General features: G+C 74.0%; 384 protein-coding genes, 8 tRNA genes, 2 pseudogenes and 2 riboswitches (2 of these 396 cut by a window edge). Of the genes and pseudogenes, 160 read left to right on the forward strand and 234 right to left on the reverse strand.

Going from position 1 to position 457,662, the window contains the following annotated elements:
* Positions 1–1,518: the 3' end of a multifunctional oxoglutarate decarboxylase/oxoglutarate dehydrogenase thiamine pyrophosphate-binding subunit/dihydrolipoyllysine-residue succinyltransferase subunit gene (locus tag QQS41_RS02890; RefSeq protein ID WP_448851184.1), read on the forward strand. It extends 2,205 nt beyond the left edge of the window; the window shows 1,518 of its 3,723 coding nt (coding positions 2,206–3,723); the start codon falls outside the window, past its left edge; the stop codon is at positions 1,516–1,518.
* A 939-nt stretch (positions 1,519–2,457) separates the two neighbouring features.
* Here the strand turns inward: QQS41_RS02890 and QQS41_RS02895 are convergent.
* Together QQS41_RS02895 and QQS41_RS02900 are read right to left on the reverse strand one after the other, a co-directional pair.
* On the reverse strand, positions 2,458–2,850 hold the full coding sequence (locus QQS41_RS02895) for an ArsR/SmtB family transcription factor (RefSeq protein WP_448851185.1): 393 nt from the start codon (positions 2,848–2,850) through the stop codon (positions 2,458–2,460).
* 336 nt (positions 2,851–3,186) lie between these two features.
* The gene (locus QQS41_RS02900; protein WP_448851186.1) at positions 3,187–4,053 is read right to left on the reverse strand and encodes a hypothetical protein; all 867 of its coding nucleotides are present in this window, start codon (positions 4,051–4,053) and stop codon (positions 3,187–3,189) included.
* Positions 4,054–4,349: 296 nt separating this feature from the next.
* On the opposite strand from QQS41_RS02900, the gene corA reads away from it, so the two are divergent.
* The gene (gene corA, locus QQS41_RS02905) at positions 4,350–5,375 is read left to right on the forward strand and encodes a magnesium/cobalt transporter CorA (protein WP_448851187.1); all 1,026 of its coding nucleotides are present in this window, start codon (positions 4,350–4,352) and stop codon (positions 5,373–5,375) included.
* A gap of 116 nt (positions 5,376–5,491) precedes the next feature.
* Here the strand turns inward: corA and QQS41_RS02910 are convergent, their stop codons facing one another.
* Positions 5,492–5,971: a general stress protein gene (locus QQS41_RS02910; protein ID WP_448851188.1), complete on the reverse strand. Its 480-nt coding sequence runs from the start codon at positions 5,969–5,971 to the stop codon at positions 5,492–5,494.
* Positions 5,972–6,127: 156 nt separating this feature from the next.
* Between QQS41_RS02910 and QQS41_RS02915 the strand changes: the two genes are divergently transcribed.
* The 4 genes from QQS41_RS02915 (at position 6,128) to QQS41_RS02930 (ending at position 10,721) form a co-directional block, all read left to right on the forward strand.
* Positions 6,128–7,414 (forward strand): magnesium transporter MgtE N-terminal domain-containing protein, encoded by a 1,287-nt coding sequence (locus QQS41_RS02915; RefSeq protein ID WP_448851189.1) that lies wholly within the window; start codon positions 6,128–6,130, stop codon positions 7,412–7,414.
* On the forward strand, positions 7,407–7,967 hold the full coding sequence (locus QQS41_RS02920; RefSeq protein ID WP_448851190.1) for a DUF1003 domain-containing protein: 561 nt from the start codon (positions 7,407–7,409) through the stop codon (positions 7,965–7,967). The genes QQS41_RS02915 and QQS41_RS02920 overlap by 8 nt, the downstream gene beginning before the upstream one ends.
* 205 nt (positions 7,968–8,172) lie before the next feature.
* Entirely contained in the window at positions 8,173–9,306 is a 1,134-nt protein-coding gene (locus QQS41_RS02925) for an Mrp/NBP35 family ATP-binding protein (protein ID WP_448851952.1), read from the forward strand.
* A 272-nt stretch (positions 9,307–9,578) separates the two neighbouring features.
* Complete coding sequence (locus QQS41_RS02930) at positions 9,579–10,721, forward strand: NAD(P)H-dependent flavin oxidoreductase (protein WP_448851191.1); 1,143 nt, start codon at positions 9,579–9,581, stop codon at positions 10,719–10,721.
* 160 nt (positions 10,722–10,881) lie between these two features.
* Here the strand turns inward: QQS41_RS02930 and tatB are convergent, their stop codons facing one another.
* The 4 genes from tatB to sigE all read right to left on the reverse strand — a co-directional run bounded on the left by tatB (position 10,882) and on the right by sigE (position 14,138).
* Entirely contained in the window at positions 10,882–11,460 is a 579-nt protein-coding gene (tatB, locus tag QQS41_RS02935; protein ID WP_448851192.1) for a Sec-independent protein translocase protein TatB, read from the reverse strand.
* Positions 11,461–11,532: 72 nt separating this feature from the next.
* Complete coding sequence (locus QQS41_RS02940; protein WP_448851193.1) at positions 11,533–12,969, reverse strand: S1C family serine protease; 1,437 nt, start codon at positions 12,967–12,969, stop codon at positions 11,533–11,535.
* Entirely contained in the window at positions 12,966–13,460 is a 495-nt protein-coding gene (locus QQS41_RS02945; RefSeq protein ID WP_448851194.1) for a zf-HC2 domain-containing protein, read from the reverse strand. The genes QQS41_RS02940 and QQS41_RS02945 overlap by 4 nt, the downstream gene beginning before the upstream one ends.
* Before the next feature lie 42 nt (positions 13,461–13,502).
* Positions 13,503–14,138, reverse strand: a complete 636-nt coding sequence (gene sigE / locus QQS41_RS02950) for an RNA polymerase sigma factor SigE (RefSeq protein WP_448851195.1) — start codon at positions 14,136–14,138, stop codon at positions 13,503–13,505.
* Positions 14,139–14,358: 220 nt separating this feature from the next.
* Here sigE and QQS41_RS02955 point away from each other — a divergent pair, with 220 nt between their 5' ends.
* A complete protein-coding gene (locus QQS41_RS02955) occupies positions 14,359–15,012 on the forward strand; it encodes an O-methyltransferase (protein WP_448851196.1) in 654 nt (217 codons plus the stop codon).
* 66 nt (positions 15,013–15,078) lie between these two features.
* On the opposite strand, the gene QQS41_RS02960 is transcribed toward QQS41_RS02955, so the two are convergent.
* Positions 15,079–15,678 (reverse strand): type 1 glutamine amidotransferase domain-containing protein, encoded by a 600-nt coding sequence (locus QQS41_RS02960; protein ID WP_448851197.1) that lies wholly within the window; start codon positions 15,676–15,678, stop codon positions 15,079–15,081.
* Between the two features lie 328 nt (positions 15,679–16,006).
* Entirely contained in the window at positions 16,007–17,224 is a 1,218-nt protein-coding gene (gene glgC, locus QQS41_RS02965; protein ID WP_448851198.1) for a glucose-1-phosphate adenylyltransferase, read from the reverse strand.
* Between the two features lie 142 nt (positions 17,225–17,366).
* Between glgC and glgA the strand changes: the two genes are divergently transcribed.
* The gene (gene glgA / locus QQS41_RS02970; RefSeq protein WP_448851199.1) at positions 17,367–18,560 is read left to right on the forward strand and encodes a glycogen synthase; all 1,194 of its coding nucleotides are present in this window, start codon (positions 17,367–17,369) and stop codon (positions 18,558–18,560) included.
* 160 nt (positions 18,561–18,720) lie between these two features.
* Here the strand turns inward: glgA and QQS41_RS02975 are convergent, their stop codons facing one another.
* On the reverse strand, positions 18,721–19,854 hold the full coding sequence (locus QQS41_RS02975) for a DNA glycosylase AlkZ-like family protein (protein WP_448851200.1): 1,134 nt from the start codon (positions 19,852–19,854) through the stop codon (positions 18,721–18,723).
* Between the two features lie 148 nt (positions 19,855–20,002).
* Here QQS41_RS02975 and budA point away from each other — a divergent pair, with 148 nt between their 5' ends.
* On the forward strand, positions 20,003–20,734 hold the full coding sequence (gene budA / locus QQS41_RS02980; protein ID WP_448851201.1) for an acetolactate decarboxylase: 732 nt from the start codon (positions 20,003–20,005) through the stop codon (positions 20,732–20,734).
* A gap of 70 nt (positions 20,735–20,804) precedes the next feature.
* On the forward strand, positions 20,805–22,268 hold the full coding sequence (locus QQS41_RS02985; RefSeq protein WP_448851202.1) for a glycoside hydrolase family 32 protein: 1,464 nt from the start codon (positions 20,805–20,807) through the stop codon (positions 22,266–22,268).
* A gap of 178 nt (positions 22,269–22,446) precedes the next feature.
* Here the strand turns inward: QQS41_RS02985 and QQS41_RS02990 are convergent, their stop codons facing one another.
* The 8 genes from QQS41_RS02990 to QQS41_RS03025 all read right to left on the reverse strand — a co-directional run bounded on the left by QQS41_RS02990 (position 22,447) and on the right by QQS41_RS03025 (position 29,029).
* Positions 22,447–23,325, reverse strand: a complete 879-nt coding sequence (locus QQS41_RS02990; protein WP_448851203.1) for a methyltransferase domain-containing protein — start codon at positions 23,323–23,325, stop codon at positions 22,447–22,449.
* 275 nt (positions 23,326–23,600) lie between these two features.
* Positions 23,601–23,768 (reverse strand): DUF3117 domain-containing protein, encoded by a 168-nt coding sequence (locus QQS41_RS02995; RefSeq protein WP_448851204.1) that lies wholly within the window; start codon positions 23,766–23,768, stop codon positions 23,601–23,603.
* Positions 23,769–23,780: 12 nt separating this feature from the next.
* Complete coding sequence (locus QQS41_RS03000; RefSeq protein WP_448851205.1) at positions 23,781–23,960, reverse strand: hypothetical protein; 180 nt, start codon at positions 23,958–23,960, stop codon at positions 23,781–23,783.
* Entirely contained in the window at positions 23,957–24,898 is a 942-nt protein-coding gene (locus QQS41_RS03005) for a glucosyl-3-phosphoglycerate synthase (RefSeq protein WP_448851206.1), read from the reverse strand. The genes QQS41_RS03000 and QQS41_RS03005 overlap by 4 nt, the downstream gene beginning before the upstream one ends.
* On the reverse strand, positions 24,895–25,707 hold the full coding sequence (folP, locus tag QQS41_RS03010; RefSeq protein WP_448851953.1) for a dihydropteroate synthase: 813 nt from the start codon (positions 25,705–25,707) through the stop codon (positions 24,895–24,897). Before folP ends, QQS41_RS03005 begins: the two co-directional genes overlap by 4 nt.
* 158 nt (positions 25,708–25,865) lie before the next feature.
* On the reverse strand, positions 25,866–26,717 hold the full coding sequence (locus tag QQS41_RS03015) for an LOG family protein (protein ID WP_448851207.1): 852 nt from the start codon (positions 26,715–26,717) through the stop codon (positions 25,866–25,868).
* Positions 26,718–26,825: 108 nt separating this feature from the next.
* On the reverse strand, positions 26,826–27,953 hold the full coding sequence (gene dapE, locus QQS41_RS03020) for a succinyl-diaminopimelate desuccinylase (RefSeq protein ID WP_448851208.1): 1,128 nt from the start codon (positions 27,951–27,953) through the stop codon (positions 26,826–26,828).
* Positions 27,954–28,102: 149 nt separating this feature from the next.
* Positions 28,103–29,029 (reverse strand): hypothetical protein, encoded by a 927-nt coding sequence (locus tag QQS41_RS03025; RefSeq protein WP_448851209.1) that lies wholly within the window; start codon positions 29,027–29,029, stop codon positions 28,103–28,105.
* Between the two features lie 202 nt (positions 29,030–29,231).
* Here QQS41_RS03025 and QQS41_RS03030 point away from each other — a divergent pair, with 202 nt between their 5' ends.
* From QQS41_RS03030 to dapD, 3 genes are all read left to right on the forward strand, one after another.
* Positions 29,232–30,158: a DapH/DapD/GlmU-related protein gene (locus QQS41_RS03030; protein WP_448851210.1), complete on the forward strand. Its 927-nt coding sequence runs from the start codon at positions 29,232–29,234 to the stop codon at positions 30,156–30,158.
* A gap of 340 nt (positions 30,159–30,498) precedes the next feature.
* Positions 30,499–31,851, forward strand: a complete 1,353-nt coding sequence (locus tag QQS41_RS03035; protein WP_448851954.1) for an amino acid permease — start codon at positions 30,499–30,501, stop codon at positions 31,849–31,851.
* A 299-nt stretch (positions 31,852–32,150) separates the two neighbouring features.
* Positions 32,151–33,113: a 2,3,4,5-tetrahydropyridine-2,6-dicarboxylate N-succinyltransferase gene (dapD, locus tag QQS41_RS03040; protein WP_448851211.1), complete on the forward strand. Its 963-nt coding sequence runs from the start codon at positions 32,151–32,153 to the stop codon at positions 33,111–33,113.
* 586 nt (positions 33,114–33,699) lie between these two features.
* Here the strand turns inward: dapD and QQS41_RS03045 are convergent.
* On the reverse strand, positions 33,700–34,674 hold the full coding sequence (locus QQS41_RS03045) for a pseudouridine synthase (protein WP_448851212.1): 975 nt from the start codon (positions 34,672–34,674) through the stop codon (positions 33,700–33,702).
* A gap of 43 nt (positions 34,675–34,717) precedes the next feature.
* On the opposite strand from QQS41_RS03045, the gene QQS41_RS03050 reads away from it, so the two are divergent.
* The 3 genes from QQS41_RS03050 to QQS41_RS03060 all read left to right on the forward strand — a co-directional run bounded on the left by QQS41_RS03050 (position 34,718) and on the right by QQS41_RS03060 (position 36,029).
* On the forward strand, positions 34,718–34,999 hold the full coding sequence (locus QQS41_RS03050; RefSeq protein ID WP_448851213.1) for a hypothetical protein: 282 nt from the start codon (positions 34,718–34,720) through the stop codon (positions 34,997–34,999).
* A 170-nt stretch (positions 35,000–35,169) separates the two neighbouring features.
* A complete protein-coding gene (locus tag QQS41_RS03055; protein ID WP_448851955.1) occupies positions 35,170–35,415 on the forward strand; it encodes a helix-turn-helix transcriptional regulator in 246 nt (81 codons plus the stop codon).
* 110 nt (positions 35,416–35,525) lie between these two features.
* The gene (locus QQS41_RS03060) at positions 35,526–36,029 is read left to right on the forward strand and encodes a hypothetical protein (RefSeq protein ID WP_448851214.1); all 504 of its coding nucleotides are present in this window, start codon (positions 35,526–35,528) and stop codon (positions 36,027–36,029) included.
* 115 nt (positions 36,030–36,144) lie between these two features.
* On the opposite strand, the gene dapC is transcribed toward QQS41_RS03060, so the two are convergent.
* From dapC to typA, 6 genes are all read right to left on the reverse strand, one after another.
* Positions 36,145–37,257, reverse strand: coding sequence for a succinyldiaminopimelate transaminase (dapC, locus tag QQS41_RS03065; protein ID WP_448851215.1), 1,113 nt, complete (start codon positions 37,255–37,257; stop codon positions 36,145–36,147).
* A gap of 244 nt (positions 37,258–37,501) precedes the next feature.
* Complete coding sequence (gene fdxA, locus QQS41_RS03070) at positions 37,502–37,825, reverse strand: ferredoxin (RefSeq protein WP_448851216.1); 324 nt, start codon at positions 37,823–37,825, stop codon at positions 37,502–37,504.
* A 174-nt stretch (positions 37,826–37,999) separates the two neighbouring features.
* The gene (locus QQS41_RS03075; protein ID WP_448851217.1) at positions 38,000–38,446 is read right to left on the reverse strand and encodes a hypothetical protein; all 447 of its coding nucleotides are present in this window, start codon (positions 38,444–38,446) and stop codon (positions 38,000–38,002) included.
* Complete coding sequence (gene mshB / locus QQS41_RS03080) at positions 38,446–39,456, reverse strand: N-acetyl-1-D-myo-inositol-2-amino-2-deoxy-alpha-D-glucopyranoside deacetylase (RefSeq protein ID WP_448851218.1); 1,011 nt, start codon at positions 39,454–39,456, stop codon at positions 38,446–38,448. Before mshB ends, QQS41_RS03075 begins: the two co-directional genes overlap by 1 nt.
* Positions 39,457–41,505, reverse strand: coding sequence for an ABC transporter substrate-binding protein (locus QQS41_RS03085; RefSeq protein WP_448851219.1), 2,049 nt, complete (start codon positions 41,503–41,505; stop codon positions 39,457–39,459).
* A gap of 23 nt (positions 41,506–41,528) precedes the next feature.
* Positions 41,529–43,445, reverse strand: coding sequence for a translational GTPase TypA (gene typA / locus QQS41_RS03090; RefSeq protein WP_448851220.1), 1,917 nt, complete (start codon positions 43,443–43,445; stop codon positions 41,529–41,531).
* A gap of 617 nt (positions 43,446–44,062) precedes the next feature.
* Here typA and QQS41_RS03095 point away from each other — a divergent pair.
* The 3 genes from QQS41_RS03095 to QQS41_RS03105 all read left to right on the forward strand — a co-directional run bounded on the left by QQS41_RS03095 (position 44,063) and on the right by QQS41_RS03105 (position 46,101).
* Positions 44,063–44,770, forward strand: a complete 708-nt coding sequence (locus QQS41_RS03095; protein ID WP_448851221.1) for an Rv1157c family protein — start codon at positions 44,063–44,065, stop codon at positions 44,768–44,770.
* 177 nt (positions 44,771–44,947) lie between these two features.
* Positions 44,948–45,538 carry a DUF402 domain-containing protein gene (locus QQS41_RS03100; protein ID WP_448851222.1) on the forward strand — a complete coding sequence of 197 codons (591 nt, stop codon included), beginning with the start codon at positions 44,948–44,950 and terminating at the stop codon, positions 45,536–45,538.
* Entirely contained in the window at positions 45,535–46,101 is a 567-nt protein-coding gene (locus QQS41_RS03105) for a suppressor of fused domain protein (protein ID WP_448851223.1), read from the forward strand. Before QQS41_RS03100 ends, QQS41_RS03105 begins: the two co-directional genes overlap by 4 nt.
* A 118-nt stretch (positions 46,102–46,219) precedes the next feature.
* Here the strand turns inward: QQS41_RS03105 and QQS41_RS03110 are convergent, their stop codons facing one another.
* On the reverse strand, positions 46,220–46,510 hold the full coding sequence (locus QQS41_RS03110) for a metal-sensitive transcriptional regulator (protein WP_448851956.1): 291 nt from the start codon (positions 46,508–46,510) through the stop codon (positions 46,220–46,222).
* Positions 46,511–46,834: 324 nt separating this feature from the next.
* On the opposite strand from QQS41_RS03110, the gene QQS41_RS03115 reads away from it, so the two are divergent.
* Together QQS41_RS03115 and QQS41_RS03120 are read left to right on the forward strand one after the other, a co-directional pair.
* Positions 46,835–47,383, forward strand: coding sequence for a hypothetical protein (locus QQS41_RS03115; protein WP_448851224.1), 549 nt, complete (start codon positions 46,835–46,837; stop codon positions 47,381–47,383).
* 152 nt (positions 47,384–47,535) lie between these two features.
* Positions 47,536–48,369, forward strand: a complete 834-nt coding sequence (locus QQS41_RS03120) for an NAD-dependent protein deacylase (RefSeq protein WP_448851225.1) — start codon at positions 47,536–47,538, stop codon at positions 48,367–48,369.
* Between the two features lie 60 nt (positions 48,370–48,429).
* On the opposite strand, the gene QQS41_RS03125 is transcribed toward QQS41_RS03120, so the two are convergent.
* The gene (locus QQS41_RS03125) at positions 48,430–49,506 is read right to left on the reverse strand and encodes a YeiH family protein (protein WP_448851226.1); all 1,077 of its coding nucleotides are present in this window, start codon (positions 49,504–49,506) and stop codon (positions 48,430–48,432) included.
* A 72-nt stretch (positions 49,507–49,578) separates the two neighbouring features.
* Here QQS41_RS03125 and QQS41_RS03130 point away from each other — a divergent pair, with 72 nt between their 5' ends.
* A complete protein-coding gene (locus QQS41_RS03130) occupies positions 49,579–50,589 on the forward strand; it encodes a LysR family transcriptional regulator (protein WP_448851227.1) in 1,011 nt (336 codons plus the stop codon).
* A gap of 487 nt (positions 50,590–51,076) precedes the next feature.
* On the opposite strand, the gene QQS41_RS03135 is transcribed toward QQS41_RS03130, so the two are convergent.
* Together QQS41_RS03135 and QQS41_RS03140 are read right to left on the reverse strand one after the other, a co-directional pair.
* Positions 51,077–52,264 carry an acyl-CoA dehydrogenase family protein gene (locus tag QQS41_RS03135; protein WP_448851228.1) on the reverse strand — a complete coding sequence of 396 codons (1,188 nt, stop codon included), beginning with the start codon at positions 52,262–52,264 and terminating at the stop codon, positions 51,077–51,079.
* A 237-nt stretch (positions 52,265–52,501) separates the two neighbouring features.
* A complete protein-coding gene (locus tag QQS41_RS03140; RefSeq protein ID WP_448851229.1) occupies positions 52,502–53,431 on the reverse strand; it encodes a YdcF family protein in 930 nt (309 codons plus the stop codon).
* Between the two features lie 137 nt (positions 53,432–53,568).
* On the opposite strand from QQS41_RS03140, the gene QQS41_RS03145 reads away from it, so the two are divergent.
* Positions 53,569–54,456, forward strand: coding sequence for a formate/nitrite transporter family protein (locus tag QQS41_RS03145; protein ID WP_448851230.1), 888 nt, complete (start codon positions 53,569–53,571; stop codon positions 54,454–54,456).
* 97 nt (positions 54,457–54,553) lie between these two features.
* On the opposite strand, the gene QQS41_RS03150 is transcribed toward QQS41_RS03145, so the two are convergent.
* Genes QQS41_RS03150 through QQS41_RS03165 form a run of 4 tightly spaced genes read right to left on the reverse strand, consistent with a single transcriptional unit; the run spans position 54,554 to position 58,059 of the window.
* Positions 54,554–55,036 carry a hypothetical protein gene (locus QQS41_RS03150; protein WP_448851231.1) on the reverse strand — a complete coding sequence of 161 codons (483 nt, stop codon included), beginning with the start codon at positions 55,034–55,036 and terminating at the stop codon, positions 54,554–54,556.
* Between the two features lie 7 nt (positions 55,037–55,043).
* Positions 55,044–55,853, reverse strand: coding sequence for an energy-coupling factor transporter transmembrane component T family protein (locus QQS41_RS03155; RefSeq protein ID WP_448851232.1), 810 nt, complete (start codon positions 55,851–55,853; stop codon positions 55,044–55,046).
* Complete coding sequence (locus QQS41_RS03160) at positions 55,850–57,457, reverse strand: ABC transporter ATP-binding protein (RefSeq protein ID WP_448851233.1); 1,608 nt, start codon at positions 57,455–57,457, stop codon at positions 55,850–55,852. The genes QQS41_RS03155 and QQS41_RS03160 overlap by 4 nt, the downstream gene beginning before the upstream one ends.
* Positions 57,454–58,059, reverse strand: coding sequence for an ECF transporter S component (locus QQS41_RS03165; protein WP_448851234.1), 606 nt, complete (start codon positions 58,057–58,059; stop codon positions 57,454–57,456). Before QQS41_RS03165 ends, QQS41_RS03160 begins: the two co-directional genes overlap by 4 nt.
* Before the next feature lie 80 nt (positions 58,060–58,139).
* Positions 58,140–58,233, reverse strand: a riboswitch (TPP riboswitch).
* A 54-nt stretch (positions 58,234–58,287) separates the two neighbouring features.
* Here QQS41_RS03165 and QQS41_RS03170 point away from each other — a divergent pair.
* Together QQS41_RS03170 and QQS41_RS03175 are read left to right on the forward strand one after the other, a co-directional pair.
* Entirely contained in the window at positions 58,288–60,423 is a 2,136-nt protein-coding gene (locus QQS41_RS03170) for a hypothetical protein (protein WP_448851235.1), read from the forward strand.
* A 69-nt stretch (positions 60,424–60,492) separates the two neighbouring features.
* Positions 60,493–60,777 carry a hypothetical protein gene (locus QQS41_RS03175; RefSeq protein ID WP_448851236.1) on the forward strand — a complete coding sequence of 95 codons (285 nt, stop codon included), beginning with the start codon at positions 60,493–60,495 and terminating at the stop codon, positions 60,775–60,777.
* A 185-nt stretch (positions 60,778–60,962) separates the two neighbouring features.
* Here QQS41_RS03175 and QQS41_RS03180 read toward each other — a convergent pair whose 3' ends face one another.
* From QQS41_RS03180 to QQS41_RS03190, 3 genes are all read right to left on the reverse strand, one after another.
* Positions 60,963–62,258, reverse strand: coding sequence for an alpha-amylase family protein (locus QQS41_RS03180; protein ID WP_448851237.1), 1,296 nt, complete (start codon positions 62,256–62,258; stop codon positions 60,963–60,965).
* Between the two features lie 11 nt (positions 62,259–62,269).
* Entirely contained in the window at positions 62,270–63,877 is a 1,608-nt protein-coding gene (locus QQS41_RS03185; RefSeq protein ID WP_448851238.1) for a M20 metallopeptidase family protein, read from the reverse strand.
* A 180-nt stretch (positions 63,878–64,057) separates the two neighbouring features.
* Positions 64,058–65,380: a M18 family aminopeptidase gene (locus tag QQS41_RS03190; RefSeq protein WP_448851239.1), complete on the reverse strand. Its 1,323-nt coding sequence runs from the start codon at positions 65,378–65,380 to the stop codon at positions 64,058–64,060.
* Between the two features lie 53 nt (positions 65,381–65,433).
* Here QQS41_RS03190 and QQS41_RS03195 point away from each other — a divergent pair, with 53 nt between their 5' ends.
* The 3 genes from QQS41_RS03195 (at position 65,434) to QQS41_RS03205 (ending at position 69,330) form a co-directional block, all read left to right on the forward strand.
* Positions 65,434–66,354, forward strand: a complete 921-nt coding sequence (locus QQS41_RS03195) for a patatin-like phospholipase family protein (RefSeq protein ID WP_448851240.1) — start codon at positions 65,434–65,436, stop codon at positions 66,352–66,354.
* A 521-nt stretch (positions 66,355–66,875) separates the two neighbouring features.
* A complete protein-coding gene (locus QQS41_RS03200) occupies positions 66,876–68,207 on the forward strand; it encodes an MFS transporter (protein ID WP_448851241.1) in 1,332 nt (443 codons plus the stop codon).
* Positions 68,208–68,583: 376 nt separating this feature from the next.
* Positions 68,584–69,330, forward strand: a complete 747-nt coding sequence (locus QQS41_RS03205; RefSeq protein ID WP_448851242.1) for a hypothetical protein — start codon at positions 68,584–68,586, stop codon at positions 69,328–69,330.
* Positions 69,331–69,538: 208 nt separating this feature from the next.
* Here the strand turns inward: QQS41_RS03205 and QQS41_RS03210 are convergent, their stop codons facing one another.
* Positions 69,539–70,603: an HtaA protein gene (locus tag QQS41_RS03210; RefSeq protein ID WP_448851243.1), complete on the reverse strand. Its 1,065-nt coding sequence runs from the start codon at positions 70,601–70,603 to the stop codon at positions 69,539–69,541.
* A gap of 189 nt (positions 70,604–70,792) precedes the next feature.
* Between QQS41_RS03210 and QQS41_RS03215 the strand changes: the two genes are divergently transcribed.
* From QQS41_RS03215 to QQS41_RS03225, 3 genes are all read left to right on the forward strand, one after another.
* The gene (locus tag QQS41_RS03215) at positions 70,793–70,996 is read left to right on the forward strand and encodes a hypothetical protein (RefSeq protein WP_448851244.1); all 204 of its coding nucleotides are present in this window, start codon (positions 70,793–70,795) and stop codon (positions 70,994–70,996) included.
* A 185-nt stretch (positions 70,997–71,181) separates the two neighbouring features.
* A complete protein-coding gene (locus tag QQS41_RS03220) occupies positions 71,182–71,721 on the forward strand; it encodes a DUF1877 family protein (RefSeq protein WP_448851245.1) in 540 nt (179 codons plus the stop codon).
* 159 nt (positions 71,722–71,880) lie between these two features.
* Positions 71,881–72,384: an SRPBCC family protein gene (locus tag QQS41_RS03225; protein WP_448851246.1), complete on the forward strand. Its 504-nt coding sequence runs from the start codon at positions 71,881–71,883 to the stop codon at positions 72,382–72,384.
* Positions 72,385–72,842: 458 nt separating this feature from the next.
* On the opposite strand, the gene QQS41_RS03230 is transcribed toward QQS41_RS03225, so the two are convergent.
* The gene (locus QQS41_RS03230) at positions 72,843–73,817 is read right to left on the reverse strand and encodes a bile acid:sodium symporter family protein (RefSeq protein WP_448851247.1); all 975 of its coding nucleotides are present in this window, start codon (positions 73,815–73,817) and stop codon (positions 72,843–72,845) included.
* A 223-nt stretch (positions 73,818–74,040) separates the two neighbouring features.
* Positions 74,041–74,913, reverse strand: coding sequence for an SDR family oxidoreductase (locus QQS41_RS03235; protein WP_448851248.1), 873 nt, complete (start codon positions 74,911–74,913; stop codon positions 74,041–74,043).
* A gap of 311 nt (positions 74,914–75,224) precedes the next feature.
* Between QQS41_RS03235 and QQS41_RS03240 the strand changes: the two genes are divergently transcribed.
* Positions 75,225–75,902, forward strand: a complete 678-nt coding sequence (locus QQS41_RS03240; RefSeq protein WP_448851249.1) for a GntR family transcriptional regulator — start codon at positions 75,225–75,227, stop codon at positions 75,900–75,902.
* Positions 75,903–76,030: 128 nt separating this feature from the next.
* Here the strand turns inward: QQS41_RS03240 and QQS41_RS03245 are convergent, their stop codons facing one another.
* Positions 76,031–76,744, reverse strand: coding sequence for a hypothetical protein (locus tag QQS41_RS03245; protein WP_448852006.1), 714 nt, complete (start codon positions 76,742–76,744; stop codon positions 76,031–76,033).
* Positions 76,745–76,762: 18 nt separating this feature from the next.
* On the opposite strand from QQS41_RS03245, the gene QQS41_RS03250 reads away from it, so the two are divergent.
* Together QQS41_RS03250 and QQS41_RS03255 are read left to right on the forward strand one after the other, a co-directional pair.
* On the forward strand, positions 76,763–78,121 hold the full coding sequence (locus QQS41_RS03250; RefSeq protein ID WP_448851957.1) for an SDR family NAD(P)-dependent oxidoreductase: 1,359 nt from the start codon (positions 76,763–76,765) through the stop codon (positions 78,119–78,121).
* Positions 78,122–78,665: 544 nt separating this feature from the next.
* On the forward strand, positions 78,666–79,499 hold the full coding sequence (locus tag QQS41_RS03255; RefSeq protein WP_448851250.1) for a CAP domain-containing protein: 834 nt from the start codon (positions 78,666–78,668) through the stop codon (positions 79,497–79,499).
* Between the two features lie 104 nt (positions 79,500–79,603).
* On the opposite strand, the gene QQS41_RS03260 is transcribed toward QQS41_RS03255, so the two are convergent.
* Positions 79,604–80,869 carry an MFS transporter gene (locus QQS41_RS03260; RefSeq protein WP_448851251.1) on the reverse strand — a complete coding sequence of 422 codons (1,266 nt, stop codon included), beginning with the start codon at positions 80,867–80,869 and terminating at the stop codon, positions 79,604–79,606.
* A 146-nt stretch (positions 80,870–81,015) separates the two neighbouring features.
* Here QQS41_RS03260 and QQS41_RS03265 point away from each other — a divergent pair, with 146 nt between their 5' ends.
* Positions 81,016–81,948 (forward strand): LysR family transcriptional regulator, encoded by a 933-nt coding sequence (locus tag QQS41_RS03265; RefSeq protein ID WP_448851252.1) that lies wholly within the window; start codon positions 81,016–81,018, stop codon positions 81,946–81,948.
* 597 nt (positions 81,949–82,545) lie between these two features.
* Here QQS41_RS03265 and QQS41_RS03270 read toward each other — a convergent pair.
* Positions 82,546–83,771, reverse strand: a protein-coding gene (locus QQS41_RS03270) for an IS3 family transposase (RefSeq protein ID WP_448851253.1) whose coding sequence is annotated in 2 segments (ribosomal slippage) — positions 82,546–83,492 and positions 83,492–83,771 — 1,227 coding nt in all. Because the reading frame shifts where the segments join, the coding sequence is not laid out codon by codon here.
* 192 nt (positions 83,772–83,963) lie between these two features.
* Positions 83,964–84,563 carry a mismatch-specific DNA-glycosylase gene (locus QQS41_RS03275; RefSeq protein WP_448851254.1) on the reverse strand — a complete coding sequence of 200 codons (600 nt, stop codon included), beginning with the start codon at positions 84,561–84,563 and terminating at the stop codon, positions 83,964–83,966.
* Between the two features lie 48 nt (positions 84,564–84,611).
* Here QQS41_RS03275 and QQS41_RS03280 point away from each other — a divergent pair, with 48 nt between their 5' ends.
* From QQS41_RS03280 to QQS41_RS03290, 3 genes are all read left to right on the forward strand, one after another.
* On the forward strand, positions 84,612–85,922 hold the full coding sequence (locus tag QQS41_RS03280) for an MFS transporter (protein WP_448851255.1): 1,311 nt from the start codon (positions 84,612–84,614) through the stop codon (positions 85,920–85,922).
* A 5-nt stretch (positions 85,923–85,927) separates the two neighbouring features.
* Positions 85,928–86,434 carry an HD domain-containing protein gene (locus QQS41_RS03285; protein ID WP_448851256.1) on the forward strand — a complete coding sequence of 169 codons (507 nt, stop codon included), beginning with the start codon at positions 85,928–85,930 and terminating at the stop codon, positions 86,432–86,434.
* 166 nt (positions 86,435–86,600) lie between these two features.
* On the forward strand, positions 86,601–87,860 hold the full coding sequence (locus QQS41_RS03290) for an MFS transporter (RefSeq protein WP_448851257.1): 1,260 nt from the start codon (positions 86,601–86,603) through the stop codon (positions 87,858–87,860).
* 56 nt (positions 87,861–87,916) lie between these two features.
* Here the strand turns inward: QQS41_RS03290 and QQS41_RS03295 are convergent, their stop codons facing one another.
* The 3 genes from QQS41_RS03295 to QQS41_RS03305 are packed head-to-tail and all read right to left on the reverse strand — an operon-like array spanning position 87,917 to position 88,853.
* Positions 87,917–88,348, reverse strand: coding sequence for a pyrimidine dimer DNA glycosylase/endonuclease V (locus tag QQS41_RS03295; protein ID WP_448851258.1), 432 nt, complete (start codon positions 88,346–88,348; stop codon positions 87,917–87,919).
* Positions 88,349–88,396: 48 nt separating this feature from the next.
* Positions 88,397–88,582 carry a hypothetical protein gene (locus QQS41_RS03300; RefSeq protein WP_448851259.1) on the reverse strand — a complete coding sequence of 62 codons (186 nt, stop codon included), beginning with the start codon at positions 88,580–88,582 and terminating at the stop codon, positions 88,397–88,399.
* A gap of 16 nt (positions 88,583–88,598) precedes the next feature.
* Complete coding sequence (locus QQS41_RS03305) at positions 88,599–88,853, reverse strand: hypothetical protein (RefSeq protein ID WP_448851260.1); 255 nt, start codon at positions 88,851–88,853, stop codon at positions 88,599–88,601.
* A 549-nt stretch (positions 88,854–89,402) separates the two neighbouring features.
* Here QQS41_RS03305 and QQS41_RS03310 point away from each other — a divergent pair.
* Positions 89,403–90,461, forward strand: coding sequence for a phytoene desaturase family protein (locus QQS41_RS03310; RefSeq protein ID WP_448851261.1), 1,059 nt, complete (start codon positions 89,403–89,405; stop codon positions 90,459–90,461).
* 115 nt (positions 90,462–90,576) lie between these two features.
* On the opposite strand, the gene QQS41_RS03315 is transcribed toward QQS41_RS03310, so the two are convergent.
* Together QQS41_RS03315 and QQS41_RS03320 are read right to left on the reverse strand one after the other, a co-directional pair.
* Entirely contained in the window at positions 90,577–91,746 is a 1,170-nt protein-coding gene (locus QQS41_RS03315) for a trypsin-like serine protease (protein ID WP_448851262.1), read from the reverse strand.
* A 352-nt stretch (positions 91,747–92,098) separates the two neighbouring features.
* Positions 92,099–93,559, reverse strand: coding sequence for an APC family permease (locus QQS41_RS03320; RefSeq protein WP_448851263.1), 1,461 nt, complete (start codon positions 93,557–93,559; stop codon positions 92,099–92,101).
* Positions 93,560–93,834: 275 nt separating this feature from the next.
* Between QQS41_RS03320 and QQS41_RS03325 the strand changes: the two genes are divergently transcribed.
* Positions 93,835–95,088 (forward strand): CapA family protein, encoded by a 1,254-nt coding sequence (locus tag QQS41_RS03325; RefSeq protein WP_448851264.1) that lies wholly within the window; start codon positions 93,835–93,837, stop codon positions 95,086–95,088.
* Between the two features lie 340 nt (positions 95,089–95,428).
* Positions 95,429–97,009 (forward strand): alkaline phosphatase D family protein, encoded by a 1,581-nt coding sequence (locus tag QQS41_RS03330; protein WP_448851265.1) that lies wholly within the window; start codon positions 95,429–95,431, stop codon positions 97,007–97,009.
* A gap of 123 nt (positions 97,010–97,132) precedes the next feature.
* Here the strand turns inward: QQS41_RS03330 and QQS41_RS03335 are convergent, their stop codons facing one another.
* From QQS41_RS03335 to QQS41_RS03345, 3 genes are all read right to left on the reverse strand, one after another.
* A complete protein-coding gene (locus QQS41_RS03335; RefSeq protein WP_448851266.1) occupies positions 97,133–97,837 on the reverse strand; it encodes a tetratricopeptide repeat protein in 705 nt (234 codons plus the stop codon).
* A gap of 156 nt (positions 97,838–97,993) precedes the next feature.
* Positions 97,994–99,043: a hypothetical protein gene (locus QQS41_RS03340; RefSeq protein ID WP_448851267.1), complete on the reverse strand. Its 1,050-nt coding sequence runs from the start codon at positions 99,041–99,043 to the stop codon at positions 97,994–97,996.
* Positions 99,044–99,138: 95 nt separating this feature from the next.
* Entirely contained in the window at positions 99,139–99,900 is a 762-nt protein-coding gene (locus QQS41_RS03345; protein ID WP_448851268.1) for a DUF305 domain-containing protein, read from the reverse strand.
* Between the two features lie 296 nt (positions 99,901–100,196).
* Between QQS41_RS03345 and QQS41_RS03350 the strand changes: the two genes are divergently transcribed.
* Entirely contained in the window at positions 100,197–101,657 is a 1,461-nt protein-coding gene (locus QQS41_RS03350; RefSeq protein ID WP_448851958.1) for a protein adenylyltransferase SelO, read from the forward strand.
* A 51-nt stretch (positions 101,658–101,708) separates the two neighbouring features.
* Here the strand turns inward: QQS41_RS03350 and QQS41_RS03355 are convergent, their stop codons facing one another.
* Positions 101,709–102,020, reverse strand: a complete 312-nt coding sequence (locus QQS41_RS03355; protein ID WP_448851269.1) for a monooxygenase — start codon at positions 102,018–102,020, stop codon at positions 101,709–101,711.
* Positions 102,021–102,244: 224 nt separating this feature from the next.
* Here QQS41_RS03355 and QQS41_RS03360 point away from each other — a divergent pair.
* The 4 genes and pseudogenes from QQS41_RS03360 to QQS41_RS03375 form a co-directional block, all read left to right on the forward strand.
* A pseudogene (locus QQS41_RS03360) lies at positions 102,245–102,793 on the forward strand (alpha/beta fold hydrolase); the annotation flags it as partial.
* A 53-nt stretch (positions 102,794–102,846) separates the two neighbouring features.
* On the forward strand, positions 102,847–103,215 hold the full coding sequence (locus tag QQS41_RS03365) for a hypothetical protein (RefSeq protein ID WP_448852007.1): 369 nt from the start codon (positions 102,847–102,849) through the stop codon (positions 103,213–103,215).
* Positions 103,216–103,218: 3 nt separating this feature from the next.
* Positions 103,219–104,133, forward strand: a complete 915-nt coding sequence (locus QQS41_RS03370) for an esterase/lipase family protein (protein ID WP_448851270.1) — start codon at positions 103,219–103,221, stop codon at positions 104,131–104,133.
* A 111-nt stretch (positions 104,134–104,244) separates the two neighbouring features.
* Entirely contained in the window at positions 104,245–104,988 is a 744-nt protein-coding gene (locus QQS41_RS03375; RefSeq protein ID WP_448851271.1) for a metallophosphoesterase family protein, read from the forward strand.
* Between the two features lie 14 nt (positions 104,989–105,002).
* Here the strand turns inward: QQS41_RS03375 and QQS41_RS03380 are convergent, their stop codons facing one another.
* Positions 105,003–106,274, reverse strand: coding sequence for an O-acetylhomoserine aminocarboxypropyltransferase/cysteine synthase family protein (locus tag QQS41_RS03380; protein WP_448851272.1), 1,272 nt, complete (start codon positions 106,272–106,274; stop codon positions 105,003–105,005).
* Positions 106,275–106,683: 409 nt separating this feature from the next.
* On the opposite strand from QQS41_RS03380, the gene QQS41_RS03385 reads away from it, so the two are divergent.
* A complete protein-coding gene (locus tag QQS41_RS03385; RefSeq protein WP_448851273.1) occupies positions 106,684–107,598 on the forward strand; it encodes a chromosome partitioning protein ParB in 915 nt (304 codons plus the stop codon).
* A gap of 69 nt (positions 107,599–107,667) precedes the next feature.
* Here the strand turns inward: QQS41_RS03385 and QQS41_RS03390 are convergent, their stop codons facing one another.
* The 5 genes from QQS41_RS03390 to QQS41_RS03410 all read right to left on the reverse strand — a co-directional run bounded on the left by QQS41_RS03390 (position 107,668) and on the right by QQS41_RS03410 (position 114,071).
* A complete protein-coding gene (locus tag QQS41_RS03390; RefSeq protein WP_448851274.1) occupies positions 107,668–108,822 on the reverse strand; it encodes an ABC transporter ATP-binding protein in 1,155 nt (384 codons plus the stop codon).
* 7 nt (positions 108,823–108,829) lie between these two features.
* Complete coding sequence (locus QQS41_RS03395) at positions 108,830–109,663, reverse strand: carbohydrate ABC transporter permease (RefSeq protein ID WP_448851275.1); 834 nt, start codon at positions 109,661–109,663, stop codon at positions 108,830–108,832.
* 6 nt (positions 109,664–109,669) lie between these two features.
* Positions 109,670–110,674: a carbohydrate ABC transporter permease gene (locus QQS41_RS03400; protein WP_448851276.1), complete on the reverse strand. Its 1,005-nt coding sequence runs from the start codon at positions 110,672–110,674 to the stop codon at positions 109,670–109,672.
* Positions 110,674–112,143: an extracellular solute-binding protein gene (locus QQS41_RS03405; protein WP_448851277.1), complete on the reverse strand. Its 1,470-nt coding sequence runs from the start codon at positions 112,141–112,143 to the stop codon at positions 110,674–110,676. The genes QQS41_RS03400 and QQS41_RS03405 overlap by 1 nt, the downstream gene beginning before the upstream one ends.
* Before the next feature lie 1,154 nt (positions 112,144–113,297).
* Positions 113,298–114,071, reverse strand: a complete 774-nt coding sequence (locus QQS41_RS03410; RefSeq protein WP_448851278.1) for a hypothetical protein — start codon at positions 114,069–114,071, stop codon at positions 113,298–113,300.
* Positions 114,072–114,993: 922 nt separating this feature from the next.
* On the opposite strand from QQS41_RS03410, the gene QQS41_RS03415 reads away from it, so the two are divergent.
* Positions 114,994–115,671, forward strand: coding sequence for a YoaK family protein (locus QQS41_RS03415; RefSeq protein ID WP_448851279.1), 678 nt, complete (start codon positions 114,994–114,996; stop codon positions 115,669–115,671).
* Positions 115,672–115,692: 21 nt separating this feature from the next.
* On the opposite strand, the gene QQS41_RS03420 is transcribed toward QQS41_RS03415, so the two are convergent.
* Positions 115,693–116,070, reverse strand: a complete 378-nt coding sequence (locus QQS41_RS03420) for a PH domain-containing protein (RefSeq protein WP_448851280.1) — start codon at positions 116,068–116,070, stop codon at positions 115,693–115,695.
* 205 nt (positions 116,071–116,275) lie between these two features.
* Between QQS41_RS03420 and QQS41_RS03425 the strand changes: the two genes are divergently transcribed.
* A complete protein-coding gene (locus QQS41_RS03425; protein ID WP_448851281.1) occupies positions 116,276–117,361 on the forward strand; it encodes a GIY-YIG nuclease family protein in 1,086 nt (361 codons plus the stop codon).
* On the opposite strand, the gene QQS41_RS03430 is transcribed toward QQS41_RS03425, so the two are convergent.
* Positions 117,352–119,595 carry a hypothetical protein gene (locus tag QQS41_RS03430; protein WP_448851282.1) on the reverse strand — a complete coding sequence of 748 codons (2,244 nt, stop codon included), beginning with the start codon at positions 119,593–119,595 and terminating at the stop codon, positions 117,352–117,354. The genes QQS41_RS03425 and QQS41_RS03430 overlap by 10 nt on opposite strands.
* Before the next feature lie 364 nt (positions 119,596–119,959).
* Positions 119,960–121,801 carry a translation elongation factor 4 gene (lepA, locus tag QQS41_RS03435; protein WP_448851283.1) on the reverse strand — a complete coding sequence of 614 codons (1,842 nt, stop codon included), beginning with the start codon at positions 121,799–121,801 and terminating at the stop codon, positions 119,960–119,962.
* A gap of 78 nt (positions 121,802–121,879) precedes the next feature.
* On the opposite strand from lepA, the gene QQS41_RS03440 reads away from it, so the two are divergent.
* Positions 121,880–122,437 (forward strand): type II toxin-antitoxin system PemK/MazF family toxin, encoded by a 558-nt coding sequence (locus tag QQS41_RS03440; RefSeq protein WP_448851284.1) that lies wholly within the window; start codon positions 121,880–121,882, stop codon positions 122,435–122,437.
* Positions 122,438–122,707: 270 nt separating this feature from the next.
* A complete protein-coding gene (gene rpsT / locus QQS41_RS03445; RefSeq protein ID WP_448851285.1) occupies positions 122,708–122,974 on the forward strand; it encodes a 30S ribosomal protein S20 in 267 nt (88 codons plus the stop codon).
* 106 nt (positions 122,975–123,080) lie between these two features.
* Here rpsT and QQS41_RS03450 read toward each other — a convergent pair whose 3' ends face one another.
* Positions 123,081–123,941 (reverse strand): lipocalin family protein, encoded by an 861-nt coding sequence (locus QQS41_RS03450; RefSeq protein WP_448851286.1) that lies wholly within the window; start codon positions 123,939–123,941, stop codon positions 123,081–123,083.
* On the opposite strand from QQS41_RS03450, the gene QQS41_RS03455 reads away from it, so the two are divergent.
* On the forward strand, positions 123,913–125,568 hold the full coding sequence (locus QQS41_RS03455; RefSeq protein ID WP_448851288.1) for a flavin monoamine oxidase family protein: 1,656 nt from the start codon (positions 123,913–123,915) through the stop codon (positions 125,566–125,568). The two genes, QQS41_RS03450 and QQS41_RS03455, sit on opposite strands and share 29 nt — an antisense overlap.
* A gap of 110 nt (positions 125,569–125,678) precedes the next feature.
* Here the strand turns inward: QQS41_RS03455 and holA are convergent, their stop codons facing one another.
* From holA to QQS41_RS03505, 10 genes are all read right to left on the reverse strand, one after another.
* Positions 125,679–126,683 carry a DNA polymerase III subunit delta gene (holA, locus tag QQS41_RS03460; protein WP_448851289.1) on the reverse strand — a complete coding sequence of 335 codons (1,005 nt, stop codon included), beginning with the start codon at positions 126,681–126,683 and terminating at the stop codon, positions 125,679–125,681.
* Positions 126,671–128,485 (reverse strand): ComEC/Rec2 family competence protein, encoded by a 1,815-nt coding sequence (locus QQS41_RS03465; RefSeq protein ID WP_448851290.1) that lies wholly within the window; start codon positions 128,483–128,485, stop codon positions 126,671–126,673. The genes holA and QQS41_RS03465 overlap by 13 nt, the downstream gene beginning before the upstream one ends.
* Positions 128,486–128,661: 176 nt before the next feature.
* The gene (locus tag QQS41_RS03470) at positions 128,662–129,546 is read right to left on the reverse strand and encodes a ComEA family DNA-binding protein (RefSeq protein ID WP_448851291.1); all 885 of its coding nucleotides are present in this window, start codon (positions 129,544–129,546) and stop codon (positions 128,662–128,664) included.
* A 182-nt stretch (positions 129,547–129,728) separates the two neighbouring features.
* Positions 129,729–130,889 (reverse strand): DegV family protein, encoded by a 1,161-nt coding sequence (locus QQS41_RS03475; RefSeq protein ID WP_448851292.1) that lies wholly within the window; start codon positions 130,887–130,889, stop codon positions 129,729–129,731.
* On the reverse strand, positions 130,886–131,677 hold the full coding sequence (locus QQS41_RS03480; protein ID WP_448851293.1) for a histidine phosphatase family protein: 792 nt from the start codon (positions 131,675–131,677) through the stop codon (positions 130,886–130,888). The genes QQS41_RS03475 and QQS41_RS03480 overlap by 4 nt, the downstream gene beginning before the upstream one ends.
* A 65-nt stretch (positions 131,678–131,742) precedes the next feature.
* Positions 131,743–132,225, reverse strand: coding sequence for a ribosome silencing factor (gene rsfS / locus QQS41_RS03485; protein WP_448851294.1), 483 nt, complete (start codon positions 132,223–132,225; stop codon positions 131,743–131,745).
* Positions 132,226–132,235: 10 nt separating this feature from the next.
* Complete coding sequence (gene nadD / locus QQS41_RS03490; RefSeq protein ID WP_448851295.1) at positions 132,236–132,907, reverse strand: nicotinate-nucleotide adenylyltransferase; 672 nt, start codon at positions 132,905–132,907, stop codon at positions 132,236–132,238.
* Between the two features lie 179 nt (positions 132,908–133,086).
* The gene (locus QQS41_RS03495) at positions 133,087–134,745 is read right to left on the reverse strand and encodes a lipase family protein (RefSeq protein WP_448851296.1); all 1,659 of its coding nucleotides are present in this window, start codon (positions 134,743–134,745) and stop codon (positions 133,087–133,089) included.
* Positions 134,746–134,798: 53 nt separating this feature from the next.
* Positions 134,799–136,187: a lipase family protein gene (locus tag QQS41_RS03500; RefSeq protein WP_448851297.1), complete on the reverse strand. Its 1,389-nt coding sequence runs from the start codon at positions 136,185–136,187 to the stop codon at positions 134,799–134,801.
* 74 nt (positions 136,188–136,261) lie between these two features.
* Entirely contained in the window at positions 136,262–137,818 is a 1,557-nt protein-coding gene (locus QQS41_RS03505) for a lipase family protein (RefSeq protein ID WP_448851298.1), read from the reverse strand.
* Between the two features lie 557 nt (positions 137,819–138,375).
* On the opposite strand from QQS41_RS03505, the gene QQS41_RS03510 reads away from it, so the two are divergent.
* Positions 138,376–140,547, forward strand: coding sequence for a DUF222 domain-containing protein (locus QQS41_RS03510; protein WP_448851299.1), 2,172 nt, complete (start codon positions 138,376–138,378; stop codon positions 140,545–140,547).
* A 245-nt stretch (positions 140,548–140,792) separates the two neighbouring features.
* Here QQS41_RS03510 and QQS41_RS03515 read toward each other — a convergent pair whose 3' ends face one another.
* From QQS41_RS03515 to obgE, 3 genes are all read right to left on the reverse strand, one after another.
* A complete protein-coding gene (locus QQS41_RS03515) occupies positions 140,793–142,109 on the reverse strand; it encodes a glutamate-5-semialdehyde dehydrogenase (RefSeq protein WP_448851300.1) in 1,317 nt (438 codons plus the stop codon).
* A 216-nt stretch (positions 142,110–142,325) separates the two neighbouring features.
* Complete coding sequence (gene proB, locus QQS41_RS03520; protein WP_448851959.1) at positions 142,326–143,453, reverse strand: glutamate 5-kinase; 1,128 nt, start codon at positions 143,451–143,453, stop codon at positions 142,326–142,328.
* Between the two features lie 998 nt (positions 143,454–144,451).
* Positions 144,452–145,999 (reverse strand): GTPase ObgE, encoded by a 1,548-nt coding sequence (obgE, locus tag QQS41_RS03525; RefSeq protein WP_448851301.1) that lies wholly within the window; start codon positions 145,997–145,999, stop codon positions 144,452–144,454.
* Between the two features lie 291 nt (positions 146,000–146,290).
* Between obgE and QQS41_RS03530 the strand changes: the two genes are divergently transcribed.
* Complete coding sequence (locus tag QQS41_RS03530; RefSeq protein ID WP_448851302.1) at positions 146,291–148,537, forward strand: RecQ family ATP-dependent DNA helicase; 2,247 nt, start codon at positions 146,291–146,293, stop codon at positions 148,535–148,537.
* 214 nt (positions 148,538–148,751) lie between these two features.
* On the opposite strand, the gene rpmA is transcribed toward QQS41_RS03530, so the two are convergent.
* The 8 genes from rpmA to QQS41_RS03570 form a co-directional block, all read right to left on the reverse strand.
* On the reverse strand, positions 148,752–149,012 hold the full coding sequence (rpmA, locus tag QQS41_RS03535; RefSeq protein ID WP_448851303.1) for a 50S ribosomal protein L27: 261 nt from the start codon (positions 149,010–149,012) through the stop codon (positions 148,752–148,754).
* Between the two features lie 36 nt (positions 149,013–149,048).
* Positions 149,049–149,354 (reverse strand): 50S ribosomal protein L21, encoded by a 306-nt coding sequence (rplU, locus tag QQS41_RS03540; RefSeq protein ID WP_448851304.1) that lies wholly within the window; start codon positions 149,352–149,354, stop codon positions 149,049–149,051.
* 400 nt (positions 149,355–149,754) lie between these two features.
* On the reverse strand, positions 149,755–154,665 hold the full coding sequence (locus QQS41_RS03545; protein ID WP_448851305.1) for a translation initiation factor IF-2 N-terminal domain-containing protein: 4,911 nt from the start codon (positions 154,663–154,665) through the stop codon (positions 149,755–149,757).
* A gap of 335 nt (positions 154,666–155,000) precedes the next feature.
* Entirely contained in the window at positions 155,001–155,411 is a 411-nt protein-coding gene (gene ndk / locus QQS41_RS03550; protein WP_448851306.1) for a nucleoside-diphosphate kinase, read from the reverse strand.
* A 251-nt stretch (positions 155,412–155,662) separates the two neighbouring features.
* Positions 155,663–156,163 carry a DUF4233 domain-containing protein gene (locus QQS41_RS03555; RefSeq protein WP_448851307.1) on the reverse strand — a complete coding sequence of 167 codons (501 nt, stop codon included), beginning with the start codon at positions 156,161–156,163 and terminating at the stop codon, positions 155,663–155,665.
* A complete protein-coding gene (gene folC / locus QQS41_RS03560) occupies positions 156,160–157,716 on the reverse strand; it encodes a bifunctional tetrahydrofolate synthase/dihydrofolate synthase (protein WP_448851960.1) in 1,557 nt (518 codons plus the stop codon). The genes QQS41_RS03555 and folC overlap by 4 nt, the downstream gene beginning before the upstream one ends.
* A 375-nt stretch (positions 157,717–158,091) precedes the next feature.
* A complete protein-coding gene (locus QQS41_RS03565) occupies positions 158,092–160,863 on the reverse strand; it encodes a valine--tRNA ligase (protein WP_448851961.1) in 2,772 nt (923 codons plus the stop codon).
* A gap of 301 nt (positions 160,864–161,164) precedes the next feature.
* A complete protein-coding gene (locus QQS41_RS03570) occupies positions 161,165–162,133 on the reverse strand; it encodes a malate dehydrogenase (RefSeq protein WP_448851962.1) in 969 nt (322 codons plus the stop codon).
* A 420-nt stretch (positions 162,134–162,553) separates the two neighbouring features.
* Here QQS41_RS03570 and QQS41_RS03575 point away from each other — a divergent pair, with 420 nt between their 5' ends.
* The gene (locus tag QQS41_RS03575; RefSeq protein ID WP_448851308.1) at positions 162,554–163,369 is read left to right on the forward strand and encodes a TetR/AcrR family transcriptional regulator; all 816 of its coding nucleotides are present in this window, start codon (positions 162,554–162,556) and stop codon (positions 163,367–163,369) included.
* A 214-nt stretch (positions 163,370–163,583) separates the two neighbouring features.
* Here the strand turns inward: QQS41_RS03575 and clpX are convergent, their stop codons facing one another.
* The 3 genes from clpX to QQS41_RS03590 form a co-directional block, all read right to left on the reverse strand.
* Positions 163,584–164,843: an ATP-dependent Clp protease ATP-binding subunit ClpX gene (gene clpX, locus QQS41_RS03580; RefSeq protein ID WP_448851309.1), complete on the reverse strand. Its 1,260-nt coding sequence runs from the start codon at positions 164,841–164,843 to the stop codon at positions 163,584–163,586.
* Between the two features lie 279 nt (positions 164,844–165,122).
* Positions 165,123–165,776 carry a 3-oxoacid CoA-transferase subunit B gene (locus QQS41_RS03585; RefSeq protein ID WP_448851310.1) on the reverse strand — a complete coding sequence of 218 codons (654 nt, stop codon included), beginning with the start codon at positions 165,774–165,776 and terminating at the stop codon, positions 165,123–165,125.
* Entirely contained in the window at positions 165,773–166,519 is a 747-nt protein-coding gene (locus QQS41_RS03590) for a CoA transferase subunit A (protein WP_448851311.1), read from the reverse strand. Before QQS41_RS03590 ends, QQS41_RS03585 begins: the two co-directional genes overlap by 4 nt.
* 47 nt (positions 166,520–166,566) lie before the next feature.
* On the opposite strand from QQS41_RS03590, the gene QQS41_RS03595 reads away from it, so the two are divergent.
* The 4 genes from QQS41_RS03595 (at position 166,567) to QQS41_RS03610 (ending at position 171,037) form a co-directional block, all read left to right on the forward strand.
* On the forward strand, positions 166,567–167,364 hold the full coding sequence (locus QQS41_RS03595; protein ID WP_448851312.1) for an IclR family transcriptional regulator: 798 nt from the start codon (positions 166,567–166,569) through the stop codon (positions 167,362–167,364).
* Positions 167,365–167,491: 127 nt separating this feature from the next.
* Entirely contained in the window at positions 167,492–168,778 is a 1,287-nt protein-coding gene (locus QQS41_RS03600; protein ID WP_448851313.1) for an acetyl-CoA C-acetyltransferase, read from the forward strand.
* A 152-nt stretch (positions 168,779–168,930) separates the two neighbouring features.
* Positions 168,931–169,695 (forward strand): 3-oxoadipate enol-lactonase, encoded by a 765-nt coding sequence (pcaD, locus tag QQS41_RS03605; protein WP_448851314.1) that lies wholly within the window; start codon positions 168,931–168,933, stop codon positions 169,693–169,695.
* A 4-nt stretch (positions 169,696–169,699) separates the two neighbouring features.
* The gene (locus QQS41_RS03610) at positions 169,700–171,037 is read left to right on the forward strand and encodes a benzoate/H(+) symporter BenE family transporter (protein ID WP_448851315.1); all 1,338 of its coding nucleotides are present in this window, start codon (positions 169,700–169,702) and stop codon (positions 171,035–171,037) included.
* Between the two features lie 128 nt (positions 171,038–171,165).
* On the opposite strand, the gene catC is transcribed toward QQS41_RS03610, so the two are convergent.
* The 3 genes from catC to catA all read right to left on the reverse strand — a co-directional run bounded on the left by catC (position 171,166) and on the right by catA (position 173,551).
* Positions 171,166–171,447, reverse strand: coding sequence for a muconolactone Delta-isomerase (catC, locus tag QQS41_RS03615; RefSeq protein WP_448851316.1), 282 nt, complete (start codon positions 171,445–171,447; stop codon positions 171,166–171,168).
* A 43-nt stretch (positions 171,448–171,490) separates the two neighbouring features.
* Positions 171,491–172,612 (reverse strand): muconate/chloromuconate family cycloisomerase, encoded by a 1,122-nt coding sequence (locus QQS41_RS03620; RefSeq protein WP_448851317.1) that lies wholly within the window; start codon positions 172,610–172,612, stop codon positions 171,491–171,493.
* A gap of 69 nt (positions 172,613–172,681) precedes the next feature.
* Entirely contained in the window at positions 172,682–173,551 is an 870-nt protein-coding gene (catA, locus tag QQS41_RS03625) for a catechol 1,2-dioxygenase (RefSeq protein ID WP_448851318.1), read from the reverse strand.
* 523 nt (positions 173,552–174,074) lie between these two features.
* Between catA and benA the strand changes: the two genes are divergently transcribed.
* The 7 genes from benA (at position 174,075) to QQS41_RS03660 (ending at position 185,123) form a co-directional block, all read left to right on the forward strand.
* Positions 174,075–175,553 (forward strand): benzoate 1,2-dioxygenase large subunit, encoded by a 1,479-nt coding sequence (benA, locus tag QQS41_RS03630; protein WP_448851319.1) that lies wholly within the window; start codon positions 174,075–174,077, stop codon positions 175,551–175,553.
* 287 nt (positions 175,554–175,840) lie between these two features.
* Positions 175,841–176,338 (forward strand): benzoate 1,2-dioxygenase small subunit, encoded by a 498-nt coding sequence (gene benB / locus QQS41_RS03635; protein WP_448851320.1) that lies wholly within the window; start codon positions 175,841–175,843, stop codon positions 176,336–176,338.
* Positions 176,339–176,509: 171 nt separating this feature from the next.
* Entirely contained in the window at positions 176,510–178,114 is a 1,605-nt protein-coding gene (gene benC / locus QQS41_RS03640) for a benzoate 1,2-dioxygenase electron transfer component BenC (protein ID WP_448851321.1), read from the forward strand.
* On the forward strand, positions 178,114–178,944 hold the full coding sequence (locus QQS41_RS03645; RefSeq protein WP_448851322.1) for a 1,6-dihydroxycyclohexa-2,4-diene-1-carboxylate dehydrogenase: 831 nt from the start codon (positions 178,114–178,116) through the stop codon (positions 178,942–178,944). Before benC ends, QQS41_RS03645 begins: the two co-directional genes overlap by 1 nt.
* A gap of 116 nt (positions 178,945–179,060) precedes the next feature.
* On the forward strand, positions 179,061–182,003 hold the full coding sequence (locus QQS41_RS03650) for a helix-turn-helix transcriptional regulator (protein ID WP_448851323.1): 2,943 nt from the start codon (positions 179,061–179,063) through the stop codon (positions 182,001–182,003).
* Between the two features lie 333 nt (positions 182,004–182,336).
* Entirely contained in the window at positions 182,337–183,272 is a 936-nt protein-coding gene (locus tag QQS41_RS03655) for a hypothetical protein (protein WP_448851324.1), read from the forward strand.
* Between the two features lie 327 nt (positions 183,273–183,599).
* Positions 183,600–185,123, forward strand: coding sequence for a sodium:solute symporter family transporter (locus tag QQS41_RS03660; protein WP_448851325.1), 1,524 nt, complete (start codon positions 183,600–183,602; stop codon positions 185,121–185,123).
* A gap of 638 nt (positions 185,124–185,761) precedes the next feature.
* Here QQS41_RS03660 and QQS41_RS03665 read toward each other — a convergent pair.
* The 4 genes from QQS41_RS03665 to QQS41_RS03680 all read right to left on the reverse strand — a co-directional run bounded on the left by QQS41_RS03665 (position 185,762) and on the right by QQS41_RS03680 (position 188,823).
* Complete coding sequence (locus QQS41_RS03665; RefSeq protein ID WP_448851963.1) at positions 185,762–186,394, reverse strand: ATP-dependent Clp protease proteolytic subunit; 633 nt, start codon at positions 186,392–186,394, stop codon at positions 185,762–185,764.
* Between the two features lie 40 nt (positions 186,395–186,434).
* Entirely contained in the window at positions 186,435–187,007 is a 573-nt protein-coding gene (locus QQS41_RS03670) for an ATP-dependent Clp protease proteolytic subunit (protein ID WP_448851326.1), read from the reverse strand.
* Between the two features lie 306 nt (positions 187,008–187,313).
* Positions 187,314–188,675 (reverse strand): trigger factor, encoded by a 1,362-nt coding sequence (gene tig, locus QQS41_RS03675; protein ID WP_448851327.1) that lies wholly within the window; start codon positions 188,673–188,675, stop codon positions 187,314–187,316.
* 71 nt (positions 188,676–188,746) lie between these two features.
* Positions 188,747–188,823: transfer RNA gene (locus tag QQS41_RS03680), tRNA-Pro, on the reverse strand.
* A gap of 231 nt (positions 188,824–189,054) precedes the next feature.
* On the opposite strand from QQS41_RS03680, the gene QQS41_RS03685 reads away from it, so the two are divergent.
* Positions 189,055–189,126, forward strand: a tRNA-Gly gene (locus QQS41_RS03685).
* A gap of 78 nt (positions 189,127–189,204) precedes the next feature.
* Here QQS41_RS03685 and QQS41_RS03690 read toward each other — a convergent pair.
* Both QQS41_RS03690 and QQS41_RS03695 read right to left on the reverse strand, forming a co-directional pair.
* Positions 189,205–190,479 (reverse strand): MFS transporter, encoded by a 1,275-nt coding sequence (locus tag QQS41_RS03690; protein WP_448851328.1) that lies wholly within the window; start codon positions 190,477–190,479, stop codon positions 189,205–189,207.
* Between the two features lie 227 nt (positions 190,480–190,706).
* Entirely contained in the window at positions 190,707–192,092 is a 1,386-nt protein-coding gene (locus tag QQS41_RS03695) for a glycoside hydrolase family 1 protein (protein WP_448851329.1), read from the reverse strand.
* Positions 192,093–192,401: 309 nt separating this feature from the next.
* On the opposite strand from QQS41_RS03695, the gene QQS41_RS03700 reads away from it, so the two are divergent.
* The gene (locus QQS41_RS03700) at positions 192,402–193,157 is read left to right on the forward strand and encodes a DUF1542 domain-containing protein (RefSeq protein ID WP_448851964.1); all 756 of its coding nucleotides are present in this window, start codon (positions 192,402–192,404) and stop codon (positions 193,155–193,157) included.
* A gap of 276 nt (positions 193,158–193,433) precedes the next feature.
* On the forward strand, positions 193,434–194,801 hold the full coding sequence (locus QQS41_RS03705) for a sodium/glutamate symporter (protein ID WP_448851330.1): 1,368 nt from the start codon (positions 193,434–193,436) through the stop codon (positions 194,799–194,801).
* 87 nt (positions 194,802–194,888) lie between these two features.
* Here the strand turns inward: QQS41_RS03705 and QQS41_RS03710 are convergent, their stop codons facing one another.
* Entirely contained in the window at positions 194,889–195,359 is a 471-nt protein-coding gene (locus QQS41_RS03710; protein ID WP_448851331.1) for a ribose-5-phosphate isomerase, read from the reverse strand.
* A gap of 262 nt (positions 195,360–195,621) precedes the next feature.
* Here QQS41_RS03710 and QQS41_RS03715 point away from each other — a divergent pair, with 262 nt between their 5' ends.
* The 4 genes from QQS41_RS03715 to QQS41_RS03730 all read left to right on the forward strand — a co-directional run bounded on the left by QQS41_RS03715 (position 195,622) and on the right by QQS41_RS03730 (position 199,556).
* The gene (locus QQS41_RS03715) at positions 195,622–196,275 is read left to right on the forward strand and encodes an Ltp family lipoprotein (RefSeq protein WP_448851332.1); all 654 of its coding nucleotides are present in this window, start codon (positions 195,622–195,624) and stop codon (positions 196,273–196,275) included.
* A gap of 253 nt (positions 196,276–196,528) precedes the next feature.
* A complete protein-coding gene (locus QQS41_RS03720; protein WP_448851333.1) occupies positions 196,529–197,884 on the forward strand; it encodes a TIGR04053 family radical SAM/SPASM domain-containing protein in 1,356 nt (451 codons plus the stop codon).
* 464 nt (positions 197,885–198,348) lie between these two features.
* Positions 198,349–198,921 carry an MmpS family transport accessory protein gene (locus QQS41_RS03725; RefSeq protein ID WP_448851334.1) on the forward strand — a complete coding sequence of 191 codons (573 nt, stop codon included), beginning with the start codon at positions 198,349–198,351 and terminating at the stop codon, positions 198,919–198,921.
* A gap of 293 nt (positions 198,922–199,214) precedes the next feature.
* Positions 199,215–199,556, forward strand: a complete 342-nt coding sequence (locus QQS41_RS03730) for a hypothetical protein (protein ID WP_448851335.1) — start codon at positions 199,215–199,217, stop codon at positions 199,554–199,556.
* Positions 199,557–199,685: 129 nt separating this feature from the next.
* On the opposite strand, the gene QQS41_RS03735 is transcribed toward QQS41_RS03730, so the two are convergent.
* From QQS41_RS03735 to QQS41_RS03745, 3 genes are all read right to left on the reverse strand, one after another.
* Positions 199,686–199,985: a GNAT family N-acetyltransferase gene (locus tag QQS41_RS03735; RefSeq protein WP_448851336.1), complete on the reverse strand. Its 300-nt coding sequence runs from the start codon at positions 199,983–199,985 to the stop codon at positions 199,686–199,688.
* A gap of 153 nt (positions 199,986–200,138) precedes the next feature.
* A complete protein-coding gene (locus tag QQS41_RS03740; protein ID WP_448851965.1) occupies positions 200,139–200,777 on the reverse strand; it encodes a mycothiol-dependent nitroreductase Rv2466c family protein in 639 nt (212 codons plus the stop codon).
* A gap of 171 nt (positions 200,778–200,948) precedes the next feature.
* A complete protein-coding gene (locus QQS41_RS03745) occupies positions 200,949–201,428 on the reverse strand; it encodes an SMI1/KNR4 family protein (protein WP_448851337.1) in 480 nt (159 codons plus the stop codon).
* A gap of 260 nt (positions 201,429–201,688) precedes the next feature.
* On the opposite strand from QQS41_RS03745, the gene pepN reads away from it, so the two are divergent.
* Both pepN and QQS41_RS03755 read left to right on the forward strand, forming a co-directional pair.
* Positions 201,689–204,331, forward strand: coding sequence for an aminopeptidase N (pepN, locus tag QQS41_RS03750; RefSeq protein WP_448851338.1), 2,643 nt, complete (start codon positions 201,689–201,691; stop codon positions 204,329–204,331).
* A 120-nt stretch (positions 204,332–204,451) separates the two neighbouring features.
* On the forward strand, positions 204,452–204,847 hold the full coding sequence (locus tag QQS41_RS03755; protein WP_448851339.1) for a globin: 396 nt from the start codon (positions 204,452–204,454) through the stop codon (positions 204,845–204,847).
* A gap of 55 nt (positions 204,848–204,902) precedes the next feature.
* On the opposite strand, the gene QQS41_RS03760 is transcribed toward QQS41_RS03755, so the two are convergent.
* The 5 genes from QQS41_RS03760 to QQS41_RS03780 form a co-directional block, all read right to left on the reverse strand.
* Positions 204,903–205,670, reverse strand: coding sequence for a hypothetical protein (locus tag QQS41_RS03760; protein ID WP_448851340.1), 768 nt, complete (start codon positions 205,668–205,670; stop codon positions 204,903–204,905).
* Positions 205,663–206,085 (reverse strand): acyl-CoA thioesterase, encoded by a 423-nt coding sequence (locus QQS41_RS03765; RefSeq protein ID WP_448851341.1) that lies wholly within the window; start codon positions 206,083–206,085, stop codon positions 205,663–205,665. The genes QQS41_RS03760 and QQS41_RS03765 overlap by 8 nt, the downstream gene beginning before the upstream one ends.
* A gap of 218 nt (positions 206,086–206,303) precedes the next feature.
* On the reverse strand, positions 206,304–207,974 hold the full coding sequence (ettA, locus tag QQS41_RS03770) for an energy-dependent translational throttle protein EttA (protein ID WP_448851342.1): 1,671 nt from the start codon (positions 207,972–207,974) through the stop codon (positions 206,304–206,306).
* 165 nt (positions 207,975–208,139) lie between these two features.
* The gene (locus tag QQS41_RS03775; RefSeq protein ID WP_448851343.1) at positions 208,140–208,784 is read right to left on the reverse strand and encodes a single-stranded DNA-binding protein; all 645 of its coding nucleotides are present in this window, start codon (positions 208,782–208,784) and stop codon (positions 208,140–208,142) included.
* Positions 208,785–208,962: 178 nt separating this feature from the next.
* A complete protein-coding gene (locus QQS41_RS03780; protein ID WP_448851344.1) occupies positions 208,963–211,137 on the reverse strand; it encodes a cytochrome c oxidase assembly protein in 2,175 nt (724 codons plus the stop codon).
* 72 nt (positions 211,138–211,209) lie between these two features.
* On the opposite strand from QQS41_RS03780, the gene QQS41_RS03785 reads away from it, so the two are divergent.
* Positions 211,210–211,283, forward strand: a tRNA-Arg gene (locus QQS41_RS03785).
* An 83-nt stretch (positions 211,284–211,366) separates the two neighbouring features.
* On the opposite strand, the gene QQS41_RS03790 is transcribed toward QQS41_RS03785, so the two are convergent.
* Complete coding sequence (locus QQS41_RS03790; protein WP_448851345.1) at positions 211,367–211,687, reverse strand: DMT family transporter; 321 nt, start codon at positions 211,685–211,687, stop codon at positions 211,367–211,369.
* A gap of 17 nt (positions 211,688–211,704) precedes the next feature.
* Positions 211,705–211,775, reverse strand: a riboswitch (guanidine-III (ykkC-III) riboswitch).
* A gap of 152 nt (positions 211,776–211,927) precedes the next feature.
* Positions 211,928–213,721: an alpha/beta-hydrolase family protein gene (locus QQS41_RS03795; protein WP_448851346.1), complete on the reverse strand. Its 1,794-nt coding sequence runs from the start codon at positions 213,719–213,721 to the stop codon at positions 211,928–211,930.
* Positions 213,722–213,866: 145 nt separating this feature from the next.
* On the opposite strand from QQS41_RS03795, the gene QQS41_RS03800 reads away from it, so the two are divergent.
* From QQS41_RS03800 to QQS41_RS03825, 6 genes are all read left to right on the forward strand, one after another.
* Positions 213,867–215,042, forward strand: a complete 1,176-nt coding sequence (locus QQS41_RS03800; RefSeq protein WP_448851347.1) for a poly(ethylene terephthalate) hydrolase family protein — start codon at positions 213,867–213,869, stop codon at positions 215,040–215,042.
* 87 nt (positions 215,043–215,129) lie between these two features.
* Positions 215,130–215,933: a mycolate reductase gene (cmrA, locus tag QQS41_RS03805; RefSeq protein WP_448851348.1), complete on the forward strand. Its 804-nt coding sequence runs from the start codon at positions 215,130–215,132 to the stop codon at positions 215,931–215,933.
* Positions 215,934–216,028: 95 nt separating this feature from the next.
* Positions 216,029–216,604 carry an oligoribonuclease gene (gene orn / locus QQS41_RS03810; protein WP_448851966.1) on the forward strand — a complete coding sequence of 192 codons (576 nt, stop codon included), beginning with the start codon at positions 216,029–216,031 and terminating at the stop codon, positions 216,602–216,604.
* A gap of 107 nt (positions 216,605–216,711) precedes the next feature.
* Positions 216,712–216,789: transfer RNA gene (locus QQS41_RS03815), tRNA-His, on the forward strand.
* 119 nt (positions 216,790–216,908) lie between these two features.
* Positions 216,909–217,955: a tyrosine-protein phosphatase gene (locus QQS41_RS03820; RefSeq protein ID WP_448851349.1), complete on the forward strand. Its 1,047-nt coding sequence runs from the start codon at positions 216,909–216,911 to the stop codon at positions 217,953–217,955.
* A 164-nt stretch (positions 217,956–218,119) separates the two neighbouring features.
* A complete protein-coding gene (locus QQS41_RS03825) occupies positions 218,120–218,575 on the forward strand; it encodes a DUF4442 domain-containing protein (protein WP_448851350.1) in 456 nt (151 codons plus the stop codon).
* A 30-nt stretch (positions 218,576–218,605) separates the two neighbouring features.
* Here the strand turns inward: QQS41_RS03825 and QQS41_RS03830 are convergent, their stop codons facing one another.
* The 3 genes from QQS41_RS03830 to QQS41_RS03840 form a co-directional block, all read right to left on the reverse strand.
* Positions 218,606–218,827 (reverse strand): hypothetical protein, encoded by a 222-nt coding sequence (locus tag QQS41_RS03830; protein WP_448851351.1) that lies wholly within the window; start codon positions 218,825–218,827, stop codon positions 218,606–218,608.
* Between the two features lie 82 nt (positions 218,828–218,909).
* On the reverse strand, positions 218,910–219,512 hold the full coding sequence (locus QQS41_RS03835; RefSeq protein ID WP_448851352.1) for an EthD domain-containing protein: 603 nt from the start codon (positions 219,510–219,512) through the stop codon (positions 218,910–218,912).
* 129 nt (positions 219,513–219,641) lie between these two features.
* Positions 219,642–220,226 carry an EthD family reductase gene (locus QQS41_RS03840; RefSeq protein ID WP_448851353.1) on the reverse strand — a complete coding sequence of 195 codons (585 nt, stop codon included), beginning with the start codon at positions 220,224–220,226 and terminating at the stop codon, positions 219,642–219,644.
* Between the two features lie 166 nt (positions 220,227–220,392).
* Between QQS41_RS03840 and QQS41_RS03845 the strand changes: the two genes are divergently transcribed.
* Positions 220,393–220,770, forward strand: coding sequence for a MerR family transcriptional regulator (locus tag QQS41_RS03845; protein ID WP_448851354.1), 378 nt, complete (start codon positions 220,393–220,395; stop codon positions 220,768–220,770).
* A gap of 35 nt (positions 220,771–220,805) precedes the next feature.
* Here the strand turns inward: QQS41_RS03845 and QQS41_RS03850 are convergent, their stop codons facing one another.
* Positions 220,806–221,531 (reverse strand): ABC transporter ATP-binding protein, encoded by a 726-nt coding sequence (locus QQS41_RS03850; RefSeq protein ID WP_448851355.1) that lies wholly within the window; start codon positions 221,529–221,531, stop codon positions 220,806–220,808.
* Positions 221,532–221,616: 85 nt separating this feature from the next.
* The gene (locus QQS41_RS03855; protein WP_448851356.1) at positions 221,617–222,600 is read right to left on the reverse strand and encodes an FtsX-like permease family protein; all 984 of its coding nucleotides are present in this window, start codon (positions 222,598–222,600) and stop codon (positions 221,617–221,619) included.
* Positions 222,601–222,710: 110 nt separating this feature from the next.
* On the opposite strand from QQS41_RS03855, the gene QQS41_RS03860 reads away from it, so the two are divergent.
* On the forward strand, positions 222,711–224,018 hold the full coding sequence (locus tag QQS41_RS03860) for a sensor histidine kinase (protein ID WP_448851357.1): 1,308 nt from the start codon (positions 222,711–222,713) through the stop codon (positions 224,016–224,018).
* A 134-nt stretch (positions 224,019–224,152) separates the two neighbouring features.
* Positions 224,153–224,800, forward strand: a complete 648-nt coding sequence (locus QQS41_RS03865) for a response regulator (RefSeq protein WP_448851358.1) — start codon at positions 224,153–224,155, stop codon at positions 224,798–224,800.
* A gap of 60 nt (positions 224,801–224,860) precedes the next feature.
* On the opposite strand, the gene QQS41_RS03870 is transcribed toward QQS41_RS03865, so the two are convergent.
* Entirely contained in the window at positions 224,861–226,054 is a 1,194-nt protein-coding gene (locus tag QQS41_RS03870; protein ID WP_448851359.1) for a L,D-transpeptidase, read from the reverse strand.
* A gap of 737 nt (positions 226,055–226,791) precedes the next feature.
* On the opposite strand from QQS41_RS03870, the gene QQS41_RS03875 reads away from it, so the two are divergent.
* Together QQS41_RS03875 and QQS41_RS03880 are read left to right on the forward strand one after the other, a co-directional pair.
* Positions 226,792–226,864, forward strand: a tRNA-Lys gene (locus QQS41_RS03875).
* A 119-nt stretch (positions 226,865–226,983) separates the two neighbouring features.
* Positions 226,984–228,051, forward strand: a complete 1,068-nt coding sequence (locus QQS41_RS03880) for a cation:dicarboxylate symporter family transporter (protein ID WP_448851360.1) — start codon at positions 226,984–226,986, stop codon at positions 228,049–228,051.
* Here QQS41_RS03880 and QQS41_RS03885 read toward each other — a convergent pair whose 3' ends face one another.
* The gene (locus QQS41_RS03885) at positions 228,052–228,339 is read right to left on the reverse strand and encodes a DUF3618 domain-containing protein (protein WP_448851361.1); all 288 of its coding nucleotides are present in this window, start codon (positions 228,337–228,339) and stop codon (positions 228,052–228,054) included. It lies immediately after the preceding gene.
* 109 nt (positions 228,340–228,448) lie between these two features.
* Between QQS41_RS03885 and bcp the strand changes: the two genes are divergently transcribed.
* Together bcp and QQS41_RS03895 are read left to right on the forward strand one after the other, a co-directional pair.
* Entirely contained in the window at positions 228,449–228,967 is a 519-nt protein-coding gene (bcp, locus tag QQS41_RS03890) for a thioredoxin-dependent thiol peroxidase (protein ID WP_448851362.1), read from the forward strand.
* On the forward strand, positions 228,960–229,658 hold the full coding sequence (locus QQS41_RS03895; protein ID WP_448851363.1) for a TetR family transcriptional regulator: 699 nt from the start codon (positions 228,960–228,962) through the stop codon (positions 229,656–229,658). Before bcp ends, QQS41_RS03895 begins: the two co-directional genes overlap by 8 nt.
* A 541-nt stretch (positions 229,659–230,199) precedes the next feature.
* Here the strand turns inward: QQS41_RS03895 and acpS are convergent.
* The 4 genes from acpS to QQS41_RS03915 all read right to left on the reverse strand — a co-directional run bounded on the left by acpS (position 230,200) and on the right by QQS41_RS03915 (position 240,907).
* On the reverse strand, positions 230,200–230,625 hold the full coding sequence (gene acpS / locus QQS41_RS03900) for a holo-ACP synthase AcpS (protein ID WP_448851364.1): 426 nt from the start codon (positions 230,623–230,625) through the stop codon (positions 230,200–230,202).
* Positions 230,626–230,634: 9 nt separating this feature from the next.
* Positions 230,635–239,631: a fatty acid synthase subunit beta domain-containing protein gene (locus QQS41_RS03905; protein ID WP_448851967.1), complete on the reverse strand. Its 8,997-nt coding sequence runs from the start codon at positions 239,629–239,631 to the stop codon at positions 230,635–230,637.
* Positions 239,632–240,512: 881 nt separating this feature from the next.
* A complete protein-coding gene (locus QQS41_RS03910; protein WP_448851365.1) occupies positions 240,513–240,824 on the reverse strand; it encodes a hypothetical protein in 312 nt (103 codons plus the stop codon).
* A gap of 1 nt (position 240,825) precedes the next feature.
* Positions 240,826–240,907 (reverse strand) — tRNA-Leu (locus tag QQS41_RS03915).
* 133 nt (positions 240,908–241,040) lie between these two features.
* Between QQS41_RS03915 and QQS41_RS03920 the strand changes: the two genes are divergently transcribed.
* Together QQS41_RS03920 and QQS41_RS03925 are read left to right on the forward strand one after the other, a co-directional pair.
* Positions 241,041–241,424 (forward strand): hypothetical protein, encoded by a 384-nt coding sequence (locus QQS41_RS03920; RefSeq protein ID WP_448851366.1) that lies wholly within the window; start codon positions 241,041–241,043, stop codon positions 241,422–241,424.
* Entirely contained in the window at positions 241,421–241,804 is a 384-nt protein-coding gene (locus QQS41_RS03925) for a DUF3817 domain-containing protein (protein WP_448851367.1), read from the forward strand. Before QQS41_RS03920 ends, QQS41_RS03925 begins: the two co-directional genes overlap by 4 nt.
* A gap of 81 nt (positions 241,805–241,885) precedes the next feature.
* On the opposite strand, the gene QQS41_RS03930 is transcribed toward QQS41_RS03925, so the two are convergent.
* The 7 genes from QQS41_RS03930 to clpS form a co-directional block, all read right to left on the reverse strand.
* Positions 241,886–242,584: a non-canonical purine NTP pyrophosphatase gene (locus tag QQS41_RS03930; RefSeq protein WP_448851368.1), complete on the reverse strand. Its 699-nt coding sequence runs from the start codon at positions 242,582–242,584 to the stop codon at positions 241,886–241,888.
* Positions 242,585–242,755: 171 nt separating this feature from the next.
* Positions 242,756–243,535, reverse strand: a complete 780-nt coding sequence (gene rph, locus QQS41_RS03935) for a ribonuclease PH (RefSeq protein WP_448851369.1) — start codon at positions 243,533–243,535, stop codon at positions 242,756–242,758.
* A gap of 37 nt (positions 243,536–243,572) precedes the next feature.
* A complete protein-coding gene (locus QQS41_RS03940; RefSeq protein WP_448851370.1) occupies positions 243,573–244,331 on the reverse strand; it encodes an MBL fold metallo-hydrolase in 759 nt (252 codons plus the stop codon).
* 60 nt (positions 244,332–244,391) lie between these two features.
* Complete coding sequence (gene murI, locus QQS41_RS03945) at positions 244,392–245,231, reverse strand: glutamate racemase (protein ID WP_448851371.1); 840 nt, start codon at positions 245,229–245,231, stop codon at positions 244,392–244,394.
* Positions 245,228–246,313, reverse strand: coding sequence for a P1 family peptidase (locus QQS41_RS03950; protein WP_448851372.1), 1,086 nt, complete (start codon positions 246,311–246,313; stop codon positions 245,228–245,230). The genes murI and QQS41_RS03950 overlap by 4 nt, the downstream gene beginning before the upstream one ends.
* Positions 246,310–246,858 carry a DUF2017 domain-containing protein gene (locus QQS41_RS03955; protein ID WP_448851373.1) on the reverse strand — a complete coding sequence of 183 codons (549 nt, stop codon included), beginning with the start codon at positions 246,856–246,858 and terminating at the stop codon, positions 246,310–246,312. The genes QQS41_RS03950 and QQS41_RS03955 overlap by 4 nt, the downstream gene beginning before the upstream one ends.
* A gap of 94 nt (positions 246,859–246,952) precedes the next feature.
* Complete coding sequence (gene clpS, locus QQS41_RS03960) at positions 246,953–247,255, reverse strand: ATP-dependent Clp protease adapter ClpS (RefSeq protein WP_303146073.1); 303 nt, start codon at positions 247,253–247,255, stop codon at positions 246,953–246,955.
* A gap of 59 nt (positions 247,256–247,314) precedes the next feature.
* On the opposite strand from clpS, the gene QQS41_RS03965 reads away from it, so the two are divergent.
* The 3 genes from QQS41_RS03965 to QQS41_RS03975 all read left to right on the forward strand — a co-directional run bounded on the left by QQS41_RS03965 (position 247,315) and on the right by QQS41_RS03975 (position 252,492).
* On the forward strand, positions 247,315–248,616 hold the full coding sequence (locus tag QQS41_RS03965; RefSeq protein ID WP_448851374.1) for a nicotinate phosphoribosyltransferase: 1,302 nt from the start codon (positions 247,315–247,317) through the stop codon (positions 248,614–248,616).
* A gap of 3 nt (positions 248,617–248,619) precedes the next feature.
* Positions 248,620–250,719, forward strand: coding sequence for an ATP-dependent DNA helicase (locus QQS41_RS03970; protein ID WP_448851375.1), 2,100 nt, complete (start codon positions 248,620–248,622; stop codon positions 250,717–250,719).
* Positions 250,720–250,923: 204 nt separating this feature from the next.
* Positions 250,924–252,492, forward strand: coding sequence for an AMP-binding protein (locus QQS41_RS03975; protein ID WP_448851376.1), 1,569 nt, complete (start codon positions 250,924–250,926; stop codon positions 252,490–252,492).
* A 63-nt stretch (positions 252,493–252,555) separates the two neighbouring features.
* Here QQS41_RS03975 and QQS41_RS03980 read toward each other — a convergent pair whose 3' ends face one another.
* The 9 genes from QQS41_RS03980 to QQS41_RS04020 form a co-directional block, all read right to left on the reverse strand.
* A complete protein-coding gene (locus tag QQS41_RS03980) occupies positions 252,556–253,317 on the reverse strand; it encodes a peptidyl-tRNA hydrolase (protein ID WP_448851968.1) in 762 nt (253 codons plus the stop codon).
* A complete protein-coding gene (gene serB / locus QQS41_RS03985) occupies positions 253,317–254,597 on the reverse strand; it encodes a phosphoserine phosphatase SerB (protein ID WP_448851377.1) in 1,281 nt (426 codons plus the stop codon). Before serB ends, QQS41_RS03980 begins: the two co-directional genes overlap by 1 nt.
* A gap of 251 nt (positions 254,598–254,848) precedes the next feature.
* The gene (gene ctaD / locus QQS41_RS03990) at positions 254,849–256,549 is read right to left on the reverse strand and encodes an aa3-type cytochrome oxidase subunit I (RefSeq protein WP_448851378.1); all 1,701 of its coding nucleotides are present in this window, start codon (positions 256,547–256,549) and stop codon (positions 254,849–254,851) included.
* Between the two features lie 329 nt (positions 256,550–256,878).
* Positions 256,879–257,829: a class 1b ribonucleoside-diphosphate reductase subunit beta gene (gene nrdF / locus QQS41_RS03995; protein ID WP_448851969.1), complete on the reverse strand. Its 951-nt coding sequence runs from the start codon at positions 257,827–257,829 to the stop codon at positions 256,879–256,881.
* An 84-nt stretch (positions 257,830–257,913) separates the two neighbouring features.
* On the reverse strand, positions 257,914–260,055 hold the full coding sequence (gene nrdE, locus QQS41_RS04000) for a class 1b ribonucleoside-diphosphate reductase subunit alpha (RefSeq protein ID WP_448851970.1): 2,142 nt from the start codon (positions 260,053–260,055) through the stop codon (positions 257,914–257,916).
* 252 nt (positions 260,056–260,307) lie between these two features.
* Positions 260,308–260,769 carry a class Ib ribonucleoside-diphosphate reductase assembly flavoprotein NrdI gene (gene nrdI, locus QQS41_RS04005; RefSeq protein WP_448851971.1) on the reverse strand — a complete coding sequence of 154 codons (462 nt, stop codon included), beginning with the start codon at positions 260,767–260,769 and terminating at the stop codon, positions 260,308–260,310.
* Positions 260,770–260,849: 80 nt separating this feature from the next.
* Complete coding sequence (gene nrdH, locus QQS41_RS04010; RefSeq protein ID WP_448851379.1) at positions 260,850–261,074, reverse strand: glutaredoxin-like protein NrdH; 225 nt, start codon at positions 261,072–261,074, stop codon at positions 260,850–260,852.
* 360 nt (positions 261,075–261,434) lie between these two features.
* Positions 261,435–261,557 (reverse strand): type B 50S ribosomal protein L36, encoded by a 123-nt coding sequence (gene ykgO, locus QQS41_RS04015; protein WP_003852698.1) that lies wholly within the window; start codon positions 261,555–261,557, stop codon positions 261,435–261,437.
* 186 nt (positions 261,558–261,743) lie between these two features.
* Positions 261,744–263,120: a sugar porter family MFS transporter gene (locus tag QQS41_RS04020; RefSeq protein WP_448851380.1), complete on the reverse strand. Its 1,377-nt coding sequence runs from the start codon at positions 263,118–263,120 to the stop codon at positions 261,744–261,746.
* Between the two features lie 28 nt (positions 263,121–263,148).
* Between QQS41_RS04020 and nadE the strand changes: the two genes are divergently transcribed.
* Positions 263,149–263,988: an ammonia-dependent NAD(+) synthetase gene (nadE, locus tag QQS41_RS04025; RefSeq protein WP_448851381.1), complete on the forward strand. Its 840-nt coding sequence runs from the start codon at positions 263,149–263,151 to the stop codon at positions 263,986–263,988.
* Between the two features lie 90 nt (positions 263,989–264,078).
* Here nadE and QQS41_RS04030 read toward each other — a convergent pair whose 3' ends face one another.
* The 7 genes from QQS41_RS04030 to QQS41_RS04060 all read right to left on the reverse strand — a co-directional run bounded on the left by QQS41_RS04030 (position 264,079) and on the right by QQS41_RS04060 (position 267,849).
* Positions 264,079–264,633: a TetR/AcrR family transcriptional regulator gene (locus tag QQS41_RS04030; protein WP_448851382.1), complete on the reverse strand. Its 555-nt coding sequence runs from the start codon at positions 264,631–264,633 to the stop codon at positions 264,079–264,081.
* An 85-nt stretch (positions 264,634–264,718) separates the two neighbouring features.
* Positions 264,719–265,153 (reverse strand): pyridoxamine 5'-phosphate oxidase family protein, encoded by a 435-nt coding sequence (locus QQS41_RS04035; RefSeq protein WP_448851383.1) that lies wholly within the window; start codon positions 265,151–265,153, stop codon positions 264,719–264,721.
* 209 nt (positions 265,154–265,362) lie between these two features.
* A tRNA-Ala gene (locus tag QQS41_RS04040) sits at positions 265,363–265,438 on the reverse strand.
* Positions 265,439–265,477: 39 nt separating this feature from the next.
* Positions 265,478–265,553, reverse strand: a tRNA-Ala gene (locus tag QQS41_RS04045).
* 109 nt (positions 265,554–265,662) lie between these two features.
* The gene (locus tag QQS41_RS04050; RefSeq protein ID WP_448851384.1) at positions 265,663–266,382 is read right to left on the reverse strand and encodes a DsbA family protein; all 720 of its coding nucleotides are present in this window, start codon (positions 266,380–266,382) and stop codon (positions 265,663–265,665) included.
* A 177-nt stretch (positions 266,383–266,559) separates the two neighbouring features.
* On the reverse strand, positions 266,560–267,069 hold the full coding sequence (locus tag QQS41_RS04055; protein WP_448851385.1) for a MauE/DoxX family redox-associated membrane protein: 510 nt from the start codon (positions 267,067–267,069) through the stop codon (positions 266,560–266,562).
* Between the two features lie 396 nt (positions 267,070–267,465).
* Positions 267,466–267,849, reverse strand: a complete 384-nt coding sequence (locus QQS41_RS04060) for a hypothetical protein (RefSeq protein ID WP_448851386.1) — start codon at positions 267,847–267,849, stop codon at positions 267,466–267,468.
* Positions 267,850–268,133: 284 nt separating this feature from the next.
* Here QQS41_RS04060 and QQS41_RS04065 point away from each other — a divergent pair, with 284 nt between their 5' ends.
* Together QQS41_RS04065 and QQS41_RS04070 are read left to right on the forward strand one after the other, a co-directional pair.
* The gene (locus QQS41_RS04065) at positions 268,134–268,283 is read left to right on the forward strand and encodes a hypothetical protein (protein ID WP_448851387.1); all 150 of its coding nucleotides are present in this window, start codon (positions 268,134–268,136) and stop codon (positions 268,281–268,283) included.
* A gap of 403 nt (positions 268,284–268,686) precedes the next feature.
* Positions 268,687–269,814, forward strand: a complete 1,128-nt coding sequence (locus QQS41_RS04070; RefSeq protein WP_448851388.1) for a tyrosine-type recombinase/integrase — start codon at positions 268,687–268,689, stop codon at positions 269,812–269,814.
* Here QQS41_RS04070 and pgm read toward each other — a convergent pair.
* The gene (pgm, locus tag QQS41_RS04075; RefSeq protein ID WP_448851389.1) at positions 269,811–271,466 is read right to left on the reverse strand and encodes a phosphoglucomutase (alpha-D-glucose-1,6-bisphosphate-dependent); all 1,656 of its coding nucleotides are present in this window, start codon (positions 271,464–271,466) and stop codon (positions 269,811–269,813) included. The genes QQS41_RS04070 and pgm overlap by 4 nt on opposite strands.
* 99 nt (positions 271,467–271,565) lie before the next feature.
* On the opposite strand from pgm, the gene QQS41_RS04080 reads away from it, so the two are divergent.
* The 3 genes from QQS41_RS04080 to QQS41_RS04090 are packed head-to-tail and all read left to right on the forward strand — an operon-like array spanning position 271,566 to position 273,672.
* A complete protein-coding gene (locus QQS41_RS04080) occupies positions 271,566–271,880 on the forward strand; it encodes a FluC/FEX family fluoride channel (protein ID WP_448851390.1) in 315 nt (104 codons plus the stop codon).
* Positions 271,877–272,215 carry a CrcB family protein gene (locus QQS41_RS04085; RefSeq protein WP_448851391.1) on the forward strand — a complete coding sequence of 113 codons (339 nt, stop codon included), beginning with the start codon at positions 271,877–271,879 and terminating at the stop codon, positions 272,213–272,215. Before QQS41_RS04080 ends, QQS41_RS04085 begins: the two co-directional genes overlap by 4 nt.
* Before the next feature lie 59 nt (positions 272,216–272,274).
* The gene (locus QQS41_RS04090; RefSeq protein WP_448851392.1) at positions 272,275–273,672 is read left to right on the forward strand and encodes an alanine/glycine:cation symporter family protein; all 1,398 of its coding nucleotides are present in this window, start codon (positions 272,275–272,277) and stop codon (positions 273,670–273,672) included.
* A gap of 164 nt (positions 273,673–273,836) precedes the next feature.
* Here QQS41_RS04090 and QQS41_RS04095 read toward each other — a convergent pair whose 3' ends face one another.
* Together QQS41_RS04095 and QQS41_RS04100 are read right to left on the reverse strand one after the other, a co-directional pair.
* Complete coding sequence (locus QQS41_RS04095) at positions 273,837–275,135, reverse strand: alpha-hydroxy acid oxidase (protein WP_448851393.1); 1,299 nt, start codon at positions 275,133–275,135, stop codon at positions 273,837–273,839.
* Positions 275,136–275,263: 128 nt separating this feature from the next.
* Complete coding sequence (locus QQS41_RS04100) at positions 275,264–276,286, reverse strand: YlbL family protein (protein ID WP_448851394.1); 1,023 nt, start codon at positions 276,284–276,286, stop codon at positions 275,264–275,266.
* An 84-nt stretch (positions 276,287–276,370) separates the two neighbouring features.
* On the opposite strand from QQS41_RS04100, the gene QQS41_RS04105 reads away from it, so the two are divergent.
* Positions 276,371–277,903, forward strand: a complete 1,533-nt coding sequence (locus QQS41_RS04105) for a zinc-dependent metalloprotease (protein ID WP_448851395.1) — start codon at positions 276,371–276,373, stop codon at positions 277,901–277,903.
* 477 nt (positions 277,904–278,380) lie between these two features.
* On the opposite strand, the gene QQS41_RS04110 is transcribed toward QQS41_RS04105, so the two are convergent.
* Entirely contained in the window at positions 278,381–278,899 is a 519-nt protein-coding gene (locus QQS41_RS04110; RefSeq protein ID WP_448851396.1) for a YgjP-like metallopeptidase domain-containing protein, read from the reverse strand.
* A 152-nt stretch (positions 278,900–279,051) separates the two neighbouring features.
* Here QQS41_RS04110 and QQS41_RS04115 point away from each other — a divergent pair, with 152 nt between their 5' ends.
* Together QQS41_RS04115 and QQS41_RS04120 are read left to right on the forward strand one after the other, a co-directional pair.
* On the forward strand, positions 279,052–280,131 hold the full coding sequence (locus QQS41_RS04115; protein ID WP_448851397.1) for a hypothetical protein: 1,080 nt from the start codon (positions 279,052–279,054) through the stop codon (positions 280,129–280,131).
* Positions 280,132–280,163: 32 nt separating this feature from the next.
* Positions 280,164–281,459 (forward strand): ABC1 kinase family protein, encoded by a 1,296-nt coding sequence (locus tag QQS41_RS04120; RefSeq protein WP_448851398.1) that lies wholly within the window; start codon positions 280,164–280,166, stop codon positions 281,457–281,459.
* A gap of 85 nt (positions 281,460–281,544) precedes the next feature.
* On the opposite strand, the gene QQS41_RS04125 is transcribed toward QQS41_RS04120, so the two are convergent.
* The 7 genes from QQS41_RS04125 to QQS41_RS04155 all read right to left on the reverse strand — a co-directional run bounded on the left by QQS41_RS04125 (position 281,545) and on the right by QQS41_RS04155 (position 293,169).
* Positions 281,545–283,602, reverse strand: a complete 2,058-nt coding sequence (locus QQS41_RS04125) for an ATP-dependent DNA helicase UvrD2 (protein ID WP_448851399.1) — start codon at positions 283,600–283,602, stop codon at positions 281,545–281,547.
* Positions 283,595–284,674 carry a potassium channel family protein gene (locus tag QQS41_RS04130; protein WP_448851400.1) on the reverse strand — a complete coding sequence of 360 codons (1,080 nt, stop codon included), beginning with the start codon at positions 284,672–284,674 and terminating at the stop codon, positions 283,595–283,597. The genes QQS41_RS04125 and QQS41_RS04130 overlap by 8 nt, the downstream gene beginning before the upstream one ends.
* The gene (locus tag QQS41_RS04135) at positions 284,674–287,919 is read right to left on the reverse strand and encodes an ATP-dependent helicase (RefSeq protein ID WP_448851401.1); all 3,246 of its coding nucleotides are present in this window, start codon (positions 287,917–287,919) and stop codon (positions 284,674–284,676) included. Before QQS41_RS04135 ends, QQS41_RS04130 begins: the two co-directional genes overlap by 1 nt.
* Positions 287,916–291,065, reverse strand: coding sequence for a PD-(D/E)XK nuclease family protein (locus tag QQS41_RS04140; RefSeq protein WP_448851402.1), 3,150 nt, complete (start codon positions 291,063–291,065; stop codon positions 287,916–287,918). The genes QQS41_RS04135 and QQS41_RS04140 overlap by 4 nt, the downstream gene beginning before the upstream one ends.
* Positions 291,062–291,901 carry a TIGR02569 family protein gene (locus QQS41_RS04145; protein WP_448851403.1) on the reverse strand — a complete coding sequence of 280 codons (840 nt, stop codon included), beginning with the start codon at positions 291,899–291,901 and terminating at the stop codon, positions 291,062–291,064. The genes QQS41_RS04140 and QQS41_RS04145 overlap by 4 nt, the downstream gene beginning before the upstream one ends.
* A gap of 166 nt (positions 291,902–292,067) precedes the next feature.
* On the reverse strand, positions 292,068–292,934 hold the full coding sequence (locus tag QQS41_RS04150) for a DUF3152 domain-containing protein (protein ID WP_448851404.1): 867 nt from the start codon (positions 292,932–292,934) through the stop codon (positions 292,068–292,070).
* Between the two features lie 10 nt (positions 292,935–292,944).
* Positions 292,945–293,169: a DUF3107 domain-containing protein gene (locus tag QQS41_RS04155; protein ID WP_448851405.1), complete on the reverse strand. Its 225-nt coding sequence runs from the start codon at positions 293,167–293,169 to the stop codon at positions 292,945–292,947.
* A gap of 97 nt (positions 293,170–293,266) precedes the next feature.
* Here QQS41_RS04155 and QQS41_RS04160 point away from each other — a divergent pair, with 97 nt between their 5' ends.
* Positions 293,267–294,631 carry a DEAD/DEAH box helicase gene (locus QQS41_RS04160; RefSeq protein ID WP_448851406.1) on the forward strand — a complete coding sequence of 455 codons (1,365 nt, stop codon included), beginning with the start codon at positions 293,267–293,269 and terminating at the stop codon, positions 294,629–294,631.
* Complete coding sequence (locus tag QQS41_RS04165; RefSeq protein ID WP_448851407.1) at positions 294,628–295,989, forward strand: Rv3212 family protein; 1,362 nt, start codon at positions 294,628–294,630, stop codon at positions 295,987–295,989. The genes QQS41_RS04160 and QQS41_RS04165 overlap by 4 nt, the downstream gene beginning before the upstream one ends.
* 656 nt (positions 295,990–296,645) lie before the next feature.
* Here the strand turns inward: QQS41_RS04165 and QQS41_RS04170 are convergent.
* A complete protein-coding gene (locus QQS41_RS04170) occupies positions 296,646–297,065 on the reverse strand; it encodes a hypothetical protein (RefSeq protein ID WP_448851408.1) in 420 nt (139 codons plus the stop codon).
* Between the two features lie 33 nt (positions 297,066–297,098).
* Here QQS41_RS04170 and QQS41_RS04175 point away from each other — a divergent pair, with 33 nt between their 5' ends.
* The 3 genes from QQS41_RS04175 (at position 297,099) to QQS41_RS04185 (ending at position 298,794) form a co-directional block, all read left to right on the forward strand.
* A complete protein-coding gene (locus QQS41_RS04175) occupies positions 297,099–298,157 on the forward strand; it encodes a diacylglycerol/lipid kinase family protein (protein WP_448851409.1) in 1,059 nt (352 codons plus the stop codon).
* A 249-nt stretch (positions 298,158–298,406) separates the two neighbouring features.
* Positions 298,407–298,670, forward strand: coding sequence for a WhiB family transcriptional regulator (locus QQS41_RS04180; RefSeq protein ID WP_303144458.1), 264 nt, complete (start codon positions 298,407–298,409; stop codon positions 298,668–298,670).
* 49 nt (positions 298,671–298,719) lie between these two features.
* Positions 298,720–298,794 (forward strand): 50S ribosomal protein bL37, encoded by a 75-nt coding sequence (locus tag QQS41_RS04185; RefSeq protein WP_370513275.1) that lies wholly within the window; start codon positions 298,720–298,722, stop codon positions 298,792–298,794.
* 77 nt (positions 298,795–298,871) lie between these two features.
* On the opposite strand, the gene rsrA is transcribed toward QQS41_RS04185, so the two are convergent.
* Together rsrA and QQS41_RS04195 are read right to left on the reverse strand one after the other, a co-directional pair.
* Positions 298,872–299,123, reverse strand: a complete 252-nt coding sequence (gene rsrA, locus QQS41_RS04190; RefSeq protein ID WP_448851410.1) for a mycothiol system anti-sigma-R factor — start codon at positions 299,121–299,123, stop codon at positions 298,872–298,874.
* Positions 299,120–299,764: a sigma-70 family RNA polymerase sigma factor gene (locus QQS41_RS04195; RefSeq protein WP_448851411.1), complete on the reverse strand. Its 645-nt coding sequence runs from the start codon at positions 299,762–299,764 to the stop codon at positions 299,120–299,122. Before QQS41_RS04195 ends, rsrA begins: the two co-directional genes overlap by 4 nt.
* On the opposite strand from QQS41_RS04195, the gene QQS41_RS04200 reads away from it, so the two are divergent.
* A complete protein-coding gene (locus tag QQS41_RS04200) occupies positions 299,763–300,284 on the forward strand; it encodes an aminoacyl-tRNA deacylase (RefSeq protein ID WP_448851412.1) in 522 nt (173 codons plus the stop codon). The two genes, QQS41_RS04195 and QQS41_RS04200, sit on opposite strands and share 2 nt — an antisense overlap.
* Positions 300,285–300,370: 86 nt before the next feature.
* On the opposite strand, the gene QQS41_RS04205 is transcribed toward QQS41_RS04200, so the two are convergent.
* Positions 300,371–301,069, reverse strand: coding sequence for an SOS response-associated peptidase (locus QQS41_RS04205; protein ID WP_448851413.1), 699 nt, complete (start codon positions 301,067–301,069; stop codon positions 300,371–300,373).
* Between the two features lie 17 nt (positions 301,070–301,086).
* On the opposite strand from QQS41_RS04205, the gene aroA reads away from it, so the two are divergent.
* The 3 genes from aroA (at position 301,087) to QQS41_RS04220 (ending at position 304,674) form a co-directional block, all read left to right on the forward strand.
* Positions 301,087–302,427 carry a 3-phosphoshikimate 1-carboxyvinyltransferase gene (gene aroA / locus QQS41_RS04210; RefSeq protein WP_448851414.1) on the forward strand — a complete coding sequence of 447 codons (1,341 nt, stop codon included), beginning with the start codon at positions 301,087–301,089 and terminating at the stop codon, positions 302,425–302,427.
* Between the two features lie 170 nt (positions 302,428–302,597).
* Positions 302,598–303,431, forward strand: a complete 834-nt coding sequence (gene rsgA / locus QQS41_RS04215) for a ribosome small subunit-dependent GTPase A (RefSeq protein WP_448851415.1) — start codon at positions 302,598–302,600, stop codon at positions 303,429–303,431.
* Entirely contained in the window at positions 303,418–304,674 is a 1,257-nt protein-coding gene (locus tag QQS41_RS04220) for a chloride channel protein (RefSeq protein ID WP_448851416.1), read from the forward strand. The genes rsgA and QQS41_RS04220 overlap by 14 nt, the downstream gene beginning before the upstream one ends.
* A 167-nt stretch (positions 304,675–304,841) precedes the next feature.
* Here the strand turns inward: QQS41_RS04220 and QQS41_RS04225 are convergent, their stop codons facing one another.
* The 4 genes from QQS41_RS04225 to QQS41_RS04240 all read right to left on the reverse strand — a co-directional run bounded on the left by QQS41_RS04225 (position 304,842) and on the right by QQS41_RS04240 (position 308,521).
* The gene (locus tag QQS41_RS04225; RefSeq protein WP_448851417.1) at positions 304,842–306,170 is read right to left on the reverse strand and encodes a fatty acid desaturase family protein; all 1,329 of its coding nucleotides are present in this window, start codon (positions 306,168–306,170) and stop codon (positions 304,842–304,844) included.
* Between the two features lie 155 nt (positions 306,171–306,325).
* A complete protein-coding gene (locus tag QQS41_RS04230; RefSeq protein ID WP_448851418.1) occupies positions 306,326–307,378 on the reverse strand; it encodes a ferredoxin reductase in 1,053 nt (350 codons plus the stop codon).
* Between the two features lie 232 nt (positions 307,379–307,610).
* Complete coding sequence (locus QQS41_RS04235) at positions 307,611–308,102, reverse strand: DUF6912 family protein (protein WP_448851419.1); 492 nt, start codon at positions 308,100–308,102, stop codon at positions 307,611–307,613.
* 8 nt (positions 308,103–308,110) lie between these two features.
* On the reverse strand, positions 308,111–308,521 hold the full coding sequence (locus QQS41_RS04240) for an HAD family hydrolase (protein ID WP_448851420.1): 411 nt from the start codon (positions 308,519–308,521) through the stop codon (positions 308,111–308,113).
* A gap of 126 nt (positions 308,522–308,647) precedes the next feature.
* On the opposite strand from QQS41_RS04240, the gene QQS41_RS04245 reads away from it, so the two are divergent.
* A complete protein-coding gene (locus tag QQS41_RS04245) occupies positions 308,648–309,109 on the forward strand; it encodes a hypothetical protein (RefSeq protein ID WP_448851421.1) in 462 nt (153 codons plus the stop codon).
* Positions 309,110–309,208: 99 nt separating this feature from the next.
* Here QQS41_RS04245 and secA read toward each other — a convergent pair whose 3' ends face one another.
* The 6 genes from secA to mtrA form a co-directional block, all read right to left on the reverse strand.
* Positions 309,209–312,019, reverse strand: coding sequence for a preprotein translocase subunit SecA (secA, locus tag QQS41_RS04250; RefSeq protein ID WP_448851972.1), 2,811 nt, complete (start codon positions 312,017–312,019; stop codon positions 309,209–309,211).
* Between the two features lie 109 nt (positions 312,020–312,128).
* Positions 312,129–312,791, reverse strand: a complete 663-nt coding sequence (gene hpf / locus QQS41_RS04255) for a ribosome hibernation-promoting factor, HPF/YfiA family (RefSeq protein ID WP_448851422.1) — start codon at positions 312,789–312,791, stop codon at positions 312,129–312,131.
* Positions 312,792–312,950: 159 nt separating this feature from the next.
* Positions 312,951–313,610 carry a ComF family protein gene (locus QQS41_RS04260; RefSeq protein ID WP_448851423.1) on the reverse strand — a complete coding sequence of 220 codons (660 nt, stop codon included), beginning with the start codon at positions 313,608–313,610 and terminating at the stop codon, positions 312,951–312,953.
* Positions 313,611–313,638: 28 nt separating this feature from the next.
* The gene (locus QQS41_RS04265) at positions 313,639–315,450 is read right to left on the reverse strand and encodes an LpqB family beta-propeller domain-containing protein (protein ID WP_448851424.1); all 1,812 of its coding nucleotides are present in this window, start codon (positions 315,448–315,450) and stop codon (positions 313,639–313,641) included.
* Positions 315,447–317,015, reverse strand: a complete 1,569-nt coding sequence (gene mtrB / locus QQS41_RS04270) for an MtrAB system histidine kinase MtrB (protein ID WP_448851425.1) — start codon at positions 317,013–317,015, stop codon at positions 315,447–315,449. Before mtrB ends, QQS41_RS04265 begins: the two co-directional genes overlap by 4 nt.
* Before the next feature lie 5 nt (positions 317,016–317,020).
* Positions 317,021–317,695: an MtrAB system response regulator MtrA gene (gene mtrA / locus QQS41_RS04275; RefSeq protein WP_448851426.1), complete on the reverse strand. Its 675-nt coding sequence runs from the start codon at positions 317,693–317,695 to the stop codon at positions 317,021–317,023.
* A gap of 136 nt (positions 317,696–317,831) precedes the next feature.
* Between mtrA and QQS41_RS04280 the strand changes: the two genes are divergently transcribed.
* On the forward strand, positions 317,832–318,521 hold the full coding sequence (locus tag QQS41_RS04280) for a 6-carboxyhexanoate--CoA ligase (protein ID WP_448851427.1): 690 nt from the start codon (positions 317,832–317,834) through the stop codon (positions 318,519–318,521).
* A 134-nt stretch (positions 318,522–318,655) separates the two neighbouring features.
* Here QQS41_RS04280 and QQS41_RS04285 read toward each other — a convergent pair whose 3' ends face one another.
* The 3 genes from QQS41_RS04285 to QQS41_RS04295 form a co-directional block, all read right to left on the reverse strand.
* Positions 318,656–319,294, reverse strand: coding sequence for a dTMP kinase (locus QQS41_RS04285; protein WP_448851428.1), 639 nt, complete (start codon positions 319,292–319,294; stop codon positions 318,656–318,658).
* A 9-nt stretch (positions 319,295–319,303) separates the two neighbouring features.
* Complete coding sequence (gene ahcY / locus QQS41_RS04290) at positions 319,304–320,743, reverse strand: adenosylhomocysteinase (RefSeq protein ID WP_448851429.1); 1,440 nt, start codon at positions 320,741–320,743, stop codon at positions 319,304–319,306.
* Positions 320,744–320,840: 97 nt separating this feature from the next.
* A complete protein-coding gene (locus QQS41_RS04295) occupies positions 320,841–321,209 on the reverse strand; it encodes a hypothetical protein (protein WP_448851430.1) in 369 nt (122 codons plus the stop codon).
* 136 nt (positions 321,210–321,345) lie between these two features.
* On the opposite strand from QQS41_RS04295, the gene QQS41_RS04300 reads away from it, so the two are divergent.
* A complete protein-coding gene (locus QQS41_RS04300) occupies positions 321,346–322,137 on the forward strand; it encodes a hypothetical protein (protein WP_448851431.1) in 792 nt (263 codons plus the stop codon).
* 93 nt (positions 322,138–322,230) lie between these two features.
* Here the strand turns inward: QQS41_RS04300 and manA are convergent, their stop codons facing one another.
* From manA to QQS41_RS04320, 4 genes are read right to left on the reverse strand one after another with little or no spacing between them, the layout of a single operon-like run.
* The gene (gene manA / locus QQS41_RS04305; RefSeq protein WP_448851432.1) at positions 322,231–323,430 is read right to left on the reverse strand and encodes a mannose-6-phosphate isomerase, class I; all 1,200 of its coding nucleotides are present in this window, start codon (positions 323,428–323,430) and stop codon (positions 322,231–322,233) included.
* 7 nt (positions 323,431–323,437) lie between these two features.
* Positions 323,438–324,424, reverse strand: a complete 987-nt coding sequence (locus QQS41_RS04310) for a hypothetical protein (RefSeq protein ID WP_448851433.1) — start codon at positions 324,422–324,424, stop codon at positions 323,438–323,440.
* Between the two features lie 42 nt (positions 324,425–324,466).
* Entirely contained in the window at positions 324,467–325,846 is a 1,380-nt protein-coding gene (locus QQS41_RS04315; protein WP_448851434.1) for a phosphomannomutase/phosphoglucomutase, read from the reverse strand.
* A 53-nt stretch (positions 325,847–325,899) separates the two neighbouring features.
* Positions 325,900–326,319: a DUF3499 domain-containing protein gene (locus tag QQS41_RS04320; protein ID WP_448851435.1), complete on the reverse strand. Its 420-nt coding sequence runs from the start codon at positions 326,317–326,319 to the stop codon at positions 325,900–325,902.
* Positions 326,320–326,450: 131 nt separating this feature from the next.
* Here QQS41_RS04320 and QQS41_RS04325 point away from each other — a divergent pair, with 131 nt between their 5' ends.
* Positions 326,451–326,909: a metallopeptidase family protein gene (locus tag QQS41_RS04325; RefSeq protein ID WP_448851436.1), complete on the forward strand. Its 459-nt coding sequence runs from the start codon at positions 326,451–326,453 to the stop codon at positions 326,907–326,909.
* 158 nt (positions 326,910–327,067) lie between these two features.
* On the opposite strand, the gene QQS41_RS04330 is transcribed toward QQS41_RS04325, so the two are convergent.
* The 4 genes from QQS41_RS04330 to rfbD form a co-directional block, all read right to left on the reverse strand.
* Positions 327,068–327,379, reverse strand: a complete 312-nt coding sequence (locus tag QQS41_RS04330) for a WhiB family transcriptional regulator (protein WP_448851973.1) — start codon at positions 327,377–327,379, stop codon at positions 327,068–327,070.
* A 290-nt stretch (positions 327,380–327,669) separates the two neighbouring features.
* Entirely contained in the window at positions 327,670–328,758 is a 1,089-nt protein-coding gene (locus tag QQS41_RS04335) for a sugar phosphate nucleotidyltransferase (protein WP_448851437.1), read from the reverse strand.
* 19 nt (positions 328,759–328,777) lie between these two features.
* Positions 328,778–329,692 (reverse strand): glycosyltransferase family 2 protein, encoded by a 915-nt coding sequence (locus tag QQS41_RS04340; protein ID WP_448851438.1) that lies wholly within the window; start codon positions 329,690–329,692, stop codon positions 328,778–328,780.
* A gap of 10 nt (positions 329,693–329,702) precedes the next feature.
* Positions 329,703–330,548 (reverse strand): dTDP-4-dehydrorhamnose reductase, encoded by an 846-nt coding sequence (gene rfbD, locus QQS41_RS04345; protein ID WP_448851439.1) that lies wholly within the window; start codon positions 330,546–330,548, stop codon positions 329,703–329,705.
* A gap of 67 nt (positions 330,549–330,615) precedes the next feature.
* Here rfbD and QQS41_RS04350 point away from each other — a divergent pair, with 67 nt between their 5' ends.
* On the forward strand, positions 330,616–332,205 hold the full coding sequence (locus QQS41_RS04350) for an LCP family protein (RefSeq protein ID WP_448851440.1): 1,590 nt from the start codon (positions 330,616–330,618) through the stop codon (positions 332,203–332,205).
* Positions 332,206–332,339: 134 nt separating this feature from the next.
* Here the strand turns inward: QQS41_RS04350 and QQS41_RS04355 are convergent, their stop codons facing one another.
* From QQS41_RS04355 to QQS41_RS04435, 17 genes and pseudogenes are all read right to left on the reverse strand, one after another.
* Positions 332,340–333,170, reverse strand: a complete 831-nt coding sequence (locus QQS41_RS04355) for an HpcH/HpaI aldolase/citrate lyase family protein (RefSeq protein ID WP_448851441.1) — start codon at positions 333,168–333,170, stop codon at positions 332,340–332,342.
* A 557-nt stretch (positions 333,171–333,727) separates the two neighbouring features.
* Positions 333,728–334,933, reverse strand: coding sequence for an acetyl-CoA C-acetyltransferase (locus tag QQS41_RS04360; RefSeq protein WP_448851442.1), 1,206 nt, complete (start codon positions 334,931–334,933; stop codon positions 333,728–333,730).
* A 286-nt stretch (positions 334,934–335,219) separates the two neighbouring features.
* A complete protein-coding gene (locus tag QQS41_RS04365) occupies positions 335,220–335,873 on the reverse strand; it encodes a CoA transferase subunit B (RefSeq protein ID WP_448851443.1) in 654 nt (217 codons plus the stop codon).
* 11 nt (positions 335,874–335,884) lie between these two features.
* A complete protein-coding gene (locus tag QQS41_RS04370; protein WP_448851444.1) occupies positions 335,885–336,613 on the reverse strand; it encodes a CoA transferase subunit A in 729 nt (242 codons plus the stop codon).
* A 4-nt stretch (positions 336,614–336,617) separates the two neighbouring features.
* Positions 336,618–338,333 (reverse strand): AMP-binding protein, encoded by a 1,716-nt coding sequence (locus tag QQS41_RS04375; protein WP_448851445.1) that lies wholly within the window; start codon positions 338,331–338,333, stop codon positions 336,618–336,620.
* A gap of 9 nt (positions 338,334–338,342) precedes the next feature.
* A complete protein-coding gene (locus QQS41_RS04380) occupies positions 338,343–339,287 on the reverse strand; it encodes an HpcH/HpaI aldolase/citrate lyase family protein (RefSeq protein ID WP_448851446.1) in 945 nt (314 codons plus the stop codon).
* Complete coding sequence (locus QQS41_RS04385; RefSeq protein ID WP_448851447.1) at positions 339,284–339,772, reverse strand: MaoC family dehydratase; 489 nt, start codon at positions 339,770–339,772, stop codon at positions 339,284–339,286. The genes QQS41_RS04380 and QQS41_RS04385 overlap by 4 nt, the downstream gene beginning before the upstream one ends.
* A 14-nt stretch (positions 339,773–339,786) precedes the next feature.
* Positions 339,787–340,947, reverse strand: a complete 1,161-nt coding sequence (locus QQS41_RS04390) for an acyl-CoA dehydrogenase family protein (protein WP_448851448.1) — start codon at positions 340,945–340,947, stop codon at positions 339,787–339,789.
* A 172-nt stretch (positions 340,948–341,119) separates the two neighbouring features.
* Positions 341,120–343,186, reverse strand: coding sequence for an ATP-binding protein (locus tag QQS41_RS04395; RefSeq protein ID WP_448851449.1), 2,067 nt, complete (start codon positions 343,184–343,186; stop codon positions 341,120–341,122).
* Positions 343,187–343,220: 34 nt separating this feature from the next.
* On the reverse strand, positions 343,221–344,876 hold the full coding sequence (locus QQS41_RS04400; protein WP_448851450.1) for a carboxyl transferase domain-containing protein: 1,656 nt from the start codon (positions 344,874–344,876) through the stop codon (positions 343,221–343,223).
* Positions 344,877–345,490: 614 nt separating this feature from the next.
* Entirely contained in the window at positions 345,491–346,081 is a 591-nt protein-coding gene (locus QQS41_RS04405) for a TetR/AcrR family transcriptional regulator (RefSeq protein WP_448851451.1), read from the reverse strand.
* A 179-nt stretch (positions 346,082–346,260) separates the two neighbouring features.
* Positions 346,261–346,611 (reverse strand): hypothetical protein, encoded by a 351-nt coding sequence (locus QQS41_RS04410; protein WP_448851452.1) that lies wholly within the window; start codon positions 346,609–346,611, stop codon positions 346,261–346,263.
* A gap of 34 nt (positions 346,612–346,645) precedes the next feature.
* The gene (locus QQS41_RS04415; protein WP_448851974.1) at positions 346,646–347,221 is read right to left on the reverse strand and encodes an NAD(P)-binding domain-containing protein; all 576 of its coding nucleotides are present in this window, start codon (positions 347,219–347,221) and stop codon (positions 346,646–346,648) included.
* Positions 347,215–347,583, reverse strand: a pseudogene (locus QQS41_RS04420) (NAD(P)-binding protein); the annotation flags it as partial. The gene QQS41_RS04415 and the pseudogene QQS41_RS04420, both read right to left, overlap by 7 nt.
* A 242-nt stretch (positions 347,584–347,825) precedes the next feature.
* Complete coding sequence (gene purH, locus QQS41_RS04425; protein WP_448851453.1) at positions 347,826–349,403, reverse strand: bifunctional phosphoribosylaminoimidazolecarboxamide formyltransferase/IMP cyclohydrolase; 1,578 nt, start codon at positions 349,401–349,403, stop codon at positions 347,826–347,828.
* On the reverse strand, positions 349,400–350,053 hold the full coding sequence (gene purN / locus QQS41_RS04430) for a phosphoribosylglycinamide formyltransferase (protein WP_448851454.1): 654 nt from the start codon (positions 350,051–350,053) through the stop codon (positions 349,400–349,402). Before purN ends, purH begins: the two co-directional genes overlap by 4 nt.
* A gap of 11 nt (positions 350,054–350,064) precedes the next feature.
* Positions 350,065–351,978, reverse strand: coding sequence for a cell division protein PerM (locus QQS41_RS04435; RefSeq protein WP_448851455.1), 1,914 nt, complete (start codon positions 351,976–351,978; stop codon positions 350,065–350,067).
* 414 nt (positions 351,979–352,392) lie between these two features.
* Here QQS41_RS04435 and QQS41_RS04440 point away from each other — a divergent pair, with 414 nt between their 5' ends.
* Positions 352,393–353,100, forward strand: coding sequence for a M23 family metallopeptidase (locus QQS41_RS04440; protein WP_448851456.1), 708 nt, complete (start codon positions 352,393–352,395; stop codon positions 353,098–353,100).
* Positions 353,101–353,203: 103 nt separating this feature from the next.
* A complete protein-coding gene (locus tag QQS41_RS04445; protein ID WP_448851457.1) occupies positions 353,204–353,758 on the forward strand; it encodes a hotdog fold domain-containing protein in 555 nt (184 codons plus the stop codon).
* Positions 353,759–353,867: 109 nt separating this feature from the next.
* Here QQS41_RS04445 and pcrA read toward each other — a convergent pair whose 3' ends face one another.
* On the reverse strand, positions 353,868–356,516 hold the full coding sequence (gene pcrA, locus QQS41_RS04450; RefSeq protein ID WP_448851458.1) for a DNA helicase PcrA: 2,649 nt from the start codon (positions 356,514–356,516) through the stop codon (positions 353,868–353,870).
* 114 nt (positions 356,517–356,630) lie between these two features.
* Between pcrA and QQS41_RS04455 the strand changes: the two genes are divergently transcribed.
* The gene (locus QQS41_RS04455; RefSeq protein ID WP_448851975.1) at positions 356,631–356,927 is read left to right on the forward strand and encodes a chorismate mutase; all 297 of its coding nucleotides are present in this window, start codon (positions 356,631–356,633) and stop codon (positions 356,925–356,927) included.
* A gap of 185 nt (positions 356,928–357,112) precedes the next feature.
* Here QQS41_RS04455 and QQS41_RS04460 read toward each other — a convergent pair whose 3' ends face one another.
* On the reverse strand, positions 357,113–358,588 hold the full coding sequence (locus tag QQS41_RS04460) for an NAD-dependent succinate-semialdehyde dehydrogenase (protein WP_448851459.1): 1,476 nt from the start codon (positions 358,586–358,588) through the stop codon (positions 357,113–357,115).
* Between the two features lie 250 nt (positions 358,589–358,838).
* On the opposite strand from QQS41_RS04460, the gene pgi reads away from it, so the two are divergent.
* Positions 358,839–360,476: a glucose-6-phosphate isomerase gene (gene pgi, locus QQS41_RS04465; protein WP_448851460.1), complete on the forward strand. Its 1,638-nt coding sequence runs from the start codon at positions 358,839–358,841 to the stop codon at positions 360,474–360,476.
* 250 nt (positions 360,477–360,726) lie between these two features.
* Here pgi and QQS41_RS04470 read toward each other — a convergent pair whose 3' ends face one another.
* The 3 genes from QQS41_RS04470 to QQS41_RS04480 all read right to left on the reverse strand — a co-directional run bounded on the left by QQS41_RS04470 (position 360,727) and on the right by QQS41_RS04480 (position 362,995).
* Complete coding sequence (locus QQS41_RS04470; protein WP_448851461.1) at positions 360,727–361,269, reverse strand: lipoprotein LpqH; 543 nt, start codon at positions 361,267–361,269, stop codon at positions 360,727–360,729.
* Positions 361,270–361,454: 185 nt separating this feature from the next.
* Positions 361,455–362,066, reverse strand: coding sequence for a lipoprotein LpqH (locus tag QQS41_RS04475; RefSeq protein ID WP_448851462.1), 612 nt, complete (start codon positions 362,064–362,066; stop codon positions 361,455–361,457).
* 512 nt (positions 362,067–362,578) lie between these two features.
* On the reverse strand, positions 362,579–362,995 hold the full coding sequence (locus QQS41_RS04480) for a YccF domain-containing protein (protein WP_448851463.1): 417 nt from the start codon (positions 362,993–362,995) through the stop codon (positions 362,579–362,581).
* A gap of 165 nt (positions 362,996–363,160) precedes the next feature.
* On the opposite strand from QQS41_RS04480, the gene QQS41_RS04485 reads away from it, so the two are divergent.
* A complete protein-coding gene (locus QQS41_RS04485; protein WP_448851464.1) occupies positions 363,161–364,390 on the forward strand; it encodes an MFS transporter in 1,230 nt (409 codons plus the stop codon).
* 72 nt (positions 364,391–364,462) lie between these two features.
* On the opposite strand, the gene QQS41_RS04490 is transcribed toward QQS41_RS04485, so the two are convergent.
* Positions 364,463–368,722 carry a DEAD/DEAH box helicase gene (locus tag QQS41_RS04490; protein WP_448851465.1) on the reverse strand — a complete coding sequence of 1,420 codons (4,260 nt, stop codon included), beginning with the start codon at positions 368,720–368,722 and terminating at the stop codon, positions 364,463–364,465.
* A 37-nt stretch (positions 368,723–368,759) separates the two neighbouring features.
* Here QQS41_RS04490 and QQS41_RS04495 point away from each other — a divergent pair, with 37 nt between their 5' ends.
* From QQS41_RS04495 to QQS41_RS04510, 4 genes are all read left to right on the forward strand, one after another.
* Positions 368,760–369,518: a 3'(2'),5'-bisphosphate nucleotidase CysQ gene (locus QQS41_RS04495; RefSeq protein WP_448851466.1), complete on the forward strand. Its 759-nt coding sequence runs from the start codon at positions 368,760–368,762 to the stop codon at positions 369,516–369,518.
* A 158-nt stretch (positions 369,519–369,676) separates the two neighbouring features.
* Entirely contained in the window at positions 369,677–370,489 is an 813-nt protein-coding gene (locus QQS41_RS04500) for a thymidylate synthase (RefSeq protein WP_448851467.1), read from the forward strand.
* Complete coding sequence (locus QQS41_RS04505; RefSeq protein WP_448851468.1) at positions 370,489–371,013, forward strand: dihydrofolate reductase; 525 nt, start codon at positions 370,489–370,491, stop codon at positions 371,011–371,013. Before QQS41_RS04500 ends, QQS41_RS04505 begins: the two co-directional genes overlap by 1 nt.
* Before the next feature lie 197 nt (positions 371,014–371,210).
* Positions 371,211–371,492 carry a mycoredoxin gene (locus QQS41_RS04510; RefSeq protein WP_448851469.1) on the forward strand — a complete coding sequence of 94 codons (282 nt, stop codon included), beginning with the start codon at positions 371,211–371,213 and terminating at the stop codon, positions 371,490–371,492.
* A 128-nt stretch (positions 371,493–371,620) separates the two neighbouring features.
* Here the strand turns inward: QQS41_RS04510 and QQS41_RS04515 are convergent, their stop codons facing one another.
* Positions 371,621–373,030: an NAD(P)H-quinone dehydrogenase gene (locus QQS41_RS04515; RefSeq protein ID WP_448851470.1), complete on the reverse strand. Its 1,410-nt coding sequence runs from the start codon at positions 373,028–373,030 to the stop codon at positions 371,621–371,623.
* Between the two features lie 92 nt (positions 373,031–373,122).
* The gene (locus QQS41_RS04520; protein WP_448851976.1) at positions 373,123–374,364 is read right to left on the reverse strand and encodes an amidohydrolase; all 1,242 of its coding nucleotides are present in this window, start codon (positions 374,362–374,364) and stop codon (positions 373,123–373,125) included.
* Between the two features lie 117 nt (positions 374,365–374,481).
* Between QQS41_RS04520 and QQS41_RS04525 the strand changes: the two genes are divergently transcribed.
* The gene (locus QQS41_RS04525) at positions 374,482–375,435 is read left to right on the forward strand and encodes a hypothetical protein (RefSeq protein ID WP_448851471.1); all 954 of its coding nucleotides are present in this window, start codon (positions 374,482–374,484) and stop codon (positions 375,433–375,435) included.
* Positions 375,436–375,567: 132 nt separating this feature from the next.
* Here the strand turns inward: QQS41_RS04525 and upp are convergent, their stop codons facing one another.
* Entirely contained in the window at positions 375,568–376,209 is a 642-nt protein-coding gene (gene upp / locus QQS41_RS04530; protein ID WP_448851472.1) for a uracil phosphoribosyltransferase, read from the reverse strand.
* Positions 376,210–376,333: 124 nt separating this feature from the next.
* Here upp and QQS41_RS04535 point away from each other — a divergent pair, with 124 nt between their 5' ends.
* The 3 genes from QQS41_RS04535 (at position 376,334) to QQS41_RS04545 (ending at position 379,102) form a co-directional block, all read left to right on the forward strand.
* Positions 376,334–376,720, forward strand: a complete 387-nt coding sequence (locus QQS41_RS04535) for a hypothetical protein (protein WP_448851473.1) — start codon at positions 376,334–376,336, stop codon at positions 376,718–376,720.
* Positions 376,717–377,772, forward strand: coding sequence for a C40 family peptidase (locus tag QQS41_RS04540; RefSeq protein WP_448851474.1), 1,056 nt, complete (start codon positions 376,717–376,719; stop codon positions 377,770–377,772). Before QQS41_RS04535 ends, QQS41_RS04540 begins: the two co-directional genes overlap by 4 nt.
* Positions 377,773–377,854: 82 nt before the next feature.
* A complete protein-coding gene (locus QQS41_RS04545; protein ID WP_448851475.1) occupies positions 377,855–379,102 on the forward strand; it encodes a hypothetical protein in 1,248 nt (415 codons plus the stop codon).
* Positions 379,103–379,271: 169 nt separating this feature from the next.
* On the opposite strand, the gene QQS41_RS04550 is transcribed toward QQS41_RS04545, so the two are convergent.
* Positions 379,272–380,453: an adenosine deaminase gene (locus QQS41_RS04550; RefSeq protein ID WP_448851476.1), complete on the reverse strand. Its 1,182-nt coding sequence runs from the start codon at positions 380,451–380,453 to the stop codon at positions 379,272–379,274.
* Positions 380,454–380,540: 87 nt separating this feature from the next.
* Between QQS41_RS04550 and QQS41_RS04555 the strand changes: the two genes are divergently transcribed.
* Entirely contained in the window at positions 380,541–381,929 is a 1,389-nt protein-coding gene (locus QQS41_RS04555) for a serine hydrolase (RefSeq protein WP_448851477.1), read from the forward strand.
* A gap of 146 nt (positions 381,930–382,075) precedes the next feature.
* Here QQS41_RS04555 and yhjD read toward each other — a convergent pair whose 3' ends face one another.
* The 3 genes from yhjD to QQS41_RS04570 form a co-directional block, all read right to left on the reverse strand.
* The gene (gene yhjD / locus QQS41_RS04560) at positions 382,076–383,089 is read right to left on the reverse strand and encodes an inner membrane protein YhjD (RefSeq protein WP_448851478.1); all 1,014 of its coding nucleotides are present in this window, start codon (positions 383,087–383,089) and stop codon (positions 382,076–382,078) included.
* A 162-nt stretch (positions 383,090–383,251) separates the two neighbouring features.
* Complete coding sequence (trpS, locus tag QQS41_RS04565) at positions 383,252–384,310, reverse strand: tryptophan--tRNA ligase (protein ID WP_448851479.1); 1,059 nt, start codon at positions 384,308–384,310, stop codon at positions 383,252–383,254.
* Positions 384,311–384,438: 128 nt separating this feature from the next.
* Positions 384,439–384,921, reverse strand: coding sequence for a hypothetical protein (locus tag QQS41_RS04570; protein ID WP_448851480.1), 483 nt, complete (start codon positions 384,919–384,921; stop codon positions 384,439–384,441).
* A 241-nt stretch (positions 384,922–385,162) separates the two neighbouring features.
* Here QQS41_RS04570 and QQS41_RS04575 point away from each other — a divergent pair, with 241 nt between their 5' ends.
* The gene (locus tag QQS41_RS04575) at positions 385,163–387,880 is read left to right on the forward strand and encodes a DUF6541 family protein (RefSeq protein WP_448851481.1); all 2,718 of its coding nucleotides are present in this window, start codon (positions 385,163–385,165) and stop codon (positions 387,878–387,880) included.
* Positions 387,881–387,967: 87 nt separating this feature from the next.
* Here the strand turns inward: QQS41_RS04575 and QQS41_RS04580 are convergent, their stop codons facing one another.
* Positions 387,968–388,924 (reverse strand): exodeoxyribonuclease III, encoded by a 957-nt coding sequence (locus QQS41_RS04580; RefSeq protein ID WP_448851482.1) that lies wholly within the window; start codon positions 388,922–388,924, stop codon positions 387,968–387,970.
* Between the two features lie 195 nt (positions 388,925–389,119).
* Between QQS41_RS04580 and QQS41_RS04585 the strand changes: the two genes are divergently transcribed.
* On the forward strand, positions 389,120–390,037 hold the full coding sequence (locus tag QQS41_RS04585) for a siderophore-interacting protein (protein ID WP_448851483.1): 918 nt from the start codon (positions 389,120–389,122) through the stop codon (positions 390,035–390,037).
* Positions 390,038–390,141: 104 nt separating this feature from the next.
* Here the strand turns inward: QQS41_RS04585 and QQS41_RS04590 are convergent, their stop codons facing one another.
* Complete coding sequence (locus tag QQS41_RS04590; protein WP_448851484.1) at positions 390,142–391,374, reverse strand: MFS transporter; 1,233 nt, start codon at positions 391,372–391,374, stop codon at positions 390,142–390,144.
* Between the two features lie 308 nt (positions 391,375–391,682).
* Between QQS41_RS04590 and QQS41_RS04595 the strand changes: the two genes are divergently transcribed.
* Positions 391,683–393,269 carry a hypothetical protein gene (locus tag QQS41_RS04595; RefSeq protein WP_448851485.1) on the forward strand — a complete coding sequence of 529 codons (1,587 nt, stop codon included), beginning with the start codon at positions 391,683–391,685 and terminating at the stop codon, positions 393,267–393,269.
* Between the two features lie 116 nt (positions 393,270–393,385).
* On the opposite strand, the gene QQS41_RS04600 is transcribed toward QQS41_RS04595, so the two are convergent.
* Positions 393,386–393,946 carry a TM2 domain-containing protein gene (locus tag QQS41_RS04600; protein WP_448851486.1) on the reverse strand — a complete coding sequence of 187 codons (561 nt, stop codon included), beginning with the start codon at positions 393,944–393,946 and terminating at the stop codon, positions 393,386–393,388.
* A gap of 434 nt (positions 393,947–394,380) precedes the next feature.
* Here QQS41_RS04600 and QQS41_RS04605 point away from each other — a divergent pair, with 434 nt between their 5' ends.
* From QQS41_RS04605 to metX, 4 genes are all read left to right on the forward strand, one after another.
* Entirely contained in the window at positions 394,381–396,609 is a 2,229-nt protein-coding gene (locus QQS41_RS04605; RefSeq protein ID WP_448851487.1) for an NADP-dependent isocitrate dehydrogenase, read from the forward strand.
* 281 nt (positions 396,610–396,890) lie between these two features.
* Entirely contained in the window at positions 396,891–398,213 is a 1,323-nt protein-coding gene (locus QQS41_RS04610; RefSeq protein WP_448851977.1) for an O-acetylhomoserine/O-acetylserine sulfhydrylase, read from the forward strand.
* Positions 398,214–398,257: 44 nt separating this feature from the next.
* Positions 398,258–398,530: a hypothetical protein gene (locus QQS41_RS04615; protein ID WP_448851488.1), complete on the forward strand. Its 273-nt coding sequence runs from the start codon at positions 398,258–398,260 to the stop codon at positions 398,528–398,530.
* Positions 398,531–398,655: 125 nt separating this feature from the next.
* On the forward strand, positions 398,656–399,780 hold the full coding sequence (gene metX / locus QQS41_RS04620) for a homoserine O-acetyltransferase MetX (protein WP_448851489.1): 1,125 nt from the start codon (positions 398,656–398,658) through the stop codon (positions 399,778–399,780).
* A gap of 151 nt (positions 399,781–399,931) precedes the next feature.
* On the opposite strand, the gene QQS41_RS04625 is transcribed toward metX, so the two are convergent.
* The 4 genes from QQS41_RS04625 to QQS41_RS04640 all read right to left on the reverse strand — a co-directional run bounded on the left by QQS41_RS04625 (position 399,932) and on the right by QQS41_RS04640 (position 404,977).
* The gene (locus QQS41_RS04625) at positions 399,932–401,320 is read right to left on the reverse strand and encodes an NAD-dependent succinate-semialdehyde dehydrogenase (protein ID WP_448851490.1); all 1,389 of its coding nucleotides are present in this window, start codon (positions 401,318–401,320) and stop codon (positions 399,932–399,934) included.
* 139 nt (positions 401,321–401,459) lie between these two features.
* Complete coding sequence (locus tag QQS41_RS04630) at positions 401,460–402,536, reverse strand: APC family permease (RefSeq protein WP_448851491.1); 1,077 nt, start codon at positions 402,534–402,536, stop codon at positions 401,460–401,462.
* Positions 402,529–403,431: a universal stress protein gene (locus tag QQS41_RS04635; RefSeq protein ID WP_448851492.1), complete on the reverse strand. Its 903-nt coding sequence runs from the start codon at positions 403,429–403,431 to the stop codon at positions 402,529–402,531. The genes QQS41_RS04630 and QQS41_RS04635 overlap by 8 nt, the downstream gene beginning before the upstream one ends.
* A gap of 16 nt (positions 403,432–403,447) precedes the next feature.
* Complete coding sequence (locus tag QQS41_RS04640; RefSeq protein WP_448851493.1) at positions 403,448–404,977, reverse strand: flavin monoamine oxidase family protein; 1,530 nt, start codon at positions 404,975–404,977, stop codon at positions 403,448–403,450.
* Positions 404,978–405,114: 137 nt separating this feature from the next.
* On the opposite strand from QQS41_RS04640, the gene QQS41_RS04645 reads away from it, so the two are divergent.
* Entirely contained in the window at positions 405,115–405,903 is a 789-nt protein-coding gene (locus QQS41_RS04645; RefSeq protein ID WP_448851494.1) for a TetR/AcrR family transcriptional regulator, read from the forward strand.
* 57 nt (positions 405,904–405,960) lie between these two features.
* Positions 405,961–407,784 carry a DUF2920 family protein gene (locus QQS41_RS04650; protein ID WP_448851978.1) on the forward strand — a complete coding sequence of 608 codons (1,824 nt, stop codon included), beginning with the start codon at positions 405,961–405,963 and terminating at the stop codon, positions 407,782–407,784.
* A 266-nt stretch (positions 407,785–408,050) separates the two neighbouring features.
* Here the strand turns inward: QQS41_RS04650 and QQS41_RS04655 are convergent, their stop codons facing one another.
* Together QQS41_RS04655 and QQS41_RS04660 are read right to left on the reverse strand one after the other, a co-directional pair.
* Positions 408,051–408,617 carry a DUF3017 domain-containing protein gene (locus QQS41_RS04655; RefSeq protein WP_448851979.1) on the reverse strand — a complete coding sequence of 189 codons (567 nt, stop codon included), beginning with the start codon at positions 408,615–408,617 and terminating at the stop codon, positions 408,051–408,053.
* Positions 408,503–409,360 (reverse strand): bifunctional methylenetetrahydrofolate dehydrogenase/methenyltetrahydrofolate cyclohydrolase, encoded by an 858-nt coding sequence (locus QQS41_RS04660; RefSeq protein WP_448851495.1) that lies wholly within the window; start codon positions 409,358–409,360, stop codon positions 408,503–408,505. The genes QQS41_RS04655 and QQS41_RS04660 overlap by 115 nt, the downstream gene beginning before the upstream one ends.
* A gap of 48 nt (positions 409,361–409,408) precedes the next feature.
* On the opposite strand from QQS41_RS04660, the gene QQS41_RS04665 reads away from it, so the two are divergent.
* From QQS41_RS04665 to QQS41_RS04695, 7 genes are all read left to right on the forward strand, one after another.
* Positions 409,409–410,539: a FecCD family ABC transporter permease gene (locus QQS41_RS04665; RefSeq protein WP_448851496.1), complete on the forward strand. Its 1,131-nt coding sequence runs from the start codon at positions 409,409–409,411 to the stop codon at positions 410,537–410,539.
* A complete protein-coding gene (locus QQS41_RS04670) occupies positions 410,536–411,483 on the forward strand; it encodes a heme ABC transporter ATP-binding protein (RefSeq protein ID WP_448851497.1) in 948 nt (315 codons plus the stop codon). Before QQS41_RS04665 ends, QQS41_RS04670 begins: the two co-directional genes overlap by 4 nt.
* The gene (locus tag QQS41_RS04675; protein ID WP_448851498.1) at positions 411,480–412,415 is read left to right on the forward strand and encodes an ABC transporter substrate-binding protein; all 936 of its coding nucleotides are present in this window, start codon (positions 411,480–411,482) and stop codon (positions 412,413–412,415) included. Before QQS41_RS04670 ends, QQS41_RS04675 begins: the two co-directional genes overlap by 4 nt.
* Positions 412,402–415,914: a cobaltochelatase subunit CobN gene (locus tag QQS41_RS04680; RefSeq protein WP_448851499.1), complete on the forward strand. Its 3,513-nt coding sequence runs from the start codon at positions 412,402–412,404 to the stop codon at positions 415,912–415,914. Before QQS41_RS04675 ends, QQS41_RS04680 begins: the two co-directional genes overlap by 14 nt.
* 2 nt (positions 415,915–415,916) lie before the next feature.
* The gene (locus QQS41_RS04685) at positions 415,917–416,915 is read left to right on the forward strand and encodes an ATP-binding protein (protein ID WP_448851500.1); all 999 of its coding nucleotides are present in this window, start codon (positions 415,917–415,919) and stop codon (positions 416,913–416,915) included.
* The gene (locus QQS41_RS04690) at positions 416,906–418,447 is read left to right on the forward strand and encodes a VWA domain-containing protein (RefSeq protein WP_448851501.1); all 1,542 of its coding nucleotides are present in this window, start codon (positions 416,906–416,908) and stop codon (positions 418,445–418,447) included. The genes QQS41_RS04685 and QQS41_RS04690 overlap by 10 nt, the downstream gene beginning before the upstream one ends.
* A gap of 120 nt (positions 418,448–418,567) precedes the next feature.
* The gene (locus QQS41_RS04695) at positions 418,568–419,587 is read left to right on the forward strand and encodes an ABC transporter substrate-binding protein (protein WP_448851502.1); all 1,020 of its coding nucleotides are present in this window, start codon (positions 418,568–418,570) and stop codon (positions 419,585–419,587) included.
* Positions 419,588–419,668: 81 nt separating this feature from the next.
* Here QQS41_RS04695 and QQS41_RS04700 read toward each other — a convergent pair whose 3' ends face one another.
* The gene (locus QQS41_RS04700; RefSeq protein ID WP_448851503.1) at positions 419,669–420,226 is read right to left on the reverse strand and encodes a tRNA (cytidine(34)-2'-O)-methyltransferase; all 558 of its coding nucleotides are present in this window, start codon (positions 420,224–420,226) and stop codon (positions 419,669–419,671) included.
* A 305-nt stretch (positions 420,227–420,531) separates the two neighbouring features.
* Between QQS41_RS04700 and QQS41_RS04705 the strand changes: the two genes are divergently transcribed.
* Both QQS41_RS04705 and QQS41_RS04710 read left to right on the forward strand, forming a co-directional pair.
* The gene (locus QQS41_RS04705) at positions 420,532–420,804 is read left to right on the forward strand and encodes a hypothetical protein (protein WP_448851504.1); all 273 of its coding nucleotides are present in this window, start codon (positions 420,532–420,534) and stop codon (positions 420,802–420,804) included.
* A gap of 89 nt (positions 420,805–420,893) precedes the next feature.
* The gene (locus QQS41_RS04710; protein WP_448851505.1) at positions 420,894–422,264 is read left to right on the forward strand and encodes an Nramp family divalent metal transporter; all 1,371 of its coding nucleotides are present in this window, start codon (positions 420,894–420,896) and stop codon (positions 422,262–422,264) included.
* 43 nt (positions 422,265–422,307) lie between these two features.
* Here QQS41_RS04710 and QQS41_RS04715 read toward each other — a convergent pair whose 3' ends face one another.
* Together QQS41_RS04715 and QQS41_RS04720 are read right to left on the reverse strand one after the other, a co-directional pair.
* Positions 422,308–422,931 (reverse strand): CPBP family intramembrane glutamic endopeptidase, encoded by a 624-nt coding sequence (locus tag QQS41_RS04715; protein ID WP_448851980.1) that lies wholly within the window; start codon positions 422,929–422,931, stop codon positions 422,308–422,310.
* A gap of 182 nt (positions 422,932–423,113) precedes the next feature.
* The gene (locus QQS41_RS04720; protein WP_448851506.1) at positions 423,114–426,479 is read right to left on the reverse strand and encodes an error-prone DNA polymerase; all 3,366 of its coding nucleotides are present in this window, start codon (positions 426,477–426,479) and stop codon (positions 423,114–423,116) included.
* A 169-nt stretch (positions 426,480–426,648) separates the two neighbouring features.
* On the opposite strand from QQS41_RS04720, the gene QQS41_RS04725 reads away from it, so the two are divergent.
* The 3 genes from QQS41_RS04725 to QQS41_RS04735 all read left to right on the forward strand — a co-directional run bounded on the left by QQS41_RS04725 (position 426,649) and on the right by QQS41_RS04735 (position 429,261).
* Positions 426,649–427,518: a MetQ/NlpA family ABC transporter substrate-binding protein gene (locus tag QQS41_RS04725; RefSeq protein ID WP_448851507.1), complete on the forward strand. Its 870-nt coding sequence runs from the start codon at positions 426,649–426,651 to the stop codon at positions 427,516–427,518.
* Complete coding sequence (locus tag QQS41_RS04730) at positions 427,505–428,557, forward strand: methionine ABC transporter ATP-binding protein (protein ID WP_448851508.1); 1,053 nt, start codon at positions 427,505–427,507, stop codon at positions 428,555–428,557. The genes QQS41_RS04725 and QQS41_RS04730 overlap by 14 nt, the downstream gene beginning before the upstream one ends.
* A 71-nt stretch (positions 428,558–428,628) precedes the next feature.
* Positions 428,629–429,261: a methionine ABC transporter permease gene (locus QQS41_RS04735; RefSeq protein ID WP_448851981.1), complete on the forward strand. Its 633-nt coding sequence runs from the start codon at positions 428,629–428,631 to the stop codon at positions 429,259–429,261.
* A gap of 96 nt (positions 429,262–429,357) precedes the next feature.
* Here the strand turns inward: QQS41_RS04735 and QQS41_RS04740 are convergent, their stop codons facing one another.
* Both QQS41_RS04740 and QQS41_RS04745 read right to left on the reverse strand, forming a co-directional pair.
* Positions 429,358–431,100 carry a DUF222 domain-containing protein gene (locus tag QQS41_RS04740; RefSeq protein WP_448851982.1) on the reverse strand — a complete coding sequence of 581 codons (1,743 nt, stop codon included), beginning with the start codon at positions 431,098–431,100 and terminating at the stop codon, positions 429,358–429,360.
* A gap of 187 nt (positions 431,101–431,287) precedes the next feature.
* Positions 431,288–432,289 carry a sucrase ferredoxin gene (locus tag QQS41_RS04745; RefSeq protein ID WP_448851509.1) on the reverse strand — a complete coding sequence of 334 codons (1,002 nt, stop codon included), beginning with the start codon at positions 432,287–432,289 and terminating at the stop codon, positions 431,288–431,290.
* Between the two features lie 138 nt (positions 432,290–432,427).
* On the opposite strand from QQS41_RS04745, the gene QQS41_RS04750 reads away from it, so the two are divergent.
* Positions 432,428–433,210: an AMIN-like domain-containing (lipo)protein gene (locus tag QQS41_RS04750; RefSeq protein WP_448851510.1), complete on the forward strand. Its 783-nt coding sequence runs from the start codon at positions 432,428–432,430 to the stop codon at positions 433,208–433,210.
* A 24-nt stretch (positions 433,211–433,234) separates the two neighbouring features.
* On the opposite strand, the gene QQS41_RS04755 is transcribed toward QQS41_RS04750, so the two are convergent.
* The 3 genes from QQS41_RS04755 to QQS41_RS04765 all read right to left on the reverse strand — a co-directional run bounded on the left by QQS41_RS04755 (position 433,235) and on the right by QQS41_RS04765 (position 436,305).
* Positions 433,235–434,851, reverse strand: coding sequence for a DNA polymerase Y family protein (locus tag QQS41_RS04755; protein ID WP_448851511.1), 1,617 nt, complete (start codon positions 434,849–434,851; stop codon positions 433,235–433,237).
* Positions 434,848–435,708, reverse strand: coding sequence for a hypothetical protein (locus tag QQS41_RS04760; protein ID WP_448851512.1), 861 nt, complete (start codon positions 435,706–435,708; stop codon positions 434,848–434,850). Before QQS41_RS04760 ends, QQS41_RS04755 begins: the two co-directional genes overlap by 4 nt.
* 273 nt (positions 435,709–435,981) lie before the next feature.
* On the reverse strand, positions 435,982–436,305 hold the full coding sequence (locus tag QQS41_RS04765; RefSeq protein ID WP_448851513.1) for an antibiotic biosynthesis monooxygenase family protein: 324 nt from the start codon (positions 436,303–436,305) through the stop codon (positions 435,982–435,984).
* 241 nt (positions 436,306–436,546) lie between these two features.
* Here QQS41_RS04765 and QQS41_RS04770 point away from each other — a divergent pair, with 241 nt between their 5' ends.
* The gene (locus tag QQS41_RS04770) at positions 436,547–437,461 is read left to right on the forward strand and encodes a MetQ/NlpA family ABC transporter substrate-binding protein (RefSeq protein WP_448851514.1); all 915 of its coding nucleotides are present in this window, start codon (positions 436,547–436,549) and stop codon (positions 437,459–437,461) included.
* 122 nt (positions 437,462–437,583) lie between these two features.
* On the opposite strand, the gene guaA is transcribed toward QQS41_RS04770, so the two are convergent.
* A complete protein-coding gene (gene guaA / locus QQS41_RS04775) occupies positions 437,584–439,155 on the reverse strand; it encodes a glutamine-hydrolyzing GMP synthase (RefSeq protein WP_448851515.1) in 1,572 nt (523 codons plus the stop codon).
* Between the two features lie 106 nt (positions 439,156–439,261).
* The gene (locus tag QQS41_RS04780) at positions 439,262–441,136 is read right to left on the reverse strand and encodes an FAD-dependent oxidoreductase (RefSeq protein ID WP_448851516.1); all 1,875 of its coding nucleotides are present in this window, start codon (positions 441,134–441,136) and stop codon (positions 439,262–439,264) included.
* Positions 441,137–441,347: 211 nt separating this feature from the next.
* Between QQS41_RS04780 and QQS41_RS04785 the strand changes: the two genes are divergently transcribed.
* Entirely contained in the window at positions 441,348–442,346 is a 999-nt protein-coding gene (locus QQS41_RS04785; protein WP_448851517.1) for an EamA family transporter, read from the forward strand.
* Between the two features lie 136 nt (positions 442,347–442,482).
* Here the strand turns inward: QQS41_RS04785 and QQS41_RS04790 are convergent, their stop codons facing one another.
* Positions 442,483–443,631, reverse strand: a complete 1,149-nt coding sequence (locus QQS41_RS04790) for a GuaB3 family IMP dehydrogenase-related protein (RefSeq protein ID WP_448851518.1) — start codon at positions 443,629–443,631, stop codon at positions 442,483–442,485.
* A gap of 149 nt (positions 443,632–443,780) precedes the next feature.
* Positions 443,781–445,310 (reverse strand): IMP dehydrogenase, encoded by a 1,530-nt coding sequence (guaB, locus tag QQS41_RS04795; RefSeq protein ID WP_448851519.1) that lies wholly within the window; start codon positions 445,308–445,310, stop codon positions 443,781–443,783.
* 162 nt (positions 445,311–445,472) lie between these two features.
* Between guaB and QQS41_RS04800 the strand changes: the two genes are divergently transcribed.
* Positions 445,473–445,871: a DUF5319 family protein gene (locus QQS41_RS04800; protein WP_448851520.1), complete on the forward strand. Its 399-nt coding sequence runs from the start codon at positions 445,473–445,475 to the stop codon at positions 445,869–445,871.
* A gap of 73 nt (positions 445,872–445,944) precedes the next feature.
* On the opposite strand, the gene QQS41_RS04805 is transcribed toward QQS41_RS04800, so the two are convergent.
* Both QQS41_RS04805 and shbA read right to left on the reverse strand, forming a co-directional pair.
* Entirely contained in the window at positions 445,945–447,063 is a 1,119-nt protein-coding gene (locus tag QQS41_RS04805) for a hypothetical protein (protein WP_448851521.1), read from the reverse strand.
* A complete protein-coding gene (gene shbA, locus QQS41_RS04810) occupies positions 447,060–447,635 on the reverse strand; it encodes an RNA polymerase sigma factor ShbA (protein WP_448851983.1) in 576 nt (191 codons plus the stop codon). Before shbA ends, QQS41_RS04805 begins: the two co-directional genes overlap by 4 nt.
* Before the next feature lie 500 nt (positions 447,636–448,135).
* Here shbA and QQS41_RS04815 point away from each other — a divergent pair, with 500 nt between their 5' ends.
* Positions 448,136–448,444: a WhiB family transcriptional regulator gene (locus QQS41_RS04815; RefSeq protein WP_448851522.1), complete on the forward strand. Its 309-nt coding sequence runs from the start codon at positions 448,136–448,138 to the stop codon at positions 448,442–448,444.
* A gap of 232 nt (positions 448,445–448,676) precedes the next feature.
* Here QQS41_RS04815 and groL read toward each other — a convergent pair whose 3' ends face one another.
* The 3 genes from groL to tsaD form a co-directional block, all read right to left on the reverse strand.
* On the reverse strand, positions 448,677–450,287 hold the full coding sequence (gene groL / locus QQS41_RS04820) for a chaperonin GroEL (protein WP_448851523.1): 1,611 nt from the start codon (positions 450,285–450,287) through the stop codon (positions 448,677–448,679).
* A gap of 13 nt (positions 450,288–450,300) precedes the next feature.
* Positions 450,301–450,600: a co-chaperone GroES gene (gene groES / locus QQS41_RS04825; protein WP_448851984.1), complete on the reverse strand. Its 300-nt coding sequence runs from the start codon at positions 450,598–450,600 to the stop codon at positions 450,301–450,303.
* A gap of 279 nt (positions 450,601–450,879) precedes the next feature.
* Entirely contained in the window at positions 450,880–452,040 is a 1,161-nt protein-coding gene (gene tsaD, locus QQS41_RS04830) for a tRNA (adenosine(37)-N6)-threonylcarbamoyltransferase complex transferase subunit TsaD (RefSeq protein WP_448851524.1), read from the reverse strand.
* A gap of 152 nt (positions 452,041–452,192) precedes the next feature.
* On the opposite strand from tsaD, the gene QQS41_RS04835 reads away from it, so the two are divergent.
* The 3 genes from QQS41_RS04835 (at position 452,193) to QQS41_RS04845 (ending at position 456,763) form a co-directional block, all read left to right on the forward strand.
* Complete coding sequence (locus QQS41_RS04835) at positions 452,193–454,109, forward strand: ABC transporter ATP-binding protein (RefSeq protein WP_448851525.1); 1,917 nt, start codon at positions 452,193–452,195, stop codon at positions 454,107–454,109.
* On the forward strand, positions 454,106–455,842 hold the full coding sequence (locus tag QQS41_RS04840; protein WP_448851526.1) for an ABC transporter ATP-binding protein: 1,737 nt from the start codon (positions 454,106–454,108) through the stop codon (positions 455,840–455,842). The genes QQS41_RS04835 and QQS41_RS04840 overlap by 4 nt, the downstream gene beginning before the upstream one ends.
* Positions 455,843–456,043: 201 nt before the next feature.
* Positions 456,044–456,763 carry a TetR/AcrR family transcriptional regulator gene (locus tag QQS41_RS04845; RefSeq protein ID WP_448851527.1) on the forward strand — a complete coding sequence of 240 codons (720 nt, stop codon included), beginning with the start codon at positions 456,044–456,046 and terminating at the stop codon, positions 456,761–456,763.
* 92 nt (positions 456,764–456,855) lie between these two features.
* On the opposite strand, the gene rimI is transcribed toward QQS41_RS04845, so the two are convergent.
* A complete protein-coding gene (gene rimI, locus QQS41_RS04850) occupies positions 456,856–457,332 on the reverse strand; it encodes a ribosomal protein S18-alanine N-acetyltransferase (RefSeq protein ID WP_448851528.1) in 477 nt (158 codons plus the stop codon).
* On the reverse strand, positions 457,329–457,662 hold the 3' portion of the coding sequence (tsaB, locus tag QQS41_RS04855; protein WP_448851529.1) for a tRNA (adenosine(37)-N6)-threonylcarbamoyltransferase complex dimerization subunit type 1 TsaB. Its footprint extends 404 nt past the window's final position; 334 of the gene's 738 nt are visible here — the last part of the coding sequence; its start codon lies off the right edge, out of view — the gene reads right to left on this strand; the stop codon is at positions 457,329–457,331. Before tsaB ends, rimI begins: the two co-directional genes overlap by 4 nt.

A 457,662-nucleotide genomic window follows, 5' to 3' on the forward strand; every position in this document is an offset into this window, starting at 1 on the left:
GTCGCCCAGCTGGCCGTCGAGTACCGCAACCGCTTCGGCAAGGACGTCTTCATCGACCTCGTCTGCTACCGCCGCCGCGGCCACAACGAGGCCGACGACCCGTCGATGACCCAGCCGCTGATGTACGACGTCATCGACAACAAGGAGGGCGTCCGCGCCCAGTACACCGAGGACCTCATCGGCCGCGGCGACCTCTCCGAGGAGGAGGCCGAGGCCGCCCGCCGCGACTTCCACGACCAGATGGAGGCCGTCTTCAACGAGGTCCGCCGCAGCGAGGGCGCCAAGCCGGGCGAGCAGACCGGCATCGCCGGCTCCCAGCCGCTGCCGCACGGCCTGAAGACCAACATCGCGAAGGCCGACCTCGTCGAGATGGGCGAGTACTACGTGAACCCGCCGGAGGGCTTCACCATCCACCAGCGCGTGCGCCCCGTCGCGAAGAAGCGCGCCCAGATGGTCAAGGAGGGCGGCGTCGACTGGGCCATGGCCGAGCTCCTCGCCTTCGGCTCCCTCGCCGCCGAGGGCCGCACCGTCCGCCTCGCGGGCGAGGACTCCCGCCGCGGCACCTTCACGCAGCGCCACGCCGTCATGGTCGACCCGGAGACGGCGGCCGAGTACAACCCGATGCACCAGTACGCCGAGGACAAGGGCAACGGCGGCCGGTTCAACACCTACAACTCGGCGCTGACCGAGTTCGCCGGCATGGGCTTCGAGTACGGCTACACCCTGGGCAACCCGGACGCCGTCGTCGCGTGGGAGGCGCAGTTCGGCGACTTCGCCAACGGCGCGCAGACCATCATCGACCAGTACGTCTCCTCCGGCGAGGCGAAGTGGGGCCAGACCTCCAAGCTGATCCTGCTGCTGCCGCACGGCTACGAGGGCCAGGGCCCGGACCACTCCTCCGCCCGCATCGAGCGCTTCCTGCAGCTGTGCGCCGAGGGTTCCTTCACCGTCGCCCAGCCGTCCGACCCGGCGAACTACTTCCACCTGCTGCGCCGCCACATCCTGTCGGACCTGCACCGCCCGCTGGTGGTGTTCACCCCGAAGTCGATGCTGCGCAACAAGGCCGCCGTGTCCCCGGTCGAGGACTTCACCGAGAAGTCGAAGTTCCAGTCCGTGCTCGACGACCCGACGTTCGCCGACGGCAAGGGCAAGGACAAGGTCAAGAAGCTGCTCTTCTGCTCCGGCAAGCTCTACTGGGAGCTCGCCGCGAAGAAGGAGAAGGAGGGCCACGACGACGTCGCGATCATCCGCATCGAGATGCTCCACCCGGTGCCGTTCAACCGCCTGCGGGACGTCTTCAAGACGTACCCGAACGCGGAGGACGTCCGCTGGGTCCAGGACGAGCCGGCCAACCAGGGCCCGTGGCCGTTCCTGGCGCTGAACCTGCCGGAGTACCTGCCGGAGATGCCGAAGATCAAGCGCGTCTCCCGCCGCGCCCAGTCCTCCACCGCCACCGGCGTGGCGAAGGTCCACCAGATGGAGCAGAAGGCGCTCCTCGAGGAGGCCTTCGCGGACTAGCGTCCGCGTGCCGGGCCGGTGCATCGCGCCGGCCCGGGCGCCGGGCTTCCGGCCCGGCCGAGCATCCGGCCCGGCCGGGCTCCGGACCTTCGACGGCCCCGTCCCCGCATCGCGCGGGGGCGGGGCCGTCCCGCGTTTTCCTGGGATTCGGGAGCTCTGCGCGTCCTCCGCCGGCCCCGCGCGCTTCAGTCCCCGCCGCTCAGGACCGACCTGGACGTACTTCGCCTTCCCACGCGGTCCCCCGCGGCCCCTCGCGGCCAACCTGGACGTACTTGGCCTCCCCACGCGGCGAACCTGGACGTACCTAGCCCGACCTGGACGTACTTCTACCTAGGTCCAGGTTCGGCTAACTGGGTCCAGGTTGGCGAGCCGCTGGGGCCAACTACGTCCAGGTTGCAGGGCCGCCGGCCCCAAGTACGTCCGCCTTCCGCGGGTGCTCGCCGCAGAGGACCTCCAGGTCGCCCGTCGGCGTCGCGACCGGGTCGTTTCGCCCCCGTCCCGCACGGCGCGCTCACGGCCAGACCCACTTCCGGCCGTTGAGACCCAGTTAGAACAGGGTCGGAATGGCCGGAAGTGGGTCTGGCGGCAATGGAGGCGTCGCCAACGGGGTCCACACGACCCGCTCCCGCACACAAGCGCCCGCGGAAGACCCCTCCCCGCGCACAAGCGCCCCCACAAAAGATGCCGCCCTCCCCTGGTGCGGGGAGGGCGGCGGGGTCCGGTGCCACGGGGTGGTGCGGCACCGGAAGTTCGTGTGGTCTGCGGGCCGCGGGATGACGGCGGGCGGCGAACGCCGGTGGTTATTCCGCGGGACACGCTCACGCATGGTCCCGGGGTTTGCAGGTCGGGCGGCGAACCGGGGGTGATGACCGCCGGGCGGCCCAAGCTCGGCGGGCCGAATCCGACCCGGCCGACCCGGCCGGCCGTCCCGATCCGCCCCTACCGCCGGTGCGGCGGGAACGTGTCGTCGACGGTGTGCGACGCCTGGTACAGCGCCTGGACGACGAGCTCGGACGCGTGGTCGTCGAGCAGCCGGTAGAAGACGCGGGTGCCCTCCTGGCGGGCGGCGACCATGCGGGCCATGCGCAGCTTCGCCAGGTGCTGGGAAACGCTGGTCGGGGTCTTGCCGACGCGCTTCGCCAGCTCGCCGACGGGAAGTTCGCCCTCGCGGAGGATGAGCACGATCCGCACGCGGGTCGGATCGGCCAGCATGGAGAAGACCTCGACGGCGGCGTCGATGTACGGCGACGCCTCACCCACCTCGGTGCGGCGGTGCTCGGCGTGCACTCCGTCCTCGTGGTGGTCGGTGTAATGCTCGGGGGCGAACGTCATGCCCGGAACACTATCACGGTGAACGTAGGTTCCCTTAAGGGGATTCACGATGGATCCCCTACCCGGACCGACACGGGCATTCCTGGACCGATTCGGAAATCATGCACGCATTTGCCCCTCCCGCGCGCGTCCGCTGCCAGGAATGTTGTGGAACTGCGCAAACGCCCCGATCGGTGGTCAGGTGTTGCGTGACGACGCTCCCCGCACCGCCCGCACGCCGCCCTCCGCACGCTCGGCGGCACGGCGCCGGAGGCGTTCGGATGCCCGCCCGGGCATCGCCCCGAATGGGGTTGACGCCGCCCGCGAGGCGCGCGAGCCGCGGACGGCACGCACCGGCTAGCCCGTCGTGAAGCGCGACGTCTCCAGCCACTTGCGGGCGAGGTCGGCGGCGGGCTCGGCGCCCGGCTCCGCGACGGCCTTCGTCAGCTCCCTGACCTCCTTCGTGGAGATGGAGCCCGCGATGCGGTTGAGCACCTCGACGCGGTCGCGGCGGTCCAGCGCCGGCTTCCGGTAGAAGGGCACGAGGTGGCGCGGCAGGGCCGCCGCGATCTCCAGGTCCGAGGAGTCGGGGCCGAGCGGGGCGACGCCCACCGGGGCACCCGCCCCCTCCCCCTCCGGGGCGCCGGCCGGGGCGTCGGGCGCGGGGGCCGGGGAGGGCACGTCGTCACGCATCCCCCCGAACGCCGCGCCTTCGGCGGACGCGTTGCGCGCGTCGTCGAGCCACGCGCACGCCTGCGCATTCGACGGGTCGGTGGCCATGAGGTCGCCCGGCAGGGCGGCGGACATCGCGCCGTAGACGCGGTCGCGCCACTCCGGCGACAGGGCCTTCCCCGGGTCCTCGTCGGCCTGGTACTCGATGGCCAGCTGCAGCGCCGTCTCCCGGTCCATGAGGACCAGCAGCTCGCCGGTGCAGCCGAACGACATCGTCGCGGAACCGGAGCGCACGGCGTCGACGCGCATCTCCAGGGGCACGTCCAGGCGGGTGGAGGCGTCGCGGCCGACGCGGGCGAAGCCGCCGGCGTAGACCTCCGCCAGCGCCGTCTGCTCCGGCAGCTTGCCATCGGCGGCGACGACCACGGGCTCGGTCTGGGAGGACGGCTCGACGGGCATCGGCTCGCGCACCGCGTCGATGCCGGCGCCCCCGCCGCACGCCGCGAGCGTCAGCGCCGACGCGGTGACGGCGGCCGTCGCAACGCGGCGCACCGACCCCGCCGAAGCGAAGCCCGCGTCACCCGCCGCCGCGTCCCCCGACCCGGCCCCGCGGCCCGCGCCATGTCGTACGATGTGCCCGACCAACGGACGACGCCCGCCGCGCCGCCGAAGCCGCCCATGGTCCGCACGCGCCACCGCGTCCCGTCCCTTCCCCCGCCGCCCCGCCCGCGGCCGGCGGGTCCAGGGACGGCCGGTGTGTCCGTCCTGCGGCCGGCGGCTGCGCGCCGGCCCGTCTCCCGCCCCAGGCTACCGGCCCCGGGCGACCCGCCCGACCAGGAGGCCCGCGCATGTTCCCGACGCCCCGCCACGTCTCCGAGGCGACCCGCGACTGCTCCGTGTACGTCGACGGCCACCGCGTCCCCGGCGAATTCGACCACCACACGGCCCTGCGGTACGTCCGCGACCGCGGCGAGGGATTCGTGTGGCTGTCGCTGGCCCGGCCGAACCCGACGCAGATGGACGAGGTCGCGGAGGTCTACGGCCTCCACGAGCTGACGGTGGAGGACGCGACGACGCTGCGGCAGCGCCCCAAGGTGGAGGTCCACGACGACCACCTGGTGTTCGTGCTGCGCTCCATCGAGTACTCGGAGGAGGGCCTCGGCGGCGACGAGAACGAGAAGATCCGCTCGGGCCAGCTGCTGATGGTCATCGGGCGGGACTACATCATCACGATCCGGCAGAGCGTCGGGAAGTCCGACATCGTGCGGCTGCAGGAGCGGGTCGACGCGGACCCGGATCTCATCCGCCCGGGGCCGTCGGGCGTGCTGTGGGCGCTGACCGACATGATCGTCGACAACTACCTGCGCGTCGCGAAGTCGCTGGAGGAGATGGTCGAGGACATGGAGGACGACGTCTTCCAGCCGAAGGACGTCACGGACATCGAGGACATCTACATCCTCAAGCGCGAGATCCTGGAGATGCGCCACGCCATCGCGCCCCTGACGGCCGCGCTGCGGCGGTTGCTGGAGCTGCGCGCCCCGCTGATGCCGAAGCAGGTCCGCCGCTACCTGGGCGACGTCCTGGACCACCAGCTCGTCGCCGCCGACCTGGTCACCGGCTTCGACTCCCGCCTGTCGTCCCTCATCGACGCCGCGGCGGTGAAGATCTCGCTGCAGCAGAACACGGACATGCGCACCATCTCCGCCTACGCCGCCATCCTGGCGGTGCCGACGGCGCTGGCGGGCATCTACGGCATGAACTTCGACTTCATGCCGGAGCTGCACTGGAAGTGGGGCTACTTCACGGTGCTGGCGCTGATGATGATCATCGTCGCCGTGCTGGTCTGGCTGCTGCGCCGCAACAAGTGGCTGTAGCGGCGTTCGCATCCCCGTTCGCGTGACGACGGCCCGGGCCCGGGGTCGATGCCCCCGGCCCGGGCCGTCGCCGTCCCGCCCGCGCGCGGCGCGCGCCGCGGACGCGCGGGTACGCGCTACCGGATGTTCTGGCGGGCGAGGAAGTCGCGCGCCTGCTCCGCGGAGCGCGGGTTGCACAGCACGTCGTACCGCCCGGCGACGATCTGGGTCGTCGACGCGAAGTCGCGGCGCCCGTTCTGCATGGCGTAGGGGATCGCGGCGGCGATGATGCCGAAGAGCGCGCCGGCGACGACGCCCGTGATGAGCGGCGGCAGCCACGCCTCCGTGAACAGGCCGACGAGCAGGCCGAAGAACAGGCCCAGCCACATGCCGTACAGCACGCCGCCGCCGAGGACCTTGCCCCAGGTGAGGCGACCGACGACGCGCTCGACCTGCATGAGGTCGACGCCGACGATGGTGACGTCCTCCACCGGGAAGCCGTCCAGGTCGCTGAGCGCGTCGACGGCGCGCTGCGCCTTCTCGTAGTTGTCGAAGCTGCCGACGGGCCAGCCCTCCGGCGGGGCAGGCATCCGGGACGTGTCGTTGCGGGCGGCCATGGCCGTACCCCTTCCACTCGATGAGTCGTCTACTACCCCCTCCAACGTGCGCGGACGCCGTTTTGTTCCCGCGACAGCACCATCGCCGCGGCGGGTCCCGTCGCAAAGCTCCTCCCCCGCCCGCGTGCGCGGATCCCCGGCCGTAGAATCGCGTTCATGACGATTTCCCGCGTGTACGTCGGCCGCCTCGCCGGAATGCCGGTGCGCGACCCCGACGGCGACACCATCGGGCGCGTCCGCGACGTCGTCATCCGCCTCCGCCCCTCCGGCGCGCCGACCCGCGCGCTGGGCCTGGTGGTGCAGATGACCGACAAGCGCCGCGTGTTCCTCCCCATCCTCCGCGTCGCCGCGTTCGAGCCGCACGAGGTGCTGCTGACCACCTCCACCGTCTCGATGCGCCAGTTCCGCACCCGCCCCGGCGAGATGACGGTCATCGGCGACCTCGTCGGCATGAAGGTGCAGGTCGACGACCCCGACCTGGAGCACCTGCACGGCGTGCCGCAGGAGATCACCGACCTGGAGCTCGAGCGCACCCGCACCCGCGACTGGGTCGCCTCCCGCGTCGCCGCGCTCGGCCCGAAGAAGGGCCTGCGCGGCCGCCGCACCATGACCGAGGTGGAGTGGAAGCACGTCCACGGCCTCGGCGCCGACACCGCGCCCGTCTCCGCCGACGCGGAGCTCATCGCGGAGTTCCACGAGATGCGCCCCGCCGACGTCGCCAACGCCATGGCCGACCTGCCGGCGGAGCGCCGCCGCCGCATCGCCGCCGCCATGGACGACGTGCTGCTTGCCGACATCATCCAGGAGCTGCCGGACGACGACCAGACGGAGCTGCTGGAGGACCTGACCATCGAGCGCGCCGCCGACATCCTCGAGGAGATGGACCCCGACGACGCCGCGGACCTGCTGCACGAGCTGGACACCGACCGCGCCGACGTCCTCCTGGAGCTGATGGCGCCCGAGGAGTCGCAGACCCTGCGCCGCCTGATGGACCACGCCCCCGACTCGGTCGGCGGCCTCATGACGTCGGAGCCGCTCATCCTCCAGCCCACCACCACCGTGGCGGAGGCCCTGGCGCACTGCCGCGACCCGCAGCTGCCGCCGTCGCTGTCCTCCATGGTCTTCGTCGTCCGCCCGCCGACGGCCACCCCGACCGGCAAGTACCTCGGCTGCGTCCACCTGCAGAAGCTGCTGCGCGAACCCCCGTCGACGCAGATCGGCGGCATCCTCGACCCGGACCTGCCGCCGCTGCACGCGGAGGACGACCACGAGACGGCCGCCCGCTACTTCGCCACCTACAACCTCGTCTGCGGCCCGGTGCTCGACGACCAGCGCCACCTGCTCGGCGCCATCGCCGTCGACGACCTGCTGGACCACATGCTGCCGGAGGACTGGCGCGAGGACGGCATCCGACCCGGCGAGGAGGACACCCGCCATGGCTGACCACATCGACGAGCGCCGCGACCACGCCGGCCGCCTGGACCTGGGCACCCCCGTCACCGGCGCGAAGCGCCGCAAGCTCATCGACTTCGACGGCGACCGCTTCGTCGAGATCGCCGAGCGCGTCGCCCGCTTCCTGGGCACCGGCAAGTACCTGGCGTTCCAGACCATCATCGTCGTCGTCTGGATCGCGCTGAACGTCGGCGGCTGGGCGTGGTCCTGGGACCCGTACCCGTTCATCCTGCTGAACCTGGCGTTCTCCACCCAGGCCGCCTACGCCGCGCCGCTCATCCTGCTGGCCCAGAACCGGCAGGAGGACCGCGACCGCGCCCTGGCCGCGGAGGACCGCCGCCGCGCCGCGGAGACGAAGGCCGACACCGAGTTCCTCGCCCGCGAGATCGCCGGCGTCCGCGCCGCCGTCGGCGACGCCGTCACCCGCGACTACCTCCGCCGCGAGCTCGACGACCTCACCGACGTGCTGCACCGCATCGAGGAGAAGCTGTACGAGGCCGACGACCGCGACCGGGATCGCGACCGGGACCGCGAGCGCGACTGACGCCGCCGCCCGCGCGCGCCCGCGCGCCCGCGTGACGACGGGCCCCGCCCGCGGCATCCCCGCCGTGCGCGGCGCACATGGGCCGCGCCGCCGCGCGGGTCCCGTCGTCAAGCACCCCCGCGACATCGGCGATGAACGCCATTACCCGCAGGCAAGGGCATGGTTAGTACTGGTCGGCGGGGGTAGGGCGCTAGGATTGGCCGTGATGTCAACGATTACTGAAGCCCAGGTCCGGACCGCCCTCGCACAGGTCGAGGATCCCGAGGTCAGGCGCCCCATCACCGAGATCGGCATGGTCAAGTCCATCGACATCTCGGACAACGACGACGTGGCGGTGGACATCTACCTCACCATCGCCGGCTGCCCGATGAAGAACACCCTCATCGAGCGCACCGAGGAAGCGCTGAAGGGGATCGACGGCGTCGGCGCCGTCACCGTCGGCACCGACGTGATGAACGACGAGCAGCGCAAGGCGTTCCGCGACGCCGTCCGCGGCTCCTCCGCCGACCCGGTGATCCCGTTCGCCCAGGCCAACAGCACCACCCGCGTGTTCGCGGTGGCGTCGGGCAAGGGCGGCGTCGGCAAGTCCTCCGTCACCGTCAACCTCGCCGCCGCGCTGGCGGCGAAGGGCCTGGCAGTCGGCGTGCTCGACGCCGACGTCTACGGCCACTCCGTGCCGCACATGATGGGCTCGACGGACAAGCCGCACCAGGTCGACGACATGATCATGCCGCCGCAGGCGCACGGCGTGTCGCTCATCTCCATCGGCCACTTCGTCGACGACAACGCGCCGGTGGTGTGGCGCGGCCCGATGCTGCACCGCGCCATCCAGCAGTTCCTCGCGGACGTGTTCTGGGGCGACCTGGACGTGCTGCTGTTCGACCTGCCGCCGGGAACGGGCGACGTCGCCATCTCGGTGTCGCAGCTGGTGCCGAACGCGGAGCTCCTCATCGTCACCACCCCGCAGATGGCGGCCGCGGAGGTCGCCGAGCGCGCCGGCACCATCTCCGCGCAGACGCGCCAGCGCATCGCGGGCGTCATCGAGAACATGTCGTGGATGGAGATGCCCGACGGCTCGAAGATGGAGCTCTTCGGCTCCGGCGGCGGCGAGGTCGTCTCGCGCCGCCTGACCCGCCTGACGGGCTCCGAGGTGCCGCTGCTGGGCCAGGTGCCGCTGGACGTGCGCCTGCGCGAGGGCGGCGACGCCGGCACGCCCATCGTCCTGTCGGAGCCGGAGTCCGGCGCCGGCGCGGCGCTGCGCGCCATCGCCGACAAGCTGTACGTGCGCCGCGAGTCCCTCGCGGGCAAGTCCCTGGGGCTCGGCGTCACGCGCAGGTAATCCTCCCCGTCGTCCGCTTCATTGCCTGACGACGTCCACCGCCCCGGCCGGGCGCCCTCCGCGCACCGGCCGGGGCGGTTTTCCGTGCGTGGCGGCGCGCGCGGGGCCATCCGGGGCCGGGGGACGGAAGCACCCCGGCGCCTGCCTGGCCAAGCGCCGGAAGCACCCCGACGCCTGCGCGGCCAAGTCTCGGACCTGGTCGTTTCCCCTCCCTGCGCAATCGCGAGGGGGTGTCGCTGATGCGGCGGGCCGGGCACGCTACCGTCGGAGTCATGACCGACACCCACGGACTGCCCACCGACTTCGACGACGACGCCGAGGCCTTCGCGTCCGTCGACACCGCCGCGGCCCGCACGCCCCTGCCGGGCCGCCTCGAGCGCCCGCTGCCGCTGGTCGGCGCCCCCATGGCCGGTGGCCCCACCACCCCCGGGCTCGTCGCCGCGGTCACGCGCGCCGGCGGGCTGGGCATGCTCGCCGCGGGCTACCTCTCCCCCGCCGCGCTCGGCGACGCCATCGCCGCCACCCGCGACCTGCTGGGCGACTTCCCCTTCGGCGTCAACGTCTTCGTCCCCGGCGAGGACTCCCCGGGCGGCTGGGCGGAGTACCGCGACCGCCTCGCGGACGCCTTCCCCGGCGTCGATCTGCCGACGCTGCCGGAGTGGTCCGACGACGGCTACCAGGACAAGATCGCGCTGCTCACCGGCCTGGACCGGCCCGTCGACCTGGTGACCTTCACCTTCGGACTGCCCGCCGTCTGCGACGTGGAGCGCCTGCACCAGGCCGGCTCCCTGGTCGGCGTGACGGTGACGAACGCCGGCGACGCCCGCGCGGCGGCCGACACCGGCGCGGACGTCGTCGTCGCCCAGGGCGCCGGCGCCGGCGGCCACCAGTCGACCTTCGCCGTCGGCGCGGACGCCCCGGAGGCGGAGACCGCCGAGGTCGTCGCCGCCGTCGCCGGGGCCGTCGACGTGCCCGTCATCGCCGCCGGCGGCGTCTGCTGCCGGCGGGACGCCGCCGCGCTCATCGAGGCGGGGGCGTCGGCGGTGGCCGTCGGCACGCTGCTGCTGACGGCGGAGGAGGCCGGCACCCGCCCCGCCCACCGCGAGGCGCTGCTGGCCGGCGACCGCCCGACGGTGATGACGCGCTGCTTCTCCGGCCGCCCCGCCCGCGCCCTGGCCAACGCGTTCACCGACGCGCATGACGACGCCGCCCCGGCGGCCTACCCGCACGTCCACTACCTGACGTCGCCCATCCGCACGGCCGCGGGCGCCGAGGGCGACGCGGAAAACATCAACCTCTGGGCCGGCACCGGCTACCGCGGCTGCTCGGAGGCCCCGGCCGCCGAGATCCTGGCCTCCCTCGACCCGGCGCCGGTGCTGAGCGGCGAGGCCGACGAGCACGACCACCACCACTAGCTCCCGCGGCTCCGCCGCATCCGACGGGGCGCGCACATGACGAGGGCCCCGGCCGGAATCCCATCCGGCCGGGGCCCGTCGTCATGTCATTCGCGGGGCCCGCGTCAGGCGCGGCTACGGCTGCGGTCCCGCGTTCCGCGTTCCGCAGCTGCGGCCGCGGCTACAGCACGTCGTCGCTGACCCAGCTGGATCCGCCGGGGTCGCCGTGGCGCTCTCCCTGCTGCACCGGGCGGGCGGTGCCCTGCGCGGCGTCGGAGCCGGCGCCCTCGCGGCGGGCGCGGGCGGCGTCCTGGCCGCGGGAGACCATGTCCGCCGACTGGCGGGCCCGATCCTGGGCGGCCGCCGCGGAGTTCGCCGAACCCGGGGCCGCGGAACCGGACTTCCCGGCGCCCGCCGCCTTCGCGGCCGCGGCGCCCGCGGCGCCACCGCCGCCGGCGAGCGGCTTGCCCGTCAGCAGGTCGAGGTAGGTGTCGTCGTTGTCGAACAGCGTGCGGGCGATGGCCGTCTTCGGGTTCAGCCGGCGCAGGTCGCCGAGCTCGCCGAGGGGCTTGCGGAACTCCTCCAGCTCGTCCTTGAACTCGCCGTCGAGGCTCTCCCGGGCATTCGCGATCGCCTGGCGGGCGGCCTCCACCCAGACCCGCAGGTCCTGGATGAGCTTCGGAAGCCGCTCCGGCCCGATGAGGATCAGGCCCACGATGAGGAGGAGGATGATTTCCCCCCAGCCGACGTTGGAGAACACGCCGAACACCTTAGTCCGCCGCCCGCGCCGCCGCAGTCCCCGGGTCGGGACTCCCCGGGCCGCGCCCCGCGCCTACCCCAGCTCCGGGGTGACCGGCAAGGTGAGGCGCTGGCCCTCGCGCAGCAGGTGGACGTCGACCGGGGCGTCGGCGCCGGCGGTCCACACCGCGACCATCAGCTCGTCGGAGGAGCGCACCGGGCGGTCGCCGAGGCCGATGATGACGTCGCCCTCCATCAGCCCCGCCGCATCCGCCGGGCCGCCGGGCACGATGGTCGCCACCCGCGCGCCGATGACGTCGCCGGAGGCCACCGTCGCCGACGTCGCCCCGATGGCGGGGTGCCGGGCGCGGCCCTCGGTGATGAGCTGCTCCGCCACCTGCACCGCCGTGTTCACCGGCACCGCGAAGCCGATGCCCTGCGACCCGCCCGACGTCGAGTAGATGGACGTGTTGATGCCGATGACCGCCCCGCGCGCGTCCACCAGCGGCCCGCCCGAGTTGCCCGGGTTGATGGACGCGTCGGTCTGGATGGCGTCGGCGGCGCCGTCGGTGTCCGTGCCCTCCCCCGACAGCCGCACCGGGCGGTTGACGGCGGAGACGATCCCCGACGTCACCGTGCGGTCCAGGCCCAGCGGCGAGCCCATCGCCAGCACCGGGTCGCCGACGCGCACCGCCGACGAATCCCCCAGCGCCGCGACCGTGAGGCCGCGGACGTCGTCGACCTTCAGCACCGCCAGGTCCGTCATCGTGTCGCGGCCGACGATGCGCGCCGGCACCATCCGCGGCTCCCCCGCGTCGCCGAAGCGCACCCGCACCGGCAGGTTCGGGTCCGCGGCCGCCGCCGAGACGACGTGGTTGTTGGTCAGGATGTGGCCCCGCTCGTCGATGACGAACCCCGAGCCCGTGCCGCCGGCCCCGCCGAACGGGTCGCCGACCTGCACCGACACCACCGCCGGCTGCACGCGATCGGCGATGGCGCCGATGGCCGTCGGGTCCCCCGCGGGCCCGGGGTGCTGCTCCAGCTCGACCTTGCGGCCGTTGGAGAGGTCCCAGCCGCCGAGGCGCCCGCCGACGTAGCCTCCGACGCCCGCCAGCGCCAGCACGGCGGCGGCGCCGAGCGCCAGCATGCGCCACGGCACGACGCGGCCGAGCACCGCCTCCCGGACGTCGACGCGGGGCGCCTCCGGCCGCGGCGGCTCCGGACGCTCCTCCCGCGCCACCGCGGGGTCGCCCGTGCGGGCCCGGGTCGCCGGGTCCGCCCACGGGTCGTAGTCGCGTGACGACGGGTCCCGCGGGTCCCCCGAATCCTCCCGCGCGGGGATCCACTCCGCCGGGTGAGGCTGCAGCCCGGAGCGCGGGTCGCCGGGGCCCGGCCCGAACGCCGCCGCCGTCGCGTCGGACGGGCCGGCGGGCACGCCCGCGATGACGTCGTCGTCCGGCACGGGCCCGCGGTGGCGCGGATCGACGCCGCCGTCGACGCCGGGCGGGCGGCGGAACGCGGCGTCGCTCACGAGCGCCGCCAGGCGCGGCGGGCCTGGCGCCACAGGCCCTCGACCGCCGCGGTCAGGTCCTCCGGCGGGCGGGAGGACAGGTGTCTGGCGTCGGGGCCGTTGACCGGCACCGAGTCCTCGTCGAACGACGCGAGGTAGGCCCGCAGGTGGGCCGGGACGCGCAGCTCGCCGGAGTCGCGGCGCAGGCGGCGGGCCGCCTCGCGCAGGCGGGCGACCTCGCGGCGGCACTCCGGGCACTGCATCAGGTGCGCCTGCGCGCGGCGGACGGCCGACTGGCTCAGCTCGCCGTCGACGAACGCCGCCACGGCCTCGTGGCACAGGTGGTCGGTCGAGGAGAAGCGCTCCGACCACGGGTCGCCGCCGGGGGCGGGGCGGTCGGCGGCGAAGCCGCCATCTCGGGAGGCGTCGCCGTAGCCGTCGGCCGGGCCGTGCGCGCCGCGGATGTGCGGGGCGGCGCCGGGGCGGGGGCCGTCGTCATGCAATCCCACCATGGGCGCCACCTCCTCCGTCGCGTGCGAACCGGGTCCGATGGCCTAGACGATACCGATCTTCTCCGCCTCCGCGGCGGCCCGGACGCGCTCCGCGCGCTCCAGGGAGGCGCGCAGCTGGGTGCGGGCGCGGTGGATGCGGGAGCGCACGGTGCCCATCTTCACGCCGAGGGTCTCCGCGATCTCCTCGTACGTCAGGCCCACCACGTCACGCAGGACGACGGCGGCGCGGTACTCGGGCTTCAGCTCCGCCAGGGCGGCGTCCAGGTCCGGGTCAAGGTTCGCGTCCGCGAACGCCTGCTCCGGCGTCGGCGCCGTGCCCGGCACCCGGTCGTAGTCCTCCGGCAGCGACTCCATGCGGATGGTCTGGCGGTGGCGGACCATGTCCAGGAACAGGTTCGTGGTGATGCGGTGCAGCCAGCCCTGGAACGTGCCCGGGCGGTACGACTTCAGGGAGCGGAAGACGCGCATGAACGTCTCCTGCGTCAGATCCTCCGCGTCGTGGCGGTTGCCGGTCAGGCGGAAGGCCAGGCGGTAGACGCCGTCGGCGTGCTGCTCGACGAGCTCCGCCCAGGAGGGCATCTCGCCCGTTCCCGCGTCGAAGGCCTCGGTGCCCGTGAGGGGGGCTACGTCGGCCTCAGCGCCGTCATCGGCGGCCGCGGTCGTCCTGTCGTCGTCCATGCGGACCATCCTCCATCAACCGGATAGGTTGGCGATCATCGTAGCCTGAAGTCTCACTGAGAAAAACATCCCGCATGGCGGGGGTCCGGACGGCAACCCCTGTGGCGCGATAGCCCCGGAGGGGCGCGTGTGACACACGGGGCGAAACCCCGCGCGATCTCCCCCGATGCGTCCCGGCGGGTCTCCCTCCGCGCGGGGAAGGGCGTCCTACATTGGGGGCGTGACCGACTCCGCTGCATCCTCCCACGACGCCCTCCGCGCGCACGCCGAGGCCACCGCGGCCGTCGGCGACGCCCTGGCCGCCGCCCGCGTCGACGCCGACGAATACGGCATCCCCGCGCCCGACGCCGCCGACGGCGAGCTGCTGGCCATGCTCGCCTCCCTGGCCACCGCCCCCGCCCGCGGGCAGGAGGAGGGCCGCGGCCCCGCCGTCATCGCCATCACCCCGGCCGCCGGCATCGTCGGCCTGCACCTGTTCGCCGGCATGCCGGACGACGGGCACCTGACGTGCATCGACCCCGACACGGAGCACCAGAAGCTCGCCCGCCAGGCCTTCCGCTCCGCCGGCATCGGCACCGGCCGCTACCGCTTCATGCCGGCGCGGCCGCTGCAGGTCATGGGCCGCCTGGCGCCGGGCAACTACGACCTCATCTACGCCGACGTGCCCGCCGACCAGGTCGCCGCCGTGCGCGAGGCGGCGTGGCCGCTGCTCGGCCCCGGCGGAGCGCTCATCATCGCAGGCCTGGACTACCGCGGCGACGACGGCGTGCCCGCCGCCCTCGCCGAGGCCGACGAGGCCTTCCGCGGCCTCGACGACGCGCTGGTCGCCCGCGTGCCGCTGGGCCCGGGCGCCGTGGTGCTGCGCAAGCTCTAGGGGCGTGACGACGGGGCCCGGCCGCGCATGGTGCGCGGGCCGGGCCCCGTCGTCGTGCGCGGGCTCCTACTTGCCGGAGTTCGCCGCGGCCTCGACGACCGCGGAGCAGAACGCCTCCAGGTCGCCCGGGTTGCGGGAGGTGATGAGGTTGCCGTCGACGACGAGCTCCTCGTCCACCCAGTCCGCCCCGGCGTTGATCAGGTCGTTCTTCAGGGCGATGTAGCTGGTCATGCGGCGGCCGCAGGCGATGCCCGCATCGATGAGCACCCACGGGGCGTGGCAGATGGCCGCCACCGGCTTGCCCGTGCCGTGGAAGGCGCGGACGAACTCCACCACGTCGGCGTCGATGCGCGCGGCATCGGAGTTGAGGGTGCCACCCGGCAGCACCAGCGCGTCGAAGTCCTCCGGCTTCGCGTTGGCGGCGACGACGTCGACCTCGAAGACGTCCGACTTCTCCCAGTCGGACTCCATGGCCTGGAAGCGGCCCTCCTCGGCGCCCGGGCCGTAGGAGATGATCGCGACCTCGCCGCCGGCGGCGCGGACCGCCTCGGCCGGGCCGGTCAGCTCGACCTGCTCCACGCCGCGGCCGGCGAGGATGCCGACCCTCCGGCCGCGCAGCGTCCCGTCGCCGGCTCCGGCGGTGGCCTGGATCGTCTCGTCGCTCATGGGGATGTGCTCACACCTTCCGGTTCGATGCTTCCTGTGCCGGACGTCCCCCGGCCGGGGGTTCCCGCGGCCGCTCGTGAACGTCGGTAACCGTTCATGCTAGGACCCCCTCCCCTCCCCCGCAACACGAGCGCGGGTCCGCGCGGGCGCCGGCGCGAAGCCCCCGCGGCGGACCCCGGAGACGGCGGCGCCCCGCCCGGGTCACCCGCGACCGCGCCCCGCCCGGGACCGCGCCCCTCCCGGGCGACCCGGTGCCGGATACGCCGCGGGCCCCGCCGCCGCGCGGGATGCGCGCGGGGCGGGGCCCGTCGTCAGGCGAACGGGGAGGCTAGATGACCTCGCCCTTGCCCACGGCGACGACGCCGCCGGGGCTGACCTTGAAGCGCTCGGCGTCCTTCTCCGTGTCCACGCCGATGACCGCGCCGTCCGGCACGACCACGTTCTTGTCCAGGATGGCGTGGCGCACCACCGCGCCGCGGCCGATGCGGGCGCCCGGGAAGATGACGGAGCCCTCGACCGTCGCGCCGTCCTCCACGATGACGTTCGTCGACAGCACCGAGTTGCGCACCGTGCCGCCGGAGACGATCGTGCCCGCGCCGACCATGGACGCCTGCGCGATGCCGCCCTGGACGAACTTCGCCGGCGGCAGGTTCTCCTCGGAGAACGTGTGGATCGGCCAGCGCTTGTTGTACAGGTTGAACACCGGGTGGACGCTGATGAGGTCCATGTTCGCCTCGTAGAAGGCGTCGATGGTGCCCACGTCGCGCCAGTAGGCGCGGTCGCGGTCGGTCTGGCCCGGCACGTCGTTGTCGTTGAAGTCGTAGACGTAGGCCTGCTCGCGCTCGACGAGCATCGGGATGATGTCGCCGCCCATGTCGTGGTCCGAGTCCTCGTTCTTGGAGTCCTCGATGATGGCGTCGATGAGCGTCTTCGTGGAGAAGATGTAGTTGCCCATGGAGGCGAACGTGACCTCCGGGTCGTCCGGGGTGCCCGGCGGGTCGGCCGGCTTCTCCAGGAAGCGGGTGATCTTGTTGTCCTCGTCCGCGTCGATGCAGCCGAAGGCCGTGGCCTCCTCGCGCGGCACGCGGATGCCGGCGACGGTGACGCCCGCGCCGGAGGCGATGTGCGCGTCCAGCATCTGGTCGGGGTCCATGCGGTAGACGTGGTCGGCGCCGAAGACGATGACGTACTCCGGGGCCTCGTCGTACACCAGGTTCAGGGACTGCAGGATGGCGTCGGCGGAGCCGGTGAACCAGCGCTTTCCCAGGCGCTGCTGGGCGGGCACCGGGGTGACGTACTGGCCGGTGATGCCGGACAGCTGCCACGCCTGGGAGATGTGGCGGTCCAGGGAGTGGGACTTGTACTGGGTCAGCACGCACACCTTGGTGAAGCCGGCGTTGACCAGGTTGGACAGGACGAAGTCGATCAGGCGGTAGGAGCCGCCGAAGGGCACTGCGGGCTTCGCACGGTCCGCGGTGAGCGGGAACAGGCGCTTGCCCTCGCCGCCGGCGAGGACGATGGACAGGACATGCCGTTTGCTCATCATGTCCTCCAACCTACTGTCGTTTCGCCCGCTTCGCCGGGGGAGATCCGCGCCTCCCCCCGCGGGGGAAAACCGTGGGGACGGGGGCTTTCCCCGCCGTTCCCCCGCCCCGGCGCCACCCCCGGAATGCGGATAGGCTTGGGCCATGCACGTTGCGATGATGACCCGAGAGTATCCGCCGGAAATCTACGGGGGCGCCGGAGTGCACGTCACCGAGCTGACCCGCTTCATGCGGGGGCTCGACGGCGTCGACGTCGACGTCCACTGCATGGGCGCCCCGCGCGACGAGGCGGGCACCCACGTCCACGGCGTCGACCCGGAGCTGGCCGACGCGAACCCCGCCATCAAGACGCTGTCGACGGGCCTGCGCATGGCCGCGGCGTCGTCGGACGATCTGGACGTCGTCCATTCCCACACCTGGTACTCGGGCCTCGGCGGCCACCTGACGGGCCTGCTGCACGGCATCCCGCACGTCGCCACGGCCCATTCGCTGGAGCCGCACCGCCCGTGGAAGCGGGAACAGCTCGGCGGCGGCTACGACGTGTCCTCCTGGTCGGAGAAGAACACCATGGAGTACGCCGACGCGGTCATCGCGGTGTCGCAGGGCATGAAGGGCGCCATCCTGGACGCCTACCCGCGCATCCCGGAGGAGCGGGTGCACGTGGTGCTCAACGGCATCGACACGGAGCTGTGGCGTCCCCGCCCGACCTGGGAGGAGTCGGTGGAGGCCAACGGCTGGTCGGTGCTGAAGGACTACGGCGTCGACCCGTCCCGCCCGATCGCGGCGTTCGTCGGCCGCATCACCCGCCAGAAGGGCGTGCCGCACCTGGTGAAGGCCGCTGCGCACTTCGACCCGGAGGTGCAGCTGGTGCTGTGCGCCGGCGCCCCGGACACCCCGGAGATCGCCGCGGAGACGGAGCAGCTGGTCAAGGACCTGCAGGCGGAGCGCGACGGCATCATCTGGGTGCAGGAGATGCTGCCGAAGGAAAAGCTGCAGGAGATCCTCACCGCCGCGGACGTGTTCGTGTGCCCGTCCATCTACGAGCCGCTGGGCATCGTGAACCTGGAGGCGATGGCGTGCGGCACCGCGGTCGTCGCGTCCGACGTCGGCGGCATCCCGGAGGTCGTCGTCGACGGCGAGACCGGCACGCTGGTCCACTACGACGAGAACGACCCGGAGGGCTTCGAGCGCTCCATCGGCGAGGCCGTCAACAAGGTCGTCGCCGACCGCGCGAAGGCGAAGGAGATCGGCGAGCGCGGCAAGCAGCGCGCCATCGACGTCTTCAGCTGGGAGACCATCGCCGAGCAGACCGTGGAGGTCTACCGCTCGCTGCAGTAGCGCAGGTCACCGCGTGCGCGCGCATCGCGTGTTCGCGTGACGACGGCCCCCGCCGCGGCCCCCCCTGACCGGGGCCCGGCGGGGGCTTCGCGCGTCCCGGGGCGGCCGCGCCGCGAGCCACGGAGTCGCGGGCCGCCGGGCCGCCCGGGGCGGGATCGCGTCAGTCGACGAGGAACGGGAACTCCGCGAAGCGGCGGCGCAGCCGTGGCCAGGCGGCCTTCGGCACCACCGCGGACGCCTCCACGTCGAGGCGCCGCCGGCCCGGCGCGCCCGTCCGGGTCCACGACCCGCGCACCACCGCGTCCACCACCACGGTCTTGCGGAAGATGCCGCGGTTGCCGGGCACGACGTGGTCGTGCGTGGCGGCGTCCATGGCGAACAGGCGGTCGCGGTAGCCGAGGACGTACTCGTCGAACGCCGGCAGCAGCAGGCCGCCGCGGGCGGCGCGGTCGAGCTCCGCGGCGCGGTCCTCCAGGTCGGCCGCCTGCCACAGACCGTCGGCACCGGATGCCCGGAGTGCGCCGGACGCGCCCGCCGCGCGGCCCCGCTCCCCCGGCTCCGGGGCCCGCACGACGTCGTCCGGCAGCAGCGCGGCGGCCTCGCGGATCTCCGCCCGCGGCAGCTTCGACCACCAGGCGAAGTCGTCCAGGGTCGCCGGCCCCCGGGTGCGCAGGTACCGCGCGAGGAGGTCGGAGACGGCGGCGGGGCGGTTGCCGTCGTAACGCCCCTCAAGCCCCGGACCGAGGGCGCCGGCGCCGGGCACGAGGTTCTGGTCCACGCCGTTCCAGGGGCCGTAGACCAGGTCGCCGTCGACGAGCATGTCGTGGAGCAGCCAGTACGCGGTGCTTCCCCGGCCCTCGATGCCGTGGTCGCGCAGGACCTCGCGGTACCCGGACCGGCTGACGCCGCCCGGCGCGGCGGCCCGGTCCAGGACGTCGCCGCGGATGCGGGCGGCGCGCTCCGGATGGAAGTCCGGATGCCGCTCCTCCCGGCGGCGCCGTGCGGCGCGGGAGCCGGAGGCGCAGAGCTCCGTCACCCAGCGCAGATCCTCCGCGGCGGCGAGGAAGACCGTCCCCCGCATCGGGTAGCCGCGGACGAGCTCCCCGGAGTCCATCGCGGCGAGGACGTCGGCGACCCGGCCCGTCGAGCGCAGCGCGGCGGAGGCGACGACGCTGCCCAGGTCCTGCCCCTGCATCACGCCGAAGGCGCGCACCGCGTCCGCCGGCGTCGCCCACGGGGCGTCGAGGAGCCCCTGGGCGGCGAGGCGACGACGGCCGAGGCTGCGATCGGGCATGCCCCGACGGTAGCGGGGCGGGGCTCGGGCCCCGTCGGCGGGGCAGCGGCCGCGGCGGGCACCGTCGCTAAGCCCCCCCCCTCGCAACTTCCCGCAACCGGCGCAACGGCGCAGGTCACGCGCGGCGCGCGCCGGTAGCGTGGCTGCCATGGCCGACCTTCCCGGCACCCGACACGTCTTCTTCCAGAACTCCCTGATGACCGCGCTGCTCGACGGCATCTACGACGGCGAGATGACCGTCGGCGAACTGCTGGGCCACGGCAACTTCGGCCTCGGCACGTTCGACGGGCTGGACGGCGTGATGATCATCGTCGACGGCGTGTGCTGGCAGCTGCGCGGCGACGGCTCCGCCACCCGCGCGGACATGTCGCAGCGCAGCCCGTACACGGTGGTGACGAACTTCGTGCCGCACATCGTCCGCGACACCCCGCGGTCCATGACCCGCGCGGAGATCGGCCCCTTCATCGACTCCCTCATCCCCTCGCAGAACTACATGTACGCCCTGCGCATCACGGGCGAGTTCGAGGAGGTGCGGACGAGGACCGTCGTCAAGCAGGCCAGGCCCTACCCGAAGATGGTCGAGGCCACCGGCGCGGACGCCTCCGTCGACTTCCGCGACGTCCGCGGCGTCATCGCCGGCTTCCGCACCCCGGTGTACGAGAAGGGCATCGGCGTGCCCGGCTGCCACGTCCACTTCCTCGACGACGACCGCACCGGCGGCGGCCACGTCCTGGACTTCACGCTGCGCTCCGGCGTCATCGAGATCTGCCCCGGCACCGACCTGCAGCTGCACCTGCCGCTGACGCAGGAGTTCTCCGACGCGGATCTCGCGCCCGAGGACCTCGACGACCAGATCCACGCCACGGAGGTGAAGGAGTAGCGGCGGGCGCGGTCGCCGGACGGGCGAGCGGGGGCAGGGCCGCCCGGCGCCGCTCCGCTATACCGGAGGCATGACCGACGCCCGCGAGCCCCTGCGCCCGACGTTCCACCTCACCCCGCCGACCGGGCGGATGAACGACCCGAACGGGCTGCTGCTCGACGGCGGCGTCTGGCACGCCCGCTTCCAGCACGACCCCGACTGGCCGTCGCCGGACGGGCGCATCGGCTGGGGCCACGCCACTTCCCCCGACCTGGTGCACTGGACGCACCACGGCCCGGCGCTGCGGCCGGACGACGGCTACGACCGCGATGGCTGCTTCTCCGGCTGCGCGGTGCCGGCCGACGCCATCACCGCCGCGGACGCCCCGGCGGCGACGGCCGAGCTGTTCTTCACCGGCAACGTCGGCGACGACGATTCGGGCCGCGGCACCGCCCAGTGCCTCGCGTTCGCGGGACCGGCCGGTGAGCCGGGCGCGGCGGAGCCGTCGGCGGCGAAGGACCCGCGCAACCCGCTCGTCGACGGCCCCGCCCCCGGCTTCACCGCCCACTACCGCGACCCGCAGGTCATCCCGGACCCGTGGGCGGAGCCGGGCGATGCGGACGCGGCGGACGCGGATGGCGCGGCCCCAGACGACCCCGCCGACGCCTCCGGCGGCTGCGGCTGGGCGATGATCCTCGGCGCCCAGACCGGGGAGCTCGGCGGCGCCGTCGTCGTGCACCGCTCCCCCGACCGCCGCACGTGGGGCCCGGCCCGGCGCCTCGTCGTCGACGGCCCCGCGCCCGCGGGCTACATGTGGGAGTGCCCGAACCTCCTGCTCATGGACGACGCGGTCACCGGCGCCCGCCGCGCCGTGCTGCTGCTGTGCCCGCAGGGCATCCGCGCCGAGGACGGCGACGAGCTGCGCAACCGGCACCAGTGCGGCTACCTCGTCGGCACGCTGCGCCGCGACGGCGACGATCCCGTCTTCGCCGTCGAAGAGCCGTTCCGGGAGCTCGACCGCGGCTTCGAGTTCTACGCCCCGCAGGTCTTCGCCGGCACCGGCCGGCACATCCTGCTGGGCTGGATGGGCCTGCCCGACGAGGACGACCACCCCACCTCCGCCACCGAGGGATGGCTCCACTGCCTCACCGCCGCACGCGAACTCGAGCTCGCCGACGGACGGCTCCTCCAGCGGCCCATCCTCCCCGGGGACGATGAGCTTCCCGTGCGTGACGACGGCTCCCGCGCCGGCGTCCTGCGGGCCGGCTTCGACGGGGACGGCGCGCTGCTGCTGGCCGACGGGGCGGGCACCGGGCTGGAGGTGCGCCTGTCCGGCGACCGCGCCGAGGTGCGCCGCACCCAGGCCGGGCGCCCCAACCCGTTCGGCGACGTCCGGGCGGTGGACCTGCGCCCGCGGCCGGGCGGGGCGCCGCACCACCTGGAGCTGGTCGTCGACCGGTCGGCGGTGGAGATCGTCGCCGACGACGGCGCCGAGATGTTCGCCCTGCGGCTCTTCGCCGCCGGCGGGGCGCCCTGGACGCTGACGCGCCGGTAGCGGCGCGGGCCCGGCCTCCCACGCCGGTCCCGCAGGCCGCCCTCCCGGGGCCGTCCCCCACGCACCGCACCGCGGGCGCCGACCCGCGGGCCGGGGACGGCGACGGGCCCCGCCCCGGCGATGGAGCCGGGGCGGGGCCCGTCGTCACGCGCGCGATGCGCGGAAGGAGCCGCGCGACCTACGCGTCGGCGGCGCGGCCGAGGCGCGTGACGTGCGCGCGGCCGGTGATGGTCATCTGCGTCGGCAGCGCGGCGATGCGCTCCGCCAGCACCTCCGGGTGGATGTGGCGCGCGGAGGGGCTCATGCCGATCTGCGCGGCGATGGCGTCCTGGTCCAGCGTCATCGGGAACTCCACCAGCTCCGGCTCGCCGACCGGCACGAGGTGGCCCTCGGCCTGGTGGATCATGCGCTCCACCTTGCCCTTCTCCACGTCGATGATGCCCAGCGGGGCGCGCAGCTCGCCGAGGTGGCCCTGCGCGGCGGTGAGCACGACGACCTGGCCGCCGGGCTTGAGGACGCGGGCGAACTCCTCCGCGTTGCGCGGCGCGAACACCACGGTCAGCGCGTCGACGGAGTTGTCGCGCAGCGGCATCCGCGACCACGCGTCGGCGACGACGGCGCCGACGCGCGGGTGGCACTTCGCCAGGTGCTTCGCCGCGGGCACCGACACGTCGATGCCGACGCCGCGGGAGTTCGCCACCCCGTCGAGGGTGTGGGCGAGGTAGTAGCCCGTGCCGGCGCCGACCTCGCAGATGACCGGCGCGTCGTCGTCCGCCACGCCCGCGTCGTCCAGCACGTCCTGCACGTTGCCGGTCACGGCCTCCACGAACGGGCCGTAGTGGCCGCCGGACAGGAACGCCTCGCGGGCGGCGATCATCTTCGCGTCGTCGCCGGTGTAGCGCAGGCCCGCGCCGCCGGCGAGGGGGACGTAGCCCTGGCGGGCGACATCGTAGCTGTGCCCGGTCTCCGACTTGAGCGTCGCCCAGTCGGGGTCGCCCTGGGACAGGGGGGAGCCGTCGATCGGGTCGGCGAGGACGTCGATGATGTCGGCGAGCACGCGGATTGCCCTCCTCTGGGGATGGTCGGGTGGCGCGGCGGGTCCGCGCGGATCACCCCATCGTACGCGGGGCACCCCCGGATCATTCCCCGGGGTCCGCGCCCGGGGGCACCCGCGGCGGGGTTTCGCGTGACGACGCCCACCGCCCCGGCCCCGCCCCCGGATCCCCGCGGCGCGGCGGGAAGTGGCGCGGGCGGCGGCGCGCCCGGGACGCGCATCGGCCCGGCCGGAGCACGCGGGGTGCGCCGGCCGGGCCGATGCGGGGACGGGTCCTGCTACTCGCCGACGGCGGACAGGGCCTCGCCGAGCTCCTTCGCCTCGTCCGGGGTGAGCTCGACCACCAGGCGGCCGCCGCCGTCGGCGGGAACCCGCATCACGATCTTCTTGCCCTCCTTGACCGCCTCCAGGGGGCCGTCACCGGTACGGGGCTTCATCGCTGCCATGTGTCCTGCTCCTCAATTCGATTCCGGCCCGGCGCAGGCGCCATCGTCCGCGCCATCGGGCCCTCGATGACCATGATAGTCCTTTCCGCTTGATCGGTGCCCGGGCACCAGCGCCGTCAGCGCGAACCACAGGGCGACGGCGAGGGCGGGAACGAGCAGGACGTAGCCCGTGACCACGAGGAACACCATCATCGCGCCGCCTCCCCGGGCTCCTGCGGCACGGCGGGCCCGGCGTCCGCGGCACCGCCGAACAGGGGCGGGCGCACGACGCCGGCGCGCCGCGCCAGCTCGTCGGATGCGGTGATGCCGCAGGCGTCGAGGGCGCCCGCGAGGACCTGGTGGGCCATGGGGCCCAGGTCCGCGAGATCCCGGTTGCGGTGGCGGCGGGCGCCGAGGTCGGCCTCGGCGATGCAGCCGCGGCCCCAGCGGTCGTTCATCTGGATGAGCAGGGAGATCTCCACGCCGTAGTCGACCGGGAAGCGCAGCCGTCCCAGGCTGTCGCAGCGGGCGGCGTACTCCCCGCCCAGCGGCTGGCGGACGTCGGCGAGCTCCGGGCGCAGGGCCGTCAGCAGGGGCCGGGCGGTGAGCTCCGTGACGCGGCCGCCGCCGACGTCGCCGTCGAGGTCCCGGCGGTAGTGGCCCTTGACCAGGCGCACCGGCTCCGCGTCATCCCACGTGCCCAGCAGCGGCGCGACGAGGCGCGGCACCCAGTCGTCGCCGGTGTTGGACACGTCGGCGTCGAGGAAGCACACGATGTCGGCGCCCGCGGCGACGGCGGCGGCGAGGCCGCGGTGCAGGGCCTCGCCCTTGCCGGGGAGCGGGTCGACGCCGTCGACGGCCGGGTGGCCGGCGTCGCGCCAGTTCACGACGCGGGCGCCCGCCTCCTCCGCCCGCCGCGCGGTGGCGTCGGCGGAGTCGGAGTCGACGACCAGCACGTGGTCGACGAGCCCGGTGGCGACGTGCGGCATCGCGGCGGCGACGACGGAGGCGACCGTCGCCTCCTCCTCCAGCGCCGGGATGACGACGGCGACGGAGGGCGCATCGCCTGCACGGCGGGAGTCGGCGCGGCCGGCGGCGTCCTCCCCCGCGCCGCCGGCGGCGCGCGCCGCGGCGTCCGACGGGGCCGTCACTGCAGCCCCCGCACGGTCGCCGCCGGGGCGACGTCGCCGCGGATGGCGCCGATCATGCGCAGCACGTCGACGGTCTCCGGCACCTCGTGGACCCGGAACATGGCGACGCCCCGGGAGGCGCACCACGCCGTCGCCGCCAGCGTCCCCGTCACCCGGCCCTCCAGGTCGCGGCCGACGGTCTCCCCCACGAAGTCCTTGTTGGACAGGGCCATGAGCACCGGGTAGCCGGCGGCGACGAGCTCGTCGACGCGGCGCAGCAGCTCCAGGCCGTGGAACGTGTTCTTACCGAAGTCGTGCGTCGGGTCCAGCAGGATCCGGTCCGCCGGCACGCCGCAGTCCAGGGCGCGCTCCGCCAGGCGTGTCGTCTCCGCCAGGACGTCGGCTACGACGTCGTCGTAGTGCACGCGGAACGGACGGGTGCGGGGCACGGCGCCGCCGGTGTGGGAGCACACGTAGCCGACGCGATGGCGGCCCGCGACCTCCACGAGCTCCGGGTCGGCGCCCGCCCACGTGTCGTTCACCAGGTCCGCGCCGGCGGCGATGGCCGCCTCCGCGACCTCCGCCCGCCACGTGTCCACGCTGACGTGCACGTCCGGGTGGCGCTCCCGGATCGCCGCGATGGTCGGCACCACGCGGTCGATCTCCTCGGCCGGGCCGACCTCGTCGCCCGGGCCGGCCTTCACCCCTCCGACGTCGATGACCGTCGCGCCGGCGGCGATGACCTCGTCGGCCCTGCGCAGGGCCGGGTCAAGCTCGGCGGTCGCGCCGCGGTCGTAGAACGAGTCCGGGGTGCGGTTGACGATGGCCATGACGGCCGGCAGCGCCCCGTCGCGGTAGAAGCACGGGGCGGTCGCCGTTCCGGGGACCTCCGCGCCGGGGGTGGTCGCCGCGCCGCCGGACGCGGGGGCCCCGCCGCCCGCGCCGGGGGCGTCCGGTCCGGGGCCGGGGGCGGATCCCGTCGTCACGCTCACCTCCGGTCCAGCAGGCCGCGGTCGCCGTCGCGATGCGCCTCCGCGAGCGCCGCCCGCGTCGCCTCCTCCTCGGCGGCCCGGCGGTAGTCCTCGTGGTTGTGGAGGATGTGCGTCATCGCCTCGTCCACCGAATCCGTCACGAACAGCAGATCCGGATCCGACGGGGAGATCATCCCCTCGTCGACCAGGCGGGTGCAGATCCAGTCGACCAGCCCGCCCCAGAACTCCGTGCCGATGAGCACGATCGGGAACTTCGTGATCTTGCCCGTCTGCACCATGACCAGCGCCTCGAACAGCTCGTCGAGCGTGCCGAAGCCGCCGGGCAGGCACACGAACGCCTGCGAATACTTGAGGAACATCGTCTTCCGCACGAAGAAGTAGCGGAAGTTCATGCCCAGGTCGATCCACTCGTTGAGGTGCTGCTCGTGCGGCAGCTCGATGCCCAGCCCGACCGACGGGCCCTCGCCCTCCCACGCGCCGCGGTTCGGGGCCTCCATCAGGCCCGGGCCGCCGCCCGTGATCGTCGCGTAGCCCGCCTTCGCGATGGCCCGGCCGAGCTCCACGCCCGTCTCGTAGTACGGGTGGTCCTCCTTGACCCGCGCGGAGCCGAAGACCGTCACCGCCATCGGCAGCTCGGCGAGCGCGCCGAAGCCGTCGACGAACTCGCTCTGGATGCGCAGCACCCGCCACGTGTCCGTGTGCAGCCAGTCCGTGTGCGGCTGGCGGCCCAGCAGGCGGGAGTCCGTCGTCGACCGGTCGGCCGAATCGCCCCTCTCATCGCCGCGGACGATCATCGGGCCGCGCAGCGCGTGGCGGCGTTCGGGGGACGGGGTGCGGTTCGGTGCCATGTCGGGTTCCTCGGTGGTCGTGGCGGATGCCGGTCGGGAATGGCGGGTGGGGCGCGGTGGGCCGGGCGGCGGGGCCGGTAGGGCCCGCGCCGGCGGGCACGGGGCCGGTCAGGAGGTCAGGTAGCGCTTCAGCGTCTCGGACACGTCGCGGATGGAGTGCTCCGGGCAGTGCTCCTCCGGCTTGTGGCACAGCGACGGATCGCCCGGGCCGAAGTTCACCGCCGGGATGCCCATCGCCGACAGGCGGGCGACGTCGGTCCAGCCGTACTTCGGGCGGACGCGGCCGCCGGTGGCCTCCACCAGCTCCGCGACCGCCGGATCGGCCAGGCCCGGGTTGCCGGCGTCGGAGACGTCGTCGTACTCGAACCACAGGCCGGCCTCCGCCAGCGCCTCCTCGCCGACGTCGAGGCCGAGGACGTGCTCCATGTGCGCCTTCGCCTCCTCCGTCGTCCGCGACGGCGCGAAGCGGAAGTTCACGAACGCCCACACCTCGTCCGGCACCGTGTTCGCGGCCTCGCCGCCCTCGATGCGCGTCATCTGCAGGCCCTCGCGGTACTCCAGCCCGTCGACATCGACCTTCTGCGCCTCGTACGCGGCGACGCGGGCGATGACCGGGGACAGCCGGTGGATGGCGTTGTCGCCCAGCCACGCGCGGGCCGAGTGGGCCCGGACGCCGCGGGCGCCGACGCGGATGCGCAGCGTGCCCTGGCAGCCCGCCTCGATCATCCCGCCCGACGGCTCCCCCAGCAGGCCCGCGTCCGCGTCCAGCAGATCGCGGTGCTCCGCGACGAGGTGGGCCAGGCCGCTGTAGCGCGCCGCCACCTCCTCGCACTCGTACATCACCAGCGTCATGTCCCGGGTCAGCGCCGGGTCGTTCGCCAGCGTCGCGAAGGCGTTCAGGTACACCGCGTCGCCCTGCTTCATGTCGACGGAGCCGAGGCCGTGGATGGCGGGCGTGCCGTCGGCGCCCGGCGCGCGGCGCGAGCCCTCGTTGCCCGACGGCGGCACCGTGTCCAGGTGGCCCGCCAGGATGACGCGGCGGCCGAGGCCCCGGTTCGTCCGGGCCACGACGTTGTTGCGGATGCGGTGCACCTCCACGTCCGGGATGGTGCGCAGCGCGGCCTCGACGGCGTCGGCGATGCGCTCCTCCTCATGGCTCACGCTGGGGATGTCCACCAGCGCCGCCGTGAGATCGACGGGGTCGGACGCGAGATCGAGTCGGATGGTGTCGGTCACCCAGCCGACGATAGCCGCGCGCCCGACACGGCGCAGGAACCCCGGGGGCGGGGTGGGGCGCCGCCGCGGGGACGGCGCGGGGACGGCGCGGCAGGCCACGCGGCCATCCCGGAAGCGGCGGTCGGGCGGGCGCGGCGGGGACCCGGCGGTCAGCCCGCCAGCGCCCGGCGCAGCCGCACGTGGACGTCGGCGGCGACGCCGTGCAGCGCGTCGCCGTCGGCGGGCGCGCCGTCGAGCAGGAACGCCGCCAGCTCCCCCGGATCATGCGGCGTCACGGGCCGCACGCGGCCGGCGCCCGGCGCGGAGACGCCGGCGGCGGGGTCGACGGGGGAAGTCCCGTCGTCAAGCACGAACACGGCGAGCGACGCGCCCGCCGGAAGCTCCGGCACCGGCGGCACCTCCGCGGGCCCCGGCGGCAGCAGCAGTGCCGCGCGCGTGCCGTGCACCGCGACGGCGGCGCCGGGGACGTCCACGAGCCACGGCAGGCGGGCGCCGGGGAGAACTTCCGCGCCCGGCAGCGGGCGGCACACCGCCGCGAGCATGCCCGCGGCCGGGCCGGAGCCCTCCGGGGCGAAGGCGGGGGCGCCGGCCTCCCGGCGCGCGGCCGGGTCGTAGAGCGCCGCGGCGCCGCCGAGCTCGTCGCGCTCCCAGTCCGGCAGCGCCGCCAGCCGCTCCCGGCGGGCCCGCTCCCGGCGATCCATGCGGAAGCGCACCGCGCCGCCGGCCACGACGCCCGCGCCGAGCGCCAGCAGCACCCCGCCGGCGAGCGCCGGGCCAGCGCCCTGCCCCAGCAGCGCGATGCCGCCGCACGCCAGCACCACGCCGAGCAGCGCCGACCATGCGCCCAGCACGACGGCCGAGATCATCCCGGCACCTGCGAGCCACAGCGCGACCAGGCCGCCGGCCGCCCAGCGCACCGGCGCCCACGGCGCCAGCAGCACCACCGCCGCCGCGAACGGCAGCGTCCACGTCAGCGCCAGCGTCGCCGCCACCGCAGCGGCCACCGGCCCCGACAGATCGGAGCGGCGCAGCAGGCGGGAGACGGAGCCGCCGGCGCGGCGGCCGTCGTCACGCACGCCCCGGGCCGCCGGCGACGCGGGACGGCGGACGCGACCCGCGCCACGTGCCGCGTCCGCCGCGCCCGGCGCACCTGCCGAGCGATTCCCGCGCCGGTCCTCCCCCGGGCGTCGCGCATCTCGGCTGCGGGGCTCCTCCACGGTTTCCTCCTATGGGTATCCTCAGTGAGAACTGAAGCGTTCCAGCGAATAGACTGAAGGCATGCTCACTCTAGGCGCGGCGGCCACCGGAATCGCCAACATCGCGATGGACGGCACGGTCCTGGACACCTGGTACCCCGACCCGCGCCTGGCCGAGGACGTCCCCGCCTCCGGCAGCCGGCGCCTCGGCGCCCAGGACATCGCCCCGCAGCTGCTGCGCCAGGTCCTCCTCGACGAGGACCGGCGCGTCGAGCAGGTCGCCGTCCACACCACCATCCGCGACCTCTCCGAGCCGACCCACGGCGCCCACGACGCGTACCTGCGGCTGCACCTGCTGTCCCACCGCGTCGTCAAGCCCGGCGACATCAACATGCGCGGTGTCTTCGACACGCTGGCGACGGTCGCGTGGACCAACAAGGGCCCCTGCCTGCCCGACAACTTCGAGGCGCTGCGCACGAACCTGCGCATCCGCGGCCTCATCCACGTCTACGCCATCGACAAGATGCCCCGCATGGTCGACTACGTCGTCCCCGACGGCGTCCGCATCGCCGAGGCCGAGCGCGTCCGCCTCGGCGCCTACCTCGCCCCCGGCACCTCCGTGCTGCGCGAGGGCTTCGTCTCCCTCAACTCCGGCTCCCTCGGGCCGTGCAAGATCGAGGGCCGCCTGTCCTCCAACGTCGTGCTCGGCGGCGGCACCCGCGTCGGCCTGTCCGGCACCGTCATCGCCCGCCACGACGAGAAGGGCTGGCGCATCCCCCTCCACGTCGGCAAGCGCTGCACCATCGGCGTCGCCGCCGGCGTCATCGGCGTCGACCTCGGCGACGAATGCGTCATCGACAAGGGCGTCCTCGTCGCCCCCGACACGCCCGTCGACATCGTCGACGAGGGCCGCCGCGTCAACGCCGGCGAGCTCGCCGGGCGCGACCGCATGCACTTCTTCCACGACCCCGACCACGGCGCCGTGTGCATGGAGACGGTGCACGACTGACGCCGGGGGCGCGGGCCCGCCGCAGGCAGGGGTGCTTTGCGACGGGTCCCGCGCCGCGGCCGCGCCGGACGCCGCCGCGGGGGCTGCGCCGGGTCGCGGCGGGGCTGCCGCGGGCCTCTCGCAGGCTTCTCGCGGGCTTCGCGCGGGCCGGGGGCGCGAACAGGGGGTATGCGGGGTCGTGGATACTATCCACGAGTGCTTCGCAGGCGTTAATGTTCCCGGCATGACCAACCAGGATCCCACCGCCGTCTCCGGCGGCGCGGGCGGCGGCGCGACCGCCGTGGGCCCGCAGACCGACAGCAAGGACCTCGGCGCAGGCCTGAAGGTTCGCCACCTCACCATGATGGGCCTCGGCTCCGCCATCGGCGCCGGGCTGTTCCTCGGCACCGGCGTCGGCATCCAGGCCGCCGGCCCCGGCGTCCTCGTCTCCTACGTCATCGCCGGCGTCATCGTCGTGCTGGTGATGCAGATGCTCGGCGAGATGGCCGCCGCCCGCCCCTCCTCCGGCGCCTTCTCCACCTACGCCGAGATGGCGTTCGGCCCCTGGGCCGGCTTCGTCCTCGGCTGGCTGTACTGGTTCATGCTCATCATGGTCCTCGGCGCGGAGATCACCGGCGCCGGCGCCATCATGGGCGCCTGGTGGGGCATCCCCGGCTGGATCCCCGGCCTCATCTGCGTCGTCTTCTTCGCCGTCGTCAACCTGGCCAAGGTGAAGGGCTTCGGCGAGTTCGAGTTCTGGTTCGCCTTCATCAAGGTCGCCGTCATCATCTCCTTCCTGGTCATCGGCGTCCTGCTCATCTTCGGCCTCCTGCCGGGCACCACCTTCGTCGGCGCCCAGCACATCGCCGAGTCCGGCTTCCTGCCCAACGGGCCCTCCGGCATCGCCGCCGGCCTCCTCGCCGTCGCGTTCGCCTTCGGCGGCATCGAGATCGTCACCATCGCCGCCGCCGAGTCCGAGGACCCGAAGCGCTCCATCGCCGCCGCGGTCCGCTCCGTCATCGTCCGCATCCTGGTCTTCTACCTGGGCTGCGTCCTGGTCATCATCTTCCTGCTGCCCTACGAGCAGATCAGCGGCGCCGACACCGCCGCCCAGTCCCCCTTCACCCAGGTCCTGCAGCAGGCGGGCATCCCGGGCATCGTCGGACTCATGGAGGTCGTCATCGTCCTCGCCCTCCTGTCCGCGTTCAACGCGCAGATCTACGCCACCTCCCGCCTCGTCTACTCCATGTCGAAGCGCGGCGAGGCCCCGCGCCTGTTCACCAGCGTCAACTCCCAGCAGGTGCCCTACCGCGCCGTCGTCATGTCGATGGTCTTCGCCTTCCTGTCCGTCTTCGTCCAGGTCGTCTTCGAGGGCGACGCCGTCCTCGTCTTCCTGCTCAACGCCGTCGGCGGCTGCCTCCTGGTCATCTGGCTGGTCATCGCCCTGTCCCAGATCAAGCTCCGGCCCATGATGGAGCGCGGCGGCGAGCTGTCCGTCCGCGTCTGGGGCTACCCGTGGCTCAGCTGGCTCACCGTCGTCCTCATCGTCGGCCTCGGCCTGCTGATGCTCACCGACGACTCCGCCCGCCAGCAGGTCATCGCCGTCCTCGGCGTCTGCCTCTTCCTCGCCGCCGTCGCCGCCCTCACCGCGCCGCTGCGCCGCCGCGCCCGCGCCGAGGCCGACTACGAGCTCGCCGAGGGCATGCACCACTAGGCGCCCCACCGCGCGCTTCACGACGGGCCCCTCCCCGCGTGTGACGACGCGCAGCGCCCCGCGGGGCCGCACCGGAATCCGTTCCGGGGCGGCCCCGCCGCCGATCCGGGAGCGCGGCCGCTCTCCCGGCCCGCGCGGCAACCCCGCCCGGGCCGAGGCCCGACGGCCGGGGCGGGAGCCGTCGTCACGCACATCCGCGACCGCATCCCCGCACCGCGGGAGGGCCGGCCGCCGGGGCGGGTGCCGTCGTCACGCACCACCCCGCACCCCGCGCGGACCCGTCCCGTACTCTCGTGGCCATGACTTTCTCCGCCCGCGCAACCGGACTCGCGACCCTGACCGCCGACGACGTCGTCCTCGACGTCTGGTACCCCGCCCCCGAGCTCCTCGACGAGGCCCCCGCCGACGCCGGCGTCACCCGCCTCGACGCCTCCGAGCTGCCCGAGCACCTCGCCCCGCTCGCCGTCGAGGACGAGGCCCGCGGCACCCGCCGCGTCGGCGTCTCCATCGCCGTCGCCGACCTCGACGCCGCCCCCGCCGACGCCTACGACGCCTACCTGCGCCTCCACCTGCTCTCCCACCGCCTGGTGAAGCCCCACGGCGTCAACCTCGACGGCGTCTTCGGCCTGCTCTCCAACGTCGTGTGGACCAACCACGGCCCCTGCGCCGTCGACGGCTTCGACATCGTCCGCGCCAAGCTGCAGGCCCGCGGCCCGGTGACCGTCTATTCCATCGACAAGTTCCCCCGCATGGTCGACTACGTCACCCCCACCGGCGTCCGCATCGGCGACGCCGACCGCGTCCGCCTCGGCGCCCACCTCGCCGAGGGCACCACCGTCATGCACGAGGGCTTCGTCAACTTCAACGCCGGCACCCTCGGCCACTCCATGGTCGAGGGCCGCATCTCCGCCGGCGTCGTCGTCGGCCACGGCTCCGACGTCGGCGGCGGCGCGTCCATCATGGGCACCCTCTCCGGCGGCGGCAAGCAGGTCATCTCCATCGGCGAGCGCTGCCTCCTCGGCGCCAACGCCGGCGTCGGCATCTCCCTCGGCGACGACTGCGTCGTCGAGGCCGGCCTCTACGTCACCGCCGGCTCCAAGGTCGTCTTCGCGGCCGACGGCGGCGAGACCGTGGTCAAGGCCGCCGACCTCTCCGGCCAGTCCAACCTGCTCTACCGCCGCAACTCCGTCTCCGGTGCCATCGAGGCCGTCGCCTGGCAGGCCGAGAAGGTCGAGCTCAACGAGGCGCTGCACAAGAACTAGGGATTGCGCCCGGCGGCGCCCCGGCTTCGGCGCCGTCTGATCCGGCGCGTGGCCTTCCGCGCCGCCTGAATCCGCGCCGGTTCCTCCCGGTGCCGCCTGATTCGGCGCTCACGGCCCCGCCCGTCCACCGCGACGGGGCGGGGCCGTCGTCGTGTGCGGGGCAGCCGGGGCACGGGGGCTGCGGCGCGGTGCTGTTCGACGGGTTCCGGGCCCGGAAACGGCGCCGAAGAGTCCCGGATCCGCCCTCGCGTACGGGCCGATGCCCCTGGCTGACCGATGACCGCGCCCGAAGGGCATCCGCCGGTACGGAATCGGCGCCGAAACGTACCTACCGATGCCTTTGGGCCCATGCTTCGGCGGAGCGAAGGGCATCGGTCGGTACGCCCTGCACGAGGGTTCGGGTTGGACCGCCGGAGAGCCCCCTCAGCAGCACGGGGACGGCCCCAACCTCCTTCCGGGCCCGATGCCCGGAGAGTCCCGGAAAGGCCGCGAGAGGCCCGCCTGCGCGATCACCCCGGATCAGCGAGGAACAGGAGCTGCGGCGTCGGCCGGCCGCGTCAGCCCTCGCCCTCCCCCGCGCCGCAAGCTACGCCGGCAGGACGCGCGGGTCCTCGACGCGCCGGCGCGACGCCCAGCGGCGGGGCCGCCCGTCGACGGGATCGTCGTACCGCAGCTCGGCGGCGACGAGTCGGAGGGCGCGGGAGGCGTCGTCAAGCGAAAGCCCGAGGTCACGGGGGTACGTGTCGTCGCCGAGGATGGGCGCGCCGAGGTGGTGCATCGTCGCGCGCAGCTGGTGCGTCCGCCCGGTGCGGGGGCGCAGCGACCACTTCGCGACGCTCATCACCGACCCGCACGCCCCGCACGAGCACGCCGCCGGGTGGTCGTGGCCGTGGCCGCCGACGACGTCGCCGACGTCCGCCGGCACGAGCCCGACGTAGGTGACCTCGGTGACCGCCTCGCGCCACGTCACGCCGTCGGGCAGCGGGCCGGCGGCGGCGCCGGGTTCGCGGACGCGGACGCCGCGCTCGCCGGGCACGTTCGCCAGCTCGACGGCGACCTCGCGCGTCTCGCCGGGCGCCCAGTCGTCGGGCATGGCGGTCAGCGCCTCGTAGCGCTTGTCGACGGCGCCCGCCTCGAACAACCGCTGGTACGCCCCGCGCGTCGCCGGGTCCCGGGAGACGAGGAGCAGCCCGGAGGTCAGGCGGTCGAGCCGGTGGAGGCTCACGAGCTCGGGCTCGCCGCGGGATTCGCGCAGGCGCTGCTGGACGGTGGCGTAGCGCAGCCGCCCGTTCGGGGTGGAGGCGAGGAACGGCGGCTTGTCGGCGACGAGGATGCGCTCCTCCTCCGCCACGACCGCGGGGTCGAAGGGGATGCGCGGCTCGGCGGCGCGGGGGTCGGCGGACCCGACGGCGCGTCCGTCGGCGGCCCCGGCGCCGTCGTCCGCCCCACCTGCGTCGTCGCCGCCGCGGCGCCGCGGCATCGCCGGGTCGGGCAGCTGGGCGGCGGAGCGGTCGCGCTCGGCGCCCCACCACGCGTCGCGGTTGCCCGGGGCACGTCCCATCGAAGCCTCCTCATCACGCCGTCGCGGGTATATGGTCACCACTATGACCGATGACCCGCGCACCGATCCGCACCGCCCCGCCCGCACGGCCGGCGAGCGCGACGCGGAGGCCAACCCCGCCACCGCCAACACCTCGGCGTACAGCCTCCGGGCCGCCGCCGGCCTGCTCATCATCGTGGTGTTCGGCGGCCTGCCGACGCTCGTCGAGGGCCAGCCGATGTGGGCCGCGATCGCGGGTCTCGTCGGCGTCATCGTCGGCTTCGTGATGCTGGCGCTCGCCGTGACCGGCATCGTCAAGACGATGCGCGCGCGCCGGGGCAGGTAGCGCCCGCGCAGCCGCGTTCGCTTGACGACGGGGCGCGCCCGCGGTTCATCCCGCGGCGCGCCCCTTTTTCGCGTCCGAGTCGGGGAAGGGGATTCGTCGTCACGCACACCACACTTGCCACGGTGACAAGTTTCCTTTACATTGTGGGCATGGGAACGAACGACGACGGAATGAGGCCGAACCTGGTCCGCAAGCTCCGCCGCTGGCACGAGCTGAGCCAGGCGGACCTCGCCGGCCGCGTCGGGGTGTCCCGCCAGACCATCGCGAACATCGAGCGGGGCAACTACTCCCCCTCGGTGCACCTGGCGCTCGACATCTGCACCGTGTTCGGCGCGACGGTCGAGGAGGTCTTCGGCGACGGCGCGGCCGAGCACGCCGGGCCGCCGGCGGGGAGCACCCCGCGGACCGCGGGCTAACCCGCCCGGCGGGCGGCACGACCCACGCCCCGCGCACGGCACCGACGACCACGGACACCCGGCACACGACCGGACAACGACAGACGACAAACCCGGAAAGGACCCGAACAATGAGCACCACCAGCGGCGACGGATTCATCGCGAGCTCCGAGAGCATGTTCGACGACGAATTCCAGCGCGCCCAGTTCCACCGATCCATGACGGTCGGCATGTACGCCGCGGGCATGGCCGCCCCCTTCGTCGCCGCGATGCTGGTCCTCTACCTGCCGCGGGAGGTGAGCCTGCTGTCGATCCTCGCCCTTGTCCCGACGTACGTCGGCGAAATCGCCGCGAGCTCCTGGTTGCGCCGCAGCGTCCCCCGGCCGAAGAAGCCCTCGGTCAACCGCACGCACATGGTGGTGATCGGCATCGGCGTCGTGCTGTGGATCGCCGCCTTCGTGTGGCGGGCATCCGACTCGGCGGCGGACCTCGCCCCGACGGCCTTCGTCGCGCTCATCGGAGCCGCCATCGGCGTCGCCCTCATCATGGCCATCGTCCCGTGGCTCGCCCGGACGATGCACCGCCGCGACAGCGAGGCCATCGACCGCCGCCTCGACGAGGACGACCGCGACTGACGGCACCCCTCCCCTCCACGCGGAAACGGCGACGGGCCCCGCGCACCATCCCGGTGCGCGGGGCCCGTCGTCACGCCGGAGGCATCACCGCACGGCGGGTGCCGTCGTCACGCGATCACGCGCGGAGACGACCCGCGGCGACCTCGATCGCCTCGTCGGACGCGGTCAGCGCGATGCGCACGTGGTTCGCGCCCTTCGGGCCGTAGAACTCGCCCGGGGCGGGGAGGATGCCGCGCTCCGCGAGCCAGTTCACGGTGTCGCGGCACGGCTCGCCGCGGGTGGCCCACAGGTACAGGCCGCCCTCGGAGTCGTCGACGGTGAAGCCCGCGGCCTCGACCGCGGCCTTCAGCACGTCGCGGCGGCGGCCGTAGCGCCGGCGCTGCGCCGCCTCCTGCTCATCGTCGTCCAGCGCCGCGGTCATCGCGTACTGCAGCGGGCCCGGCATCATGAGGCCGACATGGCGGCGGGCCTCCGTCAGCTCGCCGATGAGCTGCGCGTCGCCCGCGAACCAGCCGGTGCGGTAGGACGCCATGTTCGAGGTCTTCGACAGGGAGTGGATGGCGATGAGGCCCGTGACATCGCCGCCGTTGACCCGCGGGTCCAGCACCGACACGGCCTCGCCCTCCCACGACAGGCCCAGGTAGCACTCGTCGGAGGCGATGATGACGCCCCGCTCGCGCGCCCACTCCACCACCTTGCGCAGGTGATCGACGCCCAGCACCCTGCCCGACGGGTTCGACGGGGAGTTGAGGTACATCAGCGTCGGCGAGGCGGGGCCGAGCTGCGTCAGCGAATCGGCGCGGACGACGTCGGCGCCCGCGAGCAGCGCGCCGACCTCGTACGTCGGGTACGCCAGCTCCGGGATGACGACGGTGTGGCCCGCGCCCGCGCCCAGCAGGAACGGCAGCCAGGCGATGGCCTCCTTCGTGCCGACGACCGGCAGCACCTGCGAGTCGTCCAGCTCCACCGCGTTGTACCGGCGGGTCAGGGCCTCCCGCAGCGCGCGGCGCAGCTCCGGGCGGCCGATGGTCTGCGGGTAGCCCGGCTCGTCGGCGTGCGCCGCCAGCGCCTCGCGGATGGGCTCCGCCACCGGGTCGACCGGGGTGCCCACCGACAGGTCCACGATCCCGTCCGGGTGCGCCTGCGCCGTCTTCTTCGCGTCGGCCAGCGAATCCCAGGGGAAATCGGGCAGGAGGCGGGCGGCGGGGATGCGCTCGGGTCGGGCCATGGGGGCTCTCCTCGGTGACGTGCCGCGGGCGTGCGCGGCGGGGACGGGTCCCGTCCAGGATAGGCGGGGCCGCGGCGGCGCGGGGCGGGTGGTCCGGGATCGACGGAGCCCGCGGCCGCCGTCGGGTCGGTGCGGGCTGCGGAGGCCGGGAGGGCGCGGCGGTGCGGGCGCGACGGCTGCGCGGGGGTGCGGCGTCACGGTGCGCTGCGGTGCCGGTGCGCGGCTGCACCGTCCCGGGCGCCGGCTACTCCTCGGCCTGCGGCGGGAGCTTCTCGACGAACGGGTGGTCGAAGTCCTGCGGGCCGAGCTTCGCTGCGCCGCCCGGGGAGCCGAGCTCCTCGAAGAAGTCGACGTTCGCGTCGTAGTACTCCTCCCACTCATCCGGCAGGTCATCCTCGTAGAAGATGGCCTCCACGGGGCACACCGGCTCGCAGGCGCCGCAGTCGACGCACTCGTCGGGGTGGATGTACAGGCTGCGCTTGCCCTCGTAGATGCAGTCGACGGGGCACTCCTCGACGCACGCGCGATCCTTCACGTCGACGCAGGGCTGCGCGATGACATAGGTCATGGGTGGGCTGGACCTTTCAGGATGTCGTGGTTTCTTCGTGTCTTTCTATTTTGGCACGTGGGCCGGGGTCTTCGCCAGGAAGGTTCGCCTTCGCTGACGTGGGACCCGCAGGTCGCGCGCACCTCCGGGCGGGCCCGCGGCGGCGGTCCGCCGGCGCACCCCGGGGTGCGCCGATCAGGCCTCCGCGGCCTTCCGGAACAGCGGCCAGGAGCCTCCGGCGAGTCCCGCCGCGAGCAGCAGGACCATCCGCAGGCCGGGCGCCATGGCCTGGTCCCCGCCGAACGGGAGCCCCTGCCACAGCAGCACGCCCAGGTATCCGACCGCCCATGCCATCACCGGCACGGCAGCCAGAATAGACCGCTCGGTCCATAGTAGCGCAGTGTTCGTGATAATCAGATTCAGCAGGTAGGCGACCACGATCGTCCACGGCACGGGCACCGCGACCGAACCGATCTGTACCCACGCGCCGAGGTAGATGATCTCCAGCAGCAGGCCCATGAGCGCGCCGACCGTCAGCCAGGTCAGCGCCATCGGCACCTCGCCGCGCACGAACACCTGCCGGTTCTGGCTGCGCTCCGGGTCGCCCCAGTGCCTCTCCGCGCCGTCGCCCACGACCGGCATCAGGCGCCCTCCCCCGCGTCCGCCGCGGACCCCGCGGATCCGTGGCCCGCGTCACTTCCGGGCTCCGGCGTGGGATTCGCCGCCCCGGCCCCGTCGACGACGCCGGCGAGGTGCTCCGGGCCCGCCGTGCCCCACCGGTAGTGCTCCACCGGCGTCACCGGCTGGCACAGCAGGTTCGACAGCGCCCACACCGCCACCGCGCGGCCGGAGCCGTCGTGCGCGCCGCGCGCGGGCTCCGGGTTCACCATGGAGACCCGGCCGTCGGCGATCCACGCCTGCGTCGCGTGCGCCGCCATCGCGGCGACCTTGGCGGCGACGTCCGCGTCGTCAAGCTCCACCGCGATCTGCCCGACACCGGAGGCGATGTCGTCGACGCCGGCGCGCGTCCACCCCTCCGGCACCGCGGTGATGGCGTCCAGCCCGGCGGCCAGCGCCTCCCGGTCGGTCACCGCCCACAGGGTGCGGTACAGCGCGTCATCGTCGGCGGCGCGCAGCCGCGCGCACGCCTCCACCGTGATCTCGTGGGCGCGGACGTGGTCCGGGTGGCCGTAGCCGCCGTCCGCGTCGTACGTGACGACGAGGTGCGGCCGCAGCGCGCCCAGCTCCGCCACGAGGTCCTCCACGGCGGCATCGCCCGCCTGCACGAGGCAGCGCGGATCGTCGTTCGTCGCCGACCCGGCCATCCCGGAGTCGCGGTAGCGTCCCGGGGCGCCCAGGTGGCGCGGCCGGTGCCCGGGGCCGTTGACCCCGAGCTCCCGCAGCGCCTCCCGCAGCTCGTGGACGCGGAAGCCGCCCAGCTGATCGGAGGCGTCGGCGACCAGGCCCTGGTAGGGCGCGCCGATGACCTCCCCCAGCTCGCCCAGGGTGCACGTGACGACGTCGACCGCCGCCCCGCGCCTGGCCAGCTGCGCCAGCCAGCCGCCGGTCCAGATCGCCTCGTCGTCCGGGTGCGCGTGCACGGCGGCGACGCGCAGGCCCGCCAGATCGCGGTCGGGCCGCGTCGGGGTCATCTACTCCTCCTCGTCCTCGGGCCGGACCGCCGGCCCCTGGTCCATCCGCGACGCACCGCGGGTGCGCCGCTCCTCGGCGTCGACGCGCACCCAGTCCGGCGCGGTCATGAACACGCCCTCCTGCGGCGCCGACGGCCACTCCGACGGGTGCCCGCCCTCGTCGCGGCGCATGCCCGGCCCGATGACCGTCAGCGTCGCGTCGTGGACGATGGGCAGCTCCACGGCCTCGGCGCCGACGATGGAGACCGCGGCGTCGGGGCCGCCGGACGTGCCCCGCTCCTCCAGCAGCGCCTCGAACTCCGGCGAGCACAGGCCCGACAGGTTCGCGCCGCGGGCGATGGACGGCCCGTTGCCGCCGTCGACCTCGGACGGCGCCGGGGTCGTCGACGCGGCGGCGCCGGACTCGGGGGCGGAGCCGTCGGCCGCGCCGCCCTCTCCGGAGCCGGCGCCGTTGCCGCCCGCGCCATCCTCGCCGTCGGCCAGCGCCAGGTCGTCGTCGGCCGCGTCCGCGGACTTCCGCGCCGCGTCCGCGTCGGTGCCCGAGCCCCCGGCCCCGCCGGCGGCCGACCCGCCCGAGCCGTCCGTCGCCGCCGACGCGCCGTCGTCCGGCAGGTAGTCCTCGTCCGGCGTGCGGGAGCGGCGGGTCTGCGCGGGACAGCCGAAGCGGTCGGCGACGCCGAGCATGTCCTGCGCCTCGTCGACCCAGGAGACGACGAGGTCGACCTCGCCGTGCGGCAGCAGGGCGCCGGAGACCTCCTCCGGCGGCGCGGCGCTCACGGTTGCCGGAACACCGGAGGCCGTCAGCTGGTCGGCGACGACGCGGGCGGCGGCGACGGCGTCGGAGTCTCCGACGACGCCGATGGTCAGCGGGGCCGACGGGGCCTGCCCCGACGGGCCGTCGAGCGTGCCCGGCAGCGGATCCGGGATGACCAGGTCGGACGAGCGGCCCGTGGCGACGGCGGCCGCCGCGTGCGGGTCCACCAGGCGCAGGACGGCGCGGCGGGCGGCCGGCGTCGCGAAGTGCGGGGAGGTGACGTTCGCCTGCAGCGTCAGCAGACGCGGGCGCGGCTCCGGCAGGATCGCCGTGCCCGGCACCGTCGCGTAGGTCAGGGCGGTGGTCTCCTCCGGGCGGACGAACGCGGCCTGCAGCTGGTCGGTGCGCATCTGCTCCGCCCCGTCGACCGGGCCCCGGTCGTGGCGGATGATGATGCGCTCCGTCAGCGGGGGCTCCTCGCCCCAGAAGCGGCTGTTGCGGACCAGGCGGATCTCCCGGCGGGCGACGTCGACGGACTCGGCGACGTAGGTGCCGCCGGAGGCGACGATCGCGGTGTCCAGCACGTCGGCGAAGGGCGTGCCCGTCGGGCGCAGCAGGTGGCTGGGCAGCAGGTGGGAGAACAGGGTGCGCCACTGCGGCAGCGGGCCGGCGATGTCGACGTCGACGGTGCGGCCGCCGTCGCTGACGTGGATGGCGCGGATCGCCTCGTAGGCGGCGGCCTCCCGCACGCCGGGCGTGGAGATCATGCCCTCGTGCAGGTACCGGAAGTCCGCGCCGGAGACGGGCGTGCCGTCGGACCACTGCGCCTCGGGGGCGATGACGTAGCGGATGCGGAAGGACCCGGACTCCACGGCCTGCTGGCCGCGGGCGCCGACCAGCTGGTCGCCGTCGTCGTCGACGGGCCCGGCGGACAGCAGCAGGTCGGTGTTGCGGGTGAGCCCCGTCGCCTGCGTTCCGGTGCCCGCGGCGACGGCGGGCACGAAGGCGCTGGGCAGCGTCAGCGACGCCACCAGGTCGGTCACCGGGGTGGCGTCGGCGGACAGGTGGGGGTTGAAGCCCTCGCCGAAGTCGTCGACGCCGACGTGGAGCTCCAGCGTCGGGTCCTCGGGGTCGACGGGCCCGTCGGGGACCTCCGCCCCGGGCCCGGCCTCGCCCTCGACGAGCGGCGCGTCGTCGGGGTTGGCCATGCAGGACGACGCGAGGGCCGCCGCGGCCAGGACGGCCGCGGCGGCCCTCGCGCGGCGCCCCGCTCGTCGGCGCGCGCGGTTCACCATGCCCCCGAGCTTAGGCGCACGGCCTAGGAGTTGCGGTTGCGGGCCTTCTCGCGGGAGCGGGCGCGGGCGCGCTCGGTGGCGTTGAGCAGGACCTTGCGCACGCGGATGGCGTCGGGGGTGACCTCGACGCACTCGTCGGCGCCGCAGAACTCCATCGCCTCGTCCAGGGAGAGCTTGTGCGCGGCGGCGAGCGTGACGGTGGCGTCGGCGGTGGCCGAGCGCATGTTCGTCAGCTTCTTCTCCTTGGTGATGTTGATGTCCATGTCCTCGTCGCGCGGGTTCTGGCCGACCACCATGCCCTCGTAGGCCTCGTCGCCCGGCTCGACGAAGAAGCTGCCGCGGTCGGCGAGCTGCATCAGCGCGTAGGCGGTGATCTGGCCGGAGCGGTCGGCGACGAGGGAGCCGGTGATGCGGTCCTTGATCTCGCCGGCCCAGGCGTCGTAGCCCGCCGAGTAGTGGTTGGCGATGCCGGTGCCCTTGGTCTCCGTCAGGAAGGTGGTGCGGAAGCCGATGAGGCCGCGGGACGGGACGGTGAACTCCATGCGGACCCAGCCGGAGCCCTGGTTGCCCATGTGCTCCATGCGGCCCTTGCGGGCGGCCATCAGCTGGGTGACGGCGCCGAGGTGCTCCTCCGGCACGTCGATGACGAGGTGCTCGTAGGGCTCCTGCAGCTGGCCGTCGACGGTGCGGGTGACCACCTGGGGCTTGCCGACGGTGAGCTCGAAGCCCTCGCGGCGCATCGTCTCGACGAGGACGGACAGGGCCATCTCGCCGCGGCCCTGGACCTCCCAGGCGTCGGGGCGCTCGGTGGGCAGGACGCGGAGGGAGACGTTGCCGATGAGCTCCTGGTCGAGGCGGGCCTTGACCATGCGGGCGGTGAGCTTGTCGCCGCCGCCGCGGCCGGCCATCGGGGAGGTGTTGACGCCGATGGTCATGGAGATGGCGGGCTCGTCGACGGTGATGCGCGGCAGCGGGTCGACGTGCTCGACGTCGCAGAGGGTGTCGCCGATCATGACCTCGTCGATGCCGGAGATGGCGGCGATGTCGCCGGCGATGGCCTCCTCGGCCTGGACGCGGGTGACGCCGACGGTGGACAGCAGCTCGGCGATCTTGGCGGTCTTGACGTGCTGGTTGCCGTCGGAGTCGTAGTGGATCCACGCGACCTGCTGGCCCTTGCGGATGCGGCCGGAGTGGATGCGGATGAGGCCGATGCGGCCGAGGAAGGAGGAGGAGTCCAGGTTGGTGACCTGGGCGCGCAGCGGCCCCTCGACGTCGGCGGACGGCTCCGGGAGGACCTCGCGGATGACGTCGAACAGCGGCTGGAGGTTCTCGGAGTCCGGCAGCCCGCCGTTGCCCGGGTTCTCGGTGGAGGCGCGGCCGGCGCGGCCGGAGGCGTAGAGGACGGGCAGCTCGAGGTTGCGCTCGGCGGCTTCGGCGGCGTCGGGGTCCTCAACGGTGGAGGCGAGCTCCAGCAGGAGGTCCTGGGCCTCCTCGACGACCTCGTCGATGCGGGCGTCGGGGCGGTCGGTCTTGTTGACGCAGATGATGACCGGCATGGAGGCGGCGAGCGCCTTGCCCAGCACGAAGCGGGTCTGCGGCAGCGGGCCCTCGGAGGCGTCGATGAGCAGGACGACGCCGTCGACCATGGACAGGGCGCGCTCGACCTCGCCGCCGAAGTCGGCGTGGCCGGGGGTGTCGATGACGTTGATGATGAGGTCCTGGCCCTCGGCGCCCTCGCCCTTGCGGCGGATGGCCGTGTTCTTGGCCAGGATGGTGATGCCCTTCTCCTTCTCCAGGTCACCGGAGTCCATGACGCGGTCGGCGATCTCGCCGTGGTCGCCGAAGGCGCCGGACTGCTCCAGCATGGCGTTGACGAGGGTGGTCTTGCCGTGGTCGACGTGGGCGACGATCGCGACGTTGCGGAATTCGGTGGCTGTCACTGGCGGGGTTCTCCTTCGGGGAGGTCGGCGGGCCGCGGCACCGGGTTGGGCCCGCGGGCCCCGGCGTGCGGGGCCCGGGCGCGGCCGGGAGAAATATCGGGGTGCACGTTACTCCGGGCGCGGGGCCCGCGCGATTTCCGGCGGGCGAGCGCCGCCCGGGTCCGCGCGTGGAGGGGTCCCCGCGTGACGACGCTCCCCTCCCCCCGCCGTGGCCGCCGGCGCGGCGTCGGGGCGGTCCGGCCCGCGCGGCGGCGCGCGCGGGGCGCCCGGCTCATATCCGACTCTCAGGGTCGCCGGGCGAGGGCCCCGTACGCGGGGCGGCGGGGCCGCCCGGCTCGCGCACCGGCCGTCGCCGGAGGGCGGCGGGGGACCCCGGGGTGGACCCCGGGCCGGACGCCAGGGTGGGGCCGCCCTTCCGGTTTGCCGAGGCAGCCCGTATCATGTTCCCCTGCAATATCTTCAGCAACATCGGCCACACCGTTTCGCGTTCGTCGCGAAAAACGGTCCGTTTCCGTGCGGAAACGGAGCGTGGCATTATAAGGTCCTGAAAACAGCCGGACGGATGCCGTCCGCCGCCACGTTCGCCCGCAGTTCGAATCCACGAGGAGACGCTCATCATGACCTCCACCCTTCGCCAGACCGCCCGCCGCACCGCGGCCGTCGCCGGCGCCGCGGCCCTGCTGACCGGCCTGGCCGTCCCGGCCGCCGGCGCGAACCCGCTCGCGGAGGGCTCCTCCTCCGCCGTGCCGGCCGACTTCGCCGAGCGCGTCCAGTCCGTCCTGGAGCAGCCGGGCATCCCCGAGGACATCCGCGCCGCGCTCGAGAAGGGCCTCGGCTCCCTGACCGGCGGCTCCTCCGAGGGCGGCGCCGCCGAGGGCGAGTCCGACGAGGAGGGCCTGATCCCGGAGAACGGCCCGAAGATCAACCAGTTCCTCCCGATGGTCTCCCCGAAGTGCATCGGCGGCAAGACCCCGTCCCTGGGCCTGGCCACCTCCGTGCCGGGTCCGGCCGACCTGCCGCTGCCGGGCATCCCGCAGGGCCAGGCCGGCTTCGTCTTCACCGCCATGGGCACCAAGGGCCTCGCCGAGACCCAGGACATGAAGATGAACGTCCACTGGGTCAACCCGCTGTCCGGCTCCTGGGGCACCACCACCCTGGACCGCACCGACCTGAACCCGGATGGCCCGGGCACCGTCTGGGGCGTCGGCGAGACCGGCTCCGGCATGGTCCTGGCCGTCATCGAGGGCGGCATCACCGCCGCCGAGGAGTCCGGCCCGTCCAACTGCCAGTTCACCCCGTCCGCCGCCATCATCCCGGTCAAGTAACCGCCGGGGGCGACGGCCCCGCGACGGCATCCGGCCACGGCGCCCCGCACGCACCACGACGGTGCGGCGGGGCGCCGCCGCGATCCCGGGTCCGGCCGCGCGTCCGCCGGCCGTCGCGGCCGGGCCGCTCCCCGCGTTCCCGGCCGCGGACGCCGCCCGCCCGGTAGCCTCGATCCCATGATCGACGCCATCGCACCCGAAAGGCCGGCCGCCGACGTCGTCAAGCCCCCGAAGACGGAGGAGTTCCGCCTCCGCGAGGGCGTCAACGTCGACCCGAAGGGCATCATCCGCCCCGTCGACTCGTACCGGGAGGACGCCGCGGGCCTGCGGATGGCCCGCGGCTCCGACCACCGCGACTTCGGCTACCTGGAGTCGCTGCTGCTGCCGGCCATGGGCCTGCGCGTCAACGTGTTCCACCGCCGCCCCGGCAGCTCCTACGACTTCGAGCGCTACATCGACGTCGCCGACGTCGAGCGCGCCGACGGCCCCGGCGGGCCGGTGTGGCGCACGCGCGACCTGTACCTCGACGTCGTCGTCGCCGGCGGCGCCGTGCGCGTGGAGGACGCGGACGAGCTCACCGCCGCCGTCGCCGCGGGGCTCGTCTCCCCCGCGGACGCGGCGTCGGCCATCGACCGGGCGTGGACGGCGGTGCGCGGCATCGCGGCCCACGGCGGCGACGTCGACGCGTGGCTGGCCGCCGAGGGGGTCGACGCCGCCTGGCTCGACCCGGCGTCGGTGACCCTCGTGGACGAGGGGGCGTGGGCGTGAACGCGGTGACGGAGGCCGTCGGCAGGCACCTGCGCGGCTACTTCGAGGAGTCCGACCCGGCGGCGGCGAAGCTGACCTTCCTCGGCGCCGACGCGCTGACCATCCTGCGCTTCGGCCCGGACGCCGACCGCGTCGTCGCCTACGCGACGCTCGGCTGCTCCGCCGCCCCGATGCAGGACCCGTCCGACTTCGCCCCGGACCCCGAGGAGGGCCCGCGCGCGGAGCTGGTGCTGCCCGTGCGCGGCGGGCTGGACGCGGTGCTGCGGCCGCTGGCGATGCTCGCCGCCGCCCCGTCCATCGAGGGACTCATCCTGCAGCCGGGCGCGCTGCTGGACTTCAACGCGCCGCTGTGGGACGGCGCCCGGTTCACGGCCTTCATGCTGCTGGACTCCCCCGTCCCCGACGTCGAGGCCGCGGGCCGCCAGGTGTCCATCCTGCAGCCGGCCCCCATCACCCCCAACGAGATCGCGCTGGCCCGCGCGAAGGGCGCCGCGGAGCTGCAGCGCGTGTGGCAGCAGCAGGGCGTCGACGTCTCCGACCCGCACCGCACGTCGGCGGTGTAGCGGCCGCCGCATCACGTGACGCGTGACGACGGGGACCTCCCGCGGCGCCCCCCCCCTGCGCCGCGGCGACGACGGCGTTCCCGCGCCTCGGCGGGCGCGGACCGGTGCCGCGGTGCGGCTACGCCAGGCGGAGGAAGAGCTCCTCGATCTCCTTGGCGGTGACGCCGTCCTCCCCGGAGCCGGCGAGGTTGTCGCGCAGCACGGTGGCGACGACCTTGTAGCCGGCGCGGTCGATGGCCTTCGACACGGCGGAGAACTGGATGAGGACGTCGCGGCAGCCGCGGCCGTCCTCGATCATCTGGATGAGCCCGGCCAGCTGGCCGTGGGCGCGCTTCAGGCGGTTGACGACGGCGCGGCGGTCCGCCGCGGCCTCCTCCGCCGGCTTCGCGGCGCACACCTGATCGAGCAGGTCCGCCGCGGTGGCCTCCGCCAGCGGCGCGGACCCCGCCGTCTCCGACTCGGCGTCCATCGCCGTGGCGACCACGGGCTCGGTCTTGGCCGTCGTCATGCCGTCTCCTCCTCGCTCGGCCGGCGCTGCCGTCGCATGCCCCTTACGGTACCCCAACCTTAATGAATCCTGAAAGGGATCTGAAGGGGTCTACCCCTGCTTCGTGAGGGAAACCTCGCCGGGGCCCGCCCGGCGCCGCACCGGATCCCGCTCGGCCCCTCGATGGACGGACCCCGGGCCCGGCACCGGACGAGTCGTGTCGGCCCCGGTGCTACGTTGGCGCGCATGACCCGCAACGACGCCCGCACCCGCCGCGACGGCTCCGACCCCGGACCGATGCCGACGCCCGTCCAGCAGGGCCGCTCCCTGTGGCGGCTCGCCGTGCTGGTCTACCTGCCCGTCCTGGTCGTTTCGATCCTGCGGCCGATCCTGGGCTGGGAGGGCATGGTCGCCGACTCCCTCGACGCCGCCCGGAAGGCCGCCGACGTCGCCGGCCCCGACGTCCCCGCCTTCACCCCGGCCCAGGTGGAGAGCACGCTGCTGTACTCGACGCTGTTCTCCGTCGGCCTGCAGCTCGCCGTCACCGCCCTGACGTGGTGGCTGGCCTCCCGCCTGGAGCGCCGCTCCTCCCCCGCCCGCATGGCGCTCGCCGTGCTGTCGGTGGCGTTCGCCGTCAACGCCGTCCTGGACCTCGTCGGCATCGGCGGGGCCGACGCGCTCGGCGCCGCCGCCATCCTGCTGTCGGCGGCCGCGGCGATCCTCGCGGTCGTCGCCGCCGTCCTCACCTTCCGCGACGCCACCCCGCGCGGCCCCTGGTTCGAGTCCGCGGACTGACCGCCGGGCCGCCGCCCGCGACGCACGCCGCCCCGCCGGCCGCCGGACCGGCGGGCGGGACGGCGCCCCGGGTGCCGGGGACGGGGGCCGGGGCGGGGAGCGTCGTCACGCGCACCCGCAACCATGCGTCCGCGTGCATCTACCCTGGGGACATGGACGCGACCGACCTCCCGACCCCCGTCCCCGAGGCCATCGCGGACCTCGCGCGCGGCGCCCGCCGCGTCGAGATCTTCACCGGCGCCGGCATGAGCGCCGAATCCGGCCTGGCCACCTTCCGCGACGCGCAGACCGGCCTGTGGTCCCACGTCGACCCGCAGGCGATGGCGAACTTCGACGCCTGGCGCCGCGACCCCTCCGCCATCTGGCCCTGGTACCTGTGGCGCGCCCGGCTCGCCCGCACCGCCGCCCCGAACGCGGGCCACGTCGCCGTCGGCCGGTGGCGGCGGGTGCTGGCGGACCACGACGCGGCGCGCACCGGCGGCGCGTCGTCGTGGCTGCACGTGACGACGCAGAACATCGACGACCTCCACGAACGCGGCTGCGCCGACGCCGGCGCCGACCAGCATGCCGCGCACCTGCACGGCTCCCTGCTGGAGTTCCGCTGCGACCTGTGCGCCGCCCCGGCGGAGGAGCCGGAGCTGCCGGAGGAGCCCGTCGCAAAGCTCATGCCGCCGTTCTGCGGCGAATGCGGCCTCGGGTTCGTGCGGCCCGGCGTCGTGTGGTTCGGCGAATCGCTGCCCGCCGACGCGTTCGAGGAGGCGGAGTCGCGGGCGCTCGCCGCCGACCTCATGGTGGCCGTGGGCACCTCCGGCGTCGTCTTCCCCGCCGCCGGCATCCCGCTGGCCGCCGCGGCGCGCGGCGTGCCCGTCGTCGAGCTGTCGCCGGAGGACACGGACCTCACGCCGCACATCGCGCACTCGTGGCGCACGACCGCGGCGACTGGCCTGCCGGCGCTGGCGGACCTGGCGATCGCGGAGCTCGGGTAGCCCGGGCAACGCCGGCCGTCGCCTGACGACGGGGCCCGCCCGGCCGGGGCGGCGCGAGCCCTAGAGCAGCGCCGCGCCCGCCGCGGCGACCGCGACGACGCACACCGTCACGACGCCCGCGTGGAGGAACGGCCCCGCGCCCGCCGCCTTGAGGGTGTCGCGGCGGACGCCGGTGCCGAGGGCCACCATCGCGACGAGGAACAGCCACGTGCGGACCTGGTCGGCTCCCGCGACGACGCCGTCGGGCACCACGCCCGTGGCGCGGAGCGCGACCGCCGCGATGAAGCCCGCGACGAACAGCGGCATCACCGGCGGCAGGTGCGTCGCGTCGTCGCCGGGGCCGCCGGGTCCGCGGGCGTCGTCACGCGAACGGCGGCGCTCCACAGCTCCGAGCAGCGCCATCACCGGGGCGAGCATGAGCACGCGGGTGAGCTTCACCAGCACCGCGACGGCCAGCGCCCCGCCGCCGACGATGCCGCCGACGGCGACGACCTGCGCGACCTCGTGGACGCCGGCGCCGATGAGGATGCCCGCCCCACGGTCGTCGAGCCCCAGCCACGACGCCAGCGCCGGGGCCACCGCGATCATCGCCGTGCCGTAGACGACGACGGCCGCCACCGCCGTCGCCGACTCATGCGGCCGGGCGCGGCGCAGCGTCCCGTCGACCGCGGCGACCGCGGCGGCGCCGCAGATGGAGCAGCCGCCGCCGTTGAGCAGCGCCTGCTCCCGCGTCAGCCCCATGCGCGGGCCGGTCAGCGCCGCGACGGCCAGGCCCGTGGCGACGGCCAGGACGGCCACCCCGATGGCGCCCCACCCCAGCGACAGCACCTGCGACAGCGGCACCGACAGCCCGAGCAGCACGACGCCGGCGCGCAGCACCGTCTTCGAGCACCGCCCGATGCCCGGGCCGAGCCACGACGGCAGCGGCAGCAGGTTCGCCGCCGCGACGCCCAGCAGGATGGCGACGAGCAGCGGCGACAGCGCCGGGACGACCGCGCCCGCGGCCTTCGCGAGGCCCCACGCGGCGACGGCGCCGACGACGCACGCGGCCAGCCCCGGCAGCTCCGCCCGGAGGTTCGCGGGGCGCAGCGTGTCGGGCCAGGCGCGGGAGGCGAGGCGCGCGGGATCGATGTGCATGACGACGATTCCAGCCCACGCGGAGGGCGCCGCACAATCCCTGGAACGGCATCCCGGGCATATCATTTGCGCATGACCTCCTTGAGCGCCTCCTCCCGGATGCCGGACCTCGACGCCCTCGACCTGCTGGTCGCCGTCGCCGACCACGGCGGCATCGGCGCCGCGGCACGCGCCGTCGGCCTGGCCCAGCCGAACGCCTCCCGGGCGCTCGGCCGGCTGGAGCGCTCCCTCGGCGTCGTGCTGCTGGACCGCGGCCCCGGCGGCGCACGGCCCACCGCGGCGGGCCTGGCGGTCATCGGCCACGCCCGCCGCGTCCTCGCCGCCGCCGACGACCTGGTCGCCTCCGCCGGGGAGTGGCGCGACGACGCCGGGGTCATCCGCGTCAGCGCCTCCATGACCGTCGCCGAGCACCACCTCCCCGCATGGACCGCCCACCTGCACCGCGAGCACCCCGGCGCCGTCCCGCACGTGCGGGTGGCGAACTCCGCCGACGTCGTCGCCGACGTCGCCGCCGGACGCGCCCACCTGGGCTTCGTGGAGTCGCCGGGCGGCACGGCGGGGCTGCGCTCCCGGGACGTCGCGAGGGATCACCTGTGCCTGGTCGTGCACCCGTCGCATCCGTGGGCCCGCCGCGGGGCCGGCGACCCGGTCGGCGCGGCGGAGCTGGCGTCGACGCCGCTGGTGGTCCGCGAGGCCGGGTCCGGCACCCGCGAGGCGCTGGACGCCGCGCTGGCCGCGGCCGTCGGCGCGGGTGCGGGCGTGCAGCGCGCCGAGCCGGCAATGGAGCAGGGATCGGCGGCGGCCGTCGTCATGTCCGTCATCGCAGGGGTCGCCCCGGCGGTCGCGCCGGTCGAGGCGGTGCGCGCCCACGTCGCCGCCGGGCGGCTGGTCGAGGTTCCCGTCGCCGGCATCGACCTGCACCGGACGCTGCGGGCGGTGTGGTCGGGGGCGCGCACTCCCCCGGGAGCGGCGGGGACGCTGCTGCGCATCGCGTCGCGGGGCGGGGCTGCGGACGGCGGCGCCCCGACGCAGGCGCCGGCGGACGCGGACACCGGCGGTCGCGGTGACGCCGACGACACCTAACGGCCCCCGCTCCCGCAACCTGGACGTAGTTGGCCCCTCGACCGCCACAACCTGGACGTAGTTGGTCTGACCTGGACGTACTTCTAATGCAGTCCAGGTTCGGCCAAGTACGTCCAGGTCGGTGAGCGGAAGAGGCGAAGTACGTCCAGGGCGGCGGGCAGCGGAACTGACGTACGCCCGGACGCCACGGCGGCCGTCGGCTCACACTCCGGCAGCGGCCAACGCGGTCGTTTCGACCCGCCTGCGGCGGACCTCCTTTCCCGTCAGACCCACTTTCGGCCGATTCGACCTAGTTCTAACTGGGTCTAAACGGCCAGAAGTGGGTCTGGCCTGCGGACAGGCCTGGGCGGCTTGGCCCGACATGGGTCCGGACGCCGGGGCTGCGCGGCCCGCCCGGCCGAACGCACGCACGCGAAAGCCCCGGCCATCCCGCGAGAGGGCGTGGCCGGGGCTTCGGCGGACGTGCGGCGGTGCCGCGCCGGAGGGCCTAGCGCTTCTGCGCGGCCTCCTGCAGGACCTGGCGGCCCATGACCAGGCGGCAGACCTGGTTGGTGCCCTCGTAGATCTGGCAGATCTTGGCGTCGCGCATCATGCGCTCGACCGGGAAGTCGCGGGTGAAGCCGTAGCCGCCGAGCAGCTGGACGGCGTCGGTGGTGACCTCCATGGCGATGTCGGAGGCGAAGGTCTTCGCCGCGGCGGCCATGAGGCCCAGGCGGGCGCCGCCCTCGGCGGTGCCGCGCTCGGCGTTGGCGGCGGCGGTGTAGACCATCAGGCGGGCGGCCTCGATCTTCATGCGCATGTCGGCGAGCATGAACTGGGTGTTCTGGAAGGCGGCGACCGGCTTGCCGAACTGCTCGCGCTCCTGGACGTACTTCGCGGCGTAGTCGTAGGCGCCCTGGGCGATGCCGAGGGCCTGCGCGCCGATGGTCGGGCGGGTGTGGTCGAGGGTCTCGAGGGCGGTCTTGAAGCCGGTGCCCTCCTCGCCGATCATGCGGTCGGCGGGGACGCGGCAGTTCTCGAAGTACAGCTCGGCGGTCGGGGAGCCCTTGATGCCCATCTTGTGCTCGAGGCCGCCGACGCGGAAGCCCTCGTCGTCCTTGTGGACCATGAAGGCGGAGATGCCGTTGGCGCCCTTCTCCGGGTCGGTGACGGCCATGACGGTGTACCAGGAGGACTTGCCGCCGTTGGTGATGAAGCACTTGGAGCCGTTGATGACCCACTCGTCGCCCTCGCGGACGGCACGGGTCTTCATGGCGCCGGCGTCGGAGCCGGCGCCGCGCTCGGTGAGCGCGTAGGAGGCCATCTCGCCGTTGACGATGTCGCCGAGGACCTTCTGCTTCAGCTCGTCGGAGCCCTTGAGGATGAGGCCCATGGTGCCCAGCTTGTTCACGGCCGGGATGAGGGAGGACGAACCGCAGACGCGGGCGACCTCCTCGATGACGATGCAGGCGGCGACGGAGTCGGCGCCCTGGCCGCCGAACTGCTCCGGCACGTGGATGGCGTTGAAGCCGGACTCGTTGAGGGCCTTGAGGGCCTCCTCCGGGAAGCGCTCCTTCTCGTCGACGTCCGCGGCGTGCGGCGCGATCTGCTTCTCGGCGAGGTCGCGGATGACGGCGCGGAGCTCCTGGTGCTCCTCGGGCAGCTGGAAGAGGTCGAAATCGGGGTTCAGCGCCATGGTTCGGCGTCCTTTCCGGTTGGTTCTGTGGAGGGAACGGGGCCCAACGGTCGATCAGCCAGAGTATAGCGGCATCACCGACGCCTTGTGTCGCCCGTCACTTATGCGGATGGCATCATCTCCCCCGCCCTCCCCCGGGCGCGTGACGACGGGACCCCGGCGCCCCGCCGCAGGCTCCCCGTCCTCCTCCTGCCCCGGCCGCCGGCGTCAGCGCCCACGCGCCCGACGCCGCCGTCCTCAGCGCCCGCGGCCCCGCAGTCGCCGCCCCGCCGCGCGCACGCCCATCGCGGGCGCGGCGACGGCGAGCGCCAGGAACTCGCGCAGGATGGACGTCGCCCAGTAGCGCGCCGGCGTCGCCGCGCCCTCCGCCGACCAGCGCCAGCCCGTCCCGCCGGGCGTGCGCCGCGCGAGACCCAGCGCCCGCGGGACGTGGAAGTCGCTCGTGACGACGCGGACCGCCGGGCGCCCTCCGCCTGCCGCGCGTCCGGGGTCGCCGCCGCCGTCGCCGCCGAGATGCGTGACGACGATGCCCGCCGCGTTCGCGAGGTTCTCCCTCGTGTTGACGGACCGGTCCTCGGGGACGGCCGCGACGCCGAGCTCGGCGAGGCGGGCGCACATGGCGGCGGCCTCCGACGGCGGGCCGTCCTCCCCCACCCCGCCGCAGCACACGACCAGGGGTGCGGCGGCCGGGTCGCCGGGCACGCCCCGGCGGGCGACGGCGGCGGCGCGGCGCAGCCGCAGCTCCAGCAGCGCCGACGGCCTGCCGCCGACGAGGGCGCAGCCGAGGACCAGCACCACGTCCGCGGGACCGCGGCCCCGCCGGGACCACGTGCGGCGCACGCCCTCGAACGCCAGCAGCTGGACGCCCGGCACCGCGGCGGCGGCGAGGCCGCAGGAGGCGAGCGTCGTCACGCACCGCGGCGACCGCGGATGAACCCGCACCGCGGCGCCGGCGGCGATGAGCGCGGCGAGCGCTCCCCCGGCGGCCGGCAGCCCCCAGACGGGCGGGCGGCGCGACGGCAGCATCGGCGGGCGGAACGTCGGCGTCGCGGCGATGACGGGGCCGGTGGCGGCGAGCAGCGACGCGAACGCCAGGCCCGGCGCGGCCAGCGCCGCCGTCCGCGCCCACGCTCCCGGGCGCTCCCCGCGCCGCACTCGTCCGTTCACGGGCACCAACCTAGCGGGCGGCGGGGTGCGGGCGTTTCCCGCCGGGGTGAACGCCGTGCAATCATGGGCGGACGGCGCACGCCGGAACCCCGGCGCAGGCCCGCGGCCGGGAGCCCCGCCCGAGGAAAGGCGACCCCATGAGCGACGACCGCGACCACGCCGGCACCCGCGACGAGAACCGCGGGGACGGCCGCGTCCCCGACGGCGACCACGACATCAGCCCCGCGGACCAGTCCGGCGACGCCGACCCCGACCACGTCGACGACCACCTCACCGAATCCAGCCGACGGCAGGTCGAGGAGGGCGTCACCCGACTCGCCCGCCCGTTCGGCGCGCTGCTGCTGACCGGCGTGCTCGGCGCGATGGAGATCGGCCTCGGCCTGCTGGCCATGTGGACGGTCAAGGACGCCACGGGCAGCGACGTGCTCGGCGCGATGGCGTTCTCCATCGGCCTGGTCATCATCCTCATGGCCCACTCGGAGCTGTTCACCGAGGGGTTCCTCGTCCCCGTGGCGGCGGTGGCGCGCAAGCGGGCGACCATCGGCAGGCTGCTGCGCTTCTGGGCGGGCACGCTGCTGGGCAACCTCGTCGGCGCGGCGATCATCATGTGGATCCTCGTGCAGGCGTACCCGGCGATGCACCCCTACCTGGCGGAGCAGGGCGCGAAGTACGCGCACATGGCGCCGACGCTGCAGCACGTCCTGCTGGCGGCGCTCGGCGGCATGGCCCTGACCGTCGTGACGCGGATGCACCAGTTCACGGAGGAGGCGACGCCGAAGATCATCGCCTCCGCCATCGGCGGCTTCGTGCTCGCCGGCACGGGCGTCGTCCACTGCATCCTGGACACGCTGTACATCTACGGCGCCATCTTCTCCGGCGCCGACGGCGTCACGGTCGGCGACTGGGCCGGCTTCATCTGGTGGTCGGCGCTGGCGAACATGGCCGGCGGGCTGCTGCTGGTCTCCGCGATCCGGTTCCTGCGCTCCCGCGGCGTCGTCGACGAGCGGGAGGACGCCGCCGGGTAGTAGGCGGCCTCCCCGCGGCGCGGCCCCGGCCGGAACCGCCCCGGGCACCGGCCGCGCGCGGCGGGCGTCCCCGCGGGCGGGTCCCGTCGTCACGCACCTACCGGCGCGAGCCTGCGATGACCCAGTCCGCGAGATCGCGCGGGCTGTGGCGGGCGATGTGCTCCGCCTCCTGCGCCGCCCACATGTCCCAGTGGCCGGCGAAGTGCTCGTCGCGCGCCATCGCGCGGGCGCGGCGCTCGTCGGCGCCGAGCTCCACCCACACACCCGCGACGTCGCCGAGGCGCCCGGCGGCGGCGAGGTTGTCGGCGGTCAGCGCGCCGCAGCCCTCGATGACGAGGCTGCGGTCCAGCGGCACCGGCACCTCCTCCGCCGGCGCCATCGCGTACCAGTCCCAGCGCCGGTACGACGCCGTCGCCGGGTCCAGCAATCGCGTTGCGACGGCATCCGCCGCGGCCGCCAGCCCGCCCCACCCGGGGTAGACGTCCTCCAGGTGCACCACGGGCCAGCCGAGCGCCGCCGACCAGCGGCGGGCCAGCGTGGTCTTCCCGGCGCCGGAGCGGCCGTCGACGAGCACGATCACCGCGGCGTCACATCCCCAGGAAGCGGAAGTGGCCCAGCCACGCCGAGACGCCGAGGGCGAGGGCGGCGAAGCACGCGCACACCGCCATCAGCGCCCAGTCCCCGGCGTGCAGGCGGGACTCGCGGCCCCACGTGCGGGGGCCGGGGGCGCCGAAGCCGCGGGCCTCCATCGCCGTCGACAGCTTCGCACCGCGGCGTAGCGCGAACACCAGCAGGGCGAAGACCTGGGACGCGACGCGGCGCAGCCGGCCCGAGTCGCCGAGGCCGCGGGCGCGGCGGGCGCGGGTGAGGGCCCGCCAGTCGTCGATGAACAGGGTCACCAGGCGCACGCCCGCCATCGCCGCCAGGACGAACCGGGCGGGCAGGCGCAGCACCTGCGCCAGGCCGTCGCCCAGGTCCGTCGGGTCGACCCCGGCGGTGAGCACGATGACGGGCAGGCCGATGGCCAGCACGCGCAGGAAGATCGCCAGGCCCAGCTGCAGCGAGTTGTCGGTGACGTGGGCCAGCAGGAAGCTGGCGTACAGCTCGCCCTCGGGCGCGCCGTACAGGGCCATCGAGATGCCGGAGATGGGCGCGGCGACCAGCAGCGGCCACGCCCGGCGCAGCACCATGAGCGGGGAGATGCCGCTCAGCGGGATCATCAGCACCGCGCAGGCCAGCGCCACGGCGGCGGAGACCCAGTCGATGGTGAGCACCAGCGGCGTCGTCCAGATGAGCAGGCCGAGCACGCGGCTGACCGGGTTCAGCCGGTCCAGCAGGCCCGCGGACTCGCCGCGGCGGGCGGCGGGCAGCGTGGCGTCGGCGGCGGCGGTGGTCATACGCGGTCCTCCTCGCGGGTCGGGCCGGCCGGAGTGCCCGGGCGGGTCGGGTGGCTCGGGGTACCCGGGCGGGTCGTGCCGCCCGGGCGGGCGATGCGGGCCGGGGCGGCGAGCTCCACGACGTGGTCGCCGAGCGACGCCCGCAGCAGCCGGTCGTGGGTGACCGAGGCGACGGCCGCGCCGTCGTCGGCGAGCTCCCGCAGCAGGTGCGCCAGCTCCGTGAAGGTGCGGCGGTCCTGGCCGAAGGTCGGCTCGTCGAGGAGCACGACGCGGGGGCGCGTCGACAGGACCGTGGCGACGGACAGGCGGCGCTTCTCCCCTCCCGACAGCGTGAACGGGTTGGCCGGGGCGAGGTGGTCCAGGCGCAGGTGCTCCATGAGGCGGGAGGCGCGCGCGGCGGCCTCGTCCTCCCCCAGGCCCATGAGGCGGGGGCCGAGCTCCAGCTCCTCCTTCACCGTGGAGGAGACGAACTGGTGCTCCGGCACCTGGAAGACGCTGCCGACGCGGGCGGCCAGCTGCCGGGACGACCAGCCGTGCGGGGCGGACGCAGGGACGCGGGGGCCGCGGCGCAGCAGGCGGCGGCGCACCCGGCCGGCGGCGGGCCCGGCCTCCAGCACGGACGGGGAGGCCTCGACGACGCCGGCGACGGGCGCCAGCAGGCCGCCGAGGGTCAGCGCCAGCGTGGACTTGCCGGCGCCGTTGGGGCCGACGATGCACGTCGACGCCCCGGCCGGCAGGGCCACGTCGAGGCCGACCTGCACCGGCAGGTCCGCCTCGTGGCCGACGGCGAGGCCGCGGCCGCGCAGCGCGACGTCCGCGCCGGGGGCGGCGGCGTCGACGGGCCGGGCCGGGGGCAGCTCCGGGGCGTGGCCCGGCACCCACACGCCGGCGTCGGCCAGGGCCGCGCCGTGGTCGGCGAGGACGCGCTCCGGCTCCCCGTCGGCGATGACGCCGCCGGAGCCGACGACGACGATGCGGTCGACGTGGCCGACCCAGGCGTCGACGCGGTGCTCGACGACCAGCAGGGTCGCCCCGGCGGCGTCGGCGGCGCGGACGGCGGCGTCGCGCAGCTCCGCGACGCCGGCCGGGTCGATGTTGGCGGTCGGCTCGTCGAGGGCGATGATGCGCGCGCCCATGGCCAGCACACCGGCCAGCGCGAGACGCTGCTTCTGCCCGCCGGACAGGCGCTCGGTCGGCCGGTCCAGGTCGGCGTCGAGGCCGACGAGGTCCAGGCAGCGGCGCACGCGCCGCCAGATCTCGTCGCGCTCCACGCCGAGGTTCTCGGCGCCGAAGGCCACGTCGTCGCCGACGCGGGCGCTGATGACCTGCGAGTCCGGGTCCTGCAGCACCAGGCCGACCTCGCCGCGGGCGGCATCGGCGGGCGCCCCGAAGACGTGGAGCTCGCCCTCGGCGTCGCCGTCGTCGCCGTGGCCGAGGACGCCGGCGATGGCGGCCAGCAGCGTCGACTTGCCCGCGCCGGAGGCGCCGAGCAGCAGGACCTTCTGGCCGTGGGGGATCTCCAGGTCGATGCCGGACAGGACGGGCTTGGCCCGGCCGGCGTGGCGCCAGCCGAAGCCGCGGGCCCGGACCGCCGCGTCCGTCACGCCAGCTGCCGGCGCTCGCGGCCGGCGGCGAAGCGGTCGAGGGCGCCGGTGGCGGCCAGGGCGCGGGTCAGCAGGTGGCCGACGAGGCCCGCCAGCACGATGCCCGAGATGATGACGCAGATGGAGTAGATGATGTTGAACTCCAGCGTCTTCGCGATGTTGCCGGACATGAACAGCTCGAGGACGATGGCGCCGGCGCCGGCGGCCGCGCCGGCCAGCATCGCCGTCGGCAGGCCGAAGCGGCGGTAGGCGAACAGCAGGAAGACGAGCTCGGCGCCCAGGCCCTGGGCGATGCCGGAGTAGACGGTCTCCGGGCCCCACTGGCTGGCCAGCGCCATGGAGACGGTCGCGGCGACGACCTCCACGAACAGGGCGGCGCCCGGCTTGCGGATGATGAGCCCGCCGAGCACGCCGCCCAGCAGCCAGATGCCGACGGCGAGGCCGCCGAAGCCCGGGGTGAACGCGTCGAGCGTCGTGAACAGCGCGTAGCCGACGACGTTCCAGATGACGAAGATGAGGCCGACGGCGACGCCGAGGACGGCGGCGGTGACGATGTCGACGACGCGCCAGCGCATCGACGGCGCCTGCGTGGTGGTGCTCATTGCTGCGTGCTCTCCTTCTGGTGCGGGGGCACGCACGGGGCGTCTCCGGTGGGCGCCGCCGGCGGTGGTGCCGCGGCGCCCGCTCCCTTCGCCGGCATGACCCGGATCAGGTTCAACGGTCGAGGGCGATCCGCGCCCTCCTCTCAGCCCCTCGGTCCCGGGGGCTCCCGTGCGTTGTCGCCCGCGATGCTACCCCACGGCGCCCGCCCGCCCCGTACCCTGAGCCGCATGATCAAGGGTTCGACTCCGGAGGGTGCAGGGGACGCGGCGACGGCGGCCGGGGAGCGCGCCCCGGCCGCGCCCGCGGGCGACGCGGAGCGGTCGGAGGGCCGGGCATCGGGCCGGGCAACCGCCGCCGACGCCTCCGGCGCCGCCACCGGCACCCCCGAACCCGTGCCCGGCGCCCCCGCGATGGGCGCCGGCACGTGGCGCGCGCTGGTCGCCGCGGTCGTCGCCGTGCAGTTCGCCCTGCACGCGCTGGTGCTGTCGGGCCGGACGTTCTACTGGGACGACTTCATCATCGTGGGCCGCGCGGTGGACGTGCCGTGGTGGTCGCCGGACTTCTGGGCCCGCCCGCACGACGGGCACGTGGCGCCCCTGGCCTTCCTGCTGCAGGCGGCGGTGAACGAGGCGGCGCCGTGGCGGTGGTGGATCCCGGCGGCGCTGATGCTGCTGGCCCAGGTCGCGGCGACGCTGCTGCTGGCCCGGGCGGCCCGGGCGCTGGCGGGCCGCAGCTGGCCGGCGCTGGCGGCGGTGGCGTTCGCGGCGTTCACGCCGCTGACGCTGCCGGGGTCGACGTGGTGGTCGGCGGCGGTCAACGCCCTGCCGATGCACATGGCCCTGGCCGCGTGGACCGCGCTCGCCGCCCGCGCCGTCCTTGACGACGATCCCCGCGCCCGCTCGCCCCGCACCGTCGCGCTGGCGTCGCTGGGCCTGGTGGTGTCGCTCGGATTCTTCGAGAAGTCGCTGGCCGTGATGCCGCTGGCGGCGGCGCTGGTCGCGGCGGCCGCCCACGTGCGGGGCCTGCCCGCGGTGGCGGCGATGCGGCGGGCCCGCCCGCTGTGGCTGGCCGGCGGCGCCATCACCGGCATCTGGGCGGTGGTGTGGCTGGGCATCGCCTCCCGCGGCATCGCGGACACCACCGGCGGCGGGCCGCTGTCGGAGCTGTGGTGGCGCGGCCTGAAGGCCGTCTTCGCCGGCCTGGTCGGCGGGCCGTGGCGGTGGGACCGCTGGGCGCCGTCGCAGGCGTGGGCCGAGCCTCCCGTGCCGCTGGCCGTCGCCGGCGCGGTGGCGCTGCTGGGCGTCGGCGCGGCGGCGATGGTCCGCACCCGCCGCGCGTGGGCCCCGGCGCTCGTCGGCGCCGCGTACCTCGCCGTCGTGCTGGCGGCGATGACGACGGCGCGGTCCGGCGAGAACACCTCCGGCATGCTCGCCCAGACGCTGCACTACTACGGCGACGCCGCCCTGGTCCTGGCGCTCGCGGTGGCCGCCATGTTCCCCGCGGGCCCGGGCCGGCCGCTGGAAGGGGACGACGCCGTGTCGCGTGACGACGGCACCCGCCGCGGCGCCGCGGACGACGACGCCGCGGCGGGTCCCGTCGCAAAGCACATGGACGGTGACGCGGATGCGGACGGCGACGCGGACGCCCGCCCGGCGCAGCGCGCGGCCGCCGTGCTCACCCTCGGCGTCGTCGCGGCGCTGCTGGCGTCCTCGGCGTGGTCGACGTGGACCTACCGCCAGGCATGGTCCGGCGATCTCACCGCACGGTGGCTGCCGACCGTGATGGAGGAGCTGCCGAAGGCCGCGGCCGCCGACCCGGCGCCGATGCTCGACCAGCCCGTGCCGTTCGAGGTGCTGCTGCCCGTCACCAACCCGCGCAACCTCTACTCCTCCGTCTTCGACGACGTGGAGGACCGGCCGGGGTTCGCCGACGTCACCCCGCGGCCCCGCATGTTCGACGACCACGGCCGCGTCGTCGACGGCCGCGTCGCCGCGCTCACCCGCCTGGACCAGGGGCCCGTCCCGTCCTGCGGTCACGAGGTGCGCGCCGACGGCTCCGGCCGCGCCGTCGTCGATCTGCCGCTGTCGGACCTGATCTTCCTGGGCAACCACGTCATGGAGCTCAACACGCTGGCCTCCGCGCCGATGACGGTGCGGCTGACGTTCCCCAACGAGCTGTCGACGCCCGACCAGATCCAGGCCGGCGGCGCCGTCGTCGACGTGCCCGCCGAACCCCGCCAGGTGTGGGCGGCCATCGACGGCGGCGGGCGCCTGCTGCGCGTCGAGATCCTCGATGCCCCGCCCGGTGCGGTGCTGTGCCTCGGGGCGGGGGCGATCGGGCCGCTGGTTCCCGCCGAAGGCTGAGAATCCATTAGGATGATCCGGAGAAATCCCGACCAACGCCCGTGATGCCCCTCGCAAAGGAGTTCGTCCATGCGTCACCGTCTCGCCGGCCTCGCCGCCGCCACCGCCATCGCCTCCGCCGCCCTGGTGGCCTGCTCCCCGCCGAACGAGCAGCCCTCCGACATCAAGGTGACGGACCAGGAGAACCCGATCCGCACCTACGAGGCCCCGGCCGAGTCCACCGACCCGTCGGGCTCCGCCACCCCGTCCGGTGAGGTCTCCCCCTCCGGCGAGGCGACCCCGTCCGGAGCCGCGACCCCGTCGGGCGCCGAGACCGCCCCGGCCGAGGGCGGCCACGCGGGCCACTCCCACTAGGAGCCGCAGGAGCCGCAGGGCATCCAACGACGACGCCCCCGGCGCGCCAATCCCCTTTTCGGGGAGGGCGCGCCGGGGGCGTCGCGCATGCGCGGGGGCCGGCCCCGCGGACGGCGGGCGGGCCGGCGCGGCGGGCGGGTCGGCGCAGCCGGCGCACCCGCCGGGGCGGGCCCGCCGCGCGGGACCTACGCCTCCGGGAACCGCCAGATCTCCTCGCCGTGGTCGCGGATGACCGCGAAGGGGGCGTCGGCGTCGGTCATGTCCAGCTCGACGTTGAGCTGGCGGTCCTGACCCTCGTCGTCGCGCCCCTCGACGTTGTAGACCAGGCGCAGGTTCCCGATGTCGGCCACCTCGGGATTCGCGTCGCGCAGCCACGGATTGCGGCGGCGGACGCCGATGAGTCCCTGGTGGGCGCGCCCGATCCACTGGCCGACCTCGGAGAGGTCCTCCGGCGCGGCCGGGAAGACCGGGCGGATCTGGTCGTCGCCGCCGAAGTCCTCCTTCTTCACGCCGGTGTAGCCCTGCTCGTCGCCGTAGTAGACCAGCGGCACGCCGCCGACGGTCATGAGCACCGCCAGCGCCAGGATGGACTTCTCCGCGCCGACCTGGGAGGCGATGCGGGTGACGTCGTGGTTGCCGACGAAGGTGACCGGACGGAAGGCGTCGAGGAAGCCGTTGTGGCGGCCGAGGGTCCACTCCAGCTCGTAGAAGTTGCCCTCCTTCAGCGACGACCACGTCGCCTTCCACAGCTCGTACTCCGTGACGGAGTCCATGCCGGAGGTGGCGACGATGTCGGCGTAGTCGCCGTGGATGACCTCGCCGTAGATGAAGGCTTCCGGGAACTCCTCCCGCACCGCCGGCAGCACGTCGGCCCAGAACTTCGGGTCCACCGCGTAGGCGGCGTCGAGGCGCCAGCCGTCGGCGCCGCGGCGCAGCCAGTGCAGCATGACGTCGCGGACCAGGTCCTTCACCGCGTCGGAGCCGTGGTCGAGCTCCACCAGCGCGTCATGGCCCTCGAAGACGGGCAGCGTCGGCTCGTCGCCGGAGCGGTCGACGGCGAAGAGGCGCGCGGCGTCGGAGGACTCGTCGGCCAGCGCCTCCGCGACGGCGGGGTGCTCGCGGCCGACGTGGTTGAACACGCCGTCGAGCAGTACGCGGATGCCGCGATCGTGCGCGGCGGCGATGAGCCGATCGAAGGCGTCGTCGTCGCCCAGGCGGTCGTCGATGCGGAAAAAGTCGGTCGTGTCGTAGCCGTGCGTCGACGACTGGAACACCGGCCCGAGCTGCAGGACGTTCAGCCCCAGCTCCTGCACGTAGTCCAGCCAGGCGGTGAGGTGGTCCAGGCGGGCCGGGAAGTCGCCGTCGACGCGGGCGCCGTCCCCGCCGCGGTCGTGGACGGGGGCCCCGGTGAAGCCCAGCGGGTAGACGTGCCATCCGATGGTGTGGTCGGTCCACGCGGGTCCGGTGCGGCGGTCGGTCATGTCGGGGCTCCTTACTGGGCGGAGGTGTCGGTGGTGTCGGTCGTGTCCGCGGCCGCGGACGAGCCGGTCGTGCCGGCCGGTCCGGCCGCGCCCGCCTCGCCGGCGCGGGAGGCGTCGTCACGCATCGCGCGGGCGGCGCGCTTCGGCCGCACCTGCGTGCGGCGCTCGCCGGCGCGGGACTGCGGCGTGCCCGGACCCGGGTTGGGGCGCTGGGCGATGGCGCCGGCGCGGGGCTGGCGGCGGTCCGGGGAATCCGGCATCGGCCGCGGGTCCTCGTGGCCGGGCGCGAGCGCGTCGAGCGCGATCTGCACCTCGACGCGGACGCCGTTGATCATGGCGCGCTCGACGACGTCGTAGCGGCTGTTGTGCAGGAAGTACGGGTTGCCGACCTCGGGCCCGCCGCCGCCGAGGAACATGTAGCAGCCCGGGGCCTCGCGGGAGAAGTAGGCGAAGTCGTCGGACGGGGCCCACGGCTCGGCGGCGAAGACCTGGTCCTCGCCGATGGCGGTGCGGGCGGCGTGCCAGGCGCGGTCGGCGGCCAGGTCGGCGTTGACGACCATGGGGTACGGGATCTGCCAGTCGAACTGCGCGGTCGCGCCGTGGGCGGCGCAGGCGCCGTTGACCAGGGACTCGATGTGGCGGCAGATGGTCTCCCAGTCCTGCTCGTCGACGGAGCGGATGGACACCTCCATCGTCGCCTCGTCGGGGATGACGTTCGCCGCCGCGCCGGAGTGCAGGGAGCCGACGTTGACGATGTTCATGTGGTTCGGGTCGAGGTTGCGGCTGACGATGGTGTTGAGCATCAGCGTCGCCTGCGACGCCACGAGCACCGGGTCGACCGACAGCTGCGGGTTCGAGGAGTGGCCGCCGCGGCCGCGGATGGTGATGGACACGATGCCGGACATGGTGGAGACGCGGCCGCGGGTGATGCCGACGTGGCCGACGGGGTGCGGGGCGACGTGGAACGCGTACACCTCGTCGAGGTCGTCGGCGGCGCCGAGGGCGACGAGCTCGCGGGCGCCGCCCGGCAGCTGCTCCTCGGCGTGCTGGAAGATGAGGTGGACGGTGCCGTGGAGGCGGTCGCGCATGCCCTGCAGGACCTTCGCCGTGCCCAGCAGCATGGCGGTGTGCACGTCGTGGCCGCAGGCGTGCATCACGCCCTCGTTCTGCGACGCGAACGGCAGGCCCGTCTCCTCCTTCACCGGCAGGGCGTCGATGTCGGCGCGGTAGCCGATGTCGCGGCCGGTCTCCGGGTCGCCGGCGGTGCCGACGATGAGGCCGATGACGCCCGTGTCCGTCAGGCGGTGCGTGGGGATGCCCCACTCCTGCAGCAGTCCCTCGATGAAGTCCGTCGTCGCGTGCTCGCGGAAGGACAGCTCGGGGTTGCGGTGGATGTGGCGGCGCCATTCGACGATCTCGTCGAACGGCACGTCGATGGCCCGGGCCGCGTCGGCGTCGCGCCCGGCGTCCCGCCCGGCGGCCCGGGCGCGGACGGGCTCCTGCCCCGGGGCGGCGGGGGCGGTGGCGGTGCCGGCGGCATCTCCGGCCCCGTCGGCGCCGGAGGCCCCGGAGGGCGTCATGCCGTCGCGGTCGATGTCATGGGCTGGGTCATCGGTCATGGTGCCAGCATGCCGCGCCGCGGGGGCTCTTCGCCAGGAACGGGCGGATCGGCGGTGCGGGATCGGCCGCACCGCGGGGCGCGGTGTGCGCCGGGTCACGCGGGGCGGGGCGGGTGCGGGCCGCACGGGGTGCGGCATCCGCGTGACGACGCCTCCCGCCCGGGCCGCGTCGCCGCGCGCCTACCTCCAGAACTCCGCGAGGACCTCCGCCAGCAGCCACGGGTCGCGGGCGCCGGTCATCTCGCGCGGCGAGTGCATGGACAGCATGGGCGCGCCGACGTCGATGGTGCGGATGCCCAGGCGGGTGGCGGTGATGGGGCCGATGGTGGAGCCGCAGGGCTTGTGGTTGGCGGACACGAAGGTCTGGACGGGCACCCCGGCGCGTTCGGCGAGGCCGGCGACGAAGGCCTGGCCCCACGCGTCGGTGGCGTAGCGCTGGTTGGCGTTGACCTTGATGACGGGGCCGACGTTGAGCGTCGGGCGGTGGCCCGGATCGTGCTCGCCGGAGTAGTTGGGGTGCACGGCGTGGGCGCCGTCGGCGGAGACGCAGACGGAGCGGCGCAGCATGCGGTGGCGGGCCTCGCCGTCGGCGCCGGCGGAGGCGGCGATGCGGTCGAGCATGTCGGCCAGCAGGGGGCCGGCGGCGCCGGTGGGCGAGGCGGATCCGACCTCCTCGTGGTCGAAGGCGATGAGGACGGGGATGTCGCCGCCGAGGGCCGCGTCGCCCTCGGCGGCCCAGCGGGCCATGGCGTCCTCGAAGGCGACGAGGGAGGCGTGGACGGACAGGAGGTTGTCCAGGCGGCCGCAGGCGAGGAACTCGCCGGCCATGCCGAACACGCGCGGCGGCTGGGTGTCGAAGCTGATGAGGTCCCACGCGGCGACGTCGGCCTCGTCGACGCCGGCGGCCGCGGCGAGGACCTCGCGGACGTCGCCGCCGAGGCCCAGCACCGGGTGGGTGTGCTCCTGGCGGTGCAGCTTGAGGCCCTCGGAGTTGATCTCGCGGTGCAGGTGGATGGCCAGCTGCGGCACGCGCGCGATCGGCCCGGTGCGCGTGAGGTGCGTGCGGCCGTCGTGCGTCGCGACGATGCCCGCGAACTCGATCTCCCGGTCCAGCCACGCGTTGACGAGCGCGCCGCCGTAGACCTCCACCTCCGCGCGGACGTAGCCGGCGGACTCGGACTGGGGGTTGGGCTTGAGGCGGAAGCCCGGCGAGTCGGTGTGGGAGCCGGTGATGCGGAAGGCGCGGTCGCCGGCGTCGGCGGGGGCGTCGGCGGGCAGGTGCCAGGCGACGGCGGCGCCCTCGCGGACCAGGACGTAGGAGCCGGGCTCCGTCGGGAAGGGGTCGCGCTCGTCGACGCGGGTCGCGCCGGCGTCGGTGAGGCGGCGGGCGACCTCCTCCGCGGCGTGGAAGGACGACGGGGACGCCTGGACGAACTCGATGAGGTCCTGGACGTGCAGGTGGGCGGGGTCGGCGGGCTGGGCGGTGGCTGCGTCGTCGGTCATGCCCCCATTGTGGCAAAGGCCGCGGCGGCCGGGGCCGGGTACCGTCGTCCCCCATGACGGGAACGACGGATTCGACTCGGGCGGAGGAGCCCGCGCGCAACGCGGTACCGGACGTGGCGCTGGTGCTGGAGGGCGGCGGCATGCGCGCGGCCTACACGTCGGCGGTGGTGGAGGCGCTCATCCGGGAGCGCATCGACCTGGGCTGGGTCGGCGGCATCAGCGCCGGCGCGACGATGCTGACCAACTACCTCAGCCGCGATCTGCGCCGCACGCGAGGCTGCTTCGTCGAGATGTCGGCCGACAAGCGCTACGGCGGCTGGGGGACGTTCGTCCGCGGCCGCGGCTACTTCGACTCGCAGTACATCTACGAGACGGCGCCGTTGCCCGGCGAGCTCGCCCCCTACGACTACGACGCGTACCGGGCGAACCCGACGCCGGCGAAGGTCGGCGCCGTGCGCGCCGACGACGGCGAAATGGTGTGGTGGGACCGCTCCGACATGGCGGAGCTGCGCGATCTCATGGTGCGGGTGCGGGCGTCGTCGACGATGCCGGGGTTCATGGTGCCGCCGGTCATCGACGGCGTCGCCTACGTCGACGGGGCGATGGGCCCCGACGGCGGCATCCCGGTCGACGAGGCGGAGCGCGACGGCTTCGACCGCTTCCTCGTCGTCATGACGCAGCAGCGGGACTACCGGAAGCCGGAGGTGTCGCGGCCGGGCGCGCTGCGCCGGGTGTTCCGCCGCACCCCGGCCGTCGCCCAGGCGATGATCGACCGGCCCGCGAACTACAACCGGACCCGCGAGAAGCTCCTCGAGCTGGAGCGGCAGGGCCGCGCGTACCTGTTCTTCCCGGAGCACATGACGCTCACCAACCGCACCCGCGACATGGGCGCGCTGCAGGCGGCGTACGCGGCGGGCCGCGGCCAGATCGCCCGCGAGCTGCCCGCCATCCGCGAGTTCCTCGGCCTGGCGTAGCCGCCCCTCCCCCGCCCGTCCCGCGCCGCCGGCATCCCGCCGCCGGCGCGGTTCCGCATGCCCGCGTCCGGGTGCCCCATGCGCCCCCGGCGACCGGTCGCCCGCCCGGGTTCCGGCGGCCCCGCACGCACGGTTGTTCAACAATCTGAACGGTTCAGCGAAATCTTCGCGTGGCGACGGGATCCCGGCCGGGCCAGGTGACCGTCGTCACGCACCACCCCCTCCCCACCTGCGGAAATGCGCCACCGAAACCACACGCGCACCATCCGTGACTGCGCCCGTTCGGACGGTGAACGAAATTTCCCCGGGGATCGTTCCGCCCCGAAATGTTGCCGGGCCCCGATAACGGACCCGTAACATCCGCTGCGCCCGCCGGGACGCCCCACCGCGACCCGGCGCACGCCGGAGCCGACGACGCGCCCCGGCACCCGCCGCACCGCACCCGCGGAGCCGGCGGCCCGCCCCCAGGGAGGACCCGGCCATGCCGGTTCCCCTGCCCGACACACGGACACGGAGAATCCATGACCCAGACCACCACGGCCCCCGCCGCGGCCGACCCGCGCCTGCATTCGACGCGGGAGCAGAAGAAGGTCCTCACCGGCACGCTCGTCGGCACGACCATCGAGATGTACGACTTCCTCATCTACGCCCAGGCCGCCGCCCTGGTGCTCGCGCCGCTCTTCATCGAGCCGGCGTCCAAGGCGAACCCGTCGGTCGCCCTCATCCTCGCGTGGGCGTCCATCGGCGTCGCCTTCCTGTTCCGCCCGCTCGGCGCCGTCATCGGCGGCCACATCGGCGACCGCTACGGCCGCAAGATGGTGCTCGTCTTCTCCCTGCTGGGCATGGGCTCCGCCACGGCGCTCATCGGCTTCCTGCCGACCTACGCCTCCATCGGCGTCGCCGCGCCGCTGCTGCTGATGCTCCTGCGCATCATCCAGGGCCTCGCCGCCGGCGCGGAGTGGGGCGGCGCCGCCCTCATGTCCGTCGAGAACGCCCCCGACGGCAAGCGCGGCTTCTACGGCTCCTTCCCGCAGCTCGGCGTCCCGCTGGGCATGCTGCTGGCGACGTCCGCCATGCTGGTGACCACCCTGTGGGTCGGCAACGACGCCTACCTGGAGTGGGGCTGGCGCGTGCCGTTCATCTTCTCCGTCGTGCTCATCGCCATCGGCTACGTCATCCGCCGCACCGTCGACGAGTCCCCGGTCTTCCAGCAGATGAAGGCCGAGTCCAAGCACCGCACCGCCCCGCTGCCGGAGCTGTTCCGCAACCACTGGGGCCTGGTCCTCAAGGCCATCTTCATCTTCGCCGGCAACAACGCCGCCGGCTTCATGGTCATCGCGTTCTTCAGCTCCTACGCCCTCAAGACCCTGGGCATGGACCCGGTCGTCACCATGATCGCCACCATCATCGCCGGCGTCACCTGGACCCTGTTCACCCTGTGGTCCGGCGTGCTGGCCGACCGCTACGGCCGCGTCCGCGTCTTCCTCATCGGCTACGCCATCCAGATCCCGTGGCTGCTCGCCATCTGGCCGTTCATCGAGTCCGGCAACGCGGGCGTCTACACCATGGCCATCGTCGCCCTGACCCTGCCGCTGGCCCTGACCTACGGCCCGACCTCCGCGCTGTTCGCCGAGATGTTCCCGGCGGCCATCCGCTTCTCCGGCGCCTCCATCGGCTACGGCATCGGCTCCATCGTCGGCGGCGCGTTCGCCCCGATGATCGCCCAGATCCTCATCGACTCCACCGGCAAGTCCTGGACCATCGGCGTCTACCTCGCCGCCCTGAGCCTGCTGTCCATCGTCGCCCTGGTCCTGCTGCCGAAGGGCATCGAGGACCGCGACCTCCACGCCTGACACAGGCGGCGCCCCCGACCCGGGGGGTGTGCCCGGGGGCCCCTGAGCCCCCTCCCCCGACGCCCGCGCATCCGGTTCCGCCCGGTTGCGCGGGCGTCGTGCGCCGCACCCCCGTTCGAGCGTCCCCGGCCGCGGGCGGCGGACCGCGGCCACCCCCGTTCCCACCCCGCGGCGAAAAAGGCCGTGCGGCGCGTAATCACGCCCGCGACAACGGATCCGGCGGTCATTTCCCGCTCGAATCCCCTGCATATCGCCACGAAACGGATCGGCGTTAGCCTACATACGCCCCCGTAGGTTCGCGGACGCGTCCCCGATCGCCGTCCACGGAGCCCGTACCCCGGTTCACCTGCGACGAAAGGGCGGCTAGGCTGAAATCATGAAGCACCTTCCGACCGGAACAATCACCGACGTGGTCGCGGCGTACCGCGGCTGCGACGCCGATACCGCCGTCCCGGAGGGTGCCGACCCCGCATCCCTCCGACATCTGTCGTGGGACGTCTGCCGCGCGCATTTCGCGGACTCCAAGCTGAAGAGGAAGGAGTCCAAGCGCGAGCTCGACCGCCTCCACCTGGTCGCCTACCTCGCCGCCCAGGGCATGCTGCAGGGCGCGTCGGGGCTGCTGTACACCAACGTCTTCCACTACGACGCGGCGCTGGAGGCGCTGCGCGCCCACGCGGAGGACGTCGCGGACCTCAACCCGAAGAAGTACCGCAAGGCCAAGCACCGCGAGAAGCTGCTGGCCGCCCAGCGCGACGTGTCGCTGGCGCTGCTGCCGAACTCCGGCGGCATCGCGACGGCCGCGTCCAAGTCCCTCCTGGCCGTGTTCGGCTGCCTGCCGGGCTTCGACGGCGCGTTCTCCACGGCGATGCGCGACATGTCGGAGGACGTCTTCCCCGCGTCGACGTTCAACGCGCCGACCGACGAGGGCCTGGAGTTCATCGCCGAGTTCTACCTCGCCCACGCCGAGGAGATCGACGGCCTGGCGGAGCGCATCCGCGTCGTCGACGTCGCCGCCGGCGAGTACACCGACATGCCGGTCGGCCGCGCCCGCGTCATCGACATGTTCACGACGCAGTGGGCCGCGCAGCTCGCCGAGGAGCGCAAGGCCGCCCGCCGGCGCTAGCCCTCCCGTTCGCGTGACGACGGGGCCCGCGCGGCTCCGTCCGCGCCGCATGCCGCGACCCCTCCCCGATGCGTGCCGCGCGGCGGTGACGCTGCCGAACGCCGCGGCCGCTGCCCCACGACGAAACGCCCCGCACCGCGGCGCCCCGGACGGGGCGGCCGTGGGGCGGGGCGTCGTCACGCGAACAACGCGGGGGACGCGCGCGGCGTCAGCGGTTGCGGACCACCGGACCCACCGGGGCGCTGCCGGAGGCGCCCGGCTCGGCGGACTTCAGCACCGCGATCGGCATGCGGACCGTGGAGTCCGGGCCGGAGTCGTACCTGCGGGAGACCTCCGCCGTGACGACGGTGCCGCGCGGCGTCGACTCGATCCACGGGTCGCGGACCGTGACGTGCACCAGGCTGAAGCGCGCGGTGATGTCCGCCTTGCCGCGGTACTTCACGACGCCGTGGCCCGTCGCCGGGTCGATGCCATCCTCAACCAGGGAGTACGTGACGGTCGAGCCGTCCTTCAGCGCGCCCTCGTCAGCCTCGATGCCGCCGCCGGCGATGTCGGCGACCTTCTCGATGAGCCCGGCCTCGATGGCCAGGTCCGGCGACGACGCCGGCGGGGTGTTCGGGCCCGGGGCCGGATCGAACGCGATGGGGACGTAGATCTCCTCCTTCGCGTTGACGGAGCCGCCGGCGGCGTAGACGTACACGCCGTAGTTGCCGCCCGGGGTGTTCTCCGGCGGGTCGACGACGATGCGGGCGTCGAACGTGCCCTGCTCCGTCATCGGCTGCGCCGTGCGGGCCAGCGTCGCGCGCATGTTGGTGAACGTGCCGGGGACCTTCTCCAGGGTGCCGGGCGGCATGACCCACGCCATGCGGTCATGCGGGTGGGTGCGCGTCTCCGACGGGGCGTCCTCCGACGGCTTCCAGTGATCCGGGAAGGCGGAGTACATGACCCACACGCCGTTCGGCACGCCCGGGGGCACCGGCAGCGGGAAGCCGCCGCGGTTGGCGCCCGGGTCGAAGCCCGTGCCGTGGACGACGAGAACGTCGCCGCGGTGGACCGGGCCGGTGACCGGCGAGCCGTCCTCGTGGGTGACGGTGATCTGCGGGTTCTCGACGACGTCGGACTTCGGGTACAGCGGGGACTCGTCCGGGATGATCGGCGCCGCGACGGCCGGGGCGGCGGCGCCGCCGACCAGCATGGCGGCGGCCGCGGCCACGGAGGCGGACGCGGTCAGGATGCGCCGGCCGGAACGGCGCACGGGAAACTGCGAATTCATAATTCGACTATAAATTAGGCGCCCCTGACCTGAGTAGCTGTGGATTCCCGGGGCGTCTCCGATTGTGGCGCACTTCACTGGGCCGCCGTCGCGGTGGTGCGGCTCCCAGGCGCGGGCGGGCGTGATTCCCGGGACAGAACGCCCGTTTCCGTTGGAATTCCGGGCATGCGCGGACCTAGGCTCACGGCCATGCATCGACTTCCGAACACCGTCCAGCGCATCGCCCGAGGCGTCCGCGGCGCCGAGTCGGACCTCCGCATCGGCCGGGACATCGCCGACGGCCGCGGCCCCGCCGGCATCTACGGCGCCGCCCGCGGCCACGACGCCCGCGTCGCCCCCTTCCCCGCCGACGCCACCCCGCGCGAGATCCTGCACGCGGTCCGCGCGGCGTAGCGGGAGTAGGCGCCCGGGCGGCCGGGCTCGCCTGGCGGGCTCGCCCGGCGCGGCCGACGCGCACGCGCCGCCCGCCCCCGCCCGGCCGCACGCCCGCGCATCCGGGGGCTCCGCCTCCGGCGCCGCGCCCGCCGCTTTCCCTACACTGGTCCGCATCCCGCAACCGGATGAAAGGGGCACCCCGAATGGCGACCGCCACCCACGCCGAGTACCTGCGCATCAGCGCCGAGCAGGTCGAGCACCTGCGGGGCGTCGTCAGCGACGCCGGGGAGAAGGCGGCGGGCGTGCCCGCCGAGTCGGCCGCGGGCGACCACGTGATGGCCCTGCTGGCGGAGGCGGACGAGGACGGCGCCGCCGACGTCGGCGCCCTGTGGGGAGTGCTGCACTACGTGCTCACCGGCAAGCCGTTCGACGGCGCCTCCCCCGGCGACCCGCTCAGCGAGGCGGTCATGGGCTCCGAGCACGTCACCCGCAAGCCGATGGTGGCGCTGGTCGCCCCGGATCGCGTCGGCACGCTGGCGAAGGCGCTCGACGCCATCGACCTGGACGCCCGCCTCGACGCGGTCGACCCGAAGGTCGTCGCCGGCGGCGACCCGATGATCCTGAAGCTCGGCGACGACGACGGCGGCCTGCACGACGCCGTCCGCGCCGCGTGCGCCGACCTGCGCGGCTTCTACGACGATGCGGCGGCCGCCGAGTGCGGCGCCCTCGTCGTCATCGACTGACGACGCTCCCCGCCGCGGCCCGCCCCCGCCGCCCGGGCCGGGGCTCCGCCGCCGGACGGCGCCGGATTCCGTCGTCACGCGCATGCCCCGGCGCGGCCGATTCCGCTTTCCCGCCGAATGCACCCCGGGCGGCGGCGCACGCCCCTAGCATCGGCGGGCATGAGCGACGTTCCCCAGGACCTCTCCGCCGAGCTGCGGATCCCCGCCCCCGCCGACCGCGTCTGGGACGTGGTCTCCGACCTGCGCGGCATGAACCGGCGCAGCCCGCAGGTGCTGAAGACGTTCATCGTCGGCAAGCCCGGCGCCCCCGTGCGCAAGGGCTCGCTGATGGTGAACCTCAACCGCCAGGGCGCCTTCGTCTGGCCGACCACCGCGAAGGTCGTCGAGTGGCAGCCCGGCCGCGCGCTGGCGTTTCGCGTCACCGAGAACAAGTCGACGTGGCGCTACGAGCTGGAGCCGCAGGACGGCGCCGGCGAGGACGGCGCGGCAGGTTCGCCGTCGACCCTCGTGCGCGTCACCCGCACCCTGCGCGACGGCAATACCGCCGTCTCGCGTGCGCTGGTGAAGTACGTGCTCGGCCGCTCCCGCGACTTCGACGAGCGGATGGCCGAGGGCGTCGAGGCGACGCTGCAGGAGATCGCGCGCGCCGTCGCCGCGAAGTAGCGCCAAATAGAAGGTGCCGGGTCGTTTCGACCCCGTTGCATCGGCACGCCTTCCGGCCAGACCCACTTTCGGCCGTTCCGACCCCGTTCTAACTGGGTCGGAACGGCCGAAAGTGGGTCTGGCTGTCTCGTGGGGCGCCGGGAGGCGTCGTCGAGCGGGTCGAAACGACGTACATGCGCCGGCCCGCGGAGGTTCGGTGCGGCGAGAGGCGGCCTCCGGCGTCGGGCGGCGTTCCGCGGCCTTCCGCTGCGGTGCGCGGAGCCCCGCCGGCGTCCAGATGGAGCGGTTCCGGCGATCGGGACGGGTTCCGGCAGTCGGGACCCCGTTGCGACGAACCCTCCCGATGCAGATGGACCGGTTTCGGCGAACGAGACCCTGATATATCGGGGTCCCATCCGCCGAAACCGGTCCGTCTGGCGGGGGTCGCGGGGGTCGCGGGGATGAGGAGGGGCGGCGCCCTAGTCCTTCACGATGCGGCGGATGACGAACGCGAAGATGGAGCCGGCGACGTTGTGCCACACCGCGGCGATGGCGCCCGGGATGGCGGCCTCCGGGGTGAAGAACTTGCCGCCCATGCCGGAGGCGAGGCCCGCGGACTGCGTCGCCACCTCGATGGCGGTGGTGCGGCAGGCGTCGCCCGGCAGCTTGAAGACCTTCGCGGCGAGGTAGCCGAGGATGTAGCCGAACAGGTTGTGCAGCACGACCGCGGCGAAGACCAGCAGGCCGACGGACTTCAGCATCTCCGTGTTCTTCGCGACGGCGGGGAACACGACGCCGCCGATGGCGACGATGGCCAGCCACGGCAGGATCGGCAGGACCATGTCGACGAAGCGGTCGAACAGGACGCGGATGACCAGGCCGCCGATGACCGGGATGAGGACCGTCTGCGCGAGGGTCCACGCCATGCCGGCGCCGTCAACCGGGGTGTCGGCGTCGGCGAGCAGCAGCATGATGACCGGGGTGAGCAGCGGCGACAGGATCGTCGACACGGAGGTCATGGCGACGGACAGGGCGACGTCGCCCTTGGCCAGGTAGGCGACGACGTTGGAGGCGGTGCCGCCCGGCACGGAGCCGAGCATCAGCAGGCCGACGGCCAGCGCCGGGTTGAGGCCCAGCATCTTCGCGACGGCGACGGCCGCCAGCGGCATGATGACGTACTGCGCGACGACGCCGATGGCGATGGGCCACGGGCGGCGGGCGACCTCCTTGACGTCGGGCAGCGTCAGGGTGAGGCCCATGCAGAACATGATGATCGCCAGCATCGGCGTGATGTAGTTGCCGATGGGCAGGAAGGGCTCCGGCACGAGGAACGCGATGATCGCGCCGATGAGGATGAAGGCGGGGAACGCGATGACGGCGATGGCCGCTGACTTCTCCTCCTTGACCTCCGCGTCGTGATGCGCCGCGGGGTCCGAATGCAGGGTCGTGCTCATGGGAGCCTCCCGTTCACGTCGTCTCGTCGAGGCCGGCGGGACTGCCGACGGATGCCCACCTTATGGGATCGCCTGTCCAAAATATGAGAAACCCCCGCCGAAGCGGGGGTACCCGGGGTTCCGCGCGGGACGCGTCGGGACCAGGGCGGGACCGGCGGACGGTCGCGGAGGGCCCCGTCGTCACGCGAACGACGCGCCGCGGGCCCCCTGACGCGCGGCGCCGCTACACGCGGTCGCCGGCGCGGCCGCGGAAGTGGTCCATGGTGTGGTTGATGCCCAGCACCTTGGTGATGAGGTCGAACACCGGCGACGGCAGCAGCCGGCCGACGAACACCATGCGGGCGGCGGTCGGGACGATGAGCTGGTGGGAGCCGCGCTCGATGGCGTCGATGGTCTCGCGGGCGACGTAGCCCGGGTCGAGGATCGGGAAGAGGAACGGGACCTTGGCCTGGACGCCCTCGAACATGCCGGTGTCGATGTAGAAGGGGCACAGCGACATGACGTTGATGCGGTGGCCGGCGGTCTTCATCTCGACGCGGAGGGACTCGGAGAAGCCGACCGCCGCGAACTTGGAGGCGGAGTAGTCGGTCTGCTTCGCGACGCCGACGATGCCGGCAGCGGAGGCGACGTTGACGACGGTGCCGCGGTTGCGCTCCACCATGCCGCGGAGGAACGGGCGGGTGACCAGGTAGAGGGAGCGGACGTTGACGTTGAAGGTGCGGTCGACGGACTCCTGGGAGGTGTCCAGGAACTCGCGGCCGGAGACGACGCCCGCGTTATTGATCAGGATGTCGACGTCGCCGGCGCGCTCGGCGGCGGCCTCGACGGCGTCCTGGTCGGTGACGTCGACGGTGTCGGCGACGAAGACGCCGCCGGCCGACTCGATGATCCGCCGCGTCTCCTCGTTGCGGGCGGGGTCCATGTCCCAGCCGATGACGCGGGCGGCGCCGCGGGCGGCGCACTCCTGCGCCATGAGGCGGCCGATGCCGGAGCCGGAGCCGGTGACCAGGACGACGCGCCCCTTGACGGGCATGCGGTACTTGTTCGGGATGAACTTCTGCAGGCCCCTGATGCGGGCCATCACGGTTTCGAGCATGGGCCGAGGGTATGTCCCCGGAAACATTCCCGACAGGGGTTAGCGCGAATCCGCGGCGGTCACCCCCTTCGCGCCCGCGCACGTGCGCAGGCGCTTGACATGCGGTTTCCGGGTCAAATGCGTTGCGACGGTTGCCGCCCCGGCCCGCCGCCGCCCTCCGCTCGGGCCCGCCGCCGCACCTGCGCCGGTTTCCCTCCGGTGGGGCTCCGGCGCCGGCTGCGCACCGGCCGCGGGCGCCCACGGCGCGGACGCGCACGGCCGCGGCGCCCGTTCCCGCCCCGCGGGGTCCGCCGCCGACGTAGATTGCGGTCATGGAGAGGATGCCGGTGGCGGCGCGCGTGGCGCTGCGGTTGCGCGACGAGATCGTCGACGGACATCATGCGCCGGCGTCGCGGCTGCCGGAGCAGGCGCTGGCGGAGCGGCTGGGGGTGAGCCGCAACAGCCTGAGGGAGGCGTTCCGCATCCTGGAGCGCGACGGCTACGTGGTGCACGTCCCGAATCGCGGGGTGTTCGTGCCGGAGGTCGACGCGGAGGAGGTCGAGCAGCTCTACGCGTTCCGTCGGGTGGCGGAGCTGGGCGCCATCGTGGAGATGACGCCGGATCAGATGCGGGGGTTCGCGGAGGAGCTGCAGCCGATGGCGCGGCGCATCGAGAAGGCGATCCGGGAGGACGACTCGGTGATGCTGGGCCGGTCGAACGCGGATCTGCACATGAGCATCATCCGGTACGCGGGGTCGCCGGTGCTGGATGCGGCCGCGGCGGCGGTGTTCGTGCGGATGCAGCTGGCGATGCTGGCGACGGGCCGGACGCTGGAGCTGCGGATGCTGTTCTCGCGCCGCAATCTGGGCATCATCCGGGCGCTGGCGGCGGGCAACGGCCTGCGGACGCGCGCGGAGGTGCGGGCGTACCTGGATGCGAGCCTGGACGACGTCCTCGACGCGTTCGGCGTGCCGCCGGAGAAGCGCCGCCCGCATCCGTCGCTGCCGTAGCGGCGGGCCGGCGCCCCGAGCCTCCGATCCGCCGCGGCCGCGCGGGGTTCGCGCAGGTGGCGCGGGGCGCGTCGGTCATGCCCCGCGCGTGGTGCGCGGGTGCGCGTGACGACGCCTCCCGCCCCGGCTCACAACCCCCGGGCGAGGTCGGCGAGGTCCTCCTGGCCGCGGTCGAGGAACCGGGCGACGGCGCGGCGCCGCGGGGCATCGGCGTCGAGGCCGAGGGCGACGTTGACGACGGCGAGGACTCCGGCGGGGTCGTCGTCGCGCGCGGCGCCGTCGTAGCCGACGGCGTTGAGCAGCGCGGCGGGGCCGTCGAGGTGGGCCAGGCGCGCGGCGGCGACCGGGGCGGGCGCGGATCCGTCGAGGGGCGCCCAGTAGCGGCCGCCGGGTTCGTCGGTCAGCCGGGCCCAGGTGCCGGCGTAGACGTAGACGTCCGGGGTGTCCTCCGGCGTCGGCGCGGCGGCGGGCGTCGCGGGGCGGGCGTCGGGTTCGAAGCCCGCGGCGTCGAGGGCCTGCAGGGCGTCGTCGACGTCGGCGGGGGCGCCGGCGCCGGGCTCGGGCCAGAAGTCGACGTCGCGCAGCCAGCCGACGACGACCTTCAGGGCGGCGAGCTGCTCCTCCAGCTGCGCGGTGCGGCCGGTCTCCGCGGCGGCGTCCGGTGTGGTCGGCTCCGCGGCGGCATCCGGCGTGGTCGGCTCCGCGGCGGCGCCCGGAGTGACCGGCTCCGGGGCGGCCGACGGCGCGGGGGCGGCCGGCCCCGCGGCGCCGTCCGCGGCGCGGGCCGGGGCCTCCGCGGGGGCGGCAGCCGGGGTGCCGGGGCGGGAGGCGTCGTCACGCACGGGCTGTCCGGCGGGCGCATCGAGAAGGTCTCGGTGGAGTCGTGGCGGAAGACGCTGGACCTCAACGTCATGGGCATCATCCGGGGCGTGAACGCGTTCCTGCCGACGATGCCGGACGGCGGCTCCATCTCCATCACCGCGTCGATGATGGGCCTGGTCTACCCGGGCTACATGGCGACGTACAACGCGTCGAAGGCCGCCGCCGTCGCCATCGCGGAGACGCTGCGCTGGGAGCTGCGCCACCGGAGCATCAGCGTCACCGCCATCTGCCCGCAGTTCTTCCGCACGGGCCTGCGGGAGTCGCTGTCGCGCGACGACGCGCTGGCGAACCACCTGGCGAACATCCTCATGGGCCAGACGTGGCTGCAGGTCGACCCGGTCGCGGACCGGTCGCTGAAGGCCATCGACGCCGGCCGCATCATCTGCACGCCGGACGCGGTGGCGGCGATCTCCTGGTACGCGAAGCGGTTCCTGCCGCCGGCGTACCGGTGGACGCAGCTGGGCGTGTTCGGGCTGCTGCGGAAGCTCGCGCTGCGGAAGTTCCCGGAGGAGAAGGCCGCGGTCCACGGCCCGCCGGCGCGGGCGCGCGGCGACTTCTCGCAGCCGGTCGCGCTGGTCACCGGCGCGGCGTCGGGGCTCGGCCTCGCGCTCACGGAGCGCTTCGTCCGCGAGGGGTTCCGGGTGGTTGCGCTGGATCTGCGTGACGACGTGCCCCGCGAGCTCCACGAGCTCGGCTCCGCCGTGGAGTACCGGAAGCTCGACGTGAGCTCCGTGGAGGAGTGGGACGCGCTGGCCGCCGACCTCGGCCCGCTGGACGTCGTGGCGATGAACGCCGGCGTCGCGGGCCCGGGCCGCATCGGCCACATCCCGGACGAGGCGTGGGAGCGGGTGTTCGCCGTCAACGTCATGGGCGTCGCCCTGGGCCTGCGCGCCACCGTGCCGCTCCTGCGGGACAAGGGCCGCATCCTCGTGACGTCGTCGGCGGCGGCGATGGCCCCGCCGGCGACGATGGGCGCCTACTCCGCGTCGAAGGCGGCGGCCGCGGCGATCGCGGAGTCGTGCCACTGGGAGCTGCGCTACCGCGGCATCTCCGCGACGGCGGTGTGCCCGCAGTACTTCTCCTCCAACTTCGCGCAGTCGCTGCCGGGTGACGACCCGGGCTGCGACGACATCGAGCGCGAGCTGCTGGGCCGCACGAAGCTGACGCCGGAGAAAGTCGCCGACGCGGCGGTCCGCGGCGCGCTGAAGCGGAAGATGGTCGTCGCGCCGGACCTGGCGACGAAGGCGATTCTCGCGGGCACCCGCCTGGCGCGCCCGGCCTACATCCGGGTGCAGGAGGCGCCGGCCGCGAAGGCCCGCAAGCGCCTCGGCACCTGACATTTAGAACACGCGTTCGAACGCCGCGCCGGCAATGTCGGCCCGCGCGACATGATGCACCACGTCGACGCGATGGAGCGGACTCCTCCGGCCAACCCCGGGAGGGCCCGCACCGGACGTCGGCGGGCGGTGGCCGCCGGGGACGGTCCCCCTTTATAGGTCCCCGGCGGCGCCACCCACCATCGGCACGGCCCACTCCCCCATCCTCGTTCCTTTCCTTTCCGGGGTTCCCTTTCCGGGGCCCGGCCGATGGCCCACGGTGGCGGGCGACTCCCGAGCGGAGGCGCCCGCCGCCGTCTCGATCGTGGAAACGGGGGCGGCATTTCCGCCGCCGTCGCGATCGCGACACGGGACGGCGTGCCCGCTGCCGCGATCGCGTCATGGAAGCGGCGGCGGGGACCGTCGCAAAGCTCGAACATCCGTGCGCAAAATCGCGTCCTGACGTCGGCCACTCGCGTAACTTTCGAAACATCTGTAACATCTGTTTCACGTGCGTTCCCGCGCGCACCCCTTGCACGCGCGGACAGACGAAAGGAACCGAGACATGGACAACCTCATCGCCGCCGCCATCGCCGGCCTGCTGCCCATCTCCTCCCTGCTGCCCGGCTCCGGGGACATGGACTGGGGCTCCTCGAGCCTCCCCTCCCCCGCAGGCGACCGCCCGGGTCCCTCGGAGGAGGCGCCCGTCGAGTCCGAGGTGCAGAAGGAGATGCGCGAGGCGCTCAACCGCTTCCGCGAGGACAACGGCGTCGCCCCGGTGAAGGCGCTCACCGAGCTCAACGTCGTCGCGCAGGACTGGGCCGACCAGATGGCCAAGGACGACCGCATGCGCCACAACCCGCTGTACACGGCCTCCTACCCGCGCGGCTGGATGTTCGCGGGCGAGAACGTCGCGCAGAACTGGGAGGGCGTCGAGGCCGACGAGCTCATCGCCCAGTGGGCCGAGTCCGACGGCCACCGCCGCAACATGCTGGACACCCGCTTCACGCACGCCGGCTTCGGCCTGGCCACGACCGAGGACGGCAAGGTCTACGCCGTCCAGGACTTCGCGCAGTACGCCGTCGACCCGGTCGACGGCCCGCCGGCCGAGCCCCGCAACCCGGGCGAGGACGACGAGAAGGACGCGGACAAGGACAAGGACGCCAAGGACAACGACGAGGCGACCACCGACTCCACGGACGCGAAGGACGACAAGTCCACGGACTCCACGGACGCCGGCGAGTCCACCGGCCGCGACGAGGACGCCACCACCATCGGCGGCGACTCGGACAAGGACGCCACGGACGCGAAGGACTCCGACAAGGCCACGTCCACGGACTCCGAGGACAAGGATTCCACGGACTCCGCGACGTCCGAGGGCAACGAGGGCTCGCCCTAGCCCCTCCCCACCGGTTCCTCCCTCCCGCCCGCGGGAGGCATGACGACGGGGCCGGCGCCGGGCATCCCACGCAGGATGCCGGGCGCCGGCCCCGTCGTCATGCGTCAGTTCAGCTTGCCGCGGCGCAGGCCCAGCCAAGCGCAGGCGCCGGCGACGAGCGACAGGCCGACCAGCCACGGCACCAGGCCGCCCCAGCCGAGTCCGCCGAAGACATGGCCGGAGACCCAGCCGACGATGGAGGAGCCGGCGTAGTAGCTGAACAGGTACATGGAGGACGCCTCGGCGCGGTCGTGGTCGGCGACCAGGCCGACGGACGACGAGGCGACGGAGTGGGCGACGAAGAACGCGCCGGTGAACAGGGCGATGCCGGCGAGCAGCGCGGGCAGCCACGGCAGGGCGACGAGGCCGAGGGCGAGGCAGGCGACGACGGTGGCGCCGACGATGGCGGGGCGGCGGCCGACGACCTGCGCCCAGCCGCCGGCGCGGGCCGAGGTCCACGTGCCGGCGAGGTAGAGCAGGAACACGAAGCCGGCGAGCGCCGGGGCGAGCCCGAACGTCTCCGACAGGCGGAAGCCGACGTAGTTGTACAGCGACACGAAGGCGCCCATGAACAGGAACGCCAGGACGTAGAGGCCCAGCAGGCGGGGGTCGCGCAGGTGCACGGCGATGGCGCGGGCCTCCCCGGCCAGCGAGAGGGACTTCGGCGTGAAGCGGCGCTGGCGGGGCAGCAGCCGCCACGTGGCGATGGCGAAGCACAGCGCGACGACGGAGCTGACCAGCAGCGCGACCCGCCATCCGGCGAACTCCAGGACGATGGAGGGGATGATGCGGCCGAGCAGTCCGCCGACGGTGGTGCCGGCGACGTAGAGGCCCATGATGCGCGGGACGTGGTCGCGGTGGATCTCCTCGGACACGTAGGTCATGGCGACGGCGGGGACCGCGGCGATGATGGCGCCCTGCACCAGGCGCATGGCGATGAGCGCGCCGGCGTTGGGGGCCAGCGACAGCGCCAGCCCCAGGATGGTGGCGGCGATGGCGCCGATGGCGATGACGGGGCGGCGGCCGAAGCGCTCCGACAGCACGGAGATGGGCACGATGGCGCAGGCCAGGGCGCCGGTGGCGGCGGAGACGGTCAGCGCCGCCGTCGCGGGCGAGATGCCCATGTCGGAGCTGAGCACGGGCAGCAGCGCCTGGGTGCAGTACAGCGCCTGGAAGCTGGCCAGCCCCGCGAACAGCGCCGCGACGATGGCGCGCCGGTAGCCGGGGTCGCCGGGGACGAGGCCGGCGGCGGGCGGCTCATGGGTCGCGGCGGGGCCGCCTGCGGGGCGGTCGCCGGCGTGCGCTGTGCGGGTCGTGCTGTCGTAGGCCATGCGGGTCATAGTGCACCGTCCGCGGCAATGTGGAAAATGCATTTTTTGCGTGACGACGATTCCCTGGACGCATACCCACTGCCCAACGCACACATTCAGGGCCGCCGGGCGGCAGTCGGAGGCGGCGTCCGCGGTAGCCTGGGCGCATGAGCGACTCGTCGGCCGTCCCCTTCCACGGGGACCTGGACTGGTTCACGGATCTGGCGCGCACGTGCCACATGGGCGACACCGCCGCGCGGCTGGGCATCCCGCAGCCGACGCTGTCGCGGCGTCTGTCGGCCCTGGAGCGCCGCCTCGGCGCCCGGCTGTTCGACCGGTCGGGGCGGGGCCTGGCTCTCAACGACCGGGGCCGCATCTTCGCCGACGCCGCGGGCCGGGCGATGCGGGAGCTCGCCGCCGCGGAAGCCGAGATCGCCCGCCTGACCGATCCGCGGCGCGGCCCGGTGCGCCTGGACTTCATGCATTCGCTGGGCACGTGGATGGTGCCGGACATCCTGCGCGGGGCGAACCGCGCCCGCCCGGACTCCCCCATCGAGCTGCACCAGGGCGCGGGCCGCCTGCTGGTGGAGCGCGTCCTCGCCGGGGAGACGGACCTCGCGCTCGTGGGCCCGCGGCCTGCGGAGGCCGACGGCCCCCTGGAGTGGACGCCCCTGACCCGCCAGCGCCTGGCCATCGCCCTGCCGGCCGGGCACCGGCTGGCGGGGTCGCGGGCGCCGCTGCGGATGGCGGCGGTGGCGGACGAGCCGTTCATCGCGATGCTGCCCGGCTACGGCACCCGCGAGCTCCTCGACGCCCTGTGCGCAGGCGCCGGCTTCGCCCCGCGCCTGGTGTTCGAGTCGATGGAGCTCACCACGGTGGCGGGACTCGTCTCCGCGGGGCTGGGGGTGGCGCTGCTGCCGCTGGAGCGCGGCCCGGCGGCATCGGAGCTGACGGTGCCGGGCGTGGTGCGGCGCCCGGTCGCCCCGAAGGCGTGGCGCGAGCTGGGCATGGTGCGGCTGCGGGAGCGGGAGATGACGCCGCCGGTGGCGGCGCTGCACGCCGACATCGCGACGGCCGGCGCGCAGCGGCGGTGGGGGTAGGCGCGGGGTCGACGCCTGCGTCCGGGGCACCGCTCCCCCGCGCCCACGTCTCCTCCGCGTGACGACGGCACCCGCCCACAGCCCGCCCCCCCCCCCCCCCGACGGAAAAACCCCCGCTTGCGCGGGGACGACGCCAAGATGCTCGACCCGGACGTCGCCTTCGACGGAACATCCCCGCTCACGCGGGGACGACAGGCCGGTACCCCCACAGCGTGATTCATTCCGCCGGCCAATCGTCCGCCCTGGAAATCCCAGAGCTCGACGACCTCGGCCCCAGTCGAATCCGCAGTTTCCGCCGAAACGCCCAGCAGGTTCTTCACGTCAGTCACGCAGCGGGAAAGAACACTCATTTCGCGGATCGCGTCCCGAACTCCCCTGCGAACACGAGCGGTAAGTACATCACGCGGTATGTCATCGCCGGCCTCCGGGGCCAGGGCCGCCACCGATTCGAAGGCAATCGGAATGGTCACGTCCGCCTTGTACAGATCCGCCATGTCGTACACGAACGCACGGTCATGACCGACATGGACGAAGCCCAAGCCCGGGGAGCAGCCCAACGCCACGATCTGAAGCGTCCTGGGTTTAGTTCCGCTTCTTTTACGGCCCTGTGTTGATGGGCTGGGTGAGATAGTACTCGGTTTCGACTTCCTGTGGGGTGGCGTAGTCCAAAGCTTCATGAAGCCGCTTGGTGTTCCACCAATGCACCCACCGCAAGGTGGCCAATTCGACTTCTCCGACCGACGTCCACGGACCTTGGGCATGAATCAGTTCCGCCTTGTAGAGACCATTGACTGTTTCGGCTAGAGCATTGTCATAAGAATCGCCGACTGTTCCCACACTCGGACGGATTCCGGATTCCGCTAGCGCGGTGAAATACTTCAGTGACACGTACTGGCTGCCCCGATCACTATGGTGAATTAACTGGTTTCCATGAATTCGCCCTGCAGTCGTTAACGCATGCTCCAAAGCTTCCATGGGCAGCGCATCGGTACGCATCGTCGAGCGTGGAGCAACACCAACAATTTTTCGGCTGAAGACATCCACGACAAACGCGGTATAGGCAAATCCTGACAGGGTACGAACATAGGTAATGTCGGCAACCCACAACCTGCCTGGCGCTTGGGCACGAAAGTCTCGCTGTACAAGATCCGGGCGACGATCCGGTGCCTTCGGGCTAATCGTTGTCACAGGGGTTCGCCCACGTCGGCGGCCGGAAACACCTGCTAGCTTCATCAGTCGTGCAGTCTTGTCGCGGCCGATATGAAAGCCTTCACGGTTCATCGCGTGCCACATCTTGCGGATGCCGTAGACCGAGAAATTCTCCGCACGTACACGCTGAATCTCTGGGATGAGAAGGCTATCGCTTAAGGCCCTTGCACTGGGAACACGAGTGGTCGCCTTGCGGTAGCCGCGTGAAGTAATGAATCCACGATCTGCTTGTTTAAGGACTCGGCAGATGGCCTCGACCCCAAACTGATCTTTATACGTGTCGATGTAGGAGATCATTTGGTCGTGGGTCGGTCGAGTTCCGCTGCGAAAAAAGCCGAAGCTGTCTTAAGAATCCCGTTTGCTCGTTTCAGTTCGCGGTTTTCGCGGCGCAGACGCTTGAGCTCTTCTTCCATTGTCTCGCCGCCTGAAGCGTCAGAATTATCGAGTACTGAAGCGCTGTCACGGTACCAAGCCCGCAACGTGTGGTGAGATACTCCAAGGACCTCACCGACCTCCGTGTAGGCGCGTTGCAGTGAGCAAGATTCCAGGCGGACCATTTCGATGATCTGATGGACCGCCTTCTCCTTGAACTCGACGGAATACTTTCTAGGCATAGTTCAATCCTTCCTTAGCTGAGGTAGGAACTAAACCCAGGACGCTTCAAAGCGGCCCCGAGGCTGTTCACCTCGGGGCCGCCGATGAGCCCCGCTGACGCGGGGACGACCGTCTTCCCGCCTCCGATAAAGGGAACAGCCCCGCGGGTGCGGGGAGGGCGCGGATGCGCACCGGGGTCGACGCCCGCCATGCTAACCGCCCGGCCGCTCCCCCAGCCTCCGCCACACCTCGCCGTATGCGCGGGCGAGGGAGTCCACGGTCTCGTGGGCGTTGAGGCCGCTCGGGTTGGGCACGACCCACAGCTCCGCGCCTGGGTCGCCGGAGGCCGGGTCGGCGCCGATCCGCTCCTCCTGCAGGCCGGGCTTCGCCCTCCGCCGGCCGAACGCCGTGCGGTACGCCCCGATCCCGGCGACCATGACGATGTCGGGCCCGCCGCGGCGCACCCGCTCGGCCCGCACCTTGTCCTCCAGGATCCGGCCGCCTGCGCGGATCTCGTCATTCGACAGTTCGGAGGCCCGCGCCGTCGCGCAGGCGACGACGTTGGTGAAGCCGAGGGCGGCGTCGTCAAGCACCCGCAGATCGTCGGCGGAGAGCCCGTCGCGGGCGTCGATCTCGCGGGCCGTCACCCCCGCCTTCGCCAAGGCGGGCCAGAAGCGGTTGCCGGGGTAGGCGAACGGCGCCCCGGTCTTCGCGGTCCACAGGCCCGGGTTGATGCCGACGACGAGGAGGCGGCAGCCGCCCACGTTGATGTCGTCGATGGTCGCGCCGTACCAGGCCGAGAGATCCTCCATGCCCCCACGGTACGGCCCCGCCCGCCGCCGCCCCGCTATCCTTCCCCCATGAACGTGACCGGCATCACCCCGGAGCGGGGCGCGGCGGCGTGGCCCCGCGTCGCCGCCGCCATGTTCGCGGCGGGCTTCGGCGCGAACCTCTTCGCACCGATGCTGGAGGTCTACCGCTCCGACGCGGGCATCTCCCAGCCGGAGGTCACCGCGATGCTCGGCGTCTACGCGCTCGGCCTGGTGCCGGCGCTCATCGTCGGCGGGCCGGTGTCGGACCGGCGGGGCCGCCGCGCGGTGCTGCGCCCGGCGATGATGGTCTCCGCGCTGGGGTCGGTGGTGCTGGCGTGCGCGGCCGGGGGCGTGGAGCCGCTGCTGTTCCTCGGCCGCTTCATCGCGGGCATCGGCGTCGGCATGACCATGGCCGCGGGCGCGGCGTGGGTGAAGGAGCTCTCCGCCGACTCCCCCACCGCCGGGCCGCGGCGCGCGACGTTCGCCATCTCCGCGGGCTTCGGCGGCGGTCCGCTGGTCAGCGGCCTGGTCGCCCAGTTCCTGCCGGCGCCGGAGGTCACCCCGTACCTGGTGCACCTGCTGGTGGTCGCCGTCGCGGCACCCCTGATGCGGAACGCGCCCGAGACGCGGCATGCGCGTGACGACGCGTCCCGCCCGGCCGCCGACCCCGCGGCGGGCACCGTCTCCGCCGCTGCCGCAGGCGCCGGCGCACCCGCCGCCACGACGCCGGCCGCGCGCCCGCCGCTGGTGCCCCGCGTCGCCCTGACCCGCCGCTTCGGCTGGGCCGTCGCCGCCTGGGCGCCGTGGGTGTTCGGCACCGTGACGTGCGGCTTCGCCGCTCTGCCGACGCTCGTCGCCGGGCAGCTGCGCTGGCCCGTCGCCTACTTCGGGCTCATCGCGGCGGTGGCGATGCTCTCCGGCGCGTTCATCCAGCCGTGGGCGCAGCGCCTGCTGGAGCGCGGCTGGCTGCCGCTCGCCGTCGTCGGCCTCGGCGCGGCGTCGCTGGGCATGCTCGCCGCCGCCGGCGTCGCCCACCTCGGCGGGCCGTGGCCGGCCATCCCCGTCGCCTGCCTGCTCGGCTGCAGCTACGGCGTGATGATGGTCGCCGGCCTCCACGAGGTCGGCCTCATCGCCGACCCCCGCGAGCTCGGCGCGCTCATCGGCGTGTTCTACGCCCTGACGTACATGGGCTTCTTCGTGCCGTTCGTCCTGTCGCTCGTCGCCCCCGCGGTCGCCTCCGCCGCCGGGTGGAGCGTTGCCGGCGGGTACGTCGCGTGCTTCCTCGCCGGGGCCGTCATCGCCGCCGCCTCCGCCGTCCCCGTCGCCCGCGTCGCCCGGCGCGGCGCCGATCACCCATGACGCCGGTGCGTGACGACGCCTCCCGCCCCCGCCCCGTCCCCCGCCCCTGGGCGGACGACCCGCAGCTCGCGCGGGCGTGGCGGCTCGCCGCCGAGGCCCACGACGGGCAGTCCCGCCCCGGCGCCGGAGGCGAACCCGAGCCGTACCTGCGCCACGCCGAACGCGTCGCCGCCGCGGTCGCCCGCGGCGGGCACCCGCCCCACGTCGTCGCCGCCGCGCTGCTCCACGACGTCGCCGAGGACGCACCCGAAGCCTGGTCCCGCGCCGCGGGCGGCTTCGACGCCCGGGTGCAGCGCATCGTCGACGCCGTGACCCGCCGGCCCGGCGAGGACTACGCCGCCCACGTCGCGCGGGCGGGCGCCGACGGCGAGGGGCGCGTCGTCAAGCTCGCGGACCTGCGCGACAACCGCGGTTCCCTCGGCAACCTCCCGCGGGACACGCGGGAGCGGCGGGCGCGGGTGGAGCGCCTGCGGGCGCGCTACGACGCCGCCCTGCGCGACCTGGGGCGATAGGCCGCGCCGCGCCCCGATTGCGCGAAATGCAGGTCGGGGGTGCATAATGGGACGCAACACTCCCGTGCCGCTGATGCCGTGGCCCGGGGGTCTTTTTTGTTGTCCGGGGCGAACGCGCCCCCGGACGGCCATGTCCCGACCCACGACACCAGACAAGGAGCTGCCCATGGCGGAGAACCGGACCCACGCACCCGGGGAGGCCGCGGCGGTCAAGCGGCCGCTGTTCACCGTCCCCTTCAACGCCGGCATCGTGGCCAACTGCGGCATCGCGATGGCGATGTACCTCTACATGTCCACCATCGCCGGCTACGCCATCGCGGAGCTCGGCACCTCGGAGTCCGGGGCGGGCCTGCTGTCCGGCATGTTCGTCATCGGCGCCATCGCCGGCCGCTTCGGCGCCGGCCCCCTCACCACCATGATCGGCCAGCGCCGCACGCTGGTCGTCTCCGCGGTGTTCATGCTGCTGATGACGCTGCTGTACCCCGTCCTCCACCACATCGGCCCGCTGACCGTCGTCCGCGCCCTCCACGGCGCCGGCTTCGGCGCCGCGTCGACCGCGCTGGCCGGCATCGTCCTGTCCGGCATCCCCAAGCACCGCCGCGGCGAGGGCACCGGCTGGTTCACCACCGGCATGACCATCGCCACCGCCGTCGGCCCCCTGCTGGGCATCCAGCTGTCCGTCCACGTCGGCCACCAGCCGGTGTTCTGGGCCGGCATCATCATCGCCGTCGTCACGCTCATCGCGTCCTTCATCGCCCTGCCCGCCGGGCCGCCGAACCCGCCGATGGACAAGGCTTCCCGCGCGAAGCGCCGCGCCCACGTCCGCATGTCCGACGGCCTCACCCCGAAGGCCATCCCCGTCGCCCTGACGGTCATGCTCTGCGCCTTCGGCTTCTCCGCCGTCCTGACCTACCTCACCCCCTTCGCCGCCGACCGCGGCCTGCAGGGCGCCGCCGGCTTCTACTTCCTGGTCTACGCCGCGGTGATCCTGGTCTCCCGCCCGGTGGCGGGCGTGCTGCAGGACAAGATGGGCGACGACATCGTGATGATCCCCATCACCATCTCCGTCACCGTCGGCCTTCTGCTCACCGCCTTCGCCCCGAACGGTTTCGTGCTCCTGCTCGGCGCCATCTTCCTTGGCCTCGGCTACGGCACCCAGATCAGCGCCGGCCAGGCCCTGGCCATCCGCCGCACCGGCGGCCCCAACGCCGGCAAGGCCGTCGGCAGCTTCTTCATCATGGTCGACGGCGGCACCGGCCTCGGCCCCATCCTGCTGGGCCCCGTCGCCGCGGCCTCCGGCTACGAGGCGATGTTCGTCGTCTGCGCCGTCCTGTCCGTCCTGGCGCTCGGCTGGTACATGGTCACCGCCTCCGGCTGGGCGCACGCCCGCCGCGCCGCGAAGGCCGGCAAGAAGACGGAGGCGTAGGGCCTCCGCGGGGGCTGCGCGCGGTCGGTGTGCTGCGCGCGACTGCCCCGTGACGGCTACGTCCGCTCCCAGTCCGCCACCGGCCCCTCGGCCACGGTGAACAGCGGATGCGCCTCCGCCCCACCCGCGGCCCACGGCCCGCTCCCCAGAGTCCCCGGGGAGCGGGCCGCAAGCTTTTCCCGCAGGTGGCGGAACTCGTGGTCGAGCTGGCCCGTCGTCACGCCGATGCGCGGGGCACCGCCCGGCTTCAGGATCCTCGAGCCGTCGAAGTCGTAGCCCCGCGCGTCGGCCTCGGCCAGCAGCCCCTCCAGGTACGCGCCGATGGCCGCCAGCGGGTCCGGCTGCGCCCGGAAGCGCTCCAGCTGCGGGTGGTTCCGGTACCCGGAGGTGCGGCCGTCCAGGACCTTCTGCGCCAGCAGCGTCTCCCGCCAGCAGGCCACCAGACCCTTGGCGTCGAGGTACGAGGGGTGCACGCTCCAGATCCGCATGGGCCCGAGACTACGTCGGCCCGCGTCGCCGCCCGTGCGGGGCGTGGGTCAGCCCTCCCGTTGGCGGCGGGCGCGTTGCGCGGCGCGGTGTTGGTCGCGGGGTTGCTCGTAGCCCATGTGCCATGAGTCCCGCATTCCGGGGTTGGTGTGCGGGTTGTCCTCGATGGATTGCTGGTTGTTGTAGGCGGTTGCGCCTTCAAGATAGGCGGTGAACCGCTGATCGGTGATGCTCATGTGTATCTCCGTTGCGTTAGGTGGAAGTGCCGTCGATGACTGAGAACAGTTCGGCTTCCTGCGCCCGGGTGATGCCCCCTACCATTGCTTCAACCTGAATGTCGCCCCACACGTCGATCCGGGCGTCACGGTCTTCCTCCAACGAAAGACGCGCGTTGTGCCCCGGATCGCGCGTTCCCGGCCTGTCCAGGTCGCGCTTCAACTGCTCAAGCGACTTCCTGCCGGCCAGGAACTCCTGGAAGTCCTGCCGGGCCTTGGTCACGCCGTCCATTACCGCTGTCGTCCTCTCGTCCGGCCCCTCCCGGTGAATCCGGGAGGGGTGATTTCGGTTGCCGTCGGAGTCGCGGAGGTCGTCGTCACGCACATCGGTGACATCGCACGCGTCGTCCCCGTCCCCCGGACGACGGTTGCTTCCGGCGCCGCCCCGGACCCCCGTCCCGGGCGCATCGCGCCATGCCGTTCACGCATCATCGCGGGCCGCCCGACACGGTTTCCGGGCGCGCGTCCGCGAACACGCCGACGCCCTCATCGTACCCCTCTTTCCGCAGGTCGGTCGCCACATTTCCAGCACCGCGGGGCTGCCCACCACCCCCTCCGGGCGGCGCCCCGCCACCGCACGTGACGGCGACCATGGGCGCGCCGCGCCGTTCGCGGCTACGGTCGGTGACACGCCCGCAACCCATGACGGACCATGCACGCACCGCGTGCGGGCCGCGCATCCGCGCACCACGCGCCGGCGCACCATGCGCCGGCGCACGCGCACCCCGCGCATCCGCGCCACGCGCCCCGCACCGCGGCCGCCGGCGAACGGGAGAACCCCTTGACCGCAACGACCTACGACCACATCCTCATCGGCGCCGGGCACAACGCCCTGGTCGCCGCCGCGAACCTCGCCGAGAACAGCCGCCGCGTCCTCGTCCTCGAGCGCTCCGACGGCCCGGGCGGCGCCCTGCGGTCCTCGGACTGCCTGGGAGAGGGCTACGTCGCGGACCTGTACGCGACGAACCTCAACCTGTTCCTCGGCAACCCCGGCTTCCAGCGGTGGAAGGACAAGCTCGCGGCACACGGCGTGGAGTTCGCCACGACCGACCGCCCCTACGCCAACGCCTTCCCCGACGGCACGGCGCTGAAGGTCTACGGCGACGTGGAGCGCACCCGCGAGGGCCTGCGCGCCCACTCGGAGGAGGACCTCGCCGGCTTCGACGAGCTGTACGCGAAGTACAAGGAGTTCATCGCCGCGCTGATGCCGCTGTACGGCGCCCCGATGCCGGTGCCGTCGAACATCCCGCAGATCCTGGCGGCGCTGCGCTCGGCGGGGATGCGGACGTGCCTGGAGCTCGGCCAGATCGTGCTGTCGTCGACCCGCGAGCTCGCCGACCGCTACTTCACCACCCGGGAGGCGAAGGCGCTCATCGCCCCGTGGGGCATGCACATGGACTTCGGCCCGGAGGTCTCCGGCGGCGCGATGTTCCCGTTCCTCGAGGTCTACGCGGACATGGAGAACGGCATGACCCTCGGCCGCGGCGCCGGCCAGACCCTCATCGACGGCCTGGTGTCGCTGGTGGAGGAGTTCGGCGGCGAGGTGCGCTGCAACGCCGAGGTGACGCGCATCCTCACGGAGGACGGCCGCGCCGCCGGCGTGGAGCTCGGGCTGGCACCTGTCGGAGATGCTGCTGGACGACGGGGTGCTGCCGCGCATCGGCGGGGCCATCGCCGGCACGCGCGACCGCGTCCGCGGGGCGCTGGCCCGCCTCACGGGCAAGTAGGCGCCCGCGCCGCGGCGGGCCCCGGGTGCGCCCGGGGATCGCCGCGGCGGGCGTCGTCACGCATCACGCGCACCGCGGTTGCGCGTGACGACGGCGGCCGCCGCCGCGCATGATGCGCGGCGGCGGCCGTCGTTCACGTGATGCGGGTGGCCCGGGTGCCGGCCCCTCCCCCGCCCGCAGATGCGGCGGGGAGGGCGCGGGCCGCCGGGTCACCGGCTCACCGGGGTTTTAGGGCCCGGGGATGGCGGAGATGCCGAGGGCGTCCATCGCGTCGCCGACGACGGAGGAGCCGTCGCCGCCGTTGAGGCCCAGGGCGTCCTGGGTGGCGGCGTAGCTCTTGTCCGCGACGTCGACGGCGGCGTCGGCGACCTGCTCCGGCAGGTACTCGTAGGCCTTATCGCGGGCGTTCGCGCCGGCCTGCTCCAGCGCCGGCTCCACGACGGCCTTGCCCAGCTGGTAGCGGGTGTCGTCGCCCATGGTGCGGGTGTCGGAGTGCTCCGCCGTGTTCTCGGTGGGCGTGAAGTAGTCGTTGACCTGGCCGTCCGGGATGCCGTAGGCCTCCTCCAGCGCCGCGTCGGCCGGCTGGATGCGGTTGAACGGGCCGACGGCCATGGAGTTCACGCCGATGAACTCGCCGGTCTCCGGGTTGAAGGCGGAGCCGCCGGAGTCGCCCTTGCCCAGGCGGATGACGACCGTCCACACGCCGTTCTTCGCGCGGAAGATCTGGTAGCCGCACTGGCGGCCGGTGCGGGCGCCGTCGGTGCAGATCGGCTCGCCGAAGTTGTCGACGGAGACCTCGCCGCGCTCCAGGGCCTTGTAGTCACGGATGCCGGTGATCTGGACGGGCTCGCCGTGGGACCGGCCGAACTCGTCGCGGGAGTCCGACAGGGACGTAGGGGTGACGCCCGGGGCGAGCTCCAGGATGGCGTAGTCGTTGGCGTTGTAGTTCGCGTCGGCGTAGCCGTGCTCGCTCTCGCCGGACAGGTCGAAGGAGGCGACGTCGACGACGCCCAGCGGCACGTCGCCGTCGGCGGTCGGGACGTAGGCGGTGTCCTCCATCTTCGGCATGCCGAACTCGGCGCCGTCGTCGGTCTGCACGATGCAGTGGCCGGCGGTGAGGATGACCTCCTTGGACTCGCCGGTCTCCGGGTCCGTCAGGGTGCCGGGGACGCCGAGGGAGCACATGCCCGACTCGAGGTAGCGGTTGTTCTCGTCCTTCTCCGCGCCCTCGACCGGGACGCGGATGGGCGAGCCCGGGCCGACGACCGGGCCGGACTGCGCCGGGGCCGGCGCCGGCGCGGCGGCCGGGGCGGACGGGGAGGCGACCGCCGGGGCGGCGAAGACCGTCGTCGCGGTGACGGCCGCGAGGAGTCCGAGCGAAGTGCGCGTGAACGTCATGCGTGATTCCTGTTCGTGCGTCTGCGCGCGGCGGCGCGGCCGGGAGGTGCCCCGGCGGGCGCGGCGCGCGGTGGTTGCTGGGTCGGCGGGGCCGGAAAACCCCGTTGCCCACCATCGTCCCACCCGTTTCCGGGGCCCGTCCAGCGGAATATGACGCCCCGCCGAAATTGGTGACTCATGTGACTGATGAGGCGTTTTCAGGCCGCGTTCAGTTCGCTTTCGGAACCATTTCGGCGGGTCCGCGGGCGGCGCCGCGGTCGTTTTCCGGCGCCCGCGACGCGACGAGCGCGGCGGCGCGACGGACGCAGCCGGCGCATCCGTCATCACCCGCGCCCCACCACGCGCCCGCGCGTCACCGCACGCCGCGCCGCCAGCACGCGCCGGCGGCGAAGCACGCGACGATGAGGACGACGCAGACGACGGCGGGCACGGCGCCGCCGGCCATCATCGGCAGGTTGGCGACGGAGATGACCAGGACCAGCAGCAGGCCCAGGCCGCCGAGGGCGGTGACCGCCAGGCGGCCGGCGCCGACGACGGGGGCGTCCGGCGCGGTGCCGGGGCGGGTGCCGTCGTCACGCGCATCATCCGCATCGCGGGAGGCGCGCGCGGCCCGGGCCCGGGCGCGGCCGAAGAACGCGAGGACGGCGAAGCAGGTCAGCGTCATCATGAGGATGACGCCGACGGCGCCGGCGCCCGAGTACCACGTGTAGATCTCCGTGACCGGCTCCAGGCCCAGCACCGCGGAGACGGCGACAACCAGGGCCGTCAGCGCCGACGTCCACGCCGACGCCCGCGACGGGGCGCGGTGCCGGCCGTGGACCCCTCCCAGCCGCGGCGACAGCACCCGCTGCTCCCCCAGCGTGAACAGGTAGCGGGTGACGATGTTGTGGAACGACAGCATGCACGCGAACATCGACGTCACCACCAGCACCCGGAACACGTCGCCCAGCACGGACACGACGACGGTCGCGGCGAGGTCGATGATGACGTTCTCCGGGTCCGCGGCGGCGGCCGCCACGATGCGGCCCGGGCCGACCGCGGAGGCGACCAGCCACGCCGACATGGTGTAGAAGACGCCGATGAGGATGACCGCGACGTACGTCGCCCGCGGCACGGTGCGCTCCGGGTCGCGGGCCTCGTTGCGGAACACGGCGGTGGCCTCGAAGCCGAAGAAGCCGAGGAACGCGAACAGCAGGCCCAGGCCCGGGGCACCGGACAGCGCCTCCGCCGGACTGAACGGCACCGGCGACAGCTCGCGGCCGGAGGCCAGCACGCCCGCGTCGAGCGCGATGACGGCGGCGATCTCCAGCACCAGCACGGTGCCCAGCACCTTCGCCGACAGCTCGATGTCGCGGTAGCCCAGCCACGCGACGACGGCGATCATCGCGGCGGAGATCGCCCACCACGGCAGCTCCGGTCCGCCGTAGGCGGCGACGAGGTTGCCGGACTGCACGCCCAGGTAGCACGTCATGGACACGGTGAGCAGCAGGTAGGAGAACAGGGCGACGCCGGCGACGCCCAGGCCCGCGCGGCGGCCGACGCCACGGTCGACGTAGGAGTAGAACGCGCCGGCGTCGGGCACGTGCGGCGTCATCCGCGTGAACCCGACGGAGAACAGCAGCAGGATGATCGACGCGGCGAGGATCATCAGCGGGGCGCCGGCGGAGTCCGACTCCATGAAGATGATGGGGAAGTTCGCGGCGACGACGGTGATGGGGGCGGCCGCGGCGAGGACCATGAAGACGATGTCCGTGACGCCGAGTCCGCGGTGCAGCGTGGGGCGCGCCTCGTGCGCCCGGGCGGTGGATTCCATGGGCGGCATCCTATGGGGCGGCGCGGGGGCGCATTACCACCGGCCGGAGCGCCGCGGCAGGCGGCGCTCCCCCGGTTCGGGGGTGGCGGGGCACTGCGCCGCAGGTGCGGAACGTGCGCCGCGCAGGCTGTTGCGGATGGTGCGAATGTTACTGGCGGTACGCGGGTTCGGCGGGCGCGTCACGACGAAAACCCGCCGCAACCCGCACGAACGCGCTTCACCTGAACACGGACTGGCACGGGACTTAACGCCGCTCATCCCCTATTGTTTTCCGCATGATCGAATCCCGCTCCCACCGCCAGCGCACCTGGGCGCTGCGGGCGATCGTCGCCGCGCTGCTCATCGGCGGCATCGCCATGGCCACCTTCATCCTCGCCGGCGGCAACGGCCCGGCCCGCTACCTCAACCCGGCGTCGACGGACAGCCCGCTGTTCGGCAGCGTCGGCTCCTCCGGATCCTCCGGCTCCGACGAGGCGGAGGGCGCCATCCGCGAGGCCACCGGCACCGACAAGGTCACCGTCTCCGTCAATGGCGACATGCTGTGGCACGAGCCGACCTGGACGACCGGCACGAAGGCCGACGGCACCTACGACTTCACGCCGATCTTCGAGCACATGAAGCCGATCATCTCCGGCTCCGACATGGCCATCTGCCACAACGAGGTGCCGTTCGCGCCGGAGGAGGGCCCGTTCCTGGGCTACCCGCAGTTCCAGGCGCCGCCGCAGATCGCCCCGGGCCTGAAGAAGACCGGCTGGGACTTCTGCACCACCGCCTCCAACCACTCCGTCGACCACGGCTTCGAGGGCCTGACCCGCACCCTCGACGTCCTGGACCAGGCCGGCATCGGCCACACCGGCATGTACCGCACCGAGGCGGAGTCCGAGAAGCCCGCCATCTACACCACCGCCTCCGGCGTGAAGATCGGCATCGTGTCCGGCACCTACGGCACCAACGGCCTGCCCGTCCCGGAGCCGTGGATGGTCGACATGCTCGACACCGACCGCATGATCGAGGACGCCCGCAAGGCCAAGGAGGCCGGCGCCGACATCGTCATGGCCGCCATGCACGCCGGCGACGAATACGCCCAGCAGCCGAACGCCCAGCAGATCCAGGCCGCCGACGAGCTGACGAAGTCCGAGTACATCGACGTCGTCTACGGCCACCACGCCCACGTCGTCCAGCCGATCGAGAAGGTCAACGGCAAGTGGGTCGTCTACGGCCTCGGCAACCTGGTCGCCCAGCAGATGGCCGACCAGTACCTGACCTACGAGGGCATCACCGTCGAGTTCACCTTCGGCCGCGACGGCGACGGCTGGAAGGTCGACGAGCTGAAGTACATCCCGACCATGATCTCCCCGTCCGGCCACCAGCCGGTCCAGGTCGCCCCGACCAACTGGATGAAGGACAACCCGGACGCCTTCGGCACCGCCACCCCGGACGCCGCCACCATGGAGGCCTCCCTGGAGCGCACCCGCGAGGTCGTCAACTCCCGCGGCGCCGCCGACCACCCGGAGGTCGTCGAGGGCTAGTCCCCCGGACGCCTCACGAGCGGCATTCGACTTCGCGGCCGGCCCCGCCTCCCCCACCAGGGAGGCGGGGCCGGCCCCTTTTTTTCGTGCGCCGGAGGTTGCGTGACGACGGGACCCGCGTGCGGCGCCCCGCCCCTGCGGCCCCCGAAACGACCGTTCACCGACTCTTCACCCGGGTGTTCCCATGGCTGCACCTCGCGCACATACCTTCGGCCGGGTGCGCCCGGCGCGGCGCCGACCCCGCCGGCCCGGGGCGTCGTCACGCACAGCAACCGCGACCCCGCGCCCGCCGGTGCCCGACCCGCCAGCACCCACCCGGACACCGAAGGAACGCCTCCCCATGTCGCTCACCCGCCGCGGATTCCTCGCGGCCGGCTCCGCCGCCGCCGGCGCGGGCCTGCTGCTGCCCGCCGCCGCCCGCACGGCCCACGCCTCCCTGCCCGGCACGCCCGCCCCCGGCGCACCGGGGCTCATCGCCGACCGCCCGTCCATCACCCACGGCGTCGCCGCCGGCGACGTCCGCCCCGACGGCGCGCTCATCTGGACCCGCGCCGACCGTCCCGGGACGATGGTCGTGGAGACCGCCGCGACCCCCGACTTCGCCAACCCCCGCACCTTCCGCGCCGCGAACGCGCTGACGCCGGACACCGACGGCACCGGGCGGATGCGCCTGGTCGGCCTGGAGCCCGGGCAGACCGTCCACTACCGCGTCACCGTGGAGGACGCCGACACCGGCGCCGCCTCCGAGGCCGTCACCGGCAGCTTCCGCACCGCCCCGAACGCGCCCGGGAACATCCGCCTGCACTGGTCCGGTGACGTGGCGGGCCAGGGCTACGGCATCAACCCGGACCTCGGCGGCATGTTCTGCTTCGACGCGATGGCGCAGCGCACCCCCGACCTGTTCATCCACTCCGGCGACACCTGCTACGCCGACGGCCCCGTCGAGGCCAACCCCGCGCTCGACGACGGCACCGCCTGGCGCAACGTCACCCACCCGGCGAAGGACAAGGTCGCCGAGACGCTGGAGGAGTTCCGCGGCCAGTACGCCTACAACCTCATGGACGACAACTATCTGCGGTTCAATGCGCAGGTCGCGCAGCTGGTGCAGTGGGACGACCACGAGACGACGAACAACTGGTGGAACGGCGAGATCCTCGACGACGACCGGTACACGGAGAAGGACGTCTCCCTCCTCGCCGACCGCGCCTTCCGCGCGTTCCACGAGTGGCAGCCGCTCGACCGCACGATGGCCGTCGACGGGCGCATCTACCGCAAGGTCCCCTATGGCCCGCTGCTGGACCTGTTCGTGCTGGACATGCGCTCCTACAAGGACGCGAACCCCGACAACAACTCCAGCCGCCCCCACGACGGCGTCGTGCTGGGCGAGAAGCAGCTGCAGTGGCTCATCGACGGAGTGAAGGCGTCGACGGCGACGTGGAAGATCATCGCCGCCGACCTGCCCATCGGCATCGTCGTGCCCGACGGGGAGGACGGCGACCAGGAGGGCGTCGCCTCCGGCGCGGCCGGCGCCCCCGACGGGCGCGAGAACGAAATCGCCCGCGTGCTCACCGGCATCCGCGACGTCGCCAACGTCGTGTGGCTCACCGCCGACGTCCACTACACCGCCGCGCACCACTACTCCCCCGACCGGGCGACCTACCAGGAGTTCTCCCCGTTCTGGGAGTTCGTCTCCGGGCCCCTGAACGCCGGCGCGTTCGGCCCGAACGACATGGACCCCACGTTCGGCCCCGAGGTCGTCTACGTCCACGCCCCGTCGGAGGACCAGCAGAACGCCGGCCCGAACCACGACTTCCAGCACTTCGGGGAGGTCGACATCGACGGCACCACCCGGGAGCTCACCGTCCGGCTGCTCACCACCCGCGGCACGGAGCTCTGGACGACGACGCTGCAGCCGGAGTAACGGCGGGCGCGTGGGGGCGCGGCGCGGGAGGAGCGCAGCGCGTGACGACGTGATGCGGGGCGGCGAGGTACCCCGCAGTACGGCGCACGGCGGGGCGGCGCGGAACGGGGCCCGGAGCCCCGATCACCGCCGCCGCCCGAAGGGGCGCCAGGGCCGTTCGCCGGCGTCGTCGTCCGCGGCCTTCCCGAACCCCTCGTCCGCCATCCTCCGCAGCCACTGCACCGCATCGCCGGGAACGTCGGCCGCGCCGTCGCCCTCCCCGAGCATGTCCTCCAGCTCCTCCCGCGCCTTCTCCTTCCCCTGCTCCGCCGCAGCCCGGTACCAGCGGGCGGCCTCCTCGGCATCCCTGCCGCACCCCAGTCCGTCCCAGTACGCCCTGCCGAGCATGTGCTGCGATTCCGGCCGGCCCTGCTCCGCCGCGAGCCGGAACCACCGCACCGCCTCCGCATGATCCTGAGGCACCTCTTCGCCCCGCCAGGACATGAAGCCCAGGTTGTTCCGGGCGACGGCATTGCCCTGCTCGGCCGCCGCCCGGTACCACCGGACGGCCTCCTCGACATCCCTGTCGCACCCCACACCGCCCCGGTACGCCGTGCCGAGCATGGTCTGGGATTCCGCGTACCCCTCCTCCCCGGCGAGCAGGAACCACCGCACCGCTTCGGCGTGATTCCTCGTCACCCCGTCGCCGTTCCAGTAGGCCATTCCCCGGCGGCGCATCGCCTCCGGGTCCCCGTGGTCCGCTTCCGTGCGCCGCAGCTCCTCCGGGTGCTGCTCCGGGGCATCCGCCGGCTGCGCTTCGACGTCGCGGTGCCGTTCGTCCGAGCCCATGTCCCGACCTCCTCGCCTGCCGCGGGATCCGCGTGCCGCGGCCCCGTGCCCGGATCATGGCCGATTTTCGCGCCGGCCGTCACCCGGATCCGCCACGGAACGTCGCGTCAGGTGCGTCGCGGCCGGTACCTCGCAGCCGGCTCAGCCGCACCGCGGTTACCGCGGCACCTCCCCGTTCACCGCCTGCTCGAAAGTCTGCACCGGCAGATCCGGCAGCGGTCCGTCGCCCGGGACGATGACGGACGTGCCGCCGGACTGGATTTCGAAGCCGCCGTCCTCCAGGACCTTGACCGCGAGCCCCACGACGGAGGTCGTCTGACCCGGACGCAGCGACTTGTAGTCGAACAGGGGCTGGGAGCCCACGAGATCCGGGGCGAAATAGGCGTGGCCGCTCGGGTCCACGATGAGCTTCGGAGCCTTCTCCCCGGACGTCGGATCGACCGGAGTGTCCGGCCGGTCGGTGAAGGTGCAGCCGAACTGCGGAGGGCTGACGTCGTCCAGCGCCCAACAGACGGGGCCGGACTCGCCGATGGTGAACGCGAACTTCTCCTGCCCGTTGACGCGGAACACCTCGGACTCGACGTACCAGGAGTCCGCATCGGCGGAGCCCCCGTCGTCCGGGGTGGTGGACACGACCTCCGAGGAGGCCTCGATGTTCTTCTCCGCGCCGATGACGGACAGCGTGCCATTCGAGGTGCCGCAGTCCAGCCGATCGTCGACGGGCTTGGAGCAGGAGGCCCCGCCGAAGTCGACGGACTGGCCGGTGCGCAGCTCCTTCTTCGTCGGCGGAATGCCCTCGAACACCGTGGCGCGGACGCCGTCCGGGCCGATGTTGACGGCGCCCATGGTGTCGAAGGGGACGTCGTCACGCGGCAGATCCGGCTTCGGGATGCCGGTGCAGGTGATCGCCGCACCATCCGTCGCGACGATGCATTCTCCGTGGTCACCGGTGTCGAAGGTGAAGTGGTAGTAGCCGTCGGCGAGGAAGTCCTCCTTCGGCACCTCCTCCAGCTGCGCGGAGCCGTCCTCCGGCACCACCGTGGTCGTCGTGGTGACGGTCGTCCTCGGCTTCGCCCGCTGCGCCTCCTCGCCGTCATCGCCGGAGCAGCCGGCGACGAGACCGGCGGTGGCGAGCAGCGCGGCGGCCGCGGCGACCCCGCGGGTCAGATGGGCGGGTACGGCGGGGACGTGCGTCGTTCGGCGCATATGGCGGGGGCTCCTCGTCGTCGGGTCGGTGCGGTGACGCGGCGGCGCAGCGCGGACCGTGCGGTCCACGCTGCGCCGTGGCGGCGGAACGTCGGCTAGAGGGAGTCGAGGATGCCGCGCATGATCGCGATCTCGGGCTCCTGGGCGTCGACGATCTGCTGCGCCAGCTCCTTGGCCTGCTCGTTCGAGCCGCCATCGAGCTCCGCGCGGGCCATGTCGATGGCGCTCTGGTGGTGGGCGATCATGCCCTCGAGATACAGGCGGGAGGCCTCCTCGCCGCCGGCGGCGTCGATGGCGGCCAGCTCCTCCGGCGTCAGCATGCCGGGCATGACGTGCTCGGCCTGCGGGGCGGGCGCCTCCGGCGCCGCCTCCTCGCCGTGGACCGCCGGGTCCATCTGCGCGGCGTCCGCGGGGGCGCCGTCGGCATGGTGGGAGTGCCCGCCGTCGCCGGAATGGTCCGCCTGCTCGGCGGGGGCAGGCTCCGCGGCCATGCCGCCGGGGGCCGGCGGCACCGCCGGCTCACCCCAGGTCTCCAGCATGGCGTTGAGGCGGGTGATCTCCGGGCCCTGCTCGTCCTGGATGCGCTGCGCCAGCTCCGCGACGCGCGGCGGCGGATCCGGCTTCGACAGCAGGATGCGGGACATCTCCAGAGCCTGCTCGTGATGCGGGATCATCATGCGGGCGAAGGTGACGTCGGCGTCGTTGTGCTCGTCGGCGATGCGCGCCTGCGCCTCCTGCTCCACCTGCTTGGCCGGGGCGTCCGCCCCGCCGGCGGCGCCGTCCGCGCCATCGCCGCCGCAGCCGACGAGGGCCAGGGTCGGGGTCAGCAGCAGCGCCGCCAGGGCCGTGCGCTTCACGGTGTCGGTCGTTTCCTCGATCCATGCGCCGGGCGGACAACCCGGTACATCTCCAGCATGCTCCGGACATGGACGACACGACAACGTTTTACGTAGCGCAATGACGGTACGACTCGCCCGATCGGGGTGGAAACGGCACCCGCGGCGCCCTCCCCCGCCGTACGCGGCGGCGAATCGCCGGTCCCCGCGGGGCACCCCCGGTTCCCCGTGGTCGCCGGTCCCGGACACCACCTCCCCTCGCGCACACCTCCCCTGCCCCTACACTCGCGCCCATGACGCACCAGGACGACGACCGCATGCCGCGCCTGCGGCACGACTACGCCGACGCCTTCCCGGAGCTGATCATCGACTGGGAGGCGGAGGAGTCGCCGGACCCCGCCCTCGTGATCCTCGACGAGGATCTGGCGGCGGAGCTCGGCCTCGACCCGGAGTGGCTCCGATCCCCCGCCGGCGTCCGATTCCTCGCGGGCATGGAGCTGCCGGACGACGCCCGGCCCGTTGCGCAGGCGTACTCCGGCCACCAGTTCGGCATGTTCAACCCGATGCTGGGCGACGGCCGCGCGCTGCTGCTCGGCGAGCTGGAGGTGCCGGACGGCCGCGTCGTCGACGTGCACCTCAAGGGTTCCGGCCCGACGCCGTTCTCCCGTGGCGGCGACGGGCGGGCGACCGTCGACACGATGCTGCGGGAGCACGTCATGGGCGTCGCGATGCACGCGCTCGGCGTGCCGACGACCCGCGCGCTGGCGGTGCTGACGACGGGGCGGCCCGTCGTCCGGTCCCGCGCGCTGCCGGGGGCGATCCTGGTGCGCGTGGCCGCGGGCCACGAGCGCGTCGGCACGGCGCAGTTCCTGCGCGCGCACCGGCCGGAGGAGATGCTGCGCGAGTGGGCGTGGCGGACGCTGCGCCGACACCACCCGGGGGCGGAGGCCGCGGCGGAGCGCGACGGCGTCGGCGCCGCCCTGCTGGAGGCCGTCATGGACGCCCAGATTTCGCTGGTGGCGCGATGGATGGGGCTGGGCTTCATCCACGGCGTGATGAACACCGACAACATCGCGATGTCCGGCGAGACCATCGACTACGGCCCGTGCGCGATGCTCGACGCCCACGCCCCGGACACGTGGTTCAGCTCCGTCGACGAACGCGGCCGCTACCGCTACGGGCATCAGCCCCGCATCCTGCAGTGGGATCTGCTGCGCTTCGCGGAGGCGCTGCTGCCGCTGATGGGCGACGAGCCGCAGGCCGCGGTCGACGCCGCGACGGAGCTCATGGGCTCCTTCCCGGACCGGTGGGCGGCGGCGCGCCGCGCGGAGTGGCTGCGCAAGCTCGGGCTCGCGGGTGCGGGGCTTGACGACGAAACCTCCGACGCCCTGATCGACGACTGGACGCGGATGCTCGCCGACGCGAAGCCCGACCACACGGGGACCCACCGCGCGCTCGCCGACGCGGCGGCGGGCGACGACGAGCCGGTGCTCCGGCACCTCGGCGACGGGCATGCGGAGCGGGCCGCGGCGTGGCTGGAGCGGTGGCGCCGGCACTCCCCCGACGCCGACGCGCTGCGGAGCGTCAACCCCGTCTACGTGCCCCGCAACCACCTGGTGGAGGGGGCGCTCGACGCCGCGGCCGACGGGGACCTCGGGCCGTACCGGGAGCTGGTCGACGTGCTGCGCGACCCGTTCACCGAGCGGCCCGGGCTGGAGCGCTACGCGCAGCCGGCGCCGCCGGATTTCTACCCGTACCGGACGTTCTGCGGGACCTAGGCGGCCGCACCGCATCCCGCTGGCTGGAGCGCCTGGGCGCCTGACCGGCGGTCAGGCGCCCGCGCCGCGCCAGTTCGTGATGGCCGACAGCTCCGGGTTCACCTGGAACACCCGGCCCCGGATGTCGGTCACGCCCCACTCGCCGAGGCGCTTCGAGTGCATCTCCAGGTAGGCGCGGGCGGTCTCCTCCGACTCGAAGAGGTAGATGCCGCCGGCGATGCCCTCCTCCTCGTTCTCCGTCCAGATCTTCTGGACGAAGCCGGGCTCCTCCGTGATGGAGTGCGCCAGCTCGCGGTAGGCGTCGGCCATCTCGTGGCCCCATGGGCCGTCGGACGGGAAGTCGACCTGCAGCAGAACGGTCATGCCGTGCACCTTTCGTCGTCCGGGCCGGGCCCGGGTCGTCGTCGCGGCGGCGCGGGCCCGATGCCCGCACCCCAGTCCGAGCGTACGCATGCGCGCATACACGCCGCCCGCTCGGCGGCACGCCCCAGCACCGTCCGCGTCGCCGTCGCGCGGCCCCGGAAACGGCCGCGGAGGGTCCCGTCGTCACGCGCACGCGGGCACCGCGCGACCGATACGGCGGACGCATGAGCCGACGCATCCCCCTCCTGCCGCAGGCGCCGAACACGCACGGCGGCATCGTGTTCGAGGCCGGCCGCAGCCCCGTCCCGGAGACGCCGCACACGTCGGTCTCCGCCGACGGGACGCCCATCGCCTGGTACGAGTACGGGCGGCCGCGCGGCGAGGCGCCGACCATCGTGCTGGTCCACGGCTACCCCAACACCCGCGCCGTGTTCCACAGCCTCCTGCCGCACCTGACGGAGGAGTTCCGGGTGGTGGCCATCGACACGCGCGGCTCCGGCGACTCCGGGCACCCGGAGGACGTGGACGCCTACGTCATCGACCGGCTGAACGAGGACTTCCTGGCCGTCATGCGCGACGCCGCCCCGGACGAGAAGGTGACGTACGTCGGCCACGACTTCGGCGGCATCATCGGCTGGGACCTGCTGCGGCACGAGGGGACGCGGGCGCGCATCGGGCGCTTCGTCGCCTTCGGCGCCCCGTCGTTCGAGCAGTGGGCGCAGTGGACGCGCGAGCAGCTGCGGCCGGCGGCGTGGCCGGCGGGCCCGGCGCGGTTCGTCAACCAGATGATCCGCATCCCCGAGTTCGGGGCTACCTCATCCCCGGGGTGCCGCGGATCTCCTGGTGGGGCGGGCTCTTCGACATCGCCGTGTCGTTCCTCAACCACCGCGCCGGCTCCCCGCGCGAATCCGGCTACGCGCGTGCCGACGGCCTGGCGCAGGCGAAGCTCTACACCGCCAACTTCGGCGACCGCATCCGCAGGCCCCGGTACGACCGCATCGAGGACGCCCCGCCGATCCTCAGCCTCGACGCCGCCGACGGCTTCTTCACGCCCGGCTTCGTCGCCTGCATCGACGCCCAGCAGCCGGAGGTCGTCCACCGCACGCACGACGAGGGCCACTGGGGCCTCATGGTCGTGTCGGAGCAGGTCGCGGGGCTGCTGCGCGCGGTCATCCGCGAGCACCCCGAGGGGTAGCGCGTGACGACGTCCACCGGCCCCCGGCGTCGCAGGCTGCGCCCCGGCGGCGCCGCCCGCCCGCGGCTGCGGGCCCTCGCCGCCGCGGTGGCGGTGGCGGCGGCCGCGGCGGCGGGCGTCGTCACGCAACCGCCCGAGGCGGAAGCGCGGCGCGGCGCGGAAGACGCGGCGGGGCCGGAGGCGAGGGACTTCGTCTCCGCCTACATCCGGTCGGTGCGCAACCCCGGCATGATGCCGCCGCACGTCAACGACTGGGACTGCGAGCCGTCGCCGGAGCACCCGCGACCCGTCGTGCGCATCCACGGGACGTGGGACAACGCGTACGCGACGTGGTCGATGCTCACCCCGATGCTGAAGGCCGAGGGCTACTGCACGTACGCGCTGAACTACGGCGACGACGAATCCGGCCTGGTCGGGCGCATCCCCGGGGTGTACGGGACGCAGAACCTGGAGGACTCGTCGCGGGAGGTCGCGGACTTCGTCGACGAGGTGCTGGAGCGCACCGGCGCCGCGGAGGTCGACCTCGTGGCGCACTCCCAGGGCGGCATCCACGCCCGCGCGTACGTACAGCGCCACGGCGGCGTGGAGCAGGCCGTCGGCGCGCCCGTCTTCGCCGCGATGAACGCCGGCGGCGAGACCCGCCCGGGCGTGGGCTACACGATGATCGCCACCGTATGGGACTGGAACGTCGCGCCCTACACCGGGCAGTTCCTCGAGGGCGGGCCCGGCGCGGACGTCGCCAACGTCACCGTCCAGGACGGCTGCTGGCGCGACGCCTCCGAGCACCTGTCCATGACGTTCAGCCCGCGGGTGCTGGACATGGTGCTGCTCGCGCTTGACGACGACGGCCCCGCGCCCGCCGACTCCGACGTCTGCGTCCCCGTCGCGCCGTTCACCGGCGCCCTGCCGGGGGCGTAGGGCGGGCGGCGGCCCGGCCGCGGCGGCGCCCCCCGCCGCGGGCCTCCGCGTTGCCGGCCGCGCCGGACCCCGTGCCCGGCGCGGCGGGCCCGGACGGCACAATGGGGCGCGATGTCCACCGCGCCCCGTCCCGTCCTCATCCTCGCGATCGCCGACGAGGTCCGCGAGGCGCTGACCGTGCCCGGCGCCGTCGACGTGGGCGCCGACCGGCCCGACGTGGTGCTGTCGGCCGGCGACCTGCCGTTCCGCTACGTGGAGGCCGTCGCCGCCGCCCACGACGCGCCGTGCGCGATGGTGCCGGGCAACCACGACCCGTCGCTGGAGGGCTACCGGCCGGGCCGGCTGGGCTGGCACCGGGCGGGGCTGCCGGCAACGTGGCCCGGCCCGACCGGCGCGTGGGCCGCGGACCGCGATGCCGTCGAGGTCGCGGGCATCCGCGTCGCGGGCCTCGGCGGCTGCGCCCGCTACCGCTCCGGCCCGAACCAGTGGACGCCGTCCGCCGCGCGCCGCCGCGCCGCCCGCACCCGCCGCAGGGCCCGACGCCGCGGCGAGGTCGCGGGGCGCTTCGCCGACGTCCTGCTCACGCACTCCCCCGGCGTCGCCGGCGGGGATCCGGACCCGGCGCACCGGGGCCTCGACGCCGTCGACGGCCTGGTCCGCGACCTCGCCCCGGCGCTGCACCTGCACGGGCACGTGCACCCGCACGGCCGCCCGCGCCGGGTCGCCGACGAGATGCGTGACGACGGCCGCCCCGCCACCCTCGTCCTCAACACCGTGGGGTGGACGCTGGTGCGGCTGCATCCGGCGCACGGCGGGGCGGCGTCGTGGGCGGAGCTGGTGAGCGCCGGCCGCTGACGCCCGCTCCTCCCCTACTCCGCGGCCTTCGCCAGCGCCTGCTCGATGTCCGCGATGAGGTCGTCGGCGTTCTCCAGGCCGACGGAGATGCGCACCAGGCCCGGGGTGATGCCGACGGACGGGAGCAGCTCGTCGGGCACCTGACGGTGGGTGGTGGACGCCGGGTGCAGCACGCAGGAGCGCGCGTCGGCGACGTGGACCTGGCGGGAGATGAGCTCGAGGGAGTCCATGAACCGCACGCCGGCCTCGCGGCCGCCCTTGAGGTCGATGGTCAGCACGCCCGAGGCGCCCTTCAGGTACTTCCGCGCCAGCTCGTGGTACGGCGACGAGGCCAGGCCCGGGTAGCGAACGCCCAGCAGGACGTCGTCACGCGTCTCGAGGTACTCGGCGACCTTCCGCGCGTTCTCGCAGTGGCGCCGCATGCGGACGTCGAGGCTCTCCAGCGACAGGTTGAGCATGAACGCGGAGTGCGCGGCCGGGTACGCGCCGAAGTCGCGCTGCAGCTGCATGCGGGCCTTGATGATGAACGGCGCCGCCGCGTAGTCCTTCGCGTACACGACGCCGTGGTAGGACTCGTCCGGCTCAGTGAAGCCCGGGAACCGGCCGTTGGCGTAGTCGAACGTGCCGGCGTCGACGATCATGCCGCCGACCTGCACGGCGTGGCCGTCGAGGTACTTCGAGGTGGAGTGGATAACGACGTCCGCGCCGTACTCGATGGGCTTGCACAGCACCGGGGTGGCGAAGGTGTTGTCGACGATGAGCGGCACGCCCTGTCCGTGCGCGATCCGGGCGAACTTCTCCACGTCGAGGACGCTCATCGCCGGGTTGGCGATGATCTCGCCGAACAGCGCCTTGGTGTTCGGCTTGAACGCGGCGGCGATCTCCTCCTCGGACGCGTTCTGGTCGACGTAGATGACCTCGATGCCGAAGCGCTTCAGCGTGGTGGAGAAGAGGTTGGAGGTGCCGCCGTAGATCTCCGACGACGCGACGAAGCTGTCGCCGGCCGAGCACAGGTTCATGATGGCCAGCGCGGTCGCCGCCTGCCCGGAGGAGGTCGCCATCGCCGCGGCGCCGCCCTCGAGGTCGGCGATCTTCTCCTCCACGGCCATGACGGTCGGGTTGGCGAAGCGCGAGTAGATCAGCGCGTGGGTCGGCTCGTCGAACACCGCGGTGATGTCGTCGGAGGAGTCGAACGTGTACGTCGTCGACTGGATGATGGGGACCTGCCGCGGGTCCTTGTTCCCGGGCACGTAGCCGGAGTGGATGAGCTTCGTCTCGTCGTGCATGCGCTGTCGCCTTTCGCTGGTCGCCGGAGTGCCGCGGGCCGTCGTCGACCGCGTGCATCATTCAGACATCCTATGGCTGTTTTGCACCCGGGGGACCGCCCTTCCACCCCCGCGGGGCCGCCCTCGCGCGACGGGCAGCCTCCCTCCGCGCGACGCCCCCCTTCCACGACGGGCCGCCGCCCCTCGGCGCCGCCGCCAGAATGACGGGCCACCCCGCACGGCAGGCGGCCGGACCGTAATCGTCGTCACGTTCGGCGCGATGAACTGGAGGAACGGGCTCGCACGGGTCTACGATGATGAACCCCAACAGAAGATCGGGCTCATTCGGGCACGAACGGGCACACATGCCCGGCCCGACCGCCCCGACCATCCGACCCCGCCCGCCGACCACGACACCGAAGGAGCGCACATGGCCGACACCGGATTCCCCGACGCCGACGCGCAGGCCGACTTCGCCCGCGCCCGCCGCCGCGCGTGGCTGGGCCGGGCGGTGTCGCGGCTGCGCCTCCAGCCCGACGACGTGACTCAGGTCCTGCCGTACGACGAGGTCGTCCACGCCCTCGGCGAGACCGGCCGCCGCGAGCTGGGCCTCCAGCAGGTCGCGACGGACTCCATCGTCGGCACCGTCGACCGCACCGGGCAGTTCGACCGGGCCTTCCGCCCGACGACGAACTCCTCCCGCGCCCGCTGGGAGCGCATCAACGCCGCCCAGCGCCGCGGCGAGTCCATGCCGCCGGTGCGGCTGCGGCGCATCGGCGGGATGCACTTCGTCGTCGACGGCCACCACCGCGTCTCCATCGCGCGGGCCCGCGGCGACCGGGTCATCGACGCCTACGTCACGGAGGTCCTCACCCGCGTCGACGCCGACGGCATCCGCGACAACCGCGACCTGGTGCTGAAGGACCACCGCCGCATCCTGCTGTCCCGCGTGCCGCTCAACGACGCCCGCGCCGCCATGATCCGCCTGCCCGACCCGTGGCAGTACGCGGAGCTGGCGGAGTGCGTCGAGGCATGGGGCTTCCGCGCGATGCAGGCGCAGGGCTCCTTCCTGTCGCGCGAGGAGGTCGCCGACCGCTGGTTCACCGAGGAGTTCGTCCCCGTCGTCGCCGCCGCCCGCCGCGCGGGCCTCGCCCCGCGGCACACCGACGCGGAGCTCTACCTGTGGGTCGCCGCCGAGCGATACCGCCTCATCCGCCGCCACGAGTGGCCCGACGACGTCTTCGAGAAGGTCCGCGCCACCGGCCGCGGCCCCGAGGGCCGGGGCCACGTCGCCGGCGGCGCCGTGAACGGGGCACCGGTCGCGCCGTCGCGCACCGGCTCGTAGCAGCGGTTGCGTGACGACGGGGCCCGGCGGAGGACGACTCCCCCGCCGGGCCCCGTTGGCGCCGGACCGCTACAGGCCCAGGTTCTCGCCCGTGCCGGCGTCGAACACCGACACCTTCGACGGGTCGAACCACAGGGTCGCGCGGTCGCCGCGGCGGATCTCCGACTCGGCGGAGAGGCGGGCGACCATCGCGCCGGCGCCGCGGTCGGCGATGCCGGCGTCGGCCGCGGCCTCGCCCATCGCCGCCGGGTCGTCGGAGGACGCGGTGAAGTGGGCGTACTTGTCGGAGCCCATCGACTCCAGCACCTCCACGTCGACGTCGACGGTGACGCCGTCGGCGCCGCCCTCGACCAGCTTCGCGTCCTCGAACGCCTCCGGGCGCAGGCCCACGACGACCTCGCGGTCGCCGGCGGAGCGCAGCTTGTCGGCCAGGTCGCCGCGCAGCGGGATGTCGCCCAGCGCGGTGCGGACCGACCCGCCGGAGAGGCGGCCCGGGGTGAAGTTCATCGACGGGGAGCCGATGAAGCCGGCGACGAACAGGTTCACCGGGTTGCGGTAGAGCTCCTGCGGCTCGCCGACCTGCTGGATGACGCCGCCCTTCATCACCACGACGCGGTCGCCGAGGGTCATCGCCTCGGTCTGGTCGTGCGTGACGTAGACGGTGGTGACGCCCAGCTTGTTCTGCAGGCGGGAGATCTCCGCGCGCATCTGGACGCGCAGCTTCGCGTCGAGGTTCGACAGCGGCTCGTCCATGAGGAACACCTTCGGGCGGCGCACGATGGCGCGGCCCATGGCGACGCGCTGGCGCTGGCCGCCCGACAGGTTCGACGGCTTGCGGTCCAGGTACGGGCCGAGGTCGAGGATGCGCGCGGCCTCCTCCACCTTCTCGTCGATCTCCTTCTTGCCCATCTTCGCGAGCTTCAGCGGGAACTCGATGTTCTCGCGGACGCTCATGTGCGGGTACAGGGCGTAGGACTGGAACACCATCGCGATGTCGCGGTCCTTCGGGGCGACGTCGTTCATCCGCTCGCCGCCGATGAGCAGGTCGCCGTCGGTGATGTCCTCCAGGCCCGCGATCATGTTGAGCGTCGTCGACTTACCGCAGCCGGAGGGGCCGACGAGGATGATGAACTCGCCGTCGGCGATGTCCAGGTTGGCGTTGTCGACGCCGACGGCGCCGTCCGGGAACACCTTGTTGACGTTCTTGAGCTGAATATCGGCCATGGCCTGATTACCCCTTCACTGCGCCGGAGGTCAGGCCGGCGACGATACGGCGTTGGAAGATGACGACGAAGATGATGATCGGGATCGTGATGACGATCGCCGCCGCGGCGATGGAGCCCGTCGGCTCCTCGAACTGCGAGGAGCCGGTGAAGTTGGCCATCGCCGCCGGCGCGGTGCGCGCGGCCTCGGTCGAGGTCAGCGACTGCGCCAGCAGGAAGTCGTTCCACGCGAAGATGAACACGAGGATGGCGGACGTGACGATGCCGGGGATGGCCAGCGGCGCCACGACCTTGCGGAAAGCCTGGAACGGGGTGGCCCCGTCCATCTGGGCGGCCTTCTCCAGCTCCCAGGGGATCTCCTTGAAGAAGGAGGACAGGATGAAGATGGCCATCGGCAGCGCGAACGTGATGTACGGCAGGATGAGGCCGAGCCACGTGTCGAACAGGCCGATCTTGCGCTCGATGTCGAACAGCGGGCTCACCAGGGAGACCTGCGGGAACATCGCGATGAGCAGCGAGACGCCGAGGATGAACTTCTTGCCGGGGAACTCCAGGCGGGCGATGGCGTAGGCCGCCATCGTGCCGACGACGACGGCGATGGCCGTCGTGATGAGGCCGATGCCGATCGAGTTGATGAGCGCACGGACGAAGTCGGGCGTCTCGAAGATGCCCTTGTAGTTGTCCAGCGTCCACTCGCGCGGGATGAAGTGGCCGTCATGCAGCGTCTCCGTCGTCTTGAACGACAGCGACGCTATCCAGGCCACCGGGATGAGGGCGTACAGGACGACCAGGAGGATGCCGATCGTCCACCAGAACTTCTCCTTGCCGGATGCGTTGGACATGGCCGGTCACTCCTCCCCGTTGCCCGGGGTGGACGCGCCGAGCCCCTTGATGAACACGAAGGCGATGATCGCCACGCAGATGAAGATCAGCACCGAAATCGCCGAGCCGATGCCCAGGTTGAACGCCTTGAACAGGTTGTTGTAGCCCAGGATCGACACCGAGCCGGTGCCGTTGTTGCCCTTCGTGAGAATGAAGATGTTGTCGAACACGCGGAACGCGTCGAGCGTGCGGAACAGCAGCGCGACGATGATGGACGACTTCATCAGCGGCAGCGTGATCTTGAACAGGCGCTGCCAGAAGCCGGCGCCGTCGAGGGCCGCCGCCTTCAGCACGTCGTCCGGCACCAGGGCCAGGCCGGCGAGCAGCAGCAGCGCCATGAACGGCGTCGTCTTCCACACCTCCGCGAGGATGATGATGAAGATCGACGGCCACTGCTCCGTCAGCGGCGCGGAGCCGTCCGGCAGCAGGTTCACCAGGTAGCCGGTGCCCGGCGTCCACGCGTAGTTCCACGAGTACGCCGCCGCGACGGTCACGATGCCGTACGGGATGAGCACCACGGTGCGGACGATGCCGCGCCCGAACAGCGCCCGGTGCATCACCATCGCGATGGCCATGCCGAGGATGAGCTCGATGACCACGGACACCGCCGTGATGACGACGGTCACCCACAGCGCCTCCCACCAGTAGGGGGAGGACAGCACGGCGCCGTAGTTGGCGAAGCCGACGAACTCCCGCTCCTCCGGGAAACGCAGGTCGTAGCGCTGCAGCGACAGCCACACCGCGTACGCGATGGGGTAGGCCGTCACCAGCAGCATGAGGATGACGGACGGCGCGACGAGCCAGAGGCCGAGGTTGCGCTCCGCCTTCTTGCCGTCGGACAGCGCCTTCTTCGCCTTCCTCCGCTGCTCCTCGCGGGTTGCCGGGGCGCCGGCCGTGGCCGCGCCCCCGTTCGGATCGACGGAGACGGCCGCGGCGCGGTCCCCGTCGTCAAGCGTGTGCTTCGCGTTCATCACGGCACCAGTCCTGTCGATTCGACGGCGCGGTTGATGGTGTCCTCGAGCTCGGGCACGAGGGCATCGGGGTCGATCTCCGCCGGCGGGCTGAGCTTGTCGGCCAGCAGGATGGAGATCGACTGGTACGCCGGGGTCTGGGGGCGGACGGCGACGCTGACCCGGCGGGGATTCGGCAGCAGCGCCTGCTCCTCCGGGCCCAGCTCCGCCGGGTCGAGCTTGTTCAGGGACTCGAAGATCTCGCGGTAGAAGGGGTACTGCTCCTGGAACTCCGGCGTCGCCTCCGTGTACAGCTTCGTCAGCGTCGGGGGAACGCCGCCCTCCAGGGCGTTGTTCAGCTGGTTCTCCTCGTTCCGCAGGCACTGGATAGCCTCGAAGGCCTCCTCCTGGTGCTTCGACGTCGACGGCACCGCGATGTTCAGGCCGCCGATGGTCGACTTCGACGGCTCACCCGGCTTCATGCCCGGGTACACCGTCCACGCCATGTCGTCGAAGATCTCCTTGGCGACGCCGCCGGCCTCGGCCTTCTCCTTCAGGCCCGCGTACACGAACGGGTAGTTGACCTGCATGAAGGAGTCGCCGCGGTCGAACGCCAGGCGCGCCTGGTTCTCGTCCAGCTGCGACGTCGACGGGTCGTGGCCGTCGGCGGTGGCGACGCCGTTCATGACGGTCAGCGCCTGGTGCGCCGCGTCGCCCTCGCCGATGGTGACGGTCTTGCCGTCCTCGCCCACGATCTGGCCGCCGGCGGACTCCAGCAGGGAGTTGAACCACACGACGGCGCCCTCGAACTGCGCGGCCTGCACGCCCATGTAGGACGGCTTGCCCTCGGCGGCGAGCTGCTCGGCGAGCTCGATGAGCTCCGGCCACGTCTGCGGCGGCGCCGGCTGCCCGTCAGGGCCCTTCGGCATGAGGGACTTGCGGTACCACATGAGCTGCGTGTTCGTGTTCAGCGGCGCCCCGTACAGGGTGCCCTGCCACGTCGCGGTCTCCAGCGGGCCCGACAGCGTGCCCTCGCGCACCTGGGCGGCGACGTCCTCCGGGAACGGCACGGCCCAGCCGGCCTCCGCGAACTCCGCGGTCCAGGTGACGTCGAGGCCCATGATGTCGAACGAGTCGTCGCCGCCGACGATGCGGCGCGCCAGCTGGAGGCGCTGCTCGTCGGTCTGCTTGGCGGAGATGTCGTACTGAATCGTGTACCGGCCGCCCGAGGCCTCGCTGCACTTCTGCGCCGCCGCCGCGTACTGGTCCGCGCCGTCGGCGGGGCCCATGAAGCGGAGGGTCAGGGGACCACCGTCGTCGGAGCCGCACGCCGCGAGGGCGGGCGCCCCGATGGCGAGGGCGGACAGCAGGGCCGCGCACTTCCGCGCGAACGGCCGCCGGCGCCAGAAGCCCCCGCCGCCGGCGGGGGTTCCGGAACCGGAGGCCCGGGCGGGCGTTCCCCTGCGGTCACGCCCCGATGGTGACGCCATGTTCACCAGCTCCTTCGTCCAGTCTTGAGAGATTGACCGTGTTTTCACATCAAGACTATGGGAGCGGGTGGGGCCTGCACACCCCTGGGTAACGAATGCTTACCGTTTCGGGGGTGGCCTGCGGGGGCATCCCTTCGGGGCTACTAGACCGGAGCTTGGCAAGCGGGGGTGGCCTTCGTGGACCGCGTGGCCAGCGGGATGCCGGAGTTTGGGGATTGCAGGGCTACGCATCTCCGACGGCGAAACCCCGTGTGGCCCAACAGGGGAAATATCGACAGAATTTCAGCCCGATAAACAAACAAACTCATCCGCCACATTTCCTGGATGCATACCACACAGCCGCCATGCCACCCCCATCCAAAACAACACGGCCCACCTTGCGCATTTTTAGTTCCCCATATTGAAAAAGATTAAAACACGCGCCTTATTGCATAATCCAAACCAGGACTGGAGTACTCCACCCAGCCACCTACCTGGCCGTTTCGCCCAATCGCCCCACCCGGATAAAGGGCACCTGCCCTCACCTCGCCAGGGCCGAGGACGTAACGATAGACACAAAAGCGCAAAATTGCATAGCTAACCACAATGCAGAGGAGGCCAACTATCAAAACGCCAGGCATTGACGCGGCGAAATGCACAAACCCCAAAGCCGGCACAATCAACAATACGAGAATAAATGCCCAAGATCCAACTTCATTCCCCAAGCGGTACTCATGCCAAATCGTTAGCTTTACGAGCAAGTAAGGCACCAAATCGCAAGCCACCACCAACATGAGCAAACTAAAATAGACTCGCATGTCAAATATATACTCCTGCGGATCGCGCGAAGTAAGTATGACAACAAGAGTCGCAATCACGGGAACCAAGGACAATATCAAACCAATTATCTGGAACCGCTCAAATGCCTTCCACTTGCAGCATTCGCGATGAACGACCTCATTGGCAATGACCTCATAAACCCCGTCCAGCGAGGCGCCAAATACGACGCGCCCACTTTCCAGGTTTAACTTTGCATCCCTAGTTTCAAAATTTGGGACGATCGCGAGCCTGTCGACGCGCCCTGTTCCAGACGGACAACCATCGCTAGCCCGCCCAGAAACATCAACTTTGCCAACTATTTCAAAATGTTCATGACTTGCCGAATTTAGAGCACCTTAATCAACAGCTAGAATCGCCTGACCTACGTCAACATTGCCCCGAACACTACTTTTTCGCGAACGGGTTATATACTTTCCACATTGCCCCAGCTCCCCCTTCATTTTGGGTAGGTCCGGTAGCATCCGTGCGAGATACAGGTGCGCCCAGTCCCTAAACCCCAGTCGCTGTGACGCGAATCGCCGTCGGGCGACCTCAAGCATTCCTTCGGAATCGGCATCCGCCCTCTTTAATATAGAATCAATGTAGCGATACTGAACAAAAGCAACGACCATAAGGGCCAGTGCCATTACACCCATCATGGAAACCCTAGGGTGAACGAACGTCTTCAAAATTTCAACATACGCATCAACGCCGGAAGTTCCACCTGTCAGCTCTTCGCCGTAAACACCCGAACATGTCTGCCAATAAGCCAGCTCCAAATAGGTACTTTCAGGAATACACCCTTCATACTGCTCGATATTACTACGAACTTTCGGAAGATCGTTCATATAGGACAAAACCCTACATTCTGCACGCACATGACCGCGCTCATAATCTCGTTCCCCAGCTTCAGAAATACCGAATACTACCCATATCGCAGCTCCTGCCATAGAAAGGATTATCATAGAGAGTGCAGAAATGGACATGTACCCCTTTAGGCGCAGCACTTCACAGTAGGACCGATCCAGTTGGTCGCAATCCCGATTTCCCTCCCGAATTGATTCAATCGCCGCCCGAGTGGATTTCGCCTGCTCAGTGGCCATAATTGAAATCGCCAGAGCCGTCGCCATCAAGCATGCCATTATCGAATACGCTACAGCTATATCGATATTAAAGCGCGCAAACGGCGCTAGTCCCCAAGTGGGCAAAATGGCTTAAATAGCGTTCCGCCAGTCGGATAGCAATACAAAAGGATAAACGGGAACATCAATATCGGCGAGAGGAAATAGGCGCATTTCTCAGAATTCGAGCGTTTCCGTGTGGAACTTTCAAGCCACATCATTCTGCATATCAGACGCCGACGGCACCCGAAAACCCACATACGCCCCACCCTTAGCCCCTTTGCCACGCGGAGGCAAATTTTAGGTTTCACGACATCCTCCCAGCGCGACCCGGCTCGCAGCGGCACGCATCTAACATGTCACACTCTCTAAGTAGAATGACTATTTTCACATCCACACCCTTAAACCCTTTAGGAAAACCCGATTTCTATGGTTTCAGACCTTAAATCGCTCCGCAGTCTAAGCGGCCCCCAAGAGCGTAGTCTTATGCAGGACACGCCAGAAGCGTATCGCACAAATCGTTTTCGCCAGCATCGATGCACGCGTCCATTCTAACCTCTCGATATGCCCACCCCTCTTAATAGTCTAACCCGAATCTAAACACCCCAGCCAAGCATTGCGATATGATCATCTTTCAGAGCACGATATCACTTTCGGCTACGAATTGACCAACGTGAATATGCCTCCTTCCGCTCACTGCCAAGCCCCAACCTGCGGAATGGGTTCGCTCAGTAATTTAACTAAACCTAATGGATTTCCGCTGTATAAACCGGGTTTTCGCTGTTCATCACATACTGCGGAACGCCGGGCGGGGCCGGACGCGCACCGCTACCATGACGCCCGTTCCATCCGCCCGCACGACCGCGCGCCCGGCGCCGCCGGCGGCACGCCCCGCCCCGGCTCCGGACGCCGAAGGACCGGCAACGCCGCCATGCACGAATACCGCCTCGGCGAGAAGCTCCTCGCCTGGTACCTCTCCTCCATCACCGGCTTCATCGACGCCGTCGGCTTCATCTACCTCGGCGGCTTCTTCCTGTCGTTCATGTCCGGCAACACCACCCGCATGACCGCCTCGATGGCCGAGGGCGTGTGGGACGTGGCGCTGAAGGCCGCGGGGCTGATGGGCCTGTTCCTGTGCGGCGTCATGCTCGGCGCGCTCATCCAGCGCCTCGGCCAGCGGCACCTGCCACACGGGCGGCCCCGGGAGGTGGTGCTGGCCTTCGTGTCGACGGCGACGCTGGTGTCCGCCGCCTTCGTCGCGATGGACAACGGGCCGAAGGCGATGCTGGCGCTGTCCTTCGCCGTCGGCGCGATGAACAGCACCTTCGAGCGCAACGGCGAGGTGTCCATCTCCCTGACCTACGCGACGGGGACGCTGGTGAAGATGGCGCAGCGTTTCGTCGGCTCATTCTTCGGCGAGGGCCACCAGGCGTGGATCAACAACGCCCTGCTGTGGCTGTCCCTGGCGACGGGGTCGGTGCTCGGCGGCCTCATCTACATGCAGATCGGCCTGCGCACGGTGTGGGTGGTGGCCTTCCTGGTGACGGCGGGGTTCGTCGTCACGCTCGCGGTGCGGCAGCGCCGCCGGCGCCTGGGGCTGCCGCTGTAGCCCGATTCCCGGAGCGCCGGCTCAGAGCTGACCGAACACCGCGTGCGCGATGAGGTGGTCCAGCCGGCGGACGTCGATGTCGCGGCCGAGCTTGATTTTGATCTGGCCGACGCGGGTCCACAGCTCCAGCTCCGCGTTGAAGTCCAGGCGCCCGGCGTTCTCCGACGACCACATGTGGATGGACGAGTACGGCAGGGAATACATCTCCACCTTCTTGCCGGTCATGCCCTGCGCGTCGCGGATGATGAGGCGCCGGTCGGTGAAGACGGCGGAGTCACGGAACGTCTTGTACGCGGCGATGGGCCGCTCCCCCTGCACCAGCATCGGGACGATGTCATTCGGGATCGGGGCCTCTGCGACGAGGGTCCAGCTGGTGATGGCGGCGAATTCGGTGCTCATGACCGTGTCCTTAATCGGGGTATCAGCAGTTCCAGACGGAACGCCTGAAGTTTCTTCGGAACGGCAGCCGGACCAAGTCGCCCGCATCCCTGCCGTCGCCTCGTTCATCGCCGAGGTTGCTCATGCCGTTCCCCGGCAGTGCGGCCAGGGGTGCCCTTCCGCACCCCCGCAACGAAGTGTCGACTTTGCGCCGCACCATGGACGTATGCCAGAGAGGACGATCCACTGCCCGCCGGACGCCATGTCCGTCGGGGGCAGGATCTTCCGTCGCTGGCCACTCGAACCGGGGCAGGCCATAACACCGCTTTTTCCCCGCGGTGCACGCGGAATCTATGTCCTCGAATTCGGCAACGGCGAGCGATACGTAGGCCAGAGCGTGGACATTGCCAGCCGGTTCACTACCCACCTCCACGGTTCACGGCATCACGCGCCATGGAACGACATCGTGGGCTTCTGGTTCACCTCGATACCGGACGGAGACCTGCACGCCCCGGAGAGGGCGTCCATCCTGGCGTTGAAGGGGATGGGATTCCGGCTTCGGAACAAGGTCCACAACTTCGGCAACCTCGAGCCGAGCCCCTTCGACCGCGTCATGAGGGTCGAGGACCAGGAACACTGGGCAACCGGAGCAGCGCACTACTCCGTGTCCGGCTTCGCCCGGCGAGCAGACGAGCTGGATGACGAGTGTGCCGGTGCGACGACGAAGCTCCGGAGGTCGGTTTCCTCGGAATTGCACGACGCAGTGCTCGACGACCTCGCATTCATTGCCGCCCATGTGCTGCCGAACGCCGTAGAGACCGAACGAGAATGGTGGACCGTCAGCGACTGCCCCTCCACCTCCGGGAAGCGCACGTTCACGCTCAACATCGGACGACTGGAGTTCATGTACGGCAGCCGACGCCCCGTCCCGTTCCTGGAGGGAATAGAGCCGACGCGCCCACCACGTCCGGTTACGACGGTGAATCTCGCTCCCGAAGGCCTCGGAGACGAGAGCATCTCATCGACCCCGGAAACCGGAGATTCACACTGGTATTCCTTCGCTGCCACCGATGAGATCCCGATCGACCTGGAGTTCGGACGCGCGCATTACCCGCTGACAGACACCGATTCATGGGCCGTTCGAACCGGTGAAATACGCACACTCGCGAAGGCCGTCCCCGCGTTCCTTCCCGATGCACGTGAATTCGCCATCCGGCTCATGCGCGACAGCCGGGCAAATTTGTTCCGTCGGTTTCACAGTCCAGCATTGACCCGCGACGTTCTGCGACGAGCACTAGATCTCTACGGCTGACGCCCGCGCCCCTCGGGGGTCCCGTCGGCACGCGAACCGCCCCACAACGACTCGGGGCCGTCCCACAGCGGCTCGGCGCCGTCCCACGGCTCCTCCGCCGGCGACCACGCCTCCGAGTCCGGCAGGTACCCGTCCTCGAGCCACGGGCCGGAGCCGTCCCCGGCGTCCTCCAGCTCGTCCTCGAAGCCCTCCTCCACGTCGTCGTCGACGTCGTCGAACTCATCCGCGGCCGCCTCCGGCTCCCAGACCCCGACGTCCGGGGCATCGGCGATGACGGCCTGCGGCAGGAACTGCTCCAGCGCCTCCTGGAGGCGGTGGAACCCGTCCTCGTCCTCCGCCGCGCAGTGCTGGTAGGTGAACCGCACCGCCCGGTAGATGAGCTGCGCCGTCTCCGTCGTCAGCGGCATCCGGGGCATCCCCCGCGCCGGCGCCCAGGCGTTCACGACCGGGTCGACGAAGTACTCCCCGCCGACCTCCAGGTCCACGTTCATCACGGCCGCCGCCCGCTTCATCTCCGCGTAGGCGACGGGGAGGGAGACGTGGAACGCGTCGGCGATCTCGGGCAGCGTCACGGGAAAGCCGCCGGGGCACATCATCGCCATCGACATCATCGCGTCGCCGCGGGCCGGGTGCGGCTGCGGCGGCAGATCCGGCCGCTCCTCCGTCCACGGCCGCGTGTCGGCGCCGCCCGGGCGCACGAACCGCGTCGCCAGGTTCACCTCGGAAACGCGCAGCGAGCACACGGTGACGTAGCCGTGCACGACCGCGCCGTCGTCGACGAGCTCCTCCGCGCTCATCGGGAAGTGCACCACGACCTCCCGATCACCCAGCCGCAGGTCCGCAACGATGTGCTGCGCGCCGTCCGGGTCGCCGAGCGACGACGTCCAGAGCCCCGTCTCGCGCAGCACGCCCGAGACCTTCAGGCGCTCGCCGTAGCCGGCCAGGTTCACCTGCCGGCCGTCCTCGTCGACGTGGAGCAGCACCGGATCCTCGTCGCCGGCGTCCGGCTCCTCCCGCTGCGGCTCCGGCGCCGCCCACTGCGCGGCGTCCTCCGCGCCCGTCTCCTCCAGGACGTCGAAGAAGCTCAGCTGGTTCCGCATCAGCGGGTCCTCCGGATCCTCCGGCTCCGGGGCGGTGGTCTCCTCCCGCGGCGTCCATCCGGAGGTGCCGTCGGGGTCGATGTCGATGCCCCACTCCTCCTCCATGGACTCCACGTCGGGCATCACCAGCAGCTCGGTCGCCGCAACGTGCACCACGCCGATGTCGTCGACCGGCACGCCGAGCTCGTCGACCTCCGAGACGAAGCCGATCCACTCCGTCCCCGGCAGGTCGCGGGAGACGCCCACCCCGTCGACGCCGATGCGCGCCACGTGTGCGGCGTGGCCGACGGCCTCGCGCGCGTCGTTCACCTCGAGCCCGTCCGACCGGACGAGGGCCTCGCGGGAGTCCCACGTTCCCTGCGGCCCGTCGAAGATGAGCCCCCACGTGCCGTCGTCCGGGTCCGCCCCGAGGCCCAGGCACGTCGCCACGTCGGCGACGACCGCGTCGCACGGGCCCGCGACGGGCAGGACGTCCTCGGCGGGGCTGCGGCGCTCCACGCGGGTGAAGCGGCCGGTCAACACGCCGAGGGCGCGGATGACGGAGCCCACCGGGTACGGGTCCGCCGCCGGCGACGCCGTGCCCTCCGCGGCACCCGGGTCCGGGGCGCACGCCGCCACGACCGCGCCGTCGGAGAACTCCAGCTCCAGCACATGGAACGGCAGGCCCGTGGAGATGTTGACGTGCCGCTCCGCCGCCCGCACCCGCGCCGCGACCGGCAACGGCCGCACCACGTCGGCGCCCAGCCAGCTCGTGCGGTGATCCACCGGGTCGACCGTGATGTTGGTCAGCAGCAGCGTCAGCGACAGCCCGCCGAACTGCCGCGGGTCCGCCAGCATGAACTCCGGCAGCGGCGGCCCGTCGTAGAGCTGCGAGTACTCCGTCGGCCGGAACATCATCCGCCGCTGCTCGTTCGGCGCCACGTCATGGCCGCGGCCCGGGTCCGCGAGCTCCGCGACGGGGCTCAGCGCGCCGGCCCAGCCCTCCCGGCCGTCCGGCAGATAGCCCAGGCCCGCGTAGGTCACCGGGGACGGGTCGAAGCCGAAGGTCACGTGCCCACGGCAGTGCGTGACGACGGCACCCGACAGGTCACGGTGCCGCCGCACCAGCGACGGCCCGTCCTGGCGATGGAGCACCTCGTCGACCGGCGCGGAGGCGAGCTCCTCCCCAGCTCCGCGGCGATGCCCCGCGGCGTCGGATCCGCGAAGGAGAACCCCACCGCCGCCTGGAAGCGCCGCCAGTCGATGCCGTCGCGGAAGCCCGCGTCCTGTGCTCCGTTCATGGGCCCATTCCATCACGCGGGCCGACACCGCCCGCGCGCACGCCGCCACACCGCGTCGAACGGGCGGGCGACGGCCGCGCGCAGGCGCGCAAAGGCCGCGCGGGTCCCGTCGTCACGCACCGCGCCCACCACGCGCGCACCCTCCCCGCGCACGGCGACGGCGCCCGCGCACCACGCGCGGGCGCCGTCGTCACGCACCTCCCGGTGCCGTGCCCGGGCTACTCCCCGTCGGTCGACAGGGCGGCGACGAACGCCTCCTGCGGCACCGACACGGAGCCGATGGACTTCATGCGCTTCTTGCCGGCCTTCTGCTTCTCCAGCAGCTTGCGCTTGCGGGAGATGTCGCCGCCGTAGCACTTCGCCAGGACGTCCTTGCGCAGCGCGCGGATGTTCTCGCGGGAGATGATCTTCGAGCCGATGGCCGCCTGGACCGGCACCTCGAACTGCTGGCGGGGGATGATCTCCTTCAGCTTCTTCGTCATCTTGTTGCCGTAGAACTGCGCGTTGTCGCGGTGGACGATGGCGCTGAACGCGTCGACCGCGTCGCCCTGCAGCAGGATGTCGACCTTCACCAGGTCCGCCAGCTGCTCGCCCGCCTCCTCGTAGTTGAGGGACGCGTAGCCCTTCGTGCGGGACTTCAGCATGTCGAAGAAGTCGAAGATGATCTCGCCCAGCGGCATCGTGTACCGCAGCTCCACGCGGTCCTCGGACAGGTAGTCCATGCCGCCCATCTCGCCGCGCTTGGTCTGGCACAGCTCCATCGTCGGGCCGACGAACTCGCTGGGCACGATGATCGTCGTCTTGACGATCGGCTCCCACACCTCGCGCGGCTTGCAGCCCGGCCAGTCGGACGGGTTGCGCACCATCATCTCCTCGCCGTCCTCCGCGACGACGCGGTAGACGACGTTCGGGGCGGTGGAGATGAGGTCCAGGCCGAACTCGCGCTCCAGGCGGGCGCGGGTGATCTCCATGTGGAGCAGGCCAAGGAAGCCGCCGCGGAAGCCGAAGCCCAGCGCCACCGACGTCTCCGGCTCGAAGGTCAGGGACGCGTCGTTGAGCTGCAGCTTCTCCAGCGCGTCGCGCAGATCCGGGTAGTCCTCCTGGGAGATGGGGAACAGGCCGGAGTAGACCATCGGCTTCGGGTCCTCGTAGCCGGCCAGCGGCTCCTCCGCCCCGTTCTTCGCCAGGGTGACGGTGTCGCCGACCTTCGACTGGCGGACGTCCTTCACGCCGGTGATGAGGTAGCCGACCTCGCCGACGCCCAGGCCCTTCGTCTTCATCGGCTGGGGGCTGACGACGCCGATCTCCAGCAGCTCATGCTTCGCGCCCGTCGACATCATCCGGATCATGTCGCGCGCGTTGAGTCGGCCGTCCATGACGCGGACGTAGGTGACGACGCCGCGGTACGTGTCGTACACGGAGTCGAAGATGAGGGCGCGCGGCGGGCCGTCGGCGTCGCCCTCCGGCGGCGGCACCAGCTCGCACACGCGGTCCAGCAGCTCGGCGACGCCCTCGCCGGTCTTGCCGGAGACGCGCAGCACCTCCTCCGGCTCGCAGCCGATGATGTGCCCGATCTCCTCCGCGTACTTGTCCGGGTCGGCGGCCGGGAGGTCGATCTTGTTGAGGACCGGGATGATCTCCAGGTCGTTCTCCATGGCCAGGTACAGGTTCGCCAGCGTCTGCGCCTCGATGCCCTGCGCCGCGTCGACCAGCAGGATCGCGCCTTCACATGCCTCGAGGGCGCGGGAGACCTCGTAGGTGAAGTCGACGTGGCCGGGGGTGTCGATGAGGTGGAGGACGGTCTCCTCCCCCGCGTGCGCGCCGGTGCGGGGCTTCCACGGCAGGCGCACGTTCTGCGCCTTGATGGTGATGCCGCGCTCACGCTCGATGTCCATGTTGTCGAGGTACTGGTCGCGCATGTCGCGGTCCTCGATCACGCCCGACAGCTGCAGGATACGGTCCGCCAGCGTCGACTTGCCGTGGTCGATGTGGGCGATGATGCAGAAGTTCCGGATCCGCTGGGGATCCGTGAACGTCGTCGCGGCGAAGTTCCCGGTCACGTCCGAAATCACTTTCCTCTTGCCGTCGGGTGGGCTCGGTCCCCACAACAGTACCCGCCGCCGCTATGCTCCTTGACCATGAGCAACCGGTTGGGCGACCGCCTCCGCGACGGCTGGGGCGCCGCCGTCCGCGTGTTCCGCGGCCCCGACCCGCTCGACGGGGCGCTCGCCCAGCTCACCGAGCAGCTGGGCCTGGCGGTGGAGGACGACGACGCCGCGGCGACGGAGCGCCGCGAGGCCGTCACCGTCGCCAAGCCCGCCGCCAAGGTCGCCCGCTCCATCGTCTACGCGCCCGACATGGACGGCCACGCCGACTCCGGCGAGATCGTCTTCGCCCCGGTGCAGCTCGACGGCGAGTCGTCGGCGTCCCACGAGCGCGCCGTCGTCGTCATCGGCCGGCACCGCCGCGAGCTGCTCGGCGCGCTCATCTCCGCCGACGCCCGCCACGCCGACGACGACCGCTGGCTCTACATCGGCACCGGCTCCTTCGAGGGCGAGGCCCGCCCCTCCTGGGTCCGCCTGGACAGGGTCCTCGTCGTGCCCGAGTCCGGCATCCGCCGCTCCGGCACCGTCCTGCCCCGCCGCCGCTTCGAGCGCATCGCCCACCGCCTCCGCGCCGACTACGGCTGGACGTGACGCGGCACCCGTCGCAACGCGCCTCCGCGAGTGGGTGCGCGCGGTCCCCGCGCGCCGGCCCGTGACCACGCTCCCCCGTCAGCGCTTTACGACGCCCACCTGCCCGGCTTTTGGCCCGTCGCCCCAGGACTGGTAGGGTTTCCCGAGTTGTCTCCCGACGACCGCGACGCCACGCGGGCAGGACCTTGGGTCCGCGAGGCGGAGCCCCGCCCGGCCATGCCGGGGATCGGCGGGCGACCTTCACCGAGATTCATCGAAAGAGGCACCACGATGGCGAACATCAAGTCCCAGCAGAAGCGCATCAAGACCAACGAGAAGGCCCGCGTCCGCAACCAGGCCATCCGCTCCGCGGTCCGCACCGAGATCCGCAAGACCCGCGAGGCCATCGAGGCCGGCGACAAGACCGCCGCCGAGACGCAGCTGCGCGTCGCGTCCCGCAAGCTGGACAAGGCCGTGACCAAGGGCGTCTTCCACCGCAACACCGCGGCCAACAAGAAGTCCGGCCTGGCCAAGGCCGTCAACAAGATGGAGTCCTAGGACACCGTCCCCGCCGGGCCCCGCGCCCGTCGGACACGACGCCGCCCCGCGGCCGAGGTTCATCCCTCGGCGGCGGGGCGGCGTCGTCGTGTGCGGGGCGGGCGGACTAGACCCAGGTGCAGAGCACGGCCGGCGGGTCGGCGGGGGCGCCGCCGTCGGTCGGCGAGATGAACATCAGGCACGGCTGGATGCCGAGCTCCACCGCGGCGTCGTGGGCGATCTTCCACTGCCCCTCGTCGAGCGCCGGGGTGGTGGCGAAGAGCGTGGCGGCGGTGCCGTCCTCGTCGCCGGCGATGAACCACGAGCCGTCGGGGGCGGCGGCGCGGATGACGAAGTTGTCGCTCTTCGCCTCGTCCGCGAAGACCTGCGCGTCCCCGAAGATGGGCGTGTCGGGGAAGGACAGGCGCAGGCGCTGCGGGTCGCTGACGGCCGCCCAGCCCTTCGTGACGACGTCCTGCTCCTCCCAGCCGCGGCACGTGTTGACGATCTCGAGGCCGCGGTCGGAGGCCGTGATGTCCCACCACGTGCTCTCGCTGCAGTGCCACGTGTAGGGCTGCGGGATGTCGGAGAGCATGTACCAGCGGCCCGGCAGGTCCGCGGCGGTGACCGACGGGTCGAGCGCCGCGGCGACGTCCGCGGGGTCGGCGAGCGGGCCGGAGGAGCCGAGCTCCGAGGAGCCCGGGACGTCGTTCGGCCCGGGGAGGGCGAGGCCCGGCGGGACGACGTCGCCGAGGCCGTCGGGGAGGACGAGGGCGGGGGCCGCTCCGCCGGGGAGGGCGTCGACGGCGGAGCCCGGGAGGGCTTCGGCGGCGTCGGCGACGGCGGCGGAACCGGGGGCGGACGGGGCCTGCTCGGGGTCCGCGAAGGCCGCCGGGGCGGCGGCGAGAACGCCTCCCGCGGCGGACGCGGCGGCGGAGACCTCGGACGAAGGGACACCGATGACGGACCAGCACTCCCCCTCCAGCAACCGATTCCCCACCCTCGGGGCGGCATCGGGCGCGGCGCCCGGCGCGGCGGCCGACGCGGCGGCCGACGCGGCGGCCGACGCGGCCGGCGGCGGGTCCGGCGGGACCTTCGGAGGGTCCTTCGGAGGGTTCGGCCGGCGCCGGTTCTCCCGCCGCGCGGCGCTCGCGGGCCTCGGCATGGTCGCCGGCGGAGCCGTGGCCGCGGGCGCGTTCGGCGCGCTGGCGGGACCGTCGGCACGCGCACTGGGGTCGACGGAGGCCTACGTCATCGTCGTCGGCGCGGGCCTGTCGGGCCTCGCCGCGGCGATGGAGGTCCGCGACTCCGGCCGCAGCGTCATCCTGCTGGAGGCGCGCGACCGCGTCGGCGGCCGCTGCCACAACGTCACCACCCCGGGCGGGGTGACCATCGACGGCGGCGCGGAGTTCCTCGGCCCCACGCAGGACGCCATGCTGGACCTCGCGCACCGCTACGGCGTCGAGCTGGCGGAGACGTACAACGAGGGCGAGTCCATCCTCCACCTCAAGGGCCAGTCGACGCGCTTCCCCGCGAACACGATGGTCGGCCCGGTGCCGATGGACGTCGGAGTCCCCGAGACGCTCGTCGGCCAGCAGCTGCTCAACGGCGTCTCGCTGGCGGACTTCCCGGTCGGCGAGCCGTGGAAGCACCCGCTGGCGTCCTACTGGGACTCGATGACGTTCGGCGAGTGGGTCGACCGCCACAGCATCTCCTACGGCGCGAACGTGATGATGGACCTCATCGAGTCCGTCGCCCTGTCGGTGCGGCCGGAGGAGGTCAGCGCCCTCTACGTCATCAACTACATCGCCGCCGCGGGCTCCCCCCCCCCCACCCAGCCCGGCACCGTCGAGCGCCTGGTGTACACCGGCGACGGCGCGCAGCAGTGGTTCGCCCACGGCGGCATGGCGCAGATTCCGCTGGCGATGGGCCGGGACCTCGCCGACGTGCTGGTCACCGGCGCGCCCGTCAGCCGCATCGCGGAGGACGGCGGCCGCTACGCCGTCGAGTCCGCCGCCGGCACGTTCCACGGGTCGAAGGTGATCGTCGCGATGAGCCCCGCCATCCGCGACCGCATCACCTTCGAGCCGGGGCTGCCGGAGGACCGCGTGAAGCTGCAGCAGGGTTACGCGATGGGGTCCATCGGCAAGTTCATGGCGGTCTACGACCGGCCGTGGTGGCGCGAGCGCGGCCTGTCCGGCCAGACCATCGGCGACGGCGGCCCCATCGACGTGACCTTCGAGTCCTACCTGCCCGACGGCCGCGACGTGCTGATGGGCTTCATCTCCTCCCACGAGATGCGCCGCCTCGACGGGGCGGACGACGCGACGATGAAGGCCGAGTGCCTCGGCGCCCTGGAGCGGTACTTCGGCCCGGAGGTCCACACCGCCGTCGACACCGGCTACTTCCGCTGGAACCACGAACAGTGGTCGTGGGGCGGCCCGGTGGCGGTGACGATGCCGGGGACGCTCAGCACGGTCGGCCCGGCGCTGCGCGCCCCGGTCGGCGGCATCCACTGGGCGGGCACGGAGACGGCCCACTACTGGACGGGTTACCTGGACGGCGCGGTCACCGCGGGCCGGCGGGCGGCGAAGGAGGCCGTCGCGGCGCTGTAGGCGGCGTCGCCGCGCCGGACGGTGCGGGTGAACGGGGCCCGCCGCCACGCCTACGGGCGGTGGCGGCGGGTCCCGTCGTCACGCGCGGCGGTGCCGGAGACGCTGCGGCATCAGCGGCGGTGCGACTCCCGGGCGAGGCGAGCGATCTCGAGAACCGCGGTCTCCAGCGCGTAGCCGACGTTGCGGGTGCCGCCCTTGACGTCGAACTCCAGATCGGCGGCGACCTGCACCGCTCGCGCCATCGCCGGCGTCGACCAGGCCCGGGCGAGGCCGTGGGTCTTCTTCAGCTTCCACGGCGGCATGCCGTACGTCGCCGCGTCGCGGTTCGGGTTGACGCTGCGCACGCCGTGCAGGCGGGCGACCTCGCCGGTCATGCGCGTCACCGCCGAGGCCAGCAGCACCGGGGCGACGCCGAGCTGCACGGCGCGGCGCATCTTCGCCAGCGCCTCGGCGGCCTGGCCGGTCAGGGCGAGCTCGGCGACCTCGAAGCCGGAGACCTCCGCCGATGCGCCGTAGTAGGTGCGCACGGCGGTCGGGGTGATCTTGCCGCCGGTGTCGGCGGCGAGCTGCGCGATGGCCGTCGCCAGCTCCCGCAGGTCGGAGCCGACGGCGTCGAGGATCGTGTTGACGGTCTGCCCGGAGGCCTTCACGCCGTTGCGGTCGAGCTCGGCGCGGACGAAGTTCGGCAGATCGCGGGCCTTGACCTCCTCCGCCTCGAAGAGGGCGGCGCCGGCCTTCCGCAGCTCCGGCACCATCTTCTTCTGCCGGCCGCCGCCGGAGTGCTGGAGGATGAGCGTGATGCCCGGCACCGGGTCCTTCGCCGCGTCGACGATGAGCTTGGCGGGCTCGGCGCCGGCCTCGTCGCACTCGGTGAGGACGACGATGCGGTCCTCGCCGAACAGCGAGGGGCTCAGCAAATCGGTGAGCTCGACGAGGGTGACGTTGCCCGCGCGCAGCTGGTCGAGCGGCACCTGGCGGCCCTCCGGGTCGGAGTCCGTCGCGGCGGCCTTGCGCACGGCGGCGACGATGGCCAGCCGGGCGCGGTCGATGAGCAGCCCCTCCTTGCCCACGATGAGGTTCACGGGGGCGGGCGTCGTCTGGGTCACGCGTCCCATCGTGCCATCCCCTGCGTCCACACGGCCCCTCCGGGGTACAGCGCCGCCGGGCCGTCGCGGGCGGGGCAGACGACGGGCGTGCCGTCGGGCATCTGCACCCGTCGCCGGGCGCGGTCGCCGCAGTCGGCGACGGCCGCCCATCCCGCCTCGGCGCGCTCACCTGACGCCGCGAACGCGGACATCTCCTCCAGCTCGCCGAGGTCGCGCGTGACGACGGTGCCCGGGGGCGCCGTGGCCGCGTCCCCTCCCCCGGCCGCGGCTCTCCGGCAGGCCCGGGCGCCATCGCCGCCGCCGGGCGGCGGTTGACCGGGCGCCACGACGGCGATGCGCCCGTCGACGGCGCACGCCAGCGCGATCCACCCGGGAGGGGCCGCTGGCTGGTGGGCGCCGGCGGCGAGCGCCGTGCCCGTCGACAGGCACAGCAGCGCCGCCACCGCGGCGGCGGCCGCGGGCAGGCGCCAGGCGACGACGGCCACGGCGATGACGGCGGCGGCTCCCGCCGAGCCCATCGGCGACGACGCACCGGGCACCGCCGCGGCCAGCACGCCGACCTGGTGGACCCACCACGCGAACGGCGCGGCGACGTGGACGAGGACGACGGCCACGGGGTCCAGGTGCAGCAGCACGGCCACCGCGGCGAGCGTGCCCGCCACCGTCACGGGCGCTACGGCCGGGGCGGCGACGACGTTCGCCGCGACGGAGACGTGCGAGACCTCCCCGACCGTCAGGGCGAGCACCGGCACCGTCGCGACGTGGGCGACCAGCGCCACCGCCACCGCGCGCACCACCGGCGCCGGCGCCGACCGCAGCCCCGGCACGAGCAGCAGCCGCCTGGTCGCGGGCACCGTCGCCAGCACGAGACCCGCCGTCGCCGCGACGGACAGCATGAAGCCCGCCGACACCGCCAGGTCCGGGTGGGCGACGAGCAGGATGACGCACCCTCCGGCCAGCGCCGGCAGCGCCTGGTGGGCCCGGCCCGTGACGACGGCGATGAGCCCCACCGCGCCCGTCAGCATCGCCCGCAGCACCGACGGCTCCGTGCCGACGACCGCGACGAAGCCGGCCAACGCGACCGCCCCGGCGGCCGTCCGGATGCGCGGCGGCGCCCATGCCAGCGCGGCCATCGCCGCACCGACGACCAGCGCGACGTTCGCGCCGGACACCGCCGACAGGTGGGCGAGCCCGGCGTCGGTCATCATGTCGCGGTACTCCGGCGAGAAGCCGCGTTCATCGCCCAGCGCCATTGCGGGCACCAGCCGGTCGGGGCCGGGCGGCAGGCCCGCGGCGGCATCGGCCAGGCCTCCGCGAACGCGGGCGACGTGCCCGTCCGGCGGCGCCGCGGCGATGGGGTCGCCGCGCAGCGACAGCGTCAGCCCCGACAGCGACGGCCGGTCGGCGTCGTCGACGCCGGCGACGGCCCGCAGCCGCGTCCCCGTGTCGTGGTCCAGCAGCGATTCCCCGCCGAAGACGGTCACCCGCCCGGGCAGCCCCTCGACGGCCGCGGTGGCGATGGCCCCGTGCTCGGTGTCCGACGGCGCCTCCGTCAGCCGCAGCGTCACCGTGTCCGCCGCCCCGGTGCGCGCGGCCAGCGGGTGGCGGTCGGCCGCCGCGATGCGCACGGTCGCCGCCAGCGTGACGACGGCCCCCGCCAGCGCCGGCATCGCGATCTGCGGCCACCCCGCCCGCAGCATGAGGGCCGCGGCGACGACGCCCACGATGCCGACCGCGACCCCGGTGGCGACGTCGCGGGCGGCGAGCGCCCACGCGGCGGCCACCCATGCGACCAGCGCGGCCGGAACCATCCGCAGATCCAGGCCCGGCTTCAGGCCCAGGGTCTCGCCGTCGGCGGGGATGGCATGGGCGGAGTCGACCTCGCGTGCCCGGCGGAACCGGGGTGGGCGTGGCCCATGCAGCGGACTGGACCGACGTAGCGGGCGGCGGCGGTGCGGGCGGGGACGGCGGGGCGCGGCCGGGGCGATCACACCGTCACCAGGTCCTTGAGCGATTCGAACTTGGCGGGCCCGATGCCGGAGACCTCCATCAGCTCCTCCACCGCGCCGAACGGCCCGTTGGCGTCGCGGTGGGCGATGATCTTCTGCGCCGTCGAGGGGCCGACGCCGGGCAGCTGGTCCAGCGCCGCCTCGTCGGCGGTGTTGAGGTTCACGAGGCCGCCAGCGGCTCCCCCGGCACCGCCCGCTCCCCCGGCTCCGGCCGCGCCCGCGGCACCTCCCGCACCGGCCGGGGCTCCGGCGGCGTCGGGGCTGCCGGGCGGGGCCGGCACGTCGGTGACGAGGATCTGCTCCCCGTCGGCGAGCCTGCGGGCGTGGTTGACGCTGGCGGGATCGGCCTCGGGGAGCATGCCGCCGGCGGCGGCAAGGGCGTCGGCGACGCGCGCCCCGCCCGGCAGAGTCACGACGCCCGGGTGCCGCACCAGCCCCACCACCGAGACGACGATCTCCGACGGCTGCTCCCCCGCCGCGCCGCCGCCCGCCGGGCCCGCGCCCGCGGCGCCATCCGGGCCTCCTGCACCGCCCGCGGCGCCCGAACCGCCGCCTGCCGCGGCTCCCACGCCGCCGGCGCCTCCCACAGCGGCACCGCCCCGGCCACCGGCGATGTCACCTGGGCCCATGCCGTCGGCGGCCGCGGCGACCACGGGCTGACCGGGTTCGGGCATCTGCAGCGTCGGCGTGCGCAGCCACCACACCGCCAGCGCGAGGACGACGAGGAAACCCACGGAGCCCATCGCGATGACGGCCCTGCGGCCGGGTCTCCAGCGGCGGCGGGTGAAGTCGACGGGCATCGACTCGTCGGCGGGCACCGGGGCCAGCAGGTCGCCGATGCGGGAGCGCAGCGTGTCGTTCACGGCCCCGGACGGTAGCCCCGGCCCCGACGCGCACCGCCCGCCGGACGGCGAGCCCGGCACCGGGTGTGGACGCTCCGTGGCCCGTGAATAACTATGGCGCGGGGCGGGTCTCCTGCTGCTCGCGGAGCAAAAAGGACCCCGCCGCGGCAGCACAGCCGGGGCGGGGACGGGGCGGTTGGGCGTCAGTCGTCGCGGGAGGCGTCGTCACGCGAACCGGCGTGACCCGCGTCCGTCCCGGGCTCCGCACGCTCACCGGAATCCGCGTCCGCCGCGGGCGGCTCCTGGTCGGCGGAGGCGCCGGACTCGCGCTTCGCGTCGGCGCCGAAGCGGGCGCCCTCCGGGTCGGACTTGTCGCGCAGGGCGAGCTCCGCGATGGCGCGCTGCAGCGCCTCTGCGCGCTCCTTCGCGGCGCGGCGGTTGGCGCTCCACGTCGGCAGCTTCGAGGTCACCGTCGTCACCAGCGGGGAGCCGTCGGGGCCCGCGGTGGTGCGGGCGGCGTCGGCGGGATGCGCGTCGGACGCGCCGTCCGCGTCGGTGGAGTCCGGATCGTCCGCGCCATCGGCGACGACGAGGGAGACCGCGCAGGCCTCCGGCCCCGCGTGCGCGATGAGCGCCGGCGGCAGATCCACCGACGTCGCCTCGGAGCCGGCGGGCAGCTTCAGCTCCAGGACGTCACACAGCCCGGCCGCGAGATCCGCGTCGCCGCTGTGCTGCACCACCGCGCGGGCGGGGCGGCCGCCCGCGGCGGCGATGCAGCGGTCGACGATGGTCTCCAGGGCCTTCGCCTCCGTGCGGCACTTCGCCTCCACGTGGAGGGCGCCGTCGGACAGCCCGATGACCGGCTTGATGGACAGCGCCGTCGACAGCACCGCCTGACCGGCGGAGATGCGGCCGCCGCGGCGCATCGCGTCGAGCTTCGGCACGTAGATCCACAGCCGCGAGCGGCGCAGCACGTCCTCCGCCGCCGCGAGGCAGGACTCCAGGTCGCCGCCGGCCGCGGACTCCTCCGCCGCCGCGATGGCGGCCAGCCCCAGGGCGGCGCCGACGGTCGCGGTGTCCGGCGCCTCGCAGCGCCCCACGGCGGCGGCGGCCGTGCGGGCGTTCTGCCACGTCGACGACAGCGCCTTCGACAGGTGCAGCGCCAGCACGCCCGCGTCCTTGGCGCGCTCCTGGGCCCGCGCGTACGTCACCGCCAGCGGCAGCGGCTGCAGGGCCGACGTCTTCGGCTTGTCGTCGTCCAGGTCCAGCGGCAGCGGCAGCATCGTGATGCCGTGGGCCGCCGCCTTCTCCTCCGTCAGGCAGGAGGTGTCGTCGACGACGACCTCGACCCGCCCGGCGGTCACGCCCCGGTCCCCTCGGGGCCTGCGGGGGCGGCGGCGCCGTCGGCGGGCGCGTCGCCCGCGGCACCCGGCGCGGCCGTCGCGTCACCCGACGGGCCCGGCTGCGCGCCGTCGGCCGGCGCCGGATCCGCCGAGGTCAGCCGTGCGTTGAACGCGCCGAGGTACCAGCCCAGCTCCCCATCCGGGCGCTCGCGGGCCTCCAGCTCCACCCACGCGGTGTTCCGGAGGCCGTTGAACATGGTCAGCATCGACTGCGGCACGTCCAGCAGCGCGCCCGTCAGCGCCGCGATGGCGCCGCCGTGGGCGACCAGCAGCGTCGTCGAGCCCGGCCAGTCCGCGTCGGACTCCAGCAGCTCGTCGACGACGGAGCGCATCCGCGCGGCGACCTCGATGCGCGTCTCCGCGCCCTCCGGCGCCCACGTCGGGTCGTTGCGCCAGCGCCAGCGCATGCCGGGCTCCGCCTCGTCGATCTCCCCGTGGGTCATCCCCTGCCACACGCCGAGGTTCGTCTCCCGCAGCCGCTCGTCGACGGCGACCTCCAGGCCCAGCGCCCGGCCCACGGCCAGGGCCGTCTGGTGCGCCCGCGACAGGTCGGAGGCGACGATGCGGCGGATGCCCCGCTCCACCTCGCCGAAATGACCCGCCACCGCGTGCGCCTGGGCGACGCCCGCGTCCGACAGGGTCGTGTCCATCTGCCCCTGCATACGCCGGGTGGCGTTGTACGTGGTCTCCCCGTGGCGCAGGAGCAGGAGCCTGCGGGCGGGGGCGGTGTCCGGGGCGTGGGCGGGCATGGTCGGGGCCTTTGCTGGGGACGGGGTCGGTCGGGGCCGGTCTCTGCGCTGCTGCGGCTCGGCCGCTACAGCTCGTTCGAGTCCGGGCCCTCGCCGGCCAGCGGGATCTGGTCGATGTCGGTGGCCGTGCGGGCGGCGTCCGGGCCGTCCGCCTCGGAGGAGCCGGCCTGCGTCAGCGGCGACCGCTGCTCGACGCCCTCGACCTCCACGACCGGGCAGTCCTTCCACAGCCGGTCCAGGCCGTAGTACTCCCGCTCCTCGTGGCGGAACACGTGGACGACGACGGTGCCGTAGTCCAGCAGGGCCCAGCGGCCCTCGCGCACGCCCTCCCGGCGCACCGGCTTCGCGCCGGCGTCGCGCAGGTCGTCCTCGACCTCGTCGACGATCGCGGAGACCAGTCGCTCGTTGTCCGCGCTGATCAGCACGAAGACGTCGGTGATGACCAGCGGCCCGGAGACGTCGAGGACCTGGATGTCCTCGCCCTTCATGCGGTCGGCGGCGATGGAGGCGATGGAGGCCAGCTTCCTGGCCTGATCCGTGGCGGTCACGATTTCTTGTTCAGCTCCTCTGATACAGGTTCCGCTTGGCAATGTACTGCACCACCCCGTCCGGCACGAGGTACCAGACCGGGCGCCCCGCGGCGGCGCGCTCCCGGCAGTCGGTCGACGAGATCGCCATGGCCGGGATCTCCACCAGATGCACCCGCGAGCGGGCCGCCTCCGGCAGATCGATCTTCTCCAGGTGGAAGCCCGGGCGGTTCACGCCGACGAACGTCGCCTGGTCGAACATCTGCTCCCAGTCGCGCCACGTGACGATCTTCCGCAGCGCGTCGGCGCCCGTGATGAAGAACAGCTCCGCGTCCGGGAACTGCGCCTTCAGGTCGTGCAGCGTGTCGATGGTGTACGTCGGCCCCGGCCGGTCGATGTCCACCCGCGACACGGTGAACCGCGGGTTGGAGGCGGTTGCGATGACCGTCATCAGGTAGCGGTCCTCCGCCTCGGTCACCTTCCGGTCCTTCTTCTGCCACGGCTCGCCCGTCGGGACGAACACCACCGTGTCCAGGTCGAACCGGTCGGCGACCTCGCTGGCCGCCACCAGGTGGCCATGGTGGACGGGGTCGAACGTGCCGCCCATGACGCCGACGCGGCGCAGCGCCGGGCCATCGCCCGTCGGGGACGGCTGGACGGCGGCGCCGGAGACGGCGGAGGCGGTGTCTGACATGCGGGTCATCGTACCGCCCGGGTGCCGCGCCGCCCCATTCGGCGCGGGACGGCCGGGGGCGCGGCGCGGCCGGGCGCGGCCCGGTGGAGGATGCGCGCGACGCGGGGGACGTCGTCACGCGCATGCCCCGGGAACGCGGACACCCCGGGCCCGCGCGCGATGCGCGGGCCCGGGGCATCGTCGGGCGATCAGAAGGAGCCGCAGTCGGTGCGCGGCTCCTCGCCGCGGAACACCGCGTCGAGGTAGTCGAGCGCCGGCGGTGCGTCCGTGAAGATGGGCAGCAGATGATTCGCCGTCGACTTCGGCAGGATCGCCGGCGTCGCGTTCTCCAGGAACGCCACCGGCACGCCCGCCGAGCAGTAGCCGCGGCCCAGCTCGCGCGCCTGCTCCGTCGGGATGGTGTCGTCGTTCACCGCCGACTCCAGCAGGATCGGCACCTGCGGCGTCCGCTGCCCCAGGTTCTGCTTTCCGACGTAGTCCCGGATCTCGGGGACGTCATCCACCAGCTGCCGGAACGACCGGCCGTCGGAGGTCAGATCCGTCGTCGACAGGCCGCCCCACGACACCATCGAATCGACGATGCACTGCCCGCGCGTCGACGCCAGGAACTCGCGGCCCCGGTCGTTCAGCAGCTCGTCGGCCAGCGGCGCCAGCTCCGGCTTGTACTCCAGGCCCGCGTTGAGGACGTAGCCCAGCACGCCGACGATCATGTTGCCGTCGACCGCCGCCGACACGTCCGCCAGATTCGCCGGCGGGCCGCCCACGTAGGCGGCCTTGACGTTCAGCTCCGGCGCGTACTCCGGCGCCAGCTCCGCCGCGGCCGCCGACGCGCCGCCGCCCTGCGAGTAGCCCATGAACGCCACCGGCGCATCCGCCGGCGCGCCCGCGTGGGCCAACGCCGCGCGCGCCGCGTCGAGGACCGCATTGCCCTGGTCGTCGTAGCCGATGTACGCGTGCGTGCCCGGCGTGCCCATGCCGATGTAGTCCGTGACGACGACGCGCATGCCCCGCGACGCCGCGAGGTACGCCGCGACGAGCTCGTAGTTCGCGCCGATGGACGGCAGCCGGTCCGCGTTGGCGAACAGGCCCGCGCCCGACGACGGCGCGCACTGATCCGCCTGGCCCATCGTGCCCGGCGCCAGCACCACCGTCGGGCGCTCGCCGCCGCCCTCCCACGCCGCGGACGGCTCGATGACGAAGCCCGACACCGGGCGGACCGTGCCCGTCGCGTCCGTCGACGCGTAGAGGATCTTCGTCGCGGTGCCCGGCCAGGCACCGACGCCGGCGGCGTCCAGCAGGTGCTTCGCCGGCTGCGTCGTGATGATCTCGCCGGGCGCCTGCCCGCTCACCGGGGCCTGGTAGAAGGGGTCGTCCAGCCCGTCGACCGGCTCCGGGTACAGCCCCGGCGCCTCCGACCCCGCCGGACGGCGCGGCAGATGCGGCGTCAGCGGACCCGAGCCCGGCAGCTGCGACGAGCCCTCCGAGGAGCCCGGGGCGCCCGGGGCGCCCGGGGCGCCCGGGGCGCCCGGGATGTGGTGGGAGCCGTAGGAGGGGGCGTCGGCGTCGGCGGCTTCTGCGGCGGCGGGGTCGGCGAGATCGGCGGGGTCGACGGGGGTCGCGCCGGCCTGGGGCCCCGCGAGCACCGCGGCCGCGGCGAGGAGGGCGGCCGCGGCGGTGCGGGCCGCCGTCAGACGTGGGCGGGGCGCGGCGAGGGCGGCGGCGGTGCCGGTGGTCTCGGCCGCGGTCTCGGTCGCGCCGACCGGGACTCCGGCGCGGACGGCGACGCGACGCGCGCGGAGGCCGTCGTCAAGCACATCACTGCTGGTGGCGCGGGGATTCGGGGACATGGGCATGGCCTTTCGGAAAGCGTGGGGCGAGGGTTCGTCTGGGGCGGGCGGGGCTAGAACGACCCGCAGTTCGACTCCGGCGAGGCGCCGTTGAGGGCGTCGAAGAGGAAGTCGAAGGAATCGGACTGGTTGACCAGCATCGGCAGGACGTGGTCGATGACGGACTTCGGCACCGTCGGGCGGTAGTCGTGGATCGCGTGGACCACGTGGCCGCCCTGCGTGCAGTAGTCGCGAGCCAGCTGCGTGGCCTGGCCGGGCGGGATGACGTCGTCGGCGTCGCTGTTGTCGATGTAGATGGGGTGATCCGGCACGCGGCCGGGGCGGCCCAGCTTCTGCTCGTCGACGTACGCCGCGACGCGCGGCACCTCCGACAGCAGCTCCGAGAACGACGACCCGTCGGCCGTCAGCCCGTCGGTCGTGCGCAGGCCCCACGTCGCCGCCGTGTCGAAGATGCACTGCGTGCGGACGCTTCGGAGGAAATCGCGCCCGTCGTCGGTGAGGAACGGGTCGATCTCCTGCTCCAGCGCCGGGTCGTGGCGGATGCCGGCGTTCAGCGCGTAGCCGATCGCGCCGGTGATGAGGGTGCCGTCGATCTGCTTGAGCACCTCCCGCAGATCCGCCGGCGGCGCGCCCGCGTAGGTCGCGCGGATGTCGAGGGCCGGGGCGTACTCGGACGCCCGCTCGGCCGCCGACGCCGCGGCGCCGCCGCCCTGCGAGTAGCCCGTGATGGCCACCGGCGCGGACGGATCGCCCGCCAGCGCGTTGGCGGCGCGGGCGGCGTCGAGCACCGCATGCGCCTCGTCCGTGCTGTTCACGTACGTGTGCGGGCCCGGGGTGCCCATGCCCATGTAGTCGGTGACGATGACGCGCGCACCGCGGGCCGTCGCCTGGTACGCCGTGGTCAGCTCGTAGTTCAGGCCGAGCGTCGGCGTCGCCGCGTCGGCGTTGACGAGCAGGCCGTAGCCCGCCGACGGGGCGCACTGGCGGCCCTGCCCCAGCGTGCCCGGGGCGACGACGACGGTCGGCCGGGGGCCGTCGCCCTCCCACTCCTTCACGGGCTCGAACAGCAGGCCCGTCACCGCCGTCGGCGCGCCCTGCGCGTCCACCGAGGCGTACATGATCTTCTGCGCCGTGCCCGGCCAGTCCACGCCGATGTGCTGCAGCAGATGCTGCGCCGGCGCCGTGCGGATGACGGTGCCCGCGGCGGGGACGTCCGCCGGCGGCTCGTAGAACGGGTCCGTCGCCGGGTCGGCGTAGGCGGGGTTGCGCGGCAGAGCGCCGCCCACCGCCGACGAGCCCTCCGCGGAGCCCGGGATGACGGAGCTGTTGCCGACGGCGGGGTCGGCGGGCGCGGCCGGGTCGGCGGACGCCGGCGCCGCGAGGAGCCCGGCGGGCAGCGCCGCCGCGGCGACGGCGGCGACGGCGGCCCGGGACGTCGTCACGCGACAACGCTCGATCCACCGCGACCGCGCCCCGGACGCGCGCCGCGACCCCGCGCGGCCCCGGACCGCGCGCATCAGAACGACCCGCAGTTCGACTCGGGGACCTCGCCGTGGAAGGCGTTCATGACGAACTCGAGCGAGGTGGACTGGTTGATGAGCATCGGCAGCGCGTGGTCGAGCGCCGATCGCGGAATCGTCGGGTCGTAGTGGTGGATCTCCATGTCGACGTGCCCGTCGAGCGAGCAGTAGTCGCGGCCCAGCTGCTCCGCCTGACCCGGCGGGATGACGTCGTCTGCGGCGCTGTTGTCGATGCGGATCGGATGATCCGGGACGCGGCCCTGGCCCAGCTTCTGGCGGTCGACGTAGGAGGCGACCTCCGGGATGCGCTCCAGCAGCTCGGAGAAGGTGATGCCGTCCTTCGTGAACTCGGACGTGTTCTTCAGGCCCCACGTCGCCGCCGTGTCGACGATGCACTGTGTGCGCACCGAGTCGAGGAAGTCCTTGCCCTCCTCGTTGAGGTGCACGTCCACCAGGGACTCCAGCTGCGGGTTGTAGCGCAGGCCCGAATTCAGCGCGTACCCGATGGCGCCCGTGATGAGGCTGCCGTCGATCTGCTTCAGCACCTCGCGCAGATCGGCCGGTGGCGCACCCGCGTACGTCGCGACGATGTTGAGGTCCGGCGCGTACTCCGGCGCCCGCTCCGCCGCCGACGCCGCCGCGCCGCCGCCCTGCGAGTAACCCATGATGGCCACCGGCGAATCCGCCGGCAGGCCGATCTGCGACAGGCCCGCGCGGCCCGCGTCGAGCACCGCCTGCGCCTCGTCGGCGCTGTTCACGTACGTGTGCGGGCCCGGGGTGCCCATGCCGATGTAGTCCGTCATGATGACGCGCGCGCCCTTCGACAGCGCGCCGTACGCGGAGACGAGCTCATAGTTCGTCGCGACCGTCGGGACGCCCAGATCCATGTTCAGGAACATGCCGTAGCCCGCCGACGGCGCGCACTGGCGGCCCTGCCCCAGCGTGCCCGGCGCGAGGATCACCGTCGGCTGCGGGCCCTCGCCCTCCCACTCCTTCGTCGGGGTGAAGACGACGCCCGTGACCGCCGTCGGCTCGCCGCGCTCGTTCGTCGAGGCGTACATGATCTTCTCCGCCGTGCCCGGCCAGTCGATGCCCGTCTTCTGCAGCAGCTGCTCCCCCGGCGCCGTGCGGATGACGGTGCCCGGGGCCGGGATGGTCGCCGGCGGCTCGTAGAACGGGGCGGTCGCGGGGTCGTTCCAGGTGGGGTTGGCCGGCAGGGCGTCGAGGACGCCGTCGACGGCGGACGAGCCCGCGGAGCTGCCCGAGGCGCCCGGGAGCTCCGAGGAGTTGCCGACGTGGTCGTCGGAGGGGGCGCTGCCGGAGTCGGCGGCGGGGGTGTCGGCGCTGCCGTTGGCGGTGCCGCCCGGTGCGGCGTCGGAGCCGGCACTGCCCGCGTCGGCGACCTGCGCGGGGACGTCGGGGAGCTCGGGGATGGCGGGGTCGGCGGCGGCCGGGCCCGCGTTGAGCGCGGTCACGGCGAGCAGGGCGGCGGCGGAGACGGCCGCGGCCACCCTCTTCTTCGGCGTCTTCGGCGGGATCGGCATGCGGGTCATGCGGGGAAGAGTAGGTGAAATAGTTTTGTCTCCAGCCGGAACGGAGCTATTCCGCGGAGCCGCCGGTAGCGTCACCCCCTTTCGGGGGCAAAGGAATCCGCAGGTCGGGCCGGGTTTTTCGCGGCGGTTTCTGGTGCTGGTGAGATGCGTTGCTGCGCAGCGCTTTTCGACGTTTCCCGCCACGGCTCCCGTCCCTTCGCGAGGGCCGGGTCGGCGGTTCGGGGATGCTCGGGAGGTCGTTCCGGCGCCGATCCGGGGTCGTGCGGGGAAGGGAATGTCGGGTCGCCTCGTATGGTGCGGGCAACGCGTGAGGGGAGGGAACGATGCGCGACACGAGGGCGGGGAAACCGCAGTTCACGGCTACCGCGACGGCGATGGCGGGTGCTGCCGCGGGCGCGGCTGTAGCAGCGGGTGGTGCAGCGGACGCTGACGGCGCGGCGACGGCGCGAGCTGCCGCGGGCGCGGCTGCGGCTCGGGCTTCGGCTACGGACGAGCCCGATATCACCGACGCGGCATTCTTCTCCGGCTCCGCGACCGTCGCCGGTGCCCGCGCCGCGATGGCGAGCCTCCGCGCCTCCCTGTCCGTCCTCGGCGACATCGCGAAAGGCGCCGACAAGCTGCCGTGGGACGACGCCCTCGCCATCGCCGCCGAGTTCGAGCGGACCATGAGCAGGCGCTCCGGCTTCGACCTCGCCTTCACCGAGTTCGCGATGGGCGACGCCGCCCAGCGGCGCTCCGGCACAACCGACACGTGCGGGTTCCTCAGCCGAGTCCTCGGCATCTCCCGCGCCCAGGCCCGCGAGCGGATGGAGGCCGTCCGCGTGCTCGGCGACGTCGAGCCGGAGGACGACGACGGCGGCGACCTCCCGCCCGACGAGGCGGGGCTGTTCGGCGGCGGCTCCGGCAGCTTCGGGGACGGGCCCGAGACGGACGACGGCCCCGACGCCGACGCAGCTGCCGCGGCCGCCGCCGCGGAGGCCGCCGCCCGCGCGGCGGAGGAGGAACGCCTCCGGCGCGAGCGGGAGCGTTCGCGTGAGGAGGCGCGTCGCAAAGCATCCGACGGCGACATCACCCCCGCGAAACTCGACGCTCTGCGGCGCGAGCTCAAGCGGCTGCGGTCCGGCGGATCGATGACCGCCGAGGACATCAAGGCGCGCATCCTCAAGCGCGCCGGAGAGTGGAACGCCGACCGCGTGCGGCGCGAGACGCGTGCGCTGGTCGACAAGTCCAACGCGCACGCCGCGCCGGACCCGTTCTCCGATCTGCGCGAACGCGACTTCTGGGTGTCGAAGCAGGCCGACCGCGACGGCTCGTTCCGCTTCGGCGGGCGCATGCCCGCGCACTCTGCCGCGCTGCTGCGGAAGTACCTGACGACGCACGCCGTCAAGGGCGCCGGCATCGAGCTCCCCGACGGCGTCGACGACCGGCGCTCGCAGGGGCAGCGCAACATGGACGCCTTCTCCCGGATGATCGACGGGGCGATGCATGCCGAGCCCGGCGCGCACGCCGCGGGCCACGCGACCGTCGTCGTGACGTTCCGCGGGCGCGACGGCGGGATGACCCGACCGGACGATGGCCCGTTCGGCGACCGTTCGTTCGGCGACGACCACGCGTCCGCGCACCACTCCCCCGGCCCGCACGACGGCCGAGTCGACGGCTGCGGTGCCGACGGCTGCGGGTGCGGCCACGACCATCCTCATCCGCACGCCCATGGCGCCGGCGGCGGACCGGGAGCCGCCGGCTTTCCGGACGGCAGGCAGGCGAACACCGCGACGATGACCGGCACGACGAACGTCGGCATCGATCTCACCCTCGCACAGGTCCTGCGCCTGGGGCTCGACACGCACTGGTACGCGGCGCTCGTCGACGGCGACCCCGCGCCGCAGGGCATGAACCTGCGGCTCGGCCGGTCCGCCCGGACGGCGACGACCGCGCAGCGCATCGCGCTCCAGGTTTTCGACGGCTGCTGCCAGCACCCCGGCTGCGACCGCCCGCTCGACGAGTGCGACGTCCACCACATCGTCGCCTGGCTCGCCGGCGGCCGCACCGACATCGAGAACCTCGTCCCCCTCTGCCGCACCCACCACGTGAACAACGACGACACCTGGTCGGACGTGCGCAAGGGCCACATGACGCCGCGGACCGCCGCCAACGGGCACCGTTCCGGCTGGTCGGGCCCCGTCCACCCGGACGGCACCCCGCTGCGGCACCCGTCGCACGCCGAATCACCGGGAGGCGGCGGGAGGAACCGACCGGGGCCACGGAGGGCGACGCTGTTCAACGACTCCCCGCCCTCCCGGGCGGCGGAGGGATACCCCGCGGAGGCACGTCCACCCGAATCCCACTCGCCGGAGGAAAACCCGGCACCGGGGCCTCCGGCGGCAGGACCTCCGGCGGCAGGACCTCCGGCGGCGGGACCTCCGGCGGCGGAGCATCCAGCGGCGGGATCCCCTCGGCGTCACATCCCCCACCACGCACCCCATCCGTCACAGCCCGGCTCCCCGGTGCCCTCCCGCGGGACCCGCGATCCTGGATGGACCCGTGAGCTGGACCGGTACCGCGACCCAGATGGGACCCGTGAACGAGGCGGTGCCCGAGAACCGGACGTAGACCGGGGAACCGATCCGCCCACCCAGGCGAAACCCGTCTCCATGACGATCCCGCGCGAAGTGCCGCGCTCACCCGGTACCCCGTCGTGGATCCAGTCCCCCGGCCCGCCGCCGTTCTGACGGCCACCCGCGAGCCTCGGCTACCCGAATGCCGTCGCGTGCCCGGATGCCGTCGCGTGCCTGGATGCCGACGGCCATGCACACGACGAGGCCCCGGCCGGCCGGTGTTCGTTCACCGGCCGACCGGGGCCTCCACCAGGGATGCGGTCCGCGGGGCGACGCCTCGGAGCCTCGGGGTTTCTGCGACTCAGCGACTCAGCGCCTCAGTGCCTCGGCGTCACGTCGCGCCGCGCCGCGGGAGCCCGCTACGGGCGCGTCTGGCCGTCGCCGCGCAGCACCCACTTGGAGGACGTCAGCTCGGGCAGGCCCATGGGGCCGCGGGCGTGGAGCTTCTGGGTGGAGATGCCGATCTCCGCGCCGAAGCCGAACTGCTCGCCGTCGGTGAACGCGGTGGAGGCGTTGACGTTGACGGTGGAGGCGTCGACCTCGGCGACGAAGCGCTCGCACACGCCCCAGTCGCGGGCGGCGACGGCCTCGGTGTGGCCGGAGCCGTGGGCGGCGATGTGGGCGACGGCCTCGCCGACGCCGTCGACGACCTTCGCGGCGATGTCCATGGACAGGTACTCGTCGTCCCAGTCCTCGTCGGTCGCGGCGACGACGCCGTCGAGCACGGCGCGGTCGACGCCCGCGCCGGCGTCGAGGTTCTCGCGGTCGCCGTGGACGGTGACGCCGGCGTCGGCGAGGGCGGCGAGGACGCGGCCGACGCCCTCGTCGCCGAGGGCGGCGTCGATGAGCACCGTCTCGGTGGCGTTGCACACGGAGACGCGGCGGGTCTTGCCGTTGAGCAGGAGGGCGATCGCCTCGTCGAGATCGGCGGAGCCGTCGATGTAGATGTGGCAGTTGCCGGTGCCGGTCTCGATGGCGGGGACGGTGGCGCCCTCGACGACGGCGTTGATGAGGCCGGCGCCGCCGCGCGGGATGACCACGTCGACGAGGCCGCGCGCGGTGATGAGGTCCTGCACGGAGTCGTGCGTCTCGCACGGCAGCAGCTGGACGAGGTCCTCGGGGGCGTCGTGGTCGGCGAGGACGCGGCGCAGCACGCCGACGAGCGCCTCGTTGGACCGGACGGCGGACTTCGAGCCGCGCAGCAGGGCCACGTTGCCGGACTTGAGGGCGAGGCCGAAGGCGTCGACGGTGACGTTCGGGCGGGCCTCGTACACCATGCCCATCACGCCGAGCGGCACGCGGACCTGCGACAGGCGGGCGCCGTTGGGGAGGGTGGAGCCGCGGAGGACCTCGCCGACGGGGTCGGTGAGGCCGGCGACCTGGCGGAGGCCGCCGGCGATGCCCTCGATGCGGCCGGCGTCGAGGCGCAGGCGGTCGACGAGGGACTCGGCGATGCCGCGCTCGCGGCCGGCCTCGATGTCCTTCTCGTTGGCGGCGACGATCTCGTCGGTCGCGGCGACGAGGGCGTCGGCGGCGGCGAGGAGGATCTCGTTCTTGCGGGCCGAGGTCCACGTGGCGACCTCGGAGGTCACGACCTTCGCGCGCCGGGCCTTCTCGAGGACCTCGGCGCGCTCGGCGGCGCGGACGTCGGTCGTTGCGGGGTTCGTCTCAGACATGTTCACCAGCATAGGGAAGCCGCGGGGCGTGGTTTCCGGTTCGCGTGCCCCCGCCGCGGGGCTTCCGTCTGCGCGGCCGGGGTCGCGGTGATGCGGTTGTGGTCGATGCTCCCTCGCGGGGGCCGGCGGGTGGCCCGGGGAGGCGTGCGTCGTCACGCGCATCCGGTGGATGCGCGGTCGCGTGACGACGCCCGCCGCCCCGGCCCCGCGCCCGCGTCAGGCGCGGGTGGCGTACCCGGTGAGGTAGTCGGCGTGGACGACGGGGCGCTGGAGGCCGTCGGGCAGCTCCGAGGTCGGGTGGCCGACGATGCGCCCGAGCTCCTCGTAGTCGTACGACACCTCGCCGCGGCCGACGATCTCGCCGCCGGGGCCGACGATGTCGACGATGTCGCCGGCGTGGAACTCGCCGTCGAACGACGTGATGCCGACGGGCAGGAGGGACTTGCGGCGCTCGGTGACGGCGCGGACGGCGCCGGCGTCGATGCGCAGCACGCCCGCGGAGTCGGCGGCGTAGAGGACCCACGCCTTCCACGCGGACAGGCGGTCCTCCTTCGGGGCGAAGGCGGTGCCGACGTCGGCGTCGCCGAGGGCGCGGTCGATGTCGTCGGCGGAGGCCAGCAGCACCGGCACGCCCGCGCGGGACGCGAGGCGCGCGGCGGAGACCTTCGAGGCCATGCCGCCGGTGCCGAGCTTGCCGCCGTCGCCGGCGACGACGCCCTTGAGGTCGTTGCCCGACCACACCTCCGGGACGAAGCGGGCGCCCGGCTCGGAGGGGTTGCGGTCGTAGAGGCCCTCGACGTCCGACAGCAGGACGAGGGCGTCGCAGTACGCGAGGTGGCTGACCAGCGCCGCGAGGCGGTCGTTGTCGCCGAAGCGCATCTCGGAGGTGGCGACGGTGTCGTTCTCGTTGACGATCGGCACGGCGCCGAGCTGGCGCAGCCGGTCGATGGTGCGCTGGGCGTTGCGGGCGCGGGTGCGCTCGCCGGCGTCCGCCGAGGTCAGCAGGACCTGGGCGGTGGTGCGGCCGTAGCGGCCGAAGGATCGGGCCCACTCGGCGGCCAGGCGGACCTGGCCGACCGCGGCGGCGGCCTGCTTCGTCGCCAGATCCGTCGGGCGGGTGGCGAGCCCCAGCGGGCCCATGCCCGACGCGACGGCGCCCGAGGACACCAGGATGATGTCCGAGCCGGCGCCCATGCGCTTCTGCAGGGCCTCCGCGATCGCGTCGATGCGGCGCGGGTCCGTGCGGCCGTCGGGGCCGGTCAGGGAGGAGGAGCCGACCTTGACGACGACGCGCTTCGCCGTGCGGATCGTCTCGCGGGTCGCCGAGTCGTACGGCGGGGCCATGCGGCCCGGCACGGGCCCGGCGGGCGCGGACGGCGCGGCCTGGGCGGCCTGGGCGGCCTGGGCGGCCTGCGCTGCCTGCGCGGCGGCGGGCGCGCCGGACGTGGCGGCCGCGGCGGGGTCGTCGACGTCGGCGGCGGGCGTCTCGTCGGCCGCGGGGGCGACGGCGGCGCCCGGGGTGGCGGCCTCGACGGCGGCCGCGGCGAAGGCGACCTCCGGGTCGGCGGCGCCCTCGCCGGACTCGGCCGCGGCGATGGCGGCGGAGGCGGCGTGCGCGGCGGCGGCCGTGCGGGCCGTGTCGCGGTTGCCGGAGGCGGCGGGGCGCGCCCCGGCGGCGGGCCCGAGATCGGCGGCGGCGCGGTCGGCGCGGTCGGCCGTCGCGGCAGGCGCCGCGGTTCCGGCGGCGGCCCGGTCGGCCGTCGCGGTCCCGGCGGCGGGGGCGCCGGCCGGTGCGGCGGCGTCCGCCTCGCGGGTCGCGTCGCCCGCGTTCGTGGTGTCCTCGGTCATCGTGGTCTCGATGAGCATCCGTTCCCTGGTGGTCTCGTCGTGCAGTCGATCCCCCGGCTCGTCGCGTCGCCCTGCGGCAGCGTCGTCGCGCTGCGCGGCGCGGGCGGTGCGGTCCGTGGTGGCCGGTTCATCGTCCCGGCCCGTGCCGTCGGCGGTGCGCCCTCCGTCGCGTCCGGCGACGGCGGCGGCCATGGCGTCGACGAACCGGGTCAGCCCGGCGTCGTCGCGCTCGTCCGCGTCGGCCACGGTCCCCCGTGAGCCCATATGCCTGCATAACGAAGTCTCGGCGGCATCGCCAACCGAACGCGCATATTCGTGACCATGCTCACATTCCGCGGCGCGATCGGCGGACGCGCGATCGGGGACGGCGCCGCCGGAGCGGGACTCGTCGTCATGCGAACGCGCATCGGCGGCCCCGTGATCGGGGCCCGCGCCGCCGGAGCGGTCGCCGTCGTCACGCGAGAACCCGGACGCGCCCCGCACCCCTCCGGCGCTCACTGCCAGCGCTCCCGGGTGGCCTCCTCGCCCTCGAGCTCGTACTCGTCGATGAGGCCGCGGCGGGCCTGCGACGCGCGCTTGCGCTCCTCGGAGGTGCTGCGGCCGGTGCGCTCGAGGCGGCGGTCGGTGCCGCGGCCGGTGGTGATCTTCTCGTCGACGCCGGCGGCGGTCATCGGCTGCCATTCGAAGGAGATGGCGCCGATGGAGACGGTGGAGCCCTCGACGGCGCCGGCCTTCGCCAGGGCCTCCTCGACGCCGAGGCGGGCGAGGCGGTCGCCGAGGTAGCCGACGGCCTCGTCGTTCTCGAAGTCGGTCTGGTGGATCCAGCGCTCGGGCTTGCGGCCGACGACGATGAAGGCGTCGTCCATGTCGGGGTCGCGCTCGATGACGAAGTCGACGCCCTCGCCGCCGCGGCGCCCGCCCCGGCCGCGGCCGCGGGGGCCCGAGCCGGTGCCGTCGACGCCGGCGGGGCGGAGCACGGCGGGGCCGGACGACTCCTTCGCCGGGTGGGCCTTGCGGTAGTCCTGCACCAGCTGGTGGAGGCCGTAGCGCAGCGGGTCGAGGCCCTCGCGGGCGACGGTGGAGATCTCGTAGACGGGCCAGCCGAACTCCTCGAGCTCGGGGCGCATCATCTGGGCCATCTCGCGGCCGTCGGGGACGTCGATCTTGTTGAGGATGATGACGCGCGGCCGCTCCATCAGGTCGCCGAGGCCGACGTCGGAGTCGAGCGCGGACTGGTAGTTCGCCAGCTCCGCCTCCAGCGCGCGGATGTCGGAGACGGGGTCGCGCTCGGTCTCGAAGGCGGCGCAGTCGACGACGTGGGCGAGGACGGCGCACCGCTCGATGTGTCGTAGGAAGTCGAGGCCCAGGCCGCGGCCCTCGGAGGCGCCGGGGATGAGGCCGGGGACGTCGGCGATGGTGAAGGCGTCGTGGCCGACCTGGACGACGCCGAGGTTCGGCTGCAGCGTCGTGAAGGGGTAGTCGCCGATCTTCGGCTTCGCGGCGCTCATCGCCGACACGAGCGACGACTTGCCGGCCGACGGGAAGCCGACGAGGCCGACGTCGGCCATGGACTTCAGCTCGAGGACGAGGTCGCGCTCCTCCCCCGGCTCGCCGAGCAGCGCGAAGCCGGGCGCGCGGCGGTTGTGGTTCGCCAGCGCGGCGTTGCCGAGGCCGCCGAAGCCTCCCTGCGCCGCCGTGAAGCGGGTGCCGGCGCCGGTCATGTCGGCGAGGACGGTGCCGTCGGCGTCGAGGACGACGGTGCCCTCCGGCACGCCGAGGAGCAGGTCGTCGCCGCGGGCGCCGTTGCGGTGGTCGCCGGAGCCCGGCTGGCCCTTGCCCGCCTTGACGTGCGGGTGGAAATGGAAGTCGAGCAGCGTGTGGACCTGCGGGTCGACCTGCAGGATGATGTCGCCGCCGTGGCCGCCGTTGCCGCCGTCGGGGCCGCCGAGCGGCTTGAACTTCTCCCGGAGGATGGAGTTGCACCCGTGGCCGCCGTCGCCGGCCTGCAGGTGCAGGACGACTCGGTCGATGAAGCGGGACATGCGGCTCCTCCTGGGTGTCGGCTGACGGCTGGGCGCGGCGCGGACGGCCGCGCGTCGTCCGCCCATTGTTCCACGTCGCCGCCGGTGCGGGAAACGCGCGGGGCGGGCGGGCGCGGGTGCGCGGGGCGGGTACGTGCGGGGCCGGACGCGGGGTGGGGCGCCGAGTGCGCGCGGCGGGCGCGCGCCGCCGCGCGGGTGGTGCGGCCGGAGGTGCTGTGCGACGGGACCCGCGCGGGGCGGTGGGCGTCGTCACGCACCCCCGGATGTCGGGTCGTGTGCTGTCATGGGGCCATGAGCGGAGAGCGGACGGACGGCGCGGCATTCGGGGCGGGGCACGGGGAGTCCGGCGCGGACGGCGCGGACGGCATCCCCGGCGACGCGACGCGGGAGGAGGCCGACGGGCTGCTGCGGGGCCTCGCCGGCGACGGCGCGCGGCTGCGGGACGACCAGTGGCGGGCGATCGACGGGCTGGTGAACCGGTGCGAGCGGATGCTGGTGGTGCAGCGGACGGGCTGGGGCAAGTCGGCGGTGTACTTCATCGCGGCGAAGCTGCTGCGGCGTCGGGGGCTGGGGGCGGCGGTCATCATCTCGCCGCTGCTGGCGCTGATGCGCAACCAGGTGGAGTCGGCGCGGCGGGCGGGCATCGTGGCGGAGACGGTGAACTCGTCGAACATGACGGAGTGGGACGAGATCACGGCGCGGGTGGACCGCGGCGAGGTCGACGTGCTGCTGGTGAGCCCGGAGCGGCTGAACAACCCGCAGTTCCGCGATGGGATGCTGCCGCGGCTGGCGGAGGAGGCGGCGATGGTGGTGGTCGACGAGGCGCACTGCATCTCCGACTGGGGCCACGACTTCCGGCCGGACTACCGGCGCATCCGCGACCTGCTGGCGGGGCTGCCGGAGGACACGCCGGTGCTGGCGACGACGGCGACGGCGAACGACCGCGTCGTCGAGGACGTCCGGGCCCAGCTGGGGCGCGACGCGGGGGTGCTGCGCGGCGGGCTGGACCGGGAGTCGCTGCGGCTGCACGTGGTGCGGCTGCGGGATTCGACGGACCGGCCGGCGTGGCTGGCGACGCACCTGGGGCGGCTGGAGGGCTCGGGCATCATCTACTGCCTGACGGTGTCGGCGGCGGAGGACCTCGCCGACGCGCTGCGGGCGGCGGGGTACGAGGTCGCGGCGTACATGGGCCGCACCGACGCCGACGAGCGGGAGCGGCTCGAGCGGGCGCTGCTGGGCAACGAGGTGAAGGCGCTGGTGGCGACGTCGGCGCTGGGGATGGGCTTCGACAAGCCGGACCTGGGGTTCGTGGTGCACGTCGGCGCGCCGTCGTCGCCGATCGCCTACTACCAGCAGATCGGGCGCGCGGGCCGCGGCACGGCGCGGGCGGACGTCATCCTGCTGCCGGGGGCGGAGGACCGCGACATCTGGGAGTGGTTCGCGTCGGTGTCGTTCCCACCGGAGCCGGTGGTGCGGGACCTCATCGCGGCGGTGGAGGCGGCCGGCGCCGACGGGTCCGCGGTGTCGACGGCGCGGCTGGAGGCGGTCGTCGACCTGCCGCGGTCGCGGATCGAGCAGGCGCTGAAGGTCCTCGACGTCGACGGGGCGGTCCGGCGCGTCCGCGGCGGATGGACCGGGACGGGCGCGGGGGCGGCGTGGGAGTACGACGCCGCGCGCTACGAGGGACTCGCCGCCGCCCGCCGCGTCGAGCAGGACGCCATGGAGGCCTACGAGCGGCTCACGGGCGACGGGCCCGACGCGTGCCGGATGCTGTTCCTGCGCCGCCAGCTCAACGACCCGACGGCGCTGGAGCCGTGCGGGCGGTGCGACAACTGCACGGGCCGGGGCTTCTCCGTCGAGATCGACCCCGGCATGGCCCGCGCCGTCGAGGAGCGCATGACGGTGCCCGGCGTGCCCGTGCCCGCCCGGCGGCAGTGGCCGACGGGGATGGACCGCCTCGGCGTCGACCTGAAGGGCAAGCGGGGCGGCATCGCGGGGCTGCGCGACGGGCGGGCGCTCGGCCGGCTCAACGACATCGCCCGCGGCCCGGCGCTGACGGAGCTGCTGCGGGGCGCGGCGTGGCGGCCCGCCCCGGGGCGCGACTGGCGCGAGGACCGGTGGCTGAAGCTCATCGTCGAGGTGCTCGCCGCCTGGGAGTGGGAGGAGCGGCCCGTCGGCGTCGTGTCGCTCGGCACCGCCGCGGAGCCCGCGCCGGGGCGCGACGAGATGACGCGCGCGTTCGGCGCCGCCGTCGCCGGCATCGGCCGTATGGCGGACCTCGGGCACCTGCCCGTCCGCCCCGGCGCGCAGCCGGTGGAGGCGCAGAACTCGCCGTACCGCGTCGCCCGCCTGCTGGAGCTGTGGGACTGGGCCGCGCTGGACGGGGTCGCCGCGGCCGCGGAGGGGCTTGACGACGGCCCCCTCCTCCTCGTAACCGACGAGATCGGCGGCGGCTGGTCGGCCACCGTCGCCGGCGCCCGGCTGCACGAGGCGACGGGGCGGCCGGTGCTGCCGCTGGCGCTGGCGGCGCGGGCGTAGGGGCGGCTCAGGCGCGGCACGACCGGTGCCGCCACCCGCACCGGCGGCGCGGCGGCGACCACGCGGGGCGGTCGCCGTCGTCACGCAACGCACCCGCACACCGCGACCCGGCGCACCCCGCGCGCCCCTCCCCCGCGCACGCGAAAACCCGGGGCCCATCGGACCCCGGGTACGCGACAACCCGGGGGCGCGGGCCCCGGGTGCGCGGAGGCGCTTAGGCCTCGGCGTTCTCCACGATGGAGACGGTGCGCTTGTTGCGCTTGGTGCCGAACTGGACGGCGCCGGACTTCAGAGCGAACAGCGTGTCGTCGCCGCCCCGGCCGACGTTCTCGCCCGGGTGGAACGAGGTACCGCGCTGGCGGACCAGGATCTCGCCGGCCTTCACCTGCTGGCCGCCGAAACGCTTGACGCCGAGGCGCTTGGACTCGGAGTCACGGCCGTTGCTGGAGCTGGAAGCACCCTTCTTGTGTGCCATGTGATTTCCCTCCTCGGAGTGGGTTCAGTGGCCGGGTTACTTGCCCAGGCCGGTGATCTTCAGGACGGTCAGGGACTGGCGGTGGCCGTAGCGGCGCTTGTAGCCGGTCTTGTTCTTGTAGTGCATGCCGCGGATCTTCTTGCCCTTGGCCTGCTCCACGATCTCGGCGGTGACGGTGGCGTCGGCAAGCGCGTCACCGGAGGTGATCTCGCCGCCGTCGACGAGCAGAACGGGGGTGAGAGCCACGGAATCCCCGGACTCACCCTCGATCTTCTCGACCTTGACGAGGTCACCTTCGGCAACCTTGTACTGCTTGCCGCCGGTCTTGACGATCGCGTACATAGGAGGGTTACCCCTTTATCTACTCACAGGGCCGCCGGAACCGGCGGCCCGCCTGGACAGTTGCATTGCGTTCACGGGGTCTGGCCTGGGGTTTCGGTTTCCCGCTCCCCGCCGGTCCTCCGGCGCCCCGGGCACGCGAGCTCGCGCTCGATGCCCACCCGTGAACAGCGACTGGTCAAGACTAGCCAATGAGTAGGGCGAATGACAAACCACGCCCGGTCCCTCCGCCGCCGCAACCGCCCACGTGGGGCGCGTGTGGCGGCAGGTGCCGGAAGGGTCGGGCGTGGCGCGGGGTCGCCGCGTGTTCGCGTGACGACGGCGACCGCCCCGCCCCTCCCCCGCCGCCCGGCGGCGGTGCCGGGGAGGCGGGAGCGGGACGGGGCGGCGTGCGGCCGGGCCGCTAGTTCGCGCGGCGGCGGGTGGCCCGGCGGCCGGCGCGGCGGCGGCCGCGGCGCCGGCCGGAGCCCTGATCCTCCTGGGCCTCCCGGGACTCCTTCGCCTCGGCGGGCTCGGAGGCCTGCTTCGGCTGCTCCGGCTCCTGCGCCTTCGCGGCCGTGGCCGGCTTCGCGTCGCCCTCGGCCTTGCCCTTGCCCACGCCCTTCGCCGGGGCCTTCTCCCCGGCGCCGGACGCGGACCCGCCGGCGGTGCGACGGACGGCGCGGCGGCGGCCGCGGCGGCGCGGGGCCTCCGCGTCACCGGCCGGGGCCTCGGACTCCGGGGCCTGCGCGGCGGCGTTGCCCTCGGCCGCGGCGTCGGAGCCGGCCTCGGCGGCGTCCGTCGCGGCGGCGGAGGCGTCGTCGTCGGACTCGGCCTTCGGCTCGGGCTTCGGCTCGACCCACACGCGGACGGTGTCGGGGTCGACGCCGAAGTCCTCCGGCTTCGGGGCGATGTCGCTGACGGACCGACCGCGGGTCGGGCGCTTGCGGCGCGGCGACGCCTCGAAGGCCGCGAGGGCTTCCTCGTAGGCGCGGCGGCCCTGCTTCGGCTGCCCCTCCGACAGGGCGTCCGCCTTCGGAGCATCCTTCGACCCGGCCTTCTTCCCGGCCTGCGAGTCGGCCTGCGAGTCGGCCTTCGGCCCGGACTTCTCGTCGGACTTCGGCCCGGACTTCTCGTCGGCCGTCGACTCGGCCCGGGAGTCGTCCCGCGCCTCGTCCTCGCGCGTGCCGGCCTGCTCCGGGGAACCGGAGCCGGCGCGGCGGCGGGCGCCACGCGAGCGGCGGCGACGGCGGCCCGAGCCGGAGCGGCCCTGGCCCTCGTCGTCCTTCGGCGACTCCGCGCGGGCGTCGCCGGACTCGGCGGCCCCGGCGGACTCCGACGGCGTCGTGTCGGACTCGGCGGCCCCGGCGGACTCAGTCGGCTTCGCGGCGGCCGGAGCACCCTGGCGGGAATCGTCGCGCGACTCCTGCTGCGTCTCGTCGCGCTGCTCCTCGCGGCGGGCGCGCTTCACGACGCGGCGACGGCGGCGGCGCCGCGCGGACGCCGACACGTACCGGTCGTCGGACGGCTCGTCCGGGTCCTTGTCGCGGGCCTCCGCGGTCGCGGCGGCGGCGACGGCGGCGATGCGGTCGATCGAATCGTCGGCCGAGCCGGACCCGTCGCCGGAATCGCGCGAGGAATCCTTCGCGTCCTGCTGCGGCTCGTCCCGGCCGTCGCGCTCATCGCGCTCGTCGCGGGAGTCGTCGCGGCCGGAGCCGGAACGGGAGCCCGCGCGGCGGCGGCCACGGCGGCGGCCGCGGCGGCTGCGGGAACCGCCGCGCTCGTCGTCACGCGAGTCGTCGTGCGAATCCTCGGCGGAGTCGTCGCGGGCGTCGCCGGCGGCGTCATCGCGCGAATCGTCAGGCGAGTCATCCCCGGAATCATCGCGGGAGCCGCGACGGTCCTGCTTCGCCTCGTCCTTCGACGCGGGAGCCTGGCCGGACTGCTGCTCCGAGCCGCCGGACCGCTCCTCCGAGCCCTGCGGCTCCTCCGAACCCTGCTGCTCCTGCGAATCCTGCTGCTCCTGCCCCTCCTCGGGGCGGCGCTGCGCGCGGCCGCGGAGGCCACCGCGCCGGCGGCGGCGACGGCCGCCGGAGCGGTCGCCGTCGTCACGCGAACCACCTTCGGACCCGTCGTGGGCGCGGGCGGAGCGCTTGTTGCGGGGGCGCTGCTTCGGCTCCTGCTCGACGGGGTCGACGTGCAGGATGATGCCGCGGCCGCCGCAGGTCGGGCACTCGGTGGAGAACGTCTCCAGCAGGCCGGTGCCGAGGCGCTTGCGGGTCATCTGCACGAGGCCGAGGGACGTGACCTCGGAGACCTCGTGGCGGGTGCGGTCGCGGCCCAGGGCCTCCTTGAGGCGGCGGAGCACCAGGTCCTGGTTCTCCGGGAGGATCATGTCGATGAAGTCGATGACGACCATGCCGCCGATGTCGCGCAGGCGCAGCTGGCGGACGATCTCCTCGGCGGCCTCGAGGTTGTTGCGGGTGACGGTCTCCTCGAGGTTGCCGCCGACGCCGGTGAACTTGCCGGTGTTGACGTCGATGACGGTCATCGCCTCGGTGCGGTCGATGACGAGGGTGCCGCCCGACGGCAGCCACACCTTGCGGTCCATGGCCTTCGCCAGCTGCTCGTCGATGCGGTGGTGCTCGAAGACGTCCTTCCCGCCGTGCTGCTCCGGGTGGTAGCGCTGCAGGCGGTCGGAGAGGTCGGGGGCGACCTCCTCGACGTAGCCCTTGACGGTGCGCCACGGAGCGTCGCCCTCGACGACGAGGGTGGTGAAGTCCTCGTTGAACAGGTCGCGGACGACCTTGACCAGCATGTCCGGCTCCTCGTAGAGGGTCACCGGCTTCGCGCCGCGGGAGGCGGTCTCCTTCTCCGCGCGGTCGGCGATGGACTGCCACAGCTTCTCGAGGCGGTCGACGTCCGCGGCGATGGCGTCGCGGTCGACGCCCTCCGCGGCGGTGCGGATGATGGTGCCCGAGCCTGCCGGGGTGACCTCCTTGAGGATCTCCTTGAGTCGCTTGCGCTCCGGCTCCGGCAGCTTGCGGCTGATGCCGGCGGAGCGGCCCTCCGGCACGTACACGAGGAAGCGGCCGGCCAGCGAGATCTGCATGGTCAGGCGGGCGCCCTTGTGGCCCACCGGGTCCTTCGTCACCTGGACCAGCAGCTGGTCGCCGGACTTCAGGGCCTGCTCGATGCGGCGGGACTTGCCGCCGGAGCCGAGGCGGCGCCAGTTGAGGTCGCCGGCGTAGATGACGGCGTTGCGGTCGGTGCCGATGTCGATGAAGGCGGCCTCCATCGACGGCAGCACGTTCTGCACGCGACCGAGGTAGATGTTGCCGATCTGCGAGGCCTGCGTCTCCGAGGTGACGAAGTGCTCGACGAGCAGCTCGTCCTCCAGCACGCCGACCTGGGTGACCTGGCCGTGGCCCTCGACGCGGTCGCGCTCGCGGACGACCATGGTGCGCTCGACGGACTCGCGGCGGGCGAGGAACTCGGCCTCGCTGATGACGTGGCGCTTGCGGGACTGCTCGCGGCGCTCGATGCGGCGGCGGCGCTGCGCCTCGAGGCGGGTGGAGCCCTTGATGCCGGCGGGCTCGTCGATGACGGGCACGTCGTCGCGGGAATCGCCGGAGCCGCCGGAGCCGCCCTTGTTCTCCTTCCCGTTGCCGGACCTGCCCTTGGACTTGCCCTTGCCGTCCTTGTCCTTGTCCTTGTCGCGGCCCTTGTCGTTCCGCTCGTCGCGGTCGTCGCGGCCCTCGCGGTCGCCGCCCTTGGCGTCGTCCGCGTCGCCGGCGTTGTCGCCCGCGTCGCCCGAATCCCGCTCGTCGACGCGGCGCTCGTCGGCGGAGCGGTTGCGCCCGCGGCCGCCGCGGCGACGGCGGCGGGAGCGCCCGCCGCGATCGCCCGCGTCGCGCTCGTCGCGCGCGTCACCGTCGGAGTCGTCCCCCGTCTCCTGCTTTGCGACGTCGCCCTCCCGCTCGTCGTCCGCGGTCCGCTCGTGGTCGGCGGACTCGCCGGCGGCGCGGCGGACGCCGCGGCCACGTCGGCGGCCGCGACGGCGGCGGCGGGGCTCGCGGTCGATCTGGCGCGGGGCGGCGTCGCCGGAGCCGTCGGCCTGGTCGGAGTCGGCCTCGGCATCGTCGGCGTTCGCGGCAGCGTCCTCGTCACGGGCGGAATCGGCGGTGGTGCGGGCGTCGTCGGCGCCGACCGGCTGGGGCGCCATGAAGACGGGCTCCCGGAACACCGGGGCCTCGTCGGGGCGCGGGGTCAGCGGCGGCTCGACGTCGGACAGCGCCTCGTCGGAGTCCTGCGCGGCCTGCTTCGCCTCGGCGAGCTGGGCTGCGGCGTCGTCGCCGTCGGCGACGTCAGCGGACGACGTCGTCACGGTACGGCGGACGCGACGGCGGCGGACGCGGGTCGCCGGTTTCGACGCGGCGGGGGCGTCGTCCGTGCCGCCCTTGCCGTCCTTCCCGGTCTCGTCGTTCTTGTCGTTCGCCTCGGCCTTCGCGTCGGCCTTCGCGGCGTCGGCGGGCTTCTCCTGCGGCTCCTCGACGGCGGGCGACGGGGCGGGCTCGGAGACGGTCTTCGCGACGCGCTTGCGGGAGCGCTTGCGCGCCGGCTTCTTCGGGGCCTCCGCCTCGGCGGGCTTGTCGGCGGTCTCGTCGGTAGCATCCGCGGCCTTCGGCGCATCGGCTGGCGCGGCGGTCTCGTCGGCGGCGTCCGCGGTCTTCGGCTCGTCCGCCTTCGCCGGCTCGGTCTTCTTCGCCGCGGCCTTCTTCGCGGTGCGCTTGCGGGAGCGCTTCTTCGCGGCGGGCTTGTCCTCCGCGGGCTTGTCCCCCGCGTCCTTCGTCTCCGCCGTCTCCTCGGCGGCCTCCGGCGTCGCGTTGGCGGGCTTGTCCTCCGCGGGCTTGTCCCCCGCGTCCGCGGTGGTGTCCTCCGCGGCAGCCTTCGCGGCATCCGCGTCGGCGGCCTTCTTCTTCGGCTGCGACTTCTTCGCGGTCTTCTTGGCCGCCTTCTTCTTCGCGGCCTTGGCGGGCTTCTCCGCCTCGTCCGACTTCCCGGCCTTCTCCGCCTCGTCCGGCTTCCCGGCCTTCGCGACCTTCTCCGCCTCCCCCGCGCCGGCGACGGCGTCGAGGGCCTTCGCCCGGTCATCCGCGGTGACGGTCGACGAGGCGCGCTTGCCCGTCACCCCCACCTGCTCCAGGAGGCCGATGACCTCCTTCGACGCCACGCCCAGCTCCTTCGCGAAGGCGTGGACCCGCATCTTCTCCGGTGCCGCGCCCCGGTCGAAGGCGCGGGCGCCGGCAATCAGTTCCTGGCTGAAATCCGCCACGATATTTGGTTCTCCTCTGAGGGGCCGCCCGGCCGCTCACCTGCCCGCGCGGCGCGCACTCGAGGGGCGCGGGGCGTCGGGGCGGGGCCTCGTCCGCGGCCGGGGCGTCCCCGGCGGCGTTCAGGCGGCGTATTCGCATTGACAAGTCTTCGGTGCACGTCCCGCGATCCGCGTCCGGCGCGGAGCGAACGTCACCGCCGCCATTGTTCCACACGCCCGCCCTCCCCACCGCATGTCGGCGGGGAGGGCGCGGCGGGGACCGTCGTCACGCGAAAAACACGGCGCCCCGGGCACCCGCACGCGGCGGGCGCCCGGGGCGCCGGTGGAGGGGGTTCCTACAGATTGGGGAACCAGATGCCGATCTCGCGCTCGGCGGACTCCGGGGAGTCGGAGCCGTGGACGACGTTTTCCGCGACCTCGAGGGCGAAGTCGCCGCGGATGGAGCCCGGGGCGGCCTTGCCGACCGGGTCGGTGCCGCCGGCGAGCTGGCGCCACGCGGCGATGGCGTTCGGGCCCTCGACGACGCCCGCGACCAGCGGGGCGGAGGTGATGAAGTCGACGAGCTCGCCGTAGAACGGGCGCTCCTTGTGCTCGGCGTAGTGCTCCTCGGCGGTGGCCTTGTCGGCGACGCGCAGGTCCATGGCGACGAACTTCAGGCCCTTGCGCTCGATGCGGGCGATGACTTCGCCGACGAGGCCGCGGGCGACGCCGTCCGGCTTGATGAGGATGAGAGTGCGTTCGGTCATGCCGCCGATGGTACCGGTGCGCCGCCCGCCCGCGCGACGGGGCCCGCGGGGGTGCGCGGGGCGGCGTCCGCGAGCTCGCCGGGGCGGGCGTCCGCGGTGGTCGCCGCGGGTGCGCGGGCGGGTGCGGTTGCGGGTGTGCTTCCGGTCGCCGCGGTCGCCGCGGTGGTGCGTGACGACGGCGCCCGCCGCCGCGCGTGACGCGCGGCGGCGGGCGGGGGCCGGGTCCGCGCGGGGCGCGCGGGCGGCGGGGGCTAGGTGTGCTGCGTCGTCAGGAGGCCGCGCTCCATGCGGGCGATGAGGTTCGACCGCAGGTGCAGCATGTACGCCCACACGAGGGCGAAGAACACGCCGACGACGCCGAGCGACCAGTGGAACACCACCGCGAGGACGCCGAGGGCGACGAGCACCATGTTCGCCTTCAGCGCCCAGGGGCGGCCCTGGAGGAACGCCATGACGACCATGGCGAGGCCGAGGGCGGTGACGTAGCCGACGGAGATGGCGTTGGCGTGGGCACCGTCGTCGATGTTGACCAGGACCGTCAGGCCGAGGAACACGACGATGGCGTGCATGATGAGCGTGCCGGCCATGACGCCGCGCAGGCCCTTCATCGGGTCCTTCTCGGGGGCGTGCCCGGGGCCGAGGGGGCCGTACTCGGGCTCGCCGGCGGCCCGGCGGGCGCCGTTGGCGCCGTTCGCGGCGGCGTTCGCGGCCGCGGCGTCGTCCCGGCCGGCCGGGTCGTGCGGGTGGCTCATTGCGGGTCCTTTCCGAACAGGGTCCTGGCCTCGCCGGCGGTGACCACCGAACCGGTGACCACGACGCCGGAACCGGAGACGATGCCGTCGCCGGAGTCGGTCTCCTCCGCCAGCGCGACGGCCAGCTCGACGGCGGACGGCAGCGTCTCGATGCGGTGGACGCGCTCGTCGCCGAAGACGTCGAGCGCCATCTCGTGGAGGTCGTCCACGTGCAGCGCCCGCGGCGAGGTGTTCTGCGTGACGACGATCTCCTCGGCGAACGGCTCCAGCTCCCGCAGGATGCCGAGGGCGTCCTTGTCGCCGAGGCACGCGACGACGGCGATGACGCGGCGGAAGTCGAACTCGGCGCCGATGGCGTCGCGCAGCGCGCGGGCGCCGTGCGGGTTGTGGGCGGCGTCGACGAAGACGGTCGGGGTGGCGCGGACGCGCTCGAGGCGGCCGGGCGAGGTGACCGTCGCGAAGCCGCGGCGCACCGCGTCGATGGCGAGCGGCCGGCCCGGGCCCGCGCCGAAGAACGCCTCGACGGCGGCGAGGGCGGTGGCGGCGTTGCGCGCCTGGTGGGGGCCGTGGAGCGGCAGGTGGATGTCGTCGTACTCGCCGGCGAGGCCCTTGATGGTGACGTTCTGGCCGCCGACGGCGAGCGAGTGGGCGATGACGCCGAACTCGGAGCCGGCGCGGGCGACGGAGGCGTCGGTCTCGCGGCAGCGGGCCAGCAGCACCTCCATCGCCTCGGGCTCCTGCTCGCCGAGGATGGCGACGTTGTCCGGCGGGGTCAGCAGGTCGGAGGCGTTCCAGCGGGACTTGATGATGCCGGCCTTCTCCCCCGCGATCTCCGCGAGCGTGTCGCCGAGGTAGTCCGTGTGGTCGAGGCCGACGGGCGTAACGACGGCGACGTCGGCCTCCGCCACGTTCGTCGCGTCCCACGTGCCGCCCATGCCGGTCTCGACGACGGCGACCTCGACGGGCGCGTCGGCGAACGCGGCGTAGGCCATGCCGACGAGGACCTCGAACTTGCTCATCCGCGGGCCGCCCTCGGCCTCGGACTTCGCGTCGACGAACTCGACGTACGGCTGGATCTCGCGCCAGATGCGGACGTAGTCGCGCGGGTGGATCGGTTCGCCGTCAATGGCGATGCGCTCCGTCGCCAGCTGCAGGTGCGGGCTGGTGGTGCGGCCGGTGCGGCGGCCGAGGGCGCGGAGCAGCGACTCGATCATCCGCACGGTCGACGTCTTGCCGTTGGTGCCGGCGACGTGGATGACCGGGAAGGAGCGCTCCGGGTTGCCCAGGACGTCCATGAGCATGCGGATGCGGTCCAGGCTCGGGTCGATCTTCGTCTCCGGCCAGCGGGTGTCCAGCTCCGCCTCGACGACGGCGAGGGCCTCGAGGTCCTCCGGGTCGACCGTGCGGGGCTCGGGGGCCTCGACGTCGTCGCCGAGCGGCAGCGACAGGCCGGCGTCGTCGAGGCTGACGCGGCCGAACAGGCCGGCGCCGGCGTCATCGTCGTCGCCGGGCGCCTCGGGGGCGCCGCCGCGCAGGTCGGCGTCGGCGGGCATGCCGCGCGCCTCCAGCAGCAGGGCGTTGTCGAGGTCGGAGAGGCCGAGGTCGCCGGCGGAGGCGCCCGCGGAGCCGTCCCCGGAGCCGCCGAAGGCGTCCGCGGAATCGTCCGCGGAGCCGCCGAAGCGGTCCGCAGAGCCGCCGGCGCCGCTGGCGGCCGAGCCGTCGAGGCCGTCGCCGGTGCCGTCGCCCTCGCCGGGGAGGTCCCCGTCGTCACGCGCATCCTCGGCGGCGTCGTCGAGGAACTCCGCGCGATCGCCGCCGAGGCCGGCCTCGGACACGGCCATGTCGAAGGCCTCGGCGTCGCGATCCGCGAACGGGTCGTCGCCGAAGGAGATGTTCAGGCCGCCGTCGTCGTTCCCCCGCGCCACGGCCTACGCCTCCGGGAGCCCGTCGAGGCGGGCGGAGATGCGCTCGATCTCCTCCTTGGCGACGGCGTTGCGGGCGCGGATCTTCTCCACGACGTGATCGGGGGCCTTCGCCAGGAACGCCTCGTTGCCGAGCTTCTTCGACGTGCCGTCGAGCTCCTTCTGCGCGACCTTGAGGTCCTTCTCCAGGCGCTTGCGCTCCGCGGCGACGTCGACGGTGCCGGAGGTGTCCAGCTCCACGGCGACGGTGGCGGAGGACAGGCGCACCTCGACGGACGCGGTGGCGCCGAAGCCGTCGGCCGGATCCTCCAGGCGGGCGAGCGAGCGGACGGCCTGCTGCTGGTCCGCGAGGTCGGCGGCGGCGAAGTCGACGCGCGCCGGGACCTTCTGGGACGGCTTGACGCCCTGGTCGGAGCGGAAGCGGCGGACCTCGGTGACGAGCTTCCGCAGGTCGGCCATGCGGCGGGCGGCGACGTCGTCGCGCGCGGGGGCCCCGGCCTCCGCGGCATCGGAACCCGCGGCACCCGCGCCCGCGCCGTTGACGCCCGGCGCCGGCCACGCGGCGACGACGAGCGACGGCTCGGCGTCCTCGCCCTCGGTGAGCGCCTTCCACAGCACCTCGGTGACGAACGGCATGGTCGGGTGCAGCAGGCGCAGCAGCACGTCGAGGACGCGGCCGAGCACCAGGCGGGTGGAGGCGGCGCGGGCCACCTGCTCGGCGGTCGGCTCCTCGCCCTCGGCGAGGCGCGGGAAGTCGACCTTGGCCATCTCGAGGTACCAGTCGCAGAACTCGTCCCACGCGAAGTGGTACAGCGCCTCGTTGGCCTTGGAGAACTCGTAGCGGTCGAGGGCCTCGTCGACCTCGCCGCGGACCTGCTCGAGGCGGTCGAGGATCCAGCGGTCGGCGTCGGTCAGCGTCTCGCGGGCGGGCAGCTCGCCGACGTGGGCGCCGTTCATGAGCGCGAAGCGGGTCGCGTTGAACAGCTTGGTGGCGAAGTTGCGGGAGCTCTGCGCGGAGTCCTCGCCGACCGGCAGGTCGGATCCCGGGTTGGCGCCGCGGGCGAGGGTGAAGCGCAGGGCGTCGGCGCCGTAGTCGCGCACCCAGTCCAGCGGGTCGATGCCGTTGCCGAGGGACTTGGACATCTTGCGGCCCTGCTCGTCGCGGACGAGGCCGTGGAGGAACACGTCGCGGAACGGGATCTGCGGGCGGCCGTCCTTCCCCTCGCCGAGCGGCGAGTCGGGCAGGGTGGCGGCGAAGGTCGAGAACATGACCATGCGCGCGACCCAGAAGAAGAGGATGTCGTAGCCGGTGACCAGCACGGAGGTCGGGTAGAACTTCGCGAGCTCGTCGGTGGCCTCCGGCCAGCCCATGGTGGAGAAGGGCCACAGGGCGGAGGAGAACCAGGTGTCCAGGACGTCGGGGTCCTGGTGCCAGCCCTCGCCCGCCGGCGGCTCCTCGTCGGGGCCGACGCAGACGATCTCGCCGTCGGGGCCGTACCAGATCGGGATGCGGTGGCCCCACCACAGCTGGCGGGAGATGCACCAGTCGTGCATGTCGTCGACCCAGTCGAACCAGCGCGGCTCCTGGGACTTCGGGTGGATGCGGATGTCGCCGGAGCGGACGGCGTCGCCGGACATCTTCGCCAGCTCCTCGACGCGAACCCACCACTGCTCGGACAGGCGCGGCTCGATGGCCTCGCCGGAGCGCTCGGAGTGGCCGACGGAGTGGACGTAGGGGCGGATCTCCTTGACGATGCGCCCCTGCTCGCGCAGCTTCTCGCACACCGCCTTGCGCGCCTCGAAGCGGTCCATGCCGTCGAACTCGGTGCCGGTGCCGGCGATGTTGCCGGTGGCGTCGATGACGGTGGGCATGTCCAGGTCGTGGCGCTGCCCCATCGCGAAGTCGTTGGGGTCGTGGGCCGGGGTGATCTTGACGGCGCCGGTGCCGAACTCGGGGTCGACGTAGTCGTCGGCGATGACCTCGAGGGTCAGGTCGTCGCGGAAGGGGTGCGGCAGGCGCGTGCCGACGAGATCCTTGTACCGCTCGTCCTCCGGGTGGACGGCGACGGCGACGTCGCCGAGCATCGTCTCGAGGCGGGTGGTGGCGACGACGATGTGCGGCTCGGCGTCGTCCATGGAGCCGTAGCGGAAGCTGACGAGCTCGCCCTCGACGTCCTCGTACTTCACCTCGATGTCGGAGATGGCGGTCTGCAGCACGGGCGACCAGTTGACGAGGCGGTTGGCGCGGTAGATGAGGCCGCGGTCGTAGAGGTTCTTGAAGATGGTCCGGACGGCGCGCGACAGGCCGTCGTCCAGCGTGAAGCGCTCGCGGTCCCAGTCGAGGCCGTCGCCGATCTTGCGCATCTGGCCGCCGATGTGGCCGCCGTACTCGTGCTTCCACTCCCAGACGCGGTCGACGAACTCCTCGCGGCCGTAGTCGAAGCGGTCCTTGCCCTCGGTCTCCTTGAGCTTGGCCTCGACCTTGGTCTGGGTGGCGATGCCGGCGTGGTCCATGCCGGGCAGCCACAGCACCTCGAAGCCCTGCATCCGCTTGCGGCGGGTGAGGGCGTCCATGAGCGTGTGGTCGAGGGCGTGGCCCATGTGCAGCTGGCCGGTGACGTTCGGCGGCGGCAGGACGACGGAGTACGCCGGCTTGTCGCTGCCGGGGTCGGCGGCGAAGTACCCGGCGTCGACCCACCCCTGGTAGAGGTCGGCCTCGACGTCGGCGGGGTTCCACGCCTTCGGCAGGCTGTCGGCTCGGTTGCGGTCCACGTTCATCTCCTCTGACACGCGGTACACCTTAGCGCCCCGGGGGCGGGCTCCGGCGCGCGGTCGGCGCGCGCGGTGCGGGCGGCGCCGGGTGCCGCGGGGTGGGTGCGTGACGACGGCGACCGCCCCGGCGGCCGCGCCCGGGCCGGGCGCGGCGGGCGTCGTCACGCGGAGGGGGGAACGCGCGGGGCGCGGAGCCCCGCACGCGGCGGCGATCCGCGCGCGGCGGCGGGCGCCGTCGTCACGCGGGGAAACGGCGGAGCCCCCGGCCGCGGGGTGCGGCGGGGGCTCCGGGAGGGCGCGGGATGCGCTACTTCAGCAGGTCGGCGACGGCGTCGCGCTCGGCCTGCAGCTCCTTCACGTTCGCGTCGATGCGGGCGCGCTGGTAGTCGGAGATGTCCAGGCCCTGGGCGATCTCCCACTTGCCGTCGACGGAGCGGCACGGCAGGCCGAAGACCAGGCCCTCCGGGACGCCGTAGGAGCCGTCGGACGGGAGGGCGACGGTGGTCCAGGCGTCGCCGCGGACGCCGTTGACCCAGTCGTGCATGTGGTCGATGGCGGAGGAGGCGGCGGAGGCGGCGGAGGACTTGCCGCGGACCTCGATGATCTCGGCGCCGCGCTTGGCGACGCGCGGGATGAACTCGTCGTCCAGCCAGGACTGCTCCACCAGGTCGGTGACCTTCTCGCCGCCGACGGTGGCGTAGGTGACGTCCGGGAACTGGGTGGCGGAGTGGTTGCCCCACACGACGACGCCGTCGAAGTCGGTGACCGGGCGGGACAGCTTCTCGCCCAGCTGGGACAGGGCGCGGTTGTGGTCGAGGCGCATCATCGCGGTGAAGCGGTCCGCCGGCACGTCGGGGGCGGAGTTCGCGGCGATGAGGGCGTTGGTGTTCGCCGGGTTGCCGACGACCAGGACGCGGACGTCGTCGGCCGCGTGGTCGTTGATGGCCTTGCCCTGCGGGCCGAAGATCCTGCCGTTGGCCGACAGGAGCGCCGAGCGCTCCTCGCCCTTGCCGCGCGGCTTCGCGCCGACGAGGAAGGCGGCGTTGGCGCCGTCGAACGCCTTGTTGGCGTCGTCGGTGACCTCGATGCCCGCCAGCAGCGGGAACGCGGAGTCGTTGAGCTCCATGGCGACGCCGTCGGTGTTCTTCACGGCCTCGGGGATCTCCAGCAGCTGCAGCTGGACCGGGACGTCCGGGCCGAACACGTCGCCGGCGGCGATGCGGAACAGCAGGGAGTAGGAGATCTGGCCGGCGGCGCCGGTGACGGCGACCTTCATCGGGGTGGCGGTCACGTGGTTCCTTCCATCGGGGTTTTTGTCGTTCGGCCCCACCATAGACGCGTCCGCGACGGGGCGCATCGGGCGATCCGGCGCCTCAACCGGCAACTTCCCGCAACACGGGAGACCCGGTCGGGCGGGTGGGACGGAATCGATACGGATGAATACGCACCGTCCGGCCGGTTCACACCCGGTCGATGGCCCCGTTCCCTCGCCTCCGCGGCATCCGGGCGCGGGGGCCGGGGGTGGCGGCACCCCTGGTGCGGCATCGATTCACCTATACGATGGACGGCAACCGGCGCGTACCCGGAACGCCCGCCGCACCACGGCGGTTCCCCGCCGCACCACGGCGGATCCCCGCGGATTCCGCCGCGCCGGGGACCGTCCGCACATCACAACGGAGATGAGGAGCGTATCCGCATGAAGCCCACCGTCGGCGACGACCTTCCGTCGACCCGGGTCATGGACGCGGCCCTTGAGCAGTTCACCCGCCGCGGCTTCGCGGAGACGCGGCTCGACGACGTCGCCGTCGCCGCGGGGGTGACCAAGCGCCAGCTGACCTACCACTACGGCGACAAGCGGAACCTGTACCGCGAGACCGTCGCCCACGCCCTGGGGCTCATCCACTCCCCCGCCGCGGTGCCGCGGCCGGAGTCGGAGGTGCCGGTCGAGGCGATGCGCCAGGTGCTGGAGTCCATCTTCGCGATGTTCGCCGACAACGCCCTGCCGGTGCAGCTGCTGACGATGGAGAACACGAACCCGGTGCTGGAGCCGGGCACGCTGCCGACCGTCGAGCAGGCGCCCGCGATCCTGGAGGTCGACCGCATCCTGCTGATGGGCCGCAACCTCGGCGCGTTCCGCCCGGACGCCTCCGCGCTGGACGTGTACTTCCTGGCGATGGCGCTGTCGAACCTGCCGACGCTGTCGCACGGCACGTTCTCCGCCCTCTACGGGCTCGACCTCCGCGACCCGGCGATGCGCCCGCGGCTGCGGAACCTCATGGGCGACACGATCATCGGCTTCCTCACCTCCGCGGCGGGTCCGCGGGAGGAGGGCGGCAGCTACCTGGCGTCCGACACGTACACGACGGGCCGGAACGAGGAGGAGCGCCGCGGCGAGCTCGGCGCCAACCTGGTCGACGAGGTGTACGGCGAGGAGGACGTCGACGAGTCCCCGCGCGGCCGCGCCGAGGACCCCGACTCCCCCGACTTCGGCGGCATCGTCTACGACGAGTAGCCGCGAGTCGGCCGCGCCGGCCGGGTACTCCTCTGCGGCGGACGGCGCCCGCGGGATACGGCCGCGGGGAAGAGCCGCGATCGACGAGGGCCCCGTCCCACCCGGGACGGGGCCCTCGTCGTGCGGCGACCGGGCAGCCGCGGCGGGGAGCGTCGTCACGCACGACCCGTGACGACGGCGACCGCGCGCACCCCGCCGGGCGCGGCGGCGCGGCCTACGCGGACTTCTCCTGCGGGGCCTTCGGCAGCAGCTCGGGGGCCTCGCCGTCGGTGACGCAGGCGGCGTGGACGCGGACGCGGCCGACGTCGTCGCGGTCCGGGACCTCGAACATCACCGGCATGAGGATCTCCTCCATGATGCCGCGGAGGCCGCGGGCGCCGGTGTTGCGGTCGATGGCCTTCTCGGCGATGGCGCGCAGCGCGTCGTCGTCGATCTCCAGGTCGACGCCGTCCATCTCGAAGAGGCGCTGGTACTGGCGGACCAGGGAGTTCTTCGGCTCGGTGAGGACGCGGACCAGGGCGTCGGCGTCGAGGTTGGTGACGGACGCGAGGACCGGCAGGCGGCCGATGAACTCGGGGATGATGCCGAACTTGATGAGGTCCTCCGGCAGGACGCGGGAGAACGGGTCCTCCTCGTCGCGCACGGTGGAGCCGTGGACCTGGGCGCCGAAGCCGAGGCCCTTGCGGCCGACGCGCTCCTGGATGACGTCCTCCAGGCCGGCGAACGCGCCGGCGACGATGAAGAGGACGTTGGAGGTGTCGAACTGGATGAACTCCTGGTTCGGGTGCTTGCGGCCGCCCTGCGGCGGGACGGAGGCGACGGTGCCCTCGAGGATCTTCAGCAGCGCCTGCTGCACGCCCTCGCCGGAGACGTCGCGGGTGATGGAGCGGTTCTCGGAGCGGCGGGAGATCTTGTCGACCTCGTCGACGTAGATGATGCCGCGCTGCGCCTTCTGCACGTCGCCGTCGGCGGCCTGCAGCAGCTTCAGCAGGATGTTCTCCACGTCCTCGCCGACGTAGCCGGCCTCGGTGAGGCTGGTGGCGTCGGCGATGGCGAACGGCACGTCGAGCTTCCGCGCCAGCGTCTGCGCCAGGTACGTCTTGCCGCAGCCGGTCGGGCCGAGCAGCAGGATGTTGGACTTCGACAGCTCCACGTCGCCGCCGGCGGCGTCGCCCGCCTGGATGCGCTTGTAGTGGTTGTAGACCGCCACCGCCAGCGTCCGCTTCGCGGTGTCCTGGCCGATGACGTACTGGTCCAGGAAGTCGCGGATCTCGGCGGGGCGGGGCAAGGCGTCGCCGGCGGGCGCGGCGGCCGGGGCGACGGCGAGCTCCTCCTCGAGGATCTCGTTGCACAGCTCGATGCACTCGTTGCAGATGTACACGCCGGGGCCGGCGATGAGCTTCTTGACCTGCTTCTGGGTCTTGCCGCAGAAGGAGCACTTGAGCAGATCGGAGCTTTCCTGCATGCGTGCCATGTGGCTTGACCGTTGCCTTCCGTTCGACGTGGCCGGTCCCGGGCGCCGGGGCGCGCCGGGGCGGGGCCCGCGCGGGTCGCGCGCGGGCCGTGCGGCCGTGGGACTCCGATCACCCTACCCGCCGGGCCGCCGGTCCCCGTGGATTGAAACGGGTGCGGGGCTTGACGACGGGACCCGCGCGGCGACGTCGCGGGCCCGCCGCGGCCCGGGCCATGCGGTGGTGGTGCCGTGCGACGGGACCCGCGCTGCGCGGGTGCCGTCGTCACGCGCATGCGCGCGTCAGCCCCCGACGACCGCGTCGGCGACCGCGAACGGCGCGCCGGTGATCTCCCGGAGCTCGTCGACGGTGACGCCGTCGGCGCACTCCAGCAACGTCAGGCCCTCGTGGGGGTCGACGGAGAAGACGGCGTGCGAGGTGACGATGAGGTCGACGCACTTCGCGCCCGTCAGCGGCAGCGAGCACTCCGGCAGGATCTTCGGGGAGCCCGAGCGGGTGACGTGGTCCGTCATGACGATGATGCGGTCGGCGCCGTGGACCAGGTCCATCGCGCCGCCCATGCCGCGCACCAGCTTGCCGGGGACCATCCAGTTGGCGAGGTCGCCGTACTGGGAGACCTCCATCGCGCCGAGGACGGCGACATCGACGGAGCGCGAGCGGATCATCGCGAAGGAGTCGGAGGAGGAGAAGAAGGAGGCGCCGTCGCCGACGGTGATGAGCTCCTTGCCGGCGTTGATGAGCTCCGGGTCGATCTCCTCCTCCGTCGGGTAGGGGCCGACGCCGAGGACGCCGTTCTCCGAGTGCAGCACGACCTCGAGGCCGTCGGGCAGGTGGCCCGGCACGAGGGTCGGCATGCCGATGCCGAGGTTCACGTACTGGCCGTCGCGCAGCTCGCGGGCGACGCGGGCGGCCATCTGATCGCGGTTCCAGCTCATGACTCGCGCACCGTCCTGTTCTCGATTCCGGCCTCCTGGGGGCCGACGTGCACGACCCGGTCGACGTGGATGCCCGGCAGGTGGACCTGGTCCGGGTCGATGCGGTCGACGAGGTGCTCCGCCTGGACGATCGTCGTGCGGGCGCACATCGCGGCGTCGGGGTTGAAGTTGCGGGCCGTCGCGCGGAAGACGAGGTTGCCGTAGCGGTCCGCCGTGTGGGCGTGGACGAGCGCGAAGTCGGCGCGGATGGCCTCCTCCAGCACGTAGAGGCGGCCGCCGAACTCGCGGGTCTCCTTCGGCAGCGAGCGCTCGGCGACGGTGCCGTCGGCGTTGTAGCGCACCGGCAGGCCGCCCTCGGCGACCTGCGTGCCGACGCCGGCGGTCGTGTAGAACGCCGGGATGCCGGCGCCGCCGGCGCGCATCCTCTCCGCGAGCGTGCCCTGCGGCGTGAACTCCACCGACAGCTCCCCGGCCAGGTACTGGCGGGCGTACTCCTTGTTCGATCCGATGTAGGAGCCGATGGTGCGCGTGATGCGCCGGTCCTCCAGCAGGGTGCCGAGGCCGTGGCCGTCGGTGCCGCAGTTGTTGCTGATGATGGTCAGGTCGTTCGGGCCCAGCTTCCGCAGGGCTGCGATGAGGACGGCGGGGATGCCGACGAGGCCGAAGCCGCCGACGGCGATGGAGGCACCGTCCGCGATGTCGGCGACGGCGTCCTCCGCCGTGGAGATTGTTTTGTCGAGCATGCCAACACTGTACATCGACGTTCGCGGGGTGTACAGTCGTGCGCATCATGAACGCATCCGAGTCCCCCGCGTCCGGCGCGCCCGCCGGCAACCACGTCCAGTCCCTGGCGCGCGGCCTCGCCGTCATCCGCACCTTCGGCGCCAACCGCCCGCGGCAGACGCTCGCGCAGGTCGCCGAGGCCACCGGCTTCGCCCGCGCCACCGCCCGCCGCTTCCTGCACACCCTCGTCGACCTGGGCTACGCCGCCACCGACGGCCACGAGTTCTGGCTGACTCCCCAGATCCTCGAGCTCGGCCACAGCTACCTCTCCGGCCTGGAGCTGCCCGCCATCGCGCAGCCCCGCCTGGAGGAGCTGTCGCGCACGGTCGGCGAGTCGAGCTCCCTGTCCGTCCTCGACGGCGTCGACGTCGTCTACGTCTCCCGCGTGCCGGTGCGCCGCATCATGACGGTCGCCATCACCATCGGCACCCGCTTCCCCGCCCACGCGACCTCCATGGGCCGCGTCCTGCTGGCAGGCGCGGAGCCCGCGGAGCTCGACGCCCACTTCGCCGCCTCCGACATGCCGGCGCTCACCCCGCGCACGCTCGTCGACGAGGCCGCCGTCCGCGCCGAGCTCGACCGCGTCCGGGAGCAGGGCTGGTGCCTCGTCGACCAGGAGCTCGAACCCGGCCTGCGGTCCATGGCCGCGCCGGTGCGCGACCCCTCCGGCCGCGTCGTCGCCGCCGTGAACGTGTCGACGCAGACCGCGGCGCACGACGTCGACGACCTGCACCGCGACATCCTGCCGCCGCTTCTCGACGCCGCCCGGCTCATCACCGCCGACATCGCCGCGGTGCAGGGCTGAGCGGCTTCCCAGCCCGCCGGGACGCGACCGGACGCCGCGGCGAACGGCCACGGCCCGGCATCCCGGCCGCCGGGACGCGAACCGGCACCCCGACCCCGACTCCCCCGCCCCACCCGAGAGGAGCCCCATGACCACCGAGAACACCACCGACGCCCCGAAGGCCGGCGCGACCGCGCGACCGGCGTCGCCCGACGACATCGTCCTGTGCGCGCCGCTGCGCACCCCCGTCGGCCGCTACGGCGGCGCCTTCGTCGACGTGCCGGTCCAGGACCTGGCGGCGGCCGTCGTCACGCGCATCATGGAGGACACCGGCCTGGACCCGGCCGACGTCGACGACGTCATCCTCGGCCAGGCCTCCCCCAACGGCGCCGCGCCCGCGCTGGGCCGCGTCGTCGCGCTCGACGCCGGCCTCGGCGAGGGCGTGCCCGGCATGCAGCTCGACCGCCGCTGCGGCTCCGGGCTGCAGGCCGTCGCCACCGCCGCCGCGCACGTCGCCTGCGGCGCCGCGGACCTCATCATCGCCGGCGGCGCCGAGTCCATGAGCCGCACCGAGTACACCGTCGACGCCGTCGTGCGCTGGGGCGCCAAGGGCGGCGACATGGTCTTCCGCGACCGCCTCGCCGAGGCCCGCGCCACCGCCGGCGGACGGAACCACCCGATCCCCGGCGGCATGATCGAGACCGCCGAGAACCTGCGGCGCGGGCACTCCATCACGCGCGAGGCGCAGGACGCGCTGGCCGCCGAGTCGCACCGCCGCGCCGTCGCCGCCCAGGAGGCCGGCGCCTTCGACGCGGAGATCGTGCCCGTCACCGTCCCTGCGAAGCGCCGTGGCCAGGAGCCGACGGTCGTCGACCGCGACGAGCACCCCCGCCCCGGCACCACGGAGGAGAAGCTCTCCGGGCTGCGCCCCGTCATGGGCCGCTCCGACGACGCCGCCACCGTCACCGCCGGCAACGCCTCCGGGCAGAACGACGGCGCCGCCGCCATGGTCGTCACCACCCGCCGCCGCGCCGCCGAGCTGGGCCTGCGCCCGGCCGCCCGCCTCGCCGGCTGGGCCGTCGCCGGCGTTGCCCCGGAGACGATGGGCATCGGCCCCGTCCCCGCCACCGCGAAGGTCCTGGGCCGCCTCGGCCTGAAGCTCGACGACATGGACGTCATCGAGCTCAACGAGGCGTTCGCGGCGCAGGCGCTCGCCGTCCTCGACGACTGGGGCGTCGACGCCGCCGACCCGCGCCTCAACCCGCACGGCTCCGGCATCTCCCTCGGCCACCCCGTCGGCGCGACCGGCGCCCGCATGCTGGTCACCCTCGCCCACGAGCTGCGCCGCCTCGGCGGCGGCCGGGGCCTGGCGACGATGTGCATCGGCGGCGGCCAGGGACTCGCCGCCGTCCTCGAGGCCGAGCCCGCCGACTAGGCCCGGCCCCGTCCCGGGCGACCGGACGGGCCCCGGCCGGCCGGAACCGCCGGAACGAACGGACCGGACCCCGCCGCGGCGCCGCCGACGCGGCCGCGGCGGGGGCCGTCGCAAAGCAACGACAACAGAAACCACCGGAAACAGGAGCAACCATGACCGTCCTGCACCACCGCATCCACGGCGAGGGCGGGGAGACGCTCGTCCTCCTCGGCTCGCTCGGCTCGACCACCGACATGTGGCTGCCGCAGCTCGACGCGCTGTCGCACGACTTCCGCGTCATCGCGCTGGACCACCGCGGCCACGGCACCTCGCCCGTCGTCGAGGGGCCCGCCACCATGGCGGACCTCGCCGCCGACGTGCTGGAGACCCTCGACGGCCTCGGCGTGGGCCGATTCCACGTCGCCGGCCTCAGCCTCGGCGGCTGCATCGCCCAGCTGCTCGCCGCCGAGTCGGACCGCGTCCAATCGGCCGCGCTGCTGTGCACCGCCGCCGACTTCGGCCCCGCGCAGGGCTGGCACGACCGCGCCGCCGTCGCCCGCCGCGAGGGCACCGGGGCGCTCGCCGACGCCATCGTCGAGCGCTGGTTCTCCCCGTCCTTCCTCGAGGAGCGCCCCGCGACGACCGCGCACTACCGCGCCATGATCGCCGCCACCCCGGGCGAGGGCTACGCCGCCTGCTGCGAGGCCCTCGCCGACTGGGACTTCACCGCCCGCCTGCCGGAGATCACCGTCCCCGTGCTCACCATCGCCGGCGCCGACGACCCCGCCTCCCCGCCGGAGACGCTGCGCGTCATCGCCGACGGCGTCGCCGACGGCCGCGCCGCGGTGCTCACCCCGGCCGGGCACCTGCCGACCATCGAGCGCGCCGGCGAGGTCACCGGCCTCCTGCGCGGACACGTGCTCGGCGCCGCGGGGTGAGCCCATGACGGGCACCGCCTCACCCGACTCGCCTGATGCGCCCGCTTCGCCCGGCGCGGCCGGCCCGCCCGCCGGCTCCGCGCCCCGCACCCGCCGCAGCCACCGCACCCGCCGCAGCCCCGGCGGGTTCCTCCCCACCCTCGAGCGGCCGCGCCACCGCCGCCCGACGCTGCGCGAGGTGGCGGCCGACCTCGACGCTCAGGCCGCCGGCAACGCCGCGGTCGCGCTGCTGTTCTCCGCCTCCGGCCCCATCGCCGTGGTCCTCGCCGCGGCGGCGCAGGGGAACCTGCCGGCGCAGGAGACGTCGTCGTGGATCTTCGGCATCTTCCTGGGCAACGGGCTGCTGACCATCCTGCTGAGCTGGTGGTACCGCACCCCGCTGGCGTTCTTCTGGACCATCCCGGGCACCGTCCTCGCCGGAGACGCGCTGGCGCACCTGAGCCTCGCGGAGGTCGTCGGCGCCTACCTCGCCACCGGCGCACTGGTGCTGGCGCTCGGCTGCTCCGGCCTGGTGGCGCGGGCGATGGGGGCGCTGCCGCCGGGGGTCGTCATGGCGATGGTCGCCGGTCTGTTCCTCCGCTTCGGGCTGGACATGGTCGGCGCCGTCGTCGACGACCCCCTGGTCGCCGTGCCGATGGTCGCCGTCTTCGCCGCCCTCACCGCCGTGCCCGCCGCGGGCCGGTGGGCGCCGCCGGTCGCGGCCGCCGCCGTCGCCGGCACCCTGGTCGTCCTCGCCGCCGGGCGGATGGCGCCCGGTGCGCTGGACGACGGCATCATCGCCGCGCCCGTCCTCACCGCCCCCGCGTTCTCCTGGGACGCGATGGTGGAGCTGGTCGTGCCGCTGGCCATCACCGTCATCGTCGTGCAGAACGGGCAGGGCACCGCGGTGCTCCGCGCCGCCGGCCACCACCCGCCCGTCAACGTCGCCGCCGCCGCGTCCGGCCTGTGGACGCTGCCGCTGGCCGCCCTCGGCTCCTCCCCCACCTGCCTGACCGGGCCGACGAACGCGCTATTCGTCTCCGGCGGGCGGCGGGAGGGCCACTACGCCGCGGCGATGCTGTGCGGCGCCGGCGCCGTCGGCGTCGACCTCGTCGCCCCGGCGTTCACCGGCGCGGTGCTCGCCATGCCGGCGGCGTTCATCGCGGCCCTCGCCGGCGTCGCCATGCTCGCCCCGCTGCGGGGCGCGTTCCTCGCCGCGTTCGGCGGCGACCGCCCCACCGGAGCGCTGGTCTGCCTGCTGGTCACCGTCAGCGGCATCGCGCCGCTGGGCATCACCGCGCCGTTCTGGGGGCTGGTCGCGGGCGTCGCCGCGGCCGCGGTCCTGGACCGGGATCGCACGTGATCGCGTGACGACGGGGCCCGCCCCGGGGAGATCGCCCCCGGGGCGGGCCCCGTCGTCACGCGTGAAGCGGTGCGCGGGCGCGGACCCGGCCGCGCCCCGCGCACCCCGCGCCGGTGGCCTTCGCCGCGTCAGTGGATGTCGGAGGGGTGCTTCGCCAGCGCCGTGACGGTGCAGTCCATGTACTGGAACAGCGGGAGGTTCCACAGGATGTCGTGGAGCTCGTCGGCGTCGGCGCAGTCGAAGATGGAGTAGTTGGAGTACTCGCCGGCGATGCGCCAGATGCTCACCCACGTGCCGGCGCGCTGCAGCTCCTGGGAGTACGCCTTCTCGCGGGCGATGGTGTCGGCCTTGACGTCCGGGTCGAGGTCGGCGGGGATGCGGACGTCCATGCGGACGTGGAAGAGGGCCATGGGGGTTCTCCTTCGTGATCGTGCGGGTCGGGGCGGGGTCGGGTCAGCGGCGGGTGAACGACTCGACCGCGTCCCAGTCGGGGTCGACGCCGAGGCCCGGACCTTCGGGCAGGTGGGCGAGGCCGTCTGCGTAGCGGATGTCCTCCGTGACGTAGGACTCGCGCAGCAGCATCGGGCCGAACAGCTCGGAGCCGAAGGACACCGCGGTCGACGCGCACGCGAAGTGCAGCGACGCGGCGGTGCCGATGGGCCCCTCGAGGCTCGTGGCGCCGTGGCAGGCGAGGCCCGCGGTCTCGGCGATGGCGGCGGTCTTCAGGGACTCGCGCAGGCCGCCGAGCTTCGTGGTCTTCAGGGCGATGACGTCGGCGGCCTCCTCGCGGACGACGGCGAGGGCGTCGGCCGGGGAGCACACGGACTCGTCGGCCATGACGGGCACGCCGGTGCGGCGCGTGATCTCGCGCAGCGTGGCGAGGTCGTGGGCCGGGGTGGGCTGCTCGAACAGCTCGACGCCCGCGTCGGCCAGCGCCGGCAGGTGGCGCAGCGCGGTGATGCGGTCCCAGCGGGCGTTGACGTCGATGCGCAGGGAGACGCGGTCGCCGACCTCGCGGGCCAGCTCCGCGACGCGGCGGACGTCCTCGGCGGGGTCGCCCGCGCCCATCTTCAGCTTGAAGCTGCGGTGGCCGTGGGACTCGATGCGCTCCCCGATCTCCGCGACGGCCTGGTCCAGCGGCAGGACGCCGAGGGCCCAGGTGCATTCGACGGAGTCGCGGACGGCGCCGCCGAGCAGGTCGCGCACCGGGACGCCGAGGGCGCGGGCCCACGCGTCGTGCATGGCGACGTCGCACGCCGCCTTCGCGAAGCGGGCGTTGGCGACGACGCGCTCGAAGTCGCGCAGGATGCCGGCGAGCTCGTCGAGGCGGCGGCCCGTCATGACGGGGGCGAGGTAGCCGTCGACGATGGCCTTCATCGTCTCGACTGACTCCCCTCCCCACCACGGGCCGCCGGGGACGACGCCCTCGCCGTGGCCGGCGACGCCGTCCTCCGTGACGACGGTGACCAGCAGGATGGGCTGGGCGGTCGCCGTCGTCGTCGCGAAGCCGTGGGGGCGGATGAGCGGCACGTCGAGGATGCAGGTGTCGACGCGCGCGATGGTCAGGTCGGTCATGGTCTCCTCCAGGTGGGGCGGTGCCGCGCCGGGGGTCGGTCCCGCCGCAGTCGGTGCGGCGGACGCGGGCTAGATGTCGGAGCGCTTGTCCAGCTTGAAGCCGTACTCGACGACGTTGCGGCCGGTGCCGTCGTCCTGCGGGTCGAGGATGAGCTCGGGCTTGACGGCGGAGGCGACGTCGTCGCCCAGCCAGCGGCCGTCCTTGAAGTACAGCTGGGTGGTGATGAGGCGGTAGCCCGGGGCCGTGACCTTCAGGTGCAGGTGGGCCGGGCGCCACGGGTGGCCGCCGTAGGACTCGATGAACCAGCCGGTCGGGCCGTCGGCCGGGATCTGGTACGGGGACGGCTGCAGGGTCGTGATCTCGTAGCGGCCCTCCTCGTCGGCGATGATCGTGCCGCGGAGGTTCCACTCCGGGATGCCCGGGGCGAACTGGGAGTAGTAGCCGTCCTCGTCGGCGTGCCACAGCTCCAGGGTGGCGTTCGGGATGCCGTTGCCGTCGACGTCGGTGACCTGGCCCTTGAACAGCAGGGGCTTGGCGGCCTTGTCCTTCTCGCGCATCGGCATGGTGCACACGGACTCCAGGGCCGGGGCCTTCTCGACATAGTACGGGCCCTCGATGGAGCCCTTCGTGCCGGTGTAGCCGCGGCGGGAGTAGTTGATCTTCTCGATCTCGTGCTCGACGAAGACGTCGAGCCACAGCGGCCACTCGCCGTACTCGCCGACCTCGATCATCCAGTGCTTGAGGACGCGGTACTCGTCGTAGGTGACCTGGTGGCGCTCGGCGACCTCGCCGATGGCGGAGAGCAGGTCCTGGTAGATGGCCTTGGCGCGCTCCTTCGAGGTGTCGGAGCTGACCTCCACCTTCTTGAACTTGTCGGTGGCGGCGTTGCCGGAGCCGTGGGCGGTGGGGTTGACGTCATGCTGCTCGACGGTCGTCATCGTCGTCTCCTCATGTGGGTTTCGGGTGATGGCTGCGTCCGCGGCGCGCGGCCCGCGCCCCCCTCCCCCGAGGGGCGGGGGCGGGGCCGGCGGCACCGGCGGTGCTGCGACTCATCCGACGGGGCGGGACTGGCGGCCCCGTTGACCGGATGACCATCACTGTGGCCCAACGCACATGGGCAGTCAATCAGCCAAAAGCACATGGAAGCAGAACATGAATTTCTGCACGCATGCATTTATCGACATTTCCGCAGTTCACGGCACCGCAAGTCATTATCCGTGCAAAACATGAACACCGACCCCCGGGCCAACCCCGGGAATCACCCTGGTGTGACGCGGTTCATTTCCCGGCACAATCAACCCCGTGCCGGAGATGCGCCCGCGCCCCCACGGCCCCGCCCCGCCGCCCGCGGCGGCGACGGCCCGGACGCCGGTGGCGCACCGGACGGCGGAGCCCGCGGCCCCGGGCCCGCCACCCCCGGCCACGTACCCAGCCCCACCCACTCCATGCAGGAGCACACCCATGAGCACCCCCGTCGACGAGATCCGCACGACCCTGGACCGCGCCCTCGAGGACCGCCCCGAGGACGGCGTCGTCCGCGTCAACCGCCGCATCTTCACCGACCCCGAGATCTTCGAGCTCGAGATGAAGCACATCTTCGAGGGCAACTGGATCTACCTCGCCCACGAGTCGCAGGTCCCGGAGGTCGGCGACTACTTCACCACCTACATCGGCCGCCAGCCGGTGGTCATCACCCGCGACAAGCGCGGCGAGCTCAACTGCCTCATCAACGCGTGCTCGCACCGCGGCGCGATGCTGTGCCGCCGCAAGACCGACAACCGCACGACGCTGACCTGCCCGTTCCACGGCTGGACATTCTCCAACGACGGCAGCCTGCTGAAGGTCAAGGACGAGAAGGACGGCGCCTACCCGGAGAACTTCAACGTCGACGGCTCTCACGACCTGCGCCGCGTGCCCCGGTTCGAGTCGTACCGCGGCTTCCTCTTCGGCTCCCTCAACCCGGACGTCGTCCCGCTGGAGGGCCACCTGGGCGACGCGACGACGGTCATCGACATGCTGGTCGACCAGTCCCCGGAGGGCCTGGAGGTCCTCCGCGGCTCGTCGACCTACACCTTCGACGGCAACTGGAAGCTGCAGGCGGAGAACGGCGCCGACGGCTACCACGTCTCCTCCACCCACTGGAACTACGCCGCGACGACGAGCCGCCGCGGCACCGGCGAGTCCACGAACGAGACCCGCGCGATGGACGCCGGCACGTGGGGCAAGCAGGGCGGCGGCTACCACTCCTTCCCGCACGGCCACATGCTGCTGTGGATGTGGTGGGGCAACCCGCAGGACCGCCCGCTGTTCTCCCGGAAGGAGGAGCTGAAGGAGACCTTCGGCGAGAAGAAGGGCGAGTTCATGGTCGGCGCGTCCCGCAACCTGTGCCTGTACCCGAACGTCTACCTGATGGACCAGTTCTCCTCGCAGATCCGGCACCTGCGCCCCATCGACGTCGACAAGACGGAGGTGACCATCTACTGCATCGCCCCGAAGGGCGAGTCGGCGGAGGACCGCGCGAACCGCATCCGCCAGTACGAGGACTTCTTCAACGCCACCGGCATGGCCACCCCGGACGACCTGGAGGAGTTCCGCTCCTGCCAGAAGACCTACCAGGCCAGCGCGTTCCCCTGGAACGACATGACCCGCGGCCTCGGCCACCAGGTGGAGGGCCCCGACGAGGTCGCCCGCGACCTGGGCATGGACGGCGTCCTGTCCTCCGGCGCCCGCACGGAGGACGAGGGCCTCTACCCCATCCAGCACGGCTACTGGATGAGCCGCATGGAGGACGCCCTGGAGAAGGAGCGCGCCGTCGACAAGGCCGCCGCCGACGACGCCGCCTCCGCCGCGGCGACCAGCAACATCGCCCGCGTCCGCGCGGAGGCGAAGGCCGCGGCGAAGGCCGACGCCCCGACCCGTCGCCGTCGCCGCCGCCGCTGACGCCCCGCGTCCGCCGCATCGCCTGACGACGGCCGCCGCGCCGCCGCGGCAGCCGAACCCCAGCGCCCCACCCGGGTCCACGCCCGGCGCGCGCGGCGACGCCGACCGCGCGGCGCCCGCGCCGCCGCCCGGCACGTCGTCACGCGACGCGGCCGCGACCACCCGCGGACCCGGCGCGGGCGCGCGCACCGCGCGCACCGGGCGTCGCAACGCACCGCACCCGCCGGCCCCGCGCCGGCGCACCAGCCCCAGCCCCACCCCAGCCACCGGAAACGGAGCCCCACCCCATGAGCAACGACATCACCCGCACCGAGATCGAGGACTTCCTCTACCGCGAGGCGCGCCTCCTCGACGACCGCCGGTTCGAGGACTGGCTGCAGTGCTACCGCGAGGACGCGGAGTACTGGATGCCCGCCTGGGACGACAACGGCGAGCTGACCGAGGACCCGCAGTCCGAGATCTCGCTCATCTACTACCCCAACCGCGGCGGCCTGGAGGACCGCGTCTTCCGCATCCGCACCGAGCGGTCGTCCGCCACCTCCCTGCCGGAGCCGCGCACCGGCCACAACATCACCGACGTCGAGGTGATCGAACGCCGCGACGGCGAGGTCGACGTCCGGTTCAACTGGATCACCTTCTACTACCGCTACAACACGACCGACACGTACTTCGGCACCACCTTCGTGACGCTCGACGTCGCGGGCGACGAGCCGCGGATCACGAAGAAGAAGATCGTCCTGAAGAACGACTACATCCACCACATCGTGGACATCTACCACGTGTGACCTGCGGCGGAGCCGACCGCGCGGCACCTGCCGCGCAGTGCCGGACGCGGCTCCCGCGACGCACCCGGCCCGGCCCCGCGGCGCCCGCCGTGCACGCACGCGCCCGGCCGCGCCCGGCCCGGCCCCGCCCCACCAGCCCCGGACGACCCCGACCCTGCCGAGGAGGCACCCATGACCCACCAGATCGCCCTGGCCTTCGAGGACGGCATCACCCGCTTCATCGACTGCGACGACGACCAGACCGTCGCCGACGCCGCCTACCAGGCCCGCATCAACATCCCCTTCGACTGCCGCGACGGCGCCTGCGGAACGTGCAAGGCGTTCTGCGAATCCGGCGACTACGACGACGGCGACTACATCGAGGACGCCCTGTCCGACGACGAGGCCGCCGACGGCTACTGCCTGCCGTGCCAGATGACGCCGCGGTCGGACCTGGTGCTGCAGATCGCGACGACGTCGGAGCTGGCGAAGACCGGCGCGGCGACGCTGCGCGGCACCATCGTCGACATCACCCGCCACTCCGAGTCCACCGTCGGGTTCTCCGTGGAGCTGGAGGACCGCTCCGCGCTGGCGTACCTGCCGGGCCAGTACATGAACATCACCGTGCCGGGCACGGACCAGACGCGGTCGTACTCGTTCTCGTCGGGGCCGGCGGACGACGTCGTCACGTTCCTGGTGAAGCTCACCCGCGGCGGCCTCATGACCACCTACCTGGAGGAGCGCGCGCAGGTCGGCGACGAGCTGGCGATGACCGGGCCGATGGGCTCGTTCTTCCTCCGCGAGCCGGTCGTGCCGCTGCTGCTGCTCGCCGGCGGCACGGGGCTGGCGCCCATCCTGTCCATCCTGGAGAAGCTCGCGAACGACGAGCTGCTCGACGTGCCGGTGCGCCTGCTCTACGGCGCCTCCTTCGACCACGACCTGGTGGAGCTGGACAAGCTCGACGCGTACAAGGACAGGCTGCCGGACTTCGACTACGCCACGGTCGTCTCCGACCCGGAGTCGGACCACCCTCGCAAGGGCTACGTGACGGAGCACATCGACCCCGCCGACCTGCACGACGGCGAATGCGACGTGTACCTGTGCGGCCCGCCGCCGATGGTGGAGGCGGTGCGCACGCACCTGTCGGGCCTCGACGCCCCGCCGGAGAACTTCTACTACGAGAAGTTCACCTCGGCGGCGGCCGCCTCGGGCCAGCCGACGATGTCCGTGGCCAGCGCCTCCGCCGGCGACGGCGACGACGCCCGCGCCGAGGTCGTCATCTCCGCCCCCGGCGTGGAGACCGGCGAGGTCCACTCCGCCAAGGCCGACTCGACCTCCCAGTTCGAGGCGCGCATGGCGCTGGAGCTCGGCGCCCTCGAGCTCACCCTCGGACGCCTGTCCGACGCGGTCCTGGAGGAGTACCGCCGTCTCGCGACCGCGGTCAACGAGCACCTCGACGGCGAGCGCATCGTCTCCGCGGAGGGCTTCGTCGGCGCCAACGACGCGTTCCACGAGTTCCTGTTCACCCGCACCGGCAACCCCGCGCTGCTGGCCGCCTACCGGGGCCTGCCCATCGCCGACGTGATGCACGCGGAGCTGTCCGACGCGGAGTGGATCCACGGCGACATCGCCGCCGAGCACCTCGCCATCGTCGACGCCGTCGCCGCCGGCGACCGGGAGCGGGCGCGGACGCTGCTGCGGGATCACGCCGAGCACGCGATCGCGACGATGCACGCGGCCATCGAGTCCGCGCGCGACGACGGGTCCGCGCGCGACGGCGATCGGATGGCCGGCTGATGGGCGCCCCCGTCGGAGCGGGCGTGGGCGACCGGCCCCGCCACGTCACCCCGGAGCGGTTCTTCGGCCAGGGCGTCGTCGTCACGGGCGCGGCGCAGGGCATCGGCCTGGCCGTCGCCCAGCGCATCGCCCACGAGGACGGCCACCTCCTGCTGGTCGACCGGTCGGAGCTGGTCCACGAGGTCGCGGAGACGCTGTCCGGCGCAGGCCGCGGCGGCGTCCACGCCGTCACCGCGGACCTGGAGACCCTCGACGGCGCCGAGCACGCGATGGCGGAGGCCGACCGGGTGCTGCCGTCGGTCGACATCGTCATCAACAACGTCGGCGGCACCATCTGGGCGAAGCCGTACGAGCACTACGCGGGCGACGAGATCGAGAAGGAGATCCGCCGCAGCCTCTTCCCCACCCTGTGGATGTGCCGGGCGGCGCTGCCGGTGCTCATCGCCGGCGGCGGCGGGACGATCGTCAACGTGTCGTCCGTCGCCACCCGCGGCGTGAACCGCGTGCCGTACGCGGCGGCGAAGGGCGGCGTCAACGGCGTCGTCTCCGCGCTGGCGAAGGAGGCGGCGGCGCACAACGTCCGCGTCGTCGGCACCGCCCCGGGCGGGACGCTGGCGCCGGAGCGGCGGGTGCCGCGCGGCCCCGGCCCCGACGGCGAGCGCGAGGAGGCGTGGTACCGGGCGATCGTCGATCAGACGGTCGCGTCGACGGAGATGGGCCGCTACGGCACGCTCGACGAGCAGGCGGCGCCGATCTGCTTCCTCGCGTCGGAGGAGGCGTCGTACGTGACGGGCTCGGTGCTGCCGGTCGCCGGCGGCGACCAGGGGTAGGCGCGGACAGGCGCGGGGCCGCGGCGTCCGGCGGGTCCCCGGGAGGGGCCGGCCGGGCGCCGCTTCCGCGTTCATTCCGGCCCGCTAATTGTTTCCGCCGATTAACATCACGGCCCATGTCCTCTCCCTCCCGCCGTCCCGCGCGCACGTTCACCCGCCCCGTCGCGGCCGAGCTCGCCGCCTCCGTCCGCGCCGTCCGCCCGGGCGGGGCGCGGCTGCTGGTCGTCGCGGGGCCGCCGGGCGCGGGCCGCAGCAGCGTGCTGCGCGATGCGCTGGAGGCCCTGCCCGGCTGGTCGGGCGTCCACGTGACGGCGCTGCCGTGGCACGCGGGGGATGCGGGGTCACTGCTGGCCCGGGTGGTCGCGGCGGTCGGGGCCGCCGCGGATTCCGCGGATGCGCGTGACGACGCCCCCCGCCCCGCCCCCTCCCCCGCCGCGTTCGGGGAGGACGTCGCGGGGAGGGCGGCGGCGCTGGCGGCGGCGGTCGACGTGGCCGGCGCGGCGACGGCGATTGCGGTGGACGACGCCCACTTCGGCGACGCGGAGTCCCTGCGGGCGCTCATCGACGTCGTCCGCGGCTGCACGCGCGGGCGGCTGGCCGTCATCGCGGCGTGCTCGGACGGCGGCGACCTGGCGGAGCCGGCGGCCGTCGACGACGACCCGTCAGACTCCGCGACCCCGGCGGATCCCGCGGCCGCGGACGCCCCGGCGGCGCCGTCCGCCCCCGCCGCGGCGGCCGACCGCGCGGGGCGGCTCCTGCGGACGTCGGCGGATGACGTCGTCACGCTCTCCCCGCTGGACGTCGCGGAGACGCGGGCGCTGGCGCTGGCGACGGTCGGCGCGCGGCTCGACGCCACGGCGGCGGAGCGGCTGCGCGACCTGTCGGGCGGGCGGCCGGGGCAGGTGCGGGAGATCCTCGAGTCGGTGCCGGGCGACCACTGGCGGCGCCGCAATCCGGGGATTCCGGTGCCGCGCGGCTGGATCGCGGCGATGCAGGCGCGGCTGGCGGAGGCGCCGGAGGGCGTCGGCGCGGTGCTGCGGGCGGTCGCGACGTTCGACGAGCCCGCCGACGTGCGGCTGGTGCGGTCGCTGCTGGACGACGGCGGCGCGGCCGGCGGGAACGCCGCCGATGGGGGCTCGCCCGGCGCGGACGTCGGCGCCGCCATCGACGCCGCCGTGGACCTCGGCTTCCTGCGGACGCTGTCCGGCGACGGCTCGCTGCGCCTGGAGCCGGCGGGCCCGTCCGACCGGGCGGTGCTGCGGGCGACGACGCCGCCGGGCGAGCGCGCCCGGCTGCACCTCGGCGCCGCGGCGTGGTTCCGCGCCGCCGGCGACGGCTCCGCCGCCCTGGCGCACGAGGCCCGGGCGGCCGACGGCCCGGACGACGCCCTGGCCCGGCGCCTGTCGGAGGAGGGCCGGGCGCTCGGCGACGCCGGCCGGTGGCGCGGCGCGGCGGAGCAGCACCGCCTCGCGGCGGCGCTGTCGGGCGACGGCGCGGAGGGCGACGCGCGGCGGCTCGACGCCATCGACGTGCTCATCGCCGCCGCCGACATCCCGGAGGCCCGGCTGCACGCCCGGGCGCTGCCGCCGCTGCCGTCGGGCGGCGGGGACCCGCACCGCGACCTGGTGCTGGGCTACCTGGCGCTGCACGAGGGCCGGCGCACGGATGCGGAGCTGCTCATCGGGCGGGCGTCTCCGGAGCCGGGCGCCGGGCCGGGCGCCGGGCCGGCCGCGTCCTCCTCCCCCGGCCCCCTCGCCGCCCGCGCGGCGGCGCGCCGGGTGCTGCTGGCGCTGGCGGACTGGGATCCGGAGGGCGTCGTCACGTGGGCGGACCGGGCGCGCGCCTGGTCGGAGCCGGGCAGCGCCGAGCACCTGGAGGCGGAGGCCATCGCCGTCATCGGCCGGTCGGCGCTGGCGGGCGGGGTGCCGGAGGACGTGCCCGTGCCGGGCGAGCGGCCTCTGCAGGCGCAGCGGCGGCACATGGCGCTGGGCTGGCTGGCGCTGGTCAACGACGACCCGATCCGGGCGCGGCAGCTGCTGCGCCGCCGCACGCAGGACGAGGGCTCGGAGCGCATCGCCCTGTGGCAGGACGCGTGGCTGGCACGGTCGCACTTCGTGATGGGCGACTGGGACGCCGCCGCCTCGGTGGCGGAGCGGGGCCTGGCGCGGGCGGACCGGTTCGGCATCCGGATGCTGGAGCCGCTGCTGCTGTGGACGGCGGCCACGATCGCGGCGTACCGGGGCGACATGGCGCTGGCGGCGTCGTACGTGGCGCGGCTGGCGCCGGCGCCGGACGCGTTCGCGATCCAGCGGATCCCGTCGGCGATGGCGCGGATGCTCATCGCGGCGCTGGCCGGCGACCCGGCGGCGGCGACGCGGGCGGGCGACGAGCTGGACGCCTACCAGCGGGTCCACGACTTCGGGCACGCGGGGTTCTGGCCGTGGGACGACGTGTACGCGCAGCAGCTGCTGCGGGCGGGGCGCGTCGACGACGCCCGGGAGGCCGTCGACCGTGCGGCGGATCGGCTGGACGCGGCGCGGCGTTCGGGCGCGGGGGTGGCGTCGGCGGAGGCGAAGCTCGCGGTGCCGCGGGCGCATCTGCTGCTGCACGACGGCGACGTGGAGGGCGGCATCGCGATGCTGGACGACGCGGTCGACGCCATCTCCGCGCTGCCGATGCCGGCGTACCGGTCGCGCATCCTCTTCGAGTACGGGCAGCTGCTGCGCCGCCTCGGCCGGCGCCGCCTGGCGGACGACATGTTCGCCCGCGCCGGGGAGGTCTTCGCGGCGATGGGCGCGACGCGCTTCGTGGAGCGCTGCAACCAGGAGCGCCGCGCGGGCGGCCTGGGCACCCGCGACGTCGGCTCCGGGGGGCTGACGCCGCAGGAGGAGGAGATCGCCGCGCTGGTCGCCGAGGGCGCCACGAACCGGGAGGTCGCCGGCGAGCTGTTCCTCTCCCCCAAGACCGTCGAGTACCACCTCACCCGCGTGTACCGGAAGCTGCGCATCCGGTCGCGCGGGGAGCTGGCGCGGGCGCTGCGGGAGGCGTCGCGCGCGTAGCCGCGCGCCGCAGGTGGTTCAGCGTGTTCGCGTGACGACGCCCCGATCCGGCGGCCGGCCGACGGATCCGCCGGGCGCCCCCGCCCGGCCTGCCGCCGGCGAGGCGGCGACCGGACGTCGTCCCCCCCCCCTTCCCTCGGCACCGGTCCACCACCACACCACAGCAGCCCCATTGCCCCCGTGAATTAATTGCCGTCACATAAGTCACGGGAGTAACATGTTTCCCGACAACACCGTCGGCCGTTTCCGGGCCGCGACCACGCCCGACGCGCCGGCTGCGCGGACGACGCGGGGCCGCTCCCGGGCGGCCCGTCCCCGCCGGAGGAACCACCGATGTTCTCGCGTACCCGCCGCACCGCGGCGCTGCTGGCCACCGCCGCCGTCCTCGCCACCGGTCTCGCGTTCGCGCCCGCCGCGTCGGCCGAGCCCGCCGCCGACTCCCCCGCCGGCTCCGTCACTCTGCCCGGCTCCGCCGGGCCGCCGGGCGACCTGACCGACGGCCTGCCGGCCGACCTGCCGGAGGGCTCGATCGCCGCCGACGCGCTCGACGAGCTGCGCGACCTCATCGCCGCGGGCGACCCCGGCGCCGAGGCCGCCCTCGCCGACCTCGTCGAGTCCATCCGCCGCATCGAGTCCGGCGAAATCGACCGCGACGGCCGCCCCTCCGACAAGGCCGGCGAGGACGTGGAGGACGGCGCCCGCACCGCCCCGCTGGCGGACTTCGGCTCCTCAGACGACGACGCGGACGACGAGTCCGACGGCGGCCGCGCCCCGTGGCTCGACGCCGACGGCGAGGAGGACGAGCCCGTCGCCTACCGCGACGACGTCACCGAGAAGAAGGACTTCTGGCTCCCCGCCCTCGTGCCGTCCTGCGGTGTCGAAGGCTCGCTTGCCACCACCGCGAAGGCCACCGTCCAGCCCGGCCCGAACTACGGCGCCGGCCCCATCTTCGGCAACGGCAACCTCGCCGCCCCGTACATCCCCTCCGGCCACGCCTTCTACCACCTGTTCACCCGCGACATCCGACTCGCCCCCGTCGTCGACGGCACCGACGTCACCGTCATGTGGTTCAACCTGACCGAGCGAAAGGGCGGCTCCGCGAAGCTCGACGACTCCGTCCTGGGACTGGGCATCAACTCCCAGACCTCCAAGCTGGTCGAGACCGGCGAGGGCGCCGTCGTCGCCGTCATCTACGGCACCGTCAGCTACGCCGGCAACGGCAACTCCTGCACGGTCCAGCCGACGATCGGCTCCGTCCAGGTCGGCTGACCCCGGCCGCGCGCCGGCGCCACGCCCCGGCGCTCCCGCCACGCCCCGGCGCTCCCCAGCGCCACGTCCCCCCTTCCCCCGCCGCCAGCGGCCGCCATGGCCGCCGGCGGCGTACGTCGTCACGCACGGCGACGCCCGGCGCAGGCCGCGCACCCGCACCCCGCACGCCCCCCGCCGCACCCGCGGCGGGCAGGCGCCGTCGCACAGCGCACCACCGGCGGCGACCCGGCGATTCACTTATGGGGAGGTTACTTTCCGGACATCCCGGCGCGGTACCCTTTCCCGGTCCCGCACGCGCGGCCGCGCCGCCGACCCTGGAGAAACACCGTGACGCCATCCCCCGAATTCACCGCCTTCGACGCGGCGGTGCTCATCGCCTACCTCCTGCTGATGATCGGCATCGGCGCGTGGGCCCGCTACCGGGCCCGCCACCGCGACGCCTACATCGTCGCGGGACGGCGCCTCGGGCCCGTCATGTACACCTCCACCATGTCGGCCGTCATCCTCGGCGGCGCCGCCACCGTCGGCGGCGTCGGCCTGGGCTACAGCCTCGGCGCCGGCGGCGTTTGGATGATCACCGCCATCGCCGCAGGCGTCGCCCTGCTGTCGCTGTTCTTCGCCGGCATCATCCGCCGCTCGCGCGTCTACACCCTCCCCGAGCTGGTCGAACGCCGCTACGGCCACGTCACCGCCCGCACCTCCGCGTGGGTGATGGTCGCCTACACGCTGCTCATCACCACCACGTCGACGCTGGCGTACGGCTCCGTCCTGTCCGTCGTGTTCGACATCGGGCGGCTGCCGGCGATCGGCATCGGCGCCGCCGTCGTCATCATCTACTCGCTGCTCGGCGGCATGTGGTCCATCACCCTCACCGACGTCGTGCAGTTCACCGTCATGACGCTGGCGTTCTTCGTGCTGCTCGGCCCCGTGTCCCTGACCGGCGGGTCCGTCGCGGCGCTCGACCGCCTCGGCGGCGAGTTCCTCGACCCGACCTCCGTGGGCTTCGCGTCCATCGCCGGCACGTTCGTCATCTACACCCTCGGCCTGCTGCTGGGCCAGGACATCTGGCAGCGCGTGGCGACGGCCCGCACCCCCGCCGTCGCCCGCTGGGGCGGCTTCGCGTCCGCGATGTACGTGCTGCTGTTCGGCGTCGTCGCGACGTTCATCGGCATGGCCGCCGCCGTGAAGTGGCCGGGCATCGAGAACCGCGACGCCGTGTTCGCCATCGCCGTCGGCGAGCTGCTGCCGCAGGGCCTGGCCGGCCTCGCGCTGTCCGGCGCCGTCGCCGCGATGATGTCGACGACCTCCGGCGGCCTCATCGCCACCGCGACCGTCCTGCGCGAGGACATCCTCCCGACCATCTCCCCGCGCTTCAGGCTGCACGGCGGCGGCCGCGCGCCCATCGACGGGACGATGCGCGTGCTGGTCGTCATCATCGGCGTGCTCGCCGCCGCGCCCTCGCTCGTGCTTGACGACGTCGTGACCGCCCTCACCCTGACCTACAACGTGCTCGTGTGCGGCATGCTCTTCCCGGTGCTCGGCGGCATCATCTGGCGCCGCCCGTCCGCCGTGGCGGCCATCGCGTCGATGGCGGCCGGCATCGTCGCGCTCGCCGTGACGACGGTCATCTACGGCGACATCCTCGCCTACGAGCCGCTGTACTGGTCGCTGGCGGCGTCGGGCATCGTGTTCGTCGTCGTCGGCCTCGTCGGCCCGAAGTCGACCGCCGGGCCGCTCATGCCGACCGCCGAGGAGATCGCGGCGGACCAGGCGGGCACGGAGGACGTTGCCGGCGCGGGCGCGGGCTCGGGCGCTACGGGCGCCGACTCGGCGGAGGCTGCGCGCACGTAGCCGGCGGTGACGGAAAGCGGGGCGCCGTTGCCGCTCCGGGGCGGGCCCGGCAGTCCCGACCGTGACCTGGACGTAGTTGGCCCCTCCCCTTCTCCAACCCGGGCGTAGATAGCCCCACCCCGGCGCCAACCCGGACGTAGATAGCCCGACTTGGACGTACTTGTAAGTAGGTCCAGGTCGGGCTATCTACGTCCAGGTTCGGCAGCGCCCGAGGCAAAGTACGTCCAGCTTCTCCCGGCCTCCCAGGCACCGTACGTCCAACTTCATCCGGCCGCCCCGGCGAAGTACGTCCGGGTTCGGCGGCGGCGGGACGCGGGGCGCCGACGCCGCTTCCCCACCGCAACGGCGTCGTTCAGACCCGGTTCCGCGCGTCCTCCGCTGGAGCCAGACCCACTTTTAGCCATTCCGACCCAGTTTGAACAGGGTCGAAATGGCCGGAAGTGGGTCTGACCGTGTGCGGGCCGTTCGCATGTGGGTCGAAACGACCCGGTTGCGACGCCCGGCGGCCCGGCGACGAGGAGGTTCCGGGCTCCGACGCCGCCGCCGGTCGGGCAACGGCCCCGGACACGCGACGACGGCCCCGGGGATAACCCGGGGCCGCCGTCGTCGCGCCTCGAATGCGGGGCTCGCGGAACGGGCTAGCCGTTCAGCTTGCGGTACTCGAAGACCTGGTCAATGATTCCGTACTCCTTGGCCTCCTCGGCCGTCAGGATCTTGTCGCGGTCCGTGTCGATGCGGACCTGCTCGGCGGTCTGGCCGGTGTGGCGGGCCAGCGTCTCCTCCATGAGGGAGCGCATGCGCTCGATCTCGCGGGCCTGGATCTCCAGGTCGGAGACCTGGCCCTGGACGCCCTGGGTGGCGGGCTGGTGGATGAGGACGCGGGCGTTCGGCAGCGCGGCGCGCTTGCCGGGGGCGCCGGCGGCGAGTAGCACGGCGGCCGCGGAGGCGGCCTGGCCCAGGCACACGGTCTGCACGTCGGGGCGGACGTACTGCATGGTGTCGTAGATGGCCATCAGGGAGGTGAAGGAGCCGCCCGGGGAGTTGATGTACATCGTGATGTCCCGGTCGGGGTCGAGGCCCTCGAGGACCAGGAGCTGCGCCATAATGTCGTTCGCCGCGGTGTCGTCGACCTGCGATCCGAGGAAGATGATGCGCTCCTCGAACAGCTTGTTGTACGGGTTGGACTCCTTCACGCCGAAGCTGGACTGCTCGGTGAAGGACGGCAGGACGTAGCGCGACTGCGGCATCTGCATGTTGGTGGTCATCTCCATGTTGGTTCGGTTGTCGTGCACGGCGTCTTCCCTTCCCGGCCTACTCGGCCGTGTCCTTCAGGGAGCTGACGACGTGGTCGACGAAGCCGTACTCCTTGGCCTGCTGGGCGGTGAACCAGCGGTCGCGGTCGGAGTCCTCCTCGATGCGCTCGAGGGGCTGGCCGGTGTGCTCGGCTATGAGCTCGGCCATCTCCTTCTTCGTCAGCGCGAACTGCTCCGCCTGGATGGTGATGTCGGAGGCGGTGCCGCCGATGCCGGCGGACGGCTGGTGCATCATGATGCGGGCGTGCGGCAGGGCGTAGCGCTTGCCCTTCGCGCCGGCGGAGAGGAGGAACTGGCCCATCGAGGCGGCCAGGCCCATGCCGTAGGTCGCGACGTCGCACGGCACGAACTTCATGGTGTCGTAGATGGCCATGCCGGCGGTGACGGAGCCGCCCGGGGAGTTGATGTACAGGGCGATGTCGCGCGTCGGGTCCTCGGCCGCCAGCAGCAGCATCTGGGCGCAGAGGCGGTTGGCGATGTCGTCGTCGACCTGGTCGCCGAGCCAGACGATGCGCTCCTTCAGCAGCTTGTCGAACACCGAGTCGGTCGACGTGGGGGTCTTGTCGCTCATCGGGTGGTGATTCCTTCCATCTGACGTCCATGGGGGCCGGCCGGCGCCCGCGCCCTCCGGCCGGCGGCCGGGGCATGGCCTGCGGCGGGGCCGGGGCGGGCGGCCGGACCGGCCGCGCTCGTCTCACAGGGTAACGAAGGGGGCCGCCCGGATGTTCCGGTGCGGCCCCGTGATCGCTGTCAGCGTCGGCGTGCGGTGCGCGGCGCGCCGCGGGAGGTCCCCGTCGTCACGCATCACGCGCATCGCGGTGCGATGCGTGCGTTGCCTGACGACGGTCCCCGCGCGGCCCCGCGCCGCCGGCGGACGCTACTCGGCGTCCTTGGCCTCGTCGTCGCCCTCGGCCTCGGACATGTCGAAGTAGTCCTTGAGGTCGATCTCGTTGCCGTCGGTGTCCTTGGCGGAGGTCTCCAGGATGGAGACGGCCAGGGCCTTGCCGCGGCGGACGTCGGAGAACAGGTTGCCCAGCTGGCCGGACTGCTGCAGCTGCTGGATGAACTGGTTCGGGTCCATGCCGTAGGACTGGGCGGTGAACAGGATGTGGTCGGTCAGCTCCTGCTGGGAGACCTCCGGCTGGACCTTCTCGGCCAGCGCGTCGAGGAACAGCTGGGTGCGGACGGCGTCCTCGGCGGAGGTGCGGGAGTCCTTGTCGAACTCCTCGCGGGTGGTGCCCTGCGCCTCGAGCATGGTGTTGAGGACCTTCTCGTCGCCGCCGAACTGGGCGAGCAGCTGCTGCAGCTGGCCGTCGACCTGCTCCTTGACGACGCCCTCCGGCAGCGGCACGGAGGTCTTCTCCAGCGCCTCGGCGAGGACCTTGTCGCGGATCTGCTGGGCCTGCTCGCCCTTCTTGGTGGCCTCGACCTTCTTGGCCAGGTCCTCGCGCAGCTCCTCGATGGTGTCGAACTCGGACGCCATCTGGGCGAACTCGTCGTCGGCCTCCGGCAGCTCGCGGACCTTGACGGACTGGACGGTGACGGTGACCTGGGCGTCCTCGCCCTCGTGCTCGCCGGCGACGAGGGTGGTGGTGAACTCCTTGGACTCGCCGGCGGACAGGCCCTTGACGGCGTCGTCGAGGCCGTCGACCAGGTCGCCGGAGCCGACCTCGTAGGACAGGCCCTCGGTGGAGGCCTCCTCGAGCTCCTCGCCGTCGACGGTGGCGGAGAGGTCGATGGAGATGAAGTCGCCGTCCTCGACGGCGCGCTCGACGCCGGTGAGGGTGCCGAAGCGGGCGAGGAGGTTCTTCAGCTCGGCCTCGACGGCCTCGTCGTCGGCGGCCAGCGGGTCGACCTCGACGGCGATGTCCGAGAAGTCCGGCAGCTCGATCTCGGGGCGGACCTCGACGTCGACGGTGAACTCGACGAGGCCCTCCTCCTCGGAGAGCTTGGTGATGTCGACCTCGGGCTGGCCGATCGGCTTGAGGTCGTGCTCGTTGACGGCCTCCTCGTAGCGGGTCGGGATCATGTCGTTGACGACCTGCTCCAGGATCGGGCCGCGGCCGATGCGGGCCTCGAGGACCTTGGCCGGGACCTTGCCCTTGCGGAAGCCGGGGATGTTGATCTGCTGGGCCAGCGCCTTGTAGGCGCGGTCGAACTCGGGCTTCAGCTCGTCGAAGGGCACCTCGACGGTGATCTTGGCCTTCGTCTCGTTCAGCTGCTCGACGGAGCTCTTCATGTGCCTAACACTCCTAGGTTCGTTGTGAGAGGTTCGTATCAGTTCACAGACCACGGGAGTGCCCGTGCTGCTGGTCGGGGTAGCGGGATTTGAACCCACGGCCCCTCGCTCCCAAAGCGAGTGCGCTACCAAGCTGCGCCATACCCCGTGACCCGCCGTAGTCTACGTGGCCGCCTTCCGGCGGGGTCGCATCACCCCGGCGATTCGCCCGTTTCCGCCGGTCGCGGCGGGTGCACCACAGGCTGCGGAGGGTGCCGGAGGGGCGCCGCGGGGACCCCGCGGACGCACCCGCCCGGAGGCGCCGATTTCGCGCGGGGGCGCCGCCTGCGCTAGGGTGTCCCCACGTTTTCCCGCGGCCGCGCGCGGCGGGATGACCTCCGGGGACGTCGTATAGTGGCTAATACCTCAGCCTTCCAAGCTGAAGACGCGGGTTCGATTCCCGTCGTCCCCTCCGCTTCGCCGGCCCGGCGCGGATTGGTTCCGCGCCGGGCCGGCTTCTTGTTGCGTGACGACGGTCCCCGCGCGGCGGCTACGGCACCGTGCGCACCCGGCGGATGATGACGGCGCCGACGGCGGTGATGACCGCCGAGAAGACGTACAGGCCGGGGTAGCCGCCGAGCCACGCCAGCGACGCCGCGGCGAGGACCGGGGCCAGCGCGTTCGGCCCGGCGACGGCGAGGTTCATGACGCCGACGTCGCGGCCGCGCTTGTCGGCGTCGGGCAGCACCTCGTTGATGAGCGCCTGTTCGACCGCCATGTAGACGCCCCACGACAGGCCGAGGAGCACGGCGGCGCCGACGACGACGGCGAAGGACGTCGCGAAGGCCATGAGCACGCAGGCCGCGGCGACGCCGGCCGACGACAGGGCGACGTAGGCGCGGCGGTTGCCGGAGCGGTCCGACGCACGGCCCGACACCATCGCCGTGACCACGACGCACAGCGCATACACGCCGGTCAGCAGCAGGACCCCGCCGTCGGGGTCGGGGACGCCGATGCGGTCGCGCAGGTAGTAGAAGAGGTAGAACAGCGCGACGTAGTTGCCGGCGGTGACCAGGAAGCGGGCGGCGAACACCCACCAGTAGTCGTGGTAGGCGCCGACGCCGGCGGCCGCGGCGCGCTCGCGGGCGGCCCGGGTGCCGGCGGCGTCCGCGGCGTCCGGCCCGGCGGTCCCGGCGGCGCCGACCGCCGGGTCCCCCGCCGTCCCCGCCGGGGCGTCCGGGGCGGGGGCGGCGGAGGGGGCGTCGTCACGCGCGGCGCGGGCGTCGCGGACGGCGGTGACGTCGGGGTGCATCGCGAGGAACTGCACGACGCCGGCGACCAGCAGCGCCGCGGTGGCGGCGTAGGCGGCGCCGATGCCCAGCAGCGTCGCGACGGCCGTGCCCAGCACCACGCCCAGCGTGTACGTCAGGCCCATCACGCCGGAGACCGTGCCGTACTGGCGGTCGGGCACCGTGTCCGGCGGAATGGCCTGCGCCGCGTTGATGGACGCGGCGATGACCAGCTGGAACACCGCCCAGCCGGCGACGAGCGCGCCGAAGCCCGGCGCGGCGCCGAGCGCCAGCAGCGCCGCGGCGGCCAGCAGCGCGCCGACCAGCACCCACGGGGCGCGCCGGCCGAAGCGCCCGCCGGTGCGATCCGACAGCCAGCCGGCCAGCGGGTGGCCGATGAGGGAGGCGACGCCGCCGACGGCCATGAGCAGGGCCAGCCGCTGCTCCTTCTCCCCCGGGTGCCACGCCAGGATCTGCTGCGCCAGCAGCAGCTGGGACGGCGCCGCCCACGCGAGGTTCTGGAACAGGTACAACACGCCGAACGACGCGATCCACCCGCCGCGGACCGGGCGGCGGCCGGCGGGGTCGGCGGTGAAGCGGTCGGCGCCCGAGGCGGGGGCCGCGCCCGGGGCGTCCGTCGCGTGGACCGGCGCGCCGGCGGCCGCTCCCGTGCCCGCCGCCGCTGCCGTGCCCGCCGCCGCGCCCGCGCCCGCGCCGCCCGGCGCGCCAGGCCCGCCCCGTGCCGTCCGCGCGCCGCCGCCCGTCACGACCCCTCCCCGTCGGCAGGCGCCAGCGGGTAGCGCTGCCCGGCGGCGTACCGGGCGTGGATGTCCGGGGTGATGCGCCCGGCGGCGAGGATCTCCCGGATCATCGCGGCCGACGGCTTCGGGGTGCGCTCCTGCGTCTCGTAGTCCAGGTGCACCAGGCCGAAGCGGGGCTCCTCGCCGAGGTCCCACTCCCAGTTGTCGGTGAAGCACCAGTGGTACCAGCGCTCGATGGGCAGGCCGGAGGCGGCGATGGCCGACAGGTGCTCCAGGATGAAGCGGCAGCGGAACCGCTCGTCGCCCGGGCCGCCGCCGGGCAGGCCGTTGTCGCAGGTGCCGTTCTCCGTCACCCAGACCGGGGCGTCGTAGCGGTCGACGAGCTCGCGGGCGCACTGCACCAGCCCGGCCGGGTGGACCTCCCAGCCGAGGTCGTTGACGGGGGCGTCGGGGAAGGTGCCGTCGTCGAGCTTGTCGACGGCGGACCGGGAGTAGTAGTTCAGCCCCAGGTAGTCGTAGTACCGCCCCCTGGAGATGCGCGTGCCGCGGTTGCCGCCGAGCAGCGGGTGGAACCGGCCGCGCAGGCACGCCTCCGCGATGATGTCCTGGAACATGTGCCGCGACGTCGACGCCGCCATCCGGTGCAGCGGGTTGCGAGGGTTGCGCGGCGCGAAGACGCGGGCGTGGTGGGCGAAGCCGACGCGGGCGGCGTCGCCCTGGATCTCGTGGATGAGCTCGTAGCCGCGGACGTGGGCCATCGCCATGTGGCGCAGCACCCGCATCGCGGAGCCCCAGTTGCGGTCGCCGGGCGGGCCCTGGCGGAACAGGTGCGCCTGGGTGGCGTAGACGTTCGGCTCGTTGACCGTCACCCAGTCGGTGACCAGGTCGCCGAGCTGCGTGACGACGGTCCTCGCGAACCGGTCGAACCGCCCCACCGCCTCCTCCGACGTGAACCCGCCGCGGCGGGCGAGCCACAGGGGGTTGGTGAAGTGGTGCAGCGTCACCAGCGGCTCGATGCCGCGGTCGCGCAGGTCCCCGATCTCCTCGCGGTAGCGGTCGATGACCGCGTGGTCGATCTCGCCGGGGCGCGGCTCGATGCGCGACCATTCGACGCCGAGGCGGGCGGCGCGCAGGCCGAGCGACTGCATCAGCTCGTTGTCCTCCCGCCACCGCCTCCAGTGGTCGGCGGCGCGCTCCGGGGTGGTGCCGTCCTTGACGTGCCCGGGCACGCGGGCCCACTCCCACCAGTCGTTGTTCCGGTCGCCGCCCTCGATCTGCACCGCCGCGGAGGCGGTGCCGATGACCAGGCCGGACAGGTCGACGTCGCCGGCCGGGGCCTCCGGCGGCGGGCTCATGGCGGGCGTCCCGCCGGGGATGTTCTCCGTCATGTGTTGGAGGGTAAATGTTTTCATTGCCTTACGACGGGGATTTCCGGCGGCCCGGACGCGGTGCCGGGAACAACGGGGCGGGCGCGCACGTTCCATCTGCAGACGACGAACGCGGCGGGCCCCGGACCCCGGAGGCCCGCCCGGCACCCGCGGACCCCGCGGCCGCGGACGCCCACCGCCAACGACCGGAAGGACGTGCCCCTCCCCATGGAAGGCTTCCTGCTCATCGCCCTCGCCCTGGTGCTCGGCATCATGGTGGTCAAGTACCTGCAGGGCAAACAGAACAAGGCCGTGGAGCAGCGCGGCCAGATGGAGCTCGAGGACGCCACCGCCGACGCCCGGCGCTGGATCGAGCGCCTCGGCTCCCAGGTCCTGTCCATCTCCGGCACCGACGCCGCGTCGACGCAGGCGATGGCCGACGCCTCCGAGCGCTACAACGCCGCCTCGTCGCAGATTTCGACGGCGTCGACGGTGAAGCAGGCGAAGCTGGCGCGCGAGTCCGCGCTGGAGGGCCTGCACTACGTCAACGCCGCCCGCGAGATCATGGGCATGCCCGCCGGCCCGGCGCTGCCGCCGCTGGAGGGCCAGGCCTCGGCCGGCAAGGTGACGGAGAAGCGCACCATCGAGCACGAGGGCCAGACCATCACCGCCTCCCCGACCGCGTCGGAGGAGACGCCGAACTACTACCCGGGCGGCCGCGTCGCCGGCCGCCCCGTCCCCGCCGGCTGGTACTCCCAGCCCTGGTGGGCGGGCGCCCTGGCCACGGGCATGTGGACCGTCGGCTCGGTCATGATGTTCTCCATGCTGTTCAACGGCATGGCGGGCGTCGGCTACGGCGCCGAGGGCTTCGAGAACGGCTACGGCGAGGGCTACGAGGACGGCCTGGCGGCCGCCGAGGGCGGCGAGGGCGACGCAGGGGACGCCGGCGCCGAGGATGCCGGCGACGCGGGCGACGCCGGGGACATGGGCGACGCCGGCGGCGACGACGGCGGGTTCTTCGACGGCGGCTTCTTCGGCGGCGACGGCGGGGACGGCGGCTTCTTCGACGGGGGCTTCGACTTCTAGGCCCCGCCCGAGGATCATCTCCCGCGCACCGCATCCGCGCGCATCGCCCGCGCGTGACGACGAGGGGCGCCCCGGCCATCGCGGCCGGGGCGCCCCTCCTTCGTCGTCACGCCCGTTCGGGGTGGGTCCCGGATTCACCGTCCCGCGGACCGGCCCGGATGTCGTAACGTCATGAACGGTTTTTACTCAGGAACCGTTCAGGACCCCCACCCAGCGGGGCGCCGGCGACCCCGGGCGCCGCCCGCGGGAGGGCGCGCGGCCCGCGGAAAGGACCGCATGGCCGGGCACTTCGACCCGTACACGCTGTTGACCGACGTCGGCTGGATGGCGCTGCTGCTCATCGTCGGCAATCTGCTGCGCCGCTTCGTCCCGCTGATGCAGACGCTGATGATCCCGGCGCCGATGACCGCCGGCCTGCTGGGCCTCATCCTGGGCCCGTCGGTGCTGGGCGTCATCCCGTTCAGCGACCAGATGGGCGTCTACTCCACCATCCTCATCGCCGTCGTCTTCGGCGCGCTGCCGTTCAGCATGGATCTGGGCGGAGGGAAGGTGAAGAAGGGCGCCCGCACGATGTGGTCGTACTCCGTCGGCATGTACCTGGCGCAGTGGGGCATCTTCGCGCTCATCGGCGTCCTGCTGCTGGCGCCGCTGTTCGGCACGCCGGACTGGCTGGGCCTGATGCTGCCGGTCGGCTTCGTCGGCGGCTTCGGCGTGGCCGCCGCGGTCGGCGGCTCGCTGGAGGGCGGCGACGCGGACGTCGCGATGTCGCTGGGCTTCACGTCGGCGTCGGTGGGCATGCTCGTCGCCATCGTCGGCGGCATCATCCTGTCGAAGTGGGGGTCGATGACGGGCCGGACGTCGGTGCTGCCGGGCGGCGCGAAGCTGCCGCGGGAGATGCGCACGGGCCTCATCTCCATGCCGGGCGACCGCCCGTCGGTGGGCCGGGCCACGACGAGCCCGACGTCCATCGAGCCGATCGCGCTGCATGCGGCGGCGATCCTGCTGACGGTCTTCGTCGCGCACGTGACGACGGGCTGGATCTCCGAGACGGTCCCGGGCCTGGACATCCCGCTGTTCGCCGGCGCGTTCCTCGTGGGCCTGCTCTTCGTCGGCGTGCTGAAGGCCGTGAAGGCGCCGAATTACCTGGACAAGGAGCTGTCGGGGTCGATCTCCGGCGCGGCGACGGACTTCCTGGTCGCCTACGGCATCGCGTCGATCGTCCCGTCGATCGTGGGCGGCTACATCGTGCCGCTGCTCATCCTGTTCGCCCTGGGCCTGGTGTTCTGCCTGCTGATGTTCTTCGTCGTCGCGCCGATGATGTTCCGCGACCCGTGGCTGGAGCGGGCGATGTTCGGCTGGGGCTGGACGACGGCGTCCGTCGCGATGGGCGTCGCGCTGCTGAAGATCGTCGACCCGAAGCTGGAGACGGGGACGATGGAGGAGTTCGGCGTGGCATACATCGGCTTCGCCCCGTTCGAGATCGTCATGGCGATCCTTGCGCCCATCGTCATCCTCGGCGGCCTGACGCTGTGGCTGGGCGCCGGGGCGACGGTCGGCGCGGTCATCGTGTTCGGCATGGCGTGGGCGCTCGGGTGGGTGCATCCGCGGCCGCCGTCGCAGGAGGTGAAGCCCGCCGACGCGTGACGACGAGGGGCGCCCCGGCCATCGTGGCCGGGGCGCCCCTCCTTCGTCGTCACGCTCCCCCGCGGCGCGGGGAGGCGGCCGCGGCCGCTAGGCCGGCAGCTCCGGGGCGATGCCCGTCTTCTCGTACTCGGCGAGGATGTCGATGCGGCGCTGGTGGCGCTCCTCCTCGGACCACGGCTGGGAGACGAAGGCGTCGACGATGGCCAGCGCCTCCTCCTCGGAGTGCATGCGGCCGCCGAGGCCGATGAGCTGGGCGTTGTTGTGCTCGCGGGCGAGCTTCGCGGTCTCGACGGACCACGCGAGGGCGCAGCGGGCGCCCTTGACCTTGTTGGCGGCGATCTGCTCGCCGTTGCCGGAGCCGCCGAGGACGATGCCGAGCGAGCCCGGATCGTTGACGGTGCGGGAGGCGGCCTCGATGCAGAAGGCCGGGTAGTCGTCGGCCGGGTCGTACTCGTGGGCGCCGCAGTCGACGACCTCGTGGCCCGCCTCCTCGAGGTGGGCCTTGATGAGGTTCTTCATCTCGAATCCGGCGTGGTCAGCTCCAAGGTAGATGCGCATGAACGACAGCATAGCGACGAGAGGGCCGGGGGCGGCCGCGGCGAGTCCGGGCGGGGGCGGCCGCAGAGGGGGCCGGGCCCGTGGGCGGACTGGAAAGTCGTCGGATTTACGTTCGAAACATTGTTCGTTCACCCGATAAGGCGATGTCGGGCCGGGCGACACGGTGCGGGCGCAACCCCGGGAGGGGCGGAGGAGAACCCCCTCCCCGGCCCGGGACCCGATACCGCGGGCGACCCGCCCGCATCCCCGAAAGGACACCGCCATGAACGCGGACACCACCCACGCCACCTACGCCGCCCACCAGGACAGCCCGCGCGCCGACGTCCGGCGCGGCCCGGGGAAGCCGTGGTGGCGCACCTGGAAGGTCGCCGTCCCGGCCGTCGTCGTGCTGGGCGCCGCAGGAGCCTGCCTGGACGCGGGCGACACGGCGACGACGGGGGCCACGGGGGCCGAGGCACCCCCGGCCGCCGTCGCACCGGCGGAGACCGCGCCCGCCGCGGACGCGGGCGCGGCGGACGCCGAGGCCGATGCGGGTGCGGCCGCCGTCCCCGCGGCCGATCCCGCCGCCGGCGCCGCCGCGCCGGCCGCCGATCCCGCCCCGGCGGAGGGCGATGTGCCGGTGGAGTTCCGCAACGCCCTGCGGCAGGCGGACGTGTACGCCAACCAGATGCACATGTCGATGGCGGGGCTGTACGAGCAGCTGACGTCGGAGTACGGCGGCCAGTTCAGCGCGGAGGCGGCGCAGTACGCCGTCGACAACGTCGAGACGGACTGGAACCGCAACGCCCTGGAGAAGGCCCGGATCTACCAGGACCAGATGGCGATGTCGCCGGCGCAGATCCGCGAGCAGCTGACGTCGCCGTACGGCGAGCAGTTCACGGAGGCGGAGGCGCAGTACGCGATGGACAACCTGTAGCCGTCCGGCTCCCGGCCGCGGCGCGGACCCTCCGCGCGTCCGGCCGCCGCGGCCGGGCCGCACCCCGCCGCACCGCCCCGCCACCCCCGACCCGTGGCGGGGCGCCCCCGCGAATGTGGGAACGGGCGGCCCGGGCGGGCGGTGACCGTCGTCACGTAAGGGTTACCTGACCAGGCGTTTTGCCGTTTTCGGGGGTATGCTCCTGGGGTGAGCAGGCGCCCCGGGGGCGCACCCGATGACGAGGTCGAAGCACATGAACCACAGGCCGGCAGTCCGCACCGTGCGGCACGACATCAACGAGAAGCCGTTCATCGTCATCTGGGAGGTGACGCGCGCCTGCGGCCTGGTGTGCCGGCACTGCCGCGCCGACGCCCAGCACGAGCCGCACCCGGACCAGCTGACCACGGAGCAGGGCAAGGACCTCATCGACCAGCTGGCGTCATACGAGCGGCCGCTGCCGCTGGTCGTGTTCACCGGCGGCGACCCGTTCGAGCGCGACGATCTGGAGGAGCTGGTCGAGTACGCCACAGGCAAGGGCCTCAACGTGTCCCTGTCGCCGTCCGTGACGCCTAAGCTGACGGCGGAGCGCGTCGCCCGCCTGCACGAGCTGGGCGGCAAGGCCATGTCCATGTCCCTCGACGGGGCGACGGCGGCGACGCACGACCGCTTCCGCGGCTTCAGCGGCACCTTCGAGAAGACCGTGGCGATGGCGCCGAACATCACCGGCGCCGGCTTCCGCCTGCAGATCAACACCACCCTCACCTCCGGCAACATCCACGAGGCGCCGTCGCTGCTGAAGCAGGTCATCGAGATGGGCGCGAAGATGTGGTACGTCTTCTTCCTCGTCCCGACCGGCCGCGGCGCGGACCTCGGCGCCCTGACCCCGGCGCAGCGCGAGGACGTCCTCAACTGGCTGGCGGACATCGCCGACCGCATCGCCATCAAGACGACGGAGGCGCCGCAGTACCGCCGCGTCGTCCTGCAGCGCCGGAAGGCGAAGGAGGAGGGCCGCCCGGGCTACGAGGGCGGCGAGCTCTACCGCTGGCTGACCGCGGAGACGACGAAGCTGCTGGGCGCCCACCCGGAGAAGCCGCGCCCGCCACGGCCGCCGATGGCGGTGAACTCCGGCTCCGGCTTCGCGTTCATCGACCACGTCGGCGACGTCTACCCGAACGGCTTCCTGCCGATGCACTGCGGCAACGTGAAGCGGACGCACTTCCGCGACATCTACGCCGAGTCCCCCGTGTTCAAGGCGCTGCGCGACCCCGACCACTGGCACGGCAAGTGCGCGGTGTGCGAGTTCCACGGCGTGTGCGGAGGCTCACGCTCCACCGCCTACGCGATGACGGGCGACTACCGCGCCTCCGATCCGACGTGCGCGTACATCCCGCCGCGGTGGGCGGAGATGCGCGCCGCCGGCGAGGTCGCCGCGGACGACCCGGGCGTCGACCGCGACGCCCTGGCCCTGCTGAACTCCGGTGATTCGCTGACGGCCGCGGGGCTCACCGCCGCGCAGGGCCGCGTCGACGCCCCCGAGGTCGCCGACGACGGCGACGGCCCGGTGCACCTGCCGACGCCGCACCGCCGCACCCACGACCCCGCCGCGTAGGAGTTCCGCGCACCGGCCGCCGGTGCGAGCCCGCGTCACCGCGCGATACGTGACGACGTCACCCGCCGCAGCTCCCGCCCCTCCCCCGGGGCGGGGGCCGCGGCGGGTTTTCGCGTGCGCGAGGGGGTCGGCCGCGGAAGTCCGGGCGCCCCCGCAGGGTGCCCCAACGGGGCTTTCGAACACCTGGCCGGAAATGCGACGGACGACGGGCAGGCGATGTCGGCCCCGTCGTTAACCTCCGGGGCATGGCCCGCCCACGAGGCAAGCGTCCGGTGAGTCACGAGGACCGAATGCCCCGGACCGCGGACCGTCGCCCACGGGGCGGCCCCGCCCCGTGTTCGTCACTCCGATCCTTCCGGATCACCCCGAAGTAAGGGGCAGTGGGCTCCGCAGCGCGCAACCCATTCGATTCCGCAACCGACGTAATGGACGGCATTCCGTCCACCTGCTCGCGAAAGGGCATCATGACCGACAACAACCATCCCCCCATGCCGAACGGCGACGCGAACCCGTACGGCAACGCCGGAGGCCCCGGCAACCCCGCCAATGCCGGAGGCCCCGCCTACGGCGGCGGCCAGCAGCAGCCCCAGGTGGTCTACGTCCAGAAGCCGGAGAAGCCCTGGTACAAGAAGCCCGGCTGCCTGATCCCGCTGATCCTGGTCGCCCTGTTCATCCTGGTCATCGGCGGATGCGCGGTGGGGCTCGGCACCGCGGTGAACGAGGTCGACAAGGAGATGAACGCCGAGCACACGGTGACCTACCAGATCGACGGGGAGGCGGTCGACGCGACCGCCATCTACAACGTCGGCGAGACGAACTCCGTCCAGGACACCGGCCTGAACGCCGGCTGGTCGAAGGACGTGACCGTCTCCGGATTCTGGGGAGCCCAGCTGTCCGTCACCAACGGCCCCGGCTCCACCGGGTCCATCACCTGCCGCATCCTCGAAAACGGCGAGGTCCTGTCCGAGAACACGGCGACCGGCGAATTCGCCACCGCCACCTGCTCCGCCGACTTCGTCGGCGAGGACACCAAGTAGCACCGGGCCCGGGCGCGGGAGGTCCCGCGCCCGGGCCCCGCGTCCCCTTCCGGTTCACGGCAGCCCCGGTTCCCCGGGGCCGAATGGAAAAGACGATGCCCGAACAGCAGGCGCCCCACGCGGGCGCGGGCGGATACCCGTTCCTCGACGCCAATCCGCGTTTCGACCAGTATCCGGATCCCTATGCGCCGGCGCCCTCCCCCGTGCCGGCCGTACCGCAGGAGCCCCGTCCCACGGAGCCGATCGCTCCGGCCTGCGGCGGAATCCGGAGGCCCGGCACCGCGAGCACCGTCATGCTCTGGATCGGCGTCATCTGCGGCGCGGCCTGGATTTTCGGCGCCTCCCCCGCCGAGGGCACGGAGCAGTTCATCGGCTTCATCCTGCTGGGCATCGGCGCCCTGCTCGGCTGCGGATGGACGCTGAAGCGCCGCTCCGACGACAAGCGGGCGCTGAAGGCGTGGATGGACGACGAGCGGCACCGGCGGGAGCTCCTCGCGATGCTCGGCCCGGACGACGCGATCGTCCGCGACAGCCTCGTCCCCCAGGCGCCGCCGGAGCCCGCCGATCGGATGTGGCGGGTGCTCGGCCCCGTCGTGGTGCTGTTCGTCCTGGTCGGCCTCTACCTCATCGGATAGGCGCGCAATCGGATAGGCGCGTCCTCCGCGCGGGCCGACGCCCCGGCCGGATTTCCGGCCGGGGCGTCGTCATGCGGGCCGCGCGGGTCCCGCCGTCACGCACGCGATGCGCGACGTGCGGGAGGCGGATCAGCGCGGCGCGAGGTGCGGGCCGTAGGCGTCGCGGTTCTTCTCGACGAAGCCGTCGATGGCCGGGCACGTCGGGATGATGGTGTCGCCGGCGGCGATGGACTGGTCGAGGGCCTCCTTGATGAGTACCTTCGACAGGCCCTTGCCCTGGTACGCGTCGTCGACCTCGGTGTGGGTGAGGTTGCGGACGCCGTTGCCGCGGACATAGTCGATGAGCCCGGCGTGCTCGCCGTCGACCAGGAGGACGAAGCAGTCGTTCTCCGCGTCGTCGCGGACCTCGGTGCGGATGTCGTCGGTCATGTCGTGCATCCTTTCGTTGAGGGAAGGTTCGGGGACGTGGCCCCGACCCTAGCCGCGCGGGCGTTTGGTGAGGTGCGGGACCAGTGCGGGACGGGAGGCGGTGGCGGCGGCGCGGAGGGGGCCGGCTAGTCCGGTCTTCGCAGGTGGGGGGCACTATTTGAACTCGGGGCTCTCGGTGCGGGAGCGCTTCAGCTCGAAGAAGTGCGGGTAGGAGCCCAAGGCGACGGCGCCGTCGAAGATCTTCCCGGCCTCCTCGCCGCGCGGGATGCGGGTCAGCACCGGGCCGAAGAAGGCGGTCTCGCCGAGCTTGACGACGGGCGTGCCGACCTCGTCGCCGACCGCGTCCATCGCGCCCTGGTGGTAGGCGCGCAGGTCCTCGTCGTACTCCTCCGAGTGGGCGACGTCGAAGCGCTCGGCCGGCAGGCCGGCCTCGGCGAGGGAGGCCCTGATGATGTCGTCGTAGACGTGCTCCGGCTCGATGCCCTCGCGGTTGACCGGCCCCTCGTTGTGAATCTTCGTGCCCATGATGGTGTACAGGTCGTCGAGCTTGTCCTCGCCGTCGTTCTTCGCGACGGCGGTGAAGACGCGGGCCGGCGCCCAGTTGGAGCGCATGAGCTCCTTGTACTCCTCCGGCAGCTCGTCGCGGCCCTGGTTCAGGACGGAGAGGGACATCGGCTGCCAGCGGACGTCGATGTCGCGGACCTGCTCGACCTCGCGGATCCAGCGGGAGGTGATCCAGCAGAAGGGGCAGGAGACGTCGAACCAGAAGGTGACCTGCTCGCGGGTGGCCATGACGGGGAGTCCTTTCATCGGAGTTCGTTTTCCGGGTTCGACCCTATCAACGATCACCAATAGTTGTCACGTCATGTTTTGTGGGGCTTATCACCGCTTCGCCCCCCTCCCCGACGGCTTCGACGATGCGGCGGACGGAGCCGGCGACGGCGGGACGGGCCGGGAGGACCGTCACCGCACCCGGGGCCCCGACCCGACGGCGCGGGCCGCCGCCGCCAGATACTCGCTCCACGTCGGCCAGGCGGACTCCTCGTGCCCGACCTCGCTGTCGAGGTAGCGCAGCCGGCCGGTCTCCACGTCGACGGCGATGAAGTCGCCGGCGCCGCCGTCGGCCAGCGGCACGAAGCGTGGAAGCCACATGTCGTCGTCGATGTCGCCGCCGTCGCGCAACCCGGCGAGCGCCTCCCATTCCGCGATGATGCGGTCGCAGCCCATCGGGACCTCGTAGACGTCCTCGGGGTTGTCGTCGCCGAGGGCGTCGAACATGTCGCCCTCCGGCACGCCGTCGTGGAGCAGCAGGGACTCCCGCACGTCGTCGGGCAGGGCGGCGCCGATCACCTCCTCGATCCTGTCGACGTCCGCCTCGGACGCCGGCGGACGGGTGGACGGGACGGCGGCCGCGATGGCGCGCCACGACTGCGCGATGCTCATGGCGCCGATCTAATTTCCCCGGGCAACGTTCCGCAAGGGTGAATCCGGAGCCGCGCGTACCGCGGCACCAGCCGGGGCGGGTGCCGTCGTCACGCGACACGCGCGGCGACGCGCGCACCCGCACCCGGCCGCACCACCGCACCCCGCGCGACGCCGCGCCGCTACCCTGGGGCGGAGGCACCCGGCGCCCCGCCGGGCCCGCCGCCGCCGACCGCGGCGGCGGCCCCCCGCACGCGCCCGACGAACGAAGGAGACCCCACGTGAGCTCGAAGAACCTGACCCGCGACGAGGCGCGCGCCCGCGCCGACCTGCTCGAGGTCCGCAACTACGGCATCGACCTCGACTTCACCGGCGCCGGCGACGGGGCGGAGACGTTCCGCTCCGTCACCACCGTGTCGCTGACCGCCCGGCGCGACGGGTCGACGTTCCTGGACCTGCGCGACGCCGACGTCCGCTCCGTCACCGTCGACGGCGAGGACGCCACCGAGGCGGCGGCCTACGACTCCGACCGGGGCATCGCGCTGGAGCTCACCGCCGGCGACCACGAGGTCGTCGTCGACGCCGACTGCCGCTACACCACCATCGGCCAGGGCATCCACCGCTTCACCGACCCGGCCGACGACGAGACGTACCTGTACTCCCAGTTCGAGACCGCCGACGCCAAGCGCGTCTTCGCCTGCTTCGACCAGCCCGACCTCAAGGCCACCTACGACATGGCCGTCACCGCCCCGGCGGCGTGGACCGTCGTCTCCAACTCCGAGCCCGAGGTGGAGGACGCCGGCGACGGCGCCCGCGTCCACCGCTTCCGCGTCGGCGTGCCGCTGTCGACGTACCTCGTCGCCTTCTGCGCCGGCCCCTGGCACGAGGTGCGCGACGAGTGGTCCGGCGCGATCGCCCCGCACCCGGAGACCCCGCGCGAGCACCAGCCCGACGGCGAGCTGACCATCCCGCTGGGCCTGTTCTGCCGCCAGTCCCTGAAGGAGCACCTCGACGCCGACGTGCTGTTCCGGGAGACGAAGGAGGGCTTCGACTTCTACGCCCGCCACTTCGGCGAGCCCTACCCCTTCGGCAAGTACGACCAGATCTTCTGCCCGGAGTACAACATGGGCGCGATGGAGAACGCCGGCTGCGTCACCATCCGCGACGAGTACCTGTTCCGCTCCCGCACCACCGGCTACCTGTACGAGCGCCGCAACGACACCATCCTCCACGAGATGGCGCACATGTGGTTCGGCGACCTGGTGACCATGGAGTGGTGGGACGACCTGTGGCTCAACGAGTCCTTCGCCACCTGGACCGCCGCGGCGGCGCAGGTGGAGGTCTCCGAGTACTCCCGCGCGTGGGCGACGTTCTGCAACGTCGAGAAGGCGTGGGCCTACCAGCAGGACCAGCTGCCGTCGACGCACCCCATCGCCGCCGACGCCGGCGACATCGACACCGTCGAGCAGAACTTCGACGGCATCACCTACGCCAAGGGCGCCAGCGTCCTGAAGCAGCTGGTCGCCTACGTCGGCGAGGAGGCGTTCCTCGCCGGCGCCCGCCTGCACTTCGCCCGCCACCGCTTCGCCAACGCCACCTTCGACGACCTGCTCGCCGCGATGTCGGAGACCTCCGGCCGCGACCTGTCCGGGTGGGCCGGGCAGTGGCTGACGACGACGGGCATCAACACCCTCACCCCCGAGTTCGAGCGTGACGACGAGGGCCGCTACTCCTCCTTCCGCATCCGCCAGGAGGGCGCCGAGCCGGGTGCCGGCGAGCTGCGCGACCACCGCGTGGCCGTCGGCGTCTACGAGCTGCGCGGCGTCGGCGAGGGCGAGGCGCTGGTGCGCGTCGCCCGCGAGGAGATCGACGTCACCGGCGAGCTCACCGACGTGCCGGCGCTGGTCGGCCTGCAGGCCGGCGACGTCGTCCTGGTCAACGACGACGACCTCACCTACTGCCTCATGGGCCTCGACGAGCGCTCCCTGGAGACCGTCGTCGGCCACATCGGCGCCTTCCGCGACCCGATGCCGCGCACCCTGGCGTGGTCGGCGGCGTGGCAGATGACCCGCGGCGGCCGCATGCGCGCCCGCGACTTCATGGACCTGGTGCTGCGCGGCTCCACCGCCGAGGACCAGGTGGCGGTGCTGGAGCGCGTGCTCGCGCAGGCCGTGCAGGCGGCCGTGCTGTACGCCGACGCGGACTGGGCGAAGGCCACCGGCATCCCGTCGCTGGCCACCGGCCTGCTGGCGTCGGCGCGGGCGGCGGAGCCGGGCTCCGACGCGCAGCTGTCCTACGTCAAGGCCCTGGCGATGCTGCCGGCCGGCGGCACCTCCCCCGCGATCCTCGACGCGTTCCGCTCCATCCACGCCGGCCACCCGGCGACCGCGGGCCTGGCGGGCCTGGCGGTCGACGAGGAGATGACGTGGCGCGCCCTCACCGTCCTGGTCGCCGCCGGCGAGCTCGGCGACGACGCCATCGATGCGGCCGAGGCGGCCGACAAGTCCGCCGCCGGCCGCCAGTTCGCCGCGAAGGCCCGCGCCGCCCGCCCTTTCGCGGAGAAGAAGGCTGAGGTCTGGGAGGGCCTGACCGCCACCGGCGCCGACGCCGTCAGCAACCTCCAGGCCCGCCACATGCTCGCCGGCTTCACCGCCCCGGGCTCCGCGGAGCTCCTCGCCGGCGCCGGCTTCACGGACCGCTACTTCGACGAGGCCCTGGGCTGGTGGGACGCGTTCTCCTCCGAGACCGCCGCCAACCTGCTGGAGGGCCTGTTCCCCTCGTGGGAGATCGACCAGGCCATCGTCGACCGGGCCCGCGCGCTCGCCGACGACGACGCCACCCCGGGCGCGGTGCGCCGCATCCTGTCCGAGCAGGCCGACCAGGTCGCCCGCGCGCTGCGCAACCGCGCCGTCGACGCGGAGTAGGCGCGCCCCGGTCGCCGGGCCGCAGCCTGGTCGCCCGATTGCGCCCCGTCCCCTCCCCCGGCGCCCCGGCGTCCCCGCACCCCGCGGGGAGGCCGGGGCGCCGGCACGTACCCTGGGGGCATGACCAGCCCCCAGTACAGCGATTTCTACAACGAGGTCGGCCCGGAGACCTTCGACCGCATGGTCGCGGGCTTCTACCGGCGCGTGCGCGAGGACGACATCCTCGGCCCCATGTACCCGGCCGACGACTGGGAGGGCGCGGAGGAGCGCCTCCGCGGCTTCCTGGAGCAGTACTGGGGCGGGCCGAAGGACTACTCGGAGCAGCGCGGCCACCCGCGCCTGCGGATGCGTCACATGCCCTTCGCCATCGACTCCGCCGCCCGCGACCGCTGGCTGGAGCTCATGTCCGCGTCGCTCGCGGAGATTCCGCAGTCGGAGCTTGACGACGCGCACCGCGCGGCGATCTGGGACCACATGGTCCGCGTCGCCGACTTCATGATCAACCGACCGGGCTGACGGGCGGCGGAACCGGATCCCGCTGCAGGCCGCCCGGCGGGACACCGGGCGGGACCTACAGCGGCAGGACGCCGCCGATGCCGGCGGACGCGAAGACCGATCCGAAGCGGCCGTCGATGCGCAGGTGCCGGCCGCGGACGGACACGCGCACCGGCTCGTCCTCCGTGGGCTCGGCGGGGATGAAGCCCAGGCCGCACAGGGCGAAGACCTCGCGCATGGTCACGGCGGCGGTCTCGCCGGCGTTCGCGGCTGCGTCCTCGCCGGCGTTCGCGGCTGCGGGCGCGCCGGCGGACGACTCGTCCGCGTCGTCGCCCTCCCCCGGCTCGTCGCCGACGGAGACGGTGAGGACCTCCTGGTCCAGCAGCGACGGCGGCAGGCCCATCGGCCCCGACTCCTCCGCCGCGACGCCGCGGGCGCGGGCCTCCAGGTCGCGCAGCACCGCGGCGGGGACGACGTCGACGGCCCGGTAGCCGCCGGTCGGCGGCAGCGCCCCCGGCCACGACGCATCGGCCGCGCCGCCGCACCGCAGCACCACGTCGCCCCGGTCGTCGGCGGAGCCGGACTCCGCGTCGGCCGTCAGCGCGGACAGCACCGTCGCCGCGCGGACCGCCATGTCCGGCCGCGACGGCGTCACGTCGAGCGCCCGCACCCCGACCGGATCGAAGGGGGTCGTGGTCCAGACGTCGCAGCGGGCGCCGTCGTCACGCGGATGCACCCGCAGCAGCGCGTTGGCGTCCATCGCGACGGCGCGCTGCGTCAGCGCGCGGAGGTTGCGGGCGGCGGGGCCGCGGGCGCCTCCGGGCAGCGTCAGCTCCTCATTCACCGGCGGCCTCCCCCGACGCGAACGGCGCCAGCGCCTTGCGGTTGGCGGGCGTCAGCTCCAGCGGGCTGGCGTGGTCGCGGTCGACGACGACCATGACCAGGGTGACGACGGCGGTGACGTTCTCGTGCTGGTCCAGCACCGTCTGCCGCAGCGTGTAGGAGGTGCGGCCCATCGCCGTGATCTCCGTGTCGACGTGGACCTCCCGCGTGTCCGGCAGCACCGGGCGCAGGTAGTCGATCTCGACGTGGCGGACGACCGACGGCGGGAAGCCCTGCCCGGCGAGGCGCTCCTCCACCAGGACCCGGCGGCCCTCCTGGGCGTACTCCAGGAAGACGGCGTTGTTGGCGTGGCCGTAGCGGTCGAAGTCCGTCCAGCGGACGGGGACCGTAACGCGGAACGGGGTCGTTCGGGACATCGGGGTTCCTCCTGCAGGTCGTGTGCGCCCCATTGTGCCGCAGGCCCCGCGGGCGGGCTGCCGGTCCGGCGGTTCGCGCCGGTCCTGCGGGTGCGGCCGGGCCGGGGCCGCCGGCGCACCCGGATGCGCGGGTTCGACGGGCCCGGCGGCGCCCCGGCCGTCTCCGGGCACGCGAACGCCCCGGACGCGCGGGGGCGTCCGGGGCGGTGCGGGGTCCGCTAGCGGGTCAGCTTGCGATGGGTGACGCGGGACGGGCGGGCCGCGTCGGGGCCGAGGCGCTCGACCTTGTTCTTCTCGTAGCCCTCGAAGTTGCCCTCGAACCAGAACCACTGGCCCTCCTCGACGTTGCCCTCCCACGCGAGGATGTGGGTGCAGGTGCGGTCGAGGAACCAGCGATCATGGGAGATGACCACGGCGCAGCCCGGGAACGCCTCGAGCGCGTTCTCCAGGGAGCCGAGGGTCTCGACGTCCAGGTCATTGGTCGGCTCATCCAGCAGGATCAGGTTGCCGCCCTGCTTCAGGGTCAGCGCCAGGTTCAGGCGGTTGCGCTCGCCGCCGGAGAGCACCTTCGCCGGCTTCTGCTGGTCCGGGCCCTTGAAGCCGAACGCCGACAGGTAGGCGCGCGACGGCATCTCGTTCTGGCCGACGTGGATGTAGTCCAGGCCGTCGGAGACGACCTCCCACACCGTCTTCTCGCCGTCGATGTTCTCGCGGCCCTGGTCGACGTAGGACAGCTTGACCGTCTGGCCGACCTTCACCTCGCCGGCGTCCGGCTGCTCCAGGCCGACGATGGTCTTGAACAGCGTGGACTTGCCGACGCCGTTCGGGCCGATGACGCCGACGATGCCGTTGCGCGGCAGCGTGAACGACAGGTCCTTGATGAGGGTGCGGCCGTCGAAGCCCTTGTCCAGGTTCTTCACCTCGACGACCTGGTTGCCCAGGCGCGGCGGGGTCGGGATCTGGATCTCCTCGAAGTCGAGCTTCTTGTACTGCTCGGCCTCCTCCACCATCTGCTCGTAGCGCTCCAGGCGGGCCTTGTTCTTCGCCTGGCGGGCCTTCTGGCCGGAGCGGACCCACGCCAGCTCGTCCTTCAGGCGCTTCTGCAGCTTCTGGTCCTTCTTGCCGGCGACCTCGAGGCGCTCGGCCTTCTTCTCCAGGTAGGTGGAGTAGTTGCCCTCGTACGGGTAGAGCTTGCCGCGGTCGACCTCGCAGATCCAGCCCGCGATGTTGTCCAGGAAGTAGCGATCGTGGGTCACGGCGAGGACGGCGCCCGGGTAGTCCTTCAGGTGGCGCTCCAGCCACAGCACCGACTCGGCGTCGAGGTGGTTGGTCGGCTCGTCGAGGAGCAGCAGGTCCGGCTCCGACAGCAGCAGCTTCGCCAGGGCGACGCGGCGGCGCTCGCCGCCGGAGAGGTGAGTGACCGGCTCATCCGCCGGCGGGCAGCGCAGCGCGTCCATGGCCTGCTCGATCTTGGAGTCGATCTCCCAGGCGTCGGCGGCGTCGAGCTCCTCCTGGAGCTTGCCCATCTCCTCCATCAGCTCGTCGGTGTAGTTGGTCGCCATCTCCTCGGCGATCGCCTCGAACCGCTGCTTCTTCTCGAAGATGTCGCCGAGGCCCTCCTCGACGTTGCCGCGCACCGTCTTCTCCTCGTTCAGCGGCGGCTCCTGCAGCAGGATGCCGACGGTGGCGCCCGGCTCCAGGAACGCCTCGCCGTTGGAGGGCTGGTCCAGCCCGGCCATGATCTTCAGGATCGAGGACTTGCCGGCGCCGTTCGGGCCGACGACGCCGATCTTGGCGCCCGGGTAGAACGCCATGGTGACGTTGTCCAGGATGACCTTGTCGCCGTGCGCCTTGCGCACGTTCTTCATCTGGTAGATGAACTCTGCCATGGTTGGATGAACCCCACTTTCACCTTCGTTTCGGCCGCTTCCGCGGATGCCGCGGCGGGCCGGACAATCCTCCCCGACGATACGCACCGCCCCGGGAATGAACAACGTGGCGGGCGGCCCGCCGGCCCCTGCGCCGACCGGCTCCGGCGGGCCGCTGGAGCGGGGTCAGAACGGCGCGACGGCGGGCTCCTTCCCCGGCGCCTCCGCCGACTCCTCCAGTGCAACGCCGCCGCCGTCGGCGGTGTTCCCCGTCATGTCATTCGGGCCGTCCGCGCCCTCCGCGTCGCCGGACTCCCCCGCCCGCTGCAGGACGCCGGTCTCCGCGTCCGCGAACGACGGCGAGTACGCCGCGGCCTCCGGCGCCGGGCCCGGCAGGTCGGAGCGGCCGGGCGCCGCGGCCGCGCCGGAGCCCTCGCCCGCGCCCGGCGCGGCGTCGCCCCACGCGTCGGTCTCCCGGCGCACGCGCGTCACCGCGACCTCCGCGCGCCGCAGGTCGGGGCCGACGGCGATCGCGCGGAGCCGCATCTTCGACCGCGGGTTGCCCTCCTTGTCCTCCCACCGGCTGGTGTCCAGCCGGCCGTGGACGACGACGGCCATGCCCTTGCGCAGGGAGGCGACGACGTTGCGGGCCATGTCGTCCCAGCACTCGACCTCCAGGAACGTCGTCTCGCCGGACTTCCACTCCCCGTCGACGCGGCGGTTGCGGGACGACGCGACGGTGAAGCGGGCCAGCGACACCCCGTCCTTCACGTCGTGGATGGTCGGGTGGGCGGTGAGGTTGCCCAGGATGGTGACGGTGGACAGGGACATGCGGTGCCTCCTCGGCGTTCGGTCGCGGGCCGGCCCTCCCCGGGGCCGTCCCCGCCTCCGATGGTCGCCGCGCCGCCCGGCCCCGGAAACGGCGGAGCCCCGGGCCGTGGACGGATCCTCCCGAGGGGAAGACCGTCCACGGTCCGGGGTCCGGCGCGGGTTGCGGCGCCTGCGGCGATCAGCGGCGCTTGCGCACGCCCTCCGAGCCGATGGGGTTGCCCAGGTGCACCTCGTGCTCGCGGTCGACCTCGGTGGCGTAGTACGCCTCCTCCTCCGCGGTCCGCTGGCCGCCGGCGCGGGCGGCGAGCATCTCGTTGTAGGCCGTCAGCTCGGCGTCGCCGTCGCGCTCGGCGCGGCGGTCGTAGCGCTTGGCCTCGCGGCGGTCGGCGGCGAGCCACTGGAACGACAGGGCGATGGTGACGATGAAGAGCGGGATCTCGCCCATCGCCCATGCGATGGCGCCGCCGACGTTCTGGTCCTGCAGCAGGTCGACGTGCCACGGCAGGCCGAGGGAGGAGTAGTAGTCGGCGGCCAGCGGGGCCTGCATCTGCATCAGGGTGATGCCGAACCAGGCGTGGAACGGCAGCGAACCCATGAGCGTCACCAGCTTCACCGACTCCGGGATCTGCTGCGGCGCGGCGTCGATGCCGATGATCACCCAGTAGAAGATGTAGCCCGAGATGAGGAAGTGGATGTTCATGAACAGGTGGCCGGCGTGCTCGTCGGCCAGCCAGTCGTACAGGCCGGTGAAGTAGAGCAGGTAGAAGCCGGCGACGAACTGGACGGTCGCGACGGCGGGGTTGGTGAGGAACCGCGACACCGGGTTGTTGATAAACACGACCAGCCACTCGCGGATGCCCGGCACGCCCGTGCGGCCGGCGGGCCTGAGGGCGCGCAGCGCCAGGGTCATGGGGCCGCCGAGCACCAGCATGACCGGGATGGCCATGGAGTACAGCATGTGCGCCAGCATGTGGACGCTGAACTGCGCCGGCATGTACACGCCCAGCGCGGAGGAGGACGTGAAGAGCAGGAGGAAGCAGCCGCCGAGCCACCACAGGGTGTTCTGCAGCGGCCACTCGCCGCCGCGCTTCTTCAGCTGCCGCAGCCAGTACAGGTAGATCCAGGCGGCGATGATGGCGGCGGAGCCGAAGAAGATGTCGAAGCGGAAGGTCGTGAACATCGCCTCCCACCCGAACGGGATGTCGAGGTTGTAGCCGAGCTTGACCTCCATCTGGGAGATCTCCGGCAGGACGTCGGTGCCGCCGGCCTGGCCCGCGTAGTTCGGGGGCGGGGGCGTGCGGCCCAGCGCGACGGCGACGCCGACGGTCAGCGCCATGATGAGCACCTCGACGGCGGCGAAGCGGCGGAAGGCGCGGGAGTCGCCGCGCTCGGAGATCGCGGGCAGCGTCACCTGGCGGTGCAGGTAGCCGAACAGGCCCAGCACGACGACGGCGAAGAACTTGACCACGACGAGGATGCCGTAGTTGTTCGTGAACAGGTCGCCCCACGACACGTTGATGCCGGCGTTGATGACGCCGGAGACGGTCATGGCGACGAACGCCACCAGCGCCACGAAGCTGTAGCGGCGGGAGACGACCTGCAGGTGCTCGCCGCGGCGGCGGGCGTGGCCGATGAGGGCCATGAGGCCGCCGACCCAGAAGACGGTGAAGGTCAGGTGCCAGATGTAGGAGTTCGTGCCGTAGTCGTGGTTGCCGCCGGTGGCGTTGTGGCTGACGACGGCCAGCGGCATCATCGACACGAGCGAGACGGCGAAGAACACCGGCTGCCACACCCACTTGCGGGTCAGGGCGGAGAAGAACGCCGTGCACAGGGCGAAGATGGCGACCCACAGCCAGGCGACGGCCTCGCTGACCTGCTCCAGCGCGAGCGACCACGCGGCGGGGCGGATGGTCTCCGACAGGGGCTGACCGGAGACGTCGGAGAGGACCAGCGGGATCTGCAGCAGGGCGATGCCGCCCCAGCCGACCAGCGCCCACGTCCCCGTGCGGGACGCCGCCCAGCCGTCGAGGTCGAGGGTCCCGTCGTCACGCCACTTGGTGCCGAACGCGGCGAGCATGAAGGAGCCGGTGGCCAGCGCGGCGAGCATCTCGCCGCCGGCCTTCGCGGCGGGGAACCCGAACGTGGTGAGCACGCCCGGGTCCGGCACGCCGAGCGTCGACCGGGACTCCATGTTGAACAGCAGCGACAGCGCGCCGGCCATCGCCGCGGCGGCCACGGCGAAGGCGGCGTACCAGTACCAGCTGCGGCGGACGGACCGGCCGCCGCTCCCCTGCGCGGTTCCCCCGTCCCCCGGCCGGGTGGCGCCGGGTGACGTCCTCGTTGCACGCGTCATGTCCCCCAGGGTACGCCCGGCCCCCTGTCCCTTCGCCCCCGGGAGAGGGCCCGCGCTAGGATTCCCGGGCATGCCTCCGTAGCTCAGTGGATGAGAGCAGCCGGCTTCTACCCGGACGGTCGCGGGTTCGAATCCTGCCGGGGGCGCCGCGCACGCGGGGTCCCCGGTGCGCGCGGGGTGCGCAGGTGATGTGCTGTGCGACGGCCCCCGCGCCGCTCCGTGGGCCCCGCTAGTGCTGCGACACGGCCTTCAGGCCGATGATGCCGCCGATGATCATAGCGATGAACAGGCCCTTCAGCGGCGTGAGCCCCTCCTGGCCGGTGGCGATGGACCACGCGACCGTCAGCGTGGCGCCGACGCCGACCCACACGGCGTAGCCGGTGCCGACGGGCAGGGCGCGCAGGGCGTAGGCGAGGCCCGCCATGCTGATGAGCATGCCGACGACGAAGACGACCGTCGGCCAGAAGCGGGTGAAGCCCTCCGACTTGCCGAGCGCGACGGCCCACACGGCCTCGAAGACGCCCGACGCGATGAGGATGAACCAGTGCATGAAGTGTCCCTCCCGGGATCCCCGTCTTGTCGTCGTCCGGGTACGGGTGGCCTCGTCCGGGAGGGGCGCTGACTCGGTGCGCCGCCTCGGGCGCCGAGGCTAGCAGGGGCGCGCGACGGGCCCGCGGGCCGGGACGGGTCGCGGCGCCGCCGCGGGGCGGGACGGGCCACGGGCCCCGGCCGGGGGATGCGGGCCGGGGCGGGTGCCGTCGTCACGCGATGCGGGGTGCGGACCCGGGCCCTACCCGGCCTCGTCGAGCCCCGTGATGTGGCCCTTCTCCGGGCCCTGGCCCTCCATCGCGCGGTCCATCTCCCCGTGCAGCGCGGCCCGGTCGGCGGGGGCGGTGCGCGGGTCGCCGGTGACGGCGATCCAGCCGTCGATGATCTCGTCGGCGTAGTTGTGGCCGTAGCCGTCGGGCACCTCCGCCGCACCCGCCAGATCCGCGCTGACCTGCCAGAAGGTGACGAAGAAGCGCCACTCCATCGACGGCGACCGGGCGGGGCCGGGCGCCTCCGCCAGCCAGTCGGGGCGGTTCCAGATGAGCGCCGGGGACCACCACACCACCGGGTCGGTGTCGTGCTGCATGTAGAGGATGCGGAAGTCCGGCCACTCCGGGTCGCGGGCCCGGCGGATGGCGTCGTCGCCGCTGACGGCGAAGCGGACGCCCGACATGTCGGGGCCCTCCGGCCGCACCTCGGGGCTCGCGGGCCGGCGGCGCTCCGTGAACCAGCGGTGGATGTCGTTGCCCTGCGGCGGGCCGACCATCAGCACGCCGTCCGGCAGCAGGCCCGTCGGCCACATCGACGTCAGCCCCGCCTCGACGCCCTGGGTGCCCAGCGACTCTCCGTAGAGGTACAGCTTCGGCCGCTCCCCCTCCGGGATGCCCGCCCACCAGGCGGCGACGGCGGCGACGAGCTCCCGGGACGGGTCGGCGGCGATGTTGCGGTCGACGAAGACGGACAGGGCGCTGGGCAGCACGCCGTACTGGGCGCTGACGATCGCGGTGTCGCCGTCGTGGAGCAGCTCGAACGCCTGCGCCGAGACGGGGTTGGCCCAGCCGGTGCCGGTGACCGGCATGATCATCACGGCCTCCCGGGAGGCGGCGCCGGTGCGCTCCAGCTCCCGGACCAGCAGATCGGCGCGCTCCCTCATCGTGTCGCCGTTGCCCAGCCCGGCGTAGAGGCGGATGGGCTCCTCCGCGGGGCGGCCGGTGACCCGTTCCAGCTCGCCGGCGTAGAGGCCGTCGGCGATGAAGCGGGAGCCCTCGTAGCCCAGGCCGTCCCAGTCGACGGCGGAGCCGGGGCCGGCGGCGCGCTCCGGCACCGCGGGCTTCTCCAGGTCCTGCCGGTAGGTGAGGTTCTGGTCGATGAAGTACGGCTCCGCCAGCCGCACGCCGACCGACGGCATCACGCTGCCCACCAGGAGGGTGAGGACCACGGCGACGGCGGTCCACGACGCGCCGACGGCCGCCGACTCCCCCAGCCCGGCGCGGCGGGCCAGCGCCGCCATCGCGTCCGCCCACGCGGCGAGGCCGCGGGCGGCGACGAGGAGGAGCCAGAACACCAGCAGCGACGTCGGCAGCGCCAGCAGCACGTGCCAGAGCCCGGGCAGCGGCTTCGCCATCTCCTGCGCCAGCTCCCGCTGCCAGCCGATGGACGCCCACAGGGAGCCGGCGATCACGGCGACGAGCATGACGACGCCCGCGACCTGGGCCCACGACGCGACGGTCTCCCGGTGCAGACGGCCCGGCAGAGCGGAGCGGAGGCGGGCGCGGGCGGATTCCCGGGCGCGGCGCACCCGGTCCGAGCGGGCCAGCGCCCGACCCAGCGCGGTCCAGGCGCGGTGCAGCACGACGCCCGTCGCGTAGCCCATCGCGGCGGCGATGCCGGCGACGAGCCCCTGGTAGAACCACGTGCGCGGCAGCAGCGACGGCGTGTACGCGGACGCCGCCGCGAGTGCGGCGACGACGAGCCCGACGAGGTCGTACTCCCGGAACAGCTGCGGCCGGCTGCCCACCGCGATGGCCTTCTCCATGGTGAACAATATTGCCGCATGCCACGGGCGGGTTCCCCTGGGGCCGCCGGAATCCGGGGGATTCCGGACACGGGTCTAGAATCCGATCCGAAAGGAACACGTTTCCCTTCCCTCTCCTCATCTTCACCCAGTTCGGAGTACGGCCATGTTCCGCAATCGTCTGCCGCGGGCCGCGGCTCTCGCCGCCGCCCTCGTCCTGTCCGCCCCCTCCGTCGCCGGTGCTGCACCCTCCCGGCCCGGGCCGCCCGGCCTGCCCGGGTCGGACCAGCTGCCCGTCCCCTCGTCGTCCACCCCGGAGCTGCCCGGCTCCGATGCGGCGCCGTCCCTGCCGGGCTCCGGTTCCCTGCCGGGCCTCCCCGGCTCGGACTCCCTGCCGGGCTCGTCGCAGGGTGCCCCGTCCATCGACCGCGGCACTCCCCCGGCGGGTTCCGTGCGCGCCGGCTGGTCGGCGCCCGGCCCGCATCCCGTCGCCGCGGAGACGGAGCCGTCGGACTGCCGGAGCCTGGCGGTGCGGATCTACAACCGCATCGTCACCGAGCAGCACGGCGTGCTGGAGGAGCCGCAGTGCTACGACGTGTTCCCCAACGGCACCCAGCCGCCGGCGGGCACGAAATGGCTCATGCCCGCCGACCTCGCCGAGGGCGAGAAGGCGCCGCTCATCGTCCTGTCCCCCGGCATCGCCGGGCAGCCGGGCCACCAGGACCGCATCGCCCGCCACCTCGCCTCCCACGGCTACGTCGTGGTGGTCGGCTTCACCTTCGTCAACTGGTTCGGCGCCCAGGTGAACATCGGCGCCCTGGCCGCCGCGGCGGCCGCGGAGGACGCGTCGCACCCGCTGCACGGCCACATCGACTTCTCCCGCACCGGCCTGGTCGGCCACTCCGCCGGCGGCGGCGCCGTGCTGTCGATGTCGTCGGCGCTGGAGCGCATCCTCGGCCCCGTCATCCCGGACCTGCACGTCGGCGGCGTCGTCGCGCTGATGCCGGGGCCCGGCGACTTCGGCCTGGCCACCCCGCCCGGCACCGCGCCCACGCTGGTCGCCGTCGCGGAGCACGAGTCGATGGTCCCGCACGGCCTGTCGCGGCAGCGCTACGACCAGCTGGCCGGCCCCGGCTGGTGGGTGGAGATGCGCGACACGTACCACGGCACCGCCCTGGACATCGTTCCGAACACCCCGGTCGGCGGCCTGACCCTGTCGTTCCTCGACGCCCAGCTGCGCGGCGACGTCCGCGCGGAGACGCTGTACGAGGGCCCGGCGTGGACGCTGCCGTCCGACCCGGAGCTGATGGACGTCGAGCGCAACGCCGCCGCCGGCGGGTAGCACACCGCCGCGCCCGCCCGTCCGTGCCGTCCCCGGCGGTATCATCGGGCCGTTCCCGGAAACACCCCACCGACGGAAAGGACCGCGATGGCGCTGCCCGCACCCGACAGGCGCATGAGGGCGGTGGTGACCGGCGCCTCGTCCGGCATCGGCCGCGCCCTGGCCCGTGAACTGGCCCGCAGGGGCCACCACCTGATCCTGGTGGCCCGCTCGGAGGACAAGATGCGGGCGCTGGCGGAGGAGGTGAGCGCCGCCCACGGCGTCGTCGCCGAGGTCCGCCCCTGCGACCTCTCCGACCCGCAGGCGCGCGCGGAGTTCCTGCGGGAGCTCGACGCCGATTCCGTCTCCGTCATGGTGAACTGCGCGGGCATCGCGACGTTCGGCCGCTTCCAGGATCTGGACCAGGACTACGAGCGCCGGCAGTTCGAGCTCAACGCGACGGCGGTGTTCGAGCTGACGCAGGCCGTCGTCACGCCGATGGTCGCGCGCGGCTCGGGCGCGATCCTCAACGTCGGCTCCGCGGCCGGCACCACCGTCATCCCGAACAACGCGACGTACGTGGGCACGAAGGCGTTCGTGAACACGTTCACGGAGGCGCTGCACTACGACCTGAAGGGCACGGGCGTGCACTGCACGCTGCTGGCGCCGGGTCCGGTGCGCCCGGACGAGCGCGACGACGGGGCGAACGAGGTGGACGAGGCGGTCCCGGACTTCCTGTGGACCGGCACGGAGGACTGCGCGCGCGACAGCATCGCGGCGCTGGACGCGAACCGCCTGCGGGTGGTCCCGGGCATCCTCAGCAAGGGCATGAACGGCGCCGGCACGTACCTGCCCCGGCGCCTGCTCGCCCCCATCATCGGCAGGTTCTACGAGGGGATGGCGCAGCAGTGAGCGACGGCGCGAACGGCACGAACGACGGCAACGGCAACGGCGCGGGCAACGGCCTGCCCGCGAAGTACGACCGCATCGTGTGGATCGACTGCGAGATGACGGGCCTCGACCCGGACCGCCATGTGATCGTGGAGATCGCCGCACTGGTCACCGACGCGGACCTCAACATCCTGGGCGAGGGCGTCGACGTCGTCGTCCACGCGACGGAGGACGAGCTGGCGCAGATGGACGAGGTGGTCGTGGAGATGCACGGCTCCTCGGGCCTGACGGAGGAGATCCGCGCCTCGGAGCTGACGGTCGCGGACGCGGAGCGCATCGTCCTGGAGTACGTGCGGGAGCACGTGCCGGAGAAGGGGCAGGCGCCGCTGGCGGGCAACTCCATCTCCTCGGACCGGAAGTTCATCGACCGGTACATGCCGGAGCTGGACGCCCACCTGCACTACCGCCTCATCGACGTGTCCTCCGTGAAGGAGCTGGCTCGCCGCTGGTACCCGCGCGTGTACCAGGGCCAGCCGGAGAAGGGCATGGCGCACCGGGCACTGGCGGACATCCGCGAGTCGATCCGGGAGCTGGAGTTCTACCGCCGCGCGCTGCTGCCGGCGGGCGAGGGCCCGTCGAAGGAGGAGGTGGCGGAGGCCGCCCGCGGCGCCTCCGAGCGCTTCCCCGTGTAGTCGCGTGACGACGTGCCCCGCATGGCCCCGGACCTGCCGTTTTGGCGGCGGCGGGGCCATGGGATAGCATAAGTTCCGCTGCAACGGCGATGAGCCGTGAATGCGATGGTGACTGTAGTTCAGCTGGTAGAGCACCAGGTTGTGATCCTGGGTGTCGCGGGTTCGAGTCCCGTCAGTCACCCCCAAGGGAAGCCCCCGGGAGCGGATGTCCGCCCCGGGGGCTTCGTCATGCGCGGGTCCCGTCCGGGTTCCCCTGCCGCGGCCCCGAATCGCGGGACCCGTCCGGCGGCGTTAGGGTCCGGCCATGACCTCCCGCCCCCGTGACCGCCGACGCCCCGCCGCCATCGTGGCCGCGGGGTTCTTCTCCGCCGCGGCGCTGACGCTGCCCGTCGCCGCCTCCCCGGCCGCCGCCGACCCCGCCGTCCCCGCACCGGGTTCGGCCACCGCACCCGGGTCGGCGCTCCCGGGCTCGGCGGACGCCGGGTCGGCGGGCCTGGCCGACGCGGTGTTCGCGGCGCCGGACCCGGAGTTCGTCGACGTCGCGCCCGCCGGGTCGGGTCCCATCGCCTCCGGGGCGCTGGCGACGACCCCGAACTTCCGTGACGTGGCGGGCACCGCGGAGGCGCCGCTGCGCACCGCCGACGGCCGGGAGCTGGCCCGCGGCGTCGCCTACCGGTCGAACAAGCTCGTCTCCTCCACGGACGACGAGCTCGCCCGGATGCCGGGCGCGGGCGTGACGCGCGTCGTCGACACGCGCAACATCCGCGAGCGCAACGAGGAACCGGAGCGCCTGCCGGCGGGCGTGGCCTACCAGGTCGCCGACGTCGTCGACGTGTCGCGGGGCGTGCGCTTCGACGAGTCCCCGCTGCGCACCGCCGGGCCGACCCTGGCGGAGGAGACGCCGCGGATCCTCGGCGACGTCGCCACCGCCGACCCCGGCGCCCGCGGGGAGCTGTTCGACGACGAGGTCAGGGACCTCGGCCAGCTGCTGGGCTACCAGCTGATGGCGGTGAACTCGTCCTCCCAGCGCGCGTTCTCGGAGCTGCTGCACGCCATCGCGCACGAGGACGGTGCGGTCGTGTTCCGCTACTCCGCGGGCAAGGACCGCACGGGGCTGGCCGCGGCGTACCTCCTGCGCATCCTCGGGGTGCCGATGGACGACATCATGGCGGACTTCCTCGCCAGCGACGCCTACCTGGGCCGGGAGAACCCCTTGCGCGCCGAGTGGCTGCAGGCGTCGTGGGACGTCATCGACCGGGTCTACGGCGGCTTCGACTCCTACGTCGTGAACCAGCTGGGCCTCGACGACGCGGACGTCGCCGCGCTCGAGGCGAAGTTCCTCCGCTCCTGACGCCGGGCGCGGCCGTCCGGATGCTCCCGGGCCCGGAGGTCCCCGGCCCCGCCCCACGCGCCGGCGAGGATGTTCCGGCCGCCGATTCCCCGGGCCCGGGGACAGGGGGCGGCGCAGCCGTTAGCGTGGACGCGTCACCGCACCGCCGCCCGAGGAGGACCCCCGTGCAGTTCACGCCGACGATGCTGAAGCGCCTGATGTGGCTGTGGCCGCCGTACCTGGGCGCCGGCGTCCGCGTGACTGAGGCGGCGGAGGACGGCACCCGCCTCGTCGTCGAGCACCGCCTCCGGCCGTGGAACAAAAACGCCGTGGGCACGGTCTTCGGCGGCACGATGCAGTCGATGACGGACCCGTTCTTCATGCTCCTGGCCGTGCACCAGCTGGGACGGGACTACAAGGTGTGGGACATCGAGGGCGCCATCGAGTTCGTGAAGCCCGGCACCGGCCGCGTCCGCGCGGTCATCGAGCTGCCCGCCGACGTCGTCCAGGAGATCCGGGACGAGTGCGCCGACGGCGAGGCGCACCGCCGCTGGTTCGGGTGCGACATCGTCGACGAGTCGGGCGACGTCGTCGCCCGCGTCCGCCGCCGCATGTACGTGCGGCGCAAGCCGGGCCGGTAGGCGCCCCGGGCCGGCGGGCACGGCCGGGGGCTATCCGCCGGCCCCGCCGTCCGGGTCATCGGTGCCGGGCTCCCGCGCGGCATCCCCGCCGTCCTCCTGCTCGCGGCGCCGCAGACGGCTATCGACCGCCCGGCCGAGACCCCACAGCGCCAGCGCCGGCACGGCGATGAGGGCCACGAGGAAAATCGCGGCGAGCACCCTCAACTCCCGCTCCACCGACTCGGCCCGCGATGCAGGCGAGGATACAGGCATTTTTCCGATGGAAAGCACCGGCAGCCGGGAAGCCCTCTCGCGGGCCCGCGAATGTCATGCGTCAGCGCCGCCGCCGGCGCCGTCACACGTTCGGCCAGCCCTCCGGCCGGATCATCTGGATCGTCTCGGCGACGAGGACCTGCCCGCCGAGGGCCTCCGCGACGCGGGCGGCCTCGTCCCGGCCGCGGACGAAGACGGACAGCAGCTCGCGCGAGCCGCCGTCAACGGGGGCCTCGTCCTCCAGGGTGATGCGGTGGACGGCGCCGATGAGCTCGCCGTCGCCGACGGCGGCGGGGTCTCCGCCGAGTGCGAGGACGCGGGTGCGGGTGACGTCGCCGGCGCGCAGCTCCTCGACGTCCTCGACGAGGGAGGAGAAGCCGTTGTCGACGTCGAACACGTACTCCTCGTCGGGCGCGAGCTTCCCCTTCCACGCGGGGTGCTCCCACGCCGCCTCCTCGCCCTCCGGCGAGTCGAAGAACAGCTCGGCGACGCCGTGGAACGGACCCCAGTGCCAGGAGCCGTCGACGGGCCGGTTCTGGACGTAGCCGGTGACCGGGGTGACGGGCATGACGTACTCGCCGTGCGCCTCGTGCCAGTGGCGGTGGAAGCGGGCGAGGGCCTCGGCGTCGGTCGGCGGGAAGACGTCGGGCCGGGGGATGAGGAATGCGATGCGGTGGTGGGTCATGGGGTTCTCCTTCGGTTCGGGTGCGGGCCCGGGCATGCCGCGGGCACCGGGGCGGGGCCTCCCGGCGCGCCGTGGACGCCGGGGCCCGGCGTCGGGGCCCGGCGTCGGGGGCCGGAGGTGTGCGCCGGGTCAGCCGGCGTAGGGAGCGAGGGGTGGGGCCACGATGGGGGTGGGCGTGACGACGAGCGCCGCCGTACCCTCCGCTTCTCCGCCGAGGGCGTCCTTCACGGCGAACGCACCGGGCTCGGATGTCGTCCACGCGGACACGATGTGCCGTGAGCCCGTCCACGGCTCCGGCTGGTCGAGGTGGAGCACCCCGATGCGGACGGCGGCTCCCTCCGGGATGTCGGCGACGTCGGCGCCCGGCGCGCGCACGCGGGAGGCGGTCTGGCGGCCGTCGACGAGGGTCTCCTCCTCCACGAGGGCGGAGAACGTCTCCTCCCCCGCCATGAAGGAGTGCTCGTGCTGCCGGATGAGCTTCGACTGGTGGGTGTCGAAGGCGACCTGCTCCAGCTCCGGGGAGTCGTAGTACAGCTCGGCGACGCCGTCGGCGGGGCCGCGCCCCCACTGGGCCGCGACGGGCCGGTTCTGGACGTAGCCGCGGAGGTTCGGCGCCGGCATCAGGAGCGACCCGTGGACCATCTGCCAGTCCAGGTGGAATCGCTCGTGGGTGATCTCCGGCAGCTTGCGCACGAAGACGATGCGGTGGTGCATGGTTCGGGGTCCTTCCGTCGGGGCGCGGTGCGCCCGGACGGCGGGGAGCGCGTCGGGCGGTCCCGGGGCGCCGTCCGTCTCCGACGCTAAACATTGACGCTAATGTCAAGGTCAAGATCGGGGCTCCGCCGGCGGCCGACGGGGCGGCGGACGAGGGAGGCCTGCCATGCGCATCGGGGAACTCGCGGACCGCAGCGGCGCGACGCCGCGGCAGCTGCGCTACTACGAGGAGAAGGGGCTCATCGCGTCCCGCCGCTCGGCGAACGGGTACCGCGACTACGACGACGCCGACGTGGAGAAGGTCCGTCAGATCCGCTGCCTGCTGGACGGGGGCTTCACGACGGAGCTCGTCGCCCGGCTGCTCCCCCGCGTCCACGGCCCGCACGCCGATCTCCCGCCGCAGGAAGACCCGGAGATGGAGGCGGAGCTGCGCGCGCACATGGACCGGCTGCGGGAGCGGATCGACATGCTGTCCCGGTTCCACGATCGCTACGAGTGCTACCTGCGGCGCGTCGACGGCTCGGGCGGTCCCTACGACTGCTGACGGCCCCCGCGGACCCTCCGGCGGGCGCCCCTCCCCTACGCAGCGGCGGGGAAGCCGAGTCGGCCGTCGACCATCTCGACGACGCGGTCGGCGCCGTCGAGCTGCGAGCGGTCGTGGGTGACGTACAGGGCGGCGGCGCCGGCGTCGCGGGCGACGGAGCTGATGAGCGCGGTGACGGCGGCGGCGGATTCGCGGTCGAGCGCGGCGGTCGGCTCGTCGGCGAGCACGAGCTCGGGGTGGTTCATGAGGGCGCGGGCGACGTTGACGCGGGCCTGCTGGCCGCCGGACAGGGCGGCGGCGCGGCGGCCGGCGAGGTCGGCGAGGCCGACGGCGTCGAGGAGCTCCATGGCGCGGGCGTCGGCGGCCCGGCGGTCGGCGCGCGACGGCGGCAGGATGCGGCCGAGGCGGGTCATGGCGATGAGCTGCTCGCGGACGGTGAGCGCCGGCTGCAGGTTGGGCTGCTGGAAGATGATGCCGACGTGGTCGCGCCGCACGCGCGCCGCCGCACCGCCGCGCAGCTGCGCGAGGTCGACGGTCCCGCCGCCGGCGAGCCCCAGCACGGCGCTGCCGGAGTCGGGGGTCTGCAGGGCGCCGGCGACGGCGAGCAGCGTCGACTTGCCGGAGCCGGAGGGGCCGACGACGCCGACGAGTTCGCCGGGGGCGACGGAGAGGTCGACGTGGTCGAGGAGGCGGCGGTCGGCGGCGCCGTCGCGGACGTCGAGGGTGACGCCGGCGAGGGTGAGTCCGCGGTCGGTGGTCATGGTGGTGTCCTTCCTGGTGGGGCGGTGCGCGGGGTGAGGTTCGCGCGCGGGTTCCGCGCGGTGCGTGCGGTGCTTTGCGACGGGGCTAGGCGGCGGCCAGGGCCTCGCGGGGCTCGGCGGACAGCACCGGCTTCAGCGAGATGGCGGCGCCGGCGAGGCCGCAGGCGGCGAGCAGCAGGCCGGGTACGACGGTGGTGGAGGCGTCGATGACGGCGGGCATGGAGTCCGGCAGGACCAGCCCGGCCAGGGCGGTGAGCCCGGCGCCGGCGGTGATGCCGGCGGCGAGGACGATGAGGGCCTGGCCGACGGCGTCGGCGACGAGGACCCGGCGGGACGCGCCGAGGGCGGAGGCGATGGTGACGCCGCGGAGCCGCTGGACGGTCCACACGGTGAAGAACGCGCCGACGACGAGGGCGGAGATGACGTACAGCAGCGACGTCATGGCGCCGAGGGACATCTGCTCGCCCTTGTAGGAGGCGGAGGCGTTCCACCGGTCGTCGCCGGTCAGCACGGTGACGCCGTCGACGGCGGAGGCGGCGTCCTCCCGATCGGCGGGGATGATGGCGGCGTTCGGCGGGCCGGCGGCGACGGCCGCGGCGTCGTCGGGGTTGAGCAGGACGACGGGGGTGTGGTCGAGCCACAGGTCGCCGGCGTCGCCGGCGGCGGTGACGGTGACGTCGCCGAGCGGCAGGCGGTCGCCGGCGGAGACGTCGGCGGCCAGGGCCTCGGGGATGGCGGCCTCGCCGCGGTCGACGGAGGCGTCGGGAAGCGTCATGACGGGCTGGTCGGCGACGCGGCCGCGGCCGGCGAAGACGGCCTCGCCGCCGACGGCCTTCGCCTGGCCGGCGTCGAGGCGCGACGACGACAGCGTCGTGGCGCCGCCGGAGTCGGCGAGGACGATCGCCTCGTCGCCCGGCATCATGTGCTCGAGCGCGGAGACGGAGCGGTGCGACAGCCCCGTCGCCAGCGCGGAGAGGAAGCACACCATCAGCGCGATGAGGCCGACGGTGACGGTGATGAGCGCCGTCCGGCCCGGCGCGGAACGCAATTCCCTGATTCCGTGAAACATGGCCCCATGCTCGCCCGGGGCGGGGTCCGGGCGAATCGGCCGTGGGGCTGGACTTCGCCTCCACCTTTCGGACGATGGGGCTCCGTCCTCCGGCGGATAGGCTGGCGGCCATGACCGCCGACGCCGCCCGAAACGTGACCGCCGACGACGTTTCCGCCGCCGACCCCGGCACCCTGACGCTGGTGTGGCGCGGCATGCGGACGGTGCTGGATCTGCTGGTGACGTGCCTCCTGGTCTTCGCCATGGAGCGGTCGACGGGCGTCGCCCCGGCGCTGCTCGGCGCCCTGTTCGCGATGCTGTACCTCGGGGGCATGGTGGCCGACGCGCTGGCGCGGCGCCGCCTCCGGGACCGCGCCGCCGCGGCGGCCGTCTCCCGCTCCGGGGCATCGGGCCCCGCCGGCCCCGCATCCGCGCCAGCCGGCCCCGACGAGCCGGCGCTGGCCCGCGGCGGCATCCTGCTGTGGCTGGTCCTGCTGGTCGCGACGTGGGCGGCGCTGTCGTTCCTGGTGAAGGAGGCGGCGTACCTGGCGTTCCCGCTGTTCTTCGTCGTGCTCCACGTCGCCGGCGGGGCGATCGGCTCCGGCATGGTCGTCGTCGTGACGGCGGTGGCCGTCGCCGCCATCGCCCACCATTCCGGGGGCCCGACGACGGGCGGGCTCATCGGCCCGCTGCTCGGCGGCGCCGCGGCGCTGGCCGTCGGCCTGGGCTTCCGGGTGCTGCTGCGGGAGTCCCGCGCCCGCGCCGCCGCCATCGCGGAGCTGACCGCCGCCCGCGCCGACGTCGCCGCGATGTCCCGCCGCGCCGGCGAGCTGGACGAGCGCGCCCGCCTGGCCGGGGAGATCCACGACACCGTCGCCCAGGGGCTGTCCTCCATCCGCCTGCTGCTCGGCGCCGCCGAACGCGACCTCGAACCGCTCGGCGACGCCGCGGACCCGGCCCGCGAGCGCATCCGCCTGGCGCGCGAGACCGCCGCCGGCAACCTCGCGGAGACCCGCCGCATCATCGCGGAGCTGCAGCCCGCCCCCCTGTCCGGCGCGGACCTGCCGGTGGCGCTGGCGCGCGTGTGCTCGACGACGCCGCTGGGCGCGAACGTGTCGTTCTCCGTCGACGGCGACGCCCGGCCCCTCCCCGACGAGGTGGAGGCGGCGCTGGTGCGGGTGGCGCAGGCGTCGCTGGGCAACGTCGTCAAGCACGCGGGGGCGACGCGCTGCGGGGTGACGCTGACGTTCCAGCCGGACGCGGTGCACCTCGACGTCGTCGACGACGGCGTCGGCTTCGACCCGGCCGCCCCGCGCGGCGGGGAGTCCTTCGGGCTGGCGGGCGCGGAGCGGCGCGTGTCGGCGCTCGGCGGGACGATGTCGGTGGAGTCCGCGCCGGGTGCCGGCTGCGGCGTCTCCATGCGCATCCCCGTCGCCTGACGGCGCCCGCCCGGCCCTCGGCCCGCCTCCGCGCCCCGGCCCGCGCGCCGGCGGCGCGACGGCGGCGCGACGGCGGCCCGACGAGGGGTCCGCGGCCGGGCCCCGGAGGCGCCCGGCCCGGTTAGGCTGGGGCCATGATCCGCGTCCTCATCGCCGACGACCATCCCGTGGTCCGCGCCGGCCTGCGCGCCGTTCTGGAGTCCGCCGGGGACGTCGAGGTCGTCGGCGAGGCCGCGACCCCCGACGCCGCCGTCGACGCCTGCGCCGACCCCGGCGACGGCGCCCGCCCTGACCTGGTGCTCATGGACCTGCGCTTCGGCGACGCCCCCGGCGCAGCGGGCCGGGCCGGCGGCGTCGGCGCCACCGAGCGCATCCGCGCGCTGCCGGACGCCCCGCAGGTGCTGGTGGTCACCAACTACTCCTCCGACGCGGACGTGCTGGGCGCCGTCTCCGCCGGGGCCGTCGGCTACCTGCTGAAGGACGCCGATCCCGCCGAGCTGGTCGACGGCGTCCGCACCGCCGCAGCCGGCGGCACCGTGCTGTCCGGCAGCGTCGCCGGCCGGCTGATGGGCCGGATGCGGGACCCCGTGCCGCAGCTGACGGCGCGGGAGGCGGAGGTCCTCGCCCTCGTCGCCGAGGGCCTGTCCAACCGCGGCATCGCCCGGCGCCTCGTGCTGACGGAGGCGACCGTCAAGAGCCACCTCGCCCACGCCTTCACGAAGCTGGGCGTCGGCTCCCGCACGGCCGCCGTCGCGAAGGCGACGGAGCTGGGCATCCTGTAGCGCGGCCGGGGCGGGTGCCGTCGTCACGCGAACGACGGTGACCAGGGAGGGGCCGGGGCCCTACTCGGAGCCCTGGTCCGCGTTGCCCTTCTTCCACGTCTCCCACGGGACGTTCCACTCGCCGAGGCCGTCCCAGCCCGACAGGGTGTCGCCCTTGGTGTTCTGGACGATGACGATGTCGCCCGGCTTCGTGTTCTCCATGAACCACTTCGCGTTCGCCGTGGTGACGTTGATGCAGCCGTGCGAGGCGTTGTAGCTGCCCTGCGCGCCGACCGACCACGGGGCGGCGTGGACGTAGATGCCGGAGTACGACAGCTGCGTCGCGTACTGCACCTTCGTGCGGTAGCCGCCCTCCGCCTGGGACAGGCCGAAGGTGGAGGAGTCCATGATCATCGACTCGCGCTGCTCGCCGACGCGGTAGATGCCGTTCGGGGTCAGCCACGCGTCGCGGCCCATGGAGATGGGCATCGACATCTCGGCGACGCCGTTGCGGGAGACCGTCATGGTCTTCGTCGCGTCGTCGGCGACGGCGATGATCTCGTCGCCGATGGTGAAGTTCGAGGTGGAGGTGTCGCCGCCGTAGACGTCGCCGCCCAGGTCCCTGCCGTACGCGCCGACCTCGACCGACACCTTCGTGCCGGGCTCCCAGAACTCCGCCGGGCGCCAGCGGACCTGGCTACCGGAGTACCAGTAGAACGCGCCGTCGACCGGCGGGTCCGTCGTGATCTTGATGGAGTCCTGCGCCGCCTGGCGGTCCGGCACGGCGACGTCGAAGTTGATCTCGACGACGGCGCCGACGCCGACGACGGCCTCCTCCGCCGGGGAGATGTACGACTCGGCCGTGTAGGTCGGCGACACGGTGGTGAAGGTCCGCTCCGTCGTGCGGCCCTCCGCGGTCGCGGCGATGGTGTACGTGCGGCCGTAGCCGAGCACCTCGCCGGTGGTCCAGACGGTGCCGTCCTCGTTGAGGGAGCCCTCGACCTCTCCGCCCTCCTCGTTGGTCATGACGACCTTGTCCAGCTTCCCGTCCTCGACGGACACGGTCACCGGGTCGAGCACGGACACGCCCTCGTCGCCGTCGCCGACGCTGAAGTTGGGCTTCAGCACCTCCTCGGCCTGCGCGGCTCCCCCGTCGGACCCGCCGGGCCCGTCGACGGTGCAGGCGGCGCCGAGCATCGCGACGGTCATCAGCGCGACGGCTGCGCCGGCGCGCCGGCGGTTGCGGCGGTTGCGCGGGTTCATCGACTTCCTCATGTCGGTTACACGGCTCCTGACGACGGCTTGCGGCTGGGCTCCACCGGTCGGCGCGGCGGGCGCGGCTGCGTCGGCGCGTCCGCCCGCGGTCCCCGGGCCGCGCGGCGGGGTGCGCTCGCCGGGCGGCCCCCGGACCGTCGGCCCGGTGGCGCGTGAAGCCCCACAGTAGCCCAGTCGCAGGCGGTTCCGGGAACCCGATCAGGGCGCTGAACGGTCACGATTCGGTGAACGGGGCGTCCCCGCAGGTCAGGAGGTTGACGCGTCACCTTTATGGTTCTGCATGAAGCGATGGTTTCGTTATGCAATCTTGATTATCGGTCAAGGCGATGTCGTCCACAGGCCGGTGCGACGGGCACGGAATCGCGCGGCCGGATACGGGGTCGCCCTCGCGTGCGCGACGACGGACACCGCCACGGCGGGGCGCCGCCGGCGCGGCGGCGCGGGACGGGGGCGGCACGACGGAAAGTCGGCAGTGCGCGGCGGCGCCCCCCACGCGCCATCGAAGGGCCTGCGAGCCCGGAAGTCCCGGGGATCGGGGCCCTGCCCCACCCCAACCCCTCCCCGGAGGCGGATCCGCGGGATTCCCGGCGACCGGCACGTGAACGACGGCTGAACAAGCACGCTTATGAAGCACGCGAAAACCCGTTCTGACCTGCCGATTTTACAAGTTCTCGGGGAGGGGGTTATATTTCTCTTCGTCGCCGCGACAAGGGCACAGCCCCGAAGCGGAGAGACGAGCGCCATTAGCTCAATTGGTAGAGCAGCTGACTCTTAATCAGCGGGTTCGGGGTTCGAGTCCCTGATGGCGTACAACTTCCCCGCCGGGTTCTTCCCGGCGGGGTTTTTGCATGCGCGGGACGACCAGACGTCAAGGCGACCTCACATGGGGGAAACATCGGGGCAATCCCCCGCCCATACCCTTCGGGCACATGTCCGATTCACCATCACGTCCACGGCGGCGCATCGCGTCGAACCTCTTCGTCCAACTGCTCGTCGCCATCATCGGCGGCATCGCCCTGGGAGCCTTCTTCCCCGATATCGGCCAGGCCCTGCAGCCGGTCGCCACGGGATTCATCTCCCTCATCAAGGTCCTCATCGCGCCGATCGTCTTCGTCACGGCCGTCCTCGGCATCGCGAAGATGAGCGATGTCTCGGCGCTCGGCAGGATCGGTCTCAAGACCATCGCCTACTTCACGGTCGTCCCCGGCTTCGTGCTCGTCCTCGGGCTCGTGGTCGGCAACGTGCTGCGCCCCGGCGATGGCTTCGACATCGACCCCGCCACGCTCTCCTCCGGTGGAGCCGCACTGGAGGAGGCGACGAAGGGCGAGGAGCTGCCCGGCACGACGGAGTTCATCCTCGGCATCATCCCGTCTTCGGCTCTCGGCGCCTTCACCGACGGCAATCTCCTGCAGGTCCTCTTCCTGGCCGTCATCGCCGGCGTCGCCCTGGCCATCCACCGGAAGCACGCCGAATCGCGCATCATCGGGCTCATCGAGGAGGCCTCCCAGCTCCTCTTCCGGGTGATGGGCTGGATCATGCGGCTGGCTCCGATCGGCGCCTTCGCCGCGATGGCGTTCGTCATCGGCCAGTACGGCATCGAGTCGATGAAGTCCTTCGCCTTCCTCATCCTCGCCTGCTACGGAGCCGGTTTCCTCCTGCTGCTCGTGTTCGCGGTCATCTGCCGTGTCGTCCGAGGGAACCCTCGACCGGGACGCCCTTCGCCGTGCAGTCAGCGGCGACCGCACGGCCACGCCGATTCGCGAAGAAAGCACGAAGACGGATTCCGTCGTCGTCCACGACTGACCAAGGGCGGCGCCGTCGAGCCGCGGCGGGGAGCGTCGCACGGCACCGCGCGGGGAACCCGCGCACCCGCACCCCGCAGGCGGCAGCGAGCCGCGCGGGGCGTCGTCACGCGAACCACCCCGCGAACGAACGGACGGCGGCGCCGGCCCACCCGGAAACCCGGGGGCCGGCGCCGCCGTCGCGGTGCCCTGTGACTACTTGGAGTCGGTGACGTTCTCGATGAGCTCGCGGATGCGCGCGATCTCCTTCTTGCGGTTGCGGCCGCGGACCACGTTCGCCAGCACCAGGCCGACGACCGCGGCGGCGCACACGCCGAGGATCGCCTGGACCTTCGGGTCCTTCAGCTTGTCCTGCGCCTGGGACTTCGCGTCGTCGGCGATGGTCTTCGGGTTGGAGCGCTCGGCCAGCTCGTCGAGGGTCTGGGCGAGCTGCTTGCGGTTGCGCTCGATGTCGCGCTGAATGGCGTCAATGTTGCGGGCCACGGGGACTCCCATGCTTCGTTTCGTCGGACACAGTCTGCGCTTGACCTTAACACCTGCGGACCCCGCGGGACGGGCCCGCGGGCCGGAAACCACCGCTACCATCACGGGCATGACCGCCAACGACGCCACCGCGACCCCGCAGCCCGCCCCCACGCCGCGCCTCGAGCCCGGCGACGCCGCCCCCGCCTTCACCCTCGCCGCCGACGACGGCCGCGAGGTGTCGCTCGGCGACTACGCCGGCCGCCGCGTCCTCGTGTACTTCTACCCGCGCGCCAACACCCCCGGCTGCACCACCGAGGCCTGCGACTTCCGCGACGAGACCGCCGCGTTCAACGACGCCGGCGTCGACGTCGTCGGCATCTCCCCCGACAAGCCGGAGAAGCTGGCCAAGTTCCGCGACGACCACGGCCTCGGCTTCACCCTCCTGTCCGACCCGTCCAAGGAGACGATGGCCGCCTGGGGCGCGTTCGGCGAGAAGAAGAACTACGGCAAGATCGTCCAGGGCGTCATCCGCTCCACCGTCCTCGTCGGCGCCGACGGCACCGTCGAGAAGGCCTGGTACAACGTCCGCGCCAAGGGTCACGTCGGCCGCGTCCTGCGCGACATCGCAGCCCTGGACGGTGAGTAGCCCCGACCCCCGGGCGGAGCTGCTGTTCCCGCGGCGCCGCCCCGCCCAGGCCCGCTCCCGCGAGCGGTTCGCCCGCATCCTCACCGCCGCGCGCGAGACCCTCGTCGACGTCGGCTTCGAGTCGTTCACGTTCGACGAGGTCGCGAAGCGCGCCGACGTGCCCATCGGGACGCTGTACCAGTTCTTCGCGAACAAGTACGCGATGATCTGCGAGCTCGACCGGCAGGACGCCGCCGGCGTCGTCGACGAGCTGCGCCGCTTCGCCCAGCGCGTCCCGGCGCTGGAGTGGCCCGAGTTCCTGTCCGAGTTCATCGACCACGTCGCCGAGCTGTGGCATGACGACGTCTCCCGCCGCGCCGTGTGGCTCGCCGTCCAGTCCACCCCGGCGACGCGGGCGACCGCCGCGGACACGGAGAGCGAGCTCATCGAGGCCATCAGCGTCGTCCTCGCCCCGCTCATGCCGCACGCCGAAGACGAGGTGCGCGAGTTCATCGCCGGGCTGCTCATCCACACGACGTTCTCGCTGCTGAACTTCAGCGTGCAGAACCCGTCCGAGCTCGGCCCCGACGGCGTCGGCCCGCACTACGAGCTGACGGTCCAGGAGGTCAAGCGCATGCTCATCGCGTACCTGACCGAGATCGGCGGGGCCCAGGCGCGCGGGCAGCGGGCGCGGGGGCCGCTGGAGGGGTAGCGGGGTCGCCCGGGGTCGCGCGGGGTGCCCCCGGCGGCGCGGACCGTCCCCAGGGCGTCTCCGGCAGGGTCGTTTCGACCCCGTTCTACCGCCCTCCCCGCCGGCCAGACCCACTTTCGGCCGTTCCGACCCTGTTCTATCTGGGTCGGAACGGCCAAAAGTGGGTCTGGCGGTGTCCGGGGCCGGCGGGCGGCGTCGTCAAGCGGGTCGAAACGACGTACATGCGCCGGCCCGGGGCGGCGACCTGCGGTGCGCGGCGGCCCACGCTGCTCCGGATGGAGCGTTTTCGGCGGTCGGGACGGATTCCGGCAGTCGGGACCCCGTTGCGACGGGCCCCTCGACGCAGATGGAGCGGTTTCGGCGGATGGGACCCCGGTATACGTGGGTCCCGTTTGCCGAAACCGCTCCATCTGGCGGAGGAGCCGGGCGGGGTGCGAGGCCGGCGCGGGGACCATCCGGAGGGGAGGCCGGGAGGAATGCGCGGAGCACGGTCCGGGGCGGGCCGCGGGGCCGGGCGGGCCCCGTCGTCAAGCCCCCTCCCCTAGTCCGCGAGCAGCGCGACCGCCACGGCGTAGTCGCCGTCGTGGCTGACGGAGACCTCGAATGCCGCGCCCGGGACGTCGGCGGCCACGCCGGCGGCGAACGCCTCCGCCGCCGCGCCGTGCAGCCGGACCGACAGGCGGCCCCACGCGTCGGCGACGCACTCGATCTCCGTCCAGTCCAGGCGGTCCCGCGCAATCGGCGGGGCCTGGCCGAACAGGGCCTGCGACCAGGCCTTGACCACGGCCTCCTTCACCGCCCACCGGCCGGCGAGGTGCCGGGCCAGGGCGTCGCCGGACAGGCCGCGGCGCTCGGCGGCGGCCCGCTCCCCGGGGGCGAAGGCCCGGCGGGCGAAGGAGCTGCCGGGGACGGCGAGCTGCTCCGCGAAGCCCGGGACGTGCACCAGGTCGATGCCGACGGCGTGCATCCGCGCCGCCTAGCCCGCCGCGCCCGGCGTCAGCACCCCGCCGCGCAGCCGCGCCGCCGGGTCGAGGATGGCGGCCTGCTCGAGGGCCGCGATCGACGGCCAGCCGGCGCCGTCGCCGAGGCGGCGCCCCTCGGTGCGCTCGAACAGGACGGCGCCGCCGTGGATGCCGTCGTCGATGCGCCGCAGGCCGGCGGCCTCGCGCTCCGCGGCGGCCTCCCGCCACGCCCGCGCCGCCTCATCCCCGTCGGCGGCGGCCACGGCGGCGGCGAACGCCTCCGGGTGGACGATGGCGACGAGGGCGGAGACGTGGCCGAAGCCGAGGGACGTCACGAAGCCGGCCTTCAGCGGCAGGGCGTCGCCGAACGGCAGCGGGGCCGTCGGCCACACCAGCCGCCCGTGGCGGGCCAGCACCGGGTCGACGCAGTCGAGGGACCGGTTGGCGGGGATGACGCCGGTGCGCAGCACCTGGGTCAGGCCGATCATCTGGAACGCGGCGGCGCCGCCCTTCGCGTGGCCCGTCAGGGACTTCTGCGACACGACGAACAGCGGGTTCGCGGCGTCGCGGCCGAGGGCGTCGGCGAGGCGCTCGTGCAGCTCCGACTCGTTGGGGTCGTTGGCGTTGGTGGAGGTGTCGTGCTTGGACAGCACGGCGACCTCGTCGGCGGAGACGCCGTGGGCGGCCAGCGCCCGCGCCAGGTCGGAGGACTCCCCGCCGCGGCCGGCGCCGAGCGCGCCGAGGCCCGGCGCGGGGATGGACGTGTGGGCGCCGTCGGCGAAGCTCGACGCGTAGGCGACGACGCCGAGGACCGGCAGCCCGAGGTCGCGGGCAACGCTGCCGCGGGCGAGCAGCACGGTGCCGCCGCCGGCGGATTCGACGAAGCCGGCGCGGCGCCGGTCGTTGGGCCGGGAGAAGCGGGCGTGGTCGATGCCCTTCGCCTCGAGGACCGCGGAGTCGGCGGTGGCGGCCATGTCGCCGAAGCCGGTGATGCCCTCGGTGGACAGGTCGTCGAAGCCGCCGGCGACGACGACGTCGGCCTTGCCCAGGCGGATCTTGTCCATGCCCTCCTCCACCGAGACGGCGGCGGTGGCGCACGCGGCGACGGGGTGGACCATCTGGCCGTAGCCGCCGACGTAGGACTGCATGACGTGCGCGGCGATGACGTTGGGCAGCGCCTCCTGCAGGACGTCGTTGGCGCGGGGGTTGCCGAGGATGCCGTCGATGTACAGGCTGCGCAGCGACTCCATGGCGCCGATGCCGGTGCCCTGGGTGGAGCTGACGCGGCCGGGGTGGACGTGCTCGAGCAGCTCGGCGGGGGTGAAGCCGGAGGACAGGAACGCGTCGACGGTGGTGACGATGTTCCAGAGGCTGACGCGGTCGAGGTTGTCGGCCATGTCGGCGGGGATGCCCCAGACGGTGGGGTCGAAGTCCTCGGGGATCTGGCCGCCGACGTAGCGGCTCATGGCCATGCGGCGGGGCACCTGGACGGCGGTGCCGGCGCGGCGGGTGACGATCCACTCGCCGGTGTCGCCGTCGGGCGCCGCGGTCGTGTTGTCCGGGTCGGAGTCGACGAACGTCGCGGCGGCGGCGCGGTCGCGGACGGGGAAGGACAGGTCGCGGTCGAGGTAGACGGTGGTCAGCTCGGTCATGGTGTTGTCGACCAGGTCGCCGTCGTCGCCGTAGCGGCGGACGCCGACGCGGGCGAGGACCTCGTCGCGGTAGCGGTCGGCGACGTCGGCCTCGTCGATGTCCTGGCCGTCGGCGGTGACCCAGCCGCCGTCCCATTCGATGAGGCCCATGGACCAGGCGAGTTCGATGACGCCGGCGGCGGAGAGGTCGCCGGTCTCGGCCTCGAAGCGGGTGCGGGAGGAGCCCCAGGGGCCGAGTTCGCCGGCGCCGACGATGACGACCATGTCCTCGGGCGCGCAGGTCACGCCGCCGAAGTCGGGCGCGGTGCGCGGCAGGGGTCGCAGGGGGTTGGGCAGCGCGCGCAGGCTGCGGGTCGCGTCGTGCTTTGCGACGTTCTCCGCTCCGGCTCCGGCGCCGCCGTCCGCGGCGGTGGCGTCCGGGGAGCCGGCGGCGCCGGCGGGCGAGGCGGCGGCGTCGTCGCCGGTGGCGGCCGCCGCGGCCTCCTGCGCCTCCGCCGCCAGGGCGGACATGTTCAGGTCGACGTCGCCGAGCCCGCCGGTCAGGTCGGCGGTGACGGGCGCCTCCGCGGCCTCGGCGCGGACGCCGGCGGTGGCGCGGGCGATGAGCTCGCGGGCCATCTCCGCGGTGGAGAAGGTGCGCACGCCCTTGGCCTCGACGGCGTCGACGAGCGGGTCGTTGCCGCCCATGAGGCCGGTGCCGCGGACCCAGCCGATGAGGGCGTGGACCAGGGAGGTGCGCCCGCGCCAGGAGTCCTCCGCATGCCAGCGGGCGACGAGCGCGTCGAGCGCGGCCTTCGACTCGCCGTAGGCGCCGTCGCCGCCGAAGCGGCCGCGGTTGGGCGAGCCGGGCAGGACGACGTGGAGGCGGCCGTCGACGTCGTGGTCGGCGCCGATGCCGGACAGGCCGGCGATGAGGCGCTCGACGGACCACAGCAGCAGGCGCATCTGCATCTCCGCGGCGGGGCCGGCGTCGGCGAGGGTGCCGGCGACGCGGGGCGCGGCGAAGGGGAACAGCAGGGTGGGGCGCATGGCGGGCTTGACGACGACGCTGCCGCCGCCGACGGTCGCCGTCTGCTCCGCGCCGATCCACTCCACCAGGGCGTCGAGGTCCTGGTAGCTGGTCAGGTTCGCGGGCGCGACCCACAGGGCGGCGCCGTCGCGGGCGTGGCGGCGGTAAAGGTCCTTGTAGAACGCCAGGCGGGACGGCGACAGCGAGGAGGTAGTGGCCACGACGGTCGCGCCGCCGGCCAGCAGCTCGGTGACGACGGCCGCGGCGATGGAGTCCGGGGAGGCGCCGGTGACGACGGCGACGTCACCGGAGAACTCCCCCGGCACGGCGTCGCCGGCGGCGGCCGCCGCGGCCTCGGCCTCGGCGCGGTCGGCGAGGTCCCGGTAGGCGGCGGCCAGCTCATCGCGGCCGGCGGCCTCGGCGCGGCGGGCCCACCAGGCGGCCTGGGCCGCGGCGGCGCCGGTGACGCGGGCCGGGGCGTCGCCCGTGCCCGCCCACATGCGGGCGAGGTCCTCTCGCTCGGTGGCCCAGCGGTCGTCGACGAGCACCGCCTTGTCGGCGTCGAACGCCGGGGTGACCAGGCGCGGCCAGTCGGAGCCGAGCTCCGCGGTCACGAGGTCGAGCAGCCGCTCGTCGGCGTCGTCGGCGTCGAAGTCGACGGCGCCGGTCGGCTGGTGGCCGAGCTGCTCGAGGATGGTGCGGGCGGCGACCGCCAGGACGCCGTCGGAGCCGGTGACGCGCTCGGCGAAGGCGCCGAGGGCCGCGGAGTCGACGACCCCGCCGCCGTCGCCGCCGGCCTGCGGCAGGGCGACGGCGATGCCGCGCCGGGCGGCGACGGCCTGCACGGCGGCGTCGACGACGGCGTCGAGCTCCGCCTGCGAGGTCGGCGCGGCGGCGGCCAGGTGGCCGAGGTCGCCGCCGCGCAGGGAGGCGCCCTCGCGGGTGCCGAGGACGACCTCGGCGGCGACGGCGTCGGCCCAGCCGGGGCCGAGCTGCCACGTGCCGGTGACGCGGTCGGCGACGGCGGAGGCGCGGGCGCCGGCGGGGCCGGTGACGCGGCGCAGGCCGTCGGCGACGGACTCCGACAGGACCGGGCCCCACGGCGTCCAGCCGCGGGCCATGCCGGCGACCTTGGCGGACAGGGTCGGCAGGTCGGCGTCCGCGGCGCCGTCGATGGAGCCCAGGCCGAACTCGGTGCCCAGGTCGAGCAGCAGCTGGTTGCGGCGGGAGCTCACGCCGTCGACGAGCGTCTCGATGCTGTCGGCGGCGCCCATCTGGTCGGGGCGGACCTTGGTCCACAGGGCGATGAGGAACTCGACGGCCTCGCCCGGGGAGACGGCGATGTCGTCGGGGCGCTCGGCGCCGGCGCCCGCAGCCGGGGCGGCCGGGGCCGGGGCGGCGGCCGCGCCGTCGCCCGCGGACTCCGCGGCCACCGCCTCGGCGGCCGTCGCGGCGGGCGCGGGGTGCTCCCCGGCGCCGTCGGAGCCGGAGAGGGAGGCGTCGTCACGCGCATCCGCGGAACCGTCCGCCGCCGCATCCGGCGCGCGCTCCTCGTCCACCGCGAACACCGCGGCGGCGTCACGCTCGACGTTGAGGACCGTGACGTCGCGGTCGCGGTGGCGCGGCAGCTGCGCCGTGCGCGCCGCCAGCGTGGCGATGGTCGGGGCGGCGCCGACGCCGATCTCCACGACGCGGGAGACGCCGCACTCCCCCAGCACCAGGTCCTGGGTCTCGATCCAGCGCACCGGGGAGCAGAACTGCCAGGCCATGAGCTCCAGCAGCAGCGTGCGGGCCAGGCGGCCCGGGTCCGCGGCGGCCGCGTCGAAGTCCGCGAGGATGCCCGCGACGATGTCGGAGTCGACGACGTCGGCGATGCCGCGGACGAAGTCCTCCGTCAGCGCGAACGGGCGTGCCGTCAGGTTCGGGACGTAGCGGCCGACCAGCGGCGCCGGGTCGATGCGCTCCGGCAGCAGGCGGTCGAGGTGGCCGCGGAACTCGTCGACGCCGTCGCGCAGCACGCGCGAGTGGAACGGCACGTCGATGCCCGGGATGCGGACGACGGCGGCGTCGCCGGCGGCCTCCGCCAGCGCCGCCAGGCCCGCGTTCGTGCCCGCGACGGCGTACTGGCGGCCCGCCAGGTTGAGGTTCACGACCTGCAGGAACTCGCCGGAGTCGGCGGCGACGCGATCGACGAACGCGACGACGTCGTCCTCCGCCACGCCCGCCTTGTCGGGCTTCAGGGCGGACAGGCCGTAGTTTGAGCGGCCCTCCGCGTCGCGCGGCACGAGGCCGTGCATGGTCAGGCCGCGGTGGTAGACCATCTCCAGCACCTCGCCCGCGCCGACGACGCCGGCGAAGGCGGCCAGGGCGTTGTACTCGCCGACGGAGTGGCCGGCGAACCAGGCGTCCTCGTCCAGCACGCCCGCCTCCCGCAGCTGCGCGGCCTGCGCCAGGCCCAGGGTGGCCATGGCGACCTGCGTGAACTGCGTGAGGTTCAGGACGCCGTCCGGGTGGTGGAAGCGGCGGCCGCGGACGGTGATCTCCGTCGGGTTGTCGCGCACGATGGCGAGGACGGAGAAGCCGAGGCGCTCCCGGGTGTGGGCGTCCGCGGCGTCCCAGGCGCGGCGGGCGGCCGCGGACTCGGTGCGGGCCGCCAGGCCCATGCCCTTCTGCTGGATGCCCTGGCCGGGGAAGGCGTAGAACGTGCGCGGCGCGGCGAGGACGGCGGTGGCGGTGAGCACCAGCTCCCCTCCGACGGTCGCGGTGACCTCGCGGACCTCGCCGAGGCCCGGGCGGACGTCCAGGCCGCGGCGCTCGACGACGAGCTCCACGTCCTGGCCCGGCAGGACCGGGGCGAGCATGGTCGCGGTGAACTCCCGGACCTCCCCGCCGAGGCCCGCCGGGCCCTCCGCCGCGGCGTGCTCCGCGGCGGCGGAGAGCCACATGCCGTGGGCGATGACGCCCGGCAGGCCCGCCAGGCGCGCGGCCCGGTCGTCGACGTGGATGGGGTTGCGGTCGCCGGTGACCGCGGCGAAGGCGCGCATCGACTGCGGCGCCGTCACGGTGCGGCGGTGGCGGAACGACCGCGGGGTGTCCTCCACCGTCGGCAGCGGGACGGTGTTCAGCTGCGCGGTGGCGTCGCCGCCGCGGCCGCGGATGGCGAAGCGCTCGGTGAGCGCGGCGACGGGGCGGGGGCTTGCGTCGCCGCGGTCGTCGTTGCGGTCGGCGCCGCGGTCGCCGTCGCGCGTGACGACGGGGACCTCGTCGACGGTGGCGCGGACCACGACGACGCGGCCCATCTCGGTGTCGGCGACCTCGTCGACGCGGGCGGCGACGCGCAGGCGCGCGCCGTCGGCGGGCAGGTCGCCCAGCAGTCGGACGTGGTGCTCGAGGTGGACCAGCGACAGCATGCCCTCGACGACGCGGGCGCCGGTGCCGTCCTCGCCGGTGCCGGCGCCCGCGCGGCCGTGGGCGACGGCGGCGAAGATGGCGGGCCAGGCGTGGCCGACCAGGGCGTCGGGGGCGGTGCGGTCGCCGCCGGTGACGGCGCAGTGGTCGGCGGCGCGGGCGGCGGTCCAGTCGGACTCCCAGGTCAGGACGCCGTCGACGTCGGGGGCGGGCAGCTCGCCGCCGGCGGCGATGCGGGTCAGCTCCGTCATGGCGGCGACGGCGGCGTCCTCCCCGATGACGGGCAGCAGGCCCGGGGCGGCCGGGGCGGCGATGCCCAGGCGCAGCTCGGCGGGGCGGCCGACGTGGGCCAGCGGGACGACGAGGGCCACGGCGGCGTCGCCGTCGCAGTCCAGGCGGGCGCCGGTGGCGGCGTGGACGGCGCCGTCATGGGCGGCGTCCATCTGCCACTGGCCCGGCGCGCCGAGGCGGTGGACGGGGTTGACGGTCTGGCGGCCGGCCCAGTGGACGGCCGGGGCGGCGAGGACGGCCGCGACGGGGTCGGCCGGGGCCTCGGCGGGCGCGGGGCTCTCGTCGTCACGCGCCGGGTTCTCGTCGTCACGCGCGGCGGCGTCCGCGGCGTCGGCCAGCAGCGCGCGGGCGGCGGCGTCCTCGAAGCGGCCGAGGATGTCGGCGACCGGCTCGTCGGCGCGCTCGATGCCGGCGACGGCGGCGGTGCCGGGGATGATGCAGACGCCGTCGGCGTCGTAGTGCTCGCAGTGGGCCTGCCACAGCGAGTCGGAGCGCCACCAGCGGCGCACGTCCGCGTCGATGACGGGGACGAAGTTCACGGGCTTGCCGGGGGTGCGGCAGGCGTCGAGGAAGAACGCGGCGTCGGCCGGGTGCAGCACGGCGTCGCAGTCGTAGTGCTCCGCCATGACCGCGGCGTCGCCCGGCGCGGGCACGCCGGAGCCGCGGACGGAGTCGACCTCGCCGGAGTCGGCGTCGGCCAGGCGGGCCTCGAAGCGGTCGAGCAGCTCGCCGAAGCGGGTCGCCCAGCTGGGGTCCAGGAATTCGCCGGCCGGGGCGGCCAGCTCCACGTAGCGGTCCATGACCTCGCGGTACGTCATGGCGCGGACGTCGCCGAAGTAGGGCTTCGCGGTGGCGTCGATGGCGGCGATGATCTCGTCGCGGCGGGCGGCGACGGCTTCGGCGTCGCCGGCGACCTCGTCGAGCAGGCGGCCGGCGCGGGCGGCGGCGTTGTCGATCTCGTGGATGTCGGCGCCCAGCTGGGAGCGGCCGGAGGCCATGCCGTCGATGGCGCCGCCGGCGGGCACCCACGCGTCGGTGCCCGGGGTCTCGGCGAGCAGGCGCTTCACGCCCGCCGACGCCGTCGACTCCTTCGCGGCCATGGCCGCGGTGCCAACGATGATCGCGTCGACCGGCATCGCGGGCCGGCCGTGGCGGCGGGCCCACGCGCCGGTGAGGTAGTCGGCGGCCTGCTCCGGGCGGCCGATGCCGCCGCCGACGGCCAGCACGGCGTTGCCGCGGGCGCGGATGTCGCCGTAGGTCGCCAGCAGCAGGTCGTCGAGCTCCTCCCAGGAGTGGTGGCCGCCGGCGCGGCCGCCCTCCACCTGGATGATGACGGAGGCGCCGGCCGGACCGGACTCCGCCACAGCGTCGGCGATGTCGAGCACCCGGCGGATCTGGGCGACGGTGCCGGGCTTGAAGGACACGTGCGGGATGCCCGCCTCGTGGAGCTCCCGGACCAGCGCGACGGCGTCGTCGGTCTCCGGGATGCCCGCGGAGACCGTCACGCCGTCGATGGGCGCGCCGTCGGCCACCGCGCGCTGCACCAGGCGGCGCGACCCGATGTGCATGCCCCACAGGTACGGGTCGAGGAACATGGTGTTGAACTGGGCGGAGGCGCCGTCGTCAAGCAGATCGGCGAGCTTCGCGACGTTGCCGCGGAACACCTCCGGGGTGACCTGGCCGCCGCCGGCGAGCTCGGCCCAGTGGCCGGCGTTGGCGGCCGCGGCGACGATCGCCGGGTCCACCGTCGTCGGCGTCATGCCGCCGAGGAGGATCGGCGAGCGGCCGGTGGCGCGGGTGAAGGCGGTCTCCACGCGTGCGCGGCCGCCCCGCGTGACGACGGCGGGCCGGTGCGCCGCCCACGTCGCGGGCGCGGCGGGGGCGGAGCCCGGCTCGAAGAGCTCGGCCTGGCCGGCGTCGAGCGCGGCGGCGACGACGCCGACGCCGGTGCCCTCCAGCAGGCCGCGGGTCAGCGGGGCGACGCCGGCGCCGGGGCCGACCTCGATGATCCAGTCGGCGTCCGCGGCCGCGGCGTCGACCTGGGCAGGCCAGTCGACGGCGTCGACCAGCACGTGCTCCGCCAGGCGGCGGGCGAAGGCGGCGTCGATGCCGGCGAGCTCCGCGAGCTCCACGGCCTCCTCGACGGCGCCGCGCATCTCCGGGTGGTGGAAGCCCGCGCCGACCGGCAGGGTGCGGTGGCGCGGGGCGAAGGGGCGGCCGCCGCGGAGCTTGTCCGCCAGCTCCCCCGCATCGCGCTCGGCGGCGGCGTCGAGGTTGGCGGCGGTGGCGGCGACGTCGCGGGGCGTGCCGACGACCACGACCTGCTCGCGGCCGTTGACCAGGCCGACGACGGCGGAGCCCGCGAGGTGCGGGCGGACCTGGTCGGTGGTGGCGCCGGTGACGGAGAGCATCGGGCCGGCGGCGTCCTGCGCGCCGTCGCCCGCGCCCGTGTTCGCCGCGGCCGGCGCGGCCAGGCCCGTCATGCGCCCGTGGCGGGCGACGCAGGCGCCGAGGATCTGGGCGACGGCCAGCACGTCGGCGGCGCGCTCCGGGTGGAGGGCGGCCTCGGCGCCGAGCACGCCCTGGGAGTGGCCGATGGCGGACGTCGCCGCGGACGCGTCGACGCCCTGGGCGGCCAGCAGGTCGAGCATGGCGATCTGGGCGGCGACGATGCCCGGGGCGCTGACGGCCGGGGCGTCGAGATCCGGCAGGGCGGCGAGCGCGGCCGCGGCGTCGCGGGCCTTCTCGGCGGCGGCGCCGGCGTCGGTCTCGGCGACGGGGTCGGAGTCGGCGGCGGCCGCGCCGGCGGCGGTCTCCGCCCAGGCGACGGGGTCGAAGCCGTCGGGGCGCTGGCCGGCGAGGCGATCGGCGACGGGCGCGAGCGTCGCGTCGGCGTCGGCGAGGGCGCGGCGCAGGCGGCCGTCGACGCCGGCGAGGACGCACGTGGTCAGGGTCTCCAGCCACGGGAAGCCCTGGCCGGAGAAGCTCAGGGCGAAGGTCTCGCCGTCGTTCAGGCGCTGGGCGAGCGTCGGGGCGATGACGCGGCGGCGGGCCGCGGTCCCTCCGCTGCGGAAGACCGACAGGGCGTCGGCGGCGGTGCGGTGCTCCTGGGCTGGGGTCACGGTCACGCTGATTGCTCCTCGGGTTCGGGGTGATCGTCGTCGGGTCCGTGCCGTCCGCGGGGGCGGGGCCGGGCCGTGCGACTCCGGGCCCGCCCCGCTCCCCCGCGGCCGGCCGGAAACGTCCGGGTCCGGGCCCCTCCGAGCCCGGACATCACGGTTCCGTTTCCGTCGTCAAACGAATATGCCACAGAATCGTGAGGATTCCGTCATGTTTCGCGTTGCGACGGCACCCCTGCCCGGTCCCCGGACCCCCGTTTCGCGATGTTTCCATCAGCTCCGGCGGCGGCGCGCCGGACGAACCCGCTGGAGACCCCCGATGCCGACATTCCGACAATTATTTTCCGCAAGTGATGAACATCACGGGCGGCGGCCGCCTCCCCGCGGCCCCGTCCCCGCCCCGTCCCCGCGCCCTACTCCCCGTCGAGGAGGCGGCGCACGAGGCCGGCGGCGTCCTCGACGTCCGGCGCGGCCTCGTCGTCACGCGACCCGTCGTCACGCGACTCGGCGTAGCCGGCACCACCTGCGCCCGCGGCGCCCTCCCCGGCCCCGCCGTCCTCGCACGGCGCACCGCCCCCGGCGGGCGCGGGCGCGGACGTCTCGCGCCCCTCGGAGTCGAGGACCCTGCCGTCGAACACGGCGCACGGGTCCTCGCTGACGATGGCGTCGTCGGGGCGGATGCCGCGTTCGGCGAGCCAGGCGTCGAGGTGCCGGGAGATGCTCATGTGCGCCCGGGGGGACTCGAACCCCCACGCCCTCGGGCACAGGAACCTAAATCCTGCGCGTCTGCCAGTTCCGCCACGGGCGCCGGCCCCGCGCGGCCACGCCGGCCGCCCCTGCGCGCCGCCCATGCAGCGGCGGCCTCCTGGGCGCCCCGTCCGCGGGTCGCGGGGTGGGGGGCGCGGGGACGCGGAAAAGCATAACCGGATACCCTGGAGGGCGTGTCAGGCAACACCGGTACCCAGGATGCGGAGACGCAGAAGCCGCCGCTGAGCAGGCGCGTGCGCGTCGTCCAGCTGATCTTCCTCGTCGCCGCGGTGGCGGCGACCTTCGCGCTGGCCTACTGGCAGTTCAGCCGGTGGGAGACGACCAGCTCGTTCCAGAACCTCGGCTACGCGTTCCAGTGGCCGGCGTTCGGCGCGTTCTTCATCTGGGCGTACCGCAAGTACATGCAGTACGAGAAGGAGCGGGCGCGCGGCAACATGGAGGCCGCCGTCTCCTCCCGCGACGCGATGACGGAGATCCCGGAGGGCTTCCTGCCCGACCGCCCGGGCTCACGCGCCGCCGGCACCACCGACGACCAGGACCCCGTGGAGGACAAGTGACCGCCGAGAACCAGGCCCCGATTTCCCCGAATCCCCAGCGCAAGCGCCGCGTCCGCACGGCGCTGCGGTTCTTCTCCGTCACCGCGTACGTGACGGGCGTGATGCTGCTGGGCCTGCTGGCCGTGATGATCGCCGTGTACGGCTTCATGGGCTACTCGTTCGGCGACGGGCAGGACAAGCCGGCGTGGTTCACGTGGGTCGCCGTGGTGCACGGCTACTGCTACATGGCGTTCCTCATCGCGGTGGTGAACCTGGGCACGAAGGCGCGGTGGGCGCCGTCGAAGTGGATCGTCACCGCGCTGGGCGGCGTGGTGCCGTTCCTGTCGTTCTTCGTGGAGGCGGCGCGCCGCCGCGAGGTCGTGGCGAAGTTCGAGCCGTAGCGCGCGACGCGGCGTCCGTTGCGTGACGACGGGGCCGCGGCCGGGTGATTCCCGGCCGCGGCCCCGTTTCGCGTGGGCGGGCTACTTCCCCGCCGCCAGCAGCGCGATCTGCGGCACGAGCTGGCGCAGGGCGCGGCCGCGGTGGCTGACCGCGTCCTTCTCGTCCGGCGTCATTTCCGCGGCGGTGCGGGCCTCCGGGTGGACGTCGAGGTCGCGGCCGGCGGCGACGCGCGAGTCCTCCTCGTGCGGCACGAACACCGGGTCGTAGCCGAAGCCTCCGTCGCCGCGGGGCTCGCGGATGACGCGGCCGCGCCATTCGCCGCGGTAGGTGTACACGTCGTCGCCGAAGCCGGAGTCGGGGGCGACGCCGTCGCCGGCGGCGTCGGCGCCGGGGACGACCAGCACCACGGCGGAGACGAACGCCGCGCCGCGGCGGCGGTCCGGCACGTCGCGCATCTGCGCCAGCAGGAGGCGGTAGTTCGCCTCGTCGTCGCCGTGGCCGCCTGACCAGCGGGCCGACAGGACGCCGGGCATGCCGGACAGCTCGTCGACCGCGAGGCCGGAGTCGTCGGCCAGGCACGGCAGGCCGGTGGCGCGGGCGCCGTCGCGGGCCTTGATGTAGGCGTTGTCCTCGAAGGTGCGGCCGTCCTCGGGGCGCTCGGGGTAGTCACCGACGTCGTCGATGCCGACGAGCTCGACGCCCGTGACGTCGGCCGCCTCGAGCACGCGCGACAGCTCCGTGAGCTTCTTGGCATTGCGGGTGGCCACCAGGATCTTCATGTCCCGCTCCTTCCGGTGCGCGGGCCCCCGGGACGGGAACCCTGTTCACCGGAAATTATCCGGGCGGTCGTCCCCCGCCGCCACCCCCGCATGAGGGTGACGTCGTCACGCGGGACGTGCGTGACGACGTCACCCGCACCGCGCACGACCCCCGCGCGGCGGGCGCGCGCGTCAGGCGCGGGCCGTCGGATCGGGCAGCTCGCCCGGGTACGGGGCGCGCAGCGCCTCCTGCTGCGCCGTGATGAGCTCCTTCAGGCCCTTCTCCGCGGAGTCGAGCATGGCGTTCAGCTGCTCGCGGCCGAAGACGCCGGCCTCGCCGGTGCCCTGGATCTCCACGAAGTCGCCGGCGGCGTTCATGACGACGTTGAGGTCGACCTCCGCCCGCGAGTCCTCCTCGTACGGCAGGTCCAGGCACACGCGGCCGTCGACGATGCCGACCGACACCGCGGCCACCGGCGGCTGCAGCGGCGCGCCCGGCACCGCGCCCGCGGCGTGGAGGTAGGTCAGCGCGTCGGCCAGCGCGACGTAGGCGCCGGTGATGGACGCGGTGCGGGTGCCGCCGTCGGCCTGCAGCACGTCGCAGTCGATGTTGATGGTGTTCTCGCCCAGCTGCTTGAGATCCACCGCGGCGCGGAGGGAGCGGCCGATGAGGCGGGAGATCTCCTGGGTGCGGCCCTTGACCTTGCCCTTCGTCGCCTCGCGCGGCATACGGTCGTGCGTCGCCGCCGGCAGCATCGCGTACTCGGCGGTCAGCCAGCCCTCGCCGGAGTCGCGCTTGAAGCGCGGCACCGACTGCTCCACGGAGGCGGTGCACATCACGCGGGTGTTGCCGAAGGTGACCAGCACGGAGCCGGCCGGATTGTCGGTGAAGCCGCGGGTGATGGTGACGGGGCGCATCTCGTCGAGGGCGCGGCCGTCGGCGCGGACGAAGTTCTCGGTGGTGTCGCTCATGGGGCCCACGCTACCGGGGCGGGCGACGGCGCCGCGGTCAGTCCCCGACGACCATGCCGGAGCGGGCGATGACGGTCTCGCCGTCGAACTCCGACCGGGCGGCGGCGAGGCAGCAGTCCGGGTCGCCGTAGGGCGGGATGTGCGCCAGCGCCAGGATGCGCACCCCGGCCTCGCGGGCGAGGATGCCCGCCTCGTAGCCCGACATGTGCATGCCGCCGGGCTTGCCCTCCGGGGTGCTGCACCACGTCGCCTCGCAGAACAGCACGTCGACGCCGCGGGCGAACGGGACGAGCCCGTCGTGCCAGGCGGTGTCGCCGGTGTAGGCGACGGTGACGCCGCCGGCGGTGACGCGGTAGCCGTACGCCTCGACGGGGTGGACCATCGTCGCGGGCGTCACCTCCACCCCGTGCAGGGTGAACGGCTCGCCGTGGCGGACGCGGCGGACGTCGAAGGTGTCGGAGATGTCGTCCATGCCGTCGGCGTGGTCGGCGGAGATGCGGCCGATGCGCTCCGCGGTTCCCTCCGGCCCGTACAGCAGCGCGCGCCCCTCGGCGGGCTTGGTCGGGTGGAAGCGGCGCCAGATGAGCAGCCCCTGCAGATCGAGGCAGTGGTCGCCGTGGAGGTGCGTGAGGACGACGTCGACCTCCGCCGGATCGGCGTGGTCCTGCAGCGCGCCGAGGACGCCGGTGCCCATGTCCATGACGAAGCGCCCGCCGTCGTGCTCGACGAGGTACCCGGAGGCCGGCTCACGGGGGCCGACGAGGCTCCCGGAGCATCCCAAGACCGTCACGCGCATGCCCCCAGCATGCCACGCGAACGGGCGCCCGGGGACGTTCCGCCGCCCCCGGGCCGGGGATCACATGCGCATGCCGCGCGTGACCTCCGTCACCGACGGGCCGAGGAACCGCTCCGCGAGCAGGGCGAACGGCTCCGGGTCACCCGTCGCCTCGAAGACGCGGGTCGGCGGCGGGTCCACGGCGGGGTCCGCCAGCATGTCCGTTTCGCTGAGCACGCGCAGGACGTCCTTCGCAGTCTCCTCCGCCGAGTTGATGAGCGTCACGTCCGGGCCCATCGCCAGCTGGATGACGCCGGACAGCAGCGGGTAGTGGGTGCAGCCGAGCACGAGCGTGTCGACGCCCTGCGCCTGCAGCGGCGCCAGGTACCCCTCGGCGAGGCCGAGGATCTGGCGGCCCGAGGTGATGCCGCGTTCCACGAACGGCACGAACTGCGGGCACGCCGTGGCGTGGACCTCCACGCCGGGCACCGCGTCGAACATGTCCTGGTACGCCCCGGAGCGGATCGTGGCCTCGGTGCCGAGGACCCCGATCCTCCCGTTGCGCGTCGTCGCCACCGCCCGGCGCACCGCCGGGAGGATGACCTGGACGACAGGCACCGGGTAGCGCTCCCGGGCGTCGCGCAGGAACGCCGCGGTGGCGGTGTTGCAGGCGATGACGATCATCTTGCAGCCGCGGGAGACCAGGTCGTCCGCGATCGCCTCCGCCAGGCGGCGGACGTCGGCGATGGCGCGCGGGCCGTAGGGGCCGTTGGCGGTGTCGCCGACGTAGATCATCGACTCGTGCGGGAGCTTTTCGACGATCGCGCGGGCGACGGTCAGTCCGCCGACGCCGGAGTCGAAGACGCCGATGGGCGCCGTCCGGTCGCCGACGGGCTCGACGGGCAGCAGGTCTCCGGTCACGGGTTCTCCTCCTCGTTGTCGGACGCGTCCTCCACCAGGTCGGACCAGGCGGCGGCTCCGCCCCGCGCGGTCGCGGAGACGACCGCGTCGGCGACGGCCGCGGCCGCGCAGTCGGCGGCGTCGGCGCACAGCAGCGCCAGCCGCTCCGGGGGCACGCCGGAGGAGTCCCCCGACAGACCCAGGCAGAAGATCGTGTCGCCGTCCATGGGCAGGTGGGCGGGGCGGATGGCGCGGGCGAGGCCGTCGTGGGCGGCCATCGCGATGCGCTTGGCCTGCGCCGGGGTCACGGGCGCGTCGACGACGACGGCGCCGATGGTCGTGTTGAGCGCCGGCGGTGAATCGTCGCCGGCCTCCCGCGGCACCGGCAGCTTCGTGAGCCCGACGAAGCGCTCCCCCAGCTCCGCCAGCGCCTCCGGCCGCAGCCGCCCGGCCTCCGGATCCGCCCACAGGCGGCCCGTCGCCGGGTCCGCGACCGCGCCGACGGGGTTCGCGACGACGACCGCGGCGACCTTCGAGCCGTCCGCGCCCTCGCCGTCCCCCTCGCGCACGACGCCGGCGCGGCCGACGCCGCCCTTCAGCGCCCCGGCCAGGGCGCCCGTGCCGGCGCCGGCGGTCCCCGGCGCCCACGCGGCGCCGCCGTCCAGCGCGGCACGCGCCGCGGCGCGACCCAGCTCCGCGTCCGGCAGGTCCGGCTCCCCGCACACGAGGTCGAAGATAACGGCCGCCGGGACGATCGGCACCCGCAGCTCCCGGTCCGGGAACACCCGGAAGCCCTCCCCTCGGTCGGCGAGCTCCCGCATCACCCCGTCGGCGGCGGCCAGCCCGAACGCCGAGCCGCCCGCCAGCACGACGGCGTGGACCCGCTCCACCGTGTTGTGCGGCTCCAGCAGATCCGTCTCCCGCGTCCCCGGCCCGCCGCCGCGGACGTCGACCGCGCCGACGGCGCCGTCGCCCGGAGCGGCCAGCACGGTCACGCCCGTGTCCCCCGCCGAGGCGTGGGCGATGAGCAGGCGGGGATCGTCGTCAAGCCACCGCGCGGCCGCGGGCGACGCGGCGCCGCACGCGCCCGCGCACCCCGTCATTCCCGCATCAGCTCCTCCAGGAGCGACTCCTGGTTGTACGACAACCACTGGTAGAACGCGTCGGTCTGCTCGATGCGCGACATCGGCCCCGGCATGTTCTCCAGCGACACGTGCAGGTACAGGCGCAGGTCGTTGATGCCGGCGACCCAGCGGTGCGCCTCCTCCTCCGTCAGCGACACCTGGCCGCCCTCCGGCTCCAGCGCCTCGATGATGACGCGCAGCTGCTCCAGCTTGCCGCGCGTGATGTCCGACTCGTGGATGGAGCGCATCAGGGCGTTCTCCCCCTCGTGCGCCTCGTCGCCCTCCCGCTCGAAGTCCGGCAGCAGCCGCGCCAGCCGCGCGTCCGCCGGCGGCTCCGAATGCCCGGAGACGATGCCCGTCAGCTCCTCCAGCTCATCGCGCGGCACCGAGCGGGCGCGCTCCATCAGCGCGTCCGACACCGACACGGCGAGCTCGCCGAGCACCCGCCGCTCCTCCGGCTCCAGCACCGTCAGGTACCGCACGCCGCCCCGCAGCATGCCGCGCTTCCGCTTCCAGGGCCTCATCGGCGCCTCCCGTCGTCTCCGGGGCCGCGTGCCGGGCCGGGCCCGGACGCCGCCCACCGCGTCGTCCCCGACCGCGGCCGCGTCGCCGCGGCCCTCAGTCGGCCTGCTGCATCGTGGCCCACAGCCCGGCCTTGTGCAGCTTCTTCACGTCGGCCTCCACCTTGTCGCGCTCGCCGGAGCTGACGACGGCCCGGCCCTCGTTGTGGACCTTGAGCATCAGCTCGTGGGCCTGCTGGCGCCCCATGCCCAGGATCGTCTGGAACACGTAGGTCACGTAGCTCATGAGGTTGACCGGGTCGTCCCAGACGATGCACAGCCACGGCTTGTCGGACTCGGTGACGGCCTCGACGTCCATGGTGCCCATCGGGGTCGCGGCGGGCGCTGCGGGTGTGGTCATGGGCTCCACGATAGTGACGGCGGCGGGGCCGCGCCGCCACGGCGCTAGAATCCCCTTCCGTGAGCCGATCGACCGCACTCCTGACCGACATGTACGAGCTGACGATGCTCCAGGCGTCGCTGCGCGACGGCACGGCCGACCGCCGCTGCGCCTTCGAGGTGTTCGGCCGCCGCCTGCCGAACGAGCGCCGCTACGGCGTCGTCGCCGGCACCGCCCGCGTCCTCGACGCCATCCGCCGCTTCCGCTTCACCGAGGAGCAGCTGGCGGCGCTGGACTTCCTCGACGACGCGACGCTGGACTACCTGCGGGACTACCGCTTCTCCGGCGACATCGACGGCTACCGGGAGGGCGAGCTGTACTTCCCGGCCTCCCCGATCCTGACGGTGCGCGGCACCTTCGCGGAGTGCGTGGTGCTGGAGACGGTCATCCTCTCCATCCTCAACGCCGACTCGGCGGTCGCCTCCGCGGCGGCCCGCATGGTCACCGCCGCCGACGGCCGGCCGATGATCGAGATGGGCTCGCGCCGCACCCAGGAGTCCGCGGCCGTCACCGCCGCCCGCGCCGCCTACCTGGCCGGCTTCACGGCGACGTCGAACCTGGAGGCCGCCGCCCGCTACGGCATCCCGCCGTCGGGCACCGCCGCCCACGCGTGGACGCTGGCGCACACGAACGCCGACGGCACCCCGGACGAGGCGGCGGCGTTCCGCGCGCAGATCGACGCGCTCGGCCTGGACACCACCCTGCTGGTGGACACGTACGACATCACGCAGGGCGTGGCGACGGCGATCGAGGTCGCGGGCCCGGAGCTCGGCGCGGTGCGCATCGACTCCGGCGACCTGGGCGTGCTCGCCCGCCAGGTGCGCCAGCAGCTCGACGGGCTGGGCGCGCACAACACCCGCATCGTCGTGTCCTCCGACCTCGACGAGTTCTCCATCGCCGCGCTGCGGGCGGAGCCGGTCGACGCGTACGGCGTCGGCACCTCCGTCGTCACCGGCTCCGGCGCCCCGACCGCGGGCCTGGTGTACAAGCTGGTGGAGGTCGACGGCGTGCCCGTCGCCAAGCGCTCCCGCGACAAGCGCAGCCACGGCGGCGCGAAGGCCGCGCTGCGCGCCTGCCGCCGCACCGGCACCGCGGTGGAGGAGGTGGCGTACCCGCTGGGCGGGGAGCTGCCGGACGTCGGCACGCTCGACGCGGTCGAGCTGACCATCCCGATGGTCCGCGGCGGCGAGGTCGTCGACGGCCTGCCGACGCTGGAGGAGTCGCGCGATCACCTCGCGCGCGCCCTGGTCACCCTGCCCTGGGAGGGCCTCGCGCTGTCGCGCGACGAGCCGGTGCTGCACGTGCGCTTCGCCGGCGTCTGATCGATGGGTTCCGGGGGTTCGCGTGACGACGCCCGCCGCGCCGCCGGCTCCACCGGCGCCGCGGCGGGGGACCCGGGCGGCGGCGCGGGCGACGAGGGGGACGGCGGCGTCGCGGGGCTGCTCGGCCACGCCGTCGCCGCGCTCGGCGGCGCCCGGCGCGACGGCCAGGTCCGCATGGCGGAGGCCGTCGACGCCGCGTTCTCCTCTGGCCGCCACCTGGCGGTGCAGGCCGGCACCGGCACCGGCAAGTCCCTCGCCTACCTCGTGCCCGCCGTGCGCCACGCGGTGGAGGGCGACGCCACCGTCGTCGTGTCGACGGCGACCATCGCCCTGCAGGCGCAGCTGGTCGACCGCGACCTGCCGCGCCTGGCGAAGGCCGTCGCCCCGCACCTGGACCGGACCCCGACCTTCGCGATCCTGAAGGGCCGCGGCAACTACGTGTGCCGCAAGAAGCTGTACGACACCGCGGGGGCGCCGGAGGAGGACGACCAGGAGGGCCTCATCGACGAGGCGGAGCTGTCCCGCACCGCCCGCCAGGTCCTCAAGCTCCGCGAATGGGCGGAGGAGACGGACACCGGCGACCGCGACTCGCTGCCGTTCCCCGTCTCCGGGCTGGCGTGGCGGCAGGTGTCCGTCACCTCCCGCGAATGCGTCGGCGCGGCGAGCTGCCCCTTCGGCGCGGAGTGCTTCGCGGAGGAGGCCCGCGCGGCGGCCGCCGACGTCGACGTGGTGGTGACCAACCACTCCCTGCTGGCCATCGACGCCCTGTCGGACGCGGCGATCCTGCCGGAGCACGACCTCGTCGTCGTCGACGAGGCCCACGAGCTGGACTCCCGCATCACCTCCGTCGCCACCGACGAGCTGCTGCCCGTGGCGATGCGGCTGGCCGCCACCCGCGCCGGCAAGGCGGGCGCTCCGGAGGAGGCCGACGACCTGGACGCCGCCGCCGACATGCTGACCGAGCGGCTCCGCGACCTCGGCGACGACGCCGTCGGGCGGTGGACGACGCTGCCGGAGGGCATCGGCGACGCCATCATGGCGCTGCGCGCCGCCCTGTGGGCGACGATGTCGAAGCTGGCGCCGGACTCGGCGGGCATGGGCGGCGGCGCGGGGGCCGGGGTCGGCGGCTCCGGCGACGGCGATCGAGCCGAACGCCAGATCGTCCGCGCCACCTGCGAGAACCTGCACGACACCTGCGTGCGGATCCTGCAGCAGATCGGCTCCGGCGACGAGGCGAAGGGCGCCGCCGGCCCCGACGTCGTCTGGATGACGGGCGATCGCCACCTCGCCGTCGCGCCCCTGTCCGTCGCCGGCCTGCTGCACGATCGCCTCTTCGGCGAATCCACCGTCGTGCTGACCTCCGCGACGCTGGTGCTCGGCGGCCGCTTCGACGTCATGGCCGCCCGCTGGGGCCTGCCGAAGGGCACGTGGGACGGCCTCGACGTCGGCACCCCCTTCGACCCGGCGCGCTCCGGCATCCTCTACGTCGCCTCCCGCCTGCCCCGGCCCGGCCGCGGCGACACGGCCCCCGAGGCGCTGGACCAGCTGGAGCAGCTCATCATGGCCGCCGGCGGGCGGACCCTGGCGCTGTTCAGCTCCCGCCGGCGGGCGGAGCAGGCCGCCGAGGAGATGCGCGCCCGCATCCCCTTCGACGTCCTGTGCCAGGGCGAGGACTCCATCGGCTCCCTCGTCTCCGCGTTCGCGGCGCAGGAGAACGCCTGCCTGTTCGGCACCCTGTCCCTGTGGCAGGGCGTCGACGTCCCCGGGCCGTCGCTCTCCCTCGTCGTCATCGACCGCATCCCCTTCCCCCGCCCCGACGACCCCCTGTCCTCGGCGCGGTCGGAGGCCGCCGACCGCGAGGGCCGCAACGGCTTCCGCGAGGTCTCCCTCGCCCACGCCGGACTGCTCATGGCCCAGGGCGCCGGCCGCCTGCTGCGCTCCGTCGGCGACCGCGGCGTCGTCGCCGTCCTCGACCCCCGCCTGCGCACCGCGGGGTACGGGAAGTTCCTCATCTCCTCCATGCCGCCGTTCTGGTCCACCGACCGGCTCGACGTCGCCTGCGGCGCCCTCGAGCGCCTCGTCGCCGCCCGTCACGGCAGGTAGGCGAGGCTGCTGCGGGACCGCTGCGGGACGGCCACGGAAGGGGCCGCCGCACCGGAGGGACGGGAGCCGCGGCGGGGAGCGTCGTCACGCATCGCGCGGACCCGGTCCCGCGCAAACGGCAACATGACGTGACCGCAATCACTATCCTCGGGGAAAACGTTTCCCGGGCCCCGCGCCCGACGACCCCCGAGGAGGACGCCGCACATGCCGCTGACCGGACCCCTGCCCGACCTGGACCTGCCCGACGTCACCCTGCACAAGCTGCTGTTCGGCGACATCGCGGACGAGGACCGCGACCGCGTCGCCATCGTCGACTCCGGCACCTCGACCACCTTCGGCGAACTCGCGGAGATGATCGGCGCGTTCGCCGGGGCGCTCGCCCACCGCGGCATCGGCCCCGGCGACGTCGTCGCCCTGCACTGCCCCAACTCCACGACGTTCGCCGTCGCCTTCCACGGCATCCTCCGCACGGGCGCGACCTGCACGACGGTCGCGTCGATGGCGACGGCGGAGGACGTCGCCAAGCAGGTGACCGCCGCGGGCGCCACGATGATGCTGACGACGTCCTCCATCGGCTGGGCCGGCACCCAGGGCGCCGAGAACGCGGGGCTGCCCGCCGACCGCATCATCGGCCTCACCGGCGTCCACGGCCTGCCCGCCATCCTCGCCGAGGGCCACGCCGCCCCCGACGTCGACGTCGACCCCGGCTCCGTCGCCGTCATCCCGTTCAGCTCCGGCACCACCGGCGTTCCGAAGGGCGTGCAGCTGACGCACCGCAACCTCGTCGCCAACGTCCTGCAGGCCGCCGCCGCGACCGAGGGCGCGCTGCGCCGCGACACCCCCGCCCTCACCGTCCTGCCGTTCTTCCACATCTACGGCATGACCGCGCTGCTCAACCTCTGCCTCCTGCGGCGGGCGACGCAGTACACCATGGGCAAGTTCGACTTCCCCGCCTTCCTGGAGATCATCCAGGACCACGGCGTGCGCTTCGCGTTCGTCGCCCCGCCCATCGCCGTCGCGCTGGCGAAGCACCCCGCCGTCGACAAGTACGACCTGTCCAGCCTGGGCCACCTGTTCTCCGGCGCCGCGCCGCTGCAGCTGGACCTCGCGCAGCAGGTCGAGCGCCGCCTGGACTGCGTCATGGCGCAGGGCTTCGGCATGACCGAGTCCTCCCCCGCCACCCACATCCGCATCGGCCACGACAGCCCGCTGGACTCCATCGGCCGCGCCGTGCCCAACACCGAGTACAAGCTCGTCGACGTCGCCGACCCGGAGCTGCCCGAGGTGCCGCTGCCGGCCGCCGGCGAACGCTCCCCCGCCGGCGAGCTGTGGGTCCGCGGGCCGCAGGTCATGGTCGGCTACCTGAACAACCCGGAGGCGACCGCGGAGACGCTCGTCGACGGATGGCTGCGCACCGGCGACATGGCGGAGCTCGACGCCGACGGGAACGTGTACATCGTCGACCGGCTCAAGGAGCTCATCAAATACAAGGGCTATCAGGTCCCGCCCGCCGAACTGGAGGACGTCCTGCTGCAGCACCCCGGCATCGCCGACGCCGGCTGCGCCGGCCGCATCCGCGAGCACGACGGCGAGGAGATCCCCGTCGCCTTCGTCGTCCCCCAGCCCGGAGCGGAGCTGACCGCCGAGGAGGTCATCGACTTCGTCGCCGACCGCGTCGCGCCCTACAAGAAGGTCCGCGCGGTGGAGTTCATCGAGGAGATCCCGAAGTCCGCCACGGGCAAGATCCTCCGCCGGGAGCTGAAGAAGCTCTGACGGGGCGGGAGCGCGGCAGGGTATCGCCGTGCTGCGTCGGAATCCCGGGGCCGGCTGCCCCGATCACTCCCCCGCGCCCGGCTCCCACGTCGCGCACACGGTGACGGAGCCGGGCGCGACCTCCGTGTAGCCGGCGTCGGCGACGACGGCGCCGGGCGACGCGGCACGCGCTCGCGCGACGGCCACCTCGAACGCGTCGCGCGGGAACTCGCGGACGACGGTCGCCCACCCGGCCTGCGCCCACGCCCACGCGGTCCCCCCGTCCATGTCGGCGGCGAGCAGCATCGTCGCGTGCCCGACCTGGGCGGCGGCCTTGCCGACGCTCATGCCCAGGCCCGCGTCGACGTACACGACGGCGTGGGGCCCCTGCGGCGGATCGACCGGGTCGCCGGCGGGGACGTCGGTGCCCTCGATCTGCAGCTTCGACAGCTCCGGCGGCGTCTCCGACACCGGGCAGGGGACGAATGCACGCGCCTGGCAGCCGCGGACCTCCGCGGTCACGCCCGGCAGGGTCTGGACGCGGTCCCACTTCGTCGCCCGGGCCCGCCGGGCGATCTTGCGGATGCGCAGCCCGTACCAGCGCGTCAGCGCCTCCGCGAAGGCGGTGTCGCCGCCGGCCCTCTCGTCCAGGCAGCACGCGACGACGGAGGCGCCGGCGGCCTCCAGCAGCGCGGTGCGCTCCGGGGCCGGGTTCTTCGGCACGTGCAGGACCATCGGCATGGCCTGGATGGTCTCCGGCCGGTCGGGTTCCTCCGGGTCGTCGCGCCACGTGCGGTCGCGGACCGCGGTCAGCCGGGCGTGGGCGGCGGCGAACGCCTCGGGGATCACGGGCGCTCGAGCGCCGGACGGCGGAACGTGCCGTCCTCGCGGTCGGCGTGCTCGATCTCGTCGCGGGAGATGCCCAGGAAGAACAGGACCTCGTCGAGGAACGGGTGGTTCACCGAGGTGTCGGCGATCTCCTTCAGCGCCGGCTTGGCGTTGAACGCGATGCCCAGGCCCGCGACCGACAGCATGTCGATGTCGTTGGCGCCGTCGCCGACCGCGACGGTCTGGTGCATCTGCAGGCCCGACTCCTCCGCGAAGCGCTTGAGGCTGCGGGCCTTCTCCTCGCGGTCGATGACGTCGCCGATGACGCGGCCGGTGAGCTTCCCGTCGACGATCTCCAGGGTGTTGGCGCGGTAGAAGTCCAGGCCGAGCTCCTTCGCCAGGGGCTCGAGCACCTGGATGAAGCCGCCGGAGACCGCACCGGTGCGGTAGCCGAGGCGCTTGAGGGTGCGGATGGTGGTGCGCGCGCCCGGGGTCAGCGTCACGGACTGCGCGACCTCGTCGACGACAGACGCCGGCAGGCCCGCCAGAGCCTTGACGCGCTCGTGCAGGGACTCGGCGAAGTCGAGCTCGCCGCGCATGGCGCGCTCGGTGACGGCGGCGACCTCGGCCTCGCGGCCGGCGTGGGCGGCGAGCATCTCGATGACCTCGCCCGTGATGAGGGTGGAGTCGACGTCGAAGCAGATGAGGCGCTTCGAGCGGCGCTGCAGGCCGTCGCGCTCGATGGCGACGTCGATGCTGTTCTCCATCGCCAGCTCCGCCAGCGCCTTGCGCAGGGGCACGCCGCCGCCGGGCTTCGGGTCGGCGATGGTGACCTTCAGCTCCAGGCCGGTGACCGGGTAGTCCGCGATGCCGCGGATGGTGTCGATGTTGGCGCCGTAGTCGGCCAGCACGCGGCCGAGGCGGGAGATGTCGGCGGCCTCCACCGGGTCGCCGAGCACGACGACGGCGTGCGTGGACGCCTGGCGCGTCGACTCGGCGTCGTCGACGGAGACCTCGACGGTCATCCCGTGGCCCTTCATGGTGTCCGCCAGCCCGGCGGTCATCGTCGGCAGCTTGGCCTCCTCGACGCCGATGAACGCGGCCAGCATCAGCTTGCCGCGGAACACCGCCTGCTCCACGTCGAGCAGGTGCACGCCGTGGGCGGCGAGGACGCGGAAGAACGCCGCGGAGACGCCGGGGCGGTCGTCGCCGCCGGCGGTGACGACGGCGGAGACGAACCCGTCGGGAAGCACGACGGACTGCTGGGTTTCGGGGTTGACCTCGACCTGGTTGCTCACGCGCACATTGTTTCACGCGTGTTGCGCGCCCGCGCCGCGGGGTCACCCGAGCGTTCGCGTGACGACGTGCCGGGCCGCGTTTCGCCCCGTGGCGCGCTTCCCCGTCCGGGGCGCACCGCGGACTCCCCGCCCTGCCCCGCGCCCCCGCCGGCGGCCCCTCGAGCGCCCCTCCCCCGCGCACGCGAAGGCCCCCTCCCGGGAGGAACCGGGAGGGGGCCGTCTACGTAGTCAGACCGGAGCGGCAGCGACTCCTAGATCTGGCGGCCGACGTGGGCCTCGTCGCGCATGCGCTCGACCATGTGCGGGTAGTGCAGCTCGAACGCGGGGCGCTCGGAGCGGATGCGCGGCATGGAGGTGAAGTTGTGGCGCGGCGGCGGGCAGGAGGTCGCCCACTCCAGGGAGTTGCCGTAGCCCCACGGGTCGTCGACGGTGACGACCTCGCCGTAGCGGACGGACTTGAAGGCGTTCCAGATGAACGGCAGGACGGAGATGCCCAGGATGAAGGCGCCGACCGTGGAGACCATGTTCAGCGTGGTGAAGCCGTCGGACTCGAGGTAGTCCGCGTAGCGGCGCGGCATGCCCTCGTTGCCCAGCCAGTGCTGGACCAGGAAGGTCAGGTGGAAGCCGACGAAGGTCAGCCAGAAGTGGATCTTGCCCAGCTTCTCGTCCAGCATGCGGCCCGTCATCTTCGGGAACCAGTAGTAGACGCCGGCATAGGAGGCGAACACCAGGGTGCCGAACAGGGTGTAGTGGAAGTGCGCGACGACGAAGTAGGTGTCGGACACGTGGAAGTCCAGCGGCGGGGCGGCCAGCATGATGCCGGTCAGGCCACCGAACAGGAAGGTGACGATGAAGCCGAGGGTGAAGACCATCGGGGTCTCGAAGGTCATGTGGCCCTTCCACATGGTGCCCAGCCAGTTGAAGAACTTCACGCCGGTCGGGACGGAGATGAGGAAGGTCATGAAGGAGAAGAACGGCAGCAGGACCGCGCCGGTCACGAACATGTGGTGCGCCCAAACGGCCATGGACAGGCCGGCGATGGACAGCGTCGCGAAGACCATGCCGATGTAGCCGAACAGCGGCTTACGGGAGAAGACCGGGACGATCTCGGTGATGATGCCGACGAACGGCAGCAGGAGGACGTAGACCTCCGGGTGGCCGAAGAACCAGAACAGGTGCTGCCACAGGATGGAGCCGCCGTTGGCCGGGTCGTAGATGTGGCCGCCCAGCTTGCGGTCGTACAGGATGCCCAGGGCCGCGGCCGTGAGGATCGGGAAGATGAGCAGCGCCAGGATGGAGGTCACCAGGATGTTCCAGGTGAAGATCGGCAGGCGGAACATGGTCATGCCCGGGGCGCGGAGGCACAGGACGGTGGTGACCATGTTGATGGCGGAGGCGATGGTGCCGATGCCGCCGACGCCGACGCCCAGGATCCACAGGTCGGCGCCGACCGACGGAGAGTGGATGGAGTCGGACAGCGGGGAGTACATCGTCCAGCCGAAGTCGGCGGCGCCGCCCGGGGTGATGAAGCCGGCCAGCATGACGATGCCGCCGATGGTGGTCAGCCAGAAGCCGAAGGAGTTCAGGCGCGGGAACGCGACGTCCGGCGCGCCGATCTGCAGCGGCAGGATGTAGTTCGCGAAGCCCCAGACGATCGGGGTGCCGAACAGCAGCAGCATCACGGTGCCGTGCATCGTGAAGAGCTGGTTGAACTGCTCGTTGGACAGGAACTGGAGGCCGGGCTGGAACAGCTCGGCGCGGATGAGCAGGGCCATGAGGCCACCGACGAAGAAGAAGGTGAAGCTCATGACGATGTACATGAGGCCCAGCTTCTTGTGGTCCGTGGTGGTCAGCATCTCCCAGGCCCAGTTCCCCTTGCGGGAATGGCCGAAGGGAGCAGGTCGCTCGGCCACGACCACTTCGTGGTCGGGGCGGGGCGCGACTGCAGTCATTCTTCCTCCTGACTACGCGACCTTCCGGCGGTCGCCGGGCTGGTCTTTTGCTTGTGCTGCCTTGGGGTGAACGGGCCGCCGGAGGGCCCATGGAGGTCCATGGGCGGCCGTTGCCCCAAGAGTCTAACCGCAACCTGTGAAAAAGTTAAGGCGGCGAGCAGGTCGCCCTGCACCCCTCCCCCGGTCGCGCCGGGGAGGTGAATCCTGAGAACTTCCTTAACCTGCGTTGATGCGCGTGTTTTCGGTGGTCGCGCACCGGACGGGGGCGTCGTTCCCCCGCCCCACCCCCGGCGCCGCGGGGGGTGAGGGCCGCGGCGCAGGGTCCGGGACTAGAAGTCCCAGTCGTCGTCCTCGGTGGACTCGGCCTTGCCCATGACGTAGGACGAGCCGGCGCCGGAGAAGAAGTCGTGGTTCTCGTCGGCGTTCGGCGACAGGGCGGACAGGATGGCCGGGGAGACGCGGGTCTCGTCGGCCGGGAACAGGCCCTCGTAGCCGAGGTTGTTCAGCGCCTTGTTGGCGTTGTAGCGGAGGAACCGCTTGACGTCCTCGGTCCAGCCGAGGTCGTCGTACATGTCCTCCGTGTACTCGATCTCGTTGTCGTACAGGTCGAGCAGGAGGTCGAAGGTGTAGTCCTTCAGGTCGTCGCGCTCGGCCTGGGACAGGCCCAGGGCGTCCATGTTCTTCTGGTACTTGTAGCCGATGTAGTAGCCGTGCACGGCCTCGTCACGGATGATGAGGCGGATGATGTCGGCGGTGTTGGTCAGCTTCGCGTGGCTGGACCAGTACATCGGGAGGTAGAAGCCCGAGTAGAAGAGGAAGGACTCCAGCAGCGTGGAGGCCACCTTCTTCTTCTGCGGGTCGTCGCCCTCGTAGTACTCGATGATGATCTTGGCCTTCTTCTGGAGGTTCTCGTTCTCCTCCGACCAGCGGAAGGCGTCGTTGATCTCCGGGGTGGAGGCCAGCGTCTGGAAGATCGACGAGTACGACTTCGCGTGCACCGACTCCATGAAGGCGATGTTGGTGTACACGGCCTCCTCGTGCGGGGTCAGGGCGTCGGGGAGCAGGGACACGGCGCCGACGGTGCCCTGGATGGTGTCCAGCATCGTCAGGCCGGTGAAGACGCGCATGGTGGTGCGCTGCTCCAGCTCGTTGAGGGTGTTCCAGCTCGGGATGTCGTTCGACAGCGGCACCTTCTCCGGCAGCCAGAAGTTGCCGGTGAGTCGGTCCCACACCTCGGAGTCCTTGTCGTCCGGGATGCTGTTCCAGTTGATGGCCGCGATCGGGCAGGGCCGGGCCTCCGGGTGGAGTTCGCGGTGGGCCGGGGTCGAGGACGGGCAGTCGTCGATGTTCAACGTCTCTCTCCTTTACAGCATGCAGCTCACGCAGCCGGCGACCTCGGTGCCCTCGAGGGCGACCTGCCGGAGGCGGATGTAGTAGATGGTCTTGATGCCCTTGCGCCAGGCGTAGATCTGGGCCTTGTTGATGTCGCGGGTGGTGGCGGTGTCCTTGAAGAACAGGGTCAGGGACAGGCCCTGGTCGACGTGCTGGGTGGCCTCGGCGTAGGTGTCGATGATCTTCTCGTAGCCCACCTCGTAGGCGTCCGCGAAGTACTCCAGGTTGTCGTTGTCCATGTGCGGCGCCGGGTAGTAGACGCGGCCGATCTTGCCCTCCTTGCGGATCTCGATCTTGGAGGCGATCGGGTGGATGGAGGACGTGGAGTTGTTGATGTAGGAGATGGAGCCCGTCGGGGGCACCGCCTGCAGGTTGCGGTTGTACAGGCCGTGCTCCTGGATCTCCGCCTTCAGGGCGCGCCAGTCGTCGGGCGTCGGCAGGTGGACGGTGGAGTTGGCGAACAGCTCGCGGACCTTCTCCGTCTTCGGCTCCCAGGTGCCCTCGATGTACTTGTCGAAGTAGGTGCCGTTGGCGTAGTCGGAGTCCTCGAAGCCGCCGAAGGCGACGCCGCGCTCCTTCGCGATGGCGCAGGAGGCCTTCAGCGCCTCGTACACCACGGCGTAGAAGTACATGTTGGTGAAGTCGAGGCCCTCCTCGGAGCCGTAGTGGATCCGCTCGCGGCCGAGGTAGCCGTGGAGGTTCATCTGGCCGAGGCCGATGGCGTGGGACTTGTCGTTGCCCTTGCGGATCGACGGCACCGAGTCGATGGAGGTCTGGTCGGCGACGGCGGTGAGGCCGCGGATGGCGGTCTCGATGGTCTTCGGGAAGTCGTCGGAGTCCATCGCCATGGCGATGTTCATCGAGCCGAGGTTGCAGGAGATGTCCTCGCCGATGTGGCTGTAGGACAGGTCGTCGTTGTACTCGGATGGCGTGGAGACCTGCAGGATCTCGGAGCACAGGTTGGAGTGCGTGATCTTGCCGGCGATGGGGTTGGCCCGGTTCACCGTGTCCTCGAACATGATGTACGGGTAGCCGGACTCGAACTGGATCTCCGCCAGGGTCTGGAAGAAGCCGCGGGCGTTGATCTTCTTCTTGCGGATGCGCGGGTCCTCGACCATGTCCGCGTAGTTCTCGGTGATGTCGACGTCGGCGAACGGGCGGCCGTAGATGCGCTCCACGTCGTACGGAGAGAACAGGTACATGTCGTCGTTGCGCTTGGCCAGCTCGAACGTGATGTCGGGGATGACGACGCCGAGGGACAGGGACTTGATGCGGATCTTCTCGTCGGCGTTCTCGCGCTTGGTGTCGAGGAACCGCATGATGTCGGGGTGGTGCGCGTGGAGGTACACGGCGCCGGCGCCCTGGCGCGCGCCCAGCTGGTTGGCGTAGGAGAAGGAGTCCTCGAGCAGCTTCATGACGGGGATGACGCCGGAGGACTGGTTCTCGATGTGCTTGATCGGCGCGCCCTGCTCGCGGAGGTTGGACAGCAGGAGGGCGACGCCGCCGCCGCGCTTGGACAGCTGGAGGGCGGAGTTGATGCCGCGGCCGATGGACTCCATGTTGTCCTCGATGCGCAGCAGGAAGCAGGACACGGGCTCGCCGCGCTGCGCCTTGCCGCAGTTGAGGAAGGTCGGGGTCGCCGGCTGGAAGCGGCCGGTGATGATCTCGTCGACGAGCTCGGAGGCGAGGGTCAGATCGCCGTCGGCGAGGGTGAGGGCGACCATGCAGACGCGGTCCTCGTAGCGCTCGAGGTAGCGCTTCCCGTCGAAGGTCTTCAGCGTGTACGAGGTGTAGTACTTGTACGCGCCGAGGAAGCTCTTGAAGCGGAACTTGTGCGCGTAGGCCTGCTTGAACAGGGCCTTGACGTCCTCGAACTCGTACTTGTCCAGGACGACGGGGTCGTAGTACTTGTTCTCGACCAGGTAGTCCAGCTTCTCCTTCAGGTTGTGGAAGAAGACGGTGTTCTGGTTGACGTGCTGCAGGAAGAACTGCCGGGCGGCCTCCCGGTCCTTGTCGAACTGGATCCTGCCCTCGTCGTCGTAGAGGTTCAGCAGCGCGTTCAGCGCGTGGTAGTCCATCTGGCCGCCGATCGGCTCGGGGACGGTCTTGCCCATCTCTGCCACGGTGTTTAGCTCCTCTGTCGGCCGCGGGCCGCCGTCGGCGGCGCCGTGGTCCTTGTCGTGTGCTGTCGGTGTGAAGTCTTCAGTGCTCCGGGGCCGCGCGCAATCGGCGCGGGCCGCGCGGAACCGGTTCGGGTGCGCCCGATGTCCGGGTGCGGCGGGTGGCGGGGTGCGGGTCGCCGTGCGGGTGCGGCGCGGCACCGGGTGGTGCGTTGCGACGGTCCCCGCGTGCGGCGGCCCCGCGGCTCAGGCGGCGGCCTCGGCGCCGGCCGGGGCGGGCCGGAACGGCTCCTCCCCGATCTCGCGCGCGAAGCCGGCGAGTCCGCGGCGGACGACCTCGACGTCCTCGTCGGTGCCCATGAGCTCGAACCTGTAGAGGTACGGGACCCGGCACTTGGCGGAGATGACGTCGCCCGCCCTGCCGTAGTCGGCGCCGAAGTTGAGGTTGCCGCCGGCGATGACGCCGCGGATGTGCCTGCGGTTGCGTTCGTCGTTGAGGAAGCGGATGACCTGCGGCGGCACCGGCCGGGAGTTCTCCCCGGACACCGACGCCCCTCCCCCGTAGGTCGGGCAGATGAGCACGAACGGCTCGCGAACCTCGAGCGGGGCGTCGGTGCGGCGCATGGGTATGCGCGCGGACTCCAGCCCCAGCTTCTCCGCGAACCGGCGGGTGTTCCCCGTCGCTGACGAGTAGTAGACGACGAGCACGTCCATCTCCCCTTCGACGAAAGGCCGCGACCCGTGGGTCGCGGCCGTGGTTGGTCGCTGCCGCCTGGCGGCCGCCTGAGCTAGGCGGCCTGCAGGCCCTTGATGCGGTCCGGGCGGAAGCCGGACCAGGTCTCGGTGCCCGTGTCGACGACGGGCGCCTGCAGGTGGCCCATCGCCATGACGTAGTCGCGGGCCTCGTCGTCCAGCGTGATGTCGACGACGTCGTACTCGATGCCGGCCTTGTCGAAGGCGCGCATGGTGGCGCGGCACTGCGCGCAGGCGGGCTTGCTGTAGACGGTGACCATCGCTGTTCTTCCTCGCTTCCGTTGGACCGGTACCCCGGGTCCGGCCCCTTCTCCGGACGGGCGCGCTCCCTCTCGGAGCGACAGGAGGAACACTACACTTGGGGCCAGGATTCGTCTAGCGACACAATATGTAGTGGCGCCGCCCGCGAAACCCCAGGAGTTACACCAATGTCAGCACTACATGTTGGCCGCGCCCGCCGACACGGATGTAATTCCACCGCCGGGAATTCCGGGAGACCCGCGTCACGGCCACCCCCGAAAGTGCCATCCGCGTGACGACGGCCCTGGCCGCGGCATGCGGAAGGGGCCGCCTCCCCCGGTGCTCGACCGGGGGCGGCGGCCCCTGCGCGGATGGCGCGACTAGCCCTGGCGGGCCTTGAAGCGCGGATCCTTCTTGTTGATCACGTAGACCTTGCCGCGGCGGCGCACGACCTGGGCGCCCGGCTTGTTCTTCAGCGACCGAAGGGACTTGCGGACCTTCATTCGGGCGCTCCTTTCTTCTCGGCTCGACGGGGCGGGGTGCGGGCCGGCGATTCCCGTTCGGATTCGCGTCGGCCCCTCCCGCTGCGGGCACGATGGGATCGTGCCACGGCACGGTGGGCAATCGTACCGCACCCGCGTCCCGGGGCCAAAACCCGTCCGGGGCGAGGGTGCGGCGCCGCCCTCGGGTCAGCGGCCCAGCCGCGCCCGCATCGCCCCCTGGACCTCCGCGAGGCTGCGGCCCGTGGTCTCCGGCACCCAGCGGAACGTGAACGCCAGCGCCACCAGGCCCGTCACCGCGAAGAAGACGAAGGACCAGGAGCCGCCGACGGCCTCGACCATCGGCAGGAAGGACTGAGCGACGAACCAGTTGGCCGCCCACAGCGCCAGGCCCGCCAGGCCCATGCCCATGCCGCGGACCTCCGCCGGCACGACCTCGGAGATGAGCAGCCACGTCGCGACGGACACCGCCGCCTGCTGGAACGCGATGAACAAGGTCATCAGCGCCAGCGACGCCATCGCCGCCCCCGTCGACGACGCCGCCAGGTGGTACGTCGGCGCCAGCGCCAGCAGCGAGGCGGCGCAGCCCGCCAGGCCGATGAGCAGCATCCGGCGGCGGCCGACGCGGTCGATGATCGACATGCCGACGGCGCACATCACGACGGAGACGGTGCCGATGAGGATGGAGGTGTACACCGAGTTCTCGGTCGACAGACCCACCTTGTTCATCATCGTCGGCGCGAAGTACACGATGGCGTTGGCCCCCGTGATCTGCTGCGTGACGCCGATGAGCATGGCGACGACGACGGTGCCGCGGATCCACGGCGTCTTCAGCGCCTCCCGCTCCGCGCGGCGCGACGCCTCCGACGACGACCCCTCGGCGACCTCCACGTCGGACAGCTCCGCGCCGGAGCCCTGCATGCGGCGCAGCACCCGCAGCGCGTCGCCGTCGCGGCCGCGGCGCAGCAGGTAGGCCGGGGTGTCGGGGAGCATCAGCGTGCCGGCGAGCAGCACGATGGCCGGCACCGCGCCAAGGCCCAGCATCCACCGCCACGAGCCGGACGACGCCAGCGCGGAGTTGGTGAGGTAGGCGACCAGCTGGCCGACGACGATCATCAGGGAGTTCATGCTGACCAGCCGGCCGCGGATGGACGGCGGCGCGATCTCCGAGATGTACATGGGCACGACGATGGACACCGCGCCGATGCACACGCCCAGCAGCGTGCGCGCCGCGCCCAGCTCGAACGCGGATCCCGCGGCGGCGCACCAGAAGGAGCCGGCGACGAAGCCGACGGCGCCGAGGATCAGGGTCATGCGCCTGCCGACTGCGTCCGCGACGCGACCGCCCGCCAGCGCGCCGATCGCCGCGCCGACCAGCAGCATCGCCGTGACCGTCGACTCCTGCGCCGGGGTGAGCTCGAAGGAGCGCTGGATGAACAGCAGCGCCCCGGAGATGACGCCCGTGTCGTAGCCGAACAGCAGGCCGCCGAGCGCGGCGACCGCCGCGACCCCGATGACCCGGCCGCGGCGGAAGTCCGTGGTGGTGGTCTCGTTCACGGGGATCATGATGCCACCGCCGCGCTAGGGTCATCGCATGGACAATCTGCGCGACCGCATCATCACCGATCTAGATGTCCGGCCGGACGTCGATCCTGCCGCGGAGGTCGACCGCCGCGTCGGGTTCCTCCGCGACTACCTGGAGGCCACCGGGGCGAAGGGCCTGGTGCTGGGCATCTCCGGCGGCCAGGACTCCTCCCTCGCCGGCCGGCTGTGCCAGCTGGCCGTGGAGGGGCGGCGCGCGGAGGGCGCCGAGGCCGCGTTCATCGCGGTGCGCCTGCCCCACGGGGTGCAGGCCGACGAGGACGACGCGCAGCTGGCGCTCGACTTCATCCGCCCCGACGAGCGGGCGACGGTCGACATCGCCCCTGCCGTCGCCGCCATCGCCGCCCCGGCCGCCGCCGGCGCCCACCCGGGCGAGGACGGCGCGCGGCTGACCGACTTCAACAAGGGCAACGTCAAGGCCCGCATGCGGATGATCGCCCAGTACGCCATCGCTGGCGAGCGCGGCATGCTGGTCGTCGGCACCGACCACGCCGCCGAGGCGGTCACCGGGTTCTTCACCAAGCACGGCGACGGCGCCGCCGACCTGATTCCGCTGGCCGGGCTGACGAAGGGCCAGGGCGCCCGGATGCTGGAGCACCTCGGCGCCGATTCCCGCCTGTGGCGCAAGGCCCCCACCGCGGACCTGGAGGAGGATCGGCCGGGACTGGCCGACGAGGACGCCCTGGGCGTCACCTACGCCGACATCGACGCGTATCTGGAGGGCCGCGACGTCCACCCGGCGGCCGCGGAGCGCATCGAGGCGTGGTACCTGCGCACCCGCCACAAGCGGGAGCTGCCGCCCGGCCCGTCGGAGACGTGGTGGCGCGGCTGAGCGGGCCGGCGCGGGCCCGGTGAGCGGGCGGCCGCACCGTAGGCGGGCAACCCCGGGCACCCGGCCCGGGCGGTCGCCCGCCGATCTCCCCTAGCCCCCGAACGCGGCGGCGCCGGCGGCCCAGACGCCGTCGGCGTCCTCGGGGCGCGCTCCCTCCTGCGTGATCTCCGCGGTGACCAGGCCGTGGGCGAAGGCCCACATGGCCAGGCCGCGGGCGCGGTCGCCGCCGGCGGCGTCCTGGAACGCGGCGATGACGTCGCGCTCCTTCTCCCCCTCCCCGGAGCGCAGCACGGTGCGGCCGCGGGCGAGCAGGAGGTAGCCGTGCGGGTCGGCGAGCGCCGCCGCACGGTAGGCGTCGAGGAGGGAGGCGACGGTGGCGTCGCGCTCCCACGCGGCGGCGAGCTCGTGCGCCAACCGCTCCTTCGTCTCCTCCAGGAGGAGCCCGTAGAGCTCCTTCTTGCCGGAGATGTGCTTGTACAGCGACGGGGCCTTCACCCCGAGCCGCGCGGCCAGGCGGCGCATGCTCACCGACTCCCACCCCGACTCCCGCAGCATGGCGCGGGTTTCGCCGAGGATCCGGCGCACGTGCGGCGAGGGATCGCAGGAGGCGATGCCCGGCCGAGGCGTCGATATGATGTCGGTCACACCACGACTGTAGCGCGTATCACACGTGCGCGACAGTGTTTTCGGCCCCGGGGGAACACCGTGCCCCTCGGGATCCGCCAGGGGGCTAGTAGCGCTCCGGCTCCTCGCCGAGATTGAAGCGCCGGCCGGACACCTCGTTCGGGCGGACCTCGACGTAGTTGTACTTCAGCGTCGGCAGCCACGGCCGCAGCGGAAGCTCGTCGGCGGCGCGGATCTCCTCCGTGGACGTCAGCGCGCGGGCGGTGCCCTTGACGATGACGCTCCACGCCTTGCCGGATTCGCGGTCGACCTGGTCGGACTCGAACAGGACGTCGTCGTTCAGGGTGAGGCTGAACAGCTTGGAGCCCTCCGCCGTGCGGAAGACGATGCGCCCGCCGTCGACGACGTAGTTCAGCGGGAACAGGTCCATGTCGTCCTTGCGCCGCACGACGAGGCGGCCGAAGGTGTTGGTGGCCAGCAGCTCGAGGGACTCCTCCTCGGTCAGCCGGATGACGGGATCGGTGTCGTTCGTGTCGGTCATGCCGTCCATTGTTCCACCAAACCTACGGGGGCGTCGGCTGCGTCTCCCCCCGGCGGAGCGTGACGACGGGACCCGGCGCGCTCCCCCGCATCGCGCGAAGTGAGGCCCGGCGCGCTCCCCCGCAGCGGGTGACGACGGGGCACCCCGCCGGACGGGCGCCGCGCGAAAAGCGGTGGCCCGCCGGGGAAATCCCCCGGCGGGCCGCCGAATGGTGGAGCTAACGGGACTCGAACCCGTGACCCCCACACTGCCAGTGTGGTGCGCTACCAGCTGCGCCATAGCCCCGTGATGGTTATGAAGTTGTCCGCCCGATATGCGGTGCGGTGGTGGAGCTAACGGGACTCGAACCCGTGACCCCCACACTGCCAGTGTGGTGCGCTACCAGCTGCGCCATAGCCCCTCATGCGGGAGCCGCCCGGCGACCGGGCGGCCCGCGTTTGCTCCGTTCACGCTACACCCGGGTACCGGGGTTCCCCAAATCCCCAGGTGAGCGCGGACAACGGTGCGGATCAGGCGCCGACGGCGGCCTTGACCCAGTCGCCCAGGGAGGCGGCGTTCTGCAGGACGTCCTTGCCGTCGACGATGACGTGCGGCGAGGACGGGGAATCCTGGTTCAGGGTCTCCATGAGGCGCGTGGCGCTGGCGTCGCCGACGGCCTTCGCGCCGTCGAGCGGCAGGCCGCCGCGGACCTCGTCGACGACGTCGCCCTCGGCGCCCATCGACTCGAGGTGGGAGGCGAAGTCCTCCCACTCCCAGCCGGCGGCCTTCTGCTGCTGGTCCATGAGCAGGGTGTGGAAGTTCCAGTAAAGGCGGGCGTCGCCGGTCTCCGCGATGCGGTTCATGACGGCGAGGGCGCGGGTGGAGTGGCCCTCGCGGCCGCCGTCGAGGAAGTTGAGGGTGCGGTACTCCACGATGAGGTCGCCGGCGTTGAGCGCGGCGAGCTGATCGGAGTGGCCGCCGAGCGCCATGTCGGCGCAGTAGTGGCACGAGTAGTCCTCGTAGACCTCGGCGACCGTGCCGTCGGCGCCCTCGGCGGCGAGGCGGATCACGTCGTCCTCGACCTCGATGCCGAACGCGACGTCCTCGTCCGGCAGGCCCTCGATGGGCTGGTTCCGGCCCATCCACAGCACCACGCCGATGACCACGGCGATGATCGCCACGAGCGCGATGATGCCGACGACGAAGCCGGAGCTCTTCTCGTTCGGGTTCTTGATCTTCTTCTGGCTCACGCGGACAACAGTAGCGCCCCCGCGCCGGGGCTTGCGTGCTCGTCAACCTTCCGGTGACCGAAAACACGCCCGGGCGGGGGCGTTCGAGGGGCCGCGGCGCCGTGGACGGCCTGCGGCGGGGCCGCGCGTGAAGACTCCGGCGCCGCCGTCCCGCGGCCCGGGGCCGCGGGCCCCGCGCTACGGGCGGATGGCGAAGCGGCGGAACGGGCGGAACCACACGACGCCCGCCAGCAGGAGGAACACGACGTCGCGGGCCAGGGACCGCAGGTACGTGGCGGGCCCGGCGTCCGGGTTCTGCCCGCCGCCGCCGAAGCAGCCGCAGTCGATGGTGAGGCCGCGGGCCCACGCCGACGCCAGGCCGGCGATGAACAGCAGCACCACCACGGCGGAGACGAGCGCCGCCGGGCGCAGGAACACGCCGAGCAGCAGCATGAGGCCCAGCACCAGCTCGAAGGCGGGCAGGGCGACGGCCAGCGGCTCGACCAGCCCGGCGGGCACGAGCTCGTAGGCGGCGATGGCCTGGGCGGCATCGAGGGGGTTGGCCAGCTTCACGCCGCCGGACCACAGCCACACGGCCGCGAGCGCGAAGCGGGCGATGGCGGAGACGACGGCGCGTCCGCGGCCGCCGGGTCGGGCATCCGCGGCCGCGTCGGCCGCCCGGGCGTCGTCATGCGCGGTTGCGTTCATGTCCGCGACCCTACGCGCACGCGCCGACCCGGGCGCGCATGCACGGAGGAGTGCGGCCGGAGCGCGGACCGCACGCGTCGGCGGCCTCAGCCGTTGAGGACCGCGGAGACGACCTCCTGCGCTTCGGCCTGCACCTGCTTGAGGTGCTCCTCGCCCTTGAAGGACTCGGCGTAGATCTTGTATGTGCCCATGGTGGTGAGTGTGCTGGGGTTTTCTTGTTTCCGCAGTTCAGCGCGTTCTGCCCGCTCAGTGAATTCAGGCGATTCAGCCGGTTTTAAGGTGGCTTGCGGGACCAGTGCGGGACGGGCGGCCGCTGCGTCGCGCCCGGAAGCGCCGCGACGGGACCGCCCCTGAAACACCAAAAAGGCCCCCACCATGATGGTGGGGGCCAGTTGGCTACTCGGGAGGGTTGCGGGCGCGAGGCTGCCGCAGGGCGGCCTCAATGCCGGTGAGGTCAGGAGACGGCGGAGCATGCTTCCGATCAGACGACGCCCACGCCGACCATTCCAGCAGCCAGTCGAAAGCATCAGCAAGGAGACGCCGCAGTGAGTGCCCCACCTCCTGCTCCTCCGCCAGCTCACGGCGAGTGTCCTGCAGATCACGCTCCACAGCGTCGAGTCTCGCCCACAGTTTATCGATGCGTTGCGCCTGCTCCGACATCATCGCGGTCAGTGACGTTGCGGAGGTTTCCTGCTTCTTGCCGCGCAACCCGAGCAGCCCGGTGATGATGCCGACCGCAGCGGTGGCCAGGCCGATGAGCAGCTCGTTCGTCACGATCATTGGTCGAATCGCCCCCTGACGGCTATCCACCACGCGCTACCCATCGCCAGCAGGGCTTGCAGCCCATAGTTTTTCGCTGACACCCACCCTCGGGCGGTTTCACCCTCATCATGGCAATGCAAACCGGCATCATGCTGGGACGGACGCCAAGACGGGAAGGCAAGCACCGGAAACGGAAACGCTACCGCCGAGGAAAACGCAAAAAGTAAGACCCCGGGCGCTGGATGCCTCAATCATCCAGCCCCTCGGGGCTTACCCCATCCTACCAACGACGAGGAGAAACCATGAGCACACGAACACTTTTCGCCACCACCTCCCTCATGCTGGCCATCGTCCTTGCAGACGGCCTGATCAACGGGTTCAGCCCGATCGCCGCCATCGGCTCCGCGATCACCGCCTGCGGGCTGGCCATCATCGCATGGAGGCGAGCATGATCCCCATCATCATCGACAAGGACACGGGGCGTCAGCTGTGGCGCGTTAAGGAGTGCGCGGCCCACTGCGGCATCAAACCATCCACCTGGACGACATACACCGCCCAAGGCCGCACCCCCCCCCAGCCCGTCTCCCACCTCGACCAGCGCACGCCCCTGTGGGACGCCGCCGACGTACAGGAATGGCACGCACACCGCCCCGGCTCCCCCGTGCCCCACAACCCCGCCGGGTGAACTAGCCCCCCCCCCCACACCGCAACCACCGAGCACCGGCCCCTCACTCCGCCTCGTGCGCTAAGCCGCGCACAAAAACACAAGAACGGCCCTGCCGCTCACCTGGACAGTGACGCGCGGCAGGGCCGGGGCAACCGCCCCACGTAGGGGCAGCAAGGAGAAGTGTACCCATGCCGCAGAAGCGAATCCGCAACGGCAAAACACGGTGGGTTGGCAGGTACCGGGACCCCGCCGGCCGCGAACGATCCAAGACTTTCGACACCCGCCGTGAAGCCGCCGTGTGGGAGGCGGAGCGTGAGCGTGAGATACGGAGGGGCGAATGGATCGACCCCAGCGGTGCCCCAACCATCGAGCAACTGGTGCGCGAGTACGAGGCGCTGGCGGTCAAGCCCGGTACGAGGCGCGACCGGTACCAGCTGCGGATCAACCTCGGGGACCTTGGGGCCATGCCTGTGACGTCGGTGCGCCGGTCGCACCTTGAGTCGTGGGCGCTGCAGCTGCGCGATGGGCGTCCGTGGGCGAAGGGCGCGCCGTTGTCGCCGTCGGCGGTGCAGGTACGGATCGGGATGATGCGGACGCTGCTGTCGCGGGCGGTGGCCGATGGGGTGATCGCCGTCAACCCCGGCGACGTGCTCAAGCGCTTCCCAGTAGGGGGAACTGCCGACATTGTCGTGCCGGACGTCGACCAGGTGCGGGCGCTGGTCGAGCATGCCCCCGCGGCGTGGTTTCGCCTGGCGGTGATGATCGCGGCGGAGACGGGACTGCGCGCTGGGGAGGTGTGTGGCCTGCGGGTGCGCGACGTCGATGTGATGCGCCGGGTGATTCACGTCCGCGTGCAGTCCGGTGATCGCGCTGGGGATGCTCTGCGGGATCTGAAATCGCGGGATTCGCGCCGCGATGTGCCTATTGGTGAGGGCCTAGCGCTGGACATTGCCCGGGTGCTTGAGGGGCGCGGCGGCGACCCGGATGCCCGCGTGCTCGTGTCCGAACGGGGCCTGCCGCTTTTCTCGTCGCGTATCTCGCAGACGATGGCGCGGGCGCGTCGGGGGGCCGGGGTGCCCGATGAGGTGCATTTCCATTGCCTGCGGCACTTCTACGCGTCGCGGATGCTTGCCGCCGGGGTGCCGTTGCCGACGGTGAGTGCGATGCTGGGGCATTCGTCGCCGGCGGTGACGGCGCGGATTTACTCGCACCATCTCCCGGATCAGTGGGAGGCTGCGCGGGCCGGTGTGGACGCTGTTGCGGGACTGGTGCGGGACGGCGGGGTTTTTGGGGGCCGTCCCGCAGAGTCGGGTTAGTTCCCCAATACGTCGTTGACCAGGGCGGTTGCTTCGGCCTGCACCTGCTTGAGGTGGTCGGCTCCCTTGAAGGATTCGGCGTAGATCTTGTACTTGTCCTCGGTGCCGGAGGGGCGGGCGGCGAACCAGGCGTTCTCGGTGGTGACCTTCAGGCCGCCGATGGCGGCGCCGTTGCCCGGGGCCTCGGTGAGCTTGGCGGTGATGGGCTCGCCGGCCAGGACGTCGGCGGTGACCTGCTCCGGGGACAGCTTCTTCAGGATGGCCTTCTGCTCGCGGTCGGCCTCCGCGTCGGTGCGGGCGTAGGCGGGGGCGCCGAAGCGGTCGGCGAGCTCCGCGTAGCGCTGCGACGGGGTCTTGCCGGTCACGGCCGTGATCTCCGAGGCCAGCAGGTCCAGGATGATGCCGTCCTTGTCGGTGGACCACACGGTGCCGTCGGTGCGCAGGAAGGACGCGCCGGCGGACTCCTCGCCGCCGAAGCCGACGGAGCCGTCGAGCAGGCCCGGGACGAACCACTTGAAGCCGACCGGCACCTCGACGAGCGTGCGGCCGAGGTCCGCGACGACGCGGTCGATCATGGAGGACGACACGAGCGTCTTGCCGACGGCCGTGTCCGCGCCCCAGCCGTCGCGGTGGCCGAAGAGGTACTCGATGGCGACGGCGAGGTAGTGGTTCGGGTTCATCAGCCCGTGGTCGGGGGTGACGATGCCGTGGCGGTCGGCGTCGGCGTCGTTGCCGGTGGCGATGTCGTACTTGTCGCGGTTGTGCACCAGCGACGCCATGGAGTTCGGCGAGGAGCAGTCCATGCGGATCTTGCCGTCGGTGTCCAGCGTCATGAACCTCCACGTCGCGTCGACCAACGGGTTGACGACGGTGAGGTCGAGGCCGTGCGTCTCCGCGATGGCGCCCCAGTAGTCGACGGACGCGCCGCCCATCGGGTCGGCGCCGATGCGCAGGCCCGACGACTTGATGGCGGCGAGATCCACCACGTTCGGGAGGTCGTCGACGTAGGCCTTCAGGTAGTCGTGCTCGACGACGAGGTCCCCCGCCTTCTCCACCGGCTGCCGGCGGACGCCGTCGAGGCCCTTGGCCAGGTAGTCGTTGGCGCGGGCGGCGATCCAGTCGGTCGCGTCGGCGTCGGCGGGGCCGCCGGTCGGCGGGTTGTACTTGAAGCCGCCGTCGCGCGGCGGGTTGTGGGAGGGCGTGACGACGATGCCGTCGGCGCGCTTCGGGTCCGAGCCGGTCACGCCGCCGGCGAGGCCGCGGTTGTGCGACAGGATCGCGTGGCTGACCGCCGGGGTCGGGGTGTATCGGCCGGCGGCGTCGACCATGACGGTGACGCCGTTGGCGGTGAGCACCTCGATGGCGCTGACCATCGCCGGCTCGGAGAGGCCGTGGGTGTCGCGGCCGATGTAGAGCGGGCCGCCGATGCCCTGGCCGGAGCGGTAGTCGACGATGGCCTGGGTGGTGGCCAGGATGTGGTCCTCGTTGAACGCGCCGTCGAGGGACGAGCCGCGGTGGCCGGAGGTGCCGAAGACGACGGCCTGGTCCGGGTTCCCGGGCTCCGGGTGGCGGGTGTAGTAGGCCGTCACCAGCTCGGCGACGTCGATGAGATCTTCGGGGCGGGCGGGCTGCCCGGCGCGATCGTGGGCCATGTCTCCTCCTGGGCGTTCTGTCCGTGGGCTGTCCCCTCCAGTGTCCCCGTTTCGGGGCGTTCCCGCACGGCTCGCCCGGCGGGCGTAGCATCCCCCGCCATGAGGGACGTGGCGCTGGTCGCGGCGGGCGGGGCCGCCGGTTCGCTGGCCCGCGCCGCCTGCACGGGGGCGGGCGGCCCGTGGGCGGTCGCCGCCGTCAACGTCGCCGGCTGCCTCCTGATGGGGGTGCTCGCGGCGTGGCTCGCGGCGCCGGGCAGGTGGCCCGGGTGGGCGCCGCTGCTGTCGACGGGGTTCCTCGGGGGCTTCACGACGTTGTCCGCGTGGGCGGCGGCCGTCGTCACGCTCCTGGCCTGTGTGCCCGCCTACCTGATCGGGCGGCGCCTGCCGGTGCCCGGCGCGGGGGCGGCGCCGTGACCGCGGCGGCGGCTGCGGCGATCGCCGCGGGCGGGGCGCTCGGCGCCGTCGCCCGGCACCTGCTGGCGAAGTTCGGGCCCGGCGGGCTGCTCGCCGCCAACGTCGCGGCGTGCGCGCTGCTGGGCTGGTGCGCGGCCGTTCCCCCGCCCGGCGCGTGGGCGGCGCTGCTCGGCGCCGGGTTCGCCGGCGCCCTGTCGACGTGGTCGACGCTCGCGGCCCTCGTCGGCGGGTGGTGGTCCGGCGGACGGCGCGGCGCGGCAATCGGATACCTCGCGCTCACCGCCGTCCTGGGCTCCGCCGCCGCGGGGGTGGCGGGGGTGGCCGCGGGCGCGTGACACGGTATTTACGTCGTTGTCGCCTATGCGTTTCTCAGGAGACGCTAACCTCCCGGGCCATGAGCGACTTCCTCTCGGCCGCCGACTCGTTCGTGTGGAGCCCCTTCTTCCTGATCCCCCTGCTGCTCGGCACCGGCCTCTGGCTGACCATCCGCCTCGGCCTGCTGCAGCTGCGCAAGCTCGGCCCCGCCCTGTACCTGGGCCTCGTCAAGCGCAGCGACGAAGGCGGCGAGGGCGACATCTCCCAGTACCAGGCGCTGGCCACCGCGCTGGCCGCCACCGTCGGCGTCGGCAACATCGTCGGCGTCGCCACGGCCCTGTCCATCGGCGGCCCCGGCGCCCTGTTCTGGATGTGGGGCACGGGCTTCGTCGGCATGGCGTCGAAGTACTCCGAGGCGTTCCTCGGCGTGAAGTTCCGCACCGTCGACGCCGCCGGCGAGCAGTCCGGCGGCCCGCAGTACTACCTGAAGAAGGCCATCCCGAACGGCTTCGGCAAGACCCTCGCCGTCCTGTTCGCCGTGTTCGCCTCCATCGCCGCGTTCGGCATCGGCAACCTGACCCAGGCCAACGCGGTCGCCGAGAACCTGGAGTCCAGCTTCGGCATCCAGCCGGAGCTGTCCGGCATCATCATGCTCATCCTCACCGGCGCGGTGCTGCTGGGCGGCATCAAGTCCATCGGCCGCGTCGCCGCCGCGTTCGTCCCGATGATGATCGTCATCTACATCGTCGGCGCCCTCATCGTGCTCATCGTCCACGTCCAGGACCTGCCGGCCGCCATCGGCCTCATCTTCACCGACGCATTCTCCGGGACCTCCGCCGTCGGCGGCTTCGCCGGCGCCGGCATCATCGCCGCCATCCAGATGGGCGTCGCCCGCGGCCTGTTCTCCAACGAGTCCGGCATGGGCTCCGGCGGCATCGCCGCCGCCGCGGCGACCACGACCCACCCGGTCCGCCAGGGCCTGGTGTCCATGACGCAGACGTTCATCGACACCCTCGTCGTCGTCACGTTCACCGGCCTGGTCATCGTCACCACCGGCGCGTGGGAGGCCGGCGAGGAGGGCGCCGGCTCCATGACCGCCGCCGCCTTCTCCGCGGGCCTGCCGGGCACCTGGGGCGACTCCATCGTCACCCTGTCCATCGTGTTCTTCGCGTTCTCGACGCTGCTCGGCTGGTCCTACTACGGCGAGCGCTGCTTCGAGTCCCTCGTCGGCCGCCGCGGCACCCGGTTCTACCGCTCCGTGTTCACCGCCGTCGTCTACGTCGGCGCCGTCACCGAGCTGTCCACCGTCTGGGCCTTCGCCTCCGTGCTCAACGGCCTGATGGCGGTGCCGAACCTCATCGGCCTCATCATCCTGTCCGGGCTCATCGCGAAGGAGACGAAGGCGTACCTCACGTTCGACCCGAAGCTCCGCGCCACCGCCGAGCAGGTCCGCGAATGGGAGTCCATGCGCGTCTAGCTCCGCCGGACACGGCACGCTCATCGACGCCGGCCGCACGGGGGGCCCTCCCCCGGCGGCCGGCGCGGTCGATCATGGGGCGGCCGCGGGCGGGTCCCGTCGTCACGCACGCGGTGCGCGGCGGCGACCCGGCGCGCGACCCCCGGCGCGACCCGCGGCGCGGCCTACTCCGCGGGCTCCGCGCCCTCCGAGACCTCCGCGCCCTCCGGCGCGCCGTCGTGGACGCCGGGCAGGCGGACGTGGCGGGGGCCGAGATCCGCGACGTCGGCGACGCCGAGGAGCCGGCACGTGCGCAGCATCTCCTCCCGCATCAGCTCCAGGGCTCGGGCGACGCCGGCCTCGCCGCCGGCCATGAGGCCGTAGAGGTAGGCGCGGCCGATCATCGCGAAGTCGGCGCCCAGCGCGCGGGCCGCCGCGACGTCGGCGCCGTGCATGATGCCGGTGTCCAGGCCGACGACCGCGTCCGGCCCGAGCGCCGCGCGCACCCGCGGCAGCAGGTGCAGCGGCACCGGCGCCCGGTCCAGCTGGCGGCCGCCGTGGTTGGAGACGATGACGCCGTCGGCGCCGTGCTCCATCGCCCGGCGCGCGTCGACGACGGTCTGCACGCCCTTGACCAGCAGCGGGCCGTCCCACAGGCCGCGCACCCACTCCAGGTCCGCCCACGACAGCGACGGGTCGAACATCTGGTCCACCAGCTCGCCCGGGGTGCCGTCGAAGTTCCGCACCGCCGCGAACTCCAGCGGCGCGTGGGTGAGGAAGTTGAACCACCAGTTCGGCCGGTACGCGGCGTCGACGACGGTGCGGGCGGTCAGCGACGGCGGGACGGTCATGCCGTTGCGGACGTCGCGCAGGCGGGCGCCGGCGATGTTCGTGTCGACGGTGACCATCAGCACGCCCGCCCCCGACGCCTTCGCCTGGGCGACGAGGTCCTCCGCCATCGACCGGTCGCGGGTGACGTACAGCTGGAACCACAGCTCCCCCTCCGGCACGTGGTCGCGCAACTGGCCGATGGACGCCGTGCCCATCGTCGACAGCGTGAACGGCACGCCCGCCGCGGCGGCCGCCGACGCCCCGGCGTACTCGCCCTCCGAGTGCATCATGCGGGTGAAGCCGGTCGGCGCGATGGCCAGCGGCATCGCCATGTCGCGGCCGAGGACCCGCACCGCCGTCGACGCCGTGGTGACGTCGCGCATCACCTCCGGGCGGAACTCCACGTCGCGGAACGCGTCGCGGGCGCGGCCGATGGACACCTCCGACTCCGCGGCGCCGTCGACGTAGTCGAACGGGGCCTTCGGGGTCCGCCGCTTCGCCATCTTCCGCAGGTCGTGGACGTCGGCGGCCCGGCGCAGCCGCTCGGCGGCCGTCAGCGGCGGCGGCGCGAACCGCATCAGCGGCCGCAGGTCCGAGTAGCGCGGGATCCTGCGGCGCAGGACGTCGGGGCGGGGTCGGTGGTCGGTGCTCATTCCCGCATTATGCGCCGCCGCGGGAGCGGGCCCGGGTGCGCGTCCGCCGGACGCGGGTGCGCGGGATGCGCGGGTGCTTGACGACGGCGCCCGCCGCGGCGGGTGTCGTCGTCACGCGAACGGTGCGGCTACCCGCACGTCGGCGCGGCGGCCGGGTCCTCCAGCGCGGCGATGGCGGCGTCGACGTCGGCGACCGACAGCAGCGGCATGTCGCCGGCGTCCGCGGTCAGGGCCTCGGCGCAGTTCGCCTCCGGCACCAGGAACATGTCCGCCCCCGCGTCGCGCGCCGCCGCGATCTTGTGCGTGATGCCGCCGATGGGCCCCACCGCCCCCGACGCGTCGATCGTGCCCGTGCCCGCCACGTGCGCGCCGTGCAGCAGATCGCCCGGGCTCAGCTTGTCGATGACCGCCAGCGTCAGCACCAGACCCGCCGACGGGCCGCCGATGCCCGCGACGTTGTACTCGATCTCCAGGCCGCCGGCCGGGCGGGCGCCGACGACGACGCCGAGCTGCGCCGCACCCTCCACGTCGGGGTTCTCCGCCAGCGTCACCCGGGCCTTCTCCTCCCCGCCGCCGCGGGCGAGCGTCAGCTCCACCTCGTCGCCCGGCAGGTGCGAGCCGATGGCGTCGACGACGTCGCGGGGCGTCGCGATGCGCCGGTCGCCGACCGCCACGATCCCGTCGCCCTCGTTGACCGCGCCCGCCGCCGGGGAATCCGGCAGCACCTGCGCCGCGTACGCCTCCACCGGCCGCCCCAGGTGATCGAGCGCCGCGATGGTCGCGCTGGCCTCCGAATCCGTGAACGCCACTGCATTGCGCTCCTGCACCTGCTCGTGCGTCATGCCGGGCGGGAAGATCGTCTCGATCGGCACGATGTCCTGCTCCGGGTCCAGCCACTTCACCGTCGCCGCGGGCAGCGACATGGAGTGGGCGACGGACACCGTCGTCATGTCCAGCTCGCCGGCGGGGTCGTCGACCTCCGCGCCGGAGATCTCGACGGCCGGCGCGCCGTCGAGCTCGCCGAGGACGTCGACCAGCGGGCCGGGCCCCTCCGCGGCGTACGGCACCACGGCGGCCGGCGACGCCAGGACCGCGCCGACGGCCACGATGGGCACGGCGCCGATGAGCAGGGTCCGGGTGCGGCGGTTCATTGCGCCAACGGTAGTTGATCGCCCTCGGCGACGGACGGCCGCGGGCGTGGATCGCCCCGCCCGTCCGCCGGTACGGTTGGGGCCATGAGCAATCAGGGATTCGGATTCCGCCCCGGCGGCGACGACGATGACGACGACGGGCGCCGCCGCGACGGCGACTTCGGCTTCTTCGGCTTCCCCCTCGGCGGCTTCGGCTTCGGCGCCCCCGGGCAGGGCGGCGCCGGGGGCTCCGGGGGTGCCGGGGGCTCCGGGGGTGCCGGGGGTGCCGGCGGCTCCGGGGGCCAGCCGAACCTGGGCGACATCCTGAACCAGTTCGGCCAGATGCTCTCCGGCATGGGCCAGTCGATGGAGAACAACGACTCCCCCGTCAACGTCGAGGTCACCGGCCGCGTCGCCCGCCAGCGCATCGGCGACGTCGCGCCCGTCCGCGACAGCGAGCGCACGGCCCTCGCCGACGCGCTGCGCCTGGCGGAGCTGTGGCTCGACGAGGCGACGGCGCTGCCCGCCGGCGCCGACCGCGTCGAGGCGTGGAACTCCCTGCAGTGGCTGGAGGAGACGCTGCCGACGTGGCGGCGCATCGTCGAGCCCGTCGCTGCCCGCATGGCCGACGCGACGCTGGAGGGCGTGCCCGAGGAGGCCCGCGCGATGATGGGCCCGATGATGGGCATGATGAGCCGGATGAACTCCATGAACTTCGGCGCCCAGCTCGGCGGCGCGCTGGCGGGCCTGGCGAAGGACTCGCTGACCGGCTCCGACCAGGGCCTGCCGCTGCACACCTCCGGCGGCGCCGTGCTGCTGCCGACGCACCTGACGGCGCTGGCGGAGGACCTGGAGCTGCCCGCCCGCGAGCTGTACGTCTACGCCGCCGCCCGCGAGGCCGCGCACCAGCGCCTGTGGGCCCGCGTGCCGTGGCTGGCGGAGCGCATGATCTCCTCCGTCGAGGAGTACGCGCAGGGCCTGGTCATGGACTACTCCCACATCGAGGAGGCCTCGCGCGGCATCGACATCGAGGCGCTGCAGGACCCGTCGCGGATGCAGGAGGCGCTCGCCGGCCTGCAGAACATGGACCTGACGCCGAAGATCACCAGCTCGAACCAGCACGCCCGCACCCGCCTGCAGACGCTGCTGGCGCTGGTCGGCGGCTGGGTCGACGTCGTGGTGGAGGACGCGCTCGGCGAGCGGCTGCCGGGCGTCGACCGGCTGGCGGAGGCGTGGCGCCGCCGCACCGCGGTCGACGGCGCGGAGCAGGCGCTGCACAAGGCCACGGGCATCGACCTGGGCTCCCCGAAGACGTCCGAGGCCGCGGACCTGTGGCGCCGCCTGACCACCGCAGTCGGCGCGGATCGCCGCGACGCGGTGTGGGATCACCCGGATCTGCTGCCGGTCGCCGAGGACCTCGACGACTCCGCGGCGTTCATCGACGGCGTCATCGCCGGCGGCTCCGACGACTTCGACCCCATCGCGGAGCTGGAGGAGCAGCTGCGCCGGGAGGCCGAGTCCGGGGATGCGCGTGACGACGACGCCCGCCGCGACGGCGACACCGATGCCGACGGCGACGGCGACAGCGGCCGTGACGGCGGCGACGAGGGCGGCGCGAAGGGCGACGACGCGAAGTAGCGCGCCCGCGGCGACGACGCCAAGTAGCACCCCTCTTCCCCGGGCTGCGGTTGCGCGGCCCGTGGGGCGCCCTGCGGCGACGACGCAAAGGGCCGGGACACGACGTCCCGGCCCTTTTTCGCATGCCCGCCGCGCCGTCCGCGAGCCCTTTTACCCCGTCCGCGCGCCCTCGTTCCCCGCCCGGCCCACCATCAGGGTCGTTTCGACCCCGTTCCACACCCCGGCCCGGCCCCGCCCCGCACCCATGAGGGTCGTTTCGACCCCGTCGCGGACACCGGACCTCCCCGCCCGCGACGTTCCCGTGCCCCAACAGGGTCGTTTCGACCCCGTCGCGACCACCACCCTCACCTTCCAGACCCTGTTCCGGCCATTTCGACCCCGTTCCAACTGGGTCTGAACGGCCGAAACTGGGTCTGACCGCATCCGAGGACCCGGGCGAAGCCGGCGGGGTGGAGGGGGAGTCGAGGGCGGACGCGGCTAGTTCGCGCCCCAGCGCTGGTAGGCCTCCAGGTAGCCGCGCGCCCGCTCGTGGTGCGGCGCGCGGGAGGCCCACTCCCAGAACTCGTCGGAATGCCCCGACCGGATGAAGGTGTGCACGAGTTCGTGGACGATGACGTCGTCGAGCACGTAGCCGGGGACGTCGGCGAGCCGGTGCGAGATGCGGATCCGCACCGGGTCGAACGACACCGACCCCCACCGGCGCGACATGTTGCGCACCCAGCGGATCGACTCGAACTCGGGGCGGTTCTCCAGGTGCCGGCGGGCGAGCGACCGGGCGCGGCGCTCCAGCTCCGCGTCGTCCAGCGAGCTGCCGGTCTTGCGGCGGACGCGGGCGACGAGCTCCATCACCTCGCGGCGCTCCTGCTCCGGATCGACGTCCATGGGGGCCATGACGACGACCCGGTTGCCCTCCGCCCGGGCGGAGTACGTCTTCCGGCGCCGCCGGGACCGCCGCACCTCGATGCCGGGTCCGTAGTCGGGTCGCCTGTCTCCCATGTCCACCGAGCGTAGCCGCACGTCGGCGCCGCCGGTGGCCGATTCGCCCCGGGTGTGGTTGCCTCGTCCCAGACGGCATCCGGGGGATGCCCGCCGCCCGGACTGCCGGGCGGCGCACCGGGGGACGCGGCGGGGGCCGCGGGGAGGTCGACATGGGGGACGTGACGGACATGGCCGGGCCGAGGGGCCGGGCGGACGCGATCGCAGCGGCGGACGCGAAGGGCGCCGTGCGGGTGCCGGGCGCCGCGACGCGCACGGCGACGGGCACGGCGGGCGAGGTGCAGGAGAGGAGCACGCCGGCGACGAAAACCGCGACGGCACCCGCACCGGACGCGCCGCCGCCCGGCGCCGCGCCGCCGCACCGCGACGTCGTCGTCGACGCCGACGTCCGCGTCCTGCTGCGCCCCGGGCCCGCCGTCCAGTTCGGCGCCGACCCCGACCGGGCGCTGGTGTTCCGGCTGCCGCCCGGGTCCCGGCCCGGCGCGGTGCTGCGGGCGCTGCTGGCGTCGGCGCGCACCGCCTCCCCCGGCCTGCACCGGGACCTCGCCGCAGCGGGCGTCCCCGCCGACCTGGCCGGGAACCTGCTCGACGAGCTCGTCCGGGCCGGCCTCGCCTCGCGGGGCGGGAGGCGGCCGGCGCATCCCGTCGTCACGGTGATCGGCCGCGACCTGCTGCGCCGCCGCCTGGTCGCCGACCTGCGGGAGCGCGGCGTCGCCGCGGCGGGGCGGGCGCCGGGGCCGCGGACGATGGCGTGGCTCGACGCCGCCTCCCCCGCGGAGGCCGGGGCCGTCGCCGTCACCGGCATGGAGATCCCCGACCCCGCGCTGCTGGCGCTGCTGCGCCGCCGCGGGCTGCCGCACCTGTGCGCCCGCGTCCGCGACGGCGCCGCCGTCGTCGGCCCGTGGTGGGCGCCCGGCGACGGCGGCGGCCCCTCCCCCGGCCCGTGCCCGGCGTGCGGGGAGGCGGAGGCCGCCGCCGCGGATCCCGCCCGCCGGGTGCTGGCCCTCCAGCTGGCGTCGCCGCAGGCCGCGCAGGACGCGGCGGCCGTCGCGGCGGCGTCGGCCATCGCCTGCGCGCAGCTGGTCCGCGGCCCCTCGGCGGCGGTGCTGGCGGCGGAGACGACCGTCGACCCGCACCGCCTGGTCGTGCGGCGGCGGGACCTGGCGGCGCGGCGGGACTGCCCGGTCTGCCGGGGCGGGGCGGCGGCGGGGGTGGCACAATCGGCCCCATGAACGGCAGGCGCGACACGGAACAGGGGACCCGGATGTCCGGGTCCGCCCTGCGGCGCGCGGCGAAGCTGGCCGGGGTCCCGCTGGGCGCCGGCGCCCGGTCGCTGCGCCCGTCGGGGCGGCAGGACAACATCGTCCGCACCGCCGAGCAGCTCGCCGGGGTGCTCGGCGAGCTCAAGGGCGGCGCGATGAAGGTGGGGCAGGCGCTGTCCATCTTCGCGCCGGTGCTGCCGGACGAGCTGGCGGCGCCGCTGTCGTCGACGCTGACGTCGCTGCAGGCGGAGGCGCCGCCGATGCCGGCGCGGACGGTGCACCGGGTGCTGGAGCGGCAGCTCGGCGCGGCGTGGCGGGAGCGGTTCGCGGAGTTCGACGACGAGCCCGCCGCGGCGGCGTCGATCGGCCAGGTGCACCGCGCCCGCTGGGCGTCCGACGGCGCGGAGGTCGCCGTGAAGGTGCAGTACCCGGAGGCGGAGAAGGCCATCCGGTCGGATCTGCGGCAGCTGCGCGTCGTCACGCCGGTGCTGCAGCGGATGGCGCCGGGCGTCGACATGGGCGAGCTCATCGCCGCCATCCGCGACAACGTCGTCGACGAGCTGGACTACCGGCTGGAGGCCGACCACCAGCGGGCGTTCCACGCGGCGTTCGGCGACGGCCGGGAGCCGCTGCTGCACGTGCCGCGGGTGTACGCGTCGGCGCCGAAGGCGATGGTGTCGGAGTGGGTCGACGGCCGCCGGCTGTCGGAGGTCATCGGCGGCGGGACGCTGGAGGAGCGGTCCCGGGCGTCGGAGGCGCTCACCGTCTTCGAGTTCTCCTCCCCCTCCCTGGTGCGCCGGATGCACACGGACCCGCACCCGGGGAACTTCCTGCTGCGCCCGGACGGGCGGATGTCGGTCATCGACTTCGGGGCGTGCGTGCGGCTGCCGGACGGGCTGCCGCGGCCGCTGGTGGAGCTCGTCGCCGCGGTCGTCGACGGCCGCCGCGACGACCTGATGGAGCTGGCGCTGCGCCACGGCTACGTCTCCCCCGGCCGGGCGCGCGACGTGACGCCGGAGATGGTGGAGGCGTTCCTGCTGCCGTTCTCCCAGCCGCTGTCGCAGGACGACTTCGTGTTCACCGTCGAGTGGCTGCGGGAGGTGCTGCAGCCGTTCCTCGACCCGACGTCGGAGCAGTCGCGCCTGTCGCGCCGCTTCGGCATGCCGCGGCAGTACGTGATGATCCACCGGGTGCTCGCCGGCGCCGTCGCCGTCCTGGCGCAGCTGGAGGCGCCCGCGCCGTACCGCCAGGTCATCGCCGAGCACTACCCCGAGATGCTCGGCGGCCGCCCGGCGTAGGCCACCGCGCCGCGCGGGTGCCGTCGCAACGCACCGCACCGCACGCGGTCACCGCGCGGGTGCTTTACGACGTTCCCCGCCGCGGCTAGAACCCCGCGAGGATCTCCAGGACCATCGGGCCGTAGCGCTCGGCCTTGACCTGCCCGATCCCCGGCACCTGCATCAGCTGGTCGAGGCCCGTGGGGCGGCGCTCCGCGATGCCGGCCAGGGTGGCGTCGGAGAAGATGACGTAGGCGGGCACGCGCATCTCCTTCGCGGTCTCCGCCCGCCAGCCGCGCAGCGCGTCGACCAGCGCCGGATCGAGCTCCGAGGGGCAGTCGGCGCAGCGGCCGACGATGCGCTCCGTCGGGGTGGTGAGCTCCCGGCCGCACGAGGCGCACACGGCGGCGCGGCGCCCGGCGCGCTTCGGCGGGTTCGCCGCGGCGTCGGGGGCGGCGATGCCGTCGAGGAAGCGGGAGCGCCGCCGCGACCGGCGGCCGCCCTCCCGGCGCGACGCCGCCCACGACAGCTCCAGGTGCACACGGGCGCGGGTGACGCCGACGTACAGCAGGCGCCGCTCCTCCTCCACGTCGTCGGAGTCGTCGCCCTTGCGCAGCGCGTGCTGGATGGGCAGCGTCCCGTCGACGAGGCCGACGAGGAACACCGCGTCCCACTCCAGGCCCTTCGCCGCGTGGAGGCTCGCCAGCGTCACGCCCGCCGCGTCGGGGGCGTGGCCCGCCTCCTGCCGGGTGCGCAGCTGGCCGAGCAGCGCCTCCGGCGGCAGGCCGGGGCTGCGGTGGACGATCTCCTCCACCAGGTCCATCAGCGCGCCGAGGGACTGCCAGCGCTCGCGGGCGCGGGCGCCCTCCGGCTCCTCGTCCGTGAGCCCCAGGGGCGTCAGCAGGGCGCGCACCGCCGCCGCCAGGTCGCCCGTGAGCTTCCCGGCGCGGGCGGCGCGGATGATCTCCCCGATGGCCTCGCGGATCTCGGGTCGCTGGTAGAACCCCTCGCCGTCGCGGACGCGGTACGGGATGCCCGCCTCCGTCAGCGCCTGCTCGAACACCGCCGACTGGGCGTTGATGCGGTACAGCACCGCGATCTCCGACGCCGGGGTCCCGCCGTCCATCAGCCGGCGGATGCGGCGCGCGACGACGCGGGCCTCCTCCGGTTCGTCGGCGTACGCCGTGAACGTCGGCTCCGGCCCGTCCGGCCGCTGGCCCACCAGCTTCAGCCGCGAGCCCGCGATGCGGCCGCGGGCGGCGCCGATGACCTGGTTGGCCAGCTCCACCACCTGCGGCGTCGACCGGTAGTCGCGCTGCAGCCGCACCACCGTCGCGTCCGGGAAGCGGCGGGAGAAGTCCATGAGGAACCGGGGCGTCGCGCCGGTGAAGCTGTAGATGGTCTGGTTGGCGTCGCCGACCACCGTCAGGTCGTCGCGCTCCCCCAGCCACGCGTCGAGCACCCGCTGCTGCAGCGGGGTGACGTCCTGGTACTCGTCGACGACGAAGCTGCGGTACTGGGCGCGGAACTCCTCCGCCACCGCCCGCGAGTTCTCCATCGCCGCCGCCGTGTGCAGCAGCAGATCGTCGAAGTCCAGCAGCATCCCGTCCGGGGTGCGCTTCAGGTCCTCGTACGCCCGGTACGCCGCCGCGACCTTCGCCGCGTCCGCCGGCGGGGTGCGCCGGTGCGCGCCGACGGCGGACGGGTAGTCGTCCGGGGTGATGAGCGTGGCCTTCGCCCACTCGATCTCCGCCATCACGTCGCGGATGGTCTCCTTCGCCCCGTCCAGGCCCGCCTGCCGGGCGGCGCGGCCGACGGCGCCGAACTTGCGGTCGAGGATCCGCCACGGCACGTCGCCGTAGACCTGCGGCCAGAAGTAGCGCAGCTGCCGCAGCGCCGCCGAGTGGAACGTGCGGGCCTGCACGCCGGGCGAGCCCATCGCGTGCAGGCGCTCGCGCATCTCGCCGGCGGCGCGCGTCGTGAAGGTCACCGCGAGGATCTTGTGCGGCGTCGCCGCGCCCCGCTGGATCAGGTGGTTGATCCGGTGCGTGATCGTGCGGGTCTTGCCCGTGCCCGCGCCGGCGAGGATGCACACCGGCCCCAGCGGGGCCGTCGCGGCCTCCAGCTGGTCGGGGTCGAGCTGCGCCAGGCCCGGATCAGCCATCGTCGTCCATCTCGTCCGTCGTCACGCGGCGGACGTAGAGCAGCCGGTCGCCCGGCTCGACGGACTCGCACTCCGGGGAGTCGAGGCGGTACAGCTCGCCGGAGCGGACTACGCCGAGGGCGATGTCCGCCAGGTGGCGGGGGCTCGCGCCGATCTCGTCCTCCGTCACCAGGCGCTCCGCGACGGAGAAGCCCTCGTCGGGGCTCAGCAGGTCCTCCATCATCTCCACGACGGACGGGGTGACGGTGGCCAGGCCGAGCATGCGGCCGGCGGTCTCGGAGCTGATGACCACCTGGTCGGCGCCGGACTGCTCCAGCAGGTGCCGGTTCTCCGACTCGCGGACGGAGGCGACGATGGTGGCGCCCGGCGCGATCTCGCGCACCGACAGCGTCACCAGCACCGCCGTGTCGTCCTTGTTCGGGGCGACGACGACGGACCGGGCGCGCGGCACGCCCGCGAGCTTCAGCACGTCCGACTTCGTCGCCGAGCCGTGCACGGTGACGAGGCCGAGGTTGCCCGCCCTGTCGAGGGCCTGGGCGTCGGTGTCGACGACGACGATCTGGGACGGGTCGACGCCGTCGGACAGCATCGCCGTGACGGCCGAGCGGCCCTTCGTGCCGAAGCCGATGACGACGGTGTGGTTGCGCACGACTTTCCTCCAACGCTGGATCTGCAGGGTGCGGCGGGACTCCTCCGTCAGCACCGTCAGGGTGGTGCCGACCAGGAGGGCCAGGAACACCACGCGCAGGGGCGTGATGATCAGGATGTTGATGATGCGGGCCCGCTCCGTGACGGGCGAGATGTCGCCGTAGCCGGTCGTCGACAGCGACACCGACGCGTAGTACAGCGAGTCGACGAACGTCAGCTCGTCGCTGTAGCCGTCCCGGTCGAGGTAGACGACGACGGCGGCGACGAGCAGCAGGCCGATGGCGTACGCCAGACGCCGGACGATGAGTCGCCAGGGACCGCGCCGGGCGGCGGCCGGGATCTTGATGATCCCCAGCAGCGCGTGATCCGGCAGGTTGTCCAGATCCGGTTCGACGCCGAACCGGTCGCGCATCCTGTCGCGCATCACCGTTCGCCCCTTCCCTCGTCGTCCGCGCCGCGGATGAGCCCGCGCAGCGCCTCCGCCAACTCTATCCGGTCGGGCAGCAGGTCCCCTCCCGGCTCCACGGTCTCGTTGCCGCGCACGTAGTGGAACATGGCGCGCACGTCCTCCGGGGCGACGTCCTCGCCCTCCGCCCGCCGGCGATCGGCCCAGGCGATGCGGTAGATCGCCAGCTGCAGCGCCGCGCGCCGCGCCTCCTCGCCGGAGGGCCTGCGGCCGGTCTTCCAGTCGACGACGGCCCACCGGCCGCCGATGCGGAACACCGCGTCGATGCGGCCGCGGACGCGGACGCCGCCGATGCCGATGTCGAACGGCTCCTCCACCCGCTCCGGCACCCGGTCCGCCCACTCGGAGGCGGCGAACGCCTCCTGGAGGGCCTCCAGCTCCGGCTGGTCGAGCGGCTCCATGCCGGCGGCGAGCTCCGCCAGCTCGCCCTCGTCGATGAGGGCGGAGCCGGGGCCGCGGGCCTCCAGCCAGGCGTGGAAGGCGGTGCCGCGGCGGGCGAAGCGGCTGGGCTTGAACGGCACCGGCCGCGCCAGCCGCCGGGCGTAGGCGGCCGGATCGGACAGGGCGGCGCGGTACTCGGAGACCGACAGCTGCGCCGGGGCCGGCACCTCGACCTCCTCGCCGGCGCGGGCGAGCTCCTCCAGCAGCAGCGTCGTCTCGTCGGCCCACACCCGGGAGATGTCGCGCTCCAGCGGCTCGGCGGCGTCGCCGGCGCGGGCGGCGCGGACCATCTCCGCGGCCTCCTCCACGCGGGGGCGGCGGGCGCCGAGCGGGTCGGCGGGCCAGGCGACCTCGCCGCCGCCGGCGCGGGCCGGGGGCTCCGCCGGGGCCTCCCCCGTCCACGGGCCGACGGCCTCGGGGAAGCGGCGGGCGAGCTCCAGCAGGTGCTCCGACGGCCCCTCCGGCTTCGCCCGGTCGGGGCTCATGCGGTGGCAGGCGCTGACCAGCAGCAGCCGGGCGGAGCGGGTGACGGCGACGTAGAACAGGCGGCGCAGCTCGGCGACGACGCCGTCGCGGATCTCCGCCTTGTGCTCGTCCATCGCCGCGGCGAGCTCGCCCTGGTGGGCGGCGCCGCCGGAGTCGAGCTGCGGCTCGCCCTCGTGCGCCGGCGGCAGCCGGTCCGGGTTCGTCAGCCACGTCTCCGCGGTCGCCTCGTCGTACTGGGTGGCGGTGACGTGGGGGACGGCGACGACGTCCCACTCCAGGCCCTTGGCCTTGTGGACGGTCATGATCTCCACCCGGTCGCCGCGCACCGGCACGACGCCGGGCTCCAGGCCCCGGTCGTGCTCGGCGGCCAGGCGCAGCCAGCCGAGGAACGCCGCGGCGCCGCCGCCGGTGCGGCGGGCGAAGTCGGCGGCGACATCGGCCAGCCGGTCGAGGTGCGCGGTGCCGGCGGGCCCGCCCGCGGCGGCGGTCTCGGCGCGGATGCCGAAGACCTCCTCCACCCGGGCGACGAGGTCCGGCAGCGACGGCGCGGGCGTCGCCCGGCGCAGCCCCTCCAGCTGGGCGCCGAGGGCGCGGATGCGGCGCAGGCCCTCCTCCGAGTAGCCCTCCGCCTCGCCGGGATCGTCGACGGCGAAGCCGAGGCCCGACGGCGGCGCCTCCAGCTCCTCCGCGATGGCGTCGATGCCGTCGGCCAGCCGCTCCAGCGGGCCGTCGGCGGGCTCCGGGCGCTCCCCGCGGGCGCGGGCGAGGAAGGCGGCGCGGCGGGACAGGGCGGCGACGTCGGCGGCGCCGAGGCGCCAGCGCGGGCCGGTGAGCAGCCGCAGCATCGCCTCGTCGTCGCCGGGGTCGGCGACGGCGCGCAGGTGGGCGACGACCTCCTCGACCTCCGGGACGGACAGCAGCCCGCCGACGCCGACGATGACGGAGGGCACGTCGCGCTCCGACAGGGCGGCGTGGATGGCGGCGCAGTCGGCGTTGCGGCGCACCAGCGCGGCGGCCTCGAAGCGGCGCCCTTCGGCGCGGGCGTCGCGGTACTCCTGCGCCAGCCGGTCGGCGACCCACGCCAGCTCCTCGGCGGCGGTGGGGTGCAGCGACAGCTCCAGCGCGCCGCGGCCGGCGCCGGGACGGGCGGAGAGCTCCTCGACGGTGCGCTCCCGGCCGGCGAAGGCGCGGCGGGAGACCTCGTTGGCGACGTCGAGGACGGCGACGGGGTTGCGCCACGACGTCGTCAGCTGCAGCGTCTGCGCAGGCTCGCCCGCCGCCGTCGGGAAGTCGCCGGGGAAGCCGGCGAGGTTCGCGGCCGTCGCGCCGCGCCACCCGTAGATGGCCTGCATGGGGTCGCCGACGGCGGTGACGGCGGCGCCGGCGTAGAGGGCGCGCAGCAGCACGCGCTGGGAGTGCGAGGTGTCCTGGTACTCGTCGAGCATGACGACGCGGTGCCGCGCCCGCTCGGACTCCCCGACCTCGGCGACGCGGACGGCCAGCTGCGCGGCCAGCGCCATCTGCCGGGTGAAGGTGCGGGCGCCGGCGGCGGCGAAGCGGGCGCGCAGCTCCTCCACCAGCGGGATGAGGCCCAGGCGGTCGCGCTGGGCGTCGACGACGCGGACGAGCTTCGAGTGCAGCTCGGTCTTCTGCCGCGGCGCCGCCTCCGTCTGGGCGATGACGTGCAGCAGCGCCTCCGTCTCCGCCCGCGCGTCGGCGGGATCGGCGAGGCGGCCGTCCATCTCCTCCGACAGGTTGAGCAGGCGCTTCGCGGCCTCGGCGGCGCCGCGGCGCTGGTCGACGTCGGACTTCGACGTCACCAGGTCCCACGCCGCGGTCCAGGCGCCGGCGCCGTCGAGGATGTCGGCGACGGGCTCGGCGGGCAGCAGCAGCCCGTACTCGGAGACCAGCGAACCCGCGTAGGAGTCGTACGTCGCCGTCGTCGGCGCGATGGCCTCCAGCGACTCCAGCACCGCGGGGTCGGCGACCGCCCGGAAGTCGCGTGACGACGCGAGCGCCCCCAGGCGGCGCCGGATCCGCTGGCCCAGTTCCCGCGCGGCCTTGCGGGTGAAGGTGAGGCCCAGGATCTCCTCGGGCCGGACGTGCCCGTTGGCGACGAGCCACACGACGCGCGCGGCCATCGTCTCGGTCTTGCCCGCCCCGGCGCCGGCGACGACGAGCATCGGGCCGGGGTCGGCGCCGATGACGGCGGCCTGCTGCGCCGTCGGCGCGTACGCCTGGCCGAGCATGCGGGACAGGGTCACAGGGTCGATCATCGCGGCTCCTCCCCCGGCATCGCGGCGACGGTGGGGCAGGCCAGGCGGACGCGGCATCGGTCGCAGTGGGGGCCGGGCCTGGCGACGGATCCGGGGCCGCGCAGGGAGGCCGCCGCCGCGGCGACCTGCCCACGCCACTCCTCCAGCGCCTCGCCCGCCAGCTGCGCCTGCACCCGGACCGTCGGCCCCGCCTTCTGGGGCTTGCGCGGGTAGACCAGCATGCCGCCGGCGGGGGCGCGGCCGGAGTCGTGCAGCGCCAGCTGGTACGTCGCCAGCTGCGGGTCGGCCTCGGCGGCCGCAATCGTCGCGGCCTGGCGGGAGGTCTTGATGTCGACGGCGACGACGCCGTCCGGCGTCTCCTCCAGCCGGTCGATGCGGCCGGCGACGACGACGCCGTCGGCGACCTCCACCCGGATGCCCTGCTCCACGACGGCCGGCGGACGGGCGGAGACCCAGGCGGCCCAGCCGGCCAGCGCCTCCTCCCACTCGTCGAGCACGGCGGGCATGCGCCACCGCGGCTCGTCGAGCACCCGGTCGAGGCCGCGGCGCATCTCCTCGGCGGCGTCGGCGAAGCCCACGCCGTCCTCCAGCGCCTCCGCGGCGGCGTGGAAGATGGAGCCCGCCGACATCGCGGGCGCCTTCTCCGGCTGCTCCAGCAGCGTGCGCAGCGGGCACTCCAGCGCCCGCCCCACCTTCGACGGGCTGACGCGCACGGGCCCCTCGGCCACCGGCTCCTCCGTCGACGCGGCGGGCAGCCCCCACCACTCGGCGGGGTCGGCGGCGGGCACGCCGGCCTCCGCCAGGCGGGCGAGCTGCGCGGCGGCGCGGCGCCGGTGGCCCGGACCCGCCTCCTCGCCCGCCACGGCGGCGCGCAGCTCCGCGACCAGCGCGGCCGCCGACAGCACCCGCGGCATCTCCTCCGTCACCGGGATGGCCGCCTCCGCGGCCGGCGCGGGGGCGGCGGGGGCGCCGTCGTCACGCGCATCCGCGGGGGTGTCCTCCCCGTCCGCACCGGGATCGGCGGCGGGGCGGGGACCGTCGTCACGCGCATCCGCGGCACGCTCCACCGCCGCGCCGAGCTCCGCGAGGAACCGCGACGGCTCCCCGACGTCGTCCGGCGCGTCGACCGCGGTGACCAGCAGCTGCTCCGAGGCGCGGGAGACCGCGACGTGCAGCAGCCGCCGCTCCTCCGCCAGCCGCGCCCGCACGTGCGACACCGGCGTGCCCGGCTCGATGCCGCGATCCAGCAGATCGACGAGCTCCTGCTGGTGCAGCAGCGACCCCGTCGTCGTCAGCGACGGCCACACGGCCTCCTGCACCCCCGCCACCGCGACGACCCGCCACTGCCGGCCCAGCGACGCGTGCGCCGAGATGACCGACACCGCGTCCCGCGGGGCGCCCCGGCGATCGCGGGCGCCCGCCGGCAGCTCCTGCGCGCGGACGTGATCGAGGAACGTCGACGGCGCCATCATCGGGCTGTCCTCCACCACGTCGCCCGCGAAGTCGAACAGCGACATCACCGCGTCGAGGTCCCGGTCCGCCGCCGCACCCGCCGCGCCGCCGCGCAGCGACGCCGCCAGCAGCGCGTCCGACAGCCCGGCGGCGTCCCAGATGCCCCACAGCGTCGACTCGATGCCGTCGGCCAGGCCCGCCCGGCCCCCGTCGACGACCGCGCGGACGCGGTCCAGCGTCATCCGGCCGCGGCCCGTGCCCACCGCCGCGAGCAGCTCCGCGTCCGGCTCCGCGCCCGCCGGCGCCGACAGGTGCGCGACGAGGGTCTCCATGCCGCGGCGGTGCGGGTGCGCCACACGGGCGGCGCGGACCAGGCGGTTGAGCGTCACCGGATCGGCCTGGCCGAGGGGCCCCGTGAGCAGGCTCTCCCACCCCGCCTCGTCCGGCTCGCCGACGACGGCCTCCATCGCCAGCAGGATCGCGGCGACCATGCGCTGCTCCGCCAGCACCACGTCGGTCGGGTCGACGCGCACGGGCACGCCCGCCCGCGCCAGCGCCCGGTGCAACGGGGAATCGGCCGCGCCACCTCGGACGATGACGGCCATGTCGCGCCACGGGACGCCGTCGCGCAGGTGCGCGCGCCGCAGGAAGTCGGCGACGTCGGCGCGCTCGCCGGCCGCCGTGTCGTGCACGTGCACCGCCACCGCGCCCGCGTGCCCCGCCGGCCCGGTCGGCCGGGTCCGCAGCCGGTCGGCGACCGCCGCGAGCCCCCGGCCCAGGCGGTGCGATCCGCCGAGCTCCACCCGCCGGCCGTCGTCGCCGAAGCCCGCCAGGAACGCCCCGTCGGCGCCGCGGAAGTGCAGCACCGCCTGGTCCGGGTCGCCGGCGACGACCGCCAGGCGCGCGCGGGCGGCGAGCATGCCGACGAGCTCCGCCGACTTCGGGTCCAGGTGCTGCGCGTCGTCGACCAGCAGCACCTCCGCCGCCGCGTCCTCCAGCAGCCCCTCGTCCGCCGCCAGCTCCGCCACCGCCCCGGACACCAGCTCCGAGGCGTTGCGCCCGTCGTCGCCCGACAGCCGCATCACCTGCTCGTACTGCTCCAGGAACCCGCCGGCCGCGGTCCACTCCGCGATGCCGTGCCGCTCCCCCAGCTCCCGCAGGCCGTCGGCGCCGAGGCCGCGCTCCTGCGCACGCAGCAGCAGGTCGCGCACCTGGCGGGACAGGCCTCGCAGGCCCAGCGCCGGGCGCAGCCGCTCCGGCCACCGGGCGGGGTCGTCGCCCTCCAGCAGCTCGTGGACCACCGCGTCCTGCCGGGCGCCCGGCACCAGGGACGGCTCCACGTCGCCGCGGGCCACCGCCGCCGCGCGGACGACGGCGAACGCCAGCGAATGCACCGACCGGATCATCCCGCCGGTGCCCGCGGCCGCGTCGCCCAGGCGCGCGGCGACGTCGGCGCGCAGATCCGCCGCCGCCTCCTTCGAATGCGCCAGCACCGCCACCGATGCCCCGGCCGTCGCGTGCGCCACCGCCACGTCGGCCAGCAGCGCCGTCTTGCCGGAGCCGGGCCCGCCGACGACGCGCCAGCGGCCCCGCGCCGACGGCCCCGTCAGCGCCGCCTCCGGCCCCTCCCACGTCCGCGGCTCCGGCGGCGGGGCGGGGACGAGGCGGATGGGCGGGAAGGGCCCCGCGCTCATCGCCGGACGAACCCGCGGACGATCTCCGCGGCGCGCGACAGGCCAGCCCACGCCGTCGGGTTGGCGTCCGGGTGCGCCGCGTGCACGAACAGGCGGTACATCACCGCGCGGATGAGCAGCTGATCCCAGTGCGGCAGGCGGGCGAAGCGGGCCGGCAGCCCCTCGTCCGCGCCGCCCCACGCCAGCGCGTCGGCGACGACGAGGGCGGGCGTCCAGCCCGCCGGCCGCCACCGCGGGACGATGTCCGTGACGACGGGCACCGCCGCGCCGTCGAACAGCATCGTCGCCAGCGGATCGCCGTGCGCCGGGCGATCCGGGGCGTCCACCGGCCGCCGCTCCTCCATCAGCGCCGTCGCCGCGGCCAGCGCCGCCGCCGCGTCCTCCCCCGGCACCGACTCCGCGTCGAGCACGCGCTCGAGCTCCGACGCCGGGTCATGGGCCCACGCCGCGCGGTCGCACGCCGAGAACACGTCGCCGCGCGCCGCCGACAGGAACCGGGGCCGCTGCAGCCCCGCCAGCGCCTCCTCCAGCGCGATGGCCGCCACCACCGCCTCGTCGAACCGGCGGGCCGGGGCGCCCGGCGCCCACTGCCGCGCCTGCCACCCCGCCAGCACGTGCCGGCCGTCGGAGGTGCGGTGGGAGCGCACGGCGGCGACCCGGTCCGCGGACAGGGCGGAGCGGACCTTCGCCGACCAGGCCGCGACGGGCCCGTCGGCCACGCGTGACAGGACCATGTCGCCGTAGCGCAGGCCGTCGTCCCAGGCCGGGCCGGCCGGCTCCGGGGCGCCGATGGCGCCGAAGCCGTCGAGGACGTGGGAGGGCGGGTGGAGGGTCATGGCGACCACGCTACCCGCCGACCCGACATCGCCCTCCCGCGTCGCCGCCGCGGATCGCGCGACCGCCCGCGACCACGGGGAACGGTCGCGGGCGGTGCGGGAAGGGCGCGGGGCGCGGCGCGGATGGGCGACCACGCGGGGAGGGCGGGACGGGGAATCCTCCCCGTCAGCGGCCCGTCGGGTACGGCCAGCCGTTCGCCCTGCAGTGGAACCCGTTGTCCGGGTAGACGGGGTCGGCGCCCATGTCGAACACCGTCTTGTTGTCCAGCGCCAGCGACTGCTGCAGCATCACCGGCGCCAGCGCCCCGTCGGCGGGGCAGGCGTCGTGGCCGTAGCCGAGGGCGTGGCCGACCTCGTGGTTGATGAGGTAGTGCCGGTACCCGCCCAGGTCCCCCTCGAAGGTGGAAGCCCCGCGGATCCAGCGGGAGTTGTTGAGGATGATGCGGTCGGGGCCGGACTCCCCGCCGTTCAGGCGGCAGCTGACCTCGAACTTCAGCGTCTGGCCGCACAGCTCCGCCGCCGTGTCGCTGGCGACGAGCTGGATGAGCATGTCCGGGTCCTCGTCCTCCGCGACGTGCCGGAAGCCCCACTTCGGATCGGCCGTCCAGCCGCGGACCGGGTCCGTCAGAGTCGCGTCGACCATCGCGGCGAACGCGTCGGCGCCGCCGAAGACCGCGGCGTCGACGACGTCCTCGATCTGCGTCACGTAGTCCAGGTGGAGCTCACGCCCCTCGCCGGCCGCGGCGCCCGGGGCGCCGACGGTGAGGAAATTCCCCGAGCCCTCGACCGCGAAGTCGGGGCCGGGCGGGAGGACGCCGGCGGAGGGTTGCGTCGCAAAGCCCCCGGGCGTCGGCCCGGGCGCCGCATGCTCCGCGTGACCCGCCTCCCCGGCGGGCGCATCCTCCCCCGTGCCGCGCACGACGTCGACGACGACCCACGCGGTGATGACGACCAGCACGGGGATGACGTACGCGCGCCACCCCAGGCGATGCGCCGTGCGCACCGCCCAGGACTCCCCGCAGCCGTCCGACACTCCGCCGCCCCTAGGCGATGAAGCCGACGTGGCGGTTCGACGCCGCGCCGATCTGCACGTACGCGATCTTCTCCACGCGCGCGAGGTGCGTGCGGCCCTGCGCGTCGGCGATCTCCAGCACGCCGGAGCCGGACGACAGCGCGTCGGCGATGCGGCCGCGCAGCTCCTCCCCGCCCTCGGCGCCGGCGATGGTCAGCTCACGGGCGACGTCCACGAATCCGATGGTGATGTCCATGGCGGCCATCATAGACACGTCACCGCGGCCGCCCGGGCCGTCGGGCTAGGATTGACGGGAACAGCAACGACACGGACGACCCGAAGGAGACGACGACGTGGCAGCCCAGGCGGGACCCGCCTTTTCGGAACTGGGGGTGGCCGCCGAGATCTGCGCGGCGCTCTCCGCGCACGGCATCGCCCGGACGTTCGCCATCCAGGAGCTGACGCTGCCGCTGGCGCTGGACGGCGCCGACATCATCGGCCAGGCCCGCACCGGCATGGGCAAGACCCTCGGCTTCGGCGTCCCCCTCCTCGACCGCGTCTTCGACGACGCCCGCGTCCGTGAGCCGGACGGCACCCCGCGCGCCCTCGTCGTCGTCCCCACCCGCGAGCTGGCGCAGCAGGTCCACGACGACCTCGCCCCCGCCGCGGACGCCGTCGGCCTGCGCATGACCGTCATCTACGGCGGCCGCCCCTACGAGGAGCAGATCGAGGCGCTGGAGAAGGGCGTCGACGTCATCGTCGGCACGCCCGGCCGCCTGCTGGACCTCGCGATGCGCGGCAACCTCGTCCTGTCGAAGGTCGCCGTGCTCGTGTTCGACGAGGCCGACGAGATGCTTGACCTCGGCTTCCTGCCCGACATCGAGCAGATCCTCCGCGCGGTGCCGGAGGAGCGGCAGACGATGCTGTTCTCCGCCACCATGCCCGGGCCGATCCTCAAGCTCGCCCGCACGTTCATGCGCACCCCCGTCCACATCCGGGCGGAGTCCGGCGACTCCGAGGCGCAGATCCACGAGACCACCCGCCAGGTCGTCTTCCAGTCCCACCAGATGGACAAGACCGAGGTCATCGCCCGCATCCTGCAGGCGGAGGGCCGCGGCCGCACCATGATCTTCGCCCGCACCAAGCGGTCGACGGCGACGCTGGCGGAGAAGCTCGGCGAGCGCGGCTTCCACGTCACCGCCGTCCACGGCGACATGGGCCAGCCGGCGCGCGAGAAGTCCCTCAACGCCTTCCGCCGCGGCGACGTCGACGTCCTCGTCGCCACCGACGTCGCGGCCCGCGGCATCGACGTCGACGACGTCACCCACGTCATCAACCACCAGGTGCCGGAGGACGAGATGACGTACGTCCACCGCATCGGCCGCACCGGCCGCAAGGGCAAGACCGGCACCGCCGTCACCCTCGTCGGCTGGGACGAGGTCAGCCGCTGGAAGATGATCGACGACGCGCTGGGCCTGGGCGTCGGCGAGCCGCCGCAGTGGTTCTCCAACTCCCCGGAGCTCGCCGAGGCGCTGGACATCCCCGACGGCGTCACCGGCCGCGTCGGCTCCCCGCGCCCCGTGCTGGGCGCGCGTCCCCCGCGCGACCGCGACCGGGGCGGGCGCGACGGCGGCCGCGGCCGGGACCGCGATCGCGGCGGCCGCTCGGGCGACCGCGGCGGGCGCGGCGGGCGATCCGGGGGCCGTTCCCGCCGATGAGGCCGGACCGCAACCACGTCGCGTCGGCGCTCATCGTCGCCGCCGTCGCCGGCGTGGCCGCGATCACCTGGGCCGGGGCGCCCGCGCGGCAGGTGGAGCATTCCGTCGCCGCCGCGCCCCTGCCCGTCCCGCCCGCCCCCGCCGCGCCCGCACCGGGCGCGCTGGCAGAGGCGTGGGCGCTGCCCGCCGCCGACGTCCCCGGCACCGTCGCCGAGGGCCCGGTGGCGCTGGTGCCGCAGGCCGACGGCGTCCGCGCCGTCGACCCCGCCACCGGCGACGTCGCCTGGTCCTACCGCCGGGACGGCATGGGGATGTGCGCCGTGCTGGCGGAGGGCGACCGCGCCGCGGCCGTGTTCCGCGGCCCGGCCGGCTGCGGCGAGGTCACGGGTCTGTCGCTTGACGACGGCTCCTACTCCGCCACGCGCCGGTCGCTCGCCTCCGACGACGTCACGCCGGTGCCGGGCGGGTCCCGCCTGGGCGTGCGGTCCGGGACGTTCGCGGAGATCTGGCGCGGCGACCTGGTGCGCACCGTCGGCTTCGGGGCGCAGGAGGCGCCGGTGCGGCCGGACGCCCAGCCCTACGCCGGCTGCCGGATGGCCGACGCCCGCGCCGACGGCGACCTCTTCGCCGTCATCGCCGAATGCGCCGACGAGACCCGCCTGGTGCTGCAGGAGGCGGTGCCGGAGGAGGCCGACGAGCCGGAGATCCGCGGCGACGTCAACGTGCCGGAGGGCTCCCACCTGGTGGCGATGGACGACGGCGGCGTCGTCCTCCGCGCCGGCGACGAGCTGCGCGCCTACCGCGACGACGCGGAGCGCGCGGGCGTCTGGCCCGCGGCGGCCCCGGCGACGGCGGCCGACCCGGCCTCGCTGCACGACGCCGGCCCGTGGACTCTGTGGTTCGCGGGCGACCAGCTGGTCGTCCTCGACGCCGCCGGGCACCGGGAGGTATCCCGCGTGCCCCGTGCCATCGGCACCGGCGACATGTGGGGCGACCGGCTGCTCGTGCCGGTGCGGGGCGGCATCGCCGTCGCCGACCCGCTGACCGGCGCGGTCGAGCGGACCATCCCCGTGTCCCGGCCGGACGGGCCGGTGCACCTGCGGGTCGTCGGCTCGGCCATCGTGGAGCGCCGGGCGGGCGAGGTCGCGGGCCTCGTCGCCCCGGCTGCCGCGGACCCTGCCCCCGCGCCGGCCGCACCGGCCGCACCCGCGGAACCGGCCCCGGCGCCCGCGCCCGCCCCGGCTCCTGCCGAGCCCGCCGCCGGCCCCGCCGCTCCCCCTGCGGCCCCGGCTCCCGCGGACGCACCCGTCCCGCAGGTTCCGGCCGCCGGCCCGGCGCCCGCCGCGCCGCGGCCGTAGCCGTCGTCACGCGAATCCCGCGGGAAACGCCCACGTGGGGCGGACTTTCACGATGCCCGTCCGCGACGTCCGAACGGGCACGAAACGGGCATGCCCCGATGGTGCGCCACACGGCCCGCCGAGGCGACGAACCCCGCCGCCGGGCCCGGGCGCCGGACGCCGCCGGATGACGCCGCAGCGGGCGATTCAGGGACTCGCGGATGATCCGACCTTCGTGGGTGAACGGCGCCCACCGACCTCGGCAACGTCCCGCGGGGACGGGATCCGGCCCCCGCGTACCGACGAGCGACCTTCGGCACCCGCAGGCGCCCGCCGAAGGGCACCGGCCGGTACGTTTCGGGGTCGGATCCGTACCGGCCGATGCCCTCGGTCGGCCGCGGCGAGGGGCCGAAGGGCAGCCGTCGGTACGCACCGCGCCGCGGGCCCTTCGACGGACCTGCAACCGCCCGCCGCGGGCCCTCCGTCGGACCGGCAACCGCCCGCCGCGCCCCTCGCCGGCCGGCCGCGGCCACGGCGCGGGCCCCTCGGGGAACGGCTGCGCCCCGACGCGGTCCCGACGCCCCCCCCGAATACGAAGAACCGCCGCGGCGCGTACTGCGCGGCGGCGGTGACGGCCGGAAGCCGGGCCGGGAACCCGGAACCCGGCGGGCCCGGGCCTAGCCCCCGTAGGAGTTCGCGGCCCAGTTCACGGCGCGGCCGTTGAACATGCAGACCAGGGCGGCCAGGGAGACGCCGCCGGTGATGACGGCCAGCACCCAGGCGTGGGACGTGGCCATGTAGTAGGCCACGCCGAGGGTGCACAGGTTCAACATGACGATGGGCCCGCGGCCCCACCGCCGGCCGCGCAGCAGCATGATCGCGCCGGCGAGGACGGCGCCGAAGATGAGCAGGAACCACAGGCCCGTGCCCCAGCCGGAGATGACGGCGCCCGGATCCTCGAAACCCTGCAGGTCGCGGACGATCACGAGGATGCCGTAGCCGATGCCGACGAGGCACTCGACGATGCCGATCCACGCCCCGATGATGACGGATCGGGGTGCGGGCGGCGCGCTGGTTCCGGAATTGCTGGGGCTCACGGGATCCCACCCTATCCCGCTAAGGTGTACCTCGTGCGAGCGCTCCTCATCTCCAACCCGAACTCCACGTCGATCACCCACGGCCTCATGGCCCGGGTGGTTCCCGAGCTGACGGCGACGCCGGGCCTGGACATCGAGGCCCGCTACACCGCCTACGCGGGCCACGCGACGGAGATGTGCCGGGGGCTGACGAACGAGGACGTCGACGTCGTCATCTGCGTCGGCGGCGACGGCACCGTCAACGAGGTCATCAACGGCCTGCTCGCCGACGGACCCCGCGACCTGGCGACGCTGCCGCACGTCGCGGTCATCCCGACCGGCTCGGCGAACGTCCTCGCCGGCGCGCTGGGCCTGCCGCGCGAGCCGCGCCTGGCGGCCGGCGTCCTGTCGGATCTCATCGCCCGCGGCACGACGCGCGACATCACGCTGGGCCGCGCCGACGGGCAGTGGTTCACGGTGAACACGGGCATGGGCGTCGACGCGGACGTCATCACGACGATGGACGATCTGCGCGCCGACGGCGTCTCCGCGAACCCGGTGCGCTACATCCCGACGGTCATCGGGGCGTGGCTGCGCATCCGCCGCAACCCGCCGGAGATCACCGCCGTCGTCGACGGCGAGGAGTTCGCCCGCGATGTGCCGATGCTGGTCGTCTCCAACTCCAACCCGTGGACGTTCCTCGGCCTGCTGCCGGTGGTCACCAACCCGGGCACCCGCCTGGACACGGGCCTCGGCGTGTGGGCGCTGACCTCCCTGACGGGCGTCCGCGGCCTGCTGGCGATGCTGCGCCTGGCGGGCGTGGCGCCGTTCCCGTGGCAGTCGAAGAGCATCGAGCACCGTGAAATGAGGCTTGACGACGTCTCCCGCATCGAGCTGTCCTCCCCGCGCGACCTCAAGTTCCAGGTCGACGGCGAGGCGGAGGGCGAGCGCTCCTCCGTGACCGTGGAGGCGGCGCCGGGGGCGCTGCGGATGGTCGCGCCGAAGGCCGATTTGGATTTCGCGAACTCGTCTGATCCGGACGTCCCGTGGTGGCGGAGGCTCCTGGATTCGGTGAAGCGGAGGGTGAAGGCCGTCTCTCACCTGGCAATGTAACCCCCAGTTAACCGCGGTGTGACCTTCGGCACTTTTTCGCCGATAGGTCTTTACCGGCCCCCGTGGACGTGCCATCATCACGTCCAGACCACGAACGGGGGGAATTCATTCACCCCCGCAAGGATTCGGGGGCGGGACCACGGCCGCGCCATTGGGGCGCGGCCGTCCTCCTTGCCCAGGCGGCCCGATCAGCCCGGGGACGCCCACCGCATCCGCGACACCGCTTTCACCCCCACAGGAGTATTTGTCATGGATTGGCGCCACGAGGCCATCTGCCGCAACGAGGATCCCGAGCTCTTCTTCCCGGTCGGCAACTCCGGCCCCGCCCTCGCCCAGATCGCGAAGGCCAAGGTCGTCTGCAACCGCTGCCCCGTCACCTCCCAGTGCCTGGCCTGGGCCCTGGAGACCGGCCAGGACGCCGGCGTGTGGGGCGGCATGTCCGAGGACGAGCGCCGCGCGCTGAAGCGCCGCCGCAACCGCGGCCGCACCCGCCGCACCCGCGCCACCGTCTAGCTGGTAGCGTTCCCGGAATCGACCAACCCACCGACCCAAGGAGCACACGATGAGCAAGCGTGGCCGCAAGCGCAAGGATCGCCGCAAGAAGGGCGCGAACCACGGCAAGCGCCCCAACGCCTAAGTCGTCGGCGTAGACGCCGGAAGGCCCCGGAACCGAGCAGGTTCCGGGGCCTTCCGCCGTCTCCGGGGTCCGCCGCCTCACGCCTCCCGCAGGTAGGTGACGCGGATGCGGGCGGAGATGCGGTGGCGCAGCTCGACGGGGGCGGGCTGGCGGCAGCAGCGGCGCAGCAGGCGGCGCAGCGCCTCCTCGCTGCCCACGCACTCCGTGCACTCGGAGCAGGTGGCGATGTGCATGCGCAGCGCCCGGGCCTCCTCCACGTCGCATTCGCCGTCGAGCAGGCGCCACAGCCGGCGCCGCACCTCGTCGCAGTGCCCGCAGCCGTCCGTCATGCCGGATCCCTCCGATCGATGATTCCGCGTTCCTCGGCCACTCCCCGCAACGCCTCGCGGAGCTTTTTCCTTCCCCGGTGCAGCCGGGACATGACGGTGCCGATGGGCGTGTCCATGATCTCGGCGATCTCCTTGTACGGCAGCCCCTCGACGTCGGCGTAGTAGACGACCATCCGGTAGTCCTCGTTGAGGTCCATCAGGGCGTCGCGGATCTTGTCGTCCGGCAGCGCCGCCAGCGCCTCCACCTCCGCCGACCGCAGGCCGGTCGACTGGTGGCGGGCCTGCTCCGCGAACTGCGCGTCGGTGAACTCGTCGGTGGCGTACTCCGCCGGCCGGCGCTGCTTCTTGCGGTAGGTGGAGATGTACTGGTTGGTGAGGATCCGGTACAGCCAGGCCTTCAGGTTCGTGCCCGGTTTGTAGGACCGGAAGCCCTGGAACGCCTTCATGTACGCGTCCTGCACCAGGTCCTCCGCGTCCGCCGGGTTGCGGGTCATGCGCAGCGCGGCGCCGTAGAGCTGGTCGATGAGCGGCATCGCCTCCCGCTCGAAGCGCTCGAGCAGCTCCTCGGCGTCATCGTCGGTGCGCGTCACCGCTGTCTCTCCGGTCACGGGGTCCAGTGTATGCGGTACAACGGGGACCATGTCACGCACCTCCCGGCCCAGCTCCCGGCGCCCCGCCGCGGCCACGCCCGCCATCGCCGCCTGCGCCGGCGCCGGCGTCGAGCACGCGGTCCACGAGCTCGGCCACGGCGACACGGAACGGTTCGGCGAGGAGGCCGCCGCGAAGCTCGCCGAGCGCGGCGTCGCCCCGGAGCGGGTGCTGAAGACCCTCGTCGTCGAGCTGGCCGGGCGCCGCTCCGGGCTCGCGGTGGCGGTCGTGCCCGTGCCGTCCCGGCTGGATCTCAAGGCCTGCGCCCGCGCGTTCGGCGCCCACCGCGCCACCATGGCGGACCCGGCGAAGGCGCAGCGCTCCAGCGGCTACGTCGTCGGCGGCATCTCCCCGCTGGGCCAGCGCCGCGCGCTGCCGACCGTCGTCGACGCCTCCGCCCGCGGCCACGAGACGGTGTTCGTCTCCGCGGGCCGCCGCGGCCTGGATCTGGAGCTCTCGCCCGCCGATCTCGCCGCGCTCACGGGCGCGGAGTTCGCGGAGGTCGCGGGGTAGGCGCGGTCCGCGCCCGCGCGTCGTCCGCGTGACGACGGGACCCGCCGCGGCTCCCCCACCGCCGCGCCCGCGGGGGCCGCGCGGGGCTACGCGGGGCCGCCGTCCGGGTCGGCGCCGGCGACGCCCTCCGGGCCGGCGGGCTCGGCGAGCTCCGGGCCCTCCGCCGACGAATTGCCCACCGCCCGGCCGACCGGGTGGATGGCCAAGTGCACGACCTCCTCCTCGGCGGGCGGGCGCAGCAGCGCCGCCACCTCGTCGGGCCCGCCGCGCAGCCACGTGGCGGCGGCGCCCGGCGCGAGCACCCGCGGCATCCGGTCGTGGAGGGCGGCGAGGCGGCCGACGGGGGCCGTCGTCACGATCGTGGCGGTGTACATGCCGCCCCACGCGGACCACAGCCCCGCCATGTACAGCGGGCCGTCGCCGGTGACCAGGTGCGGGACGCGGTCGCGCCACTCGTACCAGCCGTCGACGGGCACGAGGCAGCGGCTGCGGCGCACCGCGTCGCGGAACGACGGCTTCTCCGCCGCCGTCTCCCCGCGGGCGTTGAACAACGGGACCTTCGGGATCTCCTTCGCCCAGTGCGGCACCAGCCCCCACCGGGCGCCGACGAGGAGGGAGCCGGGGGCGTCGTCGCGGGGGACGATGATCTGCGCGGGCTGCGTCGGAGAGACGTTCCACCGCCTCGGCGCACGCGCCCTGACCTCGACGGGGCCGACGCCGGGCAGCGCGCCCGCGTGCTCCGCGAGCGCCTCGGCGACGGTGAAGGACGTGAATCGGCCGCACATGCCACCCATCCTCCATAATGGGGGGCGTGACTTCCGCGACGACCCCCCAGCACTGGCCCGCCCCGGCCGCCGACGGCCCCGTCACCGCGACGGTGTCGGTGCCCGGCTCGAAGTCGATGACGAACCGGGCGCTCGTCCTCGCGGCGATCTCCTCGACGCCGTCGACCATCACGGGCGCGCTGCGCTCCCGCGACACCGACCTCATGGCCGGCGCGCTCGCCGCGATGGGCACCGTCGTCGACGACGGCTCCGACTACACCGGCACCGCCGACCGCACCCTGCGGGTGGAGCCCCGCCTGCTGCACGGCGCGGTCATCGACTGCGGCCTCGCCGGCACCGTGATGCGCTTCCTGCCGCCGGTGGCGGCGTCCGCCTCCGGCGAGGTGTTCTTCGACGGCGACGCCACCGCCCGCGTCCGCCCCATGGGCGCGGTGCTGGGCGCGCTGCGGGAGCTGGGCGCCGACGTCGACGGCGACTCCCTGCCGTTCACCGTCCGCCCCTCCAGCCCCATCGGCGGCGAGGTGGAGGTCGACGCGTCGGCGTCGTCGCAGTTCATCTCCGCCCTGCTGCTGGCCGCCCCGACGTTCGAGCGCGGCCTGACGCTGCGCCAGATCGGCAACGTGCCGTCGCGGCCGCACATCGACATGACCGTCGCCATGCTGCGCGAGGCGGGCGTCTCCGTGGAGGAGCCGCGGCGCGGCACCTTCCGCATCGCCCACCAGGAGGTCCGCGGCCGCACCTGGCGCATCGAGCCGGATCTCTCCAACGCCACCCCGTTCCTCGCCGCCGCGGCCGTCACCGGCGGCCGCGTGCGCATCCCGGGCTGGCCGGAGTACACCACCCAGCCGGGCGACCGCATCCGCCACATCCTGCGCGGCATGGGCTGCTCGGTGGAGCTGGAGCGCCGCGGCGACGAGCTGGACCTCGTCGTCGAGGGCCCGGAACGGCTGCGCGGCATCGACATCGACATGGGCGACATCGGGGAGCTCACCCCCACCGTCGCCGCCCTCGCGGCGCTCGCCGACGGCCCCTCCCGGCTCACCGGCATCGCGCACCTGCGGGGCCACGAGACCGACCGGCTCGCCGCCCTCGTCGCCGAGATCACCCGCTTCGGCGGCGACGCGGAGGAGCTGGAGGACGGCCTGCTCATCCGCCCCCGCCCGCTGCACGCGGAGGTCTGGCGCTCCTACCACGACCACCGCATGGCCACCGCCGGCGCCATCATCGGCCTGGCCGTGCCGGGCACGAAGGTGGAGGACATCGCCACCACCTCGAAGACCCTGCCGGGCTTCGAGCTGCTGTGGGCCGGGATGCTGGACATGCCGGCCGAGCCCGCCGACGGGGGTGACCGGAGCTGAGCCGCCGACGCCGGGACTGGGACGAGTCGGACGTCCGCGTCCGGCCCGGCAAGGGATCGCGCCCGAGGACGAAGGACAGGCCGAAGCACCGCGACGCGAAGCTCGGCACCGTCGTCACGAAGGACCGCGGCCGCTGGGGCGTCGTCATCGACGGCGTCACCGTCACCTGCATGCGCGCCCGCGAGCTGGGCCGCACCAACATCGTCGTCGGCGACCGCGTCGGCGTCGTCGGCGACGTCTCCGGCCGCGAGGGCACGCTGGCCCGCATCGTGCGGCTGGAGGAGCGCACCTCCGTGCTGCGCCGCACCGCCGACGACACCGACCCGTACGAGCGCATCGTCGTCGCCAACGCCGAGCGCCTCCTCATCGTCACCGCCGTCGCCGACCCGCCGCCGCGCACCGGCTTCGTCGAGCGCGCCCTCGTCGCCGCCTACGCCGGCGGCGTCGAGCCGGTGCTGTGCCTCACCAAGTCCGACCTGGCGGACCCGGCGGAGTTCGCCGCGGAGTTCGCCGACCTCGGGCTGCCCGTCGTCGTCTGCGGCGTCGACGACCCGCTGGACCCGGTCTCCGACATCGTCGACGGGCAGGTGACGGCGCTGGTCGGCCACTCCGGCGTCGGCAAGTCCACCCTGGTCAACCGCCTGGTGCCCGGCGCGAACCGGCAGACCGGCGAGGTCAGCGGCGTCGGCAAGGGCCGCCACACCTCCACCCAGTCCGTGGCGCTGGCGCTGCCGGCCGGCGGCTGGATCATCGACACCCCCGGCATCCGCTCCTTCGGCCTGGCCCACGTCACCCCGGAGACCGTGCTCGCGGCGTTCCCCGACCTCGCCGAGGCGATCGCGGACTGCCCCCGCGGCTGCACGCACCTCGGCCCGCCCGCCGACCCGGAGTGCCGCCTCGACGAGCTGGAGGGCGTCGCCCACCGCCGCGCCATGGCGGTGCGGGCCCTGCTCGCCGCCATCGCGGACAACGAGGACTGGGAGCTGGACATTGAGAGGGACTGAGCTCGCCCGCCTCGTCGCCGTCACCTTCGTCGTCGGCGTCGCCACCGGCCTCGCTGCCGCGGCGCTGATGTTCGGCCTCCACGGCATCGAGCAGCTGGTCTACGGCCATCACGAGGGCAACGTCCCCCTCGTCGTCGACGGCACCACCTGGGTGCAGCGCTTCGTCGGCATCACGCTCGCCGGCCTCGTCGCCGGCCCCGCCTGGTGGGCGCTGCGCCGCTGGGGCAGGCCCGTCCTGCCGGTGGAGGACGGCATGGCCGGCTCCCGCCTGCCGGTGCTGGAGACCACCGCCAACGTCGTCCTGCAGATGGGCACCGTCGCCGCCGGCGCCTCCGTCGGCCGCGAGAACGCGCCGCGCGAGGAGGGCGCGATGGTCGCCTCCCAGATCTCCCACCGCCTCGGCCTCGACGCGGAGACGACGCGCATCCTCGTCGCCGCCGCGGCCGGCGCGGGCCTCGGCGCGATTTACCAGATCCCCCTGGCCGGCGCCGTCTTCGCCCTGGAGATCCTCCTCGGCTCCCTCACCGTCCGCGCCGTCATGGTGGTGCTCGCGTGCTCGGGCGTCGCGACGACCGTCTCCGGCCTCATGGTCGGCGGCGGGCCGCTGTACACCCCGGTGCCGCTGACCGGCGACCTGGGCACTATCTTCGCCGCGATCGTCCTCGGCCTCGTCTGCGGCGGGCTGGGCGTCGGCTTCCGCCAGGTCATCCAGTGGGCCGAGGGCAACGCCCCCGACCGCGGCGTGCTGTGGCAGCTGCCGCTGGCGTTCGCCGGCGTCGGCGTCATCGCCATCTGGCTGCCCTGGGTGCTGGGCAACGGCCGCAACGCCGCCACCCTCGTGCTGGAGGGCCACCCGACGTTCTGGCTCATCGCCGCGCTCGTCGCAGGCAAGTTCGTCGCCGTCGTCGCGACGCTGCGCTCCGGCGCCGTCGGCGGCGTCCTGACCCCCGGCTTCAGCCTCGGCGCCATGGCCGGCTACCTCTGCGGCTTCGCGCTGCACCCCCTGCTGCCCGGCCTCGACCCCGCGGACTTCGCGCTCATCGGCGCCGCCGCGTTCCTGTCGACGGCGATGGCCGCCCCGCTGTTCGCCCTCGTCGTGGTCGTCGAGTTCACCGGCCAGTCCTCCGACGCCTACCTGCCGCTGTTCCTCGCCGCCGCCACCGCCGCCGCGACCGCCGTCGCGCTGCGGGCGCTCCTCGACGTCGACTGGGGCCGCATCACCGGCCTGCGCATGCTGCAGTAGCCGGAGCGCCCCTCCCCCGCCGCACGCCGGGGCGTCCTCCCCCGCCGCGCGCCGGGGCGCCGGCGCCGGGCGGGGGACGTCGTCACGCACGACGGCGCGGGCCCCGCGCCCCGCACCCTTCCGGGCGCGGGCGCCGGGCGGGGGACGTCGTCACGCACTGCGCGGCATCACGCGGCGAGCGCCGCCTGCTCCTCCCGCAGGCGCTGCGGCGCATCCACCGGGCGCGCGACGCGCGTCGAACGGCCCGTGTACGCCGCGACGACCTCGCGGACGCCCGGCCGCAGCTTCCGCAGCAGCCGCAGGCCCGTGCGCAGGCCGCGGCGCGGCGTCGCCGACGCGTCGAGGGCCTCCTCCACCTCCGGGTGCTTCGCGAACGCCCGCTCCGAGCGCACCTCCGGCGCGTTGTCCGGGTCGGCGACGAGGAAGCGGTTCGGCAGCGTCAGCTTCAGCAGCGTGCGCTGCACCTGCAGGAACTGCTTCGGGAAGCTGCCGGTGTTGTACGGCAGGTCGTACTCGTCGCACAGCTGCCGGACCTTCTTCGACACCTCCGCCAGGCGGTTCGACGGCATGTCCGGGAACAGGTGGTGCTCGATCTGGTAGTTCAGGTTGCCCGACAGCACCGACAGGATGAACCCGCCGCGGAAGTTCGCCGAGCCGAGCATCTGCCGCAGGTACCACTCGTTGTGGTCCTCCGTCCGGTACTGCTCCTTCGTGAACGTCTCGGCGTCATCCGGGAAGTGGCCGCAGAAGATGACCGCGTACGCCCACACGGAGCGGACGTAGTTCGCCAGCGCGTTCGCCTTCGCGACCTCGCCGAACCGCGGCCCCGACAGCAGCGGGAACAGCACGTAGTCCTTCAGCAGCTGCCGGCCCGACTTCGCGAACACCTCCATCAGCTGCGGCCGGGCCTCCGCCCAGTCCTTCTTCCCCGCGAACACGCGGCCGAGCTCCACGTCGTAGAACGCCACCGCCCACTGGAACAGCGACGCCAGCACGACGTTGGTCACCGGCTGGAGCAGGTGCTGCGGAGTCCACTTCTTCTCGCGGGTCACGCGCAGGATGCCGTATCCCACGTCGTTGTCCATGCCCAGCACGTTGGTGTACTTGTGGTGCACGAAATTGTGGGAGTGCTTCCAGCCCGACGACGGGCACGTGTTGTCCCACTCCCACGTCGCCGAGTGGATCTCCGGATCGTTCATCCAGTCCCACTGGCCGTGCATGGTGTTGTGGCCGATCTCGAGATTCTCGAGGATCTTCGACAGCGACAGCGCCGTCACGCCGCCCCACCACGCGACGCGCGACCGCGGCACCATCAGCGCCGCGCGGCCGCCGACCTCCAGCCCGCGCTGCACGCGGATGAGGGTCCGGATGTAGCGGGCGTCGCGCGGCCCGAGGGAGTCGCGCACCTCCTGCGCGATCTGGTCGAAGCGCGCGCCGATCGCGGCGACGTCCTCCTCCGACAGGTGCGAATACGACTGGATGTCCGAGATGGCCATGTCCTGGGTTCCTCCTGGTGTTCCGTGGGTTCTCGGGGTGCCGGGGTGCGGGCCGGCGGGTGCGGTCCCGGCCGGGGCCGGGTCCCGCGCGGGGTGCGGCCGGGCGGCCGCGCGGGGTGCGGCCGGGCGGCCGCGCGGGTCACGTCGCCACGCGCTCACGCCTCCAGCGCGAGGTCGCCGGCCGGCACGCACACGCACACGCGGATGCGCTCGCCGGCGCCGTGCGTCTCGCCCGTGCGGATGTCGCGGGCGTGGCCGTCGGCGAGCTGCTGCACGCACGTGGCGCAGATGCCCATGCGGCAGCCGTACGGCAGCTGCACGCCCGCCTTCTCGCCGGCCTCGAGGATCGTCGTGGCGCCGTCGACCTCGATCTCCGCGCGGCCCGGGATGGTCACGCGGCCGCCCTGCGCCCCGGTCGCGCCCCGGTCGAGCGTGAACCGCTCCGTGCGGATGCCCGGGATCGCCTCCTCCAGCTCGTCGAGCATCGCCGACGGGCCGCACGCGTAGGCGACGCGGTCGGCCAGGTCCGGGACGTGCGTGACGACGTCACCCGCCCCCAGCCGGCCCTCCTCCGCGGTGCGGCGGACGGTCAGCCGGTAGCGGCTGCGCCGCGCCGCCAGGTCGCGGAGGTAGCCGCCGAACAGCATCCCCCCGTCGTCCCGCACCGAGTGGAGGTGCACGACGTCCGGGCCCGTGCCCGGCTCGTGCCGCCGGTCGAGGTGGCGCAGCATCGAGATGACCGGCGTGATGCCGGAGCCCGCCGTGATGAACAGCAGCTTCGCCGGCGTCGGATCCGGCAGGTGGAAGTCGCCCGCCGGGGCCGCCAGGCGGATGACCGTGCCCGGCTTCGCGTTGGCGACGAGGTGGCGCGACAGCCGGCCCTCGTGCTGGGCCTTCACCGTGATGCGCAGCCGCCCGTCGGGGTCGGCGTCCGGGGCGTTGGTCAGGGAGTAGGAGCGCCACACGAAGCGGCCGTCGACGCGGACGCCGATGCCGATGTGCTGGCCCGGGCGGAAGTCCGCCGGGACGCCGGGGCCGCGGCGGATGACCAGGTCCGCCACGTCGGCGGCCTGGCGGGTCACGGAGACGATCTGGCCGCGGAGCTCGCGCTTCGACCACAGGGGATGCAGCAGGCACGTGTAGTCGTCCGGCAGCAGCGGAGTCGACAGGCCGGTGAGGGCGCCGCGCACGCGATCGAGGAGGGTCACCTGGTCCGTTCCCTTTCTGGGCTGACGGGAAGTTACGGTGGCGTAGCTTACGGTCGCGTAGAGATTTTGGCAATAAACGGGAACGAACGCGTCACGGAACCTCCCCCGCGCACCCCTCGTCCCCCTCCTCCCCCCTCCCGGGCACGCGAAAAGGCGGACCCCGTCGTGAACGGGATCCGCCTTCCATGCGCGGTGCGGCTGCGGCGCAGCCGGCCGCACCGCCGGACGGGCGCTACAGCAGCTCGACCAGCATCGGCAGCTCCTGCGGCGCGTACCACGCCAGCTCGTGCTCGAGGGCGTCGCCGACCGTCAGCTCCGCGTCCTCGTCGCCCAGGTCCGCGGCGTCGACGACCTCGACGGCCTTCGCCACCAGCGGCTCCGCCTGCTCCAGGTCGACGTGCACCGCGGCGACCTTCGCGCGCGGCACGGCGCCGGCGACGCGGACGACGGCCTCGCCCATCTCCGGGTCCGGCTCCGCCTCCACGTCCGCGGCGATGACGACGCGGCGGTGCGGGAACGGCCCGTCATGCTCCGTCAGCAGGCGCAGGGACGTCCGCGCCGCCTCGGTGAACGCGACGTCGGCGAGCTCCTCCTCGTCCCCCGACTCGAAGAAGTCCCGCAGCGCCTCCGTCAGGGCGAATCCCCAGCCGCCGCGCGGCCGCACCTCGCCGTCGTCGAGCAGCTCCTGCAGCATGCCGAACGTCGCCGGGACGTACACGCGCATGACGGACACTAGAACTCGCCCTCCAGCTCGAACAGGCCGGTGATCTCCACGACGGCGCGGTCGAACTGCTGGTAGAACACGCCGACCATGCCGTGCTCGACGGCGCCGTGGATGTTCTCGATGGAGTCGTCGACCAGCACGCAGTCGCCGACCGGCAGGCCCAGGCGATCCGCGACGATGTCGAAGATGCCGGGCTCCGGCTTCTCCACGCCGACCTCGCCGGACAGCACGGCGACGTCGACGACGCCGTCCTCCTCCAGCTTCCGCACCGGCTCGCCCTCGGAGCCGCCCGGGTTGTTCGACAGCACGGCGGTCGCCACGCCGTTGGCGCGCGCGGCGGCCAGCAGGGCGCGCCAGCGCGCCTGCTCCTCGTCGGTGCCGTCCAGCACCCCGCAGTAATCCACGACAAGTCCTCGCATGATCCCCACAATAACGGCGGGCGCCGCCCCACGGCGTGCGATGCGGCTGCGTTTCCGGCAGAATCCGTCGCGGAGGGCGCCCGCGGGGGGAACGGGACGGGCGCGCCGACACGAGGGGGAACACGCATGACCGAGGACACCCTGCTGGTGCCCGCCGACGGATTCACCGTGCTGCAGCGCCTGCGCACCCGGCCCGCGCCGCCGCCGGCGCCGCCCGCCGCGCCGCGCGTCCGGTACGACCCGCGGCCGGGAATCACCGACTGCGACGCCGCGACGCGCAAGGCCCTGCGGGCGCTGGTCGCCACGACGTTCGACGTCCTCGGCGGCCGCCGCCCCGAGGCCGTCCTGACGAAGCTGCCGCTCGGCCGCCGCGTCATCGCCGGCCTGCGCACCCGGCTGCGCCGCGGCAAGCCCACCGGCGTCGTGCTGCGCAGCCTGCACGCCACGACCCGCGCGAACGGCACCGCCCTCTTCGCCGGCACATGGCAGCGCGGCGACCGCGTCCGGGCGCTCGCCGGGGCTGCCGAACGCGACCCCGCCGGCGGCGCCTGGGGCGGGTGGACGGTGACGTCGCTGCGCCTGCTCTGACCGCGCCGGACACGACGAACCGCCCCGGCCGACGGGGCCGGGGCGGTGGACGTCGTCACGCGGCGGACGCGGGGAACCCCGCGGCCGGAACCCGCGCGCCTAGCGGGAGTGGCGGCCGCGGCGGGCGCGGCGCTCCTTCCGGTCCCTCCGCTCCGCCTTCTCCTGGCGGCGGCGCTCCGCGCGGTTGCCGGAGGCGCCGGTGGACGTGGCGGTCGGGGAACCGTCCTCGCCCGGGCCGGAGAACGTCATGCGGCGGTCCTCCTCCTCGCGGGCGATCTCCGGCTCGAGGGCGGCCTTCTCCGCGGCGGTCGGCCCGGCGGCCGGGGCGGCCGGCTGCTCCGGCGACACCGGCACGGCGGACCCGGCCGGGGCCTCCTGCGCCTGCTGCGCGCGGGCCTGCTCCAGCTGGCGGCGCACCAGGAACAGCTGGCGGACCGACTCCTCCTTGATGCCGTCCATCATCGCGGCGAACATGTCGTAGCCCTCGCGCTGGTACTCCACCAGCGGGTCGGCCTGCGCCATCGCGCGGAGGCCGATGCCCTCCTTGAGGTAGTCCATCTCGTAGAGGTGCTCGCGCCACTTGCGGTCCATCACGTTGAGGATGGTGTGGCGCTCGATGCCGCGCATCTGCTCGTCGCCGCCGATGGAGCCGACCATCTCCTCCAGCTCCCCGTACTGGCCGTCGATGTCCGCCTCGATGGCGTCGCGCAGCTCGGAGGCCTTCAGGTCGCCCGGGGCGCCGTACTCGTCGCCGTCGACCAGGTCCTGCCAGCGCATCCGCGGTCCGTACAGGGACTCCAGGGCGTGCCACAGCTCGTCCAGATCCCACTCCTCGACGTAGCCGTCGGCCGTGGCGCCGTCGACGTAGGCGCCGACGACGTCGTGGCGCATGTCGGCGACCTGGTCGCGCAGGTCCTCGCCGTCGAGGATGCGGCGGCGCTCGCCGTAGATGACCTTGCGCTGCTGGTTCATCACCTCGTCGTATTTGAGGACGTTCTTGCGGATCTCGAAGTTCTGCGACTCCACCTGCGTCTGCACGGACTTGATGGAGTTGGACACGACCTTCGCCTCGATCGGCACGTCGTCCGGCACGTTCAGCGTGTTCATCAGCGCCTCCATGCGCTGGCCGTTGAAGCGCACCATCAGCTCGTCGCGCATCGACAGGTAGAAGCGGGTCTCGCCCGGGTCGCCCTGGCGGGCGGTGCGGCCGCGCAGCTGGTTGTCGATGCGGCGGGACTCGTGGCGCTCCGTGCCCAGCACGTACAGGCCGCCGAGCTCGCGGACCTCGTTCGCCTCCTTCTCCGCCGCCGCGCGGACCTTCGCGACCTCGTCGTCCCACGCCGCCTCGTACTCCTCCGGCGTGTTCACCGGGTCGAGGCCGCGATCGCGGAGGTTGAGGTCCGCGATGATGTCCGGGTTGCCGCCGAGCACGATGTCGGTGCCGCGCCCCGCCATGTTCGTCGCGACGGTGACCGCGCCGCGCCGTCCGGCCTGCGCGATGATCTCCGCCTCCTTCTCGTGGTGCTTGGCGTTCAGCACGTTGTGCGTGATGCGGGCGCGCTGCAGCAGCTTCGAGAGGTACTCGGACATCTCCACCGACGCGGTGCCGACGAGGATCGGCTGGCCGGCCTCGTGCCGCTCCTGGATGTCCTCCACGACGGCGTAGAACTTCGCCTCCTGCGTCTTGTAGACCAGGTCGGAGTGGTCGACGCGCTGGTCCTCGCGGTTCGGCGGGATCGGCATGACGTTCAGCTTGTACGTCTGGTGCAGCTCCGCCGCCTCCGTCTCGGCCGTGCCGGTCATGCCGGCCAGCTTGTCGTACAGACGGAAGTAGTTCTGCAGGGTGATGGTCGCGAGCGTCTGGTTCTCGTTCTTGATCTCCACCCCCTCCTTGGCCTCGATGGCCTGGTGCATGCCCTCGGAGTAGCGGCGGCCCGACAGGACGCGGCCCGTGAACTCGTCGACGATGAGGATCTCGCCGTTGCGGATGATGTAGTCCTTGTCGCGCGTGAACAGCTCCTTCGCCTTCAGCGCGTTGTTGAGGTAGCTCACCAGCTGGGAGTTCTCGGCGGCGTACAGGTTGTCGATGCCGAGCTGGTCCTCGACGTACTGCACGCCCTCCTCGCGCACGCCGATGGTGCGCTTGCGCTCGTCGACCTCGTAGTGGATGTCGCGGCGCATGCCCGGCACGATGCGGGAGAACGCCAGGTACCACTTCGGGTCGCCGTCGGCCGGGCCGGAGATGATGAGCGGCGTGCGCGCCTCGTCGATGAGGATCGAGTCGACCTCGTCGACGATGGCGTAGTGGTGGCCGCGCTGCACCAGGTCGTCCAGGCGGTGCGCCATGTTGTCGCGCAGGTAGTCGAAGCCCAGCTCGTTGTTCGTGCCGTACGTGATGTCGGCGTTGTAGGCCTCGCGGCGGGCTGCCGGCTGCATGCCGGACAGGATGACGTCCGTCGACAGGCCGAGGAAGCGGTGCACGCGGCCCATCCACTCGGCGTCGCGCTTCGCCAGGTAATCGTTCACCGTGACGACGTGGACGCCCTTGCCCTCCAGCGCGTTGAGGTACGCCGGCAGCACGCAGGTCAGGGTCTTGCCCTCGCCGGTCTTCATCTCGGCGACGTTGCCGAAGTGCAGCGCGGCGCCGCCCATGACCTGCACCGGGTAGTGCTTCTGTCCCAGCACGCGCCACGACGCCTCGCGGGCGGTGGCGAACGCCTCCAGCAGGATGTCGTCCAGCGACTCCCCGTCCTCCAGGCGGGAGCGGAACTCGTCGGTCTTGGCCTTCAGCTCCCCGTCGCTCAGGGCCGCGTACTCGTCCTCCAGCGCGAGGACCTCGTCGGCGATGGCCTTGAGCCGCTTGACGGCGCGGCCTTCGCCGACGCGCAGCAGCTTGGAGAGGGAGAACACGGGCATCGACCCCTTCGTGATCGGACGTCTGGGATATCAGGTGACGAGTATAGGGCGGCGGGCCCCCGCCAGGTGCACTGGCGGGGGCCCGGTCGTTCGGCTGCGGACGCTACTCCTTCTCGCCCTCCGGGACGAGGGCGATGAGGCCGTAGTCGTACGCGTGGCGGCGGTACACCACGGACGGGCGGCCGGTGGCCTCGTCGGTGAAGAGGTAGAAGTCGTGCCCGACCAGCTCCATCTCCGACAGCGCCTCGTCGACGCTCATCGGGGTGGCCACGTGCTCCTTGGTGCGCACGACGGCGCCCAGCGGCACGTCCTTCACCTGATCCTCGTACGGATCGGCCTTCGGCTCCTGCTCCTTCTGCGCCTCCTCGACCAGCGAGGCCGTGGCCTCGCCGACGGAGATCGGGGCGCGGTGGCCGGAGCGGGAGATCTTGCGGCGGGCCTTGACCTTGCGCAGCGAGCGCTCCATCTTGCCCAGCGCGGACTCCAGGGCCGCGTAGAAGCTGTCCTCCTTCGCCTCGGCGCGGGCGAGGTGGCCCTTGCCGGTGGCGGTGATCTGGATGCGATCCGAGCGGTCCGCGCGGCGCGGGTTCGGCTCGTGCTGCAGCTCCACGTGGAAGAACGTGAGGGTCGGATCGAGGCGCTCGATCTTCGCGAGCTTGCCGTTGACGCGCTCGGCGAAGTGGTCCGGGACCTCGACGTTGCGTCCGGTGATGGTCACCTGGGCGTTCGGGCTGAGGGCCTCGTTGTTGTCAGCAGGTGTCGACACTTGCTTCCTACCTCCCGGTATGGCCGCCGCACAGCGCGGCCGGGATTGACCGCGTCGTCCACGACGGCGTGCGTGACTTGCACCCCCAAGAATACAGGCGCGGTTACCCCCGATGCCACGAACCGTCCATGCCCGCTTTTCCGTTCCGCAACCCCCCGGTCAGGCGGCCGCGAACACGATCACCCCCGCGGGGGTGAGGCCCTCCGAGGCGAGCACGAGGAGCGACTCCGACGCCGTCGCGCCGGTCGTCAGCACGTCGTCGACGAGCACCGCCGCGCCCTCCCCGGGGCCGGGCCGGCAGCCGCCCGCGGGCACCACGGCCCCGGAGAGGTTGGCGCGGCGATCGCGGGCGCCGAGGCCCGCCGAATCCGCCGCCGCGCCCCGCGTCACCAGCAGCGTCGCCGCCCGGCACGACGGCAGCCGCGCGGCCGCCTCCCGGCACGCCGCCGCCACGGGGTCGCCGCCGCGCCGGCGGGCGGCGGCCGCCCGCGTCGGCGCCGGCACCAGCACCCCGGGCGGCGGCAGCGCGCCCTCGGCGACGAGGCGGGCCAGCGCGGCGGCGAGCACGGCGCCCATCGCGCGGCGTGCGGCGGCGGATCCGCCCTCCTTCGCCTCCAGCACCAGCCGGCGGCGCACCCCCCGGTACGGCCCGCAGGCCCACACGGGGGCGGAGCACGGCACCCGGGGCGTCACCCGCTCCGGCGGGACGGACAGCTCCGCGCGGCAGGAGGGGCAGGGTTCGGCGGGGCCGGGGCGGCCGCAGCCGGGGCACGCCCCGGGCGCGAGCAGGTCGAGCAGCCGCCCCGCCGACCCCGCCACGGCTCCCCCGCTCCCCCGGCCGGCCCGGCTACTCCGCGACGACGGGGTTGCCGCGGCCGTCGACGTGGGGCACGCCGCCCCAGAACTGCTCGGAGCCCTCCGTCGACACCAGCTCCATCAGGCCGTTGGCGTCCAGCGCGTACACGCGGTTCGACGTCGCGGCGACCATGGAGATGGGGCTGGTGAGGTTCTGGCGGGACAGGGCGTAGTTCGTCGCGCCGTCGGGGTGGACGCGCCACACCGGGGCGTCGGCGCTGACGGTGCCGACGATGATGGTCGTGTTCGGCGCCCATGCGATGGTCACCGGCCACAGGCCGTCGTTGCCGGGGTCGAGCTCCAGGCGGTTCGCGGCGGTGAGCTCCCACGGCCCGTCCTGGCGCTGGACGACGGTGGCCACGTAGAGGTCGGTGCCGACGATGAGGGCGGCGCGGGTGCCGGAGGAGTCGATGCGCAGCTCGACGATGCCGCGCTCGTCGTCCCCGACCGCCGTCGCCAGGTCCCCGGTGAGCAGCACCTCCTCGGCCGACATGCCGGAGCCGTCGGAGACCAGCCGCACCACCTTGTGGCCGTCGGCGACGGTCCACAGGGCGCGGGCGTCGGGCGACCAGGTCGGCCGCGACAGGGAGTCGGCGGTGAGCAGCACCTCCGGCTCCGCCCCGCGGCGCCCGGCGATGAGGCGGTAGGGCCCGGCGCCGTCGGCGGGTCGCTCGACGCCGGCGATGATCTCCTCGTTGCCGGAATCGGTGCCGATCGCGGCCTGCAGCAGCACCGGCTGCGACGGCTCGCCCCCGTAGCCCGGCACGGGCGTGACGCCCTCGTCGGTGACGGTGCCGAGCACGCCGTCGGACAGCACGCGCAGCGGTGCGCGGTCGGCGGGGCCGCGGTTGGGGTCGAGGATGCGGATGTCGTCGGTGTCGCGGGAGACCTGCGTGTCGCCGCCCGGCATCAGCGGCTCGCGCCGCCCCTCGGTGACGATCTCCAGGAACCAGGGGCCGCGCAGGCCCGCGTTCGTCAGCGTCCACGTGATCTGGGCGGCGAGCATGACGCGCAGCCGGTCGGCGGACTCGCCGCGGCCGAACTCCGGGTCGTGGATGAGCACGCGGCGTCCGGGCAGCCCCTCCTCCTGCACGACCTCCAGGCGGGTGCCGGCCGACAGGACGGAGGACACGCCGGGGTTGAGGTGCGTGGCGGGGCCGGTGCGCAGCAGGTCCAGCAGCACCTGGTCGGTGCGGTCGACGTCGCGGTAGATCCACCGCCGGTCGGGCGTCAGGTGGTTCGCGGTCGGGTCGACGAAGTAGAGGTTGCGCGGCGCGTAGTTGCGCAGCAGCGACTCGTGGTCGATGACGACGCCCTGCATGGGCGTGTCGACGAGCCACTGCCCGGTCGACGGATCCTCCCGCATCGCGACGCGCTGCTCGTAGCCGCCGCCGTCGCCGGTGATCTGGGTGAAGGAGCCGCGGCCGTCGAGCGTGCCAACGAAGTCGCCGCGGACGTCGAAGAGGCGGCGGCCGTCGGCGTCGGTGCCGGCGGGGACGAAGTTGAAGGACCGGACGACGTAGAAGTGCCGGTCGGGGTTCCACTTCTCCGCGGCCGACGGGGTGAGGAACGCGCGGGCGGCGGCGTGGCCGTCGACCGGGTGCGCCATCGCCTCGTAGAAGTCGCGCAGCACCAGGTCGGCGCCGGCGTCCGGGTCGGGCGACGGCACGTCGAGGTTCTCCTGCCCCTGCTGGAACGGGCGGATCACCTGCGGGGAGGAGTCCGTCGGCAGGGTCGTGCAGCCGGAGGCGGCGACCGTCGCGGCGACGGCGGCGCAGGCGGCGAGGGCGCGGAGGCGTCTCATGCGGGGACCTCCAGGGGCAGCGGGGACGTGGTCAGCGGGCCGCCCGGCTCGACGGGCAGGCGCAGGCGGAAGCAGGAGCCCCGGTCGGGGCGGCCCGCGGCGTCGAGGCGCCCGCCGTGCAGGGTGGCGTCCTCGCGGGCGATGGCCAGGCCGAGGCCGGTGCCGCCGGTGCGGCGTTCGCGGGAGGGGTCGGCGCGCCAGAAGCGCTGGAACACCAGCTCCTCCTGGCCTGGGTTGAGGCCGACGCCGTGGTCGACGACGGTGACGGCGACGACGCCGCCGTCGGAGCGCAGCGTGACGTCGACGGGCTTGCCCTCGCTGTGGTCGATGGCGTTGGCGATGAGGTTGCGCAGGATGCGCTCGACGCGGCGGGTGTCCAGCTCGGCGACGGTGCCGTCCTCGGGGACGTCGACGCGCAGCTCGACGTCGGCCTCCTCGGCGACGACGCGCAGCGGGGCGATGGCGGACTCGATGCAGCGGCGGACGTCGACGCGCTCGGCGGACAGGTCGGCGACGCCGGCGTCGTGGCGGGAGATCTCCAGCAGGTCGGCGAGGAGCATCTCGAAGCGGTCGAGCTCGCCCATCATCAGTTCGCTGGCGCGGACGGCGGTCGGGTCGTCCTCGTCGACGCTGTCGGCCATGAGCTCGGCGGCCATGCGCACCGTCGTCAGCGGCGTGCGCAGCTCGTGGGAGACGTCGGAGGTGAACTGCCGCTGCAGCGAGCCGTACTCCTCCAGCCGCCGGATCTGCTGCGACAGGGATTCGGCCATGTCGTTGAAGCTGATGGCCAGGCGGGCCATCTCGTCGACGCCGTCGACCTCCATCCGCTCCCGCAGGTGGCCGGCGGAGAACCGCTCGGCGGTGCGGGCGGCGGCCTGCACGGGGCCGGTGACCTGGGCGGAGAACAGCCAGACGATGCCGGACAACAGCAGCACGATGACGAGGGCGGCGGCGCCGACGAGTCCGCGGACGATGCCGAGGGTCGACTCCTCCCCCGTCAGCGGCATGACCAGGTAGACCTGCAGCCCGGGTATCTCGGTGGACGCCGGGGTGCCGATGACGAGCGCGGTGTACCGGCCGCCGTCCTCGTCGGGCATGGTCGCGTACTGGTAGCTGACCTGGTCCTGGTCGACGTAGTCCTTCAGCTGCTGCGGCACGGCGGCGCCGGGCGGCGAGGTGATCTCGCCGGGGCCGTCGGGGTTGCGGGCGACGAGGATGGCGTCGTAGACGATGCCGGAGCCGGAGCCCGACGGGTCCCGGTCGATCAGCGCCTCACGGGCGATGTTGAGCCGCGACTGCAGGCCGTCGGCGTCGGCGGCGGCGATGCGCTGCTCGACGACGAGGCGGGCGCGGTCGATCTCCTCGTCGGCGACGGTGAGCTTCGCCTCCAGCAGGCGCTGGGCGACGAGCGACACCAGCAGCACGCCGAGGACGCCGATCACCAGCGTCGACACGACCAGCACGGACGTGACGACGCGCACCTGCAGCGAGGTGCGCCACTTGTAGGAGACGGCGTCGGCGACGGACGCGACGCGGTCCCGCGCGCTCCGGACGACCTGGGCCACGCGGGCTACTCCCCGGTCTTGTAGCCGACGCCGCGGACGGTCAGCACGATCCGCGGGTTCTCCGGGTCCTGCTCGATCTTGGCGCGGAGGCGCTGGACGTGGACGTTGACCAGGCGGGTGTCGGAGGAGTGTCGGTAGCCCCAGACCTGCTCCAGCAGCTCCTCGCGGCTGAAGACCTGGCGGGGCTTGGAGGCGAGGGTGCGCAGGAGGTCGAACTCCAGCGGGGTCAGCGCGATCTCCTCGCCGTCGCGGGTGACGGCGTGGCCGGGGACGTCGATGACGAGGTCGCCGACGCGGATCTCCTCGCCCGGGTCGTCCTCGCGGGCGCGGAGGCGGGCGCGGACGCGGGCGACGAGCTCCTTCGGCTTGAACGGCTTGGTGACGTAGTCGTCGGCGCCGGACTCCAGGCCGAGGACGACGTCGACCGTGTCGGTCTTCGCCGTGAGCATGATGATGGGGACCGACGACGTCTCGCGGACGGTGCGGCAGACGTCGATGCCGCCCATGCCGGGGAGCATGAGGTCGAGGAGGATGAGGTCCGGGTCCTCGCGGTCCGCGGCGCGGACGGCCTCGAGGCCGTCGCCCACGGCGACGACGCCGAAGCCCTCCCGCTCCAGGACCATCTTCAGCATCTCGGCGATGGCCGGGTCGTCGTCGACGACGAGAATCTTCGCGCTCATGCGGCCCATCCTATCGGCCGCCGTCCGGGGCGCCGCGGTACCATGGCGGTTGATCAACGTTCAACGCCGTCGCGCGTGCCGCAGCCCCGGCACGCGCGGGGGCCTCCGGGAGGTGACCGCCGTGTACGGCGCCCGCATGCGCGCGTCGAGGGAGGGCCGGCACATCTCCGGCGCCGAGAGGATCATCCCGGGGGCCGACGACGCGCCCGCGGCCGTCGCCGCCTTCGCGGCGCGGGCGCTGAACCACCCGAAGGGCGCCCCGGCGGAGATCCACCTGACGGTGGAGGAGCTGAGGGGCGAGCCGCTGCGCCTGCCCGCGCTGGTCCGGGAGGACGCGGGCAGCCGCTCCCCCGCGGAGGCGGAGGCGGCGGCCGCGGAGCTGCTCGGCGCCCACGGCATCGACGCCGCGGCGGTGTGGGGGCTGCTCACGGGGGTCGCGGGCATGCGGGGCGCGATGATCGTCGACAGGCGCGGCCGCAGGCTGGAGCCGGATCCGGAGCGCGGCGTGCGGGTCAGCGCGCTGGACGCGGAGGGGGTTCCGCCGGAGGTGAAGGACCACCGGCGGGAGGCGCAGACGCTGGCGACGAAGGTGCAGGCCTGCCCCGGCGTGCTGGCGGAGGCGTGCATCAGCGACGACCCCGACTACGTGCACGGCTACGTCACCGTCGCGGGCCGCTACGTCGCGCTGCACCACGTGAAGGAGGCCGGCGCGATGGTCGGCGGCGAGCAGATGGGCGCCCGCGTCATCGTCGTCGACGACGGCGTCGACCTGCCCGCCCTGTTCGCGTGGCTGGAGGACCGGCCGGTCATCGTCTCCGGGCTGTAGCCCCGGGCGCGGTCCCCCAAGCGTTCGCGTGACGACGGCCGCCGCGCCGGCGCGCATCCGCCGGCCGCGGCGGGCGCGGGCGGCGCGGCCCCAGCGCGGCGGCCCGGGGCGCCCCGGCCCGGACGCCGGGCGCCTCAGCCGCCGATGCCGAGCGCGTCGAGGACGCGGCGGGCGGACTCCGCCGGCTCCGCGTCGGCGGGGACGACGGCCCACGGGCCGCCGAAGGAGCGCTCCGCCAGGCGCGCGTACGCGTCGGCGGTGGCGGCCTGGAGGTCGCCGTCGCGCTCGTAGCGGTCGCGCGTGCGGGCGGCGTCGGCGGCTTCGCGGGAGGCGGCCCGGTCGGCGGCCAGCCGCGGCGCGGCCTCCAGGTAGACGGTGAGGTCGGGCCGGGGCAGGCCGAAGCGGCCGAACTCCAGCTCCTCCAACCACGCGACCGCCGCCTCGTCGCCGGTGCGCGCCCACGTGTAGGCGGCGTTGGAGGCGACCCACCGGTCGAGCAGCAGCACGTCGGCGGAGTCCTCCAGCCGGCGCAGCTCCTCCAGCCGGTCGCGGCGGTCGGCGGCGAACAGCACCGCCATCGCCCACGCGGAGTCGGCGGCGTCGCCGAGGCGGCCGTGCAGCGCGTCGTCGGCGAGGTCCGCGAAGACGGTCTCCCCGTAGGCGGGGAAGGCCGCGCGGGCGACGGTGCGCCCGGAGGCGGCGAGCAGCTCGGCGACGGCGCCGGACAGGGTGTTCTTGCCGGCGCCGTCGATGCCCTCGATGGCGAGGATCATGGCCGGGCCCTAGTAGCGGTAGTGCTCGGGCTTGAACGGGCCGTTGAGGTCGACGCCGATGTACTCGGCCTGCTCCTTCGACAGGGTCGTGAGCTTGCCGTCCAGGGCCTCGACGTGGATGCGGGCGACCTTCTCGTCGAGGATCTTCGGCAGCCGGTGGACCTCGGTGCCGTACTCCTCCGAGCGCTGGAACAACTCGATCTGGGCGATCGTCTGGTCGGCGAAGGAGGTGGACATGACGAAGGACGGGTGGCCGGTGGCGTTGCCCAGGTTCAGCAGGCGGCCCTCGGACAGGACGATGAGGCTGCGCACCTCGCCGTCGGCGTGCGGGAAGCGGTACTCCGCGACCTGCGGCTTGATCTCGATGCGCTCCACGTCGTCGCGGTGGTGCAGGGAGTGCATGTCGATCTCGTTGTCGAAGTGGCCGATGTTGCCCAGCAGGGCGTGGTCCTTCATCAGCTGCATCTGCTCGTAGCTGATGATGCCCATGTTGCCGGTGGCGGTGATGACGATGTCGGCGTCGGCGATCGCGTCGTCGACCGTGACGACGGGGAAGCCGTCCATGAGGGCCTGCAGCGCGTTGATCGGGTCGACCTCGGTGACGCGGACGCGGGCGCCCTGGCCCGCCATCGCCTCGGCGCAGCCCTTGCCGACGTCGCCGTAGCCGCAGATGAGGACGCTCTTGCCGCCGATGAGCATGTCGGTGCCGCGGTTGATGCCGTCGATGAGGCTGTGGCGGGTGCCGTACTTGTTGTCGAACTTCGACTTCGTGACCGCGTCGTTGACGTTCATGGCCGGGAAGGGCAGCACGCCCTCCTCCGCGAAGTGGTACAGGCGGTGGACGCCGGTGGTGGTCTCCTCCGTGACGCCGCGGACCTCCTCGGCGATGCGGGTCCAGATGCCCGGGCGCTCCTCCGCGACGCGGCGCAGCATGTCCAGGAAGGCGACGTACTCGTCGGAGTCGTCGTCCTCCGCCGGCGGCACAACGCCGGCGTCCTCGAACTGGCGGCCGCGGATGACCGCCATGGTGGCGTCGCCGCCGTCGTCGAGGATCATGTTCGGCAGGCGGTCGCCCCAGTCGAAGATGCGCTCGAGGCACCACCAGTACTCGTCGAGGGTCTCGCCCTTCCACGCGAACACCGGGACGCCGTTCGGCTCCTCCGGGGTGCCGTCGCCGACGACGATGGCCGCCGCGGCCTCGTCCTGCGTCGAGTAGATGTTGCAGGACGCCCAGCGGACCTCGGCGCCGAGCGCCGTCAGCGTCTCGATGAGGACGGCGGTCTGGACCGTCATGTGGATGGAGCCGGCGATGCGGGCGCCGGCGAGCGGCTGCTCCTCGCGGTACTCCTCGCGCAGCGCCATCAGGCCCGGCATCTCGTGCTCGGCGAGGCGGATCTGGTGGCGGCCGGCCGCGGCGAGCGACGGGTCGGCGATGCGGTATTCGAACATGAGGTTCCTTTCTCGGTGTGCGCTGTCTCCGCGCCTCGCGCGCGGTCTCCGCGGGATGCGCCGGGGGCCGCCCGCGGGCGGCCGTACCCCGGCCAGGCTAGTTGACCGCCTCCGCGAACTCCTCCGCGGCCTCCGCGTCCTCCGGGGGCAGATCGGCGGTCAGCGCCTCGAACGCCTCGGCGGCGGCCTCCCGAAGATCCTCGGGGCAGGAGCCGATTCCGGCGCGGATGAACGGATGGTCGTCGATGACGTCGGTGGCGGAGAACGGCGCGCCGCACCAGATCGCGGCGACCGTCGCGGCGGCCAGCCCCGCGGCCGCCTCGTCCCGGTCGGCGTCCGCGGCGCCCAGCCGGCAGGCGCCGGCGAGCGACTCCGCGCGCTCCTCCGCATCGTCGATGGCGTCGATTTCCTCGAGCAGCTCAGCCGCGGCCGGGGCGGCGAAAATGGTGGAGTCCCAGGTCGTCATGTCGTCGTTGTACACCGAAGCGCCGCGTCCGCGCAGCGTCCGCCCCTCCCCAATCCGTGCGCGGTCTGTTAGGTTTACGTGAACGTGACCTCCCCGTGACGCATCAGGCACGGGGCCGACGAGGGAAGGAGGCGCCGTGAAGCGCAGCGCCATCGCCGCCGCCGGAGTCGCCGCGGCCCTGTCCGGACTGCTCGGCGCCGGGTGCGCGGCCACCAACGCCGCGACCGCGCCGCTGGCCGAGTCGACGACCACGGGGGCGCCCTCGGACGATGCCGCGCCGCCGCCGGTGAGCGTGGAGGACGTCCACCTGGACCAGGCGCAGCCGGAGTTCCCGCACTCCGACGGCTCGCGCCCCGAGCGCTCCGGCGGGGGCTCCTCCTCCGGCGCCCGCGACCCGTACGCGCCGCCGCTGGCCGTGCTGCCGGAGCCGGAGGGCGACGCCCCCGGCCGCCCGGCGCAGCCCGCCCCGGAGGCTCCGCCGGCCGACCCGTCGCCGGAGCGCCCGACCCAGCCCAGGCCGTCGACCCCGCCGACGACCTCGCAGCCGCCGGCGGAGGACCCGGGCGGCGACGGCTCCGGCGACGTCGGCGTGCCGTGGCTGCCGAACCCGGAGGACCCGCTGCCGCTGCTGCCGGACCACGACCTGGACATCCCGGTCCTGCCCGGCGGCGAGGACGCGGGCGGGGACCCCGCCTCCGACGAGGGCGTGCAGGCCGACGGCGACGGCAACGGCGCCGCCTCCGACCAGTCCGGCGCGGATGAGGGCGACCGCCGTCCCCGCGGAGAGGAGGGCGACGGCGCCGCGGACGAGGCCGATGAGCCGGCCTCCCGCTCCGGCGGCGGCGCGGACGCCGCGCGCGGGGGCGACGGGCGTCGCAACGCGGACGATGCCGCGCAGGACGACGCGGACGCGCGCGGCACCCGCTGACCCGGGCCCTCCGCGCACCCGCGCCGCGCACGACGAACGCCCCGGCGATGGCCGGGGCGTTCGTCGTGTCCGGGGCGGGGCGGGCCGGGGCGGCTACTGCCCGCCGGTGGTGGCGCAGAAGACGACGGCGCCGCCGTCGCCCGCGACGACGCTGGGCCCGTCCGCGGACGCGGCGACCCACGCGGCGCGGCCGGCGGCGAGCTCCACCGGCTCCCCGGACTCCCCGGCGCCGGAGACCGTCGCCGAACCGGAGACCGCCAGCACGATGCGCGGGCTGCCGTCGCCCGACGGCTCCCACGCGTCGCCCGCCGCGAGCTCGGCGGACTCCAGGCGGAACTCGTCGACCGGCACCGCCCAGCGTCGCACGCGGTCGTCGCGCGGGTCGCCCATCGGACTCACCACCGGGTCCTCCAGCGGCGCGAACTCCAGGACGCGCAGCAGCTCCACGACGTCGACGTGCTTCGAAGTCAGGCCGCCGCGCAGGACGTTGTCGGAGTTCGCCATGATCTCCACGCCCATGCCGGACAGGTAGGCGTGCAGCTGGCGGGCGCCGAGGAACACCGCCTCGCCCGGCTGCAGCGTCACGCGGTTCAGCAGCATCGACGCCAGCACGCCCGGGTCGCCCGGGTAGCGCACCGCGATGTCCGCGGTCGTCGCCGCGACCTGGCCGACCCAGCCGCCGCCGTCGTAGGCGGCGCAGGCGCGGGCCACCGCGTCGACGAGGTCGCCGAGGACGCCGGCCGGCAGCGTCAGCCACGTCGTGAAGAGGCTGCGCAGCCCCTCCTCCGGCGTCACCGCGTCGAGGAGCACCAGGTAGCGCTCCAGCTCGGGAATGGCCAGCTCCGCGAACAGCTCGCGGGTGCGCTCCAGCGGGCGGAAGCCCGCGAGCGCGTGGAACTCCGTCAGCGCGACGAGCAGCTCGGGCTTGTGGTTCGGGTCGCGGTAGTTGCGGTCGGGGGCGGTGACGGGCACGCCCGCCTCGTCCTCCGCCGCGTAGCCGCGCTCGGCCTGCTCGCGGGTCGGGTGCGCCTGCAGCGACAGCGGCGCGTCGGCGGCCAGCAGCTTCAGCAGGAACGGAAGGTCCCCGCCGGCGTCGCCGACCTGGCCCGCCGGGTCCTCCGCGATGACGTCCGGCAGCGGCCGGTCTCCGGCGGTCGACGGGCCCAGGGGGTGGGCGCCGAACCAGATCTCCGCCTGCGGGCGCGGCGACGGCGACTCCTCGCCCCTCAGGTCCGCCAGCAGCGTGCGGGACCCCCACGGGTACGACTGGACGACGCCCTCCAACGGCAGCATGCCCCGATCAATCCTCCTCTACGACGTAGGCCGCGGCGGCGGCCAGCCGGACCGCGGTGACGCAGACGTCGACCAGCGGGTGCCGGACCTCGACCTCCAGCGCGGGGGCTTCGGCGCGCACCCAGTGCAGGTGCCCGAGCCGCGCGGCGGCCGCATCATGGTCGGCCGGGGAGGTCACGATAATCGCGCCCAAGGGTAGCACCAGCGGATCGCCTGCGGGACCGTCGAAGTCGGGGTCGTGGAAGATGTCGCGCTCCTCCTGCGCCAGCGCGCGCAGCGCCCGGCCGAAGTCCGGCAGGGCGGTGCCGTGGGCGGGCACGCCCGCGTCCAGCAGCCACGCCGCGGCGAGCTCCGCGACGGTGCGCCACCGCTCCCCCAGGCCGGCGACGACCATGGAGCGGCCGCGCATCCAGTGCCCCAGCTCCCGGGCGGGGTTCACCAGCTGCTCGCGGTCGGGGGCGAAGATCATGGCCTCCGCGTCGACGGCGTCGGCGACGTCGGACAGCACCGCGGCGGGGCCGAGGCCCGTGACGCCCGCGCCGGTGAGCGCCGCGAAGACGGCGCCGAGGTAGCCGCAGAAGGAGCCGCGCTCCGCCATCGCGGGACGCGGCACGACGACGGTCGACGGGTCGGCGGCGGCGCGGACGGGCCCCTCCCCGGGGTCGACGACGACGGTGGCGGCGCCGCGGCGGGCGGCCTCCGCCAGCGCGCGGGCGCAGGCCGCGTCGCCCGGGTCGTCGGTCATGACGACGACGAGGTCGAGGGCGCCGGCGAACGGCGGCAGCGTCCCGCATACGACGATGGGCGCGCGGGCGTCGTCGGCGAGGGCGACGGCGGCCTCGGCGGCCAGGCGGGCGCGGGCCTCGCCCGTCACCAGGATGACGGAGCGGGGATCCGGCAGGTCGGCGAACAGGCCCTCGCGGGCGGCCTCGGCGACGGCGCGCAGGTGCGGGCCCTCCGCGGCGGCGGCGAGGAGCAGGGTCCGGGTGTCCATGCCCCCGATCATGCCGGAAACCGGCCGCGGATGGTCCCGGCGTCAGGCGCGGATGATGCGGAGGATCTCCTCGACCAGGGCGTCGACCTCGGCGCGGGTCGGGGCCTCGACGTTGAGGCGCAGCAGCGGCTCCGTGTTGGAGGCGCGGACGTTGAACCACGCCGGGGTGCCCTCGAGCTTCACGGTCAGGCCGTCGAGCCGGTCGACGGAGGCGGCGCGGTCCGCGAACGCCGCGGCGACGGCCTCGCGGCGCTCGTCCTGGGCGGCGGCGTCGGCCAGGCGCGAGTTGATCTCGCCGGACTGCTCGTAGACGTCGTAGGCCGCCATGAGCCCGGACAGCGGGCCGTCCTGCTCCGACAGCGCCGCCAGCACGTGCAGGGCGGCGAGCATGCCGGAGTCGGCGTTCCAGAACTCGCGGAAGTAGTAGTGCGCGGAGTGCTCGCCGCCGAAGACGGCGCCGGTCTCGCTCATCGTCTGCTTGATGAAGGAGTGGCCGACGCGGGTGCGCACGGCCTTCCCGCCGCGGCGGGCGATGAGCTCCGGCACCGCCGCCGAGGTGATGAGGTTGTGGATGACGGTCGCCCCGGGCTCGCGCTCCAGGTAGCGGTCGGCGATGAGGCCGCAGATGGCCGACGGGCTGACGGCCTCGCCGCGCTCGTCGACGACGAAGCAGCGGTCGGCGTCGCCGTCGAAGGCGATGCCGATGTCGGCGCCCTGCTCCACGGTGAAGCGGCGCAGGTCCTCGAGGTTCGCGGGCTCCAGCGGGTTCGCCTCGTGGTTGGGGAAGGTGCCGTCGAGCTCGAAGTAGAGGTCGCGCAGGTCGACGACGTCGCCGAGCACCGCGGGGGCGGTGAAGCCCGCCATGCCGTTGCCGGCGTCGACGGCGACGGTCAGCCGGCGCCCGCCGGTGACGTCGACGAGGCCGCGGAGGAACGCCGCGTAGCCCTCGAGCATGTCGCGCTCGTCGATGGAGCCGGCCCCGCCGTCATGGTCCGGCACGCCCTCGACGAGCATGTCGACGATGGCCGCCAGGCCGGACTCCTGCCCCACCGGGCGGGCGCCGGCGCGGCACATCTTGATGCCGTTGTAGGCCGCCGGATTGTGGCTGGCCGTGAACATGGCGCCGGGGCGGTCCAGCTCGCCGGAGGCGTAGTACAGCTGGTCGGTCGAGCACAGGCCGATGAGGGTGACGTCCAGGCCCTGGGCCGCCGCCCCCTCGGCGAAGGCGCGCGAGAGCTCCGGGGAGGAGTCGCGCATGTCGTGGCCGACGACCGCCGCGGTCGCGCCCTCGCCGCGCATCAGGGCGCCGAACGCGGCGCCGATCTCCCCGCACAGCTGCGCGTCAATGCCGTCTCCGACGATGCCGCGCACGTCGTAGGCCTTGATGACCTTCTCCAGGTCCGATCGACGGCGATTCGCCACGGTCTCACTCTCCTCGTGTTCGGGTCCGGCGGACGTGCCGCCGGGAGGGGAGTCTACTCGCCGTCCTCCCCGGCCCCGGGATCCGGGACGACGCGGAGGTGCGCGCGGCGGGCGGCGCGGCCGCCGGAGCGGGACGGGTGGCGGCGCGGGGCGTCCTCGCGCCAGCCGGTCTCCGGGTCGTCGCGCAGGACGAGGCCGGTGGCGTGGCGGCCGGCCTCGCGGACCGCCTCCGCCAGGGCCGTGAGGTCGTCGTCGCCGGGGGCGTCGGGCGACGGCAGGTCGTAGCGCACCAGCTGCCAGCCCAGCGGGGCGGTGATGGTGCGGGCGTGGCGCTCGCACAGGTCCCAGCTGTGGGGGTCCTGCTGGGCGGCGAGCGGGCCGACGACGGCGGTCGACTCGGAGTGGGCGTAGGTCAGGGTGGCGACGGCGGGGCGGCCGCACCCGGGCCTGGAGCAGCGGCGGTATTGGGTCACGCCGACGAAGTCTAGACCCAAGGTTGAGGGTTTCGCAGCCCCTCCCCCGCCCTCGCCGCGGAACCGGTCCCGCCCGCGCCCCGGCGCCGCCTCCCCGGAACCGCCGCCCCGGGGACCTAGGATGGACCCCCATGAACGCCTCCCGCCGTGCCGCACGCCGGGGCCGCGGAATGCGCGGCCCGCTCCTCCCTCCGGAGACGCCGCGCTGGCGCAGCCGGTCCGAGAACTTCGACCAGGCGGTGCTCGACGCCTACGCGCCCATCGAGGAGCGGTTCCGGTCGCGGCTCACCAACCTGGACATCGCCGTGGACACGGTGCCGCGGATGCGGCTGCCCCCCGGCGCGCTGCACCCCGACGAGGTCGCCGCCGACGGGCCCGTGCCGCTCGCCCGCCTGGTCCCCGCCGGCGTCGACGAGTCCGGCCGCCCCACCCGGCCCCGCATCGTCGTGTTCCGCCGCCCCGTGGAGCGCCGCGCCGTCGGCCGCGAGGAGCTGGACGACGAGCTGTCGCGCATCCTCGCGCAGCTCGTCGCCGTGCACCTCAACGTCACCCCCGACACCGTCGATCCGCGGTGGGACGACGGGGAGTAGCGAGGGTCGCCGTCGTCAAGCAGCTGCGGCGCGGTGCCCGGCGCATCGCGTGACGACGGCGTCCGCCCCGCCGCGTGACCTCCCCCCCCCGGACACGACGAACGCCCCGGCCGACGGCCGGGGCGCGGTCATGCGGGCGGCGTGCGCCCGGCGGGCGCCTAGCCCATCCGCTTCTTCAGGCGGCGGCGCTCGCGCTCGGAGAGTCCGCCCCAGATGCCGAAGCGCTCGTCATGGCGCAGGGCGAACTCCAGGCACTCGTCCCGCACGCCGCAGGCGCGGCAGATGCGCTTGGCCTCGCGGGTCGAGCCGCCCTTCTCCGGGAAGAACGCCTCCGGATCCGTCTGGGCGCAGAGCGCCTGCTCCTGCCAGTCCTGATCCACGGCCTCGAACAGGCCGGAGAGGTCGTCCGCCCACTCGGCCAGCGGCCGGATCGGCTCCGCGTCGTTGCGCTGCGTCTCCCCCACGCTCATCTCCCGTTCGGCGTCGATGCGCTCGGGTGCGCCGGACTCGTCCACGCCGGCCTCCTCCCGCATCGCTTCCCGTGCTCGTGCATGTCTCCTGAGCCGTCACGGGAAGCTGCCGCCCCGTGATGACATACATGTGATTACACACGCGGAATTCACGGGCGTCAAGCCGTCGCCGGGTATTCCGCCGACGAAACGGATACCCCCAGATCAGGGGCACCCCCGGCCCGGGGATCAAGCGGAACTTGAGGGTTTCCGCCGGTCGCGGGCGCGCCGCCGGGGCGCGCCGGGGAGCATCACACGTCCGTCGAGAAGCGGATGCCCCCGTCCGGCACCACGACGCCCGGCCACACGCGCGCGCCGTCGATGAACTCGCAGCGGGCGCCGATGTCCGCGCCCTCGCCGATCACCGCGTCCCGGATGACCGCGCGCGGGCCGATGGTCGCCCCCGCCGCGATGATGGACCGCTCGATGACCGCGCCCGCGCCGATGCGGGCGCCGTCGAACACCGCCGCCTGATCCAGGCGCGCGCCGGCGCCGATCTCCGCGCCGCGGCCGACGACCGTGCCGCCGTACAGCAGCGCGCCGCCGCCGACCGCCGCCGACTCGTCGACCAGCGCCTCGCCGTGGCGGCCCTCCAGCACCGGCGACGGCGCGATGCCGCGCACCAGGTCCGAGGAGCCGCGGACGAAGTCCGCCGGGGTGCCCATGTCGCGCCAGTACGCGTAGTCGACGTGGGCGTAGACGCGGCTGCCGCGCTCCAGCAGGGCCGGGAAGACCTCACGCTCGACGCTGATCGGCCGGCCCGCCGGGATCTCCTCGATGACGGAGCGGCGGAACACGTAGCAGCCGGCGTTGATCTGATCCGTCGGCGGATCCTGCGTCTTCTCCAGGAACTCCAGCACGCGGCCGTCGGCGTCCGTCGGCACGCAGCCGAACGCGCGCGGATCCGGCACGCGCACCAGGTGCATGGTGACGTCGGCGTCCTTCTCCCGGTGCGTCGCCAGGATGGCGCGCAGGTCCGTGCCGCCCAGGACGTCGCCGTTGAAGACCATGACGTCGGCGGCCTCGATCTTGTCCAGCACGTTGCGGATGCCGCCGCCGGTGCCCAGCGGCTCCGTCTCCACCACGTACTCGATCTGGACGCCGAGGTCGGAGCCGTCGCCGAAGTGCTCCTCGAACACCTCGGCGCGGTAGGAGGTGCCCAGCACGATCCGGCGCATGCCCGCCTCGCGGATGCGCACGATGAGGTGCTCCAGGAACGGCGCGCCCGCCGTGGGCAGCATGGGCTTCGGCGTGCCGACGGTCAGCGGGCGCAGCCGGGTGCCCTTGCCGCCGACGAGGATGACGGCGTCGGCGTCCGCGGGGGTGTTCTCGGTGGACATGCTCCTCCTTGCTTCGCTGCTACCGGTCATTGTTACCCCGCGCCGAGCGCAGGATGACGGAGGCGCGCAGGGAGAGTCCGGCCGACAGCGCCCACCGCAGCGGCGCCCGCCACGGCCCCGGCAGCCGGTCCGACAGGAACCGCCGCACCGAGTCGTGGTGCGCCCGCACCGTCCGCTCCCGCTGCCTCTTCGCGGAGTGCCCCTGGGCGTGCCGGATCTCCGCCGACGGGCAGAACACGTTGCGCCAGCCCGCCTTCCCCAGCCGATCGCCCAGGTCGACGTCCTCCATGTACATGAAGTAGCGGGAGTCGAAGCCGCCGACGCCGTCGAACGCCGCCCGCCGCAGCAGCAGGCACGAGCCCGACAGCCAGCCGGCGTCGCGCTCCCGCGACATGTCCGCGTCGTCCCGGTAGCGGGCGCTGAACGGGTTCGACGGCCACACGCCCGACAGCAGGGCGTGGCCCGTGCCGTTGACCAGGTCCGGCACCGCCCGCGCCGACGGGTACGCCGACCCGTCGGGCTCCCGGATGAGCGGGCCGACCGCGCCGGCGCGCGGGTTGCGGCGCAGGCAGTCCAGCATCGCGTCGATGGAGCCCGGGCCGAACTCCACGTCGGGGTTCACCACCAGCACCACGTCCGGGTCGACCTCGCCGGCCTCCGCGCGGCGCGCGAGCTCGGCGGCGCCGACGTTCGCCGCCGCGCCGTAGCCGATGTTGCCGCCGGTGGGCAGCAGGTGAACGCCGTCGTGCGCCGCCGCGGCCGCCTCCGGGGAGCCGTCGGTCGAGCCGTTGTCGGCGAGGATCAGCACCGTGCCGCTCTCCGTCGCCGCGGGCAGCGACGCGACGAGGCGCTCCAGGTGCTCGCCAGGCGAGTACGTGATGGTGACGACGCCGACGGGCAGGTCCGGGCCGGTCTTCGGGGTGGGGGTGCTCACCCGCCCCACCCTAGGACAGGGCCGCGGCCACCCCGGCCCGCCACTCCGGCAGCGGCGCGAGCCCCGCATCCGCCCACGAGGAGCAGTCGAGCACCGACCACGGCGGCCGCGGCGCCGGCCGCGGGAAGTCCGCCGTCGTGCACGGATGCACCTTCGCCGGGTCATGGCCGGCGGCGGCGAGGACCTCCCGGGCGAGATCGCACCACGTCGCCGCGCCGCCGCCGGCCGCGTGCAGCACGCCCGGCACCGGGTCGGCGGCGAGCTCCAGCAGGCCGGCCGCCAGATGCGGCGCCCACGTCGGGCTGCCGTGCTGATCGTCGACGACGTCGAGCCGGTCGCGCTCCGCGGCCAGGCGCAGCATCGTCGTCGCGAAGTCCCCGCCCGGCCACCGCGGGCCCGTCCACACCCACGCGGTGCGCACGATCGTCGCGGCCGCCCCGGAGGCCAGCACCGCCCGCTCCCCCGCCAGCTTCGACGCGCCGTAGACGGTGTCCGGGGCGGTCGCGTCGTCCGGCCGCAGCGGCCGCCGCGGCGCCGCCGACCCGAACACGTAGTCGGTGGAGACGTGGATGAGGTGCGCCCCCTCCTCCGCGCAGCGGCGGGCGAGGTTCGCCGGCGCGTCGCGGTTGGCGGACCACTCCGGATCCGGGTCCGACTCCGCCGCGTCGACCGCCGTGTGCGCCGCGCAGTTGACGACGACGCGGGCCCCGGCCAGCGCCGGATGCGCGTCGACGGCCGCCGCGTCGGCCAGGTCGAGGTCCCTGCGGCCGAGGGCGACGGCCTCCGGCGCGAGCGCCCGCAGCGCCGTCCCCAGCTGCCCGCGGGCCCCCGTGACGACCAGTCCGGAATGCGGCATGCGGGGGTTCCTTTCACTACAGTGTCGGTGATGTCCCCGGCCACGATATAGCCAGAGGAGGCCTGCAGTGGGTGAACAGCCCAGCCGTCCGCGGCACGCGCGCGCCATCCAGGCGCCGCCGACGCGCCGCCGCAGCCTGGACCAGGCGGGCCCCGCCCCGGTGCGGGCGGCCGTCATCGTGCTGTCGGTCCTCGTCCTCGTCGTCGGCGCGATGGTGTGGTTCACCGTCGGCCGCGCCGCGGGCAGCCTCAACTCCGGCGGCGACTTCGCGCTCGGCGGCACCGAGGACGGCGCGACGGACATCCTCCTGGTCGGCTCGGACTCCCGCTCGGACGCGCAGGGCAACCCGCTGACGCAGGAGGAGATCGACATGCTCCGCGCCGGCGACGAGAAGGCGCTGAACACCGACACGATCATGGTCATCCGCGTGCCGGACGACGGGTCGTCGGCGACGGCGACGTCCATCCCGCGCGACACGTACGTGAAGACGCCGGAGTTCGGCAACATCAAGATCAACGGCGTCTACGGCGAAGCCAAGACCGCCCGCGCCGAGCAGATGGCCGCGGAGGGCGCCGACCAGGCGGAGATCGAGGACCAGTCGACGAAGGCCGGCCGCGACGCCCTCATCCGCACCGTCGCCGACCTCACCGGCGTCACCGTCGACCACTACGCGGAAATCGGCCTGCTCGGCTTCGTGCTGCTCACCGACGCCGTCGGCGGCGTGCCGGTGTGCCTCAACGCCCCGGTCGACGACGAGTTCTCCGGCGCGAACTTCAACGCCGGCGTGCAGACCCTCGACGGCGCCGACGCGCTGAGCTTCGTGCGCCAGCGCCACGGCCTGCCGCGCGGCGACCTCGACCGCATCACCCGCCAGCAGGCGTTCATGGCGTCCTTCGTCAACAAGCTCCTGTCCGCGGGCACGCTGTCCAGCCCGTCGAAGCTCTCCGAGCTCGGCGACGCCGTGCAGCGCTCCGTCGTCCTCGACGACAACTGGGACGTCATGGGCTTCGCGACGCAGATGCAGGACCTGACCGGCGGCAACGTCACCTTCGGCACCATCCCCGTCACGTCCATCGACGGCGTCGGCGACTACGGCGAGTCCGTCGTCACCGTCGACAAGGGCCAGGTCCACGCCTACTTCGACGAGATGGTCGGCGGCGGCGCCGGCGAGGAGTCCGAGGACCCGGACGAGGGCGGCGACGGCGGCTTCACCGCCTCCGACTACACCGTCAGCGTCTACAACGCCTCCATGACCGACGGCCTCGCCGGCCGCGTCTCCGAGCTGCTCTCCGGCGAGGGCTTCGGCGTCGGCGAGGTCGGCAACGCGGAGGCCGTCGGCGTCTCCATGAGCCAGGTGAACACCCCCGACACCCGCGACCCGGCGGCGAAGGCGCTGGCCGAGAAGCTCGGCGGCCTGCCCGTCGTCTACGACCCGGACCTGCCGGAGGGCTCCATCTCAGTCACCCTCGCCGGCGACTACTCCGGCCCCGGCCTCGAGGCCGCCGCCGAGGAGGTCCCCGCCGATGCCGGCGCGGAGGCGGCCCCCGCCGAGACCGACGCCGCCACCGGCGAGGTCGTCGGCCAGGAGGGCACCGGCGCCCCCGAGGACGGCCCCGCCATCGACGCCGGCGGCAACGGCATCGTCTGCGTCAACTAGGCGCGGCCCCGCTCCCCGCCGCTCCACCCGCGGCGCGGAGCGCGACGACGGCCCCCGCATCCCGGCCGGGATGCGGGGGCCGTGCCCGTCGGCGGGTCCGCGCCGGGGCGGTGGCCGTCGTCACGCAAACGACGTCAGTCACCTGCGCGCCGCGCGATGAGCGCGGCCTGGCGCACGATGGGCGCGTCGATCATCTCGCCGTCGAGCTGGAAGGCGCCCTGGTGCTCCCCCGCCCGGTCGAGGATGGCGCGGGCGCGGGCCAGCTCCTCCTCCGCCGGCCGGTAGGCGCGGCGCACCGCCGGCACCATCGCCGGGTGGATGCACGCCGTCGCCGCGAAGCCCGCCCCGGCGGCGTCGAGGGCCTCGAGGTACTGGCCCTCCTCGTCGCGGAAGTCGGCGTGCACCGCGTCGATCGCGACCTTCCCCGCCGCCGCGGCGTGCACCAGCGTCAGCGTGCGCGCCAGCTGCTGCGGCTGCCGGTAGGAGCGCGCCGGGTCCTCGGCGACGGAGCGGCGGGAGGAGGTGCCGCCGAGCTCCGCGGCGAGGTCCTCCGCGCCCCAGAACAGGCCGACGACGTCCGGATGGGCGGCCAGGTCGCCGGCGGCGAGCATCGCCTGGGGCGTCTCGATCATCGCGATGATCCTCAGCCCCGCGAGCTCCTCCGGGATGCGGTCGCGGACCTTCGGCAGCATGACGACGTCGTACGGCGACTCCTGCGCGAGCTTCGCGTCCGCCGCGAACGTGTCCGTGTCCGGGCCGGAGACGCGCAGGATCGTGCGCGCCGGGTCGAGCGGGTGGGCGAGGACGTTGGCGCGCTTGGCCTCCGGGCCCGCGGCCGCGGCGCCGTCCTCCAGGTCGACGATGACGCCGTCGGCGCGGTCGGCGGCCTTCGCGAACCGCTCCGGGCGGTCGGCGGGGGCGAACAGCAGGGCGGGGCCGGGCGGCAGCCAGGGCGGGACGTTCATGCGCCCCAGGCTAGCGGCGCGCGGCGCGGGGGCGGCGGGGCCGGGGCGGGCGGGGCACCCCTCCCCCGCGACGTCGCCTCCCATGCCTCCCCACGCAGATGGAGCGGTTTCGGGGGTTCGGACGGGTTCGGGCGGATGGGACCCCATTGCAACCGCCGCCGAGGCCCCTTCTCCGCCCTTCGTCACACAGACGGAGCGGTTTCGGCGGATGGGACCCCGGTATACGTGGGTCCCATCTGCCGAAAGGGGCCCATCCGGGGCGAGGGCGGCGGGCCGCCGCGCAGACGGACACGTTCGGGCAAACGGGACCCCGTTACGACGCAACCAGCCGGGGGATAAGCGCGGCACCCCGCCGTCATGCGCACCGCAGCGGGGACCGCGAAACGGACGGACCCGTTCCGGCGGAACGGACCCCGGTGCATCGGGGTCCCGTTCGCCGAAACGGGTCCGTCTCGGTGTGGGCGGTGAGGCAAGGCGTTACGGCTGCGCGGCACCTGGGATGGCGCCCCGAGAGGACGCCCGCGGACGCCCGCGGGCGCGCCCCGCCCGTACGCGACCTAGTCGCGGTACAGCAGCAGGGCGTCGCCCTGGCCGCCGCCGCCGCAGAGGCTCACGCCGGCGCGGCCGGAGCCGCGGCGCGCGAGCTCCTTCGCCGCCGTGAACGCCAGGCGGGCGCCGGAGCAGCCGATCGGGTGGCCGAGCGCGATGGCGCCGCCGTGGATGTTGCACTTCTCCAGCGGGTAGTCCAGCTCGCGGAGGGAGCGGACGGCGACGGCGCCGAACGCCTCGTTGATCTCGATGAAGTCGAGGTCGGAGGCCTCCCAGCCCGCGCGCTCAAGCGCGTAGGACAGGGAGTCGGACGGCTGCGCGTGCAGGGAGTTGTCCGGGCCTGCGGTCTGGCCGGCGACGCCGACGACCGCGAGGTAGTCGAGGCCCTTCTCCTCCGCCCAGGAGCGGCGGGCCAGCACGAGGGCGCAGGCGCCGTCGGAGATCGGCGAGGAGTTGCCGGCGGTGATGGTGCCGTCCTTGACGAACGCCGGGCGCAGCTTGCCCAGCGACTCGACGGTGGAGTCCGGGCGGACGCCCTGGTCCTCGGAGACGGTGGTGACGGCGCCCTTGCGGCCCGGCACGTCGATGGGGGCGATCTCCTCGGCGAAGACGCCGGACTCCTGGGCCTTGGCGGCGCGCTGGTGGGACAGGGCGGCGACCTCGTCCTGCTCCACGCGGGAGATGCCCATGTCGCCGAGCGGACGCTCGGTGAGCTCGCCCATGGAGCAGGCGTCGAAGCTGTCGACGAGGCCGTCGCGCTCCAGCGAGTCCTCCAGCTTGAGGGCGCCGTAGGCCTTGCCCTGGCGGACGCCGCGGGCGACGTGGGCGGCGTTGGTCATGGACTCCTGGCCGCCGGCGACGACGACGTCGGCGTCGCCGACGCGGATCATGCGGGCGGCGTGGATGACGGCGTCGAGGCCGGACAGGCACACCTTGTTGACGATCTCGGCGGTGACGTTCCACGGCAGGCCGGCCTTGATGGCGGTCTGGCGGGCCGGGTTCTGGCCGGCGCCGGCGAGGATGACCTGGCCCATGACGACGTGGCGCACGTCCTCCGGGGAGACGCCGGAGCGCTCCACGGCGTGGCGCACGGCGTGGGCGCCGAGGTCGACGGCGGTCAGCGGGGCCAGCGCGCCGAGCATCTTGCCCTGCGGGGTGCGGGCTCCGGCGAGGATGACGACGTCGTCGGGGCTGGGGGTCGGGATTCCGGTCACGGCGTACTCCACTCCATATGTCTTCAGATGATTCGTCCGCTCCCGCCACCTTCTCAAAGAGGCGGTGCCGGGGTGCGGTTTTCGGGGTATTGCCACCCCCCGCCGCGGGGCCGCGGAGGTGCGTGACGACGGGGTCCGCCGCCGATTCGCCGTCTCCCCCGCGGGTCGCCGGGGAGGGGCTTGACGATGGGTCCCGCGCGGCGCGGGGATCGTCGTCACGCGGGGCCGCGCGGCGCGCGGACCCGCACCCCGGCGCGCGCGGCGATGCGCGTGGCGGGGGCCGTCGTCACGCGACGGCGGCGTCGTCGAGCTCCACGACGTAGTCGGCCTCCGTCGACGCCTCGATGTCGGCGAGCGTCACGCCCGGCGCGAGGACGCGGAGGATGAGGTGGCCGTCGCCGACGTCGAAGCAGGCGCGGTCGGTGATGATGCGGTCGACGACGCCGGCGCCGGTGAGCGGCAGCGTGCACTCGCGGACGAGCTTCGCGGAGCCGTCGCGGGCGACGTGGTCGGTGAGCACGACGACGCGCGGCGTGCCCGCGACGAGGTCCATCGCCCCGCCCATGCCCTTGGCCATCTTGCCCGGGATCATCCAGTTGGCGAGGTCGCCGGACTGGGAGACCTGCATGGCGCCGAGGACGGCCATCTTCACGTGGCCGCCGCGGATCATCGCGAAGCTGGTGGCGCTGTCGAACACCGCCGCCCCCGGCAGCAGCGTCACGGTCTGCTTGCCGGCGTTGATGAGGTCCGCGTCCTCCTCCCCCTCGTACGGGAAGGGGCCCATGCCGAGGATGCCGTTCTCGCTCTGCAGCGTCACCCGCACCCCGTCCGGGATGTGGTTGGCCACCAGCGTGGGGATGCCGATGCCGAGGTTCACGTAGTCGCCGTCGTCGAGCTCGCGGGCGGCGATGGCCGCCATCTCGTCCCTGGTCCAGGTCATCTCGGTCCTCCTCAGGCGTCCGCGCCGGGTCGCGGGCGGACGGTCGTCTTCTCGATGGGCTTCGTCCGCGGCCGCGCCACCACGACGTCGCGGACGTACACGCCGGGGGTGTCGACGTCGTCGGGGTCGATGCCGCCCCGGTCGACGAGCTCCTCCACCTCCGCCAGCGTCACCCGGCCGGAGGCCGCGCACAGCGGGTTGAAGTTCATGGCGGTGCGGCGGTAGCGCAGGTTGCCGTCGACGTCGCCGACGTGGGCGCGCACCAGCGCCAGATCCGCGACGATGCCGCGCTCCTGCACGTAGGTGCGGCCGTCGAACTCGGCGTGCGGCCTGCCCTCGGCGACGACGGTGCCGACGCCGGTGGCCGTGTAGAACGCGGGGATGCCCGCCCCGCCGGCGCGAAGCCGCTCCGCCAGCGTGCCCTGCGGGGTGAACTCCACCTCCAGGTCGCCGGAGAGGTAGCGCTCCGCGAACAGGCGGTTCTCGCCGACGTAGCTGGCGACGACCTTGTCGACCTGGTCGTTCTCCAGCAGGATGCCCAGGCCCTGGCCGTCGACGCCCATGTTGTTGCTGACGACGGTCAGCCCCCGGACGCCGGTGTCGCGCAGGGCCTCCACCAGGTCGAAGGGCACGCCGCAGAGGCCGAAGCCGCCGACGGCGACGGTCATGCCGTCGCGCGCGTGCTCGGCGACGAGGGCGCGGACGTCGGTTCCGGTGATGCTCTCGATGGTCGCGGTCATCGGCTCACACCCACCCCAGGACCTTCGGCGCCATCTCGCGCAGCTCGACCTTGCGGACCTTGCCGGAGGCGGTCATCGGGTACGAGTCGACGACGGTGACGTAGCGGGGGATCTTGTGGCGCGACAGCTTGCCGCGGGCGAACTCCGCGACCTGCTCGGCGGTGAGGTCGGAGGCGCCGTCGTGGAGGATGACCCACGCCATGATCTCCTCGCCGTACTTGTCGTCCGGCACGCCGATGACCTGCGCGTCGACGACGTCCGGGTGGGTGAACAGGAACTCCTCGATCTCGCGGGGGTAGATGTTCTCGCCGCCGCGGATGAGCATGTCCTTGATGCGGCCGGTCACCGACACGTAGCCGTCGTCGTCCATGACGCCGAGGTCGCCGGTGTGCATCCAGCCCTCCGCGTCGATGGCCTCCGCCGTCTTCTCCGGGTGGTGCCAGTACTCCTTCATGACGGAGTAGCCGCGGACGACGATCTCGCCCTGCTCGTTGCGCGGCACCGGCTGCCCGGTCTCCTCGCAGATGATGGCGACCTCCAGGTGCGGCATCACCTGGCCGACGGTGGAGACGCGCTTGTCCAGCGGGGCGTCGCGGCGGGTCTGCAGCGACACCGGGGACGTCTCGGTCATGCCGTAGCAGATGGCGACCTCGGACATGTTGAGCTTGTCCATCACGTCGCGCATCGTCTTCGACGGGCAGGAGGTGCCGGCCATGACGCCGGTGCGCAGCGACGACAGGTCGTAGGGCTGGCCGTACTCCTCGTGGTCGTGCTGCTCCTCGAGGGCGTTGATGAACATCGTCGGCACGCCGTACAGCGACGTCGCCTTCGCGGAGTGGACCGCCTTCAGCGTCTCGCGGGCCTTCGCGGTCGGAGCGGGGATGACGACGCAGGCGCCGTGGGAGAACACGTTGATGGTGCCGATGACCATGCCGAAGGTGTGGAAGAACGGCACCGGGACGCACACCCGGTCCTCCTCCGTGTAGCCGAGCAGCTCGCCGATGGAGAAGCCGTTGTTCAGCAGGTTGCTGTGCGTGAGCGTCGCGCCCTTCGGGAAGCCGGTGGTGCCGGAGGTGAACTGGATGTTCACCGCGTCGTCCGGGGCCAGGCCCTCGACGTACTCGGACAGGTCGCCGACGTCGCCGTGGACGAAGTCGAACCACTCGGAGGAGCCGAAGTAGAACACGTCGCGGACGTCGACGCCGCGCTGCTTGCGGGCCTCGTTGAGCATGGTCCGGTAGTCGGAGTCCTTGAAGCGGCGGGCGGCGAAGACGGCCTTCACGCCGGCCTTGCCCAGCACGTAGTTCAGCTCGTGCTGGCGGTAGGCCGGGTTGATGTTCACCAGGATGAGGCCGAGGTGGTGGCACGCGTACTGGACGACGAGCCACTCCCACCGGTTGGTCGACCAGATGCCGACGCGGTCGCCGGGACGGTAGCCGGCCTTCGCCAGCGACGTCGCCAGGGCGAGGACCTTCCGATAGAACTGCTGGTAGGTCAGGGTCTTGTCGGCGTAGACGTCGATGACGGCGTAGCGGTCGGGGAAGCGCTCGACGATGCGGCGCAGGTTCTCCCCGAGCGTCTCGTTGCGCAGCGGCGCGGCCCCCTGCTCGACGCCGGCGCCGATGACGTGGGACAGGACGGTGCCGTCGTCGGCGACGTGGGTGCGGCCGTAGGGGGCGGCCTCCGTGCGCGTGGCGACGATGCTGGTGGTCGTGGTCATGGCGGTCTCCTAGGCGTCGGTGCGGGGGTGGGTGTCGGTGGTCGGGCGGGTGTCGGTGGTGGGGTCGGCGGCGGCTTCTCCGGCGCCGGCGGCGGGGGCGTCTGCGGCGGCCGGGCCGTCGGCGGCCTCGGCTGCCTCCGCGGCCGCGGCGCGCCGGGCGATGGCCTCGGCCTGCCGGAACAGCGGCGCGTCGACCATGCGGCCCTCGAAGCTGAAGGCCCCGGCGTTGCGCTCCGCCTCGGCGAGGAGGCGGCGGGCGCGGTCGGCGTCGGCGGGGTCGGGGCGGTAGGCCTCCCGGATGACGGGGACCTGGGAGGGGTGGATGCAGCAGGTGCCGGCGTAGCCGAGTTCGGCGGCGTCGGCGGCCTCCGCCGCCAGGCCGTCGGCGTCGGCGATGCCGACGTGGACGGCGTCGAGCGCGGCGCGGCCGAACGCGGCGGCGGCGAGGCGGACGCGGGCGCGGGCGTGGCGGGCGACGTCGCGGTAGGTGCCGTCGCCGTGCCGGGAGGAGGTGCCGCCGAGCCCGGCGACGAGGTCCTCGGCGCCCCAGAACATCGCGGCGAGCCCGTCGGCGGCGGCGATCTCGTCGGCGCGCAGCACGCCGAGGGGCGTTTCGACGAGGGCGATGACCTCGAAGCCGCGGACGGCGAGTTCGGCGACCTGGGCGGCGGACTCCGCCTTCGGCAGCATGACCAGGCGGGTGCCGGCGGCCTCGGCGGCGGCGAGGTCCTCGGCCTGCTCGGGGGTGCCGGCGGCGTTGACGCGGACGATGGCGCGCTCGGGGTCGAGGCCGGCGGCGGCCAGCGCCTCGCGGCCGGCGGGCCGGTTCTCCGGGCGGCAGCCGTCCTCGAGGTCGACGATGATCATGTCGGCGCGGTCGAGGGCCTTGGCGAAGCGCTCCGGCCGGTCGGCGGGGGCGAAGAGGATCGCGGGCCCGGGCGGGTGCCAGCTCATTCGTCGCCCTCCCGGTCCGGGTCGCACTGGACGAGGGTGGAGCGGACGGCGCGGCAGACGACGACGCCGTCCTGGTTGCGGCCGATGTGCTCGAGCTCGACGATGCCCTGGCCCGGCCGCGACTTCGAGCGGCGGGCGCCGACGCAGACGGTCTCGGCGTAGAGGGTGTCGCCGTGGACCATCGGCGCGGGGAAGGACACCTCGGTGAAGCCGAGGTTGGCGACGATGGTGCCCAGCGTCAGCTGGGAGACGGACAGGCCGACGACGGTGGACAGGGTCCACATGGAGTTGACCAGGCGCTTGCCGCCGAAGCCGGGCTGCTGCGACGACCAGTGGGCGTCGAGGTGCAGCGGCTGGGTGTTCATCGTGAGGGTGGTGAAGAGCACGTCGTCGGTCTCGGTGACGGTGCGGCCGGGGCGGTGCAGGTACCGCGCGCCGACCTCGAACTCCTCGAACCACAGGCCCCGCTGGACGATGTCGGTCATGGCTCGCCCCTCCCCTACAGGCCCAGCCCGCGGGCGATGAGCATGAGCTGCACCTCGGTGGTGCCCTCGCCGATCTCCAGGATCTTGGAGTCGCGGTAGTGGCGGGCGACGGGGTACTCGTTCATGAAGCCGTAGCCGCCGTGGATCTGGGTGGCGTCGCGGGCGTTGTCCATCGCGGCCTCGGAGGCGATCATCTTGGCGATGGACGCCTCGCGGCGGAAGTCCAGGCCCTTCATCATCTTGGCGGCGGCGTCGTACCAGGCCATGCGGGCGGCGTGGGCGCGGGCCTCCATGCGGGCGATCGTGAAGCTGATCGCCTGGTAGTCGGCGATGGGCCGGCCCATGGAGGTGCGCTCCTTGGCGTACTTCACGGATTCGTCGACGCAGCCCTGGGCGGCGCCGGTGGCGAGGGCGGCGATGGCGACGCGGCCCTCGGCGAGGATGGAGAGGAAGTTGGCGAAGCCGCGGCCGCGCTCGCCGAGGAGGTTGCCCTCGGGCACGCGGGCGTCGGTGAAGGTCAGGGGGTGGGTGTCGGAGGCGTTCCAGCCGACCTTGTCGTAGGCGGGTTCGACGGTGAAGCCGTCGGTGCCGGACGGCAGGATGATCGTGGAGATCTCCTTCTTGCCGTTGTCGCGCTCGCCGGTGACGGCGGTGACGGTGACGAGGGAGGTGATGTCGGTGCCGGAGTTGGTGATGAACTGCTTGGAGCCGTTGATGACCCACTCGCCGTCCTCGAGGCGCGCGGTGGTGCGGGTGCCGCCGGCGTCGGAGCCGGCGTCGGGCTCGGTGAGGCCGAAGCCGGCGAGGCGGCGGCCGGCGACGAGGTCGGGCAGCCACGTCTCCTTCTGCCCCTCGTCGCCGAAGTGGAGGATGGGCATGGCGCCGAGGCCGACGCCGGCCTCGAGGGTGATGGCGACGGACTGGTCGACCTTGGCCAGCTCCTCCAGGGCGATGCCGAAGGAGAGGTAGTCGCCGCCCTGGCCGCCGTACTCCTCGGGGAAGGGCAGGCCGAACAGGCCCATCTCGCCCATCTGGGCGATGACCTCGTAGGGGAAGGTGTGGTTGCGGTCGTGCTCGGCGGCGACGGGGGCGACGGCGTCGCGGGCGAATTCGCGGACGCCGGCCTGCAGCTCCCGGTACTCGGCGGGCAGATCGGCGGTGTTGATGTCGGTCATTGCGTGCTCCTCGGGTGCGGTGTCCGTGGGACGGGGGTCGGGTGGGGGTCGCGGTGTCGGGGCGGTCGCGCGGTGCGCGCGCCGCGCCGGGTGGTCCGGTGGTGCGGGGTTGCTTTGCGACGTCCGCCGCGCCGGCTCGCCGGCCGGCCGCGGTGCCGGGGCCCGCGCCGGATCAGCCGGGCTCCTCGACGGCGGCGAGCGGCTGGTCGGCGGCCACCTGGTCGCCCGCGGAGACGAGGTGGCGGACGACGCCGGCGGTGGGGGCGGTGAGGGTGTGCTCCATCTTCATGGCCTCCACGACGACGACCGGGTCGCCGGCGGCGACCTCCGCGCCGTCGGCGGCGGCGAAGGCGATGACGGTGCCGGGCATCGGGGAGGCCAGGGCGCCCTCGGCCGCGTCGTCGCCGGCGGCGGAGCGGACTACGTCGTCGCGGTGCAGCAGCCACGCCCCGGCGTCGGAGGCGGCGAGCAGCTCGCCGTCGCCGGCGCGCTCGACGCGCCAGCGGCGGGCCAGCCCGTCGACGGTGACGCGGAGGGCGTCGCCGTCGCGGTGGACGGCGGCGCGGTGGACGCGCGGCTCCGGGGCCTCCGCCATGGCGGCGCGGCCGGCCTCGTCGGCGGGGTGGGTGATGCCGGCGACGAGGTCGCCGACGACGACGCGGGCGTCGTCCGGGGTGCCGGTGACGGAGACCACGGAGGAGCCGCCGGCCGTCGCGAAGCGCAGGCGCTGCGCACCGGGCTCGCCGAGCCGCCACCCGTCGGGGACGGACCACGGCGAGGTCGGCCCTTCGGACCAGCGCTCCCGCAGCCACGCCATCGCGGCGGCGACCAGGGCCTCGTCGGGGGCGTCGGGGTCGGCGTAGCCGCCGGCGACGCGGTCGAGCAGCCCGGTGTCCAGGTCGCCGGCGGCGACCTCGTCGACGGCGAGCAGGTAGCGCAGGAAGTCGACGTTGACGCCGACGCCGCCGACGGCGGTGGCCGCCAGCGCCCGGTCGAGGCGGGCCAGCGCCTCGGCGCGGTCGGCGCCGTGGGCGATGACCTTCATCAGCATCGGGTCGTACAGGGAGGTGACCTCCGTGCCGTCGGCGATGCCGGAGTCGACGCGGACGCCGGGGCCGGACGGCTCGACGACGCGGGTGACGCGGCCGCCCGTCGGCAGGAAGCCGGCGGCCGGGTCCTCGGCGTAGACGCGCGCCTCGATGGCGTGGCCGTCCAGGCGGACGTCGTCCTGCGACAGCGGCAGCTCCTCGCCGCGGGCGACGGCCAGCTGCAGCGCCACCAGGTCCAGGCCCGTAATCTCCTCGGTGACGGGGTGCTCCACCTGGAGGCGGGTGTTCATCTCCATGAAGTAGAACGTGTCCGGTTCGGCGGCCGGGACGATGAACTCCACCGTCCCCGCGCCGACGTAGCCGACGGACCGGGCCGCGTCGCAGGCGGCCGCGCCGATGCGGGCGCGGGTCCCGTCGTCAAGCAACGGGGACGGCGCCTCCTCGATCACCTTCTGGTGGCGGCGCTGCAGCGAGCACTCGCGCTCCCCCAGGTGGATGACGTTGCCGTGGGCGTCGGCGAGGATCTGCACCTCGATGTGGCGGGGCGTGTCGACGAAGTGCTCCAGGAACAGGGAGTCGTCGCCGAACGCGCCCGCGGCCTCGCGGCGGGCGGTGACCAGCGCCGACGGCAGATCCGCCGGGTTCTCGACGCGGTGCATGCCCTTGCCGCCGCCGCCGGCGGACGGCTTGATGAGCACCGGGAAGCCGATGCCCGGCGCGGCCTCGATGAGCTCCTCGTCCGTCAGGCCCGGGCGGGAGATGCCCGGCACCGTCGGCACGTCGCGCGCCTCGACGGCGTCGCGGGCGGAGATCTTGTCGCCCATCGTCTCGATGGCCTCCGCCGGCGGGCCCATGAACACGATGCCGGCGTCGGCGCAGGCGCGGGCGAACGCCGCGTTCTCCGACAGGAAGCCGTAGCCGGGGTGGATCGCCTGCGCGCCGGTCCGGCGGGCGGCGTCGATGATGGCGTCGGCGACGAGGTAGGACTCGCGCGCCGGGGCCGGGCCGATGCGCACCGCGACGTCGGCGTCGCGCACGTGCGGCGCGTCCGCGTCGGCGTCGGAGTACACGGCGACGGAGCGGACCCCCTGCTCACGCAGGGTGCGGATGACGCGGCGGGCGATCTCGCCGCGGTTGGCGACGAGGACGGTGCCGATCGGGGCCGTCGGCGTCTGGGTCGTGGCTGTCATGGATGGGTCTCCTTGTGCTGTCCGGTCCGGGGGCTCACATGCGGAACACGCCGTAGCCGGGTTCGCCCAGCGGCGCGCCGGCGGCGACGTCGAGGGCCATGCCCAGGACGCGGCGGGTGTCGGCCGGATCGATGACCCCGTCGTCCCAGAGGCGGGCCGAGGAGTAGTACGGGTGGGACTGCTCGTCGAACTGCTCGCGGATGGGGGCCTCGAAGGCCTCCTGCTCCTCCGCGGACCACTGCCCGCCGGTGCGCTCGATCTGGTTGCGGCGCACGGTGGACAGCGTCATCGCGGCCTGCGGGCCGCCCATCACGGCGATGCGGGCGTTCGGCCACATCCACAGGAACCGCGGCGAGTAGGCGCGGCCGCACATGGAGTAGTTGCCGGCGCCGAACGCGCCGCCGACGACGACGGTGAACTTCGGCACCCGCGTCGTCGCCACGGCGTTGACCATCTTCGCGCCGTGCTTCGCGATGCCCCCGGCCTCGTACTCCCGGCCCACCATGAAGCCGGTCGTGTTCTGCAGGAACACCAGCGGGATGCCGCGCTGGTCGCACAGCTCGATGAAGTGCGCGCCCTTCTGCGCCGACTCCGCGAACAGGACGCCGTTGTTGGCGATGACGCCGACCGGGTGGCCGTGGATGCGGGCGAAGGAGGTGACCAGGGTGCGGCCGAACTCCGCCTTGAACTCGTGGACCGAGCCGGCGTCGCAGATGACGTCGATGATCTCGTGCGCGTCGTACGGCGTCTTCGCGTCGACCGGGACGATGTCGTAGAGGTCCGTCTGCGGGCGGGCCGGCTCCACCGGCTCCGCGACGTCCCACGGCGCCTCCGGGTCGCGGGGCAGCGTGGCGACGATGCCCCGGACGCGGCGCAGCGCGTCGGCGTCGTCGGCGGCCAGGTGGTCCGTCACGCCGGAGACGCGGGAGTGCAGCTCGCCGCCGCCCAGGTCCTCCGGGGTGACGTCCTCGCCGGTGGCGGCCTTCACCAGCGGCGGGCCGGCGAGGAAGATGGTGCCCTGCTCGCGGACGATGACGGCCTCGTCGCTCATCGCCGGGACGTACGCGCCGCCGGCGGTGCAGCTGCCCATGACCGAGGCGATCTGCGGGATGCCCTTCGCGGACATGTTCGCCTGGTTGTAGAAGATGCGGCCGAAGTGGTCGCGGTCCGGGAAGACGTCGTCCTGGTTGAGCAGCATCGCGCCGCCGGAGTCGACGAGGTAGATGCACGGCAGGCGGTTGGCCTCCGCGATCTCCTGGGCGCGCAGGTGCTTCTTCACCGTCATCGGGTAGTAGGTGCCGCCGGAGACCGTCGCGTCGTTGGCGACGATCATGCAGCGGCGGCCCTCCACCAGGCCGATGCCGGCGACGACGCCGGCGGCCGGGACGCGGCCGTCGTACATGCCGTGCGCCGCGAGCGGGGCGACCTCCAGGAAGGGGCTGCCCGGGTCGAGCAGCTCGGTGATGCGCTGGCGGGCGAGCAGCTTGCCGCGGGCCAGGTGGCGGGCGCGGGCCTTCTCGCCGCCGCCGAGGGCGATGCGGGCGAGGGTCTCGCGCAGGTCCCCCGCCAGGGCGAGGTGGCGGTCGCGGTTGGTCTGCGCGGGGGCGGCGGCCGGGGCCGCGGCGCGGTCGCCGGCCTGTGCGGTGGCCGGGCCGTCGGTCTGCGCGGCGTCCTGCGTGGGGGCGGTCATGCGTCCTCCGGGGCGTCGTGGGCGGGCGAGTTAATGGAAATTAACTTTGTGGCCCGGAACATTAACCGCGACTAACTGTGACGGCAATCACTTTGGTTAATGAAATGGATTCGCCCTGCTCCCGGCCCCTGCGCGCGGCCCCCGGCGGCCACCCCCGCGCGGCGTTGCGGGGCGCCGCTCCGGGCCCCCTCTCCCGGCCGCCCTCCCGCCCCCTCCCGAAGGCCCCGTCACGCGCCGCCCCGCGCTTCGCCCCGCCCGCACCGACCGCGCCTCGCCGACCGCCCCCGCAGACGGAGCGGTTTCGGCGGTTCGGACGGGTCCCGGCGGATGGGACCCCACTGCGACCGCCGCCGAGGCCGCTCCCCCGCACCCGCCCACGCAAACGGAGCGGTTTCGGCGGATGGGACCCCGGTATACGTGGGTCCCATCCGCCGAAAGCGGTCCATCCGTGGCGAGGGTCGGCGGCCGGGCGCACAGACGGACACCTTCGGGCAAACGGGACCCCGTTGCGACGAGGACGGCGGGGAGCCGCGCGAGTGGTCGTCGGCGGAGCACCATCGACGGTGTCGACAGCGGTGGTGAGCGCGGCGACCAGGGCCGGCGACGAGCCCGCGCTACTCCCCCACCCCGAAGGCGCGCAGCGCCATCGCACGCGCCTCCTTCCGCACCGCGGGCGCGCCCGCCCAGTGCAGGACGTGCTGCGACGAGTTGATGAGGCCCGCCGCCAGCTGCACCCGCAGCCGCGCCTCGCCGGCGTCGAGCTCCGGGCACGCGGCGCGGACCGCGTCGGTCCACAGGCCGATGTAGGTCCGCTGCAGGGACCGGACCTTGTTGCGGTCGGCGTCGTCGAGGTTGCCGATCTCCCGCTCCTGCACGCGGATGCGGTCGGGCTCGGTCACGGCGAACTCGACGTGGAAGTCGACGAGCGCACGCAGCGTGTCGACGGGATCCGCGTCCGGCCCCCGGTCCGCCAGCACGGCGCGGGCGCCGTCGACCAGCCGGATGGAGATGTCGATGAGGATGCCGGCCAGCAGGTCCGCCTTGCCGCTGAAGTGCCGGTAGACGGCGGGGCCGGAGACGCCGACGGCGCCGCCGACGTCGTCCAGCGTCGTCTGGCGGAAGCCCCGGCGGGCCATGATGCGGGCCGCGGCGGCGATGAGCTCCTCACGCCGCCGGCTCTTGGCCCCCGTGCGCTGCTGCGGCATGCGGACCTCCCTCCGGCGACGCTCGATGACATGTCGAGGATAACCGGGCGGCCGCGGATCCGTGCACGCCCCGGCGCCGGCGGCCGCGAAACCGACGCCCGTCAGACGGCCCCACGGCGGCGCCGGCCAGGCGGCCCCGGCCAGGCGGCGCGGGCACCATGCCCGGCCGCCCCGGCCCGTCAGACCTCCGCGCCGACGTGCGCGATCTCCTCCGCCAGCGCGTGCTGCAGGGCGTGCGAGTCGACGTAGCCCTCGTGGCGGGGCAGGTCCAGGATCCTCAGGCCGCCGGTGAGGTCCGGGCGGTGGTGGGCGGCGCGCTCCTCGAACGCCGCCGCGACGCGCCCGTCGCCGCGCAGCCGGTCGTCGACGACGGCGGCGAGGATCGCAGCCTGCCGGCCGATGGCGTCGAAGGCGCCAGAGTTCGTCTCGATGAGGCCGGGGCACCACAGCCCCGGCTGGCCCCGGTGCGCCATGCCCAGGTAGGCGGCCTCCAGCGGCCGGTCGCCGAACAGGTCCTCCGCCACCGGCACGACGTGGCGGTAGCCGGTGGCGGCGATGACGACGTCAGTCGCCGCGGGAGCCGTCGCGGAAGACGACGCCGTCGGCGTCGAAGCGCTCCACGTCGCCGCGGACGCGGACGTCGCCGTGGCGCAGGTGGTGGATGAGCTGGTCGTTCATCAGCGGGTGCGACTCGAACGGCAGGTGGTCCGGCTTCGGCAGGCCGATCTTCTCCGGGTTGCCGACCAGGAGGCGCAGGGCGACGGCGGCGCCGCGCTGCAGCAGCTTCGTCGGCAGCTCGGGGCCGCCGGACATCCACTCGTCGGCGGGGCGGCCGAGGATGTGCTTCGGGATGAACCAGTAGCCGCGCCGCATGCTGCTCTCCGCCGACGCGCCGGCCTGGGCTGCGTCGCAGGCGATGTCGCAGCCGGAGTTGCCGGCGCCGATGACGAGCACCCGCTTCCCGCGCAGCTCGTCGATGGACCGGTACTCCGCGGAATGGATGTACCGGCCGCGGAAGTCCTCCGCGCCCGGCAGGTCGGGCCGCTTCGGGGTGTGCAGCACGCCGGTGGCGCACACCACCTCGCGGTATGCGGCGGTCGTCTCGGGCCCCCGCCGGCGGGTCGCGTGACGACGTCGAATCCGCCCTCCTCGCGCGGCGTCACCGAGACGACCTCGACGCCGTGGCGGATGCCGGCCGCGACGCCGGTGTCCTCCGCGAGCTTCCGCAGGTAGGCGTGGACCTCCTGCCGCGGCGGGTAGTCGGCCGCATCCTCCGGGAACGGGTGGCCGGGGATGGCCGACAGCCGCTTGGAGCTGATGAAGTGTGCCGACTCGTACATCGGCGTCCACGGGTTGTCGATGTCCCACAGGCCGCCGACACCGTCGTGGCGCTCGACGTGGTCGAAGGGCACGCCGCGGGCGGCCAGCTGGGCGGCGGTCGCGAGACCTGCGGGGCCCGCGCCGATGACGAGGACGGGCGCGGTGGCGGGGGCGTCGTTCATGGGGTGAAAGCGTAGACCCGCCCGGTCCCGCCGGGGCCGGAATCGGCGCGGAGCACGGGCCCCGGGCACGGGACCCCGGGCACGGGCCCCGGGCACGCCGCCCGGGCCGCCCCTCCGCGCGCCGCGCGGCGGCCGGGGCTCCCCGGGCGCACGACGACGCCCTCCGCGCCGGGGCGGAGGGCGTCGTCACGCGAAACCCCGGGCACCCGCGGCGCGCATGCCGCGCGCCCGGGCCCGGCGGCCTAGTGCGCGAAGTGGCGGGCGCCGGTGAGGTACATGGTGACGCCGGCCTTCTCGGCGGCCTCGATGACCTCGGCGTCGCGGATGGAGCCGCCCGGCTGGACGACGGCGGTGACGCCGGCGTCGGCCAGCACCTGGAAGCCGTCGGCGAACGGGAAGAACGCGTCGGAGGCGGCGACGGCGCCGCGGGCGCGCTCGGCGCCGTCGGCGAGGGTGTTGGCGCGCTCGACGGCCAGCTTCGCGGCGTCGACGCGGTTGACCTGGCCCATGCCGACGCCGACGGTCGCGCCGTCCTTCGCCAGCAGGATGGCGTTGGACTTGACGGCGCGGACGGTGCGCCACGCGAACTCGAGGTCCTTCAGCGTCGCCTCGTCGGCGGCCTCGCCGGTGGCGAGGGTCCAGTTGGCCGGGGAGTCGCCCTCGGCCTGCAGGATGTCGCGCTCCTGCATGAGCATGCCGCCGGAGACCTCGCGCTTCTCGACGACGGCGCGGGCCGGCTCCGGGGCGCGGAGGATGCGGATGTTCTTCTTGCGGGACAGGACCTCGACGGCGCCGTCCTCGTAGTCGGGGGCGACGATGACCTCGGTGAACACCTCGGCGACCTGCTCCGCCATCTCCACCGACACGGCGCGGTTGACGGCGATGACGCCGCCGAACGCGGACACCGGGTCGCAGGCGTGGGCGGCGCGGTGGGCGGCGGCGATGGACTCGTCGGAGACGCCAATGCCGCACGGGTTGGCGTGCTTGACGATGGCGACGCAGGGGCGCTCGTGGTCCCACGCGGCGCGCCAGGCGGCGTCGGAGTCGGTGTAGTTGTTGTAGCTCATCTCCTTGCCGTGGAACTGCTCCGCCTGCGCGAGGCCGCCCTCGGCGCCGGCGGCCGCGTACAGGGCGGCGCGCTGGTGCGGGTTCTCGCCGTAGCGCAGGGTGGCGCGGCGCTCCCAGGCGGCGCCGGCCCACTCCGGGAACAGCTCGCCCTCCTCGGCGATCTGGTCGCCCATCCAGGTGGCGACGGCGACGTCGTAGGCGGCGGTGTGGCGGAACGCGTCGACGGCCAGGGCAGTGCGCTCGGCGCGGGTGAAGCCGCCGCCGCGGACGGCCTCGGCGACGTCGGCGTACTTCGCCGGGTCGACGACGACGGCGACGGACGGGTGGTTCTTCGCGGCGGCGCGGACCATGGACGGGCCGCCGATGTCGATCTGCTCGACGCACGCGTCGAAGTCCGCGCCGGAGGCGACGGTCTCGGTGAACGGGTAGAGGTTGACGACGACGAGCTGGAACGGCTCCACGCCCAGGTCGGACAGCTGCGCGAGGTGGTCGTCCTTGCGGGTGTCGGCGAGGATGCCGGCGTGGACGCGCGGGTGCAGGGTCTTCACGCGGCCCTCGAGGCACTCGGGGAACCCGGTGAGCTCCTCGACCTTGACGACGTCGACGCCGGCGTCGGCGATGCGGGCGGCGGTGGAGCCGGTGGAGACGATCTCCACGCCGGCGTCGGCGAGGGCCTTCGCCAGGTCCTCGAGCCCGGTCTTGTCGTAGACGCTGATGAGCGCGCGCTTGATCTGCTTCCGGTCGTCCGTCATGAGAGTGAGGCCTTTCGTCCGTTCCGCGTGAATCCGTGTTCCGCGATGGTGGTCAGCACGTCGGCGAGGAGCCGCCGTTCGACCGTCTTGATCCGTTCGTGCAGCGTGTCCGCCGTGTCCCCGTCCTCGACCGGCACCGCACGCTGGGCCAGGATCGGCCCGGTGTCGACGCCCGCGTCGACGAGGTGGACGGTCGTGCCGGTGACCTTGACGCCGTGGGCGAGGGCGTCCGGCACCGCGTGGGCGCCGGGGAAGGACGGCAGCAGGGCGGGGTGGGTGTTGACGATCCCGTCGGGGTGGGCGGCGATGAACTCGTCGCCGAGGATGCGCATGAACCCCGCCGAGACGACGAGGTCCGGCTCATGCGCGTCGACGGCGGCGAGGAGCCTCCGGTTCCAGCCGTCCCGGTCGGCGCGGGCGGCGTCGTCGAATTCGACGACGAACGCCGGCAGCCCGGCCTCCCGGGCCCGGCCGATGGCCGGGCAGTCCTTGTCGGAGCCGACCGCCGCGATCTCCACGACCGCCGGATCGAGGAGATCCAGCAGCGACTGCAGCAGCGTGCCCTGGCCGGATGCCAGGACGACGACGCGCAGCGGAAGCTCCGCGGGTCGCCGGGTGGACGCGGCCGTGGGGTTCGTTGTGTCGGTCACGGTACCCGAGTCTAACCGGCGTCCCCGCCGCGGTCGCCGTCCAGGTCGCCGCGGGTGAGGGGGACCGCGTCGCCGCGGGGTGCGGCGGGCGGTTCATCCGCGGCGTCCGCGGGGTCGCCCGCGTCATGCGTGACGACGGGGCCCTCCCCCGCCGCGGGCTCCTCCGCGGCGGCGCCGGGGGCGTCGGCCTCGCCGGCGGCGTCGGCCGCGTCGATCGCGTCAGCCTCGTCGGCCTCGTCCCCGGCGTCAGCTTCGTCGGCGTCGTCCGCCAGGTCCGCGTCGTCGGCTTTGTCGGCTTCGTCGGCCTCGTCCGCCTCGTCGGCCCCGCCGGCCGCATCCGCCTCGCCGGCCTCGTCGGCCTCGTCGGCCGCGTCGGCGTCATCGGCGCCATCCGCCAAGTCCGCCTCGTCGGCCGCGTCGGCATCGTCCGCTTCATCGGCCTCGTCCGCTGCGTCCGCAGCGCCGTCGGCAGCGGCGTCGCCCGGGGCGTCGTCGCGCTTCCGCGCGGCCTCGGCTGCGGCGGCGGCCTCGGCCGCCTCCCGCGCGGCGCGCTCCTTCTCGGCCGCCGCGGCGCGGGCGTCCGCCCACGCCACGACGATGACCATGATGGCCGCCGGCGCGGCGACCCAGATGGACGTCAGCAGCGCCGTCTCGCCCCACGCCAGGCCCGACTGGCCGTACCAGCCGACCAGGCCGGAGGTCAGCCACGCCAGCAGGCCCATGAGCACGGCGGCGACGCCGGCGGCGACAACGACCGTCGCGTAGGGGTTCGGCGTCTCCTCGCGCCGGAGGAACCGCCACGTCCGCCACACCACCACGGCGACCGGGAGGATGAAGAGGCCCATGACGACCGGGGACCAGTAGGACTGCGGCATCGCCGCCATCACCGGCAGCGGCGGCACCGTGCCCGGGTCCACGTGGAAGAGATCGACGACCGCGGCGCCAAGGTTCGCGGGCGCGCCGACGAGGATGCCGGCGGCGGCCACCGCGATGTTCGGCAGGTACAGCGCCGACACGACGACGGAGCCGACCTGGCCGGCGGTGCCGGAGATCTCGCCGGTCCGCGCCCAGAGGTCGGCGACGGAGCGCCAGCTCACCGCCATCGCGACGAGCGACACCAGCAGCCCGGCCACCCACAGCCAGCCGACGATGGACACCGCCAGCCGCGCCGACGTCAGCGGCCACTCCGGCCACGCCCGCCGGCGCAGCAGCGCGGTGAGCAGCTTCGGGCCCAGACCCCACGCCAGCATGACGACGTGGATGACGACCGACGACGCGATGGCCGGCGCGAGCGGCGGGGCCGCGAGTTCCATCCTCGCCGACGCCTCCGACAGCACCAGCCACGCCAGGACGGTCAGCACCGCGGGCGTCAGGACGGTGAACGCGGCGAGGACGCGGACGTCGCGCACCGACACCGGTCCGGAGACCTCCCGCCGGATGCGCCAGGCGCCCCAGGCGGCGAACAGCATCGCGGGCAGCGCCGGGAGCATCCCCAGCGTCACGCCCTGCAGGGTCACGGAGCCGAGGTTCAGCGTCATCCACAGCGTCGCCACCGCCGACGGCATCGGCGCCCAGCCGACGCCGCGCAGCGTCGTGCCCAGCACGGCGCCGATGACGAGCAGCAGCACCGCCGCGCCGTCGATGCCGGCCATGGTGAGGCCGAAGCGGCGCAGGCGGGAGCCCAGGGTCGGGCCGCCGCGGCGGGGCTCCGGGCGGGGCGCGCCGGACGGGCGCTCGGCGGAGCCGGCGACGTCGCCGACGGCGGAGGCCTCCGCATGGACGTGCGTGGACTCGACCGGCGTCGTCGCCCCGGTCGCCGCGCGCACGCCGGAGGAGCGGCCGCGCCGCGATCGGCTGCGCCGCGAACCGGGGCGGGCCCCTCCGCCGGAGCCGCCGCCCCGGTTCCTGCGCGATCCGTCGGCCATGCCGTCAGCCTCCCGTCGTCGGTGTCCCGTTGCGCCCCCTACTTTGTCACCCGACCCGACACGAGGGCGGCAGGCGCCCCGGGCGGAGGCGCGCCCGGCCGCCGCCGGCGCCGCGCGTGACGACGTCCGCCGTCGCCCTCGGGCGACGTCCGCGCGCCCGCGGGGCGCTCCCCGGCGCCGCAGGGCGCTGTGAGATTTCCGACAGGAAAGGGCGCCGAATGCGGCGGCCCCGCACGCGTTTCCGTCACATCCGCATCACGGACCACCGGTTTCACGACGGACCGGCGTCCCGCGGGGGCGGCAACTCCGCCCGTCGCTGACCCGTCATCGGGCATGGGTTGTCATGCCGATCCCGTTTCGTTACAGTTCCCGAAGACGTTGCAAAATTGTTACGACCGGGAACGGGGTACACGAGTGGCCAACCAGGGCATGCGGAAGAAGGGCGGTGCGCACCGCCGTCGTCGCCAGACCTCGACGGGTCGCCTCGCCATCGCCACGCTGACGGCCACCGCCGTCTCCCTGGCCGGCGCCGGCACCGCCGCCGCCGACGAGCGCGCGACCGACGCCAAGGCCGACCAGCTGCCGGACCGCGCCGCGGACCGCGCTTCGGCCGACGTCCCCACCCTGATCACCGCCCAGGAGCTGCGCCCGGTCTCCAACATGAGCGCCCAGCTGGCCACCGCCCTCCAGTACAACAAGGAGCGCCTGGCCCGCGAGCGCGCCGCGTTCGGCCCGTCCGTCGCCATCCCGGCGATCGGCGCCCTGACCTCCGGCTTCGGCCCGCGCTGGGGCTCCTTCCACTACGGCGTCGACATCGCCAACGTGACCAACACCCCGATCCTGGCCGTCATGGACGGCACGGTCATCGACTCCGGCCCGGCCCAGGGCTACGGCCAGTGGATCCGCATCCGACACGACGACGGCGCGGTGTCCGTCTACGGCCACCTGGAGACCCTCGGCGTCGCCGTGGGCCAGCGCGTCCTCGCCGGCGAGCAGATCGGCGGCATGGGCAACCGCGGCTTCTCCACCGGCACGCACCTGCACTTCGAGATCCACCCGGACGGCGAGACCCCGGTCGACCCGGTCGCCTGGTTCATCGCCGAGGGCCTCAACCTGCAGTAGCCCCTCCCCCGGCCCGCCGGCCGCGGCGCGCGCCCCGCACCCGCGCCCGCCGGATTACGCGAAAAGCGCCCGCCTCCCCGGCGGGCGCTTTAGCGTCGGGGCCATGACGAGCACCGACGTGAGCACCACCCCCGCCGTCCCCGCGACCGCCGGCGAGTCCGGCCGCCCGGAGACGCGCACCATGCAGATGTGGCGGAAGCTGGCCGACCGTCCGGCGGGCACCCGCCTGTTCTCCGTCGCCGCGTCGCTGGCGGCGCCGTACTTCGCGACGGTCCTGCCGCACGTCACCGAGATGGAGGCCGGCCGCGCCGTCGTCCGCGCCCCGAAGTGGTGGGGCATCAACAACCACATCGGCACGTTCCACGCCATCGCCGCGTGCAACGTCGCGGAGATGGCGATGGGCATGCTGTGCGAGGCGTCCGTGCCCGCCACCCACCGCTGGGTGCCGAAGGCCATGGACGTGAAGTACAAGACCATCTCCAAGGGCGGCCTGACGGGCGTCGCGGAGGCCGACCTGCCGGACTTCGGCGCCATCACCCCGGAGACCGGCGGCGTGGACATGCCGGTGCGCATCACGCTCACCGACTCCCGCGGCACGGTCGTGCAGGAGTGCGTCATCACCACGTGGGTGACGGCGAAGAAGCCGAAGGCCTCCTAGCCCGCCGCCCCGCGCCGGAGCGGGGCCCGTGACGCGACGGCGGCGGCCCGCGGACCATCCGGGTCCGCGGGCCGCCGTCGTCATGCGCCGCCGCGTGCGGGCGCGGCCGCTACAGCTTCTCCATCGGCAGGCCGCCGATGAGCATCAGCCGCACCTTGCCGGCGGAGCCGAAGTCGATGGTCGCCGTCGCGCGCGGGCCGGCGCCGTCGACCTGGAGGACGGTGCCCAGGCCGTACTTGTCGTGCACCACCTTGTCGCCGGCGGCCAGCTGCAGCCCCGACGCCGGGGTGCGCGGGCCGGACGACGACGCGGACGACGACCGGGCTCCGCGGCGCGAGGTGCCGCGGCCGAACGCCGAGCCGTAGCCGCCGGAGCCGAAGCCCCCGCCGTAGCCGCCGGGGGCCGGGCCCGTCTCGCCCTCCCAGCCGATGAGGTCGTCCGGCACCTCGCCGAGGAACCGCGACGGCGGGTTCGACTGCGGGGCGCCCCACGAGGACCGGGTCTGGGCGCGCGTGAGGTACAGGCGCTCGCGGGCGCGGGTGATGCCGACGTAGGCCAGGCGGCGTTCCTCCGCCAGCTCCTTCGGGTCGCCCATGGCGCGCATGTGCGGGAACTGGCCGTCCTCCCAGCCGACGACGAACACGACCGGGAACTCCAGGCCCTTCGCCGTGTGCAGGGTCATGAGCGTGACGACGCCCCGCTCGTCGTCCGGGATCTGGTCCGCGTCGGCGACGAGGCTGACCTTCTCCAGGAACGCCTGGAGGCTGCCGGGCTCCGGCTCGCCCTCCTCGGCCACCGCCTCGCTCATCCGCGCCTCCGCGGAGAACTCGCGGCCGACCGAGACCAGCTCGTTGAGGTTGTCCAGGCGGGTGGCGTCCTGCGGGTCGTTCGACGCCTCCAGCTCCGCGCGGTAGCCGGTGCGGTCGAGGATCTCCTCCACCAGCGCGCCGACGTCGCCGTCCTCCGCGAGGAACCCCTGCAGCCCGTCGAGCAGCTCGACGAACCCGGCGATGGCGTTGCGGCCGCGGCCGGCGACCGCGGGAACCTCGCCGCGGGCGACGGCGCGCAGCGCGGCGCCGAAGGAGATCCCCATGTCCTCCGCGTGCAGGGCGGTCTGCGCCTGCGCCTTCGCGCCGATGCCGCGGCGCGGGACGTTGATGATGCGCCGCATCGACACGTCGTCGTCAGGGTTCACCAGGACGCGCAGGTAGGCGACGAGGTCGCGGACCTCGCGCCGCTCGTAGAAGCGGGTGCCGCCGACGACGGTGTAGGGCACGCCGAGGCGGATGAACACGTCCTCCAGCGCGCGGGAGGAGTTGTTGGTGCGGTAGAAGACCGCCATGTCGGCGTAGCGGTAGTCGCCGGAGTCGGCCAGGCGGTCGATCTCGGCGGCTACGAACCGCGCCTCGTCGTGCTCGTTGCCGGCGACGTAGCCGGAGATCTTCTCGCCCTCGCCGAGGTCGGTCCACAGCTTCTTCTCCCGCCGCCCCTCGTTGCGGGCGATGAGCGCGTTGGCGGCCGACAGGATGGTCTGGGTGGAGCGGTAGTTCTGCTCCAGCAGGATGGACTCCGCCTCCGGGTAGTCCTCCTCGAACTCCTCGATGTTGCGGATCGTCGCGCCGCGGAAGGCGTAGATGGACTGGTCGGAGTCGCCGACGACGCACAGCTCGCTGGCGTCCTCACCCTTGCCCACCAGGGCGCTGACCAGCGCGTACTGGGCGTGGTTGGTGTCCTGGTACTCGTCGACAAGCACGTGGCGGAAGCGGCGCCGGTAGTACTCGGCGACCTGCGGGTGCTGCCGGAAGATCCGGACGACCTCGCCGATGAGGTCGTCGAAGTCGACGGCGTTCGCCGCCCGCAGGCGCTTCTGGTACTCGGCGTAGACCCGCGCCACCGTCTCGTCGAACGGGTTGCGCGTCGTCGCCGCGTCCTCCGCCGCCTGCGCGGGGCCGGTCAGCTCGTTCTTCAGATTGGAGATGCGCGAGGACAGGACGCGGCCCGTGAACTTCTTCAGGTCCAGGTCCATGTCCTTCGCGATCATCGTCAGCAGCCGCCGCGAATCGTCCGCGTCGTAGATGGAGAAGTTGGAGTTCAGCCCGTCGACCAGGGCGTGCTGGTTGCGCAGGATGCGCACGCACGTCGAGTGGAACGTGGACACCCACATCCGCTGCGCCTGCGGGCCGACGAGCGCCGCGACGCGCTCGCGCATCTCCGCCGCCGCCTTGTTGGTGAAGGTGATGGCGAGGATCTGGCCCGGGTGCACGCCGCGGTGGGCGATGAGGTGCGCGATGCGCCGCGTCAGCACCGCCGTCTTGCCGGAGCCGGCACCGGCGACGATGAGCAGCGGACGGCCCTCGTGCACGACGGCGGCACGCTGCTGCGGGTTGAGGCCCTCCAGCAGATCCTCGCCGCCGAACGCGTCGCGCGCGTCCGGCCCGCCGGAGCCCGCGGCCTCGGCGCCGGCTCCCCCGCCCGCGGGCGCGAACGGGTTGCGCTCCCCCGTGCCCGCGGCGGCGACGGCCCCGAAGCCGACCGGGCCGGCCGAGCCGCCGAAGCCCCCGACGCCGCCCGCATCGGCCCCGCCGAACGGGTCGCGGTCGCCGGCGGCGCGGGCCCACCGGTCGGAGTCGGCGGCGGCGAACGGGTTCTCCTCCGCCGCCGGCCCGGCGTCCTCCGGGATCGGCTCGTCGGGGAACGGGGCCTCCGGCGGCGGCTCGTCGGCGGGCGGGGGCGGGAGCGGGATCTGATCGTCGGCCATGATGGCGACCAGCCTATCGGAGCCCCCGACACCGGTCCCGGGGCGGCCGCGGCCTGGCATGATGGGGGCATGAGCGAGCAGACCCCGGGGCGCGCCCCCGACACCGGCAACCCGATGATCGACGCCTTCGTGGTCCGCACCCCCACCGGCACCGACGACCCGCTGTCCAGCGAGGAGATCGAGCGCTACCGCGAGGAGATCAACCGCCTCGACGCCATCATCATCGACGCGATCACGCGCCGCACCGCGGTGAGCAAGGCCGTCGGCCGCACCCGCATGGGCTCGGGCGGCACGCGCCTGGTGCACGGCCGGGAGCTGCAGATCATCAACGAGTTCCGCGACAAGCTGGGCCCCGAGGGCCCCGCGGTCGCCTCCGCGCTGCTGCGGATGGGCCGCGGCCGGCTGGGCTGACCCCTCCCCTCCCCGGGCTTGACGACGGCGCCCGCCGCGGCCGCATGGCCGCGGCGGGCGCGCGTCGTCACGCGACGCGCGGGGACCACCGGAGACGGCGACGGCGGCCGCCGCGGCGCAACCGGTGCGCTGCGGCGGCCGCCGTCGTCACGCGGACCCCGGGCAGCCGGGGACCGCGGGAGCGTCTACGGCTCCAGGGAGATGAGCTTCTGCTCCAGGAACTCGTCGATGCCGGTGAAGCCGCCCTCGCGGCCGATGCCGGACTGCTTGACGCCGCCGAAGGGGGCGGAGGCGTCGGAGAGGCCGCCCTTGTTGACGGCGACCATGCCCGCCTCGAGGCGCTCGGCGGCGTCGAGGGCGGAGGTCAGGTTCTCGCTGAACAGGTACGCGGCCAGGCCGAACGGGGTGTCGTTGGCGTCGGCGATGGCGGCGTCGCGGTCGGTGAAGGTGGTGATGGCGACGACGGGGCCGAAGATCTCCTCCTCGATGATCTTCGCGTCCGCCGGCACGTCGGCCAGCACGGTCGGGGCGGACCAGTAGCCGTCGCCCTCCGGCACCTCGCCGGCGTAGACCACGCGGGCGCCCTTCTTCACCGCGTCGTCGACCAGGTCGGCGACGATCTCCTGCTGGGAGCGCATGGCCAGCGGGCCGAGCGTGGTCTCCGGGTCCGTGCCCGGGCCGACGCGCAGCTCGCGGAACATGTCGGCGACGCCCTCGGCGAAGCGCTCCGCCAGGGACTCGTGGACCAGGAAGCGGTTCGGGGCGATGCACACCTGGCCGCCGTTGCGCAGCTTCGAGCCCTTCACGCCGGCGATGGCCTTCTCCACGTCGCCGTCCTCGAAGACGACGTACGGGGCGTTGCCGCCGAGCTCGAGGGAGACCTTCATGGAGGTCTCCGCGGCCTTCGCGGCGAGCATCTGGCCGACCTCGGTGGAGCCGGTGAAGGTGAACTTCCGCAGGCGGTCGTCGTCCAGCAGCGCGGAGACGTTGGAGGACTTCGCCGCCGGCAGGACCTGGACGACGCCGGCGGGCACGCCCGCCTCGTCCAGGATCTTCGCCAGGAACAGCATGGTCAGCGGCGTCTTCGACGCGGGCTTGGCGATGATGGTGCAGCCCGCCGCCAGCGCCGGGGCGATCTTGCGGGTGCCCATGGCCAGCGGGAAGTTCCACGGGGTGATGGCCAGGCACGGGCCGACCGGCTGGCGGACCGTGAGGATGCGGGCGTTGCCCGACGGGGCGGTGCGGTAGTCGCCCGTGATGCGCACGGCCTCCTCCGCGAACCAGCGGAGGAACTCCGCGCCGTAGGTCACCTCGGCGGCGGAGTCCGGCAGGGCGCGGCCCATCTCCAGGGACTGGACGTAGGTCAGCTTCTCGGCGTTGGCGTTGATGAGCTCGAAGGCGCGGCGCAGGATCTCGCCGCGCTCGCGCGGCGGGGTGGCGGCCCAGGACTCCTGGGCGGCAACGGCGGCGTCGAGGGCGGCGCGGGCGTCCTCCTCGGTCGCCGCGGCGACCTCGGTCAGCACCTCGTCGGTGGCGGGGTCGCGCAGCTCGAACGTGCCGCCGTCCGAGGCGTCGCGGAACTCGCCGCCCAGGTACAGCCGGGTCGGCACGCCGTCGAGGATCTCGGCGGGGGTCTTCGCGGTGAAGGTGGAATCGGTCATGCCCCACAGTGTTACCCCCGAAAAGGTAAATGTCGATTGTTCGTTTTGGGGATCCTCCGCATTCGCCGCCGCGGGCGGCCGCTCCCCCGCCTCCCCGGAGCCCCGGCGGCGGGCGCGTGCCCGAACTACTCTGGGGGCAGCGACGCCGCCCGTGGCGCGGCGCCCGCGCCCCGGCCGCGCCCGCGCACCCCCGGCGGCGGGCGCCGGGCGGGCGGCGCGACGAACGACTCACGGCTGCGAGGGAGCGAGCATGACCCTGGACATCACCACGACCGGCGCCTGGAAGGCCCTGTCCGACCACGTCGAGACCATCGGCGCGACGAACCTGCGCGAGCTGTTCGCCGCCGACCCGGAGCGCGCCGCGAAGCTCACCGTCGACGCCGCCGGCCTGCACGTGGACCTGTCGAAGAACCTGGTGGACGACGCGACGCTGCAGTCGCTGCTGGACCTGGCCCGGGAGGCCGGCGTGGAGGACGCCCGCGAGGCGATGTTCTCCGGCGCCCACATCAACTCCACCGAGGACCGCGCGGTGCTGCACACCGCGCTGCGCATGCCGCCGGAGAAGGACCTGGAGGTCGACGGCCAGGACGTCGCCGCCGACGTGCACGAGGTGCTGGGCCGCATGCGCGACTTCGCCCGCGCCCTGCGCTCCGGCGACTGGCTGGGCCACACCGGCCACACCATCAAGACGATCGTCAACATCGGCATCGGCGGCTCCGACCTCGGCCCGGCGATGGTGACGAAGGCGCTGCGCACCTACGCCACCGCCGGCATCGACGCCCGCTTCGTCTCCAACGTCGACCCGTCGGATCTGCAGGCGGTGCTGGAGGAGGTCGACCCGGAGTCGACGCTGTTCGTCATCGCCTCCAAGACGTTCACCACGCAGGAGACGCTGGCGAACGCCCACGCCGCCCGCCGCTGGCTCATCGAGCAGCTGGGCGACGAGGCGGCCGTCGCCAAGCACTTCGTGGCGGTGTCGACGAACGCGGAGAAGGTCGCCGAGTTCGGCATCGACACGGACAACATGTACGGCTTCTGGGACTGGGTCGGCGGCCGCTACTCCGTCGACTCCGCCATCGGCCTGTCCGTCATGGCCGTCGTCGGCCCGCAGGACTTCACCCGCTTCCTGCAGGGCTTCGAGGCGATGGACCGCCACTTCCGCGAGGCCCCGGCGGAGCGCAACCTGCCGCTGCTCATGGGCCTGCTGGGCGTCTGGTACACGGACTTCCTGGGCTGCGAGTCCCACGCGGTCCTGCCGTACTCGGAGGACCTGTCGCGCTTCCCGGCGTACCTGCAGCAGCTGACCATGGAGTCCAACGGCAAGTCCGTGCGCGTCGACGGCACCCCGGTGACCTGCGCGACCGGCGAGATCTACTGGGGCGAGCCCGGCACGAACGGCCAGCACGCGTTCTACCAGCTGCTGCACCAGGGCACCCGCATGGTGCCGGCGGACTTCATCGGATTCGCCCGACCGCGCCAGGACCTGCCGACGGCCGACGGCTCCGGCTCCATGCACGACCTGCTGATGTCGAACTTCTTCGCGCAGACGAAGGTCCTCGCCTTCGGCAAGACGGCGGAGGAGATCGAGGCCGAGGGCGTGCCCGCCGAGCTGGTGAACCACAAGGTCATGCCGGGCAACCGCCCGACCACGACCATCCTCGCGGAGGAGCTGACCCCGGACGCCGTCGGCGCGCTCATCGCGCTGTACGAGCACATCACGTTCGTCCAGGGCGTCATCTGGGGCATCAACTCCTTCGACCAGTGGGGCGTGGAGCTGGGCAAGAAGCAGGCCGGCGACCTGCTTCCGGCGGTCACCGGCGAGGCGGCGGCGGACTCCGGCGACGCCTCCACCGACGCGCTGCTGGGCTGGTACCGCGACAACCGGTAGCGCCGGCAGGCGCGGGTCGCCCGTCGCGTGCGGCGCGCGGGTGCGCGCGTGACGCGGTCTCCGCGTGACGACGTCCGCCGCGCGGCGTCCGCGCCGCCGCGCCGGCCCGGGACGCGGGCCGGCATGCGCGTCGCGCGGCGACGGAAAAACGGGGCGGGCGCCACGGGGATGGATGTCCCCGGGGCGCCCGCCCCGTCGCCATGCGCGCGGCGGGGCCGCGTGGACCGCGGCCGCCTGCGCGTCGTCCGGACTAGACCGGGCAGACGACCTCGACGCGGACCTGCTCGACGCGGTTCTCGTCATCGTCGTGGTGGCCCTGGCCCTCGATGGTCCAGACGTCGCCGTCGCGGGTGACGGTCGCGCCCTCGGCGTCGCGGTCGTCGACCTCGACGTGGAGGTTCGCCGTGTCGATGTCCAGGCCCTCCAGGCGCGGGGTGCCCTGGTAGTCCTCGATCTCGATGTCGACCTGGCCGCGGGACTCGTCCGGGCCGGCCTCGACGTCGAGGTCGCGGTCGTCGACCTCGCAGCGCACCGGGGCGAACTCGCCCTCGACGTCATGGCCGCCGACCTGGACCGTCGCCGGGTCCTGGCCCAGCGGGGCGCCGGTGGCGGTGGTGGTGCCGCCGTCGGTGGCGGTGGTGGTGGCGGTGTCGTCGCCGGTGACCGCGTCGGCGGCCTTGTCGGTCACCGGGGCGGAGGTGACGACGGTGGCGTCGTCGTTGGAGCAGGCCGCCAGGCCGAGGGCCAGGGCCGGGACGGCGAACAGGGCGGCGGTGCGGGTGCGGAGCTTCATGGGCTGGGTCTCCTTCGTCGAAGATGTCGTTCGTGGTCGTGCACGGTCGTCGGCGGTCGCCGGCGGGCCGCGCCATGCGGCGGACCGTGGTGACACATCAAGGGTAACCGACGTTTACCGCCGATCCCCCTCCATGGCGGGAACCGATGCGGGACCGTTACCGGCCCGTTGCGCCGGTCGCGGCGTCAGCGCAGCGGGCCGCAGGGCGCCTCGACGCGGACGTCGCCGGAGGCGCCGTCGACGGCCTCCACGATCCACGTGCCGCCGTCCCGGGAGACCGTCGCGTCGCGGGCCTCGCGGCCCTCGATCTCGATCTCGGTGCCGCGGACCTCGATCTCCAGCTCCTCCAGGCGGGGTTCGGAGTCGAAGCGGTCGATCTCCAGCTCGACGACGCCGGTGGAGTCGTCGTCGCGGCCGGCCTCGATGTCCAGGTCGTCGCGATCGTCGTCATCGTCGTCGCCGATCTCGCAGCGCAGCGGGGCGAAGGGGCCGTCGAGCCGCTCGCCGGCGACGGTCACCGTCGCCTCCCCGCCACCGCCCGCGGGCGCGGACGATTCCGGGGAGCCGGTCGCCGCGGAGGACGCGGTCGCCTCCGCGGAGGACGGCGCGGCGCCGTCCCGCCCCTCACCCTCCGGCGGGCCGCCCTCGCGGACGGTTTCGGTGACGGTGGTGACGGTCGCGTCGTCGGAGACGGGCACGAGGTCCGCGCCGCCTCCGGAGCAGGCGGCCAGCGCGGCGGCGGTGGTGCCGGCGGCGACGAGCGCCATTGTGCGGGCGGTGATGGTGCGGGGGTTCATGTCGGATCGTGTCCTCTCGTTCGGCGCCGGGCGATTCCCGGCGCATCCGGTCCCCGTCCGATTCCATTCCCGTTCCTCATCGGCGGGGCACCTCCAGGCTAAGCACGGCGCATTCGCTCCCCCAAGGAATGTGAAGGAACTCTAATCCCCGTTTCACCAGGCCTTTTCGGGAATGAGCGCCCCGTCATCCTTCATCCCCGCTTCATCTTCGGCGTATACGATCTGGGCGCACGCCATATGCATCCGGGGAATCGTCCGGGGAATCGCCCGTGAAATCCGCGGGCATCGCATGCCGGAATCCGCCGGGCGATACCGCGGCGGCACCCCGGGGGGGGGAATCCGCCCGCGCATCGCGCGCCGCATACCGGCCCGCCCCGCCGCTCCCCAGCGCCCGCCGCGGATCCGCCCCGGACACGGCGACGGCCCCGGCCCGCCGGGAAGCGGGGCCGGGGCCGTGGGGCCGCGGAGGGGACCGTCGTCACGCGCACGGTGGAACCCGCACGCGGGCGCGGTCAGCGGGCGAGGGGCACGAAGCCGCCGGCGCGGTCGCCGTCGACGATCTGCTTGCCGAACGGGAAGCAGGTGACGGGGATGAGCTTGAGGTTCGCCCAGGCCATCGGCAGGCCGATGATGGTGATCGCCTGGGTGATGGCGGTGGCGACGTGGCCGATGGCCAGCCACACGCCCGCGACGACCATCCAGATGACGTTCATGATGAGCGAGCCGCCGCCGGCGCCCGGCTTCTCCACGACCGCGCGGCCGAACGGCCACAGCATGAAGGCGCCGATGCGGAACGATGCGACGCCCGCGGGGATGGTGATGATGAAGATGCAGGCGAGCAGGCCGAACAGGAAGTAGGCCAGCGCCAGCACCAGGCCGCCGGTGAGCAGCCAGATGATGTTGAGGATGAAATTGATGACGGTCTTCATGACCCCACCCTACGCGTTTTCGCAGGTGACGGCCCGGGCCCGCTGAGCCCGCGGCCGCGCCGGCGGTCGCCCGCGGGCCCCTGCGCCGCACCGTCCCCGTGGCCGCCGCCGCCCCGCACCGGCCCCGGCGTGCGGACGCCGCACCGGGGCGTAGGGTGGCCCGGCGTGACCACCCCTCGCATCCGCCTCCTGGCGCTCGCGGGCATCCTGCTGACGGCGTTGAACATGCGCGTCGCGGTGACCGCGCTGCCCCCGCTCATCGACCGCATCACCCCCGACCTGGGCCTGACCAACGGCCTCATCGGCGTGATCGGCATGCTGCCCCCGGTGCTGTTCGCCGTCTCCGCGTTCGCGGCGCCGGCGCTGCTGCGCCGCCTGGGGCTGCCGGGCGGCCTGGCGGCGGCGATGCTCGCCACGGCCGGGGGCCTGGTGCTGCGCGTCGTCGGCCCGTCGACCCCGGCGCTGCTGGCGGGCACGGCGGTGGCGCTGTTCGCGCTCGGCGTGACCAATGCGCTGGCGCCGCTGGCGGTGCGGGCGTACTTCCCGGACCGGGTGCCGTCGATGTCGGTGGGCTACATGATCGCGATGCAGGTCGGCATGACCGCCGCTCCCCTGCTGGCGGAGCCGCTGGCGTCGGCGACCGGCTCGTGGCGGACGTCGCTGCTGGTGTGGGCGCCGGTGGCGGTGGTGGCGGCGCTGCCGTGGCTGCCGCTGCTGCTCGGACGCGTCCACGCGCTGTCGGGCGACGGCCCGGTGCTGGAGGAGCCCGGGGCGGGTGCGCGGGTGCCGGTGTGGCGGTCGCCCGTGGGGCTGGGCCTGCTGATGATGTTCGGCTTCACCAGCTTCACCACCTTCGGCTTCATGATGTTCATCCCCGTCATCTTCACCGGCGCGGGCGCGTCGGCGGAGTTCGGCGGGCTGATGCTCGCGTACTGGTCGGGCCTGGGCGGCGTCATCTCCGTGCTCGGGCCGATGGCGGCCGGCCGGATGCGGGACCCGTACCCGGTGCTGGTGGCGTGCTTCCTCATGTACGTCGCCGGCAACGCCGGCATGATGCTCGCGCCGATGGCCGCACCGTGGGTGTGGGTGACGCTGTCGGGGCTGGGCCCGATGAGCTTCCCGATGGCGCTGACGCTGGTGAACCTCCGCGCCCGCACGACCGCGGGTGCGCGCGGCCTGTCGTCGTTCTGCCAGGGCGGCGGCTACACGCTGGCGTGCGTCGGCCCGCTGCTGTTCGGCCTGCTGCACGACGTCTCGGGCGGGTGGCTCGCGCCCTTCGCCATGACGGTCGCCGCCACCGGGATCGTTGCGACGGGATCCTTCCTGGCCACCCGCGATCGCTTCGTCGAGGACACGCTCCGGCCCCGCGGCGGCGCCGCGTCCGCCGCGGCCTGATTCCGCGGCACGCGGCCGCGGCCCCCGCCGGGCGGACCGGCGGCGCGGCCGCCGGCGCAGGCGCTCGCCCCGCTACCGCCGCCGGACGGCGAGGCCCGACGGGTGGGCGCGCATGCCGGCGGCGACCAGCGCCTCGCGCTCCGCGCACCGCAGGGCGTCCTCCCCGTTGACGGTGCGCACGGGGCCGGCGCCGAGGAGGCGCAGCCCCTCGACGGCGTCGGCCTCGCGGCCGGGGACGACCAGGAGGGAGGAGCCGCCGGGGCTCAGCCACGCCGCGCACTCCCCGCCGGGGGCGAGGACGACGCGCGCCCCGGCCGATCTCGTCGGCCGCCCGCCGGGCGTCTCCGGCCACGGGGCGAGGGCGCCCCACGGGTTGGCGGGGCCGCGGGCGGGCACGACGCGCACCGCCTCGCCGGCGGGCGCCCGGCGCAGTTCGTCGACGACGGCGGGCTCGGCGAACTGGGCGGGTCCGCAGCCGGCGACGAAGCCGCCGCGGATGACGTGGCCCGCGTCCTCCAGGGCGCGCAGCGCCGGGTAGAGCCGCGCCCACGACAGGCCGTCGGCCTCGGCGGCCGGCCGGCAGGCGACGCCCCAGCGGGCCAGCAGCCCCTCGGCGTCGCCGACGGGGTCGTCCGCCGGCTCCGGGGCGGCGCGCCACCGGCCGTCGACGTCGGCGGGGCGGGGCATGCGGGCGCGGGAGCGGCGGCGGCCGGGGCGGACGGAGCGCACGGCCGCGGGCTTCGGCTCCTCCCCCGCCATCGCCCGCGCCACCTGCATGGATTCGGGGCAGGCGTAGCCCGCCCGCGCCAGGGCCAGGAGCTCGTCGCGGCAGATGCCGACCTCCGCGACGAGGTCCCGGTACGTCCACGACCCGCCGCGGCGCAGCACGGCGAGCAGCTCCGCGGCGCGCCCGCCGCCGTCGTCCGGCGACGGCTCGGCCGCCGGGTCCGGGGCGGGCAGCGCGTCCGGCAGGTCGGCGGGGATGATGCGCAGGTCGCGGCCGTCGGGGCGCAGCAGGACGTCGCCGTCGGCGGCCAGGGGGTCGAGGCGTCCCTCCCCCGCCAGCAGATCCCACTCGTCGGCGGCGAGCGCGACGCCGGCCAGCGCCTCGACGACGTCCTCCGCGGCGGCGCCCGCATCGGGGCCGAATCGGCCGCCCCACCAGCGGGCCTGCGCGGCGGCGGCGACGGGCTCGATCTCCGCCAGGGCCGTGGCGCGGGAGGCGGCGCGCAGCCGCGCCAGCACGTCGCGGTCGCACCACTCCGGCTCCTCCACGCCCGGGCGGAAGCGGCCGCGCACGACGTCGGCGTGCTCCAGCGCCGCCGCCACCGCTCCCCGGCCCCAGCCGAGCGCCCCGGCGGCCTCGTCCGCGGTGAACGGGCCGCGGCGGCGCGCCCAGCGGCGCAGCACCGCACCCGGGTCGGCGTCGGCGACGTCCGCGTCGGCGGGGTGGGCGACGTGCGGGCGGCCGCCGACGTCGAGGCGCACCGCCTCCTCCGGCACCCCGCCGGCCGCGGCCGCCAGCTCGCGGGCCTCCTCCTCCGGCACGGGCCCGAGCTCGCGCAGGGCGTCGAGGACCTCGCCCGCGTCGCGCGGGCGCGTGGCGTCGGTGCGGTGCCGCAGGGAATCGACCACGGCGGCGACGGCCCCGTCGTCGAGCACCTCGCGGAGATCCACCTGGCCGACGACCGCGGCCAGCAGGTCCGGGTCGAGCCGCAGCGCGACGGCCCGGCGCTCGGCGGCGGGCACATCGCCCTCGTAGAGGAACTCGCCGGTGTAGCGGAACAGCAGCGCCGCGGCGAAGGGGCTGGGCGAGGGCGTGACCGCGCCGTGCAGCCGGGCCGACTCCAACACCCGCTCCAGGGCGGGCAGGTCGTGGACGTCGCGGAGCACCTCGCGGGTGGTCTCCAGCAGGACCGGGTAGCCGGGGATGCCCCGGACGGCGGTGAGCAGCTGCTCGGCGCGCAGGCGCTGGCGCCACAGCGGCTGCCGCGACCCGGGGCGGCGGCGCGGCAGCAGCAGCGACCGGGCGGCGCATTCGCGGAAGCGGGCGGCGAACAGCGCCGTCGTGGACACGAGCTCCGGCACGACGGTCGGGTCGACGTCGAAGAGCTCCGGGCCCGGCGGCGGGTCCATCGCCGGCAGCCGCAGCACGACCCCGTCGTCGGAGGCCACCGGCCGCGCGTCGACGCCGTGCAGGCGCCGGGCCCGCTCCCCCGCCGCGATGGCCCACGGGGCGTTGACCGCCCGGCCGTGGGGGCTGTGCAGGACGACCTGCCAGTCGCCCGTCTCGTCGCGGAAGGACTCCACCAGCAGGTCCCGCTCGTCGGGCACCGGGCCCGCGGCGGCGCGCTGGCGGGCGACGAGCCCCTGCAGCTCCCGCACGCCCGCGGCGCCGATGACGGGCTCCAGCGCCGCCGGGTCGCGCAGCGCCGCGCCGACGGCGGCGGCGAGCTCCGGCGGCCGGCCCGCGTCGTCGCCGTTCCAGAACGGCAGCCGGCCGGTCAGCCCCGGCGCGGGCACCACCAGCACGCGGTCGCGGGTGATCGCCGTGACCCGCCAGCTCGACGCGCCGAGCGTGACGACGTCACCCGTCCGCGTCTCGTGCACCATCTCCTCGTCGAGCTCCCCGACCCGGCGGGCGCCGTCGTCGCCGCCGGCGAGGAACACGCCGAACAGGCCCCGGTCCGGGATGGTGCCGCCGGAGGTGACGGCGAGGCGCTGGGCGCCCTTCCGCGCCCGCAGCACGTCCCCGTCGCGCTCCAGCGGCGGGCGCAGATCGGCCAGGTCGGGCGTCGTGAAGCCCCCGGTGACCTGGTCGACGACCGCGTCGAAGACGGGGCGGGCGAGGCGGCGCCACGGCATCGCGCGGCGCACCGTCGCCCACCACGCCTCGACGTCGAGCGGCTCCAGCGCCGCGGCGGCGACGGTGTGCTGCGCCAGCACGTCCAGCGGCCCCTCCGGCACGTGCAGCTCCTCGATGTCCCCGGCGAGCATCCGGGAGACGGTGACCGCGCACTCCAGCAGGTCCGCCGGGTGCAGCGGGTGGACGATCCCGCGGGAGACGGCGCCGACGCGGTGCCCGGCGCGGCCGATGCGCTGCAGCGCCGCGGCGGCCGACGGCGGGGACTCCACCTGCACCACCAGGTCGACGTCGCCCATGTCGATGCCGAGCTCCAGCGTGCCGGTGGCGACGACGCAGCGCAGCCGGCCGGACTTCAGGGCCTCCTCGATCTCCTCGCGGCCCTCGCGGGAGACGCTGCCGTGGTGGGCGCGGGCGAACGCCGGGGCGGCCTGGCCCGCGATGTCGTCGACCAGGCCCAGCTGCGCCGGCGGCCGCCGCATCACGGCGGAGAGCAGGCCGGGGTCGTGCTCGGCGGCCCACAGCTCGTTGAGCCGGCCGGTGAGCTTCTCCGCGTTGCGCCGGGAGTTGACGAAGACGATGGAGGCCCGCTCCGCCAGCGTCTCCCGGTAGACGCGCTCCGCGACGTGCGGCCACACGCTGCCGGGGCGGTCGACGCCCTCGCGGGCGGGGTCGGCGACGGGGTCCTCCGCGGGGTCGTCTCCGCCGGGCGCGCCGCCGGGGCCGGCCCCGCCGTCGCCCAGTGCCGAGAACGACTCCACCGGCATCTCCACCCGCACGTCCCAGCGCTTCTCCGATGGCGGGTCGACGATGACGGCGCCGCGGCCGCCGGTGAGCAGGTCGGCGACCCGCTCCTTCGGCCGGACGGTGGCGGACAGGCCGATGCGCTGCGGGCGCGGCCCGGCGACCAGGTCGTCGAGGCGCTCCAGGCTCAGCGCGAGGTGGGAGCCGCGCTTGGAGCCGGCGACGGCGTGGACCTCGTCGACGATGACGGCGCGCACGCCGCGCAGTCCCTCCCGCGCCTTCGAGGTCAGCATGAGGAACAGCGACTCGGGCGTGGTGATGAGGATGTCCGGGGGCCGCCGCGCCAGCCGCGCCCGCTCCGCCGGCGGGGTGTCGCCGGAGCGCACGCCGACGGAGACGGGCCGGTCCAGCCCGGCGCGCTCCGCGATGCCCTCCAGCGGGGCCCGGAGGTTCCTCTCGACGTCGGCGCCGAGGGCCTTCAGCGGGCTGACGTAGAGCACGCGCACCGCACCCCCGGCGTCGCCGTCGCCGATGGCGCGGACGAGGGAGTCGATGGCCCACAGGAACGCCGCGAGCGTCTTGCCGGAGCCCGTCGGGGCGACGACCAGGGCGTCCTCCCCGCGGGAGATGGCGTCCCACGCGCCGGCCTGCGCGGCGGTCGGTTCGCCCAGTTCGGCGGTGAACCAGTCCCGCACCGGCGCCGAAAACGGGTCCGGGGAGGGCATCCGGCACCTCCCGTCCGTTCCCCCTATCATCATGGGTATGTCACGCACCGTAGATGATGCCACCCTGACCCTCCGACTGGCCCAGGGCACCGGCGAGATCCTGAAGGGCGTCCGCAACGTGGGCCTGCTGCGCGGCCGCATCCTCGGCGACGCGGGCGACGCGCTGTCCCAGGAGTGGATCGCGCGCGTGCTCGAGCAGCACCGCCCCGACGACGCGGTGCTGTCGGAGGAGGCGTCCGACAACGAGGAGCGCCTGCGCAACCGACGCGTCTGGGTCATCGACCCCCTCGACGGCACCCGCGAGTTCGCCGGCGGCCGCCAGGACTGGGCGGTGCACATCGCGCTGGTGGAGGACGGCCAGCCGGTCCACGCCGCCGTCGGCCTGCCGGACCTCGGCCAGGTGTTCCACACCGGCGAGGCGAAGGCCGTCACCGGCCCGATGTCCGGCAAGATCGTCGTCTCCCGCACCCGCCCGCCGAAGATGGCGGAGTTCGTGGCGGAGAAGCTGGACCGCGAGCTGGTGCCCATGGGCTCCGCCGGCGCGAAGGCCATGCACGTGCTGCTCGGCGACGTGGACGCCTACATCCACGCCGGCGGCCAGTACGAGTGGGACTCCGCCGCCCCGGTCGGCGTGTGCCGCGCCGCCGGCCTGCACGTCTCCCGCCTCGACGGCTCGGAGCCGAGCTACAACCACGAGGACACGTACCTGCCGGACATGCTCATCTGCCGCCCGGAGATCGCCGACGAGATCCTGGCCGCGGTGAAGGAGTACCGCGAGGCCAACCCGGAGGACTGATCGCCGGCACGGGGCGTCGTCACGCGGCGCACGCCCCCGCACGGCACGTCGTCGCGCACCGCGTGCCCCGCGCACCCCGGCGCCGCGGCCCGCGCGCCGCACCCGACGCCCCCGCCCCGCACCCGCCGGGGCGGGGGCGTCGGGCTACCCTGGCGGGCATGACCGACGCCCGCGCCATCCCCACCCCCTACGAGGACCTGCTCCGCGAGATCCTGGAGCACGGCGTCCCGAAGTCCGACCGCACCGGCACCGGCACCCGCAGCCTCTTCGCCCGCCAGCTGCGCTACGACCTGGAGCAGGGCTTCCCCCTGCTGACCACCAAGAAGGTGCACCTGAAGTCCATCGTCCACGAGCTGCTGTGGTTCATGCGCGGCCTGTCCGACAACACCTGGCTGAACGACCGCGGCGTGACCATCTGGGACGAGTGGGCCGGCGAGGACGGCGACCTCGGCCCCATCTACGGCGTCCAGTGGCGCTCCTGGCCCACCCCCGACGGCCGCACCATCGACCAGCTCGCCGGCGCGCTGGAGCTGCTGAAGATCGACCCGGACTCGCGCCGCAACATCGTCTCCGCGTGGAACGTCGGGCAGCTCGATCAGATGGCGCTGCCGCCGTGCCACCTGCTGTTCCAGTTCCACGTCGCGAACGGGAAGCTGAGCTGCCAGCTGTACCAGCGCTCGGCGGACATGTTCCTGGGCGTGCCGTTCAACATCGCCAGCTACGCGCTGCTGACGCACATGATGGCGCAGCAGGCGGGCCTCGGCGTCGGCGAGTTCATCTGGACCGGCGGCGACTGCCACATCTACGACAACCACGTGGAGCAGTGCCGTCTGCAGCTGACCCGCGAGCCGCGCCCGTACCCGGAGCTGAAGCTGCGGAAGGCCGGCGACCTCTTCTCCTACGAGTACGAGGACGTCGAGGTCGTCGGCTACGACCCGCACCCCGTCATCCGCGGCAAGGTGTCGGTCTGATGTCCGCGGCGCGGCCGGCGTTCGTCGGCATGATCTGGGCGCAGACCCCCGACGGGGTCATCGGCGACGGCGCGTCGATGCCGTGGCACCTGCCGGAGGATCTGCGGCACTTCAAGGAGACGACGCTCGGGGCGCCCGTCATCATGGGCCGCCGCACCTGGGAGTCCCTGAACCCGCGGTTCCGGCCGCTGCCGGGCCGCCGCAACGTCGTCCTGTCGCGGACCTCCGACGACTTCCCCGGCGCGGAGCACGCCGAGGACCTCGACGCGGCGCTGGCGGCGCTGGCCGACGAGCCGGCCGCGTGGATCATCGGCGGCGGCCGCGTCTACCGGGAGGGCCTGCCGGTGGCCGACGAGTGCGTCGTCACCGAGATCGACCACGACCCGGGCCTCGACCACCCCGTCACCGCCCCCGACCTCATCGGGTGGGCGCCCGAGCGCCGCGGCGACTGGCTGGTCTCCTCCGCCTCCGAGCCGGAGGGGCTGCGCTACCGCATCACCGCGTGGCGCCGCAGGGACGGGTAGGCGCCGCCTCACCCGCATCTGCTTTGCGACGGCCACCGCCCCGGCCCGGCGCCTCCCCCGCGGCGGCCCGCCGCGCCCGCCACGGCGGCGGCGCGCCGCAGCCGCCCCGGCGCCCGCCCCCTCCCGGCGTAACGCACCTCACCCCCGTGCGGGGGCCGGGCAGGAACGATCCGCCCCGGCGGCGCGTTGAACGGGGCATGTCGGACAACATCGAGACCCCGAAGACCACCGAGCACGTCACCATCTACGCCACCTCCTGGTGCCCCCACTGCGCCAAGCTGCTGTCCGGGCTGAAGGAGCTGGACGTGCCGTTCGAGGCGTGGGACGTGGAGAAGCACGACGACCTGGCCGCGTGGGTCGAGTCGGTCAACGACGGCAACCGCGTCGTCCCGACCGTCCTGTACTCCGACGGCCGCCACGCCACCAACCCGCCGGTGAAGCAGGTCGCGCGCATCTACAAGGAGCTCGCGGAGGCGTAATCCCTTCCCCTCCACGCGAACACGGCGCCGCCCCCGGACCTGGACCAGGTCCGGGGGCGGCGCCGTCGTCACGCGCGGGCGGAACCCGCACGCGGCGCGCATCACGCGCACGCGGCGGGCGCGGCGGGTCACTCCAGGTCGTCGTGCGCCATCAGCTGGCGCGCGGCCTCCGTGATGGAGCCCGACAGCGACGGGTACACGGAGAACGTGCCCGCCAGGTCGTTGACCGTCAGCTGGTTGGACACGCACACCGCGATCGGCAGGATGAGCTCCGAGGCGGTCGGGGCGACCACGACGCCGCCGATGATGATGCCGGAGTTGCGGCGGCAGAACAGCTTCACGAAGCCGTGGCGCAGGGAGCGCATCTTCGCGCGCGGGTTGCCGGCCAGCGGGAACACCTCGACGCGGGCGGAGACCTCGCCGGCCTCGATCTGCGCCTGGGAGACGCCGACGGTGGCGATCTCCGGGCGGGTGAACACCGCGGAGGCGACCGTCTTCATGCGGATGGGGTTCACGCCCTCGCCGAGCGCGTGGTACATCGCGATGCGGCCCTGCATCGCGGCGACGGAGGCCAGCGGGAACAGGTCCGTGCAGTCGCCGGCGGCGTAGATGCCGGAGATGTTGGTGCGGGAGACGCGGTCGACGTGGATGTGGCCCGACGGGGTCATCTCCACGCCCACGGCCTCCAGGCCCAGGCCCCGGGTGTTCGGGATGGAGCCGACCGTCATCAGCGCGTGGGACGCCAGCACCTCGCGGCCGTCGGAGGTGACGACGCGGACGCCGCCGTCCTCTGTGCGCTCCACGAGGTCGCATCGCGCGTTCTTGACGACGTCGACGCCGCGCTCCAGCAGCACCTCCTCCAGGGCGTCCGCCGCGTCCGCGTCCTCGTGCGGGAGGATGCGGTCGCGGGAGGCGACCATGGTGACCTTCACGCCGAGCTCCGTGAACGCGGACACGAACTCCGCGCCCGTCACGCCCGAGCCGACGACGACGAGGTGCTCCGGCAGCTCCTCCAGGTTGTAGACCTGGCGCCACGTCAGGATGCGCTCGCCGTCCGGGCGGGCGCCCGGCAGGATGCGCGGGGAGGCGCCGGTGGCCAGCAGCACGAGGTCGGCCTCCAGGGTCTCCTCGCCGCCCTCCAGCAGCTCCACGGTGACGTAGTGGGTGACGCGGCCCGGCTCGTAGTCGTCCAGGCGGCCGCGGCCCTGCAGGACGGTGACGCCCTCGCGCTCCAGCTGGGCGGAGACGTCGGCGGACTGGGTGTTCGCCAGGCGCTGCACGCGCTCGTTGACGGCGGTGAAGTCGATGGCGCGCTTGGAGAAGTCCGGGCGCAGGCCCATCTCGTCGGCGCGGCGCATGTCGGTGCGGACGCCGGTGGCGGCGATGAACGCCTTCGAGGGCACGCAGTCCCACAGGACCGAGGAGCCGCCGGGGCCCGCGTCCTCGACGACGGTCACCTCGGCGCCGTACTTCGCGCCGACGAGCGCCGCCTCGTAGCCGGCGGGGCCCCCGCCGATGATCACGATCCTCTTGGCCACTGATCCTCCATGTCGTCCAGCCGGTGAATGCCGCGTCCCATCCTACCGCCGCGTGCGCGGGGCGGCCCGGCCGGGGAGGTGCCCCGGGAGGGTCAGCGCAGGCGGCCCGGGGCTGCGGCCAGCCGGTCGGCGTCGCCGTCCTCGTAGCGGGCGACGATGCCGGCGAAGAGGCGCACGCCGACGCCGAGGCACCGCTCGTCGACCACCAGGTCGTCGCGGTGCAGGTCGTGCTTGTCGCCGCGGCCGGACCAGCAGCCCAGGCGGGCCATCGAGCCGGGGACGTGCTCCAGGTACCAGCCGAAGTCCTCGCCGCCGGAGGACTGCGGCGCCTGGATGACCGCGTTCTCGTCGACGCGGCGGACGGTGTCCGCGATGAGGGCGGTGCAGTAGTCGTCGTTGACGACGGCCGGCACGCCGCGGGTGTACTCCAGCGTGTGCGTGACGCCGGTCGGCGCGAGGATCTCCTCGATGAGCCCCTCCACCAGCGGCTGCAGGGTGCGCCACACCCCGGCGTCGGCGGTGCGGATCGTGCCCAGCATCGTGCCGTCCGTGGGGATGGCGTTGGCCGCGTGGCCGGCGTTGGCGGCGCCGAAGACCATGACGGTGCCGGAGCGCGGGTCGATGCGGCGCGACAGCAGGCCCGGCATGTCCGTGATGAGCTTGCCCATCGCGTAGACGACGTCGGAGGTCAGGTGCGGCCGCGCGGAGTGGCCGCCGGGGCCCTGCAGGTTGATGCGCAGGCTGTCGCCGGCCGACGTGATGGCGCCGACACGGACGCCGACGTGGCCGACGCGCAGCTTCGGCTCGACGTGGAGGGCGAAGATGCGGGAGACGCCCTCCAGGCCGCCGAACGCGATGACGTCGGGGGCGCCGCCGGTCATGACCTCCTCCGCCGGCTGGAAGATGAACCGCAGCGGCACGGGCAGGCCGTGCTCCCGGTCGTACTCCGCCATCGCCAGCGCCGTCGCCAGGGTGATGGTGGTGTGGAAGTCGTGGCCGCAGGCGTGCATGACGCCCTCGTTGCAGCTGGAGTACGGCAGGCCCGTGGCCTCCGTGATGGGCAGCGCGTCCATGTCGCCGCGGAAGGCGACGCGGCCGACGGGCTCGCCGTCGGCGTCGTGGCGCATCTCCCCGATGTCGACGAGCGCGCCGGTGTTGGGCAGCCGCACCGGCTCCAGCCCGGCCTCCTCGAGATTCGACACGACCAGATCGGTCGTCGCCCGCTCCATGTGGGACAGCTCAGGGTTGGCGTGCAGATGGCGGCGCCGGCGCTGCATCCCGTCGCCGTTTCGCCGCCACCAGTCCCTGATGAAGTCCTCGATCATGATCTCCATCATAGGCCCGCCCCTCCCCCGCCCGGCGCGGTGTCCGGCGCGGTGGCCGGGGAGCCGAGGGGTGCCAGGGGGAACGTGACCCGCCAATCGCGTCGTATCGTCTGCGATACTGTCCGCATGACGAGGCCCGATGACCATGCACGCGCAGGTGGCGCCGGGGATTCCGGCGCCGCCGGCGGCTCCGCGGACTCCGGCGGGTGGGAGCTTCCCGGTTCCGGCTGGCGCTCCTCCGCCGCCTCCGGGTGGGGCGACGACGCCTACCGGGGCGATGCCGGCGGCTACGGCACCCGCTCGGAGCACGCGTGGTCGAACGCCCCGGCGGAGCCCGCCGGCGCCGCGGCGACGGGCTTCATCCCGCCGCAGCAGGCGCCGGGCGCCGCACGCGCCGCCGGGCCCCGCCGCACCTCCCCGTGGGTCATGCCGCTGGTGGCGGCCCTGGCCGTGGTCCTGCTCGCCGGCGCCGCGCTGCTGGCGTGGGGCGCCCTGGGAGGCTCGGACGACGCCGGCGCCGCGGCGTCGCCGGAGGGCGGCCCGGGCGGCGGTTCCGGGGCGCCGGCCGTGACGGTCACGGAGACCGCCACGGCCACGGCCACCCGCACCGCGGAGGAGGCCGCCGCGGAGACGCGGACGGTGACGCACACCGCGGAGCCCGGGACCGCGCCGGAGCGTGACGACGTGCCCTCCTCCGGCGGGGGCTACGCGTCCTGGGGCTCCGCGTCCGACGGGCTCACCGACGTCGGGTTCGCCTCGGGCCCGACGTGCGCGCTCGGGGAGTCGGTCCTCCTGGCGATGGAGACCGGCGACTACCGCGCGGTCGTCTGCGCCGCCGGATCCGACGCGATCTACCGGGGCTACGGCAGGGGGACCGGCGTCACCAGCCGATCCCTGGCGGCCGTCCCGTACGCGACGTACTCCGAGCCCCGGGCCGGCGGCGCGGACGTGCACCGCTGGGAGGCGGCCCACGGCGACACCGTCTACCGGGTGTCACCGAACGGCATCACCATCCTGCAGGGCGGCGAGGTCGTCGACGATGACGCCGCGACGTTCTTCGTCGTCGCCGTCCCCGGCTGACGGAGGCGGACATGGCGGAGGGCCCGGAGCCGATGCGCTCCGGGCCCTTCTCCGTGCGCGGATCCCCGGGTGCGGGCCCCCGGGGCGCGGAGCCGGCGGACCGGCTGCACGTCCCTCCCCGCGGGGCGCCGCCTACCCGTGCAGGTCGATGTTGCGCGGGCCGTACAGGCGGTCGCCGGCGTCGCCGAGGCCCGGGACGATGTAGGCGTCCTCGTTCAGCGACGGGTCGATGGTCGCGGTGACCAGGCGCACCGGCAGGCCGGACTCCTCCAGGGCGTCGACGCCCGGCTGGGCCGAGACCATGCACACGCAGGTGACCATCTCGGCGCCGCGGTCGACCAGCAGCCGCAGGGCGTGCAGCAGGGAGCCGCCGGTGGCGAGCATCGGGTCGACGAGCAGGATCTCGCGGCCGGACAAGTCCTGCGGCAGGGCCTCCAGGTACGGGACCGGCTCGTGCGTCTCCTCGTCGCGGGCGAGGCCGATGAAGCCGACCTGCGCGTCCGGGATCATCGACAGGGCCGGGTCGATCATGCCCAGGCCGGCGCGGATGATCGGGATGATGATCGGGGGGTTGGCCAGGCGGTGGCCGGTGGCGGTGGCGACCGGGGTCTCGCAGTCGAAGGACTCGACCTCGAGGTCGCGGGAGGCCTCGTAGATGAGCATCGCGCCCAGGTCGGCCAGCGCCGACCGGAAGGCCACGTTGTCGGTGCGCGCGTCGCGCATGATCGTCAGCCGGGAGGCGGCCAGCGGGTGGTCGACGATGGTGATCTCCATGACCATCAGGCTACCGCGCCGGGGCCTCCGGCATCGGAGGGAACCGCCCCGCGCCGGGGCGCGTCTAATGGGGCGACGGCCGGGGCAGGGGGCTCCGGCCGCGGACACGGGGAGGGACGTGCACGTGGAGCATCCGAGGGGACTGACGGGAGGCCTGCCGGACGGCGGGCTGCTGGACGTGGACCCGGCGGCGGTGTCGGGGGCCGCGGATCTGCTGAGGGGGCTCGGGGCGGAGGTGCCGGGGCCCGCGGCCGCGGCGCTCGCGGATGCGGCGGGCACCGCGGCAGCCGCGGCGCCGGCGGTGGCGGGCATCGGCCGGTTCGCGGTCGCCGCGGCGGCCGCGCTGGCCGCGCAGCTGGAGCGGTCCGGGGCGCTGGCATCGTACGCCGGCGCCGCCGGCCAAGCGCTGGAGTCGACGCTGGAGGCGGTCGGCGGCGAGGAGTCGGCGCTCGGGGGCGGGCTCGCCCGCCTCGCCGGCGCGGCCGCCGGGGTGGACGGGGGCCGGCGATGATCGCCGCGGCGGACGTGCCGGTCGCCGTCGCCCGGCTGGCAGGGTCGGCGGGGGCGCTCCCCGGCGCGCTGGGTGCCCTCGCGCCCGTCGTCGCCGGGTCGGCCGGGCCGTGGCGCGGTGCCGCCGACGCGGTCGCCGGGGGCTTCGACGGGGAGGCGGGGCGCGCCGCGGCCGGCAGCCTCGCCCGCGCCGCGGAGGCGGCGGGCATCGTCGACGGGGACGCGGCGATCACGGCGATGGCGCTGGCGGAGGGCCTGGCGGCGCTGGCCCGGGCCGCCGCCGAGCTGATGGAGACGCTGACGACGTTCGCGGCCGCGGCCGGCGCGGCGCTGGCGGCGGGTCCCGCGGCCCCGGCGGCGCTGGCGACGGCCTCGGCGGACGCGGTCGCCGACGCCGCCCGCATCCTCGTGGCACTGGAGGCCTCGCTGGCGGGGCCGACGGCGCGGCTGGAGGAGGTCGCGGCGCGGCCGGTCGACGTGCCCCGGGAGCCGTCGCCGCTGGGCGCCTCCGGGCTCCGGCCGGCGTCGCTGGAGAGGCCGGGCGCCGCGGGCGACGGCAACGCCGAAGCCGTCGCCCCGGGTGGCGGGGCCGGACCGGACGCGGCCTCCGACGATGCGGGGGCCGCGGCAGGCGACGCGGAGGACGGCACGGACGGCGGAGCCGACGCGGACAGGGGCGCCGATGCCGCCGACGCCGGCGCCCCGACGCCGGAGGCCGCGGCGGCCGTGGAGCACGCGCTGTCGGCCGTCGGCACGCCCTACCAGTGGGGCGGCAACACCCCGGGCGTCGGCCTGGACTGCTCCGGTCTGACGCACTGGGCCTACGGTCAGGCCGGCGTCGACATCCCCCGCACCGCGGCCGAGCAGGCGGTCGGGCGGCGGGTCAGCCGCGCCGAGCTGCTGCCCGGAGACCTGGTGGTGTGGGACGGCCACGTCGCCATGGTCACCGGCGACGGGATGATGGTGGAGGCCGGCGACCCCGTCTCCGTGAACCCCGTCCGGGAGACCAACGCCGGGATGCCGTTCAAGGGCTACTACCGCCCGACCGGATAGCGGCACGGCGCGGCCCGCCGCCGTCCGCCACCGGGTAGGCTCGCCTGACGTAATCGTCACCGAGAGGGAAGCCGAGGAAACCATGGCAGGCCAGGGCATCGTCCCCATCGAGCTGGAGCTGACCGGCGGTACCGCCCACACCCTGTGGGCGCCCGGCTGGCGCGAGGGCAACGCCGAGTGGCAGGCCATCCTCGGCCGCGGCGACGACGTCTACCTCTTCGACTCCGCGGAGGAGCTCCTGGCGTTCCTGCGCTCCGGGGAGAAGCACGACTTCACCGACCACCCGGAGTGGGGCCGCTTCGAGCGCCGCCTGCCGGAGTCCGCGGTCGTGTCGCCGAAGAACCGCTTCGACGTCGTCGGCCTGCCGGAGCTGCTCGCCGGCGACGCCAACCACGACCGCGTCTCCCGCGTCGACCGCATCTTCGGGATGGTCCGCGGCATCGCCGGCGTCTGCGACCTGCCGAAGGCCAACCGCATGTTCGCCACCAACTCGGTGCTCGGCGCCGTCGGCGGCGGCGCCGACCACTTCCACGGCGCCGGCGCCGCGCAGTGGAGCGCCATCGGCCGCGTCATCGTCGCCAACTGGGACGACGTCGTCGACGAGCTCGACGAGCTGCACGGCCACGCCCCCGCCGTCGACGAGGGCGCGAAGAAGACCGCGGCCGCCGATCTCGCCGCTGCCGCCAAGCGCGTCGCCGCCGACCGCGAGGAGGCGGCGAAGGCCCGCGCCGAGGAGCGCGAACGCGACAAGGAGGCCGCGGAGAAGGCCGACCCGTACGACTCCACCGTGTGGGCGTCCGCCGGCATCGACCCGATCAAGATCAGCATCGCCGGCCGCACCCTGTACACGCTGCGCTGCTACCTCGGCCGCCGCCCGGTGTTCCTGGGCCGCCACGGCACCATCCACACGTTCTCCCAGGGCCGCGCCCTCGTGCGCTGGCTGCTGGAGCACGACGACCACGACATGACCGCCCTGTCCACCTGGGACGAGGTCATCACCGCCGCCAACGCCGGCGAGCTGGAAGTCGACGTCCACCCGGACAACGTCTACTCCTTCACCGGCATCGCCGAGGACATCAAGGCCGGGCCGAACGAGGTCGACGAGGAGCAGCTGGGCCGCGCCTACGAGCTGCTCGCCGACTCCGCCGACTGGGCCGGCGACGACGCCGTCAACGAGGTCCTCGCCTCCAACCAGCAGCTCGCGTGGCTGCTCAACTACCTGCTCGACGACTCCGAGCGCGACGAGCCGGTGCCGCCGTTCGACGACGAGGCCGACGGCTGGGTGCGCCTCGAGCAGGGCCTGGTCGCCCGCTTCACCACCCGCATCTAGCCGGCGCCGCACGCCCGGGATCGCGGGCGGCGGGCCGCGGGTGCGGCCGCGCGCCCGCGGGCATTCCGTTCGCGCGCCCGGCGGCGCGCCGCCGCCGCGGGCCGGGAACGCATGAGGGCCCGGCGGGGGGACTCCCCCGCCGGGCCCTCGACCCGTCGTCACGCACGCGCTAGTTCAGCGTCATCTCCATGACGTCGTCCGGGTCGACCTCGCCGTCGTTGTCCCGATCCGTCAGCTCCAGGTAGTCCGGGTAGATGAGCGTGTCGAGGATGCGCTCGCGCGTCGGCAGATCGACGAACGCGTTCTCGATGGCGTTGCACGTCAGCTGGAACAGCTCCGTGTAGCCGTAGTCGAAGTTGTCGACCAGCAGCATCAGCTCCCGCGTCATCGACGTGCCGCACAGCAGGCGCGCGCCCGTGTTCACCGTGCACGTGAAGCCCAGGTCGTCGAGCAGCGGGAACGGGTGATCCGCGATGTCCTCCACCGCGCCGCACGCCACGTTCGCGGAGATGCACACCTCCAGCGGGATGCGCTGATCGCGGACGTAGCCCGACAGGAACTGCAGCTCGATGCCGTCGATGCTCGCCGTGAAGTCCTCGTAGATGCGGGTCGCCTGGCCCAGCCGGTTGGCGCCCTCGATGACCGCCTCGCGGATGGACTCCGGCCCGGAGGACTCGCCGGCGTTGACCGTCGAGCGCACCAGCTTCCGGCGCAGCCGCTCGAACGCCTGGTGGTGGCGGAACGACGAGCAGCCGTCCTCCTCCCCCGCCAGGTCGAAGCCGACGACGTACGGGTGGTCGGCGTTCTCCGGCACGTTGTCGGCGACGAGGTCGGCGACCTCCTCCACCAGATCCGGATCCGACTGGCACATCGCGGCGAGCAGCAGCCGCACCGTGATGTCGTGGCCCGCGTCCGCGGCGGCGCGCTCGCCGAGGCGGCAGCCCTCCACCGCCGCGTCGACGACGTCCTGCATCGACAGGCCGCCGCGGACGTGCAGCTCCGGCGCGATGCGCAGCTCGGCGTAGACGACGTTGTCGTCCGCCAGGTCCTCCACCGCCTCGCGGGTCGCGCGGGTGATGTTCTCCGCCGTCTGCAGCACCGCGGCCACGTGGTCGAACGCCGCCCGGTACTGCTTCGCGCTGCCGGAGCCCGACGCGGCGACGAACCACGCCGCCAGCTCGCGCGGGTCCGGCGTCGGCAGCTCGTGCCCGGCCTCCGCCGCCAGCTCCACCAGCGTCGCCGGGCGCAGGCCGCCGTCGATGCGGTCGTTGAGGACGACCTTCGGCAGCCCGGCGACGACGCCGGGGTCGACGTTCTTCGGCTCGGCTTCGTAATCCGCGGGGTTGTGCATAGGGCGTAACCCTAGCCCACCTGGTGCGACGGCGCGGAACCGGCGCGGCTCCTCCTATCGCCGCGAAAGTTTGCCACCATGGGCGCCGTGATCCGGAACACGAGCATCCACCGCCGCGCCGCCGCCGGCGCACTCTCCGCCTACCTCGCCGCGCTGACGTGCACCGCGGCGCCCGCCGCCGTGGCGCAGGAGGGCGCGCCGCCCGGGCGGGCCGGCGTCGCGCAGCAAGCGCAGGAGGGGGTCGCCCAGGAGGGCACCGGGCAGGAGGGTGGGCCGCAGGAGGGCGTTGCGACGGACCCCGCCGCGGCATCGGAGGAGCCGGGCATCGAGGTGGACCCGGCCGACCCGGACGCGGCCGCCGTCGACTGGGCCGTCGTCCGCGACACCTCCGGCTGCCCGTTCCGCTCCGTCACCCCGGGCGCCGTGACCGAGACGGAGGCTCCCTCCCCCGACGACGAGCCGGAGCCGCTGCCCGTGCCCGAGCATCCGGCCGGCGGAGAGCGGATGGGCGAATGCGGCGTCGTCGCCGCCGACGGCTTCGCCGTGCCGGAGGGCATCGGCGCCTCCTCCTGGATCGTCGCCGACGCCGCCACCGGCGAGGTGCTGGCCGCGAAGGACCCGCACGGCCGGTACCGCCCGGCGTCCATCGCGAAGGTGCTGCTGGCGATGGTCGCCTTCCGCGACCTGCCGCTGGACCGGAAGGTCGAGACGACCGAGGAGGACGAGTCCATCGAGGGCTCCCGCGTCGGCATCCAGGCCGGGGCGACCTTCACGGTCGAGGAGCTGCTGCTCGGGCTGCTGATGAACTCCGGCAACGACGCCGCCAACGCCCTGTCCCGCGAGCTCGGCGGGCCGGAGGAGACGCTGCGGAAGGTCAACGACCTGGCCGCGGAGCTCGGCGCGACGGACACGCGCATCGGCAACTACGACGGCCTCGACGCCCCCGGCCAGTCCACCAGCGCCTTCGACATGGCCGTGTTCTACCGGAGGGCGTTCGAGGACCCGGAGTTCCGGCGCCTCGCCTCGACGCGGCTGGCGGAGCTGCCGACCAACGTCGAGGGCGAGCGCTTCGCCACCTCCAACGACAACGGGCTGCTCATCCACGGCTACCCCGGGGCCCTCGGCGGCAAGACCGGCTTCACCGACGACGCCCGCCACACCTTCGCCGGCGTCGCCGAGCAGAACGGCCGGACGCTGGTGACCATCGTCCTCGACTCCCCCGCCGCCGAGCTGCGGCCGTGGGAGGAGTCGTGGCGGCTGCTCGACGCGGGCTTCGCGACGGCCGCCGGCTCCTCCGTCGGGAACCTCGACGAGGGCGCCGCCGGCGACGGCGCCCCGGAGGGCGCGGACGACGGCGTGCTCCCCGACCTCGGCGAGGCCGTCGGGGCGGGCTGGGCCACCGCCGCCGGCGTCGCCCTCCTCGCGGTGTGCGCCGTGGCCGCGGCGGTGCTCGTCGTCAAGCGCCGCCGGCGATAGCCGGCGACCCGGGTCCCGCACGCGGACCCGGGGCACGCGCGGCGCGGGGCGCGTCGTCACGCGGGGGATGCGGGGAGGACGCGCAAAAAAGCGGCCGGCCCGGGCACCATCGCGGTGTCCGGGCCGGCCCCGTCGCGTGCGCGGGCCTAGCGGCGCAGCAGGCCGCGGCGGCGCGACGCCTCGCCGCGGATGTTGATGATGGCCGGGGCCGGGGCCTCCGGCTGCTCCTGATCCAGGGCCTCCGGGGTGGTGGCCGACCAGGCGGTGGCGTACATCGTGATGCGCCAGATGAGGTAGAAGACGACCATGAGGCCGATGATCGGGCCGAAGACCGCGCCCGCCGGGTTCGACAGCGCGTTGGAGAAGAACACGCTACCGAGCTGCTTGACGACCTCCATGCCGATGGCGCCGATGACCGCGCCCTTCATCACCGACTTCGCCGGCACCGAGCCGCGCGGCAGCGAGTACAGCATCCAGAAGAACAGCAGCCAGTTGGCGACGAGGCCGATGAGGATGGCGACCAGGCTGGTCAGCACGCCGATGCCCGGGACGTTGTCCAGGCCGGCCATCTCGATGAGCGTCGTCGTCAGGCCCGAGGAGCCGACCGCCGTGACCGCGAAGGTGACGATGAGCATGACCAGCAGGCCGATGAGGCGGATGAGGTCGCGCAGCTTGCCCAGCACGAAGTTGTCCGCCACGATCGGGCGCTTCCACAGGGCCGTCAGCGCGGCGCGGAGGTTGCCCATCCACGCCAGGCCGGACCACAGGGCGGTGACGAAACCGATGGTGAACACGCCGCCGGCCTGATCGATGGCGCCCTCGATGACCGTGTTGATGGTCTCGCCCATCTCGCCCGACAGGTTGCCGGCGATGGCGTCCTGCAGCTTGTTCAGCAGATCCTCGTTGCCGCGCAGCACCAGAGCCGCCGACGCGAAGACCACCATGATGAGCGGGAACATCGACAGCACCGAAAAGTAGGTGACGCCCGCCGCGAAGTGGTTGCCGCCCTCCTGGCCGTACCGCTCCTGCATGCGCATGAGGTGGTCGAACCAGCCCCACTTCGCGCGGAGCTTGTCCAGGAAGGTCGGGTCGTCCTCGCGGACCCGTTCGATCCCGTAGCGGTCGGTGAGATCCGGATCCGGGGAGGTGGAGGTGGCCACGTGCGCTCCTTTGCGGCGTCGTGCGGTCGGGTGTTACGGAGCTAACCCTAAACCACGGGGACGGCGGCGGCGCACCGGGATGACCTGGTGCGTCGCCGCCGTCGTCGCGGGTTGCGCGACGGGGTTGGCCGCGGGTGCGGGGCGGGCGATCGCCCCGCCGCGTCAGCGGGCCTGGCCGCGGAGGAAGCCGACGCGCTCGTAGACCTGCTCGAGGGTCCGGGAGGCGACCTCGCGGGCGCGCTCCGCGCCGTTGGCGAGGATGCGCTCCAGCTCGGCGCGGTCCGACATCAGCTCGTCGTAGCGGCCGCGCAGCGGGGTGGTGAACGCCTCCAGGGCGTCGGCGGTGTCGGTCTTCAGCTGGCCGTAGCCCGCGCCGGAGGCCTGGTAGCCGGCGACGATGTCGTCGACCGGGCGGTCCGTGAGCGCCGACTGGATGACCAGCAGGTTGGAGACGCCCGGCTTCGCCTCGCGGTCGAAGCGGATCTCGCCGTCGTTGTCCGTCACCGCGGACTTGATGCGCTTGGCCGACACCTTCGGGTCGTCCAGCAGGTTGACGATGCCCTTCGGGTTGGAGCCGGACTTCGACATCTTCGACGTCGGGTCCTGCAGGTCGTAGATCTTCGCGGAGCCCTCGAGGATGTGGCCCTCCGGCACGACGAACGTCTTCTTGAACCGGGAGTTGAAGCGCTGCGCCAGGGTGCGGGTCAGCTCCAGGTGCTGGCGCTGGTCCTCGCCGACCGGCACGAGCTGCGGGCGGTACAGGAGGATGTCCGCCGCCATGAGCACCGGGTAGGTGAACAGGCCGACGGAGGTGTGGTCGGCGCCCTGCTTGCGGGACTTGTCCTTGAACTGGGTCATGCGGGAGGCCTCGCCGAAGCCGGTGAGGCAGTTGAGCACCCACGCCAGCTCCGCGTGCTCCGGCACGTGGGACTGGACGAACAGGACGGAGCGCTCCGGGTCGATGCCCAGGGCGAGCAGCTGGGCGCAGCCGGCGATGGTGCGGGCGCGCAGCTCCTTCGGGTTCTGGTCCACCGTGATGGCGTGCATGTCGGGGATGAAGTAGAAGGCGTCGTAGTCCTCCTGCAGGCCGATCCACTGGCGGACGGCGCCCAGGTAATTGCCCAGGTGGTAGGAGTCCGCCGTGGGCTGGATGCCGGACAGCACGCGCTGGCGGCGCTCGGGGGCGGTCGGGGTGCCGGGGGTGGCCTGCGTCTCGCTCATGGGGGTCATCGTAGACCCGGCGGAGCGGGGGCCGCCCGGCGGGGCCGCGGCGGGCGGGCGGTGATGCGGCCGCGGCGGCGCGGCGATGATGCGCGGCGCGGCGGCGCGGCGGCGCGCGGCCCGGGGCGTCAGCCGCGGTCGGCGATGAGCCGCACCGTCTTCACGGCGGCCGACGTCGGCTCGCCCGGGTAGAGGGCGCGGACGAGGGCGACGGCCGGGCGGACGCCGTGCTCGTCGAGGACGCGGCGGACGCGCTCGCGCTCGGCGGCGGTGAGCTCCAGCGGGGCCACCGGCGGGCGGCGGCGCCGGGCGCGCCAGGCGAGGACGCCGAGGCCGGCGACGCACAGCACGCCCAGCCACCAGGCCCAGCCGTAGACGACGGTCCAGATCAGCACGGCGATGAGCACCGCCGCGATGATGATCCCGGCGACGTCGTGGCCCGTCTGGCCGCCCTCCAGCGCGCGGTCCAGCCGGCGGAGCTGCTCGAGGTCCGCCTCGCCGTGCCCGTGCGCGTCGCCGCGGGATCCGCGCGCGCCATGGTCGTCCGGGGCGTCCCCGGCGCCGGGCGCCCCGTGGCCGCGGTCGACGCGGTTGTCGCGGTCGTCCATCATCCCCGGCCTCCCTTCGGTCGTGTCGTCGCCGGTCCGTGCGATCGTCAACCACCCTACCGCCGGGCGGCGCCGGATCCGATTCGCCCGCCGGATGCCCCCACGGGTGTGGGGCACGTCGCGTCCGGCCCCGCCGCGTCGCGCACGGAATGCCGCCCGGAGCGTGCGACGATGCGGGCATGGACAACCACGACGCACCGTCCCCGACCCGGCGCGCGCCCCACCGCGGTCCGCGGGGCCGGCGATGACGGCCGCCGCGGCGATCGCCGCGACCGTCCTGCTGCTCCTCGTCCCCGGCGCCCTCGTGGCGCTGGCGGCGGGCATGCGGCCGCTGCCGGCGCTGGCGGCCGCCGCCCCGGTGTCGGTGGGCGTCGCGGGCTGGACCGGGTGGCTGTGCGGGACGCTCGACGTGCCCTGGGGCCCGCTCCCTGCGGTGGCCGGGCTGGCCGCCGCCGTCGCCGTCGCCCTGGTCGTGCGCCTGGCGGGCGCGGGCCTGGGCGCGGCGCGCGCCCGGCGCGGGGGAACGGGCACCGGCCCCGGCCGCCCCGCCCGCCGCGTCGACCCCGCCGCGATCCCGGCGGCCGTCGTCGCGGCGGCGGTCTCCGTGGCCGCCGGCGCCCGGGTGCTGGCGCAGCTGCGGCAGCTGCCGGGCGGGGCGGGGAACCTGTGGGAGACGTGGGACGCGCAGTGGCACGCGAACGTGCTGCGGTTCGCGCGGGACGAGGGCGTCGTGTCGTCGACCCGCATGGGCGAGATGATGAACCGGGAGACGCTGGCGGAGTCCTTCTACCCCGCCGGCTGGCACGCCCTGGCGTCGCTGGTCCCGGCGGATCCGCTGACCGTCGTCAACGTCTTCGGGCTGCTCGCGCCGATGGTGGCGCTGCCGGCGGGCTGCGCGTGGCTGGCGTGGCGGGTGGCGGGCCGCCGGTGGGCGCCGGCCGCCGCCCCGGCCGCGGCGGTGGCGTCGGTGCTGGCCCCGGAGATCACGGTGACGCTGCTGGGCACCGGGTCGCTGCCGTACCTGCTGTCGGTGGCGATGCTGCCGGCGGCGCTGGCGGCGACGATGCGCGGTCCGTGGACCGTCGCGGCGATGGCGCTGGTCGGCGTGGCGACGGCGCATCCGTCGACCGGCGTCGCCGCCGCCCTGTGCGCGGCGCTGTGGCTGCTGCTGCGCCCGTCGTGGCGCCGCCTCGGCCGGCTGGCGGTCATCGGCGCGGCGGCGGGGGCGCTGATGGCGCCGATGCTGCTGTCGGCGATGGGCAAGGGAGAGACGGTGGCCGGCTACCACGGCCAGGCGGACGTCGACAGGCTGACGTCGGTGGTCTGGACGCTGGCGGGCCGCACGGACGTCGCGGGCGAGGCCTCGGTCGGCCCGGTGCCGCTCATCCTGTCCCTGCTCGCCGCCGCGGGCGCGGTGATTCTGCTGGTGCGCCGTCCGCGGGCGGCGTGGCCGGTGGCGGCGTTCGCGGTGCTGGCGGTGGTGTGCGACAACGCGCAGCTGCGGTGGCCGGAGCCGTGGGGCGGCTGGGTCCGCGGCGCGGGCACCATCTGGTACGACATGCCCTACCGCCTGCAGGCGCCGATGGGCGTGCTGCGGGTGACGCTCGCCGCCGTCGCGGCGGGTGCGGCGGTCACCGCGGTCGCGCGTCTCGCGCGTCGCGCGGGGTCGCGTGACGACGCCCCGGGCGGCCCCTCCCCCGCCCGCGCGCGGGTGCGGGCGGCCGTGGCCGCGGCCTGCGCGGCGGCCGTCGCGATGGTCCCGGCGCTGTGGGCCACGCACGCCGACGCGGCGCATGCCGTGCTGCGGGCGCGCGGGGATCGGCTGGTGCCGCCGGAGGACCGGGAGGCGTGGCGGTGGCTCGCGTCGCTGCCGGGCGGCGACCGCGCGGTGGTGCTGAACAACCCGGCGGAGGGCTCGGGCTGGATGTACGCCGCGGAGGGCCTGGAGTCGGTGTTCCGCCACTACCCGTGGCCGGAGGGGCCGGCGCCGCTGTCGCGGAAGGCCATCCAGGACGTGGACCTGGCGGGCGTGGACCCGGAGGTCGACGCGGCGCTGGCGGCGCTCGGCGTCTCCTACGTCTTCGTGTCCCCGCCGTCGGCGTCGTCCGCGGCGGGCGCGGCGCTCGCGTCGCGGTCGTGGGCGTGGTGGGCTCCGGGGCTCACCCCGATCTACGAGGACCAGCCGGCGACGATCTTCGCGGTGAACGCGCGGTTCACGCCGGAGCAGCTGGAGGAGCTGAAGGCGGCGTCGCCGCATCCGCCGTCGGCGCCGTCGCCGGCGTGGACGCCGCCGCGGCAGCCGATCATCGCGCCGCCGGGCGAGGCCGACCCGCTGGCCGGGGCCGTGGTGCGGCTGACGGTCGCCGGGGCGTGCGAGCCGGGCGACGCCGACGCCGGGGAGGTGTCGGAGGCCGGCCGCGCCGCGGCGGAGGCCTCCCGGGTCGTGCGCGCGGAGCTGGAGCGCCGCGGCGCGGTCGTGCTGGACGGCGCGGATCCGGCGGCGGCCGCGGGGGCCGGTGCCGGGAACGCCGGCGCAGCAGCCGCCGCACCCGACCAGTCCGCGGGCGGCGTCGACGCCGACCTCACCCTGTGCGTGCGCCCCGGCGAGGGGCCGGGCCCGCGCGGCGGCGGCTCCGACCGGGACGCCGGCTTCCGCGTCACCGCGCCGCTGCCCGGGGACCCGGACGACGCGGCGGCGATGCAGGCCCTGACCGGCGCGGACCGCGGGTCGCTGCTGCTGGCGGCGGGCCTGCGCGATGCCCTGGTGTTCCGGAACCTCGAGCCGGAGGTCGGCCCGGCCCGCTCCGGGCTGCTGCCTGCGCGGGCGCCGGGGCCGTCGGCGTCGCCGGCGGCGGTCGTCGACCTCGGCTGGGCGGCGGGCGCGTTCGACGAGGACGGCGGCGCGGACGCCATCGGGGCCGCGATCGCCGACGGCGTCGCGTCGATGCTGCGGCAGCGCTAGGGGCGCCGCCGCGGGGCGGTCGCCGTCGTCACGCGAAACGCGGGCGCGGCCGGCGGAGGGGACCGCCGGCCGCGCCCGCGTACTTCGTCAGCGGTACGTGACGACGACGGGGGCGTGGTCGGTCCACCGCAGGTCGTAGGCCGCGGGCTTGTCGACGCGCTGCGCCGTCGCCCGCTCCAGCATCGGGGCGGTGACGGCCTGGTAGTCGATGCGCCACCCCGCGTCGGTGTCGAAGGCCTGGCCGCGGTAGGTCCACCACGACCACGGGCCGTCCTCGCCCGGGGCGAGGCGGCGGACGGCGTCGAACCACACCGGATCGTCGGCCGGCTCCGGCGGGGTCCAGGAGGAGCCGTCGGTGAAGGCGCCGGACTCCAGCTCCCGCTCGGTGGCGTTGACGCGGCTGTCCTGCGGGGCGTCGTCGGGGAAGACGCCGAAGACGGAGTCCATCCAGGCGCGCTCCTGGGGCAGGAAGCCGGACTTGCGGCGGTTGGTGCGCCAGTTCCTCAGGTCCTGCTCGCGGTGGCAGATGTTCCAGTCGCCGCCGATGACGGCGTGGCGGCCGTCGCGGCCCTCCGCACCCAGGGCGGCGAGGTGGCCGGAGAAGGCGTCGAGGAAGCGGTACTTCTCGTCCTGCTTCTCCGACAGGGCCGCGCCCGACGGCAGGTAGAGGCTGGCGATGCGGACGTCCTCCGCGATGCCGGAGGCCGCCGCCGGCAGCGTCGCGGAGATGTAGCGGCCCGCCTGCGCGAACTCCTCGGAGCCGAAGCCCACCTCCACGTCGGTCAGCTCCGCGCGGGAGAGGATGCCGACGCCGGCGCGGCCCTTGGCCAGCTCGTTCTCGGCGCCGATCCAGTGCCAGCCGGCGTCGATGGCCGGGGCGAGGGCCTTCTCCGCCTGGGCGGCGGTGGCGCGGACCTCCTGCAGGAGCACGACGTCCGCGTCGGTCTCCTCCAGCCACGGGAGCATGCCCCGGTTGGCCTCGCTGCGCTCCTTGACGGCGGCGCGGATTCCGTTGACGTTGACGGTGGCGATGGTCAGGCTCATGGCGGTCCAGCCTACTTCAGCGGCCGCGCCCGGCCGCCGCCGGGGAGGCGCCGCAGGCGGCGCGTAGGAGGGCGCCGCGGCGGTGCGGCGACGACGTCGGGGCGGCCCCGGGCCCGGGCCGCACCCGCCCCGGATGCTAGGGTCGGCTCACCTAATGCCGAAAAGGCGCGCCGATTCGACGAGGAGGAGCACCCCATGGCCAAGGCCGGATACCGCGCGGTGACGGCGGAGGTCCTGTCCGTCAGCCGGCCCACCCCCGCGTTCGCCCGCGTCCGCCTCGGCGGCCCCGGCATGGCGGAGCTGGGTCTGGCCTGCCCGGTGCTGGACCAGCGCTTCAAGCTCATCGTCCCCGACCCGGGCACGGGCCGCTGGATCCGGCCGGGCGACGGCCCGGACTGGTACCGCGAGTGGACCGCCATCGACGAGTCGGAGCGCGGCGCGATGCGCACCTACTCCATCCGCCGCCAGGAGCTGGGAGAGGACACGACGGAGTGGGACGTCGACGTCGTGCTGCACGTCGACGAGGACGGCACCTCGGGCCCCGCCGCCGCGTGGGCCGCGTCGGTGCGGCCGGGCGACGTCGTCGGCGTCCTCGGCCCCGAGCGCGGTACCGGCCCCAACCCGGGGCAGGCCTTCAGGCCCGGCGCGGCGACGGAGATCGTCCTCGCGGGCGACGAGACGGCCGCACCCGCCATCGCCCGCATCCTCGAGGACCTGCCGGAGGTCGCCCCCGGCGCCCGCGCCGCCGCCTTCATCGAGACGCCGACGTCCGCCGACGTCCCCGCCATCGACGCCCCGGACGGCGCCGAGGTGCGGTGGCTGCCGCGCGACGGCGCGCCCTACGGCACCCTCATGGCCTCCGCGCTGCTGGAGCAGGCGGGCCTGCCGCTGGACGACGCCGCCACCGTCGGCCGCGACGCCGCCGACGCCGCTCCCCTGGACCGCCCGACGTGGGACGTCCCCGAGGAGGTCAACTCGGGCCGCTACTACTGGATCGCCGGCGAGTCGTCGGTGGTCGTCGGGCTGCGCCGCCGACTCGTCGCCGACGGCGGCCTGCCCCGGTCCTCCGTCGCCTTCATGGGCTACTGGCGCAAGGGCGCGCCGATGGCCTGACCGCGCGCCCGGCCGGCCGCGCCGCCGGCCGGGCCATGCGGGAACCGCCCCGGCCCGGGGGAACCGGGGCCGGGGCGGTGGGCGTCGTCAAGCTCGATCGCGGACTACGCGAGCTCCGTGCGCTTCCGCTGCGACCGCACCAGCAGCGCATGCGCCGGGAACCAGATGATGATGGCGGTCAGCGCCATCGCCGCGCCCGCCAGCGACGGGGCGCGGTAACCGAAGCCGGCGGCGATGACGGCGCCGCCGATGGCCGCGCCGCCCGCGTTCGCCATGTTCAGCGCCGCCTGGTTGAGCGCCGCGGCGAGCGTCTGCGCCTCGCCCGCGACGTCCATGAGGCGGGTCTGCAGGTTCGGCACCAGCGTCGAGCCCAGCAGCCCCACCAGCCCGAAGTTGATGATGGCCGCCACCGCGTGCTGCGACGTCCAGTGGAACGCCACCAGGGCGACGAGGATGGCGATGAAGGAGCCGAGGACGCCGTACTCCAGGTTCCGGTCCGCCACGAACCCGCCGAGGTAGGTGCCCAGCACCATGCCGATGCCGTAGGCCATCAGCACGATCCACATGAGATCCGCGGGGAAACCCGCGACCTCCGTCATCGTCCAGGAGATGTAGGTGTAGACGGCGAACATGCCGCCGAAGCCGACCGTGCCCATCGCGACGGTGAACCACACCTGCGGCCGCGCCAGCGCGCCCAGCTCCGTCAGGGGCGAGGTGGGGCGCATCCGCACCATGTGCGGCACCGTGAACCACAGCGCGACGAGCGTGACGACGCCGACCAGGGCGACGAAGACGAACGCCGCGTGCCACCCCACCTGGGCGCCCAGCGCCTGCGCCGCCGGGACGCCCGCGACCGTCGCGACCGACAGGCCCATGCCGGACAGGGCGACGGCGCGGCCGCGCTTGCCCGGCTCCGCCAGAGACGCCGCCACCAGCGCCGCGACGGAGAAGTACGCGCCGTGCGGCAGGCCCGCGATGAAGCGCGACGCCATGAGCATCCCGTGGGAGCCCGCGAATACGGTCAGCGCGTTGCCGAGCGTGAACGCCGCCATGAGCAGCAGGAGCATCCGGCGGCGCGGCACCCGGCCCGTCACCGCGGTGATGAGCGGGGCGCCGACGACGACGCCGAGGGCGTAGGCCGTGATGACCTGGCCGGCGACGGCCTCCGAGACGTCGAAGTCGGCGGCGATGTAGGGCAGCAGGCCCATCGCGACGAACTCGGTGGTGCCGATGCCGAAAGCGCCGATGGACAGCGCCAGGACGGTCAGCGCGCGGCGGCGGCGCGTCGCGTCGTCCTGGCGCGGCAGCGCGCGGCGGGTGGGGGCGGCGAGGTTCATGGCGGTTCCCTTCCGTGGCGGTCGGCGGGTCGGGGCGGGGTCCGGGGGGCGGGCGGGGTCCGGGGCGGTTCGCGGGTGCGGATGCCCCGTTCCGGGGACGCGGGGACGCCGGTTGCGGGTCCGGTCCGGGCGCCCGATCATGCCCGGTCAGGTCCGGCCGGGCGACCCGGGGATACTACTCCCCCACCCCGAGGACCTGCCAACAACACGATCCCGATGCGGGTTAGGCTTGCGAACGCAACCCGGGCCCCGCAGGGCGCCGACCGGGCGGAACGACACCGCACAGATCCGACGAGGGGAACCAGAACGTGGCCAACCACACAAACCTGTACGACGTCCTCGGCATCGACCGGGACGCGTCCACGGAGGCGATCAACGGCGATCTGCTCGGCCGCCTGCGCACGCTGAACGCGCAGGGCGTGCCGGAGCGCAGCGCCGACTTCCAGAAGGTGCTCATCGGCCAGAGCATCCTCGGCGACGCCGGCCTCCGCCCCGGCTACGACGCCCGGCTCGACGACGCCGACGCCCCGGACATGACGGTCGCCCTCCTCCGCGAGTACGCCGGACGCCGCTCGTTCCCCGACGGCTGGGCCCCGCGCGGCGGTGCGGACGCCGACCGCGGCGCCGACGCCTCCGCCCGCGGGGAGGACGCCCCGCGCGGCGACGCGCAGCCGCTGTCCCGCGAGGACACGGCCGTCCGCGGCGACGCGGACGGCCACGGCGACGACTCCCCGCGCCACGCCGCCACGGAGGCGTTCCCGGCGGCGGGTGCCGCGGGAGGCGCCGCGGCGGGCGCGACGGCGGGCGCGGGCGCCTCCGACGCCGCCCCGGCCGTCGGCCCGCAGGACCGCCAGGCCCCGTCGTTCACGCCGCCCGCCGGGAAGACGGAGCAGCCGCAGCACTCCGACGCGTACGACGGCGCCCGCGAGGGCGGGGGCTCCGGCGTCGCCCAGGCCCCTCAGGCTCCGCAGGTCCCGCAGGCGCAGACCCCGCAGCAGCAGGAGCCCCGCCAGGAGCCGCAGGGAGGGGCCGCGCAGCAGGACACCCCTGCCCCGCAGGCCGGATCCGGCGACGGTTCGCCCCTGGCGGCGGCGAAGTCCTGGCCCGGCATCATCAAGGCCCTCGCCGGCGCGCTGGCGGCCCTGCCGGCCCTCGGCGTGCTCGGGCTGCTCTTCGCCGCGTTCTCCCGCTCCTTCGTCGCCTCGCAGCTGGAGGACAGCAGCGCGGGCTACTTCTTCTCGGACTTCTCCGACGACGCCGCGGCGCTGTTCGCCGCCGTCTTCGTCCCGCAGTGGACCGCGATCACGCTCCTCGTCGCGCTCGCCGGCATCGCGCTCCTGGCCCGGCTGCTGTCGCGCCGCGAGGAGTTGACCGGCTGGACCATCGCCGCCTCCGGTGCCGTCATCGCGCTGGCCGGCCTCGTGCTCGTCATCGCCACCCCGGCGCCGGTCATCCGCCTCTACCTCATGCTGATCGTCATCGCCGCCGCCGCGGCCGCCGTGATCTCCGTGCTGCCCGACACCCGCACCTGGCTGTCCGGCAACGAGATCCCGGTGAAGCAGCGTCCGCAGCCCGCCCCGGCCGCGCAGGGCTGGCCGGGCCAGCCGAACCAGCCGAATCAGCAGAACCAGCAGTGGAACGGCGCGCAGAACCAGCAGCCGTACCAGCAGCAGGGCTGGGCGCCGCAGCAGCCGCAGGACCAGGGCTGGACCCCCCAGCCGCAGCAGGGCTGGGGCGGGCAGCAGGGCTGGGGCGGGCAGCAGGGCTGGGGCCAGCAGCCGCAGCAGCCGCAGTCGGGTTGGGGCCGGCAGCCGCAGCAGCCGCAGCAGCACCAGCAGGGCGGCTGGTCCTCCGGCTCCGGCGACCAGGGCGGCTCCGACCGCCCGGCGTGGTGACGCACCTCCCCGCCACCGGGGCGCCGCAGACACCCCGGGCATGACGAAAGCCCCGGCCCGCATGGGCCGGGGCTTTCCCGTTCGTCCGCGGGCCCGTGGTCCGGGGCCGCGGCGGGCTATTGGAGCGGGATGCCCCGAGCGTCCCGGTCGTAGGTTCCCGCGCCGACGAGCAGCATGACGAACTCGACGAGGACCCAGATGGCCAGGCCGATGAGCAGTGCGAAGCCGACGAGGATGAAGGACGTCACGACGCCGAGGAGCCAGATGACGAGCTGGGCGATGCCGCGGCCGGTGTAGCCGAGGTAGAAGTTGTGGATGCCCCAGGACCCCACGAAGAGGGCCAGCAGCGCGGCCGCGATCTTCGACTTCGGGGCGCCCTGGGCGTAGCCCTGCTGCGGGTAACCCTGCTGGTAGCCCTGCTGCGGGTAACCCTGCTGGTAGCCCTGCTGCGGGTAACCCTGCTGGTAGCCCTGCTGCGGGTAGCCGCCCTGGTACTGCTGCACGCCGCCTCCCTGCTGCCCGTAGCTCTGCTGCCCGTAACCCTGCTGGCCATAGTTCTGCTGGCCGTAGTCCTGCTGCCCGTAGCTCTGCTGGCCGTAATCCTGGCCCTGCTGATCCCAGCCCTGCTGGCCGCCCTGGTTGGAGTAGGTCATCGCCGCGCGCTTTTCCTTCCGCATCCGAACAATCAAACGTCGTTTGAACCGTACAGGGGCATCACGCCCGGGGCGAGACCCTTTCCCCTGTGCACCGCCCGCGGAAACGGCGGGGTCATCGGCGTCGCCGCCGGGCCAGATGGGAGGGGCCCGGGGGCTGCGACGCGGGGCGACCGCACCCGCGTGACGGGCGACCGCGCCCCGCGTGACGACGGGGACGCCCGACCACTCCCCCGCGCCGCCACCCCCGTCACACCCCCGAGGGCGTGGACGGGGCCCGATCGCCGTCCCGCACATGCCGCCCCGACCTGCGGGTGAGGGACTTCACAGGCGACGGTGATGCAGGTCACCGCATGTTTTTAATGGAATTAGCCACATCGGTCACGGCGGGAAAACTGCGTTATCGTGGAGGGAACGTTTACGCAGAAGATCCTGAGAATCGAGGGAGCAGCCACTACATGCCCACCATCATCTGGACGAAGACCGACGAGGCGCCGCTTCTGGCGACGTACTCCCTGAAGCCGATCGTCGAGGCGTTCGCCAACCAGGCGGGGGTCGACGTCGAGACCCGCGACATCTCCCTGGCCGGCCGCATCCTGGCCCAGTTCCCGGATCGCCTGGAGGACGGGCAGAAGGTCGACGACGCCCTCGCCGAGCTCGGCGAGCTGGTGAAGGAGCCGCACGCCAACATCATCAAGCTGCCGAACATCTCCGCGTCCGTACCCCAGATCAAGCGCGCGGTAGCCGAGCTGCAGGGCAAGGGCTACGACATCCCGAAGTACCTCTCCCAGCCGTCCACCGACGAGGAGAAGGCCGACCGCGCCCGCTTCGACAAGGTGAAGGGCTCCGCCGTGAACCCGGTGCTGCGCGAGGGCAACTCCGATCGCCGCGCCCCGAAGGCCGTCAAGGAGTTCGCCCGCAAGCACCCGCACCGCATGGGCGAGTGGTCCTCCGACTCGAAGACGAACGTCGCCACGATGGCGTCCAACGACTTCCGCCACAACGAGAAGTCCGTCATCATGCCGGCCGACGACACGCTGTCCTACGTCCTCGAGACCGACGAGGGCGAGATCATCGAGCTGAAGAAGGACATGCCGGTCCTCAAGGGCGAGGTCATCGACGGCACGGGCATCAACTCCCGCATCCTCGCCTCCTTCCTCAAGGCCCAGATCCGCAAGGCGAAGAAGGAGGACGTCCTCTTCTCCGTGCACCTGAAGGCCACGATGATGAAGGTCTCCGACCCGCTGATCTTCGGCGAGGTCGTCAAGGCCTTCCTGCCGTCCGTCTACCCGGAGTTCGAGGAGGCCCTCGCCGAGGTCAACCTCACCCCGGACTACGGCATCGGCGTCATCCTCGACGGCCTGCACAAGCTGGACGACGACACCGCCGCCAAGGTGAAGGCCGCGATCGAGAAGGACCTGGACGAGGGCCCGCGCCTGTACATGGTCAACTCCGACAAGGGCGTCACCAACCTGCACGTCCCGTCCGACGTCATCGTCGACGCCTCCATGCCGGCCCTCATCCGCAACGGCGGCAAGGGCTGGGGCCCGGAGGGCGAGGAGGAGGACACCCTCGCGGTCATCCCGGACTCCTCCTACGCCGGCGTGTACCAGGCGGTCATCGAGGACTGCCGCGCCAACGGCGCCTTCGATCCGACGACGATGGGCTCCGTCCCGAACGTCGGCCTGATGGCCCAGAAGGCCGAGGAGTACGGCTCCCACGACAAGACCTTCCAGATCCCGGCGTCCGGCGTCATCCGCGTCGTCAACTCCGCCGGCGAGACGCTCATCGAGCACCAGGTCAACAACGGCGACATCTGGCGCTCCTGCCAGACCAAGGACGCCCCGATCCGCGACTGGGTGAAGCTGGCCGTCACCCGCGCCCGCGCCACCGGCGCCCCGGCCGTCTTCTGGCTGGACCGCTCCCGCGCCCACGACCTCAACCTCATCAAGAAGGTCGAGGAGTACCTGAAGGAGCACGACACCGAGGGCCTGGACATCCGCATCATGGATCCGGTCGAGGCCACCAAGTTCTCCCTGGAGCGCATCCGCCGCGGCGAGGACACCATCTCCGTCACCGGCAACGTGCTGCGCGACTACCTGACGGACCTGTTCCCGATCATGGAGCTGGGCACCTCCGCGAAGATGCTGTCCGTCGTGCCGCTGATGGCCGGCGGCGGCCTGTTCGAGACGGGCGCCGGCGGCTCCGCCCCGAAGCACGTCCAGCAGGTCGAGGAGGAGAACCACCTCCGCTGGGATTCCCTGGGCGAGTTCCTGGCCCTGGCCGAGTCCCTGCGCTACGCGGCCGAGGACGCCGGCGAGGGCGACGACCGCGCCGCCGTGCTGGCCGACGCGCTGGACGACGCGACCTCCACCCTGCTGGACAACGACAAGTCCCCGTCCCGCAAGGTCGGCGAGATCGACAACCGCGGCTCGCACTTCTACCTGGCCCTGTACTGGGCGCAGGAGCTGGCGAAGCAGGACGCGAACGAGGAGCTGAAGAAGATCTTCGCCCCGGTCGCCGAGAAGCTGGCGGAGAAGGAGGAGTCCATCGCGCAGGCCCTGCTCGACGCGCAGGGCTCCCCGGCGGACCTCGGCGGCTACTACCTGCCGGAGGACGCGAAGGCCGACGCGGTCATGCGCCCGTCCGCCGAGTTCAACGAGATCATCGACGCGCTGCGCCCGTAGCGTGACGACGCCCGCCGCGCGCACGGCCCGCCGCCGGCGCGCGGCGCCCGGCGACTGCGCGGGTCTCCCCCGCGCGTGACGACGTCCCCCGCACCACACCGGTGCGGGGGACGCCGCTTTTCCGGGGGCGCGCGGCCGGGGAGGCGGCCGTCGTCACGCAACGGACGAGGGGACGGCACGGCGGCGGGATCGGGCGGCGGGGATACGCGAAACCCTTGCAGTAGACAGAGCTGTTCATTAGGGTGGTCCGAGACGAACGCACCCCGACCACCGAGGACGACATGACCCGCTACGACAACTCCGCCGCCGACGGCTGGGCCCTCGAGACCCGCTCCATCCACGTCGGCCAGACGCCCGACGAGCAGACGAAGGCCCGCAACCTGCCCATCTACAACACGTCGTCGTACGTGTTCGACTCGGCGGAGCACGCGGCCAACCGTTTCAACCTCTCCGACCCGGGCCCCATCTACACCCGCCTGACCAACCCGACGGTCGACGCGGTGGAGCAGCGGCTCGCGTCCCTGGAGGGCGGCGTCGCCGCGGTTCTGTTCGCCTCCGGCATGGCCGCGGAGACCGCCGCGATCCTCACGCTCGCGCGCGCCGGCGACCACATCGTCGTCTCCCCGCGCCTCTACGGCGGCACCGAGACCCTGTTCAAGGTCACCCTCCCCCGCCTGGGCATCACCTCCACCTTCGTGGAGGACGCCGACGACCCGGAGTCGTGGCAGGCCGCCGTCCGCCCGGAGACCGTGGCGTTCTACGCGGAGTCCATCGCCAACCCGCAGTGCGACATCCTCGACGTCCCCGTCATCGCCGACGTCGCCGACCGCAACGGCGTGCCGCTCATCGTCGACAACACCGTCGCCACCCCGGCGCTGCTGCGCCCGCTGGAGCACGGCGCCGACCTGGTCGTCGCCTCCACCACGAAGTACCTCACCGGCAACGGCTCCGCCCTCGGCGGCGTCCTCGTCGACGGAGGCACGTTCGACTGGACGACGCAGCGCGACGGCCGCGACCTCTTCCCCAACTTCACCGAGCCGGACCCGGCGTACCACGGCCTGAAGTTCGCCGACCTCGGCGCCCCCGCCTTCGCGCTGCGCGCCCGCGCCGGCATCCTGCGCGACACCGGCGCCGCCCCGGCCCCGTTCAACGCCTGGATCCTGGCCCAGGGCCTGGACACCCTCGCCCTGCGCATCCGCCAGCACAACGCCAACGCGCAGGCCGTCGCCGAGTACCTGGCGGGCCGCGACGGCGTCGCGTCCGTCAGCTACGCCGGCCTGGAGTCCTCCCCGTGGCACGCGACGCAGGAGAAGCTGGGCCTCGCCGGCGCCGGCGCCGTCGTCGCCTTCGACCTGGCCGACGCCGGCCGCGACGAGGCCTGGGCGTTCATCGACGCGCTGAAGCTCCACTCCAACCTCGCGAACATCGGCGACGTCCGCTCGCTCGTCGTCCACCCCGCCAGCACGACGCACTCCCAGTCCGACGAGGAGGGCCTCGCCCGCGCCGGCGTCTCCCAGGCCACCGTGCGCCTGGCGGTCGGCATCGAGAACGTCGACGACATCATCGCCGACCTGGAGCAGGCGTTCGCGGCCGTCGGCCGCTAGGCTGCGAACCGCACGACGACGGAGACGGGAGGACGACGGAACCGATGGCGACGACGGACGGCGGAGGAGCGGCGCTCGACGACGGGGCGGGGGACGGCGCGCACGCGAACCGCGCGCGTGCCGGGGCGCCCCTGACGCTCACCGCGATCGTCGTGGTCGGCCTGTTCCTCCTGCTGCTGCTCTACCTGGGCCTCAGCCGCTACTACAACGCCGTGGAGCTGCGGACCCTCGTGGACGGGGCGATCGCCAACGAGCAGAGCTACTCCGTCGTCATCCACAACGGGCTGACCGGCAGCTACTCGTTCAACGTCGAGTAGCGCGCGGGCCCCGGCCCCGTCCCCTCCCCCGCCCCGCACCCCGCTCCCCCGCGGGAGGCGGGGCGCGGGCGTCCCCGGCCCGCCCGGCCCGCGAACCCCGCACCGTACCGAGTAGTCTTCAACACATGAGCCGACCCGCATTCCCGCCCGAGGGCCAGCCCGGCGCCGTCCGCATCGGCGACGTCGTCACGGAGGCCGGCGCGACCATCCCCGACGTCGTCGTCGCCTACGAACGATGGGGACGGCTGAACGCGGACGCGTCGAACGTCATCGTGCTGGAGCACGCCCTGACCGGCGACGCCCACGCCTCCGGTCCGCGCGACGACGCGCACCCGACCGAGGGCTGGTGGAACGGCATGATCGGCTCCGGCCGGGCCCTGGACACCGACCGGTGGTGCATCATCTGCACCAACGTCATCGGCGGCTGCCGCGGCACGACCGGCCCGTCGTCGGAGCACCCGGACGGCGGCTACTGGGGCTCCCGCTTCCCCGCCATCTCCGTCCGTGACACCGTGACGGTGGAGCGGATGGCGCTGCGGGAGCTCGGCATCGAGCGCCCGGCGGCCGTCATCGGCGGCTCCCTCGGCGGCGCCCGCGCCCTCGAGTGGACGCTCATGCACCCCGACGAGGTCGGCCGGGCACTGGTCATCGCGGTGTCCGCCCGGGCGAGCGCCTGGCAGATCGGCATCCAGAGCGCCCAGATCCAGTTCATCGAGAACGACCCCGACTGGAACGGCGGCGACTACCACGGCACCGGCCGCGCCCCCGACCGCGGCCTCGGCTTCGCGCGGCGCGTCGCCCACCTCACCTACCGCGGCGAGCTGGAGATGGACGACCGCTTCGGCGCGACCGCCCAGCCCGGCGAGAACCCGCTGGGCCCGTACCGCGACGGCGACCGCTTCCAGGTGGAGAGCTACCTCGACCACCAGGCGGTGAAGCTGGCGAAGCGCTTCGACGCGGGCAGCTACGTCATCCTCACCGACACGCTCAACCGGCACGACATCGGCCGCGGCCGCGGCGGGATGAGCGACGCGCTGGCGGCGTCGACGGTGCCGACGATGGTCGTCGGCGTCGACACGGACATCCTGTACCCGTACCACCAGCAGGAGCACCTGGCCCGCAACCTCGGCAACTCCCTCGGCCTGCGCCGCATCGAGTCGCCGACGGGCCACGACGGCTTCCTCACCGAGTTCGACCAGATGGACGACGTCGTCCGCGAGTTCACGGCGGGCTGCTCGCCGGCGGAGTGACCCGACGACGGCCGCCTGCCCGGGTTCCCGCCGTCACGCGCACTCCGCGCCGCGCGGAGGCCCGGAACGGCGAACGGCCCCCGCCTCCGGATGACCGGAGGCGGGGGCCGTCGTCACGCATCACGCGGCGGTGCCCCGCCGCGACCCGCGGTTACTTGCGCTTGGCGACGTGGACCAGGCGCTTGTTGACGAACTCGTCCATGCCCAGCGGGCCGAGCTCGCGGCCGTAGCCGGAGCGCTTCACGCCGCCGAACGGCATGTCCTCCGCCTCCGGGGCGGAGCCGTTGACGCCGACCATGCCGGAGTCGATCTTGTCGGCGACCGCCTCGGCGCGGCCCTCCTCCACGGCGAAGACCGTGGCGCCCAGGCCGTACTGGGTGTCGTTGGCCAGCTCCAGGGCCTCCTCGTCGGAGGAGACGCGGTAGACCGTCGCGACCGGGCCGAAGAACTCCTCGCGGTGGACGTCCGAGTCGCGCGGCACGTCCGTGACGACGGCCGGGGAGACCCAGAAGCCCGGGCGATCCAGGCGCTCGCCGCCGACGTGGACGGTCGCGCCCGCGGCCTTCGCTCGCTCGATCTGGTCGACGATGGTCTTCGCCGCACCCTCGGAGGACATCGGGCCGAAGGTGCCCTCGCCGCCCTTCAGCGGGTCGCCCGGCTCCAGCGCGGAGACCTGCTTGACCAGCTCGTCGACGAACTCCTCGTACACGTCGTCCATGACGATGAGGCGCTTGTTGGAGTTGCACGCCTGGCCGGTGTTCTCCAGGCGGACGGTCAGCGCGGTGCGGGCCGCCTCGCGCGGGTCGTCGGAGGAAAGGATGACGTACGGGTCGGAGCCGCCGAGCTCCAGCACGACCTTCTTCAGGGCGCGGCCGGCCTGCTCCGCGACCGCGGCGCCGGCGCGCTCCGAACCCGTGAGGGAGACGCCCTGGACGCGCGGGTCCTCGATGATGGTCGAGATCTGGGAGTGGTCGGCGAAGATGTTGCGGTACACGCCCTCCGGCACGCCCGCGTCGTCCATGATCTTCTGGATGGCCTCGGCGCAGCCCGGGACGGACTCCGCGTGCTTCAGCAGGATGACGTTGCCCAGCACCAGGTTCGGGGCCGCGAAGCGGGCGACCTGGTAGAAGGGGTAGTTCCACGGCATGATGCCGAGCAGCGCGCCCAGCGGGCGGCTCTCGACGACGGTGCGGCCGTCCTCGTCCTCCGCCAGGACCAGGTCCTGCGTCAGCTTCTCGCCGTTGTCGACGTAGTAGCGGAAGATGTCGCCGCAGAAGTCGGCCTCGCCGGCGGACTCGCCGATGGGCTTGCCCATCTCCTTCGTCGCCAGCTCGCCGAGCTCCTGGGCCCGCTCCTTGAACAGGTCGGCGACCTTGCCGACGATGGCGGCGCGCTCCGACATCGGGCGGGCGCGCCACTCCGCGAACGCCTCGCCGGCGGCCACGAGCGCCTCCTCGATCTGGGCGTCGGTGGTGAAGCCGTACTCCTTGGAGGTCTCGCCGGTGGCGGGCTCGATGGAGCGGTACGGGGTGGCGGTCATGTGATTCCTCTCCTTCCGCCGGGCGCCCGGTGCGGGCGGCGGCGGGTCGGTTGCGATCGTGCCGGTCGTTCTATGCGGTTGTCGGTGTTATGCGGTTGTGGGGTCTATGCGGTTGGGCGGCTTCTGCGCGGGATGCGCCTCAGACGCCCGCACCCTCAGTGTCCTCGTGGCTGCCCTCGGATGCCAGGGTCTCGCCGCGGAAGAACCGCGGGTGACGCCAGCGGGTCCACAGCATCAGCGCCACGCCGAGCAGCAGGATGCCGACGCCGAGGATGAACACGGTGCCGATGCCCAGGAACGAGTTGCCCGAGCCGTAGTCGGGATCGATGGAGTCGACGGTCGTCTTCGCCAGCATCACCAGCAGGGAGACGCCGCCGAGCAGCGGGCACACCAGCCGGAAGACGACGGCGCGGACGGAGACGAACAGCTCCCGGCGGGAGTACCAGACGCAGGCCAGGGCGGTGATGCCGTAGTAGAAGCAGATCATCAGGCCCAGCGCCGCGATGGCGTCCCGCAGGGCGTTCTCCGAGATGAGGCGGGTCACCGAGTAGAAGGCGCCCGCGGCCACCGCGGAGACGACGGTCGACGTCGACGGGGTGCGGAAGCGGCGGCTGATGCGGGAGAACCACGGCGGCAGCGCCTCGTAGTAGCCCATCGCCAGCATGGTGCGCGACGGCGACAGCATCGTCGACTGCAGCGACGCGAACGACGAGCCGAGGATGGCGATGGACATCAGGATGGCGAAGGGGCCGAGGATCGGGCCGGACAGCGCCGCGAAGATGGACTCCTGATTCTCCGGGTTGCCGGCGCCGAGGCCGGTGTCGCCCGTGCCCGCCCACACGATGACGCCGAGGGCGCACACGACGTAGGCGGCGATGATGACCAGGCAGACGATGGTGGACGCCCGCCCCGGGGTGTGGTGCGGGTCCTTCGTCTCCTCGTTGAGCGTCAGCGTCGCGTCCCAGCCCCAGAACATGAAGATGGACAGGGACACGCCCGCGGCGACGGTGGAGAAGTCCGGCAGGTCGAACGGGCTGAACCACTGCCACGACACCGGGGTCGGGTCGAAGCCGTCCCCCTTCGACGCCTGCCACAGCGCCGCCGCGGCGAAGCCGCCGAGGACCAGCAGCTGGAAGATGACCAGCACCGGGGTCGGGACGGCGCCCGGACCGGAGCCCGGCCGCGGCACGGCCGTCACGTTCGCGCGCTCAGTCATCGGCCGCGTCCTCCCTGCGGGAGTCGCCCGCGCCCGCCGGCACGACGAGCACCGGCACCGGCAGCTGCTTGAGCATGCGGGCGGCGACGCGGCCGAGGGACAGGCGGCCCCGCGGGGCGACGCGGGCGGAGCCGAGGATGACCATGCCGCCCTCGCCCCACTCGAGCGAGCGGGCGGCGTCCTCGATGGTGCGGCCGCGGGCGACGACCTCGACGGCGGAGCCGTCGGCGAGCGCCGCCTCGACGTCGGCGATGAGCCGGTCGTCGCCGACGCGGCGGGCGACGCCGAGGATGCCGTCGGGCTCCTTCGGCGAGTCGGGCATCTCCAGCGTCGCGAAGCGCAGCGGGCGGGTGCCGGTGCGGCCGTGGTCGAGGGCGATGCGCAGCACGTCGGCGGCGCCCTCGCGGCGGCCGGCCATCGCCGTGTAGCGGCCGATGCGGCCGTGGCGGCGGTAGCCCGCCGGCGCCAGCACCACGGGCTTCGTCGACGTGCGCAGCAGCTCGCGGGCGACCGAGCCGAGCGCGACGCTGCGCAGCAGCCCGCCGCCGCGGGAGCCGATGACGATGCACGACGCGCCGGTCTTTTCGGCGGCCAGCAGCAGCCCCTCGTGATCGGTGGGGGCGCCGACGATCCCGGCGGTCGCCGGCACGTCGTCGGGGATCTCCGCCAGCGACTCGTCGAGCCACTCCGTCATCTGCCGGTGCAGGATGGCGGGGAACGTGGCGTCGTAGGGCAGGCCGATGCCGTGCGCGCTGATGCCGTAGTAGTCGTCCTGCGGGGCGACCATGGCGATGCGCAGCTCGCAGTCGGTGTGCCGGGCCAGGGCGATGCCCAGGTTGAGGGCGTCGCGGCCGGTGGCGGTGGCGGTGTAGCCGACCAGGATCGTCGTCGTCATGCGCTGTCCCCCGTCCTCAGAGCCGGCCCAGGATGTCCTCGGCGGCCTTCTCGCCCTGGCGGACGGCGCCGTCGACGTGCTGGTAGCCCTCGGCGGCGATGTCGGAGCAGGCGAAGTGGATCGGGCCGACCGGGACGTTCTGCAGGTGGCCCCAGCGGCTCAGGCCGCCCAGGTCGTAGCTGGTGGCGTAGGCGCCGCGGGTCCACTCCTCGGCGGCCATGTCGGACAGGTAGAAGGCGATGGGCTCCTTGGCCTTCGGGCCGAGGTAGCGGGCGATGTCCTCGAGGATCGCGGCCTCGCGCTCCTCCTTCGGCAGGGCCCACATCTTCTCGGCGTACACGTCGGAGACGAAGCCGACGAGGGTGCCGTTCGGGTCCTCGGCGTCGGCGGAGCCGCCGGTGAGGTTCTCGTCGTAGTTGGTGTTGTCGTAGACCTCGGGGACCAGGCGGTCGCCGCCGAAGCCGGTGCCGGACAGGCCGTCCTCGCGCCAGAACGGGGTCTCGTAGACGGCGTGGACCTTGATGACCAGGCCCATGGAGATGTGCTGGTGGGCGATGTGCTGGGTACGCGGCAGCGCCGGGACGTACTGGATGCGGGCGTACAGGTTCGGCGGCACGGCGAGCACGGCGGCGCGGGCGCGGACGACGACGGTGTCGGAGTAGGCGACGACCTCGCCCGGCTCGCCGTCGTTGGGGACGCCGTTGCGCAGGTCGGCGGCGACGCCGTTCAGCTCGTCGGCGGTGTCCGGGTCCGGGTTGCCCCAGTCGAGGCGGCGGACCGGGGAGCCGAGGAAGAGGTCGTCGTCGCCGACGCGCTCCGCCAGGGCCAGGGAGACGGACTGCATGCCGCCGGCGACGCGCTCGTCGAGGATGAAGTCCTCGTCGACGAGGTTGTCGAAGGAGCCGGCGGAGGCGGCCATGAGGCCGGCCTGCAGGGCGGAGAAGGTGTGCGGCGGCTTCGTGAGCATGCCGGAGGAGATGAACGACGACACCAGCGCGATGGCCTCCTGGTCGTCGGTGTGGCGGCCGAGGAAGTCGCGGAAGCTGACGGCGTCGAGCTCGGCGGCGTGCTCGGCGGCCCACGGCTCGGTGGCGCCGACCTCGGCGGCCACGCCGTTCATGACCTCGATGAGCTTCTCGACGGCCTCCGCCGTCTCCGGGGACAGCGGCATGTCGTCGCCCTCGTACACGTGGCGGGTGCCGTCCGGGGACAGGTAGACGGACTTGCCCTCGCGGTAGCGGGGGAACGTCGTCAGGCCGAGCTCCTCGACCATGGCCTTCAGGCGGGTCTGGTCGGGGGAGATCCACTGGCCGCCGATCTCGATGAAGTGCTCCTTGCCGTCCTGGCCGGCGACGCGGCCGGACCAGGTGCGGCCGCCGACGCGGTCGCGGGCCTCGAGGACGGCCACGGAGCGGCCGGCCTTCTTCAGGGTGTGGGCGGCGGTCAGGCCGGCGGGGCCGGCTCCGATGACGACGACGTCGCGCTCGACGACGGGCAGGTCCGCGAACGCGCGGGGCAGGTCGGAGGCGGTGTCGTTCTGGGTCATGTGAGGTCACCTTTCCTGAAAATGAACCGGATTAGTTTCTCCGACCGTATTCCCCCCCGCGCTTCCCCCGTCAACGTCTTTCCGCCCGGCGGCGGGTTTGCGTCCGGATCTTTTACGGGGGCGTTACACTCTGCGCCGTGACCGACCAGCAGCCCCGGAGACGCCGCGGAGCCGGCCGTCCCCCCCGGCCGGTCCTCGACCGCGGCAAGATCGCCGCGGCCGCCCTGTCCCTGGTGGACGAGGGCGGCCTGCAGGCGCTCACCATGGCGCGCCTCGCCCGCCGGCTCGGCGTCGCCGCGTCCGCGCTGTACAACCACGTCGACGGCCGCGCGGAGCTGGAGCTCATCATCCAGGACGCGATCATGTCGCGCGTCGACGTCGCCCCGATGGAGGCGCTCGCCGCCGGCGAGCTCGGCGCCGGGGAGGCGCTGCGCCGGTGGGGCCGCTCCTACCGCTCCGTCGTCTCCCGCCACCCCGACCTCGTGCCGTTCATCGCGACGGTGCCCGTCGCCTCCGCGCCGCTGACGCTGCGGATGTACGAGGCCGTCGCCGCGGGCCTGCGCGCCGCGGGCGTGCCGGAGGACCGCGTCGTCCCCGTCATCGTCGCCTTCGAGTCCTTCCTCTTCGGCTCCGCCATCGACGTCCACGCCCCCGCCACCATCTTCCAGTCGGCGCCGGGCGATCCCGTCCCCGCGTTCCAGGGGTCCCTCGCCGCGTTCACGCGGCGGGTCGACGCGGACGCGGCCGCCGCGCGTGACGACGCCCCGGGCGCGGGTCCCGTCGCAAAGCACGATGGCGGCGCGGCCCCGGACGACGCGCACGATCCGCGCGACGCGGAGGCCCCCGCCAACCCCTACGCCGACGAGCCGTTCGAGTGGGGGCTCGACGCCCTCGTCGCCCGCGTGGAGGCCCTCATCCGGAGGTAGCGGCCCGCCGCGCGCGCCCGCCGCCTACGATCCCCTCCCATGCGCCCGAACGCCACCATGCGACCGACCTACGGCTCCTCCCTGTCGCCCGACGGCCGCGCGATCGCCTACATCGTCCGCGACGGCGGCTACCCGCGCGCCGTCCAGGCCCAGATCGAGGACGGCGACGTCGCCGCCGAACGCGACGTCGTCCTGCCCGCCGAGGGCCCCGTCACCCGCGTCGAGCACTCCCCCGACGGCGCCTGGATCGCCTGCGAGATCTCGCCGCGCGGCTCCGAGCGGCTGGAGACGTGGATCGTCTCCACCGACCCCGCCGTCCCCGGCGCCCGCCCCCTGCGCATGGAGGGCGACGCCAAGGCCAGCCTGGTCACCTGGGACGGCAACCGCCTGGCCATGGACGCCGTCGCCGGCGACGGCATGACCGAGGCCCGCCTCGTCGACCCCGCCCGCGGCACGGTCCGCGTCCTCGACCGCCGCACCGACTCCCGCCTCGTCGACGCGCACGCCGGCCACGCCCTCATGCGCGTCGGTCCCCGCGGCTCCCGCGAGCTGCTGCTGGTCAGCCCCGACGGCCGGTGGCTGCCGCTGCTGCCGCCCGACCCCGGCGCCATGACCGAGGACGGCGTCATCCTCCCCGGCGGCCCCGGCGAGGACCTGGCGGTGCTCGTCGTCACGGACCACGGCGGCGACCGGCGGCGCGTCCTGCGCATCGCCGTGCGCGGCGAGTCGACGGAGGCCGAGGAGATCATCGGCAGCGCCGACAACGACGTCGACGAGTTCGCCGTCTCCGACGACTGCTCCACCGCCGCCGTGCTGTGGAACATCGGCGGCGTCTCCTCCCTCGAGGTCCTGTCCCTCGGCCCCGGCCAGCGCGTCCGCGGCCGCCGCGCCGCCGACCTGCCCGCCATGGTCGCCTCCGACCTGTCCATCAGCGGCGACGGCTCCCTCATCGCCGTCACCGTCGAGGGCCCCGACGTGCCGGAGACCATCGAGATCCTCCGCACCGGCGCCGGCCGCCTCGAGCCCCTCGACGCCGAACGCTCCGCCGCCATCGCGCGCCGCGCCCAGGACGCCGACGCCCCCGAGCTGGTGCACTTCGCCGCCCGCGACGGACTCGAGCTGTCCGGCTGGCTGTACCACGACGCCCGCGGCGAGGAGGGCCCGCGGCCCACGCTCATCCACCTGCACGGCGGCCCCGAGCGGCAGGCGCGCCCCGAGCACCACGACATCCTCGCCGCCATCGTCGACTCCGGCGTCACCGTGTTCACCCCGAACATCCGCGGCTCCTCCGGCGCCGGCCGCGCGTTCCTGCACGCCGACGACCGCTACGGGCGCTTCGCCGCCATCAAGGACGTCGTCGACGCCGCCCGCTTCCTCGTCGAGGAGGGCATCGCCGACCCCGATCGCCTCGTCGTCGCCGGCCGCAGCTACGGCGGCTACCTGTCGCTCATGACCGCCGCCCTGGAGCCGGGCGTGTTCCGCGGCGTCGTCGACGCCTGCGGCATGACCAGCTTCCGCAGCTACTTCGAGTCCACCGAGCCGTGGCTCGCGTCCGCCGCGTACCCGAAGTACGGCTACCCCATCCACGACGCCGAGCTGCTCGACGCCATCAGCCCGCTCACCCACGCCCCCGACATCCGCGTGCCGGTGCTGTTCGTCCACGGCGCCGAGGACGGCAACGTCCCGCCCGCCGAGTCGACCCGCATGCGCGACGCCCTCGCCGACCTCGGCCGCGACAACGAGCTGCTGCTCGTGCCGGGCGAGGGCCACAAGTTCGCGAAGCCCCGCAACCGGCGCCTCATCGCCGAGACCATGCTGCGGTTCCTCGGCGAGCTGGGGATGCTGGACGGCGAGCCCGACCTGGCGCGGTTCGGGGGCTAGGGGCGGCGCCGGGCGCCTCCCCGCGCAGGGCCCGTCGTCACGCACGGCCTGCCGCGCCCCGCGGACGGAGCGGTTCCGGCGGACGGGACCCCGTTTCGGCGGGGTCGCGTGGCGACGGAGCGGGCGACGGCAGCGCGTGACGACGGGCGAAGCTGCGGAAGCGCGTGACGACGCGGCCGGCTCCGGCGCACAGGAGCGCGCGCCGCGCACGATGACGCGGCCGCGCCCGGAAGGGCACGGCCGCGCGGGGCGGGAAAACGCCGCCGTCAGCTGCCGAGCGCGTCGACGGAGACGGCGAGGAAGATCATCGCGGCGCCGAGGAGCCCGCAGAACCACAGGTCGAAGCGCCGGGAGCGGACGGAGAACACGCCGAGCAGGGAGTCGGGCAGCCACTGCCGCAGGACGCCGAGCCAGATCATGGTCGCGCCGAGGGTGAACGTCGCCCGGCGCCAGCGCTCGAGCCCCAGGAAGACGGCGGCGGCGCCGAGCCCGAAGAACAGCAGCCCGAACAGGAGCAGCTGAACGCGCCGCGGCCAGCCCTCGCCCGGGTAGTGCGGAGGGCTGTGCGGGTTGACCTTCGGATCGGGCAGCTCGTCGGGGCGTGCCCGCCGTGCGGTTTCGCGGATGGCGGTGCTCCAGGGTGCGGGGACGGGGAAAGGCGCGGCCGGCGCCGTGAATGCGGCGGGCCCGCGGCCGGGCCGCGGGGCCGGGCCGCGGCCTACTTCAGGCCGGCGAGGCGCTCGGCGCGCTCGACGACGTTGCGCACAAGGAAGGCGCGGGTCAGGGGGCCGACGCCGCCCGGGTTCGGGGAGACGAAGCCCGCGACGTCCCAGACGTCGGGGTGGACGTCGCCGGCGAGCTTGCCGTCGAGGCGGGAGACGCCGACGTCGAGGACCGCCGCGCCCGGCTTCACCATGTCGGCGGTGAGCATGTGGGGCTTGCCGGCGGCGGCGATGATGATGTCGGCGTCGCGTGTCTCTGCCGCCAGGTCCTTCGTGCCGGTGTGGCAGAGGGTGACGGTGCAGTTCTCGCTGCGGCGGGTGAGCATGAGGCCGATGGGGCGGCCGACGGTGACGCCGCGGCCGATGACGGCGACCTTCGCGCCCGGCAGCTCGACGCCGAAGCGGCGCAGCAGGTGGATGCAGCCGTTGGGGGTGCAGGGCAGCGGGGCGGACTCGTTGAGCACGAGCTTGCCGAGGTTGACCGGGTGGAGGCCGTCGGCGTCCTTCTCCGGGTCGATGAGGCCGAGGATGCGGTTCTCGTCGAGGTGCTTCGGCAGCGGCAGCTGGACGATGTAGCCGGTGCACTCCGGGTCCTCGTTCAGCTCGGCGATGACGGCCTCGAGCTCCTCCTGCGTCGTCTCCGCGGGGAGGTCGCGGCGGATGGAGCGGATGCCGATCTTCTCGCAGTCGCGGTGCTTCATCTTCACGTAGGAGTGGCTGCCCGGGTCGTCGCCGACCAGGACCGTGGCGAGGCCGGGCGTGACGCCCGCCTCCGCCAGCTTCGTCACCCGCGAGGCGAGGTCCTCGAAGACCTCGTCGCGATACAGGTTGCCGTCCAGCTTCGTCGCGCTCATGTCCCCCAGTATGGCAAAGGGGGCCGCGGTGTACACTCACCGGAGAAGATGATGAAAAAGGTTTTCAACAAGGAGCGGGCCGCGCCGGAGCAGGGCCCGGCGGAGACGGCCGGTGCCGAGCGGGCCGGCGCGGGGCGGGCCGGCGGCTCCCCCGCCCGCGCCCTCCGCGCCGCCGCGCTGCCGGCGCTCGCCGCGCTCGTGGCGGCGCTGCTCGTCGCGGCCGTCTCCCTCGGCCCCGTCCGCGTCCCGGCCGCCGACGTCGTCCGCGTCATCGGCGAGCTGGTCTCCGGCGGGGATCCGGCGACGATCCCGGACGGGGCCGTCGTCACGCACATCCGCCTCCCGCGCGCGGTGGTCGCCGCGCTGGTGGGCGCCGCGCTGGCGGTCTCCGGCGCGGTGATGCAGGCGGTGTTCCGCAATCCGCTGGCGGACCCGGGCATCATCGGCGTCTCCTCGGGCGCGGCGACGGCGGCGGTGCTGGCGATCGTCACCGGCGCGACGGCGGCGGGCGCGTGGGTGCTGCCGGCCTGCGCGTTCGCGGGGGCGCTCACGACGGTGGCGCTGGTGCAGTCGGTGGCGGCCGTGCGCGGCGGCGGGCCGGCGATGCTGGTGCTCGTCGGCGTCGCGATCAGCGCGTTCCTCGGCGCCGTCACGTCGGCCGCGATCGCGAACGCCCCGGACGACGAGGACATCCGCGGCGCCGCGTTCTGGCTCAACGGCGACCTCGTCGCCCGCACGTGGTCGCACGCGGCGGTGGCCGTCGGCCCGATCCTGGTGTCGCTGGCGGTGCTCATCCTGCTGGCCCGGGACCTCAACGTCATGATGATGGGCGAGTCCGCCGCGCGCTCCGCCGGCGTCGACGTGCGCCGCACCCGCGCCGCGGCGCTCGGCGTCACCGCGCTGCTGACGGCGACGGCGGTGTCGGTGAGCGGCATCATCGGCTTCGTCGGCCTCGTCGTCCCGCATCTGGTGCGCATCGTGCTCGGCCCGGACCACCGGCTGCTGCTCCCGTCGGCGGCCCTCGCGGGATCGGCGTTCCTGCTGGCGGCGGACACCGTCGCCCGGATGCTGTTCGACCCGGTGGTGCTGCAGACCGGCTCCGTCGTCGCGTTCCTCGGCTCCCCGGTGTTCCTGTGGCTGCTGGTGCGCACCCGCCGGACGCGGAGGTTCGAGCCGTGAGCGCCGCGGGTGCCCGGGATTCGCGTGACGACGCCCCGCGCCCCGGCGCGCCCGGCGCGGGCCGGGGCGGGCTGCGCGCCCGCGGCGTCACGGTCGCCGTCGACGGGCGGGTCCTCGTCGACGCCGCCGACGTCGACGCCGCCCCCGGCGAGGTCACCGGCATCATCGGCCCCAACGGCGCCGGCAAGTCGACGCTGCTGCGGGCGCTGGCGGGCCTCGACCGCCGGGCGGGCGGCACCGTCGAGGTCGCCGGCCGCGACCTGCGCGCCCTGCGGGAGCCGAAGCGGGCGGCGCTCGTCGCCACGGTGCCGCAGGAGACGGCCCTGGACTTCGACTTCACCGTCGCCGACGTCGTCGCGTTCGGCCGCCACCACCGCATCGGCCGCCTGTCCCGCCCGTCGGAGGAGGACCGCGCGGCCGTCGCCGCGGCGATGCGCCGCGTCGGCGTCGCGCACCTGGCCGACCGGGCGGTGCCGACGCTGTCCGGCGGCGAGCGGCAGCTCGCGCACATCGCCCGGGCGCTGGCGCAGGACACCCCGGCGATGCTGCTCGACGAGCCCGTCAGCGCCCTGGATCTGCGCCACGAGCTGCTGGTCCTGAGCCTGCTGCGGGAGGTCGCCGCCGAGGGCCGCGCCGTCGTCGCGGTGCTCCACGACCTCAGCCAGGCGGCGCGCTTCTGCGATCGGCTCATCCTGCTGGGCGACGGCCGCGTCCGCGCCGCGGGCACCCCGCGCGAGGTGCTGCGGCCGGGGCTGCTGGAGGAGGTCTACCGCGTGCGGGCCTCCGTCCGGGAGGATCCGGACACGGGGGCGCCGCGCGTGACCGCGCTGGCGGCGCACCCCGGCGTCCCCGGGTCCGCCCCGGACCCCGCCGCGCGCCGCGCCCCGGACGACGCCCCGCACCACGACCCCGCTACTCCCGAACACGAAGGGACCGAACGATGACGACCCCGCACCGCACACCCCGCCGGCGCCTCCTCCGCGGCGCCGCCGCCCTCGGCGCGGCGCTGCTGCTCGCCGGCTGCTCCGGCGGAGAGACCGCCGGCGCTCCCTCCCCCGCCCCCTCCGACGGGGAACCGCGGAAGGTCGCGGCGCTGTCGACCGACGCCGCCGAGGCGGTCCTCGACATCGCGGGCCCCGAACGGATGGTCGCGGTCCCCGAGTCCTCGACGACCCCGTCGTACGGCAACCACGTGGAGGCCGCCCGGACCGTCGGCACGGTCCTGCCGCCCGGCGCGACGCCCGACCCCGAGCAGGTGCTGTCGCTCGACCCCGATCTCGTCGTCGTCACCGGCCGGCACACCGGCGAGCGCGACGCCGCCGCCCAGCTGGAGCAGGCGGGCGTGCGCGTCCTGCCCATCGACAACGAGTGGGCGACGGTCGGCGAGATCGCCGCGAACCACCGCGCCATCGGCGACGCCCTCGGCGAGCCGGAGCGCGCGGACGACATCGTCCGCGAGCTGGAGGACGGCCTCGACGCCGCCGACCGGGAGCACCCGGCGACCGGCGACCAGCCGTCGACGCTGGTCCTCATGCTGCTGTCCGGCAAGACCTACGCGGTGGGCCCCGACTCCATCACCTCCGATCTGCTGCGCCGCGCGGGCGTGCCGCTGGCGGTCGAGGCGGCGGGCATCGGCAAGTCGCAGTCCATCGACGCGGAGATGCTCCGGCGCATCAACCCGGAGCGCATCATCCTCGTCGACCGCACCGGCGACGGCGCGGAGTCGTTCGCCGACGTGCTGCGCAACCCGGCCGCCGCGGAGGTGCCGGCCATCGCCGACGACGCGGTGACGGCCATCCCGGCGAACCTGATCTCGGCCTCGTCCGGCCGGTTCCTCGCCCGCGGCTACGGGGAGATGCTCGATGCGATCCGCTGACCACGCCACCGAGACCGGAATCCCCGCCGGCGCCGCCGCAGCCCCCGAAGCCGCCGCATCCGCCGACGCGGCCACGCCCGCCGACGCCGACGCCGCCACCCGCCCCCGCGTCGCGGCGCTGGGCTTCGGCGGCTCCGTCGCGATGGTCCTCGACCGGGCGCTGGGCCTGATGGGCGGCGACCCGGTGGAGGTCGTCCACGCGACGCTCGGCCCGGACGGGGTCGAGGGGGCGGACGGGGCCGACGCGATCGTCGTCCAGGGCCTGCAGACGCCGGAGGAGGCGGCGGTCGTCGCACCGCTGCTGGACCCCGGCCGACCGGGGGCGCCCGCGGTGGTGCTGTGCGGCATGCCGACGGCGCCGGAGCTGCGGCCCCTGTCGCGCGGCATGGAGCGCCGCGGGCTGCGGGAGCGGGCGGAGGCGGCGCTGCGGCGGCTGAGCCCGGCGGGCCTGCGGCACGCGTTCCTGCTGGCGGGCCACGCCCTCGGGGCGGGCCCGGACCCGGGCGACCTGCCGGACGACCGGCCGTCGGGGCTCTGGCGCCACGGCGAACCGCTGGCGGAGCCGGAGTTCCGGTGCGGCGTCGTCGCGTCGGCGTACCAGGTGGCGGCGGGCGACGTCGCCCCGCTGGCGGCGGTCGTCGACGCGCTGCGGGCCCGCGGCGTCGAGCCCGACACGTGGATCGGCGACCCGGGCGACGAGGACGCGCCGGACCACGCCCTGTGGCTGAACCTCACCGGATTCACGCTGCGCGGCTCCCATGCGGACCCGCGGCTGGAGGACGGCGTGGCGCTGGCGCGGGGGCACGACGCCCAGATCCTCACCCCCGTCCCGCTGCAGCGCACGCCGCTGGCGACGTGGGAGGACCCGGCGACGGCGCAGCTGACGCCGTCGCAGGTGTCCATGAACATCGCGATCCCGGAGTTCGAGGGGGCCATCGCGCCGTGGGTGTTCTGCGGCCGCGACGACGGCGGGGCGCTGCAGCCCGTGGCGGAGTCGGTGGAGTTGCTCGCCGACCGCGTCGCGCGGACGCTGCGCCTGCGGGCGACCCCGCCGGGGCAGCGCCGCATCTCCATCACGATCTTCGGCCACGACGCGGACGGCACCGTCGGCACGGCGTCGCACCTGGACGTGTTCCGGTCGCTGCGCAACACGCTCGTCGCCCTGCGGGAGTCGGGCCACGACGTGGAGGTGCCGGACACGGCGGAGGAGATCGTCGATCGGGTCGTCGGCGCCGACGGCGGCGGCTTCCGGTCGGCGTCGTCGACGCTGGCGCTGTGGCCGGCGCATGAGTACGCGGCGGCGATCGGGGACCGGGCGGACGACATCGCGGCGCTGTGGGGCCGGCTGCCCGGCGCGGTCGACACCACGGGCCGGGACATGGTGATCCGGGGCGCGCGGTTCGGCAACGTCGTCGTCGGCGTGCAGCCGAGCTTCGGCGACCTCGCCGACCCGCTGAACGTGCTGATGGCGGAGCACTCCTCCCCCAGCCACTCCTTCGCCGCCTACTACCTGTGGCTGGACCGGGTGTTCGGCCACGACGTGATGCTGCACTTCGGCACCCACGGGGCGCTGGAGTTCATGCCGGGCCGGGGCACGGGCCTGCGGCCGGCGGACTGGCCGGTCGTCCTCACCGGGTCGGCGCCGCACGCGTACCTGTACGCGATGAGCAACCCGGCGGAGGGGACCATCGCGAAGCGGCGGTCGTTCGCCCAGCTGGTCAGCTACCTCACGCCGATGCTGGACGACGCGGGGCTGCCCGGCGCGCTCGACGAGGTCGCGCAGCTGACCCGGGCGCTGCTGGAGGCCGGCGCCCACGACCCGGCGCTGGCGGGCGACCTCGCCGCGGCGATGGACCGTGCCGACCTCACCGAGTTCGCGGTGCCCGCGCGTGACGACGGCGCGGCGTGGGCGGACCTCGCCGCCGACGTCGCCGCCGCCGTGGAGCGCATCCGGCGCACGCCCATCCCCATCGGACTGCACGTCCTCGGCGAGCCGATCCCCGCCGACCGGACGCTGCGCATCCTGCAGCAGGCCGCCACCTACCCCATCGAGGGCGCGGAGCCGCTGCACGACCACCTCGGCGCCGACTCGGAGGAGGGCGAGGAGCGGCTGCGGCGGTTCTGCGAAGCCGCGGTGGCGGGCGACGCCTCCGCCGCCCGGACGCCGGAGGCCATCCGCTGGTGGCGCCACCTGCGGGAGCTCCACGAGCTGCTCACCTCCTCCGCCGAAACCGCCGGCCTCGCGCGCGCCCTGGCCGGCGGGCACGTCGACCCCGCCCCCGGCGGGGAGCCCGCCCGCAACCCCGCGGCGCTGCCGACGGGGCGCAACACCCACGGCGTCGACCCCGCCGCGACGCCCACCCCGACGGCGATGGCGCGCGGGGCGCGGGTCGCCGACGAGCTCGTCGCGAAGCTCACGGAGGAGGAGGGCACCCCGCCGCGGCAGGTGGCGATGGTCATCTGGGGCATGGACAACGTCAAGACCTCCGGCGAGGGCATCGCCCAGGCGTTCCGCCTCATCGGCGCGGAGGCCGTCACCGGGCCGCGCGGGCGCGTCGACCGCTACCGCATCCTCGCGCCGGAGGAGCTCGGCCGGCCGCGCGTCGACGTGACGTGCACCGTCTCCGGCGTCGGCCGCGACCTGTTCTCCGGACCGCTGGAGCTGCTCGACCGCGCCATCCGCGAGATCGCGCTGCTCGACGAGCCCGACGACGTCAACCCGCTCGCCGCCCACGCCCGCGAGCAGGCCGGCGAGCTGGGGCTCGACCCGCGCGACGCCGCGACGCGCATCTGGTCGGCGGCGCCCGGCGAGTACGGCACCGGCGTCAACAAGCTGGTGCAGGGCTCCCAGTGGGACGGGCGGGAGGACCTCGCCGACGTGTACCTGCACCGGATGGGCCACGCGTGGGGCGCCGACCTCGCCGGCGCGGAGCGGCGGGCGCTGCTCCGGTCGACGATGTCGCGGGTCGACGCGGCGTTCCAGAACGTCGACTCCGCCGAGATCTCGCTCGCCGGCGTCGACCACTACTTCGAGTTCCTCGGCGGCACGGCGGCGGCCGTCGAAACGCTCACCGGCCGCAAGCCGCGGACGATGGTGAACCACGCGTGGGCCCACCACCCCGTCGTCGAGGGCCTCGACGAGGCGATGCGCGTGGAGTCCCGCACCCGGCTGCTCAACCCCCGCTGGTGGCGGGCGCAGCTGGAGCACGGCTACCAGGGCGCGGCGATGATCCGCACCCGGCTGGAGAACACCTTCGGCTTCGCCGCCACCGCCGACGCCGTCGACGGCCGCGTCTTCGACCGCGCCGCCGAGACGTTCCTGCTGGACGACGACGTCCTCGCGGAATTCGAGGCGGTCAACCCGGCCGCCGCCGCGTCCATGGCCGAACGCCTCATGGAGGCCGCCGACCGGGGCCTGTGGGACGCGGACGACGACATGCTGGACCGGCTGGCGGACGTCGCCGACCGGCTCGACGCCACACTGGAGGGAATCGGATGACCATGGACGCGAACGCGGGCGACGCGAAGGACGCCGGAGGCGCGGCCACGGCCGCGGGCGACGGGGCCGCGGCGGGGACCGTCGTCACGCGCAACCCCGTGTTCCCCTTCACCGCGGTGACGGGGCAGGACGAGCTGTCGCTGGCGCTGACGCTGTGCGCGGTCGACCCCGGCATCGGGGGCGTGCTGGCGCTCGGCGACCGCGGCACCGGCAAGACGACGCTGGTGCGCTCGCTCGCCGGGCTGCTGGCGCGCGCCGGCGTCGACGCGCCCGTCGTCGACGTGCCGCTGGGTGTGACGGAGGACCGGCTCATCGGCTCCCTCGACGTCGACGTCGCCCTCGCCGAGGGCCGCACCGCCTTCCGCCCCGGGCTGCTGGCCGACGCCCACGGCGGGTTCCTCTACATCGACGAGGTGAACCTGCTCGACGACCACCTGGTCGACGTGCTGCTCGACGTCGCCGCGTCGGGCGTCAACATCGTCGAGCGCGACGGCGTCTCGCACTCCCACCCCGCCCGCTTCACGCTCGTCGGCTCGGGCAACCCGGAGGAGGGCGACCTGCGCCCGCAGCTCGAGGACCGCTTCGGGCTCTCCGTCGACGTCCGCACCATCGCGGACCCCGCGACGCGGGTGGCCATCGTCCGCGCCCGCCTGGCGTTCGACGAGGACCCGGAGGGATTCGTCGCCGCGCACGAGGACGGGGAGGAGGAGCTCGCCGCGCGCATCGCCGCCGCCCGCGTCGCCCTGCCGTCCGTCGAGCTGCCGGACGCGGTGCTGGTCGACGTCATCGACGCGTGCGTCACCGCCGGCTGCACCGGCCACCGCTCCGAGATCGTCCTGTCGCGGGCCGCGCGTGCCCATGCGGCGCTGCGCGGGGCCCGCGAGGTCGGGCGCGACGACGTCGCCGCCGTGCTGCGCCCCTCCCTGCGCCACCGCGTGCCGCGCGAGGCGTTCGACACCCCGGAACTCGTCGACGCCCGCCTGGTGGTCCCGTGGGACTGACCCCCGAGGACGCCTGCGCGGCGTGGCTGGCCGCCCCGCGCGGCGGGATCCTGCTGACCGGCGACGCCGCCGCGGCCGGGCGGCTGTTCCGGGAGCTGCGGTCGCGCGTGCCGCACGTGGCGGTGTCGCCGTCGATGGACGCCGCCGACGGGGAGCGGCTGGCGGCACGGGCGCGTGCGGAGGCGCGGGCCGGCGGTGGCGCGCGGCGCCCCGTCGTCGCCGTCGGCGCGGCCGACGCGATGGCCGACGCCGGCCCCGCCGCCGTCCCGCCGGGCCGCGTCCTCGCCTTCGCCGCCGACCCCGCCGAGGTGCCGTCGTGGCTGCTGCGCCGCTGCGCGCTGCTGGTCCACGTGCCGCGCGTCGTCGACCCGGCGGTGACGCGCTCGCTCGTCGACGACGCGGCGCCCGCCCTGCCCGACGTCTCCTCCGGGGCACCGCGGCCGGAGGAGGCCGTCGCGCTGCTGGCGAAGTACGGCATCGCCGACCACGACCTCGACGCCGACGCCGCCGTGCTGGCGGGCCTGTCGGGGCCGGGCTGGGACGGCGCGGCGCTGGTCGCGGCGTACGTCGTCGCGCCGCGCGTCGGGGAGCCACCGGAGGAGATTCAGCCGCCGGAGCCCGCGCCCGCGCCGGAGCACGACGACCGGCCGGAGGATGAGCGGGAGCGTGACGACGCACCCCGCGACGACCGCCCCGACGATCGCGGAGACGACCGCGACCGGGAGGGGAGGGAGCGGGACGGGGAGCGCGACGGGCGCCGCGACGACCGCGCCCCGTCCGACGACGTCGACGCGGCCGCCCCTCCCCCGCCGCGGCGGGCGGGCCGGGCGCGCGACCGGCGGCCCTGGCCGGGCCGGCGCGGGGCGCTGCAGGACGGCGCCGACCACGGGCGCGTCGTCAGGCGGACCCGGTGGCGCGAGGGGCTGCGCCTCGACGTGCCCGCGACGCTCGCGGCGGCGGCGCCGTGGCAGCCCGCGCGGCGGGCGGCGACGGGCCGCGACGGACTCGTGCTCGACGCCTCCGACCTGCGGGCCGGGGTGCGGGCGTCCCGCGGGGCGGGCCTGGCGATCCTCGTCGTCGACGCGTCCGGGTCCATGGGCCGCGGCGCCATCCGCGCGGCGAAGGCCACGGCGATGGCGATCCTCGACGAGGGCTACCGGCGCCGCGACCGCGTCGCCATCGTCGTCGCCCGCGGCCCCGAGGCGGTCATCGGCCTGCCGCCGACGCGATCGATGTCCCGGGCGCGCGACTGCCTCCGCGCCCTGCCCGTCGGCGGCGGCACCCCGCTGGCGTCCGGGCTGCTCGCGGCCGCCGAGCTGGCCGCGAAGCACGACCCCGAACGGGTGCGCGTGCTGCTGCTCACCGACGGCCGCGCCAACGTCGCGCTGTCCGACGGCGGCGACCCGCGCGCCGACGCCGTCCGCGCCCTCGGCGTGCTGCGCGGCCGGTGCGGCGACGTCGCCGTCATCCCGCTGGCGAGCCGCTCGCGGCGCCGCCGCGGCGACCCGACCGCGTGGCTGACGGGCGGCTGACCGGCCGCCCGGCGACCCGATTGCCCGGCCACCCGGCCACCCAGCCAGGAACGGAATCACCATCCGACCAACCATCCGACCGACCATCCGACCGACGACCATCACCCAGAAGGAGCCCACATGCGCACCACCCGTCCCCTGATCATCCTCGCCTGCACGGCCGCCCTGCCCCTCGGCCTGGCGGCGTGCTCCGCCGACGACGCCGGGCAGGCCGCCGGCGATGCCGCCGCGACCGCCACCTCCGCCGCCGCGGACGCCGCCGGGGGCTCCGGCGACGGCTCCGGCGACGAGGCCGCATGGCCGCGCACCGTCACCGTCGGCGACGCCGACGTCGAGGTGAAGGAGGAGCCGCGGCGCATCGCGATCCTGTCGCCGGGCGCCGCCTCGCTCGCCTCGGAGATCGTCCCCGCCGACCGCATCGCCGCCATCACCGACCTCGGCCCCGCGACGCCGGAGGGCCCCGAGGTCATCCGGGGCTCCGCCAACGTCGACCCCGAGCAGGTGCTGGCGATGAACCCCGACCTCGTCATCGTCACCGCCCGCCACGGCCAGGAGAAGGACGCGGGCTCCCTGCTCCGCGACTCCGGCCTGCCCGTCGCCGTCTTCGGCGGCGACCAGTGGGGCTCCATCGACGACATGCTCGCCAACCTCGCGACCATCGGCGAGCTGACCGGGCGGGAGGACGCCGCGAAGGAGGCGGCCGACCGCATCGAGTCCGCCCGCGCCGAGGTCCGCGAGGCCGTCGAGGCGCACGAGGGCGACGCGCCCCGGGTGCTCGCCCTGATGTCCCGCGGCGGCAAGCAGATGATCATGTCGCCGTCGACGCTGCTCAACGGACTCATCGAGGAGGCCGGCGGCGAGCCCCTCGCCCGCGAGGCCGGCGGCCGCGGCGCCGCCCCCGCCGATCCGGAGCGCATCGCGGAGCTGAACCCCGACGTCATCCTCATCGAGGACTTCCGCGGCCAGGGAGAGGAGGCCTTCGCCTCCCTGCTGGCGAACCCGGCGCTCGCCGACGTCACCGCAATCAAGGACGACCGCGTCGCCTACCTGGCCCCGTCGGTCATCGGCGTCTCCTCCGGCCCCCGCGTGACGGAGGGCCTGAAGGCGGTGGCGGAGGCCATCGGCACGCTGAAGAAGTAGCGGGGCGGGACCGGCGGGCGCGCCCGGTGCGCCCGGCCGACGCCGCGCATCCGACGCGGCCGCGCACCCGGCGCGGTCCCGCTACTCCCCGCCCGGGAAGCCCAGCTGTCGCCACAGCTCGTGGACGGCGACGGCGGCGGCGTTGGAGAGGTTCATGCTGCGGCGGCCGGGCAGCATCGGCACCCGCACCAGGCCCGTGACCCGCGGGTCCGCGAGCGCCTCGGCGTCGAGGCCCGTCGGCTCGGTGCCGAACAGCAGCACGTCCCCGCGGCGGTAGCCGACGTCCGTGTACCAGGTGTCCGCGTGGGCGGTGAACGCCCACACGCGCGCCGCGGGGTCGGCGGCGAGGAGGTCGCGCAGCGCGTCGTCACGCGATTCGTGGACGCGCACGTCGGCGAGGTCGTGGTAGTCGAGCCCGGCGCGGCGCACGTGCTTGTCGGAGAAGTCGAAGCCGAGGGGCTTCGCGAGGTGCAGCGCGGCGCCCGTGCCGGCGCACATGCGGATGGCGTTGCCGGTGTTCGGCGGAATGCACGGCCGGTCGAACAGCACGTGGCAGCACGGATCCTGGGCGGGGCTCGGGGGCGTCGTCACGCGGACAAGGATAGGGCCGCATGGAATCCGGCCGGGGCAGCGGCTCATGGTCCACGTCCTTCCCGACGACCCGTGAATCCGGGGCACCCGGACCGGCTGGTCACGGGACCGCAACCTTCCCCTTTCGCCTATTGCCCCCCGAAAAAGAGTTCTCTGGGGTCATCTCGCTTTCGCGTACAACGGTTTTCCCGGCGAGTCGGATTCCGGCTCCCCGCATTCGGTTGAAGCCCGGGAAATCACGGCGGGAAATCACGGCGGGAAATCACGGCGGGAAATCACGGCAAACGAACAACGCCCGCCACGGCAGCCGTTCATTCCCCGCATCGACAACCCGACACTCCAAGGAGGCCACGATGTCCGCGACGACAGCCCGCACGTCCCGCTCCCCCATGCGCGTCATGTCCCTCGTCATCTCGGCGATCGTCGTCATCGCCACCATCGCCGCGACCGTCACCGGCGCGGTGGCGCTCGGCGATCTGATCCTGCCGGGGATCATCGCCGGAGCCGTCGCCGCCATCCTCGGCGCGGCGGGCCGGAGCATCGGCCACGCCGTCATCGGCGTCGTCGCCGCGCTCTTCCCGCTGCTGTGGTTCCTGGTGCTGGTGAAGCTCCTCGGCTTCGTGTGACGGGCGGCCCGGATCGCCCGAAAACGGTGTGATCCGCGCCACTTCGGCGGTATCGTCGGGCAACCCGGTAACTCCGTTACCCGGGCGCCATGACCCGCCCCCCCGACCGGCAGGAGGCCGCCATGACCGACCGCACAGCACCCCCGGGACCGCCGCGGGGCACGCCGCCCGGAACCCCGCGGGGCACCGGCCCCGGCGGCGTCGCCACCACCGACGACCCCGGCCCCGAGTCGCTGAAGAAGTGGCACGTCGTCGGCCCCGGCCTCGTCGCCGCGGCGACGGGCGTGGGGTCGGGCGACCTCGTCGCAACGCTCATCGCGGGCCAGAAGTACGGCTACGCGCTGCTGTGGGCGTGCATCGTCGGCACGATCATGAAGATCGTGCTGGTCGAGGGCGTCGGCCGCTACTCCCTGGCCACCGGCAACACGATCTTCCACGGCTGGCGGACGCTCGGGCCGTGGACGACGTGGTACTTCGCCCCCTACATCGTCGTCTGGGGCTTCGTGTACGGCGCCGCGGCGATGAGCGCCTCCGCGCTGCCGCTGGTGGCGCTGTTCCCCGGCACCTCCGTGCCCATGTGGGCGATCATCACCGCCGTGCTCGGCTTCGCGTTCACGTGGCTGGGCAAGTACAAGCTGTTCGAGCGGGTCATCGCCGTGTTCGTCGGCCTGATGTTCCTCACCGTGTGCGGCATCGCGACGCTGTCGCTGTCCAACCTGCCCGAGATCCTCGGCGGCCTCGTCCCCACCCTCCCGGAGGGATCGTTCGTCTACGTGCTGTCGCTCGCCGGCGGCGTCGGCGGCACCATCACGCTCGCCGCCTACGGCTACTGGGTGCACGAGAAGGGCTGGGACGGCGTGAAGTGGATGGGCGTCATGCGCCTGGACAACACCGTCGCCTACGTCGTCACCGGCATCTTCGTCATCGCCATGCTCATCATCGGCGGCGACCTGCTGTACAGCGCCAACATCGCCGTGTCGAAGGGCGACCAGGGCCTGCTCGACCTGTCGGGCGTCCTGGCGGAGCGCTACGGCGAGACGATGTCCGTCGTGTTCCTCGTCGGCTTCTGGGCCGCGGCGTTCTCCTCCGTCCTCGGCGTGTGGAACGGCGTGTCCCTCATGTTCGCCGACTACGTCGGCCACCTGCGCAAGCTGCCGAAGGACCACCCCGACACCCGCATCGGCGGCCGCTACTACCGCTGGTACCTCATCTGGCTGACGTTCCCGCCGATGCTGCTGCTGTTCCTCGGCAAGCCGACCGCCCTGGTCATCGCCTACGGCGTCCTCGGCGCGCTGTTCATGCCGTTCCTCGGCCTGACGCTGCTCATCCTGCTCAACACCTCGCGCACGCCGAAGCGGTGGCGCAACGGGTGGTTCGTCAACACGCTGATGGCGGTCATCTCCGCGGCGTTCGTGCACATCTGCGCCACGGAGCTGTGGAAGCTGGCGACGGGCGGCTAGCGGCCGACGGCGGCTAGCGGCCCGCGGCCAGCGCCCGGCGCGCCTAGCCCATCAGCGACAGCGCGACGCCGCAGGCCACCGCGTTGTTCAGCATGTGCACCGCGAGCGCGGGCACGATGCTGCGCTGCGCGGCGGTCAGCAGCGCCAGCGACGCGCCGAGGCACGTCATCAGCACCATCACCGCCGGGATGCCGTGGGCCACGCCGAACAGCACCGCCGTGCCCGCGACCGCCGCGGGGAGGCCGAAGCGGCCCTCCGCCCAGCCGAGGAGCACGCGGCGGAACAGGATCTCCTCCGCCAGCGGGGCGAGCAGCACCGCCGTCGCCACGACGCCGGCGAGCAGCAGCGGGTCCGCCGCCGCGTCGGTCACCGCCGCGGTGTTCGTCTGCTCCGCCATGTCGCCCGGCAGGAGCGTGACGACGGTCCCTCCCAGCAGCACCGGCGACAGCCACGCCAGCGGGATCTGCCACAGCAGGTGCCACGGCCGGGCCGGGGCCGCCAGCCCCAGGTCCCCCGCCCGCAGGCCCCGGAGCCGGAGGCCGAGGGCGAGGCCCGCGAGCATCGTCACGCCGAGCACCGGCAGCGCCCACCCCATCGCCGCCGGGCCCGCCGCGATGGCCGCCGCCACCGCGACGGCGACGCCGGCGGCGACGCCCGCCAGCAGCATCAGCGTCACTACGGCCGCGTCACGCCCCGACACGGGCCGCGGGAACGTCGGCGGGCGCCGGGCCGCGGCGGGCATCGGCGGAAGCCCCGCCCCCGGAGGGACGGCCGCGGCGGGCGGGCGGCCGGGGGCGGGCGGATCGGTCGGAGGGGGCGTCGTCACGCGGCCAGGGTAACCCCCGCCCCTCACCGGAAGTCGCGGCTGCGGCCCGCGACCACCGGCGACGACACCGCCTCCCGCAGCGGCGACAGCCGGTCCGCCGTCACCGTCACCGCCCCTCCGGCGTTGCGGGCGACGCCGCGCACCAGCAGCGCCCGCTCCGTCGTCGCGACGCGGCGGTGCCGCTCCCACAGGCCGGGCGAGCACATGACGTTCATCAGCCCCGTCTCGTCCTCCATCCCCAGGAAAATGACGCCCGCCGCGGTGCCCGGCCGCTGGCGGTGCGTGACGACGCCGCCCACCAGCACCCGCGAGCCGTCCGGGATGCGGCGCAGCTCCTCCGCCGTCGTCACGCCCAGCGCCGCGAGCTCCCCGCGCAGCTTCGCGACGGGGTACTCGTCCGGCGTCACGCCCGTGCCCGCCAGATCCGCGGCCGCGAGCTCGAATTCGCTCATCCCCGGCAGCGCCGGCGCCGTCACGGCGGTGAGCCCCGGGAGCATGCCCTCGTGCTCCGTCGCCGCGACGCCCGCCGCCCACAGCGCCTGCCGGCGGTCCATCCCGAAGCAGCCGAGCGCCCCGGCGCGCGCCAGCGCCTCCAGGTGCGCCACCGTCAGATCGGCGCGGCGCGAGAGATCGGCGACGCCGTCGAAGGGGGCGTCGTCACGCGCCGCGACGATCCGGCGGGCGACCGCCTCCCCCAGCCCCCGCACCGACGCCAGCCCCAGGCGGATGCGGCCGCCCGGGCAGTCCGCCTCCACCCCGGACACCGCGACGTCCGGGCCGTCGCAGCCGACCCCGTGGCGACGGGCGTCGGCGACGAGCGACTGCGGCGAATAGAACCCCATCGGCTGGGCGCGCAGCAGCGCCACGCAGAACTCCGCGGGATAGTGGTGCTTGAACCAGGCGGAGAAGTACACCAGCGACGCGAACGACTGGGCGTGCGACTCCGGGAAGCCGTAGGCGGCGAAGGCGACGATCTTGTCCCACAGGCGGTCCGCGACGTCGCCGACGATGCCGTTGGTCTCCCGCAGGCCCCGGAGGAACCGTGCCCGCAGGGCGTTCATCCGCTCCACCGACCGCTTCGAGCCCATCGCGCGGCGCAGGGCGTCGGCCTCCGCGCCCGTGAAGCCCGCCGCGTCGACCGCGATCTGCATGAGCTGCTCCTGGAACAGCGGGATGCCGAGGGTCTTGCCCAGCGCCCGCTCCAGCACCGGATGGTCGTACGTCACCGGCTCCTCTCCGTTGCGCCGGCGGATGTACGGGTGCACGCTGCCGCCCTGGATGGGGCCCGGGCGGATGAGCGCCACCTCCACCACCAGGTCGAAGAACACCCGCGGCCGCAGGCGCGGCAGCGTCGCCATCTGGGCGCGCGACTCCACCTGGAACACGCCGACGGCGTCGGCGCGGGCGAGCATCGCGTAGACCTCCGGCTCCGCCACGTCGATCTCCCACAGCTCCACCCGGCGGCCGCGGTGGGCCTCCACCAGGTCGATGCAGTGGTGGATGGCCTCCAGCATCCCGAGGCCGAGCAGGTCGAACTTCACCAGGCCCGCCGCCGCGCAGTCGTCCTTGTCCCACTGCACCACCGACCGGTCCTCCATCCGCGCCCACCCCACCGGCACGACGTCGGCGATCGGCCGGTCGCAGATCACCATCCCGCCCGAGTGGATGCCCAGGTGGCGCGGGCCGCCGCGGAAGCCGTCGGCGAGCTCCGCGACCTCCGCCGGCGGCTCCGCGACGCCGTTGACCCACGCGTCGACGAGCCCCGGCGGGTGGCCCAGCGCCCGCGCCGCGTCCCGCAGCGCGCCGCGCCGGCGGTACGTGACGACGTTCGCCACCTGCGCCGCCCGGTCCCTGCCGTAGCGGCGGTACACGTACTGGATGACCTCCTCCCGCCGGCCCGACTCGATGTCCAGGTCGATGTCCGGCGGGCCGTCGCGCTCCGGCGACAGGAACCGCTCGAACAGCAGCCCCGCCCCGATCGGGTCGACGTTGGTGACGCCCAGCGCGAAGCACACCACCGAATTCGCCGCCGAGCCGCGGCCCTGGGCGAGGATGCCCTCGCGGCGGCAGAATTCGCAGATGTCGTGGACGATGAGGAAGTACCCCGGGAAGCCGAGGTCGCGGATGACGCCGAGTTCGCGCTCGAGCTGCGCGTGGGCGCGCGCGGCGCGCGCGGCGGGGTCGGCGGGGTCGGCGGGGCCGGAGGGGCCGGCGGGGCCGGGGGCGGCGCTTTCGGGGGCCGCGGCGTCGGCGGCCGGGGCGTCGGCGGGGGCGGCTTCGCCGTGGTCGGCCGGCGGCGGCCCGTACCGCCGCAGCGCCCCCTCCCGCGCCAGGTGCCCCAGCCACGACGCCTCGTCGTGCCCCTCCGGCACGTCCCAGTCCGGCAGCCGCGGGGCGATGAGATCGAGGGTGAAGGCGCACTCCGCCGCCACCTCCGCCGTGCCCTCCAGCACCCCCGGCAGATGACCGAGGAGGCCCTCCAGCTCCTCCCGCGACCGCAGCCACGACCCGCCCGCCGGCGGCAGCGCCGCCTCGTGCTCGTCGAGCGACTCCCGCACCGCCAGCGCGTGCTTCGCCCCCGCCACCCGCGCCGCCGCCGGCGTCGCCGCCGTCGCCGCCGAGCATCCCACCCGGCGCAGCCCCAGCCGATCCGCCGCCGCCGACAGCAGCCGATCGTCGTCCGCGTCGCCCGGCTCCAGGCGGATGCGATGCTCCACCGCCACGTCCGCCGCGCCGAACGCCGCCACCAGATCGTCGAGATGCGGCAGCCACGCCGCGTCCGCCAGCACCTGCCAGCAGCCGCCCGCAGCCTCCGCCAGCCCCTCCAGATCCGGGTAGACCACGACGTCCTTGTCCCGGTCCGCCATGTGCGCCCGCGTCAGCGCATGCGACAGCCGCCGGTACCCCTCCGGCCCGCGGGCCAGCACCGTCAGCGGCGCCTGCGGCAGCGACAGCTCCGCGCCGATGATCGTCGCCACGCCCGCCTCCGCCGCCGCCTCCGCGAAGCGCGCCACCCCGTACAGGCCGTCCCGATCCGCGATTCCCAGCGCCTCCAGCCCCAGCCGCGACGCCTCCGCCACCAGCTCCACCGGATCCGAGGCGCCGTGCAGGAACGAATACGACGACCGGCAGTGCAGCTCCGCCCCGCCGGGTGCGGCGGCGGACCGCGGCGCGGTCGCCGTCGTCACGCAACCCCCCGCGCCACCGCGGGACTTCCGCTCCCACCGCGACCCGTTGACCCCGTACCCCGGCAGCAGCGTGCCGACGGCGCGGCCCGACAGGATGCGCTCGATGCGCGACCAGCTGAGCGGGCCGGCGGGCGCGCCGGAGCCCCCGCCGCCGTCGCGCCTCCCCTCGCGCCTCCCGCCGCGCCGCCCGTCCCGAACCATGCCCCGAACCGTAGCCCGCCACCCGACGCTAACCAAACGCACGTTCGAACGGCGAAGGTCGTTTCCACAGGAGGCCGCGACGGTGGTAATGTCCACGACGTTTCAAGACAGCTTTGTCTACTCAGGGCGCCACCGCCCGCCCCGGACCACCCCCACCAGGAGGAACACCATGAACCTGCGACGCATCGCCGCCGCCGGGCTCACCGCCGCGCTCGCCGGCGCCGGCCTGGCCGCGTGCTCGAACGACGACTCGGGCGAGGCCATCAGCATCGGCACCACCGACGCCACCAAGCAGGCCTGGACCGTCTTCGAGCAGAAGGCCGAGGAGGCCGGCATCGAGCTCGACGTCCAGAACTTCTCGGACTACCAGACCCCGAACCGCGCCCTCGACGAGGGCCAGCTGGACGTCAACCTCTTCCAGCACATCAAGTTCCTCGCCGAGTACAACGTCGGCTCCGACGCCGACCTCACCCCCATCGGCTCCACCGAGATCGTCCCCCTCGCGCTGTTCTGGAAGGACCACGACTCCCTCGACGGCATCGACGGCCAGGAGATCGCCATCCCCAACGATCCGTCCAACCAGGGCCGCGCCATCAACGTGCTGGTCCAGGCCGGCCTCGTGACCCTGAAGCAGGACGACCTGCTCACCCCCACCCCCGCCGACATCGACGAGGGCGCCTCCAAGGTCAAGGTCCTCCCCGTCGACGCCGCCCAGACCCCCGCCGCCTACGGCGAGGGCCGCCCCGCGATCATCAACAACTCCTTCCTCGACCGCGCCGGCATCGACCCCAACTCCGCCGTCTACCAGGACGACCCGAACTCCGCGGAGGCCGAGCCGTACATCAACGTGTTCGTCACCACCGCCGAGCGCGCCGACGACCCGGAGCTGCTGAAGCTCGCCGAGCTGTGGCACTCCCCCGAGGTCCTCGAGGCCGTCGCCCAGGACTCCCGCGGCACCTCCGTCCCCGTGAACCGTCCTGCGCAGGAGCTGCAGGACATCCTCGAGCGCGTCGAGACGCAGCAGCGTGAGCAGCAGTAACCTGCAGCCGGCGCTCGAGTTCCGCAACGTCGTCAAGATCTTCGGCAAGGGCGACGTCCGCGCCCTCGACGACGTGAACCTCACCGTCGCCCCCGGCCGGATCCTGGGCGTCATCGGCTACTCCGGCGCCGGAAAGTCCACGCTCATCCGGATGATCAACGGTCTCGAGACCCCGACCTCCGGCGACGTCGTCGTCGGCGGCCGCACCATCTCCGGCCTGCCCGAGCGGAAGCTGCGCCCGCTGCGCTCCGACATCGGCATGATCTTCCAGCACTTCAACCTCTTCACGTCACGCACCGCCGCCGGCAACATCGAGTACCCGCTCGAGCTGGCCGGCATGCGGAAGTCCGAGCGGAAGAAGCGCGCCGCGGAGCTGCTCGAGTTCGTCGGCCTCGGCGACAAGGGCCGCAGCTACCCCGAGCAGCTGTCCGGCGGCCAGAAGCAGCGCGTCGGCATCGCCCGCGCGCTGGCGACGAACCCGTCGCTGCTGCTCGCCGACGAGGCGACGTCCGCCCTCGACCCCGAGACCACCCGCGACGTCCTCGACCTGCTGCGGCGCATCAACAAGGAGCTCGGCACGACGATCGTGCTGATCACCCACGACATGTCCGTCATCCGGGCGATCGCCGACGAGGTCGCCGTCATGGAGGGCGGCCGCGTCATGGAGGCCGGCCCCGTCCGCGACGTCCTCGCCCACCCGACCACGGAGACGGGCCGCCGCTTCGCCGACATGGCGATGCGCGACCTGCCCACCGGCCGCGAGCGCGACTCCCTGCTGCGCGGCGCCGCCAGCGCCTCGCGTGCCGACGCAACCTCCCGCCTCATCACCGCCGCCGTCGGCGACGACGTCGACCTCGGCGAGCTGCTGGCCGTCGCCCGCGACCGCGGCGTCACCGCCACCGTCGCCCACGGCGCCGTCACGTCGCTGCAGGCGACGAGCTTCGGCCGCCTGACCCTGCGCCTGACCGGCGCGAAGGACGACGTCGACGCCGCCGTCGCCGGCGTCGCCGGCCTGACCACGGTGGAGGAGCTGAGCTGACCATGTCCGATTTCCTGAATTCCCTGCCGTCCCTGTCCGACAAGAACACCAACTGGGACAACCTCACCCCGATGCTGGGCGAGGCGTTCGTGCAGACGCTGTACATGGTCATCCTGGCCATGCTCATCGGCGGCATCGTCGGCGGCGCGATGGGCGTGCTGCTGTACACCACCCGCTCCCGCGGCATCCTGGCGAACCGCCCGGTGCACGCGCTGCTGAACTTCGTCATCAACCTCGTGCGCCCGATCCCGTTCATCATCCTGGTGACGGCCATCGGCCCCCTGACGCTCCTGGCGGTGGGCACGACCATCGGCACCGAGGCGGCGCTGTTCGTCATGTCCATCGCGGCGACGTTCGCCATCGCCCGCCTGGTCGAGCAGAACCTCATGTCCATCGACCCGGGCGTCATCGAGGCGGCCCGCGCGATGGGCGCCGGGCCGTGGCGGATCATCCGCACCGTCATCATCCCGGAGGCCCTCGGCCCCCTGATCCTGGGCTACACGTTCGCGTTCATCGCGGTCGTCGACATGTCGGCGATGGCCGGCTACATCGGCGGCGGCGGCCTGGGCAACTTCGCCATCACGTACGGCTACCAGGCGTTCGACTGGAACGTGACGCTGGTCGCGACCGTCGTGATCATCATCATCGTCCAGCTGGCCCAGCTGCTGGGCAACTGGCTGGCGAAGAAGGTCATGCGCCGCTGACGCAGGCCGCGCCGCACGGCACGCCGGGCCCCGCCCCGGCACCCGCACGGCATCCGCGCCGCGGCGGTTCCGCCCCTCCCCGACCCGGGCCACGGGTCACGGGTCATCCCCGGGAGGCGCGGGGCCGCCGCGGCGTCCGCGATCCGGGGGCCGGCCGGCGCCCCGTCGCCTGACGACGGCACCCGGCGCGAACCGGTTCCCCGGGTGGACGTTGACGCGGGGCCGGCGCCCGGGGTCGACGGGCGCGGGCGGGATCCACAGGACCTTCGTGGAGTCGCCGGGGTCCGCGGGCGCGCCGGACGGGAGGTCCGGTGGCGGTGCGACGGGGGCTCCGCCGGGAGGTTCGTCCGGCCCGTGCGACGAGGGCCCCACGGGCGACCCGGGTGGTCCAGGCGGTCCGCCCGCGGCGTCGGGGCCGGGGCGGCTCCACCACCGGTTGCGGTCGGCGGCGTCATCGTCGATGGTGCCGTGGAACCGGCGGTCGACGAGCGTGAGGTTTCGGATGTCGGTCCCGCCGCCGTTGCCCCAGGCATGGACGTGATGGACGTCGCACATCGCCGGCGGCGCGCCGGTGCCGGGCGCCGAGGAGCACCCCTCCTCCGCCCCGAGCGCCAGGTACTGCGCCAGGGAGGCGGTGCGCCGCGACCGGCCGAACCACATCGTCTGGCCGCGCAGGTCGAGCACCGACAGGAAGACGTTCGACGCCGACGCCAACCGCAGCGCCGACGGCACGCTGATGGTCGATCCGACGTCGGTGACGGCGACCCCGGCGCGGGCGGCGAGCTCGTCGACGCCCATGTACGCGACGACGGTGCCCGCGCCCCGGCCCGGCCGCAGCGGCGCCGCCGGCGGCGGGGGCACGTCGTCGGGGCCGATGCCCGGGCCGCCCGTCCCCTCCGACCCACCACCGTCGCCGCCGGGCGCGGGCGCGGGGCCGGCGGGGTCGCCGTCGTCACGCGCATCCCCGGACCCGGCGGCGACCGCGTCCTCCCACGCCGGGCGGTACCCCGCGCCGACGGCGGCCATGAGTGCGTCGTGCCGGCGCTGGCGCGCGCTGCGGCGGTCGGCGGCCGGGGGCGTGCCGTCGGGCAGCAGCGCCCCGGGGCGGGCGTGGTCGGCCCACAGGCGGAGGATCATGGCGGAGAACTCCGGCGTCACCCAGCCGCTGAGGCGGCGCATGTTGTCGGGGTCCGGGCCCGAGAGGTCGAGGCCGCGGCGGCGCGCCCGGTCCTCGTCCGTGTACGGGTCGTCGAGGCCGAGCATCGCGCGCAGCATGGTGCCGAGCGCCCGCAGATCGTCGACGTCGATCTTTCCGATGAGGTCCGCGATGTGCGGGTCCGCCGCCCGCACCAGCTCGAGGGCCTTGGCGGGCAGCTTGTCCAGCTCGCGGTCGACGATCTCGATGGCGTCCGGCCCCGCCGCGCCCTCGGCGACGCGGGCCCGGACGGCGGGCAGGACGCGGGCGCGGGCGACGGGCTCCGACTGCGGCACCGCGTCCTCGTCCTGGACGCGGCGGGCGGCGCGGATGCGGCGGCGGGCCTCGGCGCGCGAGACGTAGGCGGTGCGGGCGAGCGCCGCGACGGCCGCGTCCCCGTCCGACACGACGCCCCGCTTGCCGCGGGCGGACAGGTAGCCGGCGTCGGCAATGGTCAGGCGGGCGCGGGCGCGCTCGAGGTCCCGGTAGAGGCCGTCGCGGTCGGCGCCCTCGACCGACGCCCACGCGCCGTCGAGCTCCGCGAGCCCCTCGGCGGCCTCCGCGAACCGCGCGACCGCGTCGCGCAGCGCGCCCTCGCGGCCGCCGCGGCCCCCGGTGCCGCCGTCGTCGACGCCCTCCCCCATCGGATTCACCTCCCCGCTCCGATGAACCCCATATTAGCACGCACGTTCGAACCGGCAAGCGAACATCCGACCAACTCCGAATGAACGCAAGGTTGCGGCTGCCGACGGAGGCACAGGGCCGCAGCACCCGGTTCCGGCACCGGACCACACCCGGGCTACCCGGGCCGCCCGGCCGCGGCAGCCCGCGCTACAGCTCCTCGACCGACGCCGCGCGCCAGCCCTTCTTCGGGCCAGGCTCGTCGCCGCAGCTGGAGATGACGCCCTCCGTGACGACGCGCTCCAGCCCCACCCGGAACCGTCGCCCGTCGGCGAGCTCGACGAGGCACCAGGCATCAACGACACCACCCCCGGCGCCATCCCCGCCGGCACCATCCCCGCCGCCGCCGCCCACGCCGGCGCGGATCACGTCGTCAAGCCCCCACGCACCGATCCGCTGCCGCACCGCGAGCTCCGCCACCTGCCCCTGCGCGGACCACGTGCCGCGGCCGCGGCAGCCGGCGGGGTCGAGGCGCCCCTCGGCGGCGGCCTCGAGGACCTCGACGGCGACGTCCTCGGGGATGCGCCCGTAGCTGTAGTTGCCGGGCAGCAGGATCATCGTCGGCGCGAAGCGGTGGCCCTTGGAGTGGCTCGTCTCCCAGGCGAGGCCCGGGTAGACGTCGTTGAGGTGCTTGGCCATGGGCCGGCCCTTGACCGCGCAGCACACGTCGCGCTTGCCGTGGGTGCAGACGAGCATCAGCGGGTGGTGAACGCGGCGACCGCCGGGCGTGGGCCGGCCGAGGCGGATGTCGAGGCCCAGCAGCCCGTCGAGGTCGGCAACGGTGAGCTGCTCCATCCACGCGCCGCCGGGCCCGTCGACGTCGGGCGGGCAATGGGCAACGAAGACGGTCAGCCCGGCGCATTCGATCTGCCCCAGCCGCCCCGGCTTCCGGATGAGCTGGAGCGCCCCGCCGCGCTCGGCGAGCCATGCCTCGATGCGCGCGGTGTCCCCGTCGCCGAAGACGCCGCCGTCGAGGATGTCGCGGCTCCACCCAGAGGTGTGCTCGAGCAGGATGAACAGCCGCGCGGCCTTGGCGGTGCCGGGCAGCGGTTCGGCGGCGGCCGCCGACACGTCGGCGCAGCGCGGCGGGCGCTTCCGCGTCCGGCGCCGCGGGGCGCAGGAGTCGGAGCAGGCGCCGGTCGCATCGGCCATGTCCCCAGCCTACCAACCCCCGCGTTCACGTCATCGCGCAACCGCTCAGGGGGTTCAGCGTTTGCGTGACGACGTCCCTCGCGTCACATCAGCCCCGTGCGTTGCAGGTGGGCGGTGTTCTCCGGGATAATCGGGGCCATGAGCTCCACGACCCGCACCCGCCGTCCCCTGCGCATCGCCGCCGCCGCGGCCGCCGCGGGCCTGCTCGCCTTCGCCGCCGCGTGCGGCACCGCCTCCGGCGAGGAGTCGGCCGGCCAGGACAACCGCGGCGCCGTCTCCCTGAAGGAGGCGAACGAGGCCGCCGGCGGCGCGTCCGCCGACCCGTCCGCGGGCGAGGACGCCGACGGCGCGGGCGACGGCGAGGACTCTGAGACCTCGGATGACGGCGGGGACTCCGGCAAGGACGGCGACGAGGCGAAGGACGGGACCGGCGCCGATTCCCAGGGCGACCGCGTCGCGCTGGACGACGACGCCACCGACGAGCCGTTCTCCATGGAGACGAAGGACGTCCTGCCGGAGGGCTCGGGCTTCGCCGTCACGGACGTCCGCGCCGGGGCGCACGAGGGCTACGACCGCATCGTCGTGGAGCTGTCCGGCGACGGCCTCGCGGGCTACCACGTCGGCTACGAGCAGACGCCGGCCGAGCAGGGCCGCGGCCTGCCGATCGAGCACCCGGGCGACCAGGCGCTCGTGCTGTACGTCCGCGGCGTCGGCTACCCGTTCGAGTTGGGCGTCGAGGATCTGACCGTCGGCACGCTGACCCCGGAGCGCACCGGCGCCGTGGTGCAGGTGCAGGGCGAGGGCATGTTCGAGGGCGACGCGCAGTACGTCATCTCGATCAAGGGCGAGCGCCGCCCGTTCCGCGTGCTGCACCTGGAGGATCCGCAGCGCATCGTCATCGACGTCCAGACGGAGGGCTAGCCCCGCCCCGCCCGAAGCCCTCCCCTACCGGTAGGTGCCCTCGACGCGCCACCGCCCGGCGTGGCCGATGAGCAGGTGCGCCTCGGGGCCGCGGGGCCCGTCGACGGCGACCTGCATCCGCGCCGCGCGCCGGCCGCCGTCGGGCACCCACCACCGCTCGTCGACGGGCCACGGGCCCGCCCACGCGGTGACGGCCAGGCTCCGCCCGCCGCGCTCCAGCCACGCGGGCTCCCCGGTGACGGTGCCGCGCCCCGTGACCTGCACGGCCTCCCCGCCCGCGTCGAGCAGCGCCGCCCGCGCCGCCGGGTGGCGCGCCGCGTCGGCGGGGGCCGTCGCCGGCGACGGGGAGGGCACGCGCCCCGGCCACGGGCCGCGTTTCCGGGGCGCCTTCTCCCCCGCCGGCACGAGGGCGATGCGCTCGGCGGGGCCGCGGCCGCCGACGTCGACGGGCGTTGCGACGGCGTCCGGCCCCAGCAGCCCCTGCACCCGCGCCGCCGCCCGGCCGGCGCGTTCGGACGCCTCGTCGGCGCCGCCCCACAGCGCCTCCCGGATCGTCCCGGCGACGTGGACGTCGAAGGGGTCGAGCTCGAGGGCGACGATGCCGCGGCCGGAGCCGTCGTCACGCTCCCCCGCGCCACCTGCGGCCCGCGCCCCCAGCCACCCGTCGAGCTGCCAGCGCACGCGGTCGGCGGTGGCGGATTCGGCGAGCGGCCCGGCGCACCGCCACGTCCGCGTGACCTCGTCGCCGTCGCCGAAGCGGGCGGTGACGGCGAGGCGGGTGCACGCCCAGCCGCCGTCGCGGAGCTTCGCGTGCAGCGACGCGGCGAGGGCGCGGGCGGCGAACGCGGCGGCGTCGACGCGCTCCAGCGGCTCCTCGGGGACGTGGCGGACGGCGAGATCGCGGGGCGGGACGCGCGGGGAGACGCCGCGTTCGACCTCCCCGCGGGCGAGACGGTGCCAGCGGGCGCCCTCGGCGCCGAAGCGCCCGGCGACGTCGGCGGCGGGCAGCGCGGCGACGTCGCCGAGGGTGCGCAGCCCGAGCCTCCCCCACGCCTCCGCGAGGTCGTCGGGCAGGCCGAGGGCGACTTCGGCGGCGGCCTCGGCGAGGGGGACCGTCGCCAGGAACTCGCGGTCGCGACCCTCGGGGACGACGGCGCCGCGGCGGGCGGCGAGCACCGCGGCGGGCACCTGCCCCGCGACGCCGAGGAGGCAGTCGGCCCCGGCGACGGCGGCGGCGTCGGCGAGCAGCTCCAGCGCCCGCTCCTCCCCGCCGTGGTACCGGGCGGGCGCGGCGGCGCCGACGGCGACGAGCCCCGGCCGCAGCGCCTCGACGCCCGCGGCGACGCCGTGAACGCGCTCGACGACGGGCTCGAACATCGCCGCGTCGCGCGCCGGGTCCGCGTCCGCCACCGCGAGGTCGGGGCACGCCGCCTGCGCGTGACGACGGGGCATCCCGCGGCGCACGCCCCTCCTGCGCGCCGTGGCGGAGCACGCCACGACGGTCGCGCCGTCGACGACGGCGACCGCCGCCCGCGGGTCGGGCGGCGACGCCGCCGCGCCCCCGACCGCCCCGGCCGCGCCCCCGGCCAGCCGCAGCGCCTGCACCGGCCAGTCGGGCAGCCAGAGGACGACGGCCCTCATCGGGCCCGCCGCAGGGGCACGACGCCGGCGGGCAGCGCCTCCGCCGCCTCCGGCGCACCAGCATCCGCAGCCTCCGCCGCAGCCGCCTCCCCGCGCCCCGGCACCGCGTCGGCGTCGCCGACGATCCACGTGCCGCGCCGCGGGGCCATCCCGGCGGGTTCGGCGGCGACGGCGTACTCGACCGCCCGGATCCGCCCGTGCCCGGAGCCGAGCCCGTGCACCGCCGCGACGTGGGACGACACCGCGGCGACCGCGCCCGGCCACGCCGCGCCGACGTGCAGCAGCGCCGCCCCGGACCGGCGCAGACGCGCCATCAGCGGCCGCGTCAGCGACGGCGGCGGGGTGCGCGGCAGGGCGGCGACGAGCAGGTCGACGCCGTCGGCGAGCGTCGCGAGGATCTCCAGCGGCGACGCCCCCGGCTCCTCCACGACGAGGATGCGCGACAGGTCCCCGCCGCATTCGGCGACGGGCGCGGCGAGCAGCTCCGGCACGCCGACGAGCGCCGCGTGCCCGCCGCCGGCGGTGACCGCGGCGACGACGCCGGCGACGACCATCCCGGCGGCCTCCACCGACGTGACGCCGCCGCGGACGACGCACCCGCCGAGCACGTCCGCCAGCCCCTCCGGCACCGGCAGCGCGCGCCCGCCCGCCGCCGCGGGGGTCGTCGCCGGCGGCCGGTCCCCGGGTTCGGCATGCGTGACGGCGGCCGCCGCCCCGGCCCCGCCGCCCCCGCCGAACCCGTCGACGGGCGCGGCGCCGATGCGGGCCATGGACCGGCGCAGCGCCTCGACGGCGGCGCCGCGGTCGAGCCCGCGGACGTCCGGGGCCTCCACGGCCCGCGCGCCCTGCGCCGCCATCCCGCACCTCCTCGCCGTCCGCCGCCGAACCGTCGGCTGCCTCCGGCCGCCTTCCGTCCGGCGGCCTCCCCGGCGCCGGTTCACGCCCCGCAGGCTATCCCCCGGGGCGACGCCCGGGCGCCACACATTCGAAAACCTATTCGATCCCCACAACGCCCGGCAACCGCCCAGTTCACGGCCCCGGACATGCGGAAACCCGGTCCGGACGATGCCGGACCGGGTCTCGAAAACGGGTGCGGGCAGGGCGTTTCCGCCCCCACCCCGAAAAAGCGGCTACTTGCCGGAGCCCGCGACGTCGACGACGACGTCGAACTCGAGCAGCTGGGAGCCGGTGGCGACGGGGCGCTGCCCCTCCTCCGACTTCGGGTGGGACTTCTCGTAGCCCTGGCCGGTGCGCCAGGCGTCGTAGGACTCCTGGTCGGCCCAGTGGGTGAGGACGAAGTAGCGGGTCTCGGCCTCGCCGGTGGGGCGCAGCAGCTGGAAGCCCTCGAAGCCGGGCTGGTTCTCGATGTGGCCGGCGTGGGCGGCGAAGCGGCGCTCCAGCTCCTCGCCGGCACCCTGCGGGACGTCGATGGCGTTGATCTTCACGATGCTCATGCCCCGGATCGTACGCGCGCCCGGCGGGGGGCCGCAGCGGGAGACGTCGTCACGCGAACCCGGCGCGGACCTCGCGCAACCCTCCGCGCGAACCCCGCACGCACCTCGTTTCCGCGGCGCCCCGGCGCGGTGATAGCGTTCCCGGCATCACCACAGACAGCTTGGTCTAGACGCTCGCCGTGCACACGACGCACGCCCCGCGCGCACCGGACCGGGCCGACCGCAGGAGGAACACCCCAACATGCGCACCCGCTTCGCGAAGGCCCTCGCCGCCACCGCGCTCGCCGCCACCGCCCTCGTCGGCTGCGGCGCCAACTCCACCCCGGAGGGCGGCCCCGTCGCCGACGAGTCCGGCGTCACCACCGTCCGCCTCGGCGTCACCGACTCCGCGAAGAAGCAGTGGCCCGTGCTGCAGGAGAAGGCGGCGGCCGAGGACATCAACCTCGAGCTCGTCCACTACAACGACTACGTCACCCCGAACCGCGCGCTCGCCGAGGGCGCCATCGACGCCAACCAGTACCAGCACCTCCTGTTCCTCGCGGACAACCAGCTGGGCACCGGCCAGGAGCTCGTCCCGATCGCCTCGACCGAGATCTTCCCGCTGCCGCTGTACTGGAAGGGCCACGACTCCACCGAGGGCATCGACGGCGAGACCGTCGCCATCCCGAACGACCCGACCAACGGCGGCCGCGCCATCCGCGTCCTCGAGCAGGCGGGCCTCGTGACGCTCCGCGACGGGGCGCCCATCTCCCCGACCCCGGCGGACATCGTCCAGGAGGAGTCGCGCGTCTCCGTCAACCAGGTCGACCCGACGCAGACCGCCGTCGTGTGGGGCGAGGGCACCCCGGCCGTCGTGAACCAGAACTTCATCGACCGCGCCGGCATCGACCCGGCGACCGCCATCGCCGCCGACGACCCGAAGGACCCGGCCACCGAGCCCTACATCAACGTGTGGGTCACCCGCGCCGGCGACGAGGACAACACCGCCATCAACCGCCTCGCCGAGCTGTGGCACTCCCCCGAGGTCCAGGAGGCCGTCGCCGAGGACACCGGCTTCACCTCCGTGTCCGTGAAGAAGTCCCGCGAGGAGCTGAAGGGCATCCTCGACGGGCTCATCGAGAAGCTCCGCACCGAGAACGACGCCGCCGGGCGGTAGCCGCCCGGCGCCCCGGGGCGACCGTCGCCCGCGCGGGGTCGCCGCGGACGGCCGAGGGCCCCGTCGCAAAGCACAATCTGCTGCTTTGCGACGGGGCCCTCGTCACGCGGTCGCCGCGTGCGTCACTCCCACTCGATGGTTCCCGGGGGCTTCGACGTGATGTCCAGCACCACGCGGTTGACCTCCGGCACCTCGTTGGTGATGCGCGTGGAGATGCGCTCCAGCACGTCGTACGGCACGCGCGTCCAGTCCGCCGTCATGGCGTCCTCGGAGGACACGGGGCGCAGGACGATCGGGTGGCCGTAGGTGCGGCCGTCGCCCTGCACGCCGACGGAGCGGACGTCCGCCAGCAGCACCACCGGGCACTGCCACACGACGTCGTCGAGGCCGGCGGCCGTCATCTCCTCGCGGGCGATGGCGTCGGCGCGGCGCAGCGTGTCCAGCCGCTCCGCGTCGACGGCGCCGATGATGCGGATGCCCAGGCCCGGGCCCGGGAACGGCTGGCGGCCGACGATGGCCTCCGGCAGGCCGAGCTCACGGCCGACGGCGCGGACCTCGTCCTTGAACAGCAGGCGCAGCGGCTCGACGAGCGTGAACTCCACGTCGTCCGGCAGGCCGCCGACGTTGTGGTGGCTCTTGATGTTCGCCGTGCCGGAGCCGCCGCCCGACTCCACGACGTCCGGGTACAGGGTGCCCTGGACGAGGAAGTCGACGGTCTCGCCCTCCGGCGCGCCGTCGAGCGCCTGCGCCACGGCCCGCTCGAAGGAGCGGATGAACTCGCGGCCGATGGTCTTGCGCTTCGTCTCCGGGTCCGTGATGCCGTCGAGGGCCTCCAGGAACACGTCGGCGTCGTCGACCGTGATGAGGCGGGCGCCGGTCGCGGCGACGAAGTCCTTCTCCACCTGCTCCCGCTCGCCCTGGCGCAGCAGGCCATGGTCGACGAAGACGCAGGTGAGTCGGTCGCCGATGGCGCGCTGCACCAGCGCCGCGGCGACGGCGGAGTCGACGCCGCCGGACAGGGCGCAGATGGCGCGGCCGTCGCCGACCTGCTCGCGCACCTGCTCGATGAGCTCCTCGGCGATGTTCGCCGCCGTCCAGTCGGCCTCCAGGCCCGCGATGTCGACGAGGAAGCGCTCCAGCACCTCCTGGCCGTACGGCGAGTGGCGGACCTCCGGGTGGTACTGCACGCCGGCCATGCGGCGCTCGCGGCACTCGAACGCCGCGACCGGGGCGCCCGGGGTGGAGGCGGTGACGGTGAAGCCCTCCGGCGCCTCCGTGACGGAGTCGCCGTGGCTCATCCACACCTCGTGCTCCGCCGGGGCGCCGGCGTGCAGCGAACCCTCGCCCTCGGCGACGGTCATGCGGGTGCGGCCGTACTCCCGCTCGCCGGTGGCGGCGACGGTGCCGCCCAGCGCGCGGGTCATGGCCTGGAAGCCGTAGCAGATGCCGAACACCGGCACGCCCAGCTCCAGGACCTCCGGGTCCAGGGACGGGGCGCCGTCGGCGTAGACGGACGACGGGCCGCCGGAGAGGATCAGCGCGCGCGGGTTCTTCGCGCGCACCTCCTCCGCGGTGGCGGTGTGCGGGATGACCTCGGAGTAGATGTTCGCCTCGCGCACGCGACGTGCGATGAGCTGGGCGTACTGCGCGCCGAAGTCGACGACGAGAACGGGGTGGTTTACCTGGTCGGACACGTCGGCCAGCTTATCAGGGCGGGCGACGCGGCCGCCCCCGGCCGCGCGCGCGGCGTCCCGGGCCGCGCGGGCGCCGTCGTCACGCGACCCCGCGCGCACCCCGCACCTACGCGCCCGCGCCCGCCGGCGTCCGCCGCCGCGGCATGCCGAGGTCCAGCGCCGCCGGGGCGTGCGCCGGCACCACGGGCGACCGCGGCGCGACCGGGTCGAGCTCCCGGTAGCCGCCGTCCTGGGCGGGGCGGGCGTCGCCCTCGCCCTTGTTCGGCCACAGCGCCATGGCGCGCTCGGCGATGGCGGTGATGGACAGCGACGGGTTGACGCCCGGGTTGGCGGGCATCGACGCGCCGTCGACGACGTGCAGCGTCGGATGCCCCCACACGCGATTGTACGGGTCGACGACGCCGCGCTCCGGCGACGAGGAGATGGGGCAGCCGCCGATGAAGTGCGCCGTCAGCGGGATGTTGAAGATCTCGCCCCAGGTGCCGCCGGCGATGCCGCCGATCTTCGCGGCGACGCGGCGGGTGGCCTCGTTGCCGGCGGGGATCCACGACGGGTTCGGCTCGCCCTCGCCCTGGCACGACGTCAGGGCGCGGAAGGGGCCGACGCGGCGCAGGGACGTCGTCAGGGAGTTGTTGGAGTTCTGCATGACCAGGGAGATGATCGTGCGCTCCGACCACCGCCGGATGTACAGGATCTGCAGCGCGTCCAGAGGGCGCGCGACGGCCTGGCGGATGAGCTTCCACCAGCGCGGGCCCCCGGGGCCGCCGTCGGTCATGAGGGTCTGCAGCAGGGCGATGGCGTTGGAGCCCTTGCCGTAGCGCACCGGCTCGATGTGCGTGTCGGGCTCCGGGAAGAACGACGACGTGATGGCGACGCCCGACGAGTAGTCGTTGTCCGGGTCGACGGTGCGCCGCATGGCGCCGACGATGGACTCCGAGTTCGTGCGCGTCATGTGGCCCAGCCGGTCGGACATGGCGGGCAGGTTGCCGTCCTCCTTCTGCCGGTGCAGCAGGTTCTGGGTGCCCCACGCGCCGGCGGCGACGACGACCTGCCCGGCCGTCAGCGTCCGCGGCCGCTTGAACGGGCCCCACGCGCCGGTCGTCTCGACGCCGACCTCCCACGCGCCGCCGCCCGTCTCCCGCAGGGAGGTGACGGTGGTGCGGTCGAGGATCTCGGCGCCGCCGCGCTCGGCGAGGTGCAGGTAGTTCTTGAGCAGCGTGTTCTTCGCGTTGTGGCGGCAGCCGGTCATGCACTCGCCGCATTCGATGCACGCGGTGCGGTCGGGGCCGGCGCCGCCGAAGTACGGGTCGGGCACCGTCTCGCCCGGCGCGCCCTCGCCGCCGGTCTTGGCGCCGAAGAAGACGCCGACGGGCGTCGGCACGAACGTCCCGCCCACGCCCATCTCCTCCGCGACCTCGCGCATGACGCGGTCCGCCGGGGTGACGGTGGGGTTGACGACGACGCCGAGCATCCGCTTCGCCTGCTCGTAGTACGGCCCCATCTCCTCCTCCCAGTCGGTGACGTCCGCCCACTGGGGGTCGCGGAAGAACGGCGACGGCGGCTTGTACAGGGTGTTGGCGTAGTTGAGGGAGCCGCCGCCGACGCCCGCGCCGGCGAGGATCATAACGTCCTTCAGCAGGTGGATGCGCTGCACGCCGAACAGGCCGATCTTCGGGGCCCACACGTAGCGCGGCAGCCGCCAGCTGGTCTTCGCGAACTCGTGGTCCTCGAACCGCCGGCCGGCCTCGATGACGCCGACGCGGTAGCCCTTCTCCGTCAGCCGCAGCGCGGAGACGGAGCCGCCGAACCCGGATCCGACGACGATGACGTCGTAGTCCAGGCCCCCGGAGTCCGCCGCGCGCTTGCCCGCGGCACCCCTCTCCCGAGTGTGCTGTGCGACGGTCCCCTCCCGCGGCGCACCGCCGCCGTCCGCCGTCGTCCCCTTCCTCCTCCATCGTCCGGGCTTCCGCAACGCGGCCATGGCCGTTCCTCCAGTCGTCTCGTGGGCCGGTCCCCGCGGCATGGGCGACCGCGAGGGGATTTCGGTCACGATATATCCGGGCGGTGGGCCCCGTCCCCCGTTTCCCGGTTTCGCATGCGCGCACATGCGCGGACGCGATCGGACCAGGGAACCGTCGTCACGCGACGACCCGCGCACGGGGAGCGGGCGGCGGGGCGGAATAATGGCGGGAATGGACCGCACCCCCTCCCCCGGCGACGCCGCTGCCGCCGCCGCATCCGGCCCCGGCCCCTCCGTCGCCGCCGAATCCCCGGCGGACCCCGCCGCCGTCGCCGCCGACCGCCGCGCCGGCTTCCCCGCCTCCGCGGTGCTGCTCGTGCTCGGCTCCTGCGCGTCGCTGCAGTTCGGCGCCGCCCTGGCCACCCACCTCATGGAGTGGACCGGCGCCGCCGGCGCCTCGGTGCTGCGCGTCGCCGTCGCCGGCACCATCCTCGCCGTCGTCGCCCGGCCGAAGGTGCTGTCGTGGAACCGCCGCCAATGGGGCGCCGTCTGGCTGATGGGCCTCGGCCTGGCGGGCATGAACGGCTTCTTCTACGCCGGCATCCAGCGCATCCCGCTGGGCGCCGCCGTGACGCTGGAGTTCCTCGGGCCCCTGCTGCTCGCCGCGTTCCTGTCCCGCCGGGCCCTCGACTTCCTGTGGGTGGCGATGGCGCTCGCCGGCGTCGGCCTGCTGGGCCTCGGGTCCTTCACCGGCGGCACCTCGCTCGACCCGGTGGGCGTCGCCTGCGTGCTCGTCGCCGGCGCGTTCTGGGCGCTGTACATCCCCGCCGGCGCGAAGGTCGGGGCGCTGCTGCCCGGCACCGGCGGGCTGGCCGCGGCGTTCCTCGTCGCCGCGGTGCTGCTCGCCCCGTTCGGCGCCGTCCCCGCCGCGACGGCCGACTGGTCCCCCGGCGTCGTCCTGCTGGCGCTCGGCACCGCGCTGCTGTCGTCGCTCATCCCCTACATGCTGGAGTTCGCCGCGCTACGCCGTCTGCCGCAGTCGGTGTTCGGCATCCTGCTGAGCCTCGAACCCGCCTTCGGCGCCCTCGCCGGCTTCCTCGTCCTCGGCCAGGTGCTGGGGCTCACCGAGGCCGCCGCCATCATCCTGGTCATCTGCGCCAGCGCCGGGGTGACGGCGACGGGCCGGCGCCGGCGGGCGGCGGCGAAGGAGGAAGCCGCAGAGGAGAGCTGAGCGCGGGACGGCTGAGCGCGAACCATCCCCCGCGGGGCGCCTCCCGCGCGCGCGACGACGACCCGGACCCGCATCGGGCCCGGGGCGTCGTCATGCGCGGCGGTGCACGGCGGTGCACGGTGCGCGGCGCCACGTCCTAGCGGACGGCCAGCTCCACGCGCTGGAACGACTTCACGTCGGTGTAACCGCACTTGGCCATCGTGCGGCGCAGGCCGCCGATGAGGTTCTCGAGGCCGAACGGGTTGGCGGTCGGGCCGTTGAGGACCTGCTCCAGGGACGGCAGCTCGTCGTCGGCGACGTCGACGGCGGCGCGGGAGGCGAGGCCGCGGGGCAGCTTCGGGTGCGCGGCGACGGACGGCCAGTACCAGCCGGCGCCCGGCGCCTCCTTCGCCAGCGCCAGCGGGGAGCCGAGCGCGACGGCGTCGGCGCCGCAGGCGATGGCGCGGGAGATGTCGCCCGCGGTCTCCAGGTCGGCGTCGGCGATGACGTGGACGTAGCGGCCGCCCGTCTCGTCCAGGTAGTCGCGGCGCGCGGCGGCGGCGTCGGCGATGGCGGTGGCCATCGGCACGGAGATGCCGAGCGCGTCCGGGGTGGTGGTGTCGCCCGGGCCGACGATGACGCCGGCGGCGCCGGTGCGCATGAGGTGCAGGGCGGTGCGGTAGTCGACGACGCCGCCGGCGATGACCGGCACGTCGAGGCCGCCGATGAAGTCCTTGAGGTTCAGCGGCTCGCCCTCGGCGGTGACGTGCTCCGCGGAGATGAGCGTGCCCTGGATGATGAGCAGGTCGATGCCCGCCTTCACCAGCGCCGGGGTCAGCTCGCGGCAGTGCTGCGGGCTGACGCGGACGGCGACGGTCATGCCGGCCTCCCGCATGGCGGTGACGTGGCCGCACAGCAGGTCGACGTCGATCGGCGCGGCGTGCAGCTCCTGCAGGACGCGGTTGACGGCGGCGGCGTCGGGGATGCCGGCCTCGCTGCTGCCCTCCGCGGCGGCGACGACCTCCTTCACCTTCTCCTCCGCGTCGGCGTGGCGGGCCCACAGGCCCTCGCCGTTCAGGACGGCCAGGCCGCCGGCGCGGTCGAACTCCCCGAGGAAGTCCGGGCCGCCGATGGCGTCGGTCGGGTGGGACATCACGGGGATGCCGAAGTCGTAGGCGTCGATGCGCCAGGAGGTGTCCACGTCCTTCGAGGACCGGGTCCGGCGGGACGGGACGATGTCCACGTCGGAGAGCTCGTAGGTGCGGCGGGCCTCGCGGCCGATGCCGATTTCGACGACGTCACGCATGTGTGCTTCGCGTTTCCTTTGCGATGGTGCGGTGGTGCTGGGGTGCCGGGGCGCGGCGGCGCCGGGCGCGGACCCGGCGCGGGCCCGGCGCGGGCCCGGCGCCGGGCCCGTGTCCGGGGCGGTCGCCGGGCCGCCGCGCCGCCGTGCGCCTAGCGCTGGTAGTAGTTCGGGGCCTCGACGGTCATCTGGATGTCGTGCGGGTGCGACTCGCGCAGGCCCGCCGCGGTGATCTGCACGAACTTCGCGTCGTGCAGCTCCTCGATGGTCGCGGAGCCGGTGTAGCCCATGGCGGCGCGGAGGCCGCCGACGAGCTGGTGGACGATGGCGTCGAGGTGGCCGCGGAACGGCACCCGGCCCTCGATGCCCTCCGGCACCAGCTTCTCCTCGGACTTCACGTCGGCCTGGAAGTAGCGGTCCTTGGAGTAGGAGCGCTTCTCGCCGGTCAGGCCGCGGCCCTGCATGGCGCCCAGGGAGCCCATGCCGCGGTACATCTTGTACTGCTTGCCGTTGACGACGACGGTCTCGCCCGGCGCCTCGGCGGTGCCGGCGAGCAGGGAGCCCAGCATGACGGACGACGCGCCGGCGGCGAGGGCCTTGGCGATGTCGCCGGAGAACTGCATGCCGCCGTCGGCGATGATCGGCACGCCCGCCTTCTTCGCGGGGACGGCCGCCTCCATGATGGCGGTGATCTGCGGGGCGCCGACGCCGGCGACGACGCGGGTGGTGCAGATGGAGCCGGGGCCGATGCCGACCTTGATGGCGTCGGCGCCGGCGTCGATCATCGCCTGCGCGGCCTCGCGGGTGGCGAGGTTGCCGCCGATGATCTGGGCGCGGTCGCCGAACTCCTTCTTCACGCGGGACACCATGTCCAGCACGCCGCGGTTGTGGGCGTGGGCGGTGTCGACGACCAGGACGTCGACGCCCGCGTCGACGAGGGCGCCGGCGCGCTTCCAGGAGTCCTCGCCGGTGCCGATGCCGGCGCCGACGAGCAGGCGGCCGGAGCCGTCCTTCGCCGCGTCGGGGTACTGCTCCTGCTTGACGAAGTCCTTGACGGTGATGAGGCCGGTGAGCTTGCCCTCGCCGTCGACGATCGGCAGCTTCTCGACCTTGTGGGTGCGCAGCAGGTGCAGCGCGGCGTCGCCGGAGACGCCCTGCTCCGCGACGACGAGCGGCATCGGCGTCATGACGTCCTTCACCTTGCGGCCCAGGTCGTTCTCGAACCGCATGTCGCGGTTGGTGCAGATGCCGACCAGCACGCCCTCGTCGTCGACGACGGGGAGGCCGGAGATGCGGTAGCGGGCGCACTTCTCGTCGACCTCGCCGATCGTCTCCTCCGGGGAGCAGGTGACGGGGTTGGAGACCATGCCGGCCTCGGAGCGCTTGACGATCTCGACCTGCTGCGCCTGGTCCTCGACGGACAGGTTGCGGTGGAGGATGCCCATGCCGCCCTGGCGGGCCATGGCGATGGCCATGCGCGCCTCGGTGACGGTGTCCATCGCCGCGGAGACGATGGGGGTCTTCAGCCGGATCTCGCGGGTCAGCTGGGTCGAGGTGTCGACGTTGGACGGGATGACCTCGGAGGCGTCCGGCAGGAGCAGGACGTCGTCGAAGGTGAGGCCGATGAGCGGGATCTTGCCCGGGTCGTCGCCGCCGAGGCTGATGCCGGTGGGGTTGGTCATGTAGGTGCCCTCCTGGTCGCGCCGCTGGTTCCGGGCCGCGGGTTCTCCCGCCGCGGGCCCGTCGTGTCCACAACCTTATCGCCCCGTCCGACATGGGCGGCATCGGAGTCCACGGCGGGGGCGACGGCGGCGGGTGTCCGGGGTGCGGCTATGGTCGGGCGCGTGAGCCGAGATTTCTGGTCCTCCATGCCGCTCGATCCGTTCGAGGGCGATCCGAACGACCCGTCGCATCTCCTCGAGCCCGACGATCCGGTCGAGGTGCTGGACGAAGAGGAGCGGGCGGAGGTCGCCGAGGATCTGGAGGCGGTGCGCCTGTTCCGCTCGGTGATGGGCCCGGAGGGTTTCCTGGGCGTGGCCATGCCGTGCGACGACTGCGACGAGATGCACTACTACCCGTGGCAGGTCCTCGAGGATCATTACGCCGCGCTGCTGGCCGGGGTGCCGTCGCCGGTGCACGAGCCGGGGATGGACCCGGAGGTGGAGCGCTACGCGCCGTGGGACTACTGCGCGGGCTTCGTCGACGGGCGGCGCACCGCGGGTCGCCGCCGCCGTCCATGGTAGGCGCCGCGGTTCGCGGTGCGTGACGACGGCACCCGCGCCGCGGCCGCGCCGTGCGCCCGGCGGGGCCGCCGTCCTAGTTGACGTAGTCGGCGGCCGCCGCGCCGGCGGACTCGGCCGCGTCGGCGATGCCGCCGGCGACGTCCTCGGCGGACGGTCCCGCGGAGCGGGACGCCGGCTCCGACGTGGCCGGAGAGGGGGCGTTGGCGACCGACGGGGGCGCGGGGACCGTCGGCGTCGTGGAGCGCAGCGGCTCCCCGGACACGGGATCCTCGCCGCCGGGTGCCGGGGCCGCGCCGCCGGCGTCCGGGGCGGGCGCGGGGGCCGGCCGCTCGGTGACGGTGACGGTGGCCTGCTCGGTGACGGTCTCGCGGACGGTGCGGGTCTCCGTCTCGCGCGGCGCGGTGCGGTCGCTCGTCGTCGTGACGGTCGTGGTCTCGGTGTCCCCGGGGACGACGACGTAGCGGATGCGCTCCTTGGTCTCCATGACCTGGGCGTGCATGCGGTCCCGGTCGTGGGCGTCGACCTCCGCCAGCAGCCGCTCGGCGTAGGCCATCAGGCGGCGGGCCTCCTCCGCGTCGCCGGCGCCGGCGGCGGCGTCGGCGTGCTCCAGGGTCGCGGCGAGCTCCACGGTGACGGAGTCCTGGCCGGTCAGCTGCTGGCGCACCGGCCACAGCACGCCGCCGGGCTGGGCGGAGACGATGGCCGACAGGCCGCCGACGATGAGGACGGACGCGGCGGCGGCGCCGAGCAGCGCCGTCGTCAGCCGGCCCGGCAGCGGGATGCCGGCGACCCGGTCCGCGTCCCCGCCGCGGCCGCGGCGCGGGCGGCGCAGCGGGGTGACGGAGCCCCCCGCCGGGGCGTATCCGCCGGCGTCCGCGCCGCGGGTCCCGTCGTCACGCGCATCCGCGGGCACCGCGGCGAACGCGGCGGTCACCGCGTCGTCCACGTCCGCGTCCGCCTCCGGCGCCCAGTCCGCGGGCAGGGCCGGCGGGGCGGGCATCGGCCCGTCGGCGCGGACGGCCGCGGCGGCGAACAGATCGGCCAGCGCCGAATCGGTGCCGCAGCTGCCGGCGCCGACGGCGTCCGAGTCGCCGCAGGCGAGGGCGTCGAGGAACGCGTCGTCGAGCGCCAGCTCCTCGCGATCCGGCATCCGGCCGACGGGCCCGCCGCCGCCGTTCGTCCGCTCGGTCATGAACGTCCCTCCTCCGCTTCCTTCTCCAGGATCCCGCGCAGCTTCGCCAGCGCCCGGTGCTGCGCCACGCGCACCGCACCGGGGGTCGCGCCGACGATGCGGCCGGTCTCCTCCGCGCTGAGCCCCTCGAACACCCGCAGGATGATGATGTCCCGGGACCTCTCGCTCAGGGAATCGAGAAGCCTGCGCACTTCGTTACCGGCTGCGACGGACATCACGGCGTCCTCCGGCAGGCCGTCGCGTGCGGGCTCCTCCGGCACCTCCTCCACCGGCTGCGACCGGTCGCGGCCGCCGGCGCGGTGGGCGTCGGCGACCTTGTGGGCGGCGACGCCGTAGACGAACGCCAGGAACGGCCGGCCCGTGTCCCGGTAGCGCGGCAGGGCGCCGAGCACCGCCAGGCCGACCTCCTGGGCGACGTCGTCCGCCGCCGTCGGCCCGTCCGCCCCGAGGCGCGCCCGGCAGTACCGCACGACGTGCGGGTGGATGAGGGCCAGGAGCCGCTCGGCGGCGCGGCGATCCCCTCCGGCGGCGGCCGGCCACAGGCCGGCGAGCTCCCGCTCCTCCTCCGCCAGCCGCGTCTCGCGGGCCTCGCGGGGGTCCGGCGCCGGCGCCCGGTGGTGGTGCGGGGCGCGGCGGCCCGTGCCGGGATCGTGATGCGGCGCGTTCATGGCTCCGCGTCACCTCCCGTCGGCGTCGTCCTCCTGGCGCACGGGGCGGGCCCGCCGGTGCGCGTCGCCGGGATCCGCCGGGGATCCCCGTCCCGGAAATCCTAATATGCGCGTTCGCTCGCATGTGCCCGCGGGCTGCCGCACCAGGGCCGGGATCGCGCTCTTCCGCGCGTTTGGTGACGCACATCACGGATGTCGGCAGGAGTTAGCGCGATTTAGGCGCGGGGGCCGCATTCCCGTCGCCGCGGCGTAACCGGCGGTTCATCATCGCCGCCCACACTTGCCCTCGTCGCCGAGGGAGGGCCCGCGGAACCGGGTCGCCCCAGGCACGTGCAGTACCCGACTTCCCGCGCCCGCCCGGCGCGGCGTGGCCGCCGGACACGGCGACCGGAAGGAGCCCCACCATGACCCACATCGACCGTCTCCCCGGCCCGAACTCGGACCTCTGGGACTGGCAGCTGCACGGCTCCTGCCGCGGGGAGGATTCGTCGGTGTTCTTCCATCCGGAGGGCGAGCGGGGCCGCGCCCGCGCGATGCGCGAGATGCGCGCGAAGACCATCTGCCAGGGCTGCCCGGTGCTGGCGCAGTGCCGCAGCCACGCCCTCGCCGTCGCCGAGCCCTACGGCATCTGGGGCGGCATGAGCGAGTCGGAGCGCAACGAGATCCTGCGCGCCCGCCCGCGCCGCCGCGAGCGCGCCCGCGTCTCCGCCTAGCGCCCGCGTCTCCCGGACGGCCCGCGCCGTCCCCGCGTGACGGCGCCTCCCGCCGCGCCGCCCCGCGCGCCGCGGCATGCGGCACGCGCCCGGGCCCGGGGCGTCGTCACGCACACGACCGCGCACCGCGCGCCGCACGAAAACGGCGCCCCGCGCGCACCGCGCACGCGAAACGGCCCCGCCCCGCAGGTTCCCCTGCGGCGGCGGGGCCGTTCACGGCTCCGGCCGGGCCCTAGTGGGCGTGGCCGTGGCCGAGGTCGTTGACCGGCTCCGGCTTGTCGACGACGCTGACCTCGGTGGTCAGCACCATGCGCGCGACGGAGGCGGCGTTGACGACGGCGGAGTGGGTGACCTTCACCGGGTCGATGACGCCCGCGGCGGCCAGGTCGCGGTACTCGCCGGCGGCGGCGTCGTAGCCGTGGCCGTTCGGCAGCTCCGCGATGTGGTGGACGACGACGGAGCCGTCCAGGCCGGCGTTCGCGGCGATCCAGTACGCCGGACGCGCGAGGGCGCGGGCCAGGGCGCGGACGCCGATGGCCTCGTCGCCCGGCAGCTCCTGCGCGAGCTCCTCGAGCTCGCCGGCGATCTGGACGAGCACGGAGCCGCCGCCGGCGACGACGCCCTCCTGCGCCGCGGCGCGCGCGGCGTTGATGGCGTCCTCGATGCGGAGCTTGCGCTCGTTCATCTCGGTCTCGGTGGCCGCGCCGGCGCGGATGACGGCGACGCCGCCGGACAGCTTCGCCAGGCGCTCCTCGAGCTTCTCGGCGTCCCAGGAGGAGTCGGTGCGCTCGAGCTCGCCGCGCAGCTGGTTGCGGCGCTCCTCGACGGCCTCGGCGGTGCCGGCGCCGTCGACGATGACGGTCTCGTCCTTCGTGACGGTGATGCGGCGGGCGGTGCCGAGCACCTCGAGGCCGGTGTCCTTCAGGCTCATGCCCATGTCGGACGTGACGACGGTGCCGTCCGTGACCACGGCCAGGTCCTGGAGGAACTCCTTGCGGCGGTCGCCGAAGTACGGGGCCTTCACGGCGACGACCTTGAGGGTCTTGCGCATCGCGTTGATGACCAGGGCGGACAGCGCCTCGCCCTCGACGTCCTCGGCGATGATGAGGGTCGGGCGGCCCGACTGGGCGATCTTCTCCAGCAGCGGGAGGAACTCCGGCAGGGAGGAGATCTTCTCGCGGACGAGGAGGATCTGGGCGTTCTCCAGCTCGGCGCGCTGCGTGTCGACGTCGGTGACGAAGTACGGGGACAGGAAGCCCTTGTTGAAGGACACGCCCTCCGTGACGGCGAGCTCGTCGGAGATGGACTGCGACTCCTCGACGGAGACGACGCCGTCCTTGCCCACCTTCTCCATGGCGCCGGCGACCATCTCGCCGATGCGCTCGTCGCGGGACGAGACGGTGGCGACCTGGGCGATGGCGGTGGAGTCGGCGACCGGGGTGGCGCGCTGCTTGAGCAGCTCGACGGTGCGCTCGGCGGCCTTCTCGATGCCCCGGTTGAGGGCGATCGGGTTGGCGCCGGCGGCGACGTTGCGCAGGCCCTCGTGGACCAGCGCCTGCGCCAGCAGGGTCGCGGTGGTGGTGCCATCGCCGGCGACGTCGTTGGTCTTGACGGCGACGGACTTCACCAGCTGGGCGCCGAGGTTCTCGAAGGGGTCCTCGACGTCGATGTCGCGGGCGATGGTGACGCCGTCGTTGGTGACGAGCGGGCCGCCGAACGCCTTGTCCAGCACCACGTTGCGGCCCTTGGGGCCGAGGGTGACCTTGACGGCGTCCGCCAGCGTGTCCACGCCCCGCTTGAGGCCCTCGCGGGCCTCCTCGTTGAAGGCAATCAGCTTGGACATGCGCGGGACCGCCCTACTTCTCGATGACCGCGAGGATGTCGCGCTGGGACAGGAGCAGGTACTCCTCGCCCTGGTACTTCAGCTCGGTGCCGCCGTACTTGGAGAAGATGACGACGTCGCCCTCCTTGACGTCCATCGGGATGCGGTCGTCGTCGTCCGCCCAGCGGCCCGGGCCGACGGCCACGACGGTGGCCTCCTGCGGCTTCTCCTTGGCGGAGTCCGGGATGACCAGGCCGGAGGCGGTGGTGGTCTCGGCCTCGTTGATCTGGACGAGGACGCGGTCCTCGAGCGGCTTGATGTTGACGTTCGCCACGGTGATTTCCTCCATGTGCGTTATGCGAAGTTGATCCATGTGCCGGTTGGAGCCGTGCACAGCCGTCGTCGCGGGTGAACAACTGTGGGTCACACAACCTGGTCTGGCACTCTACCCCCGAGAGTGCCAACACTCAACGCGGGCCGGTGCCAGGTCCGGGGTGCGTGCGAGGGGTGCGCCGCGGGTGCGCGCGGGGTCGCGCGCGGCATGCGCCGTCGCGCATCGCGGGGGGTTCCGCGCGTCGCGTGACGACGTCCCCCGCCCGCGGCCGCGGCGGCCTCAGACGGCGGGGGCGAGCGGCTCCTCGACGGGCATGCCCGGGTCGGTGCCGCAGCCGTAGCCGGAGGGCTCGCCGCCGGCGGCGATGAGGTGCGCGGCGAGGGCCGCGATCATGGTGCCGTTGTCGGTGCACAGCCGCGGGGCGGGGACGTGGAGGGCGATGCCGGCGGCGGCGCAGCGCTCGGCGGCGAGCTCGCGGAGCCGGGAGTTCGCGGCGACGCCGCCGCCGAGCAGCAGCGTGCGCGCCCCGACGTCGGTGGCGGCGCGGACGGCCTTGAACGTCAGCACGTCGCAGACGGCCTCCTGGAACGACGCGCACACGTCGGGCAGGTCGACGACGCGCCCCTCGCGCTCGGCGGCCTCGACGTAGCGGGCCACCGCGGTCTTCAGCCCGGAGAAGGAGAAGTCGTGGCGGGCGTCCTTCGGCCGCATCATGCCCCGCGGGAACGCGATGGCGTCCGGGTTCCCGCCCTTCGCGATGCGGTCGATGACCGGCCCGCCCGGGTAGCCCAGGCCCAGCAGGCGGGCGACCTTGTCGTAGGCCTCGCCCGCGGCGTCGTCCAGCGTCGCGCCGAGCTCCTCCATCGGCTCGCCGACGCCGCGGACGCGCAGCAGCTGCGTGTGCCCGCCGGAGACCAGCAGCGCCACCGCGTCGGAGAGGTCGGGTGCGTCGTCGCCACCGCCCGCGGCGGCGCCCTCCCCCAGCGTGCCGACGGCGACGTGACCGCCCAGGTGGTTGACGCCGTAGAACGGCAGGCCCCACGCCGCGGCGTACGCCTTCGCGGCGGCCGCGCCGACCAGCAGGGCGCCGGCCAGGCCCGGGCCGACGGTGGCGGCGACGCAGTCCGGGACGTCGACCCCGGCGTCGTCCAGCGCCTTCCGCACGACGGGGCGCAGCGCCTCCAGGTGGGCGCGGGAGGCGATCTCGGGGACGACGCCGCCGAAGCGGGCGTGCTCCTCCATGGAGGAGGCGACGGCCTCGCCGAGGATCTCCACCTCCGGGCGGGCCGACGAGCCGCGGTCGCCCGCCGGCAGCGACGGATCCCAGGTGACGCGGCCGACCGCCGCGCCCGTCTCGTCGCAGGAGCTCTCCAGCGCGAGCAGGACGCGGGTGCGGGCGTTTCCGGCGGTCGGGGCGGCGGAGTCGGCGTGTCCGGTCATGCCCCGGAGTCTACGGCGGCGCACGATGCGCGCCCGCCGCGGGCCCGGTTCCCGCCCCGGCCCGCGCCCCGCCCGCCGGCACCGGCCCCGGACGGGGTGAGGGGCCCGCACGGCCGTGGACACCCGGGTGAGGCGGGGCTAAATTCGGAACCATGAAACCCATTCAGAGCACGTCGCCGGACGACGGCCCCGGCGGCGCCGGAACGGGGCCCGCGGGCGGCGCCCCGGACGGCGGGCAGGCACCCTCCCGCGCCGTCGCCGTCGCGCCGGACGACGGGAACGCCGGCGCCGACGCGGACGGCGGCCGGGCCACGCCCGACGGCGCGCCCGCCGCGCCCGGCACGCAGCAGACGACGGACTGGGCGGCGCTCGGTGAGCTGCTCTCCCCGGTCAAGGGGAAGATGATCGCCGCGGGCATCCTGGCGTTCATCGGCGCGGGCGTCCGCCTGGTCCCCGCGATCGCCGTCGCCGAGATCGCGATCCACCACGACGAGTTGACGGGCGGCTTCGTCGCCGGCTGGCTCATCGCCGCGGCGGTGTGCCTCCTCGCCGGCCAGATGCTCTACATGGGCGCCACCGGCTGGTGCCACTCCGTGGAGGCCGACTACCGCCGCGACCTGCGCCTGCGGGTGTCGCGGCACCTGTCGAGCATCCCGTTGGGCTGGTTCTCCGACCGCAACTCCGGCACGGTGAAGAAGATCGTGCGGGAGGACGTGGCGTCCATCCACACCATCGTCGCCCACCTGCCCGCCGACGGCGCCTCCGCGGCGGCGATGCCGCTGGTCGGCTTCGGTATCCTGTTCTGGTACGACTGGCGCTTCGCGCTGGGCCTCATCGTCTGGACCATCCTCATCTTCATGATCACCGCGGCGCTGAACCCGAGCGGGATGAAGGAGGCGACGGAGAAGTACCTGTCCGCCCAGGCGTCGATGTCGCAGGCGCTGGTGGAGCTGGTCGACGGCATCACGGCGGTGAAGAACTTCGGCGGCTCCGGCCGCGTCTTCGCCCGCTACGAGCGGGCCCTCGAGCACTTCATCACCTGGACCGGCAACTGGATGACCTCCCAGGGCAAGTCCCAGTCGGTGTCGCTGTCGCTGCTGAACCCGGCGGGCATGCTCGTGCCGACGGTCCTGCTCGGCTGGGCCGTCATCGGCTGGGGCGACGCGGACCCGGCGCTGATGGTGCCGTTCGTCACCGTCGCGCTCGGCCTGCCGATGGGCCTCATCGGCTTCATCCCGCTCATGCGCTTCGTCACCGCCGGCTCCGAGGCGGCCCGCCGCCTGTCGCTGCTGCTGGCGGTCGAGCCGCTGCCGGTTCCGGCGGTGCCGACGCCCATCCCCGACGGGCCGCTGGACGTGGAGTTCGACCACGTCACCTTCGGCTACTCCCCCGGGCACCCGGTCATCCGGGACCTGACGGCGACGTTCGCCGCCGGCACCGTCACCGCGCTGGTCGGCCCGTCGGGCTCCGGCAAGACGACGGTGACCCGCCTGGCCGCCCGCTTCCACGACGTCGACGGCGGCGCGGTGCGCCTCGGCGGGGTCGACGTCCGCGACGCCGACGACGCCGACGTGCTCGCGCACCTGGCCATCGTGGAGCAGGACATCGCGCTCATCCACGGCAGCGCCGCGGAGAACATCGCCCTCGGCCGGCCCGGCGCGACGCGGGAGGAGATCGAGGCGGCCGCCCGCGCGGCCCGCATCCACGACCGCATCATGCGCCTGCCGGGCGGCTACGACGCCGTCATCGGCGACGAGGGCGCCCACCTGTCGGGCGGCGAGAAGCAGCGCGTCGCCCTGGCCCGCGCGTTCCTGCGCGACGCCCCGGTGCTGCTGCTCGACGAGGCGACCGCGTGGGCGGACCCGCACTCCGAGCGCGAGATCCAGGAGGCCCTGGCGGACCTGGCCGCCGGCCGCACCGTCATCGTCGTTGCCCACCGGCTGGCGACGGTCGTCGGCGCCGACCGCATCCTCGTCCTCGACGACGGCCGCGTCGCCGAGGACGGCACGCACGACGAGCTCGCCGCCGCCGGCGGCCTGTACTCCACGCTCTGGGAGGCCCAGCGATGAGGGGATTCATCCGTTCCTACGAGGCGATGCTCGGCCGCCGCTCCGGACTGCGCGGGCTCATCGCCGTCTTCTCCGCGTCCGCGGTGCTGCAGGGCCTCACCATCCTGCTGCTCGTGCCCGTGCTGCGCGGGCTGCTGGACGGCGGCGGCTTCCCCGTCGGCTGGTTCGCCGCGATGGCGGCCTGCGGCGTCGCGTCGCTGCTGCTGTTCGGCTACGGCAGCCAGCGGGCCTACCTGGTCTGCATGAACGACCTGTTCGACGCGACGTCGCGCGTCGGCCGGACCGTCGTCAGGCTCCCCCTGGGCTGGTTCCACGCCGGCTCCTCCGCGCAGGTCAACCGCGCGGCGCTGGCGGACTGCGACGACCTGTCGCACATCGCCCCGATCGTGCTGCCCAACGTCGTCACCGCGATCGCGGGCCCCGCCACCGTGGTGGTCGGCATGCTCCTGCTGGAGTGGCGCATGGCGGTGCCGCTCATCGTGGTGCTGCCGGTGCTGTGGCTCATCGGCCGGTGGGGCGACCGCGTCTCCGCCGAGGTGGCGCACGGGGAGAAGGAGTCGGACCAGCAGGTCTCGGCCTCCGTGCTGGAGTTCGCGTCGCTGCAGCCGGTGCTGCGCGCCGCCGGCGGCGACCGCGGCCTCGGCCGCGTCGAGGGCGCCGTCCGGGAGAACCACCGCGCCACCCGCACCGCCCTGGACCGCAACGGCGCCCCGATGGGCGCGTTCATCCTGGCGACGCAGATCTCCGCCATCGTGGCGCTCGCCGTCGGCGGGCACCTGGCGCTCGGCGGCCGGATGGGCGTGCCGCTCTACCTCGCCATGGCCGCGTTCTGCATCCGCTTCACCGAGCCGGTGGCGATGCTGCGGGCGTTCATGAACGAGTTCGGCGCCGGCCGCGACTCCATCGACCGCATCTCCGCCGTCGTGCGGGCCGAGCAGCTGCCCGAGCCCGCCGAGGGCGAGGAGAAGGCGCCGGAGGACCACGGCATCGTGCTGCGTGACGTCGTCTTCGGCTACGGCGACGGCCCCGCCGTGCTCGACGGGGTGTCGGCGGAGTTCCCGTCCGGCACCGTCACCGCGCTCGTCGGCCCGTCGGGCTGCGGCAAGTCGACGATCCTGCGCATCATCGGCCGCTTCCACGACGTGCGCTCCGGCGCCGTCGAGGTCGGCGGCCACGACGTCCGCGAGATCGGCACCGGCCGGCTGATGGACGACACGGCGATGGTGTTCCAGGACGTCTACCTCTTCGAGGGCACCATCGCGGACAACGTCCGCCTCGGCCGCCCGGACGCCACCGACGCGGAGCTCGCGGAGGCCGCCCGCCGGGCGCGCCTCGACGAGGTCGTCGAGCGCCTGCCGCACGGCTGGGACTCGCAGGTCGGCGAGCGCGGCGGGCGGCTGTCGGGCGGCGAGCGGCAGCGCGTCGCCATCGCCCGCGCCTTCCTCAAGGACGCCCCGATCCTGCTGCTCGACGAGATCACGTCGTCGCTCGACGGCGCCAACGAGGCCGCCGTGACCGCCGCCATCCGCGACCTCGCGGCCGGCCGCACGACCATCCTCATCGCGCACCGCCTGTCGACGGTGACCGGCGCCGACAACATCATCGTCATGGACGCCGACGGCTCCATCGCCGACCAGGGCACCCACGGGGAGCTCGCCGGCCGCTCCGGCATCTACTCCCGGTTCCTGGAGGACCAGGCCGCCGGGCGCGACTGGACGCTGACGGAGCGATGACGCGGGCGGGACGGCGGACCCCGGCGGCGGACCCCGGCGCCCGCCGCCGGGCGGCCCCGCCGCCGCTCCCCCGCTCCCCCGCGGCGCCCCGGCTCCCCGCCCGCGTCCGTCAAAACCGACTCAGCGCACCCGTTCCAACGGCGCATAGGTGACGCTGAGCTTCGTTGCCACCTTCACGACTGCGCACATAAAGTAATCAGCGTGCCTCACCACACCATCGCGACGACGCGTTCCGACGCGTCCCGGCCCCGGCGCGTGGGCAAGCGCCCGGGCCCGAAGCCCACGTTCAGCCTCGGCGACGCCGTGCGCGCCGCGCTGTCCCTCGGCATCGACCGGTTCACCATGGGCGGCGTCGCCCGCGAGCTGGGCGTCGCCCCGTCGGCCCTCTACCGCGTCGTGCCCGATCGCGATGCGCTCATCCGCGAGGCGCTGGCGTCCATCCTGTCGCGCCGCACCCCGCCGCCGGCGGACCTGCCGTGGCAGGACCAGCTGCGCGCCCTGGCCGACGGCGCGTGGGAACTGCTGGACGAGTACCCGGGCCTGGCCGCCGTCACCGTGGTGACGCCGCATGCGGAGGACGCCGCGGGCAGGCTGCTGTCCGGTGCCCTGGAGGCCCTCGTCTCCGCCGGGCTGCCCGCCGCCGACGCGGTGTTCGCCCTGGACTTCGTGCTGGACACCGTCACGGTGAGCCACCTCGGCTACCGCTCCCGGAAGGCGAAGGAGGACGACGCGGCCGACGCCGACGTCTCCGCCCAGCCCCCGACGGACGCCGCCGACCTGGGCGACCGCGCCGAGTCCCTCGCGTCCGGCGCCGCCCCGTCGGAGGTCTTCGTCCCGGAGGCCGTCGACGGCGCCCGCGGCTGGCTCTCCCGCAAGATCGAGCTCATCATCGGCGGCATCGAGGCGGGCCTCGCGTCGTAGCCGCGCGGGAGGCGTCGTCACGCATCGCGTGCAATCCGCGCATCGCGTGACGACGGCCGCCTCCCCGGCCCCGCGCCCCCGCACGCGCCCCGCTACCCGGCCTGGCCGGGAGCGGGGCGCGTCATCGTCCAGGCGTCGGCGCCGTCGGCGTAGTAGCGCCGGCGCACCCCCATGCGGACGAAGCCGAGGGACTCGTACAGCGCGATGGCCGGGGCGTTGTCGGTGCGGACCTCGAGGAACACCGGGCCCGGGTCCTCGTCGGCGGCGGCGAGCAGCGCCTCCGTCAGCCGGCGGCCGAGCCCCCGTCCGCGCAGCTCGGGGGCGACGGCGACGGTGAGGATCTCGTACTCCGCGTCGCCCGCCGGGCCCGCCTTGCCGAGCCCCGCGTACGCGACGACGCGCTCCCGGTCCGTGCCCGGCTCCTCGACCTCGCCGACGTAGAACCGGTGCGGCGACGACAGCTCCGCGCGGAACGACTCCTCGCTCCACGGCCCGTCGCCGTCGAAGGTGACGGCCTCCAGCTCCGCGCACGACGCCGCCGCGCCCGGCCACAGCCGCCCGAAGGTCACGGCAGCGCCCCCGGCACGTCCGCCGGATCCGGCAGCGCGGCGGAGCGGGGCCGCGGCGTCGGCGGCACCGCGTCCGGGCGGCGCATGTACCGCGCCACCAGCGGCTCCGGGTCGGCGGCGAGGTCCGCGCGGGCCGCCAGCAGCGCCGGGTCCGGGTAGCGGGCCTCCACGGGCGGGCCGCCGAGGGTCTCCGCGACGCGGTGCCCCAGAACGGCGTCGCCGACGACGAGGGACGGCGCGGCGATGCCGGCGGCCGCCAGCTCGCCGGCGACGGCGTCGGGCGCCAGCACCGCCGGGCCCCACACTCGGGCGCCGTCGCGGTAGGCGGCG

Source organism: Corynebacterium sp. 335C (assembly GCF_053525695.1).

Bases quoted from the DNA above. Each gene is read 5' to 3' on its own strand.
- QQS41_RS03775 (WP_448851343.1), bottom strand. From the start codon at position 208,784: ATGTCCCTGTCCACCGTCACCATCCTGGGCAACCTCACCGCCCACCCG.
- QQS41_RS03180 (WP_448851237.1), bottom strand. From the start codon at position 62,258: ATGACCGACCGCCGCACCGGACCCGCGTGGACCGACCACACCATCGGA.
- QQS41_RS03420 (WP_448851280.1), bottom strand. From the start codon at position 116,070: ATGAGCACCGAATTCGCCGCCATCACCAGCTGGACCCTCGTCGCAGAG.
- QQS41_RS03375 (WP_448851271.1), top strand. From the start codon at position 104,245: ATGTCCACCGCGCCCCGTCCCGTCCTCATCCTCGCGATCGCCGACGAG.
- QQS41_RS04385 (WP_448851447.1), bottom strand. From the start codon at position 339,772: ATGACCGACATCGTCCAGCGGGGCCTGTGGTTCGAGGAGTTCGAGGTC.
- tig (WP_448851327.1), bottom strand. From the start codon at position 188,675: ATGAAGAGCTCCGTCGAGCAGCTGAACGAGACGAAGGCCAAGATCACC.
- QQS41_RS03850 (WP_448851355.1), bottom strand. From the start codon at position 221,531: ATGACCACCGACCGCGGACTCACCCTCGCCGGCGTCACCCTCGACGTC.
- catC (WP_448851316.1), bottom strand. From the start codon at position 171,447: ATGGCCCTCTTCCACGTCCGCATGGACGTCCGCATCCCCGCCGACCTC.
- mshB (WP_448851218.1), bottom strand. From the start codon at position 39,456: ATGACCCCGACGCGGCCCGACCGCGATCTGGCGGGCCTGCGCGTCGCC.
- QQS41_RS03425 (WP_448851281.1), top strand. From the start codon at position 116,276: ATGCCAGAGAGGACGATCCACTGCCCGCCGGACGCCATGTCCGTCGGG.
- QQS41_RS04165 (WP_448851407.1), top strand. From the start codon at position 294,628: ATGAGGCCGGACCGCAACCACGTCGCGTCGGCGCTCATCGTCGCCGCC.
- QQS41_RS02895 (WP_448851185.1), bottom strand. From the start codon at position 2,850: ATGACGTTCGCCCCCGAGCATTACACCGACCACCACGAGGACGGAGTG.
- QQS41_RS04060 (WP_448851386.1), bottom strand. From the start codon at position 267,849: ATGATCGTGACGAACGAGCTGCTCATCGGCCTGGCCACCGCTGCGGTC.
- QQS41_RS04635 (WP_448851492.1), bottom strand. From the start codon at position 403,431: ATGACGACGACGATCCTGGTCGGCTACACCGCCACCGCCACCGGCCGC.
- QQS41_RS04080 (WP_448851390.1), top strand. From the start codon at position 271,566: ATGAGGGACGTGGCGCTGGTCGCGGCGGGCGGGGCCGCCGGTTCGCTG.
- QQS41_RS04840 (WP_448851526.1), top strand. From the start codon at position 454,106: ATGAGGGGATTCATCCGTTCCTACGAGGCGATGCTCGGCCGCCGCTCC.
- rph (WP_448851369.1), bottom strand. From the start codon at position 243,535: ATGAGCGACACCACCGAGAACTTCGTCCGCGCCGACGGCCGCGCCCTC.
- QQS41_RS04755 (WP_448851511.1), bottom strand. From the start codon at position 434,851: ATGAGGGCCGTCGTCCTCTGGCTGCCCGACTGGCCGGTGCAGGCGCTG.
- QQS41_RS03705 (WP_448851330.1), top strand. From the start codon at position 193,434: ATGGCCGGGCACTTCGACCCGTACACGCTGTTGACCGACGTCGGCTGG.
- QQS41_RS04740 (WP_448851982.1), bottom strand. From the start codon at position 431,100: ATGGGGGAGGGCGTCGACGACGGCGGCACCGGGGGCCGCGGCGGCCGC.
- QQS41_RS04435 (WP_448851455.1), bottom strand. From the start codon at position 351,978: ATGGCCGACGGATCGCGCAGGAACCGGGGCGGCGGCTCCGGCGGAGGG.
- QQS41_RS04480 (WP_448851463.1), bottom strand. From the start codon at position 362,995: ATGAAGACCGTCATCAATTTCATCCTCAACATCATCTGGCTGCTCACC.
- QQS41_RS03175 (WP_448851236.1), top strand. From the start codon at position 60,493: ATGCGTCACCGTCTCGCCGGCCTCGCCGCCGCCACCGCCATCGCCTCC.
- QQS41_RS03055 (WP_448851955.1), top strand. From the start codon at position 35,170: ATGAGGCCGAACCTGGTCCGCAAGCTCCGCCGCTGGCACGAGCTGAGC.
- QQS41_RS03200 (WP_448851241.1), top strand. From the start codon at position 66,876: ATGACCCAGACCACCACGGCCCCCGCCGCGGCCGACCCGCGCCTGCAT.
- QQS41_RS03075 (WP_448851217.1), bottom strand. From the start codon at position 38,446: ATGCCGGTCGTGGGCGACGGCGCGGAGAGGCACTGGGGCGACCCGGAG.
- QQS41_RS04720 (WP_448851506.1), bottom strand. From the start codon at position 426,479: ATGGTTCGGGACGGGCGGCGCGGCGGGAGGCGCGAGGGGAGGCGCGAC.
- QQS41_RS04100 (WP_448851394.1), bottom strand. From the start codon at position 276,286: ATGAACCGCCGCACCCGGACCCTGCTCATCGGCGCCGTGCCCATCGTG.
- QQS41_RS03225 (WP_448851246.1), top strand. From the start codon at position 71,881: ATGAGCGACGTTCCCCAGGACCTCTCCGCCGAGCTGCGGATCCCCGCC.
- QQS41_RS04235 (WP_448851419.1), bottom strand. From the start codon at position 308,102: ATGCGCGTGTACGTCCCGGCGACGTTCGGCATGCTGCAGGAGCTGCTC.
- QQS41_RS04330 (WP_448851973.1), bottom strand. From the start codon at position 327,379: ATGAGCGTGGGGGAGACGCAGCGCAACGACGCGGAGCCGATCCGGCCG.
- QQS41_RS03860 (WP_448851357.1), top strand. From the start codon at position 222,711: ATGACCGCCGACGCCGCCCGAAACGTGACCGCCGACGACGTTTCCGCC.
- folC (WP_448851960.1), bottom strand. From the start codon at position 157,716: ATGCCCGCCGACGCCGACCTGCGCGGCGGCGCCCCCGAGGCGCCCGGC.
- QQS41_RS04265 (WP_448851424.1), bottom strand. From the start codon at position 315,450: ATGAGACGCCTCCGCGCCCTCGCCGCCTGCGCCGCCGTCGCCGCGACG.
- cmrA (WP_448851348.1), top strand. From the start codon at position 215,130: ATGGCGCTGCCCGCACCCGACAGGCGCATGAGGGCGGTGGTGACCGGC.
- QQS41_RS03380 (WP_448851272.1), bottom strand. From the start codon at position 106,274: ATGCACGACGAGACGAAGCTCATCCACTCCGGCTACGTGCCCGGGAAC.
- trpS (WP_448851479.1), bottom strand. From the start codon at position 384,310: ATGAGCGAGACGCAGGCCACCCCCGGCACCCCGACCGCCCCCGAGCGC.
- QQS41_RS04140 (WP_448851402.1), bottom strand. From the start codon at position 291,065: ATGAGCGCGGGGCCCTTCCCGCCCATCCGCCTCGTCCCCGCCCCGCCG.
- QQS41_RS04295 (WP_448851430.1), bottom strand. From the start codon at position 321,209: ATGACGACCTGGGACTCCACCATTTTCGCCGCCCCGGCCGCGGCTGAG.
- rsrA (WP_448851410.1), bottom strand. From the start codon at position 299,123: ATGACGGACGGCTGCGGGCACTGCGACGAGGTGCGGCGCCGGCTGTGG.
- QQS41_RS03765 (WP_448851341.1), bottom strand. From the start codon at position 206,085: ATGTCCCGAACGACCCCGTTCCGCGTTACGGTCCCCGTCCGCTGGACG.
- QQS41_RS03940 (WP_448851370.1), bottom strand. From the start codon at position 244,331: ATGCGCGTGACGGTCTTGGGATGCTCCGGGAGCCTCGTCGGCCCCCGT.
- QQS41_RS04780 (WP_448851516.1), bottom strand. From the start codon at position 441,136: ATGGCCGCGTTGCGGAAGCCCGGACGATGGAGGAGGAAGGGGACGACG.
- QQS41_RS03125 (WP_448851226.1), bottom strand. From the start codon at position 49,506: ATGCACATCGATCCCGCGCGCCTCGCCTCCCGCGCCTGGCCCGACACG.
- QQS41_RS03955 (WP_448851373.1), bottom strand. From the start codon at position 246,858: ATGAGGCCCTGGAAGCGGAAGCGCGGCATGCTGCGGGGCGGCGTGCGG.
- ettA (WP_448851342.1), bottom strand. From the start codon at position 207,974: ATGGCAGAGTTCATCTACCAGATGAAGAACGTGCGCAAGGCGCACGGC.
- QQS41_RS02975 (WP_448851200.1), bottom strand. From the start codon at position 19,854: ATGCCCGATCGCAGCCTCGGCCGTCGTCGCCTCGCCGCCCAGGGGCTC.
- QQS41_RS04570 (WP_448851480.1), bottom strand. From the start codon at position 384,921: ATGATGGACGACCGCGACAACCGCGTCGACCGCGGCCACGGGGCGCCC.
- QQS41_RS03350 (WP_448851958.1), top strand. From the start codon at position 100,197: ATGCCGCGCCTGCGGCACGACTACGCCGACGCCTTCCCGGAGCTGATC.
- QQS41_RS03905 (WP_448851967.1), bottom strand. From the start codon at position 239,631: ATGCTCGACCTGCTGGCCGCCCAGGGCGTCGACGCGTCCGCGGCGACG.
- QQS41_RS02985 (WP_448851202.1), top strand. From the start codon at position 20,805: ATGACCGACGCCCGCGAGCCCCTGCGCCCGACGTTCCACCTCACCCCG.
- QQS41_RS04520 (WP_448851976.1), bottom strand. From the start codon at position 374,364: ATGGAGATCATGATCGAGGACTTCATCAGGGACTGGTGGCGGCGAAAC.
- QQS41_RS04815 (WP_448851522.1), top strand. From the start codon at position 448,136: ATGACCCACATCGACCGTCTCCCCGGCCCGAACTCGGACCTCTGGGAC.
- QQS41_RS03355 (WP_448851269.1), bottom strand. From the start codon at position 102,020: ATGACCGTTCTGCTGCAGGTCGACTTCCCGTCCGACGGCCCATGGGGC.
- QQS41_RS02925 (WP_448851952.1), top strand. From the start codon at position 8,173: ATGTCAACGATTACTGAAGCCCAGGTCCGGACCGCCCTCGCACAGGTC.
- folP (WP_448851953.1), bottom strand. From the start codon at position 25,707: ATGGCCATCGTCAACCGCACCCCGGACTCGTTCTACGACCGCGGCGCG.
- QQS41_RS04205 (WP_448851413.1), bottom strand. From the start codon at position 301,069: ATGTGCGGCCGATTCACGTCCTTCACCGTCGCCGAGGCGCTCGCGGAG.
- QQS41_RS03845 (WP_448851354.1), top strand. From the start codon at position 220,393: ATGCGCATCGGGGAACTCGCGGACCGCAGCGGCGCGACGCCGCGGCAG.
- QQS41_RS03565 (WP_448851961.1), bottom strand. From the start codon at position 160,863: ATGAACGTGGACCGCAACCGAGCCGACAGCCTGCCGAAGGCGTGGAAC.
- QQS41_RS04180 (WP_303144458.1), top strand. From the start codon at position 298,407: ATGGATTGGCGCCACGAGGCCATCTGCCGCAACGAGGATCCCGAGCTC.
- QQS41_RS03745 (WP_448851337.1), bottom strand. From the start codon at position 201,428: ATGAGCATCGCGCAGTCGTGGCGCGCCATCGCGGCCGCCGTCCCGTCC.
- budA (WP_448851201.1), top strand. From the start codon at position 20,003: ATGGCCGACCTTCCCGGCACCCGACACGTCTTCTTCCAGAACTCCCTG.
- QQS41_RS04700 (WP_448851503.1), bottom strand. From the start codon at position 420,226: ATGAGCCGCTGCCCCGGCCGGATTCCATGCGGCCCTATCCTTGTCCGC.
- QQS41_RS03190 (WP_448851239.1), bottom strand. From the start codon at position 65,380: ATGACCGACGACGCAGCCACCGCCCAGCCCGCCGACCCCGCCCACCTG.
- QQS41_RS04325 (WP_448851436.1), top strand. From the start codon at position 326,451: ATGAACGCCTCCCGCCGTGCCGCACGCCGGGGCCGCGGAATGCGCGGC.
- QQS41_RS03130 (WP_448851227.1), top strand. From the start codon at position 49,579: ATGACCTCCTTGAGCGCCTCCTCCCGGATGCCGGACCTCGACGCCCTC.
- QQS41_RS04705 (WP_448851504.1), top strand. From the start codon at position 420,532: ATGTCCGCGACGACAGCCCGCACGTCCCGCTCCCCCATGCGCGTCATG.
- QQS41_RS04745 (WP_448851509.1), bottom strand. From the start codon at position 432,289: ATGGCCGATGCGACCGGCGCCTGCTCCGACTCCTGCGCCCCGCGGCGC.
- purH (WP_448851453.1), bottom strand. From the start codon at position 349,403: ATGACGGACGACCGGAAGCAGATCAAGCGCGCGCTCATCAGCGTCTAC.
- QQS41_RS03215 (WP_448851244.1), top strand. From the start codon at position 70,793: ATGCATCGACTTCCGAACACCGTCCAGCGCATCGCCCGAGGCGTCCGC.
- QQS41_RS04490 (WP_448851465.1), bottom strand. From the start codon at position 368,722: ATGCCCTCCCCGGACCCGTTTTCGGCGCCGGTGCGGGACTGGTTCACC.
- QQS41_RS04605 (WP_448851487.1), top strand. From the start codon at position 394,381: ATGCCCACCATCATCTGGACGAAGACCGACGAGGCGCCGCTTCTGGCG.
- rsgA (WP_448851415.1), top strand. From the start codon at position 302,598: ATGCGCGCCCGCGAGCTGGGCCGCACCAACATCGTCGTCGGCGACCGC.
- QQS41_RS04395 (WP_448851449.1), bottom strand. From the start codon at position 343,186: ATGACAGCCACGACCCAGACGCCGACGGCCCCGATCGGCACCGTCCTC.
- QQS41_RS03325 (WP_448851264.1), top strand. From the start codon at position 93,835: ATGATCGAATCCCGCTCCCACCGCCAGCGCACCTGGGCGCTGCGGGCG.
- pgi (WP_448851460.1), top strand. From the start codon at position 358,839: ATGACCCTGGACATCACCACGACCGGCGCCTGGAAGGCCCTGTCCGAC.
- QQS41_RS03600 (WP_448851313.1), top strand. From the start codon at position 167,492: ATGACCACCGAGAACACCACCGACGCCCCGAAGGCCGGCGCGACCGCG.
- QQS41_RS03595 (WP_448851312.1), top strand. From the start codon at position 166,567: ATGAACGCATCCGAGTCCCCCGCGTCCGGCGCGCCCGCCGGCAACCAC.
- QQS41_RS03695 (WP_448851329.1), bottom strand. From the start codon at position 192,092: ATGACGGAGAACATCCCCGGCGGGACGCCCGCCATGAGCCCGCCGCCG.
- QQS41_RS04135 (WP_448851401.1), bottom strand. From the start codon at position 287,919: ATGATCGACCCTGTGACCCTGTCCCGCATGCTCGGCCAGGCGTACGCG.
- QQS41_RS03510 (WP_448851299.1), top strand. From the start codon at position 138,376: ATGGCGAGCCTCCGCGCCTCCCTGTCCGTCCTCGGCGACATCGCGAAA.
- QQS41_RS03835 (WP_448851352.1), bottom strand. From the start codon at position 219,512: ATGACCCACCACCGCATCGCATTCCTCATCCCCCGGCCCGACGTCTTC.
- metX (WP_448851489.1), top strand. From the start codon at position 398,656: ATGAGCCGACCCGCATTCCCGCCCGAGGGCCAGCCCGGCGCCGTCCGC.
- dapD (WP_448851211.1), top strand. From the start codon at position 32,151: ATGACTTTCTCCGCCCGCGCAACCGGACTCGCGACCCTGACCGCCGAC.
- QQS41_RS03780 (WP_448851344.1), bottom strand. From the start codon at position 211,137: ATGACGCGTGCAACGAGGACGTCACCCGGCGCCACCCGGCCGGGGGAC.
- QQS41_RS03265 (WP_448851252.1), top strand. From the start codon at position 81,016: ATGAGCGACTCGTCGGCCGTCCCCTTCCACGGGGACCTGGACTGGTTC.
- QQS41_RS03665 (WP_448851963.1), bottom strand. From the start codon at position 186,394: ATGGAGATGACCACCAACATGCAGATGCCGCAGTCGCGCTACGTCCTG.
- QQS41_RS04445 (WP_448851457.1), top strand. From the start codon at position 353,204: ATGACGAGCACCGACGTGAGCACCACCCCCGCCGTCCCCGCGACCGCC.
- glgA (WP_448851199.1), top strand. From the start codon at position 17,367: ATGCACGTTGCGATGATGACCCGAGAGTATCCGCCGGAAATCTACGGG.
- QQS41_RS03735 (WP_448851336.1), bottom strand. From the start codon at position 199,985: ATGACCGACGACATCCGCACCGAGGTCCGCGACGACGCGGAGAACGAC.
- QQS41_RS04790 (WP_448851518.1), bottom strand. From the start codon at position 443,631: ATGCGTGACGTCGTCGAAATCGGCATCGGCCGCGAGGCCCGCCGCACC.
- QQS41_RS04665 (WP_448851496.1), top strand. From the start codon at position 409,409: ATGATGAAAAAGGTTTTCAACAAGGAGCGGGCCGCGCCGGAGCAGGGC.
- QQS41_RS04580 (WP_448851482.1), bottom strand. From the start codon at position 388,924: ATGAGCCTGACCATCGCCACCGTCAACGTCAACGGAATCCGCGCCGCC.
- ctaD (WP_448851378.1), bottom strand. From the start codon at position 256,549: ATGACTGCAGTCGCGCCCCGCCCCGACCACGAAGTGGTCGTGGCCGAG.
- nadD (WP_448851295.1), bottom strand. From the start codon at position 132,907: ATGACCCGCATGTCAGACACCGCCTCCGCCGTCTCCGGCGCCGCCGTC.
- QQS41_RS03800 (WP_448851347.1), top strand. From the start codon at position 213,867: ATGTTCCGCAATCGTCTGCCGCGGGCCGCGGCTCTCGCCGCCGCCCTC.
- QQS41_RS04630 (WP_448851491.1), bottom strand. From the start codon at position 402,536: ATGACTGAGCGCGCGAACGTGACGGCCGTGCCGCGGCCGGGCTCCGGT.
- QQS41_RS03235 (WP_448851248.1), bottom strand. From the start codon at position 74,913: ATGCTCGAAACCGTGATGGCCCGCATCAGGGGCCTGCAGAAGTTCATC.
- QQS41_RS03165 (WP_448851234.1), bottom strand. From the start codon at position 58,059: ATGAGCACCACCACGCAGGCGCCGTCGATGCGCTGGCGCGTCGTCGAC.
- QQS41_RS03060 (WP_448851214.1), top strand. From the start codon at position 35,526: ATGAGCACCACCAGCGGCGACGGATTCATCGCGAGCTCCGAGAGCATG.
- QQS41_RS03045 (WP_448851212.1), bottom strand. From the start codon at position 34,674: ATGGGACGTGCCCCGGGCAACCGCGACGCGTGGTGGGGCGCCGAGCGC.
- rfbD (WP_448851439.1), bottom strand. From the start codon at position 330,548: ATGCCGCATTCCGGACTGGTCGTCACGGGGGCCCGCGGGCAGCTGGGG.
- QQS41_RS03400 (WP_448851276.1), bottom strand. From the start codon at position 110,674: ATGAACGCGAAGCACACGCTTGACGACGGGGACCGCGCCGCGGCCGTC.
- obgE (WP_448851301.1), bottom strand. From the start codon at position 145,999: ATGTCCCGCTTCATCGACCGAGTCGTCCTGCACCTGCAGGCCGGCGAC.
- QQS41_RS04585 (WP_448851483.1), top strand. From the start codon at position 389,120: ATGGCCAAGGCCGGATACCGCGCGGTGACGGCGGAGGTCCTGTCCGTC.
- QQS41_RS03620 (WP_448851317.1), bottom strand. From the start codon at position 172,612: ATGACCGACCTGACCATCGCGCGCGTCGACACCTGCATCCTCGACGTG.
- QQS41_RS04035 (WP_448851383.1), bottom strand. From the start codon at position 265,153: ATGACCGACACGAACGACACCGATCCCGTCATCCGGCTGACCGAGGAG.
- QQS41_RS03330 (WP_448851265.1), top strand. From the start codon at position 95,429: ATGTCGCTCACCCGCCGCGGATTCCTCGCGGCCGGCTCCGCCGCCGCC.
- nadE (WP_448851381.1), top strand. From the start codon at position 263,149: ATGGACAATCTGCGCGACCGCATCATCACCGATCTAGATGTCCGGCCG.
- QQS41_RS04375 (WP_448851445.1), bottom strand. From the start codon at position 338,333: ATGACCACGACCACCAGCATCGTCGCCACGCGCACGGAGGCCGCCCCC.
- QQS41_RS03320 (WP_448851263.1), bottom strand. From the start codon at position 93,559: ATGGAATCCACCGCCCGGGCGCACGAGGCGCGCCCCACGCTGCACCGC.
- QQS41_RS03650 (WP_448851323.1), top strand. From the start codon at position 179,061: ATGTCCTCTCCCTCCCGCCGTCCCGCGCGCACGTTCACCCGCCCCGTC.
- QQS41_RS03790 (WP_448851345.1), bottom strand. From the start codon at position 211,687: ATGCACTGGTTCATCCTCATCGCGTCGGGCGTCTTCGAGGCCGTGTGG.
- pgm (WP_448851389.1), bottom strand. From the start codon at position 271,466: ATGGCCCACGATCGCGCCGGGCAGCCCGCCCGCCCCGAAGATCTCATC.
- tsaD (WP_448851524.1), bottom strand. From the start codon at position 452,040: ATGACCGGACACGCCGACTCCGCCGCCCCGACCGCCGGAAACGCCCGC.
- QQS41_RS03155 (WP_448851232.1), bottom strand. From the start codon at position 55,853: ATGACCACCGCCGCCGCCGACGCCACGCTGCCCGCCGCCCGCCGCGGC.
- nrdE (WP_448851970.1), bottom strand. From the start codon at position 260,055: ATGGGCAAGACCGTCCCCGAGCCGATCGGCGGCCAGATGGACTACCAC.
- QQS41_RS03610 (WP_448851315.1), top strand. From the start codon at position 169,700: ATGACGGGCACCGCCTCACCCGACTCGCCTGATGCGCCCGCTTCGCCC.
- QQS41_RS03645 (WP_448851322.1), top strand. From the start codon at position 178,114: ATGGGCGCCCCCGTCGGAGCGGGCGTGGGCGACCGGCCCCGCCACGTC.
- QQS41_RS04625 (WP_448851490.1), bottom strand. From the start codon at position 401,320: ATGACCGCCACCCCGTACCGCTCCATCGAGCCCGCCACCGGCGAGACC.
- pcrA (WP_448851458.1), bottom strand. From the start codon at position 356,516: ATGGCCGACGATCAGATCCCGCTCCCGCCCCCGCCCGCCGACGAGCCG.
- QQS41_RS03100 (WP_448851222.1), top strand. From the start codon at position 44,948: ATGATCGACGCCATCGCACCCGAAAGGCCGGCCGCCGACGTCGTCAAG.
- QQS41_RS03515 (WP_448851300.1), bottom strand. From the start codon at position 142,109: ATGTCTGAGACGAACCCCGCAACGACCGACGTCCGCGCCGCCGAGCGC.
- QQS41_RS03295 (WP_448851258.1), bottom strand. From the start codon at position 88,348: ATGCGGATCTGGAGCGTGCACCCCTCGTACCTCGACGCCAAGGGTCTG.
- catA (WP_448851318.1), bottom strand. From the start codon at position 173,551: ATGACGACCGTCGAGCAGCATGACGTCAACCCCACCGCCCACGGCTCC.
- QQS41_RS04510 (WP_448851469.1), top strand. From the start codon at position 371,211: ATGTCGGACAACATCGAGACCCCGAAGACCACCGAGCACGTCACCATC.
- QQS41_RS03455 (WP_448851288.1), top strand. From the start codon at position 123,913: ATGACGGACCAGCACTCCCCCTCCAGCAACCGATTCCCCACCCTCGGG.
- QQS41_RS04380 (WP_448851446.1), bottom strand. From the start codon at position 339,287: ATGAGCTGGCACCCGCCCGGGCCCGCGATCCTCTTCGCCCCCGCCGAC.
- QQS41_RS04400 (WP_448851450.1), bottom strand. From the start codon at position 344,876: ATGACCGCCCCCACGCAGGACGCCGCGCAGACCGACGGCCCGGCCACC.
- QQS41_RS04640 (WP_448851493.1), bottom strand. From the start codon at position 404,977: ATGACCCAGAACGACACCGCCTCCGACCTGCCCCGCGCGTTCGCGGAC.
- QQS41_RS03755 (WP_448851339.1), top strand. From the start codon at position 204,452: ATGACCAGCCCCCAGTACAGCGATTTCTACAACGAGGTCGGCCCGGAG.
- QQS41_RS03720 (WP_448851333.1), top strand. From the start codon at position 196,529: ATGAACCACAGGCCGGCAGTCCGCACCGTGCGGCACGACATCAACGAG.
- QQS41_RS03000 (WP_448851205.1), bottom strand. From the start codon at position 23,960: ATGATGGTGTTCCTCGTGGTCACGGGCTACGTCCTGCTCGTTCCCGCC.
- QQS41_RS04760 (WP_448851512.1), bottom strand. From the start codon at position 435,708: ATGGCGGCGCAGGGCGCGCGGGCCGTGGAGGCCCCGGACGTCCGCGGG.
- QQS41_RS03195 (WP_448851240.1), top strand. From the start codon at position 65,434: ATGACGGGAACGACGGATTCGACTCGGGCGGAGGAGCCCGCGCGCAAC.
- QQS41_RS04370 (WP_448851444.1), bottom strand. From the start codon at position 336,613: ATGACCGCGACCATCGAGAGCATCACCGGAACCGACGTCCGCGCCCTC.
- QQS41_RS03970 (WP_448851375.1), top strand. From the start codon at position 248,620: ATGGGTTCCGGGGGTTCGCGTGACGACGCCCGCCGCGCCGCCGGCTCC.
- benA (WP_448851319.1), top strand. From the start codon at position 174,075: ATGAGCACCCCCGTCGACGAGATCCGCACGACCCTGGACCGCGCCCTC.
- QQS41_RS03395 (WP_448851275.1), bottom strand. From the start codon at position 109,663: ATGTCCAACGCATCCGGCAAGGAGAAGTTCTGGTGGACGATCGGCATC.
- rpsT (WP_448851285.1), top strand. From the start codon at position 122,708: ATGGCGAACATCAAGTCCCAGCAGAAGCGCATCAAGACCAACGAGAAG.
- groL (WP_448851523.1), bottom strand. From the start codon at position 450,287: ATGTCCAAGCTGATTGCCTTCAACGAGGAGGCCCGCGAGGGCCTCAAG.
- QQS41_RS03275 (WP_448851254.1), bottom strand. From the start codon at position 84,563: ATGGAGGATCTCTCGGCCTGGTACGGCGCGACCATCGACGACATCAAC.
- QQS41_RS03415 (WP_448851279.1), top strand. From the start codon at position 114,994: ATGCACGAATACCGCCTCGGCGAGAAGCTCCTCGCCTGGTACCTCTCC.
- mtrA (WP_448851426.1), bottom strand. From the start codon at position 317,695: ATGAGCGCGAAGATTCTCGTCGTCGACGACGACCCGGCCATCGCCGAG.
- QQS41_RS03290 (WP_448851257.1), top strand. From the start codon at position 86,601: ATGGCGGAGAACCGGACCCACGCACCCGGGGAGGCCGCGGCGGTCAAG.
- QQS41_RS03495 (WP_448851296.1), bottom strand. From the start codon at position 134,745: ATGTCCCCGAATCCCCGCGCCACCAGCAGTGATGTGCTTGACGACGGC.
- QQS41_RS04110 (WP_448851396.1), bottom strand. From the start codon at position 278,899: ATGGGAGACAGGCGACCCGACTACGGACCCGGCATCGAGGTGCGGCGG.
- bcp (WP_448851362.1), top strand. From the start codon at position 228,449: ATGACCGCCAACGACGCCACCGCGACCCCGCAGCCCGCCCCCACGCCG.
- QQS41_RS03210 (WP_448851243.1), bottom strand. From the start codon at position 70,603: ATGAATTCGCAGTTTCCCGTGCGCCGTTCCGGCCGGCGCATCCTGACC.
- QQS41_RS04120 (WP_448851398.1), top strand. From the start codon at position 280,164: ATGTCCGGGTCCGCCCTGCGGCGCGCGGCGAAGCTGGCCGGGGTCCCG.
- dapC (WP_448851215.1), bottom strand. From the start codon at position 37,257: ATGGCCCGACCCGAGCGCATCCCCGCCGCCCGCCTCCTGCCCGATTTC.
- QQS41_RS03795 (WP_448851346.1), bottom strand. From the start codon at position 213,721: ATGGAGAAGGCCATCGCGGTGGGCAGCCGGCCGCAGCTGTTCCGGGAG.
- QQS41_RS03085 (WP_448851219.1), bottom strand. From the start codon at position 41,505: ATGGTGAACCGCGCGCGCCGACGAGCGGGGCGCCGCGCGAGGGCCGCC.
- QQS41_RS04695 (WP_448851502.1), top strand. From the start codon at position 418,568: ATGCGCACCACCCGTCCCCTGATCATCCTCGCCTGCACGGCCGCCCTG.
- QQS41_RS04680 (WP_448851499.1), top strand. From the start codon at position 412,402: ATGCGATCCGCTGACCACGCCACCGAGACCGGAATCCCCGCCGGCGCC.
- QQS41_RS03880 (WP_448851360.1), top strand. From the start codon at position 226,984: ATGTCCGATTCACCATCACGTCCACGGCGGCGCATCGCGTCGAACCTC.
- QQS41_RS04710 (WP_448851505.1), top strand. From the start codon at position 420,894: ATGACCCGCCCCCCCGACCGGCAGGAGGCCGCCATGACCGACCGCACA.
- QQS41_RS04495 (WP_448851466.1), top strand. From the start codon at position 368,760: ATGTCACGCACCGTAGATGATGCCACCCTGACCCTCCGACTGGCCCAG.
- QQS41_RS02945 (WP_448851194.1), bottom strand. From the start codon at position 13,460: ATGGTGGGATTGCATGACGACGGCCCCCGCCCCGGCGCCGCCCCGCAC.
- QQS41_RS04805 (WP_448851521.1), bottom strand. From the start codon at position 447,063: ATGACCGAGCGGACGAACGGCGGCGGCGGGCCCGTCGGCCGGATGCCG.
- orn (WP_448851966.1), top strand. From the start codon at position 216,029: ATGACGGGCCTCGACCCGGACCGCCATGTGATCGTGGAGATCGCCGCA.
- QQS41_RS03480 (WP_448851293.1), bottom strand. From the start codon at position 131,677: ATGCCCGCCCACGCCCCGGACACCGCCCCCGCCCGCAGGCTCCTGCTC.
- QQS41_RS04735 (WP_448851981.1), top strand. From the start codon at position 428,629: ATGCTGGGCGAGGCGTTCGTGCAGACGCTGTACATGGTCATCCTGGCC.
- QQS41_RS03255 (WP_448851250.1), top strand. From the start codon at position 78,666: ATGGACAACCTCATCGCCGCCGCCATCGCCGGCCTGCTGCCCATCTCC.
- aroA (WP_448851414.1), top strand. From the start codon at position 301,087: ATGGGGGGCGTGACTTCCGCGACGACCCCCCAGCACTGGCCCGCCCCG.
- QQS41_RS04055 (WP_448851385.1), bottom strand. From the start codon at position 267,069: ATGAACGCAACCGCGCATGACGACGCCCGGGCGGCCGACGCGGCCGCG.
- QQS41_RS02920 (WP_448851190.1), top strand. From the start codon at position 7,407: ATGGCTGACCACATCGACGAGCGCCGCGACCACGCCGGCCGCCTGGAC.
- QQS41_RS04155 (WP_448851405.1), bottom strand. From the start codon at position 293,169: ATGGACATCACCATCGGATTCGTGGACGTCGCCCGTGAGCTGACCATC.
- QQS41_RS03700 (WP_448851964.1), top strand. From the start codon at position 192,402: ATGGAGCTCGAGGACGCCACCGCCGACGCCCGGCGCTGGATCGAGCGC.
- QQS41_RS04725 (WP_448851507.1), top strand. From the start codon at position 426,649: ATGAACCTGCGACGCATCGCCGCCGCCGGGCTCACCGCCGCGCTCGCC.
- QQS41_RS02995 (WP_448851204.1), bottom strand. From the start codon at position 23,768: ATGGCAGCGATGAAGCCCCGTACCGGTGACGGCCCCCTGGAGGCGGTC.
- QQS41_RS03710 (WP_448851331.1), bottom strand. From the start codon at position 195,359: ATGCGCATCTACCTTGGAGCTGACCACGCCGGATTCGAGATGAAGAAC.
- QQS41_RS02960 (WP_448851197.1), bottom strand. From the start codon at position 15,678: ATGAGCGACGAGACGATCCAGGCCACCGCCGGAGCCGGCGACGGGACG.
- QQS41_RS03855 (WP_448851356.1), bottom strand. From the start codon at position 222,600: ATGTTTCACGGAATCAGGGAATTGCGTTCCGCGCCGGGCCGGACGGCG.
- corA (WP_448851187.1), top strand. From the start codon at position 4,350: ATGTTCCCGACGCCCCGCCACGTCTCCGAGGCGACCCGCGACTGCTCC.
- QQS41_RS03120 (WP_448851225.1), top strand. From the start codon at position 47,536: ATGGACGCGACCGACCTCCCGACCCCCGTCCCCGAGGCCATCGCGGAC.
- QQS41_RS03115 (WP_448851224.1), top strand. From the start codon at position 46,835: ATGACCCGCAACGACGCCCGCACCCGCCGCGACGGCTCCGACCCCGGA.
- QQS41_RS04200 (WP_448851412.1), top strand. From the start codon at position 299,763: ATGTCACGCACCTCCCGGCCCAGCTCCCGGCGCCCCGCCGCGGCCACG.
- QQS41_RS03305 (WP_448851260.1), bottom strand. From the start codon at position 88,853: ATGGACGGCGTGACCAAGGCCCGGCAGGACTTCCAGGAGTTCCTGGCC.
- QQS41_RS04280 (WP_448851427.1), top strand. From the start codon at position 317,832: ATGCGCGCGTCGAGGGAGGGCCGGCACATCTCCGGCGCCGAGAGGATC.
- QQS41_RS04365 (WP_448851443.1), bottom strand. From the start codon at position 335,873: ATGACCTGGACCAGGGACGAGATGGCGGCCATCGCCGCCCGCGAGCTC.
- QQS41_RS03300 (WP_448851259.1), bottom strand. From the start codon at position 88,582: ATGAGCATCACCGATCAGCGGTTCACCGCCTATCTTGAAGGCGCAACC.
- QQS41_RS03505 (WP_448851298.1), bottom strand. From the start codon at position 137,818: ATGACCCGCATGCCGATCCCGCCGAAGACGCCGAAGAAGAGGGTGGCC.
- QQS41_RS04590 (WP_448851484.1), bottom strand. From the start codon at position 391,374: ATGAACCTCGCCGCCCCCACCCGCCGCGCGCTGCCGCGCCAGGACGAC.
- rplU (WP_448851304.1), bottom strand. From the start codon at position 149,354: ATGTACGCGATCGTCAAGACCGGCGGCAAGCAGTACAAGGTTGCCGAA.
- QQS41_RS04660 (WP_448851495.1), bottom strand. From the start codon at position 409,360: ATGAGCGCGACGAAGCTGGACGGCAACCTGTATCGCGACGAGGTCTTC.
- QQS41_RS04285 (WP_448851428.1), bottom strand. From the start codon at position 319,294: ATGATCCTCGCCATCGAGGGCATCGACGGCGCCGGCAAGAACACCCTG.
- QQS41_RS04335 (WP_448851437.1), bottom strand. From the start codon at position 328,758: ATGTCCACCGAGAACACCCCCGCGGACGCCGACGCCGTCATCCTCGTC.
- QQS41_RS04310 (WP_448851433.1), bottom strand. From the start codon at position 324,424: ATGGACACCCGGACCCTGCTCCTCGCCGCCGCCGCGGAGGGCCCGCAC.
- QQS41_RS03655 (WP_448851324.1), top strand. From the start codon at position 182,337: ATGTTCTCGCGTACCCGCCGCACCGCGGCGCTGCTGGCCACCGCCGCC.
- QQS41_RS04115 (WP_448851397.1), top strand. From the start codon at position 279,052: ATGGGGGACGTGACGGACATGGCCGGGCCGAGGGGCCGGGCGGACGCG.
- QQS41_RS03385 (WP_448851273.1), top strand. From the start codon at position 106,684: ATGGCCGACACCGGATTCCCCGACGCCGACGCGCAGGCCGACTTCGCC.
- QQS41_RS04390 (WP_448851448.1), bottom strand. From the start codon at position 340,947: ATGACCGACATCAACACCGCCGATCTGCCCGCCGAGTACCGGGAGCTG.
- QQS41_RS04475 (WP_448851462.1), bottom strand. From the start codon at position 362,066: ATGAACCCCCGCACCATCACCGCCCGCACAATGGCGCTCGTCGCCGCC.
- QQS41_RS03220 (WP_448851245.1), top strand. From the start codon at position 71,182: ATGGCGACCGCCACCCACGCCGAGTACCTGCGCATCAGCGCCGAGCAG.
- QQS41_RS02915 (WP_448851189.1), top strand. From the start codon at position 6,128: ATGACGATTTCCCGCGTGTACGTCGGCCGCCTCGCCGGAATGCCGGTG.
- QQS41_RS04455 (WP_448851975.1), top strand. From the start codon at position 356,631: ATGATCGACGCCTTCGTGGTCCGCACCCCCACCGGCACCGACGACCCG.
- QQS41_RS03405 (WP_448851277.1), bottom strand. From the start codon at position 112,143: ATGGCGTCACCATCGGGGCGTGACCGCAGGGGAACGCCCGCCCGGGCC.
- QQS41_RS02930 (WP_448851191.1), top strand. From the start codon at position 9,579: ATGACCGACACCCACGGACTGCCCACCGACTTCGACGACGACGCCGAG.
- QQS41_RS03670 (WP_448851326.1), bottom strand. From the start codon at position 187,007: ATGAGCGACAAGACCCCCACGTCGACCGACTCGGTGTTCGACAAGCTG.
- QQS41_RS04355 (WP_448851441.1), bottom strand. From the start codon at position 333,170: ATGAACGTCCCGCCCTGGCTGCCGCCCGGCCCCGCCCTGCTGTTCGCC.
- QQS41_RS03725 (WP_448851334.1), top strand. From the start codon at position 198,349: ATGACCGACAACAACCATCCCCCCATGCCGAACGGCGACGCGAACCCG.
- QQS41_RS03950 (WP_448851372.1), bottom strand. From the start codon at position 246,313: ATGACGGGGTGCGCGGGCGCGTGCGGCGCCGCGTCGCCCGCGGCCGCG.
- QQS41_RS04065 (WP_448851387.1), top strand. From the start codon at position 268,134: ATGAGCACACGAACACTTTTCGCCACCACCTCCCTCATGCTGGCCATC.
- QQS41_RS03230 (WP_448851247.1), bottom strand. From the start codon at position 73,817: ATGAGCACGACCCTGCATTCGGACCCCGCGGCGCATCACGACGCGGAG.
- QQS41_RS03730 (WP_448851335.1), top strand. From the start codon at position 199,215: ATGCTCTGGATCGGCGTCATCTGCGGCGCGGCCTGGATTTTCGGCGCC.
- QQS41_RS03185 (WP_448851238.1), bottom strand. From the start codon at position 63,877: ATGACCGATGACCCAGCCCATGACATCGACCGCGACGGCATGACGCCC.
- QQS41_RS04550 (WP_448851476.1), bottom strand. From the start codon at position 380,453: ATGCACAACCCCGCGGATTACGAAGCCGAGCCGAAGAACGTCGACCCC.
- QQS41_RS03030 (WP_448851210.1), top strand. From the start codon at position 29,232: ATGCTCACTCTAGGCGCGGCGGCCACCGGAATCGCCAACATCGCGATG.
- pcaD (WP_448851314.1), top strand. From the start codon at position 168,931: ATGACCGTCCTGCACCACCGCATCCACGGCGAGGGCGGGGAGACGCTC.
- QQS41_RS03390 (WP_448851274.1), bottom strand. From the start codon at position 108,822: ATGGCCGATATTCAGCTCAAGAACGTCAACAAGGTGTTCCCGGACGGC.
- QQS41_RS04070 (WP_448851388.1), top strand. From the start codon at position 268,687: ATGCCGCAGAAGCGAATCCGCAACGGCAAAACACGGTGGGTTGGCAGG.
- clpS (WP_303146073.1), bottom strand. From the start codon at position 247,255: ATGACCACACCCGCAGCGCCCGCCGCGACCCCGATGGGCACCATGGAC.
- ykgO (WP_003852698.1), bottom strand. From the start codon at position 261,557: ATGAAGGTCCGCAAGTCCCTTCGGTCGCTGAAGAACAAGCCGGGCGCC.
- QQS41_RS03050 (WP_448851213.1), top strand. From the start codon at position 34,718: ATGACCGATGACCCGCGCACCGATCCGCACCGCCCCGCCCGCACGGCC.
- QQS41_RS04615 (WP_448851488.1), top strand. From the start codon at position 398,258: ATGGCGACGACGGACGGCGGAGGAGCGGCGCTCGACGACGGGGCGGGG.
- QQS41_RS03465 (WP_448851290.1), bottom strand. From the start codon at position 128,485: ATGGTTCCGGCCGCGCTGGTCGCATGGGTGGCCGCCGCGTGGGCGCTC.
- QQS41_RS04405 (WP_448851451.1), bottom strand. From the start codon at position 346,081: ATGCCGCAGCAGCGCACGGGGGCCAAGAGCCGGCGGCGTGAGGAGCTC.
- QQS41_RS04225 (WP_448851417.1), bottom strand. From the start codon at position 306,170: ATGGCCATCTCGGACATCCAGTCGTATTCGCACCTGTCGGAGGAGGAC.
- guaB (WP_448851519.1), bottom strand. From the start codon at position 445,310: ATGACCAACCCCACCGGCATCAGCCTCGGCGGCGACGACCCGGGCAAG.
- QQS41_RS04835 (WP_448851525.1), top strand. From the start codon at position 452,193: ATGAAACCCATTCAGAGCACGTCGCCGGACGACGGCCCCGGCGGCGCC.
- QQS41_RS04145 (WP_448851403.1), bottom strand. From the start codon at position 291,901: ATGACCCTCCACCCGCCCTCCCACGTCCTCGACGGCTTCGGCGCCATC.
- QQS41_RS04785 (WP_448851517.1), top strand. From the start codon at position 441,348: ATGGACCGCACCCCCTCCCCCGGCGACGCCGCTGCCGCCGCCGCATCC.
- QQS41_RS04715 (WP_448851980.1), bottom strand. From the start codon at position 422,931: ATGCTGCTGGCGGGCGTCGCCGCCGGCGTCGCCGTCGCGGTGGCGGCG.
- QQS41_RS04125 (WP_448851399.1), bottom strand. From the start codon at position 283,602: ATGGCTGATCCGGGCCTGGCGCAGCTCGACCCCGACCAGCTGGAGGCC.
- QQS41_RS04240 (WP_448851420.1), bottom strand. From the start codon at position 308,521: ATGCGAGGACTTGTCGTGGATTACTGCGGGGTGCTGGACGGCACCGAC.
- QQS41_RS03555 (WP_448851307.1), bottom strand. From the start codon at position 156,163: ATGAGCCACCCGCACGACCCGGCCGGCCGGGACGACGCCGCGGCCGCG.
- QQS41_RS03830 (WP_448851351.1), bottom strand. From the start codon at position 218,827: ATGCCTGTATCCTCGCCTGCATCGCGGGCCGAGTCGGTGGAGCGGGAG.
- QQS41_RS03440 (WP_448851284.1), top strand. From the start codon at position 121,880: ATGAGCAACCGGTTGGGCGACCGCCTCCGCGACGGCTGGGGCGCCGCC.
- QQS41_RS03315 (WP_448851262.1), bottom strand. From the start codon at position 91,746: ATGACGTTCACGCGCACTTCGCTCGGACTCCTCGCGGCCGTCACCGCG.
- clpX (WP_448851309.1), bottom strand. From the start codon at position 164,843: ATGGCACGCATGCAGGAAAGCTCCGATCTGCTCAAGTGCTCCTTCTGC.
- QQS41_RS04245 (WP_448851421.1), top strand. From the start codon at position 308,648: ATGACCGAGGACACCCTGCTGGTGCCCGCCGACGGATTCACCGTGCTG.
- acpS (WP_448851364.1), bottom strand. From the start codon at position 230,625: ATGCACGCCGTCGGCATCGACCTGGTGCACGTCCCGGGCTTCGCGGAG.
- QQS41_RS03870 (WP_448851359.1), bottom strand. From the start codon at position 226,054: ATGAGGAAGTCGATGAACCCGCGCAACCGCCGCAACCGCCGGCGCGCC.
- nrdH (WP_448851379.1), bottom strand. From the start codon at position 261,074: ATGGTCACCGTCTACAGCAAGCCCGCCTGCGCGCAGTGCCGCGCCACC.
- QQS41_RS03910 (WP_448851365.1), bottom strand. From the start codon at position 240,824: ATGAGCATCTCCCGGCACCTCGACGCCTGGCTCGCCGAACGCGGCATC.
- QQS41_RS04575 (WP_448851481.1), top strand. From the start codon at position 385,163: ATGACGGCCGCCGCGGCGATCGCCGCGACCGTCCTGCTGCTCCTCGTC.
- QQS41_RS04750 (WP_448851510.1), top strand. From the start codon at position 432,428: ATGAGCTCCACGACCCGCACCCGCCGTCCCCTGCGCATCGCCGCCGCC.
- QQS41_RS04685 (WP_448851500.1), top strand. From the start codon at position 415,917: ATGGACGCGAACGCGGGCGACGCGAAGGACGCCGGAGGCGCGGCCACG.
- QQS41_RS03145 (WP_448851230.1), top strand. From the start codon at position 53,569: ATGAGCGACGACCGCGACCACGCCGGCACCCGCGACGAGAACCGCGGG.
- ndk (WP_448851306.1), bottom strand. From the start codon at position 155,411: ATGACCGAACGCACTCTCATCCTCATCAAGCCGGACGGCGTCGCCCGC.
- QQS41_RS04095 (WP_448851393.1), bottom strand. From the start codon at position 275,135: ATGAGCACCGACCACCGACCCCGCCCCGACGTCCTGCGCCGCAGGATC.
- QQS41_RS04470 (WP_448851461.1), bottom strand. From the start codon at position 361,269: ATGAAGCTCCGCACCCGCACCGCCGCCCTGTTCGCCGTCCCGGCCCTG.
- QQS41_RS03135 (WP_448851228.1), bottom strand. From the start codon at position 52,264: ATGGCGCTGAACCCCGATTTCGACCTCTTCCAGCTGCCCGAGGAGCAC.
- QQS41_RS03095 (WP_448851221.1), top strand. From the start codon at position 44,063: ATGACCTCCACCCTTCGCCAGACCGCCCGCCGCACCGCGGCCGTCGCC.
- QQS41_RS04650 (WP_448851978.1), top strand. From the start codon at position 405,961: ATGCGACCGACCTACGGCTCCTCCCTGTCGCCCGACGGCCGCGCGATC.
- QQS41_RS03715 (WP_448851332.1), top strand. From the start codon at position 195,622: ATGAACGCGGACACCACCCACGCCACCTACGCCGCCCACCAGGACAGC.
- QQS41_RS03280 (WP_448851255.1), top strand. From the start codon at position 84,612: ATGAACGTGACCGGCATCACCCCGGAGCGGGGCGCGGCGGCGTGGCCC.
- QQS41_RS03930 (WP_448851368.1), bottom strand. From the start codon at position 242,584: ATGAAGATCCTGGTGGCCACCCGCAATGCCAAGAAGCTCACGGAGCTG.
- QQS41_RS03170 (WP_448851235.1), top strand. From the start codon at position 58,288: ATGATCAAGGGTTCGACTCCGGAGGGTGCAGGGGACGCGGCGACGGCG.
- sigE (WP_448851195.1), bottom strand. From the start codon at position 14,138: ATGGACGACGACAGGACGACCGCGGCCGCCGATGACGGCGCTGAGGCC.
- QQS41_RS03820 (WP_448851349.1), top strand. From the start codon at position 216,909: ATGACCTCCCGCCCCCGTGACCGCCGACGCCCCGCCGCCATCGTGGCC.
- QQS41_RS03585 (WP_448851310.1), bottom strand. From the start codon at position 165,776: ATGAGCTGGAACCGCGATCAGATGGCCGCCCGCGTCGCCCGCGAGCTG.
- QQS41_RS03340 (WP_448851267.1), bottom strand. From the start codon at position 99,043: ATGCGCCGAACGACGCACGTCCCCGCCGTACCCGCCCATCTGACCCGC.
- QQS41_RS04545 (WP_448851475.1), top strand. From the start codon at position 377,855: ATGGCAGGCCAGGGCATCGTCCCCATCGAGCTGGAGCTGACCGGCGGT.
- QQS41_RS03260 (WP_448851251.1), bottom strand. From the start codon at position 80,869: ATGGCCTACGACAGCACGACCCGCACAGCGCACGCCGGCGACCGCCCC.
- QQS41_RS03240 (WP_448851249.1), top strand. From the start codon at position 75,225: ATGGAGAGGATGCCGGTGGCGGCGCGCGTGGCGCTGCGGTTGCGCGAC.
- QQS41_RS03410 (WP_448851278.1), bottom strand. From the start codon at position 114,071: ATGGCGACGGCTCTGGCGATTTCAATTATGGCCACTGAGCAGGCGAAA.
- QQS41_RS03570 (WP_448851962.1), bottom strand. From the start codon at position 162,133: ATGAAGGTCGCCGTCACCGGCGCCGCCGGCCAGATCTCCTACTCCCTG.
- QQS41_RS04675 (WP_448851498.1), top strand. From the start codon at position 411,480: ATGACGACCCCGCACCGCACACCCCGCCGGCGCCTCCTCCGCGGCGCC.
- ahcY (WP_448851429.1), bottom strand. From the start codon at position 320,743: ATGTTCGAATACCGCATCGCCGACCCGTCGCTCGCCGCGGCCGGCCGC.
- QQS41_RS04610 (WP_448851977.1), top strand. From the start codon at position 396,891: ATGACCCGCTACGACAACTCCGCCGCCGACGGCTGGGCCCTCGAGACC.
- QQS41_RS03575 (WP_448851308.1), top strand. From the start codon at position 162,554: ATGAAGCCCACCGTCGGCGACGACCTTCCGTCGACCCGGGTCATGGAC.
- QQS41_RS03205 (WP_448851242.1), top strand. From the start codon at position 68,584: ATGAAGCACCTTCCGACCGGAACAATCACCGACGTGGTCGCGGCGTAC.
- QQS41_RS03975 (WP_448851376.1), top strand. From the start codon at position 250,924: ATGCCGCTGACCGGACCCCTGCCCGACCTGGACCTGCCCGACGTCACC.
- upp (WP_448851472.1), bottom strand. From the start codon at position 376,209: ATGGAGATCACCATCGTCGACCACCCGCTGGCCGCCTCCCGGCTGACG.
- glgC (WP_448851198.1), bottom strand. From the start codon at position 17,224: ATGATGAGCAAACGGCATGTCCTGTCCATCGTCCTCGCCGGCGGCGAG.
- QQS41_RS03740 (WP_448851965.1), bottom strand. From the start codon at position 200,777: ATGGCCACCCGCGAGCAGGTCACCTTCTGGTTCGACGTCTCCTGCCCC.
- QQS41_RS03530 (WP_448851302.1), top strand. From the start codon at position 146,291: ATGAGCGGAGAGCGGACGGACGGCGCGGCATTCGGGGCGGGGCACGGG.
- QQS41_RS04460 (WP_448851459.1), bottom strand. From the start codon at position 358,588: ATGACCGATTCCACCTTCACCGCGAAGACCCCCGCCGAGATCCTCGAC.
- QQS41_RS03335 (WP_448851266.1), bottom strand. From the start codon at position 97,837: ATGGGCTCGGACGAACGGCACCGCGACGTCGAAGCGCAGCCGGCGGAT.
- proB (WP_448851959.1), bottom strand. From the start codon at position 143,453: ATGGCCCCGCCGTACGACTCGGCGACCCGCGAGACGATCCGCACGGCG.
- QQS41_RS02910 (WP_448851188.1), bottom strand. From the start codon at position 5,971: ATGGCCGCCCGCAACGACACGTCCCGGATGCCTGCCCCGCCGGAGGGC.
- QQS41_RS04540 (WP_448851474.1), top strand. From the start codon at position 376,717: ATGATCGCCGCGGCGGACGTGCCGGTCGCCGTCGCCCGGCTGGCAGGG.
- QQS41_RS04105 (WP_448851395.1), top strand. From the start codon at position 276,371: ATGAGCAATCAGGGATTCGGATTCCGCCCCGGCGGCGACGACGATGAC.
- benB (WP_448851320.1), top strand. From the start codon at position 175,841: ATGAGCAACGACATCACCCGCACCGAGATCGAGGACTTCCTCTACCGC.
- QQS41_RS04130 (WP_448851400.1), bottom strand. From the start codon at position 284,674: ATGCGCGACAGGATGCGCGACCGGTTCGGCGTCGAACCGGATCTGGAC.
- QQS41_RS04525 (WP_448851471.1), top strand. From the start codon at position 374,482: ATGACGAGGCCCGATGACCATGCACGCGCAGGTGGCGCCGGGGATTCC.
- rpmA (WP_448851303.1), bottom strand. From the start codon at position 149,012: ATGGCACACAAGAAGGGTGCTTCCAGCTCCAGCAACGGCCGTGACTCC.
- QQS41_RS03035 (WP_448851954.1), top strand. From the start codon at position 30,499: ATGATGGGCCTCGGCTCCGCCATCGGCGCCGGGCTGTTCCTCGGCACC.
- manA (WP_448851432.1), bottom strand. From the start codon at position 323,430: ATGCTGCCGTTGGAGGGCGTCGTCCAGTCGTACCCGTGGGGGTCCCGC.
- benC (WP_448851321.1), top strand. From the start codon at position 176,510: ATGACCCACCAGATCGCCCTGGCCTTCGAGGACGGCATCACCCGCTTC.
- QQS41_RS03840 (WP_448851353.1), bottom strand. From the start codon at position 220,226: ATGCACCACCGCATCGTCTTCGTGCGCAAGCTGCCGGAGATCACCCAC.
- QQS41_RS04500 (WP_448851467.1), top strand. From the start codon at position 369,677: ATGACCGACGCCCGCGCCATCCCCACCCCCTACGAGGACCTGCTCCGC.
- QQS41_RS04020 (WP_448851380.1), bottom strand. From the start codon at position 263,120: ATGATCCCCGTGAACGAGACCACCACCACGGACTTCCGCCGCGGCCGG.
- QQS41_RS04770 (WP_448851514.1), top strand. From the start codon at position 436,547: ATGCGCACCCGCTTCGCGAAGGCCCTCGCCGCCACCGCGCTCGCCGCC.
- QQS41_RS04090 (WP_448851392.1), top strand. From the start codon at position 272,275: ATGAGCGACTTCCTCTCGGCCGCCGACTCGTTCGTGTGGAGCCCCTTC.
- QQS41_RS03865 (WP_448851358.1), top strand. From the start codon at position 224,153: ATGATCCGCGTCCTCATCGCCGACGACCATCCCGTGGTCCGCGCCGGC.
- QQS41_RS03015 (WP_448851207.1), bottom strand. From the start codon at position 26,717: ATGGCACCGAACCGCACCCCGTCCCCCGAACGCCGCCACGCGCTGCGC.
- QQS41_RS04765 (WP_448851513.1), bottom strand. From the start codon at position 436,305: ATGAGCATCGTGAAGATCAACGCCATCGACGTCCCGCAGGGTGCCGGC.
- QQS41_RS04600 (WP_448851486.1), bottom strand. From the start codon at position 393,946: ATGCGGAAGGAAAAGCGCGCGGCGATGACCTACTCCAACCAGGGCGGC.
- fdxA (WP_448851216.1), bottom strand. From the start codon at position 37,825: ATGACCTATGTCATCGCGCAGCCCTGCGTCGACGTGAAGGATCGCGCG.
- QQS41_RS04505 (WP_448851468.1), top strand. From the start codon at position 370,489: ATGTCCGCGGCGCGGCCGGCGTTCGTCGGCATGATCTGGGCGCAGACC.
- QQS41_RS03590 (WP_448851311.1), bottom strand. From the start codon at position 166,519: ATGCTCGACAAAACAATCTCCACGGCGGAGGACGCCGTCGCCGACATC.
- QQS41_RS04195 (WP_448851411.1), bottom strand. From the start codon at position 299,764: ATGGTCCCCGTTGTACCGCATACACTGGACCCCGTGACCGGAGAGACA.
- holA (WP_448851289.1), bottom strand. From the start codon at position 126,683: ATGGGACGCGTGACCCAGACGACGCCCGCCCCCGTGAACCTCATCGTG.